At 60.1% G+C, this 461,373-nt stretch carries 372 protein-coding genes, 4 tRNA genes and 5 pseudogenes (2 of these 381 cut by a window edge); 176 read left to right on the forward strand and 205 right to left on the reverse strand.

Going from position 1 to position 461,373, the window contains the following annotated elements:
* A protein-coding gene (locus tag QOL84_RS07945; RefSeq protein ID WP_129392615.1) for a DUF2188 domain-containing protein crosses the window boundary here: on the reverse strand, positions 1-183 show its 5' portion. 15 nt of this gene lie to the left of the window's left edge; 183 of the gene's 198 nt are visible here — the first part of the coding sequence; the start codon lies at positions 181-183; its stop codon lies beyond the left edge, outside the window.
* A 224-nt stretch (positions 184-407) separates the two neighbouring features.
* Here QOL84_RS07945 and QOL84_RS07950 point away from each other — a divergent pair, with 224 nt between their 5' ends.
* Positions 408-770, forward strand: coding sequence for an NUDIX hydrolase (locus QOL84_RS07950; protein WP_283436835.1), 363 nt, complete (start codon positions 408-410; stop codon positions 768-770).
* Positions 771-773: 3 nt separating this feature from the next.
* Here the strand turns inward: QOL84_RS07950 and QOL84_RS07955 are convergent, their stop codons facing one another.
* The 3 genes from QOL84_RS07955 to QOL84_RS07965 all read right to left on the reverse strand — a co-directional run bounded on the left by QOL84_RS07955 (position 774) and on the right by QOL84_RS07965 (position 3,107).
* The gene (locus tag QOL84_RS07955; protein ID WP_283436836.1) at positions 774-1,016 is read right to left on the reverse strand and encodes a DUF1652 domain-containing protein; all 243 of its coding nucleotides are present in this window, start codon (positions 1,014-1,016) and stop codon (positions 774-776) included.
* Between the two features lie 112 nt (positions 1,017-1,128).
* On the reverse strand, positions 1,129-2,028 hold the full coding sequence (locus QOL84_RS07960) for a polysaccharide deacetylase family protein (protein WP_283436837.1): 900 nt from the start codon (positions 2,026-2,028) through the stop codon (positions 1,129-1,131).
* A gap of 131 nt (positions 2,029-2,159) precedes the next feature.
* A complete protein-coding gene (locus QOL84_RS07965; RefSeq protein ID WP_283436838.1) occupies positions 2,160-3,107 on the reverse strand; it encodes an ABC transporter substrate-binding protein in 948 nt (315 codons plus the stop codon).
* A 292-nt stretch (positions 3,108-3,399) separates the two neighbouring features.
* On the opposite strand from QOL84_RS07965, the gene QOL84_RS07970 reads away from it, so the two are divergent.
* The 4 genes from QOL84_RS07970 (at position 3,400) to QOL84_RS07985 (ending at position 6,626) form a co-directional block, all read left to right on the forward strand.
* A complete protein-coding gene (locus QOL84_RS07970) occupies positions 3,400-4,386 on the forward strand; it encodes an aliphatic sulfonate ABC transporter substrate-binding protein (RefSeq protein WP_283436839.1) in 987 nt (328 codons plus the stop codon).
* 61 nt (positions 4,387-4,447) lie between these two features.
* Positions 4,448-5,290: an ABC transporter permease gene (locus tag QOL84_RS07975; RefSeq protein ID WP_283436840.1), complete on the forward strand. Its 843-nt coding sequence runs from the start codon at positions 4,448-4,450 to the stop codon at positions 5,288-5,290.
* A 48-nt stretch (positions 5,291-5,338) separates the two neighbouring features.
* Complete coding sequence (locus QOL84_RS07980) at positions 5,339-6,019, forward strand: SOS response-associated peptidase (RefSeq protein WP_283436841.1); 681 nt, start codon at positions 5,339-5,341, stop codon at positions 6,017-6,019.
* Positions 6,020-6,353: 334 nt separating this feature from the next.
* Entirely contained in the window at positions 6,354-6,626 is a 273-nt protein-coding gene (locus QOL84_RS07985) for a hypothetical protein (protein ID WP_129396115.1), read from the forward strand.
* Positions 6,627-6,673: 47 nt separating this feature from the next.
* On the opposite strand, the gene QOL84_RS07990 is transcribed toward QOL84_RS07985, so the two are convergent.
* From QOL84_RS07990 to QOL84_RS08000, 3 genes are all read right to left on the reverse strand, one after another.
* On the reverse strand, positions 6,674-6,820 hold the full coding sequence (locus tag QOL84_RS07990; RefSeq protein WP_164979428.1) for a hypothetical protein: 147 nt from the start codon (positions 6,818-6,820) through the stop codon (positions 6,674-6,676).
* A 63-nt stretch (positions 6,821-6,883) separates the two neighbouring features.
* A complete protein-coding gene (locus QOL84_RS07995; RefSeq protein ID WP_064389414.1) occupies positions 6,884-7,198 on the reverse strand; it encodes an AzlD domain-containing protein in 315 nt (104 codons plus the stop codon).
* Positions 7,195-7,893, reverse strand: a complete 699-nt coding sequence (locus QOL84_RS08000) for an AzlC family ABC transporter permease (protein WP_129392590.1) — start codon at positions 7,891-7,893, stop codon at positions 7,195-7,197. Before QOL84_RS08000 ends, QOL84_RS07995 begins: the two co-directional genes overlap by 4 nt.
* 181 nt (positions 7,894-8,074) lie before the next feature.
* On the opposite strand from QOL84_RS08000, the gene QOL84_RS08005 reads away from it, so the two are divergent.
* Both QOL84_RS08005 and QOL84_RS08010 read left to right on the forward strand, forming a co-directional pair.
* Positions 8,075-9,010, forward strand: coding sequence for a GGDEF domain-containing protein (locus tag QOL84_RS08005; protein WP_283436842.1), 936 nt, complete (start codon positions 8,075-8,077; stop codon positions 9,008-9,010).
* A 52-nt stretch (positions 9,011-9,062) separates the two neighbouring features.
* A complete protein-coding gene (locus QOL84_RS08010) occupies positions 9,063-9,437 on the forward strand; it encodes a DUF2784 domain-containing protein (protein WP_129392584.1) in 375 nt (124 codons plus the stop codon).
* On the opposite strand, the gene QOL84_RS08015 is transcribed toward QOL84_RS08010, so the two are convergent.
* On the reverse strand, positions 9,438-9,965 hold the full coding sequence (locus QOL84_RS08015; RefSeq protein ID WP_283436843.1) for a DUF3087 domain-containing protein: 528 nt from the start codon (positions 9,963-9,965) through the stop codon (positions 9,438-9,440).
* A gap of 223 nt (positions 9,966-10,188) precedes the next feature.
* Here QOL84_RS08015 and ppnN point away from each other — a divergent pair, with 223 nt between their 5' ends.
* A complete protein-coding gene (gene ppnN / locus QOL84_RS08020) occupies positions 10,189-11,562 on the forward strand; it encodes a nucleotide 5'-monophosphate nucleosidase PpnN (RefSeq protein ID WP_047598267.1) in 1,374 nt (457 codons plus the stop codon).
* A 199-nt stretch (positions 11,563-11,761) separates the two neighbouring features.
* Here the strand turns inward: ppnN and QOL84_RS08025 are convergent, their stop codons facing one another.
* Positions 11,762-13,156, reverse strand: coding sequence for an FAD/NAD(P)-binding protein (locus QOL84_RS08025; protein WP_283436844.1), 1,395 nt, complete (start codon positions 13,154-13,156; stop codon positions 11,762-11,764).
* Positions 13,157-13,720 carry a helix-turn-helix domain-containing protein gene (locus QOL84_RS08030; RefSeq protein WP_283436845.1) on the reverse strand — a complete coding sequence of 188 codons (564 nt, stop codon included), beginning with the start codon at positions 13,718-13,720 and terminating at the stop codon, positions 13,157-13,159.
* Between the two features lie 85 nt (positions 13,721-13,805).
* On the opposite strand from QOL84_RS08030, the gene QOL84_RS08035 reads away from it, so the two are divergent.
* From QOL84_RS08035 to QOL84_RS08065, 7 genes are all read left to right on the forward strand, one after another.
* On the forward strand, positions 13,806-14,744 hold the full coding sequence (locus QOL84_RS08035; protein WP_283436846.1) for a DMT family transporter: 939 nt from the start codon (positions 13,806-13,808) through the stop codon (positions 14,742-14,744).
* Between the two features lie 218 nt (positions 14,745-14,962).
* A complete protein-coding gene (locus QOL84_RS08040) occupies positions 14,963-17,881 on the forward strand; it encodes a monovalent cation/H+ antiporter subunit A (protein ID WP_283436847.1) in 2,919 nt (972 codons plus the stop codon).
* Positions 17,881-18,225, forward strand: a complete 345-nt coding sequence (locus tag QOL84_RS08045; protein ID WP_008085854.1) for a Na+/H+ antiporter subunit C — start codon at positions 17,881-17,883, stop codon at positions 18,223-18,225. The genes QOL84_RS08040 and QOL84_RS08045 overlap by 1 nt, the downstream gene beginning before the upstream one ends.
* On the forward strand, positions 18,222-19,901 hold the full coding sequence (locus QOL84_RS08050) for a monovalent cation/H+ antiporter subunit D (RefSeq protein ID WP_283436848.1): 1,680 nt from the start codon (positions 18,222-18,224) through the stop codon (positions 19,899-19,901). Before QOL84_RS08045 ends, QOL84_RS08050 begins: the two co-directional genes overlap by 4 nt.
* Positions 19,898-20,386: a Na+/H+ antiporter subunit E gene (locus QOL84_RS08055; RefSeq protein WP_283436849.1), complete on the forward strand. Its 489-nt coding sequence runs from the start codon at positions 19,898-19,900 to the stop codon at positions 20,384-20,386. The genes QOL84_RS08050 and QOL84_RS08055 overlap by 4 nt, the downstream gene beginning before the upstream one ends.
* A complete protein-coding gene (locus QOL84_RS08060) occupies positions 20,383-20,661 on the forward strand; it encodes a K+/H+ antiporter subunit F (RefSeq protein ID WP_007910754.1) in 279 nt (92 codons plus the stop codon). The genes QOL84_RS08055 and QOL84_RS08060 overlap by 4 nt, the downstream gene beginning before the upstream one ends.
* Positions 20,658-21,020, forward strand: a complete 363-nt coding sequence (locus QOL84_RS08065) for a Na+/H+ antiporter subunit G (RefSeq protein ID WP_283436850.1) — start codon at positions 20,658-20,660, stop codon at positions 21,018-21,020. The genes QOL84_RS08060 and QOL84_RS08065 overlap by 4 nt, the downstream gene beginning before the upstream one ends.
* An 83-nt stretch (positions 21,021-21,103) precedes the next feature.
* On the opposite strand, the gene QOL84_RS08070 is transcribed toward QOL84_RS08065, so the two are convergent.
* A complete protein-coding gene (locus QOL84_RS08070) occupies positions 21,104-21,544 on the reverse strand; it encodes a DUF3995 domain-containing protein (RefSeq protein WP_283436851.1) in 441 nt (146 codons plus the stop codon).
* A gap of 93 nt (positions 21,545-21,637) precedes the next feature.
* Between QOL84_RS08070 and QOL84_RS08075 the strand changes: the two genes are divergently transcribed.
* The gene (locus QOL84_RS08075) at positions 21,638-22,027 is read left to right on the forward strand and encodes a DUF2946 domain-containing protein (protein ID WP_129392554.1); all 390 of its coding nucleotides are present in this window, start codon (positions 21,638-21,640) and stop codon (positions 22,025-22,027) included.
* Positions 22,028-22,119: 92 nt separating this feature from the next.
* Positions 22,120-24,252 (forward strand): TonB-dependent receptor, encoded by a 2,133-nt coding sequence (locus QOL84_RS08080; protein ID WP_283436852.1) that lies wholly within the window; start codon positions 22,120-22,122, stop codon positions 24,250-24,252.
* Positions 24,253-24,387: 135 nt separating this feature from the next.
* Here QOL84_RS08080 and QOL84_RS08085 read toward each other — a convergent pair whose 3' ends face one another.
* From QOL84_RS08085 to QOL84_RS08095, 3 genes are all read right to left on the reverse strand, one after another.
* Positions 24,388-25,401 carry an ABC transporter substrate-binding protein gene (locus QOL84_RS08085; protein ID WP_129392548.1) on the reverse strand — a complete coding sequence of 338 codons (1,014 nt, stop codon included), beginning with the start codon at positions 25,399-25,401 and terminating at the stop codon, positions 24,388-24,390.
* A 127-nt stretch (positions 25,402-25,528) separates the two neighbouring features.
* Positions 25,529-25,726 carry a hypothetical protein gene (locus QOL84_RS08090; protein WP_129396114.1) on the reverse strand — a complete coding sequence of 66 codons (198 nt, stop codon included), beginning with the start codon at positions 25,724-25,726 and terminating at the stop codon, positions 25,529-25,531.
* Positions 25,727-25,734: 8 nt separating this feature from the next.
* The gene (locus QOL84_RS08095; RefSeq protein WP_283436853.1) at positions 25,735-26,184 is read right to left on the reverse strand and encodes a hypothetical protein; all 450 of its coding nucleotides are present in this window, start codon (positions 26,182-26,184) and stop codon (positions 25,735-25,737) included.
* A 422-nt stretch (positions 26,185-26,606) separates the two neighbouring features.
* Here QOL84_RS08095 and QOL84_RS08100 point away from each other — a divergent pair, with 422 nt between their 5' ends.
* Together QOL84_RS08100 and QOL84_RS08105 are read left to right on the forward strand one after the other, a co-directional pair.
* A complete protein-coding gene (locus QOL84_RS08100; protein ID WP_283436854.1) occupies positions 26,607-26,882 on the forward strand; it encodes a hypothetical protein in 276 nt (91 codons plus the stop codon).
* Between the two features lie 49 nt (positions 26,883-26,931).
* Positions 26,932-27,168 (forward strand): DUF2789 family protein, encoded by a 237-nt coding sequence (locus QOL84_RS08105; RefSeq protein ID WP_129392538.1) that lies wholly within the window; start codon positions 26,932-26,934, stop codon positions 27,166-27,168.
* A 6-nt stretch (positions 27,169-27,174) separates the two neighbouring features.
* Here the strand turns inward: QOL84_RS08105 and QOL84_RS08110 are convergent, their stop codons facing one another.
* The 16 genes from QOL84_RS08110 to QOL84_RS08185 all read right to left on the reverse strand — a co-directional run bounded on the left by QOL84_RS08110 (position 27,175) and on the right by QOL84_RS08185 (position 45,569).
* Positions 27,175-27,378, reverse strand: coding sequence for a hypothetical protein (locus QOL84_RS08110; RefSeq protein WP_129392535.1), 204 nt, complete (start codon positions 27,376-27,378; stop codon positions 27,175-27,177).
* Positions 27,379-27,491: 113 nt separating this feature from the next.
* Positions 27,492-29,096, reverse strand: a complete 1,605-nt coding sequence (locus QOL84_RS08115; protein WP_283436855.1) for a methyl-accepting chemotaxis protein — start codon at positions 29,094-29,096, stop codon at positions 27,492-27,494.
* 225 nt (positions 29,097-29,321) lie between these two features.
* On the reverse strand, positions 29,322-29,726 hold the full coding sequence (locus tag QOL84_RS08120) for a TraR/DksA family transcriptional regulator (protein ID WP_008084239.1): 405 nt from the start codon (positions 29,724-29,726) through the stop codon (positions 29,322-29,324).
* A 326-nt stretch (positions 29,727-30,052) separates the two neighbouring features.
* Positions 30,053-31,075 carry an ABC transporter permease gene (locus QOL84_RS08125; RefSeq protein ID WP_105704970.1) on the reverse strand — a complete coding sequence of 341 codons (1,023 nt, stop codon included), beginning with the start codon at positions 31,073-31,075 and terminating at the stop codon, positions 30,053-30,055.
* Positions 31,076-31,222: 147 nt separating this feature from the next.
* Positions 31,223-32,791: a sugar ABC transporter ATP-binding protein gene (locus tag QOL84_RS08130; protein WP_283436856.1), complete on the reverse strand. Its 1,569-nt coding sequence runs from the start codon at positions 32,789-32,791 to the stop codon at positions 31,223-31,225.
* Between the two features lie 70 nt (positions 32,792-32,861).
* Positions 32,862-33,788 (reverse strand): sugar ABC transporter substrate-binding protein, encoded by a 927-nt coding sequence (locus QOL84_RS08135; protein ID WP_129392526.1) that lies wholly within the window; start codon positions 33,786-33,788, stop codon positions 32,862-32,864.
* Between the two features lie 52 nt (positions 33,789-33,840).
* Positions 33,841-34,011, reverse strand: a complete 171-nt coding sequence (locus QOL84_RS08140) for a hypothetical protein (RefSeq protein WP_283436857.1) — start codon at positions 34,009-34,011, stop codon at positions 33,841-33,843.
* Positions 34,012-34,145: 134 nt separating this feature from the next.
* The gene (locus tag QOL84_RS08145; protein ID WP_283436858.1) at positions 34,146-35,198 is read right to left on the reverse strand and encodes a Gfo/Idh/MocA family protein; all 1,053 of its coding nucleotides are present in this window, start codon (positions 35,196-35,198) and stop codon (positions 34,146-34,148) included.
* 144 nt (positions 35,199-35,342) lie between these two features.
* Complete coding sequence (locus QOL84_RS08150) at positions 35,343-36,203, reverse strand: sugar phosphate isomerase/epimerase family protein (protein ID WP_283436859.1); 861 nt, start codon at positions 36,201-36,203, stop codon at positions 35,343-35,345.
* A gap of 122 nt (positions 36,204-36,325) precedes the next feature.
* A complete protein-coding gene (gene iolG, locus QOL84_RS08155; protein ID WP_283436860.1) occupies positions 36,326-37,336 on the reverse strand; it encodes a bifunctional inositol 2-dehydrogenase/D-chiro-inositol 1-dehydrogenase in 1,011 nt (336 codons plus the stop codon).
* A 41-nt stretch (positions 37,337-37,377) separates the two neighbouring features.
* Positions 37,378-39,309: a 3D-(3,5/4)-trihydroxycyclohexane-1,2-dione acylhydrolase (decyclizing) gene (gene iolD / locus QOL84_RS08160; RefSeq protein ID WP_283436861.1), complete on the reverse strand. Its 1,932-nt coding sequence runs from the start codon at positions 39,307-39,309 to the stop codon at positions 37,378-37,380.
* Positions 39,310-39,392: 83 nt separating this feature from the next.
* Positions 39,393-40,214 carry a TIM barrel protein gene (locus QOL84_RS08165; protein ID WP_283436862.1) on the reverse strand — a complete coding sequence of 274 codons (822 nt, stop codon included), beginning with the start codon at positions 40,212-40,214 and terminating at the stop codon, positions 39,393-39,395.
* A gap of 25 nt (positions 40,215-40,239) precedes the next feature.
* Positions 40,240-41,742, reverse strand: coding sequence for a CoA-acylating methylmalonate-semialdehyde dehydrogenase (locus QOL84_RS08170; protein ID WP_283436863.1), 1,503 nt, complete (start codon positions 41,740-41,742; stop codon positions 40,240-40,242).
* A 30-nt stretch (positions 41,743-41,772) separates the two neighbouring features.
* The gene (iolB, locus tag QOL84_RS08175) at positions 41,773-42,582 is read right to left on the reverse strand and encodes a 5-deoxy-glucuronate isomerase (protein ID WP_283436864.1); all 810 of its coding nucleotides are present in this window, start codon (positions 42,580-42,582) and stop codon (positions 41,773-41,775) included.
* Positions 42,582-43,472 carry a myo-inosose-2 dehydratase gene (gene iolE, locus QOL84_RS08180; RefSeq protein WP_129392504.1) on the reverse strand — a complete coding sequence of 297 codons (891 nt, stop codon included), beginning with the start codon at positions 43,470-43,472 and terminating at the stop codon, positions 42,582-42,584. The genes iolB and iolE overlap by 1 nt, the downstream gene beginning before the upstream one ends.
* Before the next feature lie 159 nt (positions 43,473-43,631).
* Positions 43,632-45,569, reverse strand: coding sequence for a bifunctional 5-dehydro-2-deoxygluconokinase/5-dehydro-2-deoxyphosphogluconate aldolase (locus QOL84_RS08185; RefSeq protein ID WP_283436865.1), 1,938 nt, complete (start codon positions 45,567-45,569; stop codon positions 43,632-43,634).
* A 310-nt stretch (positions 45,570-45,879) separates the two neighbouring features.
* Between QOL84_RS08185 and QOL84_RS08190 the strand changes: the two genes are divergently transcribed.
* The 3 genes from QOL84_RS08190 (at position 45,880) to QOL84_RS08200 (ending at position 48,576) form a co-directional block, all read left to right on the forward strand.
* The gene (locus QOL84_RS08190; protein WP_129392497.1) at positions 45,880-46,800 is read left to right on the forward strand and encodes a MurR/RpiR family transcriptional regulator; all 921 of its coding nucleotides are present in this window, start codon (positions 45,880-45,882) and stop codon (positions 46,798-46,800) included.
* A 61-nt stretch (positions 46,801-46,861) separates the two neighbouring features.
* On the forward strand, positions 46,862-47,467 hold the full coding sequence (locus QOL84_RS08195; RefSeq protein WP_283436866.1) for a glutathione S-transferase: 606 nt from the start codon (positions 46,862-46,864) through the stop codon (positions 47,465-47,467).
* 2 nt (positions 47,468-47,469) lie between these two features.
* A complete protein-coding gene (locus tag QOL84_RS08200; protein WP_283436867.1) occupies positions 47,470-48,576 on the forward strand; it encodes a DNA alkylation repair protein in 1,107 nt (368 codons plus the stop codon).
* Positions 48,577-48,714: 138 nt separating this feature from the next.
* Here QOL84_RS08200 and QOL84_RS29475 read toward each other — a convergent pair whose 3' ends face one another.
* Genes QOL84_RS29475 through QOL84_RS08210 form a run of 3 tightly spaced genes read right to left on the reverse strand, consistent with a single transcriptional unit; the run spans position 48,715 to position 49,720 of the window.
* On the reverse strand, positions 48,715-48,927 hold the full coding sequence (locus tag QOL84_RS29475; RefSeq protein ID WP_430458708.1) for a hypothetical protein: 213 nt from the start codon (positions 48,925-48,927) through the stop codon (positions 48,715-48,717).
* Positions 48,928-48,963: 36 nt separating this feature from the next.
* Entirely contained in the window at positions 48,964-49,260 is a 297-nt protein-coding gene (locus QOL84_RS29480; RefSeq protein WP_430458709.1) for a hypothetical protein, read from the reverse strand.
* Positions 49,247-49,720 carry a hypothetical protein gene (locus QOL84_RS08210; RefSeq protein ID WP_283436868.1) on the reverse strand — a complete coding sequence of 158 codons (474 nt, stop codon included), beginning with the start codon at positions 49,718-49,720 and terminating at the stop codon, positions 49,247-49,249. The genes QOL84_RS29480 and QOL84_RS08210 overlap by 14 nt, the downstream gene beginning before the upstream one ends.
* Before the next feature lie 270 nt (positions 49,721-49,990).
* Here QOL84_RS08210 and QOL84_RS08215 point away from each other — a divergent pair, with 270 nt between their 5' ends.
* Positions 49,991-50,734, forward strand: a complete 744-nt coding sequence (locus QOL84_RS08215) for an SDR family oxidoreductase (protein ID WP_283436869.1) — start codon at positions 49,991-49,993, stop codon at positions 50,732-50,734.
* Positions 50,735-50,737: 3 nt separating this feature from the next.
* Entirely contained in the window at positions 50,738-51,373 is a 636-nt protein-coding gene (locus tag QOL84_RS08220) for a cupin domain-containing protein (protein WP_283436870.1), read from the forward strand.
* Positions 51,374-51,379: 6 nt separating this feature from the next.
* On the opposite strand, the gene gcvA is transcribed toward QOL84_RS08220, so the two are convergent.
* Positions 51,380-52,291 (reverse strand): transcriptional regulator GcvA, encoded by a 912-nt coding sequence (gcvA, locus tag QOL84_RS08225; protein ID WP_283438640.1) that lies wholly within the window; start codon positions 52,289-52,291, stop codon positions 51,380-51,382.
* A 166-nt stretch (positions 52,292-52,457) separates the two neighbouring features.
* Between gcvA and QOL84_RS08230 the strand changes: the two genes are divergently transcribed.
* The 3 genes from QOL84_RS08230 (at position 52,458) to QOL84_RS08240 (ending at position 54,753) form a co-directional block, all read left to right on the forward strand.
* Positions 52,458-53,231: an SDR family NAD(P)-dependent oxidoreductase gene (locus QOL84_RS08230; protein WP_283436871.1), complete on the forward strand. Its 774-nt coding sequence runs from the start codon at positions 52,458-52,460 to the stop codon at positions 53,229-53,231.
* 14 nt (positions 53,232-53,245) lie between these two features.
* Complete coding sequence (locus QOL84_RS08235) at positions 53,246-53,587, forward strand: carboxymuconolactone decarboxylase family protein (protein ID WP_283438641.1); 342 nt, start codon at positions 53,246-53,248, stop codon at positions 53,585-53,587.
* A 68-nt stretch (positions 53,588-53,655) separates the two neighbouring features.
* Complete coding sequence (locus QOL84_RS08240) at positions 53,656-54,753, forward strand: flavin monoamine oxidase family protein (protein WP_129392479.1); 1,098 nt, start codon at positions 53,656-53,658, stop codon at positions 54,751-54,753.
* A gap of 73 nt (positions 54,754-54,826) precedes the next feature.
* Here QOL84_RS08240 and QOL84_RS08245 read toward each other — a convergent pair whose 3' ends face one another.
* The 3 genes from QOL84_RS08245 to QOL84_RS08255 all read right to left on the reverse strand — a co-directional run bounded on the left by QOL84_RS08245 (position 54,827) and on the right by QOL84_RS08255 (position 57,519).
* On the reverse strand, positions 54,827-55,480 hold the full coding sequence (locus tag QOL84_RS08245; RefSeq protein ID WP_129392476.1) for a DUF2931 family protein: 654 nt from the start codon (positions 55,478-55,480) through the stop codon (positions 54,827-54,829).
* Positions 55,480-57,021, reverse strand: a complete 1,542-nt coding sequence (locus tag QOL84_RS08250; RefSeq protein ID WP_283436872.1) for a phospholipase effector Tle1 domain-containing protein — start codon at positions 57,019-57,021, stop codon at positions 55,480-55,482. The genes QOL84_RS08245 and QOL84_RS08250 overlap by 1 nt, the downstream gene beginning before the upstream one ends.
* Before the next feature lie 138 nt (positions 57,022-57,159).
* Positions 57,160-57,519 (reverse strand): DUF6124 family protein, encoded by a 360-nt coding sequence (locus QOL84_RS08255; protein WP_283436873.1) that lies wholly within the window; start codon positions 57,517-57,519, stop codon positions 57,160-57,162.
* Positions 57,520-58,214: 695 nt separating this feature from the next.
* Between QOL84_RS08255 and QOL84_RS08260 the strand changes: the two genes are divergently transcribed.
* From QOL84_RS08260 to gabP, 4 genes are all read left to right on the forward strand, one after another.
* Positions 58,215-59,831, forward strand: a complete 1,617-nt coding sequence (locus tag QOL84_RS08260) for an arylsulfatase (protein ID WP_283436874.1) — start codon at positions 58,215-58,217, stop codon at positions 59,829-59,831.
* Positions 59,832-59,902: 71 nt separating this feature from the next.
* A complete protein-coding gene (locus QOL84_RS08265; protein WP_129392464.1) occupies positions 59,903-61,171 on the forward strand; it encodes an OmpP1/FadL family transporter in 1,269 nt (422 codons plus the stop codon).
* Between the two features lie 47 nt (positions 61,172-61,218).
* The gene (locus QOL84_RS08270; protein ID WP_283436875.1) at positions 61,219-61,890 is read left to right on the forward strand and encodes a DUF3313 domain-containing protein; all 672 of its coding nucleotides are present in this window, start codon (positions 61,219-61,221) and stop codon (positions 61,888-61,890) included.
* 470 nt (positions 61,891-62,360) lie between these two features.
* Positions 62,361-63,761 carry a GABA permease gene (gene gabP / locus QOL84_RS08275; RefSeq protein ID WP_283436876.1) on the forward strand — a complete coding sequence of 467 codons (1,401 nt, stop codon included), beginning with the start codon at positions 62,361-62,363 and terminating at the stop codon, positions 63,759-63,761.
* 120 nt (positions 63,762-63,881) lie between these two features.
* On the opposite strand, the gene dapF is transcribed toward gabP, so the two are convergent.
* From dapF to QOL84_RS08310, 7 genes are all read right to left on the reverse strand, one after another.
* A complete protein-coding gene (dapF, locus tag QOL84_RS08280; RefSeq protein ID WP_283436877.1) occupies positions 63,882-64,691 on the reverse strand; it encodes a diaminopimelate epimerase in 810 nt (269 codons plus the stop codon).
* Between the two features lie 67 nt (positions 64,692-64,758).
* Positions 64,759-64,974, reverse strand: coding sequence for a DUF4287 domain-containing protein (locus tag QOL84_RS08285; RefSeq protein ID WP_283436878.1), 216 nt, complete (start codon positions 64,972-64,974; stop codon positions 64,759-64,761).
* Positions 64,975-65,250: 276 nt separating this feature from the next.
* The gene (locus tag QOL84_RS08290; protein ID WP_283436879.1) at positions 65,251-66,510 is read right to left on the reverse strand and encodes an MFS transporter; all 1,260 of its coding nucleotides are present in this window, start codon (positions 66,508-66,510) and stop codon (positions 65,251-65,253) included.
* Between the two features lie 117 nt (positions 66,511-66,627).
* Positions 66,628-67,326, reverse strand: a complete 699-nt coding sequence (gene arsH, locus QOL84_RS08295; protein WP_283436880.1) for an arsenical resistance protein ArsH — start codon at positions 67,324-67,326, stop codon at positions 66,628-66,630.
* Positions 67,327-67,335: 9 nt separating this feature from the next.
* Complete coding sequence (locus QOL84_RS08300) at positions 67,336-67,806, reverse strand: arsenate reductase ArsC (RefSeq protein WP_283436881.1); 471 nt, start codon at positions 67,804-67,806, stop codon at positions 67,336-67,338.
* 20 nt (positions 67,807-67,826) lie between these two features.
* Complete coding sequence (locus QOL84_RS08305; RefSeq protein ID WP_283436882.1) at positions 67,827-68,174, reverse strand: metalloregulator ArsR/SmtB family transcription factor; 348 nt, start codon at positions 68,172-68,174, stop codon at positions 67,827-67,829.
* A 175-nt stretch (positions 68,175-68,349) separates the two neighbouring features.
* Complete coding sequence (locus QOL84_RS08310) at positions 68,350-69,249, reverse strand: LysR family transcriptional regulator (protein ID WP_283436883.1); 900 nt, start codon at positions 69,247-69,249, stop codon at positions 68,350-68,352.
* Between the two features lie 133 nt (positions 69,250-69,382).
* Between QOL84_RS08310 and QOL84_RS08315 the strand changes: the two genes are divergently transcribed.
* Positions 69,383-71,029: a GMC family oxidoreductase gene (locus tag QOL84_RS08315; protein WP_283436884.1), complete on the forward strand. Its 1,647-nt coding sequence runs from the start codon at positions 69,383-69,385 to the stop codon at positions 71,027-71,029.
* 199 nt (positions 71,030-71,228) lie between these two features.
* Positions 71,229-72,851, forward strand: coding sequence for an MFS transporter (locus QOL84_RS08320; RefSeq protein ID WP_129392443.1), 1,623 nt, complete (start codon positions 71,229-71,231; stop codon positions 72,849-72,851).
* A gap of 121 nt (positions 72,852-72,972) precedes the next feature.
* On the opposite strand, the gene QOL84_RS08325 is transcribed toward QOL84_RS08320, so the two are convergent.
* Together QOL84_RS08325 and QOL84_RS08330 are read right to left on the reverse strand one after the other, a co-directional pair.
* Positions 72,973-73,344 carry a DUF427 domain-containing protein gene (locus QOL84_RS08325; RefSeq protein ID WP_283436885.1) on the reverse strand — a complete coding sequence of 124 codons (372 nt, stop codon included), beginning with the start codon at positions 73,342-73,344 and terminating at the stop codon, positions 72,973-72,975.
* Between the two features lie 290 nt (positions 73,345-73,634).
* Positions 73,635-75,044 (reverse strand): serralysin family metalloprotease, encoded by a 1,410-nt coding sequence (locus tag QOL84_RS08330; RefSeq protein ID WP_283436886.1) that lies wholly within the window; start codon positions 75,042-75,044, stop codon positions 73,635-73,637.
* A 277-nt stretch (positions 75,045-75,321) separates the two neighbouring features.
* Here QOL84_RS08330 and QOL84_RS08335 point away from each other — a divergent pair, with 277 nt between their 5' ends.
* The 4 genes from QOL84_RS08335 (at position 75,322) to QOL84_RS08350 (ending at position 78,664) form a co-directional block, all read left to right on the forward strand.
* The gene (locus QOL84_RS08335) at positions 75,322-77,274 is read left to right on the forward strand and encodes a DNA topoisomerase III (protein ID WP_283436887.1); all 1,953 of its coding nucleotides are present in this window, start codon (positions 75,322-75,324) and stop codon (positions 77,272-77,274) included.
* Positions 77,275-77,320: 46 nt separating this feature from the next.
* Positions 77,321-77,824 carry a GNAT family N-acetyltransferase gene (locus tag QOL84_RS08340; RefSeq protein ID WP_283436888.1) on the forward strand — a complete coding sequence of 168 codons (504 nt, stop codon included), beginning with the start codon at positions 77,321-77,323 and terminating at the stop codon, positions 77,822-77,824.
* Between the two features lie 134 nt (positions 77,825-77,958).
* Entirely contained in the window at positions 77,959-78,159 is a 201-nt protein-coding gene (locus QOL84_RS08345; RefSeq protein WP_164979426.1) for a hypothetical protein, read from the forward strand.
* Positions 78,160-78,334: 175 nt separating this feature from the next.
* Positions 78,335-78,664 (forward strand): hypothetical protein, encoded by a 330-nt coding sequence (locus QOL84_RS08350; RefSeq protein ID WP_283436889.1) that lies wholly within the window; start codon positions 78,335-78,337, stop codon positions 78,662-78,664.
* Positions 78,665-78,921: 257 nt separating this feature from the next.
* On the opposite strand, the gene cynR is transcribed toward QOL84_RS08350, so the two are convergent.
* The gene (gene cynR, locus QOL84_RS08355; protein ID WP_283436890.1) at positions 78,922-79,809 is read right to left on the reverse strand and encodes a transcriptional regulator CynR; all 888 of its coding nucleotides are present in this window, start codon (positions 79,807-79,809) and stop codon (positions 78,922-78,924) included.
* 120 nt (positions 79,810-79,929) lie between these two features.
* Here cynR and cynS point away from each other — a divergent pair, with 120 nt between their 5' ends.
* The 3 genes from cynS to QOL84_RS08370 all read left to right on the forward strand — a co-directional run bounded on the left by cynS (position 79,930) and on the right by QOL84_RS08370 (position 81,387).
* Positions 79,930-80,397, forward strand: coding sequence for a cyanase (gene cynS / locus QOL84_RS08360; RefSeq protein ID WP_129392419.1), 468 nt, complete (start codon positions 79,930-79,932; stop codon positions 80,395-80,397).
* An 81-nt stretch (positions 80,398-80,478) separates the two neighbouring features.
* Entirely contained in the window at positions 80,479-80,715 is a 237-nt protein-coding gene (locus tag QOL84_RS08365; protein ID WP_283436891.1) for a DUF2790 domain-containing protein, read from the forward strand.
* Between the two features lie 12 nt (positions 80,716-80,727).
* Positions 80,728-81,387 carry a carbonic anhydrase gene (locus QOL84_RS08370; RefSeq protein ID WP_129392413.1) on the forward strand — a complete coding sequence of 220 codons (660 nt, stop codon included), beginning with the start codon at positions 80,728-80,730 and terminating at the stop codon, positions 81,385-81,387.
* 122 nt (positions 81,388-81,509) lie between these two features.
* On the opposite strand, the gene QOL84_RS08375 is transcribed toward QOL84_RS08370, so the two are convergent.
* Positions 81,510-83,012, reverse strand: a complete 1,503-nt coding sequence (locus QOL84_RS08375; protein WP_283436892.1) for an aldehyde dehydrogenase family protein — start codon at positions 83,010-83,012, stop codon at positions 81,510-81,512.
* Positions 83,013-83,211: 199 nt separating this feature from the next.
* Positions 83,212-84,120, reverse strand: a complete 909-nt coding sequence (glsB, locus tag QOL84_RS08380) for a glutaminase B (protein ID WP_129392406.1) — start codon at positions 84,118-84,120, stop codon at positions 83,212-83,214.
* A gap of 247 nt (positions 84,121-84,367) precedes the next feature.
* Between glsB and QOL84_RS08385 the strand changes: the two genes are divergently transcribed.
* Positions 84,368-84,868 carry an HvfX family Cu-binding RiPP maturation protein gene (locus tag QOL84_RS08385; RefSeq protein WP_283436893.1) on the forward strand — a complete coding sequence of 167 codons (501 nt, stop codon included), beginning with the start codon at positions 84,368-84,370 and terminating at the stop codon, positions 84,866-84,868.
* A gap of 3 nt (positions 84,869-84,871) precedes the next feature.
* Here QOL84_RS08385 and QOL84_RS08390 read toward each other — a convergent pair whose 3' ends face one another.
* Positions 84,872-86,488 carry a L,D-transpeptidase family protein gene (locus QOL84_RS08390; RefSeq protein WP_283436894.1) on the reverse strand — a complete coding sequence of 539 codons (1,617 nt, stop codon included), beginning with the start codon at positions 86,486-86,488 and terminating at the stop codon, positions 84,872-84,874.
* A 149-nt stretch (positions 86,489-86,637) separates the two neighbouring features.
* Here QOL84_RS08390 and QOL84_RS08395 point away from each other — a divergent pair, with 149 nt between their 5' ends.
* From QOL84_RS08395 to QOL84_RS08410, 4 genes are all read left to right on the forward strand, one after another.
* A complete protein-coding gene (locus QOL84_RS08395) occupies positions 86,638-87,351 on the forward strand; it encodes a murein L,D-transpeptidase catalytic domain family protein (RefSeq protein WP_283436895.1) in 714 nt (237 codons plus the stop codon).
* Positions 87,352-87,600: 249 nt separating this feature from the next.
* Positions 87,601-87,858, forward strand: coding sequence for a DUF2790 domain-containing protein (locus QOL84_RS08400; RefSeq protein WP_129392394.1), 258 nt, complete (start codon positions 87,601-87,603; stop codon positions 87,856-87,858).
* 9 nt (positions 87,859-87,867) lie between these two features.
* Complete coding sequence (locus tag QOL84_RS08405; RefSeq protein WP_283436896.1) at positions 87,868-88,539, forward strand: heavy metal response regulator transcription factor; 672 nt, start codon at positions 87,868-87,870, stop codon at positions 88,537-88,539.
* On the forward strand, positions 88,536-89,984 hold the full coding sequence (locus QOL84_RS08410) for a heavy metal sensor histidine kinase (RefSeq protein ID WP_283436897.1): 1,449 nt from the start codon (positions 88,536-88,538) through the stop codon (positions 89,982-89,984). Before QOL84_RS08405 ends, QOL84_RS08410 begins: the two co-directional genes overlap by 4 nt.
* Before the next feature lie 729 nt (positions 89,985-90,713).
* Here the strand turns inward: QOL84_RS08410 and QOL84_RS08415 are convergent.
* A complete protein-coding gene (locus tag QOL84_RS08415; protein WP_283436898.1) occupies positions 90,714-92,126 on the reverse strand; it encodes an MFS transporter in 1,413 nt (470 codons plus the stop codon).
* 103 nt (positions 92,127-92,229) lie between these two features.
* On the opposite strand from QOL84_RS08415, the gene QOL84_RS08420 reads away from it, so the two are divergent.
* Complete coding sequence (locus QOL84_RS08420) at positions 92,230-93,117, forward strand: LysR family transcriptional regulator (protein ID WP_283436899.1); 888 nt, start codon at positions 92,230-92,232, stop codon at positions 93,115-93,117.
* On the opposite strand, the gene QOL84_RS08425 is transcribed toward QOL84_RS08420, so the two are convergent.
* Positions 93,114-93,734: a cell wall hydrolase gene (locus QOL84_RS08425; RefSeq protein WP_283436900.1), complete on the reverse strand. Its 621-nt coding sequence runs from the start codon at positions 93,732-93,734 to the stop codon at positions 93,114-93,116. The genes QOL84_RS08420 and QOL84_RS08425 overlap by 4 nt on opposite strands.
* Positions 93,735-93,943: 209 nt before the next feature.
* Between QOL84_RS08425 and QOL84_RS08430 the strand changes: the two genes are divergently transcribed.
* The 3 genes and pseudogenes from QOL84_RS08430 (at position 93,944) to QOL84_RS08440 (ending at position 96,247) form a co-directional block, all read left to right on the forward strand.
* Positions 93,944-94,786 carry a CAP domain-containing protein gene (locus QOL84_RS08430; protein WP_372238479.1) on the forward strand — a complete coding sequence of 281 codons (843 nt, stop codon included), beginning with the start codon at positions 93,944-93,946 and terminating at the stop codon, positions 94,784-94,786.
* 211 nt (positions 94,787-94,997) lie between these two features.
* Positions 94,998-95,315, forward strand: a pseudogene (locus QOL84_RS08435) (GTP 3',8-cyclase MoaA); the annotation flags it as partial.
* Positions 95,316-95,350: 35 nt separating this feature from the next.
* Entirely contained in the window at positions 95,351-96,247 is an 897-nt protein-coding gene (locus tag QOL84_RS08440; RefSeq protein WP_129392360.1) for a bestrophin family protein, read from the forward strand.
* Positions 96,248-96,542: 295 nt separating this feature from the next.
* Here the strand turns inward: QOL84_RS08440 and QOL84_RS08445 are convergent, their stop codons facing one another.
* Together QOL84_RS08445 and moaB are read right to left on the reverse strand one after the other, a co-directional pair.
* Entirely contained in the window at positions 96,543-97,748 is a 1,206-nt protein-coding gene (locus QOL84_RS08445; protein ID WP_283436901.1) for a molybdopterin molybdotransferase MoeA, read from the reverse strand.
* Complete coding sequence (gene moaB / locus QOL84_RS08450; RefSeq protein WP_129392354.1) at positions 97,745-98,284, reverse strand: molybdenum cofactor biosynthesis protein B; 540 nt, start codon at positions 98,282-98,284, stop codon at positions 97,745-97,747. Before moaB ends, QOL84_RS08445 begins: the two co-directional genes overlap by 4 nt.
* 287 nt (positions 98,285-98,571) lie before the next feature.
* Here moaB and QOL84_RS08455 point away from each other — a divergent pair, with 287 nt between their 5' ends.
* The 3 genes from QOL84_RS08455 (at position 98,572) to QOL84_RS08465 (ending at position 102,980) form a co-directional block, all read left to right on the forward strand.
* The gene (locus QOL84_RS08455) at positions 98,572-99,462 is read left to right on the forward strand and encodes a LysR family transcriptional regulator (protein WP_283436902.1); all 891 of its coding nucleotides are present in this window, start codon (positions 98,572-98,574) and stop codon (positions 99,460-99,462) included.
* A gap of 721 nt (positions 99,463-100,183) precedes the next feature.
* Positions 100,184-101,548 carry a glutamine synthetase family protein gene (locus QOL84_RS08460; RefSeq protein WP_283436903.1) on the forward strand — a complete coding sequence of 455 codons (1,365 nt, stop codon included), beginning with the start codon at positions 100,184-100,186 and terminating at the stop codon, positions 101,546-101,548.
* A 148-nt stretch (positions 101,549-101,696) separates the two neighbouring features.
* Positions 101,697-102,980: an NAD(P)/FAD-dependent oxidoreductase gene (locus tag QOL84_RS08465; RefSeq protein ID WP_283436904.1), complete on the forward strand. Its 1,284-nt coding sequence runs from the start codon at positions 101,697-101,699 to the stop codon at positions 102,978-102,980.
* Positions 102,981-103,145: 165 nt separating this feature from the next.
* Here the strand turns inward: QOL84_RS08465 and QOL84_RS08470 are convergent, their stop codons facing one another.
* Positions 103,146-103,931, reverse strand: coding sequence for a DeoR/GlpR family DNA-binding transcription regulator (locus QOL84_RS08470; RefSeq protein WP_283436905.1), 786 nt, complete (start codon positions 103,929-103,931; stop codon positions 103,146-103,148).
* Between the two features lie 256 nt (positions 103,932-104,187).
* Positions 104,188-105,081, reverse strand: coding sequence for a LysR family transcriptional regulator (locus QOL84_RS08475; protein WP_283436906.1), 894 nt, complete (start codon positions 105,079-105,081; stop codon positions 104,188-104,190).
* An 85-nt stretch (positions 105,082-105,166) separates the two neighbouring features.
* Here QOL84_RS08475 and QOL84_RS08480 point away from each other — a divergent pair, with 85 nt between their 5' ends.
* Positions 105,167-105,943 carry an NAD(P)H-dependent oxidoreductase gene (locus tag QOL84_RS08480; protein ID WP_283436907.1) on the forward strand — a complete coding sequence of 259 codons (777 nt, stop codon included), beginning with the start codon at positions 105,167-105,169 and terminating at the stop codon, positions 105,941-105,943.
* Between the two features lie 221 nt (positions 105,944-106,164).
* On the opposite strand, the gene QOL84_RS08485 is transcribed toward QOL84_RS08480, so the two are convergent.
* From QOL84_RS08485 to QOL84_RS08495, 3 genes are all read right to left on the reverse strand, one after another.
* Positions 106,165-107,187 (reverse strand): AbrB family transcriptional regulator, encoded by a 1,023-nt coding sequence (locus QOL84_RS08485; RefSeq protein WP_283436908.1) that lies wholly within the window; start codon positions 107,185-107,187, stop codon positions 106,165-106,167.
* A 123-nt stretch (positions 107,188-107,310) separates the two neighbouring features.
* The gene (locus QOL84_RS08490; protein ID WP_283436909.1) at positions 107,311-107,733 is read right to left on the reverse strand and encodes an HD domain-containing protein; all 423 of its coding nucleotides are present in this window, start codon (positions 107,731-107,733) and stop codon (positions 107,311-107,313) included.
* A 15-nt stretch (positions 107,734-107,748) separates the two neighbouring features.
* On the reverse strand, positions 107,749-108,138 hold the full coding sequence (locus tag QOL84_RS08495) for a hypothetical protein (protein ID WP_283438642.1): 390 nt from the start codon (positions 108,136-108,138) through the stop codon (positions 107,749-107,751).
* 166 nt (positions 108,139-108,304) lie between these two features.
* Here QOL84_RS08495 and QOL84_RS08500 point away from each other — a divergent pair, with 166 nt between their 5' ends.
* Entirely contained in the window at positions 108,305-108,736 is a 432-nt protein-coding gene (locus tag QOL84_RS08500; RefSeq protein ID WP_283436910.1) for a hypothetical protein, read from the forward strand.
* A 77-nt stretch (positions 108,737-108,813) separates the two neighbouring features.
* On the opposite strand, the gene QOL84_RS08505 is transcribed toward QOL84_RS08500, so the two are convergent.
* The gene (locus QOL84_RS08505) at positions 108,814-109,098 is read right to left on the reverse strand and encodes a hypothetical protein (protein ID WP_283436911.1); all 285 of its coding nucleotides are present in this window, start codon (positions 109,096-109,098) and stop codon (positions 108,814-108,816) included.
* Positions 109,099-109,678: 580 nt separating this feature from the next.
* Between QOL84_RS08505 and QOL84_RS08510 the strand changes: the two genes are divergently transcribed.
* The gene (locus QOL84_RS08510; RefSeq protein WP_283436912.1) at positions 109,679-109,957 is read left to right on the forward strand and encodes a fructose-bisphosphate aldolase; all 279 of its coding nucleotides are present in this window, start codon (positions 109,679-109,681) and stop codon (positions 109,955-109,957) included.
* 126 nt (positions 109,958-110,083) lie between these two features.
* Here QOL84_RS08510 and QOL84_RS08515 read toward each other — a convergent pair whose 3' ends face one another.
* The 6 genes from QOL84_RS08515 to QOL84_RS08540 all read right to left on the reverse strand — a co-directional run bounded on the left by QOL84_RS08515 (position 110,084) and on the right by QOL84_RS08540 (position 118,166).
* Positions 110,084-111,790: a hypothetical protein gene (locus QOL84_RS08515; RefSeq protein WP_283436913.1), complete on the reverse strand. Its 1,707-nt coding sequence runs from the start codon at positions 111,788-111,790 to the stop codon at positions 110,084-110,086.
* A gap of 9 nt (positions 111,791-111,799) precedes the next feature.
* Positions 111,800-112,192 (reverse strand): hypothetical protein, encoded by a 393-nt coding sequence (locus tag QOL84_RS08520; RefSeq protein WP_283436914.1) that lies wholly within the window; start codon positions 112,190-112,192, stop codon positions 111,800-111,802.
* A gap of 451 nt (positions 112,193-112,643) precedes the next feature.
* Complete coding sequence (locus QOL84_RS08525; protein WP_007950154.1) at positions 112,644-113,192, reverse strand: cupin domain-containing protein; 549 nt, start codon at positions 113,190-113,192, stop codon at positions 112,644-112,646.
* A 502-nt stretch (positions 113,193-113,694) separates the two neighbouring features.
* Complete coding sequence (locus QOL84_RS08530) at positions 113,695-114,978, reverse strand: NAD(P)/FAD-dependent oxidoreductase (protein WP_283436915.1); 1,284 nt, start codon at positions 114,976-114,978, stop codon at positions 113,695-113,697.
* Positions 114,979-115,027: 49 nt separating this feature from the next.
* Entirely contained in the window at positions 115,028-116,518 is a 1,491-nt protein-coding gene (locus QOL84_RS08535) for an aldehyde dehydrogenase (protein ID WP_129392302.1), read from the reverse strand.
* Positions 116,519-116,789: 271 nt separating this feature from the next.
* Complete coding sequence (locus QOL84_RS08540; RefSeq protein WP_129392299.1) at positions 116,790-118,166, reverse strand: glutamine synthetase family protein; 1,377 nt, start codon at positions 118,164-118,166, stop codon at positions 116,790-116,792.
* Positions 118,167-118,448: 282 nt separating this feature from the next.
* Here QOL84_RS08540 and QOL84_RS08545 point away from each other — a divergent pair, with 282 nt between their 5' ends.
* The 5 genes from QOL84_RS08545 (at position 118,449) to QOL84_RS08565 (ending at position 123,785) form a co-directional block, all read left to right on the forward strand.
* Positions 118,449-119,210, forward strand: coding sequence for a gamma-glutamyl-gamma-aminobutyrate hydrolase family protein (locus QOL84_RS08545; RefSeq protein WP_283436916.1), 762 nt, complete (start codon positions 118,449-118,451; stop codon positions 119,208-119,210).
* A 346-nt stretch (positions 119,211-119,556) separates the two neighbouring features.
* A complete protein-coding gene (locus tag QOL84_RS08550; RefSeq protein ID WP_129392293.1) occupies positions 119,557-120,699 on the forward strand; it encodes an ABC transporter ATP-binding protein in 1,143 nt (380 codons plus the stop codon).
* Positions 120,700-120,728: 29 nt separating this feature from the next.
* Positions 120,729-121,610, forward strand: a complete 882-nt coding sequence (locus tag QOL84_RS08555) for an ABC transporter permease subunit (protein ID WP_372238478.1) — start codon at positions 120,729-120,731, stop codon at positions 121,608-121,610.
* Positions 121,607-122,479: an ABC transporter permease subunit gene (locus QOL84_RS08560; protein ID WP_283436917.1), complete on the forward strand. Its 873-nt coding sequence runs from the start codon at positions 121,607-121,609 to the stop codon at positions 122,477-122,479. The genes QOL84_RS08555 and QOL84_RS08560 overlap by 4 nt, the downstream gene beginning before the upstream one ends.
* Positions 122,480-122,687: 208 nt before the next feature.
* Positions 122,688-123,785 carry a polyamine ABC transporter substrate-binding protein gene (locus QOL84_RS08565; RefSeq protein WP_129392258.1) on the forward strand — a complete coding sequence of 366 codons (1,098 nt, stop codon included), beginning with the start codon at positions 122,688-122,690 and terminating at the stop codon, positions 123,783-123,785.
* Between the two features lie 249 nt (positions 123,786-124,034).
* Here QOL84_RS08565 and thpR read toward each other — a convergent pair whose 3' ends face one another.
* The gene (gene thpR / locus QOL84_RS08570) at positions 124,035-124,556 is read right to left on the reverse strand and encodes an RNA 2',3'-cyclic phosphodiesterase (RefSeq protein WP_283436918.1); all 522 of its coding nucleotides are present in this window, start codon (positions 124,554-124,556) and stop codon (positions 124,035-124,037) included.
* A 106-nt stretch (positions 124,557-124,662) separates the two neighbouring features.
* Between thpR and QOL84_RS08575 the strand changes: the two genes are divergently transcribed.
* Entirely contained in the window at positions 124,663-124,857 is a 195-nt protein-coding gene (locus QOL84_RS08575) for a hypothetical protein (protein WP_129392252.1), read from the forward strand.
* Between the two features lie 106 nt (positions 124,858-124,963).
* On the opposite strand, the gene QOL84_RS08580 is transcribed toward QOL84_RS08575, so the two are convergent.
* The gene (locus tag QOL84_RS08580; RefSeq protein ID WP_283436919.1) at positions 124,964-125,317 is read right to left on the reverse strand and encodes a DUF1428 domain-containing protein; all 354 of its coding nucleotides are present in this window, start codon (positions 125,315-125,317) and stop codon (positions 124,964-124,966) included.
* Between the two features lie 2 nt (positions 125,318-125,319).
* A complete protein-coding gene (locus QOL84_RS08585; protein ID WP_283436920.1) occupies positions 125,320-126,402 on the reverse strand; it encodes a hypothetical protein in 1,083 nt (360 codons plus the stop codon).
* A 287-nt stretch (positions 126,403-126,689) separates the two neighbouring features.
* On the opposite strand from QOL84_RS08585, the gene QOL84_RS08590 reads away from it, so the two are divergent.
* Complete coding sequence (locus QOL84_RS08590) at positions 126,690-126,965, forward strand: hypothetical protein (protein ID WP_283436921.1); 276 nt, start codon at positions 126,690-126,692, stop codon at positions 126,963-126,965.
* A gap of 55 nt (positions 126,966-127,020) precedes the next feature.
* Here QOL84_RS08590 and QOL84_RS08595 read toward each other — a convergent pair whose 3' ends face one another.
* On the reverse strand, positions 127,021-127,227 hold the full coding sequence (locus QOL84_RS08595) for a hypothetical protein (RefSeq protein ID WP_129392239.1): 207 nt from the start codon (positions 127,225-127,227) through the stop codon (positions 127,021-127,023).
* A 347-nt stretch (positions 127,228-127,574) separates the two neighbouring features.
* Here QOL84_RS08595 and QOL84_RS08600 point away from each other — a divergent pair, with 347 nt between their 5' ends.
* Positions 127,575-128,900, forward strand: a complete 1,326-nt coding sequence (locus tag QOL84_RS08600) for an OprD family porin (RefSeq protein WP_129392236.1) — start codon at positions 127,575-127,577, stop codon at positions 128,898-128,900.
* A 212-nt stretch (positions 128,901-129,112) separates the two neighbouring features.
* On the opposite strand, the gene QOL84_RS08605 is transcribed toward QOL84_RS08600, so the two are convergent.
* The 5 genes from QOL84_RS08605 to QOL84_RS08625 form a co-directional block, all read right to left on the reverse strand.
* A complete protein-coding gene (locus tag QOL84_RS08605; protein WP_283436922.1) occupies positions 129,113-129,445 on the reverse strand; it encodes a DUF2790 domain-containing protein in 333 nt (110 codons plus the stop codon).
* 78 nt (positions 129,446-129,523) lie between these two features.
* Complete coding sequence (locus QOL84_RS08610) at positions 129,524-129,727, reverse strand: co-regulatory protein PtrA N-terminal domain-containing protein (RefSeq protein ID WP_283436923.1); 204 nt, start codon at positions 129,725-129,727, stop codon at positions 129,524-129,526.
* 212 nt (positions 129,728-129,939) lie between these two features.
* Positions 129,940-133,089 carry a CusA/CzcA family heavy metal efflux RND transporter gene (locus QOL84_RS08615; RefSeq protein ID WP_283436924.1) on the reverse strand — a complete coding sequence of 1,050 codons (3,150 nt, stop codon included), beginning with the start codon at positions 133,087-133,089 and terminating at the stop codon, positions 129,940-129,942.
* 27 nt (positions 133,090-133,116) lie between these two features.
* A complete protein-coding gene (locus tag QOL84_RS08620) occupies positions 133,117-134,310 on the reverse strand; it encodes an efflux RND transporter periplasmic adaptor subunit (protein WP_283436925.1) in 1,194 nt (397 codons plus the stop codon).
* A 49-nt stretch (positions 134,311-134,359) separates the two neighbouring features.
* Positions 134,360-135,607: a TolC family protein gene (locus QOL84_RS08625; RefSeq protein ID WP_283436926.1), complete on the reverse strand. Its 1,248-nt coding sequence runs from the start codon at positions 135,605-135,607 to the stop codon at positions 134,360-134,362.
* Positions 135,608-136,195: 588 nt separating this feature from the next.
* On the opposite strand from QOL84_RS08625, the gene QOL84_RS08630 reads away from it, so the two are divergent.
* A complete protein-coding gene (locus tag QOL84_RS08630; protein WP_283436927.1) occupies positions 136,196-136,870 on the forward strand; it encodes a heavy metal response regulator transcription factor in 675 nt (224 codons plus the stop codon).
* Positions 136,867-138,273, forward strand: coding sequence for a heavy metal sensor histidine kinase (locus tag QOL84_RS08635; RefSeq protein WP_283436928.1), 1,407 nt, complete (start codon positions 136,867-136,869; stop codon positions 138,271-138,273). Before QOL84_RS08630 ends, QOL84_RS08635 begins: the two co-directional genes overlap by 4 nt.
* Before the next feature lie 194 nt (positions 138,274-138,467).
* Here the strand turns inward: QOL84_RS08635 and QOL84_RS08640 are convergent, their stop codons facing one another.
* From QOL84_RS08640 to QOL84_RS08665, 6 genes are read right to left on the reverse strand one after another with little or no spacing between them, the layout of a single operon-like run.
* The gene (locus tag QOL84_RS08640; RefSeq protein ID WP_129392184.1) at positions 138,468-140,210 is read right to left on the reverse strand and encodes an ABC transporter substrate-binding protein; all 1,743 of its coding nucleotides are present in this window, start codon (positions 140,208-140,210) and stop codon (positions 138,468-138,470) included.
* A 48-nt stretch (positions 140,211-140,258) separates the two neighbouring features.
* Entirely contained in the window at positions 140,259-140,531 is a 273-nt protein-coding gene (locus QOL84_RS08645; RefSeq protein ID WP_103305295.1) for a DUF2160 domain-containing protein, read from the reverse strand.
* 10 nt (positions 140,532-140,541) lie between these two features.
* Complete coding sequence (locus QOL84_RS08650; RefSeq protein WP_102357788.1) at positions 140,542-141,342, reverse strand: carbohydrate ABC transporter permease; 801 nt, start codon at positions 141,340-141,342, stop codon at positions 140,542-140,544.
* Between the two features lie 9 nt (positions 141,343-141,351).
* The gene (locus QOL84_RS08655; RefSeq protein ID WP_007912484.1) at positions 141,352-142,218 is read right to left on the reverse strand and encodes a carbohydrate ABC transporter permease; all 867 of its coding nucleotides are present in this window, start codon (positions 142,216-142,218) and stop codon (positions 141,352-141,354) included.
* Entirely contained in the window at positions 142,215-143,327 is a 1,113-nt protein-coding gene (locus QOL84_RS08660) for an ABC transporter ATP-binding protein (protein ID WP_129392181.1), read from the reverse strand. The genes QOL84_RS08655 and QOL84_RS08660 overlap by 4 nt, the downstream gene beginning before the upstream one ends.
* Positions 143,327-144,421, reverse strand: coding sequence for an ABC transporter ATP-binding protein (locus QOL84_RS08665; protein WP_129392178.1), 1,095 nt, complete (start codon positions 144,419-144,421; stop codon positions 143,327-143,329). Before QOL84_RS08665 ends, QOL84_RS08660 begins: the two co-directional genes overlap by 1 nt.
* Before the next feature lie 343 nt (positions 144,422-144,764).
* On the opposite strand from QOL84_RS08665, the gene QOL84_RS08670 reads away from it, so the two are divergent.
* Complete coding sequence (locus QOL84_RS08670) at positions 144,765-146,615, forward strand: sigma-54-dependent Fis family transcriptional regulator (protein ID WP_283436929.1); 1,851 nt, start codon at positions 144,765-144,767, stop codon at positions 146,613-146,615.
* A gap of 190 nt (positions 146,616-146,805) precedes the next feature.
* Here QOL84_RS08670 and QOL84_RS08675 read toward each other — a convergent pair whose 3' ends face one another.
* The 3 genes from QOL84_RS08675 to QOL84_RS08685 form a co-directional block, all read right to left on the reverse strand.
* The gene (locus QOL84_RS08675; RefSeq protein WP_283436930.1) at positions 146,806-148,023 is read right to left on the reverse strand and encodes an MFS transporter; all 1,218 of its coding nucleotides are present in this window, start codon (positions 148,021-148,023) and stop codon (positions 146,806-146,808) included.
* A gap of 437 nt (positions 148,024-148,460) precedes the next feature.
* Positions 148,461-149,843, reverse strand: a complete 1,383-nt coding sequence (gene cysS, locus QOL84_RS08680) for a cysteine--tRNA ligase (RefSeq protein WP_129392166.1) — start codon at positions 149,841-149,843, stop codon at positions 148,461-148,463.
* Between the two features lie 22 nt (positions 149,844-149,865).
* Complete coding sequence (locus tag QOL84_RS08685) at positions 149,866-151,563, reverse strand: glutamine--tRNA ligase/YqeY domain fusion protein (protein ID WP_283436931.1); 1,698 nt, start codon at positions 151,561-151,563, stop codon at positions 149,866-149,868.
* 253 nt (positions 151,564-151,816) lie between these two features.
* Here QOL84_RS08685 and QOL84_RS08690 point away from each other — a divergent pair, with 253 nt between their 5' ends.
* Entirely contained in the window at positions 151,817-152,323 is a 507-nt protein-coding gene (locus QOL84_RS08690; protein ID WP_283436932.1) for a peptidylprolyl isomerase, read from the forward strand.
* Positions 152,320-153,066 carry a UDP-2,3-diacylglucosamine diphosphatase gene (gene lpxH, locus QOL84_RS08695; RefSeq protein ID WP_129392157.1) on the forward strand — a complete coding sequence of 249 codons (747 nt, stop codon included), beginning with the start codon at positions 152,320-152,322 and terminating at the stop codon, positions 153,064-153,066. Before QOL84_RS08690 ends, lpxH begins: the two co-directional genes overlap by 4 nt.
* 194 nt (positions 153,067-153,260) lie before the next feature.
* Here lpxH and QOL84_RS08700 read toward each other — a convergent pair whose 3' ends face one another.
* From QOL84_RS08700 to QOL84_RS08720, 5 genes are all read right to left on the reverse strand, one after another.
* On the reverse strand, positions 153,261-154,790 hold the full coding sequence (locus QOL84_RS08700; RefSeq protein WP_129392154.1) for a DHA2 family efflux MFS transporter permease subunit: 1,530 nt from the start codon (positions 154,788-154,790) through the stop codon (positions 153,261-153,263).
* A gap of 259 nt (positions 154,791-155,049) precedes the next feature.
* Positions 155,050-156,252: an HlyD/EmrA/EmrK family protein gene (locus QOL84_RS08705; protein ID WP_283436933.1), complete on the reverse strand. Its 1,203-nt coding sequence runs from the start codon at positions 156,250-156,252 to the stop codon at positions 155,050-155,052.
* A 15-nt stretch (positions 156,253-156,267) separates the two neighbouring features.
* Entirely contained in the window at positions 156,268-157,737 is a 1,470-nt protein-coding gene (locus QOL84_RS08710; protein ID WP_283436934.1) for an efflux transporter outer membrane subunit, read from the reverse strand.
* Entirely contained in the window at positions 157,727-158,209 is a 483-nt protein-coding gene (locus QOL84_RS08715) for a MarR family winged helix-turn-helix transcriptional regulator (RefSeq protein ID WP_008082119.1), read from the reverse strand. Before QOL84_RS08715 ends, QOL84_RS08710 begins: the two co-directional genes overlap by 11 nt.
* Before the next feature lie 223 nt (positions 158,210-158,432).
* Positions 158,433-159,764, reverse strand: coding sequence for a hypothetical protein (locus tag QOL84_RS08720; RefSeq protein ID WP_283436935.1), 1,332 nt, complete (start codon positions 159,762-159,764; stop codon positions 158,433-158,435).
* A 179-nt stretch (positions 159,765-159,943) separates the two neighbouring features.
* On the opposite strand from QOL84_RS08720, the gene QOL84_RS08725 reads away from it, so the two are divergent.
* From QOL84_RS08725 to QOL84_RS08760, 8 genes are all read left to right on the forward strand, one after another.
* On the forward strand, positions 159,944-160,915 hold the full coding sequence (locus tag QOL84_RS08725) for a fimbrial protein (protein ID WP_283436936.1): 972 nt from the start codon (positions 159,944-159,946) through the stop codon (positions 160,913-160,915).
* A 54-nt stretch (positions 160,916-160,969) separates the two neighbouring features.
* On the forward strand, positions 160,970-163,771 hold the full coding sequence (locus tag QOL84_RS08730) for an ATP-binding protein (protein WP_283436937.1): 2,802 nt from the start codon (positions 160,970-160,972) through the stop codon (positions 163,769-163,771).
* Complete coding sequence (gene pvrR, locus QOL84_RS08735) at positions 163,758-164,945, forward strand: response regulator cyclic di-GMP phosphodiesterase PvrR (RefSeq protein WP_283436938.1); 1,188 nt, start codon at positions 163,758-163,760, stop codon at positions 164,943-164,945. Before QOL84_RS08730 ends, pvrR begins: the two co-directional genes overlap by 14 nt.
* An 86-nt stretch (positions 164,946-165,031) precedes the next feature.
* On the forward strand, positions 165,032-168,196 hold the full coding sequence (locus tag QOL84_RS08740; protein ID WP_283436939.1) for a hybrid sensor histidine kinase/response regulator: 3,165 nt from the start codon (positions 165,032-165,034) through the stop codon (positions 168,194-168,196).
* 22 nt (positions 168,197-168,218) lie between these two features.
* Positions 168,219-168,866: a response regulator gene (locus tag QOL84_RS08745; protein WP_283436940.1), complete on the forward strand. Its 648-nt coding sequence runs from the start codon at positions 168,219-168,221 to the stop codon at positions 168,864-168,866.
* Positions 168,867-168,975: 109 nt separating this feature from the next.
* Complete coding sequence (locus QOL84_RS08750; protein ID WP_283436941.1) at positions 168,976-169,569, forward strand: fimbrial protein; 594 nt, start codon at positions 168,976-168,978, stop codon at positions 169,567-169,569.
* A 72-nt stretch (positions 169,570-169,641) separates the two neighbouring features.
* The gene (locus tag QOL84_RS08755) at positions 169,642-170,391 is read left to right on the forward strand and encodes a fimbrial biogenesis chaperone (protein WP_283436942.1); all 750 of its coding nucleotides are present in this window, start codon (positions 169,642-169,644) and stop codon (positions 170,389-170,391) included.
* 84 nt (positions 170,392-170,475) lie between these two features.
* Complete coding sequence (locus tag QOL84_RS08760) at positions 170,476-172,974, forward strand: fimbria/pilus outer membrane usher protein (RefSeq protein WP_283436943.1); 2,499 nt, start codon at positions 170,476-170,478, stop codon at positions 172,972-172,974.
* A gap of 192 nt (positions 172,975-173,166) precedes the next feature.
* Here QOL84_RS08760 and QOL84_RS08765 read toward each other — a convergent pair whose 3' ends face one another.
* The 3 genes from QOL84_RS08765 to QOL84_RS08775 all read right to left on the reverse strand — a co-directional run bounded on the left by QOL84_RS08765 (position 173,167) and on the right by QOL84_RS08775 (position 179,282).
* Positions 173,167-176,841, reverse strand: coding sequence for a translocation/assembly module TamB domain-containing protein (locus tag QOL84_RS08765; RefSeq protein WP_283436944.1), 3,675 nt, complete (start codon positions 176,839-176,841; stop codon positions 173,167-173,169).
* Positions 176,838-178,565, reverse strand: a complete 1,728-nt coding sequence (locus QOL84_RS08770) for an autotransporter assembly complex protein TamA (protein WP_283436945.1) — start codon at positions 178,563-178,565, stop codon at positions 176,838-176,840. Before QOL84_RS08770 ends, QOL84_RS08765 begins: the two co-directional genes overlap by 4 nt.
* A 66-nt stretch (positions 178,566-178,631) precedes the next feature.
* Complete coding sequence (locus tag QOL84_RS08775; protein WP_283436946.1) at positions 178,632-179,282, reverse strand: GNAT family N-acetyltransferase; 651 nt, start codon at positions 179,280-179,282, stop codon at positions 178,632-178,634.
* A 296-nt stretch (positions 179,283-179,578) separates the two neighbouring features.
* Here QOL84_RS08775 and xthA point away from each other — a divergent pair, with 296 nt between their 5' ends.
* The gene (xthA, locus tag QOL84_RS08780) at positions 179,579-180,391 is read left to right on the forward strand and encodes an exodeoxyribonuclease III (protein WP_283436947.1); all 813 of its coding nucleotides are present in this window, start codon (positions 179,579-179,581) and stop codon (positions 180,389-180,391) included.
* A 164-nt stretch (positions 180,392-180,555) separates the two neighbouring features.
* Positions 180,556-181,890: a substrate-binding domain-containing protein gene (locus QOL84_RS08785; protein WP_283436948.1), complete on the forward strand. Its 1,335-nt coding sequence runs from the start codon at positions 180,556-180,558 to the stop codon at positions 181,888-181,890.
* A 127-nt stretch (positions 181,891-182,017) separates the two neighbouring features.
* On the opposite strand, the gene QOL84_RS08790 is transcribed toward QOL84_RS08785, so the two are convergent.
* Positions 182,018-183,247, reverse strand: a complete 1,230-nt coding sequence (locus QOL84_RS08790; RefSeq protein ID WP_283436949.1) for an acyl-CoA dehydrogenase — start codon at positions 183,245-183,247, stop codon at positions 182,018-182,020.
* Positions 183,248-183,417: 170 nt separating this feature from the next.
* On the opposite strand from QOL84_RS08790, the gene QOL84_RS08795 reads away from it, so the two are divergent.
* The 3 genes from QOL84_RS08795 to QOL84_RS08805 all read left to right on the forward strand — a co-directional run bounded on the left by QOL84_RS08795 (position 183,418) and on the right by QOL84_RS08805 (position 185,937).
* Positions 183,418-184,353 carry a LysR family transcriptional regulator gene (locus QOL84_RS08795; RefSeq protein WP_007917233.1) on the forward strand — a complete coding sequence of 312 codons (936 nt, stop codon included), beginning with the start codon at positions 183,418-183,420 and terminating at the stop codon, positions 184,351-184,353.
* Between the two features lie 142 nt (positions 184,354-184,495).
* On the forward strand, positions 184,496-184,894 hold the full coding sequence (locus QOL84_RS08800; RefSeq protein WP_007917234.1) for a MerR family transcriptional regulator: 399 nt from the start codon (positions 184,496-184,498) through the stop codon (positions 184,892-184,894).
* Between the two features lie 143 nt (positions 184,895-185,037).
* Complete coding sequence (locus QOL84_RS08805) at positions 185,038-185,937, forward strand: hydroxymethylglutaryl-CoA lyase (RefSeq protein ID WP_283436950.1); 900 nt, start codon at positions 185,038-185,040, stop codon at positions 185,935-185,937.
* 628 nt (positions 185,938-186,565) lie between these two features.
* On the opposite strand, the gene QOL84_RS08810 is transcribed toward QOL84_RS08805, so the two are convergent.
* Positions 186,566-188,260 carry an AMP-binding protein gene (locus QOL84_RS08810; RefSeq protein ID WP_283436951.1) on the reverse strand — a complete coding sequence of 565 codons (1,695 nt, stop codon included), beginning with the start codon at positions 188,258-188,260 and terminating at the stop codon, positions 186,566-186,568.
* A 359-nt stretch (positions 188,261-188,619) separates the two neighbouring features.
* On the opposite strand from QOL84_RS08810, the gene QOL84_RS08815 reads away from it, so the two are divergent.
* The 4 genes from QOL84_RS08815 (at position 188,620) to QOL84_RS08830 (ending at position 194,263) form a co-directional block, all read left to right on the forward strand.
* Positions 188,620-189,783 carry an isovaleryl-CoA dehydrogenase gene (locus QOL84_RS08815; protein ID WP_034154717.1) on the forward strand — a complete coding sequence of 388 codons (1,164 nt, stop codon included), beginning with the start codon at positions 188,620-188,622 and terminating at the stop codon, positions 189,781-189,783.
* 97 nt (positions 189,784-189,880) lie between these two features.
* On the forward strand, positions 189,881-191,485 hold the full coding sequence (locus QOL84_RS08820; protein ID WP_283436952.1) for a carboxyl transferase domain-containing protein: 1,605 nt from the start codon (positions 189,881-189,883) through the stop codon (positions 191,483-191,485).
* A gap of 13 nt (positions 191,486-191,498) precedes the next feature.
* The gene (locus tag QOL84_RS08825) at positions 191,499-192,314 is read left to right on the forward strand and encodes a gamma-carboxygeranoyl-CoA hydratase (protein ID WP_283436953.1); all 816 of its coding nucleotides are present in this window, start codon (positions 191,499-191,501) and stop codon (positions 192,312-192,314) included.
* Positions 192,314-194,263, forward strand: coding sequence for an acetyl/propionyl/methylcrotonyl-CoA carboxylase subunit alpha (locus QOL84_RS08830; protein ID WP_283436954.1), 1,950 nt, complete (start codon positions 192,314-192,316; stop codon positions 194,261-194,263). The genes QOL84_RS08825 and QOL84_RS08830 overlap by 1 nt, the downstream gene beginning before the upstream one ends.
* A 39-nt stretch (positions 194,264-194,302) precedes the next feature.
* On the opposite strand, the gene QOL84_RS08835 is transcribed toward QOL84_RS08830, so the two are convergent.
* Positions 194,303-194,962, reverse strand: coding sequence for a LexA family protein (locus QOL84_RS08835; RefSeq protein ID WP_283436955.1), 660 nt, complete (start codon positions 194,960-194,962; stop codon positions 194,303-194,305).
* Between the two features lie 130 nt (positions 194,963-195,092).
* Here QOL84_RS08835 and QOL84_RS08840 point away from each other — a divergent pair, with 130 nt between their 5' ends.
* From QOL84_RS08840 to QOL84_RS08850, 3 genes are all read left to right on the forward strand, one after another.
* The gene (locus QOL84_RS08840) at positions 195,093-195,431 is read left to right on the forward strand and encodes a DUF6124 family protein (RefSeq protein ID WP_283436956.1); all 339 of its coding nucleotides are present in this window, start codon (positions 195,093-195,095) and stop codon (positions 195,429-195,431) included.
* 478 nt (positions 195,432-195,909) lie between these two features.
* Entirely contained in the window at positions 195,910-197,061 is a 1,152-nt protein-coding gene (locus QOL84_RS08845; protein ID WP_283436957.1) for a M14 family metallopeptidase, read from the forward strand.
* 151 nt (positions 197,062-197,212) lie between these two features.
* Entirely contained in the window at positions 197,213-198,412 is a 1,200-nt protein-coding gene (locus QOL84_RS08850) for an MFS transporter (RefSeq protein WP_283436958.1), read from the forward strand.
* On the opposite strand, the gene QOL84_RS08855 is transcribed toward QOL84_RS08850, so the two are convergent.
* Positions 198,409-198,954: a cytochrome b gene (locus tag QOL84_RS08855; RefSeq protein WP_283436959.1), complete on the reverse strand. Its 546-nt coding sequence runs from the start codon at positions 198,952-198,954 to the stop codon at positions 198,409-198,411. The two genes, QOL84_RS08850 and QOL84_RS08855, sit on opposite strands and share 4 nt — an antisense overlap.
* Positions 198,951-200,057: a catalase family peroxidase gene (locus QOL84_RS08860; protein ID WP_283436960.1), complete on the reverse strand. Its 1,107-nt coding sequence runs from the start codon at positions 200,055-200,057 to the stop codon at positions 198,951-198,953. Before QOL84_RS08860 ends, QOL84_RS08855 begins: the two co-directional genes overlap by 4 nt.
* A gap of 157 nt (positions 200,058-200,214) precedes the next feature.
* On the opposite strand from QOL84_RS08860, the gene QOL84_RS08865 reads away from it, so the two are divergent.
* Together QOL84_RS08865 and QOL84_RS08870 are read left to right on the forward strand one after the other, a co-directional pair.
* Complete coding sequence (locus QOL84_RS08865; RefSeq protein WP_283436961.1) at positions 200,215-200,721, forward strand: sigma-70 family RNA polymerase sigma factor; 507 nt, start codon at positions 200,215-200,217, stop codon at positions 200,719-200,721.
* A complete protein-coding gene (locus tag QOL84_RS08870) occupies positions 200,718-201,473 on the forward strand; it encodes an anti-sigma factor family protein (protein WP_283436962.1) in 756 nt (251 codons plus the stop codon). Before QOL84_RS08865 ends, QOL84_RS08870 begins: the two co-directional genes overlap by 4 nt.
* Positions 201,474-201,604: 131 nt before the next feature.
* On the opposite strand, the gene QOL84_RS08875 is transcribed toward QOL84_RS08870, so the two are convergent.
* The 7 genes from QOL84_RS08875 to QOL84_RS08905 form a co-directional block, all read right to left on the reverse strand.
* Positions 201,605-202,537, reverse strand: coding sequence for a Csu type fimbrial protein (locus QOL84_RS08875; RefSeq protein WP_372238477.1), 933 nt, complete (start codon positions 202,535-202,537; stop codon positions 201,605-201,607).
* A gap of 35 nt (positions 202,538-202,572) precedes the next feature.
* Positions 202,573-204,930 carry a fimbria/pilus outer membrane usher protein gene (locus tag QOL84_RS08880; RefSeq protein WP_283436963.1) on the reverse strand — a complete coding sequence of 786 codons (2,358 nt, stop codon included), beginning with the start codon at positions 204,928-204,930 and terminating at the stop codon, positions 202,573-202,575.
* A gap of 101 nt (positions 204,931-205,031) precedes the next feature.
* Positions 205,032-205,820: a fimbrial biogenesis chaperone gene (locus QOL84_RS08885; protein WP_283436964.1), complete on the reverse strand. Its 789-nt coding sequence runs from the start codon at positions 205,818-205,820 to the stop codon at positions 205,032-205,034.
* 34 nt (positions 205,821-205,854) lie between these two features.
* On the reverse strand, positions 205,855-206,355 hold the full coding sequence (locus tag QOL84_RS08890; RefSeq protein WP_283436965.1) for a Csu type fimbrial protein: 501 nt from the start codon (positions 206,353-206,355) through the stop codon (positions 205,855-205,857).
* A 4-nt stretch (positions 206,356-206,359) separates the two neighbouring features.
* Positions 206,360-206,896 carry a Csu type fimbrial protein gene (locus QOL84_RS08895; protein WP_129392063.1) on the reverse strand — a complete coding sequence of 179 codons (537 nt, stop codon included), beginning with the start codon at positions 206,894-206,896 and terminating at the stop codon, positions 206,360-206,362.
* Positions 206,897-206,916: 20 nt separating this feature from the next.
* On the reverse strand, positions 206,917-207,450 hold the full coding sequence (locus QOL84_RS08900; RefSeq protein ID WP_129392059.1) for a Csu type fimbrial protein: 534 nt from the start codon (positions 207,448-207,450) through the stop codon (positions 206,917-206,919).
* Positions 207,451-207,554: 104 nt separating this feature from the next.
* Positions 207,555-208,076 (reverse strand): Csu type fimbrial protein, encoded by a 522-nt coding sequence (locus QOL84_RS08905; protein WP_283436966.1) that lies wholly within the window; start codon positions 208,074-208,076, stop codon positions 207,555-207,557.
* A gap of 286 nt (positions 208,077-208,362) precedes the next feature.
* Here QOL84_RS08905 and zapE point away from each other — a divergent pair, with 286 nt between their 5' ends.
* Both zapE and QOL84_RS08915 read left to right on the forward strand, forming a co-directional pair.
* Positions 208,363-209,514: a cell division protein ZapE gene (gene zapE, locus QOL84_RS08910; RefSeq protein ID WP_283436967.1), complete on the forward strand. Its 1,152-nt coding sequence runs from the start codon at positions 208,363-208,365 to the stop codon at positions 209,512-209,514.
* Positions 209,515-209,601: 87 nt separating this feature from the next.
* Positions 209,602-210,915: a leucine-rich repeat-containing protein kinase family protein gene (locus QOL84_RS08915; protein ID WP_283436968.1), complete on the forward strand. Its 1,314-nt coding sequence runs from the start codon at positions 209,602-209,604 to the stop codon at positions 210,913-210,915.
* 127 nt (positions 210,916-211,042) lie between these two features.
* Here QOL84_RS08915 and QOL84_RS08920 read toward each other — a convergent pair whose 3' ends face one another.
* Positions 211,043-211,747: a YebC/PmpR family DNA-binding transcriptional regulator gene (locus QOL84_RS08920; protein ID WP_129392049.1), complete on the reverse strand. Its 705-nt coding sequence runs from the start codon at positions 211,745-211,747 to the stop codon at positions 211,043-211,045.
* Positions 211,748-211,968: 221 nt separating this feature from the next.
* Between QOL84_RS08920 and QOL84_RS08925 the strand changes: the two genes are divergently transcribed.
* Positions 211,969-213,351: a type VI secretion system Vgr family protein gene (locus QOL84_RS08925; RefSeq protein ID WP_283436969.1), complete on the forward strand. Its 1,383-nt coding sequence runs from the start codon at positions 211,969-211,971 to the stop codon at positions 213,349-213,351.
* A gap of 104 nt (positions 213,352-213,455) precedes the next feature.
* Here the strand turns inward: QOL84_RS08925 and QOL84_RS08930 are convergent, their stop codons facing one another.
* Both QOL84_RS08930 and QOL84_RS08935 read right to left on the reverse strand, forming a co-directional pair.
* Entirely contained in the window at positions 213,456-214,847 is a 1,392-nt protein-coding gene (locus tag QOL84_RS08930) for an FAD-dependent oxidoreductase (RefSeq protein ID WP_283436970.1), read from the reverse strand.
* A 72-nt stretch (positions 214,848-214,919) separates the two neighbouring features.
* Positions 214,920-216,245, reverse strand: a complete 1,326-nt coding sequence (locus QOL84_RS08935; RefSeq protein ID WP_129392040.1) for an MFS transporter — start codon at positions 216,243-216,245, stop codon at positions 214,920-214,922.
* Between the two features lie 268 nt (positions 216,246-216,513).
* On the opposite strand from QOL84_RS08935, the gene QOL84_RS08940 reads away from it, so the two are divergent.
* Complete coding sequence (locus tag QOL84_RS08940) at positions 216,514-217,386, forward strand: LysR family transcriptional regulator (protein WP_129392037.1); 873 nt, start codon at positions 216,514-216,516, stop codon at positions 217,384-217,386.
* A 125-nt stretch (positions 217,387-217,511) separates the two neighbouring features.
* Entirely contained in the window at positions 217,512-218,240 is a 729-nt protein-coding gene (locus QOL84_RS08945) for a CatB-related O-acetyltransferase (protein WP_283436971.1), read from the forward strand.
* Between the two features lie 26 nt (positions 218,241-218,266).
* Here QOL84_RS08945 and QOL84_RS08950 read toward each other — a convergent pair whose 3' ends face one another.
* Complete coding sequence (locus tag QOL84_RS08950; RefSeq protein ID WP_283436972.1) at positions 218,267-219,127, reverse strand: LysR substrate-binding domain-containing protein; 861 nt, start codon at positions 219,125-219,127, stop codon at positions 218,267-218,269.
* Between the two features lie 112 nt (positions 219,128-219,239).
* Between QOL84_RS08950 and QOL84_RS08955 the strand changes: the two genes are divergently transcribed.
* The 3 genes from QOL84_RS08955 (at position 219,240) to QOL84_RS08965 (ending at position 222,060) form a co-directional block, all read left to right on the forward strand.
* Entirely contained in the window at positions 219,240-220,349 is a 1,110-nt protein-coding gene (locus tag QOL84_RS08955; RefSeq protein ID WP_283436973.1) for a 2-aminoethylphosphonate--pyruvate transaminase, read from the forward strand.
* 146 nt (positions 220,350-220,495) lie between these two features.
* Positions 220,496-221,323, forward strand: coding sequence for a phosphonoacetaldehyde hydrolase (gene phnX, locus QOL84_RS08960; protein ID WP_283436974.1), 828 nt, complete (start codon positions 220,496-220,498; stop codon positions 221,321-221,323).
* Positions 221,324-221,511: 188 nt separating this feature from the next.
* On the forward strand, positions 221,512-222,060 hold the full coding sequence (locus QOL84_RS08965; RefSeq protein WP_283436975.1) for a cytochrome b: 549 nt from the start codon (positions 221,512-221,514) through the stop codon (positions 222,058-222,060).
* A gap of 316 nt (positions 222,061-222,376) precedes the next feature.
* Here the strand turns inward: QOL84_RS08965 and QOL84_RS08970 are convergent, their stop codons facing one another.
* Both QOL84_RS08970 and QOL84_RS08975 read right to left on the reverse strand, forming a co-directional pair.
* Entirely contained in the window at positions 222,377-223,282 is a 906-nt protein-coding gene (locus QOL84_RS08970) for a 1-aminocyclopropane-1-carboxylate deaminase/D-cysteine desulfhydrase (RefSeq protein ID WP_283436976.1), read from the reverse strand.
* Positions 223,283-223,406: 124 nt separating this feature from the next.
* Positions 223,407-225,446 (reverse strand): NADPH-dependent 2,4-dienoyl-CoA reductase, encoded by a 2,040-nt coding sequence (locus QOL84_RS08975; protein WP_129392014.1) that lies wholly within the window; start codon positions 225,444-225,446, stop codon positions 223,407-223,409.
* A gap of 208 nt (positions 225,447-225,654) precedes the next feature.
* Between QOL84_RS08975 and QOL84_RS08980 the strand changes: the two genes are divergently transcribed.
* Together QOL84_RS08980 and QOL84_RS08985 are read left to right on the forward strand one after the other, a co-directional pair.
* Positions 225,655-226,785 (forward strand): nitrilase-related carbon-nitrogen hydrolase, encoded by a 1,131-nt coding sequence (locus tag QOL84_RS08980; RefSeq protein ID WP_283436977.1) that lies wholly within the window; start codon positions 225,655-225,657, stop codon positions 226,783-226,785.
* Between the two features lie 3 nt (positions 226,786-226,788).
* A complete protein-coding gene (locus QOL84_RS08985) occupies positions 226,789-227,829 on the forward strand; it encodes an AraC family transcriptional regulator (RefSeq protein WP_283436978.1) in 1,041 nt (346 codons plus the stop codon).
* A gap of 374 nt (positions 227,830-228,203) precedes the next feature.
* Here the strand turns inward: QOL84_RS08985 and QOL84_RS08990 are convergent, their stop codons facing one another.
* Positions 228,204-229,052, reverse strand: a complete 849-nt coding sequence (locus QOL84_RS08990; protein WP_283436979.1) for a DUF2242 domain-containing protein — start codon at positions 229,050-229,052, stop codon at positions 228,204-228,206.
* A gap of 92 nt (positions 229,053-229,144) precedes the next feature.
* Positions 229,145-230,044 carry a LysR family transcriptional regulator gene (locus QOL84_RS08995; RefSeq protein ID WP_283438643.1) on the reverse strand — a complete coding sequence of 300 codons (900 nt, stop codon included), beginning with the start codon at positions 230,042-230,044 and terminating at the stop codon, positions 229,145-229,147.
* Between the two features lie 121 nt (positions 230,045-230,165).
* On the opposite strand from QOL84_RS08995, the gene QOL84_RS09000 reads away from it, so the two are divergent.
* A complete protein-coding gene (locus QOL84_RS09000) occupies positions 230,166-231,368 on the forward strand; it encodes an MFS transporter (protein ID WP_283436980.1) in 1,203 nt (400 codons plus the stop codon).
* 53 nt (positions 231,369-231,421) lie between these two features.
* Here QOL84_RS09000 and QOL84_RS09005 read toward each other — a convergent pair whose 3' ends face one another.
* The 10 genes from QOL84_RS09005 to QOL84_RS09050 form a co-directional block, all read right to left on the reverse strand.
* The gene (locus tag QOL84_RS09005) at positions 231,422-233,293 is read right to left on the reverse strand and encodes a SurA N-terminal domain-containing protein (protein WP_283436981.1); all 1,872 of its coding nucleotides are present in this window, start codon (positions 233,291-233,293) and stop codon (positions 231,422-231,424) included.
* Between the two features lie 231 nt (positions 233,294-233,524).
* Positions 233,525-233,797, reverse strand: a complete 273-nt coding sequence (locus QOL84_RS09010) for an HU family DNA-binding protein (RefSeq protein ID WP_008077714.1) — start codon at positions 233,795-233,797, stop codon at positions 233,525-233,527.
* A 148-nt stretch (positions 233,798-233,945) separates the two neighbouring features.
* Positions 233,946-236,342 carry an endopeptidase La gene (lon, locus tag QOL84_RS09015; RefSeq protein ID WP_129391994.1) on the reverse strand — a complete coding sequence of 799 codons (2,397 nt, stop codon included), beginning with the start codon at positions 236,340-236,342 and terminating at the stop codon, positions 233,946-233,948.
* Positions 236,343-236,505: 163 nt separating this feature from the next.
* Positions 236,506-237,789 carry an ATP-dependent Clp protease ATP-binding subunit ClpX gene (gene clpX, locus QOL84_RS09020; protein WP_007951558.1) on the reverse strand — a complete coding sequence of 428 codons (1,284 nt, stop codon included), beginning with the start codon at positions 237,787-237,789 and terminating at the stop codon, positions 236,506-236,508.
* A gap of 113 nt (positions 237,790-237,902) precedes the next feature.
* Positions 237,903-238,538, reverse strand: a complete 636-nt coding sequence (gene clpP / locus QOL84_RS09025) for an ATP-dependent Clp endopeptidase proteolytic subunit ClpP (protein ID WP_007951559.1) — start codon at positions 238,536-238,538, stop codon at positions 237,903-237,905.
* 92 nt (positions 238,539-238,630) lie between these two features.
* Positions 238,631-239,941: a trigger factor gene (tig, locus tag QOL84_RS09030; RefSeq protein WP_129391991.1), complete on the reverse strand. Its 1,311-nt coding sequence runs from the start codon at positions 239,939-239,941 to the stop codon at positions 238,631-238,633.
* Between the two features lie 402 nt (positions 239,942-240,343).
* Positions 240,344-240,419 (reverse strand) — tRNA-His (locus QOL84_RS09035).
* Between the two features lie 77 nt (positions 240,420-240,496).
* Positions 240,497-240,581: transfer RNA gene (locus QOL84_RS09040), tRNA-Leu, on the reverse strand.
* Positions 240,582-240,638: 57 nt separating this feature from the next.
* Positions 240,639-240,714: transfer RNA gene (locus QOL84_RS09045), tRNA-His, on the reverse strand.
* A 32-nt stretch (positions 240,715-240,746) separates the two neighbouring features.
* Positions 240,747-240,823, reverse strand: a tRNA-Arg gene (locus QOL84_RS09050).
* 276 nt (positions 240,824-241,099) lie between these two features.
* On the opposite strand from QOL84_RS09050, the gene folD reads away from it, so the two are divergent.
* Both folD and pbpG read left to right on the forward strand, forming a co-directional pair.
* On the forward strand, positions 241,100-241,954 hold the full coding sequence (folD, locus tag QOL84_RS09055) for a bifunctional methylenetetrahydrofolate dehydrogenase/methenyltetrahydrofolate cyclohydrolase FolD (protein WP_053121798.1): 855 nt from the start codon (positions 241,100-241,102) through the stop codon (positions 241,952-241,954).
* A 230-nt stretch (positions 241,955-242,184) separates the two neighbouring features.
* Entirely contained in the window at positions 242,185-243,123 is a 939-nt protein-coding gene (gene pbpG / locus QOL84_RS09060; RefSeq protein WP_283436982.1) for a D-alanyl-D-alanine endopeptidase, read from the forward strand.
* Between the two features lie 53 nt (positions 243,124-243,176).
* Here the strand turns inward: pbpG and QOL84_RS09065 are convergent, their stop codons facing one another.
* The 3 genes from QOL84_RS09065 to QOL84_RS09075 all read right to left on the reverse strand — a co-directional run bounded on the left by QOL84_RS09065 (position 243,177) and on the right by QOL84_RS09075 (position 244,362).
* Positions 243,177-243,383: a hypothetical protein gene (locus tag QOL84_RS09065; RefSeq protein ID WP_129391985.1), complete on the reverse strand. Its 207-nt coding sequence runs from the start codon at positions 243,381-243,383 to the stop codon at positions 243,177-243,179.
* A gap of 12 nt (positions 243,384-243,395) precedes the next feature.
* On the reverse strand, positions 243,396-243,602 hold the full coding sequence (locus QOL84_RS09070) for a DUF6021 family protein (protein WP_129391982.1): 207 nt from the start codon (positions 243,600-243,602) through the stop codon (positions 243,396-243,398).
* 88 nt (positions 243,603-243,690) lie between these two features.
* Entirely contained in the window at positions 243,691-244,362 is a 672-nt protein-coding gene (locus tag QOL84_RS09075; protein WP_129391979.1) for a cysteine peptidase family C39 domain-containing protein, read from the reverse strand.
* A gap of 236 nt (positions 244,363-244,598) precedes the next feature.
* Between QOL84_RS09075 and QOL84_RS09080 the strand changes: the two genes are divergently transcribed.
* Positions 244,599-244,757 carry a hypothetical protein gene (locus QOL84_RS09080; protein WP_283436983.1) on the forward strand — a complete coding sequence of 53 codons (159 nt, stop codon included), beginning with the start codon at positions 244,599-244,601 and terminating at the stop codon, positions 244,755-244,757.
* Between the two features lie 174 nt (positions 244,758-244,931).
* Here QOL84_RS09080 and QOL84_RS09085 read toward each other — a convergent pair whose 3' ends face one another.
* Positions 244,932-245,681, reverse strand: coding sequence for a TerC family protein (locus QOL84_RS09085; RefSeq protein ID WP_129391973.1), 750 nt, complete (start codon positions 245,679-245,681; stop codon positions 244,932-244,934).
* Between the two features lie 29 nt (positions 245,682-245,710).
* A complete protein-coding gene (locus QOL84_RS09090) occupies positions 245,711-245,953 on the reverse strand; it encodes a hypothetical protein (protein WP_129391970.1) in 243 nt (80 codons plus the stop codon).
* Between the two features lie 235 nt (positions 245,954-246,188).
* Here QOL84_RS09090 and nhaR point away from each other — a divergent pair, with 235 nt between their 5' ends.
* On the forward strand, positions 246,189-247,088 hold the full coding sequence (gene nhaR, locus QOL84_RS09095) for a transcriptional activator NhaR (protein ID WP_016986874.1): 900 nt from the start codon (positions 246,189-246,191) through the stop codon (positions 247,086-247,088).
* On the opposite strand, the gene QOL84_RS09100 is transcribed toward nhaR, so the two are convergent.
* Positions 247,083-248,246, reverse strand: a complete 1,164-nt coding sequence (locus tag QOL84_RS09100) for an MFS transporter (protein ID WP_129391967.1) — start codon at positions 248,244-248,246, stop codon at positions 247,083-247,085. The two genes, nhaR and QOL84_RS09100, sit on opposite strands and share 6 nt — an antisense overlap.
* A 337-nt stretch (positions 248,247-248,583) precedes the next feature.
* Here QOL84_RS09100 and sstT point away from each other — a divergent pair, with 337 nt between their 5' ends.
* On the forward strand, positions 248,584-249,813 hold the full coding sequence (gene sstT, locus QOL84_RS09105; RefSeq protein WP_283436984.1) for a serine/threonine transporter SstT: 1,230 nt from the start codon (positions 248,584-248,586) through the stop codon (positions 249,811-249,813).
* A 317-nt stretch (positions 249,814-250,130) separates the two neighbouring features.
* On the opposite strand, the gene QOL84_RS09110 is transcribed toward sstT, so the two are convergent.
* The gene (locus QOL84_RS09110; RefSeq protein WP_034154670.1) at positions 250,131-250,640 is read right to left on the reverse strand and encodes a DUF1993 domain-containing protein; all 510 of its coding nucleotides are present in this window, start codon (positions 250,638-250,640) and stop codon (positions 250,131-250,133) included.
* Between the two features lie 125 nt (positions 250,641-250,765).
* On the opposite strand from QOL84_RS09110, the gene QOL84_RS09115 reads away from it, so the two are divergent.
* The gene (locus tag QOL84_RS09115; RefSeq protein WP_129391961.1) at positions 250,766-251,413 is read left to right on the forward strand and encodes a YceH family protein; all 648 of its coding nucleotides are present in this window, start codon (positions 250,766-250,768) and stop codon (positions 251,411-251,413) included.
* A 134-nt stretch (positions 251,414-251,547) separates the two neighbouring features.
* Here the strand turns inward: QOL84_RS09115 and QOL84_RS09120 are convergent, their stop codons facing one another.
* Together QOL84_RS09120 and QOL84_RS09125 are read right to left on the reverse strand one after the other, a co-directional pair.
* A complete protein-coding gene (locus QOL84_RS09120) occupies positions 251,548-252,066 on the reverse strand; it encodes a cupin domain-containing protein (RefSeq protein WP_283436985.1) in 519 nt (172 codons plus the stop codon).
* A 210-nt stretch (positions 252,067-252,276) separates the two neighbouring features.
* Complete coding sequence (locus QOL84_RS09125; protein WP_283436986.1) at positions 252,277-253,095, reverse strand: shikimate 5-dehydrogenase; 819 nt, start codon at positions 253,093-253,095, stop codon at positions 252,277-252,279.
* A gap of 256 nt (positions 253,096-253,351) precedes the next feature.
* Here QOL84_RS09125 and QOL84_RS09130 point away from each other — a divergent pair, with 256 nt between their 5' ends.
* The 3 genes from QOL84_RS09130 to QOL84_RS09140 all read left to right on the forward strand — a co-directional run bounded on the left by QOL84_RS09130 (position 253,352) and on the right by QOL84_RS09140 (position 254,420).
* Positions 253,352-253,708, forward strand: coding sequence for a hypothetical protein (locus QOL84_RS09130; RefSeq protein WP_283436987.1), 357 nt, complete (start codon positions 253,352-253,354; stop codon positions 253,706-253,708).
* A gap of 231 nt (positions 253,709-253,939) precedes the next feature.
* Positions 253,940-254,134: a hypothetical protein gene (locus tag QOL84_RS09135; RefSeq protein ID WP_129391949.1), complete on the forward strand. Its 195-nt coding sequence runs from the start codon at positions 253,940-253,942 to the stop codon at positions 254,132-254,134.
* Positions 254,135-254,237: 103 nt separating this feature from the next.
* Positions 254,238-254,420, forward strand: coding sequence for a hypothetical protein (locus QOL84_RS09140; RefSeq protein WP_129391946.1), 183 nt, complete (start codon positions 254,238-254,240; stop codon positions 254,418-254,420).
* Here QOL84_RS09140 and QOL84_RS09145 read toward each other — a convergent pair.
* Together QOL84_RS09145 and QOL84_RS09150 are read right to left on the reverse strand one after the other, a co-directional pair.
* Positions 254,417-255,478 (reverse strand): AI-2E family transporter, encoded by a 1,062-nt coding sequence (locus QOL84_RS09145; RefSeq protein WP_283436988.1) that lies wholly within the window; start codon positions 255,476-255,478, stop codon positions 254,417-254,419. The two genes, QOL84_RS09140 and QOL84_RS09145, sit on opposite strands and share 4 nt — an antisense overlap.
* Positions 255,479-255,589: 111 nt before the next feature.
* On the reverse strand, positions 255,590-256,276 hold the full coding sequence (locus tag QOL84_RS09150; protein ID WP_283436989.1) for a cysteine hydrolase family protein: 687 nt from the start codon (positions 256,274-256,276) through the stop codon (positions 255,590-255,592).
* Between the two features lie 180 nt (positions 256,277-256,456).
* Here QOL84_RS09150 and trhP point away from each other — a divergent pair, with 180 nt between their 5' ends.
* Positions 256,457-257,794, forward strand: coding sequence for a prephenate-dependent tRNA uridine(34) hydroxylase TrhP (trhP, locus tag QOL84_RS09155; RefSeq protein ID WP_283436990.1), 1,338 nt, complete (start codon positions 256,457-256,459; stop codon positions 257,792-257,794).
* Between the two features lie 106 nt (positions 257,795-257,900).
* Here the strand turns inward: trhP and QOL84_RS09160 are convergent, their stop codons facing one another.
* Positions 257,901-258,764: a LysR family transcriptional regulator gene (locus QOL84_RS09160; RefSeq protein ID WP_129391934.1), complete on the reverse strand. Its 864-nt coding sequence runs from the start codon at positions 258,762-258,764 to the stop codon at positions 257,901-257,903.
* 100 nt (positions 258,765-258,864) lie between these two features.
* On the opposite strand from QOL84_RS09160, the gene QOL84_RS09165 reads away from it, so the two are divergent.
* Entirely contained in the window at positions 258,865-259,761 is an 897-nt protein-coding gene (locus tag QOL84_RS09165; protein WP_283436991.1) for a DMT family transporter, read from the forward strand.
* Positions 259,762-259,897: 136 nt separating this feature from the next.
* Here the strand turns inward: QOL84_RS09165 and QOL84_RS09170 are convergent, their stop codons facing one another.
* Together QOL84_RS09170 and QOL84_RS09175 are read right to left on the reverse strand one after the other, a co-directional pair.
* A complete protein-coding gene (locus tag QOL84_RS09170; protein WP_283436992.1) occupies positions 259,898-260,128 on the reverse strand; it encodes a hypothetical protein in 231 nt (76 codons plus the stop codon).
* A gap of 92 nt (positions 260,129-260,220) precedes the next feature.
* Positions 260,221-260,934 carry a FadR/GntR family transcriptional regulator gene (locus QOL84_RS09175; RefSeq protein WP_129391925.1) on the reverse strand — a complete coding sequence of 238 codons (714 nt, stop codon included), beginning with the start codon at positions 260,932-260,934 and terminating at the stop codon, positions 260,221-260,223.
* Positions 260,935-261,290: 356 nt separating this feature from the next.
* Between QOL84_RS09175 and QOL84_RS09180 the strand changes: the two genes are divergently transcribed.
* Both QOL84_RS09180 and gudD read left to right on the forward strand, forming a co-directional pair.
* Positions 261,291-262,637 (forward strand): MFS transporter, encoded by a 1,347-nt coding sequence (locus QOL84_RS09180; protein WP_283436993.1) that lies wholly within the window; start codon positions 261,291-261,293, stop codon positions 262,635-262,637.
* Between the two features lie 39 nt (positions 262,638-262,676).
* A complete protein-coding gene (gene gudD / locus QOL84_RS09185; RefSeq protein WP_283436994.1) occupies positions 262,677-264,020 on the forward strand; it encodes a glucarate dehydratase in 1,344 nt (447 codons plus the stop codon).
* Positions 264,021-264,108: 88 nt separating this feature from the next.
* On the opposite strand, the gene QOL84_RS09190 is transcribed toward gudD, so the two are convergent.
* Positions 264,109-264,987: a LysR family transcriptional regulator gene (locus QOL84_RS09190; protein ID WP_283436995.1), complete on the reverse strand. Its 879-nt coding sequence runs from the start codon at positions 264,985-264,987 to the stop codon at positions 264,109-264,111.
* A gap of 160 nt (positions 264,988-265,147) precedes the next feature.
* Between QOL84_RS09190 and ampC the strand changes: the two genes are divergently transcribed.
* Positions 265,148-266,314: a class C beta-lactamase gene (ampC, locus tag QOL84_RS09195; protein ID WP_283436996.1), complete on the forward strand. Its 1,167-nt coding sequence runs from the start codon at positions 265,148-265,150 to the stop codon at positions 266,312-266,314.
* A 269-nt stretch (positions 266,315-266,583) separates the two neighbouring features.
* On the opposite strand, the gene QOL84_RS09200 is transcribed toward ampC, so the two are convergent.
* On the reverse strand, positions 266,584-267,150 hold the full coding sequence (locus QOL84_RS09200; protein ID WP_283436997.1) for a DUF4174 domain-containing protein: 567 nt from the start codon (positions 267,148-267,150) through the stop codon (positions 266,584-266,586).
* A gap of 208 nt (positions 267,151-267,358) precedes the next feature.
* Between QOL84_RS09200 and QOL84_RS09205 the strand changes: the two genes are divergently transcribed.
* Positions 267,359-267,823 (forward strand): GNAT family N-acetyltransferase, encoded by a 465-nt coding sequence (locus tag QOL84_RS09205; protein ID WP_283436998.1) that lies wholly within the window; start codon positions 267,359-267,361, stop codon positions 267,821-267,823.
* A gap of 111 nt (positions 267,824-267,934) precedes the next feature.
* Here QOL84_RS09205 and QOL84_RS09210 read toward each other — a convergent pair whose 3' ends face one another.
* The 3 genes from QOL84_RS09210 to QOL84_RS09220 all read right to left on the reverse strand — a co-directional run bounded on the left by QOL84_RS09210 (position 267,935) and on the right by QOL84_RS09220 (position 271,077).
* Positions 267,935-268,720: a sulfite exporter TauE/SafE family protein gene (locus tag QOL84_RS09210; RefSeq protein WP_283436999.1), complete on the reverse strand. Its 786-nt coding sequence runs from the start codon at positions 268,718-268,720 to the stop codon at positions 267,935-267,937.
* A 209-nt stretch (positions 268,721-268,929) separates the two neighbouring features.
* Positions 268,930-270,144 carry an MFS transporter gene (locus QOL84_RS09215; RefSeq protein ID WP_283437000.1) on the reverse strand — a complete coding sequence of 405 codons (1,215 nt, stop codon included), beginning with the start codon at positions 270,142-270,144 and terminating at the stop codon, positions 268,930-268,932.
* A gap of 183 nt (positions 270,145-270,327) precedes the next feature.
* Positions 270,328-271,077: a hypothetical protein gene (locus tag QOL84_RS09220; RefSeq protein WP_129391889.1), complete on the reverse strand. Its 750-nt coding sequence runs from the start codon at positions 271,075-271,077 to the stop codon at positions 270,328-270,330.
* 344 nt (positions 271,078-271,421) lie between these two features.
* On the opposite strand from QOL84_RS09220, the gene QOL84_RS09225 reads away from it, so the two are divergent.
* From QOL84_RS09225 to QOL84_RS09235, 3 genes are all read left to right on the forward strand, one after another.
* Positions 271,422-272,570 (forward strand): aldose epimerase family protein, encoded by a 1,149-nt coding sequence (locus QOL84_RS09225; protein ID WP_283437001.1) that lies wholly within the window; start codon positions 271,422-271,424, stop codon positions 272,568-272,570.
* A 158-nt stretch (positions 272,571-272,728) separates the two neighbouring features.
* Entirely contained in the window at positions 272,729-273,550 is an 822-nt protein-coding gene (locus QOL84_RS09230; RefSeq protein WP_283437002.1) for an aldo/keto reductase, read from the forward strand.
* 26 nt (positions 273,551-273,576) lie between these two features.
* A complete protein-coding gene (locus QOL84_RS09235) occupies positions 273,577-274,047 on the forward strand; it encodes a DUF1810 domain-containing protein (protein WP_283437003.1) in 471 nt (156 codons plus the stop codon).
* Here QOL84_RS09235 and QOL84_RS09240 read toward each other — a convergent pair.
* Positions 274,012-276,372, reverse strand: coding sequence for a DNA polymerase II (locus QOL84_RS09240; RefSeq protein WP_283437004.1), 2,361 nt, complete (start codon positions 276,370-276,372; stop codon positions 274,012-274,014). The genes QOL84_RS09235 and QOL84_RS09240 overlap by 36 nt on opposite strands.
* A gap of 339 nt (positions 276,373-276,711) precedes the next feature.
* On the opposite strand from QOL84_RS09240, the gene QOL84_RS09245 reads away from it, so the two are divergent.
* Complete coding sequence (locus tag QOL84_RS09245; RefSeq protein ID WP_007959054.1) at positions 276,712-277,152, forward strand: CBS domain-containing protein; 441 nt, start codon at positions 276,712-276,714, stop codon at positions 277,150-277,152.
* 65 nt (positions 277,153-277,217) lie between these two features.
* Here QOL84_RS09245 and QOL84_RS09250 read toward each other — a convergent pair whose 3' ends face one another.
* Positions 277,218-277,841 carry a glutathione S-transferase N-terminal domain-containing protein gene (locus QOL84_RS09250; RefSeq protein ID WP_283437005.1) on the reverse strand — a complete coding sequence of 208 codons (624 nt, stop codon included), beginning with the start codon at positions 277,839-277,841 and terminating at the stop codon, positions 277,218-277,220.
* A gap of 1,295 nt (positions 277,842-279,136) precedes the next feature.
* Here QOL84_RS09250 and QOL84_RS09255 point away from each other — a divergent pair.
* The 12 genes from QOL84_RS09255 to QOL84_RS09310 all read left to right on the forward strand — a co-directional run bounded on the left by QOL84_RS09255 (position 279,137) and on the right by QOL84_RS09310 (position 292,337).
* Positions 279,137-279,955, forward strand: coding sequence for an energy transducer TonB (locus QOL84_RS09255; protein WP_283437006.1), 819 nt, complete (start codon positions 279,137-279,139; stop codon positions 279,953-279,955).
* A gap of 67 nt (positions 279,956-280,022) precedes the next feature.
* On the forward strand, positions 280,023-280,709 hold the full coding sequence (locus QOL84_RS09260) for a MotA/TolQ/ExbB proton channel family protein (protein WP_372238476.1): 687 nt from the start codon (positions 280,023-280,025) through the stop codon (positions 280,707-280,709).
* Positions 280,709-281,110, forward strand: a complete 402-nt coding sequence (locus QOL84_RS09265; protein ID WP_093433931.1) for an ExbD/TolR family protein — start codon at positions 280,709-280,711, stop codon at positions 281,108-281,110. The genes QOL84_RS09260 and QOL84_RS09265 overlap by 1 nt, the downstream gene beginning before the upstream one ends.
* Positions 281,111-281,317: 207 nt before the next feature.
* On the forward strand, positions 281,318-284,029 hold the full coding sequence (locus tag QOL84_RS09270) for a TonB-dependent receptor (RefSeq protein WP_283437007.1): 2,712 nt from the start codon (positions 281,318-281,320) through the stop codon (positions 284,027-284,029).
* Positions 284,030-284,176: 147 nt separating this feature from the next.
* Entirely contained in the window at positions 284,177-286,048 is a 1,872-nt protein-coding gene (locus QOL84_RS09275; protein WP_283437008.1) for an extracellular solute-binding protein, read from the forward strand.
* Between the two features lies 1 nt (position 286,049).
* Positions 286,050-287,114, forward strand: a complete 1,065-nt coding sequence (locus tag QOL84_RS09280; protein ID WP_283437009.1) for a microcin C ABC transporter permease YejB — start codon at positions 286,050-286,052, stop codon at positions 287,112-287,114.
* A complete protein-coding gene (locus tag QOL84_RS09285; protein ID WP_283437010.1) occupies positions 287,114-288,136 on the forward strand; it encodes an ABC transporter permease in 1,023 nt (340 codons plus the stop codon). The genes QOL84_RS09280 and QOL84_RS09285 overlap by 1 nt, the downstream gene beginning before the upstream one ends.
* Before the next feature lies 1 nt (position 288,137).
* Entirely contained in the window at positions 288,138-289,751 is a 1,614-nt protein-coding gene (locus tag QOL84_RS09290; protein WP_283437011.1) for an ABC transporter ATP-binding protein, read from the forward strand.
* A gap of 193 nt (positions 289,752-289,944) precedes the next feature.
* The gene (locus QOL84_RS09295) at positions 289,945-290,466 is read left to right on the forward strand and encodes a DUF3455 domain-containing protein (RefSeq protein ID WP_283437012.1); all 522 of its coding nucleotides are present in this window, start codon (positions 289,945-289,947) and stop codon (positions 290,464-290,466) included.
* Positions 290,467-290,629: 163 nt separating this feature from the next.
* Positions 290,630-291,163, forward strand: coding sequence for a sigma-70 family RNA polymerase sigma factor (locus QOL84_RS09300; protein WP_283437013.1), 534 nt, complete (start codon positions 290,630-290,632; stop codon positions 291,161-291,163).
* Positions 291,160-291,852 carry an anti-sigma factor gene (locus QOL84_RS09305; protein ID WP_283437014.1) on the forward strand — a complete coding sequence of 231 codons (693 nt, stop codon included), beginning with the start codon at positions 291,160-291,162 and terminating at the stop codon, positions 291,850-291,852. The genes QOL84_RS09300 and QOL84_RS09305 overlap by 4 nt, the downstream gene beginning before the upstream one ends.
* Before the next feature lie 122 nt (positions 291,853-291,974).
* Complete coding sequence (locus QOL84_RS09310) at positions 291,975-292,337, forward strand: hypothetical protein (RefSeq protein WP_283437015.1); 363 nt, start codon at positions 291,975-291,977, stop codon at positions 292,335-292,337.
* Positions 292,338-292,408: 71 nt separating this feature from the next.
* Here the strand turns inward: QOL84_RS09310 and QOL84_RS09315 are convergent, their stop codons facing one another.
* Positions 292,409-293,491 carry a DUF1615 domain-containing protein gene (locus tag QOL84_RS09315; RefSeq protein WP_283437016.1) on the reverse strand — a complete coding sequence of 361 codons (1,083 nt, stop codon included), beginning with the start codon at positions 293,489-293,491 and terminating at the stop codon, positions 292,409-292,411.
* A 319-nt stretch (positions 293,492-293,810) separates the two neighbouring features.
* On the opposite strand from QOL84_RS09315, the gene QOL84_RS09320 reads away from it, so the two are divergent.
* Together QOL84_RS09320 and QOL84_RS09325 are read left to right on the forward strand one after the other, a co-directional pair.
* Positions 293,811-296,015 carry a TonB-dependent receptor gene (locus QOL84_RS09320; protein ID WP_283437017.1) on the forward strand — a complete coding sequence of 735 codons (2,205 nt, stop codon included), beginning with the start codon at positions 293,811-293,813 and terminating at the stop codon, positions 296,013-296,015.
* 337 nt (positions 296,016-296,352) lie between these two features.
* Positions 296,353-297,888, forward strand: coding sequence for an FAD-dependent oxidoreductase (locus tag QOL84_RS09325; RefSeq protein ID WP_283437018.1), 1,536 nt, complete (start codon positions 296,353-296,355; stop codon positions 297,886-297,888).
* A 126-nt stretch (positions 297,889-298,014) separates the two neighbouring features.
* Here QOL84_RS09325 and hemB read toward each other — a convergent pair whose 3' ends face one another.
* Positions 298,015-298,989: a porphobilinogen synthase gene (gene hemB / locus QOL84_RS09330; RefSeq protein WP_283437019.1), complete on the reverse strand. Its 975-nt coding sequence runs from the start codon at positions 298,987-298,989 to the stop codon at positions 298,015-298,017.
* Positions 298,990-299,238: 249 nt separating this feature from the next.
* The gene (locus QOL84_RS09335) at positions 299,239-299,937 is read right to left on the reverse strand and encodes a glutathione binding-like protein (RefSeq protein ID WP_283437020.1); all 699 of its coding nucleotides are present in this window, start codon (positions 299,935-299,937) and stop codon (positions 299,239-299,241) included.
* A gap of 332 nt (positions 299,938-300,269) precedes the next feature.
* Here QOL84_RS09335 and QOL84_RS09340 point away from each other — a divergent pair, with 332 nt between their 5' ends.
* Positions 300,270-300,944, forward strand: coding sequence for a histidine phosphatase family protein (locus tag QOL84_RS09340; protein ID WP_129391822.1), 675 nt, complete (start codon positions 300,270-300,272; stop codon positions 300,942-300,944).
* Positions 300,945-301,076: 132 nt separating this feature from the next.
* Here QOL84_RS09340 and mnmH read toward each other — a convergent pair whose 3' ends face one another.
* The 3 genes from mnmH to QOL84_RS09355 all read right to left on the reverse strand — a co-directional run bounded on the left by mnmH (position 301,077) and on the right by QOL84_RS09355 (position 313,934).
* Complete coding sequence (gene mnmH, locus QOL84_RS09345; RefSeq protein WP_283437021.1) at positions 301,077-302,183, reverse strand: tRNA 2-selenouridine(34) synthase MnmH; 1,107 nt, start codon at positions 302,181-302,183, stop codon at positions 301,077-301,079.
* Entirely contained in the window at positions 302,183-303,217 is a 1,035-nt protein-coding gene (gene selD, locus QOL84_RS09350) for a selenide, water dikinase SelD (RefSeq protein ID WP_129391816.1), read from the reverse strand. Before selD ends, mnmH begins: the two co-directional genes overlap by 1 nt.
* A 193-nt stretch (positions 303,218-303,410) precedes the next feature.
* The gene (locus tag QOL84_RS09355) at positions 303,411-313,934 is read right to left on the reverse strand and encodes an autotransporter-associated beta strand repeat-containing protein (protein ID WP_283437022.1); all 10,524 of its coding nucleotides are present in this window, start codon (positions 313,932-313,934) and stop codon (positions 303,411-303,413) included.
* A gap of 511 nt (positions 313,935-314,445) precedes the next feature.
* Here QOL84_RS09355 and QOL84_RS09360 point away from each other — a divergent pair.
* Together QOL84_RS09360 and QOL84_RS09365 are read left to right on the forward strand one after the other, a co-directional pair.
* Entirely contained in the window at positions 314,446-315,405 is a 960-nt protein-coding gene (locus QOL84_RS09360; RefSeq protein ID WP_283437023.1) for a nucleoside-specific channel-forming protein Tsx, read from the forward strand.
* A 15-nt stretch (positions 315,406-315,420) separates the two neighbouring features.
* Positions 315,421-316,443 (forward strand): purine-nucleoside phosphorylase, encoded by a 1,023-nt coding sequence (locus QOL84_RS09365; RefSeq protein WP_283437024.1) that lies wholly within the window; start codon positions 315,421-315,423, stop codon positions 316,441-316,443.
* A 136-nt stretch (positions 316,444-316,579) separates the two neighbouring features.
* On the opposite strand, the gene QOL84_RS09370 is transcribed toward QOL84_RS09365, so the two are convergent.
* The 3 genes from QOL84_RS09370 to QOL84_RS09380 form a co-directional block, all read right to left on the reverse strand.
* Positions 316,580-317,536, reverse strand: coding sequence for a quinone oxidoreductase family protein (locus QOL84_RS09370; RefSeq protein WP_283437025.1), 957 nt, complete (start codon positions 317,534-317,536; stop codon positions 316,580-316,582).
* 30 nt (positions 317,537-317,566) lie between these two features.
* Complete coding sequence (locus tag QOL84_RS09375; protein ID WP_080750762.1) at positions 317,567-317,740, reverse strand: DUF1427 family protein; 174 nt, start codon at positions 317,738-317,740, stop codon at positions 317,567-317,569.
* A gap of 178 nt (positions 317,741-317,918) precedes the next feature.
* Complete coding sequence (locus QOL84_RS09380; protein WP_283437026.1) at positions 317,919-318,710, reverse strand: AraC family transcriptional regulator; 792 nt, start codon at positions 318,708-318,710, stop codon at positions 317,919-317,921.
* Positions 318,711-318,846: 136 nt separating this feature from the next.
* Between QOL84_RS09380 and QOL84_RS09385 the strand changes: the two genes are divergently transcribed.
* A complete protein-coding gene (locus QOL84_RS09385) occupies positions 318,847-319,074 on the forward strand; it encodes a DUF6555 family protein (protein WP_122590498.1) in 228 nt (75 codons plus the stop codon).
* 39 nt (positions 319,075-319,113) lie between these two features.
* Positions 319,114-319,386: a hypothetical protein gene (locus tag QOL84_RS09390; RefSeq protein WP_129391798.1), complete on the forward strand. Its 273-nt coding sequence runs from the start codon at positions 319,114-319,116 to the stop codon at positions 319,384-319,386.
* A 24-nt stretch (positions 319,387-319,410) separates the two neighbouring features.
* On the opposite strand, the gene QOL84_RS09395 is transcribed toward QOL84_RS09390, so the two are convergent.
* Positions 319,411-319,578: a metallothionein gene (locus QOL84_RS09395; RefSeq protein ID WP_129391796.1), complete on the reverse strand. Its 168-nt coding sequence runs from the start codon at positions 319,576-319,578 to the stop codon at positions 319,411-319,413.
* On the opposite strand from QOL84_RS09395, the gene QOL84_RS09400 reads away from it, so the two are divergent.
* Complete coding sequence (locus QOL84_RS09400; protein WP_283438678.1) at positions 319,519-319,812, forward strand: hypothetical protein; 294 nt, start codon at positions 319,519-319,521, stop codon at positions 319,810-319,812. The two genes, QOL84_RS09395 and QOL84_RS09400, sit on opposite strands and share 60 nt — an antisense overlap.
* A gap of 626 nt (positions 319,813-320,438) precedes the next feature.
* Here the strand turns inward: QOL84_RS09400 and QOL84_RS09405 are convergent.
* On the reverse strand, positions 320,439-320,891 hold the full coding sequence (locus QOL84_RS09405; protein WP_283437027.1) for a DMT family transporter: 453 nt from the start codon (positions 320,889-320,891) through the stop codon (positions 320,439-320,441).
* 3 nt (positions 320,892-320,894) lie between these two features.
* Positions 320,895-321,380, reverse strand: a complete 486-nt coding sequence (locus QOL84_RS09410; RefSeq protein ID WP_283437028.1) for a DMT family transporter — start codon at positions 321,378-321,380, stop codon at positions 320,895-320,897.
* Positions 321,381-321,493: 113 nt separating this feature from the next.
* Between QOL84_RS09410 and QOL84_RS09415 the strand changes: the two genes are divergently transcribed.
* Positions 321,494-322,429, forward strand: a complete 936-nt coding sequence (locus QOL84_RS09415) for a LysR family transcriptional regulator (RefSeq protein ID WP_283437029.1) — start codon at positions 321,494-321,496, stop codon at positions 322,427-322,429.
* Positions 322,430-322,528: 99 nt separating this feature from the next.
* On the opposite strand, the gene QOL84_RS29485 is transcribed toward QOL84_RS09415, so the two are convergent.
* The 3 genes and pseudogenes from QOL84_RS29485 to QOL84_RS09425 all read right to left on the reverse strand — a co-directional run bounded on the left by QOL84_RS29485 (position 322,529) and on the right by QOL84_RS09425 (position 325,692).
* A complete protein-coding gene (locus tag QOL84_RS29485) occupies positions 322,529-323,350 on the reverse strand; it encodes a methyl-accepting chemotaxis protein (RefSeq protein WP_430458727.1) in 822 nt (273 codons plus the stop codon).
* A gap of 36 nt (positions 323,351-323,386) precedes the next feature.
* Positions 323,387-324,211 (reverse strand): annotated as a pseudogene (locus QOL84_RS29490) (cache domain-containing protein); the annotation flags it as partial.
* A gap of 164 nt (positions 324,212-324,375) precedes the next feature.
* A complete protein-coding gene (locus QOL84_RS09425) occupies positions 324,376-325,692 on the reverse strand; it encodes a Na+/H+ antiporter family protein (RefSeq protein ID WP_129391781.1) in 1,317 nt (438 codons plus the stop codon).
* Positions 325,693-326,429: 737 nt separating this feature from the next.
* Here QOL84_RS09425 and QOL84_RS29495 point away from each other — a divergent pair.
* Positions 326,430-327,398 (forward strand): annotated as a pseudogene (locus QOL84_RS29495) (PDC sensor domain-containing protein); the annotation flags it as partial.
* Positions 327,399-327,662: 264 nt separating this feature from the next.
* Positions 327,663-328,256: pseudogene (locus QOL84_RS29500) on the forward strand (methyl-accepting chemotaxis protein); the annotation flags it as partial.
* Positions 328,257-328,368: 112 nt separating this feature from the next.
* On the opposite strand, the gene QOL84_RS09435 reads toward QOL84_RS29500, so the two are convergent.
* From QOL84_RS09435 to QOL84_RS09450, 4 genes are read right to left on the reverse strand one after another with little or no spacing between them, the layout of a single operon-like run.
* Positions 328,369-329,682 carry a sensor histidine kinase gene (locus tag QOL84_RS09435; protein WP_129391774.1) on the reverse strand — a complete coding sequence of 438 codons (1,314 nt, stop codon included), beginning with the start codon at positions 329,680-329,682 and terminating at the stop codon, positions 328,369-328,371.
* The gene (locus QOL84_RS09440; RefSeq protein ID WP_129391771.1) at positions 329,679-330,347 is read right to left on the reverse strand and encodes a response regulator transcription factor; all 669 of its coding nucleotides are present in this window, start codon (positions 330,345-330,347) and stop codon (positions 329,679-329,681) included. The genes QOL84_RS09435 and QOL84_RS09440 overlap by 4 nt, the downstream gene beginning before the upstream one ends.
* A gap of 3 nt (positions 330,348-330,350) precedes the next feature.
* On the reverse strand, positions 330,351-330,662 hold the full coding sequence (locus tag QOL84_RS09445; RefSeq protein WP_283437031.1) for a PepSY domain-containing protein: 312 nt from the start codon (positions 330,660-330,662) through the stop codon (positions 330,351-330,353).
* On the reverse strand, positions 330,662-330,970 hold the full coding sequence (locus QOL84_RS09450; protein WP_129391765.1) for a PepSY domain-containing protein: 309 nt from the start codon (positions 330,968-330,970) through the stop codon (positions 330,662-330,664). The genes QOL84_RS09445 and QOL84_RS09450 overlap by 1 nt, the downstream gene beginning before the upstream one ends.
* A gap of 241 nt (positions 330,971-331,211) precedes the next feature.
* Here QOL84_RS09450 and QOL84_RS09455 point away from each other — a divergent pair, with 241 nt between their 5' ends.
* The 5 genes from QOL84_RS09455 (at position 331,212) to codA (ending at position 336,446) form a co-directional block, all read left to right on the forward strand.
* Positions 331,212-332,291, forward strand: coding sequence for a patatin-like phospholipase family protein (locus QOL84_RS09455; RefSeq protein WP_129391762.1), 1,080 nt, complete (start codon positions 331,212-331,214; stop codon positions 332,289-332,291).
* A gap of 85 nt (positions 332,292-332,376) precedes the next feature.
* Positions 332,377-332,733 (forward strand): 6-carboxytetrahydropterin synthase QueD, encoded by a 357-nt coding sequence (gene queD, locus QOL84_RS09460; RefSeq protein ID WP_007955941.1) that lies wholly within the window; start codon positions 332,377-332,379, stop codon positions 332,731-332,733.
* A gap of 125 nt (positions 332,734-332,858) precedes the next feature.
* Positions 332,859-333,671, forward strand: a complete 813-nt coding sequence (locus QOL84_RS09465; protein ID WP_283437032.1) for an alpha/beta fold hydrolase — start codon at positions 332,859-332,861, stop codon at positions 333,669-333,671.
* A 240-nt stretch (positions 333,672-333,911) separates the two neighbouring features.
* A complete protein-coding gene (gene codB, locus QOL84_RS09470) occupies positions 333,912-335,183 on the forward strand; it encodes a cytosine permease (protein WP_283437033.1) in 1,272 nt (423 codons plus the stop codon).
* Between the two features lie 15 nt (positions 335,184-335,198).
* Entirely contained in the window at positions 335,199-336,446 is a 1,248-nt protein-coding gene (codA, locus tag QOL84_RS09475; RefSeq protein WP_283437034.1) for a cytosine deaminase, read from the forward strand.
* Between the two features lie 238 nt (positions 336,447-336,684).
* On the opposite strand, the gene QOL84_RS09480 is transcribed toward codA, so the two are convergent.
* Positions 336,685-337,665 (reverse strand): diaminopimelate epimerase, encoded by a 981-nt coding sequence (locus QOL84_RS09480; protein WP_283437035.1) that lies wholly within the window; start codon positions 337,663-337,665, stop codon positions 336,685-336,687.
* A 264-nt stretch (positions 337,666-337,929) separates the two neighbouring features.
* Between QOL84_RS09480 and QOL84_RS09485 the strand changes: the two genes are divergently transcribed.
* The gene (locus tag QOL84_RS09485; RefSeq protein ID WP_283437036.1) at positions 337,930-339,081 is read left to right on the forward strand and encodes an MFS transporter; all 1,152 of its coding nucleotides are present in this window, start codon (positions 337,930-337,932) and stop codon (positions 339,079-339,081) included.
* A gap of 158 nt (positions 339,082-339,239) precedes the next feature.
* On the opposite strand, the gene QOL84_RS09490 is transcribed toward QOL84_RS09485, so the two are convergent.
* From QOL84_RS09490 to QOL84_RS09520, 7 genes are all read right to left on the reverse strand, one after another.
* On the reverse strand, positions 339,240-341,666 hold the full coding sequence (locus tag QOL84_RS09490; protein ID WP_129391744.1) for a TonB-dependent siderophore receptor: 2,427 nt from the start codon (positions 341,664-341,666) through the stop codon (positions 339,240-339,242).
* A 98-nt stretch (positions 341,667-341,764) separates the two neighbouring features.
* On the reverse strand, positions 341,765-342,748 hold the full coding sequence (locus QOL84_RS09495; RefSeq protein ID WP_283437037.1) for a FecR family protein: 984 nt from the start codon (positions 342,746-342,748) through the stop codon (positions 341,765-341,767).
* A gap of 88 nt (positions 342,749-342,836) precedes the next feature.
* Positions 342,837-343,328, reverse strand: coding sequence for a sigma-70 family RNA polymerase sigma factor (locus tag QOL84_RS09500; protein WP_129391738.1), 492 nt, complete (start codon positions 343,326-343,328; stop codon positions 342,837-342,839).
* Between the two features lie 141 nt (positions 343,329-343,469).
* Entirely contained in the window at positions 343,470-347,849 is a 4,380-nt protein-coding gene (locus tag QOL84_RS09505) for a P-loop domain-containing protein (protein ID WP_283437038.1), read from the reverse strand.
* Positions 347,827-348,663 (reverse strand): hypothetical protein, encoded by an 837-nt coding sequence (locus QOL84_RS09510; RefSeq protein ID WP_283437039.1) that lies wholly within the window; start codon positions 348,661-348,663, stop codon positions 347,827-347,829. The genes QOL84_RS09505 and QOL84_RS09510 overlap by 23 nt, the downstream gene beginning before the upstream one ends.
* Before the next feature lie 573 nt (positions 348,664-349,236).
* On the reverse strand, positions 349,237-353,712 hold the full coding sequence (locus QOL84_RS09515; RefSeq protein ID WP_283437040.1) for a hemagglutinin repeat-containing protein: 4,476 nt from the start codon (positions 353,710-353,712) through the stop codon (positions 349,237-349,239).
* A gap of 115 nt (positions 353,713-353,827) precedes the next feature.
* The gene (locus QOL84_RS09520) at positions 353,828-355,555 is read right to left on the reverse strand and encodes a ShlB/FhaC/HecB family hemolysin secretion/activation protein (RefSeq protein WP_283437041.1); all 1,728 of its coding nucleotides are present in this window, start codon (positions 355,553-355,555) and stop codon (positions 353,828-353,830) included.
* 234 nt (positions 355,556-355,789) lie between these two features.
* Between QOL84_RS09520 and QOL84_RS09525 the strand changes: the two genes are divergently transcribed.
* Both QOL84_RS09525 and QOL84_RS09530 read left to right on the forward strand, forming a co-directional pair.
* On the forward strand, positions 355,790-356,908 hold the full coding sequence (locus QOL84_RS09525; protein ID WP_283437042.1) for an HlyD family secretion protein: 1,119 nt from the start codon (positions 355,790-355,792) through the stop codon (positions 356,906-356,908).
* Positions 356,905-358,500 carry a DHA2 family efflux MFS transporter permease subunit gene (locus QOL84_RS09530; protein WP_283437043.1) on the forward strand — a complete coding sequence of 532 codons (1,596 nt, stop codon included), beginning with the start codon at positions 356,905-356,907 and terminating at the stop codon, positions 358,498-358,500. Before QOL84_RS09525 ends, QOL84_RS09530 begins: the two co-directional genes overlap by 4 nt.
* Positions 358,501-358,630: 130 nt before the next feature.
* Here QOL84_RS09530 and QOL84_RS09535 read toward each other — a convergent pair whose 3' ends face one another.
* The 5 genes from QOL84_RS09535 to QOL84_RS09555 all read right to left on the reverse strand — a co-directional run bounded on the left by QOL84_RS09535 (position 358,631) and on the right by QOL84_RS09555 (position 363,119).
* Positions 358,631-359,071 carry a carboxymuconolactone decarboxylase family protein gene (locus QOL84_RS09535; protein WP_129391721.1) on the reverse strand — a complete coding sequence of 147 codons (441 nt, stop codon included), beginning with the start codon at positions 359,069-359,071 and terminating at the stop codon, positions 358,631-358,633.
* A 119-nt stretch (positions 359,072-359,190) separates the two neighbouring features.
* The gene (locus QOL84_RS09540; protein WP_129391718.1) at positions 359,191-360,633 is read right to left on the reverse strand and encodes a mechanosensitive ion channel family protein; all 1,443 of its coding nucleotides are present in this window, start codon (positions 360,631-360,633) and stop codon (positions 359,191-359,193) included.
* Between the two features lie 165 nt (positions 360,634-360,798).
* Complete coding sequence (ycaC, locus tag QOL84_RS09545) at positions 360,799-361,425, reverse strand: isochorismate family cysteine hydrolase YcaC (RefSeq protein WP_283437044.1); 627 nt, start codon at positions 361,423-361,425, stop codon at positions 360,799-360,801.
* 57 nt (positions 361,426-361,482) lie between these two features.
* Positions 361,483-362,166, reverse strand: a complete 684-nt coding sequence (locus tag QOL84_RS09550) for an isochorismatase family protein (protein ID WP_283437045.1) — start codon at positions 362,164-362,166, stop codon at positions 361,483-361,485.
* An 86-nt stretch (positions 362,167-362,252) separates the two neighbouring features.
* Complete coding sequence (locus tag QOL84_RS09555; protein ID WP_283437046.1) at positions 362,253-363,119, reverse strand: pirin family protein; 867 nt, start codon at positions 363,117-363,119, stop codon at positions 362,253-362,255.
* Between the two features lie 105 nt (positions 363,120-363,224).
* On the opposite strand from QOL84_RS09555, the gene QOL84_RS09560 reads away from it, so the two are divergent.
* Both QOL84_RS09560 and dkgB read left to right on the forward strand, forming a co-directional pair.
* A complete protein-coding gene (locus QOL84_RS09560) occupies positions 363,225-364,133 on the forward strand; it encodes a LysR substrate-binding domain-containing protein (protein WP_283437047.1) in 909 nt (302 codons plus the stop codon).
* Between the two features lie 226 nt (positions 364,134-364,359).
* Positions 364,360-365,163 (forward strand): 2,5-didehydrogluconate reductase DkgB, encoded by an 804-nt coding sequence (gene dkgB, locus QOL84_RS09565; protein WP_283437048.1) that lies wholly within the window; start codon positions 364,360-364,362, stop codon positions 365,161-365,163.
* Here dkgB and QOL84_RS09570 read toward each other — a convergent pair whose 3' ends face one another.
* The 19 genes from QOL84_RS09570 to QOL84_RS09660 form a co-directional block, all read right to left on the reverse strand.
* Positions 365,164-368,382 (reverse strand): transporter substrate-binding domain-containing protein, encoded by a 3,219-nt coding sequence (locus QOL84_RS09570; protein ID WP_283437049.1) that lies wholly within the window; start codon positions 368,380-368,382, stop codon positions 365,164-365,166.
* 10 nt (positions 368,383-368,392) lie between these two features.
* Positions 368,393-369,019, reverse strand: a complete 627-nt coding sequence (locus tag QOL84_RS09575; protein WP_283437050.1) for a response regulator transcription factor — start codon at positions 369,017-369,019, stop codon at positions 368,393-368,395.
* 142 nt (positions 369,020-369,161) lie between these two features.
* Positions 369,162-369,596, reverse strand: a complete 435-nt coding sequence (locus tag QOL84_RS09580; protein WP_283437051.1) for an ANTAR domain-containing protein — start codon at positions 369,594-369,596, stop codon at positions 369,162-369,164.
* Positions 369,597-369,686: 90 nt separating this feature from the next.
* On the reverse strand, positions 369,687-370,907 hold the full coding sequence (locus tag QOL84_RS09585; protein ID WP_283437052.1) for an EAL domain-containing response regulator: 1,221 nt from the start codon (positions 370,905-370,907) through the stop codon (positions 369,687-369,689).
* Positions 370,900-371,289 carry a hypothetical protein gene (locus QOL84_RS09590; protein ID WP_283437053.1) on the reverse strand — a complete coding sequence of 130 codons (390 nt, stop codon included), beginning with the start codon at positions 371,287-371,289 and terminating at the stop codon, positions 370,900-370,902. The genes QOL84_RS09585 and QOL84_RS09590 overlap by 8 nt, the downstream gene beginning before the upstream one ends.
* 176 nt (positions 371,290-371,465) lie before the next feature.
* A complete protein-coding gene (locus QOL84_RS09595; protein WP_283437054.1) occupies positions 371,466-373,610 on the reverse strand; it encodes an autotransporter outer membrane beta-barrel domain-containing protein in 2,145 nt (714 codons plus the stop codon).
* 152 nt (positions 373,611-373,762) lie between these two features.
* Positions 373,763-374,536, reverse strand: coding sequence for an OmpA family protein (locus tag QOL84_RS09600; protein ID WP_283437055.1), 774 nt, complete (start codon positions 374,534-374,536; stop codon positions 373,763-373,765).
* A 10-nt stretch (positions 374,537-374,546) separates the two neighbouring features.
* Positions 374,547-374,960 carry a DUF4398 domain-containing protein gene (locus tag QOL84_RS09605; RefSeq protein ID WP_283437056.1) on the reverse strand — a complete coding sequence of 138 codons (414 nt, stop codon included), beginning with the start codon at positions 374,958-374,960 and terminating at the stop codon, positions 374,547-374,549.
* A gap of 128 nt (positions 374,961-375,088) precedes the next feature.
* Positions 375,089-378,724 (reverse strand): transporter substrate-binding domain-containing protein, encoded by a 3,636-nt coding sequence (locus QOL84_RS09610; protein WP_283437057.1) that lies wholly within the window; start codon positions 378,722-378,724, stop codon positions 375,089-375,091.
* Positions 378,725-379,351, reverse strand: coding sequence for a response regulator transcription factor (locus QOL84_RS09615; protein WP_283437058.1), 627 nt, complete (start codon positions 379,349-379,351; stop codon positions 378,725-378,727).
* A 154-nt stretch (positions 379,352-379,505) separates the two neighbouring features.
* On the reverse strand, positions 379,506-380,693 hold the full coding sequence (locus tag QOL84_RS09620) for an EAL domain-containing response regulator (RefSeq protein ID WP_283437059.1): 1,188 nt from the start codon (positions 380,691-380,693) through the stop codon (positions 379,506-379,508).
* Positions 380,694-380,806: 113 nt separating this feature from the next.
* Positions 380,807-381,829: a fimbrial protein gene (locus QOL84_RS09625; protein ID WP_283437060.1), complete on the reverse strand. Its 1,023-nt coding sequence runs from the start codon at positions 381,827-381,829 to the stop codon at positions 380,807-380,809.
* Complete coding sequence (locus tag QOL84_RS09630) at positions 381,826-382,560, reverse strand: fimbrial biogenesis chaperone (protein ID WP_283437061.1); 735 nt, start codon at positions 382,558-382,560, stop codon at positions 381,826-381,828. Before QOL84_RS09630 ends, QOL84_RS09625 begins: the two co-directional genes overlap by 4 nt.
* Positions 382,561-382,589: 29 nt before the next feature.
* Positions 382,590-384,971: a fimbria/pilus outer membrane usher protein gene (locus tag QOL84_RS09635; RefSeq protein WP_283437062.1), complete on the reverse strand. Its 2,382-nt coding sequence runs from the start codon at positions 384,969-384,971 to the stop codon at positions 382,590-382,592.
* A gap of 147 nt (positions 384,972-385,118) precedes the next feature.
* A complete protein-coding gene (locus QOL84_RS09640) occupies positions 385,119-385,652 on the reverse strand; it encodes a fimbrial protein (RefSeq protein ID WP_283437063.1) in 534 nt (177 codons plus the stop codon).
* A 313-nt stretch (positions 385,653-385,965) separates the two neighbouring features.
* Positions 385,966-386,682, reverse strand: a complete 717-nt coding sequence (locus QOL84_RS09645; protein ID WP_007913384.1) for an MgtC/SapB family protein — start codon at positions 386,680-386,682, stop codon at positions 385,966-385,968.
* Between the two features lie 163 nt (positions 386,683-386,845).
* Positions 386,846-389,545, reverse strand: a complete 2,700-nt coding sequence (gene mgtA, locus QOL84_RS09650) for a magnesium-translocating P-type ATPase (protein ID WP_283437064.1) — start codon at positions 389,543-389,545, stop codon at positions 386,846-386,848.
* Positions 389,546-390,144: 599 nt separating this feature from the next.
* On the reverse strand, positions 390,145-391,479 hold the full coding sequence (locus QOL84_RS09655) for a lysine N(6)-hydroxylase/L-ornithine N(5)-oxygenase family protein (protein ID WP_283437065.1): 1,335 nt from the start codon (positions 391,477-391,479) through the stop codon (positions 390,145-390,147).
* Positions 391,480-391,613: 134 nt separating this feature from the next.
* A complete protein-coding gene (locus QOL84_RS09660) occupies positions 391,614-392,096 on the reverse strand; it encodes a sigma-70 family RNA polymerase sigma factor (protein ID WP_129391655.1) in 483 nt (160 codons plus the stop codon).
* Between the two features lie 324 nt (positions 392,097-392,420).
* Between QOL84_RS09660 and QOL84_RS09665 the strand changes: the two genes are divergently transcribed.
* The 3 genes from QOL84_RS09665 to QOL84_RS09675 are packed head-to-tail and all read left to right on the forward strand — an operon-like array spanning position 392,421 to position 396,972.
* Complete coding sequence (locus tag QOL84_RS09665) at positions 392,421-393,596, forward strand: efflux RND transporter periplasmic adaptor subunit (protein ID WP_283437066.1); 1,176 nt, start codon at positions 392,421-392,423, stop codon at positions 393,594-393,596.
* Complete coding sequence (locus QOL84_RS09670; RefSeq protein ID WP_283437067.1) at positions 393,597-395,570, forward strand: MacB family efflux pump subunit; 1,974 nt, start codon at positions 393,597-393,599, stop codon at positions 395,568-395,570. It begins immediately after the preceding gene.
* A 7-nt stretch (positions 395,571-395,577) separates the two neighbouring features.
* The gene (locus QOL84_RS09675; protein ID WP_283437068.1) at positions 395,578-396,972 is read left to right on the forward strand and encodes an efflux transporter outer membrane subunit; all 1,395 of its coding nucleotides are present in this window, start codon (positions 395,578-395,580) and stop codon (positions 396,970-396,972) included.
* A gap of 200 nt (positions 396,973-397,172) precedes the next feature.
* Here the strand turns inward: QOL84_RS09675 and pvdP are convergent, their stop codons facing one another.
* On the reverse strand, positions 397,173-398,801 hold the full coding sequence (gene pvdP, locus QOL84_RS09680; RefSeq protein WP_283437069.1) for a pyoverdine maturation tyrosinase PvdP: 1,629 nt from the start codon (positions 398,799-398,801) through the stop codon (positions 397,173-397,175).
* 220 nt (positions 398,802-399,021) lie between these two features.
* Here pvdP and pvdM point away from each other — a divergent pair, with 220 nt between their 5' ends.
* The 5 genes from pvdM to QOL84_RS09705 all read left to right on the forward strand — a co-directional run bounded on the left by pvdM (position 399,022) and on the right by QOL84_RS09705 (position 407,718).
* Complete coding sequence (gene pvdM, locus QOL84_RS09685) at positions 399,022-400,371, forward strand: pyoverdine-tailoring dipeptidase-like protein PvdM (RefSeq protein ID WP_283437070.1); 1,350 nt, start codon at positions 399,022-399,024, stop codon at positions 400,369-400,371.
* Positions 400,372-400,405: 34 nt separating this feature from the next.
* Complete coding sequence (gene pvdN / locus QOL84_RS09690; protein ID WP_283437071.1) at positions 400,406-401,698, forward strand: pyoverdine-tailoring periplasmic protein PvdN; 1,293 nt, start codon at positions 400,406-400,408, stop codon at positions 401,696-401,698.
* A 39-nt stretch (positions 401,699-401,737) separates the two neighbouring features.
* Positions 401,738-402,640: a dihydropyoverdine dehydrogenase gene (pvdO, locus tag QOL84_RS09695; protein ID WP_400771085.1), complete on the forward strand. Its 903-nt coding sequence runs from the start codon at positions 401,738-401,740 to the stop codon at positions 402,638-402,640.
* 864 nt (positions 402,641-403,504) lie between these two features.
* Positions 403,505-405,154, forward strand: coding sequence for a cyclic peptide export ABC transporter (locus QOL84_RS09700; RefSeq protein WP_283437073.1), 1,650 nt, complete (start codon positions 403,505-403,507; stop codon positions 405,152-405,154).
* A gap of 152 nt (positions 405,155-405,306) precedes the next feature.
* Complete coding sequence (locus QOL84_RS09705; RefSeq protein WP_129391629.1) at positions 405,307-407,718, forward strand: TonB-dependent siderophore receptor; 2,412 nt, start codon at positions 405,307-405,309, stop codon at positions 407,716-407,718.
* Between the two features lie 268 nt (positions 407,719-407,986).
* On the opposite strand, the gene QOL84_RS09710 is transcribed toward QOL84_RS09705, so the two are convergent.
* The 5 genes from QOL84_RS09710 to QOL84_RS09730 all read right to left on the reverse strand — a co-directional run bounded on the left by QOL84_RS09710 (position 407,987) and on the right by QOL84_RS09730 (position 441,682).
* Positions 407,987-408,946 carry an alpha/beta hydrolase gene (locus QOL84_RS09710; RefSeq protein WP_283437074.1) on the reverse strand — a complete coding sequence of 320 codons (960 nt, stop codon included), beginning with the start codon at positions 408,944-408,946 and terminating at the stop codon, positions 407,987-407,989.
* A gap of 56 nt (positions 408,947-409,002) precedes the next feature.
* Positions 409,003-418,131, reverse strand: coding sequence for a non-ribosomal peptide synthetase (locus tag QOL84_RS09715; protein ID WP_283437075.1), 9,129 nt, complete (start codon positions 418,129-418,131; stop codon positions 409,003-409,005).
* Positions 418,132-424,653, reverse strand: a complete 6,522-nt coding sequence (locus tag QOL84_RS09720) for an amino acid adenylation domain-containing protein (protein ID WP_430458728.1) — start codon at positions 424,651-424,653, stop codon at positions 418,132-418,134.
* 21 nt (positions 424,654-424,674) lie between these two features.
* Positions 424,675-440,238 carry a non-ribosomal peptide synthetase gene (locus QOL84_RS09725; RefSeq protein WP_283437077.1) on the reverse strand — a complete coding sequence of 5,188 codons (15,564 nt, stop codon included), beginning with the start codon at positions 440,236-440,238 and terminating at the stop codon, positions 424,675-424,677.
* A 709-nt stretch (positions 440,239-440,947) separates the two neighbouring features.
* Positions 440,948-441,682, reverse strand: a complete 735-nt coding sequence (locus QOL84_RS09730) for a thioesterase II family protein (protein WP_283437078.1) — start codon at positions 441,680-441,682, stop codon at positions 440,948-440,950.
* Positions 441,683-441,812: 130 nt separating this feature from the next.
* Here QOL84_RS09730 and QOL84_RS09735 point away from each other — a divergent pair, with 130 nt between their 5' ends.
* Positions 441,813-442,946, forward strand: coding sequence for a cupin-like domain-containing protein (locus tag QOL84_RS09735; RefSeq protein ID WP_283437079.1), 1,134 nt, complete (start codon positions 441,813-441,815; stop codon positions 442,944-442,946).
* A gap of 101 nt (positions 442,947-443,047) precedes the next feature.
* Here the strand turns inward: QOL84_RS09735 and QOL84_RS09740 are convergent.
* A pseudogene (locus QOL84_RS09740) lies at positions 443,048-443,278 on the reverse strand (MFS transporter); the annotation flags it as partial.
* 284 nt (positions 443,279-443,562) lie between these two features.
* On the opposite strand from QOL84_RS09740, the gene QOL84_RS09745 reads away from it, so the two are divergent.
* From QOL84_RS09745 to QOL84_RS09770, 6 genes are all read left to right on the forward strand, one after another.
* Complete coding sequence (locus QOL84_RS09745) at positions 443,563-445,110, forward strand: family 2 encapsulin nanocompartment cargo protein terpene cyclase (protein WP_283437080.1); 1,548 nt, start codon at positions 443,563-443,565, stop codon at positions 445,108-445,110.
* Between the two features lie 89 nt (positions 445,111-445,199).
* Positions 445,200-446,000: a glucose 1-dehydrogenase gene (locus QOL84_RS09750; RefSeq protein WP_283437081.1), complete on the forward strand. Its 801-nt coding sequence runs from the start codon at positions 445,200-445,202 to the stop codon at positions 445,998-446,000.
* A complete protein-coding gene (locus QOL84_RS09755; protein WP_283437082.1) occupies positions 445,993-447,819 on the forward strand; it encodes a glycoside hydrolase family 15 protein in 1,827 nt (608 codons plus the stop codon). Before QOL84_RS09750 ends, QOL84_RS09755 begins: the two co-directional genes overlap by 8 nt.
* Before the next feature lie 381 nt (positions 447,820-448,200).
* Complete coding sequence (locus QOL84_RS09760) at positions 448,201-448,590, forward strand: hypothetical protein (RefSeq protein ID WP_283437083.1); 390 nt, start codon at positions 448,201-448,203, stop codon at positions 448,588-448,590.
* Between the two features lie 12 nt (positions 448,591-448,602).
* The gene (locus QOL84_RS09765) at positions 448,603-449,235 is read left to right on the forward strand and encodes a BRCT domain-containing protein (RefSeq protein WP_283437084.1); all 633 of its coding nucleotides are present in this window, start codon (positions 448,603-448,605) and stop codon (positions 449,233-449,235) included.
* Positions 449,236-449,247: 12 nt separating this feature from the next.
* Positions 449,248-450,147 (forward strand): alpha/beta fold hydrolase, encoded by a 900-nt coding sequence (locus tag QOL84_RS09770; RefSeq protein ID WP_283437085.1) that lies wholly within the window; start codon positions 449,248-449,250, stop codon positions 450,145-450,147.
* On the opposite strand, the gene QOL84_RS09775 is transcribed toward QOL84_RS09770, so the two are convergent.
* On the reverse strand, positions 450,116-451,099 hold the full coding sequence (locus QOL84_RS09775) for a GlxA family transcriptional regulator (protein ID WP_283437086.1): 984 nt from the start codon (positions 451,097-451,099) through the stop codon (positions 450,116-450,118). The genes QOL84_RS09770 and QOL84_RS09775 overlap by 32 nt on opposite strands.
* 89 nt (positions 451,100-451,188) lie before the next feature.
* On the opposite strand from QOL84_RS09775, the gene inhA reads away from it, so the two are divergent.
* The 4 genes from inhA to QOL84_RS09795 all read left to right on the forward strand — a co-directional run bounded on the left by inhA (position 451,189) and on the right by QOL84_RS09795 (position 455,318).
* The gene (gene inhA, locus QOL84_RS09780; protein ID WP_129391593.1) at positions 451,189-451,875 is read left to right on the forward strand and encodes an isonitrile hydratase; all 687 of its coding nucleotides are present in this window, start codon (positions 451,189-451,191) and stop codon (positions 451,873-451,875) included.
* A gap of 285 nt (positions 451,876-452,160) precedes the next feature.
* On the forward strand, positions 452,161-452,952 hold the full coding sequence (locus QOL84_RS09785; protein WP_283437087.1) for a CPBP family intramembrane glutamic endopeptidase: 792 nt from the start codon (positions 452,161-452,163) through the stop codon (positions 452,950-452,952).
* A gap of 102 nt (positions 452,953-453,054) precedes the next feature.
* Complete coding sequence (locus QOL84_RS09790; RefSeq protein ID WP_129391587.1) at positions 453,055-454,620, forward strand: methyl-accepting chemotaxis protein; 1,566 nt, start codon at positions 453,055-453,057, stop codon at positions 454,618-454,620.
* Positions 454,621-454,850: 230 nt separating this feature from the next.
* Positions 454,851-455,318 (forward strand): hypothetical protein, encoded by a 468-nt coding sequence (locus tag QOL84_RS09795; protein WP_283437088.1) that lies wholly within the window; start codon positions 454,851-454,853, stop codon positions 455,316-455,318.
* 283 nt (positions 455,319-455,601) lie between these two features.
* Here QOL84_RS09795 and QOL84_RS09800 read toward each other — a convergent pair whose 3' ends face one another.
* From QOL84_RS09800 to QOL84_RS09810, 3 genes are all read right to left on the reverse strand, one after another.
* On the reverse strand, positions 455,602-455,961 hold the full coding sequence (locus tag QOL84_RS09800; protein WP_283437089.1) for a DUF6124 family protein: 360 nt from the start codon (positions 455,959-455,961) through the stop codon (positions 455,602-455,604).
* A gap of 126 nt (positions 455,962-456,087) precedes the next feature.
* A complete protein-coding gene (locus tag QOL84_RS09805) occupies positions 456,088-456,474 on the reverse strand; it encodes a DUF6124 family protein (RefSeq protein WP_283437090.1) in 387 nt (128 codons plus the stop codon).
* A gap of 1,069 nt (positions 456,475-457,543) precedes the next feature.
* Complete coding sequence (locus QOL84_RS09810) at positions 457,544-458,224, reverse strand: alpha/beta family hydrolase (RefSeq protein ID WP_283437091.1); 681 nt, start codon at positions 458,222-458,224, stop codon at positions 457,544-457,546.
* Positions 458,225-458,319: 95 nt separating this feature from the next.
* Here QOL84_RS09810 and ccoN point away from each other — a divergent pair, with 95 nt between their 5' ends.
* The 4 genes in view from ccoN to ccoP are tightly spaced (at most 10 nt apart) and all read left to right on the forward strand, a layout consistent with a single transcriptional unit that may run on beyond the window.
* Complete coding sequence (gene ccoN / locus QOL84_RS09815) at positions 458,320-459,744, forward strand: cytochrome-c oxidase, cbb3-type subunit I (protein WP_283437092.1); 1,425 nt, start codon at positions 458,320-458,322, stop codon at positions 459,742-459,744.
* A 10-nt stretch (positions 459,745-459,754) separates the two neighbouring features.
* A complete protein-coding gene (gene ccoO / locus QOL84_RS09820) occupies positions 459,755-460,363 on the forward strand; it encodes a cytochrome-c oxidase, cbb3-type subunit II (RefSeq protein ID WP_008082031.1) in 609 nt (202 codons plus the stop codon).
* 3 nt (positions 460,364-460,366) lie between these two features.
* Positions 460,367-460,564, forward strand: coding sequence for a cbb3-type cytochrome oxidase subunit 3 (locus QOL84_RS09825; RefSeq protein WP_283437093.1), 198 nt, complete (start codon positions 460,367-460,369; stop codon positions 460,562-460,564).
* Positions 460,561-461,373, forward strand: the 5' portion of a protein-coding gene (ccoP, locus tag QOL84_RS09830; protein WP_129391562.1) for a cytochrome-c oxidase, cbb3-type subunit III. The gene runs 141 nt beyond the window's last position; the window shows 813 of its 954 coding nt (coding positions 1-813); it begins with the start codon at positions 460,561-460,563; its stop codon lies beyond the right edge, outside the window. The genes QOL84_RS09825 and ccoP overlap by 4 nt, the downstream gene beginning before the upstream one ends.

The raw sequence follows: 461,373 nt of genomic DNA on the forward strand, positions 1-461,373 counted from the left end.
ACTTTGCGCGCGCGGCGAGCGTTTTTTGTAGCCGGGAAGAGCTGCGGCATACGCCAGCGCCTCCTCTCTGCTGGCGAAAGACGCCAGCCGGTCGCCCTCGGTACAAACCCGCCAGGGGCCGTTGTTTACGCTGAGCACGTCGTAACCATTCATGTGCATCTTGTTCAACATCGCAATGCTCATGGGCACCTCCTGTTTTTGCTAACGGTGGGTTCAGCCTCACGCATTTACCTTACACCGAGTTTGCGCTGCGGTGCCAACCGGGCGTCGCGGCGATTGCCGGTCAGGGCTCTGGCACTTTTCGCACAGGCGAGCGCTCCATATTCCGACGGAACCTTGAAATGGGCTCGCGGCTCGAATATTGCAGTTTCATTACATTATTGTGACAGGCAACAAACAGGTAACAGATGAAAGTACGCGCAACCGTCATTTGCGAACAGGATCGCCACGTCCTCCTGGTGCGCAAACCCCGCTGCTGCTGGACCTTGCCCGGTGGCAAAGTCGAGCCAGGGGAAACCCGGGCGAACGCTGCCGTGCGTGAATTGCAGGAAGAAACCGGGCTGGATGCCGAGGCTGTGTTGTATCTCATGGAACTGCAAACCGGCAGCACGCGGCATCACGTCTACGAGGCATCCGTGCTGAATATCGACGACGTGCGCCCGCAAAACGAAATCGTCGATTGCATCTGGCATCCGCTCGACGCCGTGCACAACTTGAACACCAACGATGCAACGGTGCGCATCATCGAGGCGTTTCGCCGGCGTCTATGAGGGTTAACCGGCGAAGGCCCGCCGCCCCGCACTCATTTCCGTGCGCAGCTCACCGATAAAGTTGGAGATGTCACGGATCGTGACGAGGTGTTCCGGGGATACCCCATTGAGCAGCAACTCGACACGTCCGCTGGCTGGCTCATAAACCTTGATTTGCAGCAGTCCCTGGTTCGTCGGAATGCAGTCGCACTTGAATGCAGGAAAGCCTGACTCGACGATGCGGCAAATGTCGGTTATGGCAAGCATGGACGGACGCCTCGCAGGCGATGGATCGATTCGATCGATAGAGCATAGATGAGCAATTTGTGTCCTGCCCGATACAAGAATGCCAAGCCCATCACATTTCCTGCGCAACCTCTCAATGAGCGTCGTGATCCCAGATCCAGTTCCAGATCCCCGGCAATTCGACCGACTCCGAACTCTGCTGAACCGTGCGTGCCAGCGCGGCTTTCTCGAGTGCGTCGTGGTCGTCATAGAACGGCTTGTCCGCCAGTTTCACGCCCGTCGCCGCGGCGCTGTCGAGGAGGATTTGCAAGTACTCGCGAGTGTGCCGTGCGGTGTAGCGGTTGAGGTCATGAAAGGTCACCACCACCGGCGTCACCCCGTCCACGCTGGGAAATTCGCCGAGGGCAATGCGCTCGCGCACTTCCGAGAGCTGGCGCAACAGGTTCGCCCGTCGACGCGGGCTGGCGTTGAAACCCCAGATCTTGCCGTCATTGGCGCTCAAATCGGTGAGCAGCACGTGCAAGCCGTGCTGCTGATAGGCGCCGAAGGTGCGTTTGTCGTAATTCCAGAATGGCGGACGCAACAGCGTCGGTGGCGCCCCGGTGATCGCCGCAATGTCCGCCGTGCCATTGCTCAGTGAGGCTTCGAGCTCCTGCGGGTCGAGCGAGCGATGATTGGTGTGCCAGTGGGTTGCGGTGTGAAACCCGAGGATGTGCCCTTCGGCGTATTCGCGGCGCATGATGCCTCGGCCAATCTCGCTGTTGCCGGCCCGGGGCGCGCGGGTCTGGACGAAAAAAACCGCTTTGATATTCGCTTGCAGCGGATTGTCCTTGAGACTGTCGAGCACTGTTGCCGACGGGTTCCACAAGCTCGAAGCGCTGGGGCCGTCATCGAACGTCAGCAGAAAGCGCACCGGCGCCTGGGCCTTGAGGCGGGTTTCGGTCTGCGCAGTCATTTCGATGGGCGCGGCGATGCAACCGGCCAGCCCCAGAGCGATGGCCGCTGCGCATATGAATTTGAATGCCGATGTCATGTTTTGCCTTGAGCCCGACCGCGCTGGTCATGTTGTCGATTGGCAAAACTCCCTCGCCCCTATCCATCCCTGCGCTCCGATCTGCGAGCCGAGGTTGGATAAGGTACACAGGGTTTGGTTCCAGCGCTCGTTCAGTGTGCCAATGCCTGCGCAAAGGACGGGTCGATAATCGCCGCTGTGGCCAGCGGCGCTGGCAATGCCTTGACCTTGAAGAGGAAGTCGGCGGTGCTTTGCAGATCGGCCGACGCCTGTTGATCCACCGGGCCTACGGTCATGTGTGCCTGGCGCAACCAGTGGCGCGATACCTGCTGATCAAGGTTGGCCTTCTTCGCCCACAGATCGGCGTACTCGTCAGTGTGGCTGTCGACCCAAGCCCGCGCCTGCTTCAAACGCCCGAGAAAATCAGCGATCGCCGCACGCTTGCTGTCGATGGACGGCGTAGAGGCGGCAATCGCGCTGAGGCCCGGCATCAGGTTTTTCGCGGTGAGAATCGGCCGTGCACCGGAGAACACGATCTGCTGGGAAATGTACGGTTCCCACACCGGAAAGGCATCGATGCTGCCCTGCGGCAATGCGGCTGCCGCATCAATCGGCATCAGCTTGACGAAGTCGACGTAATTTTCCGGCAGACCGCCCTGCTCCAGCGCGCGCAAGGTCAATTGTTGGCTCCAGGCACCGGGCCAATAGGCAACTTTTTTGCCCTTGAGGTCGGCGATGGTTTTCACCGGGGAATCCTTCGGCACCAGCAAGGCGATGGTGTCCGGATTCTGCCGTGACACCCCGATCAGTTTCACCGCCGCCTGTTTTGCGGCGAGAAACAGAAAACCGGAGTCACCCAGAAAGCCCAGGTCGAGCGAACCGGTTTGCAACGCTTCGGCGAGCGGTGCAGCGGCCTGGAAGTGTTTCCAGTCGACCGTGTAAGGCGCATCTTTCAATACACCCGATGCCTCGATCGAGGCGCGGATGTTGTAGTAGTTCTGGTCACCGACATGCAGGACCACAGGCTCAGAGGCGTAGGCAAGTGGCGCGGTGATCAGTGCGACAGTCAGCGCATTGCGAAGGAAACGGGAAAGCTTCATGGCACGTCCTGCAAATGGGGATTGCATAGACCATAACGCTCTTAATATCCGCCTCTGAAATTCGATTAATGCATAAGCTCATCACTGACGATTGTGACTGTTTGTCCAGCAACAGTGCCGCACCAGACTGTTCGCCAGGCAACAACTGAAAAACGCGTAAATCCCTGAAAGCCTTGTAAACCGGCGCTCAGCACACATGGCACAGAGCCTGCAATATTCCATTGATGCAGGAAGCATTCGACAAAAATATCTTTTTGGACATAAGAAACCTGTGCCTTTGCCGGAGCGCCCCATGACCTCGTTCTTTCCGTTAACCCGCCTCAAAACCCTGTTGGCCGCTGGCGCGATGGCCCTGAGCCTGCAACCGCTGGCGCACGCGGCTGAAACCGCTCCAGCGGAAGTGCATCTCGACTACGCCTATTACTCACCGGTAAGCCTGGTGCTCAAGCACTTTGGTTTCCTCGAGAAAGCTCTGCCGCAAACCAAAGTCAGCTGGGTGTTGAGCCAAGGCAGCAACCGCTCGCTGGAATACCTCAACAGCGGCGGCGTCGATTTTGCCTCGAGCGCCAGCCTCGCTGCCGTGCTCAGTCGCGCCAACGGCAGCCCGATCAAATCGGTTTACGTTTACAGCCGCGCCGAATGGACCGCGCTGGTGGTGCGTAAAGACTCGCCGTTGCAGACCGTTGCCGATCTCAAGGGCAAGAAAATCGCCGCCACCAAAGGCACCGATCCGTACCTGTTCACCTTGCGCAGCCTGCAACAGGCCGGGTTGAAAAAGGACGATGTGGAATTGGTCCATCTGCAACATCCGGACGGTCGCACCGCGCTGGAAAAGGGTGACGTCGACGCCTGGGCCGGTCTCGATCCGCACATGGCTGCCAGCCAGGTGCAGGCTGGCTCGCGACTGCTCTACCGCAATCCAGCTTTTAACAGCTACGGCGTGGTCAGTGTCACCGAGCAATACGCCCAAGAGCATCCACACACCATCGACACCGTGATCAAGGCTTACGAACAGGCACGTGAATGGTCGCTGAAAAACCCTGAAGAGTTCGCCGCCCTGCTCGCCAAGGAATCCGGATTGCCGCTGGACGTGGCCAAACTGCAACTGTCACGTACCGACCTGAGCAGCCCGCAATTGACCGCCAACGACGTCAGCGCTTCTAAAGCTGCCGCGCCAATTCTGGTCTCCGAAGAACTGGTGCGCCGTGGCGTCAACGTCGATCAAGTCATCGATCAGTTGCTCGACAGCGGTGTGCAGCAAGCCGTCGCCCGCCAGTAACTGACCAGACTCCCGAGCAATCCGCGCGCGCCGCCGATTGCTCGGGAGCGGAGCCTGCATCATGCCCAGTCACAGCAAAGACCTGCCCGCGCCGCTCGCCTTGTCGCGCCGGCCATCCGCCGTTTTCAACCCGGCATGGCAGCGCCGCCTCAAAGGCCTCGCCCTGCCACTGCTGATCGTCGTCGCGCTGGAAATTATCGTACGCATCGGCTGGCTGCCGTCCTACCAGATGCCAGCGCCCAGCGAGATCGCCGTGACGCTGACCGACCTCGCTGAAGGTGCCTTGTGGAAACACATCGGCGCCAGTCTGATTCGCGTGTTGCTCGGGTTCGCCATCGGCGCCAGCCTGGCACTGGTATTTGCCGCATGGGTCGGTTTGAGCCGCGAGGCCGAGGCTTACCTGGAACCGACTTTTGCCGCATTACGCTCGATTCCCAGCCTGGCCTGGGTGCCACTGTTATTGCTGTGGCTGGGCATCGACGAGACTTCGAAGATCGTTTTGATCGCGATCGGCGCGTTCTTTCCGGTGTACGTCAACGTCGTTGCGGCGATCCGCAATATCGATCGCAAACTGGTGGAAGTCGGGCGCATCTACGGCTTCAGTCGCTGGCAACTGGTGCGGCGGATCCTTTTGCCGGCCGCCCTGCCCGGCCTGTTCACCGGACTGCGCAGCGGCATGAGCCTGGCGTGGATGTTTCTCGTCGCCGCCGAACTGATCGCCGCGACCAAAGGCCTCGGCTATTTGCTCAGTGACGGTCGCGAAACGTCGCGGCCAGACATTGTCCTGGCGGCGATCATCGTCCTCGCCCTGCTGGGCAAACTCAGCGACGGCCTGCTCGCGGCGCTGGAACGACGCTGGCTGGCGTGGCGCGATACGTTCACCGGACAAGACGGCAAGGATTGAATGCGCAAGGGCAACTAAGCTGAAGTCGTCCAACCGGAGGTTCAACTCATGTGCGGAAGACTCTCGCAGTACCGTGGCATTCACGACTTCGTCGCCGTGCTGAGCATTCCCGATGCGCTGATCAACCATGTCGGCGATGCACCGCTGGGCCGCTACAACGCGGCGCCGACCACTGCGCTGGCGGTGCTCCATCAACACGAACAACGCGTGCATGCCGACAATCTGCGCTGGGGTTGGCGCCCGCATTGGGCCAAGGATCGTGCAGCACCGATCAATGCGCGGGTGGAGAAAGTTGCGCATGGCCCGTTCTTCCGGGCGATCTGGCGTCAGCGTCTGATCGTACCTGTCGACAACTGGTTCGAGTGGGTCGATGCCGAGGACAAAAGCCGACAGCCGTGGCTGATTCGTCGCGCCGATCACGCGCCGGTTTTCTGCGCGGCTATCGGCCAGTTGCCGACACCGGGTGCCGAGGCGCGCGATGACGATGGATTCGTGATCATCACCGCTGACAGTGCCGGCGGCATGCTCGATATCCATGACCGGCGCCCGGTGGTGTTCTGCGCAGAATTGGTGCACGAATGGCTCGACCCCGCCACGCCCGTCGAACGCGCCGAACAGATGCTGTTGTTCGAAGGCGACAGCAGCGAAAACTTCGCCTGGCACAAAGTCGGCAAAGCCGTGGGCAATGCGCGCAATCAAGGCGCGAGCCTGATTCTCGAACAACCCTAAATATCTCCGCGCCCCTCGCGTCTATCCCCTGTAGGAGCTGCCGCAGGCTGCGATCTTTTGCTGTTGATCAGCAAAGTCAAAAGATCGCAGCCTTCGGCAGCTCCTACACGTGACGCACGGGCTTTACAGGTGGTGTTTCATTCTTGAATCAAGGCCCTTGAAACAAGCGTTCGAATGAATTAACCACTGGTCTGACATTTCAATCGTCATACATACATTTAGATGCACTACGGATAGCATGCGCGCCGCATTTCCGATTGGTATACCAGTTGACCAAAGAGTCAATAAATCAGGAATCTCCCCACAACTTCTACAAGCCTTGCAGAGAAATAAGTTGCGCGACGATTTTGCAATCAAACAGGTCAGCGGCCTGGAGTGTATTTTTCTGTCGATGACAGAACGCTTTGAACTCGACTGTTTTATCGGCCATTACATCAAAACCCGAAACCTGCGATCCGTTCCCGACATCGAACGTATCCTGCGCACCACCCTCGAAGGATATCCCGGCCATCCGCCGGTGATGGTCAACGAGCTCAATGCCTGGATCGACAAAACCTTGGGATATCGGGCGTCACACCCCGACTTCACGCAGATGGACGATCTTTGAAACAAACAAAAAGCCCCGCTCATGCGGGGCTTTTTCATATCAATGGGTCAGAACTTGCGATCAGGATCGGACAGCTCCCTGCCATCGTCGTGCTTCCATGTCTGTTCCTTGTGTTTCTCGCGTTCGATTTCCTCTTGCGTCGGCTCGTCTGTGTCTTCGTCATCCGGCTCCGGATGTTTTTGCTCAGTCGCCATGCCCACCTCCCGTCGCAAGTAAACTGCCATCCTTACAGCGTAGAACAGTTTTAATCGGCCAACTTACAACCACCAGCGCAAAACAAAGAAGAACGCCATGCTCAACAACATACTGAGCAAAGTGCTGCGCGTGTATATCACCAGCCCGATCGCCACCAGCGAACTAAGCAGATAGGGGTTGTCCCACTGCAGATTCAGCTGTTTGTCGGGCATGAATACAATCGGCCCGCAGATCGCAGTCAACATGCCTGGCACGGCAAACCCGAGAAACTGCCGGGCATTGCTGCTCAAACGCACCGGCAAGCGCGGTTCGAGAAACACGTAGCGGTTGAGGAACACCAGAATCCCCATGCCGAAAATCACTGCCCAGACCATCATGTGCGCCCCCGATAGAGTTTGTTGCAGATAAATCCGGCGGTCATACCCGCCAGCCCCGACAACACCAGCGCCGAACCCCATTGCCAATAACTGAACAACACCGAGCAGAACAGCGACACCGCCACGCACACCACGGTCGGCACGTTGCGCACCACCGGAGTGATCAGGGCAATGAAGGTTGCCGCGATCGAGAAGTCCAGGCCCAGATGCTCAAGCCCAGGAATGCTGCTGCCGAGAACGATGCCGGCGAGGGTGAAGAGATTCCAGGCGATGTAGAACGTCAGGCCGACGCCCAACGCGTACCAGCGATTGAACTGCTGGCGGTCATGCTGGCTGGTCAAGGCGAACAACTCGTCGGTGAGCAAAAAGCCCAGGCCGATTCGCCAACGCCCCGGCAGCGGTGAAATCACCGAACGCATGCTCATGCCGTACAACAAATGCTGCGACGTCAGCAACACGGTCGTCAGCAGAATCGAGAAAATCCCCGCGCCGCCCTTGAGCATGCCAATCGCAACCAGTTGCGCAGCGCCGGCAAAGACGATGCTCGACAAGCCCTGCCCTTGCAGCGGGGTGAGATTGGCTTCAATCGCCATGGAACCGGCCAGCAGCCCCCACGGCGCAGTCGCCAGAGACAACGGCATGATCGCCGCCGCGCCGCGAAGAAACGCACTGCGCGGCAAAAGTGAGTCAGACATAACGCTCTTCAACCAGAGAAACGGTCGCAGACTGTGCCAGTAAACGCTGTTTTCTGGCTTGAACAATCTTGCGCACTTGGAGGAAATCGCTTGGACTGGCCGTTCATCGGCCCACCGCTTGCAAGCTTTCGATGCTAGCAACATGCTGGCGCTGCATTTTCCCCAGGACACCAAACCCGCCATGACCGCTATCGACAATGACGTGTACAAGACCCTGTTGGAATCGACCAAAGCCATTCCATGGCGGATCGACTGGAAAACCATGACCTTCAGCTACATCGGCCCGCAGATCGAAACCCTGCTCGGCTGGCAGCAGGACAGTTGGGTCGGGGTCAATGACTGGGTCGAGCGCATGCACCCGGACGATCGCGATTACGTCGTCGAATTCTGCGTGTCGCAGTCGCGTGCCGGCGTCGATCATGAAGCCGATTATCGTGCCCTCACCAGCAGCGGCGACTACGTGTGGATCCGCGATGTGGTGCACGTGGTGCGCAAGGACGGCGAAGTCGAAGCGCTGGTCGGCTTCATGTTCGATATCAGCGAACGCAAGAAAACCGAAGAGCATCTGATCCGATTGCAGAAGCAACTCGAAGAGTATTCCTTTCAGGACGGGCTCACCGGCATCGCCAACCGTCGCATGTTCGACACGATTCTCGAACGCGAGTGGGCCAGTGCACAACGCAGCGGATTACCGCTGTCACTGCTGGTGCTCGACATCGACTACTTCAAGCAATACAACGACCACTACGGCCACATCAAAGGTGACGAATGCCTGCGCCAGGTCGCCAAGACGCTATCGCTCGCGGCCAACCGGCCACGGGATTTCATCGCGCGTATTGGCGGTGAAGAATTTGTCTGGCTGTTGCCCGAAACCGATGCCGAGTCGGCGCGTCTGGTGGCACGCAAATGCCTGCACTTGATTCGTCAGCAACAGATTGCACACGCGCATTCTGCGGTGTCGTCGCTGGTCAGCCTCAGCCTGGGCGTTGGCACGACGCAAGCCGCTGCCGGCGACGACCCTCTGCACTTCGTCGAACAGGTCGACAAACTGCTCTATCAAGCCAAGCACAACGGGCGCATGCGCGCCGAATTCGCTGATTTTCGCACTGACGTTTAAGCCCCTGACGGGCGTAACATAGCGCCATTCACACTCGCGTCAGGGAGACCACATGCTGTACCGAATCGCAGCCGACGGGCTGGTGCTATTTCATTTGTGCTTTATTTTGTTCGTGCTGTTTGGCGGGTTGCTGGTGCTGAAATGGCCGCGAATGATGTGGCTGCATTTGCCGGCAGCGGCCTGGGGCGTGGCGGTCGAGGTGTTGCACCTGACCTGCCCGCTGACCTACTGGGAAAACCTCATGCGCCACGCCGCCGGGCAGACCGAATACGCCGGCGGTTTCATCGAGCATTACGTCTGGCCGATCATCTATCCGGCGGGGCTGACCCCGCAGATTCAACTGGCACTGGGCAGCGTGGTGCTGGCGGTCAACCTGCTGGTGTATGGCCGTTTGATCCGCTCATGGAGGCTGCGCCGAGCGCTGTAATCAACGCGACTTCTGCTTCAGGGCTTCCAGCCAGGCCGGGTCGAGTCGCTTCTGCTCAGTGTCGAGACCCAACGCCTGCATCCGCTCCTTGTGCGCTTCGACTTCCCGCCACAGTTGTCCATGATCGCTGGAGTTACCGTCCAGTTCATGCATTTGTGTCAGCCCCAGATGATAGAAGCGCAACACTTTCACTGCCGTCGGATCATTCTTCTCGACGGCTGCCGTCACCTGATGCATCACATTGGTGATGCTCATCAGGTTGCGCTTGAGCCGCCAGCTGTACACCGCCGGGGCCATCCAGCTCTGATTCCAGAAGCGCCCGCGCAGCAACGCCGCCGTCAGCAGGAACGCGACGAACACGCCACCGACGTTGAACCGCAGATTATCGCCACCAGGCTCGCCGAACAGCGCCACTGCGACGCTGGAAAACAACATCGCCAGCACCAGGAACAGCACGGCGATGATGATCGTGCTGCGCCGGGTCTGCTGGCGAAAAGTGGCGGCGTCCATTGGCTGAATCTCGAACATCACAAATGACTTCCTTGAGCGACAAAAGGGGCAACGGAAAAAACTCGCCGGCGCATTATCGCCTCTGCGAGGGATTTAGCTATGCTGGGGCTCCTTTTCATCTTTTCAGCGTCCAACGGGGACATGGCGGTACAGCGCAGATCGTGCCATCTTCATTCATGGATACACACTATTCGGATGCCATCGCCTAGTCTTGAGATGACATCGTTTTAAGGATCATTGCATGACCCAACGACACGTAATCAATGCCTCGGTCAGCCCGAAAGGCAGCCTGGAAACCCTTTCTCAACGTGAAGTCCAGCAACTGAGCGAAGCCGGATCCGGCAGCACCTACACCCTCTTCCGCCAGTGCGCCCTGGCCATCCTCAACACCGGCGCCCATGTCGATAATGCCAAGACCATCCTCGAAGCCTACAAGGACTTCGAAATCCGCATTCACCAACAGGATCGCGGCGTACGCCTGGAGCTGCTGAACGCTCCGGCCGACGCGTTCGTCGACGGCGAGATGATCGCCAGCACCCGTGAAATGCTCTTCAGCGCCCTGCGCGACATCGTCTACACCGAAAACGAACTCGACAGCCAACGCATCGACCTCAGCACCTCGCAAGGCATCAGCGACTACGTTTTCCACCTGCTACGCAACGCGCGCACCCTGCGCCCGGGCGTTGAGCCGAAAATCGTGGTGTGCTGGGGCGGCCACTCGATCAACACCGAAGAATACAAATACACCAAGAAAGTCGGCCACGAACTGGGCCTGCGCAGCCTCGACATCTGCACCGGTTGCGGCCCCGGTGTGATGAAAGGCCCGATGAAAGGCGCAACCATCGCCCACGCCAAACAGCGTATTCATGGCGGGCGTTATCTCGGTCTGACCGAGCCGGGCATTATCGCGGCTGAGGCGCCGAACCCGATCGTCAACGAACTGGTGATCCTGCCGGACATCGAAAAACGTCTGGAAGCGTTCGTGCGTGTCGGCCACGGCATCATCATCTTCCCGGGCGGTGCCGGGACGGCGGAAGAGTTCCTTTACCTGCTCGGCATCCTCATGCACCCGGACAACGCCGGCCTGCCGTTCCCGGTGATCCTCACGGGGCCGAAGCATGCCGCGCCGTATCTGGAGCAGCTCGACGCCTTCGTCACCGCGACCCTCGGCGAAGCGGCCAAGCAGCACTACGAAATCATCATCGACGACCCGGCCGAAGTCGCGCGGCAGATGACTCAAGGGCTGAAAGCGGTGAAGCAGTTCCGTCGCGAGCGCAACGACGCGTTTCACTTCAACTGGCTGCTGAAGATCGACGAAGGCTTCCAGCGTCCATTCGATCCGACCCACGAAAACATGGCCAACCTGAAACTGCACCGCGACCAGCCACCTCATGAACTGGCGGCGAATCTGCGTCGGGCGTTCTCAGGTATCGTTGCCGGCAACGTCAAGGACAAGGGCATTCGCCTGATCGAAGAACACGGGCCGTACCAGATCCGTGGTGACGCAGCGATCATGCAACCGCTCGATGCGCTGCTCAAAGCTTTCGTCGCCCAGCACCGGATGAAACTGCCGGGTGGCGCGGCGTATGTGCCGTGTTATCGCGTGGTGGCGTAACACTTTCAGCCACGACGCGACAAATGTAGGAGTGAGCCTGCTCGCGATAGCAATCTGTCAGTCACCTTATATATGACTGAACCACCGCTATCGCGAGCAGGCTCACTCCTACAGGGATTTGGGTGCACACAAATTTTGCACTCACCCAGATCCAATGTGGGAGCCAGCCCTGCTGGCGATGGCGCCTGAAGGAACAACCTCAGCCCACCAACCGTAACGCCAACGCCTTCGCCTGCAACGCCACATCCGTCACCGCCGTACTCTCCCACCACATCCCGCGTAACGGCGGCCCCATCGCAAACACCCGGCTGGACGCCCGCCCGTCGGCATCCAGCACGGCGCCATCCACCGCCGCCGCAATCCCCAACGCCAACGGCCCCGGCTGTATCAAGCCGCGCGCCAGCAATTGTTGCGGCAACGGCCGCGCCACCCGGCGCCAGTCGTATTCGATGCCACTGGAATTGATCAGCGCCGCCCCCTGCACCACGCAGGTTTCAGACTCACCGCGACGTCGAATGCGAATGCTGATGCCATCTTTCGAATTCGGCTCAAGCCCTTTGAATGAAGCCGCCTGAATCCGTAGACGTCCTTCACCGTGCAGCCGCTCGACCAACGCCGCGCTCAAAGGTGGCGAGCGATGGTGATGGCTCTCCCACCACGGCCGCACATGGCGTACGAATTGTCGCCGCTGCACGTCAGTCGCCTGACTCCACAAGCGGGCGATATGCACCCGCACCGTGTCCAGCGGCGCCTGCCAGTCGACACCCTGAGCGATCGCGGCGCGACAGTGTCGGCGCAACTCGCGCAACAACTGCCGTGGTGTACGAATGCTCTTATCGTCGCCGAGAAAGTCCGGCCACGCCGGCGGCTGGCGGCGCGCATGGGGCAACAGGCCATGCCGGGAAAACACCTCGATCGGCCCGCGATGCCCCGCCTGCTCGAGCGATACCACGGCGTCGACCATGGTCAGTCCGGAACCGATGATCAGCACGCTCGCCTGCGGATCGAGTTGGCGCATGGCCGCGACGTTCCATGGGTCCAGCGCGGCGGCGTTGAGGCCACTGGAGTGTTTCTGCGCAGTGCGCGCGGCAGGGAACATGCCGGTGGCGAGTACCGCACAAGCACCTCGCAACGATTGGCCATCGCTCAAGCTGAGCAACACCGCATCGGCATCGGTTTGCAGGTCCAGCACTTCGGCGCAAATGTGCTCGACCGTCGACCCCTGCTGCGCCCCCACCCGTCGGGCTTCAGCCAGGCGCTGCTGCACATACACGCCAAACAGTCCGCGCGGTGGAAACAGCTCGCTGATCGGCACGTTCTGTTCGGCAGACTCTGGCCAGCCGCCAGCCGCAATATGTTCAGTCAGCCATTGCGTGAGGTCATCGGGGTTATCCGGATCGACGCTCATCCGCGCCGCATTGCCATTCAGCGTATGGCCCAGCTCGACTGCGCTATACGCCTCGCCGCGTCCGAGTTCGGCACGCGGCTCGATGATCAGGATTGTTCGCCGCCCTGCCTGACGCAGCAATTGCACGGCCAGCATCGTGCCGCTGAGGCCGCCACCGATGATCATAATGTCCGCGTCGCACGCCATTCAAATCACCACATTACGCACAAACCGCGCCGCGACTTCGCCATCGTTGCGATAGGAATGCGGTTGGTTACTGGCAAACATGAAAAACTCCCCCGTGCCGATTTGTTGCGGCTGATCGCCGAGCATCAGCGTCAGGCACCCTTCGAAGACGAAAATCTGCTCGCTCCAGCCCTCGGCATCCGCTTGCGAGGGATAGACCTCGCCCGGCTGCAGGCACCACTCCCACTGTTCGACTTCGCGGGTGGCGGTGGCTTTCGACAGCAGCACCGCTTTACTGCCGGGAATCGATCCCGCCCATGCCACTTCGTTGATCCGGCTCGGGTCGCGGGCGTCCGGCGCCTGGATCAGATCGCTGAAGGCGACGTCGAGCGCCTCGGCGACGCGGTCGAGGGTGGTCAGGCTGACATTCTTCTCGCCCGCTTCGATCGCCACCAGCATCCGCCGACTGACTCCGGATTTTTCCGCCAGCGCGGTCTGGCTCATGTCCGCGGCGTGGCGCAGGCGTCGAACATTCTGGCTGACATGTTGCAGAACGGAAGTTCGTTGAGTCGAATCTTTGGGCACTATATTGCTCACTTGGTGAGGTTGGGCAGTATACTGCGCAACGTTGGGCGCATTGTGCGTCCTCCTTTTTATAGTGCGCAAGGTCATGACGTCGCAGAACACTTCCCCCACCTCCCTCCGCTTCTCCCGCTTCAGCAAGGCCGAGTGCGTGCTGGTACTGATCACCATGGTCTGGGGCGGCACGTTTTTACTGGTTCAGCACGCGATGACCGTCAGCGGGCCGATGTTTTTCGTTGGCCTGCGCTTTGCGGCGGCAGCGTGCATCGTGGCGCTGTTCTCATGGCGTCACTTGCGCGAATTGACCCTGTTCGAACTCAAGGCCGGCGCCTTTATCGGTGTGGCGATCATGCTCGGTTACGGCTTGCAGACCGTCGGTTTGCAAACGATTCCGAGCAGTCAGTCGGCGTTCATCACGGCGTTGTACGTGCCCTTCGTGCCGTTATTGCAATGGCTGGTGCTCGGACGCCGACCGGGGTTGATGCCGAGCATCGGCATCATGCTGGCGTTTACCGGTTTGATGCTGTTGTCGGGGCCGTCCGGGGCCTCGCTGAATTTCACTCCCGGCGAGATTGCCACGCTGATCAGCGCCATCGCGATTGCCGCCGAGATCATTTTGATCAGCACCTATGCCGGCCAAGTGGATGTGCGCCGGGTCACCGTGGTGCAACTCGCGACGACGTCGGTGCTGTCGTTTCTGCTGGTGGTGCCGACGGGCGAAATGATTGCGGACTTTTCCTGGACGCTGCTGGTGACGGCGCTGGGCCTGGGCGCCGCGAGCGCGGCGATTCAGGTGGCGATGAACTGGGCGCAGAAAAGTGTTTCGCCGACGCGGGCGACGTTGATCTATGCCGGGGAGCCAGTGTGGGCCGGGATTGTCGGGCGGATTGCCGGCGAGCGCTTGCCGGCGATTGCGCTGGTGGGGGCCGGGTTGATTGTTGCGGCGGTGATTGTCAGTGAGTTGAAGACCAAGGGTAAGGTTGTAGCAGAGGTCGATGAAGGGTTGGAGAGCGAGAGCAGTAACTGAAAGCAAGATCAAAAGATCGCAGCCTGCGGCAGCTCCTACACGGGATCAATGCAGGAGCTGCCGCAGGCTGCGATCTTTTCGGCCCTTTTGATTTCTTCGAAACAAGGCTAAACATTAACTATTCAGACTACTTTGTAGGATTCTGAGACATCCTGGCGTTTGGTGATCGGGGAGCTGGCACGTATGATGCTTCACAAACTTCCGCAGATTAGAAGCCTATGTCCCTGATAGTTCTACTGCTTCTGCCATTCATTGGCAGCTGTCTGGCAGCGGTGCTGCCTCACAACGCGCGTAATACCGAATCCCTGCTGGCAGGTCTGGTCGCTTTGATCGGCACCGTCCAGGTCGCCTTGTTGTACCCGCAAATTGCCCATGGCGGCGTGATCCGCGAAGAATTCATGTGGCTGCCCAGCCTCGGCCTGAACTTCGTCCTGCGCATGGACGGCTTCGCCTGGCTGTTCTCGATGCTGGTCCTCGGCATCGGCACCCTCGTCTCTTTATATGCCCGCTATTACATGTCGCCGGATGATCCGGTGCCGCGCTTCTTCGCGTTTTTCCTGGCGTTCATGGGCGCCATGCTCGGTCTGGTGATCTCCGGCAACCTGATTCAGATCGTGTTCTTCTGGGAACTGACCAGCCTCTTCTCCTTCTTGCTGATCGGCTATTGGCACCACCGCGCCGACGCGCGTCGTGGCGCCTACATGGCGTTGATGGTCACTGGTGCCGGCGGATTATGCCTGCTGGCGGGGGTCATGATTCTCGGCCATGTCGTCGGCAGCTATGACCTCAACAAGGTCCTGGCCGCCGGCGATCTGATTCGCGCACATGCCCTCTACCCTGTTCTGCTACCCCTGATTCTTATTGGCGCACTCAGTAAAAGTGCGCAATTCCCCTTTCATTTCTGGTTGCCGCACGCAATGGCGGCGCCGACACCCGTCTCCGCTTATCTGCACTCGGCGACCATGGTCAAGGCCGGGGTGTTCCTGCTCGCGCGTCTGTGGCCGTCGTTGTCCGGCAGCGAAGAATGGTTCTACATCGTCAGCGGCGCCGGCGCGTGTACGCTGCTGCTCGGCGCGTATTGCGCGATGTTCCAGAACGACCTCAAAGGGCTGCTCGCCTATTCGACCATCAGCCACCTTGGCCTGATCACCCTGTTGCTGGGCCTGAACAGTCCGCTGGCGGCCGTCGCGGCGGTGTTCCACATCCTCAACCACGCCACGTTCAAGGCCTCGCTGTTCATGGCGGCGGGCATCATCGACCACGAAAGCGGCACCCGTGACATCCGCAAGCTCAGCGGCCTTATCAAACTGATTCCGTTCACGGCGACCCTGGCGATGGTCGCCAGCGCCTCGATGGCCGGCGTGCCGTTGCTCAACGGTTTCCTCTCGAAGGAAATGTTCTTCGCCGAAACCGTGTTCATCAACGCCACGGCGTGGATCGAAGCGGCGCTGCCGATTGTCGCGACCATTGCCGGTACATTCAGCGTTGCCTACTCGCTGCGCTTCACTGTCGATGTGTTCTTCGGGCCACCGGCCACCGACCTGCCGCACACCCCGCACGAACCGCCACGCTGGATGCGCGCGCCCGTCGAGTTGCTGGTGTTCACCTGCCTGCTGGTGGGGATTTTCCCGGCGCAGATCGTCGGCCCGCTGCTCGCGGCGGCAGCGCTGCCAGTAGTCGGTGGCGTGCTGCCGGAATACAGCCTGGCAATCTGGCACGGCCTGAATGCGCCGATGATCATGAGCCTGATCGCCATGTCCGGCGGTATCGTCGTCTATCTGCTGCTGCGCAATCAGCTCAAGCGTGGCCGCTTCAAATACCCGCCGCTGATCGGCCGTTTCAACGGCAAGCGCCTGTTCGAGCGCAGCCTGGTGGTGATGATGCGCATGGCCCGCCGCGTCGAGCGGCGACTTGGCACCCGACGCCTGCAAATGCAATTGTTCCTGATGGTATTGGCGGCGGTGCTCGCCGGCCTGATCCCGATGCTGCACAGCAGCCTGAGCTGGGGCGACCGACCGAAGATCCCCGGCTCGATCGTCTTCGTGACTCTCTGGCTGCTGGCCATCGCCTGCGCCCTCGGCGCCGCCTGGCAAGCCAAGTATCACCGTCTCGCGGCACTGACCATGGTCAGCGTCTGCGGCCTGATGACCTGCGTGACCTTCGTCTGGTTCTCCGCGCCCGATCTGGCCCTGACGCAACTGGCGGTCGAAGTGGTGACCACGGTGCTGATCCTGCTCGGCCTGCGCTGGTTGCCACGCCGTATCGAAGAAGTCTCGCCACTGCCAAGCAGCCTGCGCAAGGCGCGCATTCGTCGTCTGCGCGACTTGCTGCTGTCGATTGCCGTCGGTGGCGGCATGGCCCTGTTGTCCTACGCCATGCTCACGCGGCAGACGCCGAACGACATCTCCTCGTTCTACCTCAGCCGCGCCATGCCTGAAGGCGGCGGCAGTAACGTGGTCAACGTGATGCTGGTGGATTTCCGTGGCTTCGACACCCTCGGCGAAATCACCGTGCTGGTCGCCGTGGCGCTGACCGTGTTCGCCCTGTTGCGACGCTTCCGCCCACCGAAAGAAAGCCTGCAACTGCCAGCCCAGCAACGTTTGCTCGCGCCAGACGTGGTCACCGACCTGGTCAACCCGCGTTCGGCCAGCGACACCGCGCTCGGCTTCATGATGGTGCCGGCCGTGCTGGTGCGCCTGCTGCTGCCGATTGCGCTGGTGGTGTCGTTCTACCTGTTCATGCGCGGACACAATCAGCCGGGTGGCGGTTTTGTTGCCGGGCTGGTGATGTCGGTGGCGTTCATCCTGCAATACATGGTCGCCGGTACGCAGTGGGTCGAGGCGCAAATGAGCCTGCGGCCGCTGCGCTGGATGGGCACCGGGCTGCTCTTCGCCACGGCCACCGGCCTGGGCGCGATGCTGGTCGGTTATCCGTTCCTGACCACGCACACCTGGCATTTCAGCTTGCCGCTGCTCGGTGACATCCATATCGCCAGCGCATTGTTCTTCGACATCGGCGTGTACGGCGTGGTGGTCGGTTCGACGCTGTTGATCCTCACCGCCCTCGCCCACCAATCGGTGCGAGGCCACAAGACCGCATCGCTGCCCAAGTCCGTCGCCAGCAAAGGAGCCGTCTGATGGAAGAAGTCATCGCAATCGCCATCGGCGTGCTCGCCGCCTCCGGCGTCTGGCTGATCCTGCGGCCACGGACTTTTCAGGTGGTCATGGGCCTGTGCCTGCTGTCGTATGCGGTCAATCTGTTCATCTTCAGCATGGGCAGCCTGTTCATCGGCAAGGAGCCGGTGATCAAGGACGGCGTCACGCAAGACTTGCTGCACTACACCGATCCGCTGCCACAGGCACTGGTACTGACGGCGATCGTCATCAGCTTCGCCATGACCGCGCTGTTCCTCGTCGTTCTGCTCGCCTCGCGCGGCCTGACCGGCACCGACCACGTCGACGGCCGGGAGCCTAAAGAATGATGGCGATGACTCACCTGATCGCCGCACCGATCCTGCTGCCGCTGCTGACCGCCGCCATCATGCTGATGCTCGGCGAACGGCACCGGCCGCTGAAGGCGAAAATCAACCTGTTCTCCAGTCTCGTCGGCCTGTTCATTTCGGTAATGCTGCTGCAATGGACGCAAACCATCGGCGTGCCCGGCTCCATCGGCGTGTACTTGCCGGGCAACTGGCAAGCGCCATTCGGCATCGTGCTGGTGGTCGATCGCCTGTCGGCGCTGATGCTGGTGCTGACCGGGATCATCGGCGTCAGCGCTCTGCTGTTTGCGATGGCGCGCTGGGACGGTGCCGGTTCGAGTTTCCACGCGCTGTTCCAGATTCAGCTGATGGGCCTGTATGGCGCGTTCCTGACGGCGGATCTGTTCAACCTGTTCGTGTTCTTCGAAGTATTGCTCGCCGCGTCTTATGGCCTGTTGCTGCACGGCTCCGGCCGGGCGCGAGTGTCGTCGGGGCTGCATTACATTTCGATCAACCTGCTCGCCTCGTCGCTGTTCCTGATCGGCGCCGCGCTGATCTACGGCGTTACCGGCACGTTGAACATGGCCGATCTGGCGTTGAAGATTCCACTGGTGCCGGAAGCCGACCGTGGCCTGTTGCACGCAGGTGCGGCAATTCTCGCGGTAGCGTTCCTGGCCAAGGCCGGCATGTGGCCACTGAATTTCTGGCTGGTGCCGGCCTATTCTTCGGCGAGCGCACCGGTGGCGGCGATGTTCGCGATCATGACCAAGGTCGGCATCTACACGCTGCTGCGTTTGTGGACGCTGCTGTTCTCCGGTCAGGCCGGTGCCTCGGCGTTCTTTGGAGGTGACTGGCTGATCTACGGCGGCATGGTGACCATGGCCTGCGCGGCGCTGGCGATACTGGCCGCGCAACGCCTGGAGCGCATGGCCAGCCTGAGCATTCTGGTGTCGGCGGGAATTCTGTTGTCGGCGATCGGTTTCGCCCAGCCGAACCTGATCGGCGCCGCGCTGTTCTATCTGGTCAGCTCGACTCTGGCGTTGAGTGCGCTGTTCCTGCTGGCTGAGTTGATCGAGCGCTCGCGCTCGGCCAACGAGATCCCGCTGGAGGACGAAAGCGAACTGCTGCCGCGCCCGCAGGAATCTCTGCAACCGCCCAAAGGCATCAACCTCGATGACGAGCAGAAAGCCGTAGTCGGTCAGGTCATCCCGTGGACCATGGCATTTCTCGGCCTGAGCTTCATCGCTTGCGCACTGCTGATCATTGGCATGCCGCCGCTGTCCGGTTTTATCGGCAAGCTCAGCCTGATCGGCGCGTTGCTCAATCCGTTGGGCCTGGGCACCGCCGCGCCGATTTCCACTGGCGCATGGGCGCTGCTGGCGCTGCTGATCCTGTCGGGGCTGGCGTCGCTGATGGCGTTCTCGCGCCTCGGCATCCAGCGTTTCTGGACACCCGAGGAGCGCCCGTCGCCGCTGCTGCGCAAACTCGAATGCGCGCCGATCTTTCTGCTGCTGGGGCTGAGTATCGCCCTGACCTTCAAGGCGGAACCGCTGCTGCGCTACACCCAGGCCACCGCCGATGCGCTGAACAATCCGCAGCAATACGTCATGGCGGTGCTCGGCACCCGCGCGGTGCCAAGCCCCGAAGCCAAGGCGGCGATGCTGGAGGTGCAGCCATGAAGCGTGTATTTCCTGCCCCGTGGTTGTCGCTGGCACTGTGGGCTTTGTGGCTGACGCTGAACCTGTCGATCAGCCCGGGCAATCTGTTGCTCGGCGCGATATTGGGTTTCGCCGCGCCCTTGATGATGCGCAAGTTGCGCCCGAAACGCGCGCGCATTCGCCGTCCAGGCACAATCCTGCGCTTGTTCTTCCTCGTCGGTCGCGACGTGGTGATGTCCAACCTGATCGTCGCTTGGGGCGTGCTCAATGCCGGTCGCCGGCCACCGCGCTCGCGCTTCGTCAAAGTGCCGCTGGATCTGCGCGACGCCCATGGCCTGGCGACGCTGGCGATGATCTGCACGGTGGTGCCCGGCACGGTCTGGTCGGAGCTGGCGCTGGATCGCAGCATTCTGTTGCTGCACGTGTGGGATCTGGATGACGAAGCGCATTTCATCGAGCACTTCAAGAGCACTTACGAGCGGCCGCTGATGGAGATTTTCGAATGAGCCCATTACTGTCGAACGCGATTCTGCTGACGCTGTTCCTGTTCTCGCTGGCGATGGTGCTGACGCTGGTCCGCCTGTTCAAAGGGCCGTCGGCGCAAGATCGGGTACTCGCGCTGGACTACCTGTACATCGTTGCGATGCTGATGATGCTGACGTTGGGCATCCGTTATTCCAGTGACACTTACTTCGAGGCCGCGCTGCTGATTGCGCTGTTCGGCTTCGTCGGTTCATTTGCCTTGGCGAAATTCCTGCTGCGTGGCGAGGTGATCGAATGAATGCTGAATTATCGCTATGGATCGAGATTCCAGTGGCGACCCTGCTGGTGCTCAGTGGCGTGTTTGCCCTGATCGGTGCAGTCGGGTTGTTGCGGATGAAGGATTATTTCCAGCGCATGCACCCGCCGGCACTGGCGTCGACACTGGGCGCCTGGTGTGTCGCGCTGGCGTCGATCATTTGCTTCTCGGCGCTGAAATCCGCGCCGGTAGTGCATGCCTGGCTGATTCCGATTCTGCTGGCGATCACCGTACCGGTAACTACGCTGCTGCTGGCGCGGGCGGCGTTGTTCCGCAAGCGCATGGCCGGGGATGATGTGCCGGCTGAGGTCAGTAGCCGGCGGACCGAGAGCGGTAGTTAACCCGTAAAAGATCGCAGCCTTCGGCAGCTCCTACATTGATCCCTGTAGGAGCTGCCGAAGGCTGCGATCTTTTGATCCCGCTCTTACACCCAAGCCACCGCCAACAACCCTGCTCCCAAGATCGCGCACAACGGCGAATACACCCACGTATCCAGCCGCGCGAACCGCGATCCCTTCACCTCCTTGAAAAAACCCACCAGATTCGAATCACCAATCGAGCGGGCAAACATCATCAACGCAATCGCACTGATCAGCCACTGCAACGCCTTGTGATTCACCGCCGGCATGCCCCAGCCGACACGCATGCACACCAGCGCAGCAATCACCAACAACGCCGCCGCTACCACCAGCGTCAGCCAGCCTGACGGTTTGAACGCCGGGCGCACCGTCGCCACAAAACCGTCCACCGGTATTTGTGGCACAACCACTGCCGCCGCCCACTGCCCACCCAACGCCCAATACACATGCATCAAGGCGATTACTGCGAAAATTGTCACCAGCCATTGAGCCAACACCAAGGTCATGGTTGAAATCCTTGAAAGGGATTTGAACAAATCATCCTAGTCGGCATTTTTTGAAGTGCACGACCGATCAGCGGTACGGTAAAGTGCCGCCCCATGAAATTCTCCCGTTCCGATCGCTCACTGCTGGCCTGGATGCTCTATTGCTGCGTCCTGTTCAACGTGTTCGCCTGCAGTATCGGTCACGGACAAATGGTCGGCATGCAGCTGAACGGTATCGGTGGTCAGTTCTGTACGGTCGACCCGGCCACGCAGGCGCCGCTCGCCAGCAACCCCAGCGAAGAACAACTGCCGACGCTGTCCAAGGCGTTCGGCTGCCCACTGTGTTCCGTCGGTGGCGGCATGGGTCCGGCGTTCAATTCCAGCCTGACCCTGGCGATCCTGCCCGAACAGCACAGCCCACCGCTGGCACCGATTGTCAGCGCCGACCTGCCTGCCCGTTTCACCTGGCCTTCAGCCAACCCTCGCGCCCCGCCGCTCGCCTGAGTGTTTCTACGTTTTTGATTTGTCAGCCCACTGCGCCAACGCGCGGCGTTTGCCTGTGCGCTGACTCCTAGACAAGCATTCAGGATTCAATGATGAAACAACTCACTTTGCTGGCGAGCCTGTGCGGCTGCCTGTCCGTCAACGTCTGGGCGCAATCCACCGTGGATCTGGCGCCCATCACCATCGACGGCGAGTCCGGCGCGGAACCCGGTCTGAGCCTCGACCAGTCCAGCGGCATGGCCTCGCGGCTTGGCTTGAGCGTGCGCGACACACCCGCCTCGGTCGCCATCGCCAATCGCAACGACATCGAACGCCGTGGCGCGCAAAACTTCCAGGACGCCGCCAACACCCTGCCCGGAGTCAACGCCAGTGCGCCGCCGGGTTTCGGCGGCTTCGTTTCCTATCGCGGCTTCACCAGCAGCCAGATCACCCAGATGTTCAACGGCATCAACGTCTCCGGTGGTCTCGCGCGGCCGGTCGACGCGTGGATCTACGATCGGGTGGAACTGGTCGGCGGCCCGTCGTCGCTTATCAATGGTGCCGGTTCCGTCGGTGGCTCCCTGAATTACGTGACCAAACTGGCCACGCGCGATGAACAGGCCGTTGAAGGCCGCGTCAGCTACGGCACCTACGACACCACGGAAACCGCGTTTGGCCTCAACCATGCCCTGACCGAGCCTGGCGCTGACGTGCAGCATTACGCGCGACTGGATGTCAGCCACAACACCAGCAACGGCTACATCGACCGTCAGGAGCGCGATGCCTGGAGCGTGGCGTTCTCGCTGCTCAGCGATCTCACGCCGGATCTGTCGCACACCCTCGCGCTGGAATATCAGGACGAGCACGAAGACAGTCCGTATTGGGGCACCCCGGTGCTCAATCCCAAGGCGGGCGAGTTGAAAATTGATCGACACAACCGCTTCAACAACTACAACGTCGAGGATGGTCGCTACGAACAACGGACGGTCTGGGTGCGTTCGATCATCGACTACCGGATCAACGACAGCACTACCCTGCGCAACACGCTGTATCACCTCGACAGCCAGCGCGACTACCGCAACCTCGAGACCTATCAGTACAACGCCGACAACAGCGCGGTGAACCGCTCAACCGCGTATCAGGTACGGCATCAGGGCGAACAGAACGGCAACCAGTTCGAACTGCGTCACGACAACAGCCTGTTCGGGCTCGATACGACGTGGTCGGGCGGTTTCGAATACAAGGTCAACCAGACCACCAACTCACCGCTCAACATCAAAGGCGCGAGCACGGTTGACCCGAACAACTACCGGCCGGGGCGTTTCTATGACATTCCCGGCACCAACCCGACGCTGATCAGCGACAAAACCAACGAGGTCACCACCAAGGCCCTGTTCGTCGAAAATCGTCTGGCGCTGACCGACAAATTGTCCCTGCTCACCGGCCTGCGCTACGACGATATCGACCTTGACGTGACCAATCACCGTACCGTGACCGCCGCCAATCCCAAGCACTTCAAGCAAAGTTGGCAACCGGTCACCGGTCGCGCGGGCCTGACCTATCAGTTCATCCCCACTGCCAACGTTTACCTGCAATACAGCACAGCCGCCGAGCAACCGGGCGGCACGCAGAACTTCGATGTCTCGACCGGCAAGCAATGGGAGATTGGCAGCAAGTTCGATTACCTGAATGGCCGCGGCTCGGCGACCGTGGCGGCGTACACCATTGAGCGCAAGGACTTCGCGGTCACCGATCCGCTCGATCCGGCCAGCAGCATTCCGGTCGGCCAACAGACGTCGAAAGGCATCGAGATTGCCAGCTCGTTGCGCATCACCGACAAGCTACTGGCCGAGGGCAACTTCGCCTGGGTCGATGCGCAGTACGACGACTTCACCGAGAAAAATGCCGCGGGTGTGGTGGTGTCGCGCAAGGGCAATACGCCGACCAACGTGCCGGATCGGGTCGGCAATCTGTGGCTGACTTATGATTTTTCACCGCAATGGCAGGGAGGGGTCGATGCGCGGTATGTGGCGTCGGTGTTCGCTGACACGGCTAACACCATGACGGTGCCGTCGTACACGTTGTTCGGCAGTTTCCTCAGCTACAAGATCGACGCGCACACCACCGTGACCGGGCGGGTGCGCAATCTGACCAATGAGGTGTATGCCGAGTTTGCGCATGTTTCCCCGGCGTATTACCTGGGATCGCCGCGGACTTTTGAATTGGCCGTACAAACCCGATTCTAAAACCAACCTGCCATACAAAACCGATTCAAAAACCGATTTGTAGGAGCTGCCGCAGGCTGCGATCTTTTGATCTTGTTTTTAACAATCAAGATCAAAAGATCGCAGCCTGCGGCAGCTCCTACATAAGGCAAGCCGTTAGAGGTTGGCGGAAACCTTGTCCGCCACATCCTTCGGCAACCACGCCTGCCACACATCCGGATGCGCCTTCATGAACGCCACCGCCGCATCGCGTGGCGCCGTGTGCTTCTCGCTCATTTCCGCCAGCGCCTTGTTCAGCGGTTCAATCGGAAAATCGACCTTGCTGAAGAACGCCGTGATCTGCGGATACTGCTTCTGAAACGGTGTCGACACGCCAATCGACAGCTTCGACGCCAGCGAGCGGGTCGGTTTCGGATTGGGGTTATCGGCGTCGGTCAGGGTTTTCCACGCCTCGGCATCGAACGGCGGTTCTTCCAGCTGCACCAGTTTGAATTTGCCGAGCAATGGCGTCGGCGACCAGTAGTAGAACAGCACCGGTTTACCGCGACGGATCGAAGAGCTGATTTCGGCATCCAGCGCGGCGCCCGAGCCACTGCGGAAATTGGTGAAGTCATCCTGCAAGCCGTAAGCCGTCAGCTTCTGCTTGTTGACCACTTCCGAGGTCCAGCCGATCGGACTATTGAGGAAGCGCCCTTTGCTCGGATTCTCGGGGTCCTTGAACACATCCTTGTATTTTTTCAGATCACTGACGCTGCGCAGGTCCGGCGCGAGCGGCTTGATACCCTTGGCCGGGTCGCCCTTGATCACGTACTCCGGCACCCACCAACCCTCGGTGGCGCCCTTGACCGTATCGCCCAGGCTGACGACCTTGCCTTCAGCCTCGGCCTTGACCCAGACCGGGCTGCGTCCGGCCCACTCTTCGCCGATCACCTGAATGTCGTTGTTCGCCAGGGCGGTTTCCAGGGTAATGGTAGTGCCCGGCAACGTGTCGGTCGGCAGCCCGTAGCCCTTCTCGACGATGATCCGCAGGACATCGGTGATCAAGCTGCCGCTCTCCCAGTTGAGGTCGGCAAAATGGATCGGCGTCTCTGCCGCGATCACCGTTTGTGCTGACGTCAGCAAGCCGAATGTGGCCACGCTCGCGGCCAACAACCGTCGAAATCCGTTCATGCATTGCACCTCGTGCTGTTCACAGCAATGGCAGGATGGCCTGACAGAAGACCGCAAGCCTCTGAATACTCAGTCAACTGACTGTAGCCGAGGTTCCTGCTTTTTCCGGGCCCGAGCCCGGACGAGGTTACGAATCAGACTTTTCCTGCAAGCTTTGTAGCTCGCGTCTGACCATGCTGGCGTATGCCGCGGGGCGCAACGTGTAGATCTGCGCGGCGACCCAACCCAGCCACGCGCCTTGCATTTGGGCCTTAGCGGCAAACAGGCGGCGGGCTTCATCACGTGCGCTGTCGAGGTTTTGCGAATGGAAATCGGCGCGACTCAACGCTGTGCTCACTCGCTTGCCTTGAAGGTAATCAGCTCGCCCTTGCGCCACTTCGCGGCTTTGGCGGTGACGGCTTTCAGGGTTTTGGTCAGGCCTTCCTGCAGTTGTTGATTGGCGGCGAACACCGTCACCACGCTGTGGCCTTCCCTGAACAGAATCGCCTGACCGTCGGCCGTCGAGACAAAGGCGTAATCGCCCAGGCCATAGACCGTCAGTTTGATTTCGCGAAAACGGATGTCCATCTTGCCGCCTTCACGGCTGGGCAGGACCGAAGCGCTGAAATGATCGCCGACCTTGAGCTTGAGCCCAGGTTTGTCATCGACTACCAAGGCGCTTTCGGTATCGATCTCGGCGACGTAGATGCCTTCGGCGTTTTGCTCGGTGATGTAAACAAAACGCGATTGGAACTGCTTGACCAGCTTTGCACGCAAATCACCCAGCACGAACAAAGCATGCATATCGAGGTTACTGACTGCCAAAGAAACATCCCCACATCTGAAAAAACCGTGCACGGAAAACGCGCACGGCAAAAAACGGCCAGGCCGATGGAACTGCCGGTGACTCAAATAAAAAGCTCGAACTGAGCAGACTGCTCAATCATCGCGAGGTTCGTAAGACTACTGGATTGTCACTCGCGAAACTTGCCCCGATGTCGCCAAAACTCGAAGGAAAATTCCTTAACGGTGCACAGAGAAAGCTGACTACGAACTTTAGGGAAAATTCTCACGAAAAAAAGCTCTTTTCCGACATATCGCTCGCGAAAAATTGCTTTAGATAAGCGCAGTCGTCAACAGGTACTGGCGATTCTAGAGCAGCGATGCTCACTACGACTACCCAAAACGGCCTGTAAATACCGGCCGCCCCATGAAAAGGACTTCATATGTGCACTTTGACTCACTTCGCCCGGCCCGCTGACGCCCGCATAAAGTCGTCACTCATCCTGCATGTGAACGGCATGAGCGATCTGTCCAGCGCCGGGCAATACGAGCAAACCCCACGCTTTCAGGTAATCCCTGCCGGCAATGCCTTCTTTCACATCAAGGAAAAATCGACGGGACTTGTAAGAGGTTTCCGCGAGGATCATAACGAAGCCTGCGCCCTCGCCCGTTCACTTGAATCACAAATCGAACTCCGCGCCAGCGACTGCCTCAGATAAAGAGAGAGATCGACTGCGCCATACCGGCGCACCCACCAAGGAGCACACGATGGAACTGCCTGCATACGACCTGAAAACCCTGTTCGATCAACTGGGACTGCCATCGGAAGACGGCGCAATCGACGACTTCATCGAAGCGCACCCGCTGGCTGCCGAGATCAAACTGATCGAAGCCGACTTCTGGACGCCGCAACAGGCGCAATTGCTCAAGGAGTGGCTGCGCGCCGACGGCGAGGAAGCCGTGATGGTCGACGAGCTGAACGTGCGTCTGCACCGCGGTAAATAATCCGGATCAGTGCAGGCTGTCGCCCGGCTCGGCTTGCAATTGCGCGAGCCATGCAGCCTTGCACTCCTCGGCTTCGTCGCGACTGGCGAACGCGGTACCGCGCCGCTCGCCATTGAGCAGCACGACCCAGCAGACGCTTTGACCCAATGCGCGCAAACAGGCGGGCACGCCACTGCCGATCATTACTGCGACATCGACTCTTGATTGCATACTGACCTCGCGAAATCATTAGCTGCCTAACTATGTAGGCAGATTAATGCTTTCTTTCGCAAGGAAACAGCAACCCTCGTGCACAGATTCATTGCACCAGCGGTAACAATTGCTCAGCGCGGACTTTCCGGCTTGTAGCCCAAACGCAATCCACCCCAGTGGCGCCCCTTGACCATGATCGGTACCGACAGGTCGTGCATCAGCTCGCCGGTATCGCGCGTGTAGGTTTGCAGCAGTACCGGTTGTTGGTGGCTGCCGCAGCGAATGCCGGTGCGGTCGGCAAACTTGCGCTTGGTGCGATTGTTGATCGCATCGATCTGCGCATCACCGGTCAACGGCTGACTGAACAGCTGATTGTGTGTCGGCACATAACCTTGCTGCGTACAGGCAATCGCAAACACCAGGCCTTCATGGCGCGGCAACAACGGTTCCTGAATCGCCGGCAGCACCTGATCGGTGTAGCGGTCAAAGCGGGTTTGAAACTTCGCCGGTTGGGTATTGGCAATCGGCTGGTACTGACGATCGAACAGATCCTCCAGGCTGACCCGCCCCTGCTCGACATCCGCTTCGAAACGCGCCGCGATCTGGTTCGCGCCTTCCCGCGCGAGGTCGTAGATACGCTGGTGATAGTCATCAAGACCGACTTCGGCGAGGCGTTCGCTGATGGTCTCCGCCTGCCCTTCCATCTGCACCGCAGCGTCGGCGAGGCGCCGGGTCTGTTGATCACTGATCGCCAGATCGATGCGCATCTGCCCGACAGCCTTGAACAGACTGTCGAGTTGTTCGCGGTTGGTTTCTGCACCTCGGGCGATTTCGCCAACCTGGGTTTCCACGCCGGCAGCCAGCCGGGCGATGTTGTCCAGATGCTGGCCGGTGTGTTCGACCTGCTCGACGCCGGTGTGCAAATCGCTCGACAGTTGGCGGATCTGCTCGACCACTTGCGCCGTACGCTGCTGAATGTCGGCGACCATCTCGCCGACCTCGCCGGTCGCCGACGCGGTACGCGCCGCCAGACCACGCACCTCGTCCGCGACCACAGCGAAACCACGGCCATGCTCGCCGGCCCGCGCCGCTTCGATTGCCGCGTTCAGCGCCAACAGATTGGTCTGGCTGGCAATCGACTGAATCACCAGCGTCACGCGTTGGATGTCGTCGCTGCGCACGCTCAAGGCTTCGATCAATTCGCGGCTGGCGTTGGCGCGTTGACTGAGTTGATGCATCCGCGAGATCGAATCGGCCAGTTCGGTACGCCCGGCGGCGCTGCTGTGATGCGCCTCGCTGGCGGCCTCCAGCGCTTCTCGGCTGAGTTGCGAAGTGGCCTGTTCGGTGGCAATCATCACCTCGGCGTTGCTGACGATCCGTGCTGCCGCATCGAGTTGCGATTCGAGTTTGCTCGCCAGTTCCTTGACCGAAAACGCCACACCGGCCGCCGACAACGCGTTATGGCTGGTGGTATAGGAAAGATCACGGGTCAGTTCCGACATCGCGTTGCCGCTATCGGCAGGCGCGGCATCGGTGACCGTGCGCGAACGCAGGCGCGGCAGCCAGACAATCAGCACGGCCAACGGCATGCCCAAGTAAAGCGACCACTCACCCAGCGTCATGCCGGCGAGCAACAGCATCAGGGCGATGCTTTGCAACGTCGGTGCGAGCCAGCGGTTTTTCGGCAAAAGCACTGGTGCAGGCAAAGCCCCAACCAGAGATCCATCTCTCGTCATATCAACACCCCACGCTTGTTCTCATTATTGTGCCTGCATTAAACGCCACTACAACGCCATTATCCATGGTCCGTTAGTCGTGGGGGCTGCAGCAGGTCAATGAACCGCGTGGAATATCGCAGACGAACAAAAGCAAAGATCGCAGCCCCCAACAACCCCCTGTAGGAGCTGCCGAAGGCTGCGATCTTTTCCAGGCGCCCCTAATTAAAAGGGCACCTCACAGAATCAGGCCTGACGCTGGTGCTTGTCGATCTGCTCGTGACGCTCTTGAGCTTCGATGCAGTATTTGGTGGTCGGGCTGATCAGCAGGCGCTTCAGGCCAATGGCCTCGCCGCTGTCGTCGCACCAGCCAAAGCTGTCTTCCTTGATGCGCTCAAGGGCTTGTTCCAGTTGCGGCAGCATGCGCTGGTCGCGATCGATCGCGTTGACCAGCCAAGTGCGCTCTTCTTCAACCGAAGCCGCGTCTGCCGGGTCGGCCGGAGTGTCCAGGCTTTCGATGGCGATACGGTTTTGCTCAATGCGCTCGTGGGTTTCGACTTTCATGTTCTGCAACAGCTCAGTGAAGAAAGCGTGTTGCTCGGAATTCATGTAGTCATCTGCCGGCATGGCCAGCAACTTGTCCTTTGTCATTGATATCTCTATAAAAAAACGTGCATTAAGGCGAATTAGGGAGCGTTTCGGCGATCCGCGTGCGGTCATCGAAAAGGCATCGTTTATTGCAAATGCCACCCGGCACTCAATTTACGAGGGGCGGCAGTCTAAGGCCGACTTGAGGCCTCAGCAACTGTAAATACCGGGAATTTGTCCGACAACGCCCGGAAACTGCTCTGACACAGGCTTCACAGCGGTCATCGGAGTGCGTTTATAGCAAGAAATTCAGTCAAGCGGCTTTATATAGAAGACAAACGGCTGCGCCACGCGGGCAGGCGTGGCGCATTTTGCAGTGTGCTTCGGAATCAGCGCTTGAGTTTGCGCTTGTTGCGGTACTGGTCGATGACCACCGCCACAACAATAATCAATCCCTTGATAATGTCCTGAATATACGCATCCACACCGACAAAGGTAAAGCCGCTGGCCATGACCCCGAGGATCAACGCCCCGATCACCGTACCGGTAATGCGCCCTACACCCCCCGCCAGACTGGTGCCGCCGATGACCGCTGCGGCAATCGCATCCAGTTCATACGACATGCCCATCCCCGCCTGCCCGGTGGCGGCACGCGCCGAGGCAACCACACCGGCCAGGCCTGCGAGCAACCCGGCAATGCTGTAGACGATCACCAGATGACGCTTGACGTTGATGCCGGACGTCCGCGCCGCCTGCATGTTGCCGCCGATCGCGTAGGTGTATTTACCGTATTTGGTGTAGCGCAGGGCGATGTGGAAGATCACCGCCACCACCAGAAAGATGATCACCGGCATCGCGCCATGGCCAATCGCGGTGTAGGAGTCGGAGAGCATGCTCACCGGCTGACCTTCGGTGTAATAGCGCGCCAGACCACGCGCCGAGACCATCATGCCAAGGGTCGCAATGAACGGCGGGATCCCGGTGATTGCAATGATGCTGCCGTTGATCGCACCCGCCAGCAAGCCGACGCCGAGCCCGGCGATCACTGGAATCCACACTGGCAAGTCGGTCAGCGACGGAAACACCGCCCGGGCAAAGTCCGAGGTCTGCGCCAGGCTGGCGGCGATCATCGCCGACAGGGCCAATACGGAACCCGAGGACAAGTCGATACCCGTGGTGATGATCACCTGGGTCACACCAATGGCCAGCAAGCCAATGATCGACACCTGCAGGATCATCAGCACCAGGCGCTGCGAGTTCATCAGGAAGCTCTGGTCGCGGACGATCCAGCCGAACACTTCAAAAACCAGACCGATGCCGATCAGCACGAGGAAAATGCTCAGTTCAGTCGGAAAGCGCCGACGACTCTTGGTCGGCACCGTTGCTGGCTTGTTTTCCAGTATCGCGTTCATAGCCACTTACCCTTCAAAAATGAAATCTGCGGACAGCCTTTTGTGGCGAGGGAGCTTGCTCGCGCTGGACTACGCGGCAGGCCCAGGCTTTTTTGGGGTCGCTTCGCAACCCGGCGCGAGCAAGCTCCCTCGCCACAGGGAATTGGATCAACTATTGAGCGTCATGCCTGATGCCAACTGCATTACCCGCTCCTGCGTCGCTTCGCTGCGGTCGAGGGTGCCCATCAGGTCGCCTTCGTGCATGACCATCACGCGGTCGCTCATGCCGAGCACTTCCGGCAGCTCCGAGGAAATCATGATCACCGCCATGCCTTCACTGGCCAGCAGCGAGATCAGCCGGTAGATCTCGGCCTTGGCACCGACATCGATGCCACGGGTCGGCTCATCGAGAATCAGGATGCGCGGATTGGTCATCAGCCAGCGCGCCAGCAAGGCTTTCTGCTGATTGCCGCCAGACAAGGTATCGATGCATTGCTCCAGCGACGGGGTCTTCACCCGCAACTTCTTGCACATGTCTTCGCACAGCGCGCGCAAGGCTTTCTGCTGGATAAAACCGTGGCCGGCGTAATGCGGCAGCACCGCCATTTCCATGTTTTCCAAGACCGACAGGCACGGGAACAACCCGCTGAGCTTGCGATCCTCGGTCAACAGCGCGAAGCCCTTCTCGATCGCCATGTGCGGATCGGTGATGCGCACCACTTCGCCATCGAGGCGAATCTCGCCGCCGTCACTTGGGGTAATGCCGAACACCGCTTCGGCGACGTTGGTGCGCCCGGAGCCCATCAACCCGGCGATGCCAAGGATCTCGCCGGCATGCAGATCAAACGAGACACCTTTGAAAATCCCGTCGAGCTTGAGGTCGCGTACCGACAGCAGCAGGTCGCCGATCGGCTTCTCGCGTACCGGGAACAACTGGCTCAGTTCGCGGCCGACCATCATTGAAATCAGGCTGTCGCCGTCCATGCTGTCGGCGCGTTGCAGGCCGATGTATTCGCCATCGCGAAACACCGCCACTTCATCGGCGATGGCGAACACTTCGTTCATTTTGTGGGTGATATAGATGATGCCTTTGCCCTGTGCCTTGAGGTCGGCAATGATCGAGAACAGGTGCGCCACTTCCTTGTCGGTGATGGCCGAGGTCGGCTCATCCATGATCAGGATGTCGGAGTCGTAGGACACCGCTTTGGCGATCTCGACCATCTGCCGTTCGGCGATGCTCAGGTTGCCGACCTGCTCCTCGGGATCGAGGTTGATGCGCAGGCGCTCGAGCAATTGCGCGGTGCAGCGATGCATCTCGCGGTGATCGATCATGTGCAGGCCATTGAGCTGTTCGCGACCGATCCAGATGTTTTCGGCGATGCTCATGTGCGGCATCAGGTTGAGCTCCTGGTGGATCATCGCGATCCCCGCCTGCAACGCCGCCAACGGTGTTTCAAATACCACCGGTTTGCCGCGCAGACGCAGTTCGCCGGCGTCGGGCTGGTAGATACCGGCGATGATTTTCATCAGCGTCGATTTACCCGCGCCGTTCTCGCCCATCAGCGCCAGCACCGAGCCCGGGCGCACACGCAATTGCACATTGGACAAGGCCACCACACCCGGAAAACCCTTGCTGATGTTGGTGATTTCCAGCAGGTACGGTTCATCGACAAAGGTCGTTGCTGGCTGGATGCCCGCCAACGGGAGGGTGCTCGAAGCAGTCGCTGAAGCGAACATGATCAGGTACTCCATCAGCAAGGTCGCCGCAGCCACCTTGCGTGTTTATTGTTGTTATTGAACCGACGGACTATTTGAAGGTGTCGACGTTTTCCGGAGTGATCAGGCGATACGGTACCCAGACGTTCTGCTCGACCGCCTCGTTTTTCGCCATCTTCACGGCGGTGTCGATGGAACCGTCAGCCTGGCCTTTGGCGTCCTGGAACACCGAGACGGCCATGCTGCCTTTCTTGATCGCGTTCAACCCGTCGGGCGTACCGTCGACACCGGCGATCAGCACGCTGCCTTTGTCTACACCGGCCTGCTGCAGGGCCATGGCGGCGCCAATGGCCATTTCATCGTTGTTGGAGACCACCGCATCGAACTTGCGGCCCTGGGTCAGCCAGTCATTGACCAGCGTCATGCCTTTATCGCGCAGCCAGATACCGGTCTGTTCCTGCTCGACCTTGATGTTCGGGTATTTCGCCAGCACCTCTTTCACGCCCTTGGTGCGGTTGGTCGTGGAGTTGTTGGCGAGGTCGCCGAGCAGGATGACGATTTCGCCCTTGCCACCCATTTTGTCGGCGAGGTACTGCATCTGCATTTCGCCAGCTTCAAGGTCGTTGGAAGCGACCGTGACCACGCCTTTGGGCAGCTTCAGATCATCGGGACGGCGGTTGACGTAAACCAGCGGGATGCCCGCCTTCACTGCGGCTTCGGTGATTTTGCGGGTCGCGGCGGTATCCACCGGGTTGACGACAATCGCATCGACTTTCTGACTGATGAAACTTTCGACCTGGCTCAACTGCTTGACCACATCGCTGCGCGCGTCTTCGAATTGCAACTTGACGCCATCGGGATAGGACTTGGCCTTGCTGTCCATGGATTCGCGCAGGTACGTCAGCCAGGTGTCATCGAACTGCGACATGCTCACGCCGATGCGCATGTCGGCCAATGCTGCGCCGCTGGCGAACAGCAGGGACAGGGCAAGTGCGGTGAAACGGATCGGGGTCTTCATGAAAGGTCTTTCTCCACATTCTTGTTGGTTTTATGGATGAGGCGTGACGATTTCAGTGAACGGGCAAACGGACGATCGGGGCGCCGGGGATGCAGCAGACCAGGGCACCGTTGCGCTCGACGCAGAGCAGGCGAACGAAGAAATGTAACGAGGCGCGAGGCAGGTCGCGAAAGAAGCGTTGCGCGAGGCGTAAAACAGACAGTGCAGCGTTGAAGGTTTTCATCGACGGTACCTGGTTTCTGTTTCTTGTTTTTGGTTCGCCCTGCTCTCATTCAAAACTGAGATCGGACGTGGATGTCGGTAACCTGCAAACGACATTATTGGAAATTTAATTCTAATTCAACTCATTTTAGAATTTTATTCTAAATTTGTTCCAACCGCTTCGAACGCCGGCAAATCGATCACTTGGCCACGCTCGGCACTCAGCCGTGCGGCGTCCAGAACGCGGGTGGCAGCCAGTGCATCACGGGCCTCCACGGGCAATGGGCCGCCGTTGTGTAACGCGGTTTGTAGCTGCAGATAGAACTGATTCCAGCAGCCCCGTTCCGACGGCACCCGCTCTCGAATCTCGCCCTGTTCGAACCAGCCCCAACGGCGATGCTCTTCGACGCCCCAGCGCTCGCCCGCCGATTTCGGCGAAAGCCCGGCCAACGCCTGAGCTTCCTGACCGTCGAGGCCATCGACGCTGTAGCAACCCTGTGTGCCGGTGACGCGAAAGCGCGGGCCAGGGGTGTTTTGCAGGCAACTGCCGCCCAGGTGCGAGATCACTCCGCTGGCATGGGTCAGCGAGACGAAAAAACCGTTGTCGTAGGTCTGCCCTTTTTCCAGGTAATCCAGTTCGCCGTACACGCGGCTGACCGGGCCGAACAGCAGCAGCGCCTGATCGACCAGATGGCTGCCGAGATCGCGCAGGAACCCGCCGCCACTGCCGTTGTTCACCGATTGCGGCGAGTAGCGTTCGACCCGCGATTCGAAGCGGGTGACCTGCCCCAACGCACCGGATTCGATGAGTTTGCGCACCGTGAGGAAATCGGAATCCCAGCGGCGGTTCTGATAAACGCTGAGCCGCACGCCCTGGCGCTCGGCCATGGTGATCAAGGTCTGCGCCTGTTGCGCATCGGCGGCGAAGGGTTTGTCACTGACCACCATCACCCCGTGCTCGAGGCCATCGAGCACCAGCGCCGGCCGCCCCTTCAGCGGCGTGGAAATAACCAATACATCGACACCCGCCTCGACCAGTTGGCCAATGCTGTCGAAGGCCGGCACGCCGGGGTACTCGGCAGCGAGCAACTGTCGGCGCTCGGCGGAACGCGTGACCACACCGGCGAAGGTCGCCCCGGGCAAACTGCTAATCAGCGGGGCATGAAAAAACCGGCCGCCATGGCCGTAACCGACAAGTCCGATACGCATGATTCGACTCCTTCTTGATCGTTCCCACGCTCTGCGTGGGAACGCATCAATGGACGCTCTGCGTCCGCTGGTGGGACGCGGAGCGTCCCGGGCTGCATTCCCACGCGGAGCGTAGGGACGATCAGTCAAGGGATAGGTGCGGCCTCAGCGGCAAAGTTCGCTTTTGACCCGCTCCAGCATCATCCGGTTGGACTCGTCCGGCCGGTCTTCCCAGGCGAACACCGAGACCGTGGCGATGCCGTCGAACTTGATCTCGCGCAACGTGCCGAAAAACGCTGCCCAGTCGACTTCGCCCTGACCGATGTCCAGATGCTGATGCACGGTGGCGGTGACGCCCGGCGGATTGACGATATAGCGCAACCCGGACGAGGCCTTGTGGTTGTAGGTGTCGGCGATGATCAGGTGGCTGAGTTTCGAACCGGCGTACTTGAGCATCGAGGCAATGTCACCGACGCCGTCGTCGTAGAAAAACGTGTGTGGCGCGGCATAGAGGTAGTTGACCCAGTCGCGGTCCAGCCCGCGAATGATGTCCACCGACTCGTTGTTGCGCTCACAGAAGTCATACGGATGCGCCTGAATATCCAGTTTGATGCCTTCGCGTTCGAACTCGGGGATCAATTCATCCATGGAGCGCATGAACTGGTTTTCGCACACCAGCGGGTTATCCGATTGACCGGTGAATTCCGTGTTGACCAGCTCGCAATCCATCGCCACGGCAATCTGAATCGCGCGTTTCCAGTTACGCACGGCGGCCACGCGCAAGCCTTCGTCGGCGGCAGCCCAGTGGTACATCGGTAATAACGAAGACAGTTTGACCCCGGTGTCGCTCAGGGCTTTGCGAAACTCCTTGATGCGCGCCTTGTCGACGCGCGGCGCCTTGTAGAACGGCAGAAAATCTTCCCGGGGGGACAGCTCGATGTGTTCGTAACCGAGCTCGGCAACCTTGTCGACCATCTTGCCCAGGGACAGATTGCGGTACATGTAAGGATCCAGTGCGATGCGCATGTCTTTCTCCTGTTGATCGTTCCCACGCTCTGCGTGGGAACGCCGCCATGGACGCTCTGCGTCCGTGTTGTGACGCAGAGCATCACGGGATGCATGCCCACGCGGAGCGTGGGAACGATCAATCAGCCGTAGAAATGTGGGCGTTCTGGCAGGGTGACTTTGACGATCTGCCCGCTGTTTTGCGCTTCGATGCAGGCGTCCGCTGCGACCGCTGCGGCGAAGCCATCCCACGCCGAAGGGCCACCGACCTGGCCTGCGCGCACGCCGTCGATGAAGGCCTGCAACTCAACGTCGTAGGCGCCAATGAAGCGATCCTTCCAGTCCATCAGAATGGCGTTCGACAGCTTCGCGCCGCTGCGCATTTGCACCTGTTGCGGCTCGGGCAGTTTGGCGATCCCGGTCTCCCCCACCACTTCGCACTGAATGTCGTAGCCGTACTGGCAATTCACAAAGACCTCGACGTCGATACGCGTGCCCTTGGCGGTTTCCAGCAGGACGATTTGCGGGTCTTTCAAATGCGCCAGCGCTTTGCTCGATTTGCGCGGGAACACCACTTGCACCGACACGTAATCGTCGTCGAGCAACCAGCGCAGCACATCCAGTTCGTGGATCAGCGTGTCGGTGATCGCCATGTCGGTCTTGTAGTTTTCGCCCACGCTCGGGTTGCGGTGGGCGCAGTGCAGCATCAGCGGTTCGCCGATCTGGCCGCTGTCGATCACCGCTTTGAGCGCGCGATAACCTTCATCGTACGGCCGCATGAAACCGACCTGCACCAGACGCTTGCCGTGGGCGACTTCGGCTTCGACGATTTTGCGGCAGCCGGCAGCAGTGACCGCCAGCGGCTTCTCGCAAAATACCGGTTTGCCGGCGGCAATCGCTGCGAGCACGAACTCTTCGTGGCTCGGCCCCCAGGACGTGACAAGGATCGCCTCGACCTCTGGCGCCTTGATCAGCGCATGACCGTCAGGATAGACCTCGGCGGTCAGTTTCAGATCGGCAACGACTTTCGCTGCTTGCTGCAAATTGATGTCGGTGACCGCGACGACCTGACTGTTGAGCAAGGTCTGGCTGCAACGACGGATGTGATCCTGGCCGATGGCCCCGGTTCCGATGACGCCAATCTTCAAAGCCATGCGATTCTCTCCTGCGAGATTATTGTTCGATTCAGGGGCAATCAGTACTGACGGGCCTTGGCCAGTCGTTCATTAAGGGTCTTGGCCACCGCATCGGTGCGTGCGCTGGTCGACACCTGCGCCACACCGACCCGCCACCACGACAGGTATTTGTGGATCATGGTCTTCGGCAGCACCTTGATATCGATCAGCGTCGACACCGTCTGCAAGCGCGCATCGCCCAGTGCCGCTTGCAGCTCTTCGACGTTATTCACCTTGTAAGTCTTGCAGCCATAAGCCGCCGCACTCATGGCGAAATCCACCGGCACGAAACCGCCGTCGAGCTTACCGGTCTCGGGATTGCGAAAACGGAACTCGGTGCCGAAGCTGTCCATGCCGTGTTCCATCTGCAAATTGTTGATGCAACCGAAAGTCATGTTGTCCAACAGCACCACGTTGATCTTGCGGCGCTCCTGAATCGAGGTCGCCAGCTCCGAGTGCAACATCATGTAGGAGCCGTCACCGACCAGTGCGTAGACCTCGCGGTCAGGCTCGGCGAGCTTCACGCCCAACGCGGCGTTGACTTCGTAACCCATGCAGGAATAGCCGTATTCAACGTGGTAAGTGTTGACGCCCTTGCTGCGCCAACTGCGCTGCAAGTCGCCGGGCAGACTGCCGGCAGCGGCGACGATCACCGCGTCGTCGGCCAGGGTTTCATTGAGTACGCCGAGCACGCGGCTTTGGGTCAGGCACGAACCGGTGAGCTCGATGAATTCACGCAGCACGGCCGGGTCCATGTGGTCGTTGATTTCCGGGACGAAATCCTTGGCCTGGTAGTCGACCTGATAGATCCGCTCGACCTCCTCATCCAGTTGCGCCTTGGCTTGGCGCGGTTGCTCGCCCCAGCTCGAGCGGTAATCGCCCAGTGCTCGCGACAACGCCTGCAATCCGGTTTTGGCGTCGGCGAGCAATTGCACGCCGTCGAGTTTCAGCGCATCGCACGGGCTGATGTTGAGGTTGAGAAATTGCACGTCCGGGTGCTGAAACAGCGATTTCGACGCCGTGGTGAAATCGCTGTAACGGGTGCCGACACCGATGATCAGATCGGCCTCACTGGCCAGCAGATTCGCCGCCAGGCAACCGGTTTCACCGATGCCGCCAACGTTCAGCGGATGGCTGGACACCACCGCGCTCTTGCCGGCCTGGGTTTCTGCGAAAGGAATGTCGAAGCGTTCGGCGAACGCCTGCAACGCCGCATTGGCCCCGGAGTAACGCACACCGCCACCACAGATGATCAGCGGTTTGCGCTTGCCTTTGAACAGTGCCAGCGCGTCGCCGAGCATCGCTTCGGTGGCCGGACGACGTTCGATGCGGTGCACGCGTTTTTGCAGGAAATAATCCGGGTAGTCGTAGGCTTCGGCTTGCACGTCTTGCGGCAAGGCCAGCGTCACGGCGCCGGTTTCGGCAGGATCGGTGAGCACGCGCATGGCGTGGATCGCCGCCGTCATCAACTGCTCGGGACGGTTGATACGGTCCCAGTATTTGCTCACGGCTTTGAAGGCGTCGTTGGTGCTGATGCTCAAGTCGTGGAACTGCTCGATCTGTTGCAGCACCGGGTCGGGTTGGCGGCAGGCGTAGACATCGCCGGGCAACAGCAGCAAGGGAATGCGGTTGGCGGTGGCCGTGGCGGCAGCGGTGATCATGTTGGCCGCGCCGGGGCCGACCGAAGAGGAACAGGCGTAGATCTTGCGCCGCAGGTGTTGCTTGGCGAAACCGATGGCAGCGTGCGCCATGCCCTGCTCGTTGCGGCCCTGATGGACGATCAAGTCGCCGCTGTCCTGCTCCAGCGCCTGACCGAGGCCGAGCACGTTACCGTGACCGAAAATAGTGAAGATCCCGGCGACGAATTTGCTTTCAACCCCATCGACCTCGATGTACTGGTTATCGAGGAATTTCACCAGGGCCTGGGCCATGGTCAGTCTTGTTGTGGTCATAACCAATCCTTCAAAAGTACACCAACCCCTGTAGGAGCCGCCGAAGGCTCGGGCCGCGTTCGGCAGCTCCTACACGGGGTTTGTCAGGTCAGGGAGTTTTGCAGGTGGGCCATGCTGGCGCCGATGGCTTGGCGGATATCCGTCAGGCCATGCACGCTGTCGGCGAATGGCTCGAATGACAGGTAACCGTCGTAGCCACTGGCGAGCAGCTGTTCGATCTGCGCGGCATTCCCGAGTATGTCGCCCTCGCCCACCAGCACGCGATGACCATCACGAATGCTGTTCAGCGGTGCCTCGGCATCTTCGACGCCGGAGATATGCACCAGCCCGGTCAGCTCGGGAAAGAACTCCTGCTCCCTGGCCAAATGATGGTGGAAGGTGTCATGCACCAGACGGAAGACATCCAGCCCGCCGACCGCCTTGATCGCCTCCACCGCCGTGTATTTGCGACGCAGGGAACACTCTTCGAAGCCCAGCGGCTCGACGAAACCAAGGATGCCGTGATCGCGCAGAATCGGCGCCAGTTCAGACAACGCGGTGCGCAAACCCGCCGCGCGTTCGGCCTGGCTGCGGCGGTCGGCACGATCATTCAGCGGGCACATGACCAGGCCCTGCGCGCCGCAATCGCGGGCATACGCGGCGAGCTTCAAGGCCTGCGCACGACGCTGGTCATTCCACACATCAAACGGATACAGCGCATTGATCGACAGCACGGTGATGCCTTTCGCCGCGCACAATTCACGCACTTGCTCCGGAGCGGTGCCGTCTTCGATCTCGACACCCTTGAGGTCGTTACGAATCTCGATGGCGTCGGCTTTCAGGGTTACCGCCAGTTCAATGAAGGCCGGCAGGGACAAGCGTGGCGCGACCATACGGTTCAGGGCGAAACGCAGGGGTTTGCTCATGACAGTGGTTCTCCGCAGAAAGACGTTATTTGGCGGTGGGCATGCTGAATTCAGGGCCTTTGGCGATGCTGTCGGGCCAACGCTGCATCACGCTTTTGTAGCGGCTGTAGAAACGAATGCCTTCCTCGCCATAAGCGTGATGATCGCCAAACAGCGAGCGCTTCCAGCCACCGAACGAGTGCCACGCCATCGGCACTGGAATCGGCACGTTGATACCGACCATGCCGACCTTGATCGTGCGCGCAAACGCCCGGGCGATGCCGCCGTCACTGGTGAAGCACGACACGCCGTTGCCGAACTCATGGGCATTGATCAACGCCACGGCGCTGGCGAAATCGGGGACGCGAACGATGCCCAGCACCGGGCCGAAAATCTCTTGTTGGTAGATGCTCATCTCGGTGCTGACGTTATCGAACAGCGTCGCCCCGACGAAGAAACCGTTCTCCGCGCCCGGCACCTTGAAGTTGCGCCCATCGACGATCAGTTGCGCACCTTGCGCCACGCCTTCATCGATAAAACCTTCAACCTTGGCCTTGTGGTCAGCCGTCACCAACGGCCCCATATCGCTGTCGCCCTGCATGCCGTTGCCGACTTTCAGCTGATCGATGCGTGGCAGCAGTTTTGCGATCAGCTGGTCGCCGACATCACCCACCGCGACGGCAATCGAAATCGCCATGCAGCGCTCGCCCGCCGAGCCATAAGCCGCGCCGATCAAAGCGTCTGCGGCTTGATCGAGATCAGCATCGGGCATGATGATCATGTGATTTTTCGCGCCGCCCAGTGCCTGCACACGCTTGCCGCGCGCGGTCGCTTGCTGATGGATGTATTCGGCAATCGGCGTCGAGCCGACAAAGGAAATCGCCTCGATGTCCGGGTGTTGCAGCAAGGCGTCCACCGCGACTTTGTCACCCTGCACGACGTTGAACACGCCATCGGGCAACCCGGCTTCGGTGAGCAATCGCGCCATCAGTAGACTTGCCGACGGATCGCGTTCCGACGGCTTGAGGATGAAGCAGTTACCGGTGACCAGCGCCAGCGGGATCATCCACAGCGGCACCATCACCGGGAAGTTGAACGGCGTCACCCCGGCGCACACACCGAGTGGCTGACGCAGGTTCCAGTTGTCGATGCCGCCGCCGATGTTGTCACTGAAATCGGTTTTCAGCAGGTTCGGCGCGCCACAGGCGTACTCGACGATCTCGATGCCACGGGTCACCTCACCCTTGGCGTCGGAGAGCACTTTGCCGTGTTCGCGGCTGATGATTTCCGCCAGCTCGTGGTGGTGGCGGTCGAGCAGTTCCTTGAACTTGAACATCACCCGCGAACGGCGCAGCGAAGACTGCTCCGACCACGCCGGGAACGCCTGCAGCGCCGAGGCTACCGCTTCGTCGACGGTTTTCTGGCTGGCCAGCGTTACGCGCGCCTGCACTGCACCAGTGGCTGGATTGAACACATTGCTGAAGCGTTCGCCGCCGCTGTCCTGCACCTGACCGTTGATGTAATGGCCCAAAACCTGGGTGTCGCTCATTGTTGTTGTTCTCCGTGCAAGTGCTGGAATTCAGAGGTCGAGCAGCCAACTGTGCTGAGGATCGTTATGGAACTGCCAGACCCGCTTCGGCCCGGCCATCACGTTCAGGTAATAGGACTCGTAGCCGTACGGCACGCTGACCGGGTGATAACCCTTAGGCACCACGACCAGATCGCTGTTTTCCACGGCCATGGCCTGATCGATGCTGCGGTCGTCGGTGTACACGCGCTGGAACACAAAGCCCTGTGGCGGGTTGATCTGGTGGTAATAGGTTTCTTCGAGAAAGCTCTGGTGTGGCAGGTCATCGGTGTCGTGCTTGTGCGGCGGGTAGCTCGACGAATGCCCGGACGGCGTGCGCACCTCCACCACCAACAGCGAATGCGCAGGCTCGGTGTCCGGGAGGATGTCGCAGACGTAACGGGTGTTTGCGCCTTTACCACGCACACTGCGCTTCATGCTGTCGGGCCTGATCAGCCGTGGGCCGAAAGCGTGGTCGGGCGAGCCGGGCGCGGCACACACGGCGATTTGCACGTCGCTGAGCGCGGTCACCTGGGCCTGACTGCCCGGCGGCAAATAGGCGGCGAACGGCGACTTGTCTTCAAACACCGATTGCCGATCGCCAAGGTTGTCCCAGTCGAACGCGCCCTGCCCCGGTGCTTCGCCTTTGAGGCTGATGCGCCCGCTGAGCAGCACCAGGCACAACTCCTTATCGCCGGCAGCCACCGGCAAGGTTTCGCCGAGACTCAAGCGATACGCGGCGAACCCGACGTATTCCAACTCACCCTTGGCCAACTCGACCATGCTTCGGCCACTGGCGTTGCTCTTGACCAAAAGGCTCATCAGCGGGTCCTCTCGTCGAGCAGCGCACGCAAGGTGTCGAAGCCTTTTTTCGCGTAGACATAACTCGGCGCCACGGCTGGATCCTGCTCGGCCTCGACCACCAGCCAACCGTGGTAATCGGCGGTCAGCAGCACATCGAGCAACGCGCCGAAATCGATATCGCCATCGCCCGGCACGGTGAACGTGCCGTTGATGATGCAGTCGGGGAAACTCCAGAGGTTATTGCGCGCCAGTTGCACCACCGGTTTGCGCACGTCCTTGAAATGCACGTGGCAGATGCGTTCGATGTGTTTGCGCAGCACCTGCAACGGCTCGCCGCCGCCCATGTAGCAGTGACCCGAATCGAACAGCAGGCCGACTTCGCTGCCGGTCAGCGCCATCAACTTGTCGATGTCCGACGGCGATTCCACATAGGCGCCCATGTGGTGGTGATAGGCCAGACGCACACCCTGCGACAGGGTGAAACGCGCCAGCTCGGTGAGCTTGTCGGCGTATGCCTGCCAGGCTTGTTCGGTGTGGAAACGCGGGCGTTCGACCAAAGCAATACGCTGGCCTTGAATCGAGTCAGCGACCTCACCGTAAACCAGCACTTTGGCGCCATTCTTCGCCAGCAGCTCGACGTGGCTGCCGATGGCGTCGATTTCTTCGGCCACCGAACGGCGCGCCAGACGGCTGGAATACCAGCCGGAAACCAGCGCCAGATCGTAAGGCCGCAGCACGTCAGCGACGCCTTTGGCATCCTTGGGAAACTTGCCGTTGAGCTCAAAACCTTCGTAGCCGATCTCCTTGCCTTCGCTCAGCGCCGTGCTCAGCGGCGTCTCGCCACCGAGGGACGGCAAGTCATCGTTGCTCCAGGAGATCGGGTTGATGCCAATTCGGATAGCGGGCATGGCTGCACCTTTTATTGTTTTGAAAATCTTCAAACCAACGCAGATCCCCTGTGGGAGCGGGCTTGCTCGCGAAGGCGGTGTGTCAGGCGACAACAAAGTTGAATGTGCCGACCTCTTCGCGAGCAAGCCCGCTCCCACATGGGGTTATGCGGTATTTTTTCAGGATCGCGATGAGCGCCACGCCTCGATCAATTCGACAAACGTGCCCTGCACCTGCCTGATCAGCGTTTCATCGTCGATCTCGCCGGCCATCCACGCCCGGCTCGGCGCCTGGAAAATCGTCCGGCCCACGGCAAACCCTCGGCAAGTCCGGCTCTGACTCGCCTGCTGAAACCCTGCGGCCAATTCCGCCGCCGGCGCATTCAGCCCCAGCAGCACCACGCCACGGCAGTACGGATCGCGCTCTTGAATCAACTCATCGAGCTGTTGCCATTCCTCGGCACTTTGCGCCTCGATCTTCCACCACGCCGGATAAATGCCCAGGTTGTAGAGGCGTTTCAGCGAGCGATAAAGTACGTCCGGGTGCGCCGCCGGCAGATCCTTTGGTGGAATAATTTCCAGCAGCAGTTCATGCCCACTGACCAGCGACGCCTGATACAAACCCTTGATCTGCGCTTCCTGCTCCAGGCGCAGCAGAGGTTCATCATCCGGGTGAAACTGCACCAGACACTTGATGATCTGCTCCTGTGGCCAGGCAATCAGATTGCTGCCCACCGAGCGCCCGTGCTCGAACGCCAGCGGCCGCGAACCCTGCACCTCCACCGGGCGCGCCACCCACCAGCCACGCCCGGTAGCAGCGTTCAGCGAGTCCTGACCAAAACGCTGATCGGCCAGCAGCCCGACGTCGGCCTCAATGCCCTGCTCACGCAAATCGGCTTCGACGCGCTCCACGGCCTGGATGAAAAGTTGTTTGAGTTGGCAGATCGCGTCGAGATCGCGTCCGCCCTTGTGCGCCAGTTCCACCAGTTGCCCGCGATGATCGAAGGCAAAGATGAACAGCTGCTTCCACTGTTTGCGCGGCACGCTGACTTGATGCAGTCGCTGCAGGGTGACGTCCTGATCCGGCCGGGTGATCGGAACCGGGCTGTCGAACAGATAATCGAGTTCGGCACGGGTCGGCATCGCCGGTGCACAAGCATGCCGCGACACCACCAGACCGCCGCAGGCATTGGAGAGCTGGCAGCAACGCTCGTCGCTCGCATCCTCCAGCCAACCGGCGAGGAAGCCCGACATGAACGCATCGCCAGCGCCCAACACGTTGAGCACTTCAACGCGCACGCCGGGGTAAATCGCGCCGTCTTCAAGACGCACCGGAATCACCCCGTGAATCACCGTGCAGCCCTTCGGGCCGAGCTTGACCACCAATGTCGCCGCACTGACCCGCCGCACATTGCGCAACGCGGTGAGCAAATCCTCCGAGCCACCGGCAATCAGAAACTCCTCTTCGGTACCGACGATCAGGTCAAAACGCGGGAGGATTTTCTGCACATGCTGGCTGACGTTCTGATCGGCGACAAAACGGGTTTCGCCGTCCGCCTTACCGGCCAGGCCCCACAACACCGGGCGATAGTCGATGTCGAGGATGCGTTTGACGTTGTGCTTCTCGGCGTAATCCAGGGCCTGGATGCTCGCCTTGTAGACACCGTCGGTGGAGAAATGCGTGCCGGTGATCAGCAAGGCTTTGCTGGAGGCGATAAAGGCTTCGCTGATGTCTTCGGCGCGCAGCGCCATGTCGGCGCAGTTCTCGCGGTAGAACACCAACGGAAAGGTTTCGCGGTCCTTGAGACCGAGCAGGACCATGGCGGTCAGACGTTCCGGATCGACCTTGATACCGCTGACGTCGCAACCTTCACGGGCCAGCGATTCAAGCAGAAAACGGCCCATGTGGTCGTCGCCGACCCGGCTCAACATCGCCGACTTGAGGCCCAGCCGCGCGGTGCCGAAGGCGATATTGGCGGAGGAGCCGCCGAGGTATTTGGCGAAGCTGGACACGTCCTCCAGCCGCGCGCCGACTTGCTGCGCATAGAGGTCGACGCCAAGGCGCCCCAGGCAAATCAGATCCAATTGACGCCCACTGGCAAAACGAGTCTGGCCCATGCTGGCTCCTGTTATTTTTATCAGCCTGCGTTCGGGACGGTGGCCGTGCCGAACACTCTTGGTGGATGCAGACTAAAACGACTGGAACCGAACAATCAATAAATATTCCAAATAATTTTTACGTGGAATATTTTTTCCAATAAACTTTTGTACGACCGTCCTAGCCGCAGTGCATCGATTCAGCAGCGTGAGCGCCGATTGCATGCCGGAGATTTTATTCCGGCCTACCCTGTAGACTGCGCACAGCCCACCTATTGTCAGGGGCTGACCGATTCGTCAGCCCTATAAGAACAAGCCAGAAGGATTCTTTATGTCCCGCACCGATCAGCCGGCTACCGACGAGCCAACGTCCGAGCGCGACCTCGCCAGCCCCCCGATCAATGCCGAGCGCCTGCTGCAACTGATCACCGAAGAATATGAAGCCCTGCCGCGCCAGCTCAAACGCATCGCCAGTTACATGAGCCAGCAGAGCGACCGGATCATGGTCGATCGCATCAGCGACATCGCCCGCGAGTGCGAAGTGCACCCGTCGGCCATCGTGCGTTTCTCGCAGCGCTTCGGCTTCAGCGGTTTCAGCGAAATGCAGGCCTTGTTCCGCGAGGCCTACACGCACAAAGCCACGCCGGTGCAGAACTACCAGCAACGCATCCGCAGCATGATCGCCAACAAGTCGCAGAAGGCCAGCGGCGGCGACCTCGCCCGTGAATGCATCGACGCCACCCTCTCCGGCATCGAACGTCTCGGCCAGGAACTCGACGACGCCGCGTTCGAAAAAGCCGTCGACCTCGTCGTCAACGCCGACAACATTTACGTGGTTGGCGTGCGCCGCTCCTTCGCGGTCGCCGACTACCTGGTCTACAACCTGCAACACACCAACAAGCGCATCCACCTGGTCTCCGGTCTCGGCGGCAGCTACCGCGAACAGATGCGCAGCGTGCGCGCCAACGATCTGGTCATCGCAATCAGCTTCACCCCGTACGCCAAGGAAACCCAACACTGCCTGCGCATCGCCCAGCACCATCAGGCGAAAACCCTGATCCTCACCGACAGCAACCTCTCGCCGCTGGCCAAACGCGCGAACACCGTGTTGCTGGTCAACGAAGGCAGCTCCTTCGCCTTCCGCTCGCTGAGCGCGACGTTGTGCCTGTGCCAGGCGCTGTTCATCGCCGTCGCCTATCGCCTGGAACTCAAGGTCGACGAAATTCACGAACAGGTCGGCTTCGACGACTGACAATTCCTTCAAGCTCGGCTAGGTTATGCCTTCCCACCGGTTCGACTTGAAGGAACGCGTCATGAAACTGATCGGCATGCTCGACTCTCCTTACGTGCGGCGCGTGGCGATCTCCGCCAAACGCTTAGGCATCGACCTCGAACACGAGGCGGTCTCGGTGTTCCGCCACTTCGAGCAATTCCAGCAGATCAACCCGGTGGTCAAAGCGCCGACGCTGATTCTCGATGACGGCGTGGTGCTGATGGACTCCACGCTGATCCTCGACTACCTCGAATCTGCTACAGGCAAAAGCTTGCTGCCGACCGACTTGAGCCAACGCGCCCGCGCCCTGCGCCTGATCGGCCTGAGCCTCGCCGCCTGCGAAAAAGCCGTGCAGCTCTACTACGAACGCAACCTGCGCCCGGCCGACATCCAATACCAGCCGTGGATCGAACGCGTCGAAAGCCAACTCGCCGCCGCGTTCACCGCGCTGGAAACAGAACTCGACACCCACCACTTGCCCACCGACGGCACCCTCGCCCAGGACGGCATCAGCCTTGCTGTCGCCTGGAGCTTCACCGGCCTCGTCGTGCCCGACCAGATCGACAACGACCGCTACCCGCGCATCGCCCAATACACTGCATACGCGGAAAGCCTCGAAGCCTTCATCAGCACACCGATGACCTGACCATGAGCGCCACCGAAACTGCCGCTCCCGCCCTCAAGGAAATCTTCAACGCCGAACGCTTGCGGCATATCGCCGACGAAATGAGCGCGGTGTATCCCGCGTTCAAAGCCAAGGCATTTCTCAAGCACGCCAATGAAGGCCTCGCCGAGCTATCGGTGATGCAGCGCATGGCCCGTGTCAGCGAAAGTCTGCACGCCGTGCTGCCGATGGGGTACGAAGACACCCTCGATGTATTGCGTGAACTCGCGCCAAGGCTGAACAGCGGATTCGTCAGCATGTGCCTGCCGCATTACGTCGCGAGCTATGGCGGGCATGCGTTTGCTACCTCGATGGATGCGCTGAAGTACTTCACCACGTTCGGCTCATCCGAATTTGCCATCCGCCACTTTCTGCGCAGTGATCTGGAACGCGCGCTGGAACTGATGCACGACTGGGCTTTGGATGAGAATCACCATGTGCGTCGCTTAGCCAGCGAAGGCAGCCGCCCTCGCCTGCCTTGGTCGTTTCGACTGGAAGCCGTGCAGGCGGACCCGCGATTGACGGCGGGGATATTGAATCGGTTGAAGGCGGACGAAAGTTTGTACGTGCGCAAGTCGGTGGCGAATCATTTGAATGATGTGACGAAGGTGCATCCGGAGTGGGTGCTGGACAGGATTGAAGGTTGGTCGTTGGAGAACAAGCACACGGCGTGGATTGCCAAGCATGCGTTGCGGAGTTTGATCAAGCAGGGGGATTTGCGGGCGCTGACGGTGATTGGCGCGGGGGCGAAGGCTGAGGTTGAGTTGTTGGATGTGCGGGTTGAGCCGGCGGTGTTGCGGCTGGGGGATGCGATTGTTTTGTCGTTTACGGTGAAGTCGACCGTGGCGCATGAGCAGCGGTTGGTGATTGATTATGCGATTGACTATGTGAAGGCGAATGGCGGGGTTTCGCGGAAGGTTTTCAAGTTGAAGGTGATGGATTTGGTGGGGTTTGGGGAGGTGGTTGTGGGGCGGCGGCAGGTGATTAAGGATTTTACGACGCGCAAGCATTTTGTGGGGTGGCATGGGGTGCGGGTGATGGTTAATGGGGTGGTGTTGGGTAGCGCTGCGTTTGACATTGTTTCTGGATGAGGCCGTGTGTGGATTCGTTGATTTGGCAATACTCGGAGTGATAGGGAGTTGCGCATAGGGCAGCTTTCGGCCAGAAGCAGACGTTCAACTCGCCCTGTTTTTGGCCCATTGAAAATGTACAACTGGTGGTCTCAGAGCTTACTCCGTGGCGTCGAAAGATTCGTGATACAGCACTGTGCCTACCAGTAAATCACTACTGAAGGAAAGCGCCTGGAAATACTCTTGAGGAACCCCGGGCAACTCCAATCCAGCATTGGCTTTGAAACAAAAGCGACTATAGTAATCACGATCACCCAGCACTACGCAGCCAGTTGCGCCCAGGTCTTGCAACTGCGCCAGAGAGGCTTTCATCAGGGCTGAACCGATACCTTGGCCTTGCCGGTTTCGTCACACGGATATTGGCCCGAGCCCGTACCAGCCTGTCGCATCCGAAGACACAGTGACCGGTGAAATAGTTAATTGCCCGGCGCGACGCAGCGCATCGACAATCAAGTGTTCTGTGTGGCTGGAATGTTCTTCGTGCTCAAACGCCGTGAGGGTCAGCGCGGCAATGCGCTGGATGTCTTCAGATTGTTCGTTGCGGATTGTCAGATTCATATTGAGTTTTTCTCTAGTGCCTTGATCGAACAGGCCGGTACAAGTCGTACTTTGAACGACTGTTCTGGTTCGATCAAACCCACTCATGTTCAGTGAGCCTTTTGAATGCTGACAACGCGTCTTGAAACTGAACCTTCTGGAATAAAGCCCTCTGATTTTTTTCATTCCAGGCAACCGCAGTGATGACGCCGGAAACGATGTCGACGGCCCTGCCAAAACGCTCCCAAATTACAGTCTCACCACGAATCACTTGCTCAACCACCGCAACAGTGCAGCTCAAGTCCATATCATCCGGGCAAATCAATAGCGGTACTATCGTCGAGGAGTCTTCTGCGTTAGGTTCGAGAACTTGCCACGCGTAGCGCGAGTGATCGTCATCGGTCAGCCAGCCTTGTGCGGGAACCAGTCCATCTGTGTCGTCGTTACCGATGGCGTCGTAAATGACGCCCTTGATCCAGTTTCCAAGTGGAATGGAGTCAATCGTAAACACCGGATGCGGCGCTCTGGTGTGTTTCGATTGATACATCGCTGCACTGATAACGTTCATGCTAGGCTCGGCGTTGAATTGACCATTCCGCATTTTGCATCAGGTCACTGGGTACGCAAAACCTATCTCACGTTAATCACTCGAAAACACTCTGTAATAACGCGAGTTTGAGAACGACTGCATTGGGTCGATTTCTGTCTAATGCGATGGGTCGAGACTACCCCGCCGTCCCGCAATTTTTTCTTTAGATGACCACACAAAAATCTGCCTCGCCAGTCGAGACCGCACAAGACACCCTGTCTTGAAATGTTTTCTGCACAGGGTTTCGACATGTTGACTGGAAAAGCAGCACTGATCACTGGCGGTTCTTCAGGAATTGGCCTGGCTACGGCTCAGCGGATGGTCGCGTACGGCGCGAAGATCGCTATCACCGGGCAGAATATGAATCGCTTGATGGAAGCCGCCAGCGGTCTTGGCTCTGGGGTTATTGCTATCCAGGCCGACGTCAGCATTCAGGCCGATATGCAACGGGTTCGCCAACAGGTTGAACAGGCGTTCGGCGGTCTGGATATTCTGTTCGCCAACGCAGGGGTCGCTTATGGAACGCCTTTGGCAGCAACAGATGACGCCATGATCGACCATCTGCTGGGCGTAAACGTCAAAGGTGTGTACTTCACCGTGCAGGCGCTGGTGCCGGTGATGCCCAAAGGCAGCAGCATCATCCTCAACACCTCCTGGCTAAACCAGATTGGCGCGCCCGGTAGATCGCTACTCTCCGCGTCCAAAGCCGCTGTGCGGTCATTCGCTCGCACGTTATCAGCAGAATTGCTGGATCAACAGATTCGAGTCAATGCTGTCAGCCCAGGTTCGGTTATCACACCGCTGCATCGCCAATCAGGTCAAACCGAGGAACAGTTTGCTGCTTACGTTTCGAGAACGGGAAGCCAGGTGCCTATAGGGAGAATGGGCCAAGCTGAAGAAATAGCCGAAGCTGTATGTTTTCTGGCCAGCGACCATTCTCGATACATGCTTGGGGCTGAAATGGTGGTCGACGGCGGGCGCTCGGAGCTATAAGCCATGCAATTGAACACTGATCTCGATCATCGCACGCTGGTGCATGGGGCACTCCTGCCGTGGGTGCCCTCTCCCTCCTCCGGCGTCGAGCGACGCATGCTCTATCGTGTCGGAGGAGAAAAGGCCCGAGCAACCTCGCTAGTAAAGTACGCAGCTGGAAGCGTGTTCCCTGTACATAGCCACCCCGGTGGCGAAGAGTTCTTCGTTCTTGAGGGCACGTTCCAGGACGAGAGAGGCGATTACCCTGCCGGTACTTACGTTCGCAACCCTCCAGGTAGCCGGCACACCCCACGCTCCGACCAGGGCTGCGTGATATTTGTGAGGCTGCAACAGTTCGATCCGCAAGATACCCAGGAATGCGTTGTGCAGTCTGAGCGCGAAGATGACACGTCATCTGCACAGTTGCTGTTCTGTAGCACTAGCGAGCAAGTCAAGCTTGAGCGATTGGAGGCTGGCGCATTGCTGTCTTTAGCCAACCCTTACGGGATGGAAGTTCTGGTACTGGCCGGATCCATCGTTGAAGGCAAGGATCTGCTTGAGCGAATGACCTGGCTTCGCCTGCCCAGAGGCATGCCCCTGCAAGCGCAAGCCGGGCAAGCCGGCACACGTTTGTGGATCAAGCGATGCACTGCGCCTTGATCCTGCTCAAGCGTCGGCTTCGCTGATCAACCAGTCGCGGAACGCCTTGATCTTCGCCAACTCCGCCACTTCTGGACGGTGAACCACGTAATAGGCAAATGCGAGCGGACAAGTGGTTTCACCGAAGGGGCGGATCAGCCGCCCCGCCGCCAAATCCTCGCGCACCATCACACTGCGCCCCAGCGCCAATCCCTGTCTGTCAATCGCTGCTTGCAAGACGGCCGCCGAATTATTGATGCGCAGGCCGTGATCGGCATTGATATCCACGTAGCCTGCGGCATCGAGCCAGGTACGCCAAGTGGGATAGGCAGGGTCAGCCGCCATCGACAGATCATGGATCAATGTCGCTTCGGCAAGCTTCCCCTTCGGCAACCGTCCTTTCTTGAGCAACGAATAACCCGGCGCGCACACCGGGTACATTTCTTCATCCATCAACTTGGAGGCCGTCAATCCGGGCCACTGTCCGGCGCCATAGCGAACGCCAACATCCACACCCTGGACGACGAAGTCCACCGGGCGCAGGTTGGTATCCAGCAGGACATCGGTTTGCGGATGAGCCAGCTGGAAACGCTCGATACGGGGTAGCAGCCACTTCGCCGCAAACGCCGGACTGACGGTTACGGTCAGGCCAGTGTTAAGCGATCCCTCTTTCAAACGCTCCAACCCTGCGCGCAAGCGATCAAAACCCTCGCGTATATCTGGCAGCGCCTCCCTCGCCACATCGGTCGGAACCAGACGCGTAGAGCCGCTCGATGCGCGATGGAACAACGTCACGCCAAGCCAGGCTTCAAGGGTGCGCACCTGCTGCCCTACCGCTGCCGAGGTGACATGCAACTCCGTCGCCGCGGCTGAAAAACTCTGGTGACGAGCGGCGGCTTCAAAAGCTCGCAGTGCATTGAGATAGGTTGGCGTAGTCATATGGAAAAGAATTTCTTTAATGATTGGAAAAATCTTCTGATTTGTCGCCATTGCGTATTGGGCGAAGAATAGCAGCCATGCCGAAGCATTACAGCCAAAAGGCCCGGTGACCAAGTCGACCCGTTCATTCCGGCGACTCCCTCTCTTTAGCAAAAGGAACACAACGATGAAAAGATTTTCTTCCAAAGTAGCTATCGTTACTGGCGGCGGTTCAGGTATCGGTAAAGAGGTCGCAGCGCGGTTGGTTGCCGAAGGCGCCAGCGTAGTGATTACCGGGCGTGATGCTGCGAAACTCGAAAAAGCCGCCGCTCAGATCGACCCGACCGGCACTAATGTGCGCACACTCGCCGCCGATATTTCCCAGCCTGCCACTGCCCAGGCACTCGTCGCGTTGGCAACTGCCGAGTTCGGTGGCGTCGATATCCTGATCAACAATGCCGGCATTTTTAATCCAAAACCCTTCCTGGAAGTGGGCGAGCAGGAATACGACGGCTTCGTCGACATCATCCTCAAGGGCAAATTTTTCATGGCCCAGGCGGCGGCGAAGGCCATGCAACAACGCGGCGGCGGAGCCATCGTACAGACTGGCTCGCTGTGGGCCATTCAAGCCATCGGTGCCACGCCGTCGGCTGCTTACTCAGCGGCGAACGCTGGCGTTCACGCGCTGACGCGTAATCTGGCCATCGAGTTGGCGGCGAGCAACATCCGCATCAACACCGTTGCCCCCGCCGTGGTGGAGACACCGGTCTACAACACCTTCATGGACAAAGATCAGGTTGCAGCCGTGCTACCGACTTTTAATGCCTTCCACCCTTTGGGGCGTAACGGCCAGCCAGCGGATGTGGCCGAGGCGATGTTGTTTCTCGCTTCAGAACAGGCTTCGTGGATCACCGGCACCTTGTTGCCAGTCGATGGCGGTGTGACTGCCGGCCGAATCTAAAGGAGCGAGCCATGATGATGGATTGGAATGATTATCGGGAAACACTCCTGAGCCGCGTTGGCGATCTTGCCAAACTTTCGCCGGATACGGTTCGGGGCCTACAAGTGCTGGACGGCGCCGGGGCAAAAACCGGTCATCTCGATGCCAAGACTCACGAACTGATCGCCCTGGCGGTCGCCGTCACTACCCGCTGTGATGGCTGCATCGCGGTGCATACCAAGGCGGCGGCAAAACACGGTGCTACGCGCGAAGAGATCGCCGAGGCGCTGGGCGTTGCTATCGCCCTCAATGCTGGAGCGGCCGTCACCTATTCGGCACGGGTGCTGGACGCCTACGCAGCACTCGACGACAAGTGATCAACTGCTGACAAGCCTGCCCGCAGGATCAAGCAATTGGCCTGCGGGTTTTCGTTTCGAGGAACACCATGAACACGGTCAAGGTAGCAATCATAGGCGGCGGTCTCAGCGGCCTTTATACGGCGTACCTGTTGTCGCAAATGAACGTGGAGTACCAACTGTTTGAGGCTCGTGACCGGCTCGGTGGCCGAATTTTATCGACGCCTGGCCCGGGGCCAAGGCATGACTTGGGTCCCGCATGGATGTGGCCCGACTTCCAGCCGCGCATGGCTGCGCTGGTAGAAGAGCTTGAGATTGCCACCTTCGCGCAACATACAGAGGGCGCAACGCTAATGGAGCGCTCATCCCTGCAGCCACCGAGGCGCATGGTTGGCTGGGAATCAGGAAACACCTCAATGCGCATCCATAGCGGCGTGCAGCAATTAATAGACGCGCTTGCCACTAAAGTGCCCGCTGAGCGCATTCTCCTGAACTGCCGGATTACCAAGGTGACGCTACGCAACTCCAGAGTCTTTTTAATGGCATCCGATGGATCGTCATCTTTGGAAAACATGGAGTTCACCCATGTCATCAGTGCAATGCCGTTGCGACTGATGGCTCAGAGCATCGAATTCGAACCGCCAACTGCTGCTTCGCGGATGGCACAGTGGGCCGAGACCCCGACCTGGATGGCGGCGCACGCCAAATATGTCGCGTTGTACTCAGCGCCGTTCTGGAGGGCGGCTGGTTTATCAGGATCGGCTCAAAGCCATATCGGGCCAATGGTGGAAATCCATGACGCCTGCGACCCAGCAGGCAGCGCCGCATTGTTCGGGTTTATTGGCTTACCTGTATCCGTCAGAAAGACGATGGATCAAGGCGCGCTGCTTGCAGCCTGCATTCAGCAAATGGGGCGGCTGTTCGGCACCGCCGCAACCACTCCTCTGGCGCACTACATCAAAGACTGGGCATGGGATGATTTCACTGCCGCAGACGGGGATCGTTTGGCAACCCAAGTGCATCACACCGGGCGCACCGTTATTACTACCCAAGATGTCTGGTCGGATGTACTTTTGGTATCAGGCACTGAGGCCTCATTGGAGCACAATGGCTACATGGAAGGCGCACTGGACGCAGCTCAAGTGGCGGTCAACAGGCTGCATCAAATTGAAATTAGGCATTGGTGAGCTAATTGGCCATTGGCGGCAGCTACCAGTAAACCACTCAACGTTAATATGATTTGCTTCATTGGCAGACGGGTTACCAACTCCCGTAAGGGATGCCAAATTTCTCGATATACCGCTTGGACTTTTCGCTGACAGGATACGCGTAGCGCCCTTGGTTCTTGCCTTGACTAGGCCCTAGCGGCTCAATCTCCGCCTGTGCTCTCGCGACTTTGACCGGATGGTGGCACTCGTCTCTGACCCAAACCTGCACAACCCCTCCAGGCGCCAACCCCAAATAGACCGATGAAATATAGGTGCTCCGCTGCTCTGGTGTTTTCGCGCAGCGCTGGTTGACCGAGGTCAGCATCAATTGTCTGGCTTCTTCGGGTATGTCCACCCATGCGCGATAGGTCTGAGGCTCTACGATGGACTGCCAACGAACGAAAATTCGTTTTGGAAGATCAGCGCCAACCACCGCTTTTGCGGACGCGCCCACTCCGTCCCAGCCTCGGGCCGACTCAGTACCATCTTCTGGGTACCCGCCCGACGCAGAACCTCCACCCGTGCGCAGAAACGTCTTGCCCTTAATGTCTTCCACAGCAGTGTCTTCAACCCAAACTTTCATGTAGTTGGGTTCGGTAAAACCGAGTTCCCACCATGGGGACTTAGGGTCATTTTTTGCTGACAGCGGGTCGGCATTACAGCCAGCCACGAAGAGCGCGCACAGCAGTGCTGTAAATAACTTCATTACCAAAGCGTCCAGTCGGGTACGTGTGGGTGTTTTACGCGGATTGCATCTTCCGTGGGGGCATTGATATAAACAGCTCTGATGCCACTTCCATCTCTCCTGCCAAGCGGATGGTTCCAATTGGCGGACGTGTGAATGTACTTGAGTTTGAGGATTTGCTCCTCCTCTGGCGTGGTGCTGTAGTCGCCGGAGACAAAACGATCACACATGGGCTGAAGTTCTTCAGGAACGGCGAAGTCTGGTGTCTCGGGGATGTCTTCTAAGCGCACGCCTTTGGCTTTGGCGAGTTGATGCATCACGCGCAGGCTCACTCTCGACAGTAATCCACTCACCGGACGCTTGAGTTGAACGGCGGCATAGACTCGTTTGACTCGAGGACTCAGTCGATCCTGAGGGCTGATCGGCATCAGTAAAGGAGGTGGCGTAACGACTTCCAGCATTTCGGAAGGCCAGCCGTTGGCTAACCACTGGTTTCTGACATTGACCGCATCCTGGTAGACCGATGTGGTGGTGACATCCGCGTACTTGCCGATGTCTAGAGTTTGCATTGGGCTAATGAGCACACATTCTTCGGCGTCCTCAAGATAACCGCCCCCAACATCGGAATGCACACCTGGCAAGACAATTTCCGGATGATCCATCGCTACTCGATTAAGAGCGAAGTTAGCCCTGCACTCATCCCGCGCAGCCAACTGCACAACGTCGGTGAAATAACGTCGGTCGAGGTAGAGTTTGATCCCTGTTGCGACTGCACTTTTGATGTTGCCTAAATTGGACCATCCAGCAATCGACGGTACAGTGTCGAATAAACCAATGAAGCCCATATTGATGTCGCGGTTGTATTGATCGACAAAGGTAGGACTGAGGACATCTGATTTGCTGCGAAGAATCTCGCCCAGAGGGCCTTGTTTGCCACGCACGATCTCATTGGCGAAATGTCTGGCGGCTGCCGCACCGCGACTGAAGCCAAACGTGTCGAAGGTCAACGACGCAATTTCACTATCGGGATTTTTATTCAATACCTCAGTGATACGCTGTTCGATCAACGCGAAAGAAGATTGGACACGCCCGGCAACACCGGTTTCGCCACGTCCTGTACCGGCGCCAAATTTACTGTCTTCTTCACCTGATCGGGTGCCTATGCCTTCGACGTAGACCATACCGAAAGCTTTCTTTCGAGGCCCCGCCCCCTCAGCCAGTCGCGGTGCCTCATACAGTTCGCTCAGCTTTTTCACGTTGCTGACATCGTTGCCGTAACTACTGTCGGGATCGCTCATATACGGCTGACAACTCGCAGGAATATCTTCCGGCGCAATCGGATGCTGCGCCCCACACAGCAATCCAGCCGCCGTGTTATTCGCATTATTCCCAGTCCCATCAAAGAACACCCCAATCCTCAACGCGATGCCGATTTTTTCAGGCTCAGGCGCAGGCTCTTTCCCATGTTTCTCATACTCAGCCCAACGCTGGGCATGAATATCGACGGGTTTGGCTTCTTCGTAACGAAAATTTTTCGGCGGGTTGGGTACGTAGCCACTCATCCGTGATTCCTTGTTCTGATCCCTGAAGAACGGCGCGAAGGGTGACAGTTGAGGCTGTGAGGCACAAGCCGTGGCCCTGTGCCAGCGCTGTTGAGACCGCGTGTTGCGACGAGGGTTTCCCCTCGTCGGTGGGGGCGGTTAATTGGCGATTTCGACGTTATCCAGCGCTTGGTTTACCGCGAGTTCGCCGAGCATCACGACTTGGGCGATGCCGAGCGCGGTTTTGCGATGGGAGGTGTCGAGCATGGCGGCGAAGTTGATCAGCATTTCGCTGGCGGAGCCGAGGGTTTCGCTGGCGTTGGCGAGTAGGGATTCGCTGTTGTACTTCGGGTTGGCGAGGTACATGCGTTCGGGCTGGTGGGTGCTGGCCATGATTTGCGCGGGGCCGAGATAGTGGTTGAGGGCGCGTTCGGCGGCTTCGTGGAATCGCTTGGAGTCGGGGGATTCGTAAGGGGATGTGGGGTCGGTTTCTGGTGGGTTGGGTGTTGGTTTGATCATGGTGAAACTCCTAGTTAATAAAAAGGAGCCTTCACTTTCGCTACCAAACGAAGGTGGCGGCCATACGCGGGTTGGTAGACCGGTAACTAGGACCCGGCACACCCGAAGGTGTCCTGCGCATGGCCACCATTGAGCAGAGACCTGAAGCGGTCTGCGAACGGTGCGCGATGCGACTAGTTATGACGGGCTACCAAACCCGACCACTGCTTTTCAGTGACCGACAGACGATAGAACCCGCGCCCTAGACGCACAAGCCAGCGGATTCTGGCTTAGTCGTAGGCAACGGCGCAAGGCGTTGTAGGGCTTGGGTAGTTACCGGAGGCTTCTATTAAACAGCTCTGGTATTTGTTGTTGAGAACGCTGTTAGGCGAGGTTTTCATTTTGGCTGTCTTCCAGAGGTAGAAGGATCTGGCGGGGGGAGATCAAAAGATCGCAGCCTTCGGCAGCTCCTACCTGTTGGCCGAGTATGGTGTTTGGTTGTGGTGGGTGGTGGAAACGGGACCAAGGTCATTTACATGACATTCTTCATCTGATTCGCCAAATAAAATCACCGTTTCCATAAGACGCTGATTGGCGTCGAAAAAAGAATACTGGCTATTTCAGGGATCGAACCTACGCTCCTGCGGGGGATAACCAGTTGCAAGACGGTCGGGGGGCCTGTCTTCGGTACTTACGCAAGTACACAGGAGCGCCTCATGAAGCCGACATATTTCTCCCGGTTGTTCTCTGTTTCATTGTTGTTGACCGCAACGGTCATACCCGAGCTGACAATGGCCGCCGACAAGCCCCCGCCGAACATTGTTGTCATCATGGGCGATGACATTGGCTGGTCGAATATTGGCGTCTATAACCAGGGCATGATGGCCGGGCGCACACCTAATCTCGATCAGTTAGCCGCAGAGGGCATGCGTTTTACCGACTATTACGCCGAAGCGAGTTGCACCGCCGGGCGCGCGAACTTTATTACCGGTGAACTGCCGATTCGCACCGGCATGACCACGGTAGGTCAGGCCGGCTCTGCGATTGGTATTCCCGCCGAAGCGGTGACCATCGCCACCACACTCAAAGCCATGGGCTACGCGACCGGACAGTTCGGCAAGAACCACCTCGGCGACCTCAATCAATTCCTGCCCACCGTGCATGGCTTCGACGAGTTCTTCGGCTACCTCTATCACCTCGATGCAATGGAAGACCCTGCACACCCCAACTATCCGCAGGATCAACTGGAAAAATTCGGTCCGCGCAACATGGTTCACAGTTGGGCCACCAACACCGATGACACCACCGAAATGCCGCGCTGGGGCAAGGTCGGCAAACAGAAGATCGAAGACGCCGGCACGCTCTATCCCGAACGGATGAAAACCGTTGACGACGAGATTCGTGACAAGGCTTTTGCCTTTGTCGATAAAGCCAGACAAGACAACAAACCGTTCTTTCTCTGGCTCAATCCGACGCGGATGCACATCGTCACTCACCTTTCCGACAAGTATGAAAAACTGCGCAACTCGGAAAATGGCTGGTCGGAACAGGAAGCCGGCATGGCGCAGCTCGACGATATCGTCGGTGACGTGCTCGCCAAGCTGAAAAAAGAAGGCATGGATGACAACACCATCGTGGTGTTCACCACCGACAACGGCGCGGAAAACTTCACTTGGCCGGATGGCGGCACAACTCCGTTTGCCATGGGCAAAGGCACAGTCATGGAAGGTGGTTTCCGGGTTCCGGCGATCGTTCGCTGGCCCGGCAAAGTGCCGGCCAATACGGTTGGCAACGGCATCATGTCCGGTATGGACTGGTTCCCGACCTTCGTTGCGGCGGCCGGTAACCCGAACATTACGCAAGAGCTGCTCAAGGGCAAACAGCTCGGTGACACCACCTACAAGGTGCACCTGGACGGCTATGACCAGACGCCGATGATCACCGGGAATGGTCCATCGAATCGCCACGAAATCTTCTACTTCGGTGAAAGTACTCTCGGCGCGATCCGCATCGATGACTTCAAATACCGTTTTATCAATCAGCCAGGTGGCTGGCTCGGCGCCAAGGAACAACCAGACATGCCGGTGCTGACCAATTTGCGGCTCGATCCCTTTGAACGGATGGGCTGGTCCGAAAACCTCACAGCCAATGGCTCGCTGTCCTATTTCGAGTGGTTCAAATATCAGTTCTGGCGCTTCGTATTCGTGCAGGATCAGGTCAGCAAACTGGCAATGACCGCTGTTGAATATCCGCCGATGCAAAAAGGCGCGAGCTTCAACCTCGAAGCGGTCAAAGCCAAGATCGAGGCTGCCCGGGCGGCCATGGGCAAGTAGCACTTCAGGCGAAACATGGGTGACCGAGGCCGGTCGCCCACGCTCCCAGCGGACATTTGCCGAGGTCTTCCATGCAGATAAAAACCACCACCCTGCCCACTCTGACCCTGCTCGCACTGTGCTGTCAGCAGGCTTGCGCCGGCGGCATCATGCTCTACGAAATCGGTACCGATAACACCGGTCTGGCAAACGCCGGCGCTGCCGCCCGGGCTCAAGGCCCGTCGACCATTGCCAGCAATCCGGCGGGCATGAGTTACCTGCCCGGCACGCAAATAACCGGCGGTTTACAGGTGCTCTACGGCAACCTGTCGTTCAATCGCGACGGCAACACCAACGGCACAGGCAGCAACAGTGGCAATGCTCTGGACCCGATTCCGGGTGGCAGCTTTTTTATAAGCCATGAACTGGATGAACATTGGGGTGTAGGTTTCGGCAACTACGCGGACTTCGGGCTGGCAGCCAATTACGACAACGATTGGTCCGGGCGCTACTTCGCGCAGAACGCCAGCCTCGCCGGATTGTCGTTCGTGCCCAGCGTGGCTTATCGCTTCAACGAACAATGGTCGCTAGGCGTCGGCGTGAAGGCCATGTACGGCATGCTTCAGGCGCAAACCGCCATCGACCGCTCGCCTTTCGGCCTGACCGACCGTGCCGACGGGCAGTTCAAATACAAGGATAACGACTGGGGCTTCGGTGCAAATGTGGGCGTGATCTATGCCCCGCAATCCGGTACGCGCATCGGTCTGGCCTACACCAGCAAGGTCGATCTGGAATTCGAGGACGGACTGGACGTCAAGGGCAACGGACCACTGCTGACGAGACTGGATGGCACCGACACACGCCTCGACATGACTGTGCCGCAAACCGTGACGCTCAGCCTTTTCCAGCAACTCGATCCGCAGTGGGCGCTCCTCGCTTCGGTCAATTGGCAGGACTGGTCCGAGTTCGGTGACGTCGCGGTGCAGGTCGACACCAGCGCCGTCGGCGCGCAATCGACCACCATCGACGGCCATTACAAAGACACTTGGCAACTGGCGCTCGGCGCTCAGTACCAAGCCACGCGACAACTGCTGTGGAATGTCGGCGTAGCCTACGACAGCAGTGCTGTCTCGGACGGTAACCGCACGTTCAGCGTGCCCATGGGCGAATCCTGGCGCATTGCTACCGGTGCCACTTATGCGCTCAACAAGGACACTGATATCAACGTCAGCTGGGCACTTGTCTGGCTTGGCGATATGCCGGTGGATCAGACCAAAACCACTTCGGGCACGCGAACTTCCGGTCAGTTCGACAACGCCTGGATTCAAGCCGTGACCGGCAACATGACTTGGCGTTTCTGACGCCCCGCCCTTAAAAACATGACCCATCACCCTTCGGAGCAAACACCATGACCCCGTCACGAAAACTGTTCATCGGCGTAGCACTGACCAGCCTCTTGCTCGGCGGTTGCACTTCGAAAGTCACTGAGCGCCAGCAGTATTCAGGCTTTCTGCCCAACTACAACAATCTGCAGGAAGTGACCACCACCAGCGGCGAGAAAGCCATGCGCTGGGTGATTCCGTCGTGGAACCCGAATGCCTACACCACAGTGGTCTTCAACAAACTGGAACTGTACCCGGCACCGCAGCCGAACGAGCGGGTAAACCGCAAGACGCTGGAGGAGTTGCAGAACTACATGACCAATCAGGCTAAAGGCGTACTCGGGCAGAAGTATCGGGTGGTGACCAACCCTGCATCAGCCGCCGGCTCGAAGACGTTGATCCTGTGGGCAGCGATTACCGGAGTGAACGCCGAGAACGAGGGCATGAAGTGGTATGAGGTGATTCCGGTCGCCGCAGTGGTGGGCGGTGTTCAAGCCATATCGGGGCATCGCGATCAGGACACGGAGTTGTTCATCGAGGCCGAATTCATCGACGCCAGCAACCAACAGACGGTGGCTAAAGTCGTGCGCAAAGTGTTCGGCACCCAGTTGAAAAATGCCAACCAGACCATCACGGCGAATGACTTCAAGGCGGCGATCGATAAGCTGACCAGTGATTTGCGAGCGTTCATTCGATAACGAGGTCGGGGGTGTTTCGCAGCAGTGCCTGGAGCGTTGGTGGCGGCGCCGTTGTGGGCGGTGCGCGAGGTTGTGATGGGGTTGGATTTTGTGGTGATTGGGCTGGCGTTTTCGCGAGCAGGCTCACGCCTACAGGGGGATGTGTTTGTTTCAGGGAGGTCGGGGTTGGCGTTTGACGAACTTGGGCATTGCCCTTGCCCCGCAGTGACCGGGTGGTTTTCAGCGAAAACACACGCTTGTTACGTGTCGATATCAGACACGGAGATGGCGCGATCAGGCTACTGAATCAGCGGACAGGCCGGGTAAGGTGAAGCGTCTTTTCAGCAAAATAATCACATCGCGATGATGGGTTTGATAAGAACTGCGGCGGTTGAAAGGGGCTTCCTCGCGGAAGTTGAGCAAGCATCAACGATGCTCGGCGGCCCCTTTCAACCCGCTTGAATGTCGATCAGCAGAGAATAATAAAACCAATGATTAGCCCGAACTCCAAGGATTCGAGTGGCCAATTGGCGCAGGGCTTCAAGCCTCGTCACGTAACAATGCTGTCAATCGCAGGGATCATCGGCGCCGGTTTGTTCGTAGGCTCGGGGCATGCCATTGCGGCGGCCGGTCCAGCGGTTCTTCTGGCTTATCTTTTCTCCGGTTTGCTCGTCGTGCTGGTCATGCGCATGCTCGGCGAGATGGCGGTGGCCAATCCCGACACCGGTTCGTTTTCCACCTATGCCGATCAGGCGATCGGGCGCTGGGCCGGATTTACCATCGGCTGGCTGTACTGGTGGTTCTGGGTGCTGGTGATTCCTATCGAAGCACTCGCCGCCGGCCATGTGCTGCACCAATGGTTTCCACAGGTCGATGCGTGGCTGTTCGCCTTGCTGTCGATCATTGCGCTGGTGGTGACCAACCTGTTCAGCGTGTCGAAATATGGCGAGTTCGAATTCTGGTTCGCGATGGCCAAGGTCGTGGCGATCATCGGTTTTATCGGCGTGGGTTTTGCCGTGTTGATGGGATGGCTGCCCGACCGCGAAGTCAGCGGGTTGAGCGGTTTGATGGCGGAGCACGGCGGATTTGCACCGAATGGATTGTCGGCAGTGGTCGGCGCATTCATCACCATCATGTTCAGTTTTATCGGTACTGAAGCGGTGACCATCGCCGCCGCCGAATCGAATGACCCGGCGCGCAACATCGCCAAGGCAACGCGCTCGGTGATCTGGCGCATCGGCGTGTTTTACCTGCTGTCGATTTTCGTGGTCATTTCGGTGGTGCCGTGGAATGACCCGTTGCTCGCGTCGGTCGGTTCTTATCAGCGCGCCCTGGAAATCATGAACATCCCGCATGCCAAATTCATGGTCGACGTGGTCGTGCTGATTGCCGTGGCCAGTTGCATGAACTCCTCGATCTACATTGCCTCGCGCATGCTCTACTCGCTGGGCCGTCGAGGCGATGCGCCGAAAGTGTTGAAGGTGACGTCCTCGGAAGGCGTGCCACGCGCAGCCGTCATCGCCAGCACCGTGCTCGGCGCGGCGATTACTGTGTGGAGCTACGTCATGCCCGCCGGGCTGTTCGAGTTCCTGCTGGCCAGCTCTGGCGCGATTGCCTTGTTGGTGTATCTGGCAATTGCGGTATCGCAGTTGCGCATGCGCCGGGTGTTGCGGCAGCGCAACGTCGAGCTGACCTTTCGCATGTGGCTGTTTCCCTGGCTGACCTGGGCGGTGATCGTGTTCATCTGCGCCGCACTGGCGGTGATGATGATCACCCCGCAGCACCGCACTGAGGTCACCACCACTCTTGGCCTGGCGCTGGCGATTTCCTTTATCGGCCTGGTGACGTCGCGCCACCCTGCGCAGGCTGCGCGGGTTACCTCTGCCGGGTAAACCGTTCTGGATCAGGTGCGCTATAAGTCGACGTTTGCCAGCGGTTGGATGCCGCGTAATCGCAGCCTTTCTTCGATTGAGTTGATGCAAGGATCAAAAGATCGCAGCCTTCGGCAGCTCCTACAGGGGGGTGTCGGGGATTGTGCCGGAGTAGACGTGTTCGACCGGGCCGCTGAGGGTGACGTTGCCGCTGCCGTTCCAGTGCACGCTGACGGGGCCGCCGTCGCATTCGACTTCGACGGTGTGGTCGAGCAGGCCCCGGCGAATGCCGTTGACGGCGGCGCCGCAGGCGCATGAGCCGGAGCCGAGCGGGATGCCGCCGTTGCGTTCCCAGATGCGCAGGCGAATGTGCTGGCGGTCGATGATCTGCACGAAATGGACGTTGGTCTTGCGCGGGAACAAGGGGTGGTTTTCGAGGGATGGGCCGAGGCTGGCGATGTCGACGGTGCCGAGGTCGTCGACGAAATACGTGCAGTGGGGATTGCCCATGCTGCAGGCGCTTGGGTCGCCAGGCAATGGCAGTACGAGCGTGTCGTATGCCTGGGCCAGGGGAATCGCTGTCCAGTCGAACAGCGGCTGGCCCATGTCGACGGCGATCAATCCGCATGGCGTGCGTTCGCAGGTGAGCAGCCCACGCTGGGTGCGCAGCGTGATTGATTTGCGACTGGCCTCGCGCATCAGTCGGTCGGCGGCGCCACGGGTTGCGCTGCCGCAGACATCCAGCACGGAGCCGTCGGCGTTCCAGAATTGCAGGCGCGCATCGGCATCATCGCAGTTGAGCACCACGGCGAGCTGGTTGAAGCCAATGCCTAGATGACGGTCGCCCAGTCGCCGGGCCAGTTCGCTGGTGATCGGGTTGGCGCTGTTGCGGGTGTCGACCAGGACGAAGTCGTCGCCGTTGGCGTGCATCTTGTGAAAGCTCAGCGACATCGGTGGCGCCTTGGCTGCGGGTCTTGTGATAAAGGCTTGAGCGCCGCAGCCAATGGCCGCCCTGCCCTCACTGTTTACTGTTCGCCAGATGATGCGCAACCAGTGCGTTGGCGTGGCCGTGGCCCATGCCGTGTTCGGTCTTGAGCCAGGCGACCCGTTCCATGTGCTTTTTGTCGCCGAGGCCGGCAAGGAGGTTCAACCAGTGATCAATCGGTTGGCCGTACTTCTTTTCGATGGAGGGGAAATAGGACGCCGGGCCTTTGACTTTGCTGTCTTCGCTCATGCTGCAAGCTCCCTGTGATCGCGACGGAGGATCGGCTGACGCTCCTTGTCGACTGCCATAGAGTGGACGCGCGTTGTTGTCCCGGCAAGTGGCTCAAGTAGATCAGTGCGAAGCGACTTTGACCGAACGCTCGGACGACCAGGATTTCTGGCCTGCGGGCAATGCGATTTGCGGCACGTTCGAAAAAATAAAGCCAGATCAACAGATCGCAGCCTTCGGCAGCTCCTACCCTCATCCCTGTAGGAGCTGCCGAAGGCTGCGATCTGTTGATCTTCTTCAAGGCACAGTCGCAGAAGGCAATTCACTCCGATGAGTACCTGATTCAGCAGAACGCTGCAACGTCTCGGGAAACGCAATCCACAACAAAACCAGTGCCACCGCAGCCACCGCCGCCAACGTCAGAAACGCCGCACTATAACCCGCCGCCTCAACCACCAGCCCGGCAAGGCCATTACTCAACGCCGCCCCCAACCCGAACGCGGTCGAAAGCGCACCCAGACTGACATTGAAATGCCCGGTCCCTAACGTCAGATCCTTGACCACCACCGGAAACAGCGCGCCGAAAATCCCCGCGCCAACACCATCCAGCAGTTGCACCGCAACCAGCCAATAAGGATCATCGGAGAAGGTGTAGAGCACGCCACGCAACGGCAAAATCAGGAAGCCTACGAGCAGTAGCGGTTTGCGCCCCCAAACATCGGCCTTGGCCCCGACCAGCAACGCGACGGGCACCATGACCAATTGCGCCGCGACGATGCAGGCCGAGGTCAGTGGCGTGGCCATGTGCAAATTGGCCTGCGCGAGTTTCTGGCTCACCAGCGGCAACATCGCGGCGTTCGCCAGGTGAAACAGCGCGCAGCAAACCGCGAACAACAGCAGCGGTTGGTTCGTCAGCAGCACCGCCAGCCCCGACGGTTGCGTGCCATGTCCTGCACCGCCGGGATCCAGGCCCCGTGCCACATCGTGGTCGATGGCTTTTGGCGACACAAAGGCGATCGCAATCACGCTGGCCAGCGCCATCACCGCCATCAGATAAAACACCGCCACCGGGCCGAACAGGTAGGCGAACAACCCTGCCAGCAGCGCCGCGCAGGCATTGCCGGCGTGGTTGAATGTTTCGTTACGCCCGGTGCGACGGGTGAAGGCGCGTGGTCCGGTAATCCCTAGGGTGATCGCCGAAATCGCCGGGGCGAAAACCGACGCGGCGACGGCGCTGAGCGCTTGCGTCAACGCGACCAGACTGAATGAGCTGACGAAGGGCAGCAGCAGGCAACTGCCGGTCACCAACAGCGCGGCAATGGCGATCATCGCGCGTTTGTAACGCGTGTTATCGACCAGCGCCCCCGCAGGCGTTTGCGTGATGAGCGCGGCGATCCCGGCAAGGGTCATGACCACACCGATGCTCGCCGGATCCCAGTGATGCACCGCCAACAGGTAGATCGCCAGATAGGGACCGAGCCCGTCGCGCACATCCGCAAGGAAGAAATTCAGGCTGTCGAGTGACAGGTTGTTGCGACGATCGAGGTGAGTGGCCACAGGCAGCGTCTTCGATGTTCGAGGTTGGGCGAATTGAATCAACCTCCGCTGATGGAGTGACCTGTAGCGCTGGGCGTTAGTTGCATGGGCCAGATGCAATCAGCCGGCCGGGCGCGCTCAGATCGAACGCTGATTGACCCGGCTCATGAGCTGCTCGGCGGTTTCTTTGCGCTCCGAATAGCGATCAACCAGATGAGTCTGTTGGCCACGCAGCAGCACGGTGAATTTCACCAGTTCTTCCATGACATCGACCACTCGATCATAGAACGGTGAAGGTTTCATCCGCCCGGCTTCGTCGAATTCCATATAGGCCTTCGGCACCGAGGACTGATTAGGGATGGTGAACATGCGCATCCAGCGGCCCAACACGCGCAATTGGTTGACCACGTTGAACGACTGCGAGCCGCCGCAGACTTGCATCACCGCGAGGGTTTTGCCTTGGGTCGGGCGCACAGCGCCGAGTTCCAGCGGGATCCAGTCGATCTGCGCCTTGAACACCGCAGACATGGCACCGTGACGTTCCGGCGAACACCAGACCTGCCCTTCCGACCACAACACCAGATCGCGCAGTTCCTGCACTTTCGGATGATCGACAGGGACGTCGTCGGGCAACGGCATGCCAGACGGGTTGAATATGCGTGTTTCAGCGCCGAAGTGTTCGAGCAGGCGCGCGGCCTCCTCTACCAACAAACGGCTGAAAGAGCGCTCGCGGGTTGAACCGTAGAGCAGCAGGATGCGCGGTTTGTGCGGTTCTTGACTGGAGGGTTTGGCCGCCTCGAACAAACTGGCGTCGAGGTTGGGCAGATGTTCCGACATAAATTCTCCTTACAGCGCGCCGATGCGCTCGAGTGCGGCTTTGAGTTCATCGCGGCTGAGTGCTTGAAAAGGCAGATCGAGAAAGGCTTGGCAGCGCTGGCCGATGCGCGTCAATGTGCCGTGGAAGGCAGCGGCAATGGCGGCTTCGTCGCCGCTCACTTCCGACGGATCTGCCAATCCCCAATGGGCCTTCAACGCCGGGCCGAAGTACACCGGGCACGTCTCGCCAGCGGCCTTGTCGCAAACGGTGATAACGATGTCAGGCGGATTGTTTACAAAGGCATCGTTGCCTTTGCTGTGCAGGCCGTCGATGGCGATGCCGGCCTGTTGCAGCGTGAGCAGACTGCGCGGCAACACCTGCCCTTTGGGAAAACTGCCGGCGCTGACGGCTTCGAAACCGGCGGGGGCCAAGTGATTGAACAGGGCTTCTGAAAGGATGCTACGGCAGCTGTTGGCCGTGCACATAAACAGGATTCGCATGAGTCGCTCCGATATCAGATTCAGCAGCAGGCAGCTTCGCGAACCGGCCGACCGTCCATGTGTTGCAGACGGGCCGCATTGTCCTTGAGCCAATCGGCATTGGCCTTGGAGGTCACGTGCAGGATTTCACCAATCCACTCAGGCAGATCCGGATTGAGGCGGTAGTAGACCCATTGACCCTGGCGGCGATCGAGCAGCAAACCATTGCTGCGCAGTTGCGCAAGGTGGCGGCTGATTTTCGGCTGGCTGTCGTCGAGCGCACACATCAGCTCGCAGACACACAGTTCGCCTTGACCAGCAATCAGCAGGATGGCGCGCACGCGGGTTTCGTCGGCGAGACTCTTGAAGACTTCGGTGGGGGTGATCATGGAACAGGCTCAATACATACGGAAAATCGAATATACGGATATCCATATATATAAATCAATCCCGTATTTGCCTTTCCCCTGTAGGAGTGAGCCTGCTCGCGATGGCCCAATAACATTCAACATTTGCGTTGTCTGGTACACCGCTATCGCGAGCAGGCTCACTCCTACAGGGGATCTATGTTCTGCAGGACTGCCCGCGTAATAACCCCTGCTCCGCCTCACACAACCCCACCACATAATCCCAAACCACCCGCAGCCGCACCGACTTGTGCAGCTCGCGCCGCGTGCTGATCCAGTAACTGCGCTCGATGCTTTCATCCGGCAGCAATGGGACAAGGTCAGGGTCAGTTGACGCCATGTAGCACGGCAACACCGCAATCCCCAATCCCGATCGCGCAGCCTCCTGCTGGGCAATAACGCTGGTGCTATGGAACACAACCCGAGGGCTGCGGCAGAAGCTGTTGAGAAACATCAGTTCCTGGCTGAACAGCAAATCATCGACATAACCGATCCACGCATGCCGCCCGAGGTCTTCGCGGCTTTGCAGTGGCGGCGCCTTATCGAGATAGCGTTGGCTGGCGTACAACGCGAGTCGATAGTCCGTGAGTTTGCGCGTGACGAGCATGTCCGCCGCCGGGCGCTCCAGATGGATGCTGATTTCCGCTTCACGGTTGAGGATGCTGACGAAGCGCGGCACGGCGACCAGTTCCACTTCCAATCCCGGATACCGTTCGAACAGTCCGATCATGCGGCTGGCGAGAAACTTGATACCCAGCCCTTCGGTGACGCCGACACGAATTTTGCCCAGTGGCGCGGTGGATTGAGTGATTTCTTCTTGCGCCAACAACGCAACGTTTTCCATCGCCTCGGCATGTTTAAGCAGCGCCTCCCCCGCCGGGGTCATTTCGTAGCCTTGGGCGTGCTGGACAAACAGCGCAGTGCCGAGGCTTTTTTCGATGGCTTCGATATGGCGGGCGACGGTGGCGTGGGTGGTGTTGAGACGGCGAGCGGCGGTGAGCAGCCGGCCGCTGCGTTGCAGTTCGAGAAAAAACCGCAGGTCGTTCCAGTCGAACATGGCGTGTCCTTGTCGGCTATGGTCTATGCAGGCTGTTTGAAAACGCACAGCGGCTGCGCAAAAACTAACATTCTTTTAACGAAAGCTAACAACTAGAGTGTCCGACAATAAAAACAAAAAGCGAGGTCAGGGAATGCAGACTTCCCTCGATGAATACGACTACATCGTGGTTGGCGCCGGCCCTGCCGGGTGCTTGCTGGCCAATCGGCTGTCGGCTGATCCGCAGCAGCGCGTGCTGTTGCTCGAAGCCGGCGGGCGTGACAACTATGCGTGGATTCACATCCCTGTCGGTTACCTGTTCTGCATCGGTAACCCGCGCACCGACTGGTGCTTCAAGACCGAACAACAACCGGGCCTCAACGGTCGCGCGCTGAGTTATCCGCGCGGCAAAGTGCTCGGCGGCTGTTCGTCCATCAACGGCATGATCTACATGCGCGGCCAGGCCAACGACTATGACGGCTGGGCGGCCGAGGGCAATCCGGGCTGGGCCTGGAACGATGTGCTGCCCCTGTTCAAGCAAAGCGAAAACCATTTTGCCGGGAGTGCTGAATTTCACGGTGCCAAGGGTGAATGGCGGGTCGAACAACAGCGCCTGTCGTGGCCGATTCTGGACGCGTTTCGCAGCGCTGCCGAACAAAGCGGGATTGCCAGCATCGACGATTTCAATCAGGGCGATAACGAGGGTTGCGGCTACTTTCAGGTCAATCAGAAGGCCGGCGTGCGCTGGAATGCGGCGAAGGCGTTTTTGAAACCGCTGCGCAACCGGACAAATCTGACGGTGCTGACCGGGGTTGAAGTCGATCGGGTTCTGCTGGAGAACGGTCGCGCGTCCAAAGTCAGTGCGCGGCATGAAGGTCAGAGCAAACAGTTCAAGGCACGCAAGGAAATCGTCTTGTGCGCCGGTTCGGTCGGTTCGCCGAGCATTTTGCAACGCTCCGGGATTGGCCCACGGCCACTGCTGGAGCGTCTCGGTATCGGCGTGATTCATGAGTTGCCGGGCGTCGGCGGCAATCTGCAGGATCACCTGCAACTGCGGCTGATCTACAAACTGGAAAATGCGCGAACGCTGAACCAGATCGCTGGCAGCGTGTGGGGCAAGATGGGCATGGGCCTGCGTTATCTGTATGACCGCAGCGGGCCGCTGTCGATGGCGCCGAGTCAGTTGGGCGCGTTTGCGCGTTCGGGGCCGGAACAGACCTCGGCGAATCTGGAATATCACGTGCAGCCGCTGTCGCTGGAGCGTTTTGGCGAGCCGTTGCACAGTTTTCCCGCCTTCACTGCATCTGTCTGCGATTTGCGTCCGCAGAGTCGGGGGCGCATCGACATTCGCTCGGCGGATCCACAAGAGGCGCCGCTGATTCAGCCGAATTACCTGAGCCATCCGGAAGATTTGCGCGTGGCAGCGGACGCAATCCGCCTGACCCGGCGCATCGTCAGCGCCCCTGCTTTGCAAGCGTTCAAACCGGTCGAGTATTTGCCCGGCGCCAGCCTGCAAAGTGAAGAAGAGTTGCAGCACGCGGCAGCGACTATCGGCACGACGATTTTCCACCCGGTCGGTACCTGTCGCATGGGCAATGACGGTGATGCAGTGGTCGACGCGCAGTTGCGCGTTCACGGCGTGCCCGGTTTGCGCATCGCCGATGCCTCGATCATGCCGCGCATCACCTCGGGCAACACCTGTTCGCCTACGCTGATGATTGCCGAGAAAGCCGCGCAATTGATCCTAAACCCCACCACAAGGAGCAGCCCCCTGAAATTGGAGCTGGCCCAAACCCTGTAGGAGCTGCCGCAGGCTGCGATTTTTTGATCTTGGTTGACTGAGCGTTCCCACACTCCGCGTGGGAACGTAGCCGGGGACGCTCCGCGTCCCGAAGTCAAAAGATCGAAGCCTGCGGCAGCTCCTACAGGGACATGCGTTTGATTCATGGACATCGAGCACCAGTGGAACAACAAAAACAATCACTGTGAGGGATACCGCTATGTCAGAACACGCTCAGCCGCTGGACGCCGCGAGCGGCGCCAGCACCAGCAATGCCACGCAGAAAGTCATCTTCGCGTCCTCACTGGGAACAGTGTTCGAGTGGTATGACTTCTTCCTCTACGGCGCCCTTGCGGCGGTGATCAGCAAGCAGTTTTTCGCCGGGGTCAACGACACCACGGCGTTCATCTTTGCGCTGATGGCCTTCGCCGCAGGCTTTATCGTGCGGCCGTTCGGCGCGCTGGTGTTCGGTCGTCTGGGAGACATGATCGGGCGCAAATACACCTTTCTCGCGACGATTATCCTGATGGGCATCGCGACCTTCTGCGTCGGTCTCTTGCCGACGTACGCCAGCATCGGCATTGCCGCGCCGATCATCCTCGTGGTGCTGCGCATGCTCCAGGGCCTGGCGCTCGGCGGTGAATATGGCGGCGCTGCCACCTACGTGGCGGAGCACGCGCCGATCGGCAAACGCGGCTTCCACACCAGCTGGATTCAATCCACGGCGACCCTCGGCCTGCTGCTGTCGCTGCTGGTGGTGCTCGGTTGCCGCTACTTCACTGGCGATCAGTTTGAAGTGTGGGGCTGGCGGATTCCGTTCCTGCTGTCGATTGTGCTGCTGGGCATTTCCACCTGGATCCGCCTGAGCCTGCACGAGTCGCCGGCGTATCTGAAAATGAAAGAGGAAGGCAAGACCTGCAAGGCGCCGATCCGCGAATCCTTCGGCAAATGGGAAAACCTCAAAGTCGTGCTGATCGCGCTGTTCAGCATCAACGCCGGGCAAGCGGTGACGTTCTACGCCGCGCAGTTCTACGTGCTGTTCTTCCTCACCCAGTTCCTGAAAATGGACCCGGCGGTGGCCAACACCTTGCTGATCATCAGCGTGGTGATCGGCGCGCCGTTCTTCATCATTTTCGGCTGGCTCTCGGACAAGGTCGGGCGCAAACCGGTGCTGATGCTCGGCTTGCTGTTGGCGACCGCGCTGTACTTCCCGATCTTCAAATCCCTCGCCCATTACGCCAACCCGGCGATCGATCAGGCCAGCCGTCAGGCGCCGATCACGGTGCTGGCGGATCCGGCGACCTGCACCTTCCAGTTCGATCCGGTCGGCAAGGCAAAATTCGACAGCCCGTGCGACAAGGCCAAAACCTTTCTGGTCAAGCAAGGCCTGCCCTACTCCAGCGTCGCGGCGCCTGCTGGCAGCGCCGTGCAAATCAGCGTCGGCGACGTGAAACTCGACGGCTACGATGAGGCGGCATTACGCGGCGCGATCACCCTCGCCGGCTACCCGCAACAGGCGGATGCGCAGCAGATCAACAAGCCGATGATCGTTGCGCTGATCGTCGCACTGATCATCATCTCGGCCATGTGCTACGGCCCGCTCGCGGCGCTGATGGTGGAGCTGTTCCCGACGCGGATTCGCTACACCTCGATGTCGCTGCCGTATCACATCGGCAACGGCTGGTTTGGCGGGTTCCTGCCGACGGTGTCGTTTGCGCTGGTGGTGTACACCGGCGATATCTTCTACGGGCTGTGGTACCCGGTGCTGATTACCGGGGTGAGTCTGGTGGTGGGGATGATCTTCTTGCGTGAGACCAAGAACATCGACCTCGACAAGAACTGAAATCACTAAAAAAACACCTGAAAGAAAGAGAACCTGTGGCGAGGGTGGTCCGTCTGCGCGAGACCACCACGCTGCGCTTCGGCCCTGATGCGAAGTTGCTCCAGCCGTTTGTCGATCTGAATTACTGAGGTTCGGCCTTGATCACTTCGAATTTCACTTGGTCAGGATAGAACGCCACGTAATCGCGAATCGGCGCTACCGAGACTTTCGGGTTTTCGTAAGTCCACACGGCGTTGGCGCCCTCATGTCCGGGCACTTGCAGGCTGAAGTAATTGGCGTCGCCCTTGTATGGGCAATAACTGGTGTGGTCGGTGCGGGCGAAATACTTTTCGTCGATGTCTTCGCGGGGCACGTAATAGACCGGCGGGTAGTTGGCTTCGTTGAGGATGAGCACGTGGGAGGACGCGGCGACCTGGATGCCGTGGAATTTCACCAAGAGGCAGCCGGAGAGTTGTTCGAGGGCGATGACGGGGCTGGGGCCGGAGCTTTTCATAAGGGTTCTCCTGAATACGGCGAAGAGACCGGTTCAGGTATAGCCCATCGGTTCGGATTGGGTTGGGTTTACAGCCGAACGGCCCATCCACTTCAAAAGCACCTCACCCTAACCCTCTCCCTGAGGGAGAGGGGACTGACCGAGTTGTCTGGCGAAATCCATCGACCTGAAAAATCGAGTCGATTATGGATTCAAAGCCAATCGTTCAAGTCGGTGAATTTCGCCAATATCCCCCATTCGGTCCCCTCTCCCACTGGGAGAGGGTTAGGGTGAGGGCCGCTCTTCAGGCATCACGCAACGATATCAGTCGCCAGCGCCTGCCCCACCACGCCCACAGCAAAATCCACCGCCCCCTGCCCCGTAAGGTCAACCATCAGGCTGGTCTGATTGGTCTGCGCAAAGTAGGTCAGGATCGCGTCGCCCGCATGCCCGGTGAAGCCGCTGACGAAGTTCAGCGACGCCGCACCCGTGGCGAAACCGGCGATGCCCGACAGGTCGATCTTGTCTAGGCCGCTGGTGAAATCCATGATCCAGTCCGGCGCAGTCATGGTCGAGTCGCTGGCTGCACCAAACACGAAAGTGTCTGCCCCTGCACCGCCCCACAATGTATCGCCACCGCCACCACCGTAAATGATGTCATTACCGGCACCGCCGAACAGATCGTTGACAGCGGCGTTACCAATCAGCAGGTCATTGCCCGAACCGCCCAGCGCATTCTCCACAGTCACACCGTAAGCAATGGACACATTGCCCACCAGACCGCCAACATCGGAGAACGAACCTTCATTGAGGTTGATCTTCTGATTCTGGCTGAAGCCGGAGAAGTCCAGCGTGTCATTACCACCGCCATCCCACACCGAGAACACCACTTTGGAGGACGCCGAAGAGGCGCTGTAGAAATCGCGTTCGGCGTTGGAGTTGAAACCATAGGTGGTGTCATCGGCGCGGGTCGCGTAGTTGGCACCATAGAGTTTCTGCACCGCGACGATATCGTCCAACAATGGCGCCGAAGCGTACGCACCACTGCCGTCCTTGCTGAAATTCTGGTCGGTGTTGGCTTCGCTCCAGTAGCTCATCAGGCTGTAGCCGCGAGTGTCTTCGGCGTACTTGGCGTCGTTATAGGTCGGGTTGCCATTACCGGCGTTGTAGGCGCCCGGGTGCGACAGGCCGAGGGTATGGCCGATCTCGTGGGTCAGGGTCTGACGCCCGTAGTTGTTGGTGTCCGGCGTCTTGTTGACCTGATATTGATCGTTGATCAGGTACCACGACTGACCGTCATAGCTGCTGCCGCTCGGCAGGTAAGCGAACGCAGCGCCACCGGTGCTGACATCGTAGTTACCGAAGGTCATGTGGCCATCGCCGCCCTTGCCTTCGCTGAACGTGACGTTGGCGACATCGGCCCAGGATTGCATCGCCAGCACGGCTTGCGCCTTCTGCTGCGCGCTGAATTCGCTGAAGTTGCCCAGTTTCGCGTTGTAGTTCGCCGGTTTTTCAGTGAGGAAGTTGTAGCTGAGGTCGATCTTGCCATCAGCGTTCTTGTCGCCCCACGACAGGCCCTTGCGCAGGATTTCATCGGCGGCCTGATCGGCGGTGAACGACGGTTTACCGTTGACCAGCGCGCTGCCTCCCCGGTCGTAAAGATGGCTGAACGTGTCGACTTGGCTGAAGGCAGTGCTGGTGTTGGAAGAGGCTTGAAGCATGGTTTACGTCCTTGTTTCTGGGTAGTCAGTGTCCGACAGGCCACAGCGATCTACTGGCGAGATCGTCCTGTCACTCGCGTTTGCAAACGCGCCGACGCTGACACGGCGCAGACCCTTGGCGCTAATCAATTTCTCGATAGTGCGGCGCGGCGTCCCGGTTTTGACCGTCACTTGCGGCAATCCTTTTATCTGTATATCCATACAGATAAAAGTTGCCCCGGGCGCCACGTCCGGCCATTCTGTGCACCTGTTCAGACCTTGATCGGCGATGGTGGATATGCGGCTGTACCTCTGTGAAAAACCTTCCCAGGCCAAAGACATTGCGGCCGTACTCGGTGCCAAGCGCCGGGGCGACGGCTGCTGGCTGGGAACGGACGTCACAGTCACCTGGTGCATCGGCCACTTGCTCGAAACCGCCCCGCCGGATGCCTACGACGCCCGTTACAAGCGCTGGGTGCTGGCCGATCTGCCGATCATTCCGGACAAATGGAAAATGACCGTCAAGCCACGCACCGCCAGCCAGTACAAAGCGGTCAAGCGCCTGCTCGGCGAGGCCAGCGAGCTGATCATCGCCACTGACGCCGACCGTGAGGGCGAAATGATCGCCCGGGAACTGGTCGAGCACTGTCGTTATCGCGGGCCGATCCGTCGTTTGTGGCTGTCGGCGCTCGACGAAGCATCGATCCGCAAGGCGTTGGCCGCGCTGAAGCCGGGGGCCGAGACCTTCAGCCTGTACCACTCGGCGCTGGGCCGCTCGCGGGCAGACTGGCTGATCGGCATGAACATGAGTCGGCTGTTCACCTTGCTCGGTCGTCAGTCGGGCTATCAAGGCGTATTGCCGGTGGGCCGAGTGCAAACGCCAACCCTGCGCCTGGTGGTGGATCGTGATCGCAGCATCGCCGACTTCGTACCGGTCGCCTATTGGGCGATCGATGTGCAACTGCTGCACAACGGCACACCATTCACCGCGCAATGGCGCGCGCCATCAGATGCCTGTGACGATCAGGATCGCTGCCTGAATCAGGCACTGGCGCAGCAAGCGGCCGCTGCACTCGGTAGCAGCGAGACCGCGCGGGTGGTCAAGTTGAAAACCGAACGCATGCGTGAAGTCGCGCCCCTGCCCTTCGACCTCGGCACCTTGCAGGAAGTCTGCTCGAAAAAGCTCGGCCTCGGCGCGCAGGAAACCCTCGACATCGCACAGGCGCTCTACGAAACCTACAAAGTCATCACTTACCCGCGCAGTGATTGCGGCTTTCTGCCGGTGAGCCAGCACAGCGAAGCGCCGGCGATTCTCGCGGCGCTGCGGCAGGCAGATCCGGGCCTTGAAGCATTGCAGGGCTTTCTCGAACCTCAGCGCAAGTCGCGCGCATGGAACGACGCCAAGGTCAGCGCCCACCACGGCATCATCCCCACCGCAGCGGCGAAAAACCTTGAGCGCCTCAGCGGCAAGCACCGTGCGGTGTATACGCTGATCCGTGCGCGCTACCTGGCGCAGTTTCTGCCCAATCATGAATACGATCGCACCCAAGCGGATTTCGACAGCGCCGGTGAAGCGTTGCGCGCGGTCGGCAAGCAGATCATCGAGCCGGGCTGGAAGCGCGCCCTGCCCGAGGCACTCGCAACCGCCAAAGGTCGCGAGGCGCCCGCACCGCAGACCTTGCCGACGCTGAACCAGGGCGTCGAATGCGCGGTGGCCGAGGTGCGGCTCAAGGATCTGTGGACACAACCACCGAAACCCTACACCGAAGGCGATCTGATCAAGGCGATGAAGAACGTGGCCAAACTGGTCGAAGATCCGTTGCTCAAACAGAAGCTCAAGGACACTACCGGGATTGGCACCGAAGCGACTCGTGCATCGATCATTCAGGGTCTGCTGGATCGTGGTTATCTGGTGAAAAACGGCAAGGCGCTGGCCGCGACGCCGGCGGCGTTCAGCCTGATCGACGCCGTACCCCGGGCGATTGCCGACCCCGGCACCACGGCGATCTGGGAACAGGCGCTGGACATGGTGCAGAGCGGCGAGATGAGCCTGGAAGAATTTGTCACCAAACAGGCGGCGTGGATGAGCAAGCAGGTGACACGCTGTTCCGCACTCAGCCTGACCATCAGCGGCCCGCCACCCGCCGGCAAAGCCGCCACACCGTGGAAGAAGAAACGCAAATCGACCCGCAGCAAAACCACGAGTACGACCAAACCTGTGGCGAGGGGGCAAGCCCCCTCGCCACAATAGGTTGAGTGCACAATAACGGCTTCGTCAGGTTAGTGAGTTAAGTCCCATGCCCACCATCGAACTGCACCCCGCGCAACGCGACGACCTCGACACCCTCGAGAACCTCATGCAGTTCTACATGCACGACTTCAGCCAATGGCTACCGCTGAAACTCGCCGAGCACGGCTTCTTTGCCATCCAGCCTAAACTCGACTACTGGCGCCACCCGAAGACCCAACCTTTTCTGATCCGCGTCGACAACGAACTTGCCGGGTTCGTGACCGTCGACAACGAGACCCACATCGACGGCGCCGACCACAACATCGGCTACTTCTTCATCGCGCGACGCTTTCGTGGCCAAGGCGTCGCGCAGTTTGTCGTCTCTGCCCTCTTGAGCCGCATCCCCGGTCAATGGCAGATTTTCCACATCGACGCCAACCTGCCGGCACAACGCTTCTGGGCCGGGCTGATCCCGCAATTGAGCGGCGGTGAATTCACCCGGCAGCAGCGCGAGGTAGACGGTTATCCGTGCACCTTCTACACCCTGCGCGCACCCTTTTCCGTTGCCTGAACGGATCCTTTCTCATTCCAAAACAGCTTTGTCCGACAATATGTAGTGATCAAAAATAATCACTACAAAACCGTTGACGGCGTCGTTTTGCTTTTGCATGATGAAGACGTTCCCCGATCGGGAACACTGGCAACATGCTTGAGCAAACTCGTCTGACCGCCGAGTTGTTTTTTCCGGATACACGCTGCCCACAAGGCAGATTGAAGAAGCTGACCTGGCCTGAACGTCCAGTACAAGGACGAGAAGCGCTGGCGAAAATTCTCAAGACGCTTGTGGTCGACACTGAATATGTCGTCAAGGAGCCTCCCGGTTTTCGCTGCTTCTCCTCGTTGTGACGCTATTGCGTAGCAGTTATTCAACACGACTACATGCAACAGATGCATGACCCCGTACTTCACACGGGCGAGCGCTGACGTCCTGGTTTCGGTGCCAGGGATCAACTAACCGATGGGCTACCTGTATTAGCGAATCAACTTTGAAAGATCACCAGACTGGTCAAGGGGCAAAATCATGAATCTGAACAATCAACCCACTATCGAAGAACTGGCTCGTATGTTCGCTGCGCAGAAAGACAGCCACGACAGCCATATTCTGTGGATCAGCAAATCGGGTCAGGTGCATATCGACTGCCTGGCGCCCCATGCTGGCGAAGAAGAATTCGAGCAGAACACCCAGAACCTGCTGGCCCGCCTGAAGATGTACCGTCGCGGCCACGGTTATGTTGGCAAGAAAGCGGCAGCCGACAGGGACTTCATCGGTAATGTTCTGCAAACGCTGAAACAGGCGTGGGATTCGATGCAGAACAACAATGAAGTTCGGGTGATTGATCGGTTCTGCTGAGTTAGTCATCAAATAATTGAAAGGCCTGCTTCCTTAAAGGAAGCAGGCCTTTTTTTGTTCGCATGCATTGATTTGGCGTGACTGGAATTGCAGCCCCTCACCCCAGCCCTCTCCCGAGGGAGAGGGAGCCGATCGAGTGATCTCAAGTCATCCGTCAACCCGGAACACCGAGTTGATTATGGATTCAGCAAAACTCTTTCAGGTCGGCGTATTACTCCAGCATCCCTCGGTCAGTCCCCTCTCACTCTGGGAGAGGGTTAGGGTGAGGGCATCCCCCAGCCCAACACCATTTCAGCAAACGCGACCGCCGCCGAACTGTGATAATTATTGCGCCGCCGCAACAACGCCGCCCCACGCTGCGGTGCATCACTCTCCAGCTGCAACCGGCGCAACGCCCGATCCTCAGTCGCAATCGCCTGCGGCAACATCGTCGCCAGAGGCGAACAACGCACCACCTCCAGCAAGGTACTCACCGAGTTCACCTCTATCCGCACCTGCGGCGTAATCCCGTGCTGCCGAAAATACTCATCCACCGATAACCGCGTAATGAAGTCCGGCGCCAACAGAGCAAAGTCCAGTGCAGCGATATCTTCCGGCGTCAGCACTGAGCGACTGTCATACAGCGGATGCTCGCGCCCGACCATGATCCCCAAGGTTTCGGTAAACGCCGGAATACACTCGATCTCCGGGTTACGCACCGGTGTAAAGGCAATCGCAACATCCAGCGAGTCATCCGCCAGCCCCGCCTCGATGTCGTCCATCGACAACTCGAAAATCTGCAGATGAATCCCCGGATACCGCGCCGCAAAGTCGCGCACCAACGGCCCGACCAGATACGCCATGAACGTCGGCGTCATCGCCAGCCGCAACGTCCCGCGAGACAGATCCTTGACGTCATGCAGCGCGCGTTTACCCGCCTCCAGTTCCACCAGCACCCGGCGCGCGCATTCGATGTAAGCCTCGCCGGCATCGGTGGGTTTGACCGTGCGCGAGGTGCGATCAAACAGATTCACACCGAGGGACTCTTCCAGTTGGCGGATCTGTTGCGACAAGGTCGGCTGCGACACATGCAGCGCCTCGGCAGCACGGGTGAAGCCGCCGTGATCGGCAACGGCCAGCAGATAACGCAAATGTCGCAGCAGCATGGGGCACACCATCTATAGGCAGAACTTATGTGAAGCATTGTATATCGGTCTTGGACGCTATGGATCAATCGGCAGAAGATTGCTCCCACACAGCAAGCCAACCCTGAAAGGAGTGACACCATGCAACAGTCCCACGCCTACAACGACACCAGCCTGGCCCTGACCACCCGCGTTCTCGACGCCAAGGCACGCAAAGATCTGTCGTGGCAGGATCTTGCCGACGGCACCGGCCTCAGCCTGGCGTACGTCACCGCCGCTCTGCTCGGCCAGCATCCGCTGCCGGAAAATGCCGCCCAAGTGGTCGGCGACAAGCTGGAACTGAGCGTTGAAGACGTCGCGGCGATGCAGATCATCCCCCTGCGTGGCAGCCTCAGCGGCGTACCGACCGACCCGACCATCTACCGCTTCCACGAGATGATCCAGATCTACGGCACCACGCTCAAAGCATTGGTTCACGAGCAGTTCGGCGATGGCATCATCAGCGCGATCAACTTCAAACTCGACATCAAGAAAGTCGAAGACCCGGAAGGTGGTTCCCGCGCCGTGGTCACCCTCGACGGCAAATTCCTGCCGCTGCGTCCGTTCTGATCCGCACCGGCCCGCACCGTGCGTGCGGGCCAACCCACCTCGAATGGCTACCCGTCACCCAATACATCTGGAGGCTGCCCCATGCAAAAAATCCTGTTGACCCTGGCCCTGCTCGGCGGTTTTTGCGCCCAGGCATTTGCCGCCGACGAGGCCGTCGCCTACCGCTACGGCATGCAACTGGATATCGCCCAAGTGCTGAGCATTACCCCGGTTGCCGAGGTGTGTGGCGTGGTGCCGGTCGAGATGACGTATCTGGACAGCAACGGCGGCAAACACATTCTTCAATACAGCGAATTCGGCAGCGGTTGCTCAAACTAAGAGGACAACACCATGAAAAACCTGATTGATGGCTTCCTGAAATTCCAGAACGAAGCGTTCCCGCAACGCACCGAACTGTTCAAACACCTGGCGACGACGCAACAGCCCGGCACCTTGTTCATCACCTGTTCCGACAGCCGTGTGGTGCCGGAATTGCTGACTCAACAAGAGCCCGGCGAGCTGTTCGTGATTCGTAACGCCGGTAATATCGTGCCGTCGTACAGCCCGCATCCAGGCGGGGTTTCGGCGACAGTAGAATATGCAGTGGCGGTGCTCGGGGTGACTGACATCGTGATCTGCGGGCATTCGGACTGCGGCGCAATGACCGCGATTGCCAAGTGCAAATGCATGGATCACCTGCCCGCCGTCAGCGGTTGGCTGCAGCATGCCGAGTCGGCAAAAGTGGTGAATGAAGCGCGAACGCATGCCAGTGACGCGGCGAAATTGAGCTCGATGGTGCGCGAGAACGTGATCGCGCAACTGGCGAATATCCAGACTCATCCGAGTGTGCGTCTGGCGCAGGAAAAAGGCCTGCTGAACCTGCATGGCTGGGTGTATGACATCGAGACCGGCTCGATCGATGCGCTGTCCTCGGACCGCCGAACGTTTGTGCCGCTGGCCGAACAACCGGCGACTTGCGCGATTCATGCCCAAACCACCCACGCTGCCTGAGCAATTGAGCGTTCCCACGCTCTGCGTGGGAATGCCTCAGGGGACGCTCTGCGTCCAGTGACGCGGAGCGTCACGGGCTGCGTTCCCACGCTGGAGCGTGGGAACGATCACCAAATGCGGCATCAGCGTTTTACCGTGAGGTCTACTTGAGTCATGCGGCTACGAACAGTGAACACGCCATCACCCGACAAGATCGCACTGCGCGCAAACAAGCGCCCACTCTCCCAGTTCGAAAGGCCCAGTTCCGGCTTGTTCAGCGCGTACTGGCCGTCGACCCAACGGGTGATGCCGTTGCCCACGAACGGCGCATTCACCGCGTTGTAAAAGCGCTCCTGCACCTGCGCATCTTCACTGATCAACGACACGGTGAACTGCGGGCTATGGCGGTTGAACAGCGCAATCGCCTGGTCCAGGTCATCGACGATCATCAGGCTGACTTCGGGGGTTTCCTCCCATTCCCACTCGCGACCTAGATCGGCTTCCGCCAATGCCTCGGCCAACGCCTCAGTCTGATAACCCTCGGCGCGATACACCTCGACCGTCGCGTTCTGCCACTCAGCCGGCAGATAACCTTCACTGCCCTCGACGATGTGCAATTTGCAGCCTTGCCCACGCGCGATGCCGGCCTGCTGCAATGCACCGAGAAACAACGGCAGCAATTCAACCGCACGCTCGCGCTGAATCAGGCAAACGTTCAGCGTGTTGCAGACTTTGCGGTCCAGCGAGTTACGCACCACCGCCGCAAAGCGTGTGGCATCGGCAGCACGATCGGCAATCAGCCACGCTCCACCCGTACCGTGCAGGCTGACGGCGGTGCCGGCCTGCTGGGCGATGCTGCCGAGTTGACTGACCGCACGCCCCGAACCGCGCGCCACCGCCAGCGACAGACGTCGGTCGGCGAACATCGCCCAGCCGGCCGCATGATTGACGCTTTCCACCAACGACACCGCACCGGCCGGCAAACCGGCAGCGGCCAGCGCCGGGTTCAAGGCATGAGTAACGATGGCTTGCGCGGTGCCCAAAGCATCGCTGCCAATGCGTAACACCGCGGTGTTGCCGGTGCGCAGGACACCGGCGGCATCGGCGAACACGTTCGGCCGCCCTTCGAAGACAAAAGCGACGATGCCCAACGGCGAGACGACTTGCTCGATCTTCCAGCCATCGTGTTCGACGCTGCTGATGACTTTGCCCCGGGTCGGCGCGGCATCACGCCAGGCGCGCAGGCCGGCGATCATGTCGTTGCGCATGCGCTCATCGGCGAGCAAGCGGGTGGTCGAGCGACCACGCGCCTTGGCCCGTTCGATATCGGCAAGGTTGGCCGAGGCAATGTTCGCCCAGCACTGCGGGGTCTCAAGGCGTTGTGCGAACAGGTCGAAAAATTGGCTGATCGCTTCATCCGAGACCGTCGACAACGCGGTAAACGCCGCTGCCGCACGCTCGATTGCCACCGCCGCTGCTTGCTGATCAGCCACCGGAATCAGCAACAACTCGCCGCTCACCTGCTCCACCAGCAGGTGGTCACCGGGCTGAAAACGCGCGGCCAGTTCGGGGCTGACCACGGTGACGCGGTTACCGGCGAAAGGGATCGGCGTGCCAGCGACGAGACGTTCGAGTGCAAGAGACATTAAGCGGATTCACCATGCAAAGGGCGGCCGGAAAATGTAGCGGATTACTCGATGAAATACACCTCTTCAAACACTAAAGAAACCTGTGGGAGCTGGCTTGCCAGCGATAGCGGTGGTTCAGTCAAATTTATTGTGACTGACAGGACCTCATCGCTGGCAAGCCAGCTCCCACAGGGTTTGGGGTGTTTGGCGGATCGGGTCAGAAGACCGACCAGCCGATCCGCGCGCTGAGCATCTCCAGCGCCGCCATCCCTGCCAGCGAGTTACCGGCGGCATTCAGTTCCGGCGACCACACGCACACGGTGAACTGCCCCGGCACCACTGCAACAATCCCGCCACCGACGCCACTCTTGCCCGGCAGCCCGACGCGGTAGGCAAAGTTGCCCGCCTCGTCATACAGGCCGCTGGTGGCCATGATCGAATTGACCTGCTGGGTCTGGCGCCGCGTCAGAACCTGCTCGCCGCTGTGCTTGCAATAACCGTCGTTGGCCAAAAAGCAGAAGGCCCGCGCCAGGTCAATGCAGTTCATCCGTAAGGCGCAGTGGCTGAAGTAACTGCGCAACACCGCCTCGACGTCATTGTGGAAATTGCCGAACGACTGCATCAGATACGCCATCGCCGCGTTGCGCGCGCGGTGCTGGTATTCGGAGTCGGCGACTTTGCCGTCGATCATGATCTGCGGGTTGCCGGACAGGCGTCGGACAAAGTCGCGCATCGACAGAGTCGGTGCGGCGAAGCGTGATTGATTGATGTCGCAGATCACCAGCGCGCCGGCGTTGATGAATGGATTACGCGGCCGACCGCGCTCGAACTCCAGCTGCACCAGCGAGTTGAACGGCTGGCCGGAAGGCTCGTGACCGAGGCGCTCCCAGATCGCCTCGCCGGAATGATCGATGGCCTGCACCAGGCTGAACACCTTGGAAATACTCTGCACCGAGAACGGCGTTTCGGCGTCACCGGCGCAGTACATCTCGCCGTCGTTGCCGTACACGGCGATGCCCAGTTGATTGGCCGGCACGGTGCCGAGGGCGGGAATGTAGTCAGCCACTTTGCCCTGCCCGATCAGGGGCCGGACAGCGTCAAGGATCTCGTTCAACAGCGCTTGCATGCCGGGTTCCGAAGTCTCGCCCCATGGGATCGCGGGGACACTGGGGCTAGACGCTGCGCAACAGAATCGCATCACACAGGCTGACACATTGCTCCCCTGTAGGAAGCGTGTGTATTGCAATGTATATGGCGACCGCGCAGACACACCAGGCGTGGAAAGCCGACCGCCGGCGACACATCGCCGATACACCGCGACGCTGAAATACCCCGGTCGAAATCACTTCCCCCCCTCGCACCGGAGAACTCCCATGCTCACCCTCAAAACCCTGCACCTGCACCTCGACCGCGCCGGACTCTGGCTCGCGCCATTGACCTTGCGGCTATTCATCGCCTGGGAGTTTTTCGAGTCAGGCCTGGAGAAATTCAACGGCCAGAACTGGTTCGAAGATATTCAGGACAAGTTCCCGTTCCCCTTCGATCACCTGCCGGCGACGCTGAACTGGGAGCTGTCGATGTGGGTAGAGCTGATCGGCGCACTGGCGATTCTGCTCGGCTTCGGTACGCGTATTTCCGCGCTGGCGCTGATCGTGGTGACCGTCGTTGCCACCGCCGCCGTGCACTGGCCGGCCGACTGGTCGAGCCTCAGCGAGCTGGCGCAGGGTTACGCCATCACCAACAAAGGCTTCGGCAACTTCAAGCTGCCGGCGATCTATCTGGCCGCGCTGCTGCCACTGGTGTTTGCCGGAGCCGGTCGTTTGAGTGTCGATGCGGCGCTGGCCAGTCGCTTCTGGCAGCGCCGCGATCGTTGAGGCTCAGTGCGCGCCGTCGAGTCCCGCCAGCAACGCGCTGTCGCGACTGTAGATATCGGGTGCATAGCGCACGTGGCCATCGCTGCCGACTTGCGCAGTCCAGTAGGTCATCAGGATCGGCACCGGCGCAGACAAGCGGAATTCATGCGTGGTGCCCGTCGCCAAGAGTGTTTCAGTGCGGGCCTTTTCTGCCGGGCTGAGCAGCAGGTCACGCAGTTGCATCGGATGCTCGACCCGCACGCAACCGGAGCTGAACGCCCGTGGGCCTTTGTCGAACAACGCCTTGCTCGGCGTGTCATGCAGGTACACCGAAAACGGGTTGGGGAAGCGAATGACCATTTGCCCCAGCGGATTGCGCGGCCCGGCGTCCTGGCGCAGGAGGATGTTGCCGGGGTTGTCCCAGTCGATGTCCGCAGCCGCCAATGGCTGGCCGTTGGCGTCGAGCACCTGCAGGTTCTGGCGACTGAGGAAGGTCTGGTCCTTGCGGATCGCCGGCAGCTTGTCTTCTTTCCAGATGGTCGGCGGCACGGTCCAGGTCGGATTCAAGGTCAGCCGGGTGACGCGGGATTTCAGCAGTGGCGTCTGGCGTTCGGCACGACCGACCTGGGTGCGGGTCTGCCACACCGCCTGGCCGCCCTGATACAGGGTCAGTTCGGCGGCGGCGACGTTGACCAGCAAACCATCGGGTTCCATGTCCTGGGCCATCCAGCGAAAACGCTCGAGGTTGACCCGCAGTTGTTCGCGGCGCGTCAACGGGCTGATGTTGAGTTCGGCAATTGTCCCCGGCCCGACCACGCCGTCAGCCTGCAACGAATGGTTGGCCTGAAAACTCTTCACCGCCTCCACCAGTACGCCTTCGTAGGCGTTGCCGGGTGTGCCGACGGCATGCGTCAGGTAGCCTTCGTTGAACAAGCGCTGGGCCAGTTCCGGCACGCGTTTGTCTTCCATCGCCGGGCGCAGCAACGGCCCGTTACCGACTGACTGCCATTGCGGCAAGGCTTTCAGGCGTTGCGCGGCATACAGGTGGCGAAGGCTCTGGTACTGCGCCAGACGTGGCCGGGCGAGGTCAAACGCCGCCGGGATGTCGTGCATGCCCGGCACGGCAATCGCCAACAATTCCGCCTGACGGTCACGCGGGGTGTCGTCGGCATGCCACAGCGGTTCGAAATGCGATTGCAGCAGGCGCCCGTAATGCAGGTCCTGCAGGGCTTGCAGGTAGTAGCGACTGATGTCGATATCAGCGCACAACTCACCGTCCTGCGGTGCGCTTGGCGCAACCGGATAGCGTTTCGGATTCAGACCATCGTCAGCCAACAACTGCAATTGCGCCTGCAACGTCTGCAATCGTCCGGAGTCGCTGGCCCACACCGGCATCCAGTCCTGCTGCTCATAGAAACCCTGCAACTGCGACAGCGCCGGGCCGTTCAGGTGCGCAGCAATCGCCGGGCATGACTGCGGCAGGCTGATCAGCACCGCCTGCAACGGACTTTGCGGCTCGACGGGCATTTCCGCCGGCGGCGTTGGCAGCGTTTGCAAGGGCGGCAGCGGCTCATCGGCACAAGCGACAAACGGCGCAGCGATCAGGCAAATGCTCAAGTAGCATGCGTACTTTTTGAACAACTGCTTTACTCCAATCCATGGCCGTCTCGATGACGGTCAACCTTACATCAGGTGCGCTGAACAGTCAGGCTCGATCAACGGGCTTGCCGGTAACGACTGGGAGTCAGGAGCCAAGTGCCAAACAAGTAGCAAGTGAGGACACTTTATAAATGTTGACGTTTTTGCGCCGACTTCTGCTGACCACCGCGACCCTCGTCGCCGTGACCAGTCCAGCATTTGCCGCCGGCAAGCCATCGCCGGTTCTCTTCAACAGCCTCGCGCACGCCGCGCCAGAACTCAATCCCCAGGCGCTGAAAGGTGCGCTGAACGCCATGCAATGTGCGGTCAACAACGGTGCAAAACCGTCGCGCCACCTGGCAATCATCGATTACTCGCAACCGTCGACCGAGCGCCGCTTGTGGATTTTCGACCTGAGCAAACAGAAGTTGGTTCTACGCGATCTGGTCGCCCACGGTTCCAACTCCGGGGAAAACTTCGCCACGCAGTTCTCCAACCGTGAAGGCAGTTACCAGTCCAGCCTTGGCTTGTTCCGCACCCAGGAAAGCTACGAAGGCACCCACGGTTATTCGTTGCGCATGGACGGTCTTGAGCCGGGCTTCAACGACATGGCCCGCGACCGCGCCATCGTCATCCACGCCGCCAGTTACGTGAACCCGTTGTGGAGCAAGCGTCAGGGCCGCATCGGTCGCAGCCAGGGCTGCCCGGCGGTACGACCGCAGATTGCCAGGCAAGTGATCGACCGCCTGAAGAATGGCCAGTTCATGTTCTCGTGGTACCCCGATCAACGCTGGCTGAAGTCCTCGCCGTACCTCAATTGCCAGCCGCAACAGGTGGCGAGCATCCTCAATACCCACGCCAGCTGACCCGCATTACCTGCCCCCCGTAAATGTCGGGACTGAAACCCAACCTGTAGGAGCTGCCGAAGGCTGCGATCTCTTGATCTTGCCTGTAAAAAACAAGATCAACAGATCGCAGCCTTCGGCAGCTCCTACAGGGGGTGGTTTTGATTACAGTTTTGTCATTCAGCTGTCGGTTTGCCGTGCGGATCGCTCGGTAGCCTGATGTTGTCCCGGCGCCAATGCCGATCAACTCCGACCACTGAGTGACTGATCATGAAAACCCTTCTGCTCGCCATCACCGCCCTCCTCGCCACCGGTTCTGCTTTCGCTGCGAACATGCCCGACACCGCCGTGATTCATGACAAGAGTGGCTTCTACGTCAATCTGGATGTCGACAAAGTCCTCGCAAGCACCGATATTTCACAGGCGTGCGGCGTGGTGCCGGCGCAATTGAATTACCTCGACCATCAGGGTCGCGAGCATGTGCTGAACTATGAAGTACAAGGCAGCGGCTGCATCAATGACCATTGAGGCTGATCGATGAATATTCTGGTTGTCGAAGACGAACCCAAGGCGGGCAATTACCTGCTCAACGGTTTGCAGGAACTGGGCTACAGCGTCAGCCTCGCGCGCAATGGCGCCGACGGCCTGCACCTGGCGCTGGAGCACAGCTTCGACGTGATCGTGCTGGATGTGATGATGCCGAAAATGGATGGCTGGGAAGTGCTGCGCCGGCTGCGCAAGGAAGCCGACACGCCGGTGCTGTTCCTCACGGCTCGCGATGACATCGCCGACCGCGTCAAAGGCCTGGAGCTGGGCGCCGACGACTACCTGATCAAACCGTTTTCGTTTGCCGAACTGGTGGCGCGCCTGCGCACCCTGACCCGGCGCGGGCCGATTCATGAAGACGAACAATTGCAAGTCGCCGACCTGCAGATCGACGTACTGAAACGCCGCGTCACGCGCGCTGGGGTGCGCATCGCCCTGACCAACAAGGAGTTTGCGCTGTTGCAATTGTTCGCCACGCACACCGGGCAAGTGCTGGCGCGCTCGTTGATTGCCTCACGGGTATGGGACATGAATTTCGACAGCGACACCAACGTGGTCGATGTCGCCGTGCGCCGCTTGCGGGCGAAAATCGACGACCCGTTCCAGCTTAAGCTGATCCACAGCGTGCGCGGTATCGGCTACCGCTTCGACACGCAAGCATGAGCACCAATCGCCCATATTCGCTGACCTTACGCCTGGCGCTGGTGTTCGCTCTGCTCGCCTTCGGGTCGCTGGCCGGCCTCGGCGCGGCACTGTACAGCGAGCTGGAAGAGCAACTGATTCGGCGCGATGACATTTCGCTGGTCAGCCGCGTCGATCAATTGCGCACGTTCCTCAACGACAGCAACACCCTTGAGCTGATCAAGAACAAACCGGCGCTGTTCCAGAACATGCTCGGCAACCGCGAAGCGCTGCTGACCATCGGCGCACCGGGGCAACCGCCGCTGCTGGTGGTCAACCCGGGCAATCTGGCCACGCCGACGTTGCCGGCGGTGCCCATCGATCAGGCGATGACGTTGAAGGACGTGCAGCATCTGCCGAGCGTCGCCGGCGTGCCGTTTTCGGCGGTGGCGGCGCGGATTGATTCCGGCGATCTGGGCAATCTGCAAGTCACCACCGGGCGCCTGATGAGCGAGCGCACGGCGATGCTCGCCAATTACCGCTTGAGTGTTTATGGCCTCGCGTCATTGGCGGCGCTGGTGTTGGCGCTGATCGGTTGCCTGTTGGTGTATCGGGGTTTGCTGCCGTTGCGGCGCCTGGCCAGACATGCGCATGGCATCGGTGTCGGCAACCTCGGCGAGCGCCTCGACAGCCACGGCGCACCGCGCGAATTACTGCCGATGATCGAGGCGTTCAACGCCATGCTCGATCGCCTCGCCAAAGGCTTTGCGCAATTGAGCCAGGTCTCGACCGACATGGCCCATGAGCTGCGTACGCCAATCAATAATCTGCTCGGCGAAACCCAGGTCGCGCTGCATCAGAACCGCAGCATCGAGGCCTACCAGCAGTTGCTCGCCTCCAACGTCGAAGAATTGGAACGGCTGACGCGGATGCTCGACAACATGCTGTTTCTGGCGCGCACCGATCCGGCCAGTGCCCTGAGCCAGCGTCAGGAGCTGGACGCGGCGGATGAGATGCAGCGCATCGCCGATTACTTTGAAGGCCTGGCGGCGGATGTCGGCGTGTGCATCGAGGCGCGTGGCAGCGGCGTGATTTGGGCCGAACCGATGCTGTTGCGGCGGGCGCTGGCCAATCTGTGCGCGAATGCGATCAAGTACGGCGCAGCGGATTCGACGGTGCAGGTGGAAGCGATTGCCGAAGTGGATGGCAGTTATCTGCGGGTGCGCAATCAGGGTGCGACGATTGCACCTGAGCATCTGGCGCGACTGTTCGAGCGCTTCTACCGCGTCGACCAGTCCCGCGAACGCTCGGCGCAATCCAATGGTCTGGGCCTGTCGATCGTCGCGACCATCATGCAACTGCATCAGGGCCGTTATAGCGCAAGCAGTGAGGATGGCGAGACCTGCTTCGAACTCTACTTCCCCGCCCGCCAAGCATCGTCATTGACTGTGAAACCGCCATCGCTGGCAAGCCAGCTCCCACAATGATTTGCGTTGAATCCAATCCTCCGGCCAACTCAAAACCCTGTGGGAGCTGGCTTGCCAGCGATGAGGCCAGCCTGATCGACATTAATGCTGACTGAAAGAACTCTCCCACAGTCCTGTCTCGGTTCGGCTGAAGAGTTACTGATCAACTCGGTCCCTTGTGGGAACGGGCTTGCTCGCGAAAGCGCAGTGTCAGTCACCAGCGATGCTGGCTTTGCCGGCCTCTTCGCGAGCAGGCTCGCTCCTACAGTTGAACCGTGCTCGGCTGAAAACTCGCTGAACAACTCGATCCCCTGTGGGAGCTAGCCTGCTTGCGAAAGCGCAGTGTCAGTCACCAGCGATGCTGGCTTTGCCGGCCTCTTCGCGAGCAGGCTCGCTCCTACTGTTGAACCGTGCTCGGCTGAAGAGTTACTGATCAACTCGGTCCCCTGTAGGAGCTAGCCTGCTAGCGAAAACGCAGTGTCAGTCACCAGCGATGCTGGCTTTGCCGGCCTCTTCGCGAGCAGGCTCGCTCCTACTGTTGAACCGTGCTCGGCTGAAAATTCGCTGAACAACTCGATCCCCTGTGGGAGCTAGCCTGCTAGCGAAAGCGCAGTTTCAGTCACCAGCGATGCTGGCTTTGCCGGCCTCTTCGCGAGCAGGCTCGCTCCTACAGTTGAACCGTGCTCGGCTGAAAATTCGCTGAACAACTCGATCCCCTGTGGGAGCGGGCTTGCTCGCGAAAGCGCAGTGTCAGTCACCAGCGATGCTGGCTTTGCCGGCCTCTTCGCGAGCAGGCTTGCTCCTACTGTTGAACGGCGCTCGGCTGATGATCAACGCCATGAGCATCAACGCCACCGCGACGCCAAAGGTAATGTGCAAACCACTGGCGATGGCGCTTGCAGGCGCCTGCGTCGGATCCCCCGCTGCCAGCGCAAACACCGCGCCCATCACCGCCGCGCCGGTGATCAAGCCGAGGTTGCGCGCCAGCCCGAGCATCGCCGACACCACGCCACGCTGATCCTGACCGACGCAAGCCATCAACCCGGTGTTGTTGGCCGCCTGAAACAACGCATAACTGACGGCGACCAACGCGATCGACAACAAATACCCCGACAGCCCCAGACTCATCGGCAGGAGCGCCAACAAACCGCAACCACAGACCATCGCAAGCAACGCGCCCGGCACGATCCGTCGCGCACCGAAGCGATCCACCAGACGTCCGGCCGGCACCCCGCCAAACGCAGACAACAAAGGCCCGACCGACAACGCCAAGCCAACCACGGCACTGCTCAGTCCCAACCCGCGACTGAGGTAAAACGGGCCGACCACCAGCGTGGTCATCATCACGGTCGTCACCAGCAAGGTCAGCGCCAGGCTGCTGCTCAATCGACGGTCGCTGAACAGCGCCAAGCGAATCAGCGGCGCCTTGGCCCTCTTCTCGACCACAAGGAACAACCCCGCGCCGCCCAGGCTGGCCAGCAGCAACGGCAGCGTGAAACCTTCAAGCGTCATCGCCAGCGCATAGGCCGCCAGCGTCAATACCAGCACCGCACTGCCAGGATAATCAAACGCGACACGCGGCCCCGTTGGCCGATCCGCCGGCAGATAGCGATACACCAACCACGCATTGAGCAAACCCAATGGCACGTTGAGGAGAAAAATCGCCTGCCAGCCGACATGGGCCATCAACAGTCCACCCAGCGATGGCCCGAGGGTGGTGCCGGTGGCTGACATCGTCGCCAGCAAACCCATCGCGCTGCCCGCCCGCGCCTTGGGCACCGCATCGGCGACCAACGCCATCGTCAAGGCAAACATGATCGCCGCACCGACGCCCTGCACTGCCCGTGCGCCGATCAGCCAGGCAAGTCCCGGGGCCAATGCGCAGGCCAACGAAGCGCTGGTGAAAATGCCGATCCCGGTCAACAACAAGCGACGCCGACCGAAGCCATCACCGAGACGCCCGACGCTGACAATCAATGTGGTGATCGCCAGCAGATAGGCGAGCACGATCCATTGCACTTGTTGAAACGTCGCATCGAACGCCGCCGCGAGGATCGGCAAGCCGGCGTTGGCGATGCTGGTGTCCAGTGACGGCATCAACATCGACAGGGCCAGACTGGTCAGCGCCCATCGGGCGGGAGTGCTTAGAGATTCTCGAGGCATGGCGGGCTCGCAGTGCAAAGGTCAATCGCCATAGCCTGAGCCTCGACAACACACGGCGCAAGACGCATGCTTTGCACTCGATACCTGCATGGAACGCCATGTCATGAGCGCGCCTGACCTCAACCTGCTGATCACCCTCGACGTATTGCTGCGCGAAGGCAGCGTCGCCCGCGCCGCGAAATGCCTGCGGCTTAGCCCGTCGGCCATGAGCCGCGCCCTCGCCCGGCTGCGCGAAACCACCGGCGATCCGTTACTGGTGCGAGCCGGACGAGGCCTGGTGCCGACGCCGCGCGCACTGGAGTTGCGCGAACGGGTCAGTCATCTGGTGCAGGAGGCCGAGGCGGTTCTGCGGCCGGCCGAAGTGCTTGATCCGGGCCGATTGCAACGCACCTTCACCCTGCGCAACACCGACGGTTTTGTCGAAACCTTTGCCGCCGCCCTGCTCGCGCGCATCGGCGAAGAAGCGCCGGGTGTACGCCTGCGTTTTGTGCAAAAGGCCGACAAGGACAGCACGCCGCTGCGCGAAGGCCGCGTCGATCTGGAAACCGGCGTGGTCGACGACAGCACCGACCCGACGCTGCACAGCCGCATCCTGTTTCAGGATCAGTGGATCGGTGTGGTACGCGAGGGGCATCCGTTGAGCGCGGGAAAAATCACCAGCAAGCGCTTTGCCGGCGGCGAGCACATTCTCATTTCACGACGCGGCCGCAGCAGCGGCCCTGTGGACGAAGCGCTGCTTGCGCTCGGACTGACGCGAGACATCGTCACCTCATTTGGCGGTTTCTCGGCGGCGCTGACGCTGGTGCGTGAGTCAGACCTGATCGCGACCGTTCCGCAACGTCACACCAGCAAACTGCGCACCGGCCTGCACAGTTTTACCCTGCCATTCGAGATGCCGGACATCAGCGTGTCGATGCTTTGGCACCCGCGCATGGACACCGATCCGGCGCATCGCTGGTTGCGCGAGTGTGTGCGGCAAGTCTGCGCCTAACGCGCGTCGCCACCGGCCGGTTTGTAAAAGAGGAATTTTTTCGTTTCGGCGGTCTTGGTGTATTCCTTGGCCCAACTCGGATGAACGTTGCGGTCGTGGAAATACAGTGCGCCATGGGTGCGATCCGGGAGCTGCCGGTTCAAGGCCTTGCCGGCGATTTCCTTGGCCAGCGCGTACTCGGCGTCTTCCTTGACCTGATCGGGCTTGCCATCGCACCACCAGGAAAACTGGCAGCTCTTGGTTTCCGAACCCTGCTTGACCACCTCGCAAACGGTGCCGGGGAAACCGTCGTGGCCGAGGCGATTCATCACCACGTTGGCCACGGCCTCCATTTCCGGAGTGTCCTTGCCTTTGGCTTCCCAGTAGATACTCCGTGCCAGACACGTGATCGGATCGTCCAGCGGTGCAGTGCCTGCCGGGTCGACGGCTTGCACTTCGGTGGGCGTGATGGCCTCGGATTTTGGTGCCGGGGCGGCACTGACTTTGTCCGCGGCTTTCTCTTCCAGCACCTGGGCTTTCTCTTCGGCCTTGGCTTTGACCGGGGCCTGATCGGTGGCCCAGACTGCGCCTGCCAACAGGGTGAATACGAGACAACCCGCCCAGCCTTTCAATCCCATGTCGTTTCTTCCGGCAGCGCCCGCATCGGGCAAGGTGTTGCGTGGGTGAGACGCCCGGCTCCCGGGGTCTTCGCTGAGTGTAGACGGCAAACTGCCAGATAAAGTTGCGCAGAAAAAAACACTCGGATGAAGAAAAAGACATTGCACCCACCGGGGGCCTTTCGCGCATCATGGGCGCATTCAGCTCAAGGGAGATTTCCATGCGCTTCATGCCATTCGTTTTGCGTTGTGCCGCGTTGTCCGCAGGCGTGTTGTTGGCCATTCCGGCCATGGCCGGCGATGAGTCGCAACTGATCGAATCGATCAACAGCTATCGCAGCCAGCCGCAGCGTTGCGGCACTCAGGCGTCGAATGAACTGCCACCGCTGTCGGCCGATCCCCGGCTGAGACTTCGCGCCACCGGTGCCGTCGATCTGCAGCAAGCCATGGCCAGCGCGAGCTATCCGATGGTCAATGTGCAGGCGATCACCCTTAACGGTCCGCGCGATGCGGCGTCGGCGATGCAGGCAATCAAGGAAAGCTTCTGTCAGGTGGTGCTCGATCCGCAGTTTGTCGATGTCGGTGTCAGCCGCGACGACCGTGACTGGCGCATCGTGTTGGCGCGACCGCTGCTGTCGGCCAGACTCGGTGATGGGCAAAGTGAAGGGCAAAAGCTGCTGAGTGAACTCAACGTCGCCCGCAGTCAGGCGCGTCAGTGCGGCGGTCAGGCATTTGCCGCTGCTGCACCGCTGGCCTGGAATGCGACCCTGGGCACGATCTCCCAGGATCACAGCCGCGACATGGCCAACAACAATTATTTCGACCACAAGGACCGCGACGGCCGCACCCCGGGCGACCGCGCGGAGCTCGCCGGCTACAGCGGCCAACTGGTCGGCGAAAACATCGCCGCCGGGCAAGACACCGTGCACAAGGTCGTCGAAGGCTGGCTCGCCAGCCCCGGCCACTGCGCCAACCTGATGAACCCGCAATACAAGGAACTCGGCGCCGCCTACGCGACCGATCCGAAAAGCAGCGCCGGCATCTACTGGACCGCGATGTTCGGCGCGCAATAACTCCCTGTAGGAGTGAGCCTGCTCGCGATGAGGCCGGCCCAGACAACATCGCCATCGACTGACCCACCGCCATCGCTGGAAAGCCCCCTCCCAGGCATATTCACCATCGATTTCGCTTTCGAGGCAAAGAATTTCATCATCGACGGGATCAATCAGCCGGTCATTAACAGTGATTGGACGGCATTGAAAGTTGCTCATAACCTGCGCCGACCAAACTCCTCAAGGTCCGTCGCGCTACTGGCGGCTGGCCGAGGCGCCGGAGATTCGCCTGGGTTTTATCTCCCCGCACAGCCACAATTTTTGCGGCACCTGCAACCGCGTGCGGCTCACCGTCGAAGGGCGCCTGCTACTGTGTCTGGGTAACGAGCAATCGGTGGATTTGAAAGCCGTATTGCGCGCCCATCCGGGGCAACCGCAACGGCTGGAGAAAGCCATCATCGAGGCAATGAAACTCAAGCCGTATCGACATAATTTCGAAGTGAACGACGATGTCCAGGTCGTGCGGTTCATGAACATGACCGGCGGCTGATCCGCCATCTCCATGGGTTATCGGAACCGCACAGCATGATCATCAGGCCCAAGGTCAATCAGTTCGCCATTCTCTTCACCCTTAAGGGCTCGATCGCCAAACGCATCGCCCTGCGCACGCTGATGGTGACTCTGCTGGCTTCGGCCATCGTGCTGGTGGAAATCCTCCATCCGAGCAACTTCACCAAGGTCAACGCGACGCCGTTTACCTTGCTCGGTTTGTCGTTGTCGATCTTCATGAATTTTCGCAACAACGCCTGTTATGACCGCTGGTACGAGGCGCGCAAGGCGTGGGGCGAGGTGATCGTGCAGATTCGCTCGGTGATTCGCGAAACCCATGTGATTCGTGAGTCCGTTGCGCGCAAGCCGTTGTTGCTCAATCTGTGCGGTTTTGCCCATGCGCTGAACGCGCGTTTGCGCAAGGAGAGCGAGGCGGATGCGAGCAGCCAGTGGGTCACGCCCAAACCCGATCCGCAGACGCCGGACTACAGCGGACGGATCCTGCAAACGGTCGGCCAGCAGTGTTCCGATCTGCATCAAAACGGCGAGTTGAGCGAGTGGCGCTACATGCTGCTGGCCAACCATCTGACCAGCCTGACCCAAGCGCAAGCGGTGTGCGAACGGATCAAAACCACGCCGCTGCCGTTTCCATACACGCTGCTGTTGCACCGCACGATTTATCTGTTTTGCATCCTGCTACCGTTCGCCATGGCCGAACCGCTGGGCTGGCTGACGCCGCTGTTTACGGCGATTGTCAGCTACACGTTTTTTGGCCTGGATGCGATTGCCGACGAACTGGAAGACCCCTTCGGCCGCGACGAAAACGACCTGCCGACCGATGCGCTGGTGCGCACCATCGAACGCGACATCCTCGCCGAACTTGGCGCCGAAGTACCGCCGGCGCTGAAGCCGGTGGACTATGTCCTGAGCTGATCTCCTTTCCCCACTGTGGCTTGCAAGTGGATCTCTGTCTCGACCCAAAACCACTGTAGGAGTGAGCCTGCTCGCGATGGCGGTGGGTCAGCAACGGGCATGTCGGCGGGTCTGGCGCTGTCGCGAGCAGGCTCACTCCTACAGGGTCTGTGTACACCTCCGAATTACGAACACCACAAAACATTGTGGGAGCTGGCTTGCCAGCGATGAGGCCGTGTCAGCCAGCATCAATTTCAGCTGACCGACCGCCATCGCTGGCAAGCCAGCTCCCACAGGTTTTGCATTCATGCGGAGGTCAGAACAGTTCGTTGAAGGGGATGAAGCGCAGCGGGTCGCCGTGGTTGTGCGTGCTGTTTTCGGGGACTTCTACCAGGCCGTCGGCCCAGCTCGCGCCGAGCAGTACGCCGCAGCTTTGGTTTGGATAGAGCACCGCATGGCCCGCGTCCAGCTTTACCCGTAGGTATTCACGACGACCGCCAGCCTTGTGCCAATCGAAACCTGCGTTGACCGTGAAGCTCAGCGGCATGACCTCTTCCACGCCCTGCACCCGCAGCAGATAGGGTCGCGCCAGCAAGCCAAAGGTTACCAGCGCCGACGTTGGATTGCCCGGCAAACCAATCACCGGCACCACGCCGAAATGGCCCACCGTCAGCGGCTTTCCGGGTTTGATCGCGAGTTTCCACAACAGCGGTTTGCCGCTGTCGCGCAGCACTTGTCCAAGGCAGTCGGCGTCGCCGGCAGACACGCCGCCGGTGGTCAGAATCAGGTCGGCAGAGACTTGCAATTGTTCAAGCTTGAGCCGCGTCTGCGCCGGATGATCCGGCAGAATTCCGCCATCGATCACCGCACAACCCAGCTCACGCAACCAGTGCCCGAGCAATATGCGATTGCTGTTGTAGATGCTGCCAGGACGCAACGGCTGGCCCGGTTCGACCAGCTCATCGCCGGTCGACAACAACGCCACGCGCGGGCGCCGCACAACATGCAGTTGCGCCAACCCCTGGCCCGCCGCCACCGCCAGTTCAAACGGGCCGAGGCGTTTACCGGCGCGCAGCAAAATATCGCCGACGCGGTTCTCCTGGCCTTGCGCACGAATGTTCTGGTCAAGCTTCAATGGCTGCAAAAACCGCACACGACCATCGTCCAGCACTTCGGCGTTTTCCTGCATCTCCACACAATTGGCGCCCTGTGGTACAGGAGCCCCAGTGAAAATGCGCGCACAAGTTCCCGGCAATAACGCCTGCGGAGCGGCACCCGCGTAAACCCGTTGCGAGACAGTCAGCGGCTGCTGATCCAGATCAGCCAGGTTCAACGCATAACCGTCCATGGCGCTGTTCGGCCACGGCGGCAAATCGAGGGTCGCCACCAGATCACTGGCCAACACCCGGCCACGCGCGTCCTCCAGTGGCAGCACTTCGCTGTCTGCCAGCCGTTGCGCATCGGCCATGGCCAGCAACTGTTCGAGAGCATCCTCGACCGGCATCAATGGCGAACGGCTCATCCGCGTGGTCCGCAAGCTTGCACGGCTTTCAGGTGCGGGACGAAATTGCACGGGCGATGACGGTTGTCGAGTTGCTCGGCGAGGATGCCTTCCCATGCAGTACGGCAAGCACCGGTCGAACCCGGCAGGCAGCACACCAGCGTGCCGTTCGACAGCCCGGCCAACGCACGGCTTTGCACGGTAGAGGTGCCGATATCGAGAATCGAAATCGCGCGGAACAGCTCACCAAAACCATCGATTTTCTTGTCGAGCAGGCAAGCCACCGCTTCCGGCGTGCTGTCACGCCCGGTGAAGCCGGTACCGCCAGTGATCAGCACCACCTGAGTGCCCTCGTCGGCGATCCAGTTCGCCACCTGAGCGCGGATCTTGTACAGATCGTCCTTGAGCAGATTGCGCTCGCTCAGGGTGTGACCGGCTTCCAGCAAACGACTGACCAGCAACTGGCCTGACGTGTCGCTGGCATAGTCGCGGGTATCGCTGACGGTCAGTACGGCAATGTTCAGGGGGACAAACAGGGCATCCGCTTTGGCGCTCATGGCACTCTCCGGCAGTCATTGATCAGATTGCCGAGCAGCCTAAGTGCCACTTATGAGTACTGTCTAATCACTCTGGCCAACCACCCTATCGACCTGCTCTATCGGTCACTTCGACGGCGCTGCAAGCCGATCAAATCGGGGCTGATAGAGCTGATCGACAGGTTTTTAAGTACAACCGATTGGACGAACTGGCACCCAAATGAGATCGTCGCAGCCTGCACTTTCCGTGCGCTGTACCCATCTGCGTCAATACTCAATCAAAAACTCCCCATCGAGCAGGTGCCGTCGTGGACATCAAACAACTCAAGTTCCTGATCGCACTGGATGAAACCCGCCACTTCGGCCAGGCCGCTGCACGCTGCCATATCACCCAGCCAACCCTGTCGATGCGCCTGCGTAATCTGGAAGATGAGCTGGACCTGGTGCTGGTCAATCGCGGTCAACGCTTCGAGGGTTTTACTCAGGCCGGCGAGCGCGTACTGGCCTGGGCACGAACGTTGCTGGCGGCCCATGACGGTTTGTTCGCGGAAGCGGCGGCGTGTCGCGGGCAACTGGTCGGTAGCTTACGGTTGGGTCTGGTACCGCTGAGCAGCTTCAATCCGGTCAATTACATTCAGGGGTTGTCGGGGACTTATCCGGAGTTGAAGTTCAGTCTGTCTTCGCTCAGTTCCGACGAGATCATCGCCGGCCTGGGCAACAATCAACTCGACCTCGGCGTGTGTTACCTGGACCACGTCAACCCGAACTATTTCGAGTTTTTCGAGATCGGCGAAACCCGCGTCGGCCTGCTCTACGACAATCGACATTTCCATTTCGAAGGCACGCAAATGAGCTGGGAAGACGCCGCCAAATTGCCATTGGGGATGATCACCACCGGCATGCATTACCGCAAATCCATCGACCTGAGCTTCCGCAGTCGTGGACTCAATCCACAGCCGATTCTGGAAAGCGATTCGACGTACCAACTGTTGCAGGCGATTCACCAAGGTTTCTGCTGCGCGATCACGCCGCTGGACAGTGGCCTGGAAGAGCCGATCGAACACCTGTCGTTCATGCAGTTGCCGGACGCCAGCGTGCTCGCGCCGTTGGGGTTGGTGATGCGCAAGACCGAACCGCGATCGGCGATTGCCGAGAAGTGTTTTGCCGAGGCACGGACGTTGTTTGGGGTTGAAGTGTGAAACACCACCCTGTGGCGAGGGGGCTTGCCCCCGTTGGACTGCGCAGCAGGCCCAGCTTTTTTGGGGCCGCTTCGCGTCCCAACGGGGGCAAGTCCCCTCACCACAGGACTCCTGCCAAATCTTGCCTGCACTGGAGGTCACAAGCAGGTGTTCAAGATATTTCACATTGCTCGTTTACACGCCCGCAGATTCCCCCTTACTATCCAGAGCACACCGGTCGGCGAGTCAATCCCGCCACCGACGTTTTCCGCCAACGGAAACACGCGTTATGAGCACGTCACCACAACAACTAAAATCGTTGAACGTCTCCGCTGTGTGCATCCTCTGCCAAAGGGGCCGCGCATGAATCGTATCGTCAATCTCCCCATGGCCCTGCGCCGTTCCAAGCTGCGTCACTCCGCACGCCCGCCGGATATCGCCCTTTAAATCGCTAATGCCTGCCAGTCAGCGATCAACATGACGGCGAGACCATTGTGGCGAGGGAGCTTGCTCCCGCTGGGGCGCGAAGCGGCCCTCGCTCTTGATCTGAAACGCCGGCGACTGCTACGCAGTCCAGCGGGAGCAAGCTCTCTCGCCACAGGTTCAGAGTCAGTCCTGACAATCGGGCATTAGCGAAATACCTTTTCTTTTTGATATCCCTGCCAGGACACCCACGCCTGTTGCTGCGTCGTGTCCGGCCCGAATCTGCGCGCCTGTGCGGCGCCATCGTGAGTGATTGAACATGAAATTCGCAGCCATTGAAGACGCCCGCCTGTTCCTCGAACAGAACCCCGATATCGACATGATCGAGTTGTTCATCCTCGACGCCAACGGTGTGCCGCGCGGCAAGTTGCTGCACCGCGAAGAACTGCTCGCCGTCTACGAAAGCGGTCGCCCGTTGCCGAGCACCATCCTCGGTCTGACCGTGCAAGGTGAAGACGTCGAGAACTCCGGTCTGGTCTGGGACGTCGGCGATATCGACTGCCGCGCCTATCCGCTGGAAGGCAGTCTGGTGCGCCTGCCATGGCGGCAGATCCCGACTGCTGCCGTACAGGTCAGCATGCACCCGACCGAGGGCATGCCGGCGAGCATCGCCGACCCACGACACTTGCTGATCAAGGTCATCGACAGCCTCAAGGCCGAGGGTTATCACCCGGTGATGGCCTGCGAGCTGGAGTTCTATCTGCTCGACGCCAAACGCGATCACAACGGCCGACCGCAACCGGCACTGGACGCCGACGGTGGGCGACCGCGACACACCCAGGTCTACGGTTTACGCGAGTTGGAACAGATCGAACCGTTCCTCGCCGACCTTTATGGCGCCTGCAAACTGCACGGCATTCCAGCGCGCACGGCGATCTCCGAATACGCGCCGGGCCAAGTGGAAATCACCCTCGAACACGGCGATGCGCTGGCGGCGATGGATCAGGCCGTGCGTTACAAACGGCTGGTCAAAGCCGTGGCGCACAAGCACGGCATGCAAGCGACGTTCATGGCGAAACCGTTCGATGACCTGGCTGGCACCGGCATGCACATGCACGTCAGTCTGGCCGATGGTGAGGGACGTAATCTGTTCGCCTCGGAAGATCCGGCCGGCACCCCGCTGCTGCGCACGGCGATCGGCGGCATGCTCGCCTCCTTGCTCGATACGTTGTTGCTGTTCTGCCCGAACGCCAACTCCTATCGTCGCTTCCAGGCCAACAGCTACGCACCTTTGGCGCCGACCTGGGGCGTCGACAACCGCACCGTCAGCCTGCGCGTACCGGGCGGGCCGGCCCACACCCGGCACATCGAACACCGCATCTGCGGTGCCGATGCCAACCCCTATCTGGCGGCAGCAGCGATTCTGGCCGGGATTCATCGCGGCATTCGTGAAGACCTGGATCCAGGTGCACCGGTCGAGGGCAACGGCTACGCGCAAGCGAAGGAATTGCTGCCGACCGATTGGCTGACTTCACTGCAGGCGCTGGAAAAATCAGCCTGGGCGCGGGATGCCTTGGGGCAGGAATTTCTTGGCGTGTATCTGGCGGTGAAACGTGCCGAGTACCGGCAGTTCATGGCTGAAGTGGGTGAGCAGGATTGGCGCTGGTATCTCACTGAAGCCTAAAGCCTCACCCTATTCTCTGTAGGAGTGAGCCTGCTCGCGATGACGGTGTGTCAGTTGACAAATATCTATCTGACACACCGTCATCGCGAGCAGGCTCACTCCTACAGGGGACCGCGTACTGAATTCGAATTCTGTGTGGACTTTTAACATGACCGAACGCTGCAATTCCTACTACACCGCCACCCTCAACCAGGACACCGATTACCCGACCCTGCAAGGCCGGCACAAGGTTGACGTGGTGATCATCGGCGGCGGTTTCACCGGCGTCGCCACCGCTGTCGAACTCGCCGAAAAAGGCCTGAAAGTCGCCATCGTCGAGAGCAACAAGATCGGCTGGGGCGCCACCGGCCGCAATGGCGGCCAAGTCACCGGCAGCCTTTCCGGCGACGGCGCCATGCGCAAACAGATGCGCGCGAAACTCGGTGACGACGTCGATGATTTCATCTGGCACCTGCGCTGGCGCGGGCATGAAATCATTCAGCAGCGCGTGAAAAAATACGCCATCCAGTGCGATCTCAAACACGGTCATCTGCACGCGGCGTACAAGCCCGGCCACATGACCGATCTGCGCAGCGATTACGCAGAAGCCGTGCGCCGCGGACTGGGCGACGAGGTCAGCCTGCTTGATCGCAGCCAGGTGCGCGACTTGCTGCAAAGCGACCTGTATCACGGCGCGATCAAGAACACCCGCAACATGCATCTGCACCCGCTCAACCTGTGCATCGGTGAAGCGCGAGCGGCAGAAAGCCTCGGCGCCCTGATCTTCGAAAACAGCGAAGTGCTGGAGATCATTCACGGGGATACACCTGGCGTACGCACGGCTCACGGGCAGATTGATGCCAATCAGGTGATGCTCGCCGGCGACGTTTATCACAAGCTCGAACCCGGTCAGCTGAAAGGCAAGATCTTCCCGGCCATGGGCGGCATCGTCACCACCGCGCCGCTTGGCGATCTGGCCAGACAGATCAACCCTGAAGACCTCGCGGTCTACGACTGCCGCTTCGTCCTCGACTACTACCGCCTCACCGCCGATGGCCGCTTGCTGTTCGGTGGCGGCGCCAACTACAGCGGCAAGGATTCACGCGATATCGCCGCCGAACTGCGCCCGTGCATCGAGCAGACTTTCCCGGCACTCAAAGGCGTGCAGATCGACTACCAGTGGAGCTGCGCGATGGGCATCGTGATCAATCGCATCCCGCAGCTGGGCAAACTTTCCGATAACGTCTGGTACTGCCAGGGCTACTCCGGACACGGCATCGCCACCACGCACATCATGGGCGAAATCATGAGCCGGGCGATCACCGGGCAGATGGAGCAGTTCGATACGTTTGCCGCGTGTCAGCACATTCGTGTGCCGATGGGCGATTTGCTCGGCAACCCGTTGCTGGCCGCCGGGATGTGGTACTACCAGATGCTCGAACGCCTGCGCTGAAACAAATCCCCCTGTAGGAGCTGCCGCAGGCTGCGATCTTTTGATCTTGTTTTTTAAAGATCAGGATCAAAAGATCGCAGCCTGCGGCAGCTCCTACAGGGTCTTGTGTTCACAGTGTGGGAGCGAGCCTGCTCGCGAAGAGGCCCTCAAATCCAGCGCAAAACCTCAATCAATCAGCTGCTCGACCACAATCCCCAACCGCCGATAATCCTCGACACTCCCCGACGCCACATGCCGCTCGGTAATCAACGTATGCAACCGTGCGCACGGCCCCACCACAAACGGCTCCACCGCCCCGAGCTTGTCCGCCGTGGTCACCGCAATCACCCGCGTCGCGCCCTCCAGCATTGCCTGCTTCACCGGCACTTCATCAAAATGCAGTGAAGTAATCCCCCCCTCCGGATGAATCGCACAGACGCCGGTAATCGCCAGATCCGCCTTGATTCCGGCAAGCAGTCGCAACGCCTCATGCCCACCCGCCGCCATCGTTCGCGGATTCAACTGCCCACCCGCGAGAATCACCTTCACACCCTTGAATTCTGACAAAGCAATCGCCGTCATCGGCGCCGCCGTCACCGCAGTGATGCTGATATCTGCACGCAATGAGCGCGCGACCTGCAACGTGGTCGAGCCGGAATCGAACAGCACAATCTGCCCGTCCTCAATCTGCTTAGCCGCGAGCTGCGCCAGACGAATTTTCACTTCATCGGTCTCCTCCAGCCGCGTGAAGTAATCCTTGCCGGAGTCTTTCGGGCGCGGCAGCGCGCCGCCGTGCACGCGCTGCACCAGCCCGGCGTTGTCCAGTTCGGCGAGGTCGCGGCGGATGGTGTCTTCAGAAACAGCGAAGTGCTGGCTCAACTCGGACGCCATGACTTTGCCGTCACGTTCGAGGAGCAAAAGGATTTTCTGTCGGCGCAGAGAGGGCAGTTCAGCTAGGGAATGGTCGCGCATGGTTATGCCTGTTTATGCTTGTAGTTGCAGGTTTTTTGCGAGATTAGCCAAAGCCTCGGTCAAACACAAACCACGGGCTATCAATTGTTTCGATCATTGGAATCAACAAGGCGAATTTTTTCTTTGCTTTCAGCCTGTTCACAATGGCAGCACTTCTAAAAGGCTCAGGATGAACACCTCATGAATCTCAATTTCGCATTCGCTTGCATGATCGTCGTGTCGTTTGCGGTGGCATTGGGTCACGCCTGACAGCGCCTCAGACCGACGCCAACAGATGCTCGCGAAGCCATTTATGCGCCGGATCACGGTGCGAGCGTTCGCCCCAGAACATCGCCATCTCGTAGCCGGGCACTTCCAGCGGCGCGTCGACCACTTGCAAGGCCGGGTTGCCACGCACCAGGCGTGACGGCAGCATCGCCACCAGATCGGTACTCGCCAGCACCGACATCGCCATCAGAAAGTGCGGCACCGACAACACCACTTTTCGCTGCAATCCGACATCGGCCAGCGCCTTGTCAGTCACCCCGAAAAAGCCCCCGCCCTCACGCGACACCATCACGTGTTCCAGCCCGCAGAACTGCTTGCGCGTCGGTGCGCGTTGCAAACCTGGATGACCGATTCGACCGGCCAACACGTAGCGCTCGGTGAACAGCGGTCGACGATGCAGTTCGGGCGGCGCGTCTTCGCTGATGTGCAGCGCCAGATCAAATACGCCCTGCTCGGCCTGTTTGACCAGATGCGCGGGCAACATGTCGATCACCGCCAACCGCGTGCCCGGCGCCTGTTCGCGCAAGCCGCTCAGCGCCGGCAACACCACCGTCGACTCGCCGTAATCGGTCGCGGCGATTTTCCAGGTGTGCGTCGCCTGCGCAGGATCGAACGCACTGGCCGGCGCCACCGCCCTCTCCAACGCCTCCAATGCCTCGCGCAGCGGCTCACGCAGTTCATCGGCGCGCGCCGTCGGGCGCATGCCGCGCGGCCCGGGCAACAGCAGCGGATCACCAAAGATGTCGCGCAACTTGGCCAGATGCACACTCACCGACGGCTGCGACAGGTTCAGGCGCTGCGCCGCGCGGGTGACGTTGTGCTCGGAGAGCAACACATCAAGGGTCAGCAGCAGATTGATATCCAGTCGTCTCAAATTATTCATGGCTATACCAGACATATCAGACATTCATTTCCAATATACCGGTTGAACGCCGATCCTGCAGTCACTCAGCTAACGGAGCTTCAACATGAAAGTGCTACTGGTTTACGCCCACCCGGAACCAACTTCCCTCAACGGCTCGCTGCGCAACTTCACTATCCAGCGCCTGCAAGCCGCCGGCCACACGGTGCAAGTCTCCGACCTCTACGCCATGAACTGGAAATCTACGCTCGACGCCGACGACGCCCCGCAGCGCGATACGAACAAACCGTTCCATGCCTCCCTCGACTCGAAAGTCGCCTACGCCGAAGGTACCCAGGCTGCCGACATCGCCCGCGAGCAGGAAAAACTGTTGTGGGCCGACGCGCTGATCCTGCAGTTTCCACTCTGGTGGTTCACCATGCCGGCGATCCTCAAAGGCTGGGTCGATCGCGTGTACGCCTACGGCTTTGCCTACGGCGTCGGTGAACACTCCGACAGCCGTTGGGGCGAGCGTTATGGCGAAGGGAAAATGAAAGGCAAACGGGCGATGTTGATGGTCACCACTGGCGGCTGGGACTCGCACTATGCGCCGCGCGGGATCAACGGGCCGATGGATGATCTGCTGTTCCCGATTCAGCACGGGATCTTGTATTACCCCGGTTTTGAAGTAGTGCCACCGTTTGTGGTGTATCGGACCAGTCGGATGGATGCGGCGCGGTATGCCGAGACTTGCGATGAGCTGGGGCGGCGGCTGGATGAGTTGTGGAGTGCGCGGCCGATCGGGTTTCGGCAGCAGAATGGTGGGGAGTACGAGATTCCTGCTTTGACTTTGAAGAGCGATATCGCGCCGGATAGCGAAGGCTTCGACGCACACATCCGCTAGCGCCGCATTGACCATGTAGAGCAAAAGCCCCTCACCTAACCCTCTCCCAGAGGGAGAGGGGACTGACCGAGTTGTTTTTTCGAGCTACGCCGACCTGGAATATCGAGCCGAACTCAAGTTTTGAACAGCCCACAATCGGCTCCCTTTCCCCCTCGCCCCTCTGGGGAGAGGGCTGGGGTGAGGACTGACACACCGCAAGATGCAGGCATCAGTGGCTCCAGTCAGGCTTCCTCCCGCGCCCGTCGCACCTGAACCAACAACACCGGCGCAAAATGCAGCAACACCATCCGGCTCAGATGATGAGTCAGAATAAACACCACATTCAGCCCACCACCAAACGCGACAATCGCAATCGTCTCAATCGCTCCCGGCATGTACGCCAGCCACAGCGACAATGGATCACTGCCCAACCACCGTGCCGCCACTTCAGCAAACACCGCCGCCACCACGATCATCAAACCGACCGAGACCAACGCTGTGCGCCCATGACGCCCCAGTTCCGCAAAGCCAAGGCCTTGGAATCGTGAGCCGATCCGCACGCCGAGAATCAGCGCCGCCAGATTCAGGCTCCAATCGGGCATGTGAAAACCGTGCAGCCATCCAGATTTCACGAACACGGCAGTGATGATGATCGCGGTGAGCATGAACGGGGCCGGGACGCCGATCACCAGCAGCAAGCGCCCGAGCAGCACGCTCAGCGCGATCACCGAACACGCGGTCAGCGCCATTCCCGTGGTCAGTGGATCACCATCGGCAACGGCTACCGCAGCGGCTTGGCCAGGAATCAGGAAACTCACCAGCACCGTGATCAGCAGCAAGCGCATCAGGTGCACGATGATGACTTTGCTCGAGGCTTTCTCCGACTCGAGCAAATCGAACACCGCGGCCAGCGCACCGGGATAAACCGCCAACAGTGCATCGGTTCGGTTCCAGCCTGCGCCGCGTGTCAGCCACAAGGCTGCGAGCGCGATTTGCACGGTCAGGCAAACGAGCAACACACCAAGGCTCGGCAACATTGCCGAAGCCGTTGCGCTGTCCCACGCTTCGAACATCAACCCGGTGGCAATGCCCAGCGTGACCTGGATGTAGCCCAGTCCATAGGGGGTTGCCGGCGCGATACCGGTTTTACTGGCAAACAACGCGGTGACGACAATCGAGCCCAACAGCAAACCGTGGGGCACGCCTTCGAACTGCAACAGCGCGCCGAAACCGGCAGCAATCAACAAACACACAATGGATTTCATAGTCGCCTTCCTGGCTATCAAATACCCCCCTGTAGGAGCTGCCGCAGGCTGCGATCTGTTGATCTTGACCTTAAAAAACAGGATCAAAAGATCGCAGCCTGCGGCAGCTCCTACAGGGGTAATTTATGCGCGCAGCCGGCTGATTGCGCGGCGGTATTTTTCGATTCGTTCGAGATCTTCCCAGCTCGGCGAGGCGATTCGTGACAGGTCGCTGTTTTCCTCCAGATCCGCCAGTTTCACCACCCGGCCAAGCGGATTCTGTGCGGCGCGGTCAACGAAGTCTTCATAGGATTCGCCCGGCACTTTGGTCACCGATTCGATAGCGCTCAAAACATCTTCGCTGAAACCTTCCTTGCGCAAGTCATCGAGGCTGATCGCGCAATCTTCGACCACGTCATGCAGCACGGCGACGATGCGTTCTTCCAGCGTGGTCATGCGCAACATTACTTTCAGCGGATGCAGAATGTACGGCGCGCCGCCCTTGTCGACCTGCCCGGCGTGGGCCGTGGCGGCGATGGCAATAGCGCGTTCTAGGGTTTGAGTCATGCAAGTCTCCGTGGTTTAAACGCCGTAACGGCCGCCGACGTGAATGTTGCGCTTGAGCCAGTTGCCGATTGCTTTCAGGCGCCCGACGGGTTTCGCTGGCGCCGAATGACGCTGAAGAATCAGCGACACCAAAGTGGCCTGATCGGCTTGCGGATTGGCATCGATCAACTCGGCAACCCATGCGCAATCGGCCTTTTTCAGATGCTCTCGCCACTCGCCCGGCCAGGCGTCCAGCTCATCCAGCGCCAAAAACCGTGCGCCGCCGTGCTCCATATACCCGCCGGCCATCGACTGTTCGAAACAGAACGGCGTGTCTGGCTTCGCAGGGTCAATGTGAAACAGGTAGATATCGTGGAATGGATGCTGCGAGGGGGGCGCGTTGTTGCGGCTGCCGATTTCGATCATGGGCATTGTTCCAATCCTTGGGCGCTTAATGTTTCCGATTGTTTCGCAGTGTACGCGACTGGAGCAAATCAAAAACCCGATGGAACCTCCCTCCTCCGCGCCCTCTCGAAACTATAAAGCGCCAAAATCATCGATCAGACACGGCGCCCTTGAAGAGGAAACCCCGATGAACATTCGCTTCCTGCTTCTGATCGCTACCTTCGCCGTCATCCCCACCTGCGTCATGGCCGAAGGCTGCGACGTGCAGACCCAATCCTCCAGCGCTTCGGTGCCGGCGGTGGAAACCCACAGTTGTTACGAATACGAAGGCATGCCCGTCGGCTCCATTGATTGGTCGTGCAGCAATGAAAGCAAGGACATGCTCAACAGCAGCAAGAACAAGGTCGAACACTGCGCCGACCACTATCAGGCCTCGTGCATCGCTACGATCACCCAGGAATCCCTGGCCAACCCGCATTCCACCAGTAAAGACAAGAATGCCAAAGCGCTGAACATCCCCGATAACGCGCAAGTGACCACGTATTACTACGACGTGGAGCATTTGGCTCAGGCGCGGATTGATTGTGAGAATGGCGGTGGCCAATGGAAGGCAAAGTAAGCGTTTGATATCTGTGTTCGCGATAGGCAAAGAAAAGCCCGGCTCGAAAGACCGGGCTTTTTAGTGCGCAACATTGATCAGCCTCCGCCATTACCGCCGCTACTGTTACCAGTGGATTGCCCCGCGCCACTGGGCTTGGAGGCAGAAGGCACCGGGCCGTTATCCGTCTTGCCACCATCGCCACCTTGCGGCAACGAATTGGCAGCCGGATCGGCGTTTGTGGCGGGGGCCGCCGGCTCACGAGTCTGGCTGGTGCCATCGTTTGCCGTTGGGGTGGGCGTTTCGCCGGCTGCGATCGCATAAAGCGAACTACCGGACAGGAACGCCGCGAGCGTAAACACCGCGATTTTATGGTTCAGCATGTTGGCTCTTCCTTTGCGTGGTGAGTTACAGCATTGGAAGAAGGTGTGCGGCGAAGGTGCGGTGTGTCGGACGAATGGTTATCGCCCACAAGGCTCGCGCAATTTCGACGTCTGAAAACTTCGTAGGAAAACACCCCATTTGGCGAGGGAGTTTGTTCCCGCTGGGCTGCGAAGCTGCGCCAAAACCGGATAGTCCGTTTCCCTCAGACATAGCGCACGCCCCGGATTACGACGACTGCGTTGCCGAGCGGGAGCAAGCTTCCTTGCCACGGGTGCGGGGTTCACGTCCTACAGGTCAGTTGTCGCTGCCAGAATTGCTGCCTAGAGTGCGTCTGTCGCTGAGCAAATTCAGCACCAGGGTTTCGCAGCCCTGACGATACGTGTAGTAACCTAGCGCCCCCGAAAAACGGTGGCGGTCGCACTAGCGCCCGAAATCCGTCAATGGTGGCTGTGTGTGGGAGATCTTCGGGTCTGCCGGGTTCCTCGTATCCTCGGTCTGCGAACCCGCACACAGCTACCACCCTTCGACTCGCAGCGAATGGCAGTAGCTTCTCTCCCAGTTACGAGGAAGTTTTAGTTTATGCCAACGGATAAAACGCTTAGCCACTACGCAAAAATGTCCCACCCCGCCACTGACCACCCCGTCCTCCTCATCGACGCCAACGCTCCACTGCGCGACCTACACGCCTGCGCCGCCGAACGCCTCAACGCCGTTCTGAAATACCTCGACCTAATCGCCTGTACCCGCCTCCAAGACCACTCGGAGCACGACATCAACACCGTTACCAATATCGCCAGAATCATGGTGCAGGATGTGAGTGATGTTTTTCGGGTGATTGAAAAGCGGGGGGATACGTAAAAACACCTACCGAAAGCGCTCAATAACAACTCCACCTTTTATTATTGAGCGCACACTTAGAAACTGAAAAAATATCAAGCAAAAAGCATGTATAAATCATTGAACTCATACAACTCACGAAATAACTCAAAAAAAACTCCAAAACGCCAACAAACAACCAAACGCAGTTACAACACCATCAACATTAAATCCAGCTTCTCTAGCCTCAGCGGTAGAAATAAATTTACACGAAGTCTGTTTTTCCCATTTGTTTTGCAGGACTGCCATCGCCCTATTTGCGTTTTTGCTAATCGGTCTAAAAATGCAATTGCCTAGAACACTATCACCACGCATCATTTTTAGAAAAACAGTAGGAAGCTCATCAGCACTACCATCATAATCCTGTTCTCTTATATACAAACAAACATCAGCCGCAGCAACCTCCCCCAGCTTTATTCCAGTATCCATAACACTTGACCAGTCGCCTACAGGATAAAAGACGGATCGATCATGCCATCTATTACTAATATGCCTCGGATAAGTTTCAAAAGGTTCAGGTCTACGAATCGTACCGAAAGATAACACAAGCAACTCTGGCTCTACACCGATCCACTCGCCCTCATCCATCAAATACAACCATTGCATAACATCAGCATACGAACTCTGAACCGCGAAGCATGGAACGTTGTCTATAACAACATTACTGATCGAAACATCAACTTCTAACGAGACGATCGACCAAAAAGAATTCTCATCATATGGATCGGCACACACTACAACAAGCTTTTTGGCTTGAAGGAAAAATGGAAAATTCGAAAACTCTTGCAACTCCAAATAAGGAACACTCACAACCTCAGCATTCGCAATAAGAGTTGCAGACTGACGCCGAGCTGCGACTATAGACTCCCCATCCGTATACGAATCCAAGAAATCCTTGATATCCGTGGAAAACAAACCATCCAAACCATCAAACTCTTGACGATTAGTTGGTTGAAACTCGTACTCCAAGCCTAATTCCAGGCATTTTTTTGTAAGAGAATCTAGCGCCGCAACTTTTCTATCGCCCGACAAATATTCGAAAATATTCTGCTCAACTAGCCACGCTTCAACTGTCCGACAAATAATCAGATCCAGTAAATGCCCCGCTATTGGTATTCGAATCCACTCATCTTCTGCATCTAAATTCCAAGGTTCAATTTTTTTACTCAGAAAAAAATCAGATGCAGCATCATCAATGACTTTTCTTAGCGATTTCGCTTTTCCTTTTTCTAAGTATTCAAGAATTGTTTCCAACCGATAGTTCGGCTGATACTCAGGTCTTAATTTTCTATAACTCGGCCAATTTTTTGAAAAAAACCTTTCTAAAAAAAGCGAGCCAAATGAGAAATGAGCAACTGTTGATAAAACCAAAACTTGTAAATTAGTGCTACCAAAATGTGGATCTATGACTTTTGAAGCCGTCTCATAGTATTTTAAATATTCGGGAGGCAAGAAGCCTTGTGCAACTTCTGCCTCCGCTACGGAAAGCATTTTAAGCCCAATGTAAGTCGCTGCGACCTCATGCGCAGTCACAGAAGACTCATACAATGTTTGGGAGGTAATCTTTATCCTTCTTGCGACCCTCTTATCAACTTTAGCACCTTGCTCTAAAATCCTATCCAAAACACTCAACAGAAAAGCATCTGCAGTTTTAAGGTAAATTGCCTCGTGTGCCTGCTCATGGTGAAAAACTGCGTCATTATTCAAAAAGTCTAAATTAATTGTTGCCTTTTGGCCATCATGCCAACCAGCCACCTGCGGAGCGTGCACGACCCCAAACGGGACTGGTCTTCTTTTAGGATTTGATACCGACATGTCAAAACCTCACTGAAACAACTTGACCACCCCAATTACAAACCCAAATATCCAAACAAGCGTCCAAACTGAACTCAGTCTAGTCACGCTTAACATAACCTCATTATACTTATCATAAACATCAAGATCTCCGGAAATTTCAACGACTACAGGAAGAGACATATATAACGCAATCAACGTCGCAAGTAGCAATGCTGCAAAACAACTAACTGTTAAATAATCCAAGCTTGGACTAGCCACAGAAAATTTCAGCAAAGCTGCAAAAAGCCCCAAAGTACCAGTTGAAACCCCCAAAAAGTGCTTTCCTAGTTCATGACGCTTAGCTGGGCCTTTTTTCAGTTCATCCTTAAATGCATCTCGAACGCCACTTGCTACATCCTCACCATTCAGGCGCATACTCATTTCAGCTCCCACTCATAATAAGATTTATGGCAAATAGGGCACTCTACCGGCTTATCCTTTACAGTCAGTAGCATAGCGAACCCTCGATTCCTTTTTGGATAACCACTCAAACCCTTATTCTTATTTTTTTCTCCAAAATCAACTAGCCCTGCACAACCATCAACTTTGCAATTATAAAAAGCCAACTTTCCACCTCCAACTCACCATAAAGCCAAAAACACATTAATCAACTAAAGAGCAATAACGCACGAAACATTACTTAAACCATCGCGACCTTTACTCTTACGCTGCACACCTCAAAAACTTTTTTGGATCCAAATGATGGCACACCAACCATCACAATGAACATCGTCCAAGACCAAATTGATAGAAATTTCGGACATAAAAAAACCGCATCTCTGCGGTTTCTTACACAAAATTCGTTTCCGTATGATCGATAAAATAGCGTTCCCTAAAAATTCGCCGGCGTATTCGCACTAATAATCTCAGCCTCATCCGCTCCAATATTCCGGAACTTATGCGGCAACGTAGTCGGAAAGTAATACCCATCCCCCGCATTCAACACGCTCACCGACCCATCCACAGTCAACTCCACCGTGCCACGCGTAACCAGCCCACACTCCTCGCCTTCCGCATGCACAATCGGCTCTTCCCCGGAACTCGCGCCCGGTGCGTATTGCTCGCGCAGCAGACGCATCTGGCGGCTGGGCACGGAAGCGCCGATCAGCAGCAGGCGCAGGCCGTGGCGGCCGAGATCGGGTTGTTCGTTGGCGCGGAAGACGTATTGGTGCTCGCGCGGGGGTTGGTCGAAGGTGAAAAAGTCGGCCAGGGACATCGGGATGCCTTCGAGCAGCTTTTTCAGCGAGCTGACGGAAGGACTGACACGATTCTGTTCGATCAGGGAGATGGTGGCATTGGTCACGCCGCTACGCCGGGCCAGCTCGCGCTGGGAGAGTTTGTAGCTTTCGCGTACTAGTTTGAGTCGAGAACCCGTATCCATGACAGCCTTATGTGAGAACGACTTAAGGGCGATGGGGGTGGGTGGCGGGTGACGCGCCGTGGGCGCGGATCACGTTGCTCCCGTGTCCCGGAACCGTGAAAGGCGGCTATTAAATCACGTTTGCTGGTGTTGCTCAGCAGGTTCGATGGACGGTGGGTGAAATGAACCTGCCGGTGGTAATTCTGGGCTGAATACAAAACCTGTGGGAGCTGGCTTGCCAGCGATTGGGTGGCACATTCAACATCCCTTTTGCTGAAAGACCGCCATCGCTGGCAAGCCAGCTCCCACAGGTTTTGTGGTGTGTCAGCGGGAGTGATGGTGTCTTTTCTAACCTCATCGCGAGCAGGCTCACTCCTACAATTTGATCTTTGGTGTTTCAGTCGGATTGATGTTGTGTTTGCTGGCCTCATCGCTGGCAAGCCAGCTCCCACATTTGGATATCAGGGAGTGTTGCGATAAGAAAAACCGGCGGGGTCTTGGGGGCCGCCGCCGGGGAGGTAACCTAGATGCCGAAACGGTCGCGCAACGAGTAGTAGACGGCGCCGAGGGCGGTCAGTGGCGCCGAGAAGGTGCGGCCGCCGAGCATTGGCATGTGCGGCAACGAGGCGAAGGCGTCGAAACGCTCGGCATCGCCACGGATCATTTCCGAGATCAGCTTGCCGGCGAGGTGCGAGCAGGTGACGCCGTGGCCGCTGTAGCCTTGCATGTAGTAGGCGTTTTTCTCGATGCGGCCGAATTGCGGCATGCGTGACATGGTCAGCAGGAAATTGCCGGTCCAGCGGTAGTCGATCTTGACGTCTTTGAGCTGCGGGAAGGTCTTGAGGATCTTCGGCCGGATCAGTTGTTCGATGTCGTCCGGTTCGCGCGCGCCGTAGACCACGCCGCCGCCGTAGAGCAGACGGTTGTCGGCAGTCAGACGGTAGTAATCCAACAGATAGTTACAGTCTTCGACGCAGTAGTTGTTGGTGATCAGGCTGCGCGCCTGTTTCTCGGTCAACGGTTCGGTGACGACGATCTGCGAGCCGCACGGCATGCTTTTCGCGGTCACACGGTTGTCGAGGCCTTGCGGCAGGTAGGCGTTGCCGGCGATCAGCAGGTACTTGGCGCGGACCTGACCTTTGGCGGTGCGCACGGTAATCGGCTCGCCGTAAGTGATTTCCACGGCAGCGGACTGTTCGTAGATCTTGCCGCCCAGACGCACGATGGCTGCGGCTTCACCGAGTGCCAGGTTCAGTGGGTGAACGTGGCCGCCCTGCATGTCGAGCAGACCACCGACGTAGGCGTCAGAGCCGACTTCACGACGAATGTCGGCTGCGTCGAGCATCTTCAGATTGCGGTTGCCGTAACGCTCCCAACCGCGTTTCTGCTCGGCCAGACCATTGAGTTGTTTCTTGTTCATCGCTGCGAAGATGCCGCCCGGGCGGTAGTCGCATTGGATGTCGTATTCCTTGATGCGCGAACGGATGATGTCGGCGCCTTCGAAGATCATGCTGCCGAGAATTTCTGCAGTCTTGTCGCCGTAGCGCTCTTCGATCACATCGACGTCGCGGCTGTACGAGTTGACCAGTTGACCGCCATTGCGACCGCTGGCGCCGTAGCCGACTTTCGCCGCTTCCAGCACCGTCACTTTATAGCCGGCTTCGGTCAGGAACAGTGCCGAGGACAGGCCGGTATAGCCCGCGCCGATGATGCAGACATCGCACTCGACCGACTCTTGCAGAACCGGAAAGTCGATGACTTCGTTGCGGGTGGCGGCGTAGTAGCTGTTTACGTGTTGCTGTTTCATACGTTTCTCCGAGGGCCGGCAATAGAAGGCGACCACCGCTGTAATAGAGTCAGAGCTTGATCCAGGTCGCTTTCAGCTCGGTGTACTTGTCGAACGCGTGCAGCGATTTATCGCGGCCGTTGCCCGACTGTTTGAAGCCACCGAACGGTGCAGTCATGTCGCCGCCGTCGTACTGGTTGACCCACACGCTGCCGGCGCGCAGGCCACGGGCGAAGGTGTGCGCCTTGCTCAGGTTGCTGGTCCAGACACCGGCGGCGAGGCCGAAGATGCTGTCGTTGGCGATCTGCAGCGCTTCTTCAGCAGTGTCGAAGGTGATCAGCGACAGCACCGGGCCGAAGATTTCTTCCTGAGCGATGGTCATCGCGTTGGTCACGCCGTCGAAGAGCGCCGGTTGCACATAGAGGCCACCGGTTTCTTCGAGGGTGCGTTGGCCGCCAGCGATCAGCTCGGCGCCCTGCTCACGACCGATGCTGATGTAGCGCAGCACGTTGTCGAGTTGACGCTGATCGACCACGGCGCCGACGGTGGTCGCCGGATCCAGTGAATGACCCGGTTTCCAAGCTTGCAGCGCTTCCACCAGCAGTGGAATGAACTGCTCGCGGATCGAGCGCTCGACCAGCAGGCGCGAACCCGCCGTGCACACTTCGCCCTGGTTGAAGGCAATGGCGCCGGCCGCTGCTTGTGCTGCCGCGCGCAAATCCGGTGCGTCGGCAAACACGACGTTCGGGCTCTTGCCCCCTGCTTCGAGCCAGACGCGTTTCATGTTGCTAAGGCCTGCATAAATCATCAGTTGCTTGGCGATCGCCGTGGAGCCGGTGAAGGCCAGCACGTCGACGTCCATGTGCAACGCCAACGCCTTGCCGACGGTGTGACCGAAGCCTGGCAGGACGTTGAACACGCCTTTCGGAATGCCGGCATCCAGCGCCAGTTGGGCGATGCGGATCGCGGTCAGCGGCGATTTTTCCGAAGGCTTGAGAATGAACGAGTTGCCCGCTGCCAGCGCTGGGGCGAATTTCCAGCTGGCCATGATCAACGGGAAGTTCCACGGCACGATGGCGGCGACGACGCCGGAAGGCTCGCGAGTAATCAGGCCGAGTTGGTCGTGCGGGGTGGCGGCGACTTCGTCGTAGATCTTGTCGATGGCTTCGGCGCTCCAGCGGATCGCGTTGGCGGTCGCCGGGATGTCGATGCTCATCGAGTCGCTGATCGGTTTACCCATGTCGAGGGTTTCCAGCAGCGCCAGTTCTTCCTGGTTCTGCAGGATCAGATCGGCGAAGCGAATCAGGATGCGCTTGCGTTCGGCCGGGGCTTTTTTCGCCCACACGCCGGATTCAAAAGACTGGCGCGCGACTTCAACGGCGAGGTTGGCGTCGGCTTCATCGGTGCTGGCGACGGAGGCCAGAAAACGGCCGTCAACGGGGCTCAGGCATTCGAACGTATCGCCACTGATGGCCGGGCGGTATTCACCATTGATGAACGCGCGGGCTTCGATGGTCAGGGACTGGAAGCGTTGTTCCCAGTCGTTGCGGGTCGTTGTCATTGTTGTGGCTCGACAAGGGGGGATTGGGGGTGTTGTCTGGCTGCGATGTCTGGCTTGGGATGGCTGCCCTCACCCTAGCCCTCTCCCGGAGGTAGAGGGGACCGACCGAAGTGTCTTGGGAGATGCACCGACCTGAATGACCGAGTCGAATATGGATTCGGCAAAAATCGTTCAGGTCGGCGGATTGCCCGAGCATCCCCGGATCAGTCCCCTCTCCCTTTGGGAGAGGGTTAGGGTGAGGGGCTCTTCGGCTTCTGAGGGCCAGAACCCATCACACCGTGTGCAGATACCAGTTGTACTCAAGGTCAGAGATCGAGTTCTCGAACTCGGCCAACTCACTTTCCTTGCACGCGACGAACACGTCGATGTACAGCGGGTCGATGTACTTGGCCATGACTTCGCTGTCGTCCAGCTCGCGCAGTGCGTCGCGCAGGTTGTTCGGCAGGCTCTGTTCGTTCTGCTCGTAGCTGTTGCCTTCGACCGGAGCACCCGGTTCGATCTGGTTGGTCAGACCGTGGTGAATACCGGCCAGCACCGAAGCCATCAGCAGGTACGGGTTGGCGTCGGCACCGGCGACACGGTGTTCGATGCGCACGGAGTCCGGCGAACCGGTCGGTACGCGCACGGCCACGGTGCGGTTGTCGATGCCCCAGCTTGGCGAGTTCGGTACATAGAACTGCGCGCCGAAACGGCGGTACGAGTTGACGTTCGGGCAGAGGAAGGCCATTTGCGCAGGCAGGGTCTCCAGCACACCGCCGATCGCGTGACGCAGGGCGGCGTTCTGCTCGGGATCCTCGCTGGCGAAGATGTTGTTGCCTTCTTTGTCCAGGATCGAAATGTGCACGTGCAGACCGTTGCCCGCCTGGCCCGGATACGGCTTGGCCATGAAGGTGGTGTCCATCTCGTGGTCGTAGGCGATGTTCTTCACCAGACGCTTGAGCAGGACGGCGTAGTCGCACGCCTTGATCGGGTCGGACACGTGATGCAGGTTGACTTCGAACTGCGCCGGGGCGCTTTCCTTGACGATCGCGTCAGCGGGGATGCCCTGCTCTTTCGCGCCTTCGAGGATGTCTTGGAGGCAATCGACGTATTCGTCGAGGTCGTCGATCAGGTACACCTGAGTCGATACCGGACGCTTGCCGGACACCGGCGAACGCGGCGATTGCGGACGACCGTTCACGTTGTCCTGGTCGATCAGATAGAACTCGAGTTCAAACGCGGCGCAGATAGTCAGGCCGAGGTCATCGAATTTGCGCACGACGTTGGCCAGCACTTCACGCGGGTCAGCGAAGAACGGCTGGCCTTCGATCTCGTGCATGGTCATCAGAAGTTGTGCGGTTGGGCGCTTCTGCCACGGCTCGATGCTCAGAGTGCCGGGGATCGGATAGCAAATACGGTCAGCGTCGCCGATGTCCAGACCCAGGCCGGTGCTTTCCACCGTGGAACCATTGATATCGAGCGCGAAAAGCGAGGCCGGCAGGTTGATACCTTTTTCGTAAACCTTATGAAGACTGGTGCGTTCGATGCGCTTGCCGCGCACCACACCGTTCATATCCGCAATCAGAAGGTCGACGTACAAAACCTCAGGATATTTCTTAAGGAATGCGTTTGCTTCGTTGAGTTGAACGGTACGCAGAGGGACCGACATGATGCACCTATTTAGCTGTTAATTATTATGTTCACTACTGTTTCGCCGAGCCAGTCAACCCGAACGGCAAAGTGAAGTCAATAGCGAACAGATGGCCGCTCAGGGTTTATTTTTCGGGCTTTTTTTAACACTTGCGTGCCAATACAGGCGCCAGAGCCCCGAGAATCATGAAGATATGATGAACGGCGTTTAGAATTTTTTACATGGCAGTTGTTAATTAAAATCAACGAGGCTAAGCTCCGGAAAAGCTCGTTCAAGTGTCAAACTTCGAGGTGAATAAAAATGGCATTCAAGCCATTGATCGGCGTTACTGCGTGCGTCAAACAGATTGGCCTGCACCCCTATCACATCAGCGGCGACAAGTACTTACGTGCTGTCAGCGTTGGCGCCAACGGGCTGCCAGTGGTCATTCCTTCCCTTGGCAACCTGACTGAAATCGAAGACCTGCTCGGTCAACTCGACGGTCTGCTGCTGACCGGCTCGCCCTCGAACGTGGAACCCTTCCACTATCAAGGCCCGGCCAGCGCGCCCGGCACGGATCACGATCCGGCGCGGGATGCCACCACCCTTCCTTTATTGCGTGCGGCCATTGCGGCGGGCGTTCCGGTGCTCGGCATTTGCCGTGGTTTCCAGGAAATGAACGTGGCGTTCGGCGGCAGCCTGCATCAGAAGGTGCATGAACTGCCGGGCATGCTCGATCACCGTGAAGCCGACAGCCCGGACGTGGCCGTGCAATACGCACCGGCCCATGCGGTGACCGTGCTCGATGGCGGTGTGTTCGAAGCGCTGGGGTTGCCGGGCGAGTTCCAGGTCAACTCGATTCACAGCCAGGGCATCGACCGCCTCGCGCCCGGCCTGCGTGCCGAAGCGGTGGCGCCGGACGGATTGATCGAGGCGGTCTCGGTCGAGCACAGCCCGACCTTCGCCCTCGGCGTGCAATGGCACCCGGAATGGCAAGTGCTCGACAACCCGAATTACCTGAAGATTTTCCAGGCGTTTGGTGCGGCTTGCCGACAACGGGCGGCGCGGCGCAACCAGCGCTGACATCAGCCAGCAATACATAACGATTTACTGCCCCCATGAATGTCGGGTGTGCCTTCGCGCATCCGTCATCCGTGAAAGACAACACCCGTAATAACAACAAGTACGACCCAGGCAGCCAGGACGGCGGCGCCGACCAAGTCAGGGCAACCCACTGAAAATGTGGCCCCTGTAGGAGCTGCCGAAGGCTGCGATCTGTTGATGCTGTTTGTAAACAACAAGATCAACAGATCGCAGCCTTCGGCAGCTCCTACAGGGCCATGTGTGAGGGGGATGGTTGTTCCTGGCTTGCAATCCACTTAAGCCCGGCCACATTGGCCAGGCGACTGAAACATGTTGGGAGTTTCACATGGCAAACGCCTCCAGCACTTACAGGAAGGCTCTTGAGGGTCATCAGCAACCGAAAAAGGTTCTGGTGAAAGTCGATCGCGTCACCAAGAAGTTCGACGAAACCACCGCAGTGGATGACGTGTCCCTGGAGATTCATCAGGGTGAAATCTTTGCCCTGCTCGGTGGCTCCGGTTCGGGTAAATCGACCCTGCTGCGCATGCTCGCCGGTTTCGAGCGCCCGACTGAAGGGCGGATTCTGCTCGACGGCGTGGACATCACTGACATGCCGCCGTACGAGCGGCCGATCAACATGATGTTCCAGTCCTACGCGCTGTTCCCACACATGACCGTTGCGCAGAACATCGCCTTCGGCCTCAAGCAAGACCGTTTGCCGGCCAGCGAAATCGACGCCCGTGTCGATGAAATGCTGCGCCTGGTGCACATGACCCAATACGCCAAACGCAAGCCGCATCAACTGTCCGGCGGTCAGCGTCAGCGCGTCGCCCTCGCCCGTTCGCTGGCCAAGCGTCCGAAGCTGTTGCTGCTCGACGAGCCGATGGGTGCGCTGGATAAAAAGCTGCGTTCGCAGATGCAACTGGAGCTGGTGCAGATCATCGAGCGCGTCGGCGTGACCTGCGTGATGGTGACCCACGACCAGGAAGAGGCCATGACCATGGCCGAGCGCATCGCGATTATGCACCTCGGCTGGATCGCGCAGATCGGCAGCCCGATCGACATCTATGAAGCCCCGGTCAGCCGCATGGTCTGCGAGTTCATCGGCAACGTGAACGCCTTCGACGGCACCGTGGTGGAAGACCTTGAAGGTCACGCGATCATCCACAGCCCGGACCTGCAGCAAAAGATTTACGTCGGTCATGGCGTCAGCACCTCGGTGCAGGACAAGTCGGTCACCTACGCGATCCGTCCGGAAAAAATGCTCGTCAGCACCACCAAGCCTGAGTTCCGCTACAACTGGTCCGAAGGCAAGGTGCATGACATCGCTTACCTCGGCGGCCACTCGGTGTTCTACGTCGAGCTGCCGGGCGGCAAGATCGTCCAGTCGTTCATGGCCAACGCCGAACGCCGTGGCGCGCGTCCGACCTGGGACGACAAGGTCTACGTGTGGTGGGAAGACGACAGCGGCGTGGTACTGCGCTCATGAAAACCTTCAATCAGCAATTCCTGCGCCTGGTGCCCAGCGGACGAAAACTGGTTATCGGCATCCCGTTCATCTGGCTGTTCCTGTTCTTCATGCTGCCGTTCTTCCTGGTGATGAAGATCAGCTTCTCGGAAGCCGCGTTGTCGATCCCGCCGTACTCGGAGATCTACACCTACGCCGAACAGAAATTCCAGCTGATGCTGAACATCGGCAACTACACCATGCTCGGCGAAGACGAGTTGTACCTGTCGGCCTACCTCGGTTCGCTGAAGGTCGCGGCGCTGAGCACGCTGATGTGCCTGGTGATCGGTTTCCCGATGGCCTACGCAATCACCAAGACTGGCAAGGAAACGCAAAACGTCCTGCTGCTGCTGATCATGATGCCGACCTGGACCGCAATCCTGATCCGCGTTTACGCGTGGATGGGCATCCTCAGCAACAACGGTCTGCTCAACGCGTTTCTGATGTGGACGGGGCTGACCGATCACCCGATCGAGATCCTCAACACCAACACCGCCGTCTATATAGGTGTGGTTTACGCCTACCTGCCGTTCATGGTGTTGCCGCTCTACGCCAACCTCGTCAAGCACGACGGCAGCTTGCTCGAAGCCGCGTCGGATCTGGGTTCGAGCAACTTCAACAACTTCTGGAAAATCACTGTACCGCTGGCCAAGAACGGCATTATTGCCGGGTGCATGCTGGTGTTCATTCCGGTGGTCGGTGAGTTCGTGATTCCGGAATTGTTGGGTGGCCCGGAGACGCTGATGATCGGTCGCGTGCTGTGGCAAGAGTTCTTCAATAACCGCGACTGGCCGGTGGCGTCTGCGCTGGCGGTGGTGATGCTGTTGATCCTGATTGTGCCGATTCTGCTGTTCAACCGCAGCCAGGCCAAAGAGATGGAGGCACGAGGATGAAACGCTTCGGTTTTTCCAAGTTCATGTTGATCTTCGGCTTGATGTTCATTTATCTGCCGATGCTGATTCTGGTGATCTACTCGTTCAACGCATCCAAACTGGTGACAGTCTGGGGCGGCTGGTCGGTGAAGTGGTACGTCGGCCTGCTCGACAATACGCAACTGATGGGCTCGGTGGTGCGCTCGCTGGAAATCGCCTGCTATACCGCCGTTGCCGCCGTAGCGCTGGGCACCCTCGCCGCCTTCGTCCTGACTCGTGTGACGCGCTTCAAGGGTCGTACGCTGTTTGGTGGCCTGGTGACCGCGCCGTTGGTGATGCCTGAAGTGATCACCGGTCTGTCGCTGTTGCTGCTGTTCGTGGCCATGGCGCAGTTGATCGGCTGGCCGCAGGAGCGTGGCATCGTCACGATCTGGATCGCCCACACCACGTTTTGTGCAGCCTATGTGGCGGTGGTAGTCTCCGCCCGCCTGCGCGAGCTGGATCTGTCGATCGAAGAAGCGGCGATGGATCTCGGTGCGAAGCCGTTCAAGGTGTTTTTCCTGATCACCATTCCAATGATCGCGCCGTCGCTGGCAGCGGGCGGGATGATGTCGTTCGCCTTGTCGCTGGATGATCTGGTGTTGGCGAGCTTCGTTTCCGGTCCGGGTTCGACGACGTTGCCGATGGAAGTGTTCTCGGCGGTGCGTCTGGGCGTGAAGCCTGAGATCAACGCGGTGGCGAGCCTGATTCTGCTGGCGGTTTCCTTGGTGACCTTCCTGGTCTGGTACTTCGGCCGCAAGGCAGAAGCCAATCGCAAGCGTGCGATTCAGGAAGCGATGGATCAGACCGCAAACGAGTCGTGGCAGCAACCCGCAGCGGCGACTGCCTAAGCAACACTGATGAACAACTGTGGCGAGGGGATTTATCCCCGTTCGGCTGCGCAGCAGTCGTAAAACCTGAATACACAGTTTTCAGGTTGAACTGCAAGGGGCTGCTTCGCAGCCCAACGGGGATAAATCCCCTCGCCACAAGGTTATGTGTACAGCTGGTTTGTGCTTTTGATTAAAGTTTTTGAATAAGAAGAATGGAGTTGTACCGATGAAAATGTTTGGCAGGACTCTGCTGACACTGTCCTTAATGGGCGCAATGGTCATGGGCGCCCAGGCCAACGACAAGGTGCTGCGTGTTTACAACTGGTCCGATTACATCGCGCCGGACACCGTCAAGAAGTTCGAAGACGAGACCGGCATCCGTGTGACCTACGACGTCTTCGACAGCAACGAGACCCTTGAGGCACGTTTGCTGGCGGGCAAATCCGGCTACGACCTGGTCGTGCCGTCGAACAGTTTCCTGGCCAAGCAGATCAAGGCCGGTGTCTATCAGACGCTGGACAAATCGAAGCTGCCGAACTGGAAGAATCTCAACCCGGTGCTGCTGAAAAACGCCGCTGCCAGTGATCCGGACAACGCCCACGCGTTCCCGTACATGTGGGGCTCGATCGGCATCGGTTTCAACCCGGCCAAGGTCAAGGAAGTGCTCGGCGCCAATGCTCCGACCAATTCCTGGGACTTGCTGTTCAAACCGGAAAACGCTGAAAAGCTCAAAGCCTGTGGTATCAGTTTCCTCGACTCGCCGACCGAAATGATCCCGGCCGCCCTGCACTACCTGGGCTACCCGGTGAACGACCAGGACACCGCGCACATCAAGGAAGCCGAGGCGCTGTTCATGAAAATCCGCCCGAACGTGGCGTATTTCCATTCCTCGAAATACATCTCCGATCTGGCCAACGGCAACATCTGCGTGGCGGTCGGTTACTCCGGTGACGTGTTGCAGGCCAAGGCCCGCGCGGTGGAATCGGGCAACAACGTGGTGATCGACTACAGCATTCCCAAGGAAGGCGCCGGCAGCTTCTACGACATGGTCGCCATCCCGCGCGATGCAGCGAACGTCGAGAACGCCTACCTGTTCATGGACTTCCTGATGCGTCCGGACATCATCGCCGAGATCACCAACAGCAACGGTTACAGCAACGCCAACTCGGCGGCCACGCCACTGGTGGATGAAGCGATCCGTAACGACCCGGGCTCATACCCGTCGCAAGCGGTGATGGCGACGTTGTATGCGGTGCCGGATCAGCCGATCGCCACACAGCGAATCATGACCCGTGGCTGGACCCGGGTGAAACTCGGTAAGTGAGCCGATGATCGTTCCCACGCTCCGCGTGGGAATGCAGTCCAGGACGATCTGCGTCCCAAAGCGTGACGCGGAGCGTCACAAGAGGCATTCCCACGCAGAGCGTGGGAACGATCAGTGTAAATTTCAGAATTAGTGTTTTCCCGTTCACGCAGCGCCTTACCACCGCTGCACCCTGCTATGAACGGCCTCACCTGGCTCCCTCGGCTCGGGTGAATTCTCAGGCGCCCTCGGGCGCCTTTTTTTGTCGCTTCAAATCAGCGGCCAATCCTGCAGAACCCGGTAGCGGCCCTTGTGCGATTCGAACAGGGCAAAGCGTTCGGCGCGCAGGAAAAACTCGGGTAACGTCGCGGATTCCGGCTCCGGCGCGCGGTAGTCCCGGGCCAAGGTCAGGTGCGGGCGAAACTCGTGGGAGGTCTCCTCGAAACCGAACGGCAACATCGCCTGTTCCAGCGCGTAGACCAAGCGCAACAACGCCTGCGGCGCCTGTTCAGGCGCCAACGACAAGACCCCGGCACGATGCCAGACCTGCAAGCGATCCAGCAGAATTTTCAGCGGCTCCCCCGGTTTGCGCACTTTTCCAGCAGCCTCGCAAACCTCATTGATCTGCGCCAACGGCACAGCACCGAGGAACAGCAACGTCAGATGAAAATTGTCAGCCGGCACCGGCTTTCCGGTGCGCAAACCCAACTCCCCGCGCCACTGGGCGATTGCCTTGCGCTGCACCGCCGGGCAATCGAGGGCGAAAAACAGTCGTTTCGCTTCATCGGTCATGGCCCTGCCCCCTGTTTATCGTAATCGGGCGGATTCTACACAGCCTGATCAGACGACTCGTGTCAGGAAGCTATAGTTCAAGGATTGCCATCAATCGGAGGCCGCCATGCGCGAGATCCTCAGCAAAGAGCCGTGGTGGGCACGACCGCCGCATCCCGGGCAGGACGAACATGAGCTGGAATGGGGCTGGCTGGTGCATTACAGCGAGGGCGAGCCACGCTTCGAATTCGTCCGCGAACGGCCGACAGACGAACAGATCCGCAACCGCAAAGGCTGCCGAATCACCCCCTCCTCCGAATGACGCCTCTGTAGGAGCTGCCGAAGGCTGCGGTCTTTTGAGGTTGATTGAAAAAACAAGATCAAAAGATCGCAGCCTTCGGCAGCTCCTACAGGGAGGTGTGCGTGGTTCAGGGTTCCAGGAGGTATTGAAAGCCGCCGTAGATCATCCGCTGGCCGTCGAACGGCATCGGGTTGACGTCCGGTTTCATCCGTGGGTCTTCCATCATTTTTGCCATGCCGGCATCGCGGGTGGCTTTGTCGGGCCAGATCAGCCAGCCCGAGACCACGGTTTCGCCGTCCTTGAGTTTCACCGCCATTGGAAACGACGTGAGCTTGCCGTCAGGCACGTCATCGCCCCAGCATTCGGCGACGCTCAGCGCGCCGTACTCCTTGAACAGTTTCGCCGCGATGACGCAGTGTTGTTTGTACTGTTCACGATTGGCAGTCGGCACCGGCGCCACAAAAATATCGATGTAAGCCATGATCATTCTCCTTGTACGTTGGGTTCGATCTGCTGAGTAGTCGATTGCGGCGGACGCCATTCGACACCCTCCACACCCAAGCCGACCGACGGTGCTTCGCTGCCGGCCAGATTGCGCTCGACCTGCCCGGCCATGTGCAGCGCGCCGGCCATGACCCCGGTGGTCGGGTTCTGCACCAGTTTTAGCCAGGCCTTGTCGAAAGTGCCGCCGAGGCTGCTGCGGATCAGCGCTTCGCTGTCGGGACGGTCATTGGCCTGGATGATCGCGCGGATGCCCGCCACCCCCACCGAAATCAGCCCACCCGCCAGTTTGCCGGCTGCCGCCGCAACGGCACTGGCAGCCCCGCGCGGGGCCATTTCGGCCTCCATCCGCTGGCTGGCACGTTTGGCCACCGGCGCCATGCCGGCGTCGGTCGAGGCGATACCCTTGGCGCCGCCGTCGGTGTGGATCTTGTCGATCAGCGCGGCATACGCCGGCAAGGTGTTCAGCGGCGCGGTGCTGATGACTTGCAACAGCGACGCGTCCCGCGCCGGCGGCGGGCCGAGGGCGATGGCCGGGATCTTCTGCAAATGCCCGTTAAGCTGCGCAAGCGGTACGCGGTGACGCTGGGCGATGAGCGGCATCTGTTTGGCCATCAGCTGCGTATAAAACTCGGTGGCCTGCCCGAGGATCGCGTCCGGATCGATCTCCACCGCCACCGGCGCCAGTACTCTTTTCTGATATTGCTCAAGCAGATACGCCGCCAGGCGCTTGGCTGAAGCATCCTGTTCGCCACCGGCATTGACGGTGTACCAACTGACCTTCATCGACAGCCATTCCTGCGTCCAGTAGCTGCTGAACCACGGGATGAAATTTTCTTCAGTTTGCTGATAGACGCGAGTGCGCCAATGTTCCATCGAGCCACGGGCGAACAGCTTGACCTGCTCGGTGGCCTGTTGCGAGGCGCTGACGATTTCCCGGTCGATCTGCTGCCAGGTCTGCGGCGAGACGAACACGGCTTGCGGCGCCGCCACCGGCGCCCGGGTCGAGGTGGCGCAGCCGGCCAGCAGGAACAGGGCGGCGACGAGCAGCGCACGCGGGTTCACGGTGAGGGCGTCCTTGAAGATCCGGGGAGACAGATTTGAGTATAGGTGTGGGTTTAAGGCCGTTTGTCCGGTTTTGCCTGGTCTGGCGCCATCGCGAGCAGGCTCACTCCTACAGAAGAATGCATTTCAAATGTAGGAGTGAGCCTGCTCGCGATGGCGCCATCAGCAACACCCGAAAACCCCAACCATCATTGCCGTCGATATTCACCATTGCCACGATTGCCTTCCGCCTGCCGCCAACCAAAGGCACGATTGCCCCATCCGAGACACAACGAGGAGTTCACAGCATGATTCACACCCACGTCACACTCTCCGTGAGTTTCCCGGTGTTCGGCAGCAACTACTACGATCAGCACGCCGTGTCGCACAAGGCTCAGGCGCTGGTGTTCAACGAAAATTTCGAAGATCTGCTGATGCCCGCGGCGAGCAACCATTTCAGCAATGAAGTGGTCGGCATCAACGATCAGTTCCGCTTTCTGAGCGACATTCTCGCCACCCATTTGCTGGACATCGAGGCCTCAGTGCCTGCGCGATCCAGCGTCCAGGCGAGCGCTCATTTTTAATCGAGAGGCAATGACAGAGGGCGTTCCTGTGCGGGAACGCCCTCTTTGTGCTTAATCAGTCATCGTCGCGATCACGATAATAGCGACGGCCATCGCGGCGGTCGTCGTCGCGGTCATCCCAACGGCGGTCGTGATCGTAATTGCGCCCGTGATCGCGGTCGTAATGCCGGCCATGGCGGTGGTCATCATCAAAATCCGCGACACAGCCACCGAGCAATACGGCGGCGGTCACAGTCAGCAGCATCGTTGTTGCGCGCTTCATTCAACACATCCCTAAAACCAAGGTCTTGACGACGGAATCGGCCACGCTGCCCTCGTCCTCGCTTTCGCGACGCGGTGCGCGCAGCCGCCCATACGACCGGGTAAAAGCGCGTTGATTCAGTGGCCACTATCGACCGTTTGTCGCTCTGCGCGTTCGCCAGATTTGCTGGCTGGCGGATCGAAACCCACCCACCTGCACATGACGAAATTGTAATTCCCCCATCACCTTGGCGTTATCCGCAGCTTGCAACGATGTCACCCGGCGACCCTGCCGGCGCGCCTTTTGCGCCGAACAATAAAAACCACGCCGAAGCCCGTTCGCGTTCTGCCGAACCTCAGGAGTGATTGATGGTTAACAATTCAAAAATATCGATAGCCGCGTTAGCGGTGGTGGTTGGCTCCGGGCCGTCCATGGTGATGGCGGAGGACAAGCCGCAAGGCTTTATCGAAGGCAGCAGCCTGACGCTGCTCAACCGCAACTTGTACTTCAACCGAGATCATCGCAACGGCCAATCCAGCCCGACCGGCAATGGCTACTCCGAAGCCTGGGCGCAGGCGCTGATCGGCAAGTTCGAATCCGGCTTCACCCAAGGCACCGTCGGAGTGGGTGTTGATGCTTTCGCGATGATCGGTCTGAAACTCGACACCGGCGATGGGCGCAACGGTGGCCGCAGCTCGTTTGACGTGTTGCCGGTCAACAGCGACGGCGAGGCGCGGGACGAGTACACCAAGGTCGGTGGCGCAGCGAAAGTGCGCGCGTTTGATACGGTGCTCAGGGTCGGCGATGTCTTCCCCGCCAACCCGGTGGTCGCGGCGGGTGACTCGCGATTGTTGCCGGAAAGTTTTCGTGGCGTGACGGCGACCAACACCAGCATCGAGGGTCTGTCGGTACAGGGCGGGCGGCTGCATGCCATGAGCCAACCGGTGTCCAGTGACATGCGCGAGAACTTCGCGACGTTCTACGCCGGGCCGGTCAATTCGCCGTGGATCGCTTATGGCGGCGGTGATTATGCGCTGAACAAGAACCTCAGTTTCAGCCTGTATTCCAGTCGCCTGAAAGATGCATGGAATCAGTATTACGCTGGCTCCGCGTGGACTTATTCGCTGTCCGATGAGCTGTCGCTGTTCGCCGGCCTGAATTATTACAAGGCAGTCGACGAGGGCAAACAACTGCTCGGCGAATTCGACAACAACATCTGGAGCGGCCGCGTCGGCGTCAAGCTCGGCGCCCACTCCGTCGCCCTCTCCCACCAGCGCAACAACGGCAATGACGACTTCGACTACCTGCGCCAGTCCGACTCGATCTTCCTCGACAACTCCATCCAGTACAGCGACTTCAACTCGCCGAAAGAGCGCTCGTGGATGGTCCGCTACGACCTCGACATGAGCACTTACGGCGTACCCGGTTTGTCGTTCATGACCCGTTACGCACGCGGTTCGGACGCCGACTATTCCAACGCCAACGCCGTCTACATGCGCCGCGATGCCGAGGGCAATCCACTGACCGACCAGAAGCGCTGGGAGCGTGACATCGAAGTCAAATACGTGGTGCAGAGCGGCTCGATGAAAGACCTCTCGCTGCGCCTGCGTCAGGCCACGACCCGCGCCACGGCGTTTGAGTCGGACCTGGATGAAGTGCGGGTGATTATCGAATATCCGCTGGCGATTCTGTGACTGTTCGGTTCATGAAAATTCACCTTTAGAAGCTCCTTGCTCCTTTGGTAGAGGTGAATCCTTTGGCGTCCTTCGGGACGCCTTTTTTACGCCCACGAACCCCCCTGTAGGAGCTGCCGCAGGCTGCGATCTTTTGATCTGGTTCTTTTAAAATCACAGTCAAAAGATCGCAGCCTGCGGCAGCTCCTACACGGACCGCGCTCGGTGGGGATTCAGCCGCCGTTGTTACGGCATACGCCCATCACGTTGTATTTGAGGGTGTTGAGCTGACCTTTCGAGTCCTCGTAGGTCATGGCGGTGGGCACCACATTGCAGGCTGGCTGCGGCTTCACGACACTCACCACTTTGGCCACGTCGAGCTTCATCCCGTACGCGTAGTCCGTCACCACCGGCGGCGCTTTGCCCTGCTTGGCGGCGTATTGCTCCATGGCTTTGGCGTTGGCGCTGAAGGCGCGTTCGAAAGTACGGTCACCACCGCCTTCGGCAAGAACATTGACCGACGTCGCCAGGGCACCGGTGAACGCGAGCAACTTGAGCATTTTCATGTGTATTTCCTTTCCATCCAGACTTGAAAAAAGCCCGGCATCGATGCGCGATGACGGGCTTGTGCGGGTCCTGCCGGCTTACAGGTCTTGGGTTTTGTCGTCTTTCTTTTCATTGATGACCACCGGGTTGGCGGCGGCTTTTTCCTTGGCGATGAACAGCTCCATGGATCGGTCGTTGCTGGTCATCATCCGCTCGAAAGTGCGGTCGCCGCCGCCTTCGGCCAAAGCCAGGGAAGAGATCGCCAGAGCGGCTGCGAAGGCACTGATTTGGGCAAGTTTCATCTTTGATTCCTCGTTTAAGTAGCTGACGGAATCAAGGTAACAAGCCGAACCTTGCGTGACGGTGGCGTGGAAATTACATATCCGTTATCTCCCGGATCAGTGCACGGAAACCCTGTGGGAGCGAGCCTGCTCGCGAAAGCGGTGGTTCCGTCACATCGTGGTTGACTGACAGATCGCCTTCGCGAGCAGGCTCGCTCCCACAGGGGGATTAACTATTGAATTGGAACGGTGTCCTCATCCCGGCGATGGGCGAGTTGATAGAGCGCAGGCAATATCAGCAGCGTGAGGATCGTCGAGGACAGGATTCCGCCGATGACGACGGTTGCCAGTGGCCGCTGCACTTCGGCGCCGGTGCCGGTGGCCAGCGCCATCGGGATAAACCCCAGCGACGCCACCAGCGCCGTCATCAGCACCGGGCGCAGACGTGTCAGCGCGCCTTCGTGAATGGCATCGGACAGCGAACGCCCCTCCTCGCGCAAATTGCGAATGAACGCAATCATCACCAGCCCGTTCAACACCGCCACACCGGACAACGCAATAAACCCCACGCCCGCCGAAATCGACAACGGAATATCGCGCAACCACAACGCCATGACCCCGCCCGTCAGAGCAAACGGAATCCCGGTAAACACCAGCAAGCCGTCCTTGAGATTGTTGAACATCATGAACAACAAACCAAACACCAACAGCAACGCCACTGGCACCACAATCTGCAAGCGCTTGGCCGCTGATTGCAGTTGCTCGAACTGCCCGCCCCAACTGGTCCAGTAACCGGCCGGCACCTGCACGTCACGTTCAATAACTTGACCAGCCTCGCTGACGAACGAGCCGATATCACGCCCGCGCACGTTGGCGCTGACGATCACCAGACGCTTGCCGTTCTCGCGACTGACCTGATTCGGCCCAAGCACCAGGTCGAGGCTGGCGACGTCCTTCAGGGCGATAAAGCCGATCTGATTCGCCGAGCCATTCACCGCCGGCACCGGGATCAACAGCGCCGCCAAGCCGTCGATGTCCTTGCGCATGGCATCGGACAAACGCACGACCATGTCAAAGCGGCGATCGCCCTCGTACAACGTCCCGGCCTGCCGCCCACCCACCGCGACGGCAATGGTGTCCTGCACGTCGCCGACATTCAGCCCATAACGCGCGGCTTTATCGCGGTCGATGTTGATGGTCAGCACCGGCAAACCAGTGGTTTGCTCGACCTTCACTTCAGAGGCGCCCTTGACCTTCTGCATCGCTGCGGCAATTTTCGCCGCCGTGGCATTGAGCACGTCCATGTCATCGCCAAACACCTTCACCGCGACATCGCTGCGCACACCGGAGATCAACTCGTTGAAGCGCAACTGGATCGGCTGCGACAGTTCATAGTTGCTGCCCGGCAAGGTCGCGGCAGCCTTTTGCAGTTCATCCATCAGGGTTTCACGTGATTTGCCCGGGTCTGGCCACTGATCCTTGGGCTTGAGCATCACGTAACTGTCGGAGATGTTCGGCGGCATCGGATCGGAAGCGATTTCGGCGGTGCCGGTGCGGGCGAAGACGCGCTCGACCTCCGGCACTTTCGCCAGAATCAATGTCTCCAGACGCTGCTGCATGTCCACCGATTGCGTCAGGCTGGTGCCCGGCACGCGCAGGGCTTGCAAGGCGAAATCGCCTTCACTGAGGCTCGGCACAAACTCGCTGCCCATGCGGCTGGTAAGTACGCCGCTGAGCACGATCACACCCAGCGCCGCGCCCACGGCCACCGTGCGATGACTCATCACCCAGGCCAGCGCCGGCGCATAAACGTGACGGGCGCCGCGCATCACTGCGCCCTCTTCTTCCTTGACCTTGCCGGTGACGAACAGCGCAATCGCCGCCGGTACAAAGGTCACCGACAACAGCATCGCGCCAAGCAAAGCGATAACCACGGTGAACGCCATCGGGTGGAACATTTTCCCCTCGACGCCGCTCAGGGCGAAAATCGGCAGGTACACGACCATGATGATCAACTGGCCGAAAATCAGCGGACGCCGCGCCTCTTTCGCCGCCGCGAAGACTTCCTTGAAACGCTCGGCGCGGCTCAACAAACGTCCGTGATGCTGCTGCGCATGGGCCAGGCGGCGCAGGGTGTTTTCGACGATCACCACCGCGCCGTCGACGATGATGCCGAAGTCCAGCGCACCCAAGCTCATCAGGTTGGCGCTGACCTTGTTGCTGAACATGCCGGTGAAGGTGAACAGCATCGACAGCGGAATCACCATCGCGGTAATCAACGCCGCGCGGATGTTGCCGAGGAATAAAAACAGAATCGCGATCACCAGAATCGCGCCTTCGATGAGGTTCTTTTTCACCGTGGCGATGGCTTTATCGACCAGGTGCGTGCGGTCGTACACCGGCACGGCGATCACGCCGGCGGGCAAGGATTTGTTGATCTGTTCGAGCTTGGCCGCCACCGCTTGCGAGACCGTACGGCTGTTCTCGCCAATCAGTATGAACACCGTGCCGAGCACCACCTCTCGACCGTTTTCGGTGGCCGCGCCGCTGCGCAATTCGCGGCCGATTTCGACGGTGGCGACGTTCTTCACGCGGATCGGCGTGCCTTCGACATTGGCCATGACGATGTTGGCGATGTCCTCGGTGCTCGCCACTTGCCCTGGTGCGCGAATCAGTAATTGCTCGCCGCTGCGCTCGATGTAACCGGCGCCGACGTTGGCGTTGTTGCGCTCCAGCGCGGTGACCAGATCGGTCAGTGTCAGCTTGTACGCTGCCAGCCGTTTCGGATCCGGCGCGATCTGGTATTCCTTGGCAAAACCGCCGATGGTGTTGATCTCGGCCACGCCCGGTACGTTGCGCAATTGCGGTTTGATAATCCAGTCCTGAATCACCCGCAGATCGGTCGGCGTGTAGGTTGTGCCGTCGTCCTTGAGCGCGCCCTCCTGAGCCTCGACCGTCCACAAGAAGATCTCGCCGAGGCCGGTGGAAATCGGCCCCATCATCGCTTCCGCGCCTTCGGGCAATTGCTCCTTGGCGATCTGCAAACGTTCGTTGACCAATTGGCGGGCGAAGAACAGATCGGTACCGTCCTTGAAGATCACCGTGACCTGCGACAGCCCCGAACGCGACAGCGAACGGGTCTGCTCCAGCGCCGGCAGACCGGCCATCGCGGTCTCGATCGGAAAGGTAATGCGTTGCTCGGTTTCCAGTGGCGAGAACCCGGCGGCGCCGGTGTTGATTTGCACCTGGACGTTGGTGATGTCGGGGACGGCGTCGATCGGCAGTTTTTGATAACTGGCGATGCCGAGGCCGGCCATGAGCAGAACGGCGAGCAGGACGATGATGCGCTGCTCGATGGCAAACTGGATCAGGCGTTCGAACATGAGGATCTTCCGGTCGAAAGTAGCGGATCAGTGCGAGTGCTCGGCCGAGGCTTTGCCCAGTTCCGATTTGAGGACGAAGCTGCCGACGCTGGCGACTTGCACGCCCGGTTCCAGCCCCTGAGTGACTTCGACGTGGCCCGCGGCGCGACTGCCCAGCTCGACGGCCCGCGCTGCGAAGCCGTCATCGGTACGCACGAATACCGTGGGTTTGTCCTCGACGGTCTGGATCGCGGCTTCAGGCACGGCGACTTTTGCCTGGCGACTTTCAGTGGCGACCAGCGCCGTGACGAACAGGCCGGGACGCCACGAACCCTGCGGATTTTCCAGCGTGACGCGCACGGTCGCGGTGCGGGTTTGCTCGCCAAGCAAACTGCCGACATATGCCACGCTGCCGACGACTTCCGCGTTCAATTCTGCGGCGCTGACGGTGACCGCTTTGCCCACTTGCACCTTGTTCAGATCCTTCGGTGAAACACCGAACGTGACCCACACCCGCGACAAATCCGAGAGCGTGAACGCTGGCGTGGTTTCATCGACCACCTCGCCCGGCGTCAGGTGTTTTTCCACCACTACGCCGTCGAACGGTGCGCGCAACTCATAGCGATTGCCGCCGGTGGCGACGACGCTGCCGCTGAGTACGCTGATCTTTTGCCTGGCGTTGCTCACGGCAATTTCGGCTTCTTGCAATGCCTGGCGCGCCTGAAGAAAATCCTGCTCGGCAGAGATCTTGTCCTGCCACAACTTTTTCTCGCGCTCATAGGTGGTGCGCGCCAACGTCAGGCGGCGTTGCGCGGCAGCTTGCTCGCTGCGCTGATCGGAGATTTGCTGACTGGCGATCACCGCCAGCAACTGGCCCTTCTTCACCGTCTGCCCGAGGTTGACCGAGACCGTCTCGACCACGCCCGGCACACGTGGCACGACATGGGCGGTGCGGTCTTCGTCGAAACGCACTTCGCCGGGGAACGGCAGGCCGAGGTCGATGCTTTGCGGCTTTGCCTCGGCCAGTTGAATACCGGCTGCGCTAATCTGTTCGACGCTCAATTGGATGTGGCCCTCCTCGCCATGTTCGCCCTCTGCGGCAGCGCCCTCCTCGGCGTGATCGGCGTGCTCGGACGCCTCGTCGGCGTGGGCGTCGATACTCGCGTTACTTGACCACTGCGAGCCGATGCCAATGCCCAGCGCCAACGTCGCCACCGCGACAATCATCAGTTTTTTATCCATGGAAACTCCTCTGCGCCGTGCCTGCGCGCAGTGATCTGAAAAGTGAAATTCAAGGGCTGACGCTGAGCTCGCCGAAGATCCGTTCGATGCGTACGCGGGCGTCGGTCGCTTCGCTGACGGCCTGGATGTATTGGCTGCGCGCAGCGATCAATGTGCGTTGCGCGTCGAGCACATCGAGGAAGCCGAACTTGCCCATTTCGAACCCGCGCGTGGCGCTGTCGACCGCACTTTGCGCGGCGGGCAGGATGGTCTGGTTGAACGCGCTGACTTCGCCGTTGGCGGTCTGCCATTGTTCAAGGCTGGTCTGGATTTCCGTGCGCAAGCGCAGTTCGGTGGCGTTGCGCAGATCCCGCGCCTGATCGGTACGGCGTGCCGCCGCGAGGACGTTGCCCTGGTTGCGGTTGAACAGCGGGATCGGCATCGACAGCCCGACCACGTTGACCCGCTCGCGCTCGGCCTCGCTGTACTGGCTGCCGACGCTCACGGTGAGGTCGGGAATGCGCTGGGACTTTTCCAGTCCCAGCGACGCTTCACGCTGATCGATCTGCAAATTCGCCAGACGCAGCTCGGCGCTTTCGTTCAGACGCTCGAGCAATCTTGTCGGTGGCGGAACGGCCGGCATGCTTTGCGCGGGCGCCTGCACCCTGGTCGACGCCGGCAACGGCGCGCCCATGACCTGCGCCAATTGTTGGTAAGCAGTGGCTTGATCGCGTTCGGCGCGGCGCAGTTCCAGGCGCACTTCCGAGAGCTGCACTTGCGCTCGCGTGCCTTCGACGGGCGACGATTTGCCCGCCTCGATCCGCCCTTGGGCGACACGTAAACCGTGCTCAGCGAGTTGCAGTGACTGACGGGACAGCAGCAAGCGTTGCTGCGCGGTTTGCGCACTGTTGAACGCCTGAATCACATCGGCACGCAAGGCATTGCGCTTGCGCTCCAGTTCAATTGCGGCGGCATCCTGCGCACGGCTGGCAACATCGATACGGGCGCCGCGTTTACCGCCCAGTTCGATCGGCTGGCTGAGCATGATCGTCGTGGTGCGTGAGTCGCGACGGGTGTCTTCGGCTTCCCAAGACACTTCGGGATTGGGCATCAGCCCGGCCTGCTGGCAATCGCCTTCGGCAATGCCGATTTCCCACTGCGCAGCGGCCAGCTCCGGGTTGCCGGCAAAGGCGTTTTGCAGGGCCTGATCAAGCGTCAGGGTCGCAGCATTCGCGAGGCTTGCACTGGCGATCAGCAGCATGCCGCTGACTGTTTTTTTCAGGCGTGATCGCGCCGTCAGTTGTAATAAACCGGGCAATGGCAGACTTCCTTTGATTCAGGATTTTCAATGCCGCCACGGTAGGGTTTTGAACTTATCGACAAGGTGACTGGAACATTACAAATCTGTTATCCACGGTTTGCCGAAGTTGTTTTGTTCTAGGATGCGAAGTGCAAACGCTGTTGTCGTAATACATCGAAACAAATGCGGGTTAGAGATCTGCTGAACAGCACTTGTGAAAATCAATGTCATGGGGATTTTGTAGTTTTTGCTGCGACAGGCTGTCGCAGAGCGCCGTTTTAAAGCGCTTGGCGGTTGACCCTGTAGCCACTACAACCTTTATCGTTCGGACTTCCCCTCACCCCAGCCCTCTCCCGGGGGGAGAGGGAGCCGACCGAGATGTCTGGCGTTATATATCGACCTGTTACATCTAGTCGATTATGGATTCCGTAAAGATGTTCCACGTCGGTGCAGTTCTGAAGCATCCCACGTTTAGTCCCCTCTCCCTCTGGGAGAGGGTGAGGGGCTTCTTATCGTTATTGAACAACGTCCGGAACACCTCACAAAAACAATAAATTTCCCAGTCGCCTAAATTAAATACCCATTAAATAAAAGTGGTGAAAGATCATGCGAATCCTTGTCATCGAGGACGAGCTTAAAGCTGCCGAATACTTGCATCAGGGTTTGACCGAAAGTGGTTATATCGTTGACCACGCAGCCACCGGTGCCGACGGTTTGCACCTGGCACAACAGCAAGCCTACGACCTGGTGATTCTCGATGTGAATCTGCCCGAACTGGATGGCTGGGGTGTACTGGAACAACTGCGCCGCACGCACTCCACGCGAGTGATGATGCTCACCGCGCGCGGGCGTCTGGCCGACAAGATTCGCGGCCTCGACCTGGGCGCCGACGACTATCTGGTCAAGCCGTTCGAGTTCCCCGAATTGCTCGCGCGGGTGCGCACGTTGATGCGCCGCAGTGAAAACATTCCGCTGCCGCAGGTGTTGAAAGTCGCGGATCTGGAACTCGATCCGGGCAGGCACCGCGCGTTCCGTGGCGAGCAGCGTATCGACCTGACCACCAAGGAATTCGCCCTGCTGCACCTGCTGATGCGCCAGTCCGGCGAAGTGCTGACGCGCACGCAAATCATCTCGCTGGTGTGGGACATGAATTTCGATTGCGACACCAATGTCGTCGAAGTCTCGATCCGCCGCTTGCGGGCGAAAATCGACGACCCGTTCGAGAGCAAGTTGATCCACACCCTGCGCGGTGTCGGCTATGTCCTGGAATCGCGCGAATGAAGCCGGCCAGTCTGTCGATGCGCCTCGGTTTGACGGTGAGCATTCTCGGTGCGCTGCTGGTGGTGTTTCTGGCGATTCTGGCGTACTTCGCCCTGACCCATGAGCTGAATGCGCTGTCCCGAGACAGCCTGGAAAAGAAGATGCAACAGGTTGAACACAGCCTGTCGCTGTACGTCGACGCCAATGAAATCAGCGGTAAGCCGCACATTCTGCTCGATCAGGTAATGGGCCATGACAACCTCACGCTGACGATTTATGACCGCCTCAATCAGCGCTCGCCGCTGCTCAAATCCGGCTCGGGCCTGGCCGATCCACGGGTCGAATTAAAAGCCGTGCGCGCGACCACCGATCAACTGGCCTACAGCGACAGCACTGACACTGAAGGCAAGCAATTCCTTACCGCCTCCCAACTGATTCGCCTCAAGGACGGCAGCAGCGTGCCAGTGCTACTGTCGGTTGATAACGCCCACGATGAGGCCTTGCTCAGCGCCTATCTGCGCTCGACGCTGATTGCCTTGCCGTTGCTGCTGGTGTTCATCGGCCTCACGGCGTGGGGCGCGGTGCAGCGCGGATTGGCACCGATGCGCGAGTTTCGCAAAGTCGCAGCGATGGTCTCGACCCAGGATCTCGATCATCGCCTGTCGGTGGTGAACATGCCGCAGGAGTTGAGCGAACTGGCGCAGGGCATCAACTTCATGCTGCATCGGCTGGATGCCGGGGTGCAGCAGTTGTCACAGTTTTCCGATGATCTGGCGCATGAGCTGCGCACGCCGATCAATAACCTGATGGGCAAGGCGCAAGTGACGCTCTCACGCGAGCGCTCGGTGGACGAGTACAAGGATGTGCTGGTGTCGTGCACCGAAGAGCTGGAGCGGGTGGCGCGGATTGTCTCGGACATGCTGTTTCTGGCGCAGGTCAGTCATCCGTCGGCGCTGGCACCGTTTGAAGCGGTGGCGCTGGAGGTTGAGGCGGCGAAAGTGGCGGAGATGTTTTCGTTGTCGGCGCAGGACAAGCGCATTCACTTGAACGTCATTGGCAGCGCTTCGGTGTTGGGCGATCGGTTGATGATTCAGCGGGCGATTTCGAATCTGCTGTCGAATGCGTTGCGCCATTGTCCCGCCGGAAAAACCGTGACGTTGCTGATCGAGCAAGGCGCAAAGCAATCCTCGCTACTGGTCAGCAACCCTGGCGCCGGGATTGAAGCGCAACATCTGCCGTATCTGTTCGACCGCTTCTACCGTGTCGACAGCAGCCGCTCCAGATCGCAGGGCAGCACCGGGTTGGGACTGGCGATCGTGCGCTCGATCATGAGCCTGCATCAAGGCGTGGCCGAGGTTAAGAGCCTGCCGGGCGCGATGACCGTGTTCCGCCTGGGCTTCCCCACCACCGAATCACCTCTGTAGGAGCTGCCGCAGGCTGCGATCTGTTGATCTTGATCTAAAAACAAGAGCAAAAGATCGCAGCCTGCGGCAGCTCCTACATTGAATGTGTCGGCACCGCAAAAGCCTGTGGGAGCTAGCCTGCTGGCGATTGCGGTAGGTCGGGCACCAACAAAAACGGCACCTTGCGGTGCCGTTCGCCTTTCACATTTCAGCTATCACTTGCGCGCATCCGCCCACGATTTCAGGAGTTCGTTGTAGCTCACGGTCTCGCCCTTCGGCTTCTCGTTGGCCAGTTTCGGTTTCGGTGCACCTGGCTGATCAAACCAGTATTGCGCATCGCGCTCCGGGTTCATTTTCGGTGCGCACACCGCTTGGGCCTTGGAGCGTTCGAGGCGCGTCATGATTGCGTCCTGATCCTTGGCCAGGCCATCCAGCGCCTGTTGCGGGGTTTTCTCGCCGCTGGCCGCTTCGGCGATGTGGCTCCACCACAGTTGCGCCAGACGCGGATAGTCCGGCACGTTGGTCCCGGTCGGGGTCCATTGCACGCGGGCCGGGCTGCGGTAGAACTCGACCAGACCGCCGAGTTTCGGCGCCAGATCGGTCATCGCTTGCGAGTTGATGTCCGACTCGCGAATCGGCGTCAGGCCGACGATGGTTTTCTTCAACGAGACAGTTTTCGAGGTCACGAACTGCGCATACAGCCACGCCGCGAGTTTCTGTTTCTCAGGCGTGGATTTCATGAACGTCCACGAACCCACGTCCTGATAGCCAAGCTTCATGCCCTCTTCCCAATACGGCCCGCGCGGCGATGGCGCCATCCGCCATTTCGGCGTGCCGTCGGCGTTGACCACCGGCAGACCCGGCTTGGTCATGTCGGCGGTGAATGCGGTGTACCAGAAGATCTGCTGAGCGATATTGCCCTGCGACGGCACCGGGCCGGACTCGGAGAAAGTCATGCCCGCCGCTTCCGGTGGCGCGTAGGCCTTCAGCCAGTCGACGTATTTCTGCGTGGCGAACACAGCGGCCGGGCCGTTGGTGTCGCCGCCACGGGTCACGCTGGAACCGACCGGATGGCAATCCTCGACGCGAATCCCCCACTCGTCCACCGGCAAACCGTTGGGCAAGCCTTTGTCGCCGCCACCGGCCATGGAGAACCAGGCATCGGTGAAACGCCAGCCCAGCGACGGGTCTTTCTTGCCGTAGTCCATGTGGCCGTATACGCGTTTGCCGTCGATTTCCTTGACGTCTTCGCTGAAGAATTTGGCGATGTCTTCATAGGCCGACCAGTTCACCGGCACGCCCAATTCGTAGCCGTACTTTTCCTTGAACTTGGCTTTCAGATCGGCGCGTTCAAACCAGTCGGCGCGGAACCAATACAGGTTGGCGAATTGCTGGTCGGGCAGTTGATAGATCTTGCCGTCCGGCGCGGTGGTGAACGAGATGCCGATGAAGTCCTTGATGTCGAGGGTCGGCGAAGTGAAGTTCTTGCCTTCGTTGGCCATCAGGTCGGTGATCGATTCGGTCTTGCCGTAGCGAAAGTGCGTACCGATCAGGTCAGAGTCGTTGACCCAGCCGTCATAGATATTCTTGTCGGACTGCATCACCGTCTGCATTTTCTCGACCACGTCGCCTTCTTGCAGCAGGTCGTGGGTGAGCTTGATCCCGGTGATTTCGGTGAAGGCCTTGGCGAGCACTTTCGACTCGTATTCGTGGGTGGTCAGGGTCTCGGAAACGACCTTGATTTCCATGCCGCGAAACGGCTCGGCAGCCTTGATGAACCACTTCAATTCTTCGAGTTGCTGTTCAGCCGTCAGGGTCGACGGTTTGAATTCACTGCCGATCCATTTTTTCGCCGCGTCTTCGTAGGCATCAGCCCAGGCGACTGCGCTCAAACCGCTGAGTGCCAGCATGGCTGCCAATGAAATGCTATGTCGCAGCTTATTGTTTTTGTCGAACATAGAGACCTCCTGTTTAGGATTTCGGAGCACGGTTGCCGAATGACTCGACTAGCCCCAACGCATCACAGCCAACAGCCACACCAGGGACAACGCGGACGCCACCCAGATGCTCCAGTCGGTGGCGCCGATGACCAGCAAATGCAGGTAGGCGCTGCCGAGAAGACCGATAAACAAGCGATCGCCACGGGTGGTGGCAATCGGCAGAAAACCTCGCCGCAGGATGCTCGGCGAACGCAATTCCCACGTGGTCATGCCCACCAGCAGCAGACCAATGGCGATGAAGAACCCTGCTGTCGGGGTGGTCCAGCTCATCCATTCCATCATCAGCTCCTCAGACCCGGCCGAGGGCAAAGCCCTTGGCCACGTGGTTGCGAACAAACCAGATCACCAGCATGCCCGGCAGAATAGTCAACACCCCCGCCGCTGCCAGCACGCCCCAGTCGATACCCGAGGCCGACACCGTGCGGGTCATCACCGCTGCGATCGGTTTGGCATTTACCGAGGTCAACGTGCGCGCGAGCAGCAGTTCGACCCAGGAAAACATGAAGCAGAAAAACGCCGTCACACCGATACCGGAACCGATCAGCGGGATGAAAATCTTCACGAAGAACTTGGGAAAACTGTAGCCGTCAATGTAGGCCGTTTCGTCGATTTCCTTGGGCACACCGGACATGAAACCTTCGAGAATCCACACCGCCAATGGCACGTTGAACAGGCAGTGCGCCAACGCCACAGCGATGTGCGTATCGAACAAACCGATCGACGAATACAACTGAAAGAACGGCAGCAAAAACACCGCCGGTGGCGCCATGCGGTTGGTCAGCAGCCAGAAGAACAAGTGTTTGTCGCCGAGAAAACGATAGCGCGAAAACGCATACGCCGCCGGCAACGCCACGCTCAGCGAGATCACCGTGTTGAGGCTGACGTAGTACAACGAGTTGAGATAACCGTTGTACCAACTCGGGTCAGTGAAAATCACCTTGTAGTTGTGCCAGGTGAAATCCTGCGGAAACAGGGTCAACCCGCCGAGGATTTCGGTGTTGCTCTTGAACGACATGTTCAGCAGCCAGTAGATCGGCACCAGCAGGAACAGGATGTACACCAACAACGGAATAAGCTTTCTTTTGCTCATGGCCGGGCCTCAGCGGTTGGCGTCGGAGTGAGTCATGGCGGTGTAGAACAGCCAGGACACCAACAGGATGATCAGGAAGTACACCAGCGAAAACGCCGCTGCCGGACCGAGGTCGAATTGCCCTACCGCCATCTGCGTCAACGTCTGACTCAGGAAGGTCGTAGCGTTGCCCGGCCCGCCGCCGGTGAGCACAAACGGCTCGGTGTAGATCATGAAACTGTCCATGAAGCGCAGCATCACTGCGATCAGCAGCACGCTTTTCAGCTTGGGCAATTGAATATGGCGGAACACCGCCCAGGCCGAGGCGCGGTCGATGCGCGCGGCCTGGTAATACACATCGGGAATCGCGCGCAAACCTGAGAAGCACAGCAACGCCACCAATGAAGTCCAATGCCAGACGTCCATCACCAGCACCGTCACCCAGGCGTCCATGGTGTTGGCTGCGTAGTTGTAGCTGATGCCCATCGCGTTGAGGCTGGAACCGAGCAGACCGATGTCGGCGCGGCCGAAAATCTGCCAGATGGTGCCGACCACGTTCCACGGGATCAGCAGCGGAATCGCCAGAATGATCAGCACCACCGACGACCAGCGCCCCTTGGTCGGCATGGTCAGGGCGACAGCGATGCCCAGCGGAATTTCGATCAGCAACACGCAGGCCGAGTAGATGAACTGGCGCAGCAACGAGTCGTGCAAACGCGGATCAAGCAGCACCTGCTTGTACCAGTCAGCGCCGACGAAGTAGCGGCTGGACTGGTCGAAGATGTCCTGCACCGAATAGTTGACCACGGTCATCATCGGGATCACCGCACTGAACGCCACCAGCAGGAACACCGGCAACACCAGCCACCAGGCCTTGTTGTTCTGCACCTTGTTCATGGCTGCACCTCGCCGCTGTCGGCTTCCAGGAGGAACTCGTCGGCATAAACCATCAGCCACTGCGCCGGAAAACTGATGTAGGCAGTGCCCTGCGGCACCGGTTTGTCCTCGGCCAGGCGCACTTTGAGCGGTGCGCCGTCGAGGTCGAGGGTCATGATCTTGTAGGTGCCGAGGTCTTCGACGTGGATGACTTTTGCCTGCATGGCGTCATCAAACGGCTCGTCCCAGACATGAATGAATTCGGGGCGGATACCGACCTTGAGATTTTTCCACTGACCGTGTTCGATATGCCGTTGCATCGCGTCGGACAGCGGCAGGTGCGTCGAGGCGAAACCGACGCCGCCGGGTTGTGGCTGCACCTCGATCAGATTCATCCCCGGGCTGCCGATGAAATAGCCGACAAAGGTGTGGCTCGGCCGCTCGAACAATTCCCGTGGCGTGCCGAACTGGACGATCTGGCCGCCGTACATCACCGCGATCTTGTCGGCGAAGGTCGAAGCCTCGAGTTGATCGTGGGTGACGTAGACCATGGTGATGTTGAACTGCTCGTGGATCTGTTTGAGCTTGCGCCGCAGTTTCCACTTCAGGTGCGGGTCGATCACCGTCAGCGGCTCGTCGAAGAGGATTGCCGAGACGTCGTCACGGACCAGACCACGGCCCATCGAAACTTTCTGTTTTTCGTCAGCGGTGAGGTTGCGCGCCTTCTTGCTCAGGAGGTTTTGCAGGTCGAGGACTTCGGCAATCTCCTGCACCTTGCTGTGCACTTTCGCCTCAGCCATGCCCTGATTGCGCAGGGGAAAGGCGAGGTTATCGAACACGGTCATGGTGTCGTAGACCACCGGAAACTGGAAAACCTGGGCAATGTTGCGCTTCTCCGGCGTCAGGTCATTAACCGCTTTGCCGTCGAACAACACATGGCCCTGCGAAGGGCTGAGCAGGCCGGAAATGATGTTGAGCAAGGTCGACTTGCCGCAACCCGACGGCCCGAGCAAGGCGTAGGCACCGCCCTGCTCCCAGACGTGATCCATCTCACGGATCGCATAATCCTCCGCGCCACTCGGGGTTTTGCTGTAGCTGTGGGCGAGGTGCTGCAAACGGATTTCGGCCATCAGGCAACCCTCGCGACACGCCGGCCCGGTGCTTGCACCAGACGGCCCTGCGCATCGAAAACGAACAGTTTGTGGGTCGGGATGTAAATGCGGATCGGCGCATCGACGTCGTATTCGTGAACGCCGGGCAGGTGCAGCACCAGCAGGAAATGCTCGTTGCGCACGTGCAGGAAGGTTTCCGAACCGCTGATCTCGGCGACTTCGACGGTCACTGCCAATTCCAGGTCGTCATCGTTGCTCGGCACCAGCGAGATATGGCTGGGACGAACGCCGAAGCGAAACTCGCCCTCACCCACCGGACGCAGATCGACGTTCAACGGGAAGTGCACGAAATTGGCGAAACTGACTTCGTTGCCGGCGATGCGCCCGGGCATCAGGTTGATCGGTGGTTCGGAGAACAATTCCGCCGCCAATACGGTTTGCGGCTGGTGATACACCGAAGTCGACGGCCCGCTCTGGATCACCCGGCCTTCGTGAAGAATGGTCGTGGTGCCACCGAGTGCCAGCGCTTCGTTGGGTTCGGTGGTGGCATAAATGGCGATGGTGTGGCGCGCCTTGAACAGCTCGCGCATTTCCTGGCGCAGCTCTTCGCGCAGTTTGTAGTCGAGGTTGACCAGCGGCTCGTCGAACAGGATCAGCTCGGCGTCTTTGACCAGTGCGCGGGCCATGGCGGTGCGCTGCTGTTGGCCGCCAGAGAGTTCCAGCGGATAGCGCTGCAGAAACTTCTCGATGCGCAGCATTCGCGCGGTTTCTTGCACTTTGCTGTGAATGATCTCTTTGGACACACCGGCCTGGCGCAGCGGCGAGGCGATGTTCTCGAACACGGTCATGGTCGGGTAGTTGATGAACTGCTGATAGACCATCGACACGTTGCGCAAACGCACCGGGCGTTGGGTGACATCGACGCCGTTCATCAGGATGCGGCCGCTGTCGGGCTTGTCGAGACCAGCCATCAAGCGCATCAGGCTGGTTTTGCCGGACAGCGTACGGCCGAGCAAAACGTTGAAGGAACCGGCTTCGAATTTCAGGCACGCATCGTCGATCCAGGTCTGGCCCTCGACGGTACGGCTGACGTGCTCCAGGGTGAGTGACATGGCTCGGCCTTTTTATTATTGGAGTCAAGCGACCTGTGCACGGGAGCGAGTTTCGTGCCAGAAAAGGCAAGTGATTGATTTGTCGCGAAAATCGTTGAAAGCACGGGGAACCGGCGTTCATTGCTGAACACATTTGAACAGTTGGGCGATTGACAATGAACAATAGTGAACAACACTCTATGAACGCTTTTTGCGAACCGATCCCCCTGTAGGAGCTGCCGCAGGCTGCGATCTTTTGATCTTGATTGTCAAAAAACAGGATCAAAAGATCGCAGCCTGCGGCAGCTCCTACAGAGGGGATCGCATAACAATAATAAGAATGCTGCATCAGAGGCTGACTGCCATGGCCGCACCTGCCCCGCCGCTGTCCCACGACGCGATCGTCCAGACTTCCTGGCAACGTTGCCGCGCGTTCGGTCTTGATCACCAGAGCACGCCGGCCTTCGATCAGTTGCCTGCCGCCGGCATTGCGCATCTGCTCGACAGTCATCACTCACTGGTGCAGACCACGCATCAGGAAGTTCTGCCCTATTACGAAAACATCCTCAGCAACTCCAACTGCTTGATCATGCTCGCGGACAATCAGGGCCAAGTGCTGACCTCGTGGGGCACGCAACGCTTTATCGAACCGAATCTGGCGCGAGGGTTTCAGGCCGGTGCGAGCTGGGTGGAACGCACCAGCGGCACCAATGCGATCGGCACGGCGCTGGCCTGTGAGCAAGCCGTGCACATCGAACACGACGAACATTTTCTCAAGGCCAACCGTTTCATGACCGGTTCCGCCGCGCCGATTTTCGACGCCGAGCGCAAGGTGATCGCGGTGCTCGACGTGTCCAGCGACAGCTACCTGCCGCCCTCGCATACCTTGGGCATGGTCAAGATGATGAGCCAGACCGTGGAAAACCGGCTGATCCTCAACCTGTTCCATGGCCAGCACTTTCAACTGACCTTCAACACCGGGCTGAACAACCTCGACAGTCAGTGGGCCGGGTTGTTGATTTTTGATGAGAGCGGTCAGGTGTTGTCGGCTAATCGCCGAGCGGACAATCTGCTCGGCGTGCGCCTGTCGCGGGTAAGCGTCGAGAGCCTGTTCAAGGTGTCGATGCTGGAGCTGATCAATCAACCGGACGGCCTGCCGTTTGCCTTGCAGACCTCCGGGCGTAACCGTTTTCAATGTTTGTTGAAGCGACCGAAGCAGGCGCCGATTCAACCTCGCCTCTTCGCTGAAGCAAAAAGCGTCGAAGCGCCGATCAAGACAGCCGGCGCCATCAGCCTCAACACCCTGCACTTCGGCGACAGTCGTGTGGAAAAAGCCGTGCGTCAGGCGGAACGCTTGCTGGAAAAAGACATTCCTCTACTGATCCATGGCGAAACCGGAGTCGGCAAAGAAGTCTTCGTCAAAGCCCTGCATCAGGCCAGCTCGCGTTGCAAACAGGCATTCATTGCCGTCAACTGTGCAGCGATCCCCGCCGAACTGGTCGAGTCGGAACTGTTCGGCTATGAAAAAGGCGCTTTCACCGGCGCCAATCAGAAAGGCAGCATCGGCCTGATTCGCAAGGCGGACAAAGGCACGTTGTTCCTTGATGAAATCGGCGACATGCCGCTGCCGACGCAGGCGCGGTTGTTGCGGGTGTTGCAGGAGCGTTGCGTGCAGCCGGTGGGCAGCAGCGAGTTGTTCCCGGTGGATTTGCGGATTATCTCGGCGACTAACCGCTCTTTACGCGAACAAGTGCAGTTGGGCCGGTTCAGGGAGGATTTGTATTACCGCATTGGCGGGCTGACGCTGGAGTTGCCGCCATTGCGCGAGCGCAGTGACAAGGAGGCGTTGTTCAAGCGGCTGTGGGAAGAGCATCGTGAACCGACGCAATGGGCCGGGTTGAGTCGTGAGGTGCTGGAGTTGTTCGAACGGCATCCGTGGCCGGGGAATTTGCGTCAGGTCAGCAGCGTGATGCAGGTGGCGCTGGCCATGGCCGAGGAACAACCGGTGAGGCCGGAGCATTTGCCGGATGATTTTTTTGTGGATCTGGAGATGGAGCCGGTGGAGAGCGCGGTGCCGTTGGGGGTTGATTTGAATGATGTGGAGGCGTTGAACCGTGAGTTGAAGGCTTCCGGGGGGAATATTTCGCATTTGGCGCGGCGGTTGGGGGTTAGTCGGAATACGCTTTATAAGCGGTTGCGGCAGATTGAAGGTTGAGTGAACTCCACGCCCCTCATCGGAACGCCGCCCGCCCAGCCCTCTCCCAGAGGTAGAGGGAGCTGACCGAGGTGTCTGGCGCTGGACATCGACCTGAAACATCGTGCCGATTATGGATTCAAAGCATCACGTTCAAGTCGGTGTATTTCTTGAACATCCCCCATTCAGTCCCCTCTCCTGGGGGAGAGGGTTAGGGTGAGGGCGAAAATTGCGGCTCAACCTGCACAGCCGAAGCAGCCCCCAATGTACGCAACCCGAACAACACAACAACCACCATCATGATCCCCGCGCCAATCGCCACGCCAAACCCCGCCCGCGCGCCGTACGCATCGATAACCACCCCCGCCAACATCCCGCCCAGTGCAACGCCGATGCTGATACCCGTGGTCATCCACGTCAGCCCTTCGGTGATCCGCGACGGCGGGATGATGATCGTCCCCAGCTTCATCACCACGACCATCGTTGGCGCAAACGAGATGCCGGCGATGAACAGCGTCGCTGACAGGACATACACGTCGGCTGCAAAAATCGGCAACACGCCGGTGAACGCCGTGACCAGGATCCCGATCAGAAACTGTTTTTCGATCGCCAGCGAAACCCTCATCGCGCCGAACGTCAGGCCCGCAACCAGTGAACCGAACGCATAGGCGGCGAGGATAAAGGTCGCCGACGCTGGCCAGCCCTGCGCATTGGCGAACGCCACGACGGCGACATCGATTGCTCCGCCAATGACACCCATCGCCAACAGCGCCAGCACAATGGTGCGTACACCGGGAATCAGCAGGGTTGAGCCGCCATGACTGGCGTGGCCCACGACAACTTTAGGTTCAGTCTGGCGTTGCAGCAGAAACGCCGTCACCCCGACGGCCAGCAATCCGACCGCGACCAGTGGCCCGGCTTCGGCGAAAAAACTCACGCTCAAACCGATCGCCAGTGGCGGGCCGACAATGTAGGCCATTTCGGTGAGGACAGTGTCCAGCGAGAACGCCGTGTGCAGTTGCGGCTTACCCCGGAACAACTGCGTCCATCGGGCGCGAATCATCGACGGCATGCTTGGCATCGTCCCCGCCAGTGCAGCCAGAACGAACAGCAACGCGGCTGGAGCGCGCAAGTAGACGGCGGTGATCAGCGCCAGCAACATGCCAATGCTGAACGCTGTGACGATGGGCAGCACACGACTCTGGCCATGTTGATCGACCTGTTTCGAGATGTGCGGGCCGAGTAACGCATTGGCCAGGGTGAACGTGCCGGCGACGGCGCCGGCCAGCCAGTAAACCCCGGTTTGTTGCACCAGCATGGTGATGATGCCGATGCCGATCATTGCCTGTGGCAAGCGGGCGATAGAACTCGCGAGCACTAGCCCGGTGGCGCCGGGGGTGGTCAGCAGTTCGCGATAGTGATTTGCCATGGTGTTTCCCTTACATGATCATCGCCGCTCAGCATCCGGCTGAACGCGTTGCCGACATCAAGACCTACGCGAACGGCAAAAGCAACCCTCACCCCAGCCCTCTCCCGGGGGGAGAGGGAGCTGACCGAGGCGTCTGACTTGATGCATCGACCTGAAAAAGCCAGTTGATTATGGATTCAAAGCAACACGTTCAAGTCGGCGTATTTCCTGAATATCCCCCAATCATTTCCCTCTCCCCCTGGGAGAGGGCTAGGGTGAGGGGCTTTTCTCGCGGCCAAACAAAAACCCGCACACGGCGGGTTTTGTTGATCGTTCCCACGCACCGCGTGGGAATGCAGCCCGGGACGCTCTGCGTCTCTGCAAAGCCGAACGCGGAGCGTCCGAGGAGGCGTTCCCACGCAAAGCGTGGGAACGATCATCACGCCGAGCAGGTTCGGTCAGTCAGCCAGACGCCAGGTAGTCCCACCCTTGCCGTCTTCCAGCACAACGCCCATCGCCGTCAACTGATCACGAATCCGATCGGACTCAGCCCAATCCTTCCCGGCACGTGCCGCCAGACGCGCCGCGATCAGCGCATCGACTTCAGCCGCATCGACACGCCCTTCGGCGCCGGCTTGCAGGAAGTCATCGGCCTCAAGCTGCAACACGCCCAACACGCTCGCCAGTTCTTTCAGGCGCGCTGCCAGACCCGCCGCTGCAGCGAGATCGCTCTCACGCAGACGGTTGATCTCACGCACCATCTCGAACAGCACTGCGCAGGCTTCCGGCGTGCCGAAGTCGTCGTTCATCACCGTGGTGAAACGCTCGACGAATGCTTCGCCGCCCGCCGGTGCAACGTTCGGCAGCCCTTTCAACGCGTGGTAGAAACGCTCGAGTGCGCCTTTGGCGTCCTTGAGGTTGTCTTCCGAATAGTTGATCGCGCTGCGGTAGTGGCTCGACACCAGCAGGTAACGCACGACTTCCGGGTGGTACTTTTCCAGCACGTCGCGAATGGTGAAGAAGTTGTTCAAGGACTTGGACATCTTCTCGCCATTGATGCGAATCATGCCGCAATGCATCCACGCGTTGGCGTAGGTCTTGCCGGTGGCCGCTTCGCTCTGGGCGATTTCGTTTTCGTGGTGCGGGAACTCGAGGTCGCTGCCGCCGCCATGAATGTCGAAAGTTTCGCCGAGGCAGCAGGTGGACATCACCGAGCACTCGATGTGCCAGCCCGGACGCCCGGCGCCCCATGGCGATTCCCAGCTTGGCTCGCCCGGCTTGGTGGCTTTCCACAGGACGAAGTCCAGCGGATCCTGCTTGGCTTCGTCGACCTCGATGCGCGCACCGATGCGCAGGTCTTCGATTTTCTTGCGCGACAGTTTGCCGTAGCCCATGAATCTGGCGACGCGGTAGTACACGTCGCCGTTGCCCGGGGCGTAGGCGTAACCCTTGTCGATCAAGGTCTGGATCATGCTCAGCATGCCCGGAATGTGATCGGTGGCACGCGGCTCCATGTCCGGCTTGAGGATGTTGAGGCGTGCCTCGTCCTCGTGCATCGCGGTGATCATGCGCTCGGTCAGCGCATCGTACGGCTCGCCGTTTTCGCGAGCACGATTGATGATCTTGTCTTCGATGTCGGTGATGTTGCGCACGTACGTCAGGTTATAACCGCTGAATCGCAACCAGCGTGTCACCAGGTCGAACGCGACCATGCTGCGGCCGTGGCCAATGTGGCAGTAGTCGTACACGGTCATCCCGCAGACGTACATGCGCACATTGTTGCCATCGAGCGGTTTGAAGACTTCTTTGCTCTTGGTGAGCGTGTTGTAAATCGTCAGCACTTTTAATTTCCTTGACGCTGAATCACTGGCCCCACGAATCGCGCAGGGTCACGGTACGGTTGAATACCGGCTGACCTGGTTTCGAGTCCTTCAAATCGGCGACGAAGTAGCCTTCGCGCTCGAACTGGAAACGGTCTTCCGGCTGTGCATTGCCAAGCGATGGCTCCGCACGACAACCGGTGAGTACCTGCAGCGAATCAGGGTTGATGTTGTCGAGGAAACTCGCGCTGTCTTCAGCCTTCTCAGGGTTGGCCGAACGGAACAGGCGATCGTACAGACGCACTTCGCACTCGACGCTGGCGGCTGCCGGCACCCAGTGGATCACGCCTTTGACCTTGCGGCCTTCAGGGTTTTTACCCAGAGTTTCCGGGTCGTACGAGCAACGCAGTTCGACGATGTTGCCGTCGGCGTCCTTGATCGCTTCGTCGGCACGGATCACGTAGCTGCCGCGCAGACGCACTTCACCGGCCGGTTCCAGGCGCTTGTAGCCCTTCGGCGGCTCTTCCATGAAGTCGTCACGGTCGATGTAGATTTCCCGGGCGAACGGCAGCGCGCGCACGCCCATGTCTTCCTTCGGGTGGCGCGGCAGTTCGAGGTTCTCGACCTGGCCTTCCGGGTAGTTGGTGATGACCACTTTCAGCGGACGCAGGACGCACATGGCGCGCGGCGCGGTGTGATCGAGGTCGTCACGGATGCTGAATTCGAGCATGCCGAAGTCGACCACGCCGTCGGAACGGTTGGTGCCGATCATTTCGCAGAAGTTGCGGATCGATTTCGGCGTGTAGCCACGGCGGCGGAAGCCCGACAGCGTGGACATGCGCGGATCGTCCCAGCCATGCACGTGCTTTTCATCGACCAGTTGCTTGAGCTTGCGCTTGCTGGTGATGGTGTAGTTGAGGTTCAGACGGCTGAACTCGTACTGACGCGGGTGCGCCGGCACTGGCAGAGCGTCGAGGAACCACTCGTACAGCGGACGATGGCTTTCGAACTCCAGGGTGCAGATCGAGTGAGTGATGCCTTCGATGGCGTCCGACTGACCGTGGGTGAAGTCGTAGTTCGGGTAGATGCACCACTTGTCGCCGGTCTGGTGGTGATGCGCGTGGCGAATGCGGTACATGATCGGGTCGCGCAGGTTCATGTTCGGCGAGGCCATGTCGATCTTCGCGCGCAGCACGCGGGCGCCGTCGGCGAACTCACCGGCACGCATGCGGGCGAACCAGTCGAGGTTTTCTTCCACCGAACGGTCGCGGAACGGGCTGTTCTTGCCCGGCTCGGTCAGGCTGCCACGGTATTCCTTGGCCTGCTCCGGGGTCAGGTCGTCGACGTAGGCTTTGCCAGCCTTGATCAGCTCGACGGCCCAGTCGTGCAACTGGTCAAAATACTGCGAGGCGTAGCGCACTTCGCCGGACCATTCGAAGCCCAGCCATTTGACGTCGGCTTCGATCGCGTCGATGTATTCCTGATCTTCCTTGGCCGGGTTGGTGTCGTCGAAACGCAGGTGCGTGACGCCGCCGAACTCCTGGGCCAGGCCGAAGTTCACGCAGATCGACTTGGCGTGGCCGATGTGCAGGTAGCCGTTGGGCTCAGGCGGAAAACGGGTGACGATCTGGGTGTGCTTGCCCGAGTCCAGGTCTGCCTGGATGATCGGCCGCAGGAAGTTGACCGGCACGGCAGGGCCGGACTTGGCATTCGAGGTAGGGTCGACAGTGGGCTTGCTCATAGGATCCTTGACTTACATGTGCGCGGCCGCAGAGAGGGGCCAGACAAAACAAAGCCGCTATCATAGCCGATGCTGTCAAGGGGCTGACAGAGCAGGCCCTATAAAGGCGCGCTTTTTATCGCCAAGAAATGAAAAAACCGCCTCGAAATTCGCGCCTGTCACGCTAAACTGCGCACCTTGGCCCTGATGGGCTGAACCGGTAACGGGTCGACATGTCCCATTACCCACGAATTCCTTATAAAGAGTAGCGATCATGACTCAAGTTAAATTGACCACCAACCATGGCGACATCGTCCTCGAACTGAACGCTGAAAAGGCACCGGTGACCGTTGCCAACTTCATCGAATACGTCAAAGCCGGTCACTACGAAAACACCGTTTTCCACCGTGTAATCGGTAACTTCATGATCCAGGGCGGCGGTTTCGAGCCAGGCATGAAGGAAAAGAAAGACAAGCGTCCAAGCATCCAGAACGAAGCCGACAACGGCCTGCCGAACGAGAAGTACACCGTTGCGATGGCCCGTACCATGGAGCCGCATTCGGCTTCCGCGCAGTTCTTCATCAACGTCGCCGACAACAGCTTCCTGAACCACAGCGCCAAGACTACTCAGGGCTGGGGCTACGCGGTATTCGCTAAAGTGGTTGCCGGCACCGACGTTGTCGACAAGATCAAAGGTGTTTCGACCACTTCCAAGTCCGGCCACCAAGACGTGCCAAAAGACGACGTGATCATCGAGAAAGCCGAGATCATCGAAGCGTGATATTGCTGATTTCAGACTTGCATCTGGAAGAGGAGCGCCCGGACATCACCCGGGCGTTTCTGGATTTGCTCGCCGGACGCGCCCGCTCGGCGAGTGCGTTGTACATTCTCGGCGACTTCTTCGAAGCGTGGATTGGCGACGACGCCATGACGCCCTTCCAGCGTTCCATCTGCCAGGCCCTTCGCGAATTGAGCGACAGCGGCACGGCGATTTTTCTGATGCACGGCAATCGCGACTTCATGCTCGGCAAGGCCTTCTGCAAGCAGGCCGGCTGTACGTTGTTGAAGGACCCGAGTGTCGTGCAGTTTTATGGCGAGCCGGTGCTGTTGATGCACGGTGACAGCCTGTGCACGCGCGACGTTGGCTATATGAAGCTGCGGCGCTATCTGCGTAATCCGATCACCCTGTTTATCCTGCGTAACCTGCCGCTGAGCAGCCGCCATAAGCTGGCGCGCAAGCTGCGCAGCGAGAGCCGTGCACAGACGCGGATGAAGGCCAATGACATTGTCGATGTCACGCCGGAGGAGATTCCGCGGATCATGCAGGCGTTCGGCGTAAAAACCCTGATCCATGGCCACACCCATCGCCCGGCGATCCACAAGTTGCAGATCGGCGATGAAGCGGCGAAGCGGATTGTGCTGGGGGATTGGGATCGTCAGGGCTGGGCGTTGCAGGTGGATGAGAGCGGGTACGCCTTGGCGCCGTTCGACTTCGCCCCGCCGCTGGCTTTGCCGCACGGCTAAAAGCTTTACCCCCTCACCCCAGCCCTCCCGAAACGTCGGACCGCCCCCAAGGGGGCGAGGGGGAAAGGGAGCCGATCTCTATGCTTTTCAAAACCCGAGTTCGACTCGGTATTGCAAGTCGGTGTACCTCGAACATCCACCACGGTCAGTCCCCTCTCCCTCCGGGAGAGGGTTAGGGTGAGGGGCTTTTGACCTTAGTGCCCGGAAGCGGCCGGGCCGGCCTTCGCAGCAAACGGTGGCTTGGCCAGCCACACAATCAGAATCAACCCCATGAAGCCCCAGCCCAGCAGCGTGAAGTAATCCACGGTGGAGAGCATGTACGCCTGACTGGTCAGCACATGATCGAGCTGCGCATACGCCGGGTTGCTCGCCCCGCCCAACTGGTTCAGCGCCTCACGTGTGGCCGGCTCATAAGTGCTGATGCTTTCACTCATATACGCATGATGCTGATCCGCCCGACGAATCCAGATCCACGTGGTCAGCGACGCCGCAAAACTACCGCCCAACGTCCGCAGGAACGTCGCCAGGCCCGCGCCATCGGCAATCTGGCTCGGCGGCAGGTCAGACATCAAAATGCTCAGGGTCGGCATGAAGAAAAGTGCCACGCCAATGCCCATGAACAGCTGCACCAGCGCGATGTGCTGGAAGTCGACTTCGTTGGTGAACCCAGCCCGCATGAAGCAGCTCAGGCCAATCGCCAGGAACGCTAGCCCGGCCAGCAGGCGCAGGTCGAACTTGTTCGCGTACTTGCCGACAAACGGCGACAGCAGCACCGGCAGAATCCCGATCGGCGCCACGGCCAGCCCGGCCCACGTTGCGGTGTAGCCCATTTGCGTCTGCAACCACTGCGGCAGGATCAGGTTGATGCCGAAGAACCCGGCGTAACCCAGCACCAGCACCAGCGTGCCGATGCGGAAGTTACGGTGCGCAAACAAGCGCAGGTTGACCACCGGATGCTGGTCGGTCATTTCCCAGATGATGAACACCGCCAGTGCCACCACCGAAATCGCCGCGCCAATGATGATGAAGTTCGACTCGAACCAATCCAGGTCATTGCCCTTGTCGAGGATCACCTGCAACGCGCCAACACCAATGATCAGCGTGATCAGACCGACGTAATCCATCGGCTGACGGCTGGTTTCCACCGGACGTTTGGCCAACTGCGAGCGCACCACCATCACCGCAAAGATGCCAATCGGCACGTTGATGAAGAAGATCCACGGCCAGCTGTAACTGTCAGTAATCCAGCCACCAAGAATCGGCCCAGCAATGGGCGCCACCACTGTGACCATCGCCAGTAACGCCAGGGCCATGCCACGCCTGGCGGGCGGATAGACCGCGATCAACAGGGTTTGCGTCATCGGGTACAGTGGCCCGGCGACCAGACCTTGCAGCACGCGGAAGCCGATCAGTTCCGGCATCGACGTCGAGATACCGCAGAGAAACGAGGCCAGCACAAACAGAATGGTGGCCCACAAAAACAGTTTTACCTCGCCGAAACGGCGGCTGAGCCAGCCGGTCAGAGGCAGCGCAATCGCGTTGCTCACCGCGAACGAGGTGATCACCCAGGTGCCCTGCTCCGAACTCACCCCCAGGTTGCCGGAAATCGTCGGCAGCGCCACGTTGGCGATGGTGGTGTCGAGCACTTGCATGAACGTCGCCAGCGACAGACCGATGGTGCTGAGCAACAGGCTGGGCGGCGTGAAAGAGGCGTTATTGCTCATCGCGAATCCTTTGGAACCGGGTTGGCGCTGCGTCCGTTACAGACGCGGCTGCCCATGCGGAAAACAATCTATGGGATAAGGAAAACTACTGTGGCGAGGGGATTTATCCCCGTTGGACTGCGCAGCAGTCCCGTCTTTTCCTGATCCAAAGAGGGGCCGCTGCGCGACCCAACGGGGATAAATCCCCTCGCCACAAGGAATTCCTTTTCCCAGATCAATCCCTGTATCTCAGATAAATCCCCTGACCACAGGTGTGATCTCAGCGTTGCGCGGTTTTGCTGACCGCTGCGCTGTTGTCGTGGATCAGCTGCGCAATCATCGCGTCGGCTTCGGCCAGTTGGCGGTCGTAAACATTGGTGCTGAACGAGGCCTTTTGTGGAGGCTGTTGCGCCAGCACCGGACCGCTCTGGTCGTGCAGGTTCACTTCAACATTGGTCGACAGACCGACGCGCAGCGGATGCTTGGCCAGTTCTTCGGCGTTGATGTGGATGCGCACCGGCACACGCTGAACAATCTTGATCCAGTTACCGGTGGCGTTCTGCGCTGGCAGCAAGGCAAACGCGCTACCGGTACCGGCGCCAAGGCTGTCGACGGTGCCGCTGTACTTCACGTCGCTGCCGTAGATGTCCGACTCGATATCAACCGGCTGACCGATGCGCATGTCACGCAGTTGGGTTTCCTTGAAGTTCGCATCGATCCACAGTTGATCCAGCGGAATCACTGCCATCAGCGCCGTGCCCGGCTGCACACGCTGACCAAGTTGTACGGTGCGTTTGGCCACATAACCGGTGACCGGCGCGATCAAGGTGCTACGGGCATTGGTCAGGTAAGCCTGACGCAGATCGGCAGCGGCGGACATCACGTCCGGGTGCGACGACACCACGGTGTCATCGACCAGTGCGCTGGTGGTTTTCAGTTGCTGCTTGGCATTGGCCAAGGCGTTTTGCGCCGAGGTCAGGTCGTCGCGAGCGTGGGACAGTTCTTCCTGGGAAATTGCCCCGCCCTGCGCCAGGTTCTTCCGGCGGTTGTAGTTGTCCTGGGCTTTTTGCACTTCAGCCTGTTGCGCGTTGACCTGGGCTTTCATGCCATCAACGTTGCTGTACAAGCCGCGCACCTGACGTACGGTGCGCGCCAGTTTCGCTTGAGCACTTTGCAGGCCGACTTCGGCGTCGTTCGGGTCGAAGTTGATCAGTACCTGGCCTTCATGCACCAGATCACCGTCGTCAGCACCGATGCTGACCACGGTGCCAGTCACCAGCGGGGTGATTTCGACGACGTTGCCGTTGACGTAGGCGTCGTCAGTACTTTCATTGAAGCGCCCGATGAATTCGTGATACGCCCAGACGCCGGCGCAGGCGAGTGCAACCACGACCGCCAGGACCAACAGCATCACTTTGCGTTTGCGCGGGTTGCCGGTGTCCGGGGTGTTGTCTTGAGCTTGGGTGTTTTCGGCAGTGGCCATGACAATTACCTTGAATTAGTTGTGCGGCGTGGCTGGGGTGGCGTTGGCTGCGGTCAGGGTTTGCCCCTGGAAGCCGCCGCCCAGCGCTTGCATCAGTTGAATCGACAGGTCGATCTGCTCGGCATTGAGGTTGGCCAACTGACGCTGGGCCTGCAGCAATTGCTGCTCGATGCTGAGCACGTCCAGGTAGTTGCCGATGCCGGAACCGTAACGCTGGACGACGGTGTTGTAAGAATCCTGAGCAATCTCGGTGGCGTGTTGCTGCGCACCGATCTGCCGGCCGATGTCACGCAACTGGTTGATCGTGTCGCTGACATCACCGAGTGCTTTCACCAGGCTTTTGTTGTACTGCGCCACTGCCAGGTCGTAATCGGCGTCGCGGGCGTCGAGGTTGGCGCGCAGGCGTCCGCCGTCGAAGATCGGCACCGAAATGGTCGGGGCAATGTTGAAGAAGCGACTGGCCGAACCGAACATCGCGTCACCCAACAAAGATTCGGCACCGGCCGAAGCCGACAGGTTCAAGTTGGGATAGAAGCGGGTTTTCGCCGAGTCGATGTCTTTGCTCGCCGCTTCGACACGCCAGCGGGCGGCAACCAGATCCGGGCGACGACCGAGCAATTCGGCAGGCAACACCGACGGCACCGCGACAGCACTGGCTTGCAGGACTTTTGGCCGGGCGATTTCGTTACCGCGATCCGGGCCTTTGCCGAGCAGCACGGCTAAGGCGATCCTGGCGCTGCTCAGGCGTTTTTCCGCATCGATCAGGCTGGCTTCGGAACTGGCTTCCAGACTCTGGGTTTGCTGGAACTGGTACTGGCTGTCGATCCCGGAACTCAGGCGACGCTGGCTCAAATCGAGCATCTGCTTGGTACGCTTGAGGTCGTCATTGGCCAGGTCATAAACGATATGCGCCTGACCGAGATCGCTATAGGCGCGAGCAACATCCGCGGCCAGCGTCAACTGTGCCGCCTGACGATCGACTTCAGCGGCGCGGGCCTGACCGAGTGCGGCTTCCCAGGCATCACGCTGGCCGCCCCACAGGTCGAAGTTGTAATTGAAGCCGGCGCTGACATTACGCACGGTGGCGTAAGCATCGCCCTGCCCCCGTGGATCCTGATCCTTGGCCAGGCGCGAGCGGCTGATGCCGGCGCTGGCGTCGAGGGTTGGATAACGCTCGGCATCGGCGGCATACGCAGCGGCGCTGGCCTGATGGGCGCGGGCTTCGGCGATTTGCATGTCGGGGCTGTCGTGCAGAGCTTCGCGGATCAAGCCGTCGAGTTGCGGATCGCCGAGGCTGGTCCACCAGTCGCTTTTCGGCCACGCGGCCGGCGACAGGGTCACGCCGTTGAGGGATTGGCCGACTTTCAGGTTTTTCGCATCGAGGCTCGCGCCCGACGTGTCGAGGCCGCTGTAGTTGGCGCAACCGGCGAGGATCATCGCCGACAGCACCAGGGTCAGGCTGCTGCGCAGGGTTTTACCGCTCATTGTGTTCACCTAAGCGCTGGAGGGTGATCGGGTCACCGGCTGCCAGCAGGATTTTCTTGAGGATGTATTCCAGGGTCTTCAGCTCGTCCGGGGTGACGGCGCCGGCCAGTTCATTCATTGCATCGGCGCCGATGTGCGGCAGGCGATCGGCCAGTTGCTGGCCTTGCTCGGTCAGGGTCAGTTGCACCTGACGGCGATCGCCTTCGCTGCGTTGGCGAGCGAGAAAACCTTTCTGCTCCAGACGATCGAGCATGCGTGTCATCGAACCGCTGTCGAGCGACAGATGCCGGCACAGTTCGGCCGGGGTATCGACGCCGTACTGGGCCATGATGATCAACACCTTGAACTGCGCGGCGGTGATGCCGTGGGGTTCCATGTGGGTGTCGATGATCCGGTCTTTGAGCAGCGCAGCACGGCCAAGCAACAGGCCGAGATGGCAGTGTTTGAATTCGTCCGGGGTGAAATGCTTCATTTGCTCACCTAATAACTGCCTAGGCAGTGAATGTATGTCGAGATGTTACTGCCTAGGCAGCGAATGTCAACGAAATAGTTAGGAAGCTTTGTAAATAGTTGACCAGTGGAGTTGGTTTTTGTGCTGAAGAGGGGTGACGAAGATCAAAAGATCGCAGCCTTCGGCAGCTCCTACAGGGATCAGAACCGTGTAGGAGCTGCCGAAGGCTGCGATCTTTTGATCTCTATGAGGATGTCGAGGAATCGTCAGAAGGATGCACTGGTGGCGGCTGCACCGGATGCACCTCACGCCCGCGCAAGGCAGTCGCCACATAGCCAAAGGCACGTTTGCTCACCGCATAAATGCTGTGCCAGCCCGGCGGTGCCGGCTCGATGGCCGCATGCAGCGCTCGCGCATAGTCGAGCACCAGCCCGGGCGTCCAGGCCATCGCCTCGGCGCGTTTGCGCACTTGCGCGGCGACCCAGAACTCGGGGCTGAAGATGACTCGGGCGAAGTCGAGCATGCTCGAATGACCCCGGTTCATCGCCCCTTCCAGCGCCGCTTCGAGGCTATGGGCGACGGCACTGGAGCAATTGCGACTGGTCAGGTTGTACGTGCTGTTCTGCCGATACTCCGCCCAGAACGCACTGAGTCGCCGCGCATCGTAGTGGGCAAAACTGACCTGCACCGAAGACGGACACCAGTCCGCCACCTCGCCGGCATAGTCCGGCAGAAACCTGCCGGCGACATCGTTGTTCGGCGTCGCCCGCAGCAAGCGCACGAAATCCCCCGCCGAACGATCGATGTCATCCAACGGGTAATGGCTGATGTAGATGTCCGGGCCACATTCCAGTGCCGCGTGGCCGGCGGAGATCACGCCGTTGATGTCGACCGCCGCGATGTAGCGATTCAGCAGGCGATTGCGCACCAAGGTGTCATCGACGGTGCCGCTGGGGGTCCAGACATGAATCACCACCGCGCCGCTGTTGGCCGGCGCAGGGCCCTCGACAGGACTGGCCAGCGGCGGCTGGTTTTTGAAGCGCACGGCTTGCCGCAACAAGGCGCAACCGGTGAGAAACAGGCTCATGCCAATGCAAAACGGTACCGTGCCCTTATACAGCGTCGGGTACGGCTCGAAGATGAACACGCCAAAGCCGATTTCGAACAAACCCGTGAGCAGTGACACTTGCCAACCGACAAAACGCACCACCACCGCTGCCGCCAACCGAAAGCCGCCATCGAGCAGAAAAGCCCCGCCAAACAGCACCGCCAGAATCAGCCCGGCGGCGTGTTGCCGGTCGACGATCAGCAGTCCCAGCAAGAGAAAAGCCAATCCTCGCGCTTTGCGCAGGGCAGCAGCGGTCCCGGCTTGCGGTGCCGGCACCAGCAGCAGGATCAGCGCTTCGAGCAATAACAGGTAACCGAAAAGATGCAGCGGGAAATACAAAACGCCGTCGAGCGCATCAATGAAGATGCCCACACCGGCCGCGCCCCAGACAATGCCCGTCAACGCCAGCGCTGACCAACGCTTGCGGACGAATTCGTGACCGAGCAAGACCATACTCAAGCGGACCATGTGACCTCTCTGGTAAACCGGGAAGCGCACCACGTGCACGGCTTTCAGGCTCAGGTGAGTCTAATACATCGTCGCGTTTGCGGATTCGCGCGAGGGTGTTCTAAGAATCGCCTGATGTCCATCGGCAAACGGCGTGTCTAACGTACGCCACTCTTTGGCCAACACGTAAAGTCCCTTTCATGAAGCGTCTAAAACTGCAACGCTCCCTGCTCACCTGCGCCGCGGCGACGTTGCTGGCCTGCGCAACGGACGCGATGGCAGCCATTTGCTCATTCACCGGTAATATCAACACGCAAACGCTCAATTTCGGCGCCAGCCTGGCCAATGGTGGTCTGACCATCCCCGCTGACACGCCCGATGGAACCGTGGTTTACCAGGATACTGCGCAGCAATCGTCTAATAACGAATGGGAATGCACCGCCTCCACGCAATATGGTGTGGGCGTCAATCCTGTCTATGGTACCCCGACCGACAAAGTATCCACGTTCCCTCTGGGCAATACAGGGCTTTCCTTCCGGGTCTGGATAGATGCGCTAAATCGCTATGAGGGTTCGCTGCGTGCGTTAGTGCCAGGGCGCTACGCCATACCATCAGGCTCGACCCGTCTGGAAATCGTCAAGTCAGGCCCATTGGCGGCGCAGATCACGATACCGGCCGGCAATCTGGGCAATCTGCAATCAAGTGAAATCATCTTGAGCAAATACAACCTGGCCAACGCTTTGGTGTTGAACGCAGCCTCCTGCCAGACCCCTGCCGTCCCGGTCGCCATGGGCGATGACTATCAACTCCAGGAGTTCAGCGAAGCGGGCGCCAAACCCCGCACCGTGCGCTTCGCCATCGCCTTGAATCAGTGCCAGACCGGCATCAGGAAAGTCACCTATTCGCTCAAGGCCACCACGCCCGTCATCGACGCGACCAAGGGCATCGTTGCACTCAATAGCACCTCCACCGCCACTGGCATCGGCCTGCAATTGATGAATGACGTCGGGCAACCGATCGCATTCGACACCACCTACCCGTTCAACGCCTTCACCACCACCGGAACCGATTTCAAAATCCCGTTAACCGCCGCGTACTACCGTCTGCCCACGGGCGAACTCAAGGCTGGCAGCGCCAACACCGAAGTCACCTTCGTCGTGAACTACTTGTAGCACTCTAAGGATCGTCTGATTTCCCCCGCTCCCGGCCCTCCATAGAGTGCCGGGATGAGATTGAAGAACTACCTCCATCAGATCAGCCCGCTCCTGTCCTCGCCCGATGCGGCGCGGCGCCTGCTGCGCATTTTTGCCCTGGTGCTGCTGGTGGGCATTCTAGGCGGCGTGTACAGCTTCCTGCTGTTTACCTTCAACAATGAGATTTCCCAACGGCGCAGCTACATGAGCAGCGCCATCGCCGAAGCGCATACCTTTTTCACCACCCGTGAAGCGCTGCTGGAAAGCCTGAGCCTGTCGGCCACACGCAAGGCGAAAATAAACGTGCCGGTGTCCGAAGAAGAAATCCGTCTGCTGCTGGGGCAACCGCCGGGCAAGCAATGGAGCATCTGGCTGACCCAGCGAATGCGCGATTACCTGAAAGCCAAGCAGCTCAATCTGCTGTATGTCAGCAATGGCGGTCATGTATTGCGGCTATACAACGCGACGCCGCTGGTCGTCGGTTTGCCACAGGCCACGCTGGATCAACTGGAAGCGCTCAAGCTCACGGCGACCTTGTCGGAACTGTGGCTGACCCATGCCGCAGACGGGCACTCGCAGCTGTACATCTTCATTCGCCTGGATGAACGCGATGTCCACTCCGGCTGGCTCGGCCTGGAAATGGACGACCGTGAAGTCTCCAACGCCTTGAACGACCACAGCGCCGGCGAGTTCACCATGTTCAACTCCCAAGGCAAGCCGCTGTTCAGCAACAGCCATAAACCACCGCCCGAACAGAATCTGCCGCTGCTGCGGCAACAGGATTTTTTCGGCTTCGTCGGCGATGGCTGGCTGCCCGAGCAATTGGTGTTGCGCAAACAGCTGAAATCGTCGGATTGGCAGCTGACTTACTCCATTGATTTGCTGGCGGTGCTGCGCGCCCTGTGGCCACAAATGCTCGGCGCGCTGCTGTTCTGCGTGTTGAGTATCAGCCTGGTGTGCCTGTTGGTTCGTCGTTTGGAGCATCGCGTCATTACCCCGGCGATCCAGCGCATACAGGCGCTGGTGGAAAGCGAACTGTTCAGCCGCGACGTGATTCAGACCGCGCCGGTGGCGCTGTGCGTGCTGCGCCGCAGTGACGGCCAAGTGGTGCTGGACAACACCCTCGCGCGGCAATGGCTGGGCCAGTGCAGCGAGCAACTGGGCGCGGGCTGGATCCGTGATGCATTTGACGAAACCACGCCATGCCTGACCGATTACTTCGAGACCGCCGACGGTCGTCACCTGTACCTGAGCTGTGCGCCCACCCGCTACAAGGGTGAAGACGTGTTGCTCTGTGCATTTAGCGATATCAGCGCACGGCGGCAAATCGAAGCAGCACTGGAACAGGCACGCCAATCGGCGGATGCCGCCAACGAAGCGAAGACCTTGTTTCTGGCGACCATGAGCCACGAAATCCGCACCCCGCTCTACGGCGTACTGGGCACTCTGGAGTTGCTCGCGCGCACGCAGCTGGACACTCAGCAGAAAAGTTACCTGCGGGCGATCGAGGGGTCGTCGGCCACCTTGCTGCAGTTGATTTGCGACGTGCTCGATGTGTCGAAGATCGAAGCCGGGCAACTGGCGCTGGAGCTGAGCGAATTTTCCGTCTTAGATCTGGTGCACGAGGTGGTGCAGGGTTACGCCGCTGCCGCGCAAAGCAAAGGCCTGCAACTCTATGCCTGCCTGGACCCGCAACTGCCTGAGCACTTGATCGGCGATGTCAGCCGGGTGCGACAGATCCTCAACAACCTGCTGAGCAACGCGGTCAAGTTCACCGATTCCGGGCGCGTGGTGTTGCGAGTCAGACTGCTCGCTCGCGAAGGCGAACGCGTGTGTCTGCAATGGCAGGTTTCGGACACCGGCAAAGGCATCGCCCATGACGATCAGGCGTTTATTTTCGAACCGTTCTACCAGACCGCCGGCAACACCAATGTGGTTGCCGGCACCGGCCTGGGGTTGCCGATCTGCCAGCGTCTGACCCACTTGATGAATGGCACCCTGCGCATGGTCAGCGAGCCGGGCCTGGGCAGCAGTTTTTCCCTGAGCGTGCCGCTGGAGCAACGCTGCAGTAACACACCATCCGCAGCTTTGCCGCCCTTGGCAGCGGACATTGTCTATGTCGTTTCGCCCGTGCGCGAACTGGCCGACAGCGTCAGTGGCTGGTTGCGTCGTTGGGGCGCCCGCGCGCATATCGGCGCACCGGACGACATCGAGCCTGATACAACGGCAGTGTTGCTGGAACTGTATCCCGCGGCCTTCGGACAGCGCCCGAACCTGACATGGCGCGGGCCGCGCGTACTGGCCAGCGGTGACGGCGCCCACGAGCCGCAGTTCAGCGGCGACGGCTGGCAGGTCAATCTGAATGATCTGCTGGCGATTCAACGGGCCGTTCGCCAGGCCCAGAGCGGCCAGATCCTTCACCGCCCGCAAGACAATGAACCCCACGCGATGAGCGCGTTGCACCTGCACATCCTGGTGGCCGAAGACAACGTCATCAATCAACTGATCCTGCGCGATCAGCTCGAAGAACTCGGCTGCACCGTGGCACTGGCCAGCGACGGCGAAGAGGCCTTGGCGCTGTGGCCCGACGCTGCGTTCGACATCATCTTGACCGACGTCAACATGCCCCGCCTCAACGGTTATGAGCTGGCCAAAGCCCTGCGGCGCCTCGGTTGCAGCATTCCGATCATCGGCGCGACCGCCAACGCCCTGCGCGGTGAGGACGCGCTGTGCCTGGCTGCCGGCATGAATCACTGCCTGGTCAAACCTTTTACGCTACGAGCCTTGTTCGCTGTCCTGGCTCCCTACGAACGAGTCGCCCATGAAGCCCTGTAGCATTCTGATTGTCGAAGACCACCCCTTCCAACACCTGTATTTGCAGAACCTGTTCAGCGAGTTGGGCGACTTTGATCTGGCGTGCGCCAGGGACGGCGAAGAAGCACTGGATTACCTGAAACAACGCGACTTCGATCTGGTGCTCACCGACCTGCTGATGCCCGGCATGGACGGCGTGCAATTTATTCAGGGCCTCGCCGCCCAACGTTCGCGTCCGGCGCTGGCGATCATGAGCGCCGCCTCACGACGCATGCTGATGGGCGCGAGCCTGGTGGCGAGCAACCTGCAAGTGAAAGTCATCGGGCTGATTTCCAAACCAGTGAACGCTGCCGCCCTGCGCTGCCTGATCGATCAATTGCAGGCGCTGCGCCAGAGCGCTCCAGCGGCGAACCATCCCGGCATTGATCGTCAGAGTATTTCCAACGCCCTCGACAATGGTGAACTGCAAGCCTGGTTTCAACCCAAAAAGGCCTTGAGCAATGGCCGCATTGTTGCCGCCGAAGCGCTGGTACGCTGGAACCATCCCGAACATGGCACGCTGTTGCCCGGTGTGTTCTTGCCGGCATTGATTGCGTTCGGTCTCGAAGAGCCGTTGCTCTGGTGCGTGCTGAAACAGGCGATCACCGCCCAAGCGACCTGGCGCGAACAGGGCTATGACATTCCGGTCTCGGTCAATTTGCCCACGCACCTGCTCAACAGCCACGACCTGCCCGACCGCATCCTCGCTTTCGTGCTTGCCCATCAGGGCTTGCCCGCGCGGATCTGTTTCGAGTTGATGGAGTGCTCGGTGCCCGATGACATCAGCAATTTCTACGCCGGCGCGTGCCGCTTGCGGATCAAGGGGTTCGGTCTGTCGCAGGACGATTTCGGCAAGGGCTACAGCTCATACATGAACCTGGTGTCCGCGCCGTTCACCGAACTGAAAATCGACCGTGCTCTGGTACAAGGCTGCAATGCCAACGCCGAACTCGCGCAAGCCCTGACCAGCATTGTCAGCCTCGGTCGCCAATTGGGTCTGACCGTGGTGGCCGAAGGCGTAGAAACCGCACAAGAACTTGCTCTGTTGCGTAAGATCGACTGCACTCAGGTTCAGGGTTTCCTGATTTCCCACGCCGTTTCAGCCGAGCAGTTCCAGCACTTGCTGACCCACGACGGGCCGGCGACTGCCTATTGAGCGGCACGTGGCTGTTGTTCAACGTCGCTCGCTACCGAGGTCACTGTGTCCCAAGGCTGTCCCATCACCGCTGGCCAGGCGCTGTAATGCCGCATACCAATGCATTTCTGGACAAACTGGCCAGCAGTTCGCTGCGCTTGAACAAAAGTCTGCTGCTGCTCGGCGCCCTGGTGTTGCTGCTGTTGGGCATCAGCTATGTTGGCGTGCAGCGCATGCTCGAAGAGCAGCGCGATACCCTGCAGTTTCACTTCGCCCGGTTGATGGAGAACATCCACGAGCAGGAAGTGTTTCTGCGCGATATCTCGCAAGCCAGTGCCAAGGGCCAATATTTCCCTTTGGTGTTGCCCACTTATTCGCAAAAGCTGCTGCCCGAAGAAGGCCCGAATGTCTATGAAGGACGCGGCTTGCCGTTCTCCCTGCCGTTCAGTGTAAAGATCGATCCGCACAGAATCGCCGCCGACCAATACCCCAAGGTTTTCGCGCTGGGCAGTTATCTGGCCGCCTACTACAGCGCGTTCTGGGCGGCATCGCACTATCAGTCGCCGCAAGTGATCCTGCTCAATGGCCCCGACAACTTCGACGTGGCCGTGCCCTCCGCCGGGCGCTTGCGCGGTGCCGGCCCCATGCAGATTGGCGCGTTTGCCGAAATAATGAGCCAGGTGAACCAGCACACACGCGAGCAGCCTTCATCCGCGGCCGATCATCAAGTGCATTGGGCGCCCTACCCGCCCACTCAGGACAGCGAGGCGACACCGACCCTGCTGGCCTACGTCAGGATCAATCTGCTGCAGCCAACGCTGACCATTGAAGGTGCCGATTCCTGGGTGGTGCTCGGCACGCTGTTGAAACTGTCCCAGGTGAACAACATCGAGCGATTGATGGAGTGGTCGATTTACGATGACTTCACTTTGATCACCCCGGCCGGCGTGGTCTTGACCGGCGCACAGAGGTCCGACCAGGCACTGGATGAAGGGATAAACTTCAACCGCGACGGCCTGGTGTTCAAGCTGAGCAGCCCCGGCGAGCAACACTGGACCGCGATCTACGTCATCAGCCTGCGCAGTTTCCTCAGCTATGCGCTGTGGCCATTGCTGTGCCTCGTGGCGGTGGTGCTGGCGTTGCTCGGTTGCGGTCGGGCCATCAATCGCTGGTACACCGCGCGCGTGATACTGCCGGCGCAAAGTGCGCACGCGAGCATCGCCGAAAGCGAGGCATTCAGCCGGGCGGTGATCGACACCGCGCCAACCGGCCTGTGCGTGATCCGCCGCAGCGATCACCACGTACTCCTGGAAAACCAGCGCGCCCAGCAATGGCACGACAGCAGCCGTTTGATGAGCCTGCTCAAGTCGCACACACAGTCCGGTCATGCCGATCTGGAAATCGACGGGCGGCACCTGCATATGGCCTTCGTCTCGACACGTTACCAGGGCCAGGACGCTTGGCTGTGTGCGCTGCACGATGTGACCCGGCACATCGAAGACGCGGCAGCCCTGGAAGAAGCACGGCAGGCCGCCGACTCGGCCAACCAAGCCAAAAGTCGTTTCCTCGCCACCATGAGCCATGAGATTCGTACGCCGCTCTACGGTGTGCTAGGCACCCTCGAATTGCTCGGCCTGACGCCGCTCGCGCCGCGCCAGCAGGATTATCTGGACACCATCCAGCGCTCCTCCGCCAGCCTGTTCAAGCTCATCAGCGATGTGCTCGATGTGTCGAAGATCGAGGCCGGGCAAATGACCCTTGAGCTTCAGGACTTCTGTCCGCTGGAGCTGACTGAAGACGTCGTGCGCACTTACAGCGCCTTTGCCCGCGCCAAAGGCCTGCAACTGTATGCGTGCATCGATTCGGCATTGCCGGACCGGCTTCTGGGTGACCCGTTGCGCATCCGCCAGATTCTCAACAACCTGCTGAGCAACGCGATCAAATTCACCGACAATGGCCGCGTGGTGCTGCGCGGACGCGTGTTGCAAAACGCCGCTGGCAGCGCCGAAGTGCAATGGCAGGTCAGCGATTCGGGCGTGGGGATTTCCCAGGCGCAGCAACAGCAATTGTTCGACCCGTTCTATCAGGTCAACGACGCCGACAGTCAGGCCGGCGCGGGTCTGGGCCTGGCCATTTGCAAATGGCTGTGCGAGTTGATGCACGGTCAGTTGAGCGTGGTCAGTGAACCGGGGTTGGGCAGCAGTTTTACCCTGCAACTCGCACTGGAGAACGTGCCGGGCGCATTGGCCGACTGCCCCGCGTTCGTGGCCGGAAGCCCCGCCGTTTATGTTCGTGCACCCGTTAACGAACTGGCGCTGCACCTCATCGCCTGGCTCAATCGTTTTGGCCTGGATTGTCGCTTGGTGACGACCGAGATGCCGCCATCGGCGGCGCTGTTGGTGGACCTCATGCCCCTCGACAATGCCCCGCGCTGGAGCGGGCCAAGGATCGTCGCCGTAGCGGGCGGGCCAAACCCGTCGCAACTGAATGGCACCGACTGGGCGGTCGACGCCGACGATGTGCGCGCAATTGCCTGGGCGATTTATCTGGCACAACACGGCACCCATGCGCAGCGCCCAGCCTCGTTGCAGGCAAAGACCCGCCCACTGAATCTGCAGGTGCTGGTGGCCGAAGACAACGTGATCAACGCGGCGATCATCAAGGAACAACTGGAAGCACTGGGCTGCGCGGTGGTCGTCGCCGCGAATGGCGAACAGGCCTTGGCACAGTGGGCGCCCGGTCGTTTCAATCTGCTGCTGACCGACGTCAATATGCCCGTCGTGAATGGCTACCGGCTGGCCGAGGCCGTACGCCAACAGGACGCGACGCTGCCGATCATTGGCGTCACCGCCAACGCCCTGCGCGAAGAAGGCGAACGCTGTGCCGCCGTTGGCATGAACGCGTGGATGGTCAAACCGCTGAACCTCGCTACCCTGCGCACGCAACTTGAGCAACATTGCAAAATCGCTGTGGCCCCCGTTATCGATGCCCCGCCGCCGCTATCAGCAAAAATGCGCGAGTTGTTTGTCACCACCCTGCGCCAGGATATTCAGACCACCCTGACGGCACTGGATGCAGCCGACGCCAACAGCGTGGCGCAGCAACTGCACAGCATGGCGGGGGCGTTGGGGGCGGTGCAGATCAACGTCTTGGCCAGCGCGTTTGTCGAACTGGAATGTCGCTTGACCGGCATGGCCGTGACGCCCGCGCTGGCCGTGGAAGTACGCCAACACCTGGCGCGGCTGAATGATTTGCTCGACTCCCTCGAATAACTTCACTCTGGATAAATCACTCATGGAAACCTTCAACGTTGTCATTGCCGATGATCACCCCATCGTGCTGCTGGGGGTACGGGAACTGGTCGAGCGTGATCAACGCTTTCGCGTGGTGGGCGAAGCCGTTGGCTCCGATGAGCTGATCAAGCTGCTGGAGACCCGGCCTGTGGATTTGTTGATCACCGACTTCAACATGCCCGCCGAGTCGCCCTACGGTGACGGCCTGAAACTGGTGGAATACCTGACGCGGCATTTTCCCAAGGTTCGGGTGTTGGTGCTGACCATGATCTCCAATCCGTTGATCCTGACGCGCCTGCAGGAACTCGGCGTGCTGGCGGTCATTCAGAAAAACCAGCTGCACGATGAAATAGCCGCCGCCCTCAAAGCCATTGCCAAAGGCAGCCCGGTGCGCTGGCAGACACCCGCGCCGACATCAGTGGTGAACGACGGCGCTGATCTGGACGAACGTTTTTCAAGGCTGTCGCCCAAGGAACATGAAATCCTGCGTTTGTTCGTTCAGGGCCAGGGCGTCAACGACATTGCCCGCCACTTGAACAGAAGTGCCAAAACCATCAGCACGCAGAAAATCTCGGCGATGCGCAAACTTGAAGTCAGCAGTGACCAGGAACTATTGACTTATTGCATCGAACGCAACTTGTTCAACTAACAAAGCGGACAATTCGATGAGACTTCCGTATATCTAGGAATCGTCTGATGTTCCATCGGTAAACCGCGTTTTATTGTGTTGCTTTAACCCCACCAATGGAAAAAGCAACATGAAAAAGTTGTCCCGAACGCTTCTCGCCCTTTCGATCTTCGCTGCGGCCGGCAATGTCCTGGCAGCCGACCCACCGGTTACGCCAACCAAGGCGGGCAGCGGCACCATCAACTTCACCGGCACCATCAACAACGACGCCTGTTCGGTTGAAAGCGCCGGCAAGGACAAGACCATTTCGGTCGCCATGGGTGAAGTGTCGATCAAAGACATGGGCACCGCGACTGCGCCGAAAGGCAACGGCACCTTGAGCGTCGAAAACTTCGACATGAAGATCAACTGCAACGCTGGCACCAAGGTTGCGATGATCTTCGAACCGACCAAAGGCGCCGGTTCGGGCATCGAGCCTGGCACTAAAGTGCTGCGACTGATCAGCGGCCTGGGGGCTGCAAAAGGCATCGGTATCGCCTTGCTCGACGCCAATGGCGCTGTGATCGACTTGAGCTCGCCAGCCACCGCGAAGATCGAAAACACCCTGCAGGACAGCAATACCACGCTGAAATTTTCGGCCGCCTACGTCACCACGGTTGACCCGAAACTGGCTGTTGCCGGTCGTGGCGATGCCACCCTGCCGTTCACCCTCCAATACGAATAACCCGCGCGAACTTTCGAGCCCGGTGCGGGGCCTCGCGGCCCCGTGCTTTCAATCATCTGCGCGGTAACCATCATGTTTTATCGTCACTCACTGTCATTTTGCGCGGGCCTGCTGGGCCTGTTCGTGGTCACTCAGGCCACGGCCGGCATTTCCCTGAGCAGCACCCGCCTGATCTTCGACGGCCAGCACAAGGAAGCCGGCATCACCGTCCGTAACAGCGGTGAAGACGTATTGATCCAGTCCTGGATCGACACCGAAGCCAGCGAAACCGCTTCCGTGCCATTTGCGGTCACACCGCCGCTGGTGCGTGTCAGCGGCGAAGAACAGCAAATACTGCGGGTCATCTACGAAGGCACCGGCATGCCGACCGACCGCGAATCGGTGGTCTGGTTGAACGTGCAGGAAATCCCCCAGACCGCGAAAACCCAGAACACCTTGCAGCTCGCCGTACGTCAGCGCATCAAGGTGTTCTTCCGCCCCGCGGGCCTGAAAAACAACGCCTACCTTGCACCGGGTGAGTTGACCTGGCGCCTGGCCGAGCGCGCCGAAAAAAGCGTGCTGGTGGTGAACAACCCCGGTCTTTATCACGTGTCTATTGCCGATATCACCCTGCAATCCGGCGCACTCAGCGAGCACCCGTTTGATTCGATGATGATCGCCCCCGGCGAACGCAAAGAGTTCGCCCTGAAACAACTTCACTCGACGAACACGCCAACTTTGTTATTCAGCAGTATTAATGACTATGGCGCTCAAGATCGTTTTACCGCGCAACTTTCCAACAGCGCCGAAAACCGCGCTCGTCCAAAGAACGAATCTCCATAACTCGCGAGTCGCTTTGATCGCGCACTTTCACTGTATTTCTCTTCGCTCCGTTAGTTCGTATCGGAGGTGATATAGGGTTCCTGCATGTTTTTACTCAAACGCGACGGCCTGGCATCGTTGTTGATCGCCTCGGCTATCAGCACGGCGTGCCAGGCTGACGGCGATGAACAGTTCAATACCTCGTTTCTGCAAGGTGCCGCGTCGACCGTCGATGTGCAATCGCTGCTCGCCAGTAACAGCGTACTGCCCGGCCACTACCGGGTTGACCTCTACAGCAATGACACGCTGGTCGGTCGTCGCGACATCGACTTCCGCCGCCACCCCGGCAACGGCAAGATCCAGGCCTGCCTGACCCTGGAGATGGTCCAGCAGTTGGGCGTCGACATCGCCAAGTTGCAGGCCAGCGGCAAACTCGACGCCGACGATCCGAGCGCCTGCCTCGACCTGCCGGCACTGATCGAGCATGCCTCCGTGCGTTACGACGTGCCACGCCTGCGCCTGCTGGTCAGCGTGCCGCAAAGCGCCATGGAACGTGGCCGGCGTGGTTACGTTGATCCGGCGCTGTGGGACGAAGGCGTGCCGGCAGCATTCATCAACTATCAGGTCAGCAGCAACCGTAACAGCACGCAAACGGCCGATACCATTGCCAATAACGTCGGCCTGCGCAACGGCATCAACCTCGGCGGCTGGCGTCTGCGCAATGAGTCCAACTTCAACAGCAGCACCGGCCAGCCGAGTACGTTCAAGAGCAACCGCAGCTATCTGCAACATGACCTGACCGCGCTGAAGGGCCAGTTCAGCGCCGGGGATATTTTCTCCGACGCCGACCTGTTCGACAGCGTGCGCTATCGCGGCCTGAAACTGGCCTCCGATGACGGCATGCGCGCTGACAGCGAACGCGGCTACGCGCCTGTCATTCGCGGGATCGCCCAGTCCAGCGCCACCGTGGAAATTCGTCAGAACAACTACATGCTCTACAGCGCCAACGTGCCGCCGGGCCCGTTCGAGATCAGTGATATCTATCCCAGCGGTTCCAACGGCGATCTGGAAATAACGATCATCGAGGCCGACGGTCAGCGCCGGGTGACGGTGCAGGCGTTCTCCAGCCTGCCGATCATGGTGCGTCAGGGTCAGTTGAAATACAGCGTCTCGGCCGGCCGCTACAACAGCAATAGCGATGACCAGCAGACACCGCAGTTCCTCAGCAGCACGCTGGCCTATGGCATCAGCAGCAATTTGTCCGGCATCATCGGCGTGCAGGCGACCGAGGATTTCCAGGCGTTGTCCTTGGGCGCCGGGCGCAATACGTCGATCGGTGCCGTGTCGCTCGACGTGACGCATTCCGCCAGCCGCACCTTTGGCCAAGTGGTCAAGGGCAACAGTTTGCGCGCGCTGTACGCCAAGACATTCACCGGTACCGACACCAGCTTCACCCTCGCCGCCTATCGCTATTCGACCGAGGGTTATCGCACCCTCACCGACCATGTCGAGGAACTGAGCCACGAGGGCGAAAAACGCACCGGCAACTCGAAGACCCGCACCGACCTGACCGTCAATCAGAGTCTGGGACGCGATCAGCAATTTGGCAGCGTCTACCTCAATGCCAGTGACCAGCGCTATTGGGGACGCGGTGGCTCGCAAAGTCTCTCGGCGGGTTACAGCAACTATTGGGGCGAAGTCAGTTACAACCTCGGCGCCACCTACACCAAGGATATCGGCAACTATGGGCCGGCGAACAACGACACCCTGGTCAACCTGTCGCTGTCGTTCCCGCTGGGTTCGAAACCTCGTGCACCCCGTGCCTTTGTTTCCGCGAGCACACAGAAAGCCACCGACAGCACCCAAGTGGGGATCAATGGTTACCTGACGGAAGACAGCGATACTTACTATTCGGTGCAAGGTGGTAGCAGCAGCACCGGCGGCGGCAGTGGTTCGGCCAACCTCAGCACCCGCACCTCGGTAATGGACATCAGTGCCGGTTACAGTCAGGGGCGCGGCTACAACTCGCAGAACCTCAATCTGGCCGGTTCGATCGTCGGCCACGGCGGCGGGATCAACCTCGGGCAAACCGTCGGTGAGACGTTTGCGCTGGCGCAGGTAGAAGGGGTTTCCGGGGTAAAGATCGGCAGCTTCTCCGGGGCGAAAACCGCTCGTAATGGCTATGCCGTGGTGCCCAATGCGCAACCCTATCGGGTCAACTGGATCAACCTCGACACCCGCGATCTGGGCGCCGATATCGAAATCGATAACGCGACCCGGCAAGTGGTGCCGCGCCGTGGTGCAGTGGTGCTGGCACGCTATGCGAGCAAGACCGGGCGCCGCGTGCAATTTGCCTTGTTCGATACGCAGCACCGGCCGATTCCCTTTGGTGCTTCCCTTGAAGATGGCGCTGGCAAGCAACTGGCAATCTCCGACCCGAGCGGCAAGGCACTGGCGCTGGTGGAAAGCGACACCGGGACGCTCACAATCAATTGGCAAGGCCAGCGTTGTGAAGCACCGTATGCGTTACCTGAACGTGACAAGGCATTGAACTATGAGCGGGCCTCGCTGGTGTGCCGCCCGTCCCCAGTTAATCTGCCGTAAGAAAAAATCCTTGCCCACCACAGATCAGTGTAGGAGTGAGCCTGCTCGCGATAAGGCCATCAGCCGCACCATTGATATCGACTGAAAAAACGCTATCGCGAGCAGGCTCACTCCTACAGGGGAACGCATTCCAAATGTAGGCCTTCGCCTGCTCGCGATGGCAACGACTCGATTTACGGAGAAAAGTGCGCGTCAGAAATCGCGCTTGTAGAAAATATCCAGCGAACTCGCAACGCCACTGGCCGCCTCTACATAGACCTTCTTGCTCAGCTTGTAACGCAGCGCAATGGTGCTGGCCGGTTCAAATACGCCAACGCCATAACGCAAACTCAGCTTCTCGGTAATATTGCCGCTGGCCACCACACTGGTGGCATCGCCGCTGCCAGCCGTGTCGAGCTGGAAATCCTGAATGCCTAGGTCTTTGGCCAAGCCGCTGGTGACCCCGGAGCTGCCCATCAAGCCCAACCCCAGCGCCGCTTGCGCGAGCATGTTGTTATCTTCGCCGTTGGTGCTCAGCGGACGCCCGAGTACCAGATAGGACAGGGCCTGCTCCTGGCTCATCGCCGGTTCGGAGAAGATCTGCGTGGTCGGTTGTTCAGCGCTGCCGCTCAGGCGAATACCGGCGATCACATCATCGGTCTGGCGGATCGCTTCGATGTCCAGATACGGCTGATCGAGGGGGCCGGCAAACAGCAGACGCGCGCGCCGTACCGTCAGGCGCTGGCCATAGGCTCGATATTTGCCGTCGTTCAGCCACAGTTCACCACGCGTATCCATGTTGTCGCCGATGTGCACATGACCTTGCACGTTGGCGGTCAGACCAAATCCGGCGAAGGCGAGTTTGTCTTCACCGACCACCACGTCAATGTCCATTTTCATCGCCAGCGGTGGTTTGCCCTCCTCGGTCTGCGCACCGACGATGATCGTGTCATCGGAGACTTTCACCGTTGATGGCGGCAGTTCACGCACGGTGATTTCGCCTTTGGGCACCTGAACTTTGCCAGCGATTTTCAGTTCGTCGCCGGCCATGGAAATTTTCAGGTCCGGCGCCACTTCCACCTTGGCATACGGCTCGACGCTGACCGGCAGTTGCGTGCCTTTCAATGCCAGATCGACCACCAGCGCCTGACCCCAGGCGACATTGCCGTTGAGACTGCCCTGCCCGCTCTTGCCACTTTTCCAGCCGCCGTCGAGGCGCACCGACTCACCGGCAATCAGGGCGGTAAGTTGCAGATTCTGCAGCTCCATCGGCAACTCGGCGCCGGACACTTCGCCGTCGCTGAGCTGCACGGTGCCGTTGACCAGCGGCGCCAGGAGTCCGCCGGAAATCGTCCCGCTGCCGTTGAGGCGCCCAGTGAGTTTCTCGACCATCGGCACAAACGGCCGCGCCACCGACAGGTCCAGTCCACTGAGGCGAAACGATCCGCTCAGCGGTTTGTTTTTCGGCAACGGATTCAGCTGAGCCTGCACCATCAGTTCGCCGAGTTTGCCGCCGACGAAATTGAGTTCGGTGTCGACGCGCTTCGGTGTGAGTTTGCTGGTCAGTTTGAGTGTCTGGTACGGGAAGTCCAGCCACTGATCCTTTTCCTTCATGCGCAAGGTGCCGCCGCTGGCGTCGATGCTGACCACGCCGTTGGGGCCGCTGGCCGGCAGATCCAGTTGCAGATCGGCGTTGAGCTTGCCCTGCCAGGCGAAGTCTTTCGGCAGCCATTGCGCGAGGCTTTCGATGGGGAATTGCTTGAGGTGGTAGCGCAGTTTCGGCTCCGGCATCAGCCGTTGGTCTTCACCGCACAGGCTGGCATTGCCGGACATCCAGCAATGCGCGCCGAAGTTGATTTTGCCGTCAGCCAGACGTTCGAGCTTGGCCGGGCTTTGCAGTTTCCAGTCCTGGCCACCGGCCTGAATATCGCCGTTGGCCAAGCGACCGCGCCAGTTACCCTTGTCCAGATTACCGTCGAGGCCTAGGGCCAGTTTCAGCTTCGGCCCGAGCAAGTCGAGGCTGAGTTTCTGGCTCTTGATGTCGCCTTGGGCGCTGGCGGTCAGCGTGCCCAGCGAGGTGTCACCGGCCTGAATGCCGGAACCCTTGAGGTCGATTTTCGCTCGTTGCGCACTGTCGAGCGTGGCGTCGAGGTTGAGGCTTTGCAGGCGATTGTCCTGGAACGCCAGTTGCGAACCTTGCAGGTCGAGTTTGCCCTGCGGTGCTTGCAGCGTACCGGCGACATTGATCTGACCGTTAATCTGCCCGCGCAGTTGCGGCCAGAGCTGGGCCAGGCGCGTCAGCTTGATATCGATCTGCCCGGTGAGTTTTTGTTGCAGGCTGCCCTTGCCGCTGATGCTGTTGTCGCCGAGACGGATTTGCAGGGCATTCAGATTCCATTGCTCGCCCGCGCCGTCGGCCTTGGCCTGAAGGATCGCCGGTTGCCCGCGCAGTTTGCCTTTCAAGTCGAGATCAGCGGTGAGGCTCAAGCGGTCATTCTTCATTTCGCCTTGGCTTTTCAATGGCCCGGCCAAGGTGCCCGGCAACTCGCCAACCCAATACGCCGGGTTGAGCGCCGACAGCTCCAGCGCCGTGTCCCAAGCGATGCCGTCGGCGAACTGCACATTCACATGACCTTCGGCTTTGCCCTGCCCGGCTTCCATTTTCAGTTGTGGCAAAGCGATCTGTTTCAGGCTGCCGCTGAACGGACTGCTCAGGGTAAACGCCCCGGCCGGACCATCCAGTGCGGCGTCGAAGTTGCCGAGGTATTGGCCGTCGGTGTAGGAGACTTCGCCAGTGAAGGTACGCAAGGCGACTTGTGGCTCGTCAATTTCGTTATAGAGCCGGTGCCACGGAAAATCCTGCCAGTTGATATTGGCTTGCGCGCTGAGGCCTTTGCTCCAGTCGAGGCTGCCGCTGAGCTTCAGGCTTTGCTTGTCGTTGGCGGTCAGGTCGAGGCCAGCGATCTGTGCGCCGCTGGCGTCGACTTTGCCTTTGAGCAGCAGCGCCACCGGGCCTTTATCGGCGGGCAGCGTGGCGTTGCCGTTTAACTGGTAACCGTTTTTCAGGTCGCCTTCGCCGGTCAGCAGCAATTGATTAAGTTGCAGGGTGTCGGGCAGGTCGGCGCTCGGTTTGAACGCATCGCTGGTGATGCGCACTTTCGCCGGGAGGTTTTCCACCAGCGGTTGCAATTCGCCGCTCAACTGGCCGTCGAGGTAGCCATGACTGTCGGCGCGCAGGTTGAGGGTTTTCAGCAGATCGCCATCGACTTTCAGCGCCAGCGTCCACGGTTCAGTGCCCGGCGACGGCAATGTCAGGTCACCGGCGATATTCAACGGCCAGTTGCCGGTCGGCTGCAGCGTGCCGGACAGGTTCAGGCTGAGGTCGTCGCGCTGCAATTTGATGCTTTCAATCTGCATACCCTGGGCGGTCCAGTGCGCCGCCAGTTGCAAGCCCTTGAGTTGCTCGCTGCCGTTGAACAGCAGACTGCCGACTTTTACGTCGCCCAGTTCGATGGCCAGCGGCAATTGCAGATCCGGCAGTTTGATCGGACCGCTGTCGGTGGTTTCCGCGCTCGGCGGGAATTGCAGGATCACCTGATCAGCCTGGAGCTGTTCGATGCACAAGGTCATGCGCGTCAGGCACAGCGGCGACCAGGCGAAGATCGCCTGGTTCAGCTCCACCCGGCTGCTGTCCTGCTGCCACAACAGATGATCGGCACTCCATTGCCCGCCAAGACGACCGTGGAAATTCTCTACCGTCAGGCCGGGCACGAGACCCAATACCCAACGGCTGCCAGCCTGCGTGCCGAGCACGGCAGTGAGGCTCAATACAATCAACAAGACCAACGCCAATAGCGCCAGTGCCGTTATTTTCAAACCACGCTTCACAGCTCAGGCCCCATGGAAAAGTGCAGCCGGATGCCGCCATCGTCGTCGAGTGCGTGGGCCAGGTCGAGGCGGATCGGCCCCACAGGCGAGACCCAGCGCACACCAATACCGACCCCGGTCTTGAGGTTCGGCAGTTCGAGTTTGTTGAAGGAATTACCCTGATCGACGAAGGTCGCCACGCGCCATTTCTCGGCGATCGAGTATTGATATTCGACGCTACCGGCGACCATGTAACGGCCGCCGATGCGATCGCCCTCGGAGTTTTTCGGCGACAGGCTCTGGTAGTCGTAACCGCGCACGCTCTGATCGCCACCGGCGAAGAAACGCAGCGACGGTGGCACCGAGTTGTAGCCGTTGGTGGCGCTGCCGCCGACCTGCACGCGACCGAGGAAGCGGTGCTTGTCGAACACCGTGGTCAAACCTTTGACCAGCGCGGTGCCATATAAAAGGTTGTTGTCGGAACCGAGGCCTTCCTTGGCCACTTTGCTTTCAAAGCTCAGTCGATAGCCGTTGTGCGGGTCGATGCGGTTATCGCTTTTCAGGTACGAATAACTGATGCCGGGCATCAGCAAGGTACTCAGGCCCGAGTCGTCGCCGAGTTCATATTCTTCACGCTGCCACTTCAGCGAAATCACTCGCTGCCAGCCGCTAGGCAACTTGCTGTGCCACTCCGGTCCGAAGGTCAGCAGCTTGCTGAGCGTGTCAGAGCCGTCGATGTCTTCGAATTGATAGCCGCCGGCCCAACGCAGTTTGTCGGTCAGTGGCGGGTCGAGCGGAATGTCGTAGAACAGCCCGACGTTTTGCCGTGGTGCCGACAGTTCCGCTTCCCAGCCATAGCTGTCGCCTTGCGGGTTGACCCAGTGGCGGGTCCAGTTGGCTTTGATACGCGGGCCGACGTCGGTTGAATAACCGAGGCCCAGGCCCATGGTGCGCGGCTTGCGCGTGTCGAGTTTGACGTCGACCGGGATCTCCTCGTTTTTCGCCGTGGTCGGCGCAGCATCGACGCGCACGCCTTCGAAATAGCCGCTCGATTGCAGGTCGCGGTTGAGTTCGGCGATCAGCTCGGAGTCGTACGGTTCGCCTTCCTTGAACGGCACCATGCGTTGCAGCAGGTCTTCGTCAAACGGCGTGTCGCCCTCGAATTTGACTTTGCCCAGCGCATAACGCGGGCCGCTTTCGTAGATCAATTCAACGTCGGCGACACCGGCGCGCGGGTCGACCAGAAGTTTCTGGCGGGTGAAGTGGCCGCTGAAGAAACCGAAGCGCGAGGCCTGATTCTGAATAAGTCTTTTGGCGTCTTCGTAACGCCCATGATTGAGTACCGCGCCGGATTTCAGCACGTCGCTTTTCGGTACACGAAAGGATTTGAGGGAGGCCGCCGGGCCGTCGACACGAATGGTGACGTTGCGCAGGCGAATCGGCTCGCCGGGATCGATGTTCAGCACCAGGCGTGGTTTTTCGCCGCCCTTGACGTCACTTTCGATCTGCGGCTGGTAGTAGCCCAATGCCTGGGCGGCTTTGCGCGCCTGCTCTTCGGCACCGCGACTGAAGCGTTGCAAAGCTTCTTCGTCACGGTCGCCGAGGCTGCCGATATAGCCTTCTATATTGGCTTTAAGTTCATCGTTGGACGGTTTGATCCGTACGTCCAATTCACTTTGCGCCAGCGCCGCGCAGCTGGTTAACAGCACAAGCACGCCACTGGTAAATCTTCCTGGAAACTTCATAGGCGCGGATGCTATCACGGGCTTGGGAGCGTGATAGAACAGGAAATTTCCCAAGAAGTTTCATTGTCATGCTGTTGCAGTTTGTAACACCTGCGGATTGGCGTGGAAAAATACGTGTTCACGCACCGGGCCGACGGCAACTTCGCCGATCTCTTCGTAACCCTGCCTTTTATAGAATTCCAGGTAACGCGGGTTGCCGGTGTCGAGCACCACGCCTTGCGAGGTTTCATCCACCGCGCACCAGTTGTGTACGGCGGTCAACAGTTGCTCGCCAAAGTGCTTGCCCTGGAACTGTGGGTGAATCCCCAGCAGCGGCAGCATGTGCACCGAATCGGTCGGCACGCAGGCGGCGACTGCATCGTGGTATTCGAGATAACGGCGGGTGCAGCGAAAACCGGTGCTGAGCACCATGCGCAGGCGCCATGCCCAACTTTCGGTGATGCCCAAACGGCGTTGCGGCGGCGCGATCAGGGCGATGCCGATCAGACGGTCGTTGACCAGCAGGCCGATCGCGGGCAAGTCCTGGAGAAAATGCTGTTTGACCAGTTCGCGTACCGTGGCGCGCACGCGTTGCTCGTAACCGGGACGCTCGGCTTCGAACAGGTAGCCGAAGGTCGGCTCGTGGCGATAGGCCTGATACAGCAAGGAGCGCGCTTCACGCGAGTAGCCACGGTCAAGCATGTGAATGTCGGCGATGGCGGTCTGGGTTTCAGGCATGACGGTGATTCTCCCCGGGGCGCGTGCAAATGGCGGCGCTCTTGTTGGTACGAACCTGTTGGCGGTGGGACAGTTCCCCACAGGTATAGACCAACCTTGGATCTTCATCGACCGGGCGGACGCTATCGCGAGCAGGCTCACTCCTACATTTGGAATGCGTTCCCCTGTAGGAGTGAGCCTGCTCGCGATGGCGCCATTGCAGACACTACAAATCCCACTGGCCAAAATGATTTCTCCCACACTGGCCCATTTCCCCCCTGTCAGCTAGCATCGCCCTTTTGCCAGGACTGCCGACCATGAAGATCGTTTCCTTCAACATCAACGGACTGCGCGCCCGTCCGCATCAGCTGGCAGCGCTGATCGAAAAACATCAGCCGGACGTCATCGGCCTGCAGGAAACCAAGGTCCACGACGATCAGTTCCCGCTGGAAGAAGTCCGCGCCCTCGGCTACCACGTATATTTCCACGGCCAGAAAGGCCATTACGGCGTGGCCATGCTTTCGCGCCAGGAGCCGATCGCCATCCACAAAGGTTTCGCCACCGATGAAGAAGACGCTCAGCGTCGTTTCATCTGGGGCACCTTCGCCGACGCCAATGGCCTGCCGGTGACGATCATGAACGGCTATTTCCCACAGGGTGAAAGCCGCGACCATCCGACCAAGTTCCCGGCCAAGCAGCGTTTCTACAGCGATCTGCAAACGCTGCTGGAAAGCCAGTTCCACAACGAACAGCCCGTGGTGGTGATGGGCGATGTGAACATTTCCCCGGAAGACTGCGACATCGGCATCGGCCCGGACAACATGAAGCGCTGGCTGAAAACCGGCAAATGCAGCTTCCTGCCGGAAGAACGCGAGTGGATGGCACGCTTGAAGAACTGGGGCCTGACTGACAGTTATCGCCACCTGAACCCGGACGTGACCGACATGTTCAGCTGGTTCGACTACCGCAGCCGTGGTTTTGAGGATGAGCCGAAGCGCGGGCTGCGCATTGATGTGATTCTGGCGTCGCACGGTTTGTTGCCGCGGGTGAAGGCGGCGGGTGTGGACTATGAATTGCGTGGGATGGAAAAGCCTTCTGACCATGCGCCGATCTGGCTTGAACTCAGCTGATATCAGCCAAGATCAAAAGATCGCAGCCTTCGGCAGCTCCTACATTTGAAATGCGTTCCCCCTGTAGGAGCTGCCGAAGGCTGCGATCTTTTGATCTGTCATCTTTTGGTCATGCTTCTGACTTAATCTCCCCGGCAATCCCCTTCGCTTGATTCGGTGCCGGCATGACCCTGCGTGTTCTCTGCGTGTTTCTCTTGAGTGCATGGCTGACGGTCTCTGCCGCTGCCCTGCCCCTTCCCGAAAACGGCCCGGCGCTGCGCATTCAAGGCTCCAACACCATCGGCGCCGAACTCGGCCCGGCGCTGGTCGAAGGCCTGTTGCAAGAACAGGGTCTGCTGAAAATCCACCGCGATACCCCGGACACCGCCAACGAATTGCGCATCGTCGGCCAGACCCACGAAGGCAAACGCGTGGTCGTCGAAGTCGCCGCCCACGGCTCCAGCACCGGTTTCACCGCGTTGAAAAACGCCAGCGCCGATCTGGCCGCGTCCTCTCGCGAGATCAAGGACAGTGAGTTGCAGACCCTGCAATCACTGGGCGATCTGAAAAGCTCCGCCGCCGAGCAAGTCATCGCCATCGATGGCCTGGCGATCATCCTGCATCCCGATAATCCGTTGCAGCAACTCGACACCGAGCAACTGGCGCGGGTCTTCGCCGGCGAAGTAAAAAGCTGGGAAGACCTCGGCGGGCGTGGCGGCGCGATTCATTTGTATGCGCGCGATGATCAGTCGGGCACCTACGACACGTTTAAGGAATTGGTCCTCAGTCGTCGTGGGAAAATTCTCGGCAGCGCCGCAAAACGTTTTGAATCCAGCGAACAGTTATCCGACGCGGTGAGTAGCGATCCGCAGGGCATCGGCTTCATTGGTTTGCCGTATGTGCGTCAGGCCAAAGCCGTGGCGATTGCCGATGGCGCGTCGCAATCGATGCTGCCGCTCAACAGCCTGATCGCGACTGAAGACTATCCATTGTCCCGACGTTTGTTCTTCTATCTGCCGCCGGACAGCAAAAACCCGTGGGCGCAGGCGTTGGTGACGTTTGCGCAAAGCCGTCAGGGTCAGGCGATCGTCGCGGCCAATGGTTTTGTCAGCCAGACCGTGCACGCCATGACGGTCGCGCCGAATGCGCTGATGCCCGAGGGTTATCAATCCCTCAGCCGTCACGCCCAGCGTCTGACAGTCAACTTCCGGTTTGAAGAAGGCAGCGCGAGCCTGGACAACAAGGCGCGTCAGGATCTGGCGCGGGTGCTCGACTATATAAAGCGCCATGACAAGAGCGAACGTGCGGTGACGCTGGTGGGTTTTGGTGATGCCAAGGACGACCCGGCGCGCGCGGATCTGCTGTCGAAACTGCGGGCCATGGCGGTGCGGCGCGAGTTGGTGAAGAGCGGTGTGGTGTTGCGTGAGGTGCGCGGCTTTGGTGCGTTGATGCCGGTGGCGACCAATAGCGCGGATGAGGGGCGGATCAAGAATCGGCGGGTTGAGGTTTGGGTGTATTGAGCCTGATGTTGATGCAGATCGTTCCCACGCTCCGCGTGGTAACGCCGCCATGGATGCTCCGCGTCCACTGTGACGCGGAGCGTCACGGGACGCATTCCCACGCAGAGCGTGGGAACGATCAGGTGGATCAGCGTTCGCTACGCAGCATTTCCTTCGGCACATATTTGCCGATCTCAAACTTGCCAATCGCCGCACGGTGCACTTCGTCCGGGCCATCGGCCAGACGCAATGTCCGTTGCATCGCATACATATAAGCCAGCGGGAAATCGTTCGACACCCCTGCCCCGCCATGCATCTGAATCGCCCGGTCGATCACGCGTAGCGCTACGTTCGGCGCGACGACCTTGATCTGTGCGATCTCGCTCTTCGCCACTTTGTTACCGACGGTGTCCATCATGTACGCCGCTTTCAAAGTCAGCAGGCGCGCCATGTCAATTTCCATCCGCGAGTCGGCGATCTTGTCGACGTTACCGCCCAGGCGTGCCAGCGGCTTGCCGAATGCAGTGCGGCTCACCGAGCGTTTGCACATCAATTCCAGCGCACGCTCCGCCATGCCGACCGAACGCATGCAGTGGTGAATTCGCCCTGGGCCGAGACGCCCCTGAGCGATTTCGAAGCCGCGTCCTTCACCGAGCAAGACGTTTTCGTACGGCACCCGCACGTTGTCGAACAGCACTTCAGCGTGACCGTGCGGTGCGTCGTCGTAACCGAACACCGGCAGCGGTCGGACGATTTTCACCCCGGGGGTGTCGACCGGCACGAGGATCATCGAATGCTGGGCGTGGCGCGGTGCATCGGGATTGCTCAGGCCCATGAAGATGAGGATCTTGCAACGTGGATCGCAGGCGCCGGAGGTCCACCATTTTTTGCCGTTGATCACCCACTCGTCGCCATCACGCACCGCACGGGCGGCCATGTTGGTGGCGTCGGAGGAAGCCACGTCCGGTTCGGTCATGGCGAACGCCGAACGGATCTCGCCGCGCAGCAACGGTTCGAGCCAGCGCTGTTTCTGTTCTTCGTTGGCGTAGCGCACCAACACTTCCATGTTGCCGGTGTCCGGCGCCGAGCAGTTGAACGGCTCTGGCCCGAGCAGTGAGCGGCCCATGATTTCCGCCAATGGTGCGTATTCAAGGTTGCTCAGGCCGGCGCCGAGTTCCGATTCCGGCAGGAACAGATTCCACAGGCCTTCGGCCTTGGCGCGGGCTTTGAGCTCTTCCATGATCGCCGTCGGCTGCCAGCGATCGCCTTCGGCAACCTGGCGTTCGAATACGGCTTCGGCCGGGTAAACGTAAGCGTCCATGAACGCGGTCACGCGCTCACGCAGTTCTTGCACCTTGGGCGAATAAGCGAAATCCATGAGCAGCTCCCGATGGTTAAGGCAGTTCTTTGGCGGAGGTTGTTTAAGTCATGCAATCGATGCTAGAACAGCGTTGATAATTTACCTAGCCTATTCTCGGCGTGTATAAACATTCATCACCGATATATGATCGGCTGATTGCCAGCCCCCTAAAACAAGAGAAACGCGTTATGAATCTGAGTAAGGTCGACCTCAACCTTTTCATCGTCTTCGACGCGATCTACACCGAAGCCAACCTGACCCGCGCCGGGCAGATTGTCGGCATCACCCAGCCGGCGGTGTCCAACGCATTGGCACGGTTGCGCGAGACCTTCAACGATCCGCTGTTCGTGCGCACGGCTCAGGGCATGGTGCCGACGCCGATGGCGCAGAACATCATCGGCCCGGTGCGCAATGCGCTGTCACTGCTGCGCGTGTCAGTTCAGGAAAGTCGCATTTTCAACCCGGCGCAAGCGGTCAAGACCTACCGCATCAGCATGACCGACCTCACCGAGGCGGTGATTCTGCCGCCATTGTTCCAGCGCCTGCGCCGCCTGGCGCCGACAGTGATCATCGAAAGTTTCCTGTCGAAACGTCGCGAGACCACCAAGGAACTGGCCGCCGGGCGCCTCGATTTTGCCGTGGATGCGCCGCTCAACACTGACCCGCAGGTGCGCCACGTCAAGCTGATGGAAGACCGTTACGTCTGTGCGATGCGCAAAGGGCATCCGATGGCGGGCAAGGAAAAGCTCTCGCTGGATGATTATCTGTCCCTGACGCATATCCACATTTCCAGCCGTCGCAGTGGCCTGGGGTATGTCGATCTGGCGTTGGGCAAGATGGGCATTCAGCGCAAGATCGCCCTGCGTTCGCAGCATTATTTGATGGCGTCGCAGGTGATGCAGCAGACGGACATGGTCATGACCGTGCCGGAGCGTTTTGCCCGGCGACATGAGCTGCAGGCGTTTAATCTGCCGGTGAATGATGTGCCGCCGGTGGAGACGCATCTGTATTGGCATGAGAGCACCGATCAGGACCCGGCAAATCGCTGGATGCGCGAGCAGATGATCGAGTTGTGCCAGCAGGTGACGGCACAGGAGAAGAAGCTGGATAAGCAGGTGGTTTGAGGAAAGATCAAAAGATCGCAGCCTGCGGCAGCTCCTACATGGATCGGTGTAGGAGCTGCCGCAGGTTGCGATCTTTTTCTTGCTTGACGTAAACGTCAACCTGCCATTAGCTTAGCGCCAAGACCTTTTTCCGAGCGCGCCCATGAGCAGCCAGACCTACAGCATTTCCGACCTCGCCCGCGAGCTCGACATCACCACCCGGGCGATCCGTTTTTATGAAGAACAAGGCCTGCTCAGCCCTGAGCGCCGTGGCCAGGAACGCATCTATTCGCCACGCGACAAGGTCAGCCTGAAGTTGATCCTGCGGGGCAAGCGCATCGGTTTCTCCTTGGCCGAATGCCGCGAACTGATCGAGCTCTACGACCCGTCCAGCGGTAACACCAAGCAGCTCAATAGCATGTTGGCGAAAATCACTGAACGCCGCGAGCAGTTGGAACAGCAGTTGCTGGATATCGAACAGATGAAGCTGGAACTCGATACCGCCGAAGAGCGCTGCGTGCAGGCGCTGGAGCAGACGCTCAAGAGCCAGCAGGCGATCTGACAAACAACACAAATCCCCTGTAGGAGTGAGCCTGCTCGCGATAGCGGCGTGTCAGATAATATTTGTTCGACTGACACACCGCTATCGCGAGCAGGCTCACTCCTACAAAAGATCTCCACGAATTCAAAAGAGCAGGTCAGCCCATGTCCCTCCCCTCCCAAGTACGCCTGATCGAAGTCGGCCCGCGCGACGGCCTGCAGAACGAAGCCCAACCGATCAGCGTCGCTGACAAAGTACAACTGGTCGACGCGCTGAGCGCGGCCGGGCTTGGCTATATCGAAGTCGGCAGTTTCGTCTCGCCCAAATGGGTGCCGCAAATGGCCGGTTCTGCCGAAGTGTTCGCGCAGATCCAGCGCAAGCCTGGCGTGACCTACGGTGCGCTGGCACCGAACCTGCGCGGCTTTGAAGATGCGATCGCTGCCGGGGTCAAGGAAGTCGCGGTGTTCGCCGCTGCGTCCGAAGCGTTCTCGCAGCGCAACATCAACTGCTCGATCAGTGAAAGCCTGGCGCGTTTTGCGCCGATCATGGAAGCGGCAAAACAACACGGCATTACCGTGCGCGGTTACGTGTCGTGCGTGCTCGGTTGCCCGTACGAAGGCACGGTCGCGCCGGAGCAAGTGGCCATGGTCGCGCGCGAGTTGTATGCGATGGGCTGCTACGAAGTTTCCTTGGGCGACACCATCGGCACCGGCACCGCTGGCGCCACCCGCCGCCTGTTCGAAGTGGTTTCAGCGCAAGTGCCACGGGAAAAACTCGCCGGGCATTTCCACGACACCTATGGCCAGGCCATGGCCAACATCTACGCCAGCCTGCTCGAAGGCATTTCAGTGTTCGACAGCTCTATCGCGGGCCTCGGCGGCTGCCCGTACGCCAAAGGTGCGAGCGGTAACGTTGCCACCGAAGACGTCGTGTACCTGCTCAACGGCCTCGGCATCGAGAGCGGCATCGACCTGGACGCCTTGATTGTCGCGGGTCAGCAGATCAGCGCGGTGCTCGGTCGCCCAAGCGGTTCGCGCGTGGCCAAGGCTCGCAGCGCACAGTGAGGGGGGAAGGTGTTACCGCTGTGTCTGAAATGTGGGTTTAAGCGAGTAACACGGAAACAAATTGTCTGGTTTCGTCTGAACGAAAAATCCTCATAATTCATATCTTATTGATTTATAAGGGTTTTTAAAAGTTGGCACGGCTTCTGCTATCTCTATGGCATAACAAGAATAAAAAGCAGCAAACCAATAAAAATAAGACGTAACGACTCTGACATAACAAAAACAACACGGCAGAGACGCAGCTAACAGATTTTTTTGGAGAAGGTGTGCTTTTCAGGGTGCTCTCAGGAGTGACCCGCAACCGGGCAGAGAACAATAAAACTACCTTCAGGTAGCTACCGAATCGGTTGGATCGTTTAACGAGAAAGCAGATCAGCGCTCAAAAAAATACGTTTGCTCTTGACCCCGGATGGGGGTCGCCAAAAACAGCGGTAAAGGGCCACGGTTGCCAAAAACAACAACAGACCGACCCTCAATAATAAAAAAGAGCACGCGACGACAAAATTAAAGGGGAGCCTCGGCTCCCCTTTGTGCTTTCTGCAATTCCTCTTTTTAAAAGATCGCAGCCTGCGGCAGCTCCTACACCGATCCCCTGTAGGAGCTGCCGCAGGCTGCGATCTTTTGATCTTCACCGCACCGTTTTCAGTTCCTCGATGCTGATTTCACGCATCCTGAATTTCTGGATCTTGCCCGTCACCGTCATCGGAAACTCTTCGACGAACTTGAAGTGCCGTGGCGTCTTGAAGTGCGCGATGCGCTCCTTGCACCAGGTTTGCAGTTCCAGTTCGGACGCATTGTGGCCGGGATGAAATTTGATCCAGGCGACAATCTCCTCACCGTAACGCGAGCACGGAATGCCGATCACCTGCACGTCCGCCACTGCCGGGTGGGTGAAGAAAAACTCCTCCAGCTCGCGCGGATAAACGTTCTCGCCGCCGCGAATGATCATGTCCTTGTTACGCCCGGCGATGTTGACGTAACCCTCCTCGTTCATGCTCGCCAGATCGCCGGTGTGCATCCAGCCCGCTTCATCGATGGCTTCGGCCGTGGCTTGCGGATTGCTCCAGTAACCGAGCATCACGCTGTAACCCCGGGTGCACAGTTCGCCGATGGTGCCGCGCGGCACGAGGTTGCCGGCCTCGTCGATGATCTTGCTTTCCAGTTGCGGCTGGGTGCGACCGACGGTGGTCACGCGTAATTCCAACTCGTCGTTGGGGCCGGTTTGCAGCGACACCGGACTGGTTTCGGTCATGCCGTAAGCGATCTGTACTTCACTCATGTGCATCTCGCTGATGACCCGGCGCATCACTTCGATCGGGCAGGTGGCGCCGGCCATGATCCCGGTGCGCAGGCTCGACAGATCGAATTCGGCGCGTTGCGGCTGGTCGAGCATGGCAATGAACATGGTCGGTACGCCGTAGAGCCCGGTGGCTTTTTCTTCGGCGACGGTTTGCAGGGTCAGCAACGGATCGAACGCATCGTTGGGGTAAATCATCGTGCTGCCGTGGGTGATGCAGCCGAGGTTGCCCATGACCATGCCGAAGCAGTGGTACAGCGGCACCGGGATCACCAGGCGATCGGTCGGAGTCAGGCCGATGCTTTCGCCGACCATGTAACCGTTGTTGAGGATGTTGTAGTGGCTGAGGGTCGCACCTTTGGGGAAACCGGTGGTGCCGGAGGTGTACTGGATGTTCACCGGTTGATCGAAGTGCAGGCTGTCGCTGCGTTCGCTGAGTTGTTCTGCGGTAACGCTGGCGGCCATGTCGGTCAGTTGTGACCATGGCAGGAAACCTGAAGGCGGTTGAGCGTCGAGGCTGATCACCCCGCGCAAGTCCGGCAGACGTTCACTGCGCAATTGACCAATGGATTGTTCGGCCAGTTCTGGCACCAATCCTTGCAACATGCCGTGGTAGTTCGACGACTTGAATGCGCCAGCGCAGACCAGCCATTGGCAGCCGGATTGCTTGAGTACGTATTCGAGTTCGGAACTGCGGTAGGCCGGATTGACGTTGACCAGGATCACGCCGATTTTCGCCGTGGCGAATTGAGTGATGCACCACTGCGCGCAGTTCGGCGCCCAGATACCGAGGCGGTCGCCAGCCTGCAACCCCAGGGCGAGCAAGGCTCTGGCATGGAGATCCACCGCGTCGGCCAGTTGTCGCCACGAATAGCGCAGTTGCTGATGGCGCACGACAAGCGCTTCGCTGTCGGGGAATTGCGCGACGGTCTGATCGAACTTCTGCCCGATGGTCAGCGCCAGCAAGGCTTTGTCCTGGGAACCACGGGTGTAGCTGCGCTGCGGGTTTGCACTGGGTTGATCCATGACGACCCCTATTGTCTTTATTAGTGGGTTTACCGAATTACACTTTTTGTGGGAGCCAACTGTGGCGAGGGGATTTATCCCCGATGGGTGGCGAAGCCGCCCCTGCATATCTCCAGACAAATCAGATTTACAGATTTCACGACTGCTTCGCAGCCGAACGGGGATAAATCCCCTCGCCACACAAGCCCGCTCCCACAAAAAAGCAGTCCGCTTTCAATCTTGAACTGCCCCTACTCTCGCTGAAGTTGACGTTAACGTAAAGGGTGATTGACAGCCATTCGTCACAGGCTTACGTTAACGTAAAGGTGAGAGCCGAGTAACCGCCCTCCCCACCCTACAAAAAAGCCAAAAGGTGACCCATGAGCTATCCATCCCTGAACTTCGCCCTCGGTGAAACCATCGACATGCTGCGCGATCAGGTTCAGTCCTTTGTCGCCAAGGAGATCGCTCCGCGCGCCGCGCAGATCGACAGCGACAACCTGTTCCCCGCCGACATGTGGGGCAAATTCGGTGACATGGGCCTGCTCGGCATTACCGTGCCGGAAGAGTACGGCGGCGCGGGCCTGGGTTATCTGGCGCACGTCGTGGCGATGGAAGAAATCAGCCGTGGCTCGGCTTCGGTGGCGCTGTCCTATGGCGCGCATTCCAACCTCTGCGTCAATCAGATCAACCGTAACGGCAACCACGAACAGAAAACCAAGTATCTGCCGAAGCTGATCAGCGGCGAACACGTCGGCGCGCTGGCGATGAGCGAACCGAACGCCGGTTCCGACGTGGTCTCGATGAAACTGCGGGCCGACAAGCGCGGCGACCGTTTCGTCCTCAACGGCAGCAAAACCTGGATCACCAATGGCCCTGACGCCAACACTTACGTGATCTACGCCAAGACCGATCTGGAAAAAGGTCCGCACGGCATCACCGCGTTCATCGTCGAGCGCGACTGGAAAGGCTTCAGCCGCAGCAACAAGTTCGACAAGCTCGGCATGCGCGGCTCCAACACTTGCGAGTTGTTCTTCGATGACGTCGAAGTGCCGGAAGAAAACATCCTCGGCGTGCTCAATGGCGGCGTCAAAGTGCTGATGAGCGGCCTCGATTACGAGCGCGTCGTGCTGTCAGGCGGCCCGACCGGGATCATGCAGTCGTGCATGGACCTGATCGTGCCGTACATCCACGACCGCAAACAGTTCGGCCAGAGCATCGGTGAGTTCCAGCTGATCCAGGGCAAAGTCGCCGACATGTACACCCAACTCAACGCCAGCCGCGCCTACCTTTATGCGGTTGCGCAGGCCTGCGAACGTGGCGAAACCACCCGTAAAGATGCCGCCGGCGTAATCCTCTACACCGCAGAGCGCGCCACACAAATGGCCCTCGATGCGATCCAGATTCTCGGCGGTAACGGTTACATCAACGAATTCCCGGCGGGCCGTCTGCTGCGCGACGCCAAGCTGTACGAAATCGGCGCCGGCACCAGTGAGATCCGTCGCATGCTGATCGGTCGCGAACTCTTCAACGAAACGAAATGAATTTCGTCAGCTGCGAGCTGCAAGTTTCAAGCTGCAAGAGAACAGCCTCAACTTGCCGCTCCAAGCTTGCAACTCGTAGCTGCTTACGGAGTAAGCCATGATTCTGCATACACAGCTCAATCCTCGCTCTGCAGAGTTCGCCGCCAACAGCGCGGCGATGCTCAAACAGGTCGACGCCCTGCACACCCTGCTCGCCCAAGTGGCACAGGGTGGCGGCGCGAAAGCCCAGGAACGCCACACCTCACGGGGCAAATTGCTGCCGCGTGAGCGCATTAATCGCTTGCTAGATCCAGGTTCGCCGTTTCTGGAAATCAGTCAACTGGCCGCCCACGCCGTTTACGGTGAAGACGTGCCCGCCGCTGGCGTGATTGCCGGGATCGGCCGGGTCGAAGGCGTCGAGTGCATGATCGTCGCCAACGACGCAACGGTTAAGGGTGGTTCGTACTACCCGCTGACCGTGAAGAAACACCTGCGCGCACAAACCATCGCGCAGCAGAATCGTCTGCCGTGCATCTATCTGGTCGACTCCGGCGGTGCCAACCTGCCGCGTCAGGATGAAGTGTTTCCGGATCGCGAGCACTTCGGGCGGATCTTCTTCAACCAGGCCAACATGAGTGCGATGGGCATTCCGCAAATCGCTGTGGTCATGGGTTCATGCACCGCTGGTGGCGCGTACGTGCCGGCGATGGCGGACGAAGCGATCATGGTGCGCAATCAGGCGACGATTTTCCTCGCCGGCCCGCCGCTGGTAAAAGCCGCGACCGGTGAAGTGGTCAGCGCCGAGGACTTGGGCGGTGCCGATGTGCACTGCAAGATTTCCGGGGTCGCCGACCATTACGCCGAGAGCGACGAACACGCCCTCGCCCTCGCCCGCCGCAGCGTTGCCAACCTCAACTGGCGCAAACTCGGCGACGTGCAGCAGCGCACGCCGATTGCGCCGCTGTACGCCAGCGACGAGTTGTACGGCGTGGTTTGCGCCGACGCCAAGCAACCGTTCGACGTGCGCGAAGTGATTGCGCGACTGGTCGACGGCTCAGTGTTCGATGAGTTCAAGGCGCTGTTCGGCACCACGCTGGTCTGCGGTTTCGCCCATCTGCACGGTTACCCGATCGCGATACTGGCGAACAACGGCATCCTCTTCGCCGAAGCCGCGCAGAAAGGCGCGCACTTCATCGAACTGGCCTGCCAGCGCGGCATTCCGCTACTGTTTTTACAGAACATTACCGGTTTCATGGTCGGCCAGAAATACGAGGCCGGTGGCATCGCCAAGCACGGCGCAAAACTGGTGACTGCCGTGGCCTGCGCCAAGGTGCCAAAATTTACCGTGATCATCGGCGGCAGTTTTGGCGCCGGTAACTACGGCATGTGCGGTCGTGCTTACGACCCGCGATTCCTGTGGATGTGGCCGAACGCGCGGATTGGCGTGATGGGCGCCGAACAGGCGGCCGGCGTGCTGGTGCAGGTCAAACGCGAGCAGGCTGAACGCAGCGGTCAGGCGTTCAGTGCCGAGCAGGAAGCCGAGATCAAGCAGCCGATCCTCGACCAATACGAAGAGCAGGGTCATCCCTACTATTCCAGCGCACGGCTGTGGGACGACGGCGTCATCGACCCCGCGCAAACCCGCGATGTGCTGGCCCTGGCCTTGTCCGCGTCGTTGAACGCGCCAATCGAACCGAGCCGCTTCGGCGTGTTCCGGATGTGATCGGGAGAATCTCATGAGCGACTTCAACACTCTCGAACTGCACAGCGACCCACGGGGTTTCGCGACGCTGTGGCTCAACCGCGCGGAAAAGAACAACGCATTCAACGCCGAGATGATCCGCGAACTGATCCTCGCCCTCGACCAGGTTGCCAGCGACGCCAGCCTGCGTTTCCTGCTGGTGCGCGGGCGCGGCAAGCACTTCAGCGCCGGCGCCGATCTGGCGTGGATGCAGCAGTCGGCCGAACTCGATTACCACACCAACCTCGACGACGCCCGCGAACTGGCCGAGCTGATGTACAACCTCGCCAAACTGAAAATCCCCACCGTGGCCGTGGTGCAAGGCGCAGCGTTCGGTGGCGCGCTGGGGCTGATCAGTTGCTGCGACATGGCGATTGGCGCCGATGACGCGCAATTCTGCCTGTCGGAAGTGCGCATTGGTCTGGCGCCAGCGGTGATCAGTCCGTTCGTGGTGCAAGCCATTGGCGAACGCGCAGCGCGGCGTTATGCACTGACCGCTGAACGTTTTGGCGGTCAGCGCGCACGCGAAATCGGTTTGTTGTCAGACAGCTATCCGCCTGCCGAACTGGATGAGCAAGTCGAACAATGGATCAACAATCTGCTGCTCAACAGCCCCGCCGCCATGCGCTCCAGCAAAGACTTGTTGCGTGAAGTCGGCAACGGCGCACTGACACCGGCGCTGCGCCGCTACACCGAAAACGCCATCGCGCGCATCCGCGTCAGTCCTGAAGGTCAGGAAGGCTTGCGCGCCTTTCTGCAAAAACGTCCGCCGAGCTGGCAAGCCGCACCCACCACCAAGGAGTCGCGTTGATGAGCGCACCTGTTCTCACCACCTTGCTGGTGGCCAACCGTGGCGAAATCGCTTGCCGCGTGATGCGCACCGCGAAAGCGCTGGGCCTGACCACTGTCGCCGTGCACAGCGCCACTGACCGCGACGCGCGGCACAGTCGTGAAGCGGATATTCGTGTTGATCTGGGCGGCAGCAAAGCGGCCGAGAGTTACCTGCAAATCGACAAATTGATCGCGGCAGCCAAGGCCAGCGGCGCGCAGGCAATTCACCCGGGTTATGGTTTTCTGTCGGAGAACGCCGGATTCGCGCGCGCCATCGAAGCGGCCGGGCTGATCTTCCTCGGCCCACCCGCTTCGGCCATTGACGCGATGGGCAGCAAGTCCGCCGCCAAAGCCCTGATGGAAACCGCCGGCGTGCCGCTGGTGCCGGGCTATCACGGCGAAGCGCAGGATCTGGAGACCTTCCGCGCTGCCTGCGAGCGCATCGGTTATCCGGTGTTGCTCAAGGCGACTGCCGGCGGCGGAGGCAAAGGCATGAAAGTCGTCGAGGAGGTCAGCCAACTGGCCGAAGCCCTCGCCTCGGCGCAGCGGGAAGCGCAATCATCGTTCGGCGATTCGCGCATGCTGGTAGAGAAATACCTGCTCAAGCCGCGTCACGTGGAAATCCAGGTGTTCGCCGACCAGCATGGCCATTGTCTGTACCTCAACGAACGTGATTGCTCGATCCAGCGTCGGCATCAAAAAGTCGTCGAGGAAGCTCCGGCTCCGGGTTTGTCGGTGGAGTTGCGTCGCGCGATGGGCGAAGCCGCCGTGCGTTCGGCGCAGGCGATCGGTTATGTCGGCGCGGGTACCGTGGAGTTTCTGCTCGACGCCCGGGGCGAATTCTTCTTCATGGAGATGAACACCCGCTTGCAGGTCGAGCACCCGGTGACCGAGGCCATCACCGGTCTCGATCTGGTTGCCTGGCAGATCCGTGTGGCCCGTGGCGAAGCGCTGCCGATCACTCAGGAACAAGTGCCGCTGATTGGCCATGCGATTGAAGTGCGCTTGTATGCCGAAGATCCGTCGAATGATTTTCTGCCAGCCGCCGGACGTCTGGACTTGTATCGCGAGTCGGCTGAAGGGCCGGGGCGTCGGGTCGATAGCGGGGTCGAAGAAGGCGATGAAATTTCGCCGTTCTACGACCCGATGCTCGGCAAGTTGATAGCCTGGGGTGAGGATCGTGAACAGGCACGCCTGCGCCTGTTGAGCATGCTCGACGCGTTCGCGATTGGTGGGCTGAAAACCAACATCAACTTTCTGCGGCGGATTATCGCGCATCCGGCGTTTGCGGCAGCGGAGCTGGATACCGGGTTCATTCCGCGTTATCAGGAGCAATTGCTCCCCGCTCCGGGTGAGTTGAGCGATGCCTTCTGGCAGGCGGCGGGCCAGGCGTTTGCCCAGAGTTTGCCGAAAGGTGCGCGGGCAGACGACCCGAATTCACCGTGGGCAGCGAGTAGCGGATTACGCGCGGGGCTGCCACCGGAAATCACCTTGCACCTGAGTTGCGAAGGACAGGATCGGGCGCTGACGTTGGCTGCGGGAAGCACTGGCACATTGTCCGGCGAGCAGTTTGTTGTCGAACAGAACGGTGTGCGTCGCTCTCTGCGGGCGATTCGTCAGGGTGATTCGTTGTATCTACAGTGGGAAGGTGAGTTGCGCCGGATCGCCACATACGACCCGATTAGCGCCGTCGAAGCCAGCCACAGTCACCAGGGCGGTCTGACTGCACCGATGAATGGCAGCATCGTTCGGGTGCTGGTCGAGGCCGGCCAAACGGTCGAGGCCGGCGCGCAACTGGTGGTACTGGAAGCGATGAAGATGGAACACAGTATCCGCGCGCCCCACGCCGGGGTGATCAAAGCGCTGTATTGCCAGGAAGGCGAAATGGTTAGCGAAGGCAGCGCTTTGGTTGAATTGGAAGCTGTGTGATGTGAGGATCGATCCTGCGCCTGACGAGGATCGATCTGACTAGTAACGCGCCGTTGCCTGCATCACAACACCGATGATTCGACACTCATCGGTGAACAGGGTTTTCGGCCAGGTCGGATTGAGCGGCACCAGGTAACGCTGGCCGCCCTCTTCGTCGAGCTTGCGAAATATCGCTTCCTCGCTGTCCTGCCACTGGGCGATAACCAGTTTGCCGGGCACTGCCTCCACTTCCGGATCGACCAGAATCAGCATGCCTTCGGCGATGCTCTGGCCACTTGGCGCCGTCATCGAATTGCCCGTGACTGTCAGCCAGAACGCCGCGCCTCGGGCGTGGTAATCCGTCAGTTCAAAACGCTGTTTATCGGTTGCCGGAGTGTAGGCAGGCTGCCCGCTCTCGCGCACTTCGCACGGCGTGTGCCAATTGCTGACCGGGTAGCGGAAGTACGGGTTGTACTTCTGCGCCAGCGGCATTTCGTCGTCGGGTGTCAGCGGCGGCTCACGGATCACCAGCACCACTTCAAGGAAATCCATGCCCAGCGCCTGCAAGACGCGGTTCATTTCCGTGACACCGGGTTCGCGACGTTTGTTCAGCCAATGGCCGATCCCGCCTTGGGACATGCCGACGCGCTCTCCGAGCTCTGTTTGAGTGATTTTGAGTTCACTCATCTTGGCCTTGACCAACTCAATCCATTTATCCATGTGCGGCACCTTACCCGGACGCCTTTGGCCGGCAAAACACATATTGTAGTATTTAAATTCTGGTCACAACTACGCATCGTACTATGCTGCAAGCACGGATTTTCAATCAAACAAGGAGTGACCACTCATCATGGATATCACCAGCAAAGACTTGCCCGAGCTGCAAATGGACACCACATTCACCTCGCCCCAAGGTAATGCCGCGGCCCAGCGAGCACTGGACTATTACTTGAAACCAGCTGTGTCAGAACCTGAGGTTGATGAGCGTTTCTTCGACGTCAATCGTCATGTCAGCGGCGAAGAAGCCCTCGTGCACGCGTCGGATCTGTTGCGCTGCGCAGCCGCCACTGCGTGCAAGGCCGCAGAAAACCTGCAGGGCGCTAGTCGCGATCTGGCATTTTCGGTGGTGCATATGGTGGATATGGCGCGGGCGATGGTCGACCATTCGATCGACGGCGAAGAAATCTGAGGAACAACAATAAGGACGGACGGGAAAGAATTTCCCCATCGCGCAGATAAAAACATTTGACTTGCAAATGATAATGATTATTATTGCAAGCAACTGGTCGCGAGATCAGTCGATGGACCAGAGACCTTAGGTCGGTCTTCTGGACTATCTCCTCATCAGGCTAATCACGGTTTTTGACCCGGCTTTTTGCCGGGTCTTTTTTTGCCCGTTTTTCGGGCTTATGGCTTCAGGCTAATGAAGTCTTAAGGTGCTGCAAATTCGATGGCGCGGATAATATCAAAAGAATATCGGTTGGCAAGCCGAGCCCGGCCACATTGGGGCAAACTAATGATAAATAGCACTTGAGAATCAATCGCACAGCCACTAAGCTGCATCCGCGTCATGGAGGACGCCCCCCGCCACAACCCCGCAATTCCCCTCGGTTTCAGCCCAATCTTGTGTAAAGTATCGGCCATAACAATCCTGATCAGGAACCGATATGACCGTGGCTAAATCTTCGTTCGACATCAGCGCCAATTTTGACAGCGGCAACATCCAAGTCATTGATATCAGTAACCCGCTCAGCCCGGTTCTGGCCATTCGCCCGGACACGCGCAGCGCCCATTTCCAGTGGTTCCACTTCAAGGCCAGCGGCTTGCATGTCGGCCAGGAACACTGGTTTCGCCTGAACAATGCCAGTCAGTCCTCCTACAACAAAGCCTGGACCGGTTATCAAGCCGTGGCCTCCTACGATCACGTCAACTGGTTCCGTGTACCGACGATTTTCGAAGGCGACTGCCTGCGTTTTAGTCTCGAAGCCACGCAGACCCACGCCTGGTTTGCCTACTTCGAACCCTACAGCCGTGGTCGCCATGACTGGCTGATCGAGCAGGCACTGAGCAAGGCCGGCACCGAACTGCTGGCCACCGGTAAAAGCGTCGAGGGCCGCGACATTCAGCTGTTGCGCAAAGGCAGCGGTGCCGAAGGTCAGCGTAAGGTCTGGATCATCGCCCAACAGCATCCGGGCGAACACATGGCCGAATGGTTCATGGAAGGCGTGATCGAGCGTCTGGAAAAACACGACGACCCGGTACTCAACAAACTCCTGGCCAGTGCCGATCTGTATCTGGTGCCGAACATGAACCCGGACGGCGCTTTCCATGGTCACCTGCGCACCAATGCGATGGGCCAGGACTTGAACCGCGCCTGGCAAAGCGCCAGTCAGGAAGTCAGCCCTGAGGTACTTTTCGTACAGCAGCAAATGGAAAAGTACGGCGTCGATCTGTTCCTCGACGTACACGGCGACGAAGAAATCCCCCACGTCTTCACTGCCGGTTGCGAAGGCAATCCGGGTTACACACCGCGGCTGGAGAAACTCGAAGAGCATTTCCGCAGCCACTTGAAACACACCACCAAAGACTTCCAGACCAAATACGGCTACACCCGCGACGAACCGGGTCAGGCCAACATGACCCTGGCCTGCAACAGCGTTGGCCAGAAGTACGACTGCCTGGCGCTGACCCTGGAAATGCCGTTCAAGGATCACGACGACCATCCTGATAAAGAAACCGGCTGGTCAGGCAAACGCTCGAAACAATTGGGCAAGGACGTGCTGACCACCATCGCTGACATGGTCGATACCCTGCGCTGATCCCCTCCTCCCTCCACACCAAAAGATCGCAGCTTGTCTGCGATCTTTTGCTTTGTGCAATTCAGGGGCCCGTGCAATCAGGTTGCAAATTTAAACCACAACCCGTACCGTCAATCTGGTTTTATTTTAAAACCTAAAAAGGACGCCGGGCATGCAACATCAATCGTTAAACAGCAGCGTGGTGCTGCTCTTCGCCGTGGCGTGTGGCTTGGCGGTGGGCAACGTCTATTACGCGCAGCCTCTGCTGGACGCCATGGCCGAGGCTTTTGCGATGTCGCCGGCCGGTATCGGCATCGTCATCACCTTGACGCAGGTGGGTTACGGCATTGGTTTGGTGCTGCTGGTGCCGCTCGGGGATCTGCTTAACCGGCGCCGACTGATCGTTACGCAAAGCCTGCTCTCGGTCGTGGCGTTGCTGATGATCGCCTGGGCACCGAACAGCGCCTGGCTGCTGCTGGGCATGACACTGACCGGCTTGCTCGCCGTGGTGACGCAAGTGCTGGTGGCTTATGCAGCAACGCTGGCCGACCCGGCGCAACGCGGTCGGGTGGTCGGCGTGGTGACCAGCGGGATCGTCGTCGGCATCTTGCTGGCGCGCACGGCCGCCGGAGCAATGGCTGATGTGGCCGGTTGGCAGGCGATCTACTTGCTCTCGGCCGGGCTGACTTTGCTGATGGCATTGCTGCTGTTCAGCGTATTGCCCAAGGATGAACAACCGCAGCCAACCACCACTTATGGAGCGTTGATCGCCTCGGTATTCAGCCTGTTCAGGCAGGAAGCGCTGCTGCGCCAACGCGCGATACTTGCTCTGCTGACATTCGCCAGCGCCATGGTGCTGTGGACGCCCATGGTGTTGCCGTTGGCCGCCCCACCGCTGTCACTTTCGCACAGCGAAATCGGTCTATTCGGCCTCGCGGGTGCCGTCGGCGCACTGGCCGCCGCGCGTGCCGGATATCTCGCCGATCGCGGGCTTGGTCAGTGGGTCAGCGGGCTTTCGCTGTTGCTGATGCTCGCGTCGTGGCTGCCCATCGCGCTGACCCAATCCTCGCTGTGGGCCTTGCTGCTTGGCGTGATCACTCTGGATCTGGGCCTGCAAGCGGTGCACGTCACCAGCCAAAGCATGATCTACAGCGTGCGCCCCGAGGCGCAAAGCCGCCTCACCGCCGGTTACATGCTGTTTTATTCGATCGGCAGCGCTGGCGGTTCAATTGCCTCGACCGCCATGTACGCCTGGGCGGGCTGGAACGGCGTGTGCCTGCTGGGTGCAGGCATCAACGCCGTCGCGCTGGGGTATTGGTGGCTAACCCTGAAAAGTGGCGCACCTGCTCAATGCGCCAGCCCGTCGGGTTAACGGCGATCGCGGCCGCGCAACATGCTGTCGAGCACCTCGTCACGGCGTACCCAGCCGTGAAACAACGCCGCCGCCAGATGCAGCAACACCGTCAGGAACAGCAGATACGCCAGATAACCGTGAGCCTTGCGCAGCAACGCAAACAGTTGCGCATCGGCCGGCACAAACGACGGCAACTGCAACGAGGCGCTGAGCATGACCGGCTCGCCCGAGGCACTGATCATTGCCCAGCCAAGCAGCGGCAACACCAGCATCAACGCATACAACAACAGGTGCGAAGCCTTGGCCGCCATCACCTGCCAGCCCGGCAGATCCGCCGGCAGCGGAGGCTGGCGAGTGGTCAAACGCACCAGCAGGCGCACGATCACCAGCGCCAGAATCGCAATGCCCAACGGTTTGTGCAGATGAATCAGCCATTCATGTCGCGACGAGACCGAGGTGACCATACCCGCGCCGATAAACAGCATGGCGATAATCATCACCGCCATCAGCCAGTGCAGCAAACGCGCCAACAGGACGAAATGAGTCGGTTGGGTTCTCATGGACGAGCCTCCTGTTTGGCGGCGGGCAACTGGCTGACTTCGCTGGTGCGACGCAGGTAGGAATCGGCGTAACCGGCAGAACGCGCGGCAAGCAATGGATCGTCCGTCCCTTGAATCCCCGAGGGCAGGACCAACGGATCGTAGTTGATGTCGCGGCACTCACCGCTGAGTTGCGGCTGGGTTTTCTCTAGCACCAGCGTGCCGGCGTTCAGCACTTTGCGCCCGGCGGGCCAGATTTTACTGGCATCGTTGACCGGATCGTCGGGATTGGCCAGGGTGATGTTCAACTGAAAGCGCAGCGGTGCCGCGGCGAGCTTTTGCACCAGATCCTTCTCGAGAAAATCGCCGCCTTCAGGTGCGGTGGCACCCGCAGCATCTTCAGCCAAGGGCGTCATGCTCCAGCGCACGGCCTGCTTTTTGCCACTGGCGTCCACCAGATAAAACGCGTTGATGCTGTTGTAGGTTTCCGTGGCATAACTGGCCGACGGCTTGGCGGTCTTCACCCAAGTCAGAAACGGCACAGCTTCGGGGTGTGAAGCGAAGAACGCCGGCACTTTCGCTGGATCAGGCTTGCCCGTGGCCGGGTCCGGCGACTGCGCCTGCTGCAACTGATAGAACGCCTCGGGGGTGCCGACCGGGAACACCGGCATGCTGTTCATCCCGGTGCGCCATTGCTGCCCGTTGGCCTGGGTGAAACGCAACGCCAGACTGCGAATCGGCACGGCGCTGTCCGGCGCATAAGGATTGCCCGCCGGCAACGCGAATCGCCCGACCACCGGGGTGCGCGGTTCGTTGAACACTTGCGCGGAAGAAAACACCCGCGCCTCGCCACTGCTCTCGAAATGGCCGATCACGCACACGCCTTTGGCATGGTTACGACGAAACCCGGGATGCACGCCGTTGTTTTTCTCCAGCACATCGACCAGCGCTTTTGGCGTCAGACGTTGTGGGTCGAAGTTACCGTGCACGTAGGCAAATGCCCCGGCGACGGCAGCGACGACCACGGCAATGCCGCTCAGACGCAAAATCAGGCTCGCGGCGCTCAATGGCGGGCGCTGCGGCCCGCCGGGCGGGGCTGCATTGGGGGATGAGCGATCAACCATGAACGACTCCAGGGCCATCGGCCGCAAGTAGGAAGAATCAGCAAGACGCGCCGCATCCGGATTTATTCCACAGGCCGGTATTTATTTTTCCGAACGTGGAATAACCTGCGGCGACGGACGTCTCCCTAGTCCACAGCGTAGTGACTAGCAGAATTTCATGAGCGAATTCGACGAACAGTTGAGAGAAATCATTCCCAGATTGCGCCGCTTTGCCGTGTCGTTAACGCGCAACAGCAGCAGCGCCGACGATCTGGTGCAGGGCTGTCTGGAGCGCGCCCTGTCGAATTGGGGCGCAAAACGCGCCGACGGCGACTTGCGAGCCTGGCTGTTTGCGATCCTCTACCGGCAGTTTCTCGATGCCCACCGGCGCTCGCGGCGCTATGCGCGGATGCTCGAATTCTTCACCGGTCGTGACGATGCCGAGCCTTCGGTAGAGCGCACCGTGATTGCCCAGTCGACCCTGCAGGCCTTCGACCGTTTGCCCACCGAACAGCGCGCGCTGTTGCTGATGGTTTCCGTGGAAGGCCTCACCTATAAAGAGGTCGCCGAGATTCTCGGCGCCCCGATCGGCACCGTGATGTCGCGCCTGTCCCGCGCCCGCCAGGCCTTGCGCCAACTCAGCGACGGCGAAATCAGCAGCCCTTCTTTGCGGATACTCAAATGATCAGCCTGCCTCCCAGCGAGCATGATTTGCATGCTTACGTCGACCACCAGCTCAGCGACGCCGATCGGCGTGTGCTGGAAGCCTGGCTGGCCAGTCACCCGGAACAGGCGGCAAAGCTGCGCGCCTGGCAACAGGATGCCCAGCAACTGCGCGCGGCGCTCGGCGGTGCCTTGCAGCAACCGGCCAATCCGGCACTTGAGCCGGCACTGATCCGCCAGCGCCGTCAGCGCCAGGCACGTCGCCATCTGGCCAGTGCGGCAGTGTTGATGATCGCGGTCAGCGTCGGCGGTTTCAGCGGATGGCAGGCCCGCGAGATGACGCTTGTGCGCCCTTCCCTGTTACCGATGACCGACGCGTTGCAGGCTTATCGGCTGATCGCCCAACAAGGGATGTTGCCGGCCGATTACAAGGTCGACAGTGACGGTGACATGCAGCGCTGGCTCGATCGTTATTTCACTCGGGCCACTCGTTTGCCGGATCTGAAAGCCGCCGGGTTCGAACCGGTCAGCGGACGCTTGCTCAGCACCGATGAAGGGCCGGCGGCGATGGTGATGTATGAGGATGGCAGCGGGCACAAGGTGAGCTTTTATGTTCGCCCACCGGGACCGAAAAACACCTTTTTGCCGCGCGGCACCCGCAGTGACGGCGATTTGCAAGCCGAGTACTGGTCGGGTGGCGGCTACAACTACGCAATGGTCAGCCCGACCGACTCGCCGGCGGCGCAACAGCTCAAGCATTCACTGCAATTCTGAACCGCCCCTGTAGGAGCTGCGGCACGCTGCGATCCTTTGATCTTGATCGTAAAAAACAGGATCAAAAGATCGCAGCCTCGTTGCACTCGACAGCGCCTGCAGGGGATGAGACCGGTCAGGAGGAAGTCAGGTCAAAAACCGACGTCGAGCACCACATTGTCCAGGTATGTGCCGGCCGGTGGTGTGGTCTGGTCGGTATAGATTTTTGCGTTGTAGTTGAAGATCTGGCTGCCGGTGCCCAAACCGTTGCCGGGATTGACCTCGGCATCGGTACTCGCGCGCCGCGCCGCGCCGACGCTGCCCCAGCGCGTGGTGCCGGCGCTTTTGAAAATGTCGTAGGCGAGGTAATTGCTCCCGGAAATCATCCGCCGCCGCCCGCCGGCGCTCAGCGGATTCTGGCCATCACTCAAACCCACCGTGTAGGCACTGCCCTTGGTGCAGGCCAGATTGATGGTCAGCCCGGTCACCGGGGTGAAGGCGCTGACCACCGGCGCGCTGCCGAAGGCAATGTTCGGCGCGGTAATCGTGCAGTCGTTGGACACGGTCAGGTTCACCGTCAGCGTGGTGGTTGCGCTGTTGATATCGCGCCCTAGGCAGATGGCGCCGATGCCGATCCCCGAGCAGTAATTCCAGTTCCAGAAAATGCTCAGGGTCTCGGTATACACCCCGGCGGCGACATTACTGCCGATGGTTGTGCCGAGGTAGAGCGGCACGGTTTTCGGCGTCGTGCCGTTGAGCAGGCCCAAGGCATCGATGATGCCGTTACGGGCAAAATCATAGGCGGTGCCGCGAGTCAGCGGGTAGCTGGTGCTGTTGTTGGCGTAGACCGTGTAACTGATGACATCGCCAGTCGGCCCGACCAGACCGCTTTGAGTCGAGGAAACCGTGCCCCAGAAATGGTCACCGCTGGTCAACAGTGACAACAGCGAACCGGTGCAACTCAACCCGCCATTGAGCGTCGAGCTGGGCTGCGAAACCGTGCGCACGGCAATCGAACTGAGCGTACCGAATGCCGCCGGAGTAGTGCTGACCACCGAACACAACGCCTGCGCCGCCCCCGGCATCAGCAATGCCAGCCACAAGCAAAACCGTGCAACGCTCACTGACACACCAACGGCCCGATCAGCGGCACCTGGTTCTGGTTCATGTCGACACTGAATTGCGCCTGACAGGTTTTGCCGTCAGCCAGCGTCACCTGCAAAGTGTTATGCGCCTGAAGGTTTTCCAGATAGACCAGCCCGTCCCAACCGACCACCGTCCGCGTGCCACTCTCCTGATGCAGCACGCCAGCGCCCAGCGCCAGTTCGCGCTGCTGCGGATCGACCAGGATGATGCTCGCGGCAATCACCCGGCTCAGCGGGAATTCCAGCAGATAACCACTGCCGCGACGCACGGCGATGCGTTGTTCGACGTTGGGGCTGCGCACATTCGGCGGCAGATTCAGCGGATCGATTTCGTACTTGCCACGGTAGTAGGCGCTGCTCCACGGCACCAGCAGGTGACCATTCTTGTCCGTCTGGCCGACCTGCTGGTTCTCGTAGCGCACCGGAATATCGGCAAAACCATCGGTACTGACCACCACAAACGCATCGTCGATTCGATTGGCGGCGAACACTTGCCGATCCATCCACACCAGCGAACCACTGGCATCGGCCCAACGGGTTTCAGCGTCGGAAGTGCCGTAGACGCCAGCCTGCAACTGCACCGATTGCAGGCGCCAGGTCACGTCGGCCTGACGGTAATCGGCGCCATCACCCTTGGCGTAACCCAGATTGAAACCGACGCCGCCCTCGGTGGGCACCGCACGACTGTAATTGACCCGCTGCTGACTCTGGCCGGTCTTGCTGCGCTCGCTGCTGATCGCCAGGCTGCCGCGCAAGTCGAACGGAATCACCAGTTGCGCCTGCACCGCCCATTTGCTGTCGCCGATCTCGCGGTTGGCCGAGAGATAGAAACTGCTGTTGCGCCACAGCGGTTTGCTCCAGCTCAGATTGAGCAGTCGCGTGCGTGAATCGTCCGCCGCGCGCACATCGAAGTAGCCCGCACCGAGGCTGCCCCAACGATCGAGATTGAGGCTCAGGGTCGCTTGTTCGCTGCGGCGGCTGAGGCTGATGTAGGGAGTGTCGATCACGGTCAGGTCGGCGTACTGATCATGGCGTTGCAGGCGTTGGTAGGAAAAACTGAAACGCTGATTGCTGTACTGGTAGCCGAGGCTCAGTTGCTCACCGACTTCACCGTCGAAACGGCTCTGGCTGAGCGCACTGTTGAGTACGCCGAAGTTACCCAGCCGCAGATTGCCACCGAGGCCGCCGAGGGTCAGTGAATCCGAAGCTTCGGCATGGCTTTCGAGGGTAAAGCTGTCGCTGACGCCATAACGCAGGCTGCCGGAGGTGACGCCGGTGCCGTAACTGAAATCCTTCAGGCCGTAGTCGCGGCGCAGCGTACCGGCAGCCACGGAAAAATCACTCAAGCCTTGTTGCAGCAGACTGCTGGTGACGTAGAACGGCAAGGTGGTCGACACCTGTCGACCGAGTGCATCGGTGGTCACCACCACGGCTTCACCGGCACCGTTGATGAACGGAATGTTGGTCAGGGTATAAGGGCCGGGCTGAAGATCGGCACTGCTGGACTTGTAGCCATTGATGAACAGATCCACTGACGACGGCACCGCCGCTTCACCGGCAAATTGCGGCAGCGGATAGGTCACCAGATCCGGGCGCACGGCAAAATCGCGCGAGAATTGCACACCGCCCAGCCGCACCGAACTGCTCCACGGCAAGGCACCGCTGATCACGTCGCCGGCTTCGTAGGTGAGCATTCGCTCATCGTCCGAGTAGCGCCACGTGGTGTCGTAGCGCAAGTAGCCATTGTCGAGGGTGTTGAGCGAATCACCGGACAGCGTGCGCCGGTACTGCCCAGTGTTGGACAGCGTGCCCCAGCTATCGAACAGGCGCACCTCGTTCCATGCGGCGAGATACGTGCCGGCATCGTCGGTGTCGTTGAGGTACAGATCGTAGTTGAACAGCGCGCCGAAACTGCTCAGCGCCGGAGTGCGTGGATAGGCCTGGCGATTACCGATGAATTGTTCGGGCAACCAGTCTGGCGGGACATCCAGCAACAGGCGCTGGCCGACGCTGTCGTAGTCGCTGTGCAGGCCCGGCAGGCTGTCGAGATCAACTTCCGCGCCGAGGTTGTCGGGCAGTTTCATGCCGGTTTCGCGCAACGCCGTAACCGGTATGAGCAGCTTCCCGCCACGCTGCTGCACCGCCACCACCCGTCCGGTATTCATCTGGTTGACCACCAGTTCGAGAAACAGCTGAGCATCACTCACCGCCTCCATGCCACTGGGTGGCGGCGGCAGTTCGCCGGCCCCGGAGGGTTGAACGAACACCAGGCAACACGCGCCGGTGATGTGCCACAGCGGACGCTGAATACGGCGAGCCCATCCTCGGCTCATACACGTTTTACGTCCGTCAATGGACTGAATCCTCCTGATACTGCGGTGGCCTGATACGGCTATGTCTGGCTCTCAGTCTTTGTCGGCCCACAACCACTCAATCAGCGTGCCGGGGTAATGCTCTGCACCTGCGGCGCGCCATTGACCCGTACCTGCAACGCCGAATCCCCGGCCAGCGAACCCGGCGCCGGCCAGCGCATCACCGCGCCCGGCAGCACATAACCGAGCAAGCCTTCGGCCAGCGGTTTGCTCTGCCCACCCTGTTTGATCGCGACATCCGTCAACCGTGCATGCACCGCGCCCTGATTGCGCACCTCGACGTAGGGCCGACCATCGACCGCCACCGTGCGCCAGCTCAATTGTGGCAAACCGATGCCCTTCGGATCTCGCGCACGCGTGCTGTCTTCCTTGCTCCACAGTCCCGCGCCGTAGGCAAACAGCGGCACCGAATAGCGCATCTGGAAGCGGATCGCTGCGGCGGTCTTGCCGCCGTCAGCAGAGGGTGGTTGTGCGGAAGGGATTTCGTCGATGATGATGCGGTAGGCCAGTTCCTGACCCGGCGGCACCTCTTTGGTTCGGGTCAGGCGCACCAGTTGTTTTTGCCCCGGTTCGATCTTCGCCACCGGCGGGCTGCCGATCACGTCGCGCTGATTCTGGTATTGCTCCTCGAAACCGTTCTGGCTCCAGCCAAACACGCGGATCTGCAGATTGGCGGTCTCGTTGCCGCGATTTTCGAGCCACAGTGCACTGGCCTGTTGATCGGCTTCGAGCACCGGGTCGATCGGCCAGATCAACACCGAACTGGCGGCGCCGGCATGGCCTGTTCCGAGCATGAGCAGCGCCAGCATCGCACTTTGCAGTAACGCGTGCCGTGACATGAATGACCCCATAGACCTGCTCCTTGTCGGCAATGGCTACTGCACCTCACCACGACAGTTGCACCTGCAACACGTCGCTGTACGTCCCCCCAGGCTGATTGCCCGGTAGTTGCACCTGACCGTAAATCGGCAGGCTGATGTTGTTCGCATCGCTGTACGCCACTGCCACGCTCTGGCCGATGCCCAGGCTCTGGCTATATGCCGCATCGCGAAACAGCGCATACGCCACCCGCGCACTGCCGCTGTTGACCTGCATGTGCCGGCCACTGCTGTTGTACTGACCGCCATCGACGCTCATGTTCAGCGTCACCCCGGGCGTGCATTGCAATTGCACGCCACCGGTCAGCGCGACCTGCACGGTGCCGGTGGCCAATGCCGAACGCGAGCCGAAATTCAGCCCGCCATAGTTCGACACACCGCCCACCACCAGGCATCCCGCCGTGACCGTGGCGCTGACCTGGAAACTCTGACTGGTCGCCGCCGTCAGCGGCAGCGGTGCACTGCCCGCACAGAGCAGGAGCAGCGCGGCGCATCCCTGCCGGCGCATGGCATCAGAACGTCAGTTCAACAGCGACGGTGTCGGTGTACGTGCCGGCCGGCAAACCGGCCTTGCCCACGGCCTGACCGTAGATATTCACGGTCTGCGCAACACCGGTACTCGCGGCGAGATTGATCGTCCCGTCGATCGCCAACAGCTGCGAATGACCGGCATCGGTGTACAAGTCGTACGGGACATAATTGGCCACGCCGTCAAACAGGGCGCGCGTGCCACCCGGTGATTTGCCGTCGTTGGCACCGGCGCGCACCTTGACCGTCGGCGTGGTGCCGCTGGAGCAAAGAATCGACAACGCCCCGCCGCCACCGCCGAGCACTTGCCCGGTGGCCGTGGTGAACAGGCTGTTGGCGGTGCCGAAGCTCAATGCACCGAAGTTCAGCCCGGTGGAACCACCGGCACCGTTGACCTGACAGCTGCTGATCAGGATCAGGCTGGAAGTGATCTGGCCGGTGACCGTGGTGGCGGCGTTGGCACTGGAAACCAGCGCCAGACCGAGCAGCGGCAAAGCTATCCTTGATGCAAACATACGCATGGTGTCCGTCCTCTACGGGGTTACCAGTCGAGCGTCACCGTCAGGGTGTCGGTATAGACCCCAGCCGGAACCGCGCGGGTATTCGCCACCACTGAGCCAAATACCGGAATGGGTATCTGCGCACCGCTGGTGACAGCGAAATTGTGTTGTTGGCCGATGCTGTAGCTCCGGGCGCCGGAGGGATCGACGAACAGTTGATAGGGAATGGTCTGGCGGCCATTGCTCAGGCGCCGGGTATTGCCGTCACCGTGGGTGCCGCCGTCGATAGTGACGGTGAAGCCGGTGACCGAAGGATTGCAGGCGACATTGAGTTTGCCGCTGCTGTCGCCGTCGAGACTGGCCTTGATCGGCGCATTCCAGGTGGGTCCCTGAAGACCGAAATCAAGTGTGCCAAGCTCACCCACCGGGCTGGCGGGATTGGAGGAGTTGGTGACTTCGCAGCCGGCAATCAGGATCAGCCGCGCGTGGATCTGCCCGCTGACAGCCGCCTGCGCGTCGTCGGCGAGTAATGCCAGCGTACCTGCTGCCATGACCATCCAGTGTTTGCCTGTCATTGCGCCCGTCCCTACTCCTTCAGGTGACTCCAACCCTTGCGTTCATCATTGAACGTCTTGACTGCACAACCCGAAACTTCCGGGTTGCCGGTAAAACCTCGCGATCACCAGGTGACCGTGACCTTGACCAGATCCGAATAACGGCTGACTCGCGGCACCTCGGTCAAACGCTCGATCCGTGCGTACAACGGCAACTCCACCGTGCCGCTGTCCGGCACGCGCCCGCTGACCGGCACATTCACCACCAGCGGCACACGCCGCGCGGCGTCCTGATACAGGCGATACGGAATCGGCTTGCTGTCAGCCGTACCGGCCAGGTAGCGAACCTCGCCGACGCCACCGTGCAGACCGCCATCGACACGCATTTGATACGGCGTGTCCGGATTGCATTCCAGCCGTGGCAAGCGTTGATTGGTCAGCGCTGCAGCCAATGGCCCGGCCGGGTCGTCGAGACGCGCGGTGCTGCCGAAATCGAGGACACCCAGTTGCTCGATGCCGGCCTCGCGCTGCTGGCCGATCAATTGGCAGCCGCGTTGCACATCGACGCGCACTTCGACCTGAAGATCCGCCGCGTATGCCGGTGCGCAAAACACTCCCAGCAGGCCCATGACCACTCGTGCATTCACTGCCCCATTCCTTGTCAGGGATCGCTTGCGTTGGCGTTACTGTGTTTCAGGTTAGCAACGGACGGCGATTGCGCCAGTCGATTGGATCCACTGAACGGCCGGGATATGTTTCGAAAGGTTGGCAACAGGGCGAATCATGTCGCTGAAAATAGCTGTACAGCCCGCAGAATATTGTTCAGTAACCGCCCATTCTCGATGCTCCGTGGTGGTCGCCCCGCTGAACGTCTGGTTACACTACCCCGCCGCGCTCAGTGGAGCCGGTTCGACCTGCCCGGAGTAACCCAGAGTGCCCGCCCGACTGCCCGACCGATCGCGACTGAGCCAGCGCTGGCCGGCGTTGCGCCGCTTGTTCGGCAAGGGCATGGCCGCCAGCGCCGGGCATGACGCCAGCGCGCAGTCGATCCGCGATTACTTCCGCAGCAAGGCCCACGAGCAGGGTTACACCCTCAGCGCCAGCCAAAAACAGGTAATCAATTGCATGGCACAGCAGGCCAGCCTGTTGCTCGGCGCCACACCACAGACAGCGCCGAGCCTGTATTTGTATGGCGCCGTCGGGCGCGGCAAGAGCTGGCTGCTTGATGGCTTTTTTCAGGCTCTGCCGATCACGCGCAAACGCCGCCTGCATTTCCATCAGTTCTTTGCGCAATTGCATCAGGGCATGTTCCGCCATCGCGAGCGCGATGATGCCCTCGAAACCAGCCTCGACGAGCTGTTACAGGACTGTCAGGTGCTGTGTTTCGACGAGTTTCATGTGCATGACATCGGCGATGCGATGCTCATCACCCGGCTGTTCAAAGCGCTGTTCAAGCGCGGGATATTGCTGTTGGTGACGTCCAACTACGCACCCGAAGGCCTGTTGCCCAACCCGCTCTATCACGCGCGGTTCAAACCGGTGATCGAACTGATCAATACGCGCATGCAGGTGATGGAAGTCGGCGGCCCGCATGATTACCGCAGTGTGGCGCGCAACCATGAACATCAAGTGTTTACCCACGGCCATTATGTGTGGCCGGGCACGCCGGCGCAGCGCCAGGCGCTGACTCTGCCAACTGAGGATGCTCCGCCGCTGTCGCTGGCGGTCGGTACCCGGCATTTTCGTGCACGTCTGATTGAAGGCCGACGTGTGGCTTTTACTTTCGCTGATCTGTGTGAACAGCCAACCGCGGTGATGGATTATCTGGAGTTGTGTCGGCGTTTCGACCACTGGGTGATTGACGATTTACCACTGCTGGGCGACTGCTCGATTGCCGCGCAACAACGCTTCATCAATCTGATCGACGTGCTCTACGACCAGGACAAACACCTGACGCTGATGGGTCGACTGTCGCTTTGCGAAAGCCTCGGCGGCGATGCGATCGACCTCGGGCGCACGCGTAGCCGGTTGGGACAATTGCAGGTTATTGCCCCTCTGTCTGACACCCCCGCTGAAAAAATCTGATCTGGCCGCAAATCGCCGCTTTGCCGTTATCATGTCGCCCATTCCGAGCGCTTCGCGTCTCTGCACCTTTCAAAAGTGAACACTGACATGCACACCCTTGCTCAACTGCGCGCCGGCGAGTTGTCGGGCATCACGCGGCTGGATCTGTCTTGCGGGCTGACCGAGTTTCCGCGCGAGATCTTCGAGCTGGCCGACACCCTCGAAATCCTTAACCTCAGCGGCAATGAACTCAGTAGCCTGCCGGACGATCTGCATCGCCTGACTCGGCTGCGCGTGCTGTTCTGTTCCGACAACCATTTCACTGAGCTGCCAGCCTGCCTCGGCCAATGCGCGGCGCTGACAATGATCGGCTTCAAGGCCAATCGCATCGTCGAGGTACCCGGCGCCGCGCTGCCGCCGCTGCTGCGCTGGCTGATCCTCACTGACAACCGCATTGACACCCTGCCGACTGAACTGGGCGAGCGCCCTTATCTGCAAAAACTCATGCTGTCGGGCAATTGTCTGCAAGCTCTGCCTGAATCGCTGCGCGACTGCCATCGACTGGAACTGCTGCGCATCTCGGTCAACCAGTTCAGCGAACTGCCGCAGTGGCTGCTGAGCTTGCCGAGCCTGACATGGCTGGCCTACGCCGGTAATCCGCTGGAAACCGAAGCCGACGCCGCCGCGCTGGAAGCCACGCCGCTGATTGATTGGTCGGCATTGCGCCTGGAGCAAAAACTCGGCGAAGGCGCCTCCGGGGTGATTTCCCGGGCGAACTGGCAGCACGCCGATGGCTCGCTGAAACCGGTCGCGGTGAAGTTGTATAAAGGTGAAATGACCAGCGACGGCTCGCCGTTACACGAAATGAACGCCTGCATCACCGCCGGCCTGCACCCGAACCTGATCCGCGTTGAAGGGCGTATCACCGCTCATCCCGACGGCCAGCAAGGGCTGGTGATGCAACTGATTGACCCGAGTTTTCGCAACCTCGCCGGATTGCCAAGCCTGGCCTCGTGTTCGCGGGATGTGTACGCCGATGATCTGCGCTTTACCGCCGACGTTGCCTTGCGCATTGCCAAGGGCATTGCCTCGGCAGCCGAGCATCTGCATGCGCAAGGCATCACCCACGGCGACCTGTACGGGCACAACATTTTGTTGAACGAACGGGGCGATTGCCTGCTGGGGGACTTTGGCGGGGCGTCGTTCCATGCCACGACGGATACCGCGCAGACGCGGGCACTGCAACGCATCGAGGTGCGTGCGTTTGGCGTGTTGCTGGGGGAATTGCTGGCGCGCATCGACTCGGGGTTGAGTGCAGAGCGGCGTTTACATTGGGAAGCGCTGGAACGGTGTTGCTGCCAGGCGGATGTGCGGGCGCGACCGGGGTTCAGTGAAGTGTTGCGCGAACTTGAAAATCTGTGACCGCGGCGCGGTCAATCGCGGGCAAGCCCGCTCCCACAGTGTCCGTGTCGTGCACAAAATATGTGAACTGCGCAAAAACCTGTGGGAGCGGGCTTGCCCGCGATGAGGCCATCACTGGCGAAACAGATCAGCCAGCCAGACCGACGAACATGTCCTGCACGTCATCATGGTTGTCGAGGCCTTCGAGGAACGCTTCAACTTCAGCCATCTGCTCGTCGCTCAGGCCGCTGACCGGGTTCTTCGGCTGGTAGCCAAGCTTGGCCGACAAGACCGTGAAGCCTTGCTCGGGCAGGGATTTCTGCACGGCGTCGAGGTCAGTCGGGTCGGTCAGGAACAGCGTCGCACCGTCTTCACCTTCTTCAAAATCCTGGGCACCGGCTTCGATCGCGGCCATTTCCGGATCGGCGTCCGGGGTGTCCGGCGAGGCTTCGATCATGCCGACGTGGTTGAAGTCCCAGGCCACGGAGCCGGAAGCGCCCAATTGGCCCTTGCGGAACGCCACGCGGATCTCCGCCACGGTGCGGTTGACGTTGTCGGTCACGCACTCGACGATCAGCGGCACCTGATGCGGGGCGAAGCCTTCGTAGGTCACGCGATGGTATTGCACCGCTTCACCCAGCAGGCCCGCGCCTTTCTTGATCGCGCGATCAAGGGTTTCTTTCGGCATCGAGGCTTTCTTGGCCTGTTCGACCACCAGACGCAAGTGTGCGTTGGTGGCGGTATCGGCACCGTTGCGTGCAGCAATGGTGATTTCTTTCACCAGTTTGCCGAAGATTTTGCCCCTGGCGTTGGCTGCCGCTTCTTTGTGTTTAACCTTCCACTGTGCGCCCATTACTCACTCTCTTGATCTGTGGCGCCGAGACATCTATTGGCCGACGCGTGGCGCCAAGTTTATACGGCCTAAAGTCGGCAATCGACCAAAAAAATCGTAATGCTGAATCGACATTTTCGCCAGAGCGTGTAGGGCTATTCTGAAAAGCCGCTTTGCCATAAGCATTCGGCGCTGCGGTTTCGTACCCTCTGGGGCCGTATTGCCAGACAGAGCCTGTGCGAATGCTCAATGACATGGAAAGTCCCTTCACGCTGACCCTGACCGACAGTGGATTGCAAATGCCGGTGTTGCGCTTTCGCGGTGAGGAAGCGCTCAACCAGCCCTACCGCTTCGACATCGAACTGATCAGCCTCGGCCCGGCCATGACGCCAGGCACGCTGTTGCAGCAACCGGCATTCCTGCATCTGAGTGATCATCACGGGGTTCACGGGCGCATCGACAGCGCCAGTTGCGAACATCGCGGTGCGCATCGGGTCGGCTATCGAGTGGTGCTGGTGCCCTCCCTTCAACAACTCGCGCAAGCACAAAAACGCCGCGTCTTTGTGCACTTGAGCGTGCCGCAGATTCTCCAACAGTTACTCGAGGAAAACGCGCTGCCGGTCGACAGTTACCGAATGGAAGTGATCGTCGGCCAATACCCCCAGCGCGAGTTCTGCATTCAATATGAGGAAAGCGATCTGGCCCTGCTGCACCGCTTGTGCGAGGAAGAAGGCATTCATTACCACTTCGAACATGGCCCGGACGGGCATGTCGTGGTGTTCGCCGACGACAGTCTGAGTTTGCCGCAAGAGCCCACGCTGCTGCCGTTCAGCCTCGATGACGAGGCGCCCTCGCCGCACATCGCGACGCTGTTCCAGCGGCATGACGCGGTGCCAGTCGCACCGCAACGTCATGTACGCAATCGCGGGCAACGAGACCTGCGCGAGGATGCCGCGAACCAGAGCATAACGGGGCCGACAACAACGCTGTCCCAGCCACATCGCTATGCCGAACAACGCAGCCGTCGTCATCTGCAACGTCAGCGCTGCGAATATCGCTCGATCCATGGCCGCAGCGATTGCGTGGACCTGCTCAGCGGTCAATTGGTCCAGGTTGCGGAGCATCCGATCAACAGTTTCAACGAACAATGGTTGATCACCGAAATGCGCCATCACGGGCAACAGCCGTCGATTCTCGAGCCGACACCCAGCGTTTACCGCTACCACAACGATTTCGTTGCCCTGCCCTGGTCGACGGAATTTCGTCCGGCACTCAAACAGCCGCGACCGGCGATCCCCGGTTATCACCTGGCGCGCGTACTCGGCACGCCCGGGCAGCCGGCATCTCTCGATGACCAGGGCCGGATCAACGTCAGTCTGTGGTCTGTCGCAACGGTGCAGGCCGACGATGGAATATGGCTGCCAATTGCCCTGACCAACGCCAATGGACGGATCGCCGCCAATGAACTGCCCTGTGCCGGCAGCGAGGTGTGGGTGAGTTTTCTCGACAGCGATCCGGATCGACCGATCCTCTGCCTGGGCACGCAAGGCGAACTGCCGCAGCAACAAATACCGCCCACTCAAGACAATCCCCAGTTACTCGACTGGCTCCTCTACCGCAACTAAAAAACCCCGTGTAGGAGCTGCCGCAGGCTGCGATCTTTTGATCTGGTCTTTTACAAACAAGATCAAAAGATCGCAGCCTGCGGCCGCTCCTACATGAGGGGGAGTCAGGCTTTGTCGGCCTTGCCCGCCGCCGCAGCGAATTTCGCCAGCCGTACGTCCAGGTGCCGTGGCAGCCGACCGTGGTCTTCAGCGCGCTCCTTGCGCCGGATGGCGTTGCGCACCATCAGCGAACCCAGATAACGGATCGGCTCCGGCGGAAAGTAGCCCAGCGGGCCGTTGACCAGCGGCGAGCGCGTCCACGGGTTATCCAGGCCTTGCACCAGCGACGCGAGAATCTGCCCGCCCATGTGACACGGGCCAACGCCGCTGCCGGAATAGCCGAAACCGTAGAACACATTGCCGCTGCTGCTCATCTGCCCGAAAAACGGCAGGCCGGTCACCGAGCGATCCGAAGGACCGTTCCAGGTCGCGTCGACTTTGACCTCGGCAAACGCCGGAAAAAAATCGCCGAGACTGCGCTTGAGTAATCCGGCGTACGGCGACGGCTGATCGAACACCGGCAGCATTCGCCCACCAAAGGCAAACGTGTTACCGCCCTTGCCAAGCATGATCCGGCCGTCCGGGGTGTTGTGGTAGTAGTGCACGAAGATCCGCGAATCGAGCACGGTGACACCACTGGTCAAGCCGATTTCCTGCAGCAGTTCCGGGCGCGGCTCGGTGATCAGCATGTCGCTGGAAACGATCGCCACGCTGCGTTCGAACTGCGGGAAAGCGCGGGCCATCCACGCATTCATCGCCAGCACCACGCGGTCGGCGACAACCCTGCCGGTGGCGGTATGAATGCGCGCCGGGCGGCCCTCTTCAAGGCCGGTCATCGCCGTGTTTTCATGGATCTTCACGCCGAGCTGCAAGGCCACACGGCGTAATCCGCGCACCAGTTTGCCCGGTTGCACACTGGCCGCCGCCGGCGAGAACCAGCCTTCCAGATGCTTGGCGGAACCGGCCATGCGCTGCACATCGGCGAGCGGGCGCTGGCTGAACGAGTTGATGCCATTGCGCTCCAGCGCCGCGATCACTGCGTCGGTCGAGCCGACCTGCGCACGATTGGTCGCGGTGTACAGCGTGCCGTCGAGCCGGTAATCGGCATCGACGCCGTACTGTTCGCAGAACTCGCCGATGGCATGAATGCTGCGCTCAGATTCCTTGACCAGGCGCACTGCTTCCTCGACGCCGAACAGGCGCTCCAGGGTGAAATACTTGGCCGACCACGACAACGCGCAGCCACCGTTGCGCCCACTGGCACCAGCGCCGCAGATGTCGGCCTCGATCAGCAACACATCGAGCTCCGGGTTCTGCTGCTTGAGCATGATCGCTGTCCACAACCCGGTGTAACCGCCGCCGACGATGCACACGTCAGTGCGCACTTCGCCTTGCAGCGGTGCACAGGTTTCAGACGTGTCGGTGTGCAGGGCCTGCTCCAGCCAAAACGGTCTCATGGGTTTTCTCCAGTCAGTTGGCCACGCCACAGCCTGCCGCGTGCGTCGCAGCAGGCCGCGAGGCAAGGGTTTTCAGGAACGCAGGGGTTTGATCGTCAACGGGCAATTGGGGATGGAGGCGCGTGGTTCCATCACACCGACCGGGCGGCTGTTCCAGTGCGGAATCAGCACCAGCGCCGAAAACAGCGCGCAACCGGCAAACACGATGAACACCGTGACTGAGTCGAAGTAACCCGGCAACAAGCCACCGAGCACCGCACCGACCGATCCGCAGCCGTTGACGAAACCGGCCGCCGTGGCACCGGCCTTGGCTTTGCCGAAGTCGATGGCCGCTGCGCCGCTGATCATCGAATCCGGGCCGTACAGGGTCAGGCCCATGACAAACAGCAGTGCGACCACCAGCAAAACACTACCGGTGTGCAGAGCGCCCATGAACAGCGCCAGCGTCACGGTCAGTGCGAGCAGACTAAGCACGCAGGCCGGCATGCGCCGGGCGCCGAAGAGCTTGTCCGAGGCCAGGCCAATCATGATCGGCCCAAGCAGACCGGCCAGCTCGAACGAGGTCGGAATGATTGCCGCACCGACCTTGCCAACGCTGGGCATTTGCTCGAAGACAATCACCGGGCCCCACAGCAGAATCGCGTAACGCGCCGGTTTCAGCATGAAATACGCCAGGCCCAGCACCAGCACCGTGCGATTGCGCAGGATTTCCTTTAACGGTTCCCAGACGCTGAGTTTGCTGTTGGCTTCGGTCTCCTCTGCGCTGAGTTCCGGCTCCGGCTCGACCGCCGGCAGGCCAACATCTTCCGGTTTGTTGCGCTGGAAGATGAAGAACACCACCGCCACCACCGCGACCACCGCTGCGCTGGAAATAAACGCCGCGTGCCAACTGCCCACCAGCGTATACGCCCACCAGCCGGCAAACGGCGAAGCCACCAGACCACCGAAGGCGTAGCAGGAACTCCATAAACCGAGCACCCGCCCGCGCTGTTGCGCAGGGAAGAAACTGCCAAGGTTTTTACACAACCCCGACCACCCGGTGGACTGCGCCAGGCCCTGAATCAACATGCAGGTAGCGAAGATTGGTAGTGTCGCGTAGCTACCCATCACCAGCGCCGCTGCGGCGGAAATCAGCAAACCGCCAAGCACCACGACCCGTGGGCCAAAGCGGTCGGCGAGCATGCCCCAGGTGAATTGGCCGATGGCGTAAGCCGCCAGATAGATCGCATCAAGGTTGGCCATGGCCATCTTGTCGAGCATGAAGGTGGGGTCTTCGGCGATGCCGAGTTTGGCCACCGAGAAAGCTTTGCGGGTGAAGTAGAAAGCGGCGTACGCGAGCCAGGTGACAGCGAAGATCTGCACGCGCCAACGCGCAATGGTGCCGATGTGCTTGTTCATGGTGGTTCTGACCTCAGGGTGTGAGTGTGCCGGCAGAATCGTTAAGAAAAACGCCTGTGTTTTTATTGTTGAGCACTGCGATATCCCCCCATCCCTATGGCGATACCGGTCAGATGAGTCCTGCTGTTGCACGCACAGGCTCATGGCCATTGCTGCTCCCGAACGAGCAGTCAGCGATGGCGTGAGCCGATCAAAGCAATTACTGTTTAATAAATAAAATCGATTTATCGTATTTCACACATAAGCTCAGCTTGTTACTGGAGCATTCATGTCCGTCTCCCACGCCCAGCTCAAAGCCTTCCATGCCGTGGCCGTGCATGGAAGCTTCACCAAAGCCGCCGAGCGGCTTTTTCTCACGCAACCGGCGATATCCGACCAGGTGCGCAAACTGGAGGAGCGTTTCGGCGTTCTGCTGTTTCACCGCAATAAGCGTTCCGTGCGCCTGACCGATCTTGGTGAGCGCTTGCTGGCGATCACCCAGCGCCTGTTCGTGATTGAAGCCGAAGCGCAGGAATTGTTGCAGGAATCCCAGGCCCTGCAGACCGGCAGCCTGATTCTGGCAGTCGATGCGCCGGTGCACGTGTTGCCGCAGATCGCGCGGTTCTGTGAGCGTTATCCGGGGATCAGCGTGAAAATCGAGACTGGCAACACCGATGAATCGCTGTTTCGCCTGTTCAACTATCAGGCCGATCTGGCGTTGCTCGGGCGCGATGTCAGTGACGAGCGTTTGCTCTGCGTGCCGCTGCGCAACGACCCGATGGTCGCATTCGTCTCACGCCATCACCCGTGGGCCGAGCGTGAATCGATTTGCCTGGCGGACCTCGATGACACGCCGTTGGTGTTGCGCGAACACGGCTCGGTGACACGGCAGACGCTGGAGGAAGAAATGGCCCGCGCCGGGTTTCGCATTCGCCCGGCGATTCAGGTTGAAGGCCGCGAAGCCGCGCGCGAGGCGGTGGTGGTGGGGATTGGCGTGGGGGTGGTGTCGGCGGCAGAGTTTGGTGCGGATTCGCGGGTCTGCGCATTGCCAATCATTGATTGCACGCGCCGGCTGACGGAGACGCTGGTGTGCCTGCGCGAGCAGAGTTCGCGGCGGGTGGTGGCGACGTTTTTGCAGATGGTGCGCGAGAGTCTGGTGTAGCTGTGCCCTGACCTGAACGTCAGCTACACTGGCGCCTTGCCATCTGTCACAAAAAATTTCGCAGCATCACCGTCTGAGACGCATCGAGCCTGTCGCGGCTCGACCATGGAATCGAAGTACGCATCGTGAAGAAAATAATAAATTCAGTTCGGAATCATTTCTGGAAAAAATCCATTCGCCAGCATGCCTGCAAAGTCGCCGGCGGGATTTTTTCGTTGCACAAGCGATCGACACTGACGCTCGAAGAACACGTCAGCATCGGCCACGTGGTGATCGAGTCGAAACACCTCGCCATCGGTGCGCACACCTACATCAGAAGTGATTGCGTACTGTCTGCGGTTTCCTCCATTGGCCGCTTCTGCTCGATCAGTACCCGCTGCTTTATCGGCCAGCAAAAGAGCTCTCATCCAACCGACTGGCTCAGTTCTCACCCCTTTCAGTACACCGATACCGCCCTGATCTTCGACCCGGTGGTGGCCGACGTCACGATCGGTCACGACGTGTGGATCGGCCACAGCGCGATGATCCTCGAAGGCGTGCAGGTCGGCACCGGCGCAATCATCGCGACGCGCGCGCTGGTGACCCAGGATGTTCCGCCTTACGCAATCGTTGCCGGCACCCCGGCGAAAATCATCAAATACCGGCATGACCCGCACACCATTGCACGCTTGCTTGACAGTCAGTGGTGGAACCTCGATGTGCAATTGCTGCAGACGCTGCCATTGAATGATCCTGCCGCCGCGCTGGACCAACTGGAGAGCATGCAGCTGAAGCAGGCGAATTACCCAAGAATCGAAATCACCCGAAAAAGTACCGCGATCCTGCCGGCTCAGCCGCAATTGACCATGGCCTGAACTGGATGCCGCGACTGCGCCTGAGGTCAGCCAGGCGCCAACGCGAAAAACGCCTGGATCAAACGCAAATCCCGGCGCCGCTCCATGCAGCCGATCATGTGCCGGTTGACCAGGCCGTCGCCGATGATCGGAATCGCCACCACGCGCGGGTCATGGCTGACTTCCACCGATGACACCACACCGACACCCAGCTCAGCGGCGACGGCTTCCGTCACCGCCTCACGGCTATCGAGTTCCAATAACACCCGTGGATGAATCGAGGCCTGTTCACACGCTTGATCAAAGGTACGCCGGGTGATCGAACTCGGTTCACGCAGCACCATGATCACCTGATCCAGCTCCTTGAGCTTGACCTCCCCCGCGCGCGTCGCCCAGGCATGCGTTGCCGGCACCAACGCGCAAATCCGCGATTCGCTCAAGCCTTGCAGGTGCAGGCCTTTGCGCGGTTCGACTTCAGTCAGCACCGCCACATCGGCATGCTCGGACAACAGCGCCGCGAGGGTTTCCTGCGCATTGCCCAAGCGCAGATTCACGGTAATCCCCGGATACCGCGCGCGCAGGCTGGCGAGCATCGGCATGACCATGTGCGGGCCGTCCGCCGCCACTTCCAGACGCCCGGTAAGCAATTGTCGATTGGCCTCAAGCAGCACCTGCGCCTCTTCCGCGAGGCCGAACATCGCCCGGGTGATCGCCGCCAGTTTTGTGCCCTCCTCGGTCAGCTCCACTCGTCGCGCGGTGCGCCGCAGCAAGGTGATCTGGTAGTGCTCCTCCAGCGCCTTGATGTGCCCGGTGACCGCCGGCTGACTGATGAATAACCGCGCAGCAGCCCGGGTAAAGCTGCCTTCGCGGGCCACGGCGTCGAAGGCGCGCAGCTGAAACAGATTCATGAATAGCTCTCGCTGATGGCTGGCATAACAACAAACAATTTGATTGATGCAACGCCGAATTGCAACGTATGCCCCGTAGCTTCATCCCACAGCGCTATCCGAGGACACACGAATGAGTATCGCCGAACCCATCCTGCTCACTCCCGGCCCGTTGACCACTTCGGCCCGCACCCGTCAGGCGATGATGGTCGACTGGGGATCATGGGATGACCGCTTCAATCAACTGACCGCCAGCCTGTGCGAACAATTGCTGGCGATCCTCAACGGCGCGGCCACTCACCATTGCGTGCCGTTGCAGGGCAGCGGCACCTTCGCCGTCGAGGCGGCGATCGGTACTCTGGTGCCGCGTGACGGCAAAGTCCTGGTGCTGATCAACGGTGCCTACGGCAAGCGTCTGGCGAAGATCTGCGAAGTGCTCGGCCGCTCGTTCAGCACTTTTGAAACCGCTGAAGATGAACCGACCACCGCCGCCGACGTCGACCGTCTGCTGCGCGCCGACAGCGACATCACTCACGTCGCGCTGATCCACTGCGAAACCAGCACCGGGATTCTTAATCCTTTGGCGGAAATCGCCGAAGTCGTTGAGCAACACGGCAAACGCCTGATCATCGATGCCATGAGTTCCTTCGGAGCGTTGCCGGTGGATGCGCAAAAAGTCCCGTTCGATGCCTTGATCGCGGCCTCCGGTAAATGCCTGGAAGGCGTGCCGGGAATGGGTTTTGTCTTCGCCCGCAAAGAGTCGCTGGCGGCTGCCGCCGGCAATTCGCATTCGTTGGCGATGGATCTGTTCGACCAGCACGCCTACATGATGAAAACCGGCCAATGGCGCTTCACCCCGCCGACCCACGTGGTCGCGGCGCTGCACGAAGCATTGCTGCAATACAACGAAGAAGGTGGCCTGCCGGCGCGGCATGCGCGCTACGCCGCCAACTGTCAGGCACTGATGGAAGAGATGGCCAAACTCGGTTTGCGCAGCTTCCTGCCGGCGGCGATTCAGGCGCCAATCATCGCCACGTTCCATGCGCCGAACGATCCGCGGTACCAGTTCAAGGACTTCTACGAACGGGTCAAGGCCAAGGGTTACATCCTCTATCCCGGCAAACTGACTCAGGTCGAAACCTTCCGCGTCGGCTGCATCGGCCACGTCAGCCCGGACGAAATGCGCCAGGCCGTCGCGGCGGTGGGCGAAGTGCTGCGCGAAATGGAAGTCCTCGACATCTAAAACCCACCCTAAATCCCCTGTAGGAGTGAGCCTGCTTGCGATAGCGGTCGAACATTCAACATTTTTTGTCGACTGACACGCCCTCATCGCGAGCAGGCTCACTCCCACAGTTTGAATTGCATTGCCAAATCAGGAATTTAATTGCCATGAACTACGTCAATCCAAGCAAGCTGCAAGCCGCGATCCTCGACTGGGCCGGCACCGTGGTCGATTTCGGTTCTTTCGCGCCGACGCAGATTTTCGTCGAAGCCTTCGCCGAATTCGATGTACAGGTTTCCATCGAAGAAGCCCGCGGGCCGATGGGCATGGGCAAGTGGGATCACATCCGTACCCTCTGCGATCAGCCGCAAGTCGCCGAGCGTTATCGCAAAGTCTTCGGCCGCACGCCGACCGACGATGACGTCACCGCGATCTACAAGCGTTTCATGCCCCTGCAGATCGAGAAGATTGCCGAACACTCGGCGCTGATTCCCGGCGCCCTGGAAACCATCGCCAAGCTGCGCGAGCAAGGGATCAAGATCGGTTCGTGCTCCGGCTACCCGAAACAGGTCATGGATAAAGTCGTCGAACTGGCCGCCAGCAACGGTTATGTCGCCGACCACGTGGTCGCCACCGACGAAGTGCCGAACGGTCGCCCATGGCCGGCTCAAGCACTGGCCAACGTAATTGCACTGGGCATCGACGATGTCGGTGCCTGCGTGAAGATCGACGACACCGTGCCCGGCATCCTCGAAGGCCGCCGCGCCGGGATGTGGACGGTCGCGCTGATCTGCTCCGGCAATGCGCTGGGCCTGGATTACGCCGGTTTCCGCGCCTTGGGCAGCGATGAACTGGCCAGCGAACGCAAACGCATTCACGCACTGTTCGAAAGCTCGCGCCCGCACTATATGATCGACACCATCACTGACTTGCCGGAAGTGATTGCCGACATCAACAAGCGTCTGGCCAAGGGTGAGATGCCGCAGACGAGCTGATTGCGTTATGCGCGGCAAACAAAAACGCCAGTGTCTGACCGACACTGGCGTTTTTTTAGGTAGAACCCCTGACTCAGAGCATTGAAAGTCCGATCAGCTTCAGGCAAATCCGCCAAAGCGGATTACAGTTAAAGCATGCCGTCGCACAAGAACGGCCGTTTTGACCCTGATCTGTGAGGAAACACCGTATGCCGTGGACAAGTTCAGAATCGCGCTACAGCACTGTGTCGGTGCTGCTGCACTGGCTGATGCTGGTGTTGTTGGTGCTGGTGTACGCCAGCATGGAATTGCGCGGTTTCTTCCCCAAAGGCAGCGGCGGCCGCACGCTGATCCGCGAAGTGCATTACATGCTTGGCCTGACCGTGTTCGTGCTGGTGTGGTTTCGCCTGCTCGCGCGCAGCCTCGGCCCGGCACCGAAGATCTTCCCCGCTTCGCCGCAATGGCAAACCGTGCTGGCGCGGCTGATGCACTGGGCGCTGTACCTGTTCATGATCAGCATGCCGATTCTCGGCTGGCTGATTACCAGCGCCGAGGGGCATCAGGTGATGTTTTATGGCTTTGATCTGCCGCTGCTGGTTGCGGAGAACAAGGATTTCGCCAAGCAGGTCGAGCACTGGCACGTGCTGATCGGCACGATCGGATACTGGCTGATCGGGCTGCATGCGCTGGCGGGGATCTATCACCATTACGTGGTAGGCGATAACACGCTGCTGCGGATGATGCCCAAGCGCGGGTGAAACCACCGGGATCTCACTGTGGCAATACATCCATTGTTGCTGGCATTTATCTGAGGCACTGCAAACCATTGTGGCTGGCAATGGGATCTATCTGAGGCAATACAGATCACTGTGGCTGGCAATGGAATCTATCTGTGGCACTGCAAACCACTGTGGCGAGGGGATTTATCCCCGTTGGGCTGCGAAGCAGCCCCAAAACCTCAAAACGCGGTGTGTCAGACTGAACAGTGTGGGCTGAATTGGGGCTGCTTCGCAGCCCAGCGGGGATAAATCCCCTCGCCACAATGAATCTCCATATGACAGAAATAGGGTGCGGTCAGGGACAGGTGCTGAAACCGCGTCTGCCCTGCAGGCCGCCGGTGTGGACGACGATCAGTCGTGTGCCGCTGGCAAATCTGCCTGCTTCTATCTGTTCCTTGAGGGCCATCAGCGCTTTGCCGGTATAGAGCGGTTCCAAGGGCACACCGCTAGCCTGTTCGGTCTGCTCAATAAACGCGAGCAACGCCGAATCAACCCTGGCAAAACCACCACGGCTGGCCTCGATCAACTCGTAGCCCGCATTCGCCAATCCTGCTGCTTGCAGGATCGCCTCGATGTGCGGCGCCACACCGTGATCCTCCGGCACCGCCAGTGCGCCAAACACCGGATGCGCCCCCGCCTCCGCCAGCACTAACCCGGCCAATGTCGTGCCGGTGCCGCAGGCCAGCCACCAGCCGTGGTAATCGCTCCAGCCGAGCGTGGGCAATTGTGTATCGAGTTGCTGTTTGAGCGCAGCGCAACCCAGCGCGCCGGCCAATCCACCGCCGCCCTCCGGCACCGCATACAGTTGCGGGTACTGCGCCTGCCAAGGTTCCCAGAACCCCGGCTCATTCCGCGCGCGGTAGCCGCCGTAACCCAACCAGTGCAACTGCATGCCGAACGCTTGCAAATCCTGCACGGTCGGCGTTTCCTGCGCATGCCCACGCAACAGCCCGACAGTCTTGAATCCCAACCGTTTGCCCGCCGCCGCCAACGCATGCAGATGATTGGAGTGAGCACCACCGAGACTGATGATGCCTTCAGCACCGGCACCCTCGGCGGCTTTGAGGTGTTCAGAGAGTTTGAACCATTTATTGCCGCTGATCAGCGGGTCAATCTGGTCGAGGCGCAGGATCGCGACCTCAATGCCGGCAGCGCTGAGCCAGTCCAGATGAAGGTGTTCGAGGGGGGCGTGGGCAAACATGAGCAGAGCATGATCTGAAAAAAACACATACTAGTAGGAGCTGCCACAGGCTGCGATCTTTTGATCCTGTTTTTGAAAACCCAGATCAAAAGATCGCAGCCTGCGGCAGCTCCTGCAGGGGTGTTTACAGTTCAGCGGCGAGGCGTGAGCCTTGGTTGATGGCGCGCTTGGCGTCTAGCTCGGCCGCGACATCGGCGCCGCCGATCAGGTGCACGTTTTGCCCGGCTTCCACCAAGCCATCGTGCAGCTCACGCAGCGGATCCTGCCCCGCGCAGATCACGATGTTGTCCACCGCCAGCAATTGCGGCTCGCCGGCTTCGCCGATGCGGATGTGCAAACCCTCGTCGTCAATGCTCAGGTATTCAACGCTGTTGAGCATTTGCACCTGCTTGTTCTTCAAACCGGTACGGTGAATCCAGCCAGTGGTTTTACCCAGGCCATCGCCGACCTTGGTTTTCTTGCGCTGCAACAGGAACACTTCACGGGCCGGAGCGTGCGGCGCCGCTTTGATCCCGGCGACGCCACCGCGTGCTTCCAGCTTCGTATCGATGCCCCATTCTTTCCAGAACGCGGCACGGTCCTGACTGGTCGCAACGCCTTCATGGACGAGGAACTCCGAGACGTCAAAACCGATACCGCCCGCGCCGATCACCGCGACACGCTTGCCGACCGGTTTACGCTCAAGGATCACGTCGATGTAGCTCAGCACCTTGGCATTCTCGACGCCCGGAATCGCTGGCAAACGCGGCGCAATGCCGGTGGCGAGGATGATTTCGTCGTAGCCGCCTTCAAGCAGTTTCGCCACATCGACGCGAGTGTTCAGGCACACCTCGACATTCGTCGTCTGCAACTTGCGCTTGAAGTAGCGCAGGGTCTCGAAGAACTCTTCCTTGCCCGGTACACGCTTGGCAATGTTGAACTGGCCGCCGATTTCGCTGGCCGAATCGAACAGGGTCACCTGATGGCCACGCTCGGCCGCCACGGTTGCAGCGGACAGACCGGCAGGGCCAGCGCCGACTACGGCAATCTTCTTGATCTGCTGCACCGGCAGATAGTTGAGTTCGGTCTCGTGGCAGGCACGCGGGTTGACCAGGCAACTGGTCAGCTTGCCGCCAAAGGTGTGATCGAGGCACGCCTGGTTGCAACCGATGCAGGTGTTGATCTCGTCGGCGCGGCCTTCGGCAGCCTTGTTGACGAAGTCCGGATCGGCGAGGAACGGCCGCGCCATCGAGACCATGTCGGCATCGCCTTCGGCAAGAATCTGCTCGGCGATTTCCGGGGTGTTGATGCGGTTGGTGGTGATCAACGGAATGCTCACCGAACCGCGCAGCTTGGCCGTGACCTTGCTGAACGCGGCACGCGGCACTTTGGTGGCGATGGTCGGAATCCGCGCTTCGTGCCAGCCGATGCCGGTATTGATGATGGTCGCGCCGGCCTGCTCGATGGCTTTGGCGAGGATGACGATTTCATCCCAAGTGCTGCCGCCCTCGACCAGATCGAGCATCGACAGACGGAAAATGATGATGAAATTCGGGCCGACGGCTTCGCGCACGCGGCGAACGATTTCCACCGGCAGGCGCATGCGGTTTTCGTAACTACCGCCCCAACGGTCAGTGCGATGGTTGGTGTGCGCGGCGAGGAACTGGTTAATGAAATAACCTTCCGAGCCCATGATCTCGACGCCGTCGTACTCGGCGGTTTGTGCCAATACCGAGCAGGTGACGAAATCGCTGATCTGCTTCTCGATGCCTTCCTCGTCCAGCTCTTTGGGCTTGAACGGGTTGATCGGCGCCTGGATCGCGCTCGGTGCGACCTGCTTCGGGCTGTAGGCATAACGGCCGGCGTGAAGGATCTGCATGCAGATCTTGCCGCCCGCCTCGTGCACCGCGCGGGTGACGATGCGGTGCTTGAGCGCTTCTTCTTCGGTGGTCAGCTTGGCCGCGCCGGAGTACACCCCGCCCTCGTCGTTCGGACCAATCCCGCCGGTGACCATCAGGCCGACACCGCCGCGCGCGCGTTCGGCGAAGTACGCCGCCATGCGCTCGAAGCCGCCCGGCTTCTCTTCCAGACCGGTGTGCATCGAGCCCATCAGGGTGCGGTTGCGCAGCGTGGTGAATCCCAGGTCCAGCGGGGCCAACAGGTGCGGGTAATGAGCGGCGGTCATCGGTAACTCCACAACGAGCGTTCACGGAAAAAGTGCGGGAGCTCTGCGTCCCCCGTCAGTCATGTGGCACAGACTAAGAGTCGCACCGTTGTCACTCAATGACCGTAACTGACAACTTATTGATCCAAATGCGCAGCGCCTCTTGGCAATCGGCGCCATGGGCCCTACCCTAGTCGCCACACCCTGTACCCGGCTGTTGTTGGTTTTCATGCGCAAACTTTTGTACCTGACATTTTCCATGGCCATCGTGGCCGTCCTGACCACCTACGCCATGTGGGCGGCAGACCGGCCGGCGGGCCATTACCTGTCGGACCTGCGCATCAAACTGGCGGTCGATGAGGGCACGCCTGCCGACCGCGGCAACCTGCTGGGCATCCAGCCCGAACTGTTCCCCACCGACTATCAAAGCCCCGAACGCCTGCACCGCAAACTCGCGGCGTATCTGCAACAGGCTCAGGATCAAGGCTTGTTGAACGAGAAAACCGTAGTGGTGTTGCCGGAGCATGTCGGCACGTGGCTGATGATCAGCGGCGAGAAAGACGAGCTGTATCAGGCGCCGACCCTCGCCGAAGCGATGAACTGGCTGGCCGCGAGCAACCCGCTGTTGTTCGCCCGTGCCTGGCTCAGCGCCAAGGGCAATAGTCGTCTCGATGACGCCCATCTACGTATGAAATCCAAGGCGATGGCCAAGGATTATCAGGCGCTGTTCGGTGGCTTGGCCAAGGAATTTCATGTGACGCTGGTGGCCGGCTCGATCGTCTTGCCGGAGCCAAGCATTCGCGATGGCCAGCTCAAACCCGGCAGCGGCGCACTGTTCAACAGCAGCGTGGTGTTTGGTCGCGATGGCGTGCCGTTGGGGCAACCGCAGCGGCAGATGCACCCGATCTTCGATCAACGCGATGTGATCGAGGGCGAAGATCAACACGCGATCAACGTCGTCGACACGCCCGCCGGGCGCTTGGGCATCCTCATCGGCAGTGACAGCTGGTATCCGGACAATTACCGCAAACTCAACGAGCAAGGTGCGCAACTGGTCGCGGTGCCGGCGTTCGTGGTGGGTCATGGCGTGTGGAATCAACCGTGGGGCGGCTATAAAGGTTCGAGCACGCCGGGCTCGGTCAGCCTCAAGCCCGGTGAAGTCAGTGAAGGCCAGGCCTGGCATCGCCTGACCCTCACTGCGCAGCCGCCGAGCAGTCGCGCGATCGCTGGCGTGAGCGTGTTCCTGCGCGGGCAGTTCTGGGACAAGTCGAGTTCCGGGCAAAGCTTTCTCAGCAGCAACGGCCAGCAGTTTGCCGACGGCGAAGCGCGTGGCGCGCGTTTGCTGAATGTCTGGTTGTAAATCATGAAACCGCTGCCGATGCGCCTTGGCGATTTGTCGGTGGGTTTCGTTCACAGCCTCGCCGACGCGGTGCGCAGCCATGCTGCCGATCCGCAGCCGCTGCTTGAGCAATACGGCCTCGATGCCGCCCGTCTGGCCGAGGCCGGGGCACGATTGTCGATTCCGCGTTACATGCGCCTGGGGCACGCGGCGATCCAGCTGACCGAAGACCCGGCGTTGGGCCTGCGAATGGGCCAACTGAGTCGCCTCAGCCAGGCCGGACTGGCCGGGGTCACCGCCGCGCAAGCGCCGACCGTGCGCGAAGCCGCCCGTTGCCTGATCCGTTTCGAACCACTGTACGGCTCCAACTATCGCGGGCAGTCGAGCTTTCACGAAGATGCCAACGGCGCATGGCTGCGTTTCTATTCGATCAGCCCGTACAACGCCTACAACCGCTTTGTGGTGGATTCGATCATTGCCGGCTGGTTGCAGCAGCTGTCCAGCGTCAGTCGCGAAACGCTGCGCGCTGAACGCATCGAAATCGAATTCGCCGAGCCGGATTACCGCGAAGCGTACGCGGTGCTGGGGGATTGCCCGATCCTGTTCGGCGCCGAACGTAATCAACTACGCCTGAGCCTGAACAGCCTCGCGCAACGCAACCCCGAACACTGCCCAAGCACCTGGCGGCATCTGCTGCAATTGTGTGAGCGCGAACTGGAACAGCTGACGCGCACCCGCAGCCTGCGCGAACGCATCACGCAATTGCTCGGGCCGTTGCTCAATGGTGGTCGCGAACCGGATCTGGAGGAAGTGGCGGCACGCCTGAAGCTGCCAACCTGGACACTGCGGCGCAAACTGGCCGAGGAAGGCACGCAGTTTCGCGCGATCCTCAACGACACTCGCCGTGATCTGGCGATGACCTACATTCGCGACACCGAACTGGCATTCGGTGAGATCGCTTATCTGCTCGGCTTTGCTTCAGCCGAAGCTTTCCAGCGAGCGTTCAAGCGCTGGACGGGACAGACACCCGGCGAATTTCGTCGCAGCCATCGCCAGACGGCATAGGGCTACAAGCTAAAGCTCACAGCTCGGTGGCGTCTTCCGCAGGTTCCGGTTGATCCAGTTCAAAGGCCTGGAATTCGAGCAGCTCTTCTTGATAGTCATCCATTGCGTAATCCCCCTGCTGCTCTCTTGAATGGGCCTGAGCAAATGCCCAGTGCCTCGAGCATAAACTGCCCGTATGAAGGAAAAGTGAAACCCGGCCTTCATCAATAAAACGTAGCAGGTGGTCAGGAATTTATCGCGGGATTTTTGTCAGGGGAATGTAAAGAAATTTTCCCAGGTAGGAGCTGCCGCAGGCTGCGATCTTTTGATCCTGGTTTTTAAATCAAGATCAACAGATCGCAGCCTGCGGCAGCTCCTACAGGGATCAGGCGGGATTACTGGCCTGAGGATGGCATCGCCGGAATCGGCTCGGAGGGCGGCGGGATGTCCGGATTGACCGGTGGTGTGATGGTTTCCGTGGCCGGTGCAGGCTCGGCACTCGGCGCGGGAGTGATCGGCGCCGACTCCGCTGGCGGTACAACCGGCTCGGAAATCACGGGGGCCACTTCAGCAGGTGCCGGCGCCGGTTCTGCAGCAGGTGCAGGCGCGGGAGTCGCGGCCGGCTCGGCGGCGGGTGTCGGCGTCAGTGGCGCAGGCTTCGGTTCCGGCATCCCCAAATCGGCCTTGGGTTTCTCTTCGATGTGCGCAGCCTTCTTCGCATCAGCCGGCAGGAACTGCTCGACCAAGGTGAAAAAGCGCTCGTAGAACTTCTGCGAAATCACCGTTTCACTGGCAACCTTGACCATCGAATCGTCCGACGAGCCGATCGGCATCGACACCGAACCCAATACGCCGACACCCAGGCTGGCCGAGTTATTGGTCTTCTTCAGCGCGTAGCGATCCTGCAGGGCGTTGGCGAACATCGTCGCGTGATGCTTGCCGCTGCTGTCTTCGGCGCAGACCACGTTGAAGCTGATCTCAAGGTGCGTATCGCCGGTCTGCTGGAAGCTCTTGTGGCCACTGACCAGTTTCGGGTCACTGCTGGTGATGATGTAACCCTGACTGAGCAATGCGCGCCGGGCAGCTTCGCAACTGGCAGTATCGGCCACCGGGTAATTGCGCGAAAACATACCGGAGTCGTCGAAATTCTCATGCTCATACATCGGCTTGTCTTTCGAACAGCCGGCGACAGCAGCCACCAACAACGCCAACCCGACAACACGCAAGGGAGTGGAAATCAACATTAAACATCCTGAGGGAAAACAGTCCGGGGCGTATTGTGCAACAGATCGCGGCCCTGCGGAGTACGGATTAGTGTCTTAAAACGCTTACAACTCTATCGACCATCCTTTGCGGGAAAAAGTCGCTGCGAAATATGATCGATGAACACCCGCAGTTTGGCCGCGGCATGGCGACTTGATGGCCACAATACCCAAAACTGCCCGTCATGCTCCACATATGCATCGAGCACCCGCCGCAATCGACCTTGGCGGACCGCCTCGGCGACCATGAAATCCGGCAGACAGGCAATCCCCATCCCGGCCAACGCCGCGTGGCTCACCGCCTCGATCGACGTGCTGACCAGCCGCGTCGGCAAAACCGGCTCTGCGCTCCCTTCCTCGCGCCGCAAGGGCCACGCTTCGAGTTTTCCGGTGGCGTGAAAGGTGTGGCGCAGGCAAGCGTGATCAGCCAGATCGGCCGGAATCTGCGGCGCGCCGTGCTGATCGAGATAAACGGCACTGGCCACCAGCACCAGATGAAACTCGCCCAACGGTCGCGCCATCAGTCGCGAATCTTTCGGCTTGCCCGTGCGAATCACCGCGTCGAAGCCCTCGTCGACGACATCGACCATGCGATCGGTGAGATCGAGGTCCAGCTCGATCTGCGGGTACAACGCCATGAACTCGATCAGGACCGGCATCACTAGGTCATGCACCTGCGGCAGGCTGATGCGCAATTTGCCGTGGGGCGCCGAGGCGGCGTTGCACAACTCGAACTCGGCGGCTTCGACCTCCGCCAGAATCTTCCGGCAGCGCTCCAGAAACAACGCCCCCTCTGCGGTGAGGGTGATGCTGCGGGTGCTGCGATGAAACAGCCGCACACCGAGCCGCGCCTCCAGACGCGCAATACTCTTGCCGATCGCCGACGACGAAACCCCTTGCAGGCGCCCGGCCTCGGTAAAACTCCGGGTTTCGGCGGCCTGTACGAACACTGAAATACTGCCGAGGCTGTCCATTTTCACTCCGGGATTGGCGACATCAATGTCCGATATGTTCGGAACCATAACCGGTTTTTCCTGAATGCGCAGCGCCCTACCCTATGGCCTTCGTCTCTCCCTTCGAAATGGACGCTGGATCATGAACGATGCGCAACTCACCTCCCCACCCCTGATACAAGCCGCCGCCAACCGCGAACACCTGCCGCTGGGTGCGCTGTTGGCGCTGGCCACCGCCGGGTTCATCACGGTGCTCACCGAGGCCATGCCCGCCGGACTATTGCCCCAAATGAGCGCCGGCCTGAACGTCTCGCAGGCGCTGATCGGCCAACTGGTCACGCTCTATGCCGTCGGTTCGCTGCTCGCGGCGATTCCCCTGACCATCGCCACACGCGGCTGGCGACGACGGCCGCTGCTGTTGTCGGCCATTGGCGGATTCGCGCTGGCGAACAGTATTACCGCGCTGTCAGACCTGTACTGGCTGACGCTGATCGCGCGGTTGATTGCCGGCGTGTTTGCAGGCCTGCTCTGGGCGCTGCTGGCCGGTTACGCCAGCCGCATGGTCGCGCCCCATCTGCAAGGTCGCGCCATCACCGTCGCCATGCTCGGCGCACCGCTGGCGCTGTCGCTCGGCATACCGGCAGGCACGCTGTTAGGCACCATGGTCGGCTGGCGCCTGAGCTTTGCGATCATGACCGGGCTGACCCTGTTGCTAGTGATCTGGGTGCGCTGGCAAGTGCCGGACTTTGCCGGCGAACGTGCAGGAAAACGCCTGCCCTTGCGTCAGGTGTTCACCCTTCCCGGGGTGCGACCGGTGTTGTTCGTGACGTTGACCTACGTGGTGGCCCACAACCTTCTTTACACCTACATCGCGCCGTTTCTGCAGCCCTCGGGATTGGCAGACGACATCGACCGCGTGCTGCTGGCGTTCGGTCTCGCCTCGGTACTGAGCCTGTGGATCGTCGGTAGCCTGATTGATCGCTGGCTGCGCGAACTGGTGTTGATCAGCACAGCCCTGTTCATGCTCTCGGCGCTGACCCTGGCCGTGTGGCGCGATTCAGCCGGCGTGGTCTATGTCGCCGTGGTTGTCTGGGGGCTGGCGTTCGGGGCTATGCCGTCGCTGTTGCAGACCGCTTCGGCGAAAGCGGCGGGAGCTGCTGCCGATACGGCGCAATCAATGCTGGTGACCCTGTGGAATGTCGGGATTGCCGGCGGCGGGCTGGCGGGTGGTCTATTGCTGGATAACCCTGGCGTTGGGGCGTTTCCGTGGATTGTCGCAGCGCTACTGGTGCTGACCCTGCTTGCAAGCCTTGCTCCTACAAGGACCGTGGTGGGAACGGAATAAAAAAAACCCCGGCGTTGCGGCCGGGGCTTTTGGTCTTGCTGCTCAGTCAGGCATCAGTAACGCTTGATTTCGGCCTGAGCTTCCAACTGCTTGCGGTACGCCGCGAAGTCTTGCTGACCCTCACGGGACGCGAGGAAGCGACGGTATTGAGCCTTCTCTTCATCGGTCGGTGCCGCTGCTTCGTTGACGCCGTTCAGGCGCACAATCATCAGACTGCCGTCCGGCAGCGTCACGTTGCTGAACGTCGGCTTGTCTTTGGCCGCCGGCTTCGGCATGCGGAACAATGCCTGCAACACGGCCGGATCAACACCGTCCTGCGCACGGGTGGCCGCTGCGGTGGCTTTCCAGTTCTGACCGTCAACCGCCTTGTCCAGCGGCGCCTTGCCATCGCGCAGATCAGCGATCAGCTTCTCGGCCTTGGTCTTGGCAGCAGCGCTGGCGTGCTCTTTGGTCAGCTGAGTGCGGATGGCCGCGTTCACGCTTTCCAGAGGCAGTTGCGCAGGCTTCAGGTGTTCCTTGGAGCGCAGCACGATCACGGTTTCCGGATCCAGCTCGATGGCGGTGCTGTTGGCGCCTTCATCAATCACTTCGGTGCTGAATGCTGCAGTGACCACGGCACGGTTGGCCGCAACGCCTTCACCACCTTCACGGCCGAATGGCTTGGAGGTGTGCACGGTCAGCTTCAGATCTGCCGCTGGCTGGGCCAGGTCAGACGCTTCGAACGCAGAGTCTTCCAATTGCTTGGTCGCCTCGACGAAACGCTGCTCGACCTGCGCGGCTTTCAGCTCGCGGGTCAGCTTGTCTTTCAGGCTGGCCAGTGTCGGCACTTCCGGCGCTTCGACACCCAGCAGCTTGATCAGGTGGAAACCGAAGTCGGTGCGAACCGGCGCGGAAACCTGATCTTTATTCAGCGAGTACAAGGCTTTTTCGAAAGCTGGATCGTAAACGCCAGGACCTGCATAACCGAGGTCACCGCCATTGTTGGCCGAGCCCGGGTCCTGCGAGAACTCTTTGGCCAGCGCTTCGAATTTCTCGCCCTTGGCCAGACGCGCCTCGACTTCTTCGATTTTCGCCTTGGCCTGAGCTTCGGTGGTCTTGTCGTTCACTTCGATCAGGATGTGCGCGGCACGACGCTGTTCCGACAGGTTGGCGATCTCTTTCTGATACGCCGCCTGCAGGTCTTCGTCCTTGACCGCAACCTGGTCGAAGAACGACGACTTCTTCAGCTCGAGGTAATCGATGACCACTTGATCAGGGGTCATGAATTCCTTGGCGTGTTCGTCGTAGTAAGCCTTGACCTCATCGTCGGTCAGCTTCACCGCAGCCGGATCGGCCTTGATGTTCAGGGTGGCGAAATCGCGGGTCTGTTTTTCCAGACGGGCGAAAGCCAGCACTTCGGCGTCAGTGACGAAACCGCTGCCCGCTACACCGGCACGCAGTTGGCCGATCAGCATTTCCTGAGCCAGCATCTGGCGGAATTGCATGCGGCTGTAACCCAGTTGACGGATTACCTGATCGAAACGCTCGGAGCTGAACTTGCCGTCAACCTGGAATTCAGGCGTCAGCAGGATCACTTGGTCCAACGCGCCTTCGGAGAAAGCGAACTTCGATTGTTCAGCGCCTTGCAACAGCAGCTTGCGATCAATCAGACCTTTGAGGGCAGATTCGCGGAGCATTTTTTCGTCGAGCAAGGAAGCATCGAAGTCCTTGCCCAGCTGTTGCATCAGCTGACGGCGTTGCATGTCAACGGCCTGGCTCAGCTCGTTCTGGCTGATTTCTTCACCATTGACCTTGGCCGCTTCGTTCGTGTGCGTCGTGGCCTTGAAAATGGCGTCGAAACCGGTCAGGGCCATCAGTGCAACGATGACCCCAATAATGGTCTTGGCAATCCAGCCTTGTGAATTGTCCCTGATATTCTGCAGCATGCGTCCCCCAGAAACGGTTGAACTTCAAAAATTAGGCAACCGTGGAGCGTGGGTAGAATCCGGATAGAAGAAAGGCGCATCCGAGGATGCGCCTTCTCGTAACTGGCGGAGCGGACAGGGCTCGAACCCTCGATCCCGGCGTTACAGGCAGCTGTTTCAGCGACCTGCTCTACCGCTCCGCTGCCAAGTCAGGGATGACCCCGACCCGGATGGGTAAAAACTTGTAACGACTTAGTTGACCGCTTCTTTCAGTGCTTTACCGGCTTTGAAACCTGGTTTTTTAGCAGCAGCGATCTGCAGCGTCTTGCCGGTCTGTGGGTTACGACCAACGCGAGCTGGACGATCAGTCACGGAGAAAGTACCGAAACCAACCAGAACAACGGAGTCGCCAGCCTTGAGAGCGCCAGTGACGGATTCGATTACAGCGTCCAGCGCACGGCCAGCAGCAGCTTTCGGGATATCAGCGGATGCAGCGATAGCATCAATCAGTTCCGACTTGTTCACTCTAAGTCCCCTTATATCTATTTTGAGATGATTCTAAGTTTTTTGGTGAAAGCAAAAACGAGTGCTGAATGGCCTACAGACACTTAAGAGCCGCTTTATAACAAGGGCTCTAAAAAGCTGTCAAGGAAGCCCCCCAGGCAAAAACGTATTAATGCGTGCTAATTCTTTCCTTAGAGTCAGACTCACGTTTTTCGTCCTTGGCAACTATCTCCGGAGCCACATCCGGCAAGGGCTCCGGCGCGTATTGCAGCGCAATTTGCAGGACCTCGTCAATCCATTTAACCGGTTTAATCTGCAGATCCTGCTTGATATTGTCAGGAATCTCCTTGAGATCGCGCACGTTCTCTTCCGGAATAATCACAATCTTGATTCCGCCGCGATGCGCCGCCAGCAGTTTTTCCTTCAGGCCGCCAATCGCCAGCACCTGACCACGCAGGGTGATTTCACCGGTCATGGCGACATCGGCGCGCACCGGAATCCCGGTCAGGGCCGACACCAGGGCCGTGCACATGCCGACACCGGCGCTAGGACCGTCCTTCGGCGTGGCACCTTCCGGCATGTGAATGTGCGTGTCGCGCTTCTCGTGGAAGTCCACGGGAATGCCCAGACTCTTGGCACGGCTGCGGACAACAGTCAGCGCTGCGGTGATCGATTCGACCATCACATCGCCCAGCGAACCGGTCTTGATCAGTTGGCCTTTGCCCGGTACCACAGCGGCTTCGATGGTCAGCAATTCGCCGCCAACCTGAGTCCAGGCAAGGCCGGTGACTTGACCGATCTGATCCTGTTGCTCGGCCAGACCGTAGCGGAATTTACGCACACCGAGGAAGTGCTCCAGCAAGTCAGCTGTCACTTTTACCGAGAAGCGTTTTTCCAGCGCGTGCTCTTTAACAGCCTTGCGGCAGACCTTGGCGATCTGACGTTCGAGGCCACGCACACCGGCTTCGCGGGTGTAGTAACGAATGATGTCGCGGATCGCTTCTTCATCAAATTCAATCTCGCCCTTCTTCAGACCGTTAGCGGTGATCTGTTTTGGCGAAAGGTATTTGACGGCGATATTGATCTTTTCGTCTTCGGTGTAGCCCGGCAGACGGATGACTTCCATGCGGTCGAGCAGTGCTGGCGGGATGTTCATCGAGTTCGAGGTGCACAGGAACATCACATCCGACAGGTCGTAATCGACTTCCAGATAGTGGTCGTTGAAGTTGTGGTTTTGCTCAGGATCGAGCACTTCCAGCAACGCCGACGCCGGATCGCCACGCATGTCGCTGCCCATCTTGTCGATTTCATCGAGCAGGAACAGCGGATTGCGAACGCCGACCTTTGTCATCTTTTGAATCAATCTTCCCGGCATCGAACCAATGTAAGTCCGGCGATGACCGCGAATTTCCGCTTCATCACGCACGCCACCGAGGGCCATACGTACGAATTTGCGGTTGGTGGCGTGCGCAATCGACTCTGCCAGCGAGGTTTTACCCACGCCAGGAGGCCCCACCAGGCACAACACCGGGCCACGGATTTTCTTCACGCGCTTTTGCACGGCGAGGTATTCAAGGATGCGCTCCTTGACCTCTTCGAGACCGTAGTGATCGGCATCGAGAATGTCTTCTGCACGCGCCAGGTCAAGGCGCACTTTGCTCTGTGCCTTCCACGGCACTTGCACCAGCCAGTCGATGTAGGAGCGCACCACGGTGGCTTCGGCGGACATCGGCGACATTTGCTTGAGCTTGTTCAGCTCGGCGTTCGCCTTGGTCAGCGCGTCTTTCGGCAGGCCGGCAGCATCGATGCGCTTTTTCAGCTCTTCGATTTCGTTGTGACCTTCGTCACCGTCGCCCAGCTCTTTCTGAATGGCCTTCATCTGCTCATTCAGGTAGTACTCGCGCTGGCTGCGCTCCATTTGCTTTTTGACGCGGCCGCGAATGCGTTTTTCGACTTGCAGCAGGTCGATCTCGGCATCCAGCAACGCCAGAACGTGCTCGACCCGAGCCGACAAATCGATGATTTCGAGGATTTCCTGCTTCTGCTCGATTTTCAGCGCCATGTGCGCAGCCATGGTGTCGACCAGACGACCCGGCTCATCGATGCTGTTGAGCGACGACAGGACTTCAGCCGGGACTTTCTTGCCCAGCTGCACATATTGTTCGAACTGCGACAGCAGCGTACGTACGAAGACTTCGGACTCGCGCTCGGCGGCGTCGACTTCTTCAATCAACGAAACTTCTGCACGGCAGTGGCCATCGACTTCGCTGAAGCGTTCGACGGTGCCGCGCTGCTCACCCTCGACCAGAACCTTAACGGTGCCATCAGGCAGCTTCAGCAGCTGCAGGACAGTGGCAATGGTACCTACGCGATAGAGAGCGTCTTCACCGGGATCATCGTCAGCCGGGTTTCTCTGGGCCAGCAGCAGTATCTGCTTGTCGCCCGTCATCGCTGCCTCGAGGGCTTCGATGGATTTCTCGCGCCCCACGAACAGCGGGATAACCATGTGCGGATAAACCACGACATCACGCAATGGCAGGAGAGGCAATTCGATGGTTGTCTTCATGATTTCGCCTCTACGGCGGCCATATGGCCGTAATCAGATGGAATTGAGCTTGAAACCAAGATGGGGGCTGCCTTGAAAAAAAACAAGCGCAAAGCGGATGTAAAAAACGACATAAAAAAAAAGAGGCCCGAAGGCCCCTTCTTTGTTGCGGCGCGGTGGACGCTTACGCGTCCGGCGCTGCCTTGGCAGCCGGCTCACTGTTTTCGTAGATATACAGTGGCTTGGACTTGCCTTCGATCACGCTTTCATCGATCACGACTTTGCTCACCTCGGACTGCGAGGGGATTTCATACATCGTGTCGAGCAATACACCTTCGAGAATCGAGCGCAGGCCACGAGCACCGGTTTTACGTTCCAGGGCACGCTTGGCGACCGATTTCAGTGCGTCGGAACGGAATTCCAGATCGACGCCTTCCATCTCGAACAGCTTGGCATACTGTTTGGTCAGAGCATTTTTCGGCTCGGTGAGAATCTGCATCAATGCAGCTTCATCGAGCTCGTCCAGCGTCGCGAGGACCGGCAGACGACCGACGAATTCCGGGATCAGACCGAACTTGACCAGATCGTCAGGCTCGACTTCACGCAGGGATTCACCGACTTTCTTGCCTTCTTCCTTGCTGCGCACTTCTGCGTTGAAACCGATGCCGCCTTTGGTGGAACGGTTTTGAATAACCTTTTCCAGACCAGAGAACGCACCACCGCAGATGAACAGGATGTTACGGGTGTCGACCTGCAGGAATTCCTGCTGCGGATGCTTGCGGCCACCTTGCGGTGGAACGGAAGCGACCGTGCCTTCGATCAACTTCAGCAAGGCCTGCTGCACGCCTTCACCGGAAACATCGCGGGTGATCGACGGGTTGTCGGACTTGCGGGAAATCTTGTCGATTTCGTCGATGTAGACAATGCCCATCTGGGCTTTTTCTACGTCGTAATCGCACTTCTGCAACAGCTTCTGAATGATGTTCTCGACATCTTCACCCACGTAACCCGCCTCGGTGAGGGTGGTTGCGTCGGCAATGGTGAACGGAACGTTCAGCAAGCGGGCCAGCGTTTCGGCCAGCAGGGTTTTACCCGAGCCGGTCGGGCCGATCAGCAGGATGTTGCTCTTGCCGAGTTCGACGTCGTCAGCCTTTTTGTCACGCTGGTTCAGGCGCTTGTAGTGGTTGTACACCGCTACGGCCAGAACCTTCTTTGCACGCTCCTGACCAATGACGTATTGATCAAGGATGCCGCTGATTTCTTTGGGCGAAGGCAATTTATGCGCGCTGCTTTCAGCCTGGGCTTCCTGCACCTCCTCACGGATGATGTCATTGCACAGGTCGACGCACTCGTCGCAGATAAAGACCGAGGGGCCGGCAATCAATTTGCGCACTTCATGCTGGCTTTTGCCACAGAAGGAGCAATAGAGCAGCTTGCCGTTGTCCTCGCCGTTGCGGGTGTCAGTCATTCGTTCGATCCAAATCCGATAGGCTTGCAACACAAGATGAAGGCTATTGCGGGCTTTTTCAAGCCCGCCGCTGATCAGACCAGCCGACCAAGCCTATTTTGAGCTGCTTATTTTTAAGCTGGACGCTGGTTGATCACTTCATCGATCAAGCCATATTCCTTCGCAGCTTCTGCACTCATGAAGTTGTCGCGGTTGGTATCGCGCTCGATTTCTTCCAGAGTGCGACCGCTGTGCTTGGCCATCAGCGTGTTCAGGCGCTCACGAATGAAGAGGATTTCCTTGGCATGGATTTCGATATCCGATGCCTGGCCCTGGAAACCGCCCAGTGGCTGGTGAATCATCACTCGCGAGTTCGGCAGGCAGAAACGCTTGCCAGGAGCGCCTGCGGTCAGCAGGAACGCGCCCATGCTGCACGCCTGACCGATACAGGTGGTCGACACGTTGGGTTTGATGAACTGCATGGTGTCGTAGATCGACATGCCCGCTGTCACCGAACCGCCCGGGGAGTTGATATAGAGATGGATGTCCTTGTCCGGGTTTTCCGCTTCAAGGAACAGCAGTTGCGCACAGATCAGGTTGGCCATGTAGTCCTCTACCGGACCAACCAGAAAGATCACTCGCTCCTTGAGAAGGCGCGAATAGATGTCGTAGGCGCGTTCGCCACGAGCGGACTGCTCGACAACCATCGGGACCAGGCCGCCTGCGGCCTGGATATCTGAGTTCTGCTGAATATACGAATTACGGAACATGCTCTGCAGTCACTCCCAAATAGTTATGTCTTGAATACGCATAAGCCAGCTCGAAGGCTGGCTTATGTGTGTGCTTCTTAACGCAAAATCAATCAGTCGGCTTTTGGAGCTTCTACCGGCTTGACCGCTTCTTCGTAAGAGACCGATTTGTCGGTCACGCTAGCTTTCTGCAGAACAGTATCCACAACTTGTTCTTCCAGCACAACCGAACGGACTTCGTTCAGTTGCTGGTCGTTCTTGTAGTACCAGGACACAACCTGCTCAGGCTCTTGGTAAGCCGAAGCCATTTCCTGAATCATTTCGCGAACGCGAGCTTCGTCAGGCTTGAGGTCGAACTGCTTGACCACTTCAGCCACGATCAGACCCAGCACTACACGGCGCTTGGCTTGCTCTTCGAACAGCTCGGCCGGCAGTTGATCAGGCTTGATGTTGCCACCGAACTGCTGAACTGCCTGCACGCGCAGACGGTCAACTTCGTTGGACAGCAGGGCTTTTGGCACTTCGATCGGGTTGGTGGCCAGCAGACCGTCCATTACCTGATTCTTGACCTTGGACTTGATCGCCTGACGCAGTTCACGCTCCATGTTCTTGCGAACTTCGGTGCGGAAGCCGTCGATGCCGCTTTCCTTGATGCCGAATTGCGCGAAGAACTCTTCGTTCAGCTCAGGCAGTTTTGGCTCGGATACGGTGTTGACGGTCACAGTGAACTCGGCGGTTTTGCCAGCCAGGTCCAGGTTCTGATAGTCCTCAGGGAAGGTCAGGTTCAGAACACGCTCTTCGCCGGCTTTAGCGCCAACCAGGCCTTCTTCGAAACCCGGGATCATGCGGCCGGAACCCAGTACCAGCTGAGTACCCTTGGCGGAACCGCCAGCGAACACTTCGCCGTCAACCTTGCCAACGAAATCGATGTTCAGCTGGTCTTCGTTCTGGGCAGCACGGTCGGCCACTTCAAAACGGGTGTTCTGCTTGCGCAGGATGTCGAGCATTTTGTCCAGGTCAGCGTCAGCCACGTCAGCGCTCAGACGCTCAACGGTGATGCCGTCGAAACCGGCAACGGTGAACTCAGGGAACACTTCGAACACCGCAACGTATTCCAGATCCTTGCCAGCTTCGAGCGACTTGGGCTCGATCGAAGGCGAACCGGCCGGGTTCAGCTTCTGCTCAACCACAGCTTCGTAGAAGGAGGACTGGATCACGTCGCCTACAGCTTCCTGACGAGCGTCGGCACCGAAACGGCGCTTGATTTCGCTCATTGGCACTTTGCCTGGACGGAAGCCAGCAATCTTGGCCTTTTGGGCAGTCTGCTGCAGACGCTTGTTGACCTGAGTCTCGATGCGCTCAGCCGGCACGGTGACGCTCATGCGGCGCTCAAGAGCAGTAGTATTTTCAACAGAAACTTGCATGGATATTCCTCGTTGCACAGACGTTAGCCGGCCGTTTCCGACCCCAGAATCAAGGGCATGCATTCTAGTGGGTCAAACTCAAGAAGTCACCCTACTGAAAACGGGTAAAAAAGCAGCAGGCAATTTAACGGGACCGATGCACGAATGCAGCGCATCCCACAGGCGAATACAACCAATCACGCCAGGGCTCTGCGCCAACCGCTTCTATATATAGAAGCGACTGCCAATCACTCCCTGACGGCCGTTCTTGCAAGCAAGTCCGGCAAGCAGCGCGGCATCATCGAGCAACATAAATACGACGAAGCGCCCTGCTCCTGCGTCCCGAAACCGACAATGGCCGGTTTTCAAAACCGCTAAAACAAAAAAGGCGCCAGACTGTTAAATCTGGCGCCTTTCGAAATATGGGGTGGACGATGGGGATCGAACCCACGACAACGGGAGTCACAATCCCGTGCTCTACCAACTGAGCTACGCCCACCATATTGCGTAACAAAAAAGCCAATTAACTTCTTTGTTGAAACCTCACCAGCCCGAAGACCCGAATGAAGCTTTAATTGGTGCGGATGAAGAGACTCGAACTCTTACGCCTCGCGGCGCTGGAACCTAAATCCAGTGTGTCTACCAATTCCACCACATCCGCGGATGAAGCTTTTAAAGCAAAGGCGCCAGACTGTTACATCTGGCGCCTTTCGAAATATGGGGTGGACGATGGGGATCGAACCCACGACAACGGGAGTCACAATCCCGTGCTCTACCAACTGAGCTACGCCCACCATATCGCGTTACTTGTGCCAAAGCTGCCTAATGGCGCACCCGGCAGGACTCGAACCTGCGACCATCCGCTTAGAAGGCGGATGCTCTATCCAGCTGAGCTACGGGCGCCTTATTAATCTGTACTCTTAAAGGACTACAAACTAAGTGCTTTCCAGCCTTCGCGAAATCGTAATCCCGCTCGACCTTCTTAACCAGTGCTAGGCTGTGCCCGACAAGTGCGACGAATAGTATAGAGCGCTCCCAAGGTCGTCAAATCTTTTTTGAAAAAAATTCATTTAATTAAAGGAGTTAGGGGAATTTGCTGACCAAGCGCCTTTGCCCTCACCGCCCGACATGCGAGAATGCGTTCTCTTTTTTTCCCCTCTCGATGGTTAATCACGCGCAATGACTGCACAACTAATCGACGGCAAATCGATCGCCGCCAGCCTGCGCCAGCAGATCGCCAAACGAGTTGCCGAGCGTCGCCAGCAAGGCCTGCGCACTCCCGGCCTCGCGGTGATCCTGGTCGGCAGCGATCCTGCCTCTCAGGTTTATGTCTCGCACAAGCGTAAAGACTGTGAAGAGGTCGGCTTCCTCTCTCAAGCGTACGACCTGCCCTCTGAAACCACGCAACAAGCGCTGACCGATCTGATCGACCGTCTCAACGACGACCCTGCGATCGACGGCATCCTGCTGCAACTGCCGCTGCCCGAGCACCTGGACGCCTCGAAACTGCTCGAACGCATCCGCCCGGACAAGGACGTCGACGGTTTCCATCCTTATAACGTCGGCCGCCTGGCCCAGCGCATTCCACTGCTGCGCCCGTGCACGCCCAAAGGGATCATGACGCTGCTGGAAAGCACTGGCGTTGACCTTTATGGACTGGACGCCGTGGTTGTCGGTGCGTCCAACATCGTCGGTCGCCCGATGGCCATGGAACTGCTGCTGGCCGGTTGCACCGTGACCGTGACTCACCGCTTCACCAAGGATCTCGCCGGTCACGTCGGCCGTGCCGATCTGGTAGTAGTGGCCGCCGGCAAGCCAGGCCTGGTCAAAGGCGAGTGGATCAAGGAAGGCGCGATCGTGGTCGACGTCGGCATCAACCGTCAGGACGACGGCAAGCTGGTTGGTGACGTTGTCTACGAAACCGCCCTGCCCCGCGCCGGCTGGATCACTCCAGTACCGGGCGGCGTTGGTCCGATGACCCGTGCCTGCCTCCTGGAGAACACCCTCTACGCCGCAGAAACCCTGCACGCCTGAGGCGGTTTTTCCGCTGCGCTAGAACCCCGCCTCGTGCGGGGTTTTTCATGCCTGAGAAAAAACTGTAACCGTTCGCCGGAAACCCCTCTTTTTACAGGCCTTTTCACGAGATTTTCAGGCTCTTCAAACAACCATCGACAGATCTTCAGCCATACTCCTAGAATGCGACGCTTTGAAGAAATAACCCGTTACAAACTAACGGAATATCCAACCTTTATGAGTTCGCCCGCGTGAAAATTCGTCTTTCGATTCTGAGCCTGTTTTTTGCTTTTGCAGGCACATTCATCACGCCAACGATCAACGCTGCGGAAACCACCGCTGCCCCGCGTGACGCTTCGACACTGAAGATCGCTTCCGGCAGCGCCCTGCTCATGGATATGCAGACCAACAAAGTCATTTATTCCAGCAACCCTGACGTGATCGTGCCGATCGCCTCCGTCAGTAAGCTGATGACTGGACTGGTAGTGGTTGAAGCCCGGCAAAACATGGACGAATGGATCAATGTCGATATCAGCAACACACCGGAAATGAAGGGTGTGTTCTCCCGAGTCAAACTGAAAAGCGAACTGCCGCGCCGCGAGATGCTGCTGATTGCCTTGATGTCCTCGGAAAACCGCGCGGCTGCCAGCCTCGCGCACCACTACCCGGGTGGTTACGCAGCCTTTATTGCGGCGATGAACGCCAAGGCCAAGGCACTGGGCATGACCAACACTCACTATGTCGAGCCGACGGGTCTGTCCGAGCGCAACGTCTCCACCGCTCGCGACCTGAGCAAGTTGCTGGTAGCGGCAAGCAAATACCCGATCCTCAGCGAACTCACCACCACCAAAGAAAAAACCGTGTCGTTCCGCAAACCCAACTACACCCTGGGTTTCCGCAACACCGATCACCTGGTCAACAAAGCCGACTGGGACATCAAGATCACCAAAACCGGCTTCACCAATCCTGCCGGGCATTGCCTGGTTCTGGTGACGAAAATGGGTAACCGCCCTGTCGCGCTGGTGATTCTCGACGCCTTTGGCAAATACACTCATTTTGCCGACGCCAGCCGTATCCGCAGTTGGGTGGAAACCGGCCGCAGCACCAACGTTCCAGCGGTTGCGCAACAGTACAAGGCCGAGAAAAACCTCAAGTCGCGTCAGAGCGGCGTGGTCGAAGCCTCCAAGTAACTTGCCGCACAAGAAAAAGCCCCGAAACTTCGGGGCTTTTTTTCGCCTGACCATCAGTCATTCGGCAGCGGCATCTGATCATCATCAGGAATGCCATCCCCCGCACTCGGATCCCGCGAGGGTTCCGGCGTCAGCACATTGGGCCGGGCCAGCGGATCGCGCAGCGGGCTGTCCGGGTCCAGCACCGGATCAATTTCCGGCTCAGGCGTAGTCGGCACACTGTCCGGTTTTTGGTCGTCGAAGCTTGAATCGGTACTCATACGCACCTCACATCAAGGTTTCAGATTGGCCAGCGGGTCATAGGGTTTTGCCGGCTTCTTGTCATCTTCGCCGGGTTTGACGTCTTTCGGCGCTTTAGCCGGGCCGACGGGATCGACCTGAGGATCAGCAACGTCCGGAGAGTCCGGGTCAAAGCCCAGGTCATGACCTGAGGAGTGCTCGGACGAATGCGGGCCTTTCGGGGATAGGGGATCTGCCATGTTCGCCTCCTGATTCACCCGAAAAGCGGGCTCTATGCGTAAGAGGCTTGCCGGGCGCAGTCGTGCCCGGCAGATGACGAACGGAGACTCAGTGCGCGGCCAACGCCTTGCGCGCTTGTGCCGCTTCATTTTCCTGGCCGGCCTGCGCGAGTTCGTCGGCAGCCTTCAGCCAGCGCTGACGATCGACTGCCGCGGGGATCTGCGTAGGTTTCTGAATCAGGATGGCCCAGCCGCCAGACTTTTCCAGCGCGGACTCAAAGGCGCTGAAACTCATCAATTCGCGGCGGTTCATGCCGGCGCGCAGCAGCACTTTCTGCTTGTTGCGGTCGTAACCGGAGAGGATTGCGTAGCGCGGTTCTGCCCAGAATGCAGAGCCTTCGCTGAAGCGCACCATCACCGGGTAACCCGCAGCGACTTGGGTCAACAGTGCCGGCAGATTGCTGTCCAGCGGGTAAACGACCATGCCGTATTCACGCGCGAGGTTTTGCAGGTTCTGCTGCAACTGGTCTTCGGCACCCGGCAAATGCAGGGGTTTTTCCAGCAGGCCCGGGGTAATCACAATGCCCTGCTGTGACAGCAGACTGGCCAGCACTTGTGGCGCGCTCTGATTGGCCTGGCCACGATAGAACGTGCCACTCAGCTCGACCCGCTCCGGCAGACGCTTGACCTCCGGCGCCACGCTGCCGGCACAACCGGCCAACGCCACTGCACAACCGGCCACCAGCAGCGCTCCACGAATTCGAGAAAATACCTGCACCATCGTCACTCTCTGTTCAGACGCCGGTCATCGTGTTCCGGCAACGCCAGCGATCATAGGGCCGCGCACGGCTGCGGTATAGCCTTAAACCGTAGACGCATCGCTTGCATAGAGCGAACTGATTGGTCACTACCGACCTTTGGTCAATAGTCTGAAACACCCCGGCGACTAGACTGTCACTGAAACAGAGCGAATTGAAAAAAAGTGGGCGCCCGAAGCAGGGCAAAGAGGAGGCACTGATGAGCCTGACCATGACCATTGTAATGTTGATTGCCGGCTGGCTGGCCGTTGCCGCCGCCATGCTGTGGGGCGTTTTGCGCATTTCCCGTCGTCACCATCACCCTCCGATCCAGCCCAAACCCGAGAAACATAGTACCCGGCACGCAACCGCACACTGACCTACGGATAAAAATCCCCTGTCGGAGCTGCCGAAGGCTGCGATCTGTTGATTTTAAAAGTCAAAAGATCGCAGCCTTCGGCAGCTCCTACACAAAGCACGCAAAGCACACAAAGCACACAAAAAAAGGCCGCCTGACTTCAACAGTTCAGGCGGCCTTTTGACTTATTGCATCTTACGCAGCAGCGTTGAGCTTCTTCTGCTTCGCGCGACGAGACAGCATGTTCAGCACTTCGATACCCGCCGAGAACGCCATGGCCGCGTACACATAACCTTTCGGTACATGGGCGCCGAAGCCTTCGGCGATCAGCGTCATGCCGATCATGATCAGGAAGCCCAGCGCCAGCATCACCACCGTCGGGTTGTCGTTGATGAACTTGGCCAGCGGTTCAGCTGCAAACAACATCACCAGTACCGACACGACTACCGCGATCACCATGATCGGCAAGTGTTCGGTCATGCCGACCGCGGTAATGATGCTGTCGATCGAGAACACCATGTCGAGCATCAGGATCTGCCCGATGGCAGCGGCGAAACCGAGGGTAACGGTCGACGTCGCGGTCTTCGGATCTTCCGGTGCCGGATCCATGCTGTGGTGGATCTCGGTCGTCGCTTTCCACACCAGGAACAGACCACCGGCAATCAGGATCATGTCCTTCCACGAGAAGGCCTGGCCGAGAATCTCGATGACCGGCGCGGTCAACTGGACGATGAAAGCGATGGTGCTCAACAGCGCCAGACGCAGGATCAACGCCATGCCGATACCGATGCGGCGGGCCTTCTGCTGATACTGCTTGGGCAGCTTGTTGGTCAGGATCGAGATAAAGATCAGGTTATCGATGCCGAGCACGATTTCCATCACCACCAGTGTGGCCAGAGCCACCCAAGCGGCGGGGCTGGCGGCGAGTTGTAACAGATATTCCATGGGTCAGTCCTGACTCTGTGTAAGACGGTTTAAATGGTCTTGGAGGAAGATTCGGATGTTTCCGGGTCTTTTTCCGGTGCTTCTTTCTTCTCGATCAAGCCACCGGTGGCGTCGCTGAGCGCTTGTTCAGCGGCCTTGTGGGTGTCGTCGATCGCTTGCTTGGCGCTTTCGGCGGCTTTGCCCATCAACTGCTGGGCGCTTTTTTCGACCTGGTCGCAACCGGCCAGAAGCAGTAAAGACGTAAACATCAACGCAGGCATTGTGTATTTCATGTGGCTTCCTTCGAATGAACAGACAGGGTCACAGACCGGCCGTCGATGGCTGGGCATTCTAGGGAGACAAACACTTCAGGAAAATTCGTATTTTTAGCGGCTATACTTCGGTTTTTACGAACTCACACACTATTCAATGCAGGAGCTGCTGCACGCTGCGATCCTTTGATGTTGGCTTTTTAAAAAAAGTCAAAAGATCGCAGCCTGCGGCAGCTCCTACGGGGGCGCGCGGCGGATGCTTAATTATCGACAACTGCATTATTTCTGGGTGGTGGCGAAGACCGGCAGCATCGTGCGCGCCTGCGAGCAACTGAACCTGACGCCACAGACCATCAGCGGGCAGATATCGCTGCTCGAACAAACCTACGGCATAGAGTTGTTTCGACGCGTCGGCCGACAACTTGAGCTCACTGAGGCCGGGCGCCAGGCCCTGCCCTACGCCGAGCAGATGTTTCAGCTCGGCGGCGAACTGGAATTGATGCTGCGCGCCCAGCCCAACGAACAGCAGATCCTCTTCCGTGTCGGTGTGGCGGACGTGGTGCCGAAATCCATCGTCTATCGCCTGATCGCACCAACCATGGAGCTGAACGAGCCACTGCGCATCACTTGCCGCGAAGACAAACTTGAACGACTACTCGCCGATCTGGCGATCCAGCGTCTCGACCTGGTGATCTCCGACAGCCCAATGCCCTCGCACCTCGACATCAAAGGCTACAGCCAGAAGCTCGGGGAATGCGGGATCAGTTTCTTTGCCACCGCCGAGCTGGCGGCGCGTTACGGTCAGGATTTTCCACGCAGCCTGCACGGCGCGCCGCTGTTGATTCCCGGCGCCGAAACCGTGGTGCGCAGTCGTTTGCAGCGCTGGTTTGCCGAGCAGCAGATCCAGCCGCAAATCGTCGGTGAGTTCGATGACAGCGCCTTGATGCAGGCATTCGGCCAATCCGGCAGCGGGATTTTTATCGGCCCGAGCGTGATTGCCGATGAAGTGAAGCGCCAGTACGGCGTCGAGCTGATTGGCCAGACTGACGCGGTGACCGAGTCGTTCTATGCCATTTCGGTAGAACGCAAGGTCAAGCACCCCGGCATCGTTGCGATTACCGAAGGTGCCCGACGCGAGCTGTTTACCGCGTTATGAAGCCTCGGCGCACATGTCGCGCGGCTTCAGCGTCATCAGCACCATGGCGAGGAATACCGACAGCAGGATGAACCCGGCGGCGGCAAACCCGAGGAAGCCCAGGCCCGCACTGTCGATGACCCGGCCACCGACCATGGCGCCAAGACCGATGCCCAGATTGGCCCCGGCGATATTCAGCGACGCGGCAAACGCTGGCGCTTCCGGCGCGGCTTTCATCAGGCGCACATGGCTGACCAGGAACAACGCGGCCTGGGTAATACCCCAGATCCCCATCGCCACCGCCAAACCCAATGGCGAATGAATGTTCGGCACCAGCGAGACCATGCCGGCAATCATGAATGCGCAGAACAACACCGAGGCCCCCAGCGGATGCCGGTCCACCGCACGTCCGCCGAGCGAGTTGCCGATCAACCCGACCGCGCCGAAGCCCATCAGGCACCAGCCGACCACGGCGCCGTTGAACCCGGCGAGGCGCTCAAGAATGTCGGCCAGATAGGTGTAGGCAGTAAACATGCCGCTGAACACCAGGATCGACAGGACGATATGGCCAATCATCAACGGGCTGCGCAGGATCTTGAACTGCGACGCGAAGCTGACCTGATGTTGGTGCAGGCTGGTTTTCGGCAGGTAAACAAACAGCAGCAACGCCTTGGCAAACGCGATCACCGCCAAAATGCCGAACGCACTGCGCCAGCCGAATGCATCGGAAATCAGCGTGCCGACGGGAATGCCGAACACCGTGGCGCAAACAATGCCGAAACCGATCTTGGCAATCGCGCGACCGGCGAAATCCGGGCCGACGATGTCTACGGCAGTTTCACTGGCCAACGCCCAGAACACGGGTAAACCCAGCGCCGGGATCAATCGGGCAATCGCCATCACCCAGATGTTCGGCGCCAGTGCGGCCACGGTATTGGCCAGGCCAAACATGATCAGGATGCTGATGAACAACTTGCGCCGTTCAAAGCGGGCGAAATATGCAGTCAAGAATGGCCCGAACAACGCCACCGTGAAAGCGAATAGAGTCACCAGCAGGCCGGCCTGTGGAATGGTGACTTCAAGGTCTCGGGCAATCGCCGGCAACAGGCCGACAATGACGAATTCCGTGGTCAGCACCGTGAAACCGGCGGCGGACAACAGAAGAATGGGCAACAGCATGCGCAACTCCAGCAAAACGACGACACCAGCGTTGACCCGGAGGCCCGCTGGCAGAACTTGAAAATAAGGATGCGCAATCTTAACAGAGTGTGTCCGGGCTGACTTGCACAAACCTGCCGACTTTGTTGCCCGAACCGGTGGCAGATCGTCACAGGTCTGAAGGATGAGGCCTGTGCTGTGATAAAGTCCGCGCCCTTAAAAACGTACAGCCTATTCAACGACCAGTTTATTGGCGTTGATGTAGCGTCAACACTTTCGGTTCGTAGCGCTGGTCTGCCCCTGTTTTTGCCGCCGCTTGCACGCACCTTGCACCCAATAAAAAATCAGAGATGCCGTTATGACTGCTTCATCCCCTTCTCTATTGCAACGCCTGAAGAACCTGAGCCTGGTCGCACAGATCCTTATCGGCCTGATTGCCGGTATCGCCCTGGCGCTGTTCGCCCCGGAAGTGGCAAAAAGCACTGCGTTCATCGGTAAAGTGTTTGTTTCAGCGTTGAAAGCCGTGGCGCCGATCCTGGTGTTCGTGCTGGTGATGGCTTCGATCGCCAACCACAAGCACGGTCAGGAAACCCACATCCGTCCGATTCTGTTCCTCTATCTGCTGGGCACTTTCGCCGCCGCAGTTGTTGCCGTGATCGCCAGCATGGCGTTCCCGTCGCATCTGGTGCTGGCGACCGAAAACGTCGCAGTGACAGCGCCAGGCGGCATCGCTGAGGTGCTACAAAGCTTGCTGCTGAGCGTGGTGGATAACCCGGTCAACGCACTGATCAACGCCAACTTCATCGGCATTCTGGCCTGGGCCATCGGTATGGGCGTCGCGATTCGCCATGCCGGCGACACCACCCGCGAAGTGCTGGGTGATCTATCCAATGGCGTGACCGTGATCGTTCGGGTAGTGATTCGCTTCGCGCCGCTGGGTATTTTCGGTCTGGTCGCTTCGACTCTCGCCACCTCCGGTTTCGGCGCGCTGATCGGTTACGCGCACCTGCTGGCCGTGCTGCTCGGCTGCATGCTGTTCGTGGCGCTGGTGATGAATCCGTTGATCGTGTTCTGGAAGCTGCGTCGCAACCCCTACCCGCTGACCCTCAAGTGCCTGCGCGAGAGCGGCATCACCGCATTCTTCACCCGCAGCTCGGCGGCGAACATTCCGGTCAATCTGGAGTTGAGCAAACGTCTGGGCCTGCATGAAGACACTTATTCGGTATCGATCCCGCTGGGCGCGACCATCAACATGGCCGGCGCGGCGATCACCATTACCGTGCTGAGCCTGGCAGCGGTGCATACGCTGGGCATTGCCGTGGATATTCCGACGGCAATCCTGCTCAGCGTTGTCGCCGCGATTTGTGCCTGTGGCGCCTCGGGCGTGGCCGGTGGTTCGTTGCTGCTGATTCCGTTGGCGTGCAGCCTGTTCGGCATCCCGAGCGAGATCGCCATGCAGGTCGTGGCAGTCGGCTTCATTATTGGTGTGTTGCAGGATTCGGCGGAGACGGCGCTGAATTCGTCGACTGACGTGCTGTTTACCGCAGCGGCTTGCCTGGGCGAAGAAGCCAAAGCCCAACGCGCTTGAAGATCAAAAGATCGCAGCCTGCGGCAGCTCCTACATCTGGAATGCGTTCCCGGTAGGAGCTGCCGCAGGCTGCGATCTTTTGCCTCAGCCATGAAAAGCCCGCCAAGGCGCAAACCTTGGCGGGCTTTTTTGTGGCGGAGATCTTTTCCCCTCACCCCAACCCTCTCCCCCATGGGGGCGAGGGGGAAAGGGGCAGACCGAGTGCTGTTCAAAACCTGAGTTCGACTGGATATTTCACTTCGGTGCAGCTCGAACAAACAACCAGATCAGTCCGCTCTCCCTCCGGGAGAGGGCTAGGGTGAGGGGCTTTGGGTGTTTTAGAACGCGCCCATGTAATCGCGTTTACCCACTTCAACACCGTTGTGACGCAGCAGCGCGTAAGTGGTGGTGACGTGGAAGAAGAACTGCGGCAGGCCATAAGTCAGCAGGTAAGCCTGACCGCTGAAGCGCTTCTCTTTCGGCGTGCCCGGACGGGTAACGATTTCGATGCCTTCCTTGCCGTCGATCTGCTCTGGCTTGATCTCGCCGATGTAGGCCAGAACCTTGGCAATCAGGGCTTGCAGCTCGGCGAAGGTGGTTTCGGTGTCGTCGTACTTCGGCACTTCGACTTCAGCCAGACGCGAGGAAACGCCTTTGGCGAAGTCCACGGCGATCTGGACCTGACGGGTCAGCGGGAACATGTCCGGGTACAGACGCGCTTGCAGGAAAGCGTTCGGGTCGATGTTTTTCTCGGTAGCGTGAGCTTCAGCCTTTTTCAGGACATCGCTCAAAGCGTTGAGCATTTGTTGAAAAACCGGGACGGATGCGGCGTACAGGGAAATGGTCATGGCAGTCTCGTGTGGTGGCTGGGTGGAACAAGGAGGCGATTATAGCCATCCTTGATGACCACACGGCTTGCCTTTTGTTTGGCAAGGATTAGGCTAGTCGGCTTCGACTGCAGAGGGAACGCGCGATGACCACCGAACATGAATCCACCTTCGACGAACCACGGCTGAACGCCACGGAAATCCGCATTCTCGGTGCGTTGATCGAGAAACAGGCGACCAGCCCGGAAACCTATCCGCTGACCCTCAATGCTTTAGTTCTTGCCTGTAATCAGAAGACCAGCCGCGAACCGGTGATGAACCTCACTCAGGGCCAGGTCGGCCAAAGCCTGCGCGCCCTCGAAGGTCACGGTTACGCCAAGCTGGTGATGGGCAGCCGCGCCGACCGCTGGGAACACAAGGTCGACAAAGCGCTGGAACTGGTGCCGGCACAGGTGATTCTGACTGGATTGATGTTTCTGCGCGGCCCGCAAACCGTCAATGAGCTGCTGACCCGCAGCGGACGCATGCATGAATTCGAAGATGCCGAACAGGTGGTGCATCAGCTTGAGCGTTTGATCGCGCGCGGGCTGGCGGTATTGATTCCACGTCAGGCCGGGCAGCGCGAAGACCGCTATACCCATGCGCTGGGCGATCCGGCGGATATCGAGGCGATCATGGCTGCGCGGCAAAATCCGCAGGAACGCGGCGCTAGCAGTGGCGTGTCGGTCGAGCGCATCGAAGAGCTGGAAGCACGGATCGCAGCGCTGGAAGAACGCCTGGCGCGCCTCGAATAACCCCGCCGTTTTATTGTGGGAGCGAGCCTGCTCGCGAAGAGGTTGTGTCAGCTACATCATTTTTGAATGACACACCGCATTCGCGAGCAGGCTCGCTCCCACAGGGGTTATTCATCAGGTTTTATATCCTGAGATTACTCGCCATCCCAGTAATCGACGCCATCCGCCTGCCGCGCTACCGCAACAAAGCCTGAAGCATTGCCCTCAGCATCGACCGTGAAGCTGTCCATCACCGCATATTTGTTCGAATCCGGGTATTCGCAAATCTCCGGCTGCTGCTGGGTGCTCACCGCCAGATAACGCAGTTCGGCCTGGCTGGTATTGATGATCTGATGCGCCTTTTCCGGACCGCCCGGCGGACAGGCGATCACGTCACCTTCGCGGATCGGGAAACGCTCGGTGCCGAGACGCACCTCGCCTTCCCCGGCCACCACGTAAAACATTTCTTCATTGACCCGATGACTGTGAAACGGACTGCCGCGCATGCCCGGCGGTAACACGTACAGGCGATAACCGAGTTTCTGCGCGCCGAGTTGCTGGCCAATCCGCGCCATGCGCTGCTGATAGCGCCCGGCGGTTTCGCCCTGCGGGGCCAGGGCTTCGGGCAAAGGTTCGAGTTCGACCTGATGCAGGTTGAGGATGGGCGGGTGCATGGCGGGCCTCGGTCACGGTTTTTGTGGAGGGCAAGTCTGTGCTTGCTGGTGGGGCAGTATAGGCAGCAGGATAAACCGAGGTGGATTCATCGCTGGCAAGCCAGCTCCCACAGGTATCGGGCTGGAACACCAGATTGTGGACAGCCCCAGATCATGTGGGAGCTGGCTTGCCAGCGATGGGGCCAGTCAACTCACCGCATAATCTCAGAATCAGCTCCGGGCAAACGCTACCGCCGCCGCAAACTGCGCTTCATTCGGGCGCACTCCGGTGTACAGCACAAACTGCTCCAGCGCCTGGATCGCAATCACCTCAAGCCCGGTGATGACCTTTTTACCCTCAGCCCGGCCACGCACGATCAACGGCGTCTCCGACGGAATCGCCACCACATCAAACACCGTATCCGCCGCTTTGATCAGCTCAGGCGCAAACGCCAACTGCCCCGCCTCCGGACCGCCATCCATCCCCACCGGCGTGACGTTGACCAGCATCTGCGGCCGCTCGTCGCCCTGTTCAGCCTGCCAGCGATAACCCAGCGAATCCGCCAGCGCCCGCCCTGCCCGCTCATTTCGCGCAACGATCAGACCGTTTTTATAGCCGCCATCCCGCAAGGCACTGGCCACCGCTTTGGCCATGCCGCCGCTACCGCGCAGGGCGAAGGTGGTTTCCTTGGGCACCGCGTGGGTTTTCAGCAACTGCTCGATGGCGATGTAATCAGTGTTGTAAGCCTTCAGATGGCCGTTGGTGTTGACGATGGTATTGATTGACTGGATGGCCGCCGCAGAGGCATCCAGCTCATCAACCAAGGCAATGCTGGCCTCCTTGAACGGCATCGACACGCCGCAACCACGAATGCCCAAGGCGCGGATCCCGCCGACTGCACCATTGAGGTCCTGGCTGCTGAACGCCTTGTAATAGAAATTCAGGCCCAATTGCTCATACAAATGGTTATGAAAACGCAGACCGAAATTCCCGGGGCGCCCGGACAGGGACATGCACAGCTGGGTGTCTTTGTTGGGGTTCATCTGCATAAAACTTCTCCTTCAAACGCACTTTCGGATGGACGGGATTAGCCAGCCCATCGGGTTCTGAACGATCATAGAGGCCTGTTTTAAACGTATCGCGCGGCCCTTGCACGGCCCGGTAAAGAAGCCGGTACAGACCTTACACAAAATTTACCCAGCGGCTGTGCTGATTTTCAGAATTTCGCTGTCTTAGAAGTATCCCCGCGACAACTGTGGGCCTGGTGCAGGCCCTGCCGCCGGGTCGAAGAACCGAGGATTTATCATGATTCGTAAACTCCCTATCGTGGCCCTGCTGATTGGTGCATTTGCTGTCGCAGGGCAAGCAGAAGCCCATGGCGGCAACTACTGGCAAGGCCCAGCGTTGTTTGGCGCGATCGTCGGCTCGGCCATCATCGGCTCGGCGCTTATCAACCAGGATCGCCCGGTGTATGTCCAGCAGGCGCCGGTGTATGCCGCTCCGCCACCACCGGTTTATGTGCAACAACCACCGCCTCCGGTCTATTACCAGCCCGCGCCGGTGTACGTGCAACAACCGGTCTACGTGCCAGCCCCGGTGTATTACGGCCCACCCCGCGGCTATTACGGCCGGCCGTATCCTTACCATTACGGCCGCTGGTAACAGAAAGACCAAAGCCCTGCTTTATAGCGGGGCTTTTTTATGACCGTTGGTCGGCCAGCGTCTGAAAAAATCTCGCCAAGGTCGCTGTGAGGACAGTTCCACCGGCTAAAGTCGGCATGATTGATTCGACCGTTGTATACATTTGCACAAAACGGTCATTTCTTTGTCATGACGGAACGGCAATCTGAATCCGTCCGCTAACAACAGGTTGATAACAACAAGGACGACTGTATGCCTACACAAAATCCACACCGCATCGTCGGCTTGTGCACCTCCAGCAAGGTGTACAGCGCGCTGACCGAGCTCAAGCACCTGGAAGGCCACCGCTGCGCCAAGCTTCTTTCGCTGCTGGCGGAAAACCTCGTGCACAAAGGCCTGCTCAACGAGCGCGAAGTGATGCACATGCTCGATCAAGTGGTCGACTGACGCCAGACCTCACTGGCATCAATGACCACTATCGAAACTGTTGATTGTCGCTGAAACCGGCGAGCCCCTAAGGTAGCTCCATAGATTGATGGAGGTACTTGTCATGGCTCAGGTTCAAATCATGTCCGTTGTCGGCAGCGCCGTTCCCGCCTCGCTCAGAGAGCTGGGCTTGCTTGCCTGCTGGTATCTGGTGCGCGACGGCGAGGCAATCAGCGGCCCGCTCACCTCGTTGCCCGCCGCCCAGGCGTTGTCACAACAACTGGTCGCCCACCCGTTCCACGCCTAAGGTAATTGCACCTTCGGTTTGGTCTCGATGAACAGCGCCCAGCTCGACATGAACAATGCAGCGATCAATGGCCCGATCACAAAGCCGTTAAGGCCGAATACCGCCAGACCGCCGAGGGTCGAGATCAGAATCATGTAGTCCGGCATCCGTGTGTCCTTACCGACCAGAATCGGGCGCAACACGTTGTCCACCAGACCGATCACGAAGACCCCGAACAAACCCAGCACCACGCCTTGCCAGATCATCCCGCTGAGCAGGAAGTACGCCGCCACCGGCGCCCAGACAATCCCCGCGCCCACCGCTGGCAACAGCGACAGAAACGCCATCAATACCGCCCACAGCAACGCGCTGGGGATATCGAGAAACCAGAAAATCGCCCCGCCCAATGCGCCCTGCGTGATCGCCACGACCAGGTTGCCTTTGACGGTCGCCCGTACCACCCGATTGAACTTCAATTGCAGCCGCCGCTTGTGATGTTCCTCCAGCGGCACCGCAATGCGGATCTTGCGCACCAGCTCGGCGCCATCGCGCAGGAAGAAAAACAGCAGGTAGAGCATGATGAAAAAACTCACCACGAATTCGAACGTACCCTGACCAAAACTGAATGCCTGACTCGCCAGCACCTGGCTGCCCTGCATTGCCGCTTTGACGATTTTCTCGCGCAAGCCGTTGAGTTCGCCCATGCCGAAGCGATCGAGCAGATGCTGGAAATATTGCGGCAGGCTGTGCTTGAACTGCGCCAGATAGGCGGCGATATCGAGCTCGCCGCTTTCGATGTTCTTGTAGACCGTCGCCCCTTCCTGCACCAGCAACACACTGAGAATGATCACCGGCAGAATCGCGATCACCAGACAGATGCCCAGGGTAAACAGCGACGTCAGATTGCGTTGCCAGCCAAATTTGACCTGCAACCGGCGTTGCATCGGCGCAAACAGAATGCCGAGGATCACCGCCCAGAACACCGCACCGTAAAACGGCAACAGAATCCAGATGAAGGCCACGGTGACCAACAGCAGCAAGACTGTCAGCGATTTGAATTGAAGACTTTTTACGTTCATGTCCGGTCCATGTCAGTCAGGCGTCATGCACGCCCCGAACCTTAGTCAGCCGGGGCGTGCGCGAGTGCCATCTTTATTCATGGAGCATAGTTGCCGATTGGCCCGAGCCTGTTATGGAACCGGCAGCTTGATGATCTGATCGGTGGTCAGCACGTCGCCGAAGGTGTCTTCCACTTCCGCCAGCGCCGCTTTATGCAGCGAATCCTTGTCGATCGAGGCACCGTTGGCGCGGGTGATCGCGCGGGTCGCCGAGGCATCGGAGGCAACAATCACGCTGTAGCCGAGCGGCGCTGCATCACGCGCGGCACCGGCGACACAGGCGTGAGTCATCAGCCCCGCGACGATGAGCGTGTTAATGCCAGACTGCTTCAGCCGTTCGTTCAGATCGGTACTGCCGAATACGCTGACGGTGGTTTTTTGCAGAACCACATCCTTGGCCCTAGGCTGCATGTCCTTGTGAAACTTCACCGTTTCGCCGTCGATGGCAAACACTGGCGACCCGGCTGGCGCAACGTGCTGAACGTGATAAACCGGAATGTCATGACGATCGGCGAAGGCTATCAGCTCGCGGGTGTTAGCCAGCGCTGCGGCGCCGTCGGGGATCGGCATCCGGCCGCTGAAGTATTCGTTCTGGAAATCGATCACCAGCAGCGCCGACTTGCCTGCGGGCAACTGACTGACCGGCGTCGCGCCCGACATTGCGCGGATAGTTGGATGGCTGTCGGCGACAGCAGCGGTGCTGGCCAATACACCGGAAAATGCACAGGCAGCGAGCAAGCGACGGGTAAAACGTTGCATGGGTGGCTCCTTCTGATTTGAGTGGATGAGCCAAGATTAAGCAGCTTGTTCCACGCCGAACACAGGGGTTTGGGCACATCATCTGTGCTGTTTCTGCACAGATGACCAAACATAGATCCAGATCAACAACCCCAGCCCGCGAGCGCTTTACCCTGCCGCACTTTTGCCAGCGACGCCGCCATGACCCTCACGCCTGATCTCGCCGCCCCGGAACTGCTCGCCCCCGCCGGCACCCTGAAAAACATGCGCTACGCCTTCGCCTACGGTGCCGATGCGGTATACGCCGGGCAACCGCGCTACAGCCTGCGCGTGCGCAACAACGAATTCGATCACGCCAACCTGGCGCTGGGCATTCGCGAGGCGCAAGCGCAAGGCAAGCGCTTCTATGTCGTGGTCAATATCGCGCCGCACAACGCCAAGCTGAAGACCTTTCTCAAAGACCTCGCGCCGGTGATCGAGATGGCCCCGGATGCGCTGATCATGTCCGACCCGGGCCTGATCATGCTGGTGCGTCGACATTTTCCGCAGATGCCGATCCATCTTTCGGTGCAAGCCAATACGGTGAACTGGGCGAGTGTCGAGTTCTGGCAGCAACAAGGGCTGAGCCGGATCATCCTGTCGCGCGAACTGTCGCTGGAAGAGATCGCGGAGATCCGCGAGCACGTGCCGGAAATGGAGCTGGAAGTGTTCGTTCATGGCGCATTGTGCATGGCCTATTCCGGGCGCTGCCTGCTCTCCGGCTACATGAACAAACGTGATGCCAACCAAGGCAGCTGCACCAATGCCTGTCGCTGGAAATACTCGGCGCAGCCAGCCACGGAAAATCAGCTCGGCGAGATCGTGCAGACTTTTCAGCCCGAGCCGACCCTGGGCATCGGCACCCCGACCGATCAAGTGTTCCTGTTGCAGGAGGCCAATCGCCCGGACGAATTGATGCCCGCCTTCGAAGACGAGCACGGCACCTACATCATGAACGCCAAGGACCTGCGCGCGGTGCAGCACGTCGAGCGTCTGACGCGCATGGGCGTGCACTCACTGAAGATTGAAGGCCGGACCAAATCGCACTTCTATTGCGCACGCACCACCCAGGTTTATCGCCGGGCCATCGATGATGCAGTGGCAGGACGCGAGTTTGATCGCAGCCTGATGAACGATCTCGAATCACTGGCCCAGCGCGGCTACACCGAAGGTTTTCTGCGTCGGCATGTGCATGACGAATACCAGAATTATCAGCACGGCAGTTCGGTCTCGGAGCGCCAGCAGTTTGTCGGCGAGCTGACCGGCGAGCGACGTGAGCGTCTGGCCGAGGTCAAGGTGAAGAACCGTTTTGCCCTCGGCGATCATCTGGAACTGATGACGCCCAAGGGCAATTTCCACTTTGATCTGCAGCAGTTGCACAACGCCAAGGGCGAACCCATCGAGGTGGCGCCGGGGGATGGCCACACGGTGTATCTGCCGATTCCGGATGCGGTGGATTTGCGCTTCGGCTTGCTGATGCGCGACCTCGGCACACCATAATCCCTGTAGGAGCTGCCGCAGGCTGCGATCTTTTGATCTGGATTTTAAGAACAACATCAAAAGATCGCAGCCTGCGGCAGCTCCTACATTGATGGGGGTGCGGTTTTCAGGTGAATTCTTCACGCAACATCGCCACAAACGCTTCACGCGCCGGGTGTACCCCGGCGTTTTCGTGCCAGTAAAACAGATTGTCGACGGCCGTCAGTTCGGGAAATTCGAACCCGACGCAACCGGCACCTTTGGCGTACTGCTCAAAGACGCCTTTGGGCACCAGCGCCACCCCGGCCCCGGCACTTACGCAGCCAACAATCGCCCCGTAACTGGCCAGACTGACGATCGGCAACGCCAGCCCCTGACGCAACAACCAATGCTCCAGCGCCGCGCGGTAAGGGCAACCCTGCGGCCACATGAACACGGTCTTGTCTTGCAGATCATTGATGTCGCGCACCGGCCCGAAGGAAGTGGAGGCAATCAGCAGCAACTCCTCGCGGTACATCGGCGTGCGTTTGAGCTGCGAACGCTCGACGTCCACCGCCACAATCGCCCCGTCGAGACGATGGCTGACGGTGTCATCGAGCAACTGCCCCCAAGTGCCGGTAGTCAGTTCCAGCGCGACCTGCGGATAGCGCTTGTGAAACTTCGCCAGCAAGCGCGGCAATCGCCCGGTCGCCGAAGATTCGATGGCACCGATGCGCAGCGGCCCCGACGGTTCGGACGAAGGATCGACCGCGCGCTTGGCCTCGGCGGTCAACGCGAGGATTTTCTCGGCATAGACGAGGAAAGTCTGCCCCGCCGGGCTGATGCGCAACCCGCGCCCTTCACGCAAAAACAGCGCAACGCCCAATTCCGCCTCCAGCGCCTTGATGCGCGCGGTGATGTTCGACGGTACGCAAAACAGCTTTTGGGCCGCACGGGCAATGCTGCCGACCTCGGCCACGGTCTTGAACATGCGGATCTGTGCCAGCTCCATACTCATCACTCTGAGTGAACATTCAGCACAGTATAAGTCAGTTGTGGCGAATGATTGCGCGCCCGGATACTCGGCGCATCACCCTTCTGGTAGCGCGATCATGCCGTCCACTTCTTCTTTCAAAATCATCCTGGCGATGGCGTTCGTCGTCGCCTGCTGGGCGTATTCGCCGACCGGTATTCACCTCGGCCTGCAAGCCTACGACCCCGGGCATCTGGCGCTGTTGCGCTTTCTTCTGGCGTCGCTATTGATGGCCGTGCTGGCCGCATTCAAGGGCATTCGCCTGCCGCAACTGCGCGATATGCCGTTGCTGCTGGCCTTGGGTTTCTTCGCCGTCAGCCTGCATCACGTGGCGCTGAACATCGGCCAGCAAAGTGTCAGTGCCGGTGCCTCGAGTGTGCTGGCGCAATCGAGTCCGCTGTTCAGCACGCTGCTCGCGCGGTTCCTGTTCAAGGATCAGGTCAGCGCATGGCGTTGGGGTTGTGTGTTGCTCGGGTTTGTCGGCGTGGTGATTGTGGTCAGCGGCGACAAGGGCTTGGGCGATATTGACGCGCATGCCCTGCTGATCCTGCTGGCGGCGGTTTCGTGGAGCATCTATTTCGCCCTGCAAAAGCATCATGCACGGCGTTACGACGGGTTCAGTCTGGCGTGTTACGCGGTATGGTCGGGGACGTTGTTGCTGCTGATTTATTTGCCGGGGCTGGCCGAAAGGGTCATGCAGGCGCCGCTGCGGGTGCAGTGGGCGGTGTTGGCGCTCGGGGTGTTTCCCAGTGCGCTCGCGTATCTGGCGTGGGGATTTGTGCTCAAGCATGTGGATCTGAGCCGGGCGACGATGACCTTGTACCTGATACCGCCGACAGCAATGGGGATTGCTTCGGTGGGGTTGGGCGAGCGGCCGACATTGATGGTGCTGGCGGGGTCGGCAGTGGTGCTGATCAGTGTGTTGGCGTTGAATCTGGAGCGGCGGATCGGGGTTGTTCGGACGGCTGCGGCCTGATCGGACATCTGATTTGAAGCTGATGCCGTCTTCGCGAGCAAGCCCGCTCTCGCATTGGAATGCATTTCAAATGTGGGAGCGGGCTTGCTCGCGAAGAGGCCAGAACAAACAACATTAAACCCGAGTCAGTACCCTCTCAGCGCCGATCATCCGACAACGGTGTCGGCTCATCCGCCGGCGGCACATCCTCGTCCGCTCCCGGATCCTTCCAGTCATCCGGCCGGTCGGCGTCGCTCAGCGGATCGCGCCCAGGAGGCATGCCCATCGGTGAATCATGATCGGCCAGCGTCGGTTCATCAGTACCGGGCATTGGCCGGGTGGGGTCGGTGGGAAGAACACCACCCTGAAACAGCAAATCATTCGCCATGACACACCTCACGAAGGAGGTCCGGAAATCCCGGGCCGTACAGGTTGGAAGCGCACCGGTGTCCGGCGTGCTGTCGAACAGACCAGCGGCGATCAGCCCTGCGCACTGAAGCGATCGCGGCTGTTGCTCAGGTGCAGCCACATCGCCGCGCGCGCTGCGTCGGCATCCTGACGCTTGATCGCATTGAAAATCGCCTCGTGTTCGAGATTGGCCAACTGCCCGAGCTTGCTCAGGTCCGCCGCGCCACGCTCGGCGGCGTTGAGCCGGTGACGCGGAATCATCGCGCTGCCCAAGTGCTGCATGATCTCGCTGAAGCAGACGTTGCCGGTGGCCTCGGCGATCAGCAGATGAAAACGCCTGTCGGCTTCAACGCAACTGTCGTTGTTGGCCAGCAGACGTTGATAGTCGTCCAGCGCCTGACGCATCTGCAGCAGTTGCTGTTCGCTGCGACGCTGCGCCGCCAATGCCGCTGCCTGGGTTTCCAGCCCCAGGCGCAGTTCGAGAATGCTGCGCACGCCAAGTGCCGTGTCGACATTCAGACGCAAGCCCTGCTCGGCTGCGCGTTCGATCACGAATGTACCGATGCCGTGCCGTGTCTCGACCAGCCCCGACGCCTGCAATTTCGAGATCGCTTCGCGCACCACCGTACGGCTGACCCCGTGTTCCTGAACGATGGCGTTCTCCGACGGCAGCTTGTCGCCGGGCGACAGCTGGCCGAGCAGAATGCTCTGGGTGAGCTTCTCCACCAGGTCATGGGCAAGGTTGTGCGCGCGTTTGCGGGCGGGGGCGTCGAGGTCTTCTTGCATGGTCGATTCCGGTCATCGTGGCCTGCGGATCGTAGCACCGCACGGGCGCCGGGCCCGATTGATTTTAGTGCTAAATTGCCATTCAACTTGTATGACAACACTCAATACCGAAAACAACCAATTCAATCATCCGGTAGCAGAAAACCCTGAAAGCCTGTGCGCCGGCACACGAACCTCTGAACAAACCATCAACAAACACGGGCTTATTACGCACAAAAGCATAAAAAACTGCGCTTTCATAAATATTTATTCGGCCCCCGCCACTTGTAGGACAAAAAATTCAGGTTGTATGATGTCTATCAACAACGCAGCACCTGCCTTGCCCCGCATAAAAATAATCAGTGGGAGAAAACCAAGTGAAAACCTCCGTCTCCGGGATGCACGAGGGCGTCGATTCGACACTCGCCTCGGCCATCTCGAAAGTCAAACGCCACGTCCTGCCGCTCTTCGTGATCATGTTCATCGTCAATTACATTGACCGGGTGAACATCGGTTTCGTCCGCACCCACATGGAACACGACCTCGGTATTGGTGCTGCCGCCTACGGCTTCGGCGCCGGTCTGTTCTTCATCGGTTACGCGCTGTTCGAAGTCCCCTCCAACATGCTCCTGCAAAAAGTCGGCGCGCGAATCTGGCTGACACGGATCATGTTCACCTGGGGCCTGGTCGCCGCCGGCATGGCCTTCATCCAGAACGAAACCCACTTCTACGTGTTGCGCTTTCTGCTCGGCGTGGCCGAGGCCGGGTTCTTTCCCGGGGTGATCTACTACTTCACGCGCTGGTTGCCCGGCGTCGAGCGCGGCAAAGCGATTGCGATCTTCCTCAGCGGTTCGGCCGTGGCATCGCTGATCTCGGGTCCGCTGTCCGGCCTGCTCCTGCAAATCAACGGGCTGGGCCTGCACGGCTGGCAGTGGATGTACTTTATCGAGGGAATGTTTTCGGTAGGCCTGTGCGTGTTCGTCTGGTTCTGGCTCGACGCCAAACCCCATGACGCAAAATGGCTGACCCGTGCCGAACAGGACGCACTGGTCAACGCCATCGATGACGAACAAAAGGCGCGTGAAGCCGCGACACCGATCCGGCCGTCGATGGGCAAACTGCTCAAGGACCGGCAGATCATTCTGTTCTGCCTGATCTACTTCTTCATCCAGTTGACCATCTACGCGGCGACCTTCTGGCTGCCGAGCATCATCAAGAAAATGGGCGAGATGAGCGACTTCCAGGTCGGCCTGTACAACTCGATTCCGTGGCTGCTGTCGATCATCGGCATGTACGCCTTCGCCTCGTTCTCAGCCAAGTGGAAACACCAGCAGGCCTGGGTCGCGACCGCACTGTTGATTGCGGCGGCGGGGATGTTCATGTCGACCACCGGCGGATCGGTCTTCGCCTTCGTCGCCATCTGTTTTGCCGCGTTGGGTTTCAAATCCGCTTCGTCGCTGTTCTGGCCAATTCCGCAGGCGTACCTGGATGCCCGGATCGCTGCGGCGGTGATTGCCCTGATCAACTCGGTGGGCAACCTCGGTGGCTTTGTCGCGCCGACCACGTTTGGCCTGCTCGAAGAACACACCGGTTCGATTCAGGGCGGCCTCTATGGCCTGGCCGCGACCTCGATCATCGCCGCGATCATTGTCTTCTTCGCGCGCACCACAGCAAAACCTGCTGCTGAACTACCCGTGGCCGACGCCGCGCCAAAGCACGCCTGACGTCCATTGTTAAAGATTGCGAATTAAAAGGATAAAAACATGACCGCACACGACACTGCCAAAGCCCCGATCATCACCGACATGCAAGTCATCCCGGTGGCCGGCCACGACGGCATGTTGCTCAACCTGAGCGGCGCCCACGGGCCATTTTTCACCCGCAACATTGTCATTCTCAAGGACAATGCCGGCCACACCGGCGTTGGTGAAGTGCCCGGTGGCGAGCGCATCCGCCAGACGCTGGAAGACGCGCGCAGCCTGGTGGTCGGCAGCCCGATCGGCACGTATCAGAAGATCCTCAATCAGGTGCGCCAGACCTTCGCTGAGCGTGACGCCGGCGGTCGTGGCCTGCAGACTTTCGACCTGCGCATTACCATTCACGCAGTGACTGGCCTGGAAGCCGCCCTGCTCGACCTGCTCGGTCAGCATCTTGATGTACCGGTGGCGGCGTTGCTTGGCGAAGGTCAGCAACGCGATGAAGTGAAGATGCTTGGTTATCTGTTCTACGTCGGCGATCAGCGTGAAACCGACCTCGCCTACCGCAGCGAACCGGACGCCGACAATGACTGGTTCCGTGTGCGTCACGAGCAGGCCATGACCGCCGAAGCCGTGGTACGCCTCGCCGAAGCGGCGCACGCGAAATACGGTTTCAAGGACTTCAAACTCAAGGGCGGCGTGCTCAGTGGCGATGCCGAAATTGAAGCGGTGACGGCGCTCGCCGAACGTTTTCCTGATGCACGAATTACCCTCGATCCGAACGGCGCGTGGTCACTGAAAGAAGCCATTCGTTTGTGCCGCGATCAGCATCGTGTTCTCGCCTATGCCGAAGACCCCTGCGGTGCGGAAAATGGTTACTCCGGTCGCGAAGTGATGGCTGAGTTTCGCCGCGCGACAGGACTGAAAACCGCCACCAACATGATCGCCACTGACTGGCGTGAAATGGGTCATGCGATCCAGTTGCAGTCGGTGGATATCCCGCTGGCCGACCCGCATTTCTGGACCATGCAGGGTTCGGTGCGCGTGGCGCAGATGTGCCATGAGTGGGGCCTGACCTGGGGTTCGCACTCCAACAACCACTTCGACATTTCGCTGGCAATGTTCACCCACGTCGCCGCCGCCGCGCCGGGCGAGATCACCGCCATCGACACCCACTGGATCTGGCAGGACGGCCAGCGCCTGACCAAGGCGCCACTGCAAATTGTCGAAGGTTGCGTGCAAGTGCCGAAAAAACCGGGGCTGGGCGTGGAGCTGGACATGGACCAGGTGGCCAAGGCCCACGAACTGTATAAAGGCATGGGCCTCGGCGCGCGGGATGACAGCGTGGCGATGCAGTTTCTGATCCCAGGGTGGAAATTCGATAACAAACGGCCATGCCTGGTCCGCTGATGTATCACTGATAACTGTAGGAGCTGCCGAAGGCTGCGATCTTTTGATTTTTTTTTGAAGATCAAAAGATCGCAGCCTTCGGCAGCTCCTACGGGGTTTGCGTCATGTGCAGCAGCCAGTGTTTGAACGCACTCATCGCCGCCGTCTCCGGCCGCGACTGCAACCGCGTCAGCCAGTAACTGCCGGTGGTGATCTCGATCGCAAACGGCTGGCGAATCGCATCCGCCGCCAGTTGCCGGGCGAACATCAGCGGTGGCGCCAAAGCCACCCCACTGCCCTGCAAGGCCGCTTCCATCATCGCCAGCGACGAGTCGAAGACGATGCTCTGCGGTGGCGCCGCTTGGGTTGCCAGCCCGGCCGCATGAAACCACTCCGGCCACTCATCAGTGCGATAGGAGCGCAGCAAGGTCTGCTGCAACAAATCCCCCGGCGCATGCAATTGCCGGGCGATTTCCGGCACGCACAACACCGACAGCGGCGCATCAAGCAAGCGTGTGGCTTCGATGCCATGCCACGCCCCGGCGCCGAAACGAATTGCGTAATCGAGGCCTTCAGCGGCCACATCGACGCGATTGTTGTTGGTCGACAGCCGCAAATCTATGAGCGGATGTTTCGCCCGAAAGTCCGCCAGCCTCGGCAACAACCAGCCCACGGCGAACGTACCCACTGCACCGACGGTCAACATCTCGCGATATTGGCCACCGGCAAGACGTTCGAGAATCTGCGCAATGTGGTCGAACGAAGTGCTCAACACCGGCAGCAGGGTTTCACCTTCGCTGGTCAGCATCAGCCCGCGGGGCAGGCGTTTGAACAGCGTGACGTTGAGTTGCGCCTCAAGGCTTTTGACCTGATGGCTGACCGCCGCCTGCGTCACGCACAGCTCCACGGCCGCGCGAGTGAAGCTCAAATGGCGCGCCGAAGCTTCGAAGGCGCGCAGTGCGTTCAGCGGCAATTGCGGTCGAATCATGCCCAGTCCCAAATTTTTCTAATGGCTCGTGCGAGTTTTCGTCGTTTGTCGATTAGCGGCCCGCTGACTAAATTGGCGGCGCTGAGCAGTTGCCCAACGAAGAAATCGCCCGCAGTGTAGCGGGATAACACCATCAACACTCATGGAGAGTGGTTCATTCATGCCATCCATCTATTCAAGCAAAGTCATTTCGTGCGCCACTTTCGGCCTGCTTTTCGGCGCGACCTCGTGCATGGCCGCAGCGCCCACCGACGCGCAATTGCAAACACTGGTCAACGACGCCGTCGCGCCAGTGATGCAACAACAGGGCATTCCTGGCCTGACCGTGGCGCTGACCATCAACGGCCAGGCGCATTACTTTAACTACGGCGTCGCGGCAAAAGACACCGGGCAGAAGGTCAGCGAAAACACCCTGTTTGAAATTGGCTCGGTGAGTAAAACCTTCACCGCCACCCTCGCCGGTTACGCGCAGGCCACAGGCAAACTGGACCTGTCGACCAAAGCCAGCCAGCTCTGGCCTGAATTGAAAGGCAGCGCCTTCGACAACATCAGTGTGTTGCAATTGGGCACCTACAGCGCCGGTGGTTTGCCGCTGCAATTCCCCGACTACGCGGATTCGTCCGACAAGATGCTCGGCTATTTCCAACAATGGAAACCGCTTTATCCGGCGGGCAGCCATCGCCAATATTCCAATCCAAGCCTTGGCTTGTTCGGTTATCTGGCGGCGAAAAGCCTCGGCCAGCCGTTCGATCAGGCGATGACGCAAACCCTGCTGCCGAAACTGGGCCTTGTCCACACCTACCTCAGCGTGCCCGCCGCACAAATGAATCTGTATGCGCAGGGCTATGACAAGAACGGCAAACCGGTGCGCGTCACACCGGGCGCGCTCGACTCGCAAGCCTACGGCGTTAAAACCAGCGCGGTGGACATGCTGCGCTATGTTCAGGCCAACCTGAAACCGGGCACGCTTGAAACGGCTCTGCAAAAAACCATCGCCAACACCCACACCGGCTATTACACCGTTGGCGACATGACCCAAGGCCTGGGTTGGGAAATGTATCGCTACCCGATCAGCCTCGACCGCTTGCTGGCCGGCAACTCGACGGAAATGGCCATGGAGGCGTACAAGGTGCAGTGGCTGAATCCACCGCAGCCGCAACCGCAGAACGTGTTGATCAACAAGACCGGCTCTACCGGTGGTTTCGGCACTTACGTGGCGTTTGTGCCGAACAAGGACATTGGCATCGTGATCATGGCCAACAAGAATTTTCCGATTCCTGAGCGAGTAAAAATCGCCCATACAATTTTCAGCGCTATCGCTGACTGAAAAGATCGCAGCCTGCGGCAGCTCCTACAGGACCGGGTTTCACTCGGTTATGTAGGAGCTGCCGCAGGCTGCGATCTTTTCGTTTCTACGTTTAATCTAGCGGTGGCTTCGGGACTTATGTGGCGAGCGGCTTTGGATAACGCAAAACATGTGGGAGCGAGCCTGCTCGCGAAAGCGGTGCACCCATCAGCTTATGCACCGACTGATACACCGCTATCGCGAGCAGGCTCACTCCTACAGGGGACGCGTTTTATTCAGTGACAGCGCGATCAGTCATCCGGCATTTCCGGTGGCTTGGCCGGTTTTGCCGGTTTGCTCGGCTTAACACCTTTCGCGCCTTTCGCTGCCGGCTCTGTAGCTGCAGGTGTAGTCGCCACGGACGGCGGTGCGATGTCCTTCTCGGTTGCCGGCAATGCGTCAACGGTGTCTAAGATTTTCTTCAGATCAACCGACTTCGCCTCATCCCCCGAGGCCGTGAGTTTGGTCTCGCCGTCCTTGCCCACCAGGAACACTTTCGGATAGGCCCCGGCACCCAGCTTCAGCGAGCGCAGCAGCGCCATGGTGTCTTGCTGGCCCATGTCCTTGCCGTCGAGTTGGCCGGACATGTTGAGGATGGTGTAGACCTTGATGTTGCGGTCGGCGACGCCTTTTTTATTCGCTGGGTCTTCCAGCGACTTTTTCAGGCTGACCCAAACGGGGTCGACCGTGCTTTGGGCGATCACGATCAGCGGTCGGGCACGGCCCATATCCCCGGCGATGGGCGAATCGTTGTCAGCGGCGAACAAGGGGCCGGCAATCGCCAGCAAGAGTGTCAGGGTCAATGACCTGATGAGCATGCGCATCTCCTTTTGATATCCACGCTCTAATGATTGCGCATCGTGGCGATTGTTCCGGGGCAACCCGGCAAATATCTGTCGCCTGGTCAGAAGCTTAGGACAGGCACGACATTGCGCAACATCATCGGCGTGATCGCAACCCGGATTTGATTACCTTTTATGACCGCATTAGGGTGGCGGTACTGCCAACGAAATGGAGTTCACCCGCATGCACATCGATTACCTGTGCGATCACCCCGAATTGATTGAAGAACTGGCCACCCTCAACTTCAAGGAGTGGGGCGAATTTCGCCCAGGGCAAACCGTCGAGCACCGCATCGAACATATGCGCGCATCGTGTGGCAAAGGCGCGGTACCCAGCGTGGTCGTGGCGCTTGAAGGCTCACGACTGCTGGGCGGTGCATTGCTGATCGAAAACGATCTGAAGCTGCGGCCGAACCTGACGCCATGGCTGGCCGGGGTTTACGTGAAGGCTGAAGAGCGCGGACGCGGGATCGCATCGCAACTGGTCAATCGAGTGGTTGCAGAAGCGACGGCGCTGGGTGTACGCGAGTTGTATCTGTACACCGACACGTCGCAGTCGCTGTATGCGCGACTAGGCTGGGAAGTGGTTGAAGAACTCGTCTACGATGATTTGCCGGTGACAGTGATGAAATACACCACCCGCCAGTAAGAACACCCGTAGGAGCTGCCGAAGGCTGCGATCTTTTGATCTTTAAAAACAACATCAAGAGATCGCAGCCTCCGGCAGCTCCTACATGAAACCGAATTTGGCAGGGCCGGATCAGAACGCCAGTTTGTAGCCGATCAGCACCAGCATCGTCGCCAGGCACGGGCGCAGGACTTCATCGGAGATGCGTCCGGTCAGGTGACTGCCAAGCCAGATGCCTGGCAACGAACCCACCAGCAAAAAGCCCAGCACGCCCCAGTCCATGTTGCCCATGCTCGCGTGGCCGAGGCCGGCGACCAGGGTCAGCGGCACGGCGTGGGCGATTTCGGTGCCGACCAGGCGACGGGTCGGCAACAGCGGATAGAGGATGAACAACGCGACCGTGCCCAGTGCGCCGGCACCGATCGAGGTCAACGCGACCATGGTGCCCAGAATCAGACCGGTGATCACGGTCATCACGTTCAGCCGCGAACCACTCGGGTTGTAGTTGCCGCCGGCGCGTTTGTGGGCGAAGTCGAGCAGGCGTTTCTTGAAAAAAATCGCCAGCGCCGTGGCGAACAGGACAAAACCCAATGCCTGTTTGATGATGGCGTTCATCGCGTCCGGCGCGGTGTGCAGAGAGCTGAGGAACCACAAGGTCAGCGCCACCGCCGGCACGCTGCCGAGGGTCAGCCAGCCGGTGATGGCCCAATCGATGTTCTTGTTCTTGCGGTGAACGAGGACGCCACTGGATTTGGTAATGGCGGCGTACAACAGGTCAGTGCCGACCGCCGTTGCCGGGTTGATGCCGAACCACAACAGGATCGGCGTCATCAACGAACCACCGCCGACACCGGTCATGCCGACAATAAAACCCACCACCAGCCCGGCAATCACCAGGCCGAAATTTGCCAATTCCATTAAACCGTCCAGAAAAACGACAGGAAAAATCTGGCCCGCAGCATAGCGATTTTTCTTATAACCACATATATCGATGCGGTCTATCGTTATACCCGAATACCCATCCCACCCCTGTAGGAGCTGCCGCAGGCTGCGATCTTTTGATCCGGATTTTAAAAAACAAGATCAAAAGATCGCAGCCTGCGGCAGCTCCTACAGGGGGAGGTGGGTCAATGCAGTCTGCGGCCCGGTTTGAAGCTGTGGGTTTTGTTGAGCCACACCGTGGCCAGCGCGATGAGTGAGAGAATCAGCAGCGCCCACGGAAACGACATCGCTCCCGCCCGATCCAGCAATACGCCACCAAACAATCCGCCACCGGCAATCGCAACGTTCCAGGAAGTGGTGAGCATCGCCTGCACCACGTCGACGTGATCACCTGCCGAGTCTGCTGCCGAGGTCAGCAACAGGGTTGCCGAGCCGCCAAACGACAAGCCCCACACGGCCATGCAGGCGTAGATGATCCCTGCCGACGGGACGGCGAGCGCCAATACCAGTGCCGTCAGCGCAAACACCGCGAGGCTGATCAGCGTCAGCCAGCGCAACCAGCGATCCACCAGCATGCCAATGATCCAGATCCCCACCAGCGAACACAGGCCGAACACCAGCAGCACCAGGTCAACGCGCTCGGCCAGTCCGGCCTGCATCAGAAATGGCGCGATGTAGGTGTAGAGAATGTTGTGCCCAAGCATCCACGTCAGCACCACGAACAGCACCGGCCGCACGCCCGGCAGGCGCAAGGATTCGAGCAAGGGCAGGCGTTCGTCGCTGGCCTGCCCCGGACGATCCGGCACGGCGATGACGATCCACGCGGCCAGCACCAGTGCCAGCGCCGACATGATCCCGAACGACGCACGCCAGCCGATCAGATTACCCAGCCAGGTTCCCGCCGGCGTCCCCAGCGACAACGCCACCGGCGTGCCGAGCATGGCAATCGCCAGCGCTCGCCCCTGTTGATGCACCGGCACGATCCCGCGCGCATAGCCGGCCATGATCCCCCACGACAGCCCCGCCGCCATCCCGGCAAGAAAGCGCGAGGCCAGCGTCAAGCCGTAGTGGCTGGAGAACGTGGTGATGGTGTTGAAAACCAGAAAACCACCGACCGTCATCAACAGCACCCGTCGCCGTGGCCAGCCGCGCGTGGCCACGGTCAGCGGAATCGCCGCGACAATCGAACCCAGCGCATACAGGGTGACCAGTTGCCCGGCAAGCACTTCGCTGACGTTGAGCCCGGCGCCGATTTGCGGCAGCAGCCCGGCTGGCAGGGTTTCGGTGAGGATGGCGATGAACCCGGTCATGGCGAACGCCAGCAACGCGGCGTAAGGCAGTTTGTCCGCACGAACAGTGCGATCAACGCGAGTGAAATCAGCGCTTGCGGGGTCGGTCATGACGGGTGCGGCTCCTTTTGGATCTAGTTTCACAAAGAATTGTATACAAAATTACCAACCACAACTCTAACCTGTAGGAGCTGCCGCAGGCTGCGATCTTTTGACGTTGATCGTAAAAAAGATCAAAAGATCGCAGCCTTCGGCAGCTCCTACACGGGCAGGTATTTACAGCCATCGTGGCGGTTACTGGACGGGCAGGAAATTCAGGAATAGCAGGCTCTGCGCGTAATTCAGGCCGATGCGCCGGTAGCGCTCATCGAGCATTTGCGTCAGCAGATCCAGGCGCGCGACGATTTTGCCGAATTCGGTGGCAAAACTGAGGTTGCTGCCCTCCTCCGAAATCTCATTGGAAAACAGCAGCGGCTGACCTTCCTTGTTCTGCCGCTGCGACAGAATCCACGTGGCTTTTTCGATGTTGCGCGCCGCGTTATGGACGAAGGTCGGGTTGATCGCATCGGTCATGTAGAACTCGACGCGATTGCCGTGGGCAGTGACCAGCATGCTGCCGATCGCATAGATGAACGCGCCGACGCGGTCACCGAGAAACTCCGGGCTCATTGCGTAACTGAGCGCCGCGAGATCTTTGCGCCCGCCCAGCACCGGCAACGGCTGTTGCTGCTCGATGGCCAGCCGCACCTGTTTCACGGCGGCATGAATATTGAGGAAACCCGACTTGCGCAGCTCATCCGGATTGCGCAGGTAGAGCTTGCCCATCAACCGATAAAGGCTGCTGAGGTTGTCGCGCATCGCCAGGGTGGCCATGCGATCGACGCTGGTCTGCAGGAATTCCTGCGGCTGACCTTCACGAATCTGGTTGAAGAAACCGTTGCCGTCCTGATGGCTGCAACCGCTGAACAACAGCGACGACAAGCAGGCGAGCAACAGGCACGGGCGACGGAAAAAATCGGCGATCAGGGCAAAAGCTCTCGGCATGAATTCTCGAACAGGCACATTCCTGTGCGGCGGGAGTCACCGCATCCTGGCCATGGATAGAGCCGCCGATCGTGAAAAAGTGCAGTGGTGCGCGTCACCAGCCGACCTCCGGCGCTTTCTCTGAAAGCAATTAGTCCGTCTTTATTGTTGAAATAAACGATTAATCAACTATAAATCTTCACTGAAAACGCAAATAGCATGACTAGTTGCCCTGTAGGAGCTGCCGAAGGCTGCGATCTTTTGACTTTGATTTTTAAAGCCAGATCAAAAGATCGCAGCCTTCGGCAGCTCCTACACAGGGGTCAGCGGTAATTTGAAAACAACAACAAAAAGGAAGGTCAACCATGCTTCAATCCCGTCACCTGCTCTCCGGCCTCGGACTGTCCCTGATGATCGCCACCCTCTCCGCCAACGCCGCCGGCCTGACCGCCGAACACAAAGCCTTCGGCAAAACCAATGACGGCACGCCCGTCGAGCAATACATCCTGCGCAACAGCCACGGTATGCAGGCCACCGTCATTACCTACGGCGCAACCCTGCAATCGCTGAAAGTGGCCGACAAGCACGGCAAGTTCGATGACGTCGTCCTCGGTTTCGACGATGTCCAGGGCTATCAGAAAGGTACCGCGTATTTCGGCGCGACCATTGGCCGTTTCGGCAATCGCCTCGCCGACGGCGCGTTCGAACTCGACGGCAAGCGCTATCAAGTGCCACAGAATGACAAATCCAACGCCTTGCATGGCGGCACCCTGGGCTTCGACAAGAAGGTCTGGAAAGCCGAAGAAACCAAGGACAAGGATTCGGTCGGCGTGACCCTGACTTATCTGTCGGCGGACAGTGAAATGGGCTTCCCCGGCAATCTCACCACCGAAGTCACCTATCGCCTCACCGACAACAACGAGTTGCGCATCGATTACAAGGCCAGCACCGACAAACCGACGGTGCTCAACCTGACCAACCACAGCTACTTCAACCTCGCCGGCGCCGGCAATGGCGATATCCTCAAACAGGTCGCCACCCTGCACGCCAGCCATTACACCCCCGTCACCGCCAAGTTGATCCCGACCGGCGAACTGGCGCCAGTGGCCGGCACGCCAATGGATTTCAGCAAACCGACGGCGATTGGTACGCACATCAAGGCTGATCATCCACAACTGAAATTTGCCGAGCCGAAACAGGGTGGCTTCGACTTCAACTGGGCGCTGGACACCAAGGGTGATCTCAGCAAAGTGGCTACTGAGGTCAGTGATCCGCAGTCGGGACGCCATCTGCAGTTGTTCACCACAGAACCGGGCGTGCAGTTCTATACCAGCAACTTCCTCGACGGCACGGTCAAGGGCAAGGGCGGCAAGGTCTATCCGCACTGGGGCGCGTTTACCCTGGAGACCCAGCACTATCCGGACTCGCCGAATCAGCCGAACTTCCCGAGTACGCGCCTGGATCCGGGGCAGACTTACAGCCACAGCGTGGTGTTGAAGTTTTCTGCCAAGTAAAACAGCGCAGATCAAAAGATCGCAGCGTGCCGCAGCTCCTACAGGCGAACGAACAACTGTAGGAGCTGCGGCACGCTGCGATCTTTTTTGCTTTTTGAACCCCTGAGCTATCCTGCTGCCCACTAAAAGGTATCGACACATTCAGCAAGGAGGTTTGCATGCGTACCCTCGAATTGGCCGGCGTGCAGGTGCCGGTGATTGGCCAGGGCACCTGGCGCATGGGCGAAGATCGCTCGGCGCACAAGCGTGAAGTCGCGGCGCTGCGTACCGGTATCGAACTGGGCATGAGCCTGATCGACAGCGCCGAAATGTATGCCGAGGGCGGTGCCGAGAGCGTGGTTGGCGAAGCCATCGCCGGTATTCGCGACCAGGTGTTTCTGGTCAGCAAGGTCTACCCGCACAACGCCAGCCGCAAAGGCATCCCGCAAGCCTGCGAGCGCAGCCTGCGCCGGCTCGACACCGATTACATCGACCTCTATCTGCTGCACTGGCGCGGCCAGTATCCCTTGGAAGAAACCGTCGAAGCCTTCGAACGCCTGCGCGAGGAGGGCAAAATCGGCCGCTGGGGCGTGTCGAATTTCGATGTCGATGACCTCGAAGAACTGTCCAGTTCGGCCTGCGCGACCAATCAGGTGCTGTACAACCTCGAAGAGCGCGGCATCGAATTCGATCTGCTGCCGTGGTGCCAACGGCAACAGATGCCACTGATGGCTTACTGTCCGATCGGCCAGGGCGGCGCGATGCTGGCTGAACCTGTGCTGAATCAAATTGCCGCTCGTCACGGTGTGACCCCCGCGCAGGTTTCGCTGGCGTGGATTCTGCGTCAGGATGGTGTGATTGCGATTCCCAAGGCTGTGCGACCCGAACACGTGCAACTCAATGCACAAGCGGCGCAGCTGCAACTGGAAGCCGGGGATCTGGCGGCGCTGGACCAGGCGTTTCAAGCGCCACAACGCAAGCAGCGGCTGGCCATGGTCTGAGCCGCTGCCGACTGGCGGGCTTTGCGATGAGAAGCACTGATCAGTACGACCCGTTCAACCTGCAACGTTTTGTCCAGGCCCAGGACCCGGTGTTCGAACGCGTGCAACGCGAGCTCGACGAAGGGCGCAAGCGCAGCCACTGGATGTGGTTTGTCTTTCCGCAACTCGCCGGGCTTGGCGGCAGTGAAATGTCCCGGCGCTTCGCCATCGGTTCCGCCGAGGAAGCCCGGGCCTATCTCGCCCATGAACTGCTCGGTGCGCGGCTGCGGACTTGCACGCAGTTAGTGCTGAAGGTGCGACAGCGCTCGATTGCGGAGATTTTCGGCCATCCCGATGACCTGAAATTTCATTCCTCGATGACCCTGTTCGCCCAGTTTGACGCTGAAGACAGCGTGTTCAGTCAGGCACTCGAGCGCTACTTTCACGGCATCCTCGATGAGTGGACGTTGCAGTTGCTCGACTCAAAACAGGCCCAGTTGCCCACCGATCAGGGTTGAGAAGTCGTCGTCGACAAACGGCAGAATCGCGTCCGCCACCGGTTGCAACTGCCGACTGATGTAGTGGTCGTAGTCGATGCCGGCGCGGCGCACTTCCAGCGGCTCCGGACCGGCCAGGGTGATGACGTAACTGATCCAGCCACCGTTCTGGTATTGCCGCGGACGGCCCTGCTGCGCGTTGTAATCGTCGGCCAGGCGCGCCGCACGCACGTGCGGCGGCACATTGCGCTCGTAATCGTCGAGGGTGCGGCGCAGTCGTTTGCGGTAGACCAGTCGATCGTCGAACTCGCCGGCGAGGGTTTTGCGCACGTAGTCGCGCACATACTCCTGATATGGCTTGCGCTGGAAGATCCGCTCGTAAAGTTCCTGCTGAAATTGCCGGGCCAGCGGCGACCAGTCGGTGCGCACGGTTTCGAGGCCTTTGTAGACCATTTCATCGCTACCGTCGGCGCGGGTGACAAGGCCGGCGTAGCGCTTCTTGCTGCCCTCCTCCGCACCGCGAATGGTCGGCATCAGGAAGCGTTTGTAGTGAATTTCAAACTGCAGTTCGAGGGCGCTCTCCAGGCCGTATTCCTCGCGCACATGCGCGCGCCACCAATCGTTGACGTGCTGGACCAGCGCATGGCCGATCTGCGCCGCCTCTTCCTGCCCGTGCGCGCGGCGCAGCCAGACGAAAGTCGAGTCGGTATCGCCATAGATCACCGCGTGGCCCTGCTCTTCGATCAGTTTGCGCGTGCGCAGCATGATTTCGTGGCCGCGCAGGGTGATCGATGAGGCCAGCCGCGTATCGAAGAAGCGGCAGCCACTGGAACCGAGTACGCCGTAGAAAGCGTTCATGATGATCTTCAGCGCTTGCGACAGCGGCGCGTTGTGTTCGCGCTTGGCGGTCTCGCGGCCCTCGGCAACCCGCGAAACGATCGACGGCAGGCAATGGCGAGTGCGCGAGAACCTTGCGCCACGAAAGCCCGGCACCGAGTCGGCGTCATCGGGATGCTGCAAGCCTTCGATCAGCCCGACCGGGTCGATCAAAAAGGTGCGGATGATCGACGGATACAGGCTCTTGTAGTCGAGCACCAGTACCGACTCGTACAGCCCCGGTTGCGAGTCCATGACAAAACCGCCAGGGCTGGCCTGCGGCGGATTGGTCCCGAGGTTCGGTGCAACGAAGCCCTGACGATGCATCAAGGGCATGTACAAATGGGTGAACGCCGCGACTGAACCCCCGCTGCGATCGGACGGCAATCCGGTGACACTGGCGCGTTCCAGCAAAAACGTCAGCAGTTCGGTCTTGGCGAAAATCCGCGTGACCAGTTCGCAGTCCTTGAGGTTGTACTTGGCCAGCGCCGGTTTGTCCTCGGCGAACATGCGGTTGATTTCGTCCATGCGCTGGTACGGGTTGTCGATCGACTTGCCTTCGCCAAGCAAGGTCTGCGCGACGTTTTCCAGACTGAACGAGGGAAAACTCCAGGTTGCCGAACGCAACGACTCGATGCCGTCGATGATCAGCCGCCCCGCCGCCGAGGCGAAATAGTGATTGCGGCTACCGTGTTCGCGCCATTGCATTTCTTCACCGCCACGGCCGATTTTCAGCGGTACGCCGAGGCGCCGGGCGTGTTCGTGGAGGATGCGCAGGTCGAACTGCACGACGTTCCAGCCGATGATCGCGTCGGGATCATGCTGCGCGAACCAGTCGTTGAGTTTCTTCAGGATGACGGTGCGCGAGTCGCAGTACTCGAGGTCGAAATCGACAATGCTGGCGTCGCCGTTCGGCGCGCCGAGCATGTACACCTGACGCTCGCCGCAACCTTCGAGGGCGATGGAATACAACTCGCCGGTTTCGGTGGTTTCGATGTCGAGCGAGACCAGGCGCAGTTTCGGTCGGTAATCGGGTGCAGGTTTGAGGTGAGCGTTGCGCAGGACGCCGTCGGCATCGGCGGTGCCGCTGAAGTACACCGGCGCGGTGATGAAACGCTCCATCAGGTAGCGTTCCGGCGGGCGCACGTCGGCTTCATAGACGTCGACGCCAACGCGGTTGAGCGCGGTTTCCAGGCGCATCAACTGGCCGTGCTGCTGGCAATACAAGCCGAGTACCGGACGATGTTCGAAATCCTGCAGGGCCAGCGGGCGCAGTTCGACGTTTTTTTCATCGTGCAGCAGACGTTCGGCCACGGCGCGCTGTTCGGCAGGGATAAACGCCACCGACGGTTGATGCGGCAAGCGCACACGGCGCGGCCCGGCGTCGGTCGCCAGCCAGAACTCGACTTCGGTGCCGGCCGGCGTATCGCGCCAATGCCGGGTCAGGACGAAGCCCTGCGGTAAATCCACCACTGCAACCTCGGGTATTGAAACAGAACGGCATTCTACGCTGCCCTTCCAGCGCCCGCGTTTTCAGTTTGGAATACTTTGTAGTAGCGATTTATCTGTGGTGAGTGGATTTATCTGTGATGAGGGGATTTATCTGTAATGAGAGGGTTTATCTGGGATGAGGGGGTTTATCTGGGATGAGGGGATTTATCTGTGGCGAGGGGATTCATCTTTCATCGGGTGATGGGCATTTTGTTTGGAAATGACGTTTTTTGCGTGTTATCTGCCGCTTTGCCACCTTGCCCTGCGCGCTTGCGTCTACGATGCTTGGATAACAACGACAACACCTGAGTAACCGCCATGAAGACCGTCGCCCAACTGCTCAAGCTCAAAGATCAGAAAAATCAGGAAGTGCACCAGATCAAGCCTGATCACATGGTGCTCGAAGCGCTGATGAAGATGGCCGAGAAAAACGTCGGTGCCTTGCTGGTGGTCGAAGACGATAAAGTGGTCGGCATCATCAGCGAGCGCGACTACGCACGCAAACTGGTGCTGCATGGTCGCTCATCCGTGGGCACTCCGGTGCGCGACATCATGGTGGCGAACGTGATCACCGTCGACACCCATCAAACCGTCGACACCTGCCTGGGCATCATGTCCGACAAACGCCTGCGGCACTTGCCGGTAGTAGAGGACGGCAAGCTGATCGGCCTGCTGTCGATCGGCGACCTGGTCAAGGAAGCGATTGCCGAGCAGGCCGAGCTGATCAAACAGCTGGAGCAGTACATCCGCGGGGAATAACCCTTCTTTACCGAGATCGTTCCCACGCTCTGCGTGGGAATGCCTCTTGTGACGCTCTGCGTCGTTCAGGACGGCCAATGCCGGGCGAACACCGGCGCCAGCACCGGATGCCGGTCAATCCTCTGCAACCACGCATAAAACCCCGGCCGTGTCTGACGCAAATGCTCGCGGCTACCCGCCCAGCGCGTCACCACTGCCGCCAACACATCCAGCGCCCCCGGTGTTTCGTCATCCAGGTACAACTCGGCGGAAAACTGGTCGGCAAACACCTCCCAACTCCAGTGCAAACGCTCCCGCGCGCCGGCCATCAGGTTCTGCCGCGAGGCTTCGTCAGGCATCAGCAGCCAGCGCTCGGGGTAATCGACAACACCGATAGCGGCGTAGCAATTGCTGACGATGTAGACCATGCCGCGAATCGCCTGATCGCGATCGGCAGCATCGGACGGCAGCAAACCGGATGCCGGAAACGCCAGGCCCAGATGAATCAGAATCGCCGCGCTCTCGGTAATCGCACTGCCGTCGGGCAATTGCAGGGTCGGGATCTGTTTCAGCGGGTTGAGTGTGGCCAAGTCTTCAGCGGCTTCCGCGCTGGCCTCGATATCGATGAAGCGGTAAGCGATCTGGCACAACTCCAGCGCCGCTTCGATGGCGGCCGCGCCTGAATTGCGATGTCCGTAGAGCTGATACATATCTCCCCCTCCTGTTGGTGACTCATCCCCTGTGACGAGGGAGCTTGCTCGCGCTTGGCTGCACAGCCGTCATAAAATCAGACACGGCGGTGTATCAGTTGTAGTGCATTTGCACGGATCAGGTCTGCTTCGCAGCCCAGCGGGAGCTAGCTCCCTCGCCACAAGAGCAAGTTTGTCAGCAGTTGTATCGGTTTTGGCACGATTTTCCCATGCACTCGCGACTTGCGAATTCAATCTTCGCAAAACAGCGCTCAGGGTGCCTATCCCGCACCAAGAGCAATCATCGAACGCTATCCGCGTTCTTGTAAGGTGCGATGCCGAACCAAAAGTTCGTGTGTCCGAGCTGGCAACAAGGAGTTCACCGCGTGAATCTTCAATCGTTCTGCCGCATCACTGCCTTTGCATCCCTTTACGCCAATAGCCGAGTTCACCTGAACAGCACCGGCCACCAGCGCGCTTACTGTATTACCTGAATCCAACGAACAACCACTGTGCTTGGCGATGAGTTATTCGCCGAACGCACAGTGTTATTTATTTTTTAAATACAATGCTGAATTACATTGCGCGAGCCATGTATTAACCAGCACTCAGCCGGATTGTCAGACAATAACTTCGGCTGATTTATATTTGCACCAAAAACGCACCGACGACTGTAACTAAGCAAACATCCAACTATTGATTTCATTCAAACAAGAACAAGGAACAGTGCCTGTGGCCCGCTAAAACATTGACCCGCACCAAATCAGTCCGCCATGCACCAGCAAGTGCCCGCACTGACAAGAGAGCAGCCGCTCTATCTCGCTGATCAGCCTGATATTGCGCCCGGCCTGACTCGCCCATGAAAAAGCCCCTGAGCAAGGGGCAACGGGATTGTATGCGCCGAAGATAAACAGCCCAGCCAACAAAACTTATATAAATGCGACATGGGTAACATCAATGAAATAATCCACCTGCATTCCAGCAACATTTGGCACAGCGGTTGCTAAATACAAACCGAACACCCCCTGTAGGAGCTGCCGCAGGCTGCGATCTGTTGATCTTGATATTGATCTTTAAAAACAGATCAAAAGATCGCAGCCTGCGGCAGCTCCTACATATAGAACAACACCAGGGAATGGGTAATGAAAAGACGAAGTCGATGGCGCTAAGCCAGTAAGTTTGCACGAGCCTTGTTAACCGGATAGTTCAACTATCGGCTTCTGCACACCTTGAAGAAAGTTGCACCCACCCACTCGAACATCCCCCACATGTTCGGACGGCACCTTATTGCCCTTCATCAACCCGAGGGAGCTTTAATGAACGATGCGGTAAAGCACAGAACCCTGCCGGGGCCGTTGCGGGAAGCGCCAATCCCGCCGCCCCCGGGCAGGCCGGCGTTTACAGCCAATACCTCGCAACCCGGTGGTTTGAATAAACATCAGATGGTGTTGTTGGTGGCTGTGTCGGCGCTGATACATGGCGGCGCCTGGTGGTTTCTCCAGCAATCGCGAACCGAGCCACTGCCGACGCCGCCGCAGATTCCGGAAATGACCGTCGAGCTGACCAGCCCGACGCCACCGGCACCGCCCACGCCCGAGCCACCACCACCGCCACCTCCCCCGCCGGAACCGGAACAACCGGTGGAGGACGAGGACGCGGTCAAGCCACCACCCAAACCGGTGGAGAAACCCAAGCCGATCGAAAAACCGAAACCGGTCGAGAAGCCGAAGCCGGTGAAAAAGGCCGAGCCGCCGAAAGCCCCGCCCGCCCCGACCCAAGCGGCCGCTCCCGCTGCGCCGGCCACCCCGAGCGCACCGCCGGCACCTGCCGCCGCGCCCGGTCCGGTCAAGGAATCGGCAGCCGTTTCCGGTCTCGCCAGCCTCGGCAACCCGCCGCCGGAATACCCGTCGCTGGCGCTGCGGCGCAACTGGGAAGGCAGCGTGGTGCTGCGCATTCAGGTGCTGGCCAACGGTCGCGCCGGCTCGGTGACGGTGAGCAAATCCAGCGGCAAACCGCAACTGGATGACGCCGCTGTCGCCGCCGTGAAGAACTGGAAATTCATCCCGGCCAAACGCGGTGACACGCCGATTGACGGCTTCGCCACGCAGACCATCGATTTCAAATTGCCGCAATAACCGAACGCTCAATCAACGCACAACCGAATAACGCAAGCGAGGTATCACCATGAACGATTTGTCTTCGATGATTGTCCCCGGCGTGCTCTGGGGTCTGGTGCTGTTTTCCGTGGTCAGCTGGGCGATTCTGCTGGTCAAGTCGGCGCAGTACTTGCGGCAGAAAACCCAGAACAAACAATTCACTAAAGCCTTCTGGGGTGCGCCGGATCTGCTCACCGCCGCCGAACACGCCAGCCAGTATCCGGGCGCACTGGCGCGCATCGCCAGCAGCGGTTTCGAGGCGCTATTGGTAGAAGACTCGCCGCGCACCACGCAACAACTGGCGCACACCATCAACCGTTCGGATCGCCTGGAACGCAACCTCCGTCAGCAGATCCAGAAAGAACGCCGCTCGCTGGAAAACGGCCAGGCGATCCTCGCCAGTATCGGCAGCACCGCGCCGTTCATTGGTTTGTTCGGCACCGTGTGGGGAATCATGGAAGCGCTGAAAAGCATCGGCGAAACCGGTTCGGCCAGCCTTGAAGCGGTCGCCGGCCCGATCGGTCACGCGCTGATCGCCACGGGTGTGGGTATCGCCGTCGCGGTGCCGGCGGTGCTGATTTACAACTTCTTCCTGCGTCGCCTGAAACTCGCCTCGGCGGACATGGACGACTTCGCCCATGACTTCGACGCCCTTGCCTCGCGCAGCGCGTTTTCTATCAGTCGTCAGGCCATCGCCAGCAAAACCACAGCCGCCGTGCGGGAGGCCAGCTGATGTCGTTCTCTACTCAAGACAGCGATGAAGTGCTCAGCGAAATGAACGTCACGCCGCTGGTCGATGTGATGCTCGTGCTGCTGGTGGTGTTCATCGTCACCGCGCCGCTGATGACCAACGCGATTAAGGTCAACCTGCCGAAAACCGACGCCGTCGCCCCCGCCGAGAAAAAGGATCCGGTGGTGGTCAGCGTCGATCAGGACGGCAAGTTTTATCTGGCCAAGACCGAACTGGCCCCGGAATCGCTGGAAGCCAGCCTCAAGGAGGTCAAGGCCAAGGACAGCGAGGTGCGCGTGCAGCTGCAGGCCGATTCCGCCGTCAATTACGGCCAGGTCGCTAAAGCCATGGCGTCCATCGAACGCTCGGGCATCACCAAGATTTCGGTGATGACCACCCACTGAGTGCGGTGCCGGGCGCGCAGTGAAAGACGCGCCCGCCACCGTTCGCTGAATCCCGTCGCAACCAGCCGACCGAAAAAACGCCAGGCGTCTTCGGAGGGGATCGGCTTGCTTGAAGAAAGTGGTTTTCCGCACGCGGTATCACCGAAAGCGGAGCAATGAGGGGCTCACAAGGCCAATTCGATAACGTCTGAAAAGTCGGAAATAACCATGCTGATGAACACTCCACGCTTCACGCTCAAACCTTTGGTGGCAACGATTTCTCGCCACCGTTTTGTTCCGTTTTATTTGGTGGCCATGGGCATGGGCGCCGGGACTGTGCAAGCAGCCGAGGACGACAACGCCGCCGTGCCCGCTGCGGCGGCAGTGGTTGCGCCGACCACGCAACTGCAACGGGTCGAAGTGACGGGTTCGGCGATTCGCCGGGTCGATGCGGAAACCGCCGTGCCGATCACCATTCTCAAGGCTGACGAGCTGCGCAAACAGGGCGTGACCACCACCGCCGAACTGGTGCAGCGCATCACCGGCAGCCAGTCGCTGAACAACAGCGCCGGCTCGGTCGGCGCAGCCACGGGCGGCGCCTCGTTCGCCGACATGCGCGGCATCGGCGCGAACAAGACGCTGGTGTTGCTCAACGGCCGACGCCTGGCCAACAACGCCTTGTCGGGTACCAACTCGGCCGGCGGCGCGGTGGATCTGAACATGATCCCGTTTGCCGCCATCGAGCGCGTCGAAGTGCTGCGCGACGGCGCCTCCGCGCTGTACGGCACCGACGCCATTGGCGGTGTGATCAACTTCATCACCAAGAAATCCATGACCGACGGCCAGTTGACCCTCGGCGGCGAAACCTCGACCCACAGCGGCGGCGGCGCGACCAAGGACATGAGCGCCAGTTGGGGCTACGGTGATCTGGAGGAGGACCGCTTCAACGTCCTCGGCGTGTTCAACTACAACAAGCAGCAGAACCTCGACGCCAACGACCGCTCCTTCGCCCGCGACTACGATCCCGGTCGTGGCCTGGATCAAACCTCCGGCACCGCGTTCCCCGGCAACTACAGCCAGAACGGCAACGCCACCAACCCGCTGGCCAACAGCAATTGCAACGGCCCGAACCTGGTAGCGCGCGACGGTTTGTGCCGTTTCAGTACCCGCGAATTCATCGACCTGCTTCCGCAAACCGAGAAGACCTCGTTCTTCGGCAAGACCACCGGCAAACTGGCCGACGATCACAACGTCAATCTCGAATACTTCTGGTCACGCAACAACAACGCCACCGCTGTCGGCCCGGCGCCGTTGACCGGTTTGAGCCTCGATGGCTCGTCGCCCTACTACCCCGGCAACGGCATCACACCGGGCCCGACCGGTTTTGCCCTCGACCCGACGCAACCGGTCGACGTCAACTGGCGCGAAACCGCTGCTGGCCCTCGTGAATCGAAAGACCAGAACACCAGCCAGCGCTTTCTGCTGAGCTTCGACGGCCTGGTCGGCGGCTGGGATTACAACGTCGGCGCCTCGTACAACCAGAACAAGATTGTCTCCAGCGTCACCAATGGTTATGTCAGCGATCAGGCGATGATTGCCGGTCTGGCCAGCGGCTTGCTCAACCCGTTCGGCGCGCAGTCGGCGGCCGGTCAGCAGTACATCGACGATGCCGCGTACCACGGCGCCTACTCCACCGCCGTCGGCCGGGTCGCCGGTTTCGACGGGCGCATCAGTCGCGAGATCGGCGACTGGTTCGGTGCCGGCCCGTCCGGTCTGGCGCTGGGTGGCGAGTACCGCAAAGAGAAATTCCATCAGGATTTCTCGCCGTTTGCCGGCGACATCCAAAGCCTCGGCATCGATCCCAACGGCAGTGTCGAGGGCGACCGCAGCGTCAAAGCCGCGTATGCGGAAATCAACGTGCCGGTGCTCGATAGCCTCGAACTGTCCGCCGCCGTGCGCCACGACAAATACAGCGACTTCGGCAGCACCACCAACCCGAAATACTCGTTCCGTTATCAGCCGCTGAAAGAGCTGGTGGTGCGCGGCGCCTACAGCGAAGGTTTCCGTGCGCCGTCGCTGTACGAGCTGTATTCGCCGCGCAGCATCACCTTCACTCAGGGCTTCTACAACGACCCGGTGCTGTGTACCGGCGGCGTCGTGCAACCGGGCGGCAACGGCGGACGTGATTGCGGTCAGCAGTTCCTCAATCAGATTGGCGGCAACGAAGATCTGGCCCCGGAGAAGGCGCGTAACGTGACCCTGGGCTTCGTTTATCAGCCGGTCAACAACCTCTCGGTCGGTCTCGATTTCTGGTGGATTCACATCTCCAACCAGATCCAGCCGTTCCCGGAATCCACCGTGTTTGATCAGGCCGGCTCCTACCCGGACCGCTTCGTGCGCAACGCCGACGGCACGCTCAATTACATCGTTACCGGCAACGCCAACCTCGGCATCGTCGAAACCAACGGTGTCGATGTGTCGCTCGACTATCGCTTCCCGAACACGCCGTACGGTCAGTTCGGGCTGGGGCTGCAAGGCACCTATGTCGACGAGTACGACTTCCAGAGCACCATCAAAGGCCCGTTCACCGACAAGGTTGGCGACTTCCGCGGTGACGGCGTAATTGCGCGCTGGAAACACAACCTCACCGGCAGCTGGACCTTCGGTGCGGCACGGGCGTCGCTGACCAACCGCTTCACCACCGGCTACAACGACTACGACCGCGATACTCACGCGACCGTGGCGTCGTATTCGGTGTGGGACCTGTCGGCCGGCTACACCTTCGACAAGGTGCTGGATGTCGATGCCGGGATGAAGAACATGTTCGACCGCAACCCGCCGTTCTCCAACCAGGCCTACAACTTCCAGAGCGGTTATGACCCGCGCTACACCGACCCACTGGGCCGCACCTTGTTTGCGCGCATGACGTACCACTTCTAACTGAGAGCACCAAACCCCTGTAGGAGTGAGCCTGCTCGCGATAGCATTTTTTCAGTCAACCTTGCAGGGTCTGACTTTGCCTCATCGCGAGCAGGCTCACTCCTACAGTTTTGATCTGTGTGCATTCAGGAATTAAGGAGTGATTGCATGAGTTTTTTGCGCAACATGACTGGCTTGCTGCTCGGCAGTGCGCTGCTGTGCACCGGCACCTCGGCGCTGGCCGCTGGCAGTTATGCGCTGACGGTGTACGGCGAAGCGCCGAAGTATCCGGCGAATTTCCAGCATTTCGATTTCGTCGATCCGCACGCGCCCAAGGGTGGTTCGCTCAGTCGTGCGTCGATGGAAATCGGCCAGTACAACTACATCAGCCCATACGCCGATCAGGGCATCTCGGTGGTGCAAGTCAACGACTGGGTGTACTCGCCGCTGGCGTTCCGTTCACTCGACGAGCCGTACACCGTTTACGCATTGGTCGCGCAGCAGATCGAGCGCGACCCCGATGGACTCTGGGTGCGCTTCACCCTCAATCCAAAAGCACGTTTCGCCGACGGTACGCCGATCACCGCCGAAGACGTGCGCTACACGTACAACTTGCTGATGACCAAGGGAAGCCTGAGTTATCGCCAGCAATACGCCGACGTTCAGGACGTGCAGATCGAAGGCCCGCGACAGGTGCGCTTCACCTTCAAGAACAACCTCAACCGCACCCTCGCGCTGGATCTGGCGACGATGCGCGTGGTCCCCGAACACTGGTGGAAAACCCGCGACTTCGCCAATGGCGGCGGTTTCGAGCCACCACTGGGCAGCGGCCCGTACCGGGTGAGCAAGGTCGACGCCGGGCGCAGCATCAGTTTCCAACGCGACCCGGACTGGTGGGGCAAGGACCTGCCGGTCAGTCGCGGGATGTACAACTTCGACAGCCTCACGGTGAATTTCTACGGCGACACCGACGTCGCTCGGCAGCTGTTGCAGGCCGGCGCGTTCGACTACAACCGCGAGTTTTCCTCCTCCGGTTACGTGGTCGGTTACGACAGTCCGGCGTTGCGCGACGGCCGCTTGCAGCAGTCGATTCTGGCACCGGAAAAACCGACCGCCGCCCAAGGCTTTGTGTTCAACCTGCAAAACCCGATCTTCGAGGATCGCCGCGTGCGTCAGGCGATCAGCCTGCTGTGGGATTTCGAGTGGACCAACAAGCAGATGATGCGCGGCTTCTACGTGCGCCAGAACAGCTACTGGCCGAAGAGTGAAATGGCCGCCACCGCTCTCCCTGATGCCGAGGAATTGAAAATCCTCGAACCGCTGCGCGGGCAGATCCCCGACGAGGTCTTCACGACCGTGTATGAGGCGCCGAAAACCGATGGCAGCGGCTACATCCGCGACAAGCAACTGCAAGCGCTGAAACTGCTCGCCGAGGCTGGCTGGACGCCGCAACACAATCGTTTGGTCAATGCTGCGGGTGAGCCGCTGGAGTTCACCTTTCTCGACGGTCAGGGCGGCTTCGACCGCATGCTGCTGCCGTTCAAACGCACCCTCGCGCAGATCGGCATCACCCTCAATCTGCGGCGCATCGATTCGGCGCAATACGTCAACCGCCTCAACGCCCGCGACTACGACTACGACATGATCGTCACCAGTTTCCCGCGCAGCGGCGATCCGATCGTCTCTCCCGGCCGCGAGTTGTACAGCCTCTACGCCTCGCAAAGTGCCACGCAAGTCGGCAGCTCCAACTCGATGGTGCTGGCCAATCCGGCGGTCGATCAACTGATCGACGGGCTGGTCCAGTCCAATACCCGCGAAGCCATGGTGCATTACGCCCGCGCCCTCGACCGGGTGCTGCAATGGGGTTACTACATGATTCCCAACTACTACTCCAAAGGCACGCCGACGGTGTATCAGAACCGCTTCGGCATGCCCGCCGTGCAACCGGCCTACGACGAAGGCCTCAATACCTGGTGGGAGGTGTCGGCCAAGGCGCTGACCTCGCAACAGATGCACACTCAGCTTGCGGGGGGCCAGTGACATGTTGCGTTATTTGAGTCGACGTTTGCTGCTGATCATCCCCACGCTGCTGTGCATTCTGGTGGTGAATTTTCTTATCGTGCAGGCCGCGCCGGGTGGCCCGGTGGAGCAGGCCATTGCGCGTTTGCAAGGCTTCGGCGGGCACAGCATGGGTGGCGGTGGCGAGGTCGCCGCGATTGGCGGCGCGGGTCGCAGCAGCCGTGGCCTCGACCCGGCGCTGATCGAGGAAATCAAACACCATTACGGCTTCGACAAACCCATGCACGAACGCCTGTGGCTGATGCTGAAAAACTACGCGCAGCTGGATCTGGGCAGCAGTTTCTTTCGCGGCGCCAAGGTCACCGACCTGATCGTGCAGAAGCTGCCGGTGTCGCTGTCGCTGGGCTTGTGGGCGACGCTGATCACCTACCTGATTTCGATCCCGTTGGGCATTCGCAAAGCGATCAAAAACGGCAGCGCGTTTGATGTCTGGAGCAGCACGGCGATCATCATCGGCTATGCGATGCCGGCGTTTCTTTTCGCGATTCTGCTGATCGTGGTGTTCGCCGGTGGCAGCTACGTCAACTGGTTTCCGGTGCAAGGGCTGGTCTCGGATAACTTCGACAGCCTTGGCACGCTGGGCAAGGTCGGCGACTACCTCTGGCACTTGGTGTTGCCGGTGACGGCGTTGGTGATTGGCGGCTTCGCCACGCTGACGATTTTGACCAAGAACAGCTTCCTCAACGAGATCAGCCGCCAGTACGTGATCACCGCGCGGGCCAAGGGTCTGACCGAAAGGCGCGTGCTCTACGGCCACGTGTTTCGCAATGCGATGCTGCTGGTGGTGGCCGGTGTGCCGTCGGCGCTGATCGAGGTGTTCTTCGCTGGCTCCCTGCTGATCGAAACCATCTTCAACCTCGACGGCCTCGGGCGCATGAGCTACGAGGCAGCGGTGTCACGCGACTATCCGGTGGTGTTCGGCGCGCTGTTTCTGTTCACCCTGTTCGGCCTGTTGATCAAGCTGATCGGCGACCTCTGCTACACCCTGCTCGACCCGCGCATCGACTTCTCGGCGAGGACTGCCTGATGTTCACTCTCTCCCCTCTCGGCCAGCGCCGCGTCGCGCAATTCAAGGCCAACCGGCGCGGACGCTGGTCGCTGTGGCTGTTTATCGGTCTGTGCCTGATTTGTCTGGGCGGTGAATTGATCGCCAACGACAAGCCGTTGGTGATCCGTTATCACGAGGCCTTTTACTTTCCGATCCTCACTGATTACCTGGAAACCGATTTCGGCGGCGAGCTGCCATTTCAGCCGGACTACGCCAGCAGTTACGTGCACAAACTGATTGAGGATCAGGGCGGCTGGATGCTCTTTCCGCCGATCCCGTTCAGCTACGACACGGTCAATTACGACCTCAGCGAACCGGCACCGAGTCCGCCGTCATCGAGCAACTGGCTGGGCACCGATGATCAGGCGCGCGACGTGTTGGCGCGGGTGATTTTCGGTACGCGGATTTCGATCCTGTTTGCGCTGATCCTCACTGGCATCAGTGCGTTGATCGGCATCGTTGCCGGTGCGTTGCAGGGTTATTACGGCGGTTGGGTCGATTTGCTCGGGCAACGCGTGCTGGAGATCTGGTCGGGGCTGCCGGTGCTGTACCTGCTGATCATTTTGTCCGGGTTCGTCTCGCCGAGTTTCTGGTGGTTGCTGGGGATCATGGCGCTGTTTTCCTGGCTGGCGCTGGTCGATGTGGTGCGCGCCGAGTTTCTGCGTGGGCGCAATCTCGAATACGTCAAAGCCGCGCGGGCGCTGGGCCTGACTGATAACGAACTGATGTACCGGCACATCCTGCCTAACGCGATGACATCCACCCTCACCTACCTACCGTTCATTCTGACCGGCGCGATTGCCACGCTGACTGCACTGGATTTTCTTGGCTTCGGTATGCCGGCCGGCACTGCGTCGCTGGGTGAGTTGATCGGTCAGGCCAAGCGCAATCTGCAAGCACCGTGGCTGGGGCTGACGGCGTTTTTTGCCTTGGCGCTGATTTTGTCTTTGTTGGTTTTCATCGGTGAAGCCTGCCGAGATGCCTTTGATCCGAGGAGCTGACATGCAAGACAATTTGATCGAGATCCGTGACTTGCGCGTCGCCTTCGCCGGGCAGCAAGTGGTGCACGGTTTGAACCTCGATATTCGCCGGGGCGAATGCCTGGCGCTGGTCGGTGAATCCGGCTCGGGCAAGTCGGTGACGGCGCATTCGATCCTGCGTCTGTTGCCGGGCAAGAACGTCCGTAGCAGCGGCGCGATCCGCTACAACGGCGTGGATTTATTGCACGCCAGCGAGCAGCAAATGCGCGGTTTGCGCGGCAACCGCATTGCGATGATTTTTCAGGAACCGATGACTTCGCTGAACCCGTTGCACACGGTGGAAAGGCAGGTCAGCGAAGTGCTGGAGATTCACAAAGGACTGAAGGGCCGCGCCGCCCGTGAGCGGACGTTGCAGTTGTTGGAGCTGGTCGGTATTCGCCAGCCTTTGCAGCGCTTGAAAGCCTATCCGCATCAACTTTCCGGCGGTCAGCGGCAACGGGTGATGATTGCGATGGCGCTGGCCAACGAGCCGGAGCTGTTGATCGCTGATGAGCCAACCACGGCGCTGGATGTCACGGTGCAGCAGAAGATCCTCGAGTTGCTCATCGAGTTGCAGCAGCGGTTGGGCATGTCGCTGTTGTTGATCAGCCACGATCTCAATCTGGTGCGGCGCATTGCGCAACGGGTGTGCGTGATGCGCCACGGCGAGATCGTCGAGCAGGCGGATTGCGAAACGCTGTTTCGCGCGCCGCAGCATCCTTACAGTCGGTTGTTGATTGAGGCGGAACCGAGCGGTGCTCCGGTGCCGAGCAAGTTCGAGCACAACCTGCTTGAAGTCGATGATTTGAAGGTCTGGTTTCCCCTGCCCAAAGCGCTGTTCAGCCGCCAGCAGGAGTACATCAAAGCGGTCGACGGCGTCAGTTTCACCCTGCAACGCGGCAAGACATTAGGGATTGTTGGCGAGTCCGGTTCGGGCAAATCGACGCTGGGCCAAGCGATCCTGCGGCTGGTCGAATCCGAGGGCAATATCCGTTTCGGCAACAAGCAATTGAGCCTGCTCAATCAGCGTTTGATGCGGCCATTGCGCCGGCAGATCCAAGTGGTGTTTCAGGATCCGTTCGGCAGCCTCAGCCCACGGATGTCGGTGCAGCAGATCATTGCCGAGGGCTTGCTGACCCATGGCATTGGCACCGAGGCCGAGCGGGAGGCGGCGGTGATTCGGGTGCTGGAGGAAGTCGGCCTCGATCCACAGAGCCGACATCGTTATCCCCACGAATTTTCCGGTGGCCAGCGCCAGCGTATTTCCATCGCCCGCGCGCTGGTGCTGGAACCGGCGCTGATTCTGCTCGATGAACCGACCTCGGCGCTGGACCGTACGGTGCAGAAGCAGGTGGTGGAGTTGTTGCGGCAACTACAAATCAAACATGGGCTGACCTATTTGTTTATCAGCCATGACCTGGCGGTGGTGCATGCGTTGGCGCATGACTTGATGGTGATCAAGGATGGCAAAGTGGTTGAGCAAGGTTCTTCACGCGAGATTTTCGCCGCACCACAGCACCCCTACACCCAGGAACTGCTGAAAGCCTCCAGCCTCGCGATCCCCCGCAAAATCACGGAAACCGCCGAATCCCTGTAGGAGCTGCCGCAGGCTGCGATCTTTTGATGTTGGTGTTAAAAACGGGATCAAAAGATCGCAGCCTGCGGCAGCTCCTACAGGGGGATGGGTTTATTTTTTTTGGCCGGTGCATCCAAACGCCTCCGTCATGGGTAGTCCTTGTAACAGCCCGCTTCGGCTGTCAGCGGTTTACCCATTCTGGAGAAACATACTGATGAACATCACCCAACTGATCTGCCTCAGCGGTTTGCTCGCCGCCAGCGTCACGACCTTCGCGCAAAGCAGTTATCCCGACGCGATCAAAGTGCCGGATGGCCACAAGATCGCGATGGAAACCACTGGCGTCGGCGAAATCACCTACGAATGCCGTGACAAAGCTAATGCGCCCGGGCAGACCGAGTGGACTTTCGTCGGTCCGAAAGCGGTGCTCAATGATCGCAGCGGCAAGCAGGTCGGCACCTACTTCGGCCCGCCAGCCACCTGGCAGGCCAAGGACGGTTCGAAAGTCACCGGCACGCAACTGGCTGTGGCGCCGTCGAGTCCGGGCAACCTGCCCTATCAGTTGGTCAAGGCCAATCCTGCCGAGGGTAAAGGTGCGATGGCTGGCGTGAGTTACATCCAGCGTGTTGCGCTTAAGGGCGGCGTGGCGCCGGGCAGTGAATGCACGCCGGCGAACAAGGGCCAGCAGGCAGTGGTGAAGTACCAGGCTGATTATATTTTCTGGGCCATGAACTGACCCCTCAGACTTATCCTAACCCCCTGTAGGAGTGAGCCTGCTCGCGATAGCGGAGTGTCAGCCGGCATATTTCTTGACTGACACACCGCTATCGCGAGCAGGCTCACTCCTACAGGGAATGGGTTGTCTGGATGTTTGGGGAATGTGAGCTAGATTGCACGACATGTCTTTAGCCCGATCTACGTTTGATTACGAAGCCCGTCTCGCCGCCTGCGCGCGCGGCGAGCGTGCGGCCCTGCGCGATTTGTATGTGCAGGAAGGCCCGCGTCTGCTCGGCGTGGCCAAGCGGCTGGTGCGCGATTCGGCGCTGGCGGAGGACATCGTTCATGAGGCGTTCATCAAGATCTGGAACGGCGCGGCGGGGTTCGATCCGGCGCGGGGTTCGGCGCGTGGCTGGATGTTCAGCGTGACCCGGCATCTGGCGCTGAACCTGCTGCGCGATCAGGGCCGCGAGACGTCGCTTGGCGATGAGCATGAGTCGCTTGGCGATGACGATGGTTTTGACGCCCAGGCCCATTCGGCACGCATCCATCGCTGCCTTGAACAGCTTGAGCCACAACGTCGCAATTGCATCCTTCACGCCTATGTCGACGGCTATAGCCACGCACAGATTGCCGCACGTCTCGACACGCCGCTGGGCACCGTCAAAGCGTGGATCAAACGCAGCCTCAACGCATTGCGGGAGTGCATGGCATGACCACTGAATCAGCGCAGGAGCGTGATCAACTGGCTGGCGAATATGTGCTCGGCACACTGTCGCCGGAACAGCGGACCGAGGTGCAACGACGCTTGCCAAACGAACCCGAATTGCGCACGGCGGTGGATGCCTGGGAACGGCGTTTGCTGGAGCTGACGGATCTGGTCCCGTCGCAGCAACCGTCGGCGCTGTTGTGGCCACGGATCGAACGCAGCATTGATCGGCTCTCGCAGCAACCTTCGACAACTTCATGGTGGAACCTGCTGCCACTGTGGCGCGGTTTGAGCGCCGTCGGTTTGGCCGCAACGTTGATACTGGGCACGATTCTGCTGACCCAGACCACGCCGACACCGAGCTATCTGGTGGTGCTTGTCGCGCCGCAGGACAAGGCGCCAGGGTGGGTGATCCAGGCGAGCAATTCGCACGAGATTCAGTTGATTCCGCTGGGGCTGGTTGAGGTGCCGGCGGACAAGGCGCTGGAGTTCTGGACCAAGGCCGATGGCTGGCAAGGGCCGGTGTCGCTGGGGTTGGTCAAGCCTGGGCAGGCGCTGTCGGTGCCACTGGACAAACTGCCGCCGCTGCAACCGAACCAGTTGTTCGAGCTGACGCTGGAAGGCACCAACGGTTCGCCGATCGGCAAACCGACCGGGCCGATCCAGGCCATCGGCCGCGCCGTCAAAGTGCTGTAATCCCCCCTACATGAACCATCATCGGTGTCGATGTTTACCATCACGGCAATGAAGTTCTCATAAAAAATCTCCGGCGTAACATCAGCTCCATACCAACCAACAACACCCCGGAGCACACCCTCATGAAACGCCAGACTCTTCTCGGTATCGCCTTTTCGCTCTTCGCCATCAACGCTTTCGCCGCCACCCCGGCGCATACCATGATCGCTGAAGGCGGTTCGGACAAACTGATTGAAAGCCGTGTGGCTGAAGGTGGTTCGGATCGTTTGCTGGAACGCCGCGTCGCTGAAGGTGGTTCGGATCGTTTGCTGGAACGCCGCGTTGCTGAAGGTGGCTCGGATCGTCTGCAAGAACGTCGCGTTGCTGAGGGCGGTTCGGATCGGCTGCAAGAACGTCGCGTTGCTGAGGGCGGTTCGGATCGTCTGCAAGAACGTCGCGTTGCTGAGGGCGGTTCGGATCGGCTGCTTGAACGTCGCGTTGCCTGAATGCATGGCGGCAAGCGCAACACCCCAGAGAAACCCGGCTCCCTTGGCCGGGTTTTTTATGTCTGGCGGCTTTACCCCGCCTTGTCCATGCAGCGTTTGTAGCGCTCGTCCACCCGCTTGGCGAACCACGCCGTGGTCAGTTTTCGGGTGATTTTCGGGCTTTGCAGCACAATCCCCGGCAACACCGCGCGTGGCAGTTTTTTCCCCTCCGCTTGCTCCGCCAATTCGAACACCCGTTGATAGAGTCTGGTCTCTTCGAACTCCAGGGTTTTGCCCTTCTCCAACTGATCGCGAATGGTCGGGTTGCGCATGCCCAATGACTTGCCTAGGGTGCGCACCGCCAGTTCGGTGCTGCCGGGCATGATCGAGTCGTAGCGAATCAGGTCGCCATCGAGTGCCAGCGGAATACCGGAGGCGCGGCTCACCGCGTTTTGAAACGCCGCGTTGCGACTGGCGTACCAGCCGGCGTTGAAGTCGGCAAACCGGTACAGCGGCTCGCGATAACTCACCGGATAGCCAAGCAAGTGGGCGATGCCGAAATACATGCCGCCGCGCCGGCTGAACACTTCGTGACGGATCGTGCCGTCCACCGGGTACGGATAGTCCTTGGCATGCTGTTCGGCAAACTCGATGCTGACCTGCATCGGCCCGCCGGTGTGCACCGGGTTGAAGCCACCGAATAGCGTACGGCCCATGGGCACCCTGCCGATGAAGTCGTCGAAAATCGCGCTGAGTTCTTTTTCACTGCGCGCCGCGTTCAGGCGTTCGCTGTAGGTCTTGCCATTGGTTGAGCGCACTTGCAGCGCGCCACTGACCAACAGGCCGGGAATGTGCACTTTGCCGGCGCGGCGGTCGATTTCGTCGCGGGCGATCTTGCCCAGGCCGGGCACCGTGGGGTCGGCCTGAAAGGTCGATTCCTGTTCAGCCACCGCCAGCACCGAGCACAGATTCTGCGTGGTCGGGCTGATGTTCTGCGCGGCAAACGCGGCGTAGATGTCAGTGGCCCAACCTTGCCGGTCAGGGGTTTTCGCCGGCATCAGCCGGACGATTTCGGCCTTCACTTCGGCGGGGGCACGCGGCACCGGTTCGCTGCTGCGCGGCCCCGCGCAACCGGCGAGCGTCAGCACTGCGGCGAGGGTCATGAGTAATCGCATGTTGCTCCATCCAGTCCACTAAGCCAGAACCACCATACACAATCCGTGTAGGAGCTGCCGCAGGCTCGGGCCGCGTTCGGACGATCTTTTGATTTTGATTTTAAAAAAACAGATCAAAAGATCGCAGCCTGCGGCAGCTCCTACATAGGAATGTGGGTTTTGAAGACACAGGAATGTGGGTTTTGAAGGGGTGATGACAAACTGATTGCAAAACGTTACTGAGAAAATCTATCATTTGCACCTGGAGTCGCATTTGCGCAAGGAGTTCCCGCGCCGCCCTTACTTTTTCTCACCGGCCGTGCGCCTCCAGGTACGAAACATGCCCGCTCCAGCCCGAATCGGCGTTCCTTTTCGCCCGACGCTTCTTGCCCTGCTGTGCTCCCTGACCGTTACCGCTCACGCCGCCGAAGGCGATAACAAAGAGTTGGTGCTGGACAACGTCAACATCAACGCACAAGCCCCGACGCCAGACGCCCTGCCCCCGGTTTACGCCGGTGGTCAGGTTGCTCGCGGCGGTCAGTTGGGCGTGTTGGGCAATCAGGACATGATGGACGTGCCGTTCAGCGCCGCGTCCTACACTGAACAACTGATTCAGGATCAGCAGGCCGAGGACGTCGCCGACGTCCTGCTCAACGATTCCTCCGTGCGCCAGGCGTCCGGTTTCTCCAACCAGGCGCAGATCTTCATGATCCGTGGCCTGCCGCTGACCGGCGATGACATTTCCTATAACGGCCTCTACGGCGTGCTGCCACGGCAGATCATTTCCACCGACGCGCTGGAGCGCGTTGAAGTGTTCAAAGGCCCGAACGCCTTCATCAACGGTGTGACCCCGACCGGTTCCGGCATCGGCGGCGGCGTCAACCTGCAGCCCAAGCGTGCCGGTGACGTGCCACTGCGCCGCTACACCACCGACATCAACAGCGAAGGCCGCGTCGGTCAGCACTTCGACATCGGCCAGCGTTTCGGTGAAGACAACCGCTTCGGCGCGCGGATCAACCTGTCCCAGCGCGAAGGCGACACCGCCATCGATCACGAGAACCAGCGCTCGAAACTGTTCGCCATCGGCCTCGATTATCGCGGTGATGCGCTGCGTGTTTCCGGCGACTTCGCCTACCAGAAAGAACGCGTCAACGGTGGCCGCAACTCGGTCAACCTCGGCACCGCCACGCACATTCCGGACGCGCCATCGGCTGACACCAACTACGCGCCGAAGTGGGGCTACACCGACATCGAAGACACCTTCGGCATGCTCCGCGCCGAGTACGATCTGAACGACAACTGGACTGCCTACGTCGCCGGTGGTGCCAAGCACACCCGTGAAGTCGGGCGCTACAACTCGACCACGCTGGTCGGCAACAACGGTGCCTCGAATACCACCGGCTCGTTCATCCCGCATGACGAAGACAACACCAGCGTCATGGCCGGCCTCAACGGCAAATTCACCACCGGCGCGGTCAGCCACAAGCTCAACTTCGGCCTGACCGGCATCTGGGCCGAACAGCGCAGCGCCTACGATTTCGACCTGACCAAGTACGCCAACAACATCTATCACCCGGTGGAAACGCCGTCGCCAGTCGGCAACTTCTCTGGCGGCGATGTCAACGATCCGGGCATCGTCGGCAAGACCTTCAACCGCAGCGCCGCAATCTCCGACACCCTCGGTTTCTTCGATGATCGCCTGTTGGTCACCGCCGGCCTGCGTCGTCAGCAACTGGTCGTGCAAGGCTACAACTACGCCAGTTACGGCAGTGGCAGCCGCAAGTCGGCCTACGACGAATCGATCACCACGCCGGTCTACGGCATCGTCTTCAAACCGTGGGAACACGTGTCGTTCTACGCCAACCACATCGAAGGCCTCGCGCAAGGCCCAACCTCGCCGACCACCTCCGGCTCACGCGTCGTGATCAACGGCAACGAAGCCTATGCACCGGCACGCTCCAAGCAGACCGAAGCCGGGGTAAAAGTCGACATGGGCACTTACGGTGCGAGCCTGGGTGTTTATCGCATCGAACAGCCGAGCGACGGTTACTCGGAAATCATCGACGCCAACACCTCGCGTTATGTGCGTGAAGGCGAGCAGGTCAATAAAGGCGTAGAAATGAACGTCTTCGGCGAACCGATCAGCGGCCTGCGCCTGATCAGCGGACTGACCTTGATGGACACCGAACTGAAAAACACCCAGAACGGCGCCAACGATGGCAACCGTGCGATCGGCGTGCCGACCTTCCAGTTCAACGCCGGCGCGGATTGGGATGTGCCTGGCCTGCAAGGTGTAGCGCTGAATGCGCGGATGCTGCGTACCGGTGGCCAATACGCCGATGCGGCGAACAATCTGAGCCTGCCGACCTGGAACCGCTTCGACGCTGGCGCGCGTTATGCGTTCAAGGTCTCGGAGAAGGATGTGACCGTGCGTCTGGGCGTGGAAAACCTGGCGAACAAGAAGTATTGGGAATCGGCACAGGGCGGTTACCTGACGCAGGGTGAGCCGCGTGTGGCGAAGTTGTCCGGCACTATCGATTTCTAAGGCTGAGAAGCCCTCACCCTAGCCCTCTCCCGGAGGGAGAGGGGACTGACCGTGATGTTCTTTCGAGTTACGCCGACGTGTGCCACCAAGTCGAACTCAGGTTTTGAAAGGCACCCAAATCGGCTCCCTTTCCCCCTCGCCCCCTTTGGGGGCGGTCCGACGTTTCGGGAGGGCTGGGGTGAGGGGGCAAATTTCACTGCCACCAAAACCTCCTGCCGAACACCCGAAAAAGGCCCCGCAGCCTCACCGCTGCGGGGCCTTTTTCCGTCTGGCCGATCAACTGGCCACCCGCTCCTTCTGATCCATACTTGCTGCACAGCAAACGAAGGACAATCCCATGAACCGCAGCGACGTCCTGATCATCGGCGCAGGCCCCACCGGTCTGGTGCTGGCTCTGTGGCTGAGCAAACTCGGCGTGCGCGTGCGCATCATCGATAAAACCTCGGCGCCCGGCACCACCTCGCGGGCGCTGGCGGTGCAGGCGCGGACGCTGGAGTTGTATCGCCAGCTCGATCTGGCCGACACCGTGGTGCGCAACGGCCATCGCGTGGCGGCGACGAATTTCTGGGTCAACGGCAAACCGGTTGCGCAGTTGCCGCTGAACCGCATCGGCGAGGGACTGACGCCTTACGCGTTCGTCGAAATCTTTCCGCAGGATGAGCACGAAAAACTACTGATCGAACGTCTCGAAGATTATGGCGTGACGGTTGAACGCAACAACACGCTGGAAAGCTTCGAAGAAAGTGGCGACGGCATCACCGCGCATCTGCGTCTGCCCGATGGCGAACAGGAAATCTGCCAGGCGTGTTATCTGGCAGGCTGCGACGGTGCCCGCTCGGTGGTGCGCAAAAGCCTCGATGCAGGATTTCCCGGTGGCACCTATCAGCAGATTTTCTATGTCGCGGATGTGCTGGCGAGTGGGCCGGCGCTGAATGGCGAGTTGCATCTGGATCTGGATGAAGCGGACTTTCTCGCGGTGTTTCCACTGGCCGGCGAAAGCCGTGCACGGTTGATCGGCACCGTGCGTGACGAGCGCGCGGATCGTGCCGAAACCCTGGAGTTTTCCGATGTCAGCAGCCGTGCCATCGAACACCTGAAAGTGCACATTGAGGACGTCCACTGGTTTTCGACTTATCGCGTGCATCACCGCGTCGCCGAACACTTTCGCCAGGGCCGCGCGTTTCTGCTCGGCGATGCCGCGCATGTGCACAGCCCGGCAGGCGGTCAGGGCATGAATACGGGCATCGGCGACGCGATCAATCTGGCGTGGAAGCTGGCGGCGGTGCTCAGTGGCGGCGCCGAAACGAGCCTGCTCGACAGCTATGAAACCGAGCGCATCGCCTTCGCGCGCCGGCTGGTGTCGACCACCGACAAGGTCTTCAGTTTTGTCACCGCCGAGGGTCGTCTGGCCGATCTGCTGCGCATGCGCGTGGCACCGTTTCTGATCCCGAAAATGGCCTCGTTCGAAGCCAGCCGCGAGTTCCTCTTTCGCACCGTGTCGCAAGTCACCCTCAACTATCGCGGCATGCCGCTGAGCCAGGGCACTGCGGGCCACGTGCACGGCGGCGACCGCTTGCCGTGGGCGCATGATGGTGAGGGGGATAATTACGAACCGCTACGCCAGCCGTGCTGGCAAGTGCATGTGTATGGCGACACCAGCGACGAGATGATCGCCTGGTGCCACGAGCATCATTTGCCGCTGCATGTGTTCGACTGGCGCCCGGCGTTTGAGGCGGCGGGTTTGGGGCGCAATGGTTTTTACCTGCTGCGACCGGATACCTATGTGGCGATTGCGGAGAACAGTGCGGATCCGAAGGTGATTGAGCGCTACTTCCGCGATCACGGTATCCGGCCCTACTTCAACTGCCCCTGACCCACCACAAATCCCCTGTAGGAGTGAGCCTGCTCGCGAAGGCGTTGTATCAGCCGACATCAATGTTGACTGATACAACGCCTTCGCGAGCAGGCTCACTCCTACAGTTTTGATTTGCAGTGTTGCCTAGATCCCGGCCAGGGCCAGATCCATCGCAAAGTAGGTGAAAATCAGATCCGCACCCGCGCGTTTGATCGCGCCCAGACTTTCACGCACCACACGATCTTCATCAATCGCCCCGGCCTGCGCGCCGAACTTGATCATCGCGTACTCGCCACTGACCTGATACGCCGACAGCGGCAGGTTCGAGGCTTCACGAATGTCGCGGATGATGTCGAGGTAGGCGCCGGCCGGTTTGACCATCAGCGCGTCGGCACCTTCCTGCTCATCGAGCAGCGATTCACGCAACGCTTCGCGGCGGTTCATCGGGTTCATCTGATAGCTTTTGCGGTCGCCTTTCAGCGCGCTGCCACCGGCCTCGCGGAACGGGCCATACAGCGCCGAGGCGAATTTGGTCGAATAGGCCATGATCGGAATCTGGGTGAATCCGGCCGCGTCCAGTGCCTGACGAATCGCCCGCACCTGGCCGTCCATCGCCGCCGACGGCGCGATCACGTCAGCACCGGCGTGGGCCGCTGCCACGGCTTGTTTGCCGAGGTTGATCAGGGTCTGGTCATTGTCGACTTCATGGTGGTGCATCACGCCGCAGTGGCCGTGATCGGTGTACTCGCAGAAGCAGGTGTCGGACATCACGATCATTTCCGGCACGGCGTCCTTGGCAATGCGCGACATGCGCGAGACCAGACCGTCTTCGCGCCAGGTGTCACTGCCGTTGCCGTCCAGATGATGCGACACGCCAAAAGTCATCACTGATTTGATCCCGGCACGGGCATAGCGCTCGATCTCGCTGGCCAGTTTGCGCTCGGGAATACGCATCACGCCGGGCATGCTTTTGATTGGCACGAAGTCGTCGATTTCTTCCTCGACGAAAATCGGCAGGACCAGATCGTTCAGGCTGAATTCGGTTTCCTGGAACAAGCTGCGCAGGCTCGCATTGCGGCGCAGACGGCGGGGACGTGCTTCGGGGAACTGACTGGACATGGGGCCTTTCCTGAAAAAACGGCAGATGAGACGAAAGTCGTAGGGGGCGAAGCTTATGCCTTGCGGGGGTTGCGGTACAAACCTGGATCAATCAAGAGTGCATTACCGGGTACGCAATAATCCTCGAGAACACCGCAAATCCCCTGTAGGAGTGAGCCTGCTCGCGATAGCGGTGTATCAGTCAATAGTAATGTCGACTGATACACCGCTATCGCGAGCAGGCTCACTCCTACAAGGGGGTAGGTAGTGTCAGGAGGGGATGGTCAGGCCGCGGATTACGGCCGGGCGGGCGAGGAATTTCTCCAGCACTCGCGTGACATTCGGGAAGTTCTGAATGCCCACCAGGTCTCCGGCTTCATAGAACCCGATCAAGTTGCGCACCCAAGGGAACGTGGCGATGTCGGCGATGGTGTAGCGCTCGCCCATGATCCAGTCGCGGCCTTCGAGCCGGCCGTTGAGAACGTTGAGCAGACGCTTGCTCTCTTCGACATAACGATCACGCGGGCGCTTGTCTTCGTAATCCTTACCGGCAAATTTATTGAAGAACCCCAACTGACCGAACATCGGGCCGATACCGCCCATCTGAAACATCAGCCACTGCAGGGTTTCATAGCGCACCCCGCCTTCCTGCGCCAGCAACTGACCGCTTTTGTCGGCGAGATAAATCAGGATCGCACCGGACTCGAACAACGGCAGCGGCTGATCCTCTGGGCCATGCGGGTCGAGGATCGCCGGGATCTTGTTGTTCGGGTTCAGCGAGAGGAACTCCGGCGACAACTGATCATTCTGGTCGAAAGCGACCTTGTGCGGCTCGTACGGCAGGCCGATTTCTTCGAGCATGATCGACACTTTGACGCCGTTGGGGGTCGGCAAGGAATAGAGCTGAATCCAGTCAGGGTACTGCGCCGGCCATTTCTGGGTGATCGGGAACGCGGACAGATCGGTCATGGGAAGCATCCAGTCACAAATTGAACCCCGATCATAATGTAGGCGCTGCCGCAGGCTGCGATCTTTTGATCTTGAGCCTTTAATCAGGATCAAAAGATCGCAGCCTGCGGCAGCGCCTACATGAACCGTAACATCCTGTGGTTAAGCTGCGACCAGACCGTTGAAGGTTGCCGCTAAAGTGCGGGATCGAACCAAATCGGCCTCAGTGGACTCTGAGCTAGGTCTTTGGAGCAGAGGAAGCTGGTCACGACAGGGAAAACACTCAGTGCTGGGAGCCTGCGGTGTAAAGGTTTGTCAGCCTTAATCGAATTTGCTGAAGAACCCCTTATTCCATGACGAACCTGATGAGATTCGCCAAACGCTTCAAACATCGCGCCTATGTGGCACTGCCCTCGTTGCTGGCGGTCAGTGCGTTAATGCTGTCGCTGGAATCCAGCGAAAGTCGCGCGCAACCGGTAGACGGAACGCAGACCCTGGTGTTCCTGCGCCATGCCGAGAAACCTGCCGGCGGTCTCGGCCAGCTCAACTGCCAGGGTTTGAACCGCGCGATCGACCTGTCGACACTGCTGCCGGAAAAATTCGGCAAGGCCGATTACGTGTTCGCCGCCAACCCGACGCGCAATGTCGAGGAAGGCGAGCTGGACAACTCCTACAGCTACATTCGCCCGCTGATGACCATCAGCCCGGCGGCGATCAAGCTTGGCCTGCCGGTGAACATCGAGTTTTCCGCCAATGACACCAGCGATCTGGCCCGCGAACTGACCGCCGACAAGTATCACAACTCGACGATTTATACGGCGTGGTCGCACGGCTATCTGCCGGAATTGATCAACAAGGTTGCCGGTAAAGCCGTTGGCGGCAAGCAGAGCATCACCGACGACTGGTCGGGTGATGACTTTGATTCGCTGTATGTGCTGACGCTGACCTGGCACAACGGCAAGGCGAGTTTGCAGAGCCACAGCTACAAGCAGGGGCTGGATCATGGTAAGGAAACCTGCCCGACCTGAGTCATTTGTTACCTTTACCGACCCCATCGCTGGCAAGCCAGCTCCCACAGGTATCGTGGATATACATAATATTTGTGTACACCCTAAAACCCTGTGGGAGCTGGCTTGCCAGCGATGGGGTCGGTAAAAACACTATGAATCTTTCTGACTCACCCGCTCGCGCAAATACTCGATCACCGCCCCACTCTCCCCTGAAAACTCGATCCGCGCGCTCTTTTTCTCGCGCTGATACACGTACATCGGATCGTAATACTCACGCAGCAACACTTCGATCCAGCCACGGAACTGCTCGACCGCGCCGCTGCGCGCTTGCTCGGCCAGCGCGTCTTCCATTTGCAGAAACATGCGCTGGTGGCGTTCGCCGCCCAGACGTCGCTGAATATTGTTGAGGCTTGATATCAGCCGCTCGGCGTACAGCGCAAAGCCGTCCTCGCCGTAGGTAGCGACAAACTCGGCATGCAGATCGATTACATAATCCTGCAGGATCCGCTCGACCCGATCGGCAATGCTGTCTTCCAGCCAGACCATCGGAAAACCTTGCATGCTCTTGTACAGCGGTAACGGCAAGGCACAACTGCCGACCATCCGGCTCTCGTCTTCGAGCACGAACTGAGCGATCCCGGCAGCGCGTTTTTTCAGCACATCGACCGCCAGGCGGTTCTCGAAATCGATGTTGCCCGGCTGCCCCGTGGCGCGTTTGCCGAAGCTCGATCCGCGATGATTGGCATGCCCTTCCAGATCCAGGCCATTACGCAACTGGGCCAGCACCTCGGTTTTGCCGGTGCCGGTCATGCCCCCCAGCACAATGAAATCGCATTGCGCCACGGCCTGATCGATGGTCTCCAGCAAAAAAGTACGCATCGCCTTGTAGCCGCCGCCAACACGCGGGTAATCGATGCCGCCCTCCTCCTTGATCCACTGCTGGACGATCTGCGAACGCAAGCCACCGCGAAAACAGTAGAGATAGCCATCCGGGTGGGCCCGGGCAAACTCGACCCAGCCGCGAATGCGTTGCTCACGAATCTCATCGGAAACTAGACGCTCACCCAGGGCGATGGCCGCCTGCTGGCCGTGCTGTTTGTAACAGGTGCCGACCTTCTGCCGCTCGATGTCATTCATCAGCGGAAGATTGACCACACCGGGGAACGCACCATGGGCGAACTCGACCGGCGCACGCGCATCCATCAGCGGCCGGTCGTTGAGGAAAATGTCTCGGTAGTCAGTGCAGTCGCGGAGCATCAGATCACCTCGACTGCGTTCGTCTGTCGCTCAACCAGTTCGCCGATTGGCGCCAGGTTCAGACCCAGTTCGGCGGCGACACGAAGGAACTCGGCATCGCCCTCGGGGGTGACGGCAATCAGCAGGCCGCCACTGGTTTGCGGATCGCAGAGCACGCGTTTGTGCAGCTCCTGCACACGCCCGACCTTGCTCGCGTAGCTATCGAAATTGCGCAGCGTACCGCCGGGTACGCAGCCCTGATCGAGGTAATACTCGACGCTGTCCAGCCGTGGCACGCGGTCATAGGCGATGCGCGCGGTCAACTGGCTGCCGTCCGCCATTTCCACCAGATGCCCAAGCAGACCGAAACCAGTAACGTCGGTCATCGCCGTGACACCGGCCAGTTTGCCGAAGCGGCTGCCGGGTTTGTTCAACGTGCACATCCAGTCGCGAGCGACGCCAACGTCGGCGGCGCGCAATTTGCCTTTCTTCTCGGCCGTGGTGAGGATGCCGATGCCCAGCGGTTTGGTCAGGTACAACAGGCAGCCGGCGGTGGCGGTGTCGTTGCGTTTCATGTGGCGTTTTTCCACCAGACCGGTGACGGCGAGGCCGAAAATCGGTTCCGGCGCATCGATCGAATGCCCGCCCGCCAACGGAATGCCCGCCGCGTCGCACACCGCGCGGCCGCCACGAATCACTTCACGCGCGACTTCCGGCGCCAGCACATTGACCGGCCAGCCGAGGATCGCAATCGCCATCAGCGGATCGCCGCCCATCGCGTAGATATCGCTGATCGCGTTGGTGGCGGCAATGCGGCCAAAATCGAACGGATCATCGACAATCGGCATAAAGAAGTCGGTGGTCGAAACCACACCGCGCTCGGCATCGATCTCGTACACCGCTGCATCATCGCGCGAGGCATTGCCGACCCACAGTTTCGGATCGAGGTTCTGCGCACCGCTGCCGGCCAGGATCACTTCGAGCACCTGCGGGGAAATCTTGCAGCCGCAACCGGCGCCGTGGCTGTATTGGGTCAGACGAATCGGCTCGCTCATGGGGAGTTCTCTGGCAGTTAATGGGGCCGATTCTAGCAGAGCCCGGACAGCCGGACCGAAAGCCACAGATCAAAGGATCGCAGCCTGCGGCAGCTCCTACATAGATCCCCTGTAGGAGCTGCCGCAGGCTGCGATCTTTTGATCCTGAAAAAAAACCGCCCTCACGGGCGGCTAAAAGTGCTTCGACCCTTAATCAGAAGCCAAGGCTGAAGCTCACCGTCATCGCATGGTCATTGTTGTCATTCGACAGTTGCCCCGAATAACCAATGCCCAGCTTGCCGGTCGGGCTGATCTGAAAGTCGACACCCGCTTCGACAATCGCGCTGTCCTTGGCAATCGGCACGCCCTGCGTGCTGAACGAGGCGCCGCCGTCGATGAAGCTCAGGTCGGCGTCAGGCTTGGTGTCGCCAAAGGCATGCCGCCAGCCGATGGCCGCGCGCGGGGTGAATTGCCCGCCGTTGGCCAGGGTGATGACTTTGCCGGCGCGCAGGCCGAGGGTCGAGAAGGTGATGTCCTGGTCGGCCTCAGCCCTCAGACGCCCCTCCCCGCCTTTTTCCTTGGCCTTGTCGCTGTCGTAGTTGACGTACGCCAGGCCGGCGAAGGGTTCCAGGGCAATCCCGGCGGCTTCAATCGTGTAGCCGACTTCACCGAATACCTGCGCGCTGCGGGCGTCGTAGTTAGCTTTCAACCGGTCGTTGTAAGTCCCGACGCTGACGTCGCGTTTGGTTTCGATGTCGTGCCAGCTGTACGCCGCGCCAAGGCGCACCGCCAATGCATCGAACTGCGAGTTGAGGTATGCCGCCAAGTGGTAGCTTTCGACGGTGGCATCCGAGCGACGATCATGCGCATCGAGGTCGCTGCGGGTGTAACCGGCGGCCATGCCCACGCGCCACTGGTCATCGAGTTGCTTGTCGGTGCCGAGCATGAAGCCGCTGAGGTTGCGGTCGAGGCTGGCGCTATTGCTGTCGCCATCCGACTCGCCCCAAGCGCCAAGTGCGCGGGCCCAGCCGACCATTTCGCCGTGGCAACCGTTGCTGCTCAGCTGGTTGTCGCTCGGTGCCAATGCACGGCGTGGATCATCGGCTGCGCTGCACGACGGCTGGCGCATACGGTCGTTGACCGCTTCGCGCACGTAACGCGAATCCTCGAGGATGGCGCTGGCGGTGCTGGCGTGGATTTCTCCGGACAGGCTGTCGAAGGCACTGCGCGCACCAGCGACGCTGAGGTTGACGATTTCGTTCTGCAACGTCGCCCCTGCCGCACCATTGCGCATCAGCGCCAGTGCGGTGTTGCGCTGGTTCTTGGTGGCGGCGACATCGGCAAACGAGTTGCCATTGCGGCTGACCACCAGGTTCACCGCGTTGGCGTCATACACCAGTGCCGAATCGAGGAACGCGTATTGCGGCAGGTCTGTGGCGCTGAAGGTCCCGACCACACCGCCACCGGCGGTGATCAGCGAGTACACGGTATTGCCGGTGAACGGTGCCAGCGAGTTGACTTGCAAGCCGCCGCCCAGCGTCGCTGTGCCACCGACCGCCAACGGCGTGGCGGTTGGCGAGCTGATGGTCAGGGCCAGCACGCCATCGGAGGCGTTGGTCAGGTTGCCGGCGACACTCAACGTGCCCGCTTCGGCGCCGGATTGCACCACACCGTGGTTGACCACCGAGCCAACGCTGCCATTACCGCTCAGCGCAGCGCCGTTTGCCACGGTGACTTGGCCACCGAGCGAGGCCCGCGCGCTGCGGCTGCCGACTTGCAGCACGCCTTGATCGACCGCCACGGTGCCGCTGAACGGGTTATCGCCGGTCAACAGCAAGGTGCCGGTGCCGCGTTTGGCCATCGCGCCAAGCCCGCGCAACGATCCATTGAACTGACCGTTGAAGTTCTGCACGAAAAACAGTGAAGCGTTGTTGAGGATGTTGCCCTGCAGGCTGGTGGTGTTACCGATCAGCGTACCGCCACTGACCGTGGTGCCACCGCTGTAGGTGTTGGCGCCGCTCAATACCAATGTGCCGGAATCGAGTTTCTCGATGCCGCCAGTGCCCACCAGCGGCACAGAGATTTCCGCACTGCCGCCACTGTTGACCCGAATCGGTGCGAGGCTGCCGTCCGGTCCATTCACCGGTGTCAGCGTGCCGCCGGCACCTGGGGTCAGGCTGTAGCCATTGGCCAGAAATTGCAGGCCGGTGAAGTTCTGATTGCCCTGCACGGTAACCGTGCCACCCTGCCCGCCAAATACCGCGAACTGACCGTTCGACGCGAGTGCCTGAGTGCCGTTCGGATCAGTCCAGTTAGTACCTGGCCCCCATACGCCGCTGCCGCCGCCGATGCTGCCATCCGGATTGGTCTTGTCACCGTTCCAGAACTGCACTTCACCCGGCGTGCCTTGCACCAGCAGGTTGATCTGATTGGCAATCGCCGTCTGCAAGGTGAGATTGGACGCCGACACCGGCAGGCTGCCGTAGACCAGACCGTTGTCGGTCAGGCTGCCGCCGTAGTTGAACAGTTGATAGACACCAATGCCGAAGCCGCCGGCATTGCTGACGTTGAGCGTGCCGTCGAGGGTCAGGTTGCCGGCCACGTTGACCACGGTGGTCGAGCTGGTTGCCGAGCCGAGGCTGAAGTCCAGATTGGTCCCCGACGACAACGCAAGCGCACCCACCGACAGCGGCGTTGCTGTGCCGCCACCGACCAGCGTCGCACCGTTGGCCAGTTGCACCGCGCCGCCGAACTGGCCGCTGCCGCCGACGCTTGCGCCGCTGGCAACGTTGACGTTGGCACTGTTGAGCGTGCCGTTGACCAGCAGGCTGCCGGCTTGCACCGAGGTGTTACCGGTGAAACCGTTGTTGCCGGTCAGGAGCAAGTCACCGCTGCCGGTTTTGTTCAGCGTGCCGGCGCCAGTGAGGTTACCGGTGTAGCTGCCATCGGCATTCTGCTCGAAGGTCAGCGTGGCATTGTTGACGATTGCACCTTGCAGGCTGCTGGTGTCGCCGAATGTGCTGCCGCCGTTCAGCGTGGTGCCGCCGCTGTAGGTGTTGGCGCCGCTGAGGGTCAGATCGCCCGCGCCATTTTTCACCAGACTGCCAGCGCCAGTAACAGCGCCGATCAGCGTAGTGTCCTGGTTGCCAGCGAGGGTCAATTGCCCGCCCAGATTGATCGCGTTGGCCAACTGCAGCGCCGAGGTGCTGTCGAGGCTGCCGTTGCCGGTCACGTTCAAAGCACCGCTGCTGATCGCGCTGTTGTTGCCGAGGATCAGCGTGCCGGCGTTGAGCTGCGTGCCGCCGCTGTAGCTGTTATTGCCGTTGAGGGTCAGGCTCGAAGCACCGGTCTTGATCAGGCTGCCGCTGCCGCTGACATCGCCATCCAGGGTCAACACATTGGAACCAGCGACGGTCAAGCCACCGCTGACCACCACATCATTGGCCAAGGTCGCGGCGGTGTTGCTGTCCAGCGCGGTGCCATCGGCGGCGGTCAATACACCAGTGCCGAGCGCCGCGTTGTTGCCAACGACAATCTTGCCGCCATTGAGCGCCGTGCCGCCGGTGTAGCCGTTGGCTGCGTTGAGCACCAGCGTACCGGTGTCGTATTTGCCCAGCGTGCCGCTGCCATTGAGCGCGACACCGATGGTTGCCGTGGCATTCGGGTCAACCCGCACCGTGGCATTGCCCATCGAACCGTTGACCAGGTTCAGCGAACCCGCCGTGCCGTTCACCAGGCTGTAGCCATTGGTGACGAACTGCAGGCCGGTGATGGTTTGCGCGCCGTTGACGGTGACCGTGCCGGCCGCGCCCTGGAACACCGCGAAGTTATTGCCCCAGCCTTGGTTGGTGGTGCCGTTGACGTCAGTCCAGTTGGTGGTGCCAGTACCCCAGGTGCCGCTGCCACCCTCGACCGAATTGTTGGCGACCAGCTGATTGCCGTCCCAGAACTGCACGGTGACGCCCGGTGCAGTTACCAGCAGATTGATCTGATTGGCCAGCGCGGTTTGCAAAGTCAGATCACCCGGCGTCACGCTGCCCGGCACGCTGCCGATCAGCATGCCGTTGTCGGTCAGGCCGCCGGTGTAGTCGATCAAGCGATAGACGCCGCTGCCGAAACCGCCGATGTCGCTGACGTTGAGGGTGCCGTCGAGGGTCAGGTTGCCGCCGACGCTGACCAGCGCGTTGCCGCCACCTGCGACCGGTGTGCCAAGGCCGACGTCGAAGTTGGAGTTGCCGTTGAACACCAGCGAACCGACATTCAACGTGCTGCCGGTAACGCCCGCCAGGTGAGCGCCATCGGCCACCGTCACGGCACCGCTCAAGGTGCCGCTGCCACCGAGGGTGCCGCCGTTGTTGACCAGCACATTGCCGCTGGCCAGCGAGCCGTTGACCTGCAGAGTGCCGGCGTTGACGTTGGTGTCACCGGTCAGGTCGCTGATGCCGCTGAGAGTCAGGGTGCCGCTGCCGAGCTTGGTCAGACTGCCGTCGCCGCTGAGAATGCCGGCGAAGGTGCTGCTGATATTGTTGCCGCCCAGGCTCAGCGTATTGCCCGTGCCGATCAGCGCAGTGCCGCTGCCGGTGAGGCTGGCGAGGCTGCCCGAGGCGCCGAGATTGAGCGCCGCGCCGCCGGCGAGATTGACCGTGGCATTGTTGCCGAGCGCCGCACCACTCAGTGTGGTCAGGCTGCCGGCGAGCACATCGAAAGTGCCGCTGAAGGTGTTATTGCCGCTCAGGGTCACGTCGGCCAGACCGTTTTTGGTCAACGTGCCAGCGCCCGCAACGATGCCGCCGAGGGTCAGGTTGTTGTTACCGGCCAGCGCCAGATTCGCGTTGACGTTGAGGTTATTGGCCAGCACCAGTGGCGCGGTGTTGTCGAGTGTCGAAGCGCCGGCCACGGTCAGCGCGCCGCTGCCCAGAGCCGCGCCCGTGCCGAGCGTCAGCGTACCGGCGTTCAGCGTGGTGCCGCCCGTGTAAGTATTGATGCCGTTGAGCGTCAGGTTCGACGCGCCGTTCTTGATCAGTCCCCCCGCACCGCTGACAACACCGCCCACGGTCAGGTTATTGCTGCCGGTGTTGCTCAGATTGGCGTTGAGCACGACGTTATTGCCCAGGCTCAACGCACTGTTGCTGTCCAGCGCCGAGGCACCGGCCACGGTCAGGTTGCCCAGACCCAGCGCCGAGTTGCTGCCGGCGGTCAAAGTGCCAGCGTTCAGGGTGGTGCCGCCGAGGAAGTTGTTGTTGCCGCTGAGGGTCAGGTTCGACGCGCCGTTTTTGCTCAGGCTGCCGGCGCCGTTGACCGTCCCGGCCAGGGTCAGATCCGATGTGCCAACGATGCCGAGGTTGCCGGCCAGATTGACCGCGTTGTTCACCGACACGGCAGTGCTGGCATCCAGCGTGGTGCCGCCCGCCGCGTTCAACGTGCCGGAACCCAGCGCCGAGTTCGACGCCAGAATCAGTCCACCGGCATTCAGCGCCACCGGGCCTAGGAAGGCGTTGTTGCCGCCGAGGGTCAGGTTGGCCGCGCCGGTTTTGATCAGGCCACCGGTGCCGCCAATCACACCATTCAATGTCAGCGCATTGCTGCCGACGATGGTCAGGTTGCCGTTGAGCGTCGCGGCGTTGGCCAGGGTCACTGCGGCGTTGCTGTCCAGTTGCGTACCGGCGTTCGCCGTCAACGTGCCGGTACCCAGTGCAGTGTTGCTGCCGACGATGATTTTGCCGCCGTCCAGTTGCGTGCCGCCGGTATAGGCGTTGGCACCGCCCAGCACCAAGGTGCCGCTGTCGAGTTTATTGAGGATGCCGCTGCCATTGATGTTGGCGTTGATGGTCGCCGTCACGCCCGGATCGACGCGCAACGACGTGGTGCCGCCAGTGCCGTTGACCGCCGTGAGTTGCCCCGCCGCGCCGTTAACCACGTTGTAGCCGTCGGTGAGGAATTGCATGCCGGTAAACGCTTGTGTGCCGTTCACCGTCACCGTGCCGGCGGTGCCCTGGAATACTGCGAAATCGCCGGCCCATGGTTGGTTGACCAGACCGTTGGCATCGGTCCAGTTGGTGCCGACCGCATTCCACGTACCGCTGCCACCATCGACCACGCCGTTGGCAATGGTCTGGCTGCCGTCCCAGTAACGGATGTTGACGTTCGGTGCCGACACTTGAATGTTGATCTGATTGGCCACGCCGGTCTGTACCACCAGATCGCCGAGGCCGTAACCGACCGGCACGCTGGCGACATCCAGCCCCAGATCGGTCAGGGCGCCGGCGTAGTTGAACAGGCGATACACGCCGACACCGAAACCGCCAGCATCGGTGACGTTGAGATTGCCGTTGAGCGTGAGGTTGCCGCCGACATTCATCAGCGAGGTGGTCGACGGTGTTGCCAACGCCACATCGACATTGCTGCCGGCCGCGAGAGTCAACGCACTGGCAGACAGTTGGTTGCCCGACGACAAGGCCAGATGCCCGCCGCTGTTAACGTTCACCGATCCAATCGCCGAGCCGGTACCGGTCAGCGTGCCGCCGGTATTCACATTGACCTGCGCACTGGCCAGCGAACCGCTGATATCGACGGTACCGCCATTGATCGCGGTGTTGCCGGTAATGCCATTGATGCCGGTGAGGTTCAAGGTGCCGGTGCCGATTTTAACCAGGCCACCGCTGCCGCTGAGATCGCCATCGAAGGTGCTGGTGACGTTGCCGCTGCCGACGGTCAGCAGGTTGCTGCCGGTCAGTTGCACACTGCCGCTGCCCGTCAGCGCACCGAGGCTGGCGTTGCTGCCCAGATTGAGTCCGGCGCCGGCGCTGATGTTGACCCCGGAGGTGTTGCCCAAGGCGTTGTTGTTGAGCGCGGTGACGCTGCCGGAGACGATGTTCAGCGCGCCGGTGAAGGTGTTGTTGCCAGCCAGGGCCAGGTCCGACAGACCGTTTTTGGTCAGGCTGCCGGCACCGTCGATGATGCCGTTCAAACTCAAATCATTGTTGCCGGCGACGGTCAATCCAGCGTTCAGCGTGATCGCGTTGCCAATGCCGAACGAAGCGCTGTTATCCAGCGTCGCCGCGCCGCCGACGATCAATGCGCCGCTGCCCAAACCGTTGGCATTGCCCAGGGTCAGCGTGCCGGCGTTGAGCGTGGTGCCGCCGCTGAAGCTGTTGTTGCCGTTGAGGGTCAGGTTGGCCGCGCCGCTCTTGATCAACTGGCCAGTGCCGCTGGTGACACCGCCGAGGGTAAGGTTCTGCGTGCCGCCCACAGTCAGTGCGGCGTTCAGGGCGACGGCATTGTTGAGGCTGACCAGCGGCGAGTTGCTGTCGAGTGTCGCCGCGCCGGCAACGGTCAATGCACCGGAACCGAGGGCCGAACTGTTGCCGACAGTCAGGGTGCCGGCATTCAGCGTGGTGCCACCGAGGTAGTTGTTGGCGGCATTGAGAATCAGATTGGCCGCGCCGTTTTTCACCAGACTGCCGGCGCCGCTGACCAGGCCGGTCAGGGTCATGTTCGCCGTGCCGGCGATGTTCAAGGCACCGGCGAGTGCCACGGCATTGTTCAGGCTGACGGCCGTGTTGGCGTCCAGCGTGGTGTTGGCCGCCGCGTTCAACGTACCGGAGCCCAACGCATTGTTGCTGCCGACAATCAGTTTGCCGGTGTTCAACGCGGTGTTGCCAAAATAAGTATTGGCGCCGTTGAGGATCAGGTCGGCAGCGCCGTTCTTGGTCAGCCCACCGATTCCGGCGACCACGCCACCGAGGGTCAACGCGTTGGTGCCACCCAGGGTCAGGGTGCCGCCGAGATTGACATTGTTGGCCAACGTTGCGGCGGTACTGGCATCCAGTGAGGTGCCGTTCGAGGCGTTGAGTGCGCCGGTACCGATTGCAGTGTTGGAGCCGACCACCAGCGAACCGGCGTTCAGCGCGGTGGTGCCGGTGTAGGTGTTATTCCCGGTAAGCGTGAGACTCGATGCACCGGTCTTGATCAGGCCATTGCTGCCACTGATCACCCCGCCGAGGGTCAGCGCGTTGGCGCCGCCGGCGGTGAGGTTGGCGTTGAGAATCACGTTGTTGCTCAGGGTCACGGCGGAGCTGCTGTTGAGCGTGCCCGCACCTTCCACCGACAACGCGCCGGTGCCCAATGCGGCGCCGTTGCCGACGGTCAGGCTGCCGGCATTCAGCGTGGTGCCACCGCTGTATGTATTGGTGCCGGTCAGAGTGAGATTGGCGGCGCCGTTTTTCACCAGTTGGCTGGCGCCGCTGATCACCCCGCCGAGGGTCAGCGCGTTACTACCGCCGATCCCCAGGCTGTTGTTGAGGATGACGGCGTTGTTCAGGGTCACCGCCGCATTACTGTCCAGGGTAGCTACACCGCCCACGGTGATGTTGCCGCTACCCAGCGCCGCGTTGGCGCCTGCGGTGATCGTACCGGCGTTCAGCGCAATGGCACCGAGAAAGGTGTTGGCGCCGTTGAGAATCAGGTTGGCCGCGCCGTTTTTGGTCAGCCCGCCGCTACCGCTGACGATGCCGCCGAGGGTCAGGTTGGCGCTGCCGCCGACGTTCAGATTGCCGCCGAGCGAGACCGCGTTGGTCAGTGCGACTGCGGTGCTGGCGTCGAGCGTGGTGCCCGCCGCCGTGGTCAGCGCGCCAGTGCCGAGCGCGGTGTTGGAGCCGACAATCAGCGTGCCGGCATTCAGTGCGGTGCCGCCGGAGAAGGTGTTGTTGCCGCTGAGGCTCAGGTTCGCCGTGCCGCTCTTGATCAGGTTGCCGGCGCCGCTGACGACGCCGCTCAAGCCCAATGCCTGGGTGCCGCCAATGGTCACGCCGCCGGCCAGTGCGACGGCATTCGCCAGTGTCACCGCAGCAGTCGCATCCAGCACAGTGCCGGCCGCCGCACTCAGTGCGCCGGTACCCAGCGCGGTGTTGCTGCCAACGAACAACGTGCCGGCATTGAGGGCGGTGTTGCCTGAGTTGCTGTTGTTGCCGGTCAGGGTCAGGCTGGCGGTGCCGCTTTTGGTGATGCCGCCGGTGCCGCTCAACACGCCGCCGAGGGTCAGCGCATTGCTGCCGAGCACGTTGAGCGCGCCGGTCATGCCGATGTTATTGGCCAGCGTCACGTTGGCGGTGCTGTCGAGGCTGGTGCCGGCGGCGGTGTTCAGCGCACCGCTGCCCAGCGAGTTGTTATTGGTCACCAGCAGGCTGCCGGCACTGAGTGTGGTGGTGCCGGTGAAACCGGAGTTGGCGCCGCTGAGGGTCAGGCTGCCGCTGCCGGTTTTGGTCAGGCCGCTGCTGCCGCTGATCAAGCCGCCGAGCGTCAGTGCGCCAGTGCCGCCGGCGGTCAATGTGCCGCCGAGGCTGATGGCGTTGGCGAGGCTGATCGTGCCCGGCGCGCTCAAGGTTGTCGCGCCGGTGACGTTGAGGGTGCCGGTGCTGAACGCCTGATTGTTGCTGACCTGCACGGTGCCGCCATTGAGCGTGGTGTTGCCCAGATAGGTGTTGGCAGCGCTGAGGTTCAACTGGCTGGCGTCGAGTTTGGTCAGGCCACCGCTGCCGGAAATCACCCCGCTCAGCGTGGTCGCGTTAGTGCCTTGCACCGTCACGCCGCCAGCGCCGAGGGAGATCAGGTTGCTGATGTTCAACCCGGCATTACTGGCCTGCAGAATCCCGCCGTTGGACGTGAGCACGCCGCTGCCGAAGGTGGCGTTGTTGTTGAAATTGGCGATACCGCCGTTGAGCGTGGTCGCACCGCTGACCAGTGGCCCCTGCAAGGTCCAGGTGCCGCTGTTGAGGGTCAGGTTGTTGAAGTTGACGTAGGTGGCGCTCGACGCCGTGCCAGTCCCGGTGATACCGCCGCCGACGCCGGCCGGGTTTTGCAGGATCAGACTGTTGGTGCCGCCCAAACCACCATCGACCGTGCCGGTCGGAGCGAACGTCAGGTTGATGTTGATCAGGCCGCCAAGCCCGACACTGACTTGCACGCCGTCACCGACCTGCACCGAAGAACCGGTCACCGCGGTGAAGGTGTTGGTGCTCCCCGCGCCCATCGACACACCGCCGGTAATCGCACCGGCGTTGGTGAAGGTGTTGCCCGCCGCTGAGGTTTCGAAGGCAATACGGCCGTTGATCACACCGGTGTTGCTGTTGGTCATGTGGACCTGCGAGCCACCGTAGACGCCGATCACCGGAGTATCGGCCAGGGTGATGCCACCGATCGAGAGTCCGGTCGAAGTGATGGTGCCGTTGTTGGTGAGGGTGGTGGTGCCGGCAGCGGCGTTGTTCACCGCGATGGCCAGGCCATTGACGCTGGTCAGGTTAAGCCCAAGCAACATGCCGGTACCGCGCATGATCGCGCCCGTATTGTTGAGCACATTGACCGTGCTGGTCGCGCCGTTCCCGATAAATGCACCGCCGCTCAACACCGATATCAGCCCAAGGACTGCCGGATCCATGATGCCGGAGTTGTTCAGGGTGATGCCGACCCCCGTCAGATCCATGACATGCCCGCCAAGGGTCGCGTTCATCTGCGCGCCGCTGTTGACGTTGACCGTCAGGTTGTTCGTGGCACTGGCGAAGTCGTTGGGAACCAGTGGCAGTGGCGGCACCCCCGTACACGTCACGATTGAACCGGCCGTGGAGCATGTGGCCAGCGCAGGGGCACTGATCCCGCCGAACAGCAGCCCGGCGACGCTCAGATGCACAGCAAGGGAAAGAGGGGAAAAACGCGAAACGAGGGCGACACCAAACCTTGCTTCCACGGGCTACTCCTTGTCGTGGCCAATTTCTTCCTTGAAGGCGTGCAAAGCCGTGCTTATTCCACACGCGAATCAAGACTGCGACGGTCATCACAAAACCGTTGATTGGGGACAAAGCTAGTAGACGCCCGGCAATGGGGCACGGATTAAATGGTGTTAATACTTTAATACTAGAGGCGTCTGGAATAAGCGTTTCAGCCCGTATCCATGGGGCTCCAACCCGCCGCAGCCACCTGTAGGAGTGAGCCTGCTCGCGATAGCGGAGTGTCAGTTAACGGATACTTTTCTGACACACCGCCATCGCGAGCAGGCTCACTCCTACAGGGGTTTTGCGGTAATCAGGTATTGCTGATCAGTCCGTCAGTTAAATTTGCGAATTCATCGATATTTCATGGCATTGAAAAAACTGGTACGCCTTGTGCAAACGTTTGCGTAACGTCAATCTCAAGGTTTTCGTAACAAAACCGTACAAGCCCACGGAACACGGGCCTCGATCCGCAAAAAAGGACTTTGAATGCACACCGCATCCCCCTTTCGCGCACCGTTTGCGCGCACGTTTGCTGTTTCCTTGCTTCTTGCTGGCGTTACCGGACTTCTCAGCGCCAGCGCTTTCGCTCAGCCCGCGCTGCCGGAAGAATCCGCCCAGGGCGAAGCCCTCAGCCCGGAAGCCAGCCCGCCGAAAAAAGGCGAATACCTGTCGGACTGGTACAACCAGGATCTGATGCTGATCGGCAGCAAAGACATCAGTTTCGGCCCGCAGCCGTCCGACGACATCTACCTGGAATACGAGTACTTCGGTCGCAAGGGTCCGTTCGAACTGTACGGCTACATCGACGTGCCGAAAATCTTCAACATCGGCAACAGCCACGACAAAGGTGTCTGGGATCACGGCTCGCCGCTGTTCATGGAACACGAACCGCGTATCTCCATCGACTACCTCGCCGGCCGCAGCCTGGCCATCGGCCCGTTCAAGGAATGGTACGTCGCGTTCGACTGGATCTACGACCACGGCAGCCGCAAAGAGAACCGCGCCAACACGCTGTACAGCGGTTTCGGTACCGACATCGACACCCACTCGCGGGTCAATCTGTCGGCCAACCTCTACGGCCGTTACCAGTGGGAAAACTACGGCGCGAGCAACGAGTATTCGTGGGACGGCTACCGCGCCCAGCTCAAGTACATCGTGCCCATCGACAAATTCAGCAACGGCGCTTCGCTGACCTACATCGGCTTCACCAACTTCGATTTCGGCTCCGACATCCACAAGGACAACCCGGCACGCACCGCCAATGCGACGGTGGCGACCAACGTCTTGCTCTACTCGTTCACCCATTTGCGCTTCACCCTGGTCGGGCGTTATTTCCACAACGGCGGCAACTGGGAGGACGGCAGCGAGCTGAACTTCGGCGACGGTGATTTCCGCGCACGTTCCAATGGCTGGGGTTACTACGCCGGTGTCGGTTATCAGTTCTGATTTTCAGGAGGTTTCATGCAAGCAATCACACGTCTGACCCTGGCCGGTCTGGCCCTGCTCTCTTCTACCGCCGGGGCGGCCGAGGCACCGATTCAACCGAAGGTAGTGCTGATCACCATGTTCGCCCCCGAGGCGCAAAACTGGATTGATCGTCTGCAGCTGAAGCAGGAAATCCGCGTACCGGGTCTGTCCGCCGAGTACCCGAACATCCGCTGCAATGCGCAGCAGGTGTGCCTGTTGACCACTGGCATGGGCCAGACCAACGCCGCCGCCTCGACGCTCGCACTGGCGTTGTCGCCGAAATTCGACTTGCGTAAAAGCTATTTCCTGATCGCTGGTATCGCCGGGATCAGCCCGAAACACGGGACCATCGGCACCGCCGCATGGGCGCATTATCTGGTGGAATTCGGCACGCAGTGGGAGATCGATTCACGCGATGCACCGTCGACCTGGCCGACCGGTTATCTGGGCATCAACAGCAAAAGCCCGAACGAAAAACCGCCGCTGGACTACAAGACTGAAGTGTTCGAACTGAACGCGAAACTGCAAGACAAAGCCTTCGCCCTCAGCCACAAGGTCGAACTGAGCGAGAGCAAGGAATCGGCGGCGTGGCGCCTGAAATATCCGTCGGCGCCGGCCAATCAGCCACCCGTCGTTACCCGTTGCGACACACTGGCCGGCAACACCTGGTTTTCCGGCACGCGCCTGAGCGAACGGGCCGAGGTCTGGACCAGACTGCTGACCGACAACAAGGGCGAATATTGCACGACGCAGCAGGAAGACAACTCGACCTATGAGGCGCTATTGCGCGCCAGTCGTGAAGGGCTGGTGGATGTACAGCGCCTGGCGGTGGTGCGCGCCGGCTCCGATTTCGACCGCCCTGAACCGGGCGGCAGTGAGGTAGATAACTTGCTCAAATATGCTGACCAAGGTGGATTTGTGCCGGCGCTGGAAAACCTTTATCGCGCAGGGAATCCGCTGGTGCAGGACATCCTCAAGCACTGGTCGGCCTGGGAAAACGGCGTTCCCGCCCCTTAAGACCAACACAAATCCCTGTGGGAGCTGGCTTGCCAGCGATGGCGGCGGAACAGGCGAGGAATTACTGCCTGGACTGACGCTATCGCTGGCAAGCCAGCTCCCACAGGTTTTAGGGTTTTAAGGAGATCTTGGTGGGTCAGGGAATGAGGATGACTTTGTCACCGCCACCCTGATTCACCTCGGCGTAACGTGCCAGGCCGTCGGCCAAAGGCGACTCGACCAACCCCTCCGGCAGCGGCAGCAAGCCTTCATCGAAGAACCGCCCGAATTGCTCCAGCATCGCCGCGCAGGCGGCAACGCCGTACAACAGCGAATTGATCCCGACCACCGAACCACCCTTGCGGTACAGCGCCAGTGCCGGCAGTTGTACCTGTCCGTCGACCGGTGCGGCGATGATTGCAATGCGTCCGAACGTGGCCAACGCCGCCACCGACGCTGGCAGCCAGAAACCGGTGGTGTCGAAGATCACATCGGCACCGTCGCGATATACCGCGTGGACCTGCGCACCGAGGTCTTCGGGTTTATCCAGTTGAATCGTCTGATAACCCTGCGCCTGCAAATCCTTGACCTGCTCGGGGCGTCGCGCTGCTGCCAGCAATTGCGCTCCGCGCACTTTCGCCAAGGCCAATGCTGCCGTCGCCACCGCGCCGCCGCCGATCACCAGCAAACGGGTTTCGGCGCTGACCAGACTGCGTTCCAGTGCATCCCATGCGGTGGTGTACGGCACGCCGAGGCTGGCGGCCTGGCTGAAACTCAAGTGCGAGGGTTTGTGCGCCACGCCATTGGCCGGCAGTTTGACGAATTGCGCGTGGGAACCGTCGGCAAAGAAACCCAGCTCACGACCGGTGCCCCAGACTTCCTGACCGATCAGCGCCTGCGGGCCTTCGACCACCACCCCGGCGAAATCCCGACCGGGGATGCGTGGCAACGTGGTGTAAGGAAAACGGCCGAGGACATTCTTCACGTCGCTGGGGTTGAGGCCGGCAGCCTTGATCTGCACCAGAATTTCGTCAGGGCCGGCCACCGGCGTCGGCACCTCGACGTAGCGCAGGGAGGACAGGTCGCCGGTTTTATCGAATTGCAGTGCTTTCATGGGGACATCCACCAAAGGAGAAAAGAAAATTCAGGACAACCAACCCGACACCAGTTGCCGGCCCATCGGCCACAACTGCTCACCGGCGAGCATGCCGAGCAAACCGACCAGCGCGATGGCCGGCGGCGCGGGCGAACGGAAGTCGAGCGCGCCATACAACAGGCCGACGCCCAGACCGATGGCCAGCGAAATCAGATAGTTCATGGGGAGCAACTCCGCCGCTTGAAGGAATGAGCAGAGTCTAGGGAATCGGGCGCGAAGGCATCGGCCAACGACTTCTGAATTTCGGCCAAATTCTCACCTGTAGGAGCTGCCGCAGGCTGCGATCTTTTGATGTTGATGTTAAAAAACAACATCAACAGATCGCAGCCTGCGGCAGCTCCTACACGCTTACGGTTTGGGTGGTGTTGAATTGTGAGGGGGCGACGCCCAGTTCGCGGCGGAACATGTCGCTGAAGCTGCTGGGGGAGTAGCCGAGTTCGCGGGCGATGACACTGACCGCCACGCCCTGAATCAATTCCGCCACCGCCGTCGCCAGTTGCACCTGGCGCCGCCATTCGGCAAAGCCCATGCCGAGGCCATCCTTGAACAACCGCGCCAACGTGCGCACGCTGGCCCCGGCATTTTCCGCGTGCTGCTCAAATGGAATCTCCAGCGACGGCGCCGCCATCACCGCCTGACACAGATTCATCAGACGCCGATCGGAGTCATCCGGCAGCGGGATCTTCAACTGCGAACGCCGTGCGCGTTTCAGCTCCAGCAACGCGAGGCCGACCAACGCCTCGTAATAGGCCGGCTCGCCACTGTCGCCCTGCTCCACCAGCCCGACGATCAACTCGCGCAGCAAACCACCGACTTCAATCACCTGCACGGTCTGATCCAGCGTCGCCGCCAGCGCCGGGCGCAAGTAGATATTGCGCATCTGCAGATCCGAGACCACACGAATCCCGTGTGGCACACCGGGCGGCAACCACACCGCACGCTGCGGCGGCACCACCAGCGCTTCATGCGGCGTCTCGACCCACATCACCCCGCTCATCGCATACAGCAACTGCCCCCAGACATGCTCATGCGGTTCGATGAACAAGCCACGCGGATAGGTCCGCGCCACACGTTGCACGGGCACATCGGTGTCACTCAGATCGGGGGGCGCGGCGAGGGCCATGGCGAGCATTCATTGGGGTTGGCGGAGACAGCATGGTAACCAGTGCATCGATGCGTCGCCAATGATAGATACCGTCGGACAATCCGAATGAATTTTCCCGTGGCGCCGCGATCCTTCTATTACCACAGGGAGGAATACGGGCTTTATGAACAACGCAAAACTCTACGTCATCGAATACACCCTTCACGGCGCCGCCAAGTCGTTCATTATCCGCTCGGACAAAATGGACAACGCCGAGGCTTGGCACTGGGCGAGCTGCGACGCCGGCGTCGGGCGAATCCCGCGATTTGGCCGGGAAAAGGTGCAGAAAACCAGCAAACCGATGGCGGAAAAATTCGGCGTCGAAAATGTCGTGTGGCGACCGACCAGCTAAGCTTTGCGCAGCGATCGGCAACATTCGGGGGAATGCACAATGAGCAACATCTGCAGCGCGGCGCATCTGGACTACGGCCTCGACACGCTCTTTGGGCGGATTACCAAAAGCGTGGATTGTCGCGTGGGTCTGGAAGCGGTCGAAGATGATCCGTTTCGTTTCGCGCTGAGAGTCCCCGCGCCGTTACCCGAGGATCTCGATCAGGCGCAGACCGTGGTGGTCAGGGTTGAAGGCCGACGGCTGCAAGGGACGGTGCGGCATACCGAGCGCATGGATGATGCGAGTTTGAAACTGGAAGTGGAGCCTGATTAGGCTCCACTTTTTTTGTGGCCGCGGTTATTTGGGATGCGCGCAATGGCAGCCCTTGCTTGAGCACTCTTCGCCACTCTTGTGGTGGTGCGCGCAGGCTTCGCAACAATAGTGTTTACCGTGCACGGCGTAGGCATGTTCGCCTTCCTTGATGGTGCACTTGCACCCGGGGCAATCGCATTTTCTATCAGGCATGGAACAGACTCCTTTTTGGGTGGTTGTCTGAGGCTTTATAGGCAAGCCTTGATAACCAGTGTAGGAGCTGCCGCAGGCTGCGATCTTTTGATTTTGTTTGGGATTTGGATTGGGATTGGGATTGGATTGAGATTGGGGATTGGATTGGGTTTGGGGGCATATCCGTTGCTGCGGGTGCTGCCGCTGACGGTTTCGCTCTTACAGCGACTCACTTTTCCAAACGCCGAAAAGTAAGCAAAAGGCTTTGCCCCGGCGTACGGCACTTCGCTGAGGCTCAGTGTTCCCTCGCTACGGTGTCCATCCGGGGGCATCGCCTACGGTTTGCTTCGCTGCACCTCCTCTCGATGTATGCGGCTGCGCCGCACGGCGCTGCGCGCCTACCCCCGGATGAACACCTACGCTCGGCCTGCCGAAGGGGCAAAAGATCAAAAGCCAAAGCAAGATCAAGAGCCAGAGCCAGAGCCAGATCAAGAGCCCCTCACCCTAGCCCTCCCGAAACGTCGGACCGCCCGTAGGGAGAGGGGACTGACGGCGTGGACTGGAAGAGATACGCCGACGTGCGATTCCGTGTTGAACTCAGGCTTTGAAAAGCCCAAAAATCGGCTCCCTCTCCCTCGGGAGAGGGCTGGGGTGAGGGGCAGCAACAACGCAAATCAAAAGCCGAACACCCACGCTCTTCACCACTCAATAGGCCGAGTGTCAGCTCGCCTGCTCCTGATCTTGATCCACGGGCGACGTCGGAAGGCTGAGTGGAGGGATTGATCCGGGGGTGGGAGCGCGGCGACCGTTTGGCGCAGCCAAACCCATCGAGAGGAGGTGCAGCGCAGCAAACCGTAGGCGATGCCCCCCCGAAAATAAAATCACCCAGCCGAACGCGAACTCCGATACATAAACACCAAAGCCAACCCCAGACACCCCATCGCCAAAACCCGACTCGAAGAAAGCTCAATCGCCGGATTCCCCAACCAGCCAAAGTTATCAATCAACATGCCCATCCCCAACTGCCCGACAATCACCGCCACAGTAGCCACAGCCGTCCCCACCACTGGCACCGCACCCACCATCACCATCATGTAAACCACCCCGAACAACGCCCCTGTCAGCTGCCACTTCGGCACATCCAACAGACTCACCGCCTGCGCCGGTTCAAAAAACAAAATCAACAACCCGGTCACCACCGCACCCACCGCAAACGTCAGCAAACTACTGCGCAACACCCCGACGGTCTCGCCCAGACGCCCATTGATCGCCGCCTGCACACTCAACACCGCACCGGCCAACACCACCACCGCCAACAAAATAACCAGACCCATCACTCACCCCCGCGCAATCAGAACCAACGCCACCACAATCAACCCCAACGCCAGCCAACGCTCAGCATTGACCTTCTTGCGCGCCGCGCCGAACCAGCCAAAGTGGTCGATCAGCACACTCTTGCCGACCTGCCCGGAGAGGATCGCAATCATCGTCATCGCAATGCCGATATGCGGCGTCGCCAACGTCAACACCACGACATACATCGGCCCGAGAAATCCGCCGATCAACTGCCAGCGCGGCAACGTGTTCAGCGCCGGGCCTTTTTGCGGACCGGCGAACAGCAGCAGCAAAAACAGGATCGCCGAGCCCACGCCAAAGATGCTCAACGTCGCCCACAGATGCCCGACCTGCACACCCAACGGCCCGAGCAACCCCGCCTCCACCGACAAGCCCATGCCCGCCAGGATCACCAGCGGCAGGAGCAACAAGCGCAACCACGACCGCGCCACCGGCGCCGCGACAGCGCCTTCATCCAACGTCTGCATAACTCAACTTCCACGCAAGTAATCGATGGCGCGGATTATCGGCTGGCGTCGCTGTGCGATAAATGGGAGCATCCGGACAACACTTTTGCGCAATACGCACAGCAGGACAGATCATGCACGGGCTCAACGAACTCGGATTCAAAGCGCTAAGGCTGTTTGTGGCGGTGCTCGACCATGGCAGTTTTTCCGAAGTCGCTCGCCGCGAGGGCGTGGCGCCCTCTTCGATTTCCCGGCAGATTCAATTGATGGAGCAAGCGCTGAACCAGCAATTGCTCTACCGCCACACCCGCGCCGTGAGCCCGACCGAAGCCGGGCGCCTGCTCGGTCATCACGCGCGACTGCTGCTGGTGCAACTGGAGGAAGCCGGGCAAGCCTTGCAGGAACAGCAAAGCGAACCCACCGGCCTGGTGCGAATCAACGCCCCGGTGGTGTTCGGCCAGCGTCATTTGACGCCGTGGCTGGGCCAGTTGTGCGCGCGCTATCCAAAGCTGCAACTGGATATCCAGCAGACCGACCATTACGTCGATCCCTTGCAGGAAGGTGCAGATCTGCTGTTTCGCATCGGCCCGCTGCACGATTCGAGCATGCAGGCGCGGATTCTGGCGCCGCATCGCTTTCAGGTCGCGGCCAGCCCAGCGTATCTCAAGCGCCACGGCGCACCGCAACATCCCGAGGATCTCGCGCAGCATCAATGCCTGGCCTATAAGGGTGCGACGGGGCAGCAACGCTGGTTTTTCCGTCGTGACGGGGAGGATTGGACGCCCTACTCGGTTAAAGGTCCGATCACCGGCAACCATGCCGACACGCTGACGCAAGCCGCCGAACAAGGGTTGGGGCTGGTGATGTTTCCGTCATGGCTGATTGGTGAAGCGGTGCGCGAAGGCACGCTGGTGCCGGTGCTGCGGGAGTATCAGGTGTCGAACAGCCTGGAACCGCAGCAGATCGCGGTGCTCTGGCCGGGGAGTCGACGGTTGTCGGTGAAGGTGCGCACGGTGATCGACTTCTTCATCGAATGCTTCGGGGAAGTGCCCTACTGGGACAGGCCTTGATTTCCAATGTAGGAGCTGCCGCAGGCTGCGATCTTTTGATCTGGTTTTTAACAATCAAGATCAAAAGATCGCAGCCTGCGGCAGCTCCTACATAGGGTCTTAAATGCGGAACTGGCCGACCAGTTTGCCCAGGCGCTGGCCGAGGTCTGCGAGGCTGCGCGATGTCTGTGCACCCAACTGGGTTTCATCGGCAACGTTATCCACCGCCACCGCGATCTGATGCACGCTGCGGTTGATCTCTTCGGCCACCGCCGTTTGTTCCTCGGCCGCACTGGCGATCTGCGCGTTCATCGAGTTGATCGTCGCAATCAGCTCGGCCATCGCATCCAGCGATGCACCGGCCTGATTGGCCTGTTGCGAAGTGCCGTCACCGGCCTCGCTGGAACGACGCATCGCCTCGACTGCCTGCTGGGTGCCCGCCTGCAAGCGATCGATCATCCCCTGAATTTCCTGCGTGCTGATCTGTGTGCGACTGGCCAATGCGCGCACTTCATCCGCCACCACGGCAAACCCGCGACCGGCCTCACCGGCGCGCGCTGCCTCGATCGCCGCGTTCAATGCCAGCAGGTTGGTCTGTTCGGCAATCGAGCGAATCACCCCAAGCACGCCGACAATCGAGGTCACGTCCTGCTGCAGACTGTCGAGCGACACGCCGCTGCTGCGGATGTCATCGACCAGCGCATGAATCTGCTTGATGCTGCCAGCCACCACGCGCTTGGCGCTCTGGCCTTCCTCATCGGTCTGCTGGGCGGCGACGGCGGCGTTCTGCGCGCTCTTCGCCACTTCCTGCGCGGCCGCGGACATTTCGTTGATCGCCGTGGCGACCTGATCGGTCTCGTGACGCTGACGTTCCATTGCCTGATCCGAACGCTGGGCCTGATCGGACACCTGCGTGACCAGACCAGTCAGTTGCGTGGTCATCTCGGTGATCTGCCGCACCAGGCCATGGATCTTGTCGACGAAACGGTTGAACGAGCCGGCCAGTTCACCGAGTTCATCCTGGCTGGTGATGTTCAGCCGACGCGTGAGGTCGCCCTCACCCGCCGCGATGTCGTCAAGGTTGGCCTTCATCAAATTCAGCGGACGTAAAATGGTGTTGGCCAGCAACATCCCCGCTGCCGCAATCACCAGCAGCACCACCACCGCGACGCCAACGATGCTCAGCACCACGCCTTGCATGCGTTCCTGCACCTGCGCTTCAACCAGCGCCACTTGCGCTTCGATGCCATCGAGGTTGACCGACGTACCGACCGCCATGTCCCACTTGGCCAGGTATTCGGTGTAGCCGAGTTTCGGCACCAACACCTGCGCATTGCCCGGCAGCGGCGAGCTGTATTGCAGATAGTGCGTGCCGTCCTTCGCCACACTCACCAGACCACGGTTGACGTAGACGCCGTTCGGGTCGCGATTGTCCTTGAAGCTTTTGCCCACGCCTTCGGGGTCGTTGGCCTTGAACAGGCGCACGGTCTCGGAGTCGTAGCCGAAGAAGTAACCGTCCTTGCCGTAACGAATGCCCGAGAGCAATTTGATCGCCTGCGCGCGCGCCTCGGCATCACCGGGAGCAGCAGCGTCGTACAGCGGTTTGATCGTGGTCATGGCCACGGCGACGTAACTTTGCAGGGTCGCTTTGGCATCGCCGAGCAAGCGTTCGCGGGTCTGCTCGACCTCTGTGTGCGCCTGTTCCTGGAGGATGAACAGTGTGGTCAGACTGATGACCAACGCAAAGAGCAATACCGGAAGAACGGCGAGGGAGAGGACTTTAGCCTTGAGGCTCAGGCGCATTGTGGGGCTCACTCTTTTGGTTTTATTGGCGTGGTTAAAGGCTTTAACGGCACGCAAAAGCAAAAGTTGAACCCGCAAAAAAAGATCGCAGCCTTCGGCAGCTCCTACATTGATCTCTGTAGGAGCTGCCGAAGGCTGCGATCTTTTGATCTTCAGAGGCTAAATCACAACACCATCGCGGCCACCCAGCCGAACGCCAGCAGCGGCAGATTGTAATGCAGGAACGTCGGCACCACGGTGTCCCAGATGTGGTGATGCTGACCGTCGATGTTCAAGCCAGAGGTCGGGCCGAGGGTCGAATCCGAGGCCGGTGAACCGGCGTCTCCCAACGCACCGGCGGTACCGACGATGCACACGATAGCGATCGGGCTGAAGCCCAGTTGCACGCACAGCGGCACAAAAATCGCCGCCAGAATCGGCACGGTGGAAAACGACGAACCGATGCCCATGGTCACCAGCAACCCGACCAGCAACATCAACAGCGCGCCGATGCCCTTGCTGTGATTGATCCACGACGCCGACGACTCGACCAGCGTCTGCACCTCTCCGGTCGCCTTCATCACTTCGGCAAAACCGGACGCGGCGATCATGATGAAGCCGATCATCGCCATCATCTTCATGCCTTCGGTGAACAGGTCATCCGTCTCGCGCCACTTCACAATGCCCGACACCGAGAAGATCAGGAACCCGACCAGCGCCCCGATAATCATCGAGTCCAGCAACAGTTGCACAATGAACGCGGCGGCAATCGCCACACCGGCAATCATCAGGCTCATCGGGTTGTACTGCACCGCCACTTGCTCGACCTGCTCGATCTTCGCCAGGTCGTAGACGCGCCGTTTGCGATAGCTGACGAACGCCATCGCCAACCCGAAGACCATGCCCAACGCCGGAATGCCCATGGCGTGGGTGACATTGATGCCACTGATGTCGACGCCGCTGCGCGCAACATTGGCCAACAAAATCTCATTGAGAAAGATGTTACCGAAGCCTACCGGGAGGAACATGTACGGAGTGATCAGACCGAACGTCATCACACAGGCGATCAAACGGCGATCGAGTTGCAGCTTGGTCAGTACATATAAAAGCGGCGGCACCAGCAGCGGAATGAAGGCGATATGGATCGGCAGAATATTCTGCGAAGCGATCGCCACCACCCACAGCAGGCCGATCAGCAGCCATTTGACGCTGTCGCCGCCGCTCGAATGCTGGCGATCAACCATCGCCAGGGCCTTGTCCGCCAGCGCATGGGCCAGGCCGGACTTGGCAATCGCCACGGCGAAAGCGCCCAACAACGCGTAGGACAACGCCACGGTCGCCCCGCCACCCAGACCGCTGTTGAACGCCTTGAGCGTGGCGTCGATGCCCAGGCCACCGGTCAAACCACCGACCAGCGCGCCCACGATCAGGGCGATCACCACGTGCACGCGGGACAGGCTGAGCACCAGCATGACGCCGACCGCCGCTATGACTGCATTCATTTCACTACCTCAAAAAACACTGCGGTGGAAAACCGACCGCCAGACAGGATGAGTCCGCCAACGGATTACCGGCGGATTTGCAAAGAGGGTCTTATTAGAAGGGCGCGCACTGTGCCGCAGAGTGGCGGCGCTGTCAAAACATCCAAAGCTGTACCCACCCCCTGTGGCGAGGGGGCTGCCCCCGTCCGGCTGCGAAGCAGTCGTAAAACCAGACAACGAGGTTTCGCTGAATGAACGCGGGGGCGGCTTCGTCACCCAACGGGGGCAAGCCCCCTCGCCACAGGAATAGTAGTGCAACAGAGTATTCGCATCGAGCAGTGCGGCAATTGGTCATATTGTGTTTCAGGGATAAAGAAAGCCGAAACGCGGCCGTTACAGTGCAAAGTCTCAGATATTTATCGAATAAGGACGTCTCCATGTCGCTCAGACAACTTTCCATCCAATGGAAAATCACCCTGCTCGCCGGCCTCTGCCTGGCCGGTATCGTGACCCTGTTGGTGGGTCTTTCGCTGTACCGCATGGAGCACAGTTCCGCACTGGTGAAAGCCTCCAGCATGGAGATGCTCACCGAGTCGGCGCAGGCGCGCATCGAGTCGCAAGGCGAAGTGCAAGCCGCCGGCATTCGTCAGCAATTCATGGACGCCTATCAATACGGTCACGGTTTCTCGCGGCAGGTGCTGTTCCTGCGCGAGCAGGCCGAGAAGCGCTTCCTCGATGCCTTCGACCTGCGCGAAGACATGACCCGTCAGGTCAAGTCCGCACTGCAAGCCAACCCGGACTTGCTCGGCCTGTCGCTGGTGTTCGAAGCCAACGCGCTGGACGGCAAGGACGAATTGTTTGCCGGCCAGGCCGAACTGGGCAGCAACGACAAGGGCCGTTTCGCCCTGTACTGGTCGCAACCGACCCCGGGCAAAGTCACTTCGATGGCGCTGCCGGAAAGCGACATGGCCGACACCAGCACCGGCCCTAGCGGTCAGGCCGCCAATGCCTGGTTCACCTGCCCGCGCACGACGCTCAAGCCGTGCGTGATCGAACCGTACTTCTATGTGATCGACGGCCAGAACGTGCTGATGACCAGCATCGTCTTCCCGCTGATGGTCAACGGCAAAGTCATCGCCTCGCTGTCGGTCGACATCAACCTCAACAGCCTGCAAGCGATCAGCCAGGGCGCAAGCAAAAAGCTCTATGACGGCCAGACCGCCGTGAGCATCGTCAGCCCTGCCGGCCTGCTCGCCGGGTACAGCCCGGACGCGAGCAAATTGAGCCAGCGTCTGGATGCCGTCGACAAGGTCAGCGGTGCTGAGCTGCTGAGCAAACTGGCGTCCAGCAGCAGTGTCAGCAGCCTGCACAGCAACGGCCAGTTGAAAGTGCTGTCGCCGTTCCAGCCGATTCCGGGCGGCCCGTCGTGGGGCGTGTTGCTCGATGTACCGGAGAAAGTCCTGGTCAGCCGTGCCGAAGCGCTTAAGCAACAACTGGACGCGAGCAATAATTCCGGCACGTTGATCGAGCTGAGCCTCGGCGTGCTGGCCGCATTGATCGGCCTGTTGCTGGTGTGGCTGATGGCGCGCAGCGTGACCAAGCCGATCCTCGGCGTGGCGCACATGCTCGAAGACATCGCCAGTGGCGAAGGCGATCTGACCCGCCGTCTGGCCTATGACAAAAAGGACGAACTCGGCCAGTTGGCCGGCTGGTTCAACCGTTTCCTCGACAAGTTGCAGCCGATCATCGCCGAGGTGAAACGCTCAGTGCAGGATGCGCGCAACACTGCCGATCAGTCCTCGGCCATCGCCGCGCAGACCAGCGCCGGTATGGAGCAGCAATACCGTCAGGTCGATCAGGTCGCCACCGCTTCTCACGAGATGAGTGCGACCGCGCAAGACGTTGCGCGCAGTGCCGCGCAAGCAGCCGAAGCCGCCAAGGATGCCGATCGCGCCACCCGTCAGGGCCTGACCGTGATCGATCGCACCACCGCCAGTATCGACACCCTCGCCGCCGACATGAGCGCGGCCATGGTGCAGGTCGAAGGGCTGGCGGCCAACAGCGAAAAAATCGGCGCGGTGCTGGAAACCATCCGCGCCATTGCCGAGCAGACCAACCTGCTGGCGCTCAACGCGGCGATCGAAGCGGCGCGTGCCGGGGAAGCCGGACGTGGTTTTGCCGTGGTCGCGGATGAAGTGCGCAACCTCGCCCGCCGTACGCAAGAGTCGGTAGAAGAAACCCGTCAGGTGATCGAGCAATTGCAGAGCGGCACGCAGGATGTGGTCGGCTCGATGGGCAACAGCCATCGTCAGGCCCAGGGCAGTGTCGAGCAGGTAGGTCAGGCGGTGACTGCACTGCGCCAGATCGGCGATGCGGTGACGGTGATCAGCGACATGAACCTGCAGATTGCCAGCGCCGCCGAAGAGCAGAGCGCGGTGGCCGAGGAGATCAATAACAACGTGGCGACGATTCGTGATGTGACGGAGTCATTGTCCGGTCAGGCGAATGAATCGGCGCGGGTCAGCCAGTCGCTGAACAGCCTGGCGAATCAGCAACAGAGTTTGATGGACCAGTTTCGCGTCTGACCCACACGACATGTAGGAGCTGTCGAGTGCAACGAGGCTGCGATCTTTTGATCTCGCTTTAAAGATCAAAAGATCGCAGCCTGCGGCAGCTCCTACAGGGGTGATTTGGCGGTTAGCGTTTGGGCAGGTTGATCAGCACTTTCAGGCCGCCCCACTCGCTTTCCTGCAACGACAATGTGCCACCCCACGTGTCGACGATGTCGCGCACAATCCCCAGCCCCAGGCCATGTCCGTGCGTCTGCTCATCCAGCCGCGTGCCGCGACTGAACACCTGAGTGCGCTGCTCTTCGGGAATTCCCGGGCCGTCATCCTCGACGCTCAAGGCAAAACCCTCAGCGCTTTCGACGACACTCAAACGCACCTCGGCATCCGCCCATTTGCAGGCGTTGTCCAGCAGGTTGCCCAGCAGTTCCAGCAAGTCTTCACGATCCCACGGCAATTGCAGCCCGGCCGGCGCGACATAACTCAACGCCAGATGCTCGCCATGAATCATGTTCAGCGTCGCCAGCAACCCCGGCAACTCGGCATCACAATCGAACAACGCCCCGGGCAGCGCATCACCGGACAAGCGTGCACGATTAAGCTCGCGATTGAGCCGCTGCTGCACCTGCTCCAGTTGTTCCTTGAGCAGTTTGCGCAGCTCGGGGTGGGCATCGAGTTTCTCGCTGGAGGCCAGACTCAACAACACCGCCAACGGCGTTTTCAGCGCATGGCCGAGATTGCCCAAGGCATTGCGTGAACGCTTGAGGCTGTCTTCGGTGTGCGCGAGCAAATGGTTGATCTGCGCCACCAACGGCTCCAGCTCCACCGGCACCTGATCGTCCAGTTGCGAACGCTGGCCCTGCTGCAATTGCGCGATCTGTTCGCGCGCCTTTTCCAGTGGGCGCAAGGCGCGCCGCACGGTCAAGCGCTGCAAGAACAGAATCAACAACAAAGCCGCCAGACCCAGCCCGAGGCCGATCTGACGCATGCGCTGGAAGCTCTCGTTAACCGGCGTGTAATCCTGCGCGACGCTGATCGAGATCGACTGGCCCAGGCGCCGATAGTCCGAACGCAGCACCAGCAACTGCTGGCCGTCCGGCCCCAGCTGCAGGTTGCTGTGCAGTCCGGGATGTTCCAGCAACGGCAGATCCTGATCCCACATGGAGCGCGAACGCCAATGGCTGTCGGCAAAATCGATACGGAAATAGTGCCCGGAAAACGGCCGCTGATAGGCCGGCGACAAATGCCGCTCATCCAGTTGCAAACCCTGCGGGCCACGCACCAGCGCCACCAGCAGGCTTTCGCTGTCGTTGCGCAACCCGGCTTCGAGGTAGCGCTGCAAACCCATTTCAAACAGCCACAAACTGGTTTGCGCCAGCACCAGACCGACGATCACCATGACGCTGATCAACCCCAGGCTCAAGCGGCGCTGGATCGACCTCACGAAGCTTGCCCGCCGAACAGGTAACCCTGGCCGCGACGGGTTTCGATCACGCTTTTGCCGAGCTTGCGGCGCAGGTGATTGACGTGGACTTCGAGGACGTTGGAGTCACGCTCGGTTTCACCGTCGTAGAGGTGTTCGGCGAGGTGGCTTTTCGACAGGATCTGCTCCGGGTGCAGCATGAAATAGCGCAGCAGGCGGAATTCGGCAGCGGTCAGCTGGATGTCGGCGCCATCGCGAACGACGCACTGGCGACCTTCATCCAGATGCAGTCCGGCAGCCTTCAGCGTCGGCTGATTGGCCTGGCCCTTGGAGCGGCGTAACAGCGACTGAATGCGCAACTGCAACTCTTCAGGGTGGAACGGTTTGGTCAGGTAATCGTCGGCACCGGCCTTCAGCCCTTCGATGCGCTCGGCCCAGGAATCGCGCGCGGTGAGGATCAACACCGGGATCGCCAGACCGCCGGCGCGCCATTGCGCCAGCACCTCAAGCCCAGGTACGCCGGGCAGGCCAAGGTCGAGAATGATCAGGTCATACGGCTCGCTGCTGCCCTGATACAGCGCGTCACGGCCGTCGGCCAGCCAATCGACTGCGTAGCCTTGGCGTTGCAGGGCGGCGAGCAATTCGTCGGCCAGCGGCACATGGTCTTCCACCAGAAGCAAACGCATCGGTCAATCTTCCTTGTCTTTCACAAGTTCGCCGGTATCGGCCCTCAGGTGCAGCTCGCGGGCCACGCCATCAACCGTCAGCAACTCGACTTCATAAATGTAGACGTCGTGCTTTTCTTCCAGCTCGACCTCCAGCAGTTTCGCGCCAGGGTAGCGATCCATGGCTTGTTGCAGCACTTGCTCCAGCGGCAGGATCACGCCCTGCTTGCGCAGATTGAGCGCTTCGTCCGGACCGAGGTCGCGGGCCAGCGCCGCCGAGCAGAAAATCACAAGCGCCAGCGCAGTGCGGCTGGTGGCGCGAACATTAACCTTCATTACGTATCCTGATGATTCTTGAGCACTTGCCCGCTGACCGCGTCCAATTCCAGATCCCATTCCAGCCCCTGCCGATCACGCACTTCGATCTGGTAGATGTACTTGCCGTACTGCTCTTCCAGCTCGGTGTCGGTGATGGTCGCGCCCGGGTGCCTGGCCAGCGCGGTCGCGTTGAGCTTCTCGAAGGACACGATAGTACCAGCGTCACGCAGACGCAGGGCTTCATCGGGACCCAGATCACGCGCATGGGCGAGGCTGGCGGTGAGGCCGACGATCGAGGCAATGGACAGGGCAGTCAGGGTTTTCATGGGTGTCTCCGTATTTTTATGTGTTGCATACGGCGGGCACCTTAGCGATTTGAACTTAACTGAAACTGAATTGCCATCATTGCTCAGCACTCCGCACGCCCAATGTAGGAGCTGCCGCAGGCTGCGATCTTTTGATCTTGTCTTTTAAAAACAACATCAAAAGATCGCAGCCTGCGGCAGCTCCTGCAGGATTTTGTAACATGTGCTTATAATTGTTCGCTTGCTAACGATCGAGACCGGTATGACTGCCATCCACATCAAGTTCCCCGCCCTCACCCTCAAGGCCGGCCCGCGCGCCATGGCGCGGATTCGCGCGCAAGGCTTGCACGCCGCCGACGTCGGCACCCTGCCCGGCGCGGCCGGTGGGCCGAAGGCGTTGGGCATTCAGGGGCTGGACTTGGCGTTGTTCGGTGAGTGGCTGCCGGCCGCACCACGCGAGCGTTCGCTGATCGGTGCGTCGGTCGGCTCCTGGCGTTTTGCGAGTGCCTGTCTGCCGGATGCCGCTGAAGGGATTCGCCGTCTCGGCCAGCTTTACGCCGAGCAGAATTTCAACAAGGGCGTGACCATGGCCGAGATCAGTCAGAGCTCGCAGCGCATGCTCAATGAGCTGCTCGACGGCCGCGACGCGAGCATCCTCAGCAACGCCGATTACCGCCTGAACATCATGGTGGTGAAAAGCCAGGGCCGCCTGGCCGACGACCATCGCGGTCGCCTCGGGCTGGCACTGGGTTCGGTGATCGCCGATAACCTGCGTGGGCGCGCACGGCTGTCGCGGCACTTCGAGCGACTGATCATCCACGATCCGCGCCTGGCGCCACCGGTGAATGCGCTGAATGACTTCCCGTCACGCTTCGTCGCCCTGAATGCCGCTAACTTGCGTCAGGCGCTATTGGCCTCGGGTTCGATCCCGATGGTCATGGAAGGCGTGCGTGATCTGCCGGGCGCCGGTGCCGGCACCTTTCGCGACGGTGGCTTGCTCGATTATCACCTCGACCTGCCCTACAGCGGCGACGGCATCGTGCTCTATCCGCACTTCACCGACCGGGTGATTCCCGGTTGGTTCGACAAGACCCTGCCGTGGCGCAAGGCCTCGGTGCAACGTTTGCAGGACGTGCTGTTGCTCGCGCCCTCGAAGGAATACCTGGCGCGCCTGCCCTACGGCAAACTGCCCGACCGAAATGACTTCAAACGCTTCATGGGCGATGCGCCGAGCCGGCAGAAATACTGGCACGCGGCGATGGACGAAAGCCGCCGCCTCGGCGACGAGTTCCTTGAACTGACTGCCAATGGTCGCCTCGCCGAGCGCTTGCTGACCCTTTAGTCAGCACGGCCAAACACAAGCTGGTAAACTCGCCGCCTGCCCGAATCGCTGCGGCGAACACCATCTGAACAGAGCCGAAAATACCGTGGAAATCTTCAAGGAATTTACTTTCGAATCCGCCCACCGCTTGCCGCACGTCCCGGACGGCCACAAGTGCGGGCGTCTGCACGGTCACTCGTTCAAAGTGGCGATTCACCTCAGCGGCGACCTCGATCCGCACACTGGCTGGATCCGTGATTTCTCTGAAATCAAGGCGATCTTCAAGCCGTTGTACGAGCGTCTGGACCACAACTACCTGAACGATATTCCTGGCCTGGAAAACCCGACCAGTGAAGTGCTGGCGAAATTCATCTGGAATGAATTGAAGCCACTGCTGCCGGAACTGAGCGCGATCCGTATTCACGAGACGTGCACCAGCGGCTGCATCTATCGCGGCGAATAACCCGCAAATCCCCCTGTAGGAGCTGCCGAAGGCTGCTCCTACAGGGGGACGGTTCAAGAACAGCCTTCACGGCTGTTTTTTTACGCCTATGCTTTTTGGCTCCCACCCGCCAAGAGGACAGGCCCATGACGAACTGGCTGCTGGATCAGGTCTTTGACTTCAACGGGCAACGAGTACGTTACGCCGTGCGCGGCGACGGACCGCCGCTGGTGTTCGTGCATGGCACGCCGTTTTCGTCGTACGTGTGGCACCGGATCGCCCCGCACTTTTTTGCCACACACCGCGTGCACTATTTTGATTTGCTCGGTTACGGACGCTCCGCGCAACCCGACGCCGACGTCTCCCTCGGCGTGCAGAACGTGCTGCTGGCACAACTGCTCGATCACTGGAATCTGGATTGCCCCGACGTCGTCGCCCACGACTTTGGTGGTGCCACGGCGCTGCGCACGCACCTGCTCAATGGCAAGGATTACCGCAGCCTGACGCTGATCGATCCGGTGGCGCTGACGCCATGGGGCTCGCCGTTCGTGCAACATGTGCGTCAGCATGAAGCGGCGTTCAGTGGCCTGCCCGATTACATCCAGCGCGCCATTGTGCCGACCTACATTCGCGGGGCGATTCATCGGGAGATTCCCGACGACGAACTCGCGCCCTACGTTGAGCCATGGCTGGGCGATCCCGGGCAAGCGGCGTTTTATCGACAGATTGCGCAGATGGATGAGCGCTATACCCGTGAGGCACAACCGTTGTATCCGAGCATCCGCTGCCCGGTACAGATTCTCTGGGGCGAAGACGATCAGTGGATTCCCATCGAGCGTGGCCGGGCGTTGCAGCAGATGATCCCGGGATCACAATTCCACCCGATTCCCAACGCCGGCCACCTCGTCCAGGAAGACGCCCCCGAAGCCATCGTCGCAGCCCTGATGCGTTTCCTCTAACCCACCACAAATCCCCTGTAGGAGCTGCCGAAGGCTGCGATCTTTTGATCTTGCTTCTAAAAAACAAAATCAAAGGATCGCAGCCTTCGGCAGCTCCTACATTGGGCTTTGGTGTGTTCGGGTGCACCGATTTCGCGCTAATCCACGCGACTCGTCTATACATAACCCGCGCCAACCGGAACATGGCACGACCACTGCAACCCTTCTCCGCGTCTTCTCTTTCTCTGCAAGGACCGCCCCATGACGCAGAACGCTCCCGGCAACGATTACCCCCTCAGCGAAGTCCCCATGCACGCGCGCAAAGGCCTGGCCTCGACGGCGATGGTGTTACTGGGCTTCACGTTTTTTACCGCGACCATGTTTGCCGGTGGCAAGCTCGGGGTTGCGTTCAGTTTCGCCGAGATGATCGCGGTGATCATCGTCGGTAATCTGCTGCTGGGACTCTACGCGGCCGGGCTGGGTTACATCGCCTTCAAGAGCGGCCTTAATTCGGTGTTGATGGGGCGCTTCTGCTTCGGCGAAGTCGGCAGCAAACTCAGCGACCTGATCCTTGGCTTTACCCAAATCGGCTGGTACGCCTGGGGCACCGCTACCGCTGCGGTGGTAATCGGCAAATACTTTGATCTCGATGAGGGCACGGTGCTCGGTTTGATGGTGCTGTTCGGCCTGATGTTTTGCGCCACGGCGTATGTCGGCTATCGCGGACTGGAAATTCTCTCGTACATCGCCGTACCAGCAATGATGTTGCTGCTGATGCTGTCGATGTGGGTGGCGACGGTGAAGGTCGGCGGTTTCGAAGGATTGCTCAGCGTCGTGCCAAGTGGTTCGCTGGACTGGTCGACGGCGATCACTTTGGTGTTCGGCACTTTCGTCAGCGGCGCGACGCAAGCGACCAACTGGACGCGTTTCTCGCGTTCGGCGCGCGTTGCGGTGCTGGCCAGCCTGATCGGGTTTTTCATCGGCAATGGCCTGATGGTGCTGATCGGCGCGTACGGTGCCATCGTCTATCAACAACCCGACGTGGTTGAAGTGCTGCTGTTGCAGGGTTTTGCCATGGCCGCGATGGCCATGCTGTTGTTGAACATCTGGAGCACTCAGGACAACACCATCTACAACTTCGCCGTCGCCGGTTGCAACCTGCTGCGCACCGGTCGGCGCAAGACCGTGACCTTGGCCGGCGCGGTGATCGGTACGCTGCTCGCGTTGCTCGGCATGTACGACATGCTGGTGCCGTACCTGATTCTGCTCGGCACGGTGATTCCGCCGATTGGCGGAGTGATCATGGCGGACTTTTTCTACCGCTGGCGCGGGCGTTATCCGCGCCTCGCCGACGCACGGCTGCCAGCCTTCAACTGGCCGGGCCTCGGGGCTTACGCGGTCGGCACGGTCGCGGCGTTCAGCTCGCCATGGGTTGCGCCGCTGGTAGGCATCGCCGCTGCCGCGTTAACGTATGTCATCGTCACCGGCGTGCTCGGCGCTCGCAGCGCGGCCGCGCCACTACAAGACCTATAAAAAAGGATTCGCCTGATGCACATCATCAACGCCCGTTTGCGCAACCAGGAAGGTTTGCACGAATTGCACCTTGAAGACGGCCTGATCCGCAGCATCGCCCGGCAGACCGAAGCGCCCACCCTTGGCCCGGATGATCTCGACGCCGGCGGCAATCTGGTGGTGCCGCCCTTCGTCGAGCCGCACATTCACCTCGACGCCACCCTCACCGCCGGCGAACCACGCTGGAACATGAGCGGCACGCTGTTTGAAGGCATCGAATGCTGGGGCGAGCGCAAGGTCACCATCACCGAAGAAGACACCAAGACCCGCGCCAAAAAAACCATTCAGACCCTGGCCGCGCACGGCATTCAGCATGTTCGCACTCACGTCGACGTCACTGACCCGCAACTCACCGCGCTGAAAGCGATGCTCGAAGTGCGCGAGGAAAGCCGTCACCTCATCGACCTGCAAATCGTCGCGTTCCCGCAGGAAGGCATCGAGTCGTTCCGCAATGGCCGCGAGTTGATGGAAGAGTCGATCCGCATGGGCGCGGACGTGGTCGGCGGGATTCCGCATTTCGAGTACACCCGCGATCAGGGCGTCAGTTCGGTGAAGTTTTTGATGGACCTGGCCGAGCGCACCGGTTGCCTGGTCGACGTGCATTGCGACGAGACCGACGACCCGCATTCACGCTTTCTCGAAGTGCTCGCCGAAGAAGCCCGCAGCCGCGACATGGGCGCCCTCGTCACCGCCAGCCACACCACGGCGATGGGTTCTTACGACAATGCCTACTGCGCCAAACTGTTCCGTCTGCTCGGGCATTCGGGGATCAGTTTTGTCTCCTGCCCGACCGAAAGCATTCACCTGCAAGGGCGCTTCGACAACTTCCCGAAACGCCGTGGTGTGACGCGCGTGAACGAGTTGCTCGAAGCCGGAATGAACGTGTGTTTTGGCCAGGACTCGATCGTCGATCCGTGGTACCCGCTGGGCAACGGCAACATCCTCCGCGTGCTCGAGGCGGGACTGCACATTTGCCACATGCTCGGTTACCGTAACCTGCAAAGTGCGCTGGATCTGGTCACCGACAACAGCGCCAAGGCCATGCATCTGGGCGAACGTTACGGACTGGAATGCGGACGCCCGGCGAACCTGCTGATTCTCTCGGCGGACAGCGATTATGAAGTGATCCGCAGCCAGGGCCTGCCGTTGTATTCGATTCGCGGCGGCAAGGTGTTGATGAAGCGGCAGATGCCGGTGGTGGAGTTCAGTACCGATCTGAGTTGAGATTGTCGTCGGGGCTGATGGCCTCATCGCTGGCAAGCCAGGCTCCCACAGGTTTTGTGGTGCACATGAACAAAACACATAACCTGTAGGAGTGAGCCTGCTCGCGATAACGGTGTATCAGGCAACATTTGAATGAATGGTAGTCCGCAATCGCGAGCAGGCTCACTCCTACAGAGGATTTAGTGTGTCGCACCCAACCCTGTGGGAGCCTGGCTTGCCAGCGATGGCGGTTTTAAACTCAGCTCATCAACTGCGCCGTACCAAACAATCTGACGCGCACCCGCTCACCGTCGATTTCCTCCAGCAGAATCGGTGCCGTGCCGCCGGGCATGACCACCTGCACTTCCCCCGCCGCGACCCAACCTACCCGCCATGCCGCACAGGCCACCGCACTGGCGCTGGTGCCGGATGAGGCCGTCGGCCCTTCGCCGCGTTCGAATACTCGCGCGATGAGTCGTTGTTCGGCATCGCGTACCGCCCATTGCAGGTTGACGCCTGCCGGGCATGGCTGGCCTGCGCCGGTGGGTACGGCGTAGGCGATGCGGGTCAGGCCTTGATCAAGCGGCGACTCACGCATCTGTTCATTGCTCGGCAAGGCTGACTGGTCGTCGAGCAGCGTCACGCAATGTGGATTGCCGATACGCACGAATTGGCTGTACGACCAGGCACGATTGAGCTTCGCCAATGGCTGAATACTGCTGACCTCTCGGCCATTGAAGTCGACACTCTCAACGTTCTGCGCATCCACCGCGCGCGGCCCGAAATCCGCTTGACCGAGGTCCAGCCAAAACCCTTGCACACCGTCGAACTCGGCAGCTTTCACGGATGTCTGCACCGGCTCGCCCTTATCGTGATGCACGCGCAACAACGCGCCCTCCTGCGGCATCAACCCTTGCTCGCTCAGTGCCTGAGAAAAAATCGTCAGGCCGTTGCCGCTGCGCTCGGCCAGCGAACCGTCGGTATTGACGATCAACACATCGAACGGTGGCGAGGCCTGGAACGGGCCGATCAACAGGCCATCGCTGCGATGGGATTTGCTCTTCGGTGGACGCTGGCCTTCAGGCCAGTCACAGCAAAGGCTGATCGCCGCCGCGCTCCACGACGACCGCGACGACGCGCACTCGGCAGCGCTGGCAGGCAAATCAACGCCCGCCAGGCGCAGCGCTTGCGGTGAAACAACACCATAGATATTGCCCCGTGCATCGTAGAACCGCGTCATCACCCGCCCTCGTACCCTGTTGTCGAAGCCCCACTTTAAACCGCAATCACCTGTAGGAGCTGTCGAGTGAAACGAGGCTGCGATCTTTTGATCCAGATCTTCAAAGAAAACATCAAAAGATCGCAGCGTGCCGCAGCTCCTGCAGGTCGTGGTGTGCAACACAGGTTAGGATGTCGGCTGCACGTCCTCGAATAAACGGCAATCGAACCTCGACGCCGGATCAATGTCCTTCGGGGACGCGATGTTTTTTGCCAAGGATTTGATATGACCAGCCTCAACCCTCAAGACACCTTCGTCCCCGGACGCCTGCAACAGATCTCCACGCGCATCGCGTTTTTCATCGCCGGGCTCGGCATCGCTGCGTGGGCGCCACTGGTGCCGTACGCCAAGGCACGGGCCGGACTGGATGAGGGCACGCTGGGTTTGTTGCTGTTGTGTCTGGGCGTCGGTTCGATTCTGGCGATGCCAATGGCGGGGATTCTCGCCACGCGCTTCGGCTGTCGGCGAGTGGCCACCGGCGGCACGTTACTGATCTGCGCGGCGCTGCCATTGCTGGCGACGGTGTCGTCGATTCCGGCGCTGGTCGCCACGCTGTTCATGTTCGGCGCTGGTTTGGGCACGGTGGACTCGACGGTGAACCTGCAAGCAGTGATCGTCGAACGCGCCAGCGGCAAAAACATGATGTCGGGCTTCCACGGTCTGTTCAGTCTGGGCGGGATTGTCGGCGCGGCCGGTGTCAGCGCCCTGCTCGGCCTTGGCTTGACGCCATTGGCGGCAATGCTGGTGGTGGTCGTGGTGCTGATCGCGGCGCTGTTCAAGTGCGTGCCGCACATGTTGCCCTATGGCAGTGAAAGCTCAGGGCCGGCGTTTGCGGTGCCGCATGGCATCGTGCTGTTTATCGGCGGCATGTGCTTCATCGTCTTTCTCACCGAAGGCGCAGCGCTGGACTGGAGCGCGGTGTTTCTGGCGCAGGAGCGCGGGATCGACACGGCCTATGCCGGATTGGGTTATGCCGCGTTTGCCCTGACCATGACGGCGGGACGCTTGATGGGTGACCGCATCGTGCGTAAGTTGGGAGCCACGCGGATCATTTTGTTTGGCGGCCTGTTGGCGGCGGCGGGATTGTCTCTGGCAACCTTTGCACCGAGCTGGGAAGCGGCACTGGTCGGTTATGCGCTGGTTGGCGCCGGCTGTTCGAACATCGTGCCGGTGTTGTATACGGCGGTCGGCAAGCAGACGGTGATGCCGGAAAGCATCGCGGTGCCGGCGATTACCACGTTGGGGTATGCGGGGATTCTCGCCGGGCCGGCGGTGATCGGGTTTGTCGCGCATGCCAGCAGTTTGAGTTTTGCCTTTGGCTTGATGGCGCTGTTGTTGGTCGCTGTGGCCATTGGCGGCAAGGTGTTGAAGGTCTGAAGCAAAAGATCGTCCGATCGCGGCCCGAGCCTGCGGCAGCTCCTACATGAGATCGTTCCCACGCTCTGCGTCGGAATGCCTCAATGGACGCTCCGCGTCCGCTTTTGGACGCAGAGCGTCCCGGGCTGCATTCCCACGCGGAGCGTGGGAACGATCAGTTAGAAACCGACGCTAGCCTGCACAAAGAAAGTGCGCGGCGCCCCCACATACATCCCCGAATTGTTATCGCTGGAACGCGTGAAGTACTGCTTGTCGAAGACGTTCTTGACCCCCGCGCCCAACTTCAGGTTCGACACCTGCGGTCCGAAGTCATAGCCACCGCGCACGTTCCAGGTCACGTAACCGGGAATGTCGCCGTACTGCCCGTCCGCCGAGCCTTCGGTGATGTAGTTGCCGTTGAAGCTGCCATCGGCATTCACCCCCGTACCCGGCGAACGCTGTTTCGACTGAGCGAAACCGTCGATGTTGTAGGTCCAGCGGTTGATGTCGTAACGCAAGCCGACGGTCGCCACCTGACGCGAATAGAACGGCAGGTCACGGCCCTTGAAGCCCGGAATCTCGCCTTCATACGTCGCGCGGGTGTAAGTGAAACCGGCGTTGGCGGTCAGGCCATCCAGACGCGGATCGAGCGCCGCCATGTCGTAATGCACCGACGCTTCAAGGCCCTGGTGCTTGGTCGCACCGAGGTTGGTCCAGCCGACGTCGTTGCTGATGTATTGCAGTTCGTCATCGAAGTCGATGTAGAACAGCGTCACTTCACCGCCCCACACGTCATCGTTGTAGCGTGTGCCGATCTCGTAGGTCTTGGCCTTTTCCGGCTCGAGGCCGTTGGCGGTGTTGTCACCCGAACCGCCCTGACCCAGCTGGAAATACTGCAGGCTGCCGAACGAGGTTTCGTAGTTGGCAAACAGTTTCCACGCGTCCGACAGGTGATACATCACGCTCAGCGCCGGCAGCGGTTCGTTGCTTTCGATGCTGCGGTTCTTTTCCGGCACTCGTTTGCCGGCGGTGTCGAGTACGGCGCGATCATGCCAGTCAGTGCTGATGTGTTCAAAGCGCACACCCGGCGTGATGGTCCAGTTGCCGACGTCGATTTTGTTGTCGATGTAAACCGAGTTGGCCTCGGTGCCACCGGTACGATCCTGGAACACGTGACCGTCAGAAGACTTGGTCACCACCGGCTCGTTATTGACCAGCGCCAGACGGCTCGATTGCTCGTGCATGGCTTCTTTCAAGTAGCGATAACCGACGCTGACTTCCTGCGTGGTCGGGCCGACATCGAACACCCGCGACACCCGTGGTTCGATGCCCAGCGTGTAGTACGAACGCGGATAGGAACTGAGGGTTTTCTGATCGCGCGCAGCGATGGTGCTGCCTCGGAAACTGTCGGTGTAGTAGGTCAGAATCTCTGCCTGGGTGCGCTCGTCGATCTGCCGAATCCACTTGAACGACACGTCCTTGCGGCGCCCGCTGAAGTTGTCGTAGTCGCGCACCGAGTCGTACGGTTTGTTGTCGTACTGCTGCTGCGTCAGGCCGCCGGGCATGTCGGCGCTGGCGTCGTAGTAGTGGAAATTGAGGCTGAAATCGTCCTGATCGGTCGGCGCCCAGTGAGTCTTGAGCAGCACGTCGTCGATGTCGTTGCCGTTGTTGCGCTCGCGATAACCGTTGCCGTTGACGCCGGAATACAACAGTGCCACGCCCATGCCGTTGTCGGCGGTGCCACCGAGGAACGCGGTATCGATGTGTTTCCAGCCGCCGTATTGCGTGGTTTCCAGCGTGGTGCCGATTTCACCGGTGGCTTTTTCCGGAATCGCACGGGTGACGAAGTTGATCACGCCACCGACGTTCTGCGGCCCGTAACGCACGGAACCGGCGCCGCGCACGACGTCGATGCTGTCGAGGTTGCCCGAGGAAATCGGTGCCATCGACAATTGCGGTTGGCCGTACGGGGCGAATGCGGCAGGTACGCCGTCGATCAACACGGTGGAGCGTGGCGACAGACGCGAAGTCAGGCCACGCACGCCGACGTTGAGGGAAATATCGCTGCCGCCGGTGCCGTTGGAGTCCTGCACCTGCACGCCCGGCACACGCTTGAGCACGTCGCTGACGTTCATCGCGCCCTGCTCGACCATCGCCTCGCGGCGAATCACCGTACGCGCGCCAGGGTGGTTCTGCACCACGGCGGCGTTGGCATCGCCGAGCCAGTTACCGACCACCTTGATGTCGGTCACACCGAGTTCCAGCGGGCCATCGCTGGCGGCGGAGGTCGCTGCGGGTGACAAGGTTACCGAACCTTCGTTGATCTGATAATCCAAGCCGCTGCCTTGCAGCAACTGGCGCAGCGCCTGCTCCGGCGAGATGTCGCCCTCGACCGCCGGGGCCTGTTTGCCGGCGACCAGATCAGGACTGAAAAACACTTGCAGCGAGGTTTGCTGGCCCAGTTCGCTCAGGGCTTGGCCCAGCGGCTGGGCGCGGATATGAATCGCTTCACCGGCAAACGCCAGCGGCGTCGCAGCATTGACCGCCAGAGCAAGGGCCAGCGGTAACCAAGGGGATTTTTTGTTGTTGGCAGTGGTGTTTTTCACGTCGAACGTAGTCCTGTGGATCGCAAGAGTGTGCGGCTGTTAATGCAAACCAGTTGCAGTTGAACAGGAAGACGATGAACTCGAAAAAAACCTGAATTTTATTTTGAAATTATTTCCTGACTGCCATCGGCATGCGTGCGAACAGCCACCGGCAGGATGCTCGGCAGGGCTTTGAGCAAGGCTTCGGTGTTGTCGGATTTGAACACGCTGGTCAGGCGCAGACTGGCCACTGCGGGGTTGCTGACGGTCAACGGTTTCTCGCGATAACGCGACACTTCGGCCGCCACTTCGCTGAGGCTGGCGTCGTTGAACACCAGTTTGCCGCTGCGCCACGCGGTCAGCTCTGCCGGGTTGACCGCATAGGCTGCCGCGACATTGCCTTGTGCATCGATAAAGCTGCCGAGGCCGGCGGTCAGACTGATGAATTGATGGTCCGGGGCATTGCGTGCCTGCACTTTCACCGTGCCCTGCTCCACTGCCACGCGGGTTTGCGTCACGTCGTCTCGACGTACGTCGAAACGCGTGCCGGTCACGGTGACCTTGCCGTTACCGGTCTCGACCACGAACGGTCGCGACGTGTCGTGTTCGACGCTGAACATCGCTTCGCCTTCGCTCAATTCGATCAACCGGCGATCCTTTTCATAGCGCACCTGCAAGCGGCTGCGACTGTTCATATCGATCAGCGAACCGTCCGGCAACGCCACATGCCTGCGCTCGCCCAACGCCGTGGTGAACTCGGCGCGGTAACCCGCCGGGTGATTCAAGCCGCTGAACAAGCCAAGCCCGAGCGCTACCGCCAGCACACTGGCGGCCACGGCATAACGCAGCAACGGCCGCCGTTCGCGGCGACTCGGCGTCTCGACCAGAGCTTTCAGACGTGGCGCCGGCAGCAGATCGGCAGCCGTCCACAGCCCCAGCAGCAACTGGAATTCGTCACGGTGTTGCGGATGTTCATTCAGCCAGGCGTCAAAGCGCTGCTGCTCATCGGCACCCACGGTCGGCTCCTGCAAACGCACAAACCAGCGCGCCGCATCATCACGCACCGTTGTTTGCCCGCATGCGCAATCACGAGTATCCATCATGGAATGTCCTGTCCGGCCGGGAATATAAACACACACAGCCCCCTGTAGGAGCTGCCGAAGGCTGCGATCTTTTCAACGGCACACCCCATCACGATTGCAACCCGTCCAGTCGATCACGCAGATGCCGCAGGGTGCGGATCATATACTTTTCGACCATGTTCTTGGACAGTCCCAGGCGTTCGGCGATTTCCGCCTGGGTCAGGCCTTCGATCTTCTGCCAGACAAAAATCTTCCGGCAATTGACCGGCAGCTCGGACAGCGCGCGCTCGATGGAATCGGCCAGCTGGATCGCATGCATGTAATGCTCCGGGTCGCCAGACGACGACGCACCGTGATCGATTGCCTCCGACTCCATGGCGCCCCGCCGATCCTCGCGCCGATAACCGTCGACCGCGATGTTGCGCGCGGTCTGATGCAAATACGCCCGAGGCTGCTGCACCGCCGCCGAATCCGACTCGAGCACCCGCACAAAGGTGTCGTGCGCCAGATCCTCGGCCTGCGCGCGATTGCGCAGGCGACGAGTCCAGGTGCCGATCAACTCTTCGTAATGCTCGAAAAAGCCGGGTCTGCGGGGACGCATGGGAGTATGGGCGGCGTGCTGAGGAAAGGGGCGTGAATAGTAATGCTTCCTATTAAGGCGAAGCAATGGATTCCTCTGCCCGCCGATCTAGCAATGGCCGCCGGTTACCCTTCAGCTGAAAATAACGATTACATTACCGCGTCAACTGCCTCCCGGATTACGGTCCGCAGATGCCACCTGCATCTGTTCATCAAGAGCGATCATCACTAATCCGTTATGGGTCGCTACAACCATGCGGGCCATTGCGGTGAAGCAGATTCCCCGAATCGGTGAGTTGATACTGATTTGAAACAGGGCATTCAATTCGCCATCCCAGAATCGGACCACACCGTCCTCCCCCCCTGATGCTAAAAGTGGCGATGGGCTGGCATCGCAGAATGCCAAGGCCTGAATGCGCCCATTGAGGTGAGTGCCTGATTGGCACGCCAGACGTTCGCCGCTTGGGTAATGCCACAAGGCAATTCGACCTGAATCAGTACCGGCAGCGATCAACTCACCATCCATGCTTTGCGCCAGAGAAAGCACTGCGGCTATGCCGCTACCCGGTATGCGCCAAGTATCAAACAGTGAAAGCCTGGGCATTTCAGCGGGTGGAACCGGATGCTGCGCGACCATGATCTGCGAATACTTGCTGGCGAATACAATTCGCGCGGCATCATCGCCAGCAAGACAAACCAGACTCATGATGGGCTTGTCTTCTTCGCCGTAACTGAGCTGATAATTCCATTTGGCTCCAAACTCATTGCGAAGAGTATTGATTTCCAGTTTTGAACGCAGACTCCAGATGCGAACGGCGTTCACGTTGGCTTCATTCACCGAAGCCAAAACCATCGGTTCGTCATCGATCCAGACGACTTGCATCTGGGTCACATCATCGCCTGCCTGAATCACCGCCGAGAGATCTAGTTGACCTCCTGCCGGAACCAGACAGATAACCCCCCGAATGGCGACGACCAGCAGCAGTTTTTCCTCATCCACATAACCGGTTATTGCGTGGATTCGTTGATTCGGAATGATTTCACACGTCCAGGTCAGGTGGCCGCTCATCTCGTCAATCGCCACGACCTCTCCGGCGGCCGTGCCACAGTAAATCGTGTTGGACGCGATGGAGTCCATAAACATGCATTTGATGTGGCCTGGATAAAATTGGCCTTTCTGCACAGAGCGTGCTGGCGATTGCGCGTCCCTCAAGCTCCACATATTGACTGAGCCCGCGTTGCTACTCAGATAAAAATGACTTGTGCCCAAGTTGAAGCTGTCGGTACGGAACTGCTCCGTCCAATAGCCATCGATGCGCGTGACCGATGTCAACGTTGAAGAGATTTCGACAGGATTGGCTACTTCAACGGTCTGGCTTTCAATTGTTCCGTCTTCAGCCAGCAGATAAAGAATTTTTGAAGCTTGTGAATAACACAGCCAAGCCCCTCGTTTATCATCCGGAGCGCAATAGACAGGAATGATTTCTTCAGGCCGGACTTGCCAAATTCGAGGTGGTCGGAAAAAATCGTTGGTTATCGCATACGTAGCACCATCCACCATGCGCAGGCGGATAGATGAAATACATTCGCTTTCGATCGTGGCAGGTATTTGCCACAGAAACTCCAGATCAAGCTTCCACATTCTCAGGGTTCTGGCACATCGCACACCATCGAAGAAACTATCGCCTGCTGACAGAATTCGAAGACCCTCGGAAGTAAAAACAATCGCCACTGCCAGAATACGGGCGCGTGAAGCAGCGACTCTGTGATGAATCAGGCCGAGGTCAGTCAAATCCCAGACTCGTAGATCACCTTCCAGCTCAGCTCTGTCATCTAAGCTGGTACGTGCAAGCTTTCGCTCATGAGCACTCACACACAGAAAACGATCGCCTTCCTGGCATACCGTCAACGCAGTGATGCGACCGTTCTGCTCAGAGAAAGGGACATAAATATCGCGCTTGGTTCGAAGACTCGTTGTCGCCAGCCAACCCTCCCCCCCACTCGCAACCAATACTTCACCGCTTGGCGTTGCGATAATTGCCAAGTGTGAAATCCAGCTGCCCACAATGGGCTGCCAAGCCGCCAACTGCCTGCCATTGTCGAGCTGAAAGACTTCAATTAATCCATCCTCGCGCCCGACCAGTGCCACCTGAGTACGGTCATCCCACTGACCGAGACTCAATGCGGTCACTCGTGAATCTCGCGCAACCAGCACGCTGTTGCCTTCAGGCGAATTCCAAGTCGCCCAGAGTGGCATCCACCGAGAACGCTCCTCGCCCGGCAAGGGAACTGACTCTTCAATCCCGTTCTGCAGGGATGTCAGTGCGAGGTAGGATCGACGCTCTGCTTCGGGCAACTCCCGCAAAGCTCCAAAGGCTCGTAAATAGGCCTGAACCATTGGCTGAGCGAGCGACGACTGAGGGTTGAGATAACGGCGCAAGATAGCCGGATCGCTGACCACCAGAAATGCCGGTTCGTCGAGGAGCGCCTGTAACATGCCCGCCTTGACTGCGAAGCTTGCGGCATGACGTTTCAGATAAGGGTGAGCACGCAGCCAGTCATGACGCCCCTCGGAATTTGCAGGTACACAGGCCAGCAATGCTTGCCACAAGTGGCGTGACAGGACCGGGGCCTGGCCATCACTTTCGAGCAGATGCTCTGCCAACTGCTCATGGTAAAGCCGATAAACCGACCGATCGACCTCCATGGACTCCACAATGAAGGGCGCCGCAAATCTGCAAACGGCAATGATATCCGCATCGGTGATCGCCTGACCGCTCAAGGCACTGGCTGCTGAACGCCATAAATCAGCCCACGGTAGGCCTTCACCTTCGGCAAACGCCAAAGCCAGCAAAACCGCGCGAGCGGTGGCGATATTCAGCCCCTCCTTACCCTCGTCCAAGGGGGCCAGATACTGATTGAATGCGTCAGCCAACTCGGTTGATAGATGATCCATCCAGCCAGAGCGACTCGTGTCGACCATTTTGCCCATCTTGAACAGCCTGAGTGCGACGGTATGTGCCACCAGAAACACGTTCTTCGCTCGCTGGGCCACAGCCTCGGCCACCTTTCGAGCGATTTCGGGATGCTTGCGATAGGGCGTAAAGCGTCGTGGTTCTTCGCTGGCTAACAGCCGTCGCTCGACGTACAACACCACCTCGCCGGGCTCTGTATGCAGCGAATGTTCGAGATTGACTTCCACAGTATCTGGCCCAAACCCCTCAAAACGCTGTTGCAATGAAGTAGCGTCGGGGCGAGTTCCCACTAACAGAAAGACATGCTTGAATGCCGCCAATGGCAACAACAGCTGCTGCAAAATAGTCTGGCTGTCGGCTGCTTCATCCAGAGCATCAATGACAATCACCGTTTTTCTGCCGCGTTTTTCCAGTGATTCAAGCACCGATGGCAAGTCACGATCCGACAGATCCAGCTTGTCCGCGATCTCGCTCAATACCTCGCTCAACAGTTTGTGCCGGGCATGTATGGCGATATCGACGATGCCTTCAGGTAGTACGTCAGCAGCGTCCAATGAAGATCCATCAACTGCAATCACCTGATCGCGAAAACGCGGCTCAGACTGCGAAACGATGCGCCCCAACAATGCTGATTTGCCTGTTCCCGGGCCACCGGTCACTACCAAAACGCGCCCTAGAGTATCGACCTGTGCGAGCCATTCTCCTATTTGTCGCAGCGCGCGATGACGGCCGGTGAAATAGCTCCCGCCCCACCCACCTTCGACCCCTCCGGCTTTGGGTAACCAATGTTCATCAAACACTCGCTGGCTGGCCAGATCCAGGCCTGGGCCGATATGAGGGCGGTACTGGGGATTGGGGAACAACAGGCAACGACCTTTCAGGTTTGCACCCGCCAATTGAGCTTCCTGCTTGGGAAAGCGTTCGGCGAGATACTCTCTGATCGCCTCCATCACTTCATCCATGGCCAGGTAGCGCTGCGTAGCACCGCCGAACTGACCATCGGGATTAGCCAACGCTTTAGCCAACGCCTTGCTCAAGGCACCCTCATCCGCCTCATCTCGCGATCGCGTGGCCGCGATTACATAGGCAGGACTCAATGAGGGCCGCTGTCTGATCAGATCGGCCGCTATTCTGAGAAAATCACCAGCTCCCGTGCCGGCATAACAGACATCAAGGATCAAGAGAACCTGCGCTGCGCTGGTCTTGATCAGAATCTGTGCCAGATCGACGACTTTTACCGCCAGCCTTGGGTGATCCTCTGCCGCCTGCTGTGACTCACGGGACAATAAATAGAGTTGGTTGTCACTTTCACCGTGGCCCGTGTAGTAGAGCACCAGCAAATCGTTTTCAGTGCAGTCTGCACAAGTTTGGAAAATAAGATCCTGCAGTTCTCGGGGATCCATATCAAGTTCTGCCGGAACGACCTCATAGTGCAATGCACCGAAGGCCGACTTGATTGTTTCAACCTCGTCCGGAACCCGCGACAGCGTTGCATGGTTATCGAATTGACTGGTGCCAGTGGCAAGCAAACGACGTCGATAACTGTCAGATAGCAGCTGCGATGGCATCTCCCACCTCCCGGGTCGTGAGGTAGCGGCTCGCATCGTGGACTTTCATACCATTGGCGACGCTCACATCGACAATTCGCGGCATGAACAAGGGCTCAAGTTTTTTCGTCAAGGCCACTACATCACCGCTGTCTGAAATATTGGTCCAGTGCTGTACGTTGCCTGGCCATGCACCAAGCTCACGTTGCGGTGCGGGTTGCAGGGCATCGAAAATCAGATTACGGATGCCCAGTGGCGAACCCAATGTAATCAAGTGCTGGACGGGCCACTGAGGGTTTGCGCATAAAGCCTCGTAGGCAACCACTGAGCCCAAAGAATGGGCAACAATCACCCGCGTATCGTCATTCATCCACTTTTCAATGCTGTCACGAGCGGCCTGACGGATTGAATCTTCATGGAAGTATCGATAGACCTGCTTCAAATCACTGATCATCATTTTCTCCAGCTGACCGGAAAAAAATTTTGATCGTGTCAACGCATTGAGACCGCGCTGGACGAACGTCACCAGACCCGCTTTGGTAGTCTCGTCAGGTGCGCGAACAGCGGGATCAATTCTAGCCGCCTCCTCCCACCATGCCTTGAGCAGTTGCGCCTCCCAGGCATCGACATCCTTGGCGCCGTAGGGCGGTACCGCACCTTTACCCTTTGGCCGAAACAAGTCCCCGTAGAAGGCACATTTGAAGGTCACCTCGTCAGGCAACTCTCGTCCGGCACGCGCGAGACCATCCTTGATCGCCGGAAGCCACTGCTCACCCAATGAATGTTCACCACTGAACTGATGCCCGATGCCGTGCACACCAATGATCGTTGCCATTGTTCACCCCTTATTTTTTGACGCTCGGCACTCAGAGTCCTGAAGCCATCCATGGAAACCCGAAGCGCGACTAGTGGCCATTGGGCATTAACGACATCTTACTGACTTTACTCGCGCCCGGTCATTTACGCAGGCCTTCGCGGCTTTGATATTTTCCTCGTCCTACTGGCCGCAGTTCATCAACCCCATCACTGCCCCCTCGCCCTGGATCAGATCCCACACGTGAAGAACGTGCCGAATTTGGCAGTTTATGGTCACTGATCTGTTCGACCAATGCATGATCGTTGCGCACAATCGTCAGCGCCAGATCTACAGTTTCACAACCTCTGCCAGCATCGCGGCAATCGATTGATTCAAGAGCGGTGAGGTATTAGCGGTGGCGCGTTGCGCTGCGCCTATCAATCGGAGTGTTACGAGGAGCCACGGGAAATAACACCCCTTGCCGTTTTGCAGCGAGCACAAAAAAAACAGGAACAAGCCTGCTCGCAAAAGCGCCACATCAGTCAGGCATTTCGCTGACTGAACTGACGCCTTCGCGAGCAGGCTCGCTCTTACAGGGTTTTGCGCTGGGGATCAGCCTTTTTCGTCGATGCCCGCTTGCAGGGTCTGGCTGTCCAGATGACCGCTGAGGGTAACTGGACCGATTTTCAGATTGCCGTTCTCAGGGGAGACCTTCGATGCGTTTTCCTCGGTTTTGTGCGGCAGGTCGAGGCCGGCTTTGACGCCGTAGTCACGGTTGTTCAGGTCGCTGCTGCTGACCTTCGAAGCGCCGAGATCGACCTTTGCTTCTGACGAGGTGATCCGCGCGCCGGTCAATTGCGTGGCGCCGCCGACGGCAAGGTTTACCCCTTGGCTGGCGCTGATGCCGGAAGCCTGCGCAACGCTGTCCTTGTGTGCGTATTCGCCCTGCGCTTTCAGCGTCGGTTTGTAGTCGGTACCGGCAAGTTTTCCTTTGTCATCGGCTGGGGTTTTCTTCGCGGTCAGGCCCAGATCGACATCGACCTTGGCCTGGGTTTGCGAGTCCTGACGGCTCTCGACGGTGAGATCACCGGCGACCTTGCCGCTGACATGGTTCGCGTCGATGCGCGCGCCCGCCAGTTGTGCGTCACCCGCACTGTTCAACAGCACCGTGTCAGCCTTGATCTGGCTGTTCTGCTGCGAGGTGCCTTGCTGATAATCGACAGCGACCTGGGCCCCGGCATTGAAACCGTGATCGCTGCTGGCCTTTTCGTCAGCAGCGGTGGGCGTGCTTTTGCTCAGGTTGCCGCCGGCGTTCAGCGCGACGTTCCAGTTGTTGCGGTTATCGGTGGACTGCGCCGACTCCTGCACGTAGCCGCCCTTCTGCGCGTCGATGCTGACGTTTGGCGCACTGACTTGCGTGCCTTGCAGATGCACCGAATCGCCGCTCAAGGCGATAGCGCCCTGGGCGTTGAGCTGGCCGCCCGTCAGGGTTTGCGCGTTCTCGTTGACTCGACCGATGTTGAAGTTGGCGCTCAGGTTAGCGCCCTGATCACTGCTCTTCTCGCTGCTGGTTTTGCTACCACCGCCCTTCAGGCCACCGCCGAGATTACTGCCGGTGGCGGTGTGGGTGTCGCTGGCCGCTTGCAGATCGAGTTTGCCGTCGGCGTGTAAATCGATGGCGCCAGTGCTGTCGATTTTCGTGCCTTGCTGGGTCTGATTGCCGCCGCTGCTCAACTGCACGCCGTTGCCGCTGAAACTTGCCACGTGCGCTTGAGTGTCAGTGGTTTGCTTGCCGGTGTGATCGAGTTGGAACCCGGCGCCGAGGTCAACGTTGGTGCCGTCGGTGCCCGGCAAGGTGCCGACCGTCAGCGAGCCATTGCCGCGCAGGCTGCTGTCGCTGCTGTCGCTGCTGTGCTGACGATCAGTGGCCTGATTCAGCGCCAGATCACCGCCGGTGTGGATGTTCACGCCACCCTTACCGCCGTCGAAACGGTTGCCGGCGAATTGCGCATCGCCCGCAGTGTTGATGTTTACGCCCTGGCTGCCGGCATAACCGCCGACCACCGCAGTGGAACTGTCTTTGCTGGAGGTGCGGCTGCCACCCGCGCCGCTGCCGGCGACATTCACGTCTTCACCGGTCTTGGTGTAGACGCGCACATCGACCTTGGCATCCACGGCGTTATCGGTGCTGCTGTGAGTGTTGCTGGCAGCATCGGCGACCAGTCTGTCGGCGCTGATGTTCACTGTGCCGGCGCTGGCGTTGTACTCGCTGCCTTGGTCATGCAATGTGCCGGCGACTTTTACCGCGACGTTGCCGCCATCAAAACGGCTGACCACGGCGTTGCTGGTCTGCTCGGTTTTAGTCGCGCTGCCATGACCGACCGCGACGTCGATACCGACATTCGGCTGACCGAGATTGCTCAGCGCATCCTTGTCCGGAACCTTGCCGTTCAAGACCTCCTTGACGACACCGGCAATCGGTCGGGCGATGTCTTTGTACTCGACGTTGGCGCCGATGTCCGCCGACCAGTTGCTCTCGGCGTGCGTGCTGCTGTCGCTGTTGCTGGCCGCGCGGTTGTCGACTTCGTTGGCGACAACCTGCAGACCGTTGCCAGCCTCCAGTTGCGCGCCTTCGGTGGCGAGTTTGTCGGCTTTGATGTGCAGACCACCGCTGCTCTGCACTTGAGTGGTTTGCGCCGTGGTTTTGCTGGTCGAGTCTTGCACGCTGCTGTGGGCGAAATCGACGCCGCTGCCCGCGCGATCGAGACCGCCGGTGTAGTAGAAACCGCCGCCGGTGCTGGAGGTGTCAGAGCTGGTTTGGTGGCTGTCCTGTTCGGCCAGCAACGAAACGTTCTTGCCGCTCAACGTGGTGTCACCCGCCGTGGATTTCACCTGCGTGCCTTTGAGCGTGACGTCACCGCCCGCCTTCACCTGCACGCTGCCGCCGCTGAGGCTGGAGCCTTGCTGGGTGACGTCGTTGCTGGTCACGGTTTGCTGTTTGTCTTCGTAGTGAACGCCGGCACGATACTGCTCTGGCGTCTGCTCTTTGGCGTAGGCATCGAAACCACGGGTGTCAGTGGTCGCGCTGCTGTCGTGAGTGTTCTGCGCGGAATGCACGTTGACATCCCCCGCCGCGTCGGCCGTCAGCGCACCGCCCGCCTTGACCGTCGAGCCTGCCACTTCGAGGTCTTTGGCGCTCTTGAGCTTGAGGTTGCTGTCGGACACCAGTTCGCTGCGCAGCGTGGTGCTGTCCTTGCTGTTCTGCCGCGACTCGTCTTTGCTGATGCCAAAGAACTTGCTGTCTTTGTCGTGGTTGTTGCTGTGCGTGGTGTCCTGTACGCCATCGATCACCAGCGAACCCTTGTCGCTGATCACACTGGCGTCGCTGCCGCCGCGCACTTGACTGCCGCTGATGCGCACCTCGTCAGCCTTGACGATCAGCTTGCCGGCGGCGTTGACCTTGCTGCCCTGATGCTGGGTCTGGCCCTTGTCGGCATCGCCGGTCTTGCCGAAGAAACCACCGCCGACGAGGTCACCGGAATAACGATTGTCGCTGCTGCGATTGGTCCGCGCGGCCGTGGTGATTTCCACTTGTTTACCGGCGAGTTGCAGGTCGCCGGTGCTGGTCATTTCAGCGCCTTCGGAGCGCAACAACGCGGCGGTTTGCAGGGCGATATTGCCGGCCTTCAACTGACTGGTGACGCTGCGCTGCTCTTCGCTGCTGTTGTTCCAGTCAGCTTTCCACAGATGCTTGCGATGGTTGCCCTGATCGGTCTGGGTATGGCTTTCGGTGGCAGCGCTCAGGCGCAGATCGCCGCCGCTTTGCACGCTGAGATTTTTTGCAGCTTCGACTTTGGCGGCTTTCAGTTCGGTGTCTTTGCCGGACGACAATTTGGCGTCGCGACTGGCAACGATCTGGCTGCCATGCTGGCGGGTTTCGCTATCGGTCTGGGTGCGGTCGTAGGTTTCCCAAGTGATGCCGATGGTGCTGTTGTTCCAGTTTTCGCGCTTTTCCTGAAGCTTGCGGCTTTCAACGGTGGTCAGGGTCAGGTTGCGTTTGGCCTCGGCAATCACGTCGCGGCCGCTGACATCGGTGGCGGCCAGGGTCAGGTCTTTGCCGCTGTGCAGGCCGACATCGCCCTGGCTGCTGCGGATGCCGGCGCGGGTGACGTCGAGGCTGTTGGCCACCGCTGCACCGCTGACCGTGAGGTCGCCGGCGGAGCGAATCTGCACGCCATCGCGCCCGGTGACCTGCACCGCACCCACGCGCACGCCGGCACCTTCAGCGGTGCTGACGATGTTGATACGTCCGGCCTGCATGGCACCAAACAGGCTGGCGTCGATGCGACCGTCGGCGGTATTGCCCGCCGGGTCCACGGTTTTCACCTGGCCACTGGCGTAATCGACCTGATTGCGCCCGACCGTGAGGTTCAGTTGATCGCGAGCGCTGATTGCACCTTGGCTGTCGATACGCGGGGCGATCAGGTTGATCGAGCCCTCCGCATTACGCAGGCCACCGCTTTGGATCCGCAACTGGCCGCTGGCGTCACGGGTACTCAGGGCTTGCAGTTTGCCGTCGGTCAATTCCGGACGACCGACCACCAGATTGGCGTTCGGCGTGTTGATGAAACTGCCGCCATTCACCGAAATGCCGTTGGGGTTGGCAAGCACGTAATCGGCGGCACGGCCGAAGATTTCCTGCGCGCCATTGATCGCCGACGGGTTGCGGCTGATCACTTCGTTGAGGATCACGCGCGCGGCCTGGCCTTGCAGTTGCGGGTTGGCCGCCAATTGTCCGGCGAGCTGCGATTGTCCGGCCTGCAAGGCATTGTTCAGCACCAGCCCCTGACGGTCGACGTTGTAGTCGAGGAACTGGTTGTGCGACAGGCCCGAACCATTCGGCGCGACGATGTTGACGATGGGCACACCGCCCTGGGTTTGCAATTGCGCGGTGCCGCCGGGCCCCGGGGCAACCACGACACCGCCGGCCATCGCGTTCGGCAGGTGCACGGCGAGGAACAGGCTGGCAATCGCCCAGCGCAATTTGCCCCGAGGGGAAAGATGAAATGCAAAGGTGTGTGCTGGCATAAAAACGTCTCCATGTGAGTACGGCATCACGTCGCGCGTTTTAATCTTGGCCGTGGCTGACGCGCTCAGATCCGACGGCTGTTTTTGTTCACTGCGTTATCGATTCAGGTCGCGGTCATATCTGCACCCCGACACGCATCAGCCAGGTTTGCGGCTCGTGCTGCAGACCGTCGGGGGTGTTGAGGGCGCGCTGGTAATCGACGTCCACTTGCAGGTTTTTCCAGCCCAGATTCAGACCGACGCTGGCGCCACTGAGGCGTTGCCCTTGGGCGCCGTGATCGGCTTTGATCCAGCCGTTGTCGAGGCCGATTCGCGGGGTAATCTGCACCGGCCATTCACTGCGCAGCGGCAGGCGCAGGGTATTGCGCCAGACCGCACCGCTGGCGCCCGACGCACTGCTGACGCGATAACCGCGCACGGCCGAATCGTCGGTGCCGAGCAACTGTTCGATGGCCGGCAACGGGTCCGGGCTGTACTGCACGTTGAGCTGGCTCTGCCACTGCCACGCCTGCGCGCCGAACTGACCATTGCGCCATTGGCTGAGGCCGGCGCGGTACTTGCGAAACTGTGCCTTGGGCAAGTTGTTGATCTGATGTTGCGAATCGTCGTCGGCACCGAACCAGCGCAAACCCTGGGCGTAGTTGATGTCGAGGTTCCACACGGCGCGGTCGAGCCAGAACAGATTGAGCCCGGCCTCGGCCACGGTCAGCGTCGGGCTCTGAATACCCAACCGGACATTTTCCAGGTAGCTGTCGACGTCCTTGTGCGCCAATTGCAGGTTGGCGCTGAGCTGGCGACTTTGGTCGCGCCATAACACCCGGTCGGCGCGCAGGCTGACCTGATCGGTGATGCCGCGGCTGTGAAAGGTCACGCTGGGCAACTTGAACGGCGCGCGATATTCGGCATGGCTGGCGAACGCGCTGTAGGTCCAGTAACCGTAAGGAATTGCGTAATAGAGGCTGGCGTTGCGGCTGTAGCGGTCGCCCTGATTGAGCGTGTCGCTGGCGCTGAGGCTCAACAAATCATTCAGTTCCAGCGGGCTGTCGAGGCTCAGGCTGACGCTGTCGCGATCGCGCCCGGTGCTGGCGCTGCCGAGGTTGTCGATACCGGCGTTCAAGGCCCAGCGCGATGGCGCGGCGCTGCGTGTGCGCAGAATGATTCGCGAGGCACCAGGCTGGCTGCCGGGGGCGATGTCGGCGGTGAGGTCGACCGAGCGCAGGCGATTCAGTTGATCGAGTCCTTGCTCCAGATCGCGCAGGTTCAGTGGTTCGCCGAGCATGTTCGGGAACGCGCCGCCGAGAGACACCGGCAGGCTCTGATCGGCCAGTTCGATCGACTCGATGTAGCCTTCATCAACCCGAATATCCAGCGACTGCCCCGCCGCCGGAGCGCTGAGGAGGTACGGACGACTGGCGATGTAGCCCTTTTCGACGTAGATCGCGGTGATGGTCGCGAGCAAATGATTGATCTGCCCGACGCCCATACACGGCGCCAGCAACGGCTTGATGCGGGCGTTGAGTTTGTCGTTGTCGATCAACGTGACGCCACTGATGCGCGTGCCGCTCAACGGCCAGCAACGTTCATCAGGGGTAACGGTTGGCGCGACCGCTGGGGGCGCTGGCGCCGGCCCGAACGCGCCACGCTCCAGCTGACGCTTGCGTTGTTCCAGTTGCAGTTGTTGCAGATCGCGCTGTTGCTGTTGTTGCTGGCGCAACACTTCCTGGCCCGGCGCGACAGGTTCGGCAGCTTCAATCGAGGAGGCACAGACACTCAACACAAAGGCCGACAACAGCGGGCAACGCGTGGAACGACGACGAAAAACAGCGCAAAACGAAAACGGCACGCAACATCCTTGCAATCAACTGGCGTAATGCCACCCCATCAATAGCCGTGATAGTCGGAGGGCTCCTACACAAAAGCAAGACGCTTCCTACAGCGCTTACATTTCTTAAACAAATGCTCGCGCTGTTTTTAAACGCATGAATCTGACGATCGGCGACAAAAATGCATTGCTACAAAATATTACTCACGTCATATTACGTCCGTAATAACGATCAGCTTTCACAGGTATTACGCCATGACCAGCATGCCCACCCTCGAAGCCGACCTCGCGGTTGCGATCAAGCCCCGGCCGCCTCTGCTTAAACGTCTGCTGATTCCCGGTGCGGGTTTGCTCGCGCTGATCTTCGCCGCCGTATACGCCGTGCATTGGTGGGGTGCCGGGCGCTTTCTCGAAGAAACCGACGATGCCTATATCGGAGGCGACGTAACGGTAATCGGCCCGAAAGTCGCCGGTTACATCGATGAAGTGCTGGTCAGCGACAACCAGCACGTCAAGGCCGGCGATGTGCTGATACGCCTCGATGCCCGCGACTATCGCGCCAACCTCGCCAAGACTGAAGGCGCCGTCGCCGCCGAAGTAGCGCTGCTGGCCAACCTCGACGCCACCGAACAACTGCAGCAAGCAGTGATCGGCCAGACCCGCGCCGGCATTGATGCCGCCGGTGCAGAAACTGCGCGTTCGCGCGATGACAACGCGCGCTACAAACGCCTGGTGACCACCAACGCGGTGTCGGTGGAAAGCGCGCAACGCGCCGACGCCACCTTCAAGACCGCGCAAGCCCTGAGCGCCCGCGCCCAGGCCGAACTGCTCGCCGCGCAACGCCAACTCGCCGTCATCGACACCCAGAAACAGCAGGCCCGCGCCGCCCTCCAACAAGCCCGCGCCGAACGCGATCTGGCGCAGTTGAACCTCGGCTATACCGAATTGCGTGCACCGGTCGACGGGGTGATCGGCAATCGCCGCGCGCGGGTGGGCGCCTACGCGCAGGCCGGTTCGCAGCAACTGTCAGTAGTCCCGGCCAGCGGCTTGTGGGTCGATGCCAATTTCAAGGAAGACCAACTGGCGCGGATGAAGCCCGGACAACGCGTGAGCATCCGCGCCGACGTGCTGTCGGGGCAGGAATTCCACGGTCGCCTCGACAGCCTCGCGCCTGCCACCGGTTCGCAATTCAGTGTGCTGCCGCCGGAAAATGCCACCGGCAACTTCACCAAAATCGTCCAGCGTGTACCGGTGCGGATCCTCCTTGATCCGGCTGACGGCGTCCTCGGGCATTTGCGTCCGGGCCTGTCGGTCACCGCTGAAGTCGATACCCGCGCCCAGCCGGAAACCAGCGCCGTGGCCGTTGCGCCATGAGCACCGCCAGCCTAACCGCCCCGGCGCAACCGTTCAACGCGGCGGACATGGCGACCGCGACCAAAGTGTTCGCCTTCGCAACCATGTGCATCGGCATGTTCATCGCGTTGCTGGACATCCAGATCGTCTCGGCCTCGTTGCGCGATATCGGCGGCGGACTGTCTGCCGGCACCGACGAAACCGCGTGGGTGCAGACCAGTTACCTGATTGCCGAAATCATCGTGATCCCCTTGTCGGGCTGGCTGTCGCGGGTGTTCTCGACGCGCTGGCTGTTCTGCGCCTCGGCGGTCGGTTTCACCCTCGCCAGCCTGCTCTGCGGCATCGCCTGGAACATCCAGAGCATGATCGCCTTCCGCGCGCTGCAAGGTTTTCTCGGCGGTTCGATGATTCCGCTGGTGTTCACCACGGCGTTCTTTTTCTTCACCGGCAAACAACGCGTGATCGCGGCGGCGACCATCGGCGCGGTCGCGTCCCTAGCGCCGACCATGGGCCCGGTGATCGGCGGCTGGATCACCGATATTTCCTCGTGGCACTGGCTGTTCTACATCAACCTGGTGCCGGGGATTTTCGTCGCCGTGGCGGTGCCGATGCTGGTGAAGATCGACCAGCCGGAACTGTCGCTGCTCAAGGGCGCGGACTATCTGAGCATGGTGTTTCTCGCGCTGTTTCTCGGCTGCCTGGAATACACCCTTGAAGAAGGCCCGCGCTGGAACTGGTTCAGCGACCAGACCATTCTCACCACTGCGTGGATCAGTGGCCTGGCCGGATTGGCGTTTATTGGCCGGACCTTGCACGTGGCCAATCCGATCGTTGATCTGTGCGCGCTAAAGGATCGCAACTTCGCCCTCGGCTGCTTCTTCTCGTTCGTCACCGGCATTGGGTTGTTCGCGACGATTTACTTGACGCCGTTGTTTCTCGGGCGGGTGCGTGGCTACAGCGCACTGGACATTGGTCTGGCGGTTTTCTCCACCGGCGTGTTCCAGATCATGGCGATTCCGCTGTACGCCTTTCTCGCCAATCGCGTGGATTTGCGCTGGATCATGATGGTCGGTCTGGGTCTGTTTGCCGTGTCGATGTGGGAGTTCAGCCCGATCACCCATGATTGGGGCGCGGGACAATTGATGCTGCCGCAGGCGTTGCGCGGGATTGCCCAGCAACTAGCGGTGCCGCCGGCGGTGACATTGACCTTGGGCGGGTTGGCACCGGCGCGGCTCAAGCATGCCTCGGGGCTGTTCAACCTGATGCGCAATCTCGGTGGGGCGATCGGTATTGCGGCGTGCGCGACCATTCTCAATGACCGCACCAACCTGCACTTCACCCGGTTGGCCGAACATTTGAACAGTAGCAATGAGGCGCTGAATCAATGGCTGGCGCAGGTCGGTGGCAACCTCGCGGCGCTGGGCCAGAGCGGTGACGTCGGTGTCACCGCGAGCCTTCACCAGTTATGGCTGCTGACCTACCGCGAGGCGCAAACGCAGACCTACGGCGACACCTTCCTGATGATCATGGTGTGCTTCGTCATCGCCACGGCGATGGTGCCCTTGATGCGCAAGGTACAACCACCGGCCGCGCCGAGTGCCGACGCCCACTGATCCCGATCCCGACATCACCACATTCCCCCTGTAGGAGCTGCCGCAGGCTGCGATCTTTTGATCTTGCCTTTTAAACACAAAATCAACAGATCGCAGCCTGCGGCAGCTCCTACAGGGGTGAGTGTTTGCTTTAGGCCTGTGGGGTTTTGCGGAAGCCTACGGCCAGGCGGTTCCAGCTGTTGATGGTGCTGATCGCGACGGTCAGGTCGACCATTTCTTTTGGTGAGAACTGCGCGGCGACCACTTCGTAATCTTCATCCGGGGCGTGGGTCAGGCTCAGTTGCGTCAGCGACTCGGTCCACAGCAGCGCGGCGCGTTCGCGGTCGCTGAAGAACGGCGCTTCACGCCATGCGGTGACCGCGAACAGACGGCGTGGCGTTTCACCGCCCTTGATCGCGTCGGCCGTGTGCATGTCGATGCAGAATGCGCAGCCGTTGATCTGCGAAGCGCGCAACTTGACCAGTTCGACCAGGGTCTTTTCCAGTGGCAGTTTCGACACTGCAGTTTCCAGAGCGATCATCGCTTTCAGGGCATCCGGGGAAGCGGTGTAGAAATCGGTACGAGCTTTCATGGCAGTATTCCGGGGGGCTGTGAATGTGGGATCTAAAGTAGTCCTGCAACGCCGCCGGACAAATAGCCAATCTCCCGGAAGACGAGTAGACCAGCCGTTTGTCCGCTTCCCGCAAGCATTCAGACCTGATTGCGCAGCCATTGCAAAAAGCCCTTCTTGGCCACCACCGCCGGCACGTCCGCCGTCAGGGCCTGGGCCTTGTGCAAGCGGTAATCGAGCAAGGCCTTCATCGCATCGTTGATGTCGTGACGCGCATCCAGACACGGTTTGAGGTAGGTCTTTTCGATGCGGTACAACGCACAGAAGGTTTTCGCGGCAAACGTCGCCGGCACCGACGAGTCGGAAAGAATGCCCGCTTCACCGATGACCTCGCCAGGCCCCATACGCCCGGATTCGAACGGCGCACCGTGACGAATCAAGGTCACCGATACCACGCCGGATTCGATGATGAACAAATGATCGCTGACCTCGCCCGCCTCGAGAATCGTCTCGCCGGCGCGAAAGGTTTTCAGCGTCATGTTCTGGCTGAAGGTGTCTTTCTCTTCCTGCCGCAACGTCGAGAAAATCGGCGAACTGTCGAGCAGCGCGCGCGGCCGCGACAGGTTGGTGGGGGCAACGCTTTCATCGCTCGACAGCAGATTGAACCCGGACGCCTGCAAGTGCCGGTAAGCCAGGTCGAACAGCTGATTGCGCACCACGCGTTTTTCGCCCATCGAGGCGACAAAGCCGCTGATCTCGTATTCCGCACCGCCGCTGTCGGAGCTTTTCAGCGCCACACTCGGCGCCGGCGTGTCGAGCAATTGCCGGCACCCCTGCATCGCCCGCTCCAGCGCATCGATCACCGAATTGGGCCGGGCGTGCGGGCTGACCTGCACGCTGACCGAGACGCCGAACATATTGCTCGGCCGACTGAAGTTGATGATCTTGGCCTTGGCCGCCAGCGAGTTGGGAATCACCGCCATGCTGCCCTGGCTGGTTTGCAGACGCGTGGCGCGCCAGTCGATGTCGGTGACCCGGCCTTCGGTGCCGTCGATGGAAATCCAGTCATCCAGTTGATAGGGCTTGGTGGTGTTGAGGACGATCCCGGAAAACACGTCGCTCAAGGTGCTCTGCAAGGCCAGACCAACGATGATCGCCAGCGCGCCGGACGTCGCCAGCACCCCTTTGACCGGCAGGTCGAGCACATAGGCCAGTGCAGCAATGATCGCGATGAGGAAAATTACCGCGCCGAGCAAATCCTGCAGCAGCCGTCCGGTGTGGCCGACCCGTTGCATCATCACCGCACCGATCAATACCGTCAGGGTGCGCGCGCCGAACAGCCACCAGCCAATCTGCAACCCGGTCGCCGCCAGGTGCAACGGCACGTTGTCGGCCCACGGTGCCGGCTCCATCGGGTTGAGGCCTTCGTTGAACAACAGGATGCTGAACAGGCTGAAAATCAGCACACGCACCAGCAGTTTCCACTCGCTGCCACGGGAACTGATCAGGCGCCACAGCCCCAGATCGAGGAGGATCAGGATCAACGCGCAAAACAACGGATGTTCAGTCAGCAGAGACAGCATCAAACAACTCCGACAGGGGCCAATCGCGAGAAGATCGCACAGATTGGAACAGTGTAGGAGCAAATCACCACACCCCCTGTAGGAGCTGCCGCAGGCTGCGATCTTTTGATCTTTAAAAACAACATCAAAAGATCGCAGCCTGCGGCAGCTCCTACAGGGAATTGGTTATTTGTCGTTGGTCAGGCTGTTGTAGCTGGTGAACAGGTTGCGGTAATCCGGGATGTGGTTGGAGAACAGCGTGCCCAGGCCTTCGATGTCGTTGCGCCAGTCGCGGTGCAACTCGCACGCCAGGCCGAACCAGGTCATCAGTTGCGCGCCAGCGCTGGACATACGATTCCACGCCGATTCGCGAGTCAATTCGTTGAACGTGCCCGAGGCATCGGTAACCACGAACACATCAAAGCCTTCCTCCAGCGCCGACAGCGCCGGGAACGCCACGCAGACTTCGGTGACCACGCCGGCGATGATCAACTGCTTCTTGCCGGTGGCCTTGATCGCCTTGACGAAATCTTCGTTGTCCCAGGCGTTGATCTGCCCCGGGCGAGCGATGTACGGCGCATCCGGGAAGAGTCCCTTGAGCTCCGGCACCAGCGGGCCATTGGGGCCGGTTTCAAAACTGGTGGTAAGGATGGTCGGCAGCTTGAAGTACTTGGCCAGGTCGGCCAGCGCCAGCACGTTGTTCTTGAATTTGTCCGGGTCAATATCGCGCACCAGCGACAGCAGGCCGGCCTGGTGATCGACCAGCAGAACGGCAGCGTTGTTCTTGTCCAGACGTTTGTATTGAGTGGTCATTGCAGTAATCCTCGCGGGTGATAGAGGCCGACCGGTGATCGGCCCCAGGAGACTCGATCAGCGCTGCGAATCCAGCACTTCGTGTTCGTTCGCGACTTGCTGGGCTTTGAGGTAGCTCTCGATCAGCAATTGATAATGCGGCATGGCCTGGGCGTAGACGGCCGCCCACTGTTCGGCATCGGGACGGTTCCACGAGCCTTGCAGCTCGGAAAGCGTAGCCATGATGTCGATCGGCACCACCCCGGCCTGGGCCAAACGGGCAACTGTCAGATCAGTGGCCAGTTTCGAGTGATTACCGGACGCATCGACCACGGCGAACACCTTGTAGCCTTCATGCACCGCAGCGATGGACGGGAACGCCAGGCAGACGCTGGTCAACGTGCCGGCAATGACCAGGGTTTTCTTGCCAGTGGCTTTGACCGCTGCATGAAACTCCGGGTTGTCCCAGGCATTGATTTCGCCTTTGCGCGCCACGTATTGCGCATGCGGCGCGGCTTGGTGAATCTCCGGGATCAACGGCCCGTTCGGCCCTTGTGGCACGGAGGCGGTGGTGATCACCGGCATCTTCAGCAGCGTCGCCGCTTTGGCCAGTGCGATGGCATTGGCGCGCAGTTGTGGCACGTCCATGTCCTTGACGATCTGGAACAGACCGCTCTGGTGGTCGATCAGCAGCATCGCTGCGTCGCTGGCATCGATGGTCGGTTTCTGGCCGTCGAAGTTCGCTGCATTGACAGTGTTCATGTGCGTTTCCTCTTTTCTATAGGCAACAGCCATCCCTGGCCTGCGAACCGGCCTACGCGTCCTGTGTAGAGCGGAGTGGTTGTGCGTTAAGCGTGCATCTGGCCGAAGCGGCCGGACTGGAAGTCGGCGAAGGCCTGGTGGATTTCCTGCTCGCTGTTCATCACGAACGGGCCGTGACCGACGATCGGCTCATCGATTGGCTCGCCGCTGAGCAGCAACACCACGGCATCCTGGCTGGCTTCGAGGGTCAGTTGCTTGCCGTCACGTTCGAACAGCGCCAACTGCCCTTCGCGTACCGACTCCAGACCGTTGACCTGCACCGAGCCTTTCAACACCACCAGCGCGGTATTGCGCCCTTCGTGCAGATCCAGCGTCAGCAACTTGCCGGCGTTGAGGCGCAGGTCCCACACGTCAATCGGGGTGAAAGTGCGCGACGGCCCGGTGTGGCCATCGAACTCACCGGCGATCAGGCGCAGGCTGCCGGCGTTGTCCTTGAGCGCGATGCTCGGGATGTCGCTGTCGAGGATGGTCTGGTAGCCCGGCGCGGCCATTTTGTCCTTGGCCGGCAGGTTGACCCACAACTGGACCATTTCCAGTTTGCCGCCGGTTCTGGCGAAGTTCTCCGAGTGAAACTCCTCATGGAGGATCCCCGAAGCGGCGGTCATCCACTGCACGTCGCCCGGACCGATGGTGCCGCCACTGCCGGTCGAGTCGCGGTGCTGCACTTCGCCTTCATAAACAATAGTCACGGTTTCGAAACCGCGGTGTGGATGCTGACCAACGCCACGCCGTTCGGTGGTCGGGGTGAAATCGGCAGGGCCGGCGTGATCGAGCAGCAGGAACGGGCTGATGTGTTTGCCGAGGTTGTCGTAGGAAAACAGCGTGCGAACCGGGAAACCATCGCCGACCCAATGGCCGCGCGGGCTGGTATAGATACCGATGATATTTTTCATGGTGGTCTCCAATGGGGGTGAGTGATGCGATGGATTAAGCTTAAATCCGTAGCCATTAATGCACTAGACTGCAAAAACCAGCCTTAGCGTTCTATATGGAGAACGATGGTGGAAGACCTCAACACCCTCTACTACTTCACCCAAGTGGTCGAACATCATGGCTTCGCCGCCGCCGGGCGCGCGCTCGACATGCCCAAATCGAAACTCAGCCGGCGTATTTCCGAGCTGGAAGAGCGCCTCGGCGTGCGCCTGCTGCATCGCACCAGCCGCCATTGTTCGCTGACTGAAATCGGCCAGGCGTATTACCAGCGCTGCCTGGCCATGCGCATCGAAGCCGAGAGTGCCGCCGAGCTGATCGAACGCAATCGCTCCGAGCCGCAAGGGCTGGTGCGCCTGAGTTGCCCGACGGCGCTGCTCAACTCGTGGGTCGGGCCGATGCTCACCCGCTATTTGCTCAAGTATCCGCTGGTGGAACTGTTTATCGAGAGCACCAACCGTCGCGTCGACCTGCTGCACGAAGGTTTCGACATTGCTCTGCGGGTACGTTTTCCGCCATTGGAAAACACCGACATGGTCATGAAGGTGCTCGGTAACAGCATGCAATCGGTGGTCGGCAGCCCGCAGTTTGTCGAACGCCTGTCGTCACCGCCCTCGCCTGCTGACCTCAATGGTTTACCAAGCCTGCATTGGGGCGCGGCGCAGCGTGAGTATCAGTGGGAGTTGTTGGGGCCGAACGACAACACCGCGCTGATCCGCCATACGCCGCGAATGGTCACCGATGATTTGATCGCCTTGCGTCAGGCGGTGATTGCCGGGGTGGGTGTGGCGCATTTGCCAAGTGTCGTTGTGCGTGACGACATTGCCGCCGGGCGGGTGGTGGAGTTGATTCCGGGGTGGGCACCGAAATGTGGGGTGGTGCATGCGATCTTTCCGTCGCGGCGCGGGTTGTTGCCGTCAGTGCGCACGTTGATTGATTTTCTCGGCGAGGAGTTTGCCCACAGCGACATTGCCTGAATCGGCGGTGCGCCCATCGCGAGCAGGCTCACTCTTACAAGGGACTTTGAGCGCCACAGATCTTCTGTAGGAGTGAGCCTGCTCGCGATGAGGCCAGTCCAGACAACACAGAATCCAGGATTGATTCATGACTTCTGCTCAACACTGCTTTGCCCCACCAGCGGTTTTTCTCACGGATGCAGACGCGGATACTCGACCCCATTCCCACTGCAACCCTGGAGTTCTCATGTCTGTTCCCGCTTTCGGCCTCGGCACGTTCCGCCTGCAAGGCCAGGTCGTCATCGACTCGGTCAGCACCGCCCTTGAACTCGGCTACCGGGTCATCGACACCGCGCAAATCTACGAAAACGAAGCCGACGTCGGCCAGGCGATTGCCGCCAGCGGCGTCCCGCGCGAAGAGTTGTTCATCACCAGCAAGATCTGGATCGCCAACTTCGCCAAGGACCGCCTGATCGACAGCCTCAAGGAAAGCCTGCAAAAGCTGCAAACCGACTACCTTGACCTGACGCTGATTCACTGGCCATCGCCGGAAGATCAGGTGCCCGTCGCAGAATTCATGGGCGCGCTGCTGGAGGCCAAGCGCATGGGCCTGACCCGGCAGATCGGCGTTTCCAACTTCACCATCGACCTGATGAAACAAGCAATCGCCGCGGTCGGCGCAGAGCACATTGCGACCAACCAGATCGAACTGCACCCGTACCTGCAAAACCGCAAAGTCGTCGAGTTCGCCGAAAGCCAGGGCATCCACATCACCTCGTACATGACCCTCGCGTACGGTGAAGTGTTGCAGGATCCGCTGATCCGGCAGATCGCCGAACGCCTGCACGCCACCGCGGCGCAAGTGACGTTGGCGTGGGCCATGCAATCGGGTTACGCGGTGATTCCGTCGTCGACCAAACGCGCCAACCTGCAAAGCAACCTCGGCGCCAGCGCGCTGACCTTGAGCGACGCGGACATGGCGCTGATTGCCTCGCTGGATCGCGGCCATCGCCTGACCAGCCCGAAAGGCATTGCGCCGGCCTGGGACTGATCAGCCCTGCAGCCGCTGCGCGAGGCTGTCCATGGCATCGCGCACGGCGTTGGTCGCCGTGGCGACTGGCTCTGTTTCAGTCTCTCGACAGGCTTGTTCAAGTTTCGCGCAGGCCGACACCAACCGAGCTGCGCCGACCATTTGCGCACCACCCTTGATGTGGTGCGCAAGGTCGCACAACCCTGCGCGATCCTGTATCGGACGCAGACTTTCCAGACGCTGCAGATCATGCAGCAGACTGCTCAAGACTTCTTCGCGCAAACGCTGGATCAGCGCGTGATCGTTACCGGTCATGTGTTCCAGGGTGCTCAGATCGATCTCTTTCAGCGGCTCTGCTGCGCTCGGTTCAACCTCACCGGGACAATCGCCTGCGCCATTCAAAGCCAGATCCAGATCATCCAGACGAATCGGTTTGAACAGGCAGTCGTCCATACCGGCCTGTAGGCAACGGCGTTTTTCCTCGACCTGTGCATTGGCGGTAAACCCGATGATCAGACAGGGTCTACGGCCAGTTGCCGACTCTTCTTCACGGATGGCCTGCGCGAGTTCATAACCGTTACGCCGGGGCATATTGCAGTCGCTGATGACCACATCGAACGGCTGCGCGCGCCAGCATTCCAGGCCTTGATCACCGTCCTCGGTGTCGACCGTACGGTGGCCGAGTTCGCTCAGTTGCCAGCACAACAGCAAGCGGTTCACCGGATGATCGTCGACCACCAGCACGTGCAGCGAACGCCTCGGAGTGTCTAGCGTTGGCGCCACTTCAGCATCCGGCACACGCGCCGTCAGCATCGGCAACTGCAAGCTGACTTCAACCCGCGTGCCCTCGCCCGGCACGCTGTCGAGCCGCAAAGTGCCGGCCATCATTTCGCACAGACTGCGGCTGATCACCAGACCCAACCCGGAACCGCTGCGCACCGCTTGCGAAGAGTTGCCGACCTGAACAAACGGGCTGAACAAGCGTTGCCTGTCCTGCTCGCTGATACCGATACCGCTGTCTTCGATGACGACGCGCACCGTCAATTGCTCGGGGGCCATTGCGGACACCTGCAAACGCAGACTGATTTCGCCCTCTTCAGTGAACTTGATCGCGTTGTTCAACAGATTCGACAGCACCTGTTTGAAACGGGTCGGATCGATCAACACATCGACGTCGCTGTGCGCATCCAGGTCAAGGTGCCAGAGCAAGCGTTTCTGCCGCGCCAGCCCTTCGAATACCCGGCACACCGAGGCCACCAGCTCGCGCAGATTGGCCCGTTCGGGGTTAATGGACAGGTGCCCCGACTCGATGCGCGCAATATCGAGAATGTCGCCGATCAACGCCAGCAATTGCTGACCGGCACCGGATGCAACCTGGATCGCCAGACGGTCGGTGATGCCCTCGTCGGCGCGCTTCAAAGCCAGTTCGAGCATGCCGATCAGGGCATTCATCGGCGTGCGGATTTCATGGCTCATGGTGGCGAGAAAGGTCGTCTTGGCCCGGTTGGCGTCGTCGGCGGCCTCCTTGGCTTCCTGCAATTGCCCCAACCATCGCTGGCGTTGACGAATCTGCCAGCGCTGGAAGGCGATCCAGCCGAGCGCAAACAGCAGCAGACCGGCAGCGACAGCGAAGCCCTGAATGATTGCGCGCCGATGGCGTAACCAATAACTGTCGTCCGCCACCACGTCATGGCTCCAGCGCTCGATCAGGTCGTCCATTTCCTGCGGGGCGATGCTCAACAACGCTTTGTTCAGAATGGAATGCAGCGCCGGTGCCTGCGGCGCCGTGGCCAAGGCGATACGTGCCGGTTGATCGCCCACCGTGCCGAGAATGCGCAAACGTGCAGGGTAGTAGCGATCGATCAGATAACGCGCGACCACCAAGGAACTCACCGTCGCATCGACCTGGCCCTTGTCGATCAACGCCATGCCCTCGGCCGGGCTCTTGACCTCGACCAGGCGCAACTGCGGCACGCGCTCCAGCAGATAAGCACGCAATGGATGACCACGGTAAATCGCCAGGCGCTTGCCCGCGAGATCGTCGAGACGGCGTGGGCTCTGCGCGCTCGTCGCACTGATCAGCACGAATGGATTGTTCAGGTAAGCCCGGGTGAAGCGCAGTTCCAGCTCGCGCTCGCTGCTCGGCGTCACCACCGGCAAGACATCGAGTTCGCCAGCCTTGAGTTGCTCGATCTGCCGATCCAGCGAGCCACCGCGCACAATCTCGAAGTTGAGGCCACTGCGCTGGGCGATCAGGCTCAGCAGTTGCGCAGAAAGCCCGCGAAAACGATTGTCCGCATCAAAGAATGTCAGCGGCGCAAAATCTTCGACGGCACCGACCCGTATGACCGGATGCGCGGTCAGCCAACGCTGCTCACTGGCGCTCAGACGGATCCGCGCTTGCGCGGTCATTTCGGCGCGACCGGCACTCCAGCGTTGTTCGATGAGCTGGCGCCGCTCCAGCGGAATCGCCAGCAGTGCCTTGTCGACCAGGCGCTTGAGAGGGGCATCGCTGCGCAGCAAGGCAAAACCGAACGGGCTGGCATCAAGCCCCGACGGGCCGGCCAGTTGCAGGTCGTTGCGGTAATTGGTGTTGATCAGATAATTGGCGCTGATGAGGTCGCCGAGGTAGACGTCATCCGCGCCGAACGCCACTGCGCCCAAGGCATCCATGGCCGAGGCGTAGCGTTGCACGCTGGCCTCGGGATAGAACGCCTGCACGCTCGATGCCGGTAAGTAGTCCTCGACCATGGCGATGCGCTTGCCAGCCAGATCTGCCGGCAGCGACTCATCGAGCCGGATCACCAGCATCGGCTGGTCTTCAGCATAGCCACGCGACAGAATCACTTCGGGATCGGCAGTCTCGAAACTGTTCGAGGTACCCAGCAGGTCGATCTCGCCGCGCTTGAGCGCAGCCATCACCGCGTCCCGACGCGCGTAGCGCTGCACTTCGATGCGCAGACCGAGCAATTGCGCGAGCAGATCGGCGTAATCGGCGGTCAGGCCTTCAAGGTCCAGTTGATTGCGGGTGATTTCGAACGGCGGGTAATCCGGTCCGGAAATGCCGATGCGCAACAGCGGATGCTGGCGCAACCACTGCCGATCCTGATCATCCAGGCGCAGCTGGACATGCTCCAGGCGGGTGCGCGTCAGCACTTCCAGCACCTGCGGTGTTTCGCTGGCCAGACAAGGCATCGCCAGCAACAGCCACACGGTCAAACTCCAGCGCCGGACATTCATGCGCGATCTCTCAGATCAAGTGATTACGTTTGGCAAAATCGCGCAGGTGCACCGCCGAACTCACACCCAGTTTTTTCATCAGGCGGGTTTTATAGGTACTGACGGTCTTGTGGCTCAGGTTCATGTTTATGGCAATTGCCTTGTTCGACGCGCCTTGGCCCAATTGCACGAAGATGCTCAACTCACGGTCGGACAATTGATCGATCATCTGTTTTTCAGTGGTCAGCAACGGCGTCAGCGTGCCGGTGCTGTCGGCCAATGCCGAAAAATAGGTGTAGCCCGACATCACCGCCTGAATGGCTTTGTGCAATTGCTGCAAGTGATTGGTTTTGGTGACGAACGCCGTAGCCCCGGCGCGCAGGCAGCGTTCCTGATAGAACAGCGGATCATGCGAGGTGAACACCAGTATCCGGCAATCAAGCGCATTGGCGCGGATCCGGGCCAACACGTCCAGCCCGTCGAGGGCCGGCAGACGCAGATCGAGTATCACCAGCTTTGGCGCATGCTCACGGATCAGCGGCACCACCTCGTTGCCATTCGACGCCTCGTGGATCTCCTTGAAGCCTTCGCTTTGCAGCACGATTCTGACGGCGGCGCGCACCACCGGATGATCATCGACGATCAACGCTGACTTCATGACCTCTCCCGCTGCAATAGCATGACGATGGCGCCGCATGGCCGCGCGCTGCGCACAGATAAGCTGCGCAGTGACTGTTGCATGGGAATGGGGGTGAATCTAGCTGTCAGATCTGACAGTTGCGACTGGCAAAATTCTATGCTTAAGCTTGACGTTGCAGGCTTGGCGTTCGATCCCACCGGCGTGGAGCGAGGTCCTTGGGCACATCGACAAGGGCCATCAGATGTTTGATTGCTGGGGCCTGCGGCAATGTCGCGTGACTGATCTGCACGTTGTCCTGAGCAAAACCGGGCGTCGTCTGCACAGGCGCCGATGGCTCGTTGTAGATCAAGGCATGACGCACCTGCGGGTTGTCGAGGAAAAACCCCAGCAGGTCCAGCGAACCGGCCGCCAGCTCGGCGTTGATCACCACCACATCGAACGGTTCACAACCATAATCGACCAGCGTCAGCAACTCGGCGAGGGTTTGCACCGGCGCTACACGGTAGTAGTCGAGGCCATTGAACAGTCGCTCGATTTTCATCCGGTGAAAATGCTGCGGGTCGGCGATGAGGATGCGCAGGGCTTTATTGATCATGGTCGATCTCCCGGTAGGATGGGTTTCTGGGTGAGGCAAGATTACGCAAGCCGTGTGAAGGGATCTGTAGGATCTTTCCGAAAGAAAAGGTCATTCATCCGCGGTTTTCCGAGCGTTGCGCTGTTGCAGCCAGTCGAGCAAATCCGCCCCGGACATTGGTCGCGCGTACCAGTAGCCCTGCCCTTGCGTGCAGCCCAGCGCCAACAGTTCGCGGCGCTGGGCGTCGGTCTCGATGCCCTCAATCACCACGCTCATACCGAGGGTTTCGCCCAGCGCCAGCGTGCTGCTGATCGCGGCCCGGCAGCGCGGTTCATGTTCGAGGTTGCGAATGAAGTCAGCGTCGAGCTTGATTTCGTTGAACGGCAATTGGCACAGGCGCTGTAACGAGGAAAACCCGGCGCCGAAGTCGTCGATCGACAAGCGGCAACCCATCATGCGCAGACGTACCAAGGTTTCGAGGCTGGTGGCCGGCGCTTCGAGCAGGCCGCTTTCGGTCAGTTCGAACGTCAGGCTCGCACCCGAAGTGGCATGTCGCGCCAACAGGCTGCGCAGTCTCAAAGTCAGCTCACCGCTGGCCAGTTGCACCGCTTGCAGGTTGAACGCCATGTTCAAGGCAAAGCCCTGCTCACGGGCACTGCGCTGCACGGCCAAGGCCTGATCCAACTGCGCAAACAGTAACGGGTCGAGCAAACCGCAACGCTCCAGCACCGGCATGAACAGCGCCGGGGAAATAATCCCCTGCGTCGGGTGCAGCCAGCGGCACAGCACCTCAACGCCACACACCTCACCGGTGTGCAAATTGAATTTGGGTTGATACCAGGCGTGCAACTGCTGTGCAGCCAGCGCCTGACGCACTGCCGCTTCGCTGGCCAGCGTGATCACTGCGGCGGGTGCCTGCGGCAGTGCCGGGCGGTGGACGAACTTGTCGAGCAGCTCCGCCAGTACTTGCCCATGCAGCGGCTTGCCGACATCCCCGAGCAGTTCCAGCCCGAGCAACGCGACCATCTGATGCACGGCCCGCCGCAAGTCCGCCGACAGCGAACTGCTGATGATCACCGACTTGACCTGCCCCGTGGCACCGACCCGCTGGAGAAACTCCAGGCCGTCCATCCCTTCCATTTGCAAATCGCACAAGGCCACGTCGACCGTGCCTAGGGTTTGCAGCAATGCCAATGCCTGGGCGCCGTCACTCGCCTCGAAGACTTCCTCGCAACCGAGGGTGCGCAGCATGTTGACCGCCACCGAGCGCTGGAAGGCATGGTCTTCCAGTACCAGCACGCGCAACGGCAGTGCGGGAGATCGTCTAAACATCGAGTTGCTCCAGCAGAGGGCCAAGGGTTTGCCGATCCGGCGTACGGATCAGGCTCAAATGACGGCGCGCAGTGGTATAGATCGGCTCGGCCCAGGCCTGGCCTCGGCGCGCGTCATAAATCACGCCGTGACGAATCTGCGCACAGCTCTGAAAAAACCGCACCGGATCGATGCCGGCGGCGGCCATCAGTTCACCGTTGATCAGCATCAGGTCAAAGTGCTCGAACGGCTCGTGCGAGTACTGGGTCACGCCCAGTAGTTCACGAAACGAACGCACCGGCGTCAGCGCGCAGTAACCCAGTTCATTCAGGGATTTGCCGATTCTGGACTGCAGCGTGGGCAGTTCTTCGGCAATCAGGATTCGCCAGCATTTGTAGGTCATTGAATTCGGCAGTCATAGGAAAATTTACTGCTCCTAGCGCGTCGTAGCGAGAGCAGCTCCACACTAAGCAAAAGTCCACGACAGACATGTAGGACAAATCTGAAAGTTCGACTGAATGCTCTGAAAAACTCACAAGAAAAAAGCCATGCCGGAAGGACCGACAGGGCTTGCGCGACTTACCAGAGATAGCGATACCCCAGGCTCACACCAAACGGTTGCTCGATGCCGTTGCCTTTGGCGTATTCGGCATCCAAGGAGATTTTGCTCTTCTCGCTGACCTGCAATACACCGCCGAAACCGAGTTCGACGCGATTACCCGGCAGCTCGGCATCGAACTTGTTGCCATTGACGCGGACCTTGCTGCTGCCCTTGTGCTCGGTCACGTACGACGCTTTGACATACGGCTGGGCCTTCATGCCATTGCTCAATTCCAGGCTGCGCCCGAACAGCGAACCGACGCGGCTCTGCAACGAGTCCAGATCATCGGATTTGACCCGCAGGCCGTTGCTGGCGGTATAACTCGCGCCTTGGGAGCGGGTTGCCGTCAGTTCCACTTGTGGCTCGACGAACCAGCCCTCTTTCAGATCGATGCGCTTGCCGATTTCGATGTCGGCCCCGATACCATTGGTGCTGTAGGAACCTTTCACGGCCTGACCGAGATTGGTCGGGGTCTTGATCTCGTTGTCAAAACGGCTGTACTTCAACACGCTGTCGACGTACATGCCGTTGTCGCTCAGCCAAGTGGCATAGAGGCCAAACATGCGGCTTTCGATATTGCCGGTAGCGCCCTCACCAAAATCCAGATCCGAACGCGCGGTGCCAAGCATGCCGCCGACGTAGACCTTGCCGCTGTCCACCGCGAACGCCTTGTCGGCACCGATTTCCAGGCCGGTGACATCTTGCGAGTAGGCACGACTGGAGTGTTCGCTGATATCGAATCGCTTGCCGATGGCGCGAGTCCAAACGCCGCCGTCATCCTTGCCCATGCGCAGTTCGCCAAGACGCTTGACCAGCGCGTTCATCTGCGCGCTCCACAGACTCGCGCCAGCGGTATGGGCGGCGATGGCCGCGTTGGCGCCCTTGGACAAATGCTCAGGTGACGGGTCGATTGGCCGTGGTGACGCAACCGGGTCCACCGGATTGACCGGGGTCACCGGATCAACCGGCGTCACCGGGTCGACAGGCGTTACCGGATCCACCGGAGCGTTCCCCGCGCTGGCCAATACCCAGTCATCACCCTGCTGCTGCAAGGTGTAACGGAATGCCCCGGCATCAACGTGCCCGCCGTAGAGGCCGAATTTCGCATTGCCACCATTGGTGTCGACCAGCAGCAAGCGGCCGTCCGACGACATCGGCTCATGCCCAGAATCGCCGACGATCAGCGTGTGATCGCCGCTGGCCTGGCCAACGCCCTGCACCACCAGCACATCATTCTGCTGACTGGCGATGTCGCTGTTCATCAACACACTCCCGCTGCCGGACAGAGCACCGACCGTGAAGGTCTTGAAAGTGCCATCGCTGCTCGGGGCGAAGGCCAGGCGACCACCGTTGAGAGTCAGCGAGTCAACGGTCTTCACCGCATTTTCCATCACGTTGACCGTGCCGCCCGTTTCGGCGACCAACCCGTTAGCCTGAGCGTCGGCATACAGATTGACCTGCCCGCCATTGCTGACCGTGCTGTTGTTGGCCGTGCCGCGGCCATAGACGTTTTGCACACCACCGTCGATGAGCGTGTCCGTGGCGATCGCGCCACCGAAGGTGGTGGTGGTCAAACGCTGCTCACCGCCACTGAGAATCCGACTGCCCTGGGATGTGCCCAGATCCGTGAGGATCTGCACCCCACCCTCGTTGACCAGGGTATCCACCGCCGTTGCGGTTAGCTGAACAGTCTGTACCCCGCCCTGATTGATCACCGTACGGTTGGCGAAGCTGTTGGCGGTCTGTACGGTTTGCGAACCGCCATTGAGAACGGTGTCGTTGGCAATGCCGGAGGTCGAGACCAACTGCGACCCCGTGGCGCCCACCACCGTGCGGTTGGAAACGCCGCTCTGCACCCGTTGACTGCCGAGTACCGTCGCGTCATTCGACACGCCATCGCGGAACACCGCCTGGGTGCCCGTCAACTCAATCAAGGTGTTGTTGGCGGTGCCGTTATCGCCAACGTTCTGCTGGCCACCGGTAACGGTTTCGCCATCGACCACAGCGCCATTGTTGACGGTTGCAGTGAAAGCTTGCGCATGCACCGGCATCAACATGACGATGGCCAGAGCCAAGGGTGACAGGGTCAGTGCAGGACAGGTTTTTGCCGGGACAATCTTCATGCTTCGTACCTCAGTGATGAGGTAGCGAATTTAGAGATCAGGGGAGAAAAAAAGAGCAGGAAATTTCCCTTTGTTTGTAGGAAATTTCCTGCTCTCGTCACACTTGAATAGCCGTTCGCCCATTGCAGGCGAGCGACTGGCAGCCCTCGAAATCAGTTACGGGCGTTCACGGCTGCGGCGCCGTTCGACACAATCACTTCGACCCGACGGTTCTGCTGCCGACCGGCTGCATTACCGTTATCGGCAACCGCATACTCCTCGCCGTAACCCTGGGTCAGGATGCGCTGGGGATCGACACCCAGTTTCGTCAGCGCCCGGGCTACCGAAGCGGCACGACGCTCGGACAGTCGCTGGTTGGTCCCTTCGCTGCCGACATCGTCGGTGAAGCCTTCGACCCGCACCTTGCGCTCCGGGTTGTCGTTGAGGAAGTCGGCCAACTGCTGAAACTGCCGTTGACTGCCGTATTTGAGGTCAGCCTTGCCGGTGTCGAACAACACATCACCAAAGGTCACGACTTGGCCACGATCGGTCTGTTTTGCCTTCATCGCTTGCAGCGCTTTCAACTGCTGGGTGCGCACATCAAGTTGCACCTGCGTGCGCTCGGCATCGATTTTCTTCAGCCCGGCTTCCGCTTGACGGCCGGCAATGGTTTGTTCGGCCAAGGCGATTTTCTGGCTGGCCAGATACGCCAGTTGGTCGATCTGCGGTGCCTTGCGATCCTTTTGCGAGACCTGATCGGCCGCGTTCAACGCCGTGAACGCAGATTTGGTTTCAATGGTCGCCAGCGTGCTGGCTTCAGGCTTGCTTTGCAGTGCGCTGAATTGCGCGCGCGCTTCCACCAGTTGCGGATTTTCCGGCGGTGTGGCGCAGCCGGCGAGCATGACCGCGAACAATGTAGCGACAGGCAACAGTTTGAAGTTTGGCATGGGCGTGTCCTTATTGAGCGCTGGCTGGCGGGTTGAAACCGGTGACCGGGTCTTGCAGCATTTCCTGCTTGAGCACCTGAATACCGCTACGGGCATCGGTCAGTTGCTTCTGCCATTTCACCGCGCGCGATTTACGTTCGGCGAGGTTGGCATCGGCTTCGATCTGCTCGGCCAGCAACTTGGCCCGAGGGTACTGTTTCTCGCCCAGGGCGCGTTCCATCTGGAACATCTTGTCCTGCGCAGACTTCATTTCCAGCGGGGCATATTGCGTCGCCTCTGCCGAGACCGCACGGTTGACCGCATCCTTGGCCAGCGTGATCTGCTGCTCAGGAATCGGCGCACTGGCACAGGCGCTCAAGGCGGCCGCGATGGCCAGTCCACTGACGGCCAGGCGTACACGGGAAGACATACGGGGAAGGGTCATCAACAGCTCCAGACGTTAACTAGTGAAGTGGGCTCGGCTTCTCACCGAGACCACTGCACGTTAGCGACAGAGGTAAATGACGAATGTAGGAAAATTCGCAAGAGTGGACTGAAAGCGCAAATAATCGGTTACGCCAGATGCGCGTCCAGTTGCCCGGACAAATGCTCCATCGCCTGCTGAAGGATGTCTACCGCTTCAGTCAACACGAGGGTGTCGAGCCCTGCACTGGCAAGTTCCAGCGCCTCGCAGGCCTGAATCAGCGATTGCGCCTTGATGATCCGCGCACCGCCCTTGACCCGGTGCGCGAGGTCGGCGAGACCCGGCATGTCGTGCTGAGTGAACAGGCGCATCAGTTTGGCCATGTCCTGGGCATTGCTGGTGGCCAGATCGCTCAACAGACTTTTGATCGAGTCTTTGTCGCCGCGCGTCAATTGTTCGAGGCTGGTCAGATCGATATCCTCGGCCGCACGCTCGGCGAGCGGCTCCGTTGCACTTGCACGTGCCTGCGGAACGATGGCAACCAGGCGCAAATTCAGATCCTTGAGGCTGATCGGTTTGAACAGACAATCGTCCATGCCGGCCTCGGCGCAGCGATCCTTTTCCTCGGCAAGCGCATTGGCCGTGAAGCCGAGCACCAGACTTCGCGGCAGGCCTCGCGCGGCTTCTTCATCACGGATCGCCCGGGCCAGTTCATAGCCGTTCATGATCGGCATGTTGCAGTCGGTGATGACCACGTCAAACACCTGATTGCGCCATGCGCGCAAACCGTGGGCGCCATCCTCAGCGTCCGTTACCCGATGGCCCAGATAGTTCAACTGCTGGGCCAGCAACAAACGGTTGGCCGGGTAGTCGTCGATCACCAGAATATTCAGGCTGTGCTGGCTGCGCACCGGCTCGATTTCCTCGACCGGCAGGGCAACGAGCGGCTCGAGGGTTGGCAGACTCAGGCGCACTTCAATTTGCGTGCCCTGCCCCAACTCACTGGACAACGTCAGGCTGCCGCCCATCATTTCGCACAACGTGCGACTGATCACCAGCCCCAGGCCCGAACCACTGCGAGCCGACTGGCCATGGTTGCCCGCCTGGGAGAACGGACTGAACAACTGCGCCTGATCATCAAGGGAGATCCCGCGACCGCTGTCCTTGACCCGCAGACACAGGCTCAGGCGCTCGTCGTTTGCAGCGTCGACCTGGACGCTCAAATGAACCTGCCCGGCATCCGTGAACTTGATCGCGTTGCTCAGCAGGTTCGACAGCACTTGCTTGAAGCGCAGCGGATCGATCAGCACATCGACATTACTCAGGGCATCCAGATCGAGTTGCAGACGCAACTGTTTCTGCCGTGCCAGACCTTCGAAGATGCGCGCCACCGACTCGACCAGTTCACGCAGGTTGGCGCGCTGCGGCGCCAGCGTCAGGCGCCCGGATTCGATCCGGGCAATGTCGAGAATGTCGCCGATCAGATCGAGCAAACCACGCGCGGCACCCGAGGCCACCTCGATGGCGAAACGATCCGTCATGCCCTGATCGGCCTTTTTCAGTGCCAGTTCGAGCATGCCGATAATGGCGTTCATCGGCGTCCGGATTTCGTGGCTCATGGACGCCAGGAACGTGGTCTTGGCCCGATTGGCATCATCGGCGATGTCTTTGGCGATTTGCAGTTCCTGCACCAGGTGCTGGCGTTCGCTGACATCGATCCAGCCAGCGATCATGCCGGCGACTGTACCGTCGCTGTCGCGGTACGGCAGCATCCAGTGGTAGATCGTCAGCGCGCGACCGTCCGCCAGATTAAGGCTGCGGTCCTGGATGCTCGGCAAGCCGTCAGCCATCACTTGCAGGTAATCATCGTGGAAGGTCTGCGCCTGCTGTCGGTCGCTGAGCACGCCGTCCGTCACCCGCTGGCCTATCACCGCTTCGCGTTCGGTGCCAAACACTTGCAGGTAACCGCTGTTGCACGTCACCAGCCGGCCTTGACGGTCGCGGACATAAATCGGGTGCGGCGTACCGTCGATCAGCACACGCATGAATTCCATCTGATCGTTCAGCGCGACTTCCGCCTGCCGTCGCTTGCGCATCAGCAGACGCAGATAGGCGATCCAGCCCAGCGCCACCACCAACAGCACGCCGGCAATCACGAAGCCCTGAATGATCATGCCGCGATTGCGCAGCCAGTAACTGTCGTCGACCACCACTTCACTGCGCCAACGGTTGGTCAGCTCGTCCATTTCTTCCGGGCTGATGCTCAGCAAGGCCTTGTCGAGGATCGAATACAACTCCAGCGCCCCGCGATTGGTCGCCAGCGCGATACGCGCAGGCTGAGTGCCGACGGTACTGGAAACCTGCAAGCTGTCGCGGTACTGACGCGAGATCATGTAGCGGGCGCTGATCAGCGAGTTGATTGCGCCGTCGACCTTGCCCAGCGCCACCATGTCCATGGCATCGATAGCGTTTTGCGCAGGTATCAGCTGCACATTGGGATACTGCTCGACGAGGTATTCGCGCAGGACATTGCCGGTAATCAGCGCCAGGCGCTTACCGGCCATCTGATCCAGGGTTTTCGGTTCGCCGTCAAGGCGGGTGACCAGGACGAACGGATTGATCAGGTATGGACGGGTGAAACGCAGCTCTCCCTCACGCTCAGTGCTGGGGGTAAACGCCGCCAGCATATCGGCTTTGCCACTGCTCACCTGCTTGATCAGATCGCCGACCGAATCCACGCGCTGCAGATCGAACTGCAAACCGGTGCGCAGACTGATCTTGGCCAGTACATCGGCACTGATGCCACGGAACTTGCCGGCCTCGTCGACAAACGTCAGTGGCAGGAAATTCTCGTTGATCGCCACTTTGATGCGCGGATGCTTATCCAGCCAACGCTGTTCCCTGACGCTGAAATGCAATACATGCTGCCCGGGAATGGCGACGCCACCCACACTCCAGCGACGACGAATGCTCATGCGCTCGTCAATCGGAATAACCTTCAGCGCAGCATCGAGCACGCGCAACAATTGGCTGTTGTCGCGCGTCACGGCGAAGCTGAAGGGTTGCGTTTCCATGCGCGAAAAATCGCTGAGCTGGACGTTGTTGAGGTAGTTCTTCTTGATCAGGTAATTGGAGCTGAGCAGGTCACCCAGATACACGTCCGCCTGACCGAACGCGACCGCGCCGATGGCCGTCAGCGTCGACGGATACAGTTGCACGTTGGCGCGGGGGTAAAACGCCTTGACCGTTTCCGGCGGCAGATAATGATAGAGCATCGCCACCCGCTTGCCCGCCAGGTCCTCCGGCAGGTTATGGCTCTCGTCGATGCGGGTCACCAGGGTCGGATTGTCGTCGGCATAAGGCGAGGAGACTGCCAGTTCGCGATCCGCCGCCTCAAAACCGTTGGCGGTGCCGATCATATCGATCTCGCCGCTTTTCAACGCGGTCAACAGGTCGCCGCGCGAGGCATAACGCCGAACCTCGATATTGACGTGCAGCAATTGCCCGATCAACCGGGCGTAATCGGCCGTCATGCCCTCGTAATCGTTGCCGTTGCCAGTGATTGCAAAGGGTGCGTAATCGGGGCTGCTGTCGCCGAGCAGCAGCGTGCCTTTGCGACGCAGCCAGCTCCAGTCGGGTTCATCCAGCGAGGTGGCGTATTCCGTCACATCCGAACGACCGAGCAACTGCAACGTATCCGGTGGCGGGCCAGCCATCACCTGCAGTCCGGCCAAAGAGCCGAACAGCAGCAGGCCGGCCAGGCACTTTCTGACGAAAATAATCATTCAGAGCAGGTTGTTGCGCTTGGCAAAATCAGCGAGGTACACCACCGACTTGACGTTGAGTTTTTCGATCAGACGCGTCTTGTAGGTGCTGACGGTTTTGTTGCTCAACAGCATGGCTTCGCCGATTTCCTTGTTGCTCAAACCTTTGGCCAGTTGCTGCAGGATGGTCAACTCGCGGTCAGACAGACTCTGGATCAGTTCCAGGTCCGTGGCCTGGGCATCACTGCGGCGCACCGAACTGCTGGCCAGGTTGGGGAAGAAGGTATAGCCGTCCATCACCACTTTGATCGCCTTGACCAGTTCGTCCAGATCATTGGTTTTGGAAATGTACCCCGCCGCGCCGGATTTCATGCAGCGCATGGAATAGAACTGCGCCGACTGCGACGTCAGCACAAGGATCTTGCAATGCAGGTTCAGTGCACTGATTCGCGAAATCACCTCCAGGCCGTCAAGCTTGGGCATCGCAATATCCAGAATGATCAGGTCCGGCTTGTGCTCGCGGGCCAGTTGCACGGCATCGGCCCCGTTGTCCGCCTCCGCCACCACGTCGAAGTGCTCTTGTTTCAACAGCATTTTAACCGCAGAACGTATGAACGGATGATCGTCCACGATGATCGCTTTAAGCATAAAAACCCCTGTAGGACACACGTCGATGCACGACATCGGCAACGCCACGAACAACGATGAGACAACGGTCCAGACAATGCGCATGTCGAAAATACACGAGCATCACTGGAGTGTAGGAAGTTTCTTGAAAATCACTGCACAAAATCGGCAATGATCAGCGCGAGTCCGCCGGTTGTTCCAGCCACTTCAGCAGATCGTGCCCATTCATGGGGCGAGCCAGGTAATAGCCCTGGCCGATCTCGCATTCCAGCGCCAGCAAGCGTTCGAGTACCTTGGGACCGCTGACGCCCTCGATGACCAGATCCATGCCCAACGAACGGGCCAGCACCCGCGTGCTGGCGACCATTGCGCGGTTGCGCTGGCGATCGAGGTGTTGAACAAACCGGCCATCGAGCTTGATCTGGGTGAACGGTAATTGGCAGAGCAACTTGAGCGAGGAAAACCCCACACCAAAATCGTCGACCGCCAAGCCACAACCCAATAGACGCAAACGCAGCAAATTTTCCTGAGTGCCGGTGGGACAATCGAGCAAACCGTTCTCCGCCACTTCGAACATCAATACCGAACCTTTGAAGCCATGACGTTCCAGTGCCTGCTTGATGTGCTCCACCAATGCATTGTCATTGAGTTGCGAGGCATGCAGGTTGAAGGACAGTTCGAGGATGACGCCCCGGTGCCGCAGGATCCCCAGCAGGTTCAGGCCTTGCTCGAGCAAATGCTTGAACATCTGGTCGGTCAGGTCATAGGCCAATACCGCGGCGAGAAAGTCGCAAGGCAATAATGTGCCCCGCGCCGGATGTTCCCAGCGCGCCAGGGCCTCGACGCCGCTGACCCTGCCACTGTGCAGTTGAAACTGCGGCTGAAACCAGGCGCGGAATTCGCCCAGCGCCAGCCCGCGACGGACCTCGTCTTCGCTGGGCAGCTCCTTGTTCACCGGCATCATTTTCGGCACGGAACGGGCACGACTGTAGCGTTGCAACAATCGACTCAAGTCACGCAACTGGATCGGCCGGCTCAACACACCGAGCAACTGCAAACCGGCCAGAGAGGCCATCTGCCCCAGGGTGCGACTCATCTCCGGGGCCAACTCGCTGCACAGCATGACCGCGCGCACCATGCCGCTGTGACTGGCCAGACGCAGGAACTCCAGACAATCGATGCCGCGATCCGTCAAATCACACATCACGATATCGACCCCACCCTGCAGGTGGATCTGCACCATGGCCTGTTCGGCATCCGCTGCCTGCAACACGTCATGCACACACAGTTGGTGCAGCATTCTGACCAGCACGTTGCGGGCAAAATCATGATTTTCCAGCACCAGAATTCGTGGGGAGGCCATCGTTCTTTCATCACTCAATCGACCCGGGGAACGGGATAGTCGCCTGCGAAGGCAAAAAAGAACGAAGGACTAATCCTGCGTCCGTGTAGGAATTTTCCCAAGGAGTGCCCGCCTCAGTAATAAATGATCTGCACCACCATGATCGCTTCGAACGGTCCGACCTCGGGATCACCCAGTGCGACCAACGAGGCGCTGAACGGCACATCGATATGGCTGACGTCCGCCGGGAAATTCGCCAAAGGGAAAGGTTCGTTGACCTGCACCAGGTTGTTGCGGGCATCGCGCACCTGGATCCCGAACTGGCTGCCCGCCGTCGGCAGAATGTTGTAAAGGCCCTGCTGGTTGGCGGTGACAAACGTCGCACCGATGTTGATTGCACTGCTGCACTTCTTTTCCAGCGCAAGACTGAAGGGTCGGCTCGGATTGGGCGGCGAGAACCCGGTGGTGGTTTTCTGAATCACGCCAAAATCGACGATCCCCGGCTCAGGTGTCACTGTGACATCGACGGTGCACGCCGTGCCGACGATGTTCTGCAATCCGGAAAGTTGAAAACGAAAGTTGCCGAACGGATTGCCCGGCCCGCCATTCAAGCCATAGAGGCCGTCGAACTGAAAAACGTCGTAGGTGTCTTGCGAAGGCCGCTGCAACGGCAACAGCCCACGCTTGCGGATCACCACCTGAAACGCAATGCTTGGCGTCACCCGCGAGCAAGCAAGCATGTCGGCGGCGCTGGTTGCGTCCGGGCAACCACGGGAAATGAAGCCGCTGTTCACGCCTTGGGTCGGGTTGGAACTCCAGTCGCCGTCCCAGGCCGTCACGCCGCGATAGACCAGGCCGAATTCGATGCCCCACGGCGTGGCGTTGAGACCGGCCGGGTTGCCGTAGAAATAGATCGGATCGTCTTCTTTATAGTGGATATCGAAGAGTTTCCAGCAGTTGGCCGGCACCACGTGGGTTTTCGAGCGCCAGATGATCGTGCCGTCCGGTACAGTGTCCGGCACCGACACCGGGCCGATGTATTCGCTCAGACTGCTGCTCCCGTCCAGCGCTTTACAGACCATCGCCGAAGCGAATTGGGAAACCATCATCAGCAGCGCCGCCACCATCAGCCGGGTCAGCGCCGTGCGCAGCCTCACGGTTTCACACCCTTGCAGACGTTCGCCACGCAGTTGAACAGCGTGTCGGACTGGCCACCGAAGTCATTCATGTTCGACACCCGCAAGGTGTTGAACGAGGTGTTGCTGAGGGCAAACCGCGCGTTGCCGCGTGGCGCGATCATCACCGTGTCGATCGGCATGCTGGTTTTTTCCGGACCGGCGAGCAGACCCACCACGGTGATGTGAAACGGCGTCGGGTTATCGACAATCAGCTGTTTCGCCGCCGAGTCGATTTTCAGCTTCAGGCCCAAGGCAAGGTCTTCGCCGCGTTCGCGCTTCACCGCCGCCGGGCGGTAGAACAACTTGATCTTCGACTGCAAGGCAATCTGCATCGAGTTGACCGCCTGGCTCTTCGGTGGAATCTCGCGAATGTTCAGATAGAACACCGATTCACGATCCGCCGGCAACGCCAGCTCGGGCAATTTCACAATGCGCAGCACGCTGCTTTCGTTCGGCTCGATACGCTGCAACGGCGGCAGGACCATGAACGGTGACGTGACCTTCTGACCGCTCTCGTTCTCGATCCACGATTGCACAATGAACGGCAACTGCGGGTTCTTGTTGCTGACCGTAACACTCACGGACGGCGCACTTTCTTCGAACACCAGACGGGTGCGATCCGGCACGACGGCGGCGCTGGCCAGCAGCGGCAGACAAAGGCCGACGGCCAGCCACAGACGATGAGCGGTTAACACAGTAAAACGAGACATGGTGACTCCGAATTCATTGGAAGACGCGGTTACAGACACTGAGCAGGCTTGGCGACGTTGGTCACCACGTCTTCCTCAGGGAGTTTGGCCAGGCTGCATTGGCCGGCGTCATCCCAACGCGCTACCAGTTCAGCCCCTGCCTTGATGCCCAACAGATAAGTGACGCCCGCCTCGCCGACGATGCCCACTTCCTTATTGGTGTTCTTGTCTTGCACCGATGCGCCGAACGGCACCGGTTTACCGTCGGCACGGGTCAACACGACAAACGCGTTATGGCCCTGACCGGTGGAGAAATTGACGTAGCCGATGGCGCCCTCGGTCAGCGCCAGACGCTGGATCGGGTTGGAGACTTCGGTGTTGAGCGGCAGCTTTTCGACGTTGACCCGCGCCTCGTACGCCTGAAACGACGGCAAGCCGTCCATCACCGCGTAGCCTTCGCCGTTGGTGCGGGTTTGGCCGGTGAAAGCCACGTCCGGCACGCCGTCGGTGGACACTAATAAGCGCGTATCACCGTTGGTGCCGTTGCCATGAGCCGACACGCCATAACGGGTGGCGACCAAGGAACTGTCGAGTTCGCCGGTCAGCGAGCGATAAGTGCTGCCATCGGTGGAGGCCGACGCATTGGCGCGGTAACTCGATGCGCGTTTGCCGACATAGGCGTTGACGTAGCGGTTGTCGCCGACGCCGCCATACAGCTGATAATTCACGCCTTCGCCGTCATCATGGCTGTAACCGACACTGGCTGACGAATTGCCGTTACCCGAGCGCTGCAAGTTGCTCGACAGCATCGAGTTGCCGCCCAGAGGCACGGTCACGCCGAGATATATCTGCGAGTCGTTCTGCCGACTGTTCTGGGTCTGGTAGGCCGAGACGTTGACGTTGATGTTCTTGACGTTGCCGAGGGAAAAACTGCGCGCCACGGTCAACCCGAAACGATCGGCGGCGGGCGCATCCCAATAGGTCGAGTGGTCGTAAGAGAAGCTCGTCGACAACCAGGAAAAATGCTTGGCCACGGTCACCGAATAACGCTGTTTTCCCGAGTTCAGCGCATAGGAATCGGCATCGCCGACAAACTGCGAAAAGTTGGTGAAGGTCTTGTCGGAAAAGCGATAGCCCAAAAAACGCAGGTCGGTGCCGATGGCATCGAAACGCTTGGAATAGTTGATCCGGTAGGAGTTGCCGACCACGGTTTCGCCGCTCCAGCGCAGCTTGGCCCGGGAGTTTGTGACATCCCCCGACACCGCGCCGAAGACGCCGAGATCCTTACCGATACCGATCGCGTTGGACTGGTAACCCGCAGCGCCGAGCATGCCGCCGTACACCGTCCAGTCTTTCGCCAGACCGTAGGCCGCCTCCGTCGCCACGAATTCTGGCTCAGTGCCGCCATTGCCGGTCAGGCGCGGCTGACCGGCGGACACCTTGTAGCGCAACTCACCTTCACGGGACAGAAACGGCACGGCGGCGGTGGCCACGGTGAACGTCTGCTCGGTGCCGTCCTCTTCGCGCACGGTCACGTCCAGAGTGCCTTGCACGCTGCTGTTGAGATCCTGAATGCTGAATGCGCCCGGCGTCACCGTGGTCGAGTACAACACGCGGCCCTGTTGGGACACGGTGACGGTCGCGTTGGTGCGCGCAACGCCACTGATCAACGGCGCATACCCGCGCAGGTTCGGCGGCAACATGCGGTCATCGCTGCTCAGGGTCGCACCGCGCAGGGCGAAGGTGTCGAACACGTCGGAGTTCAGATAATCCTCGCCTACCGACAGCTTCGAACGAATCGATGGCAACGCCCGATAGGCGTACAAACGGTTCAACTGGAACGCTTCGCCGTGGGAATCATGGCTCTGGCTACCGGACTCCTGGCGCGCCTGATAATCGGCGCGAATACGCCAGGCATCGAGGTTGATCCCCGCTGTGCCGTAGCTCTGTAATGAACGCGAATCGCCGGACGGCGTATTGGTTTCACGGCTGTTGGCGATCACTCGGTAGTCGAGCAATGCGCCGTTGAGCCCGTCGCTCCAGGCGGCGGGCGGAATGTAGTTGGGGTCGTCATATTCGAAGGTGGCCTGCGGCAGACTGATCGACAGGCGCCCAAGGTTTTTCATGTACTTGATCGACGCATTTTCAATGCCGCGCAGATCCACGCATTGACCGTCAGCCAGACGCGGCAGGTTTTCCAGCAAAGCAGGCTTGAGACCAAAGGTCGCCACCAGGTCTGCGGGCAGACAGGCGTAACTTTCATCCGCTTTATCACCGGCCTTGAACTCGATCGAGCGCGAGCCGAAGTAACGCTGGTTAACGGTAATGTCCAGCAAGTAACGGCCAGGCACAGTGTATTGGGCATGGGCAAACTGTCCGAGACTGATATCGTCATTTTTATCGATATTCAGGAACTCCGAATTAAACTCCACGGCGTTTGAATAACGCGCACAGGAGATCAACACGCAAGACACGAAAAGTTTTCGGCCGTACACGGTAAATAGCCTTTATCAGAACTTTGACGAAAAAGAAAAAAGGGGCTTTCACCCCTTTTTCTTACAACTTGCGATACTGCGGTATCAGTTGTAGGCCACGGTGAAGTTGGCAACGCTGTCTGCTTCACCGGTGGTGACGGTCGCAGCGGTGGCTTCGTACATGGCGGCGAAGGTCACGGTGTTGTTGCCGTTTTGCAGCACAACCGGAGCGACCTGCTCGGTGCCGTTGTCGAGCATTTCGCCGGCGCTGGCCTGCAGACGGATGCCGACGTTCTGCGCCAGACCGGTGGTGGCGAACAGGCCCGGAACCGCTGGATCCTGCACACCGCTGAAGGTGAAGCGCGCGTTCTTCTGGGTGGTGGTGTCGCAGTCGGTCAGGATGATGTCGAACTTGACCGGGGTCGAACGGCTGCCGACGGCGGTGAATTGATTCGATGGCACCTGACCCAGGGAAACGGTCTGGTCCAGAGAGCTGGCGTCGATACCGCAGGCGCCGGATACGATTTCACCAATGAAACGCACGGTGCCAGGGTTGCCGGAAGCTGGCGTCGCAGCGTTGGCGAAAGAAGCAAGACCCATGACAACGGTAGCGGCGGTAACAGCGACGATCTTTTTCATGTTTTACATCTCTTGGGATAGTTATTTATTCGGCCCAGCGGCCTGGCTTTCCCAATCACTCATCAACGGCAACAGGTTTATTCGCAACAGCGAACAAACTTCCTCACGAACTCTGCAACCGATGGTCCCCCCCATATATCCGGCCTTTCCTTGCCGAACTTTCCAGGTATCCGTTGCACAGCCGTAAATCCGTAACAAGTCATCAGAACGCCGGGCATCTCTGCTCCGGAACAAATAGTGATCGAGACCCAAGGCTGAAAATGTAAGTTCTTTCTTGCCGCCTTGTAGGACAATTCTCAGCAACCGAGAAATATCATTCCGTGGTACTCGGACTCCAGAACGCCTGCACCACCAATGCCGACGTCGAGATCCGCGCCACCAGTGCGTCGAGTTCATCGCCATCGACCGAGGTGGTCGCCAGCGTGGCTTCAATCTCGATTTCATCGGCGCCGAAGGCATGCACGTCGACATCGCTGGCCGGGTAGTTGCTGCGTTCCAGTTCCGCTTCGAGCAGGGCAAACACAGCGGTTTGCTGTGAGCGACGGGCGATGACGTAGACGATGTTGGTGACTTCCGCCGAGACCACGTCCAGTGGCTGACGGTTGATGTTGTTGACGATCGGCCGCAGCAAGGTATTGGCAGCGAGGATGAACAGCGTGCCGAGCACGGCTTCTGCGAGCAGGTCGGCACCGGCACAGGCGCCGACCGCCGCCGAAGTCCACAGGGTCGCGGCGGTGTTGAGGCCGCGCACGTTGCCCTCTTCGCGCATGATCACCCCGGCACCGAGAAAGCCTATCCCGGAGACCACGTAGGCAACCACGCGCACTGCGCCTTCGGCACCGGCGAGACGGTTGGCCATGTCGACGAAAATCGCCGCGCCGACGGCGACCAGTACGTTGGTGCGCAGGCCGGCGGTTCGTTGCCGGTACTGGCGCTCAAAACCGATCAGGCCGCCGAGAATGAAGGCGGCGCTGAGGCTGACGAGGGTGTCGAGCAGCGAATCGAGGTTGAGGTTGTTGATGGCTTGCATCGTCATCTCCTTGAATACACACAAACCCTTCGTCGGGCCTGCTTGAAATTCACTTGAAACACCCATCTCTGTAGGAGCTGCCGCAGGCTGCGATCTTTTGCTGTTGCCTTTTAAAAACAACATCAACAGATCGCAGCCTTCGGCAGCTCCTACAGGGGCAGCATTACTGCCAGCCGAAGCGGCGGATGTAGAAGCCTTTCACCGCCTGGGTCAGCGCCATGTACGCCAGCAGGATCACCGGCAGGAACACGAAGTACAGCGACGGCAGTGCCTGCAGTTTGAAGTAGTGCGCCAGCGGCCCCATCGGCAGGAAGATCCCCACCGCCATGATGATTCCGGTCATCACCAGCAGCGGCATGGCTGCGCGGCTTTGCAGGAACGGAATCTTCGGCGTGCGGATCATGTGCACGATCAGCGTCTGGGTCAGCAACCCGACCACGAACCAGCCGGACTGAAACAGCGTCTGGTGATCCGGGGTGTTGGCATCGAATACGTACCACATCAAGGCGAACGTGGTGATGTCGAAGATCGAACTGATCGGGCCGAAGAACAGCATGAAGCGCCCGACGTCACCCGGCTGCCAGCGTTGCGGTTTTTTCAGCATTTCCTCATCAACGTTATCGAACGGAATCGCAATCTGCGAAATGTCGTAGAGCAGGTTTTGCACAAGCAAGTGCATCGGCAGCATTGGCAGGAACGGAATGAACGCACTGGCGACCAATACCGAGAAGACGTTGCCGAAGTTGGAACTGGCGGTCATCTTGATGTACTTGAGCATGTTGGCGAAGGTGCGCCGCCCTTCGAGCACGCCCTCCTCCAGCACCATCAGGCTCTTTTCCAGGAGGATGATGTCGGCCGCTTCCTTGGCGATGTCCACCGCGCTGTCCACGGAAATACCAATGTCGGCGGTGCGCAGCGCTGGCGCGTCGTTGATGCCGTCGCCCATGAACCCGACCACGTGGCCGTTGCCTTTAAGGATGCGCACGATGCGCTCCTTGTGCGACGGTGTCAGTTTGGCGAAGACGTTGGTGGTCTCTACGGCCACGGCCAGTTCGGCATCGCTCATGCGTTCAACGTCATTGCCCAGCAGCAGGCCTTGTTGCGCGAGGCCGACTTCGCGGCAGATCTTCGCCGTCACCAGCTCGTTGTCGCCGGTCAGCACTTTTACCGCCACGCCATGTTCGGCCAAGGCTTTGAGCGCTGGTGCGGTGCTTTCCTTCGGTGGATCGAGAAACGCCACGTAGCCGATCAGCGTCAGTTCATTTTCATCAGCCAGACTGTAGATTTCCCGACCTTCAGGCATCGAGCGTGCGGCCACGGCCACTACGCGTAAGCCTTCAGCGTTGAATGCTGCGGTGACCTGACGAATCCGGGTCAGCAATTCATCGCTCAAGGCTTCATCGACCTCGCCATGACGCACGCGGCTGCACACCGCCAAGACTTCTTCTACCGCACCTTTGCAGATCAACTGATGTGGCTGGCCACGCCCTTCGACCACCACCGACATGCGCCGACGATTGAAGTCGAACGGGATCTCGTCGACCTTGCGAAACGCCGTGCCGACTTTCAGTTCGCGGTGGATTTCCACGTGTTCCAGCACCGCGACATCTAGCAGGTTTTTCAGGCCGGTCTGGTAGTAGCTGTTGAGATAGGCCATTTCCAACACGTCATCGGAATCGGCGCCCCAGACGTCGACATTACGCGCGAGGAAGATCTTGTCCTGGGTCAGCGTGCCGGTCTTGTCGGTGCACAGCACATCCATGGCACCGAAGTTCTGGATCGCATCGAGACGTTTGACGATGACTTTTTTGCGCGACAGGAACACCGCGCCTTTGGCCAGCGTCGAGGTGACGATCATCGGCAGCATTTCCGGGGTCAGGCCGACGGCAATCGACAGCGCGAACAGCAGTGCTTCCGTCCAGTCGCCCTTGGTGAAACCGTTGATGAACAACACCAGCGGCGCCATGACGAACATGAAGCGGATCAACAGCCAGCTGACTTTGTTGACACCTTGCTGGAACGACGTCACCCCGCGATCAGTAGCGCCAACGCGCTGGGCCAGCGCACCGAAATAAGTGCTGTTGCCGGTGGTGAGAATCACCGCCACCGCCGTGCCAGACACCACGTTGGTACCCATGAACAGGATGTTGTCCAGCTCCAGCGGGTTGCGCGTGTCGCGATCAGCCTGACGCGGAAACTTCTCGACCGGCATTGATTCACCGGTCATTGCGGCTTGGCTGACGAACAGATCCTTGGCGCTGAGTACCCGGCAATCGGCAGGAATCATGTCGCCGGCCGAGAGCACGATCAGATCGCCCGGCACCAATTGCTTGATCGGCAATTCGCTGCGTGGCGCGTCTCGGCGCAGCACCGTCGCGGTGTTGCTGACCATGGCTTTCAGCGCGTCAGCGGCCTGGTTGGATTTGCTTTCCTGCCAGAAGCGCAGCAGCGTCGACAGCACCACCATGGAGAAAATCACCACAGCGGCCTTGAGGTCTTCGGTCAGCCACGAGATCACCGCCAACAGGGTCAGCAGCAGGTTGAACGGGTTTTTGTAGCAGTGCCACAGGTGAATCCACCATGGCAGCGGCTGCTCGTGTTCGACTTCGTTGAGGCCGTATTGCGCACGCAGCGCATCGACTTCGAAATCGGTCAGGCCATCGGAATGCGTGCCCAATGACGACAGCAGCACGCCGCTGTCGCAATGCGCGGCATCGACCAGGGTGTTGGCCAGCGTGGGCGGGACTTCACGGCTGACCGTGGTGTCGTTGATCGATTCCAGCAGCGCCAGGCGACGGAAGTGTCGGGCGATGTGGCGGGTCCGCAGAAAACCTGCGAAGAATTCCTTGAGCGTAAGTTTCATGGCTGTTGCCCCTATGGTCAGCCGGGAAACCGTCAAGCAGGTACGGCCGCGCCTCTGCCGCCGGAAAAACCGGCACGGCAAGGCCTGGCGCGCCGGTCAGAAAAGACAGGCGTGTCGATAGGGCTGCGATCACGACTGTGCAGTCGAAATCACGCTCTGTTCAGCGTCGATGAGAAGGAACGTCCAGACATGGCCCAGGACGGGGCATGCACGGGATGCCGCTGCTCGCTTTTACGGCGAGACAACGACAGAGAAAGTCTGCGCGTTATCTTGCCGAGAATCTGCCGGTTACCGAGACCGGCCGACAACTGTCACTCGAACAAGTACCCACTGTGGGTCTCCGCTATTGATGAAAACGCGCGAAGCTTACGCCCCGATGTCTGGAGAGTAAACCCGCAACAGGCAGTGTGTCGGGGAATGTGGCGGGTGTTCAGGAAGGGTTCAGGATGATCGTTCCCACGCGCAGCAAAGGAATGCAGCCTGGGACGCTCCGCGCCCTATCGAAGGCCGAACGCGGAGCGTCCGTTGAGGCATTCCCACGCAGAGCGTGGGAACGATCTCGATGTAGGAGCTGCCGAAGGCTGCGATCTTTTCGCCTTTTAGCTGGCAGTCGCCAACAACAGATCCGCCATCGACCGATGCCCACGGTTCTTGCCGTGTTCATACAACGAACCGGCAATCTCGTCCGCGCGGATCGGCAACACCGACAGCAGCGTGTCGCTCAGACCATGGCTGGCCTGGCAGAAGCCCTGCATGTAGATGCCGGCCTTGCAGCGCTCGTCGGTGATCAGTTTGTAGTTGCGATCCACTTCGAAGTCGCCGAGGTATTCTTCCAGCGGCGCCAGCAGTTTGCGGTGCATCTGGCGCTCGTAACCGGTAGCCAATACCACCGCATCGTAGTTGCGCACGGTGACTTCGCCAGTGGCGTTATTGCGCACGGCCAGTTCGATACCGTTTTCGGTCGCGGTCGCGCTTTGAACGGTGGTCAGGGTGCGGAACGCGTGACGGGCAACACCCGAGACTTTCTGGCGATAGAAGATCCCGTAGATGCGCTCGATCAGGTCGATGTCGACCACCGAGTAGTTGGTGTTGTGGTACTCGTTGACCAGACGCTCACGCTCGGCGCTGTTCTGCTGGAACACCAGGTCGGTGAACTCCGGCGAGAACACTTCGTTGACAAACGGGCTGTCGTCCGCAGGCTTGAGTGCCGAGCCGCGCAGGATCATGTCGACCTGCACCGACGGGAACGAATCGTTGAGGTCAATGAACGCTTCCGCCGCGCTCTGCCCACCACCGATGATCGCAATGCTCATCGGCTGATTGTTGACGCATGGCTGCTTGGCCATTTGCGACAAGTATTGCGAGTGGTGGAACACCCGGGTGTCACCCTTCAGCGCCTTGAACGCCTCCGGAATACGCGGCGTGCCGCCGGCGCTGACCACCACCGAACGGGTCGTGCGCACATGTTGCAGGCCGTCGCTGCCACGGGAAATAACGCGCAGCGCTTCAACCTGATGGTTGTGCAGCACCGGTTCGATGGTCAGCACTTCTTCGCCGTAACGGCTCTGCTCGGTGAACTGCCCGGCGACCCAGCGCAGGTAGTCGTTGTACTCCATGCGGCACGGGTAGAAGGTGCCGAGGTTGATGAAGTCGACCAGACGGCCGTGGTATTTCAGATAGTTGACGAACGAATACGGGCTGGTCGGATTGCGCAGGGTCACCAGATCCTTGAGGAAGGAAATCTGCAACTCGCTTTGCGTCGACAGGGTGTTGCCGTGCCAGCTGTAGTCAGCCTGCTTGTCGAGGAACAGTACATCCAGCTCGCCATGGGTCGGGCCGCGCTCTTGCAGAGCGATGGCCAGCGCCAGGTTCGAAGGGCCGAAACCGACGCCGATCAGGTCGTGAACGATGGGCGATGCAATTGCCTGAGTCATTTCCAGTGTCCTCTGGATGAACCCCTCAACAAGGGGCAAGGAGAGCCTAAGTGACCTGACCGGCCTTGAGCAGGACAGCAGGTCGTCTGTTGAGTAGGAACGAGGAAAGTGAAATAAAATTTAACGGCGACGGCTCAATGGGCATCCCATTGTTTGATGCGCAGGCGGCAGTGCTTCATCGCGTTGACGATGTGTTTTTCCACCAGCGCCTTGGAGATACCAAGGTGTTCGGCGATCTCCAGATGCGACAAACCTTCGATTTTGCGCAGCAAAAAACTTTCACGACAGGCTGCAGACAATTCGGCCAATGCCCGCTGGAGCATCTCCAGGCGCTGGCCATGATCGAGGGTATTGTGCGGTGACGGGGTGAAATAGCGTTCTTCGCTGTCGAGCACTTCCAGCGATTCGACCTGACGCAGGGCATTGCGCCGATGATCGTCGATCACCAGATTGAGTGCCGTGCGATAAAGAAAGGCCCGGGGCTGCTCGATCGGCGTGTCGCTGGAACGTTCCAGCACACGCAAATAGGCGTCATGCACCACATCTTCGGCAATCTGGCGATTGCCGAGTTTGGCGTTAAGGAAACACACCAACTCGCGATAGTAGTTTTCCAACATGACTCCCGGCCGCAAGACTGCTGCGGTTTATGTCCTTTTTAACCCGATCCGCGATGGCGATTTGGGCAGTAGCACGATAGTGGCAACTTGAGGCGCGTAATTTATAGTAATTCTCATATAGATTTAAAGTGGCGTTTGTCTTTGCCCGATAAATAATGCCGCTCTATACCTGTAACATCCTGTGTCTCCGCTTAAATTCCCCGCGACTTTCATCGTTTACAGGACAGCTCCCCGTGTCTGTCGCTTGCCGCGACAGCGTTCAGCCGCCCCTTTTTTTGCGTGCCACTTGAACGACGGGCCGAATTCCACTGGCCGGAACCCTGCATGAAACGTCCCCGCCCCGCCCGACGCGCGCTGCTCGTAGCCCTTTGTCTGATTCCTGTTGTTGCCTACGCCGCCTGGCAGATCATGCCGCCGGGCCGGGACAAATTCACCACCGTGCAAGTCAGTCGCGGCGACATCGAAAGCAGCGTGACCGCGCTGGGCACCCTGCAACCACGGCGTTACGTGGATGTCGGCGCGCAGGCGTCGGGGCAGATCCAGAAGATCCATGTGGAAGTCGGCGACGTGGTCAAGGAAGGCCAACTGTTGGTGGAAATCGATCCGTCGACGCAGAAAGCCAAGCTCGACGCCGGGCAGTTTTCCATCGAGAACCTCAAGGCCCAGCTGCAAGAGCAACGCGCGCAGCACGAGCTGGCGCAGCAGAAATATCAACGCCAGCAGAACCTGGCAGCCGGCGGCGCGACCCGCGAAGAAGACGTGCAGACCGCCCGCGCCGAACTGAAAGCCACCCAGGCGCGCATCGACATGTTCCAGGCGCAGATCCGCCAGGCCCAGGCCAGCCTGCGCAGCGATCAGGCCGAACTCGGTTACACCCGAATCTACGCGCCGATGTCCGGCACCGTGGTCAACATCGACGCCCGTGAAGGCCAGACCCTCAACGCCCAGCAGCAGACCCCGCTGATCCTGCGCATCGCCAAACTGTCGCCCATGACCGTCTGGGCGGAAGTGTCCGAAGCCGACATCGGCCACGTCAAACCCGGCATGAACGCCTACTTCACCACCCTCAGCGGCGGCAGTCGGCGCTGGGCCAGCACCGTGCGGCAGATCCTTCCGGTGCCACCGAAACCGCTGGACCAGACCAGCCAGGGCGGTGGCAGCCCGAACAGTACGAGCAAGAGCGGCAGCGGCCGCGTGGTCCTCTACACAGTCCTGCTCGACGTCGAAAACAGCGACAACGCGCTGATGGCCGAAATGACCACCCAGGTATTTTTTGTCGCTGGCAACGCCAAGGACGTACTCACCGCACCGGTCGCCGCACTGCACAACGAAGGTCAGGTGGCCGGTAACCAAACCGCGCGGGTCGTGGCGAAGAACGGCGACATCGAGCATCGTCAGGTGCGCACCGGTCTCAGCGACCGCTTGCAGGTGCAGATTCTCGACGGCTTGAAGGAAGGCGATCACCTGTTGATCGGTCCGGCAGAGGGAAGCGGAGGCTAAATGCAAACGCCGCTGATCGACCTCAAAGACATCCGCAAATCCTACGGCGGACAGGACACCCCCAAAGTTGACGTGTTGCGCGGCATCGACCTGTCGATCCACGCCGGGGAATTCGTCGCAATCGTCGGCGCCTCCGGTTCCGGCAAGTCGACGCTGATGAACATCCTCGGCTGCCTCGACCGACCGACCTCGGGCGAATACCTGTTTGCCGGCGAAAACGTTGCGCACCTGAGCAGCGACGAACTGGCCTGGCTGCGCCGCGAAGCCTTTGGCTTTGTTTTCCAGGGCTATCACCTGATTCCGTCCAGCTCGGCCCAGGAAAACGTCGAGATGCCGGCGATCTATGCCGGCACTCCGGCGGCGGCGCGTCATGCTCAAGCGGCCGCGCTGTTGCAACGCCTCGGTCTGGGCGAGCGCACCGGCAACCGACCGCACCAGTTGTCCGGCGGTCAGCAGCAGCGGGTGTCGATCGCCCGGGCGCTGATGAACGGCGGGCACATTATTCTGGCCGACGAACCGACCGGCGCCCTCGACAGCCACAGCGGCAAAGAGGTCATGACCCTGCTCGATGAGCTGGCGAGCCAGGGCCACGTGGTCATTCTCATCACCCACGACCGCGAAGTCGCCGCCCGCGCCAAGCGCATCATCGAAATTCGCGACGGGCTGATCATCAGCGACAGCGCCCGCGACAATCCCGACGCGCAGACCTCGGCCAACCCCGGCGCCTTGCAGGCGGTCGATCTGCGCAAACGCCTCAGCGAAGGCGCCGAAGCCACGGGCGCCTGGAAAGGCGAACTGGTCGACGCCGTGCAAGCCGCGTGGCGGGTGATGTGGATCAACCGTTTCCGTACCGCGCTGACGTTGCTCGGCATCGTCATCGGCGTGGCGTCGGTGGTGGTGATGCTCGCCGTCGGCGAAGGCAGCAAACGCCAGGTCATGGCGCAGATGGGCGCATTCGGTTCGAACCTGCTCTACCTCAGCGGCGCTTCGCCCAACCCGCGCACGCCACTCGGGGTGATCACCCTTGATGACGTCGCCGCGCTGAAGACCCTGCCGCAAGTCAAACGGATCATGCCGGTGGCCGGTGCCGAGGTGGCGGTGCGTTTTGGCAACGTCGACCAGAGCGCCTACGTCGGCGGCAACGACACCAATTTCCCGAGCATCTTCAACTGGCCGGTGATTCAGGGCAGCTACTTTACCGACGCCGACGAGCGCAACGCCGCCGCAGTGGCGGTGATCGGCACGAAGATTCGCGACAAGTTGCTCAAAGGCGTCAGCAACCCGATCGGCCAATACATCCTGATCGAGAACGTGCCGTTCCAGGTGGTCGGCGTGCTCGCCGAAAAAGGCTCCAGTTCCGGCGATCAGGACAGCGACAACCGTATCGCCGTGCCCTACTCCGCCGCCGCCATTCGCCTGCTCGGCGGGCACAATCCGGAATATGTGGTGATCGCCGCCAGCGACGCGCGCAAGGTCAAAGAGGCTGAACTGGCCATCGACGAACTGATGCGCCGCCTGCACAACGGCAAACACGATTACGAGCTGACCAACAACGCCGCGATGATCCAGGCCGAAGCGCGCACGCAAAACACTCTGTCGCTGATGCTCGGCTCGATTGCCGCCATCTCGCTGCTGGTCGGCGGCATCGGCGTGATGAACATCATGCTGATGACCGTACGCGAACGCACCCGCGAGATTGGTATTCGCATGGCCACCGGCGCGCGGCAACGCGACATCCTGCGCCAGTTCCTCACCGAAGCGGTGATGCTGTCGGTGGTCGGCGGGCTGGCCGGTATCGCTTTGGCGCTGCTGGTCGGCGGTGTGCTGATTCTCAGCGAAGTCGCCGTCGCTTTCTCCCTGATGGCTGTGCTCGGCGCTTTCGGCTGTGCATTGGTCACCGGTGTTGTTTTCGGCTTCATGCCCGCTCGCAAAGCTGCCCGGCTCGACCCGGTCACGGCCCTTACCAGTGAATGATCGATCTATGAAACCGCGTCTCAGCTTCTTGACCGTGTGCCTGCTTCTCAGCGCTTGCGGCAGCCCCGCCCAGCGCCCGGAGAGCGGCCTGCAGCCTCCCGCCAGCTGGCAAACTGCGCACAGCGACAATGCCAGCCGCAACGACGTGCGCTGGTGGACGCAGTTCGCCAGCCCAGAGCTCGATAGCTTGATCGAACAGGCTCGCGCCGGCAGTTTTGACCTCGCGGCGGCCGTCGCGCGGGTTCGCCAGGCGCAGGCTACGACAGTGATTGCCGGCGGCTCGCTGCTGCCGGAGGTCAAGGCCGGAATGAACGCCAACCGCCAGAAGTTAATGCGCGGCAGCGGCTATAGCCAACTGGACGCGGACAGCAGCAACAAGGCGGTGGATTACTTCGATGCCAACCTCAATGCCAGTTACGAAATCGACTTCTGGGGCGGCCAGCGCGCCAGCCGCGACAGCGCACAATCGAGTTTGCGTGCCAGCCAATTCGATCAGGCCACGGTGGAGCTGACGCTGCTCAGCAGTGTCGCCAACAGCTACGCGCAAACGCTGTCGCTGAATGAGCAAAGCCGAATCGCCGAACTCAATCTGACCAACGCACTGAGCGTTTTGAAATTGGTGCAGACGCGCTTTGATTCCGGTTCCGCCACCGCGCTGGAACTGGCGCAACAGAAGAGTCTGGTGGCGGCGCAGCAACGCCAATTACCGCTGGTTCAGCAACAGGCGCGGGACGCCAGAATCAGCCTCGCCGCCCTCCTCGGCCGCCCCGTGCAGGAACTGCCGGTCAGCGAGGAAAACTTTGCCCGACTGCAATGGCCGGTGATCGGTGCCGGGGTGCCCAGCGAGTTGCTCAACCGCCGCCCGGACATCGCTCGCGCCGAAGCGCAACTGGCCGCCGCCCGCGCCGACGTCACCGTGGCCCGGGCAAAGATGCTGCCCAGCGTCACCCTCAGCGCCGAACTGGGTTCCGGCTCCGACCGTTTCAGCGACATGCTGCGCAGCCCTTTCTATAACCTCACGGCCGGGCTGGTAGCGCCGATCTTCAACAACGGTCGCCTGAGCGCCGAACGCGACAAGGCCAGCGCGCGTCAGGAGGAACTGCTGCAAGATTATCGGGGCGCGATCATCAACGGCTTCGCCGACGTCGAAAAAGCCCTCAGCAGCATTCGCGGTCTCGACGAACAACGCCAGTGGCAGACCGAAGAACTCAATCAGGCGCAGACCGCTTTCAACATCGCCCAGAGCCGCTATCAGGCCGGCGCCGAAGATTTGCTGACCGTGCTGGAGACCCAGCGCACGCTGTATGCCGCGCAGGACCTCAACGTGCAACTGCGGCTGTCGCGCCTGCAGGCGAGCATTGCCTTGTATAAAGCTTTGGGCGGCGGCTGGCAAACCCTCTAAGCCAAAATCCAGGCACTACAAACCCACAACCACAAACCACAAAACCCCAACCACAAACCCCAACCACAAACCCCTGTAGGAGCTGTCGAGTGCAACGAGGCTGCGATCTTTTGATCTTGGCGGTTAAGTCAAGATCAAAAGATCGCAGCCTCGTTGCACTCGACAGCTCCTACAGTTCCTACATTTCATACAGGGATGTATCAGGTCTCGCGGGTTTTTACCTTGAGGTGGCGCGCATACCATGGCCGTTTCGGCACTCGGCGGAATAATCCGGCGAGGACTTTTTCGTCTTCGCTGAAGGTGATGCGCAGTGCCAGCTTCATGGTTTCCGGGTCCATTTCCATCGACTTGCCGACCTGCAATCCCGGCACTGTGCTGCAGCCGTGCGTGACTGGCCCCAGCCACGGATCATCGACCTCGACCCATCGCCCCGGCGCAAACCAGGCCACGCCGTTGACTTCCTGCCGGCTGACTTCACCCGGATGAAAACGCTCATGCGCCTTGAACCAGTCTTCGAGGCGGTCATCGATCCAGCCATGGAAATGCCAGAACACCGGGTTCACATGGGAGGAAAACGGGTCGCCGAGAAAGTCGTTTTCAGCCGCGTACCAACGTGCGGAAAAGTCCGCCGGATCACGCGCGAATGGCACCGGCTGGCCGTTCGACGGATCGCGCGGCACCGACGCCCAGCGCATGTGCAGCCAGTCGTGCAGACCCAGTTCCATCTCCGAGCCCAACTGGCCGAGGGTCAGTTTCGCCAGATAACGCGGGTCGCGATATTGCGATTCCCAGACCTCGAAGTTGCTGTGATAGGTCTCGGCGGTCTTGATGTCGCTGACCCACTGGGTGTAGTCGGCGTCATCGCTGGCCAGCCAGGTGGGCGGCAAGGCGTAGCCGTCATGATTATCGAAATAACGCGCGAAGCCCTGGCGATCGCGCTCAAGCGCAGGCTGCGGCATCGGGAATTGCGGCCATGACGGCAGCGCCTGCATCGAACGCGCCGTCCCGAGCATGTGCCGGTGCATGAAGAAAAAGTCGATGCCCGAGCCATTGCGATCCTTGCGCGGTCCGCGCGCATCACGCTCCTGGTCACGCGGGCCGGGCTGCCAGCCGATACCGCGCAGGGCATCACGCTTGTCTTCGGGCAAGGTGTGCCATTTGTCTCGCGAGGCATGCCAGAGCTGGTGGAACAGACGATGTTCGGGGGAGATCAGCCAGGCCAGCAAGGTCGGATTGAGACCGATGCGTTGCCGCGCTTCGGGGAACAATTGCTTGTGCGCGACAAAGCGGTTGTTCTGCTCCGGCAGGCCGAGCGGCCGATCAAGGCGCAAAATACGCCCGCTGAGGGTGCCACTGCCGGCATTGCCGAAATCGGCCCAGACTTCATCGAGGACCACGGCCAACTCGTACGTCGGCGCACCGTCGGCCGCCTGCGAGTCGATCAGCCGCCAATACAACTCAGAGGGTTTGGCCTGCACCAGGTCGCCGATGATCCGGTAACGCGGTTCGGCGTCGCCACGCAGGTTTTGCGCGGTATCCACGTAGCCGCGCAGACCGCGTCCGCGCTGGGCAATATCCAGAAACAGTTCCAGCCCTTGCAGCGGCAAATCGTCGAGGCCGATTTGTGCCCCTTCAAAGCGAATGCTCCAGACCCCGCGCAAGGCGTTGGCCAATTGTTGCCCGGCAGTGTCCGCCAGATCGACCGTGGCTTCGCCGGGAGTGATCGTCGGATCCGGTCTGGTCCATTCGCGATGCCCGTAAATAGCGGCCGGCACGGCAGCGCCGGTCAGCGCCAGGCCTGCCATGAACCATCGTCGAGAAATCTTCATTGCCCTACCTGTGTCAGCCATGAAGCAGGCTTTATCCAAGCTAGAACGTTTGTTGCACGGGCAAATTTACGTTGGGGTCTTGAAAAGATCGCAGCCTGCCGCAGCGCCTACACGCGGGGATCTTTTCGGCGCACCTAAATTCCCTGGCCAATCACTCGTTCTTTCCAGATAGCGAAGGCCCCTGTGCCTGTACCTCGACGGCGAACTGACTGAGATGGCAATGACAAAACCACGTTCGAAGAAGGCTCTATTCATCGGCCTGCCGCTGGCCCTGGCGATCAGCGCCGGTGCAGGCTTTGCGGCCTGGGATTATTGGTACAGGGACAATCCCGGCTACCCGGCGAAGGTGCTCAAACAGGCCGATGAGTTGCAGGATCGCCTGCTCTCCTTCGACAGCCACATCACCGTGCCGCTGGACTTCGGCACCGCTGGCAATGAAGTCGACAAGGACGGTAGCGGCCAGTTCGACCTGGCCAAGGCCAATCGCGGTCGCCTCTCCGGCGCGGCGTTGACGATCTTCGGCTGGCCGGAAATGTGGAACGGCCCGAACGCGCCGCACAAACCCACCGACGGTTTTGTCGAGGAAGCGCGCAACCAGCAGGAAGTGCGTTACAAAATCATCTCGGGGATGGTCCGCGACTTCCCCAATCAGGTCGCGATTGCTTACACCCCCGATGACTTCCGTCGTCTGCATGGCGAAGGCAAGTTCGCCATCTTCATCAGCATGCTCAACGCCTATCCGCTGGGCAACGACCTGAACCTGCTCGACACCTGGGCTGTGCGCGGCATGCGCATGTTCGGTTTCAGCTACATCGGCAACAACCAGTGGAGCGACTCGTCGCGCCCGCTGCCGTTTTTCAATGATTCGCCGGACGCCCTCAACGGTTTGTCCGATGTCGGCAAGCAAGCCGTGCACCGCCTCAACGATCTGGGAGTGATCATCGATGTCTCGCAGATGTCGACCAAGGCGCTGGAGCAAGTCGCGCAACTGAGCCGCACACCGATGGTCGCGTCGCACTCGGCGCCACGTGCCTCGGTGGATATCCCGCGCAACCTCAGCGACAAGGAAATGCAGCTGATCAAACAAAGCGGCGGCGTGGTGCAAGTGGTCGGTTTCTCCGCCTACCTGCGCCCGCTGACTCAGGCCACGCAGGACAAACTCAACGCCCTGCGCGCACGTTTTGACCTGCCGCCGCTGCCGAACCTGGCCATGGCATTGATGCCGGGCGACCCGATCATCGCGGCGTGGCCGGAACAGAAGTTCGGTCAGTACGCCGGTCAGCTGTACGGCATTCTCGACGAAGAACCGAAAGCCTCGCTCAAGGATCTCGGCGATGCGATCGACTACACCGTGCGCAAGATCGGTATCGACCACGTCGGTATCGCCTCGGACTTCAACGAAGGCGGCGGCGTCAAGGGCTGGGAGAACGTCGGCGAGATCCGCAACGTCACCGCCGAACTGCTGCAACGCGGCTACTCCGAAGCCGATATTGCCAAGCTCTGGGGCGGCAACTTCTTGCGGGTCTGGGATCAGGTACAGAAATCCGCCAAACCGGTGGCGAGCCGATGAATTCTTCCCTTCTGATCACAAGTGAACCGCGCCCATGACTGACCGCCGTACCTTCCTCAAACAGGCCGGCATTCTCGCTGCCAGCCTGCCGCTGGGCGCCGCCGTGCATGCTCAGGCCCAGACCGCGCCGAGCGCAACAGCCGCACAACCGCTGGCGAAGGACAAATGGGCGCAGCTGCGACAGCTGTTCAATCAGGACCCGGATTACCTGCATTTTTCCAACTTCCTGATCACTTCGCATCCACGCCCGGTGCAGGCAGCCATCGACCGTCATCGCGCCACGCTCGACCGCAATCCCGGGCTGATGATGGATTGGGATCTGGAAGAAACCTGGAAGCATGAAGCCGATGTGCGTGAGTGGGCCGGTCGCTACCTGCAAGCCAAGCCGGCACAGATCGCCCTGACCGGCAGCACCACCGAGGGTCTTGCGGCCATTTACGGCGGCATCCATGTGCGCCCCGATCAGGAAATCCTCACCACGGTCCACGAGCACTATTCGACCGAGTTCACCCTCGATTTCCGGGTGAAGAAGGAAGGCACGCAGGTGCGCAAGATCAGCCTGTTCAAGGACGCCAACAGTGTCTCGGTGGACGAAGTGCTCAACTCTATTCGCCAGGCCATTCGTCCCAACACCCGCGTGCTGGGCATGACCTGGGTGCAGTCGGGCAGCGGCGTCAAACTGCCGATCGGCGAGATCGGCAAACTGGTCGAAGAGATCAACCGCCAGCGTGACGACAAGGAGCGCATTCTCTATGTGGTCGATGGCGTGCATGGTTTCGGCGTCGAAGACCTGAGCTTCCCGGACATGCACTGCGACTTCTTTATCGCCGGCACCCACAAGTGGATGTTCGGCCCGCGTGGCACCGGGATTATTTGCGCCCGCTCCGAGCAACTCAAGGACGTTACGCCGAGCACGCCGACGTTCTCCCAGGACACCGATTTCGCCACGAGCATGTCGCCTGGCGGCTACCACGCCTTCGAACATCGCTGGGCCTTGAGTGAAGCGTTCAAGTTGCACCTGCAACTGGGCAAGGCCGAGGTGCAGGCGCGTATTCACCAGCTCAACAGCTACCTCAAGCAACGCTTGCAGGAGCACCCGCAGATCGAGTTGGTCACCCCGTTGAGCCCGGCACTGTCGGCCGGTTTCACCTTCTTCCGGGTCAAGGATCGCGACTGCGACAAGATTGCTGCCTACCTGATGAAGAACCGTGTGGTGGTCGACGCTGTTGAACGCGACGTCGGGCCGGTGGTACGCACCGCGCCGGGGCTGCTCAACAGCGAGGCCGAAATTGACCGGTTCATGGCGCTGCTTGTTACGCAGCTGTGACCTTCACGACTTTTGTTTTCCCTTTGATCGAGATAACTCATGAACAGTGACATGCTCAAACGACCGCGCCATCTGCCGACCTTCAAAGTCCTCGCCGGGCTGGCCCTGACTGCGTTGCTCGCGGGCCTGCTGCCGGGTACCGCCGCCGCAGCCCAACCATTGCCGGCGGGCAAGGTGTTCAAGGACTGCAAGGACTGCCCGGAAATGGTGGTCTTGCCGGCCGGTAAATTCACCATGGGCACGCCGGACGATGAAGTCGGTCGCGAACCTGACGAAGGCCCGATGCACGAAGTGACTTTCGCCAAGGCGTTTGCCATGAGCCGCTTCCAGGTCACGGCTGGCGAATGGGACAGCTACGTCAAGGAAACCGGGGTGAAGATTGCCAACGGCGATACCCGCCCGGGTCGCGAATGCGTGGCGAGCAAACCGCGCTACAAACAGGAACCGCGCCAGCCGGCGGTGTGCATGGACTTCGCCGACGTTCAGGCCTATGTGGCGTGGCTGTCGAAAAAGACCGGGCAGAACTACCGCATGGTCAGTGAGGCGCAACGCGAATACGCGGCCCGCGCCGGCTCGACCGGGCCATTCCCGTTCCCGTTCGATGCAGAAGGCGAATACAGCATCGCCAAGCACGCCAACACCTATGGCCCAACCGACGGCTATAGCTTCACCTCACCGGTGGGCAGCTACCCGGCGAACGCCTTTGGCATGTACGACATGCACGGCAACGTCTACGAATGGATCGCCGATTGCGAACACACCAACTACATCGGCGCCCCGACTGACGGCAGTGCATGGGTCGAGCCTGGCTGCGAGTCCTACAACATTCGTGGCAACGACTGGGGCGAAGCACCGGTGTTTTCGCGCTCCGGCAACCGCAACAACATCTACCCATCGACCCGCGGCGACTGGATCGGCTTTCGCGTAGTGCGCGACCTCTGAACCACAACCCGATGATTCCTGTGGGAGCCGGGCTTGCTCGCGAAGGCGCAGTGTCAGTCAACATCATCGCTGAATGACACTGCGCTATCGCGAGCAGGCTCACTCCTACAATGGTTCTGCGCCAACCCGAATCCTCCATACACCACCATCCTCCTGTAGGAGTGAGCCTGCTCGCGATAGCGTCGTGTCAGGCAACATCATCGCTGAATGACACTGCGCTATCGCGAGCAGGCCCACTCCTACAATGGTTCTGCGCCAACCCGAATCCTCCGTACACCACCATCCTCCTGTAGGAGTGAGCCTGCTCGCGATAGCGTCGTGTCAGGCAACATCATCGCTGAATGACACTGCGCTATCGCGAGCAGGCCCACTCCTACAATGGTTCTGCGCCAACCCGAATCCTCCATACACCACCATTCCCTGTGGGAGCTGGCTTGCCAGCGATGAGGTCCGGTCTCACAAATTTGCATCGCCTGACCCACCGCCATCACGGGTAAGCCCGCTCCCACACTGGTTCTGCGCCAACCCGAATCCTCCGTACACCACCATCCTCCTGTAGGAGTGAGCCTGCTCGCGATAGCGTCGTGTCAGGCAACATCATCGCTGAATGACACTGCGCTATCGCGAGCAGGCTCACTCCTACAATGGTTCTGCGCCAACCCCCAATCCTCCATACACCACCATTCCCTGTGGGAGCTGGCTTGCCAGCGATGAGGCCCGGTCTCACAAATTTGCATCGGTTGACCCACCACCATCGCGGGCAAGCCCGGCACCTGCGCCGCCAGTCGGCGGCGGTGTAAATTAACCGCCTGACCAGACGTTCTATTGGGTATCTGCCTTTACGACCCAAGGAACTGTTCCCCCATGTCCCAGCCCTCACGCGGTGCCATCCACGAATTGTTCACGCTGCTCAAGCCGTTCAGGCTTGTCGTGACACTGTCGATCCTGCTGGGCATGGTCGGCGGTCTCAGCGTGACGGTGCTGCTGGCGACGATCAACTCGGCGCTGCACTCCGAAGCCGGCCTGACCCAAGGCGTGGTCGCCCTGTTCGCCGGTCTGTGCCTGCTGGCACTGCTCAGTTCGATCTGCTCGGACATCGGCACCAACTTCGTCGGTCAACACATCATCGCCACCCTGCGCAAACAACTCGGCGAGAAAGTGCTGTCGGCGCCAATCGAACAGATCGAGCGCTATCGCAGCCATCGGCTGATCCCGGTGCTGACCCACGACGTCGACACCATCAGCGACTTCGCCTTCGCCTTCGCGCCGCTGGCGATCTCGCTGACCGTGACCCTCGGTTGCATGGGCTACCTGGCGATGTTGTCGTGGCCGATGTTCCTGATCATGGTCGTCGCGATCATCATCGGCACGGGCATCCAGTACTTCGCCCAGGGTCGCGGCATTCAGGGTTTCATGGCCGCACGTGACGCCGAGGACGAACTGCAAAAGCACTACAACGCCATCGCTGAAGGCGCCAAGGAACTGCGTATCCACCGGCCACGTCGCCAGCGCATGTTCGTTTCGGGCATCAAGGCCACTGCCGAATTCATCTGCCGCACGCAGATCCGCTCGATCAATACCTTCGTGATCGCCAAGACCTTTGGCTCGATGCTGTTCTTCGTGGTCATCGGCCTCGCGCTGGCCCTGCAGACCTATTGGCCGAGCGCCGACAAAACCGTCATGAGCGGCTTCGTCCTGGTGCTGCTGTACATGAAAGGGCCGCTGGAACATCTGGTCGGCACCCTGCCGATTGTCAGCCGCGCGCAAATCGCCTTCCGCCGGATTGCCGAGTTGTCCGAGCAGTTCTCTTCACCGGAACCGCATCTGCTGCTCGACGATCAGGGTCAGAAAGCCCCGGCCGTCAGCCGTCTGGAACTCAAGGACGTCAGCTACGCCTTCCCTGCCGTACCCGGCAGCGAGCCGTTCCGTCTCGGCCCGGTGAACCTGACGATCGAACAGGGCGAGATCATTTTCATCGTCGGTGAAAACGGCTGCGGCAAGACCACCCTGATCAAATTGCTGCTGGGCCTGTACCCGCCGCAACAAGGCGAAATTCGCCTCAACGGCGCGAGCGTGAACGCCGAGACGCGCGACGATTACCGCCAGTTGTTCACGACGATCTTCGCCGACTACTACCTGTTCGACGATGTCGTGCAAGGCGATACGCATATCCCCGAAGACGCCAACAAGTACCTGCAACGCCTGGAAATCGCGCACAAGGTCAGCGTGCAGGACGGCAATTTCACCACCACCGATCTCTCCACCGGACAGCGCAAACGCCTGGCGCTGGTCAATGCCTGGCTCGAAGAGCGTCCGGTGCTGGTGTTCGATGAATGGGCGGCGGATCAGGACCCGACCTTCCGCCGGATTTTCTACACCGAGCTGCTGCCTGACCTCAAGCGTCTGGGCAAAACCATCATCGTGATCTCCCACGATGACCGCTATTTCGACGTTGCCGACCAGTTGGTGCGCATGGAAGCCGGCCGCGTCATGACGGAACTGGCACCCGCCTGACGGAGAAATACCGCAGCAAAAACAATCCCGCCTCTCGCGATAGACGTTTTTTTCGCAGAGTGCGGGATTTATTTTTCCGGTTTTTACGGGTTGTTGCGTCTAATTATCATTAACTACAAAACTGCACACGCATCTCAGGAGCATTTGAAGTAATGCACAGCCCATCTTTGTCCCGCGCACCCCTGGCAACGGCGATCCAGAAGCAGACCCAGCGCCAGGCCGTCCTGCCTCGCGCCCTGCTGACGACCTTGCTGCTGTTGGGCGCTGGTGAGGTGCTCGCCGCACCGACCAACGTCAACATCCCGGCTCAGCCGCTGTCCAGCGCCTTGCAGCAATTGGGTCAGCAAGCCAACTTGCAGATGATCTACAGCCCGGAAATGCTTCAGGGTCTGAAATCCAACGCGGTGTCGGGCAATCTCGAGCCTGAACAAGCGTTGCACGACTTGCTGCTGGGGAGCGGCCTGACGTATCAGATCACCGGGAATACCGTGTCCTTGACGCCAATCACCGGCGCTGCCGGCGATGCCATGCAGTTGGGCGCGATCTCGATCTCCGGCAAGGCGCCGGGGTCGCAGACCGAAGGCACCGGGCTGTACACCACTTATTCTTCCAGTAGCTCGACGCGGCTGAACCTGACGCCGCGTGAAACCCCGCAGTCGGTGACCGTCATCACCCGTCAGCGCCTGGACGACCAGAAGCTGACCAACCTGACCGACGTGCTCGACGCCACTGCCGGCATCGCCGTGACCCGCAACGGCATGGGCACCGAGAACGACACTTACTGGTCGCGCGGCTCGCAGATCCAGAACTTCGAAGTGGACGGCGTACCGACGTCGACCCGTCTGGACAACTACACCCAAAGCACCGCGATGTACGACCGCGTGGAAGTCGTTCGCGGCGCCACCGGTCTGATCAGCGGCCTGGGCAACCCGTCGGCGACGATCAACCTGATCCGCAAACGCCCGACTGCCGAAGCGCAGGCCAGCGTCACCGCTGAAGCCGGCAACTGGGATCGCTACGGCACCGGCATGGACGTGTCCGGCCCGCTGACCGAATCCGGCAACGTGCGCGGTCGTCTGGTGGTGGACTACAAGACCCAGGGCTCGTGGGTCGATCGCTTCAAGCAGGATTCGCAGCTGATCTACGGCATCACCGAATTCGACCTCAGCGAAGCCACCCTGCTGACCGTCGGCTTCAGCTACCAGAAAACCCAGGTCGACTCGCCAATGCGCGGCGGCTACTCGTCGTACTTCACCAACGGCGACAAGTCGCACATCCGTCGTTCACTGAATACCTCGCCGGACTGGTCGTACAACGACCACGATCAAACCAACTTCTTCACCTCGGTCGAGCACCAGTTCGATAACGGCTGGAGCGGCAAGATCGAATACGGTCACACCGAAAACAAGTTTGACCAACTCTATGCGGTCGCCACCGGCACCGTCGACCAGGCCAACGGTTCCGGCACCGGCCTGCTGCCAGTGCGCTGGTCGGGTACGCCACGTCAGGACAACATCGACGCCTACTTCACCGGTCCGTTCTCGCTGTTCGGTCGCGAGCACGAGCTGATCCTCGGTGTCACCGCGACCAACTACAAGGAAGCCACGCCAAGCTACGGCGACTGGCTGCGCGACTACAGCTTCAACGTTCCGGACATCAACACCTGGAATGGCAACTCGCCAAAACCGGACACCCCGGTGGTCAGCAAGGGCCACATGGAAGAGAAGCAGTTCGGCACTTACATGACCTCGCGCTTCCACGTCACCGACGACCTGACCTTCATCCTCGGCGGTCGTCTGACCGACTGGAAACGTGACACCGACACCAAGCCTTACGTCGGTGATGCGAGCACGGTGAAGGAACGCGAAACCGGGATCTTCACGCCGTACACCGGCGTGGTGTATGACCTCGACGAGAACTGGTCGCTGTACGCCAGCTACACCAAGATCTTCAACCCGCAAGCGTCCTACGTTCGCGACATCAACAACAAGTCCCTGGCGCCGACCGAAGGCAAGGGCTACGAAGTGGGCGTCAAGGGCACCTTCTTCGACGAGAAACTCAACACCAGCCTGGCCCTGTTCAAGCTTGAACAGGACAACCTGGCCGTATGGATGTCGGACACCCAGGCTTATCGCCTGGAACAAAGCACCGAGACCAAGGGCGTCGAGTTCGAGATGAACGGCGAACTGGCTGAAGGCTGGCAGGCATCCGCCGGTTACGCCTACAGCGTCACCACCAACGCCGAAGACCAGCGCATTGTCACCAACGCGCCACGTCACATGCTCAAGACCTTCACCTCGTATCGCCTGCCTGGCGTGCTCGACAAGATCACCGTCGGCGGTGGCGTGAACTGGCAGTCGAAGATCGGCGAAGACCTGCACTACTACGAGCAGGGCAGCTACGCGATCACCAACCTGATGGCGCGTTACGACATCAACAAGAACCTGAGTGCCTCGATCAACGTCAACAACCTGTTCGATCGCGAGTACTACTCGATGGTCTACTACGACGGCATCTACGGCGCACCACGCAACTTCATGACCAGCCTCAAGTACAGCTTCTGATCCCTGTACCCGGCCGTAAAAAACGCACCGTCTGACGGTGCGTTTTTTTATGCCCAAAATTCACCGCCCCCTGCACGACTGCACGACTGCACGACTGTAGGACTGTAGGACTGTAGGAGCTGTCGAGTGCAACGAGGCTGCGATCTTTTGATCCACCCGCTAAAAATCAAAAGATCGCAGCGTGCCGCAGCTCCTACAGGATTTTCGGGGGCCGAAAAAAGGCCGGAACGGCTTGCCCCGTTCCGGCCTTGTGCGTTGCCATGGTCGATCAGCTCGCCGGGTACAACGCCTGGCGCAGCACTTCGCTGAGTTCCTGATAGACGCTTTCAATCTCGCCGGTGACCATCGGCATCCGCAGGAAGTCGTGCACCAGTCCGGTGTATTCCTTGCACTGCACGACCACACCACTGGCTTCCAGACGTTGTGCGTAGGCATGACCTTCGTCGATCAACGGATCAAACCCAGCGAGTGCCAGATGCACCGGAGCAATGCCGCGCAAGTCCGGCGCCAGCAGCGGCGAGAAACGCCAGTCGCGGCGATCCTGCGGGGTACGCGCGTAATGCTCGTAGAACCACTCCAGCGTCGGACTCTCCAGCAGATAACCTTCGCTGAGCAGCTCGCGCGATTCACTGCTGCGCGACGCATCGGTCACCGGGTAGCAGAGCAATTGCAGGCACGGTTGCAGCCTCTGCGGATCCGCCGCCGCCTCGATCGCCAGCACGGTGGCCAACGTCGCGCCAACGCTGTCGCCGGCCAGCGCCAGCCGCGTGGTGTCGAGGTTCAATGCCGCTGCCTGTATGGCCAGCCAGGCCAGTGCATCGGCCGCATCGTGCAGCGCGGTAGGGAACTTGTATTCAGGCGCGCGGCGATACTCCACCGCCACCACCGCACACGGCGTGCGCTGGCAAAATTCGCGGCAAATGCCATCGTGGGAATCGAGACTGCCGACAACGAAACCGCCGCCGTGGAGGAACACCATTACCGGCAGCGGTTCAGTGCTGGCGGTGCTCGGGGTATAGATGCGCGCGGCCAGCGACTCACCGTCGCGCGTCGGGTAACTGAGGTCACGGGAGGCAACGCCCGGCACTTGCCAGCGCATCCGCGTCGACGACTGCTCGAAGGCTTGTCGCGCCTGCTCCGGCGTCTGCTGGTGAAAGGCCTGGGCATCGCCTGTCTGGTTGGCCTCGACCAAGTCGAGAAACGCACCGATTTCCGGATTCAAAGACATGAAGGACATCCTGGTGCGGCCCATGGGCCGCACCTCTATCGAAGGTTGAAAAAGGCTCAGACCGGCTGCGCCAGGCAGTGGTCGATCAAGGCTTGCAACTCGTTCTGGTAATCCGCCATCAAGCGTTCGACGGTGCTGGTGCGGTAACGGCGGGTGCTGTAGATGCAGCGGAACGCCAACCGTCCGTTGTACACCTGCCCGACCAGCTCCAGCCAGTTGGCCATCCCGGCGTCCATGTCGTAGCTGTCACCGATGTTGTCATCGGCCGGCACCAGCAACGCCTGCTCGTCGAAGCTCTGGTCGAACTGCCCGAGGTAGTTGAACGTCACCCGCGCCTGCGGCAATGCCGCCAGACGCTGCCCCAGCGGTGCACCGGCCATGTGTCGCAAGGCACCGTAGCCGACGCCCTTGTTCGGCAGGTTCTGCAACTGATCGCGCACCGTAACGATCGCCTCGCCCATGTCAGTGTCGTGGCCAGGCGCCAGGCGCACCGGGAACATCGTGGTGAACCAGCCCATGGTGCGGCTCAGATCGAGGTCTTCGAAAAGGTCTTCACGACCATGCCCTTCGAGTTGCACCAGCACCGACGGATCATCGTTCCAGCGGCACAGCACGCGACCCAATGCGGTCAGCAACAGATCGTTGATCTGCGTTTGATACACCGCCGGCGCCTGTTTGAGCAGGCTGGCGGTGAACGTCTCGTCGAGGTTCATCACCGCTTCGGCACGATGGCGTACCAGATTCTTGCCGCGCGGGTTGTCGCAGCGCATTTCCTTGCCCGGTTGATCGAGCGTTTGCAGCCAGTAATCCAGCTCTTCGTCGATCAACGTGCGGGTGTGTGCACTGAGGTGTTCCGCCCAGTCGCGGAAGCTGCTGGTGCGCACCGGCAACTGCGGCTCCTCGCCGAGGCAATACGCGTCGTAAGCGGTTTGCAGATCCTGCAACAGCACCCGCCACGACACACCATCGATGACCAAGTGATGGATCACCAGCAACAGCCGCGCCTCGCCGTCCGGCAAGGTCGCCAGCAAACCGCGCACCAGCGGCCCCTCGCCCAGATTCAGACTGCGTTGCGCCTGGTTGGCGAGCACTTCCAGCTCATCCTTGTCGGCGACTTGATGCACCCACAACAATGGCGCTTGCTGCGCCTGCTGACGGCAATCGTCCAGGCTCTGGTAATGCTGGGTCCAGACCCCGCCCTCACGAACAAAACGCAGGCGCAAGGCATCGTGCTGCATCAGCATGGCCATCAGGGTCTTTTCCAGCGCGACCGCATCGAGGGCCTGCCGCGAACGCAGAATCAGTGCCTGGTTGAAGTGGTGCGGCGCGTTCATTTCTTCGTCGAAGAACCACTGCTGGATCGGGATCAGCGGAAACGCACCTTCGCGCACCACTTGCGTCTGTTCCTCGGCCGCACGGTTGACCACCTGCTGATCGAACAGATTGCCGATGGTCTGGTAACGCATCAGATCACGCAGTTTCAGATCGAGCTTGAGTTGCGGATGGTTACGCGCCCGCGAGATCACTTGCAGGCTGAGAATCGAGTCGCCCCCCAGTTCGAAGAAGTTATCGCTCAAACCAACTAGCTCGACCTGCAACACCTCGGCCCAGATCTGCGCGAGCAAGGCTTCTTCTTCGGTGCGCGGTGCCACGTATTGTTCGACCTGGAACTGCGGCTCCGGCAAGGCCTTGCGGTCGAGCTTGCCGTTGGGCGAAATCGGCATGCGCGTCAGGCACATGATCTGCGCCGGCACCATGTAGTCCGGCAGCCGCGCACGCAGCTCGGTTTTCAGGCGTTCGATCAATCGCGCTTCGTCAGCGCAGTCAGCCACCACATAACCGATCAGTTGCTTGCCGGACACGCCGTCGCGGGCAATGACCACCGCATCCGTGACGTCGTCCTGCAAACGCAGGCAGGCTTCGATTTCGCCGAGTTCGATACGGAACCCACGCACCTTGACCTGATGGTCGGCGCGGCCGACGTAATCCATTACCCCGCTTTCGCGCAGGCGCACCAGATCGCCGCTGCGATACAGGCGACTGCCCGGCGCACCGAACGGATCCGGCACGAAGCGTTCCGCCGTTACCGCCGGCCGACCGTGATAACCACGGGCAACCCCGTAACCACCAATGTGCAATTGCCCGGACAAACCGGCCGGCAGCGGATTCAGATCATCGTCCAGCACCCACAGCGAGCGCTGACCGACCACCCGGCCGATCGGCGCATACGCCGCCGCGCACGGTTCGTCGTTGGCGGCTTTCCACAGCATCGGCGTGACCACGGTTTCGGTCGGCCCATAGCCGTTGGTGATGAATTGCGGCTGGAGAATGCTGCGCACCTGTTGCAGGGTCTGCTCCGGCACCGCATCGCCACCCAGGCAATAAATGCGCACCTTGGGCGCGGTCAAACCGCTGGCCTGCACGTACTCGGCCACTTGCTTGAGGTAGGCCGGCGGGAAACAGGCGATGTCGATCGACCGCGTCTGCAAGGCGTGACAAGTCTGCTCCGGTGTCCACAACTCGTTGTCGCGCAGCACCAGCGTGCCGCCGAACGCCAGAGTGGTCAGCCAGCGCTCGTGGGCGCCGTCGAAGGCGAACGACATGAAGTGCAACTCACGGCTGCTGTGATCCATTTCATACAGTTGGCAGATCGCCTGGCAATGCATGCTCAGCGGACCGTGGGTGACCGCGACACCTTTCGGCAAACCGGTGGAACCCGAGGTGTAGATCAGATACGCGAGGGTATCTTCGTTGACCTGCACCTGTGGCGCCGTGGCCGCGTAGGCATCGGCGTCGAAGTTATCGAGGTCAACCCGTGGCAAGTCTTGCGGCAACGGCAGGCGTGCGGACAACTCGCCACGACTGATCATCAGGCTCATGCCCGAGTCTTCGATCATGAACGCGAGGCGATCGCGCGGGTAATCGATGTCCAGCGGCACATAGGCAGCACCGCTCTTGAACACCGCCAGCAACGCCACCAGCATGTCCAGCGAACGCTCCAGCGCGACGCCGATCAACACTTCCGGGCCGGCGCCGTTGGCGATCAAATGGTGCGCCAGACGATTCGCTCGCGCCTCCAGTTCGGCGTAGCTCAAGTGCTCGCCCGCGCACTCCACGGCGTTGGCCTGCGGACGAATCCGCGCGTGTTCGGCAATCATCAGCGGCAGCCATTCACGCTGGTCGCTTGGCGCCGGTTCCGCGCCCCACTGCTGCAAGGCTTGCCATTGCTGCGGCGCCAGGCGTTGCAGGTTGCCGAGGTATTCGTGCGGCGTGTCGAGCATCGCTTGCAGGGTGATTTCCATGGTTTCGCGAATCCGCTCCACCGCTTCGACACTAAAGCAATCGCGCAGGAACAGGTACTCGATGGACAGCTCTTCGTTGAGATGCACCGCCAGGTCCATCGGGAAGTTGGTCACGTCATGGCTGGCCGAACTGCCGAACCGCAAACCGCCCTTGGCCTCTTCCAGGCGACGGTCGATCGGGTAGTTCTCGAAGACGATGATGCTGTCGAACAGCATCTGTCCGCCCTGCCCCGACCAGCGCTGGATATCCGCCAGCGGTGCGTGGGCGTGGTCACGCAAATCGAGGTTGTAGGCCTGCAACTGGGCGAGCCAGTCGCTGAGGCGCTGCGCCGGTTGCAGGGTCTGGATCACCGGCAAGGTGTTGATGAACAGGCCGAGCATGCTGTCGGCATTTGCCAGGCCTTCCGGACGCCCCGCCACCGTGGCGCCAAAGGCCACGCTGCTTTGTCCGGTGTAGCGTTGCAGCACCAGCAGCCATGCGCCCTGGATCAGCGTGTTGGCGGTCATCCCGTGGGCGCGGCAATGTTGTTGCAGACGGCGGGTCTGCTGTTCATCCCATTTGGTGTACAGCGCTGCGTGGCCCGCCGTCGTGGCGACGTGACGCGGGTGCATCGCCTGACTCAGCGCCGTCGGCTCGGCGAGGGTTTGCAGATGGCCGCGCCAGAATTGCTCGAGGCGATCCTGATCCTGGCTTTGCAGCCACTCGATGAAGTCACGGTAGCGGCCGCTGTCACCGACCACCTCACCACTGGCGTAATGCTGCAGCACTTCGCCGAACAGCTGCGAACTGCTCCAGCCGTCCATGAGGATGTGGTGGCTGGTCCAGATCAGTTGGTGGCTGTCTTCCCCGGTACGGATCAACAGCAAACGCTGCAACGGCACGCGGTGCAGTTCGAAACCACGCGTACGCTCTTCGCGGGCACGCTCGGCCAGACGCTGCTCGCCGATGTCCTGGCCACGCCAGTCGAGCACTTGCAGATCGACCTCGGCGTGATGCTGAACGACCTGGATCGGCGACGTCTGGCCGCCCTGCCAGTGGAACGACGTGCGCAGAATCGCATGGCGACCGATCACATGTTGCCAGGCACGACGGAAGCGCTCCGGGTCCATGCCATCGACCGGCAGGTTGATCTGGTTGATGTACAGGTCATCGCCGTCATCGGACAGGGTGTGGAACAACATGCCCTGCTGCATCGGCGACAGCGGATAGATGTCCTCGATCTCGGCCACCGCCAGCGGCAGTCCGTCGAGTTGCGCCTGGGTCAGGGTTGCCAGCGGGAAGTCCGACGGCGTGATGCCGTGGTTGCCCGGCGCACAGCAATGCTCGACCAGCGCCGTCAGCTCGACAGCGTAGTCATCGGCCAACTGCTGGATAGTCGCTTCGTTGAACATTTCGCGGCTGAAGGTCCAGCTCAGCTTCAACTCGGCGCCGTACACCTGACCGCTGACTTCCAGCCAGTTGCTCAGTGGCGCCAGCGGACTTTGCTCGCGACCGGCGCTTTCCGCTGCCGGGACGAACAGCGCCGCTTCGTCGAACTGGCTGTCGAACTGGCCGAGGTAGTTGAACGTGATACGTGCCTGCGGCACCGCCGCCAATGCAGCGCGGCTGGCGTCATCGCCGAGATAGCGCAAGGCACCGAAACCCAGGCCTTTGTTGGGGATGGCGCGCAGTTGCTCCTTGACCTGTTTGATCGCGTCGGCCAGCGCCGTTTGTGGCGTCAGGCGTACCGGATAGAGGCTGGTGAACCAACCCACAGTGCGGCTCAGATCGATGCCGTCGATCAACTCTTCACGGCCATGCCCTTCAAGCTGGATCAGCGCCGAAGTGTCGCCGGTCCAGCGGCAGATCACCCGCGCCAGCGCGGTCAACAGCAAGTCATTGACCTGGGTGCGATAGGCCGCCGGGGCCTGTTGCAGCAGTTTGCGCGTCAGCGCCTTGTCGAGCTGCGTGCGCACGCTCAAGGCCTGATTGTTGGCGAGACGGCCATCGGCATTGACGCGAGGCAAATCCTGCGGTGCGTCGAGCAATTGTCCGCGCCAGAAATCCAGTTCGCCGGCAAGGTTGGTGGTGTGCGCCTGCAAGCCTTCGGCCCAGTGCTTGAAGGCGCTGGTCTTGGCCGGCAACTTCAGCGGCTGGCCGTCCTGCAACTGCCGGTAGGCGTCTTGCAGGTCTTCGAGCAGAACGCGCCACGACACACCGTCGACGGCCAAGTGATGGATCACCAACAACAAACGCTGGCTGCCATCGGCGAGGCTCAACAACATGCCGCGCAACAGCGGACCGTTGTGCAGATCGAGGCTGCGCTGTGCCTCTTCGCACGCGGCTTCGACTTCATCGGCGCTGTTCAGCGCGGTCTGCCACAACAGCGTCTGCTGCGGCTCGACGGCGCGGTGTGCGGCGCTCCAGCCATCGGCGTTCTGCGTGAACGTCAGGCGCAACGCGTCATGGTGGCGGACCAGCGCTTGCAACGCCTGCTCCAGCGTAGCGCCGTGCAAGGCTTGCGCAGGCTTGAGCAGCAACGACTGATTCCAGTGCTGACGCTGGGGAATGTCGGTCTCAAAAAACAGCTGCTGGAACGGCAACAGCGGCGTGCTGCCGGTCACCGGGTTCTGGTCGATGCGCACACCGCCGTCACCCACGGTCGCCACGCTGGCCAGACCGCGAATGGTCTGGTGCTGGAACAAGTCCTTGGGAGTGAAGTGCAGCCCGGCCTGACGGGCACGGCTGACCACCTGGATCGAGATGATCGAATCGCCGCCGAGGGCGAAGAAGTTATCGCTGACACCGATTTGTTCCAGGCCCAGCACTGACTGCCAGATGTCCGCCAGTCGCTGTTCCATGGCATTGCCCGGTGCCTGATATTGCTGCTGCGCGACGCTGGCGTCGGGTTTCGGCAAGGCCTTGCGGTCGAGTTTGCCATTGGGGCTGAGCGGCATTTGCGCCAGCGCCAGCCATTGTGTCGGCACCATGTATTCGGGCAATTGCTGCTGCACATGCGCAGCGAGGTTCTGACGCCAGTCGGCGCTTTCTTCGGCAAGGACGACATAAGCCACCAACTGCTTGCCGTCGATCACCAGCACCACCGCTTCACGCACGGCCGGGTGTTCGAGCAGGCGCGCTTCGATCTCGCCCATTTCGATACGCAAGCCTCGCAGCTTGACCTGATGGTCGATGCGCCCGGCGTATTCGATCACGCCGTTGTCGCGGTAGCGTGCCAGGTCGCCGGTGCGATAGATGCGCTCGCCATGGCCATACGGGCTGACGGCAAAACGTTCGGCGGTCAACGCCGGACGCTGGTGATAACCCCGGGCCAGGCCGACACCGGCGAGGTACAGCTCGCCGAGCACACCGACCGGCACCGGTTGCAGTTCGTCGTCAAGGATGTAGCAGGCCAGATTGGCAATCGGTTCACCGATCGGCACGCTGTCGCGGCCTTCTTCGACACAGGTCCAGTGGGTCACGTCGATGGCCGCTTCCGTCGGGCCATAGAGATTGAACAGCCCGGCCTGCGGCAGCTTGGCGAACACCTGCAACTGCGCGTCGGCGGGCAACGCTTCACCGCTGCAAACGATGCGTTTGAGGCTGCCGCAGGTCGCGACCTGATCATCCTGCAGGAAGGCCTGCAACATCGACGGGACAAAGTGCAGCGTGGTGACCTGCTCGCGATTGATCAGCGCCACCAGCGTCGCCGGATCACGGTGATCGCCGGGAGCGGCAACCACCAGGCGCGCGCCGGTCATCAGCGGCCAGAAGAATTCCCAGACCGATACGTCAAAGCTGAACGGGGTCTTTTGCAGCACCGTGTCACCGGCGCCCAATTGATAGGCCTGTTGCATCCAGCACAAACGGTTGGTCAGCGCCGCATGACGGTTGCCGGCACCCTTGGGTTTGCCGGTCGAGCCCGAGGTGTAAATCACGTAGGCGAGGTTTTCCGCATCCACGGCAACCTGTGGATCGGTCGCGGGATAATCTTGCAGATCGCCGAGGCTATCCAGCGCCAGGGTCTGAACCTGCTCGCTCAGCGGCAGGCTGTCGAGCAGCGCCGCTTGGGTCAGCAGCAACTTCACGCCGCTGTCTTCGAGCATGTAGCGCAGGCGCTCCGGCGGATATTCCGGGTCCAACGGTACGTAGGCGCCACCGGCCTTGAGCACGGCCAGCAGGCCGACGACCATTTCGATCGAACGCTCCACCGCGATGCCGACCAGCGACTCCGGGCCGACGCCGCTCTCGATCAAGCGATGCGCGAGGCGATTGGCGCGGGCGTTGAGTTGCGCGTAGCTCAGGCGTGTTTCACCGAAGGCCAGCGCCGGTGCATCCGGCGTTTTCGCCACTTGGGCTTCGATCAACTGCTGCACGCTGCTGCTCAGCGGGTAATCCACCGCCGTGTCATTCCAGCCGCGCAGGATCGCCTGGCGCTCTTGTGCGGTGAGCATCGGCAGTTCGCCAATGGCTTGCTGCGGCTGCGCGACGATGGCCTGCAACAGCGCCAACAGATGCTCGCCCATGCGCGCGATGGTCGCGGCGTCGAACAGGTCGGTGGCGTAGATCAGCGACGCGCCGAGGCTGTCTGCCGATTCGTGGGTTTCCAGGGTCAGGTCGAGTTGCGCCTGATGGGTGTCCCAGCTCATCGGTTCGACCTGCAACTGTGCCAGCGAAGCGTTGGCGCCTTGCTGACGAGTGGCGGTCTGGTGGTTGAACATCACCTGGAACAACGGGCTGCGGCTCAGGCTGCGTTCTGGCGCCAGGGCTTCCACCAATTGCTCGAAAGGCAGTTCCTGATGGGCTTGCGCGCCCATCGCCGCCTGTTTGACCTGCTGCAACAACGCATTGAACGGCAGGCGTGGATCAAGTTGCGCACGCATCACCTGGGTGTTGACGAAGTAGCCGATCAAGCCTTCGGTTTCGGTGCGGTTACGGTTGGCATTGGGCACGCCGACGCGAATATCGGCCTGGCCGCTGTAGCGGTGCAGAAAGGTCTGGAACGCCGCCAGCAACACCATGAACAGGGTCACCCCTTCACGCCGGGCGATGGCTTGCAAACCCTGGTTCAACGCCTCATCGAACTCCAGGTCGAGACGCGCGCCGCGATAACTTTGCAGCGCCGGCCGCGCGCGGTCCTGAGGCAGTTCCAGCACCGGTTGTTCGCCACCCAGTTGCTCGAGCCAGTAAGCCAGTTGCCGCTCCCGCTCACCCGCTTCCATCCAGCTGCGTTGCCACAAGGCGTAGTCGGCGTACTGGATCGGCAACGTTGCCAATTCGGTAGCCTTGCCACTGCTGAAACCGGCGTACAGCGCGATCAGCTCATCGACCATCACGCGCATCGACCAGCCATCGGAAACAATGTGGTGCTGGATCAGGATCAGCACATGGTCATCGGCGCCCAGGTGCAGCAATTTCACCCGCAACAATGGCCCTTCGGCGAGATCGAACGGCTGCTGGATCTCGCTTTCGATCAGCTGTTGCAGCACGCCATCCGCGGTGTCGGCGGCAAGGCTTTGCTCAACGATGGTCAGTGCCGCGTTGGCGCGGATTTCCTGCTGCGGGCGCTCACCGTCATGCACGAACACCGTGCGCAGCGTCTGGTGTCGCTCGATCAGGCTGTCGAAGCTGCGTTGTAGCGCGGCGACATCGAGTTGGCCGCGCAGGCGCAGGGCCATGGGAATGTGATAGGCGGCGCTGCCCGGCTCCAGTTGCCAGAGAAACCACTGGCGCTCCTGAGCGTACGACAAACCGAGGCTAGCGAATGCCGACTGCACTTCGGGAATCGGCAGATTGGCCGGGGACACGCCCTCGGCGAGCATTTTGCCGAGGTATTCCTTGCGCTTTTCCAGCGGCAGAGTGATGAAGCGGCGGGCAATCCGCGTGGCGACGTTAATGTCCATTCACGCGTCCTCCATTTCGTCGAGCAGGTCTTCGAGCAAGCTCAGTTTCGAGGCCGTGACCTGTTCACCATTACCTTGCAATTGCGCCACCAGATCCGCCAGTACCGGGTACTGGAAAATGGTTTGCGGGAGCAGCGTCATACCGAGTTCAAGTTGAATGCGCGACACAATGTTTATCACCAGCAGGGAGTGACCTCCCAGTTCAAAGAAGTTGTCGGTCAAGCCGACCTGATCGAGTTTGAGCACATCGCCCCAGATCGCCGCGACCTGTTTTTCGAGGTCACTGACCGGCGCCACATAGGCGTGTTGCAACAGGTTGGCATCGGCCATCGGCAGTGCCTTGCGGTCGAGCTTGCCGTTGGCGGTCAGCGGCAATTGCTCAAGCAGCAACAGATGCGCCGGGATCATGTAGTCCGGCAGATCCTGGCGCAGCCGCAGGCGCACCTGCTCGCGCCAGGCAGCCTGTTCCAGCGGATCGGGCGCTTGCGCAGCGACGATGTACGCCACCAGTTGCACGCCACCGACGCCCGGCTGATCGAGCACCACCGCCTGACGCACTTCGGGCAATGCCAGCAGGCGTGCTTCGATTTCACCGAGTTCGATACGGAAACCACGAATCTTCACTTGATGGTCGATACGCCCGACATATTCGATGCGGCCATCGGTGCAGTAGCGCGCCAGGTCGCCGGTGCGATACAGGCGCGCACCCTCGGCGCTGAACGGGTTGGGGACAAAACGCAGGGCACTGAGGTCGCTGCGGTTGAGGTAACCACGGGCCAGACCGGCGCCGGCAACGTGCAGCTCACCGATGCAGCCGCGTGCGACCGGGTTGAGGTCGGCATCCAGCACGTACCACGCCAGGTCGGCAATCGGCGCGCCCAACGGGCTGCCGGCGGCATTGTCGAGGTCGGCCAGCGACAGCGGCCGGTAACTGACGTGCACGGTGGTTTCGGTGATGCCGTACATGTTGACCAGTTGCGGCGCGCGGTCGCCGAAGCGCTCGAACCATGGTCGCAGGCTCTTCACTTCCAGCGCTTCGCCACCGAACACCACGTAGCGCAGCGACGGTTGCAGCGCGGGAGCGGCTGCGCACGCCACCTGCATCAGCTGCTTGAACGCCGACGGCGTCTGGTTCAGTACCGTGACGCGTTCGGCGCAGAGCAAGGCAAAGAACTCTTGCGGCGAACGACTGACGTCCTGCGGCACGATGACCAGACGGCCGCCATGCAGCAGCGCGCCGAAGATTTCCCAGACCGAGAAATCGAACGCGTAGGAATGAAACAGCGTCCAGCAATCATCGGCGCCGAAGTTGAACCAGCCCTCGGTGGCCTCGAACAGGCGCAACGCGTTGGCGTGGCTGAGCAGCGTGCCCTTGGGCTTGCCGGTCGAGCCGGAGGTGTAGATCACGTAAGCCAGATTGGCGGTGTCGAGCGCAATCTGCGGATCGCTTTGCGCTTGCGCAGCATAGTCATCGCCGAGCGGCAGATGGCTGACCTGCGCGTCGATGGCGACGTGATCGAGCACCCCGGCACCGCTCAACAACAGGCGAATGCCACTGTCCTCGATCATGTATTGCAAACGGTCGGCCGGGTACTGCGGATCCAGCGGCAGATAGGCGCCACCAGCCTTGAGAATCGCCAGCAGGCCGACAATCATATCCAGCGAACGCTCGGCGGCGAGGCCGACCAGCACGTCGGCGCCAACGCCTCGGCCAATCAGTTCATGGGCCAGGCGATTGGCGCGGCGATTGAGTTCGCCGTAGCTCAGATGCTGCTCGCCGAACGTCACGGCAACCGCCTCGGGCGTGCGCTGCGCCTGCGCTTCGATCAAACGGTGCAGGGGTTGTTGTGGGTTCCAGGTCTGCGGCGCCGGGTTCCAGTCTTCGATACTGTGCTGACGCTCGTCAGCCGCGAGCATCGACAGTTCACCGATCAATTGCTGCGGTTGCGCGCTGATGCTGCGCAACAGCGCCTGCCAATGTTCGGCCATCCGCGCAATGGTCGAGGCGTCGAACAGGTCGGCGGCATAGACCAGCGAGGCGAAAATGCCCTCGGCGGATTCTTCGGTATTGAGGGTCAAGTCGAACTGCGCCATCAGGCTGTCCCAGTCGACCTCGCGGATCTGCAACCCCTCCAGCTCGGCCAATGCCGTGCTGTGACGGGCCTTGGCCTGGTGGTTGAACATCACCTGGAACAGCGGGCTGCGGCTGAGGCTGCGTTCCGGTTGCAGCATTTCCACCAGTTGCTCGAACGGCAAGTCCTGATGATCCTGCGCACCGAGCGCCGTCTGGCGAACCTGTTGCAGCAGCTCGCTGAAGCGCAGGCCGCCATGGATATCGGCGCGCAGCACTTGGGTGTTGACGAAGAAGCCGATCAGCCCTTCGGTCTCGACCCGCGTGCGGTTGGCCACCGGCACCCCGACACGAATGTCGTCCTGCGCGCTGTAGCGGTGCAGCAAGGTCTGGAACGATGCCAGCAACAGCATGAACAGTGTCACGCCTTCACGGCGGGCGACGTTGTTCAGCGCCTCACTCAACGGCGCGTCCAGCGCCAGTTCGAAACGTGCACCACGCAGACTCTGGGTGGCCGGGCGCGGACGATCCAGCGGCAGTTCCAGCACCGGTTGCTCGCCGCCCAATTGGGTCAGCCAGTAATCGAGCTGGCGCTCGCGCTCGCCCGCCTCCATCCAGCGCCGCTGCCACACGGCATAGTCCGCGTACTGGATCGGCAGCGCCGGCAGGCTCAGCTGTTCGCCACGGCTGAAGGCGGCGTACAGGCGAATCAATTCATCGACCATCAACTGCATTGACCAGCCATCGGAAACGATGTGGTGCTGGATCAGCACCAGCACATGATCCTCGGCGCTCAGTTGCAGCAAGGTCGCGCGCAGCAGCGGCTCTTCCTGCAAGTCGAACGGCCGGCGGATTTCGGCTTCGACCTGCGCCTTGAGCGCGGCGTCATCGCTGTCGGCGGCGAGGGTGCGCGATTCGATCGGCAGGCTGAACGGCGCCAGAATCAACTGACGGGTGCCGTCGGCCTCTTGCAGGAAGCGTGTACGCAGGCTCTCGTGGCGGGCGATCAGCGTGTCGAAACTGCGTTGCAGCGCTTGCCGGTCGAGCGGCCCGTGCAGGCGCAGCGCGCTCGGAATGTGGTAGGCCGAACTGTGCCGATCCATGTGCCAGAGGAACCACTGACGCTCCTGCGCGTACGACAGCGCCAGCGGCGCGCCACGTTCCAGCGCGACCAATGGCGGTTGCTGCGCGGCATTCGCAGCCTGCGCCAGATGGCCACAGAAACCACCCAGCGTGCTGTGTTCGAACAGCGCCTTGAGTGGCACGTCGAGTTGCAGCGTCTGGCGCACCCGCGACAGCACTTGGGTCACCAGCAGCGAGTGGCCGCCGAGTTCGAAGAAGTTGTCGGTCATGCCAACGCGATCGAGCTTGAGCACTTCGGCCCAGATCTGCGCGGTTTGCTGCTCGAGGCCGGTGAGCGGCGCGACATAGTCTTGCTGCATCAGGCTGGCATCGGGTTTCGGCAAGCCCTTGCGGTCGACTTTGCCGTTCGGCGTCAGCGGAATGTGTTCCAGCACCATCAGGTACGCCGGAACCATGTAGTCCGGCAGGCTGTGTTTGAGGCTGGCACGAATCTGCTCGCGCCAAGCGCCGTGTTGCGCCGCCTCGACCGGTTGCGCGGCAACGATGTAGCCGACCAGTTGTGCGCCGTTCGCACCGTCCTGAGCCAGCACCACCGCTTCGCGCACCGAGTCGAGCGCCATCAGCCGCGCTTCGATTTCACCCAGCTCGATACGGAAGCCACGCACCTTGACCTGATTGTCGACGCGACCTTGATAATCGAATACGCCATCGGCGCGCAGGCGCACCTGATCGCCACTGCGGTACAGGCGCGCACCGGGCGCGCCGAACGGATCGGGAACGAAGCGCTCGGCGGTCAGCGCCGGACGATCCAGATACCCGCGTGCCACGCCGTAGCCACCGAGGTACAACTCGCCGGCCACGCCTTGCGGCAGCGGGTTGAGTTCGGCGCTGAGCACCCAGGTGCTGCGCTCGCCGACACGCTCGCCGATCGGCGCATAGGCCGCGCCGCAACGGGTCTCACGGTCAGCCTTCCACAACAGCGGCGTGACCACGGTTTCGGTCGGGCCGTAGCCGTTGATGATGTGTTGCGGTGCCAGGGCGCGACGCACCCGTTCAAAGCTGTCATTGGGCACCGCATCGCCGCCGAAGCAGTAGATGCGCACCTTGGGCGGGTTGCCTGCGATTTCGGCGAACTCGGCCAACTGTTGCAGATAGGCCGGCGGAAACGCCACCACGGTAACGCCGTGACGCTGCATGGCGCGGTAGGTCTGCTCGGCTGTCCACAGGCTGTCGTCACGCAGCAACAGGCTGGAACCGTGGGTCAGCGGGGTCAGCCAGCGCTCATGCGCACCGTCGAAGGCGAACGACATGAAATGCAGCTCGCAGTCATCCGCCGTCATCGCGTAGCGCTGACCGATCGCCTGGCAATGCATCGCCAGCGGGCCATGGGCTACGCAAACGCCTTTCGGCTGACCAGTCGAACCCGAGGTGTAAATCACATAGGCGAGACTGTGTTCGTGCACTGCAACGGCAGGCGCGGTGTCCGCGAATTCAGCGGTGTCGAGCGTATCGAGGCACAGGCTCGGCAAACCCTGCGGCAGCGGCAATTGGTCGATCAGCGTCGAATCGCTCAGCAACAGGGCGATGCCTGAATCCGCCATCAGGTAGGCCAGACGCTCGCGCGGATAACTGGCGTCCAGCGGCACGTAAGCGCCACCGGCCTTGAGCACCGCGAGCATTGCTACAAGCATTTGCGGGCTGCGCGGCAAGGCGATGCCGATGCGCACTTCCGGCCCCACGCCGTCCAGTAGCAGGCGCTGGGCGAGGCGATTGGCCTCGGCGTCGAGTTCGGCGAAGGTCAGTTGCTGATCGGCGCACCGCACGGCCAGCGCTTGCGGTTGTGCCTGCGCCATGCGCGCAAAACGTTCGTGCACCGGCAGCCGATCCAGTTCCACCAGTGCATTGCTCTGTTGCAGTCGGGCAAATTCATCGCCGCCGAGCATCGCCAATTCACCGATGCGCTGATCGCTGCGAGCGACGATGGCGGCCAGCAGGCTTTGCCAGTGAGCGGCCATGCGCGTGATGGTCGCCGCATCGAACAGATCGGTGGCGTAGACCAGCGACGCGCTGAGGCCAGCGGCGGACTCGTAGGTGTCCAGCGTCAGGTCGAACGGTGCGGTGTGACTGTCCCAGCTCACCGGCTCGACACTCAGCCCAGGCATCTGCACCGATGGCTGCTCGGCCGCTGCGGCGGTCTGATGGTTGAACATCACTTGGAACAGCGAGCTGCGGCTGAGGCTGCGGGTCGGCGCGAGCGCTTCGACCAGTTGCTCGAACGGCAAGTCCTGATGCGCCTGCGCGCCAAGGGCATGCTGTTTGACCTGTTGCAGCAATTGGTTGAAAGGCATTTGCTCGTCGAGTTCGGCGCGCAACACCTGCGTGTTGACGAAGAAGCCGATCAGGCCTTCGGTCTCTTTGCGGTTGCGGTTGGCAATCGGCACGCCGACGCGAATGTCATTCTGGCCGCTGTAGCGATGCAGCAAGGTCTGGAACGACGCCAGCAACAGCATGAACAAGGTCACGCCTTCGCGCCGCGCGACGTCCTGCAAACCTTTGCTGATGGCAACGGGCAGGCTGATGTCGAGGCTCGCGCCACGGAAACTCTGGCTCGCCGGACGCGGATGATCCAGCGGCAATTCCAGCACCGAGGCCTCGCCGCCGAGACGTTCGGTCCAGTAAGCCAGTTGCCGTTCGCGCTCGCCCGCCTCCATCCAGCTGCGTTGCCACAGTGCGTAGTCGGCGTACTGAATCGGCAACGGCGCCAGCGCTGTCGCCTGACCGCGACGGCGGCCGGCGTACAACTGGATCAGCTCATCGATCATCACCTGCATCGATACGCCGTCGGAAACGATGTGGTGCTGCACCGCCACCAGCACATGTTCTTCGGCCCCCAGACGCAGCACCCGAACCCGCAGCAGCGGGCCCTGGAGCAAGTCGAACGGCTCGGCGATTTCCGTCTGGATCAGCGCTTTCAACGCCTTCTCATCAATCCCCTGGACATCCTGCACCGGCAAAGCCAGTGCGAAAGGTGCGTGGATAACCTGCAACGCCTTGCCCTGCTCATCGAGGGCGAAGCCGGTGCGCAGGCTTTCGTGACGCTCGATCAGCGCCGCGAAGCTGGCCTGCAACGCCGGCAGATCCAGCGCCCCGCGCAAACGCAGGGCGGTGGGGATGTGATAAGCCGCACTGTGCGGCTCCATTTGCCAGAGGAACCACTGCCGCTCCTGAGCATAGGAAAGCAACAGGGGCTCTGCGTCACCACGCCGGAAAACCGGGGCGATGCCGTAGAGATTGACCCCCTGTTTGCCCAGTAGAATCGCCAGCGCCTTGCGTTTCTCGGGAGAAAGCGCGCCTACCGATTCAATCAACTGCTGCATGCCGTGGTCCTCTTAGGAAATCAGTTTTTCAAGTTCATCTGCTGATAAACGATTGAGAGCCTCCAAGGATTTAGCCAAAACATCATGAACGGGCTGCAAATCGGGTTGCAGGGCTTGTACGGCATCGCTGAACGCGGCCAGATCGGCACTGCCGAACAGGCTCGCCAGCGGGATTTCAAAGCCCAGCACTTCGCGCAAACGCAGCACCACCTGGGTCGCCAGCAACGAATGGCCGCCGAGTTCGAAGAAGTTGTCAGTCAGGCTCACCCGCTCGAGTTTCAGCACGTCGCCCCAGACTTCGGCGATCTGCTGTTGCAACGCGCTGACCGGCGCCACGTAGGCGCCCTGCAACAGGTGCGCGTCCGGCTGCGGCAAGGCCCGCCGGTCGAGCTTGCCGTTGGCCGTCAGTGGCAGCCTGTCGAGCAGCAGCAAGTGCGCCGGCACCATGTAATCCGGCAGATTGCCTTTTAGCGCCTGACGCACCTGATCGCGCCATGCCCCCTGCTCCGCCGGCTCGACCGCCTGCGCCGCGACGAGGTAGGCGACCAGTTGCACGCCGCCGACGCCCGGCTGATCGAGCACCACCGCCTGACGGATGCCCGGCACCGCCAGCAGTTGCGCTTCGATTTCGCCCAGCTCGATGCGGAAACCACGAATCTTCACCTGATGGTCGATGCGTCCGGCGTACTCGATCCGGCCATCGGCGCAATAACGCGCGAGGTCGCCGGTGCGGTACAGGCGCTGGCCATTGCCGTTGAACGGGTTCGGCACAAAGCGCAAGGCACTCAGGTCAGCGCGGTTGAGGTAACCGCGCGCCAGCCCGGCACCGCTGACGTGCAGCTCGCCGATGCAACCCTTGGCCACCGGGCTGAGATCGCTGTCCAGCACGTACCACGACAAGTCCGGGATCGGCTCGCCCAACGGGCTGCCCGCCTCGTTGTGCAAGTCCGCCAGCGACAACGGCCGATAGGTCACGTGCACGGTGGTTTCGGTGATGCCGTACATGTTGATCAGTTGCGGCGCGCTGTCGCCGAAGCGCTCGAACCATGGTCGCAGGCTCTTCACTTCCAGCGCCTCTCCGCCGAACACCACATAGCGCAGCGACGGTTGCACGGTCTGCCGCGCATCCGTGGCCACCTGCATCAGTTGCTTGAACGCCGAAGGCGTCTGGTTCAACACCGTGACCTGCTCGCGGCAGAGCAAGGCATAGAATTCTTCCGGCGAACGGCTGACCGCGTGCGGCACGATCACCAGACGCCCGCCGTGCAGCAGCGCCCCGAAAATTTCCCAGACCGAGAAGTCGAATGCGTAGGAATGGAACAGCGTCCAGCTGTCCTGCGGGCCGAAATTGAACCAGTGCTCGCTGGCGGCGAACAGGCGCAACACCTGTTGATGCGCCAGCAGCGTGCCCTTCGGTTTACCGGTGGAACCGGAGGTGTAAATCACATAGGCGAGGTTATCGCTGTCGACTGTCACCTGTGGATCGGTGGTCGGGTAATCCGCTGGTTCCTCGCCCAGCAGCAAGGTCTCGACCGCTGCCGGCAGATCCACGTGCGCCAGCACACCAGACTGCATCAACAGCAGGCTGATGCCGCTGTCTTCGACCATGTATTGCAAACGCTCGGCCGGGTATTGCGGATCGAGTGGCAGGTAAGCGCCGCCCGCCTTGAGGATCGCCAGCAAGCCGACAATCATCTGCAGCGAACGCTCGGCGGCCAGACCGACCAGCACGTCCGGGCCAACGCCACGCGCAATCAGCGCATGGGCGAGGCGATTGGCGCGGCTGTTCAGCTCGGCGTAGGTCAGTTGCTGCTCGTCGAGGGTCACGGCAATCGCTTGCGGTGAGCGCTGCACCTGCGCTTCGATCAACTGATGCAGGCTGGCGGTTTGCGCGAAGGCCGCGCTGTGGCGATTCCAGTCCTGCAAGACCGCTTGCTGCTGCGCGGCATCCATCAGTTGCACGCGGCTGATCGATGTCTCTGTCGACGCCTGGCTGAATTGCAGCAACAGGTGCTGCATCTGCTCGGCCATCTGCGCGATCAGCGTCTCGCTGAAGTGCTGGCGCGCGTAGGAAAACTGCAACGACAGCGTATCGCCCAGGTCCACCAGCACGGTCAGCGGCAGGTTGGTCTGCTCGTGGCTCGACACCTGACCGAAGCGCATGCCTTGCGGCGCGCCCTTGTCCAGAGCCTCGGAGACCGGATAGTTTTCGAACACCAACAGGCTGTCGAACAGGCCTTCACCGCCCTGCCCGGCCCAGCGCTGAATGTCGAACAACGGCGTGTGTTCAAACTCGCGCAATGCCAGGTTCTGCGTCTGCAAGGCTTGCAGCCATGCACCCAACGCCTGCTCCGGACGCGGTGCAGCGATCACCGGCAAGGTGTTGATGAACAGACCGATCTGTTGCTCGACACCCGGCAAATCCGCCGGACGCCCCGACACCGTCGCACCGAAGGCGACGGCGGATTGCCCGGTGTAGCGTTGCAACAGCAACAGCCACGCACCTTGCACCAAGGTGTTGACGGTGACCTTCTGGCGCCGGGCGAATTCGCTCAGGCCACGGGTCTGCTGGCTGTCGAGCAACTGGGTGTGGTTGGCATGCCCGTGGCTGTCGAGCGGCGTGTGATCCGCCGAGACGCGGGCCAGCAAGGTTGGCTCGTCAAGCAGGCTCAGTTGGCCTTTCCAGAAGGTTTCAGCCGCAGCGCCGTCCTGGCGTTGCAGCCAGCCGATGTAATCGCGATAGCTGCCGACACGCCCTGGCAAGGCCTGGCCGCTGTAGCGTTGCAACACTTCACCGAGCAGCTGCGAATTACTCCAGCCGTCCATCAGGATGTGATGGCTGGTGTAGATCAGCTCATGGCAATCATCGGCCGTCTGCACCAGCACCAGACGCAACAACGGCGCCGCGCTCAAGACAAAACCCTGCTCGCGTTCGGCACTTGCCAGATCTTCCAGCGCCTGCGCCTGTGCGGCCTGGCCGCGCCAGTCGTGCACGCTGAATGGCAGCACGGCATGGCGCTGCACCACTTGCACCGGTTGCTCTTGCTCACTGGTCCAGAGGAAACCGCTGCGCAGCACCGCATGCGCCTGCACGGTGGCTTGCCAGGCGTCACGGAAACGCTCGACATCCAGGCCCTGCACGCTGACGCGCATCTGGTTGATGTAGTCGCCACTGCCTTGCGCGAACAAGCTGTGGAAGAGCATGCCCTGCTGCATCGGCGACAGCGGATAGATGTCCTCGATGTCACGGGCGCTGAGGCCCAGACCGTCCAGTTGCGCCTGCTGCAGCGCGGCCAGCGGGAAGTCCGACGGTGTGAAGCCGCCGTGTTCGCCGCGCAGGCAATGCTCGACCAGCAAACTCAGCTCGCTGGTGTAGTCATCCGCCAGGCGCTGAATGCTCGCCTCGTCGAACATCTCGCGACTGAAGCTCCAGTCCAGACTCAACTCGCCGCCATACACCTGACCGTTGAGCGACAGCCAGTTGCTCAGTGGCGCGCTGTCGCTTTGTTCGGCGCCGGATTTTTCCGTGGCCGGGACAAACAGCGAGCGCTCGTCGAACTGGCTGTCGAACTGACCGAGGTAGTTGAAGGTGATGCGCGGCATCGCCACTGCGCCGAGTGCCGCTTGCGTTGCGCTGTCGCCCAAATGGCGCAGGGCACCGAAGCCCAGGCCTTTGTTCGGCACGCCGCGCAGTTGCTCCTTGATTGCCTTGATCGAGGCGCCGAGATCGCTTTGCGGGGTCAGGCGCAACGGGAACAGACTGGTGAACCAGCCGACGGTACGGGTCAGGTCTACGTCGTCGAACAGCTCTTCGCGGCCATGGCCTTCGAGCTGAATCGAGGTTGCCGGTTGCCCGCTCCAGCGGCAGATCACCCGCGCCAACGCGGTCAGCAGCAGGTCGTTGACCTGGGTGCGATAGGCGCTCGGCGCGTCTTGCAGCAGTTGCCGGGTCAACGTTGAGTCGAGACGGCTCTGGACAATCACCGCGTGACGGTTTTCCAGGCTGCCAGCAGGGTTGTCACACGGCAACTCGGCCAGTGCGCCCTGCTCTTTCCAATAACCGAGTTCGGCCTGCAACGGCGCGGTCACGGCGTAGGCTTGCATGCGCTCGGCGAACACTTTGAAAGCGCTGGTCTTCAACGGCAATTGCACGGTTTGCCCGGCCACGGACTGGCCGTAGGCGCTTTGCAGATCTTCCAGCAGGATGCGCCACGAAACACCGTCGACCGCCAGGTGATGGATCACCAGCAACAGGCGTTGCGAGCCATCCGCCAGATGCGCCAGTACCGCGCGCAGCAATGGCCCGTTTTCGATGTCCAGCGAGCGCTGGGCTTTTTCGCACAAGACCTCCAGCGCGGCCGCGTCGGCGACATCGGCTTGCCATAGCACACTGGCTTGCGGGTCCAGCGGCAGGTGCAAGGCATCCCAGCCGTGCGCCGAAGCTTCGAAACCCAAACGCAAGGCATCGTGATGTCCGAGCAAGGCCAGCAAGGCCTGCTCCAGCGCTAGTGCATTCAACGCCTGCGCCGGACGCAACAACAGCGACTGGTTCCAGTGCGAACGCTCGACAATCGCCTGGGCGAAGAAGTCATGCTGGATCGGCAGCAGCGGCGTCGCGCCACGCACCGGGCCTTGATCGATGACGGCCAGCGCTTCCGACTGCCGCGCGACCCGCGCCAGATCCTCGACGGTCTGATGCTGGAACAGCTCTTTGGCGCTGAAGTGAATGCCCGCCGCACGTGCGCGGCTGACCACCTGAATCGACACGATGGAATCGCCGCCGAGTTCGAAGAAGTTGTCGCTGATGCCCACTTGCGTGAGTTTGAGAACGTCTTGCCAGATCGCCACCAGCGCCTGCTCCACAGCATTGCGCGGCGCCTGATAGCTGGCTTGGGCAGTGTTGAAATCAGGTTCCGGCAGCGCCTTGCGGTCGAGCTTGCCGTTCGGTGTCAGCGGCAGTTGCTCAAGGAACATCAACTGCGCCGGCAGCATGTATTCCGGCAGGGTTTCCTTGAGCCATGCACGCAGCTCCTGATCCAGCGCTGCTGCCTGCGGTTGGCTGGCGCTGACCACGTAACCGACCAGTTGCGTGCCATGGCCGCTGTCGCGCGCCACCACCACCGCTTCGTGTACGGCGTGGTGCGCCACCAGGCGTTTTTCGATCTCACCCAACTCGATACGGAAGCCGCGCACCTTGATCTGATGGTCGACCCGACCGAGGTACTCGATCTGGCCATCGGCCTGGTAACGCACCAGGTCACCGGTGCGGTACATCCGCTCACCGCTGGTGCTGAACGGGTTCGGCACATAGCGCTCGCAGGTCAATTCCGGGCGCAACAGATAACCCCGGGAAAGCCCGGCGCCGGCCAGGTACAACTCACCGACCACACCCAGCGGCACCGGTTGCAGACGCGCATCGAGGACAAAACTGTCGGTGCCCGCCAATGGCCGGCCGATCGTCGCCTGACCACCGGCCTCACGCCGCACATAAGTCGAGTACGTGGTGTCTTCGGACGGACCATACAAATCGTAGACATGCAGCAGCGTCGGCTGACCGTACAGAGCATCGACCAGCGACTGTTTCAGCGGTTCGCCGGCGAGGTTGATGATGCGCACGCTCGACGGAATCTGCCCGGCCTGTTGCAACGCGGCAATCGCCGACGGCACGGTGTTGATCAGGCTGACCCGATCGCGCGCCGGCAGGTCCGGCAGCTCCAGGGCGTTTTGCGCGAGAACGAAGAAACCGCCGCCGGCCAGGGTGACAAACAGTTCCCACACCGACAGGTCGAAGCAGATCGAGGTCGATGCCAACACGCCTTGCAAATCGGCCTGGCTGTAGACGCCATGCGCCCACTGGATCAGTGCCGCAGCGTTGCGATGGGTGATCGCCACGCCCTTGGGCTTGCCGGTGGAGCCGGAGGTGTAAATCACATAGGCGAGGTTGTCCGCGCCGCTCACTGGCGGCAGATTGCCGACGTCCGGCAGATCATCCGCCTCCGGCGCCACCGCCAGCACGCGCAGGCCCGGCGTCGCCAGCGACGACAATTCACCATCGACACCCACCAGCAACAACGCGGCGCGGCTGTCTTCGAGCATGTAGCTCAGACGCTCGGCCGGGTAGCTCGGATCGAGTGGCACGTAGGTGCCGCCGGCCTTGAGCACGGCGAGCAAGGCGACAATCATCTCCGTCGAACGGGGCAGCGCCACGCCAACGCGCACTTCGGCGCCCACGCCATAGTCGCGCAATTGCAGCGCGAGGCGATTGGCGCGGTTGTTCAACTGCCGATAGCTCAACTGTTGTTCGCCGAAGATCATCGCCAACGCATCCGGCGTGGCCGCAACTTGCGCCTCGACCAGCGCCTGCAGAGTGTGATCGGTCGATTCTGGCAGTTCATGGCTGTTCCAGTCGGCCATGATCAGTTGCTGCTCGGCGTTGTCAAGCAGCGGCAGATCGCCGATGCACTGCGATACCTGGCGGCTGACCGCGCGCAACACATTGAGCCAGTGCCGCGACAGCTGCTCGACGGTCTCGCGCTTGAACAGATCGGTGGCGTAAGTCAGCGATGCGGCCAACCCGCCTTGCACTTCTGCGGTGTCCAGCGTCAGGTCGAACTGCGCCGCCGCACTGTCCCAGGCGATGCCTTCGATGTGCAAATCCGCAAGCAAGCTTGGCTGACGCTCAAGGTTCTGGTGATTGAACAGCACCTGGAACAATGGGCTGTGGCTGAGGCTGCGTTGCGGTTGTACCGCATCCACCAGTTGTTCGAACGGCAGGTCCTGATAAGCCTGGGCATCCAGTACCGCCTGGCGAACCTGCTGCAGCAATTGGTCAAAACCGTGCTGCGGTTCGATCTCGGCACGCAGCACTTGGGTGTTGACGAAGAAGCCGATCAGGCCTTCGGTTTCCAGGCGATTGCGGTTGGCCACCGGCACGCCGACACGAATGTCACGCTGTCCGCTGTAGCGTTGCAGCAAGGTCTGGAAGGACGCCAGCAAGAGCATGAACAAGGTCACGCCTTCACGTTGCGCCAGAGCATTGAGCTCCTGCGCCAGATCGGTTGGCAGCGCGAAGTCGAAACGCGCGCCACGGAAACTCTGCTGAGCCGGACGCGGGAAGTCGAACGGCAACTCCAGCACCGGCTGCTCGCCACCCAGGCGCTCGCGCCAGTAGGCCAGTTGGCGGGCGCTTTCGCCGTCGTTCATCCATTGACGCTGCCACACGGCATAGTCGGCGTACTGCAACGGCAACGCCGGCAGTTGTGCATCGCGGGCCTCGCTGAACGCGCCGTACAGGCGCACCAGTTCATCGACCATGACCTGCATCGACCAGCCATCGGAAATGATGTGGTGCGCAGTGATGACCAGGACGTGATGGCTGCTGCTCAGTTCCAGCAACAACACCCGCAGCAACGGCCCGTTGAGCAGATCGAACGGGCGCTGGATTTCCGCTTCCACCCGCGCCTTGAGTTGCGCCTCGCTGGCCTGCGGGTCGAAGCTTGCGCGCTCGATCAGCAGGTGTTCGGCCGGGCGAATCACTTGCAGGGTTTGCGTCGACTCTTCGACAAACACCGTGCGCAGCGATTCGTGACGCGCCACCAGCGCCTGGAAGGCCTGATCCAGCGCGGCGCTGTTCAGCGTCCCGCGCAGATGCAGCGCGGTCGGCACGTGATACGCCGCACTGTCCGGCTCCAGCTGCCAGAGGAACCACTGGCGTTCCTGAGCGAAGGACAATGCCATCGGCTCACCACGCGGCAGTGCAACCATTGGCAGCGTGTGGCTGGTTTGCAGTTCAGCACAGGCCTTGGCGAAACCGTCGAGGCTTGGCTGTTCGAACAACACGCGCAGGGGCACGTCGAGTTTCAGTTCATGGCGCACCCGCGAAATCACTTGGGTCGCCAGCAACGAGTGGCCACCGCGCTCGAAGAACTGATCGGCGAGACCGATCGGCGCCACTTGCAGCACCGCTTCCCAGATCGCCGCCAAGTCTTGTTGCAGCGCAGTCTGCGGCGCCACGTAGGCGTATTGGCTTTGATGCAGATCGACCTTCGGCAATGCCTTGCGATCGAGCTTGCCGTTGTTGTTCAGCGGCAGCGCCGCCAGCAACAACAGATGCGCCGGCACCATGTATTCCGGCAGCGCCTGACGCAGCACGTTTTTCAGCTGCTCCAGCCACGCCGCTTGCAGCGTTGCTGCGGCCTTGAACAATGCCGCGTCCGTGGCAGCCACATACGCCACCAGTTGCGCGCCGCCCGGGCCGTCCTGTGCAATCACCGCTGCCTCGCGCACCTGTTCAAGGGCTTGCAGGCAGGCTTCGATTTCGCCCATTTCTATGCGGAAACCGCGAATCTTCACTTGATGGTCGATACGCCCGACGTACTCCAGCGCACCGGCCGCGTTGTAGCGCGCGAGGTCGCCGCTGCGATACAGGCGAGCGCCCGGTTGCGTGGCAAACGGATCCGGCAGGAAGCGTTCGGCAGTCAGCGCCGGACGATCAAAGTAGCTTTGCGCCAGGCACGCCTGCGCACCGATGCACAACTCGCCGACGCCGCCGGCCGGCAACAGCTCACCGGCCGCGTCCAGCACGTACAACGCGCGGCCGGCGGTGGCCTGACCGATCGGAATGCCGAAGGTGTCGTTGGCATCTTCCAGACGGCAGGTGTGCACGCTGGAAACCACGGTCGCTTCTGTCGGGCCGTAGGTGTTGATCAGGCGCACATGGCCCTGACCGGCTTCGTGCCACAGGCGCAAGCCTTCCACCGACATCGCCTCGCCACCGACGTGGACCTGACGCAACTGGCCGAGACTGGTCACCGTGCCGTTGGCGCATTCGCGCGCCAGCAGGTACCAGTAAGCCGCCGGCAAGTCCGCCAGGGTGACGTTGTGCGCGACGATTTCCGCGGCCATTTGCCCGGCGTCCCATGGATCGTCGCCGCGCATGATCAGCGCCGCGCCGACACACAGCGGCGGGTAGCACTGCTCGACAAAACCGTCGAAGCTGAAGGTCGCGAATTGCAACACGCGGTCTTCGGCGGTCAGCGCCGAATATTCGGCGGCGGTCTGGCAGAACTCGCGCAAGGCGCCATGATCGATGGCCACGCCTTTCGGCTGGCCGGTGGAACCGGAGGTGTAGATCACATACGCGAGGTCGGCGGGCACCGCTGTGTTGTGCGGATCACTGTCGCAATAGCCAGCCAGTTCAGCGTCCAGATCAACCATGTTCAGGTGCGCCAGGCTATCCGGCAACGGCAGATCCGTGAGCAGACCGGCTTCGCACAGCAACAGGTCGAGACGGCTGTCGTCGATCATGTAGGCGAGACGTTCGGCCGGGTATTTCGGGTCGAGCGGCACATACGCCGCGCCACTCTTGAGCACCGCCAGCAGGCTGACGATCAGTTGCGGGCCACGGCGCATCGCCAGACCGACACGCTGCCCCGCCGTCACGCCCTGCGCCAGCAGACGATGGGCCAGACGGTTGGCCTGGGCGTTCAGCTCAGCGTAACTCAGTTGCTGCGCACCGACCTGCAAGGCCAACGCATGCGGGGTGGCGGCGGCCTGCGCGGCGAAGCGCTGATGCACCAGCGCGTCACTGCGCAGATGCAGGTTCAGCGGCTGACTGGCCGCCAACACGGCGGCGCGGCCAGCGTCATCGAGCAGTTGCAAGGCGCCCAGACGGATGTCCGGCGTCGCGACCATTTGCGCCAGCAGGTGTTGCAGGTTGCCGCTCAGTTGGGCGATTTGTGCAGCGCTGAAGCGCGCGGCGTCGTAGCTGAATTCCAGGCTCAGGCCCGCCGCCAGTTCGATGCCGAGGGTCAGCGGATAGTTGGTGCGCTCGTGGTTGTGCATCTCGCCGAACGACAGACCGGCCGGGGCTCCACGCTTGAGCGCTTCGGCCACCGGGAAGTTTTCGAACACCAGCAGGCTGTCGAATAGCGCCGTGCCCTGTTGACCGGCCCAACCCTGAATATCGTAGAGCGGCACGTGTTCGAACTCGCGCATGCTCAGGTTCAAGGCTTGCAGTTCGCCCAGCCACTGGCCCAACGACTGCTCCGGCGAAGCGCCGCAGACCATCGGCAAGGTGTTGATGAACAGGCCCAATTGCTGCTCGATGCCCGGCAATGCCGCCGAACGCCCGGCGACCGTGGCGCCGAACGCCACGCAATCCTGACCGGTGTAACGTTGCAGCATCAGCCCCCACGCCGCTTGCATCACGGTGTTGAGGGTGACTTTCTGCTGGCGGGCGAAATCCGCCAGAGCACGGGTGGTCTGTTCGTCGAGTGATACTCGCAGCTCATCACTGCCGTGGCCGTCGACCGGCGGACGCAGCGCTTCGGCGAGCAGGGTCGGCGTGTCCAGCGGCGCCAGCGCAGCCTTCCAGAACTGCTCGCCGGCACTCGTCGATTGCTGTTGCAGCCAGCCGAGGTAGTCGCGGTATTGGCCCAGCGGTTTGCCCGGCGCGTGGCCGGCGTAATGCTGGATCACTTCGGCGAGCAATTGCGCGTTGCTCCAGCCGTCCATGAGGATGTGATGGCTGGTGTAGATCAGGTGCCAGGCATCCGCATCGGTGCGCACCAGTTGCAGACGAAACAGTGGCGCTGCGCTCAACTCGAAACCGCGCTCACGCTCGGCGTCGGCCAGCGCATCTAGGTCGGCGTCGGCCTGCTCGAGCACCTGCAATTGCAGCTCGACCTGACGATGGATCGCCTGATGCGCGCTGTGCAAACCCAGCCAGTGGAAACTGCTGCGCAAAATGTCATGCCGCGCCAGCGCCGCTTGCCATGCCTGGGTGAAACGCGTCAGGTCGAGGCCGTGGATATCCAGGCGCAACTGGTTGATGTACGCACCGACCTGCGGCTCGTACAGAGTGTGGAACAACATGCCCTGCTGCATCGGCGACAGCGGGTAGAGATCCTCGACAGCCGCCAGGCTCAGCGGCAGTTCATCGAGCTGCTGCTGGCTGACCTGCGCCAACGGGAAATCGGACGGCGTGGCCTGGCCGGCCGGCGTCGCGCAGCAATGTTCGATCAACGATTTCAGTTCAGCGGTGTAGGCAGCGGCCAACTGCGCAATCGTTGCGGCATCGAACATCTGCTCGCTGAAGCCCCATTGCAGCGCCAGTTCGCCGCCATACACCTGGCCTTCCACGGTCAGCCAGTTGGCCAGCGGCGCGCGCTCATCCTGCGCCGTGCCGCTGCGCTCGCGGGCCGGCTCCCAGAGGGCTGCCTCGTCGAACTGGCGATCGAACTGGCCGAGGTAGTTGAAGGTGATGCGCGGCGGTGTCAGCGCTGCCAGCGCCTGTTGCGCCGCCGGTTCACCGAGATAACGCAACAAGCCGTAACCGAGGCCTTTGCCCGGTACCCCGCGCAGTTGTTCCTTGATCGCCTTGATCGACGCCGCCAGCGTTTCGGCCGGTTGCAGGCTGACCGGGAACAGGCTGGTGAACCAGCCCACCGTGCGGGTCAGGTCGAGGTCATCAAACAGGTCTTCGCGACCGTGGCCTTCCAGTTGAATCAAGGTCGAAGGCTGTCCGCTCCAGCGGCAGATCACCCGCGCCAGTGCGGTCAGGAGCAAATCGTTGACCTGCGTGCGATACGCCGCCGGGGCGCTTTGCAGCAACTGCCGCGTCGACTCGCTGTCGAGGCGCACTTCGATTTTCTGTCCGAAACGATTTTCCAGACTGCCTTGCGCACGCTCGCACGGCAGTTCGGCGCGCGCCGCTTGTTGCTGCCAGTACGGCAATTCTGCGTGCAGTTGCGGCGCGTACTCGTGCAAGCGTTCGGCCCAGGCCTGATAGGCGCTGGTGCGCGCCGGCAGCACCACACCGCCGCCGCTTTCCAGTTGCGTGTAAGCCTGTTGCAGATCTTCCAGCAACAACCGCCACGACACGCCGTCCACCGCCAGGTGATGAATCACCAGCAACAGCCGCTGAGTGTTGTCGGCCATCTCCACCAGCATTGCCCGCAACAATGGACCGTTGTGCAAATCGAGGCTGCGCTGGGCTGCATCGCACAGCCCGGCGAGCGCCTCCTCACCATCAGCCTGACGCAGCCACAAACCGGACTCGCTGACGACGTCGGCATAGGTTTGCTGCCAGCCTTTTGCGTCCTGGTTGAAACGCAGACGCAAGGCATCGTGCTGATTGAGCAATTGGCTCAGCGCACGCTCGAGCAATGGCGCCTGCAACGTCTGCCGTGGCGTCAGCAACAGCGATTGGTTCCAGTGCCCACGCACCGCCATCGGCTGTTCGAAGAAATAATGCTGCACCGGCGTCAGCAATACCGCACCCGTGGCTGGCGCCTGATCCTGCGTGGTCTGCTGTTCGAAGCTGGCGACCAGCGCAAGGCTGCGCACGGTCTGGTACTGGAACAGATCCCGTGGGCTGAGACGAATCCCGGCCTGACGGGCACGGCTGACCACTTGAATCGAGATGATCGAATCGCCGCCCAGCTCGAAGAAGTTGTCTTCCACGCCAATGCGCTCGGCGCCCAGCACCTGCTGCCAGATCGCCGCGAGGGCGGTCTGCATCGCGTCCTGCGGTTCGACGAACGCTTGTTGCACCGCCGCTTCCGGCTCGGGCAAGGCGCGGCGGTCGAGTTTGCCGTTGGCGGTTACCGGCAATTTGGCCAGTGGCATCAGGTAGGTCGGCACCATGAATTCCGGCAGGCTGCCGAGCAGCCAGGCTTTCAGGGTCTGCTGCCATTGCGCCTCGGGCTCGGCACCTTCCAGCACCAGATACGCCACCAGATGCTTGCCGCCCTGCACCAGCACCACCGCTTCACGAACCAGCGGATGCTGGGTCAGGCAGGTTTCGATTTCACCGAGTTCGATGCGCAGGCCGCGCAGCTTGACCTGATGATCGAGACGACCGAGGTATTCGATCACGCCGTCGGCACGCTGGCGCACACGGTCACCGGTGCGATAGAGGCGCGCGCCGTCGTGGAACGGGCACGGCACAAAACGCTCGGCGGTCAGCGCCGGGCGACGGTGGTAACTGCGCGCCAGACCGGCACCGCCGAGGTACAACTCACCGGCAACACCGGCCGGCACCGGGCACAATTGCGCGTCCAGCACGTGGGTGCGCAGGTTGCCGATCGGTTCACCGATCGGCACGCTGTCGGCGCCTTCGTCGACGCACGTCCAGTGGGTGACGTCGATGGCCGCTTCGGTCGGCCCGTAGAGGTTGTACAAGCCGGCGTTCGGCAGTTTGGCGAACACCTGCAACTGCGCGTCGAGCGGCAATGCTTCACCACTGCAAACAATCCGCGTGAGGCTGCTGCACGCCTCGACGCCCGGCTCATGAATGAACGCCTGGAGCATCGACGGTACAAAGTGCAGCGTAGTGATTTGATGACGGCCGATGGTCTCGATCAGGCGCGCCGGTTCACGGTGTTCGCCCGGCGCCGCTACCACCAGACGGGCACCGCTCATCAGCGGCCAGAAGAACTCCCAGACCGACACGTCGAAACTGAACGGAGTCTTTTGCAGCACCGCATCGCGGTGATCCAGGCCGTACGCTTGCTGCATCCAGCACAAACGGTTGACCAGCGCCGCATGGCTGTTGCCGGCGCCTTTCGGTTTGCCGGTCGAGCCGGAGGTGTAAATCACATAAGCGAGGTTGAGGCTGTCCATCGCTACCGCTGGACGCGCATCGCTGTAGCGCTCCAGCCAGTCGCCGTCCTGATCGAGGGTGATGACGCTTACGCCTTGGGTCGGCAAGCGTTCGAGCAGACTGCTCTGGGTCAACAGCAAGGCAATCGCGCTGTCTTCGATCATGTAGGCCAGGCGTTCCTGCGGGTATTCCGGGTCGAGCGGCACGTAGGCGCCGCCGGCCTTGTGGATCGCCAACAGGCCGACGACCATTTCAATCGAGCGCTCGAGCGAAATGCCCACCAGCACATCCGGGCCGACGCCTTGCTCGCGCAACAGATTGGCCAATTGATTGGCCCGCGCCTCCAGTTGCGCGTAGCTCAATTCGACGTTGCCGAACACCAGCGCCGTGGCGTCCGGCGTGCGCAGTGCCTGCGCCTCGATCAACTGGTGCATGCAGTGTTCGGTCGGGTAGTTTTGCGCGGTGTTGTTCCAGTCGTGGACCAGCACTCGCACTTCGTCGGCATCGAGCAGCGGCAGTTCGCCGATACGCTGAGAAGCATCGCCGACCATCGCCTGCAACAGGCGCGTCCAGTGCCGCGCCATGCGCTCGATGGTCGCGGCGTCGAACAGGTCGCTGGCGTAGGTCAATGCCGCACGCAGCTTGCCGCCCTGCTCATAGGTATCGAGCGTCAGGTCGAACTGGGTGGTGCGGCTCTGCCAGTCCAGCGCACTCAGCTGCAGGCCGGAGGCGGTGGTCAGCGCAGACATATCGGCGACTTGCGGCTGATGGTTGTACATCACCTGGAACAGCGGCGTGTGGCTGAGGCTGCGCTCAAGCTTGAGCGCTTCGACCAGACGCTCGAACGGCAGATCCTGATGCGCCTGCGCGCCCAGCGCAGTGTCTTTGATCGCGCGTAGCAATTCATCGACGCGGGTCTGGCCATCGAGTTCGGTGCGCAGCACTTGGGTGTTGACGAAGAAGCCGATCAGGCCTTCGACTTCCGCGCGGTTACGGTTGGCGATGGGCACGCCGACGCGGATATCGTTTTGCCCGGTATAGCGATGCAGCAACACGTTGAAGGCGCCGAGCAGCAACATGAACAAGGTGACGTTGTGTTGGCGCGCGGTGCTGCGCAGTTGCTCTGCCAGTTCAGGGTCGAGGGCGAATTCATGGCGGGTGCCGCGATAGCTTGGCATGGCCGGGCGCGAGTGATCGGTCGGCAGTTCGAGCACTGGATGCTCGTCACCCAGACGCGCCTGCCAGTATTGCAGTTGCCGCGCCTGCTCACCCGCTTCCAGCCAGCGGCGCTGCCACAGGGCATAGTCGCTGTACTGGATCGGCAGCGCCGGCAGTTGCGGCTCGGCGCCGGCATCATGGGCGTCGTAGCAACGGGTGAACTCGTCGATCAGGACGTTCATCGACCAGCCGTCGGAAACGATGTGGTGCAGGGTCAGCAGGAGGACGTGTTCCTGCTCGGCGAGTTGCAGCAACTTGACCCGCAGCAACGGCCCTTGCGCCAGATCGAACGGCAACACGGATTGCGCCTCGACCTCGCGCAGCACCGCCTGCTCACGGGCTGCTTGCGGCAGATCGCGCAGATCAATCTGCTCGACGCGCAATGGCACGCTGGCCGGCACTTGTTGCAAGCGATCATCGGCCTGGCGCTCGAACACGGTGCGCAGGGTTTCGTGGCGCGCCACCAGGCTTTCGAACGCCTGCTCCACCGCTGCCTTGTTCAAACGCCCCTTGAGCCGCACCGCGCCGGGCAAGTTGTACGCGCCGCTGTGCTGATCCAGCTGCCAGAGAAACCACATGCGCTGCTGGGCGTAGGACAACGCCTGACGATCCTCGACCTCGACACCGGCGGGTATCGGGAACCGGGAAAAATCCACCCCTTCCTTACTCAGGGCGGCCAGAAACATCTGGCGCTTTTCCAGGGGCAACCCGATAAACCGGCGAGCGAGTTTCAAGGAGTCTTCAGCATTCATTTCTTAGCATCCGGATCAGTAGGCAGGAAGCACAAAGGCACGTCGTCCCTATAAAACGAATCCAGACCGGAAAAATTAGCGAATGAGAACAACTGTCAGGCGGGAGGCAAAACGCGGATTTCCCCATCGCCCGGCACAGCCCCGGTAGGAGCTGTCGAGTGCAACGAGGCTGCGATCTTTTGATTTTGGAAGAACAGGATCAAAAGATCGCAGCGTGCCGCAGCTCCTACATGAGACCGTGCCGCTTGCCCGATACCCAACCCTGTAGGAGCTGTCGAGTGCAACGAGGCTGCGATCTTTTGATTTTGGAAGAACAGGATCAAAAGATCGCAGCGTGCCGCAGCTCCTACAGAAGACCGTGCCGCTTGCCCGACACCCAACCCTGCAGGAGCTGTCGAGTGCAACGAGGCTGCGATCTTTTGATCTTGGAAGAACAGGATCAAAAGATCGCAGCGTGCCGCAGCTCAGGAGAGCGTGCCGCTTGCCCGATACCCATCCAGGTAGGAGCTGTCGAGTGCAACGAGGCTGCGATCTTTTGATCTTGGAAGAACAGGATCAAAAGATCGCAGCGTGCCGCAGCTCAGGAGAGCGTGCCGCTTGCCCGATACCCATCCAGGTAGGAGCTGTCGAGTGCAACGAGGCTGCGATCTTTTGATTTTGGAAGAACAGGATCAAAAGATCGCAGCGTGCCGCAGCTCCTACAGTGCGGTCAGGCTGTGGCGGTCATGGTGTGGCGGCGATGGTGGACGTCGAGGTGGTCCTTGATCAGGCGCAGCACTTTCGGTTCGTGCTCATGAATGAAGAAGTGCCCGCCGGCAAACATGTCGACGGAAAAACTGCCACGGGTTTCCCGGCTCCAGCCGATCAGTTGCTCGGTGGTGGCGCGGTCGGTGGTGCCGCCGAGCACGTGCACCGGGCAATCGAGCTGTGGCCGTTCCACCGCGCGATGGCTGCCACACAACAGGAAGTCGGCGCGCAGGATCGGCAGGGTCAGGCTCATCAACTCTTCATTTTCCAACGCCTCGCTGCTGGTGCCTTGCAGGCTGCGCAGTTGCTCCAGCAGTTCGGCATCGCTCTTGGGCCGGGCGAGGTCGCGATCGTATTCGTCGCGCAAGCTCGGCGCCGCCGTACCCGAGGCAAACAGCGCCACCGGCGGCGGGCACCCCATGGCCCGCAAGGCGTGGGCCAGCTCACTGGCGAGCAACGCGCCGAGGCTGTGCCCGAATATCGCATAAGGCGCCTTAAGCGAACCGCGCAGTTCCCGGGCCAATTGCTGCACCAGCGCCGGCATGTCGGTTTGCAAGTCTTCATCGAAACGCATGCCGCGCCCCGGCAATTCCACCGGCTGCAATTTCAGCCACTCCGGCAGCTTGCGCCGCCAGCGGCTGTAAACCATCGCGCTCGCCCCCGAATACGGCAGGCACAGCAGTGTCAATTGAGTCACTGCACTCACCTCAAAAAGTCATGATGCTAAAAGAACGCGCGGACGCACCTGAAAATTAGCGCCGACGGTAAATTTCCAATCGGGCGGCACGTCTCCTGTTCACGCCAAAACCTGATAAAGAGGCACCGCCGTGGACCTGCAAACGATTCTGGGGAAGCTGTTCGCCAATGCTGGCGCAGTGGGTATTGAAGGGGTCTTTCAGTTTGTCTTCGGCCCGCATCAGGCCTATTGGTCGGAGATCAAGGGCAGCAGCCGCACCGAAGCCGGCCGCCATGCCAGACCGGACGTGACCATCGAAGTGGCGCAAGCGGACTTCATGGGCATCATGGCCGGCAGCGCCAATGTCGAGGAACTGTTTGCCAGCGGGCGCCTGAAGATCGGCGGCAACATGGGCCTGGCGACGATGCTGCCGCAGATCATCGACCATGCGCGCAGCGGTGCCAGCGCCGCAGAAAAAGTCGACATGAACAAACGCTACCCGACGCCACCGCGAGTCAGCGAACGCCTGACCGCGCGCCTGCCGGTGCAGACCGTTGTCGAACGGCGGCCGCGCAGCGAGCTGTCGATTGAGGAATTCAAAAGTCGCTACCTGCCCAACGGCGTTCCGGTGGTCATCCGCGACGCCCTGCAGGACTGGCCGCTGTTCAAGCTCAGCCGCGAAGAATCGCTGGTGCATTTTGCCGAACTGCAAGGCATCACCCGCCACGGCGACTACGTGAAGAAAACCTTCTCCACCGAGCGCGATTTCCGTTCGACGTCGATGGCCGACTTCATCGCCTCGCTGGATCAACCGGCGGTCAAAGGTGCGAATGGCGAACCACCCGCCTACATGGGCAACAACATCCTGCCGGCGCAGTTGATGCAACAGATCAAATACCCGGTCTACTTCGACGCCTCGTTATTCATCCCGCCGCGCATCTGGATCGGGCCCAAGGGCACGCTGACGCCGCTGCACCGCGATGACACCGACAATCTGTTCGCGCAGGTCTGGGGCCAGAAAAAATTCACCCTCGCCGCGCCGCATCATCGCCAGGCGCTGGGCACCTGGTCCACCGCGCCGCAGGGTGGTCTGGATGGCTGCGATTTCAACCCGGATGCGCCGGACTATCAGCGTTTCCCAACGGCACGCAACGTGACGTTTTTGCGCGTGACGCTGGAGGCTGGAGATTTGTTGTTCCTGCCGGAAGGCTGGTTCCATCAGGTGGAATCGGTATCGACCTCACTGTCAGTAAACTTTTGGGTCAACTCGGGACGCGGCTGGTAAACAGCTACCACCTCCGCTTTGTAGGAGCTGTCGAGTGAAACGAGGCTGCGATCTTTTGACTTTAACGATCTAGATCAAAAGATCGCAGCGTGCCGCAGCTCCTACTTGAGATGGCGGTAACTCTGTATTGCCGAGCTCAGCACTACAGCGCCAGCCGCAATCGCCAGCCAGAACCCGCTGCGCGCACCATAAGCATCGACCAGCGCGCCGGAGCCCGCCGCACCAATTGCCACGCCAATACTCAATCCCGTCACCAGCCAGGTCAGGCCTTCAGTCAACTTGGCCGGCGGCACGATACGCTCGATCAGCGCCATCGCCACAAGGCTTGCAGGTCGCAAAGCGCACAATTGTTGGTGGAATGTGAAGGTGCGCGACCACCAGCCTGCGGTTCGACTCATTCGTTTACGACCGATACCTGACCCAGCCGAGATTGCCGCCAACCTTCGAACCACGACGACCATTTGTCGAAAACCACGCTGACCTGTCAGGTCTGACAGGTGCCTTTATTCGCCACACGCGTTTTCATTAAACCTTCGCTCAACTGCGCAGGACTCCTGATGACCAGGCAATTGCGCTTCGGCACTGTCCGCCAGCGAATACGCTCGGGAGCCATGCCATGGAAGAACAGCTCATTCTCGTCTCACCCAACGATCGCCAGACCGGCGTGGCCGCAAAGATGCAAGTGCATCACCAGGGCCTGCGCCATCGGGCGTTTTCCATTCTGCTGTTCGATCCGCAGGGCCGGCTGCTGATGCAGCAACGCGCGTTGGGCAAATATCATTCCGGCGGGTTATGGACCAACACCTGCTGCGGGCATCCTCGCGCGGGCGAACGGACGGCAGTCGCTGCCAACCGTCGATCGCAGGAAGAAATGGGCATGTCCTGCAAGCTGCACAAAGTCGCCTCGATGCTCTACCACGAGCAAGTGTCCGATCAACTGATCGAGCATGAATTCGATCATGTGTTTGCCGGTATCAGTCAGACCGATCCGGTGGCCAACCCTGATGAAGCCGAAAGCTGGGAGTGGCTGGCGCTACCGCAAATCGCCGAGTGCATCGAGCAGACGCCCAACGTCTTCACGGTCTGGTTTCGGCGGATGTTCGAGCAGTTCGGGATAGAGGGGGTGCGAGGCTGGTTCGAGGCAGTGCGCGCGCGCACCGCTGCACCCTCATCGCCGCCGCGAAACGTTGTTCTTATAGCTTCGCCCTGGGCCGTCCCACCGTTGTACTGCCCTGCTCCCTTTCGGGTCGATGCTGCGCTGGCAGAGGCAGTGGATGAACAGCTCATGCCATGGATCGAGCAGGTCGGGATCTTTCCGGGCCAACTTGAAAAAGTCCGTGCGATGGGCTTTGGGCGCTTCGCCATGCTGTGCCATACCGACACGGAGGATCCGGATCGTGTGTTGCTGGCAGCGCAATGTGTTGCCGCGCTGTTCGCCGTCGATGATTACTACTGTGATGATGAGAGAACCGGGTCTGAGCCCAAACTGGTCGGCCCGCGCCTGTCCGTCGCGCTTGCCGCGCTGGAACCGGTTTATTTGAGCGAACGGTTTCGGCCTGGTCTGGCACAGGCCTTGTGTGGCGATCCGGTATTGGTCGCTCTGCAGGCCTATCTGGCGCGGGTGGAGTCCTTCGCGAAACCTGCCCAGGTCGCACGCGTACGCCATGAAATCATCGCCATGTTCGTGACCATGACAGCCGAAGCCGCCTGGCGCATCGAAGGCCTCACGCCGGCGCTCTGGGAGTACCTCGCCCACCGCCAGGTCAACAGTTTCCTCCCATGCCTGTCGCTCGTCGACATTGTCGGTGGCTATGAATTGCCCGCCAATGTCTACAGCGCACCGCAAGTGCGGCGGGTGACGACACTGGCTGCCAGCGCCACGATCATTGCCAACGACCTGTTTTCGGCGCTGAAGGAACAGCAGGCCGGGATTGGTGATTTCAATTTACCGTTGCTGCTGATGCGTGAGCAGCAATGCTCGCCGCAACAGGCCATGGCGCAAAGCGCCGCTGTCCATGACGAGATCATGCATCTGTATGAAGCCGCAGAGCTGGCCGTATTGCCGGGCGCATCGCCGCTGCTCAAACGCTATTTGCGAGGAATCAAGAGCTGGCTGGCCGGCAATGTCGAATGGCATCGCACCAGTGGCCGTTATCAGGTGTGAAGGTGTCGAACTTTTCATGATTACGGATGAACTCTCGTCGCAGCCTGTCAGTCAGCTAGATAAGTCCTCGACTCAAGGCGCGACCCTGCATGCACATCTCCCTCACAGGACAAGTAGCCCTGATCACCGGCGCCAGTTCCGGCATCGGTCACGCCGCCGCCAAAGCCCTGGCCGCTGCCGGTGCTGCCGTGGTCATCAACTACAACCGTCAGGCCGCCCCCGCCGAAGCCCTGGCGCGGCAGATCATCGCCGACGGTGGTCAGGCGCTGGCGATCGGTGCCGATGTGTCGAAAGAAGATGACGTCGAACGGCTGTTCGCCGAGACCCTCGATGCGTTCGGTTCGCTGGACATTCTGGTCGCCAACTCCGGCCTGCAAAAGGATTCGCCGGCTGTGGATATGTCGCTGGAGGACTGGAATCAGGTGATCGGTGTCAACCTCACCGGCCAGTTCCTCTGCGCCCGCGCGGCGCTGCGGATTTTCAATCGCCAGGGGGTGCGTGAAGGCGTGTCCCGTGCCGCCGGCAAGATCATTCACATGAGTTCGGTGCACCAGCGCATTCCATGGGCCGGACACGTCAATTATGCAGCGTCCAAGGGCGGTGTCGATCAGTTGATGCAGACCCTCGCGCAGGAAGTCAGCCATCAGCGCATTCGCATCAACGGCATTGCGCCGGGGGCGATCCGCACAGCGATCAATAAAGACGCCACCGAAGGCGATGCTGGGCAAGCCCTGCTCAACCTGATTCCCTATGGCCGCATCGGTGATGTCGAAGACGTCGCCAGCGCGGTGGTCTTTCTCGCCTCCGACGCCTCCGACTACATTGTCGGCACCACCCTGTTCATCGACGGCGGCATGAGCCTTTATCCGGAGTTTCGCGGCAATGGCTGAGCATCACCTGGAACGACAAAGCCCGATCGACGCCCACGGCATCATCGGCGACATGCGCAGTGCGGCGCTGGTCAATGATCGCGGCAGTGTGGATTTTTTCTGCTGGCCGGAGTTCGACAGCCCGTCGATTTTCTGTTCGTTGCTGGACAGCCCCGATGCGGGGATTTTCCAGTTGGCGCCGGACTTGCCTGATGCACGCCGCGAGCAGATCTACCTGCCCGACACCAATGTCCTGCAAACCCGCTGGCTGAGTGAGCGCGCGGTGGTGGAAGTCACCGACTTGCTGCCGGTCGCCGATAACGAAGACGATTTGCCGTTGCTGATGCGCCGGGTGCGCGTGGTCAGCGGTGAAGCGACCTTCCACGTGCGTTGTGCGGTGCGCCATGACTACGCGCGCGCCGACACCCGTGCGCGGATGGACCAGCAAGCGGTGATCTTCAGTGCCGACGGCCAGCCATCGATGCGACTGACCTCGGATCAGGCATTGCACATCGAGACTGATGCAGCGGTGGCCTCCTTTACCTTGAAACAGGATCAGACTGCCGCGTTTATGCTCGGCGGCGAAGACGATCCGCGCTTCACGGAAGGCGCCGCGCAACTGTGCATGGAGCGCACGCTGAAGTTCTGGCGCGACTGGCTCGGCCAGTCGATCTATCGCGGGCGCTGGCGGGAAATGGTCAACCGCTCGGCCCTTGCGCTGAAACTGCTGACTTCGCGCAAACACGGCGCGATCCTCGCCGCCGCTACCTTCGGCCTGCCGGAAACGCCCGGCGGCGAACGCAACTGGGATTACCGCTACACGTGGATCCGCGACGCCTCGTTCACGGTGTACGCGTTCATGCGCCTGGGCTTTGTCGGCGAAGCCAACGCCTACATGGGCTGGCTGCGTGGGCGGGTCAGCGATTGCCACGGGCAACCGATGAAACTCAACATTCTCTACGCCATCGACGGACGCCAGGAGTTGCCGGAAACCGAACTCACGCATTTGTCCGGTCATGGCGGCGCGCAACCGGTGCGGATCGGCAATGGCGCGTATGACCAGATCCAGCTGGATATTTTTGGCGAGCTGATGGACGCGGTCTATCTGGTCAACAAGTACGGCGACGCGATTTCTCATGAAGGCTGGAAGCATGTGCGCGAAGTGGTCGATCAGGTCTGTGAAACCTGGCAGACCACCGATGTCGGCATCTGGGAAATGCGCGGCGAACAGCACCACTTTCTGCACTCGCGGCTGATGTGCTGGGTGGCGCTGGACCGCGCCATTCGTCTGGCCTCGAAGCGCTCGCTGCCCGCTCCGTTCGCGCAATGGGATCAGACGCGGCAGGCGATCTATGCCGACATCTGGGACAACTTCTGGAATGAAGAGCGCGGACATTTCGTCCAGTACAAGGGCGGCACGGCGCTGGATGGCTCGATGCTGTTGATGCCGCTGGTGCGGTTCGTCAGCGCCAAGGATCCGCGCTGGTTGTCGACGCTTGAGGCCATTGAAAAAAATCTGGTGCGCGATGGCATGGTGTATCGCTATCGCAATGACGACTCGGGCATTGACGGTTTGGCCGGTACCGAAGGCGCGTTTGCCGCGTGTTCGTTCTGGTACGTCGAGTGCCTGGCTCGCGCGGGGCAGGTGGAAAAGGCGCATCTGGAATTCGAGCAATTGCTGAGGTACGCCAACCCGCTGGGGTTGTATGCCGAGGAATTCGACAGTCATGGCCGGCATTTGGGCAATACACCGCAGGCGCTGACGCATCTGGCGCTGATCAGTGCGGCGAGTTTTCTGGATCGTCGGTTGAGCGGGGAAAAGAGTGAGTGGCAGCCGTAATGTTCGTCGGAGACTGTCAGAAATATCCCGCAAAGTAGCCCTACCGTAGGACAACCTCCTACACAAAAAGGCGCTATCACCTCCCCCCTGTGGCGAGGGGCTTGCCCCCGTTGGGGCGCAAAGCGCCCCCCAAAACAAACACTGAGTTCTTCCAGATGCAGCGGTTTTGCTGACTCTGCGACTGCTGCGCAGCCGAACGGGGGCAAGCCCCCTCGCCACAAAGTCTGCGTTTCAAGGACTACAAACGCTCAACAATCCCTGCCCCGCACGTTGCACTCACATCCAGAAATACCCTGTTGCCAGCTGTTACATCCACCCCTACCATCCACCGCAACGGGCACAGCGGAGCTGTCCAATAAAACCCGAATTCAAGGAAGCAACATGTCCCACCACGTGCAGCGCACCATCGACTCCCCCCTTCGCACCGGCCTGTCCCGCAGCCAACTCTGGGAAGCCGCCGACAAAGGCCTGATCAAATGCTGGGAAATCGGCCGCCAGCGCGCCAGCCGTTTCCCCGAACTCGCCCAACGCTGCCTCGCCGACGAACTGCCGGTGCTCGGCTGGAAAGGTGGCGTCAGCCGCAGCCTGAAGAAAAACGAAAAATACGGCTCGCTGAAATACCTCGCGCAATGGCAAGGCCTGCGGGGTGAGGATCTGGATATTGATCTGAGCGAAGAGCGCTCACTGACCTGTTCACGGACGAAAATGCGGGTGACGTTTACCCCGGATCGTAGTAAGTATTTCAATCAGTTGGCGGAAGCCGAGGCTTAAGGAGAAGCAGCGATGGTGGATTTGCATCAGGAGTTTCAGAACAGCCGATTTTTTCATGAAGCGAGGATCGACAAACGTTCGGCGGATGCCCTGGCCGGGGTTGCGGCCGGACTTGCTGCCGATGGCAAGATCAATCAACAAGAAGCCGAATTTCTCAAAAACTGGATAGAAACTCATTTGGTTCACTGGGGTGATCCGGTCGTAAACATTCTGTATAAACGTCTTGAGGGCATGCTCAGCGACGGCGTACTCGATGCAGACGAATCAGTGGAATTGCTCGAGATACTGCACCAATTTGCCGGCCTGCCAACAGGTTCGGCGCAAACCTTCAGTGCACCCAACAACCTGCCGCTTGATAATCCTGCGCCTTCTCTAAGCTGCGCAGATCGTGTCTTTCTGTTCACTGGGGTGATGGCTTACGGGCCGCGCAAGGCTTGTGAGTCACTGATCGTCGAGCGCGGCGGTGTCATCGGCAGCGGTATCAGCAAAAAGATTCACTATCTGGTGATCGGCAGCATTGGCAATGACCAATGGCTGCACAGCAGCTATGGTACGAAGATCAAAAAAGCCGTGGAACTGCGAGACAGTGGCGTACCGATTGCGACCATTAGTGAAGATCACTGGCAGAAGGTGTTGTTCGGATAACGGGAGCTTGCCATGAGCCGTAAAGCGATTCTGTCCTGCAAAACCGCCAGTCTGACCATCGCCTACGAACAGCATGGCCCGGCCAGCGGTGCTTCGGTGATTTTGCTCCACGGCTTTCCCTACTCCCCTCGCGCGTATGACGAGATCGCCCCGGCGCTCGCCGCAGAGGGTTACCACGTCATCGTGCCGTACTTGCGCGGCTACGGGCCTACCCGGTTCAACCAGCCACAAACATTGCGCTCCGGGCAGCAAGCGGCGTTGGCCCAGGATCTGCTGGACTTGATGGATGCGCTGTCCATCGGACAGGCCACCCTCTGCGGTTACGACTGGGGCGGTCGCGCGGCGTGCATCGTCGCGGCGTTGTTTCCTGATCGAGTGCAGGGTTTGGTGACGGGCGATGGCTACAACCTGCAGGACATCGCGAACTCGACGCGACCGCTCGATCCCGAGACCGAGCATCGGCTCTGGTATCAGTATTACTTCCATACGCCGCGTGGCGTTGCAGGCCTGACGCAAAATCGTCGGGAGTTCTGTGAGTGGCTCTGGAAGCTGTGGTCACCGACCTGGTCGCGCAATGCCGAGCGCTATCCCCTGACTGCGCCGGCCTTCGATAACCCTGATTTCGTCGACGTGGTGATCCACTCCTATCGCCATCGCTTCATGTATGTCGCGGGCGATCCGGCGCTTGAATCGATGGAAAAGGCATTGACCCGGCAACCGCCGATCAGCGTGCCGACCATTTCCCTGTGCGGCGCTGACGACGGCGTTGGCCCGGCACCGGTGGACGATGAAGACGCCGGACATTTCAGCGGCTTCTATGAGCGGCGCGTGCTGGCCGGGGTCGGCCACAACATTCCCGAGGAGGCCCCGCAGCAAACCCTCAAGGCATTACTGGATCTGTTGCAGCGCTGACCGAAAACCGCTCGCGATAGGCCTGCGGTGTCACGCCAATCGCCCGCAGAAAACTGCGCCGCAGTGTCTCTTCGCTGCCAAATCCGCAATTGGCGGCGATGCGTTTGACCGGCAGACCGGTATCACTGAGCAGGCGCCGCGCCGTTTCGACGCGGATCAGTTCGATCGCCCGCGCCGGGGTCTGGCCGGTGTCGGCACGATAGTGGCGGACGAAACTGCGTTCGCTCATCCCCGCCTGATCGGCGAGGGTCGGCACGCCAAGATCACAGGTCAGGTTTTCTGCGATCCATGCGTGCAGCCCATCAAACCGATTGCCCTGATTCTGCAGTGACAGCGTCACGCTGAATTGCGATTGCCCACCCGGGCGCTTGAGGAACACCACCAGATGGCGGGCGACGTCCAGAGCGATGTCGCTGCCGAGGTCTTCTTCAACCATCGCCAAGGCCAGATCAATACCGGCGGTGACACCCGCCGAGGTCCAGACCGGGCCGTCGTTGATGAAAATCGGATTGGCTTCGACTTGCAGTTTCGGGTGTTGCTGCGCCAGTTGTTCGCAGCGGGTCCAGTGGGTGACCACGCGCCGGCCATCGAGCCAGCCACTCGCGGCCAACAGAAACGCGCCGGTGCAGACCGAGGCCACTCGTCGGCATTTGGCGGCGTGTTCGCGCACCCAATCCACTAAAAGCACATCTTCAGCCGCCGGATAAATGCCCCAGCCGCCAGCGATGATCAATGTGTCACTGGGTTCTTCTGGCAACGGCTCGGCCAACACCGCCAAACCCGCCGACGACATCACCGCCCCGCCGCCGCAGGCGATCACGCTCGGCGCATAAGGCATCGGCAAGCCGCGCTGACGGGCGAGGTCATTGGCCGAAGCGAACACCTGCAATGGCCCGGTGACGTCGAGGATCTGCATGTTGGCGAACGCGAGTACGTGGATGGCTTTGGGCATTTGGCGTAATTCGTGGGGTTATTGGCGTACGCGCCAGAACCTACGCGCCTACAGTGAAGCCGTCCACCCCTTTTCATGGAGCAAGAACGATGACGTTGCAGATCGGTTTTCTGTTGTTTCCGCAGGTTCAGCAACTCGACCTGACCGGGCCTTACGACGTACTGGCGTCGCTGCCGGGCGTGCAGGTGCATCTGATCTGGAAGGATCTGATGCCGGTCACCGCCAGCACCGGTCTGCTGCTGAAACCAACCACCACGTTTGAAGATTGCCCGGATCTGGATGTGATCTGCATCCCCGGTGGCGGTGGCGTCGGCGCGTTGATGGAAGACGAGGCGACGCTGAACTTCATCAAGCGTCAGGCTGCTCAGGCGAAGTACGTGACATCGGTGTGCACCGGTTCGCTGGTGCTCGGCGCGGCGGGCTTACTGCGAGGCAAACGCGCGACCACGCATTGGGCGTATCACGACTTGCTGCCGACGCTCGGCGCGATTGCGGTGAAGGATCGAGTGGTGCGGGACGGTAATCTGTTTACCGGTGGCGGGATCACGGCGGGGATCGATTTTGCCTTGGTGCTGGCGGCTGAGCTGGTGGATGCCGACACCGCGCAACTGATCCAACTGCAACTGGAATACGCGCCGGCGCCGCCGTTCAATTCGGGCAGCCCGGATAGCGCACCGAGCGCGATTGTCGATGAAGCTCGTTTGCGCGCAGCACCGTCGCTGAAACTGCGCACAGAGATCACCGAACGCGCCGCCGCCAGACTCAACCTGCACTGATCCTAAACCCCACACAAAACCCTGTAGGAGCTGCCGAAGGCTGCGATCTTTTGATCTTGAAAAACCAAAGTCAAAAGATCGCAGCCTTCGGCAGCTCCTACAGTGGGTGTGTCATGGGTATCTGTCCCGGTTTCCCGCCCAGTGGGTGTGTCGTGGGTATCTGTCCCGGTTTCCCGCCCAGTGGGTGTGTCGTGGGTATCTGTCCCGGTTTCCCGACACCTTTACTTGTCCCCAAGCCCTCGCCCGTGTAGAAAGCCCTTCCCCAAATTTGCACAGGGACTTTCGATGAAGGCTTTGCCATGGCTCTATCTTGCACTTCTCAGCCTCGGCTACGGCTTGGCACTGAGCTACGGCCAACTCGGCTGGCTGGCACTGATCTCCATTGGCCTGCTGGCGTTCGCCGGTTTTGCTGTGCGTCTGCAAAAAGTACCGGTGGCGCGGTTCCTCGGTCATGGCTTGTTCATCGTCCTGGCTGTGGCGTTGGCGCTGCATTGGCTGCCGGGCTTCGCCAACGGTCGGGCGATTGATCCGCAACGGTTCAGCGACGATGCGGTACGGTATTCGATGTACCTCAATCTCGACAAACCGCTGATAGGTTTCTGGCTGTTGCTGGTCTGCCCGTGGATTGTCGCCCGGCGTTCGTTGCGGCTGACGGCCTACGCCACTGCCCTCGCGCTGACATTGAGCGTGATCCTCGCCCTCGGTGGCGCCCTGTTGCTCGGCGTGATCGACTGGGCGCCAAAATGGCCGGATCAGGCGTGGCTGTGGGTGCTGAACAACCTGCTGTTGGTGACGCTGGTCGAAGAAGCGCTGTTTCGCGGCTATATACAGGGCGGTCTCAGCCGACGCTTCAAGCATCTGCCTTACGGTGAAAACCTCGCGCTGCTGCTCGCTTCCCTGATCTTCGGTCTGGTCCACGCCGGCGCTGGCTGGACCTGGGTGTTGCTGGCCGGGCTGGCGGGGGTCGGCTATGGTCTGGCCTACCGTTTTGGCGGACTGGGCGCGGCCATCGCCACGCATTTCGGCCTGAATCTGCTGCATTTCGGTCTGTTCACCTATCCGATGCTCGCGGGCTGAAGCAAGCGCCGTTTTGCGACGCCGCGCTGATTATTGAAAAAAAATTTCAATAAAAAGCGGTCACCGCCGACAACCTTTCAAAGCCTTGCGGATTGAAAAACCATGCGAAATAACCAGCCCATTACACAACGCGAACGGACTTTCCCGGCTCAGCAGCGGTTGATTTCCACAACCGACGCCAAGGGCGTGATCACCTACTGCAACGACGCTTTCGTCGAAATCAGCGGGTTTTCGCGTGAGGAACTGATCCGTGCGCCGCACAACCTGGTCCGTCACCCCGACGTCCCGGCTGCGGTGTTTTCGCACATGTGGGGCACATTGAAACAAGGCTTGCCATGGATGGGCATTGTCAAGAATCGCTGCAAGACCGGTGACCATTACTGGGTTAACGCCTATGTAACACCGGTGTTCGACGGCAATCAGGTGGTCGGTTACGAGTCGGTGCGGATCAAACCCACCGCCGAACAGATCCGCCGTGCCGAAGCGCTCTACCAACGCATCAACCAAGGCAAGTCGGCGATCCCATCCAGCGACAAATGGCTGCCAGTGCTACAGGACTGGCTGCCGTTCATTCTGGTCAGCCAACTGGGCTTCGTGATCGGCGCGACCCTCAACTCGCAGTGGGGCTTCGCCCTCGCGGCGGGTCTGTCGGTGCCGCTGGGCCTGATGGGCCTGCAATGGCAGCAACGCGGGCTCAAGCGCCTGCTGCGTCTGGCCGAGCAGACCACCTCCGACCCGCTGATCGCGCAGATGTACACCGACAGCCGTGGCGCGCAGGCGCGTCTGGAAATGTCGATCCTCAGCCAGGAAGCCCGCCTGAAAACCTGCCTGACCCGTTTGCAGGACACTGCCGAGCACTTGACCGATCAGGCCAAGCAATCCGACGCTTTGGCGCACAACAGCTCCAACGGCCTGGAACGTCAACGCGTGGAAACCGAACAGGTCGCCACCGCCGTCAATCAGATGGCCGCGACCACTCAGGAGGTGGCGAGCCACGTACAGCGCACGGCTGACGCGACTCAGGAAGCCAATCGCCTGACCGGTCGTGGTCGTGACATCGCCGGGGAAACCCGCGAAGCCATTCAGCGCCTGTCCGTCGTCGTCGGCGAAACCGGCCTGACCGTGACCCAACTGGCCAAGGACAGCGACGAAATTGGCGGCGTGGTTGATGTGATCAAAGGCATCGCCGACCAGACCAACCTGCTAGCCCTGAACGCTGCGATCGAAGCCGCGCGTGCCGGTGAAATGGGTCGTGGTTTTGCCGTGGTGGCTGACGAAGTCCGCCAACTGGCACAACGCACCAGCGAATCGACCGGGCAGATTCATGCCTTGATCGCCAAGTTGCAGCAAACGGCGTCCAGCGCTGTGCAGACCATGGAAGCCGGGCATCGCCAGGCGGAAGAAGGTGTGGCGCGGGTGCTGGAAGCGGATCAGGCGTTGGTCGGCATCAGCGAAGCGGTGGCCAACATCACCGACATGACCACGCAGATTGCTGCGGCGACGGAAGAGCAAAGTGCGGTGGCTGAAGAGATCAGCCGCAACATCAGCAATATTTCGGAGCTGGCGGATCAGACGTCGGAACAGGCGCATAACTCGGCGTTGTTGAGTGAAGAGCTGACGAAGACTGCTAACACGCAATACTCGCTGGTGGAGCGGTTTAACCGCTAAAAGCCAAAGATCGCAGGCTGCGGCAGCTCCACTGGAATGCTGCCGCACACTGCGATCTTTTGATCTTGGTCATCCAAAACCCCGGACAGCGAAAGCTTCCGGGGTTTTTATTGTTTGCACTCACTGTCAGATCTGACAGTAGACGCACATCTGTTCGAACGGGTATCAAGAGAAACCGTAATTGCAGTCGGTTGTAACACCTCCTCTTACTCGAAAAGGCAGGTTTGAAAATGACCATGCAAGTTATTTTTCTCCCGACAAAGCCACTAGTGCGCGATGACACGTTTCAATGGAAATTGGGTGGTAAACAGAAAACAGCCAAATTCAGATCTTTCCATCGGGGCGAGTTTTTCGGCGAGCTGTATTGGGCCATTAATGGTGGAACAGGAAATTTAGACGATGAAAGCTTATTTGCTTTCTCCATGACTCTGCCCTTCGAATCCGATGAGGCACTCACAGGCGTCTATCACCTCAGCGACGGGCTGACATTTGGACATAGCCATTGGATCCCTGCGCCGCCGGGATTTACCGGAATGGCTACGGTAGACGCGGACTCGGCGACCCTCAGCATCAAATATGACGCTGAAACGGACATCGCTACGGGATCATTCGAGGCTGTGTTCAAAAGTTATCGATACCGTCTGAATCCCAAGGGGACTTTCACCATGACGAGGCTGAGACCGCCTGAAGCCGGCTAACACTGGCAGGGTTGCATCGAAAAAAATGTCACCCTGCAGAAGCTGCTGCAGGCTGCGATCTTTTGATCTTCAAAGCCCGGACAAGCGAAAGCTGTCCGGTTTTTTTATTGCCTGTCTGCAATTGATGGGGTCCTGCAGACCACCATCGTCGGATCGCCGCCCGGAGCAGGCTCATTCCTACGGTTTCTGCGCTGGTCACAGATTATGTGCCCGACGACGATCCCCTGCAGGAGTGAGCCTGCTCCGGGCGGCGATCCGGCGATGAGGCCAAAACGGTTGGCGTCTATTCCTTGGGCATAACGTTATCCAACGCCTGATTCACCGCCAACTCGCCCAACATCACCACTTGCGCAATCCCCAGCAAAGTATTGCGGCTGGGGCCTTCCAGCGCCCCGGCGAAATCACCGAGCATGACCGTCGCCGAGGCCAGAGAATCGCAAGCATTTGCCAGCAACGATTCAGTATCGGTTTGTGGGTTGACCCTAAACATGCTGCTTGGACTGTAAGGCGTGGCCATGATCTGCGCGGGCGCGAGGTAATGATCAAGGGCACGTTCAGCGGCTTCGTGGAGTTTTCTGGAATTAAATGATTCGTAGGGCGATACCGGGTCTGCCGCTGCAGATTGGGCTGGGGTTTCGGACATCAACTGGAACTCCTCAAGGCACTGCGAAAGAATGACACCCGGTAGGAGCTGCCACAGGCTGCGATCTTTTGATCTTGCCTTTGATTGTTAAAAAACAGATCAAAGGATCGCGGCCTGCGGCAGCTCCTACAGGGGGACTGCGGCGAGTTTGCTAGGCAAGCGGCGGCTGTCCAGGACTCGATTGACCATCAGCTCACTCAGCATGATCACCTGATGCAGCATCAGCATGGCCCGGCGTTGTGTGTTGTCGACGACATCGCCGATATCACGGGCCATGTCGCTGGCAGCGGCTAACGATTCGCAGGCTTCTACGAGCAGTGTTTCCTCGTCCACGGCGGGGTCGATGAGGAAGATCTTGCTGGTCTTGCGGGAAGGGATTGAGAGCTTCAGTGAGCCGGGGTTGAGATAGAAGTTGATGGCGCGGTCAGTCGCTTCTTTTATCTTTTGAGGTTCGAGGGTTGGGTCGTACGGGATCGGATCGGCATCCGGGGGATTCGGTGTGGCTTTGAACATGAGTGAAGCTCCTATTGCAGTTTCAGGAGCCGTCACTTCTCGCTACCAAACGAGGGTGGCGGCCATACGCGGGTTGGTAGACCGGCTGCAATAGGAAACCCGGCGCTCTCGAAAGAGCCCCCCGCATGACCACCATATAAAGCAAAGCCGCAAAAAAGAGGCTGCATAAGGTGTCGCCATACAACTATTACAGACGGGCTACCAAACCCGATCACTGATTTTCAGTGACAGGGAAACGATATAGCCCGCCTCATAGTCGCGTATGCCGGCGGATTCTGGCGTACGCGTAGGTAACGGCGCAAGGCGTTGTAGGGCTTGTGGCGTAACGGGTTGTGTACTTTAAACGCGCTCACGGAATCATGTTTACGCGCAGGAAATGCTGGACAGAGAGCGGTTCCAGTTTTTTATCGTGTCAGCGAAATCGCCCCTCACCCTAACCCTCTCCCAGAGGGAGAGGGGACAGATCGAGGTGTTTGGGAGAGGTACGCCGACGTGCAATAGCGCGTTGAACTCAGGCTTTGAAAAGCTCACAAATCGGCTCCCTCTCCCTCGGGAGAGGGCTGGGCGGGCGGCGTTCCGATGAGGGGCGAATCCAACGCAAATCAAAAGCCGGCCACGCGTGCTCTTCACCACTCAATAGGCCGAGTGTCAGCTCGCCTGCTCTTGATCTTGATCCACGGGCGACGTCGGAAGGCTGAGTGAAGGGATTGATCCGGGCGTGGGAGCGCAGCGACCGTTTGGCGCAGCCAAACACAGCGAGAGGAGGTGCAGCGAAGCAAACCGTAGGCGCTGCGCCCGGATCGATACCGGAGCGAAGGAACCCCGAGCCTTAGCGAGCGGGCCGTACGTAGGAGCAAGCCTTTTGGGTTACCTTTTCGGCGTTTGGAAAAGGTGACCCGCCGTAAGGGCGGAACCCTAAGTGGCCGTTACCGCAGGAAAGGATATGTACCCAAAACGAAAGACAGCAGCGCATCCAAGATCCATCCCCCTCACCCCAGCCCTCTCCCCCAAGGGGGCGAGGGGGAAGGGAGCCGATCTTCATGCAGTTCAAAATCGCAGCCCAGCTCGGTCAGTTGCTGAGAAACTCGGCTACTTTCTGCGCGGCGCTGGCCAAATGCTGTTCATGGGTAAACCCTGAAACCTTCAATGGCTTCAGGTCATGATCACCGGCCGCTAACCACGCCACCTCAATACTCGGTGACAAGGTGTAAGCCTCAACCGCCTCACGATTGCCCAACGCATCCCGCTCCCCCTGCACAATCAATGTCCGCGTCTTCAAACCAGCCAAATGCTCAACCCGCGGCTTCTCCGGTTTACCCACCGCATAAAACGGATAACCCAAACACACCAACGCATCAGCGCCCAATTCGTCAGCCAAAAGACTCGCCATCCGCCCACCCATCGACTTCCCGCCAATGGCCAGCCCCCCAGTGACATGACGCCGCACCTCGGCATACACCTCACGCCAATACTCCTGCAATTTCCCCGCAGGATTCGGCGGCCGCTTCACCCCATCCACCCGCCGCTGCGCCATATACGCAAACTCAAACCGCAACACGTTCACCCCAAGCCCGGCAAGGCGCCGAGCCATATCGTTCATCCACTCGCTATCCATCGGCGCACCGGCACCATGAGCAAGGATCAACGTCGCCGAAACCTCACCCGACGCGGCATCCCAAAGCCACCCATGATCACGCACGCACTGCGCCCATTGATCCCCGTCAATACTGGCCTTGTGCTGTTTGTCCATGCTTGCCTCGCTTTTAGTCTGCCTATAACTCCAGACGAAGGATTCGCCGCGTGTTTTGCGCGCGCTCACTTCGGCTGAACCGTGGATGGGGAACCATGAACACTTCTATCAGTACCGCCTACAACTACAAGGTGGTCCGCCAATTCGCCATTATGACGGTGGTGTGGGGCATCGTCGGCATGGGGCTCGGGGTTTTTCTCGCGGCTCAATTGGTCTGGCCCGAACTCAACTTCAATTTGCCCTGGACCAGTTTCGGCCGTCTGCGCCCGCTGCACACCAACGCGGTGATCTTCGCGTTCGGCGGCTGTGCGCTGTTCGCCAGTTCGTTCTACTCGGTGCAACGCACTTGCCAGACCCAATTGTTTGCGCCAAAAATCGCCGCGTTCTGTTTCTGGGGCTGGCAACTGGTGATCTTGTTGGCGGCGATCAGCCTGCCACTGGGTTACACCAGCTCCAAGGAATACGCCGAGCTGGAATGGCCGATCGACATCCTGATCACCATCGTCTGGGTCGCCTACGCCATCGTGTTCTTCGGCACGATCATGCAGCGCAGGACCAAGCACATCTATGTGGGCAACTGGTTCTTCGGCGCGTTCATCATCACCGTGGCGATTCTGCACATCGTCAACAACCTTGAGTTGCCGGTGAGTTTCACCAAGTCCTACTCGGTGTACGCCGGTGCAACCGACGCGATGGTGCAATGGTGGTACGGCCACAACGCCGTAGGCTTTTTCCTCACCGCCGGTTTCCTCGGGATGATGTACTACTTCGTGCCGAAACAGGCCGAACGTCCGGTGTACTCGTATCGTCTGTCGATCGTGCACTTCTGGGCCTTGATCACCCTGTACATCTGGGCCGGCCCGCACCACTTGCACTACACCGCGCTGCCGGATTGGGCACAGTCGCTGGGCATGGTGATGTCGCTGATTCTGCTGGCACCGAGCTGGGGCGGCATGATCAACGGCATGATGACTCTTTCGGGTGCGTGGCATAAGTTGCGCAGCGACCCGATCCTGCGCTTCCTCGTGGTGTCGCTGGCGTTTTACGGCATGTCGACCTTCGAAGGTCCGATGATGGCCATCAAAACGGTCAACGCCCTCTCCCACTACACCGACTGGACCATCGGCCACGTACACGCCGGCGCTCTCGGTTGGGTGGCGATGATTTCCATCGGCGCGCTGTACCACATGATCCCGAAAATCTTCGGCAAAGCGCAGATGCACAGCGTCGGTTTGATCAATGCGCACTTCTGGCTCGCGACCATCGGCACCGTGCTCTACATCGCTTCGATGTGGGTCAACGGCATCGCTCAGGGCCTGATGTGGCGCGCGGTGAACGAGGACGGCACGCTGACCTACTCCTTCGTCGAAACCCTGGTGGCCAGCCACCCAGGCTTCGTCGTGCGGCTGATTGGTGGGGCGATCTTCCTCAGCGGCATGTTCCTGATGGCTTACAACACCTGGCGCACCGTGCGGGCCTCGCAGCCTGCTGACGTCGTCGCTGCCGCGCAGATGGCCTGAGGAGTCCGCCATGAAACACGAAACGATTGAAAAGAACGTCGGCCTGTTGATGTTGCTCATGGTGTTTGCCGTGAGCATCGGCGGCCTGACCCAGATCGTCCCGCTGTTCTTCCAGGACGTCACCAACAAACCGGTCGAGGGCATGAAGCCCTACACCGCGCTGCAACTGGAAGGCCGCGACATCTATATCCGCGAAGGCTGCGTCGGTTGCCACTCGCAGATGATCCGCCCGTTCCGCGCCGAAACCGAACGCTACGGGCATTACTCGGTAGCCGGTGAAAGCGTTTGGGATCACCCGTTCCTGTGGGGTTCGAAACGTACCGGTCCGGATCTGGCCCGGGTCGGCGCGCGCTACTCGGATGACTGGCACCGCGCGCACTTGTACAACCCGCGCAACGTCGTACCGGAATCGAAAATGCCGGCCTACCCGTGGCTGGTTACGCAAGCGGTCGACAGCAGCCACACCGAAACCAAGCTCAAGGTCATGCGCACCCTCGGCGTGCCGTACACCGACGACGACATCAGCGGCGCGGTGGCCAGCCTAAAGGGCAAGACCGAAATGGACGCGCTCGTCTCCTACCTGCAAGTGCTCGGCACTGCGATCAAGAGCAAGAGGTGAGCCATGGTCTTTGAAATGAGTGCAGGCCTGATTCGCGGCCTCGGCACGGTCGTGGTGTTCGTCGCCTTCGTTGGTTTGACCTTGTGGGTGTTCAACCGCAAGCGCACGCCGGAATTCGCCGAAGCACGTTTGTTGCCGTTCGCCGACGAGCCGCAATCCGACACTACCCCCGCATCTGAAACAAGGAGTACCCGGCCATGACCACCTTCTGGAGTACGTGGATCTGCGTACTGACCATCGGCAGCCTGATCGGCCTGACGTGGCTGCTGATCGGCACCCGCCGGGGCGAGACCAAGGGCAGCGTCGACCAGACCATGGGCCACAGCTTCGATGGCATCGAGGAGTACGACAACCCGCTGCCGCAGTGGTGGTTCATGCTGTTCGCCGGCACGTTGGTGTTCTCTGTGGGCTATCTGATCCTCTATCCGGGCCTGGGCAACTGGAAAGGCATCCTGCCGGGTTACGAGGATGGCTGGACCGGCGTCCACGAGTGGGAAAAGGAAATGAGCAAGGCTGACGCCAAGTTCGGGCCGATCTTCGCCAAGTTCGCCGCCATGCCGCTGGAGGAAGTGGCGAAGGATCCGCAGGCGTTGAAAATGGGTGGTCGCTTGTTCGCCTCCAACTGCTCGGTGTGCCACGGCTCCGACGCCAAGGGCGCATTCGGTTTCCCTAACCTCGCCGACAGCGACTGGCGTTGGGGCGGCGACGCCGAGACCATCAAGACCACCATCATGGGTGGCCGGATGGCGGCGATGCCGGCCTGGGGCGAAGTGTTGGGCGAGGCCGGGGTAAAAAACGTTGCCGCGTATGTGCGTCACGAACTGGCCGGCCTGCCATTGCCTGCCGACAGCAAGGCTGACCTGCAAGCGGGACAGCAAGCGTTCAGCACCACTTGCGTAGCCTGTCATGGGGCAACCGGCCACGGCACTGAAGCCATGGGTGCGCCGAATCTGACGCACCCGGCCGGATTTATCTATGGCACCAGCCTGACTCAACTTGAGCAGACCATT

Origin of the sequence: Pseudomonas helmanticensis, from assembly GCF_900182985.1 — a bacterium.
GTDB lineage: Bacteria > Pseudomonadota > Gammaproteobacteria > Pseudomonadales > Pseudomonadaceae > Aquipseudomonas > Aquipseudomonas helmanticensis.

Coding starts and splice junctions, on each gene's coding strand:
- QOL84_RS09405 (WP_283437027.1), bottom strand. CDS start 320,891: ATGGGTCTGGTTATTTTGTTGGCGGTGGTGGTGTTGGCCGGTGCGGTG.
- QOL84_RS08210 (WP_283436868.1), bottom strand. CDS start 49,720: ATGAACGTTATCAGTGCAGCGATGTATCAATCGAAACACACCAGAGCG.
- QOL84_RS09555 (WP_283437046.1), bottom strand. CDS start 363,119: ATGAAAAATATCATCGGTATCTATACCAGCCCGCGCGGCCATTGGGTC.
- QOL84_RS08330 (WP_283436886.1), bottom strand. CDS start 75,044: ATGCTTCAAGCCTCTTCCAACACCAGCACTGCCTTCAGCCAAGTCGAC.
- mgtA (WP_283437064.1), bottom strand. CDS start 389,545: ATGAAACTTACGCTCAAGGAATTCTTCGCAGGTTTTCTGCGGACCCGC.
- QOL84_RS09705 (WP_129391629.1), top strand. CDS start 405,307: ATGCACAGCCCATCTTTGTCCCGCGCACCCCTGGCAACGGCGATCCAG.
- QOL84_RS09775 (WP_283437086.1), bottom strand. CDS start 451,099: ATGCCCAAAGCCATCCACGTACTCGCGTTCGCCAACATGCAGATCCTC.
- hemB (WP_283437019.1), bottom strand. CDS start 298,989: ATGTCCAGTCAGTTCCCCGAAGCACGTCCCCGCCGTCTGCGCCGCAAT.
- QOL84_RS08130 (WP_283436856.1), bottom strand. CDS start 32,791: ATGTTCGCTTCAGCGACTGCTTCGAGCACCCTCCCGTTGGCGGGCATC.
- QOL84_RS08060 (WP_007910754.1), top strand. CDS start 20,383: ATGAGCCCATTACTGTCGAACGCGATTCTGCTGACGCTGTTCCTGTTC.
- QOL84_RS09115 (WP_129391961.1), top strand. CDS start 250,766: ATGACCACCGAACATGAATCCACCTTCGACGAACCACGGCTGAACGCC.
- QOL84_RS08005 (WP_283436842.1), top strand. CDS start 8,075: ATGACCGCTATCGACAATGACGTGTACAAGACCCTGTTGGAATCGACC.
- sstT (WP_283436984.1), top strand. CDS start 248,584: ATGACTGCTTCATCCCCTTCTCTATTGCAACGCCTGAAGAACCTGAGC.
- QOL84_RS09135 (WP_129391949.1), top strand. CDS start 253,940: ATGCCTACACAAAATCCACACCGCATCGTCGGCTTGTGCACCTCCAGC.
- QOL84_RS08995 (WP_283438643.1), bottom strand. CDS start 230,044: ATGGACAGCCTCGGCAGTATTTCAGTGTTCGTACAGGCCGCCGAAACC.
- iolG (WP_283436860.1), bottom strand. CDS start 37,336: ATGGCTTTGAAGATTGGCGTCATCGGAACCGGGGCCATCGGCCAGGAT.
- QOL84_RS08025 (WP_283436844.1), bottom strand. CDS start 13,156: ATGGCGTGCGACGCGGACATTATGATCATCGGTGGCGGCCTCAGCGGC.
- QOL84_RS08440 (WP_129392360.1), top strand. CDS start 95,351: ATGATCATCAGGCCCAAGGTCAATCAGTTCGCCATTCTCTTCACCCTT.
- QOL84_RS08220 (WP_283436870.1), top strand. CDS start 50,738: ATGCAATTGAACACTGATCTCGATCATCGCACGCTGGTGCATGGGGCA.
- codB (WP_283437033.1), top strand. CDS start 333,912: ATGACGCAGAACGCTCCCGGCAACGATTACCCCCTCAGCGAAGTCCCC.
- QOL84_RS08950 (WP_283436972.1), bottom strand. CDS start 219,127: ATGAATCTGTTTCAGCTGCGCGCCTTCGACGCCGTGGCCCGCGAAGGC.
- QOL84_RS08255 (WP_283436873.1), bottom strand. CDS start 57,519: ATGATCAAACCAACACCCAACCCACCAGAAACCGACCCCACATCCCCT.
- QOL84_RS08170 (WP_283436863.1), bottom strand. CDS start 41,742: ATGAGCGACACCCAGGTTTTGGGCCATTACATCAACGGTCAGGTGCAG.
- QOL84_RS08685 (WP_283436931.1), bottom strand. CDS start 151,563: ATGAGCAAGCCCACTGTCGACCCTACCTCGAATGCCAAGTCCGGCCCT.
- QOL84_RS09655 (WP_283437065.1), bottom strand. CDS start 391,479: ATGACTCAGGCAATTGCATCGCCCATCGTTCACGACCTGATCGGCGTC.
- QOL84_RS08690 (WP_283436932.1), top strand. CDS start 151,817: ATGACTCAAGTTAAATTGACCACCAACCATGGCGACATCGTCCTCGAA.
- folD (WP_053121798.1), top strand. CDS start 241,100: ATGACTGCACAACTAATCGACGGCAAATCGATCGCCGCCAGCCTGCGC.
- QOL84_RS08955 (WP_283436973.1), top strand. CDS start 219,240: ATGAGTATCGCCGAACCCATCCTGCTCACTCCCGGCCCGTTGACCACT.
- QOL84_RS08650 (WP_102357788.1), bottom strand. CDS start 141,342: ATGAGCAAAAGAAAGCTTATTCCGTTGTTGGTGTACATCCTGTTCCTG.
- QOL84_RS09335 (WP_283437020.1), bottom strand. CDS start 299,937: ATGACCGATCTGTCCGCGTTCCCGATCACCCAGAAATGGCCGGCGCAG.
- QOL84_RS08990 (WP_283436979.1), bottom strand. CDS start 229,052: ATGTTGATTTCCACTCCCTTGCGTGTTGTCGGGTTGGCGTTGTTGGTG.
- QOL84_RS08150 (WP_283436859.1), bottom strand. CDS start 36,203: ATGCGCATCGCACTGGATCCTTACATGTACCGCAATCTGTCCCTGGGC.
- QOL84_RS09450 (WP_129391765.1), bottom strand. CDS start 330,970: ATGAAAACCCTGACTGCCCTGTCCATTGCCTCGATCGTCGGCCTCACC.
- QOL84_RS09585 (WP_283437052.1), bottom strand. CDS start 370,907: ATGTTTAGACGATCTCCCGCACTGCCGTTGCGCGTGCTGGTACTGGAA.
- QOL84_RS09395 (WP_129391796.1), bottom strand. CDS start 319,578: ATGCCTGATAGAAAATGCGATTGCCCCGGGTGCAAGTGCACCATCAAG.
- QOL84_RS08350 (WP_283436889.1), top strand. CDS start 78,335: ATGAATCTGAACAATCAACCCACTATCGAAGAACTGGCTCGTATGTTC.
- QOL84_RS08405 (WP_283436896.1), top strand. CDS start 87,868: ATGAATATTCTGGTTGTCGAAGACGAACCCAAGGCGGGCAATTACCTG.
- QOL84_RS09785 (WP_283437087.1), top strand. CDS start 452,161: ATGAAGGCTTTGCCATGGCTCTATCTTGCACTTCTCAGCCTCGGCTAC.
- QOL84_RS09590 (WP_283437053.1), bottom strand. CDS start 371,289: ATGACCTACAAATGCTGGCGAATCCTGATTGCCGAAGAACTGCCCACG.
- QOL84_RS09375 (WP_080750762.1), bottom strand. CDS start 317,740: ATGAACTATCTGATTTCGCTGGCCATCGGTCTGGGCGTCGGCCTGTTG.
- QOL84_RS09165 (WP_283436991.1), top strand. CDS start 258,865: ATGCCGTCCACTTCTTCTTTCAAAATCATCCTGGCGATGGCGTTCGTC.
- QOL84_RS09365 (WP_283437024.1), top strand. CDS start 315,421: ATGCAAGCAATCACACGTCTGACCCTGGCCGGTCTGGCCCTGCTCTCT.
- QOL84_RS08500 (WP_283436910.1), top strand. CDS start 108,305: ATGAACATTCGCTTCCTGCTTCTGATCGCTACCTTCGCCGTCATCCCC.
- QOL84_RS09415 (WP_283437029.1), top strand. CDS start 321,494: ATGCACGGGCTCAACGAACTCGGATTCAAAGCGCTAAGGCTGTTTGTG.
- QOL84_RS08465 (WP_283436904.1), top strand. CDS start 101,697: ATGACCGAACGCTGCAATTCCTACTACACCGCCACCCTCAACCAGGAC.
- QOL84_RS08215 (WP_283436869.1), top strand. CDS start 49,991: ATGTTGACTGGAAAAGCAGCACTGATCACTGGCGGTTCTTCAGGAATT.
- QOL84_RS08185 (WP_283436865.1), bottom strand. CDS start 45,569: ATGGGCCAGACTCGTTTTGCCAGTGGGCGTCAATTGGATCTGATTTGC.
- QOL84_RS08015 (WP_283436843.1), bottom strand. CDS start 9,965: ATGTTCGAGATTCAGCCAATGGACGCCGCCACTTTTCGCCAGCAGACC.
- QOL84_RS09540 (WP_129391718.1), bottom strand. CDS start 360,633: ATGCTGTCTCTGCTGACTGAACATCCGTTGTTTTGCGCGTTGATCCTG.
- QOL84_RS08000 (WP_129392590.1), bottom strand. CDS start 7,893: ATGTCTGACTCACTTTTGCCGCGCAGTGCGTTTCTTCGCGGCGCGGCG.
- dapF (WP_283436877.1), bottom strand. CDS start 64,691: ATGTCGCTGAGCTTTCACAAGATGCACGCCAACGGCGACGACTTCGTC.
- QOL84_RS08530 (WP_283436915.1), bottom strand. CDS start 114,978: ATGAAACAGCAACACGTAAACAGCTACTACGCCGCCACCCGCAACGAA.
- trhP (WP_283436990.1), top strand. CDS start 256,457: ATGACCCTCACGCCTGATCTCGCCGCCCCGGAACTGCTCGCCCCCGCC.
- QOL84_RS08285 (WP_283436878.1), bottom strand. CDS start 64,974: ATGAGCGAAGACAGCAAAGTCAAAGGCCCGGCGTCCTATTTCCCCTCC.
- QOL84_RS08915 (WP_283436968.1), top strand. CDS start 209,602: ATGCACACCCTTGCTCAACTGCGCGCCGGCGAGTTGTCGGGCATCACG.
- ycaC (WP_283437044.1), bottom strand. CDS start 361,425: ATGACCACTCAATACAAACGTCTGGACAAGAACAACGCTGCCGTTCTG.
- QOL84_RS08125 (WP_105704970.1), bottom strand. CDS start 31,075: ATGAACGCGATACTGGAAAACAAGCCAGCAACGGTGCCGACCAAGAGT.
- pvrR (WP_283436938.1), top strand. CDS start 163,758: ATGAAGCCCTGTAGCATTCTGATTGTCGAAGACCACCCCTTCCAACAC.
- QOL84_RS09710 (WP_283437074.1), bottom strand. CDS start 408,946: ATGTCTTTGAATCCGGAAATCGGTGCGTTTCTCGACTTGGTCGAGGCC.
- ppnN (WP_047598267.1), top strand. CDS start 10,189: ATGACCCAACGACACGTAATCAATGCCTCGGTCAGCCCGAAAGGCAGC.
- QOL84_RS08320 (WP_129392443.1), top strand. CDS start 71,229: ATGTCAGAACACGCTCAGCCGCTGGACGCCGCGAGCGGCGCCAGCACC.
- QOL84_RS08100 (WP_283436854.1), top strand. CDS start 26,607: ATGTGCACTTTGACTCACTTCGCCCGGCCCGCTGACGCCCGCATAAAG.
- QOL84_RS08195 (WP_283436866.1), top strand. CDS start 46,862: ATGAAACTGATCGGCATGCTCGACTCTCCTTACGTGCGGCGCGTGGCG.
- QOL84_RS09080 (WP_283436983.1), top strand. CDS start 244,599: ATGAGCCTGACCATGACCATTGTAATGTTGATTGCCGGCTGGCTGGCC.
- QOL84_RS08235 (WP_283438641.1), top strand. CDS start 53,246: ATGATGGATTGGAATGATTATCGGGAAACACTCCTGAGCCGCGTTGGC.
- QOL84_RS29475 (WP_430458708.1), bottom strand. CDS start 48,927: ATGAAAGCCTCTCTGGCGCAGTTGCAAGACCTGGGCGCAACTGGCTGC.
- QOL84_RS09580 (WP_283437051.1), bottom strand. CDS start 369,596: ATGATCAATAAAGCCCTGCGCATCCTCATCGCCGACCCGCAGCATTTT.
- QOL84_RS08755 (WP_283436942.1), top strand. CDS start 169,642: ATGTTTTATCGTCACTCACTGTCATTTTGCGCGGGCCTGCTGGGCCTG.
- QOL84_RS09620 (WP_283437059.1), bottom strand. CDS start 380,693: ATGGCCTCCCCACGAATTCTGGTGCTGGAAAATCATGATTTTGCCCGC.
- QOL84_RS08845 (WP_283436957.1), top strand. CDS start 195,910: ATGACCGTGGCTAAATCTTCGTTCGACATCAGCGCCAATTTTGACAGC.
- QOL84_RS08200 (WP_283436867.1), top strand. CDS start 47,470: ATGAGCGCCACCGAAACTGCCGCTCCCGCCCTCAAGGAAATCTTCAAC.
- QOL84_RS08395 (WP_283436895.1), top strand. CDS start 86,638: ATGTTGACGTTTTTGCGCCGACTTCTGCTGACCACCGCGACCCTCGTC.
- QOL84_RS09315 (WP_283437016.1), bottom strand. CDS start 293,491: ATGCGATTACTCATGACCCTCGCCGCAGTGCTGACGCTCGCCGGTTGC.
- iolE (WP_129392504.1), bottom strand. CDS start 43,472: ATGCCCGCTATCCGAATTGGCATCAACCCGATCTCCTGGAGCAACGAT.
- QOL84_RS08860 (WP_283436960.1), bottom strand. CDS start 200,057: ATGGTTGATCGCTCATCCCCCAATGCAGCCCCGCCCGGCGGGCCGCAG.
- QOL84_RS08110 (WP_129392535.1), bottom strand. CDS start 27,378: ATGCAATCAAGAGTCGATGTCGCAGTAATGATCGGCAGTGGCGTGCCC.
- QOL84_RS09800 (WP_283437089.1), bottom strand. CDS start 455,961: ATGTCCGAAACCCCAGCCCAATCTGCAGCGGCAGACCCGGTATCGCCC.
- cynR (WP_283436890.1), bottom strand. CDS start 79,809: ATGCTGCTGCGACATTTGCGTTATCTGCTGGCCGTTGCCGATCACGGC.
- QOL84_RS09265 (WP_093433931.1), top strand. CDS start 280,709: ATGTCGTTCTCTACTCAAGACAGCGATGAAGTGCTCAGCGAAATGAAC.
- QOL84_RS09795 (WP_283437088.1), top strand. CDS start 454,851: ATGACCATGCAAGTTATTTTTCTCCCGACAAAGCCACTAGTGCGCGAT.
- QOL84_RS07975 (WP_283436840.1), top strand. CDS start 4,448: ATGCCCAGTCACAGCAAAGACCTGCCCGCGCCGCTCGCCTTGTCGCGC.
- QOL84_RS08475 (WP_283436906.1), bottom strand. CDS start 105,081: ATGAATAATTTGAGACGACTGGATATCAATCTGCTGCTGACCCTTGAT.
- QOL84_RS09595 (WP_283437054.1), bottom strand. CDS start 373,610: ATGAAGATTGTCCCGGCAAAAACCTGTCCTGCACTGACCCTGTCACCC.
- QOL84_RS08265 (WP_129392464.1), top strand. CDS start 59,903: ATGCAGATAAAAACCACCACCCTGCCCACTCTGACCCTGCTCGCACTG.
- QOL84_RS09170 (WP_283436992.1), bottom strand. CDS start 260,128: ATGGCGAATGATTTGCTGTTTCAGGGTGGTGTTCTTCCCACCGACCCC.
- QOL84_RS09715 (WP_283437075.1), bottom strand. CDS start 418,131: ATGGACATTAACGTCGCCACGCGGATTGCCCGCCGCTTCATCACTCTG.
- QOL84_RS08880 (WP_283436963.1), bottom strand. CDS start 204,930: ATGAGCCGAGGATGGGCTCGCCGTATTCAGCGTCCGCTGTGGCACATC.
- QOL84_RS08830 (WP_283436954.1), top strand. CDS start 192,314: ATGAGCGCACCTGTTCTCACCACCTTGCTGGTGGCCAACCGTGGCGAA.
- QOL84_RS08535 (WP_129392302.1), bottom strand. CDS start 116,518: ATGACAACGACCCGCAACGACTGGGAACAACGCTTCCAGTCCCTGACC.
- QOL84_RS09770 (WP_283437085.1), top strand. CDS start 449,248: ATGAGCCGTAAAGCGATTCTGTCCTGCAAAACCGCCAGTCTGACCATC.
- QOL84_RS09270 (WP_283437007.1), top strand. CDS start 281,318: ATGCTGATGAACACTCCACGCTTCACGCTCAAACCTTTGGTGGCAACG.
- QOL84_RS08010 (WP_129392584.1), top strand. CDS start 9,063: ATGCTGTACCGAATCGCAGCCGACGGGCTGGTGCTATTTCATTTGTGC.
- QOL84_RS08710 (WP_283436934.1), bottom strand. CDS start 157,737: ATGAGCGGTAAAACCCTGCGCAGCAGCCTGACCCTGGTGCTGTCGGCG.
- QOL84_RS09160 (WP_129391934.1), bottom strand. CDS start 258,764: ATGGAGCTGGCACAGATCCGCATGTTCAAGACCGTGGCCGAGGTCGGC.
- QOL84_RS09560 (WP_283437047.1), top strand. CDS start 363,225: ATGGTGGAAGACCTCAACACCCTCTACTACTTCACCCAAGTGGTCGAA.
- QOL84_RS09145 (WP_283436988.1), bottom strand. CDS start 255,478: ATGAACGTAAAAAGTCTTCAATTCAAATCGCTGACAGTCTTGCTGCTG.
- QOL84_RS08770 (WP_283436945.1), bottom strand. CDS start 178,565: ATGAAGTTTCCAGGAAGATTTACCAGTGGCGTGCTTGTGCTGTTAACC.
- QOL84_RS08070 (WP_283436851.1), bottom strand. CDS start 21,544: ATGACCTTGGTGTTGGCTCAATGGCTGGTGACAATTTTCGCAGTAATC.
- QOL84_RS09260 (WP_372238476.1), top strand. CDS start 280,023: ATGATTGTCCCCGGCGTGCTCTGGGGTCTGGTGCTGTTTTCCGTGGTC.
- QOL84_RS09400 (WP_283438678.1), top strand. CDS start 319,519: ATGTTCGCCTTCCTTGATGGTGCACTTGCACCCGGGGCAATCGCATTT.
- QOL84_RS09275 (WP_283437008.1), top strand. CDS start 284,177: ATGAGTTTTTTGCGCAACATGACTGGCTTGCTGCTCGGCAGTGCGCTG.
- lon (WP_129391994.1), bottom strand. CDS start 236,342: ATGAAGACAACCATCGAATTGCCTCTCCTGCCATTGCGTGATGTCGTG.
- QOL84_RS09215 (WP_283437000.1), bottom strand. CDS start 270,144: ATGACCGACCCCGCAAGCGCTGATTTCACTCGCGTTGATCGCACTGTT.
- QOL84_RS08635 (WP_283436928.1), top strand. CDS start 136,867: ATGAAGCCGGCCAGTCTGTCGATGCGCCTCGGTTTGACGGTGAGCATT.
- ccoN (WP_283437092.1), top strand. CDS start 458,320: ATGAACACTTCTATCAGTACCGCCTACAACTACAAGGTGGTCCGCCAA.
- QOL84_RS08065 (WP_283436850.1), top strand. CDS start 20,658: ATGAATGCTGAATTATCGCTATGGATCGAGATTCCAGTGGCGACCCTG.
- dkgB (WP_283437048.1), top strand. CDS start 364,360: ATGTCTGTTCCCGCTTTCGGCCTCGGCACGTTCCGCCTGCAAGGCCAG.
- QOL84_RS08115 (WP_283436855.1), bottom strand. CDS start 29,096: ATGACGAGAGATGGATCTCTGGTTGGGGCTTTGCCTGCACCAGTGCTT.
- QOL84_RS08600 (WP_129392236.1), top strand. CDS start 127,575: ATGGTTAACAATTCAAAAATATCGATAGCCGCGTTAGCGGTGGTGGTT.
- QOL84_RS08260 (WP_283436874.1), top strand. CDS start 58,215: ATGAAGCCGACATATTTCTCCCGGTTGTTCTCTGTTTCATTGTTGTTG.
- QOL84_RS09630 (WP_283437061.1), bottom strand. CDS start 382,560: ATGTCTCGTTTTACTGTGTTAACCGCTCATCGTCTGTGGCTGGCCGTC.
- QOL84_RS09825 (WP_283437093.1), top strand. CDS start 460,367: ATGGTCTTTGAAATGAGTGCAGGCCTGATTCGCGGCCTCGGCACGGTC.
- mnmH (WP_283437021.1), bottom strand. CDS start 302,183: ATGCTCCGCGACTGCACTGACTACCGAGACATTTTCCTCAACGACCGG.
- QOL84_RS09000 (WP_283436980.1), top strand. CDS start 230,166: ATGAACGATGCGCAACTCACCTCCCCACCCCTGATACAAGCCGCCGCC.
- QOL84_RS09150 (WP_283436989.1), bottom strand. CDS start 256,276: ATGCAACGTTTTACCCGTCGCTTGCTCGCTGCCTGTGCATTTTCCGGT.
- QOL84_RS09380 (WP_283437026.1), bottom strand. CDS start 318,710: ATGCTCGCCATGGCCCTCGCCGCGCCCCCCGATCTGAGTGACACCGAT.
- QOL84_RS09320 (WP_283437017.1), top strand. CDS start 293,811: ATGCCCGCTCCAGCCCGAATCGGCGTTCCTTTTCGCCCGACGCTTCTT.
- QOL84_RS08595 (WP_129392239.1), bottom strand. CDS start 127,227: ATGAAGCGCGCAACAACGATGCTGCTGACTGTGACCGCCGCCGTATTG.
- inhA (WP_129391593.1), top strand. CDS start 451,189: ATGACGTTGCAGATCGGTTTTCTGTTGTTTCCGCAGGTTCAGCAACTC.
- QOL84_RS08785 (WP_283436948.1), top strand. CDS start 180,556: ATGACCCTGCGTGTTCTCTGCGTGTTTCTCTTGAGTGCATGGCTGACG.
- QOL84_RS08705 (WP_283436933.1), bottom strand. CDS start 156,252: ATGGCCACTGCCGAAAACACCCAAGCTCAAGACAACACCCCGGACACC.
- QOL84_RS08900 (WP_129392059.1), bottom strand. CDS start 207,450: ATGACAGGCAAACACTGGATGGTCATGGCAGCAGGTACGCTGGCATTA.
- QOL84_RS08815 (WP_034154717.1), top strand. CDS start 188,620: ATGAGCTATCCATCCCTGAACTTCGCCCTCGGTGAAACCATCGACATG.
- QOL84_RS09070 (WP_129391982.1), bottom strand. CDS start 243,602: ATGGCAGATCCCCTATCCCCGAAAGGCCCGCATTCGTCCGAGCACTCC.
- QOL84_RS08430 (WP_372238479.1), top strand. CDS start 93,944: ATGCCATTCGTTTTGCGTTGTGCCGCGTTGTCCGCAGGCGTGTTGTTG.
- QOL84_RS09110 (WP_034154670.1), bottom strand. CDS start 250,640: ATGACCATTTCCCTGTACGCCGCATCCGTCCCGGTTTTTCAACAAATG.
- QOL84_RS09175 (WP_129391925.1), bottom strand. CDS start 260,934: ATGCAAGAAGACCTCGACGCCCCCGCCCGCAAACGCGCGCACAACCTT.
- QOL84_RS08365 (WP_283436891.1), top strand. CDS start 80,479: ATGCAAAAAATCCTGTTGACCCTGGCCCTGCTCGGCGGTTTTTGCGCC.
- QOL84_RS08230 (WP_283436871.1), top strand. CDS start 52,458: ATGAAAAGATTTTCTTCCAAAGTAGCTATCGTTACTGGCGGCGGTTCA.
- QOL84_RS08725 (WP_283436936.1), top strand. CDS start 159,944: ATGAAGCGTCTAAAACTGCAACGCTCCCTGCTCACCTGCGCCGCGGCG.
- clpP (WP_007951559.1), bottom strand. CDS start 238,538: ATGTTCCGTAATTCGTATATTCAGCAGAACTCAGATATCCAGGCCGCA.
- pvdO (WP_400771085.1), top strand. CDS start 401,738: ATGAACAGTGACATGCTCAAACGACCGCGCCATCTGCCGACCTTCAAA.
- QOL84_RS08045 (WP_008085854.1), top strand. CDS start 17,881: ATGGAAGAAGTCATCGCAATCGCCATCGGCGTGCTCGCCGCCTCCGGC.
- QOL84_RS08335 (WP_283436887.1), top strand. CDS start 75,322: ATGCGGCTGTACCTCTGTGAAAAACCTTCCCAGGCCAAAGACATTGCG.
- QOL84_RS08245 (WP_129392476.1), bottom strand. CDS start 55,480: ATGAAGTTATTTACAGCACTGCTGTGCGCGCTCTTCGTGGCTGGCTGT.
- QOL84_RS08120 (WP_008084239.1), bottom strand. CDS start 29,726: ATGACAAAGGACAAGTTGCTGGCCATGCCGGCAGATGACTACATGAAT.
- QOL84_RS08665 (WP_129392178.1), bottom strand. CDS start 144,421: ATGTCACTCACCCTGGAGCACGTCAGCCGTACCGTCGAGGGCCAGACC.
- gcvA (WP_283438640.1), bottom strand. CDS start 52,291: ATGACTACGCCAACCTATCTCAATGCACTGCGAGCTTTTGAAGCCGCC.
- pvdN (WP_283437071.1), top strand. CDS start 400,406: ATGACTGACCGCCGTACCTTCCTCAAACAGGCCGGCATTCTCGCTGCC.
- QOL84_RS09535 (WP_129391721.1), bottom strand. CDS start 359,071: ATGAAAGCTCGTACCGATTTCTACACCGCTTCCCCGGATGCCCTGAAA.
- QOL84_RS08975 (WP_129392014.1), bottom strand. CDS start 225,446: ATGACCGCCGCTCATTACCCGCACCTGTTGGCCCCGCTGGACCTGGGA.
- QOL84_RS09120 (WP_283436985.1), bottom strand. CDS start 252,066: ATGCACCCGCCCATCCTCAACCTGCATCAGGTCGAACTCGAACCTTTG.
- QOL84_RS08590 (WP_283436921.1), top strand. CDS start 126,690: ATGATTCACACCCACGTCACACTCTCCGTGAGTTTCCCGGTGTTCGGC.
- QOL84_RS08745 (WP_283436940.1), top strand. CDS start 168,219: ATGGAAACCTTCAACGTTGTCATTGCCGATGATCACCCCATCGTGCTG.
- QOL84_RS08940 (WP_129392037.1), top strand. CDS start 216,514: ATGTCCGTCTCCCACGCCCAGCTCAAAGCCTTCCATGCCGTGGCCGTG.
- QOL84_RS08490 (WP_283436909.1), bottom strand. CDS start 107,733: ATGACTCAAACCCTAGAACGCGCTATTGCCATCGCCGCCACGGCCCAC.
- QOL84_RS08375 (WP_283436892.1), bottom strand. CDS start 83,012: ATGTCTCTTGCACTCGAACGTCTCGTCGCTGGCACGCCGATCCCTTTC.
- QOL84_RS09255 (WP_283437006.1), top strand. CDS start 279,137: ATGAACGATGCGGTAAAGCACAGAACCCTGCCGGGGCCGTTGCGGGAA.
- QOL84_RS09005 (WP_283436981.1), bottom strand. CDS start 233,293: ATGCTGCAGAATATCAGGGACAATTCACAAGGCTGGATTGCCAAGACC.
- glsB (WP_129392406.1), bottom strand. CDS start 84,120: ATGCAAGCGCTGTTGAACGAGATCCTTGACGCTGTCCGGCCCCTGATC.
- QOL84_RS09500 (WP_129391738.1), bottom strand. CDS start 343,328: ATGCGTCCCCGCAGACCCGGCTTTTTCGAGCATTACGAAGAGTTGATC.
- moaB (WP_129392354.1), bottom strand. CDS start 98,284: ATGAGCGCCAAAGCGGATGCCCTGTTTGTCCCCCTGAACATTGCCGTA.
- QOL84_RS08145 (WP_283436858.1), bottom strand. CDS start 35,198: ATGCGTATCGGACTTGTCGGTTACGGCCATGGCGGCCGGTTTTTTCAT.
- QOL84_RS09725 (WP_283437077.1), bottom strand. CDS start 440,238: ATGAATGCTGAAGACTCCTTGAAACTCGCTCGCCGGTTTATCGGGTTG.
- QOL84_RS09495 (WP_283437037.1), bottom strand. CDS start 342,748: ATGATGGATACTCGTGATTGCGCATGCGGGCAAACAACGGTGCGTGAT.
- QOL84_RS08075 (WP_129392554.1), top strand. CDS start 21,638: ATGAAATTCTCCCGTTCCGATCGCTCACTGCTGGCCTGGATGCTCTAT.
- pvdP (WP_283437069.1), bottom strand. CDS start 398,801: ATGAAGATTTCTCGACGATGGTTCATGGCAGGCCTGGCGCTGACCGGC.
- QOL84_RS08580 (WP_283436919.1), bottom strand. CDS start 125,317: ATGGCTTACATCGATATTTTTGTGGCGCCGGTGCCGACTGCCAATCGT.
- QOL84_RS08670 (WP_283436929.1), top strand. CDS start 144,765: ATGGCCGCACCTGCCCCGCCGCTGTCCCACGACGCGATCGTCCAGACT.
- QOL84_RS08560 (WP_283436917.1), top strand. CDS start 121,607: ATGAAACGCTTCGGTTTTTCCAAGTTCATGTTGATCTTCGGCTTGATG.
- QOL84_RS09510 (WP_283437039.1), bottom strand. CDS start 348,663: ATGGCAACGATCATTGGTGTGCACGGCATCGGGCATCAGTTCAGTGGT.
- QOL84_RS09065 (WP_129391985.1), bottom strand. CDS start 243,383: ATGAGTACCGATTCAAGCTTCGACGACCAAAAACCGGACAGTGTGCCG.
- QOL84_RS07965 (WP_283436838.1), bottom strand. CDS start 3,107: ATGAAGCTTTCCCGTTTCCTTCGCAATGCGCTGACTGTCGCACTGATC.
- QOL84_RS08715 (WP_008082119.1), bottom strand. CDS start 158,209: ATGAAGCATTTCACCCCGGACGAATTCAAACACTGCCATCTCGGCCTG.
- QOL84_RS09615 (WP_283437058.1), bottom strand. CDS start 379,351: ATGCTTAAAGCGATCATCGTGGACGATCATCCGTTCATACGTTCTGCG.
- QOL84_RS09515 (WP_283437040.1), bottom strand. CDS start 353,712: ATGCCAGCACACACCTTTGCATTTCATCTTTCCCCTCGGGGCAAATTG.
- QOL84_RS29480 (WP_430458709.1), bottom strand. CDS start 49,260: ATGAGTGGGTTTGATCGAACCAGAACAGTCGTTCAAAGTACGACTTGT.
- QOL84_RS09640 (WP_283437063.1), bottom strand. CDS start 385,652: ATGAAAAAGATCGTCGCTGTTACCGCCGCTACCGTTGTCATGGGTCTT.
- QOL84_RS08630 (WP_283436927.1), top strand. CDS start 136,196: ATGCGAATCCTTGTCATCGAGGACGAGCTTAAAGCTGCCGAATACTTG.
- QOL84_RS09360 (WP_283437023.1), top strand. CDS start 314,446: ATGCACACCGCATCCCCCTTTCGCGCACCGTTTGCGCGCACGTTTGCT.
- QOL84_RS08315 (WP_283436884.1), top strand. CDS start 69,383: ATGCAGACTTCCCTCGATGAATACGACTACATCGTGGTTGGCGCCGGC.
- QOL84_RS08340 (WP_283436888.1), top strand. CDS start 77,321: ATGCCCACCATCGAACTGCACCCCGCGCAACGCGACGACCTCGACACC.
- QOL84_RS08655 (WP_007912484.1), bottom strand. CDS start 142,218: ATGAACAAGGTGCAGAACAACAAGGCCTGGTGGCTGGTGTTGCCGGTG.
- QOL84_RS08805 (WP_283436950.1), top strand. CDS start 185,038: ATGTCCCTCCCCTCCCAAGTACGCCTGATCGAAGTCGGCCCGCGCGAC.
- QOL84_RS08790 (WP_283436949.1), bottom strand. CDS start 183,247: ATGGATTTCGCTTATTCGCCCAAGGTGCAAGAACTGCGTGAGCGCGTG.
- QOL84_RS08930 (WP_283436970.1), bottom strand. CDS start 214,847: ATGAGACCGTTTTGGCTGGAGCAGGCCCTGCACACCGACACGTCTGAA.
- QOL84_RS08795 (WP_007917233.1), top strand. CDS start 183,418: ATGAATCTGAGTAAGGTCGACCTCAACCTTTTCATCGTCTTCGACGCG.
- codA (WP_283437034.1), top strand. CDS start 335,199: ATGCACATCATCAACGCCCGTTTGCGCAACCAGGAAGGTTTGCACGAA.
- QOL84_RS08105 (WP_129392538.1), top strand. CDS start 26,932: ATGGAACTGCCTGCATACGACCTGAAAACCCTGTTCGATCAACTGGGA.
- QOL84_RS09235 (WP_283437003.1), top strand. CDS start 273,577: ATGAGAAGCACTGATCAGTACGACCCGTTCAACCTGCAACGTTTTGTC.
- QOL84_RS08085 (WP_129392548.1), bottom strand. CDS start 25,401: ATGAACGGATTTCGACGGTTGTTGGCCGCGAGCGTGGCCACATTCGGC.
- QOL84_RS09285 (WP_283437010.1), top strand. CDS start 287,114: ATGTTCACTCTCTCCCCTCTCGGCCAGCGCCGCGTCGCGCAATTCAAG.
- QOL84_RS09370 (WP_283437025.1), bottom strand. CDS start 317,536: ATGAAAGCACTGCAATTCGATAAAACCGGCGACCTGTCCTCCCTGCGC.
- QOL84_RS07990 (WP_164979428.1), bottom strand. CDS start 6,820: ATGGCGACTGAGCAAAAACATCCGGAGCCGGATGACGAAGACACAGAC.
- QOL84_RS08985 (WP_283436978.1), top strand. CDS start 226,789: ATGAAACCGCTGCCGATGCGCCTTGGCGATTTGTCGGTGGGTTTCGTT.
- QOL84_RS09645 (WP_007913384.1), bottom strand. CDS start 386,682: ATGCAAGCCATCAACAACCTCAACCTCGATTCGCTGCTCGACACCCTC.
- gudD (WP_283436994.1), top strand. CDS start 262,677: ATGACCGCACACGACACTGCCAAAGCCCCGATCATCACCGACATGCAA.
- selD (WP_129391816.1), bottom strand. CDS start 303,217: ATGAGCGAGCCGATTCGTCTGACCCAATACAGCCACGGCGCCGGTTGC.
- QOL84_RS08095 (WP_283436853.1), bottom strand. CDS start 26,184: ATGCATGCTTTGTTCGTGCTGGGTGATTTGCGTGCAAAGCTGGTCAAG.
- QOL84_RS08445 (WP_283436901.1), bottom strand. CDS start 97,748: ATGAGCCGTTCGCCATTGATGCCGGTCGAGGATGCTCTCGAACAGTTG.
- QOL84_RS09190 (WP_283436995.1), bottom strand. CDS start 264,987: ATGATTCGACCGCAATTGCCGCTGAACGCACTGCGCGCCTTCGAAGCT.
- QOL84_RS08495 (WP_283438642.1), bottom strand. CDS start 108,138: ATGATCGAAATCGGCAGCCGCAACAACGCGCCCCCCTCGCAGCATCCA.
- QOL84_RS09670 (WP_283437067.1), top strand. CDS start 393,597: ATGCAAACGCCGCTGATCGACCTCAAAGACATCCGCAAATCCTACGGC.
- QOL84_RS08925 (WP_283436969.1), top strand. CDS start 211,969: ATGCTCAATGACATGGAAAGTCCCTTCACGCTGACCCTGACCGACAGT.
- QOL84_RS09805 (WP_283437090.1), bottom strand. CDS start 456,474: ATGTTCAAAGCCACACCGAATCCCCCGGATGCCGATCCGATCCCGTAC.
- QOL84_RS08520 (WP_283436914.1), bottom strand. CDS start 112,192: ATGAGTATGCGCCTGAATGGTGAGGATGTAGCAAGTGGCGTTCGAGAT.
- QOL84_RS08730 (WP_283436937.1), top strand. CDS start 160,970: ATGAGATTGAAGAACTACCTCCATCAGATCAGCCCGCTCCTGTCCTCG.
- QOL84_RS09485 (WP_283437036.1), top strand. CDS start 337,930: ATGACCAGCCTCAACCCTCAAGACACCTTCGTCCCCGGACGCCTGCAA.
- QOL84_RS08400 (WP_129392394.1), top strand. CDS start 87,601: ATGAAAACCCTTCTGCTCGCCATCACCGCCCTCCTCGCCACCGGTTCT.
- QOL84_RS08565 (WP_129392258.1), top strand. CDS start 122,688: ATGAAAATGTTTGGCAGGACTCTGCTGACACTGTCCTTAATGGGCGCA.
- gabP (WP_283436876.1), top strand. CDS start 62,361: ATGATTAGCCCGAACTCCAAGGATTCGAGTGGCCAATTGGCGCAGGGC.
- QOL84_RS08420 (WP_283436899.1), top strand. CDS start 92,230: ATGAGCGCGCCTGACCTCAACCTGCTGATCACCCTCGACGTATTGCTG.
- QOL84_RS09750 (WP_283437081.1), top strand. CDS start 445,200: ATGCACATCTCCCTCACAGGACAAGTAGCCCTGATCACCGGCGCCAGT.
- QOL84_RS09290 (WP_283437011.1), top strand. CDS start 288,138: ATGCAAGACAATTTGATCGAGATCCGTGACTTGCGCGTCGCCTTCGCC.
- QOL84_RS09605 (WP_283437056.1), bottom strand. CDS start 374,960: ATGACCCTTCCCCGTATGTCTTCCCGTGTACGCCTGGCCGTCAGTGGA.
- QOL84_RS09410 (WP_283437028.1), bottom strand. CDS start 321,380: ATGCAGACGTTGGATGAAGGCGCTGTCGCGGCGCCGGTGGCGCGGTCG.
- QOL84_RS09205 (WP_283436998.1), top strand. CDS start 267,359: ATGCACATCGATTACCTGTGCGATCACCCCGAATTGATTGAAGAACTG.
- tig (WP_129391991.1), bottom strand. CDS start 239,941: ATGCAAGTTTCTGTTGAAAATACTACTGCTCTTGAGCGCCGCATGAGC.
- QOL84_RS09340 (WP_129391822.1), top strand. CDS start 300,270: ATGACGAACCTGATGAGATTCGCCAAACGCTTCAAACATCGCGCCTAT.
- QOL84_RS08345 (WP_164979426.1), top strand. CDS start 77,959: ATGCTTGAGCAAACTCGTCTGACCGCCGAGTTGTTTTTTCCGGATACA.
- QOL84_RS09325 (WP_283437018.1), top strand. CDS start 296,353: ATGAACCGCAGCGACGTCCTGATCATCGGCGCAGGCCCCACCGGTCTG.
- QOL84_RS09570 (WP_283437049.1), bottom strand. CDS start 368,382: ATGAATGTCCGGCGCTGGAGTTTGACCGTGTGGCTGTTGCTGGCGATG.
- QOL84_RS08460 (WP_283436903.1), top strand. CDS start 100,184: ATGAAATTCGCAGCCATTGAAGACGCCCGCCTGTTCCTCGAACAGAAC.
- QOL84_RS08550 (WP_129392293.1), top strand. CDS start 119,557: ATGGCAAACGCCTCCAGCACTTACAGGAAGGCTCTTGAGGGTCATCAG.
- QOL84_RS08135 (WP_129392526.1), bottom strand. CDS start 33,788: ATGAAGACCCCGATCCGTTTCACCGCACTTGCCCTGTCCCTGCTGTTC.
- phnX (WP_283436974.1), top strand. CDS start 220,496: ATGAACTACGTCAATCCAAGCAAGCTGCAAGCCGCGATCCTCGACTGG.
- QOL84_RS08800 (WP_007917234.1), top strand. CDS start 184,496: ATGAGCAGCCAGACCTACAGCATTTCCGACCTCGCCCGCGAGCTCGAC.
- QOL84_RS09525 (WP_283437042.1), top strand. CDS start 355,790: ATGACCAGCATGCCCACCCTCGAAGCCGACCTCGCGGTTGCGATCAAG.
- QOL84_RS09390 (WP_129391798.1), top strand. CDS start 319,114: ATGAGCAACATCTGCAGCGCGGCGCATCTGGACTACGGCCTCGACACG.
- ccoO (WP_008082031.1), top strand. CDS start 459,755: ATGAAACACGAAACGATTGAAAAGAACGTCGGCCTGTTGATGTTGCTC.
- QOL84_RS08250 (WP_283436872.1), bottom strand. CDS start 57,021: ATGAGTGGCTACGTACCCAACCCGCCGAAAAATTTTCGTTACGAAGAA.
- QOL84_RS09755 (WP_283437082.1), top strand. CDS start 445,993: ATGGCTGAGCATCACCTGGAACGACAAAGCCCGATCGACGCCCACGGC.
- QOL84_RS08810 (WP_283436951.1), bottom strand. CDS start 188,260: ATGGATCAACCCAGTGCAAACCCGCAGCGCAGCTACACCCGTGGTTCC.
- QOL84_RS08775 (WP_283436946.1), bottom strand. CDS start 179,282: ATGCCTGAAACCCAGACCGCCATCGCCGACATTCACATGCTTGACCGT.
- QOL84_RS08310 (WP_283436883.1), bottom strand. CDS start 69,249: ATGTTCGACTGGAACGACCTGCGGTTTTTTCTCGAACTGCAACGCAGC.
- QOL84_RS09660 (WP_129391655.1), bottom strand. CDS start 392,096: ATGTTGGAAAACTACTATCGCGAGTTGGTGTGTTTCCTTAACGCCAAA.
- QOL84_RS09310 (WP_283437015.1), top strand. CDS start 291,975: ATGAAACGCCAGACTCTTCTCGGTATCGCCTTTTCGCTCTTCGCCATC.
- QOL84_RS08855 (WP_283436959.1), bottom strand. CDS start 198,954: ATGAGAACCCAACCGACTCATTTCGTCCTGTTGGCGCGTTTGCTGCAC.
- QOL84_RS08575 (WP_129392252.1), top strand. CDS start 124,663: ATGCGCGAGATCCTCAGCAAAGAGCCGTGGTGGGCACGACCGCCGCAT.
- QOL84_RS08055 (WP_283436849.1), top strand. CDS start 19,898: ATGAAGCGTGTATTTCCTGCCCCGTGGTTGTCGCTGGCACTGTGGGCT.
- QOL84_RS09200 (WP_283436997.1), bottom strand. CDS start 267,150: ATGCTCATCAGGTCATTGACCCTGACACTCTTGCTGGCGATTGCCGGC.
- QOL84_RS08415 (WP_283436898.1), bottom strand. CDS start 92,126: ATGCCTCGAGAATCTCTAAGCACTCCCGCCCGATGGGCGCTGACCAGT.
- QOL84_RS09210 (WP_283436999.1), bottom strand. CDS start 268,720: ATGGAATTGGCAAATTTCGGCCTGGTGATTGCCGGGCTGGTGGTGGGT.
- QOL84_RS09610 (WP_283437057.1), bottom strand. CDS start 378,724: ATGATTATTTTCGTCAGAAAGTGCCTGGCCGGCCTGCTGCTGTTCGGC.
- QOL84_RS09440 (WP_129391771.1), bottom strand. CDS start 330,347: ATGCGTTTGCTTCTGGTGGAAGACCATGTGCCGCTGGCCGACGAATTG.
- pvdM (WP_283437070.1), top strand. CDS start 399,022: ATGACAAAACCACGTTCGAAGAAGGCTCTATTCATCGGCCTGCCGCTG.
- QOL84_RS08660 (WP_129392181.1), bottom strand. CDS start 143,327: ATGGCCGAAATCCGTTTGCAGCACCTCGCCCACAGCTACAGCAAAACC.
- QOL84_RS08890 (WP_283436965.1), bottom strand. CDS start 206,355: ATGCGCCGGCAGGGATGCGCCGCGCTGCTCCTGCTCTGTGCGGGCAGT.
- QOL84_RS08870 (WP_283436962.1), top strand. CDS start 200,718: ATGATCAGCCTGCCTCCCAGCGAGCATGATTTGCATGCTTACGTCGAC.
- QOL84_RS09230 (WP_283437002.1), top strand. CDS start 272,729: ATGCGTACCCTCGAATTGGCCGGCGTGCAGGTGCCGGTGATTGGCCAG.
- QOL84_RS09455 (WP_129391762.1), top strand. CDS start 331,212: ATGACTGCCATCCACATCAAGTTCCCCGCCCTCACCCTCAAGGCCGGC.
- QOL84_RS08035 (WP_283436846.1), top strand. CDS start 13,806: ATGACGTCGCAGAACACTTCCCCCACCTCCCTCCGCTTCTCCCGCTTC.
- QOL84_RS08190 (WP_129392497.1), top strand. CDS start 45,880: ATGTCCCGCACCGATCAGCCGGCTACCGACGAGCCAACGTCCGAGCGC.
- QOL84_RS09100 (WP_129391967.1), bottom strand. CDS start 248,246: ATGCTGTTGCCCATTCTTCTGTTGTCCGCCGCCGGTTTCACGGTGCTG.
- QOL84_RS09600 (WP_283437055.1), bottom strand. CDS start 374,536: ATGCCAAACTTCAAACTGTTGCCTGTCGCTACATTGTTCGCGGTCATG.
- QOL84_RS09810 (WP_283437091.1), bottom strand. CDS start 458,224: ATGGACAAACAGCACAAGGCCAGTATTGACGGGGATCAATGGGCGCAG.
- QOL84_RS09665 (WP_283437066.1), top strand. CDS start 392,421: ATGAAACGTCCCCGCCCCGCCCGACGCGCGCTGCTCGTAGCCCTTTGT.
- QOL84_RS09300 (WP_283437013.1), top strand. CDS start 290,630: ATGTCTTTAGCCCGATCTACGTTTGATTACGAAGCCCGTCTCGCCGCC.
- QOL84_RS09130 (WP_283436987.1), top strand. CDS start 253,352: ATGATTCGTAAACTCCCTATCGTGGCCCTGCTGATTGGTGCATTTGCT.
- QOL84_RS09245 (WP_007959054.1), top strand. CDS start 276,712: ATGAAGACCGTCGCCCAACTGCTCAAGCTCAAAGATCAGAAAAATCAG.
- QOL84_RS08040 (WP_283436847.1), top strand. CDS start 14,963: ATGTCCCTGATAGTTCTACTGCTTCTGCCATTCATTGGCAGCTGTCTG.
- QOL84_RS07970 (WP_283436839.1), top strand. CDS start 3,400: ATGACCTCGTTCTTTCCGTTAACCCGCCTCAAAACCCTGTTGGCCGCT.
- QOL84_RS09445 (WP_283437031.1), bottom strand. CDS start 330,662: ATGAAGGTTAATGTTCGCGCCACCAGCCGCACTGCGCTGGCGCTTGTG.
- QOL84_RS08720 (WP_283436935.1), bottom strand. CDS start 159,764: ATGGTCCGCTTGAGTATGGTCTTGCTCGGTCACGAATTCGTCCGCAAG.
- QOL84_RS08165 (WP_283436862.1), bottom strand. CDS start 40,214: ATGAGCAAACCCCTGCGTTTCGCCCTGAACCGTATGGTCGCGCCACGC.
- QOL84_RS07955 (WP_283436836.1), bottom strand. CDS start 1,016: ATGCTTGCCATAACCGACATTTGCCGCATCGTCGAGTCAGGCTTTCCT.
- QOL84_RS08965 (WP_283436975.1), top strand. CDS start 221,512: ATGCCGTGGACAAGTTCAGAATCGCGCTACAGCACTGTGTCGGTGCTG.
- QOL84_RS29485 (WP_430458727.1), bottom strand. CDS start 323,350: ATGACCACGCAACTGACTGGTCTGGTCACGCAGGTGTCCGATCAGGCC.
- QOL84_RS09465 (WP_283437032.1), top strand. CDS start 332,859: ATGACGAACTGGCTGCTGGATCAGGTCTTTGACTTCAACGGGCAACGA.
- QOL84_RS08505 (WP_283436911.1), bottom strand. CDS start 109,098: ATGCTGAACCATAAAATCGCGGTGTTTACGCTCGCGGCGTTCCTGTCC.
- QOL84_RS08700 (WP_129392154.1), bottom strand. CDS start 154,790: ATGAGCAATAACGCCTCTTTCACGCCGCCCAGCCTGTTGCTCAGCACC.
- QOL84_RS09385 (WP_122590498.1), top strand. CDS start 318,847: ATGAACAACGCAAAACTCTACGTCATCGAATACACCCTTCACGGCGCC.
- QOL84_RS08370 (WP_129392413.1), top strand. CDS start 80,728: ATGAAAAACCTGATTGATGGCTTCCTGAAATTCCAGAACGAAGCGTTC.
- QOL84_RS08140 (WP_283436857.1), bottom strand. CDS start 34,011: ATGAAAACCTTCAACGCTGCACTGTCTGTTTTACGCCTCGCGCAACGC.
- QOL84_RS08850 (WP_283436958.1), top strand. CDS start 197,213: ATGCAACATCAATCGTTAAACAGCAGCGTGGTGCTGCTCTTCGCCGTG.
- clpX (WP_007951558.1), bottom strand. CDS start 237,789: ATGACTGACACCCGCAACGGCGAGGACAACGGCAAGCTGCTCTATTGC.
- QOL84_RS08270 (WP_283436875.1), top strand. CDS start 61,219: ATGACCCCGTCACGAAAACTGTTCATCGGCGTAGCACTGACCAGCCTC.
- QOL84_RS09765 (WP_283437084.1), top strand. CDS start 448,603: ATGGTGGATTTGCATCAGGAGTTTCAGAACAGCCGATTTTTTCATGAA.
- QOL84_RS09575 (WP_283437050.1), bottom strand. CDS start 369,019: ATGAAGTCAGCGTTGATCGTCGATGATCATCCGGTGGTGCGCGCCGCC.
- QOL84_RS09700 (WP_283437073.1), top strand. CDS start 403,505: ATGTCCCAGCCCTCACGCGGTGCCATCCACGAATTGTTCACGCTGCTC.
- QOL84_RS08480 (WP_283436907.1), top strand. CDS start 105,167: ATGAAAGTGCTACTGGTTTACGCCCACCCGGAACCAACTTCCCTCAAC.
- QOL84_RS09425 (WP_129391781.1), bottom strand. CDS start 325,692: ATGAATGCAGTCATAGCGGCGGTCGGCGTCATGCTGGTGCTCAGCCTG.
- QOL84_RS07950 (WP_283436835.1), top strand. CDS start 408: ATGAAAGTACGCGCAACCGTCATTTGCGAACAGGATCGCCACGTCCTC.
- QOL84_RS09220 (WP_129391889.1), bottom strand. CDS start 271,077: ATGCCGAGAGCTTTTGCCCTGATCGCCGATTTTTTCCGTCGCCCGTGC.
- QOL84_RS08760 (WP_283436943.1), top strand. CDS start 170,476: ATGTTTTTACTCAAACGCGACGGCCTGGCATCGTTGTTGATCGCCTCG.
- QOL84_RS09505 (WP_283437038.1), bottom strand. CDS start 347,849: ATGCCATCGCAGCTGCTATCTGACAGTTATCGACGTCGTTTGCTTGCC.
- QOL84_RS08750 (WP_283436941.1), top strand. CDS start 168,976: ATGAAAAAGTTGTCCCGAACGCTTCTCGCCCTTTCGATCTTCGCTGCG.
- cynS (WP_129392419.1), top strand. CDS start 79,930: ATGCAACAGTCCCACGCCTACAACGACACCAGCCTGGCCCTGACCACC.
- QOL84_RS08485 (WP_283436908.1), bottom strand. CDS start 107,187: ATGAAATCCATTGTGTGTTTGTTGATTGCTGCCGGTTTCGGCGCGCTG.
- iolB (WP_283436864.1), bottom strand. CDS start 42,582: ATGAGCCTTTTGGTCAAGAGCAACGCCAGTGGCCGAAGCATGGTCGAG.
- QOL84_RS08470 (WP_283436905.1), bottom strand. CDS start 103,931: ATGCGCGACCATTCCCTAGCTGAACTGCCCTCTCTGCGCCGACAGAAA.
- QOL84_RS09550 (WP_283437045.1), bottom strand. CDS start 362,166: ATGAACACTGTCAATGCAGCGAACTTCGACGGCCAGAAACCGACCATC.
- QOL84_RS08920 (WP_129392049.1), bottom strand. CDS start 211,747: ATGGGCGCACAGTGGAAGGTTAAACACAAAGAAGCGGCAGCCAACGCC.
- QOL84_RS09125 (WP_283436986.1), bottom strand. CDS start 253,095: ATGCAGATGAACCCCAACAAAGACACCCAGCTGTGCATGTCCCTGTCC.
- QOL84_RS08740 (WP_283436939.1), top strand. CDS start 165,032: ATGCCGCATACCAATGCATTTCTGGACAAACTGGCCAGCAGTTCGCTG.
- thpR (WP_283436918.1), bottom strand. CDS start 124,556: ATGACCGATGAAGCGAAACGACTGTTTTTCGCCCTCGATTGCCCGGCG.
- QOL84_RS08865 (WP_283436961.1), top strand. CDS start 200,215: ATGAGCGAATTCGACGAACAGTTGAGAGAAATCATTCCCAGATTGCGC.
- QOL84_RS08425 (WP_283436900.1), bottom strand. CDS start 93,734: ATGGGATTGAAAGGCTGGGCGGGTTGTCTCGTATTCACCCTGTTGGCA.
- QOL84_RS08640 (WP_129392184.1), bottom strand. CDS start 140,210: ATGTTCGACAAAAACAATAAGCTGCGACATAGCATTTCATTGGCAGCC.
- QOL84_RS08305 (WP_283436882.1), bottom strand. CDS start 68,174: ATGATCACCCCCACCGAAGTCTTCAAGAGTCTCGCCGACGAAACCCGC.
- QOL84_RS09305 (WP_283437014.1), top strand. CDS start 291,160: ATGACCACTGAATCAGCGCAGGAGCGTGATCAACTGGCTGGCGAATAT.
- QOL84_RS09280 (WP_283437009.1), top strand. CDS start 286,050: ATGTTGCGTTATTTGAGTCGACGTTTGCTGCTGATCATCCCCACGCTG.
- QOL84_RS08885 (WP_283436964.1), bottom strand. CDS start 205,820: ATGGGGTCATTCATGTCACGGCACGCGTTACTGCAAAGTGCGATGCTG.
- QOL84_RS08675 (WP_283436930.1), bottom strand. CDS start 148,023: ATGGCAAATCACTATCGCGAACTGCTGACCACCCCCGGCGCCACCGGG.
- iolD (WP_283436861.1), bottom strand. CDS start 39,309: ATGACCACAACAAGACTGACCATGGCCCAGGCCCTGGTGAAATTCCTC.
- QOL84_RS08050 (WP_283436848.1), top strand. CDS start 18,222: ATGATGGCGATGACTCACCTGATCGCCGCACCGATCCTGCTGCCGCTG.
- QOL84_RS08515 (WP_283436913.1), bottom strand. CDS start 111,790: ATGTCGGTATCAAATCCTAAAAGAAGACCAGTCCCGTTTGGGGTCGTG.
- QOL84_RS08410 (WP_283436897.1), top strand. CDS start 88,536: ATGAGCACCAATCGCCCATATTCGCTGACCTTACGCCTGGCGCTGGTG.
- QOL84_RS08510 (WP_283436912.1), top strand. CDS start 109,679: ATGCCAACGGATAAAACGCTTAGCCACTACGCAAAAATGTCCCACCCC.
- QOL84_RS07980 (WP_283436841.1), top strand. CDS start 5,339: ATGTGCGGAAGACTCTCGCAGTACCGTGGCATTCACGACTTCGTCGCC.
- QOL84_RS08525 (WP_007950154.1), bottom strand. CDS start 113,192: ATGGATACGGGTTCTCGACTCAAACTAGTACGCGAAAGCTACAAACTC.
- QOL84_RS09250 (WP_283437005.1), bottom strand. CDS start 277,841: ATGTATCAGCTCTACGGACATCGCAATTCAGGCGCGGCCGCCATCGAA.
- QOL84_RS09675 (WP_283437068.1), top strand. CDS start 395,578: ATGAAACCGCGTCTCAGCTTCTTGACCGTGTGCCTGCTTCTCAGCGCT.
- QOL84_RS08545 (WP_283436916.1), top strand. CDS start 118,449: ATGGCATTCAAGCCATTGATCGGCGTTACTGCGTGCGTCAAACAGATT.
- QOL84_RS08645 (WP_103305295.1), bottom strand. CDS start 140,531: ATGGAATGGATGAGCTGGACCACCCCGACAGCAGGGTTCTTCATCGCC.
- QOL84_RS09140 (WP_129391946.1), top strand. CDS start 254,238: ATGGCTCAGGTTCAAATCATGTCCGTTGTCGGCAGCGCCGTTCCCGCC.
- QOL84_RS08935 (WP_129392040.1), bottom strand. CDS start 216,245: ATGAACAAGCACATCGGCACCATTGCGCGTTGGCGCGTGCAGATCTTC.
- QOL84_RS08970 (WP_283436976.1), bottom strand. CDS start 223,282: ATGTTTGCCCACGCCCCCCTCGAACACCTTCATCTGGACTGGCTCAGC.
- QOL84_RS08840 (WP_283436956.1), top strand. CDS start 195,093: ATGGATATCACCAGCAAAGACTTGCCCGAGCTGCAAATGGACACCACA.
- QOL84_RS08835 (WP_283436955.1), bottom strand. CDS start 194,962: ATGGATAAATGGATTGAGTTGGTCAAGGCCAAGATGAGTGAACTCAAA.
- QOL84_RS07995 (WP_064389414.1), bottom strand. CDS start 7,198: ATGATGGTCTGGGCAGTGATTTTCGGCATGGGGATTCTGGTGTTCCTC.
- QOL84_RS09760 (WP_283437083.1), top strand. CDS start 448,201: ATGTCCCACCACGTGCAGCGCACCATCGACTCCCCCCTTCGCACCGGC.
- QOL84_RS09225 (WP_283437001.1), top strand. CDS start 271,422: ATGCTTCAATCCCGTCACCTGCTCTCCGGCCTCGGACTGTCCCTGATG.
- QOL84_RS08540 (WP_129392299.1), bottom strand. CDS start 118,166: ATGTCGGTCCCTCTGCGTACCGTTCAACTCAACGAAGCAAACGCATTC.
- QOL84_RS08825 (WP_283436953.1), top strand. CDS start 191,499: ATGAGCGACTTCAACACTCTCGAACTGCACAGCGACCCACGGGGTTTC.
- QOL84_RS09530 (WP_283437043.1), top strand. CDS start 356,905: ATGAGCACCGCCAGCCTAACCGCCCCGGCGCAACCGTTCAACGCGGCG.
- QOL84_RS08385 (WP_283436893.1), top strand. CDS start 84,368: ATGCTCACCCTCAAAACCCTGCACCTGCACCTCGACCGCGCCGGACTC.
- QOL84_RS09090 (WP_129391970.1), bottom strand. CDS start 245,953: ATGAAATACACAATGCCTGCGTTGATGTTTACGTCTTTACTGCTTCTG.
- QOL84_RS08080 (WP_283436852.1), top strand. CDS start 22,120: ATGAAACAACTCACTTTGCTGGCGAGCCTGTGCGGCTGCCTGTCCGTC.
- QOL84_RS08610 (WP_283436923.1), bottom strand. CDS start 129,727: ATGAAACTTGCCCAAATCAGTGCCTTCGCAGCCGCTCTGGCGATCTCT.
- QOL84_RS09085 (WP_129391973.1), bottom strand. CDS start 245,681: ATGGAATATCTGTTACAACTCGCCGCCAGCCCCGCCGCTTGGGTGGCT.
- QOL84_RS08980 (WP_283436977.1), top strand. CDS start 225,655: ATGCGCAAACTTTTGTACCTGACATTTTCCATGGCCATCGTGGCCGTC.
- QOL84_RS09480 (WP_283437035.1), bottom strand. CDS start 337,665: ATGACGCGGTTCTACGATGCACGGGGCAATATCTATGGTGTTGTTTCA.
- QOL84_RS08615 (WP_283436924.1), bottom strand. CDS start 133,089: ATGTTCGAACGCCTGATCCAGTTTGCCATCGAGCAGCGCATCATCGTC.
- QOL84_RS08605 (WP_283436922.1), bottom strand. CDS start 129,445: ATGAAAATGCTCAAGTTGCTCGCGTTCACCGGTGCCCTGGCGACGTCG.
- QOL84_RS09075 (WP_129391979.1), bottom strand. CDS start 244,362: ATGGTGCAGGTATTTTCTCGAATTCGTGGAGCGCTGCTGGTGGCCGGT.
- QOL84_RS08240 (WP_129392479.1), top strand. CDS start 53,656: ATGAACACGGTCAAGGTAGCAATCATAGGCGGCGGTCTCAGCGGCCTT.
- QOL84_RS07960 (WP_283436837.1), bottom strand. CDS start 2,028: ATGACATCGGCATTCAAATTCATATGCGCAGCGGCCATCGCTCTGGGG.
- QOL84_RS08895 (WP_129392063.1), bottom strand. CDS start 206,896: ATGCGTATGTTTGCATCAAGGATAGCTTTGCCGCTGCTCGGTCTGGCG.
- QOL84_RS08300 (WP_283436881.1), bottom strand. CDS start 67,806: ATGCGAATCCTGTTTATGTGCACGGCCAACAGCTGCCGTAGCATCCTT.
- QOL84_RS08620 (WP_283436925.1), bottom strand. CDS start 134,310: ATGGATAAAAAACTGATGATTGTCGCGGTGGCGACGTTGGCGCTGGGC.
- ampC (WP_283436996.1), top strand. CDS start 265,148: ATGCCATCCATCTATTCAAGCAAAGTCATTTCGTGCGCCACTTTCGGC.
- QOL84_RS09745 (WP_283437080.1), top strand. CDS start 443,563: ATGGAAGAACAGCTCATTCTCGTCTCACCCAACGATCGCCAGACCGGC.
- QOL84_RS09295 (WP_283437012.1), top strand. CDS start 289,945: ATGAACATCACCCAACTGATCTGCCTCAGCGGTTTGCTCGCCGCCAGC.
- QOL84_RS08875 (WP_372238477.1), bottom strand. CDS start 202,537: ATGCCGGGGGCGGCGCAGGCGTTGTGTTCGGTGGTCAGCACTACTCCG.
- QOL84_RS08325 (WP_283436885.1), bottom strand. CDS start 73,344: ATGAAAAGCTCCGGCCCCAGCCCCGTCATCGCCCTCGAACAACTCTCC.
- xthA (WP_283436947.1), top strand. CDS start 179,579: ATGAAGATCGTTTCCTTCAACATCAACGGACTGCGCGCCCGTCCGCAT.
- arsH (WP_283436880.1), bottom strand. CDS start 67,326: ATGTCGGAACATCTGCCCAACCTCGACGCCAGTTTGTTCGAGGCGGCC.
- nhaR (WP_016986874.1), top strand. CDS start 246,189: ATGCTTAATTATCGACAACTGCATTATTTCTGGGTGGTGGCGAAGACC.
- QOL84_RS09790 (WP_129391587.1), top strand. CDS start 453,055: ATGCGAAATAACCAGCCCATTACACAACGCGAACGGACTTTCCCGGCT.
- QOL84_RS08820 (WP_283436952.1), top strand. CDS start 189,881: ATGATTCTGCATACACAGCTCAATCCTCGCTCTGCAGAGTTCGCCGCC.